General features: G+C 67.9%; 380 protein-coding genes, 8 tRNA genes, 3 rRNA genes, 1 other RNA gene, 6 pseudogenes and 3 CRISPR repeat arrays (2 of these 401 cut by a window edge). Of the genes and pseudogenes, 131 read left to right on the top strand and 267 right to left on the bottom strand.

Annotated elements, in window-relative coordinates; genetic code table 11:
• Positions 1–279, top strand: the final stretch of a protein-coding gene (locus TFU_RS08730; RefSeq protein ID WP_173668143.1) for a DUF3866 family protein. It extends 795 nt beyond the left edge of the window; 279 of the gene's 1,074 nt are visible here — the last part of the coding sequence; the start codon falls outside the window, past its left edge; the stop codon is at positions 277–279.
• Positions 280–363: 84 nt separating this feature from the next.
• Here the strand turns inward: TFU_RS08730 and TFU_RS08735 are convergent, their stop codons facing one another.
• The 11 genes from TFU_RS08735 to TFU_RS08785 all read right to left on the bottom strand — a co-directional run bounded on the left by TFU_RS08735 (position 364) and on the right by TFU_RS08785 (position 14,089).
• Positions 364–1,500 (bottom strand): FKBP-type peptidyl-prolyl cis-trans isomerase, encoded by a 1,137-nt coding sequence (locus TFU_RS08735; protein WP_011292199.1) that lies wholly within the window; start codon positions 1,498–1,500, stop codon positions 364–366.
• A 151-nt stretch (positions 1,501–1,651) separates the two neighbouring features.
• The gene (locus TFU_RS08740) at positions 1,652–1,975 is read right to left on the bottom strand and encodes a histone-like nucleoid-structuring protein Lsr2 (protein ID WP_011292200.1); all 324 of its coding nucleotides are present in this window, start codon (positions 1,973–1,975) and stop codon (positions 1,652–1,654) included.
• Positions 1,976–2,357: 382 nt separating this feature from the next.
• Entirely contained in the window at positions 2,358–3,443 is a 1,086-nt protein-coding gene (locus TFU_RS08745) for a Zn-dependent alcohol dehydrogenase (protein WP_011292201.1), read from the bottom strand.
• 35 nt (positions 3,444–3,478) lie between these two features.
• Entirely contained in the window at positions 3,479–4,897 is a 1,419-nt protein-coding gene (locus TFU_RS08750) for an aldehyde dehydrogenase family protein (RefSeq protein WP_011292202.1), read from the bottom strand.
• A gap of 21 nt (positions 4,898–4,918) precedes the next feature.
• Positions 4,919–6,070 carry an acyl-CoA dehydrogenase family protein gene (locus TFU_RS08755; RefSeq protein WP_011292203.1) on the bottom strand — a complete coding sequence of 384 codons (1,152 nt, stop codon included), beginning with the start codon at positions 6,068–6,070 and terminating at the stop codon, positions 4,919–4,921.
• Positions 6,071–6,281: 211 nt separating this feature from the next.
• Positions 6,282–9,035 (bottom strand): AAA family ATPase, encoded by a 2,754-nt coding sequence (locus TFU_RS08760; protein WP_011292204.1) that lies wholly within the window; start codon positions 9,033–9,035, stop codon positions 6,282–6,284.
• A gap of 190 nt (positions 9,036–9,225) precedes the next feature.
• On the bottom strand, positions 9,226–10,542 hold the full coding sequence (locus TFU_RS08765) for an ABC transporter substrate-binding protein (RefSeq protein WP_011292205.1): 1,317 nt from the start codon (positions 10,540–10,542) through the stop codon (positions 9,226–9,228).
• A gap of 84 nt (positions 10,543–10,626) precedes the next feature.
• A complete protein-coding gene (locus tag TFU_RS08770) occupies positions 10,627–11,700 on the bottom strand; it encodes a branched-chain amino acid ABC transporter permease (RefSeq protein ID WP_011292206.1) in 1,074 nt (357 codons plus the stop codon).
• 3 nt (positions 11,701–11,703) lie between these two features.
• Positions 11,704–12,567 carry a branched-chain amino acid ABC transporter permease gene (locus tag TFU_RS08775; RefSeq protein WP_011292207.1) on the bottom strand — a complete coding sequence of 288 codons (864 nt, stop codon included), beginning with the start codon at positions 12,565–12,567 and terminating at the stop codon, positions 11,704–11,706.
• A 9-nt stretch (positions 12,568–12,576) separates the two neighbouring features.
• On the bottom strand, positions 12,577–13,302 hold the full coding sequence (locus TFU_RS08780) for an ABC transporter ATP-binding protein (RefSeq protein ID WP_011292208.1): 726 nt from the start codon (positions 13,300–13,302) through the stop codon (positions 12,577–12,579).
• The gene (locus TFU_RS08785; RefSeq protein ID WP_011292209.1) at positions 13,295–14,089 is read right to left on the bottom strand and encodes an ABC transporter ATP-binding protein; all 795 of its coding nucleotides are present in this window, start codon (positions 14,087–14,089) and stop codon (positions 13,295–13,297) included. The genes TFU_RS08780 and TFU_RS08785 overlap by 8 nt, the downstream gene beginning before the upstream one ends.
• A gap of 292 nt (positions 14,090–14,381) precedes the next feature.
• On the opposite strand from TFU_RS08785, the gene TFU_RS08790 reads away from it, so the two are divergent.
• The 4 genes from TFU_RS08790 (at position 14,382) to TFU_RS08805 (ending at position 17,845) form a co-directional block, all read left to right on the top strand.
• Positions 14,382–15,152: an SDR family NAD(P)-dependent oxidoreductase gene (locus TFU_RS08790; RefSeq protein ID WP_011292210.1), complete on the top strand. Its 771-nt coding sequence runs from the start codon at positions 14,382–14,384 to the stop codon at positions 15,150–15,152.
• A 2-nt stretch (positions 15,153–15,154) separates the two neighbouring features.
• Complete coding sequence (locus TFU_RS08795) at positions 15,155–15,889, top strand: FadR/GntR family transcriptional regulator (protein ID WP_011292211.1); 735 nt, start codon at positions 15,155–15,157, stop codon at positions 15,887–15,889.
• Positions 15,886–17,031: a galactonate dehydratase gene (gene dgoD / locus TFU_RS08800; protein ID WP_011292212.1), complete on the top strand. Its 1,146-nt coding sequence runs from the start codon at positions 15,886–15,888 to the stop codon at positions 17,029–17,031. Before TFU_RS08795 ends, dgoD begins: the two co-directional genes overlap by 4 nt.
• A 94-nt stretch (positions 17,032–17,125) precedes the next feature.
• Positions 17,126–17,845: a FadR/GntR family transcriptional regulator gene (locus tag TFU_RS08805; protein WP_011292213.1), complete on the top strand. Its 720-nt coding sequence runs from the start codon at positions 17,126–17,128 to the stop codon at positions 17,843–17,845.
• Between the two features lie 98 nt (positions 17,846–17,943).
• Here the strand turns inward: TFU_RS08805 and pafA are convergent, their stop codons facing one another.
• The 4 genes from pafA to TFU_RS08825 form a co-directional block, all read right to left on the bottom strand.
• The gene (pafA, locus tag TFU_RS08810) at positions 17,944–19,302 is read right to left on the bottom strand and encodes a Pup--protein ligase (protein WP_011292214.1); all 1,359 of its coding nucleotides are present in this window, start codon (positions 19,300–19,302) and stop codon (positions 17,944–17,946) included.
• Positions 19,303–19,372: 70 nt separating this feature from the next.
• Positions 19,373–20,116: a proteasome subunit alpha gene (gene prcA, locus TFU_RS08815; protein WP_041428086.1), complete on the bottom strand. Its 744-nt coding sequence runs from the start codon at positions 20,114–20,116 to the stop codon at positions 19,373–19,375.
• Positions 20,117–20,165: 49 nt separating this feature from the next.
• Positions 20,166–21,014 carry a proteasome subunit beta gene (gene prcB, locus TFU_RS08820; protein ID WP_011292216.1) on the bottom strand — a complete coding sequence of 283 codons (849 nt, stop codon included), beginning with the start codon at positions 21,012–21,014 and terminating at the stop codon, positions 20,166–20,168.
• A gap of 174 nt (positions 21,015–21,188) precedes the next feature.
• On the bottom strand, positions 21,189–21,392 hold the full coding sequence (locus TFU_RS08825) for a ubiquitin-like protein Pup (protein WP_011292217.1): 204 nt from the start codon (positions 21,390–21,392) through the stop codon (positions 21,189–21,191).
• Between the two features lie 285 nt (positions 21,393–21,677).
• Between TFU_RS08825 and TFU_RS08830 the strand changes: the two genes are divergently transcribed.
• On the top strand, positions 21,678–21,896 hold the full coding sequence (locus TFU_RS08830; protein WP_016188830.1) for an EF-hand domain-containing protein: 219 nt from the start codon (positions 21,678–21,680) through the stop codon (positions 21,894–21,896).
• 67 nt (positions 21,897–21,963) lie between these two features.
• Here TFU_RS08830 and TFU_RS08835 read toward each other — a convergent pair whose 3' ends face one another.
• Positions 21,964–23,583, bottom strand: coding sequence for an amidohydrolase (locus tag TFU_RS08835; RefSeq protein WP_011292219.1), 1,620 nt, complete (start codon positions 23,581–23,583; stop codon positions 21,964–21,966).
• 72 nt (positions 23,584–23,655) lie between these two features.
• Entirely contained in the window at positions 23,656–24,957 is a 1,302-nt protein-coding gene (locus TFU_RS08840) for an MFS transporter (RefSeq protein ID WP_011292220.1), read from the bottom strand.
• A gap of 196 nt (positions 24,958–25,153) precedes the next feature.
• Here TFU_RS08840 and TFU_RS08845 point away from each other — a divergent pair, with 196 nt between their 5' ends.
• The gene (locus TFU_RS08845) at positions 25,154–26,674 is read left to right on the top strand and encodes a PucR family transcriptional regulator (RefSeq protein WP_041428090.1); all 1,521 of its coding nucleotides are present in this window, start codon (positions 25,154–25,156) and stop codon (positions 26,672–26,674) included.
• Positions 26,675–26,701: 27 nt separating this feature from the next.
• On the opposite strand, the gene dop is transcribed toward TFU_RS08845, so the two are convergent.
• From dop to TFU_RS08875, 7 genes are all read right to left on the bottom strand, one after another.
• Positions 26,702–28,219, bottom strand: a complete 1,518-nt coding sequence (gene dop / locus TFU_RS08850; protein ID WP_016188833.1) for a depupylase/deamidase Dop — start codon at positions 28,217–28,219, stop codon at positions 26,702–26,704.
• 1,477 nt (positions 28,220–29,696) lie between these two features.
• Positions 29,697–29,930, bottom strand: coding sequence for a tyrosine-type recombinase/integrase (locus TFU_RS15840; RefSeq protein WP_081430418.1), 234 nt, complete (start codon positions 29,928–29,930; stop codon positions 29,697–29,699).
• A gap of 184 nt (positions 29,931–30,114) precedes the next feature.
• Positions 30,115–30,735, bottom strand: coding sequence for a hypothetical protein (locus tag TFU_RS08855; RefSeq protein WP_011292223.1), 621 nt, complete (start codon positions 30,733–30,735; stop codon positions 30,115–30,117).
• A gap of 216 nt (positions 30,736–30,951) precedes the next feature.
• The gene (locus TFU_RS08860) at positions 30,952–31,164 is read right to left on the bottom strand and encodes a helix-turn-helix domain-containing protein (RefSeq protein ID WP_011292224.1); all 213 of its coding nucleotides are present in this window, start codon (positions 31,162–31,164) and stop codon (positions 30,952–30,954) included.
• A gap of 15 nt (positions 31,165–31,179) precedes the next feature.
• The gene (locus TFU_RS08865; RefSeq protein ID WP_011292225.1) at positions 31,180–31,695 is read right to left on the bottom strand and encodes a helix-turn-helix domain-containing protein; all 516 of its coding nucleotides are present in this window, start codon (positions 31,693–31,695) and stop codon (positions 31,180–31,182) included.
• A gap of 506 nt (positions 31,696–32,201) precedes the next feature.
• Positions 32,202–32,393, bottom strand: coding sequence for a DUF397 domain-containing protein (locus TFU_RS08870; RefSeq protein ID WP_011292226.1), 192 nt, complete (start codon positions 32,391–32,393; stop codon positions 32,202–32,204).
• An 11-nt stretch (positions 32,394–32,404) separates the two neighbouring features.
• Entirely contained in the window at positions 32,405–33,244 is an 840-nt protein-coding gene (locus tag TFU_RS08875) for a helix-turn-helix domain-containing protein (RefSeq protein ID WP_011292227.1), read from the bottom strand.
• 372 nt (positions 33,245–33,616) lie between these two features.
• Here TFU_RS08875 and TFU_RS08880 point away from each other — a divergent pair, with 372 nt between their 5' ends.
• From TFU_RS08880 to tgmC, 5 genes are all read left to right on the top strand, one after another.
• The gene (locus tag TFU_RS08880) at positions 33,617–33,793 is read left to right on the top strand and encodes a hypothetical protein (RefSeq protein WP_016188835.1); all 177 of its coding nucleotides are present in this window, start codon (positions 33,617–33,619) and stop codon (positions 33,791–33,793) included.
• Between the two features lie 63 nt (positions 33,794–33,856).
• Entirely contained in the window at positions 33,857–34,294 is a 438-nt protein-coding gene (locus TFU_RS08885) for an ATP-binding protein (protein WP_011292229.1), read from the top strand.
• The gene (gene tgmB, locus TFU_RS08890) at positions 34,291–35,241 is read left to right on the top strand and encodes an ATP-grasp ribosomal peptide maturase (protein ID WP_011292230.1); all 951 of its coding nucleotides are present in this window, start codon (positions 34,291–34,293) and stop codon (positions 35,239–35,241) included. The genes TFU_RS08885 and tgmB overlap by 4 nt, the downstream gene beginning before the upstream one ends.
• On the top strand, positions 35,241–35,510 hold the full coding sequence (tgmA, locus tag TFU_RS08895; protein WP_011292231.1) for a putative ATP-grasp-modified RiPP: 270 nt from the start codon (positions 35,241–35,243) through the stop codon (positions 35,508–35,510). The genes tgmB and tgmA overlap by 1 nt, the downstream gene beginning before the upstream one ends.
• Before the next feature lie 5 nt (positions 35,511–35,515).
• Positions 35,516–36,646, top strand: a complete 1,131-nt coding sequence (gene tgmC, locus TFU_RS08900) for an ATP-grasp peptide maturase system methyltransferase (RefSeq protein WP_011292232.1) — start codon at positions 35,516–35,518, stop codon at positions 36,644–36,646.
• Positions 36,647–36,820: 174 nt separating this feature from the next.
• A CRISPR array of direct repeats spans positions 36,821–37,091; the repeat unit is 28 nt; unit sequence GGACCATCCCCGCATGCGCGGGGAGCAC.
• Between the two features lie 383 nt (positions 37,092–37,474).
• On the opposite strand, the gene arc is transcribed toward tgmC, so the two are convergent.
• Both arc and TFU_RS08910 read right to left on the bottom strand, forming a co-directional pair.
• Positions 37,475–39,238: a proteasome ATPase gene (gene arc / locus TFU_RS08905; protein WP_016188838.1), complete on the bottom strand. Its 1,764-nt coding sequence runs from the start codon at positions 39,236–39,238 to the stop codon at positions 37,475–37,477.
• 182 nt (positions 39,239–39,420) lie between these two features.
• On the bottom strand, positions 39,421–40,317 hold the full coding sequence (locus tag TFU_RS08910) for a tRNA (adenine-N1)-methyltransferase (RefSeq protein ID WP_011292234.1): 897 nt from the start codon (positions 40,315–40,317) through the stop codon (positions 39,421–39,423).
• Between the two features lie 139 nt (positions 40,318–40,456).
• Between TFU_RS08910 and ppgK the strand changes: the two genes are divergently transcribed.
• On the top strand, positions 40,457–41,245 hold the full coding sequence (gene ppgK, locus TFU_RS08915; protein ID WP_011292235.1) for a polyphosphate--glucose phosphotransferase: 789 nt from the start codon (positions 40,457–40,459) through the stop codon (positions 41,243–41,245).
• An 82-nt stretch (positions 41,246–41,327) separates the two neighbouring features.
• Here ppgK and TFU_RS08920 read toward each other — a convergent pair whose 3' ends face one another.
• Positions 41,328–41,561 (bottom strand): hypothetical protein, encoded by a 234-nt coding sequence (locus tag TFU_RS08920; protein ID WP_016188839.1) that lies wholly within the window; start codon positions 41,559–41,561, stop codon positions 41,328–41,330.
• A gap of 299 nt (positions 41,562–41,860) precedes the next feature.
• Between TFU_RS08920 and TFU_RS08925 the strand changes: the two genes are divergently transcribed.
• Together TFU_RS08925 and TFU_RS08930 are read left to right on the top strand one after the other, a co-directional pair.
• Positions 41,861–43,195 carry a helix-turn-helix domain-containing protein gene (locus tag TFU_RS08925; protein ID WP_011292237.1) on the top strand — a complete coding sequence of 445 codons (1,335 nt, stop codon included), beginning with the start codon at positions 41,861–41,863 and terminating at the stop codon, positions 43,193–43,195.
• Positions 43,196–43,245: 50 nt separating this feature from the next.
• On the top strand, positions 43,246–43,671 hold the full coding sequence (locus tag TFU_RS08930) for a hypothetical protein (protein WP_011292238.1): 426 nt from the start codon (positions 43,246–43,248) through the stop codon (positions 43,669–43,671).
• Between the two features lie 159 nt (positions 43,672–43,830).
• Here TFU_RS08930 and TFU_RS08935 read toward each other — a convergent pair whose 3' ends face one another.
• Positions 43,831–44,982 carry a site-2 protease family protein gene (locus TFU_RS08935; protein WP_011292239.1) on the bottom strand — a complete coding sequence of 384 codons (1,152 nt, stop codon included), beginning with the start codon at positions 44,980–44,982 and terminating at the stop codon, positions 43,831–43,833.
• A 63-nt stretch (positions 44,983–45,045) separates the two neighbouring features.
• On the opposite strand from TFU_RS08935, the gene TFU_RS08940 reads away from it, so the two are divergent.
• From TFU_RS08940 to TFU_RS08950, 3 genes are all read left to right on the top strand, one after another.
• Positions 45,046–45,888 carry a RecB family exonuclease gene (locus TFU_RS08940; RefSeq protein ID WP_011292240.1) on the top strand — a complete coding sequence of 281 codons (843 nt, stop codon included), beginning with the start codon at positions 45,046–45,048 and terminating at the stop codon, positions 45,886–45,888.
• 8 nt (positions 45,889–45,896) lie between these two features.
• A complete protein-coding gene (locus tag TFU_RS08945; RefSeq protein WP_011292241.1) occupies positions 45,897–46,607 on the top strand; it encodes a LuxR C-terminal-related transcriptional regulator in 711 nt (236 codons plus the stop codon).
• A 197-nt stretch (positions 46,608–46,804) separates the two neighbouring features.
• Complete coding sequence (locus TFU_RS08950) at positions 46,805–48,232, top strand: threonine/serine ThrE exporter family protein (protein WP_011292242.1); 1,428 nt, start codon at positions 46,805–46,807, stop codon at positions 48,230–48,232.
• Positions 48,233–48,313: 81 nt separating this feature from the next.
• On the opposite strand, the gene TFU_RS08955 is transcribed toward TFU_RS08950, so the two are convergent.
• The 7 genes from TFU_RS08955 to metH all read right to left on the bottom strand — a co-directional run bounded on the left by TFU_RS08955 (position 48,314) and on the right by metH (position 59,279).
• Positions 48,314–50,095 (bottom strand): ABC transporter ATP-binding protein, encoded by a 1,782-nt coding sequence (locus TFU_RS08955; RefSeq protein WP_011292243.1) that lies wholly within the window; start codon positions 50,093–50,095, stop codon positions 48,314–48,316.
• Positions 50,096–50,159: 64 nt separating this feature from the next.
• Entirely contained in the window at positions 50,160–51,173 is a 1,014-nt protein-coding gene (locus tag TFU_RS08960) for an ABC transporter permease (protein WP_011292244.1), read from the bottom strand.
• Positions 51,174–51,262: 89 nt separating this feature from the next.
• Positions 51,263–53,026, bottom strand: a complete 1,764-nt coding sequence (locus TFU_RS08965) for an ABC transporter substrate-binding protein (RefSeq protein WP_011292245.1) — start codon at positions 53,024–53,026, stop codon at positions 51,263–51,265.
• Positions 53,027–53,100: 74 nt separating this feature from the next.
• Complete coding sequence (locus TFU_RS08970) at positions 53,101–54,126, bottom strand: ABC transporter permease (RefSeq protein WP_011292246.1); 1,026 nt, start codon at positions 54,124–54,126, stop codon at positions 53,101–53,103.
• Positions 54,127–54,563: 437 nt separating this feature from the next.
• Positions 54,564–55,025, bottom strand: coding sequence for a hypothetical protein (locus TFU_RS08975; protein WP_011292247.1), 462 nt, complete (start codon positions 55,023–55,025; stop codon positions 54,564–54,566).
• Positions 55,026–55,137: 112 nt separating this feature from the next.
• The gene (locus tag TFU_RS08980) at positions 55,138–55,806 is read right to left on the bottom strand and encodes an HAD family hydrolase (protein ID WP_011292248.1); all 669 of its coding nucleotides are present in this window, start codon (positions 55,804–55,806) and stop codon (positions 55,138–55,140) included.
• Positions 55,803–59,279 (bottom strand): methionine synthase, encoded by a 3,477-nt coding sequence (gene metH / locus TFU_RS08985; protein ID WP_011292249.1) that lies wholly within the window; start codon positions 59,277–59,279, stop codon positions 55,803–55,805. Before metH ends, TFU_RS08980 begins: the two co-directional genes overlap by 4 nt.
• Before the next feature lie 344 nt (positions 59,280–59,623).
• Between metH and TFU_RS08990 the strand changes: the two genes are divergently transcribed.
• Positions 59,624–60,469, top strand: a complete 846-nt coding sequence (locus TFU_RS08990; RefSeq protein WP_011292250.1) for a PAC2 family protein — start codon at positions 59,624–59,626, stop codon at positions 60,467–60,469.
• 67 nt (positions 60,470–60,536) lie between these two features.
• Here the strand turns inward: TFU_RS08990 and TFU_RS08995 are convergent, their stop codons facing one another.
• From TFU_RS08995 to TFU_RS09025, 8 genes are all read right to left on the bottom strand, one after another.
• Positions 60,537–60,956 carry an ABATE domain-containing protein gene (locus TFU_RS08995; protein ID WP_011292251.1) on the bottom strand — a complete coding sequence of 140 codons (420 nt, stop codon included), beginning with the start codon at positions 60,954–60,956 and terminating at the stop codon, positions 60,537–60,539.
• 90 nt (positions 60,957–61,046) lie between these two features.
• Positions 61,047–62,177 carry a hypothetical protein gene (locus TFU_RS09000; RefSeq protein ID WP_011292252.1) on the bottom strand — a complete coding sequence of 377 codons (1,131 nt, stop codon included), beginning with the start codon at positions 62,175–62,177 and terminating at the stop codon, positions 61,047–61,049.
• On the bottom strand, positions 62,177–62,662 hold the full coding sequence (locus tag TFU_RS16190) for a hypothetical protein (protein ID WP_011292253.1): 486 nt from the start codon (positions 62,660–62,662) through the stop codon (positions 62,177–62,179). The genes TFU_RS09000 and TFU_RS16190 overlap by 1 nt, the downstream gene beginning before the upstream one ends.
• On the bottom strand, positions 62,644–63,750 hold the full coding sequence (locus TFU_RS09005; protein WP_011292254.1) for a hypothetical protein: 1,107 nt from the start codon (positions 63,748–63,750) through the stop codon (positions 62,644–62,646). The genes TFU_RS16190 and TFU_RS09005 overlap by 19 nt, the downstream gene beginning before the upstream one ends.
• On the bottom strand, positions 63,747–65,516 hold the full coding sequence (locus tag TFU_RS09010; protein ID WP_370491938.1) for an HSP90 family protein: 1,770 nt from the start codon (positions 65,514–65,516) through the stop codon (positions 63,747–63,749). The genes TFU_RS09005 and TFU_RS09010 overlap by 4 nt, the downstream gene beginning before the upstream one ends.
• A 189-nt stretch (positions 65,517–65,705) precedes the next feature.
• Positions 65,706–66,944 carry a cysteine--1-D-myo-inosityl 2-amino-2-deoxy-alpha-D-glucopyranoside ligase gene (gene mshC / locus TFU_RS09015; protein WP_011292256.1) on the bottom strand — a complete coding sequence of 413 codons (1,239 nt, stop codon included), beginning with the start codon at positions 66,942–66,944 and terminating at the stop codon, positions 65,706–65,708.
• A gap of 62 nt (positions 66,945–67,006) precedes the next feature.
• A complete protein-coding gene (locus TFU_RS09020) occupies positions 67,007–67,201 on the bottom strand; it encodes a hypothetical protein (RefSeq protein ID WP_016188850.1) in 195 nt (64 codons plus the stop codon).
• 102 nt (positions 67,202–67,303) lie between these two features.
• Positions 67,304–68,125: an NRDE family protein gene (locus TFU_RS09025; RefSeq protein WP_011292257.1), complete on the bottom strand. Its 822-nt coding sequence runs from the start codon at positions 68,123–68,125 to the stop codon at positions 67,304–67,306.
• 135 nt (positions 68,126–68,260) lie between these two features.
• Between TFU_RS09025 and TFU_RS09030 the strand changes: the two genes are divergently transcribed.
• The gene (locus tag TFU_RS09030; RefSeq protein WP_011292258.1) at positions 68,261–70,684 is read left to right on the top strand and encodes an HAD-IC family P-type ATPase; all 2,424 of its coding nucleotides are present in this window, start codon (positions 68,261–68,263) and stop codon (positions 70,682–70,684) included.
• Positions 70,685–70,698: 14 nt separating this feature from the next.
• On the opposite strand, the gene TFU_RS09035 is transcribed toward TFU_RS09030, so the two are convergent.
• From TFU_RS09035 to TFU_RS09050, 4 genes are all read right to left on the bottom strand, one after another.
• A complete protein-coding gene (locus TFU_RS09035) occupies positions 70,699–71,448 on the bottom strand; it encodes an SCO1664 family protein (RefSeq protein WP_011292259.1) in 750 nt (249 codons plus the stop codon).
• 27 nt (positions 71,449–71,475) lie between these two features.
• Positions 71,476–72,042, bottom strand: coding sequence for a DUF3090 domain-containing protein (locus TFU_RS09040; RefSeq protein WP_011292260.1), 567 nt, complete (start codon positions 72,040–72,042; stop codon positions 71,476–71,478).
• 62 nt (positions 72,043–72,104) lie between these two features.
• On the bottom strand, positions 72,105–72,806 hold the full coding sequence (locus tag TFU_RS09045) for a histidine phosphatase family protein (RefSeq protein ID WP_011292261.1): 702 nt from the start codon (positions 72,804–72,806) through the stop codon (positions 72,105–72,107).
• A gap of 10 nt (positions 72,807–72,816) precedes the next feature.
• Entirely contained in the window at positions 72,817–73,695 is an 879-nt protein-coding gene (locus tag TFU_RS09050; protein WP_011292262.1) for an undecaprenyl-diphosphate phosphatase, read from the bottom strand.
• Between the two features lie 161 nt (positions 73,696–73,856).
• Between TFU_RS09050 and TFU_RS09055 the strand changes: the two genes are divergently transcribed.
• Both TFU_RS09055 and TFU_RS09060 read left to right on the top strand, forming a co-directional pair.
• On the top strand, positions 73,857–74,813 hold the full coding sequence (locus TFU_RS09055; RefSeq protein WP_011292263.1) for an aldo/keto reductase: 957 nt from the start codon (positions 73,857–73,859) through the stop codon (positions 74,811–74,813).
• 111 nt (positions 74,814–74,924) lie between these two features.
• On the top strand, positions 74,925–76,670 hold the full coding sequence (locus TFU_RS09060; protein ID WP_011292264.1) for an AAA family ATPase: 1,746 nt from the start codon (positions 74,925–74,927) through the stop codon (positions 76,668–76,670).
• 74 nt (positions 76,671–76,744) lie between these two features.
• On the opposite strand, the gene TFU_RS09065 is transcribed toward TFU_RS09060, so the two are convergent.
• From TFU_RS09065 to TFU_RS09090, 6 genes are all read right to left on the bottom strand, one after another.
• Positions 76,745–77,497, bottom strand: coding sequence for an SDR family NAD(P)-dependent oxidoreductase (locus TFU_RS09065; RefSeq protein ID WP_011292265.1), 753 nt, complete (start codon positions 77,495–77,497; stop codon positions 76,745–76,747).
• Positions 77,498–77,571: 74 nt separating this feature from the next.
• A complete protein-coding gene (fabI, locus tag TFU_RS09070; RefSeq protein ID WP_011292266.1) occupies positions 77,572–78,336 on the bottom strand; it encodes an enoyl-ACP reductase FabI in 765 nt (254 codons plus the stop codon).
• Positions 78,337–78,377: 41 nt separating this feature from the next.
• The gene (gene fabG, locus TFU_RS09075; protein WP_011292267.1) at positions 78,378–79,082 is read right to left on the bottom strand and encodes a 3-oxoacyl-[acyl-carrier-protein] reductase; all 705 of its coding nucleotides are present in this window, start codon (positions 79,080–79,082) and stop codon (positions 78,378–78,380) included.
• Between the two features lie 172 nt (positions 79,083–79,254).
• Positions 79,255–80,274 carry a phosphotransferase family protein gene (locus TFU_RS09080; RefSeq protein WP_011292268.1) on the bottom strand — a complete coding sequence of 340 codons (1,020 nt, stop codon included), beginning with the start codon at positions 80,272–80,274 and terminating at the stop codon, positions 79,255–79,257.
• Positions 80,275–80,883: 609 nt separating this feature from the next.
• Positions 80,884–81,531 carry a response regulator gene (locus TFU_RS09085; protein WP_011292269.1) on the bottom strand — a complete coding sequence of 216 codons (648 nt, stop codon included), beginning with the start codon at positions 81,529–81,531 and terminating at the stop codon, positions 80,884–80,886.
• A complete protein-coding gene (locus TFU_RS09090) occupies positions 81,528–82,778 on the bottom strand; it encodes a sensor histidine kinase (protein WP_011292270.1) in 1,251 nt (416 codons plus the stop codon). Before TFU_RS09090 ends, TFU_RS09085 begins: the two co-directional genes overlap by 4 nt.
• Positions 82,779–83,009: 231 nt before the next feature.
• Here TFU_RS09090 and TFU_RS09095 point away from each other — a divergent pair, with 231 nt between their 5' ends.
• From TFU_RS09095 to TFU_RS09105, 3 genes are all read left to right on the top strand, one after another.
• Positions 83,010–83,768, top strand: coding sequence for an ABC transporter ATP-binding protein (locus TFU_RS09095; protein ID WP_011292271.1), 759 nt, complete (start codon positions 83,010–83,012; stop codon positions 83,766–83,768).
• A gap of 3 nt (positions 83,769–83,771) precedes the next feature.
• Positions 83,772–86,297 carry an ABC transporter permease gene (locus tag TFU_RS09100; protein ID WP_011292272.1) on the top strand — a complete coding sequence of 842 codons (2,526 nt, stop codon included), beginning with the start codon at positions 83,772–83,774 and terminating at the stop codon, positions 86,295–86,297.
• Positions 86,298–86,445: 148 nt separating this feature from the next.
• Positions 86,446–86,847 carry a hypothetical protein gene (locus tag TFU_RS09105; protein ID WP_011292273.1) on the top strand — a complete coding sequence of 134 codons (402 nt, stop codon included), beginning with the start codon at positions 86,446–86,448 and terminating at the stop codon, positions 86,845–86,847.
• Between the two features lie 21 nt (positions 86,848–86,868).
• Here TFU_RS09105 and TFU_RS09110 read toward each other — a convergent pair whose 3' ends face one another.
• The 5 genes from TFU_RS09110 to TFU_RS09130 form a co-directional block, all read right to left on the bottom strand.
• The gene (locus tag TFU_RS09110; RefSeq protein WP_011292274.1) at positions 86,869–87,645 is read right to left on the bottom strand and encodes a polyprenol monophosphomannose synthase; all 777 of its coding nucleotides are present in this window, start codon (positions 87,643–87,645) and stop codon (positions 86,869–86,871) included.
• Positions 87,646–87,726: 81 nt separating this feature from the next.
• Positions 87,727–88,521 (bottom strand): DeoR/GlpR family DNA-binding transcription regulator, encoded by a 795-nt coding sequence (locus TFU_RS09115; protein WP_011292275.1) that lies wholly within the window; start codon positions 88,519–88,521, stop codon positions 87,727–87,729.
• 62 nt (positions 88,522–88,583) lie between these two features.
• Entirely contained in the window at positions 88,584–88,763 is a 180-nt protein-coding gene (locus TFU_RS09120; protein WP_011292276.1) for a hypothetical protein, read from the bottom strand.
• A gap of 125 nt (positions 88,764–88,888) precedes the next feature.
• Positions 88,889–90,142, bottom strand: a complete 1,254-nt coding sequence (locus tag TFU_RS09125; protein ID WP_011292277.1) for an MFS transporter — start codon at positions 90,140–90,142, stop codon at positions 88,889–88,891.
• A 136-nt stretch (positions 90,143–90,278) separates the two neighbouring features.
• Positions 90,279–91,037: a DeoR/GlpR family DNA-binding transcription regulator gene (locus TFU_RS09130; protein ID WP_011292278.1), complete on the bottom strand. Its 759-nt coding sequence runs from the start codon at positions 91,035–91,037 to the stop codon at positions 90,279–90,281.
• A gap of 131 nt (positions 91,038–91,168) precedes the next feature.
• Here TFU_RS09130 and TFU_RS09135 point away from each other — a divergent pair, with 131 nt between their 5' ends.
• The 4 genes from TFU_RS09135 (at position 91,169) to TFU_RS09150 (ending at position 96,532) form a co-directional block, all read left to right on the top strand.
• On the top strand, positions 91,169–91,945 hold the full coding sequence (locus tag TFU_RS09135; RefSeq protein ID WP_227480887.1) for a 4'-phosphopantetheinyl transferase family protein: 777 nt from the start codon (positions 91,169–91,171) through the stop codon (positions 91,943–91,945).
• A 143-nt stretch (positions 91,946–92,088) separates the two neighbouring features.
• Entirely contained in the window at positions 92,089–94,149 is a 2,061-nt protein-coding gene (locus TFU_RS09140; protein WP_011292280.1) for a prolyl oligopeptidase family serine peptidase, read from the top strand.
• A 197-nt stretch (positions 94,150–94,346) separates the two neighbouring features.
• Complete coding sequence (locus TFU_RS09145) at positions 94,347–95,534, top strand: JmjC domain-containing protein (RefSeq protein WP_011292281.1); 1,188 nt, start codon at positions 94,347–94,349, stop codon at positions 95,532–95,534.
• Between the two features lie 131 nt (positions 95,535–95,665).
• Complete coding sequence (locus tag TFU_RS09150) at positions 95,666–96,532, top strand: (2Fe-2S)-binding protein (protein ID WP_011292282.1); 867 nt, start codon at positions 95,666–95,668, stop codon at positions 96,530–96,532.
• 337 nt (positions 96,533–96,869) lie between these two features.
• Here TFU_RS09150 and TFU_RS09155 read toward each other — a convergent pair whose 3' ends face one another.
• The 18 genes from TFU_RS09155 to TFU_RS09240 form a co-directional block, all read right to left on the bottom strand.
• Entirely contained in the window at positions 96,870–97,163 is a 294-nt protein-coding gene (locus tag TFU_RS09155) for a hypothetical protein (protein WP_011292283.1), read from the bottom strand.
• 144 nt (positions 97,164–97,307) lie between these two features.
• Positions 97,308–98,129 (bottom strand): siderophore-interacting protein, encoded by an 822-nt coding sequence (locus tag TFU_RS09160; protein ID WP_011292284.1) that lies wholly within the window; start codon positions 98,127–98,129, stop codon positions 97,308–97,310.
• Between the two features lie 9 nt (positions 98,130–98,138).
• Complete coding sequence (entS, locus tag TFU_RS09165; protein ID WP_011292285.1) at positions 98,139–99,470, bottom strand: enterobactin transporter EntS; 1,332 nt, start codon at positions 99,468–99,470, stop codon at positions 98,139–98,141.
• Positions 99,471–99,561: 91 nt separating this feature from the next.
• Positions 99,562–99,975: an aspartate 1-decarboxylase gene (gene panD, locus TFU_RS09170; protein ID WP_011292286.1), complete on the bottom strand. Its 414-nt coding sequence runs from the start codon at positions 99,973–99,975 to the stop codon at positions 99,562–99,564.
• A 170-nt stretch (positions 99,976–100,145) separates the two neighbouring features.
• Positions 100,146–100,370 carry an MbtH family protein gene (locus TFU_RS09175; protein ID WP_011292287.1) on the bottom strand — a complete coding sequence of 75 codons (225 nt, stop codon included), beginning with the start codon at positions 100,368–100,370 and terminating at the stop codon, positions 100,146–100,148.
• A gap of 61 nt (positions 100,371–100,431) precedes the next feature.
• Complete coding sequence (locus TFU_RS09180; RefSeq protein WP_041428105.1) at positions 100,432–101,406, bottom strand: ABC transporter substrate-binding protein; 975 nt, start codon at positions 101,404–101,406, stop codon at positions 100,432–100,434.
• Positions 101,407–101,520: 114 nt separating this feature from the next.
• Positions 101,521–105,555: a non-ribosomal peptide synthetase gene (locus TFU_RS09185; RefSeq protein WP_011292289.1), complete on the bottom strand. Its 4,035-nt coding sequence runs from the start codon at positions 105,553–105,555 to the stop codon at positions 101,521–101,523.
• Positions 105,556–105,579: 24 nt separating this feature from the next.
• On the bottom strand, positions 105,580–108,804 hold the full coding sequence (locus TFU_RS09190; protein ID WP_011292290.1) for a non-ribosomal peptide synthetase: 3,225 nt from the start codon (positions 108,802–108,804) through the stop codon (positions 105,580–105,582).
• Positions 108,801–119,690 (bottom strand): non-ribosomal peptide synthetase, encoded by a 10,890-nt coding sequence (locus tag TFU_RS09195; protein ID WP_011292291.1) that lies wholly within the window; start codon positions 119,688–119,690, stop codon positions 108,801–108,803. The genes TFU_RS09190 and TFU_RS09195 overlap by 4 nt, the downstream gene beginning before the upstream one ends.
• A gap of 30 nt (positions 119,691–119,720) precedes the next feature.
• Positions 119,721–119,975, bottom strand: coding sequence for a phosphopantetheine-binding protein (locus TFU_RS09200; protein WP_011292292.1), 255 nt, complete (start codon positions 119,973–119,975; stop codon positions 119,721–119,723).
• Positions 119,976–120,005: 30 nt separating this feature from the next.
• The gene (locus tag TFU_RS09205; RefSeq protein ID WP_011292293.1) at positions 120,006–121,322 is read right to left on the bottom strand and encodes a lysine N(6)-hydroxylase/L-ornithine N(5)-oxygenase family protein; all 1,317 of its coding nucleotides are present in this window, start codon (positions 121,320–121,322) and stop codon (positions 120,006–120,008) included.
• Positions 121,323–121,325: 3 nt separating this feature from the next.
• Entirely contained in the window at positions 121,326–121,991 is a 666-nt protein-coding gene (locus tag TFU_RS09210; RefSeq protein ID WP_011292294.1) for an isochorismatase family protein, read from the bottom strand.
• On the bottom strand, positions 121,988–123,619 hold the full coding sequence (locus TFU_RS09215) for a (2,3-dihydroxybenzoyl)adenylate synthase (RefSeq protein WP_011292295.1): 1,632 nt from the start codon (positions 123,617–123,619) through the stop codon (positions 121,988–121,990). The genes TFU_RS09210 and TFU_RS09215 overlap by 4 nt, the downstream gene beginning before the upstream one ends.
• Positions 123,620–123,639: 20 nt before the next feature.
• Positions 123,640–124,821, bottom strand: coding sequence for an isochorismate synthase (locus tag TFU_RS09220; RefSeq protein WP_011292296.1), 1,182 nt, complete (start codon positions 124,819–124,821; stop codon positions 123,640–123,642).
• Between the two features lie 75 nt (positions 124,822–124,896).
• Positions 124,897–125,679: a 2,3-dihydro-2,3-dihydroxybenzoate dehydrogenase gene (locus TFU_RS09225; RefSeq protein WP_011292297.1), complete on the bottom strand. Its 783-nt coding sequence runs from the start codon at positions 125,677–125,679 to the stop codon at positions 124,897–124,899.
• Between the two features lie 449 nt (positions 125,680–126,128).
• Complete coding sequence (locus TFU_RS09230) at positions 126,129–126,863, bottom strand: TIGR03943 family putative permease subunit (RefSeq protein ID WP_011292298.1); 735 nt, start codon at positions 126,861–126,863, stop codon at positions 126,129–126,131.
• Positions 126,860–127,933 carry a permease gene (locus tag TFU_RS09235; protein ID WP_011292299.1) on the bottom strand — a complete coding sequence of 358 codons (1,074 nt, stop codon included), beginning with the start codon at positions 127,931–127,933 and terminating at the stop codon, positions 126,860–126,862. The genes TFU_RS09230 and TFU_RS09235 overlap by 4 nt, the downstream gene beginning before the upstream one ends.
• A 286-nt stretch (positions 127,934–128,219) precedes the next feature.
• Positions 128,220–129,233 carry an NADP-dependent oxidoreductase gene (locus tag TFU_RS09240; protein ID WP_011292300.1) on the bottom strand — a complete coding sequence of 338 codons (1,014 nt, stop codon included), beginning with the start codon at positions 129,231–129,233 and terminating at the stop codon, positions 128,220–128,222.
• A 155-nt stretch (positions 129,234–129,388) separates the two neighbouring features.
• On the opposite strand from TFU_RS09240, the gene TFU_RS09245 reads away from it, so the two are divergent.
• Positions 129,389–129,733: an HGxxPAAW family protein gene (locus TFU_RS09245; protein WP_011292301.1), complete on the top strand. Its 345-nt coding sequence runs from the start codon at positions 129,389–129,391 to the stop codon at positions 129,731–129,733.
• A gap of 158 nt (positions 129,734–129,891) precedes the next feature.
• Here TFU_RS09245 and TFU_RS09250 read toward each other — a convergent pair whose 3' ends face one another.
• The 5 genes from TFU_RS09250 to TFU_RS09270 all read right to left on the bottom strand — a co-directional run bounded on the left by TFU_RS09250 (position 129,892) and on the right by TFU_RS09270 (position 134,753).
• Positions 129,892–130,719 (bottom strand): enoyl-CoA hydratase/isomerase family protein, encoded by an 828-nt coding sequence (locus TFU_RS09250; RefSeq protein WP_011292302.1) that lies wholly within the window; start codon positions 130,717–130,719, stop codon positions 129,892–129,894.
• A gap of 88 nt (positions 130,720–130,807) precedes the next feature.
• Positions 130,808–131,020 (bottom strand): helix-turn-helix domain-containing protein, encoded by a 213-nt coding sequence (locus TFU_RS09255; RefSeq protein WP_011292303.1) that lies wholly within the window; start codon positions 131,018–131,020, stop codon positions 130,808–130,810.
• A gap of 153 nt (positions 131,021–131,173) precedes the next feature.
• Positions 131,174–132,772 carry an ABC-F family ATP-binding cassette domain-containing protein gene (locus tag TFU_RS09260; protein WP_011292304.1) on the bottom strand — a complete coding sequence of 533 codons (1,599 nt, stop codon included), beginning with the start codon at positions 132,770–132,772 and terminating at the stop codon, positions 131,174–131,176.
• Between the two features lie 165 nt (positions 132,773–132,937).
• Positions 132,938–134,188 (bottom strand): AI-2E family transporter, encoded by a 1,251-nt coding sequence (locus TFU_RS09265; RefSeq protein WP_370491954.1) that lies wholly within the window; start codon positions 134,186–134,188, stop codon positions 132,938–132,940.
• 157 nt (positions 134,189–134,345) lie between these two features.
• A complete protein-coding gene (locus TFU_RS09270; RefSeq protein ID WP_011292306.1) occupies positions 134,346–134,753 on the bottom strand; it encodes a YccF domain-containing protein in 408 nt (135 codons plus the stop codon).
• A 603-nt stretch (positions 134,754–135,356) separates the two neighbouring features.
• Between TFU_RS09270 and TFU_RS09275 the strand changes: the two genes are divergently transcribed.
• Positions 135,357–135,656, top strand: a complete 300-nt coding sequence (locus tag TFU_RS09275; RefSeq protein WP_011292307.1) for a WhiB family transcriptional regulator — start codon at positions 135,357–135,359, stop codon at positions 135,654–135,656.
• Positions 135,657–135,813: 157 nt separating this feature from the next.
• Here the strand turns inward: TFU_RS09275 and TFU_RS09280 are convergent, their stop codons facing one another.
• Positions 135,814–137,106, bottom strand: coding sequence for a phosphoribosyltransferase family protein (locus tag TFU_RS09280; RefSeq protein ID WP_011292308.1), 1,293 nt, complete (start codon positions 137,104–137,106; stop codon positions 135,814–135,816).
• 309 nt (positions 137,107–137,415) lie between these two features.
• On the opposite strand from TFU_RS09280, the gene TFU_RS09285 reads away from it, so the two are divergent.
• Positions 137,416–138,627, top strand: a complete 1,212-nt coding sequence (locus tag TFU_RS09285; protein ID WP_011292309.1) for an MFS transporter — start codon at positions 137,416–137,418, stop codon at positions 138,625–138,627.
• 82 nt (positions 138,628–138,709) lie between these two features.
• On the opposite strand, the gene TFU_RS09290 is transcribed toward TFU_RS09285, so the two are convergent.
• Together TFU_RS09290 and TFU_RS09295 are read right to left on the bottom strand one after the other, a co-directional pair.
• Complete coding sequence (locus tag TFU_RS09290; protein ID WP_011292310.1) at positions 138,710–139,429, bottom strand: HNH endonuclease family protein; 720 nt, start codon at positions 139,427–139,429, stop codon at positions 138,710–138,712.
• A gap of 53 nt (positions 139,430–139,482) precedes the next feature.
• Positions 139,483–140,616 (bottom strand): YihY/virulence factor BrkB family protein, encoded by a 1,134-nt coding sequence (locus TFU_RS09295; protein ID WP_255266147.1) that lies wholly within the window; start codon positions 140,614–140,616, stop codon positions 139,483–139,485.
• Between the two features lie 469 nt (positions 140,617–141,085).
• Here TFU_RS09295 and TFU_RS09300 point away from each other — a divergent pair, with 469 nt between their 5' ends.
• The 5 genes from TFU_RS09300 (at position 141,086) to glgX (ending at position 146,951) form a co-directional block, all read left to right on the top strand.
• Positions 141,086–142,780 carry a nitrite/sulfite reductase gene (locus tag TFU_RS09300; protein ID WP_011292312.1) on the top strand — a complete coding sequence of 565 codons (1,695 nt, stop codon included), beginning with the start codon at positions 141,086–141,088 and terminating at the stop codon, positions 142,778–142,780.
• 37 nt (positions 142,781–142,817) lie between these two features.
• Positions 142,818–143,021, top strand: a complete 204-nt coding sequence (locus tag TFU_RS09305) for a hypothetical protein (protein ID WP_016188877.1) — start codon at positions 142,818–142,820, stop codon at positions 143,019–143,021.
• The gene (locus tag TFU_RS09310; protein ID WP_016188878.1) at positions 143,018–143,710 is read left to right on the top strand and encodes a phosphoadenylyl-sulfate reductase; all 693 of its coding nucleotides are present in this window, start codon (positions 143,018–143,020) and stop codon (positions 143,708–143,710) included. Before TFU_RS09305 ends, TFU_RS09310 begins: the two co-directional genes overlap by 4 nt.
• On the top strand, positions 143,692–144,474 hold the full coding sequence (locus TFU_RS09315) for a sirohydrochlorin chelatase (protein WP_370491959.1): 783 nt from the start codon (positions 143,692–143,694) through the stop codon (positions 144,472–144,474). Before TFU_RS09310 ends, TFU_RS09315 begins: the two co-directional genes overlap by 19 nt.
• A gap of 359 nt (positions 144,475–144,833) precedes the next feature.
• On the top strand, positions 144,834–146,951 hold the full coding sequence (gene glgX, locus TFU_RS09320; protein ID WP_196794338.1) for a glycogen debranching protein GlgX: 2,118 nt from the start codon (positions 144,834–144,836) through the stop codon (positions 146,949–146,951).
• Between the two features lie 130 nt (positions 146,952–147,081).
• Here the strand turns inward: glgX and TFU_RS09325 are convergent, their stop codons facing one another.
• Entirely contained in the window at positions 147,082–147,477 is a 396-nt protein-coding gene (locus tag TFU_RS09325; protein WP_016188881.1) for a hypothetical protein, read from the bottom strand.
• 161 nt (positions 147,478–147,638) lie between these two features.
• Here TFU_RS09325 and msrB point away from each other — a divergent pair, with 161 nt between their 5' ends.
• From msrB to pssA, 3 genes are all read left to right on the top strand, one after another.
• Positions 147,639–148,061: a peptide-methionine (R)-S-oxide reductase MsrB gene (gene msrB / locus TFU_RS09330; RefSeq protein WP_011292317.1), complete on the top strand. Its 423-nt coding sequence runs from the start codon at positions 147,639–147,641 to the stop codon at positions 148,059–148,061.
• A 64-nt stretch (positions 148,062–148,125) separates the two neighbouring features.
• A complete protein-coding gene (locus TFU_RS09335; protein ID WP_011292318.1) occupies positions 148,126–148,779 on the top strand; it encodes a phosphatidylserine decarboxylase in 654 nt (217 codons plus the stop codon).
• A gap of 4 nt (positions 148,780–148,783) precedes the next feature.
• Complete coding sequence (gene pssA / locus TFU_RS09340) at positions 148,784–149,536, top strand: CDP-diacylglycerol--serine O-phosphatidyltransferase (RefSeq protein WP_081430420.1); 753 nt, start codon at positions 148,784–148,786, stop codon at positions 149,534–149,536.
• Between the two features lie 84 nt (positions 149,537–149,620).
• Here the strand turns inward: pssA and hemQ are convergent, their stop codons facing one another.
• Entirely contained in the window at positions 149,621–150,262 is a 642-nt protein-coding gene (hemQ, locus tag TFU_RS09345) for a hydrogen peroxide-dependent heme synthase (RefSeq protein WP_370492668.1), read from the bottom strand.
• A gap of 56 nt (positions 150,263–150,318) precedes the next feature.
• Positions 150,319–151,752 carry a protoporphyrinogen oxidase gene (hemG, locus tag TFU_RS09350; protein WP_011292321.1) on the bottom strand — a complete coding sequence of 478 codons (1,434 nt, stop codon included), beginning with the start codon at positions 151,750–151,752 and terminating at the stop codon, positions 150,319–150,321.
• A 126-nt stretch (positions 151,753–151,878) separates the two neighbouring features.
• Here hemG and TFU_RS09355 point away from each other — a divergent pair, with 126 nt between their 5' ends.
• A complete protein-coding gene (locus tag TFU_RS09355; RefSeq protein ID WP_041428116.1) occupies positions 151,879–152,859 on the top strand; it encodes a DUF4349 domain-containing protein in 981 nt (326 codons plus the stop codon).
• 54 nt (positions 152,860–152,913) lie between these two features.
• On the opposite strand, the gene hemE is transcribed toward TFU_RS09355, so the two are convergent.
• A complete protein-coding gene (gene hemE / locus TFU_RS09360; protein ID WP_016188885.1) occupies positions 152,914–153,873 on the bottom strand; it encodes a uroporphyrinogen decarboxylase in 960 nt (319 codons plus the stop codon).
• Positions 153,874–154,109: 236 nt separating this feature from the next.
• Between hemE and TFU_RS09365 the strand changes: the two genes are divergently transcribed.
• The 5 genes from TFU_RS09365 (at position 154,110) to TFU_RS09385 (ending at position 160,531) form a co-directional block, all read left to right on the top strand.
• A complete protein-coding gene (locus TFU_RS09365; protein ID WP_011292324.1) occupies positions 154,110–154,691 on the top strand; it encodes a DUF3000 domain-containing protein in 582 nt (193 codons plus the stop codon).
• 94 nt (positions 154,692–154,785) lie between these two features.
• On the top strand, positions 154,786–156,057 hold the full coding sequence (locus TFU_RS09370; protein ID WP_016188886.1) for an HRDC domain-containing protein: 1,272 nt from the start codon (positions 154,786–154,788) through the stop codon (positions 156,055–156,057).
• 270 nt (positions 156,058–156,327) lie between these two features.
• Positions 156,328–157,077: a tetratricopeptide repeat protein gene (locus tag TFU_RS09375; RefSeq protein WP_370491963.1), complete on the top strand. Its 750-nt coding sequence runs from the start codon at positions 156,328–156,330 to the stop codon at positions 157,075–157,077.
• Positions 157,078–157,238: 161 nt separating this feature from the next.
• Entirely contained in the window at positions 157,239–158,441 is a 1,203-nt protein-coding gene (locus tag TFU_RS09380) for a thiolase family protein (protein WP_011292327.1), read from the top strand.
• Entirely contained in the window at positions 158,438–160,531 is a 2,094-nt protein-coding gene (locus TFU_RS09385) for a 3-hydroxyacyl-CoA dehydrogenase NAD-binding domain-containing protein (RefSeq protein WP_011292328.1), read from the top strand. Before TFU_RS09380 ends, TFU_RS09385 begins: the two co-directional genes overlap by 4 nt.
• Before the next feature lie 82 nt (positions 160,532–160,613).
• Here the strand turns inward: TFU_RS09385 and TFU_RS09390 are convergent.
• The 4 genes and pseudogenes from TFU_RS09390 to TFU_RS16195 all read right to left on the bottom strand — a co-directional run.
• A pseudogene (locus TFU_RS09390) lies at positions 160,614–161,042 on the bottom strand (Scr1 family TA system antitoxin-like transcriptional regulator); the annotation flags it as partial.
• 99 nt (positions 161,043–161,141) lie between these two features.
• Entirely contained in the window at positions 161,142–161,480 is a 339-nt protein-coding gene (locus tag TFU_RS15845) for a helix-turn-helix domain-containing protein (protein ID WP_324969502.1), read from the bottom strand.
• Positions 161,477–162,004: pseudogene (locus TFU_RS09400) on the bottom strand (DUF6879 family protein). Before TFU_RS09400 ends, TFU_RS15845 begins: the two are co-directional and overlap by 4 nt.
• Before the next feature lie 6 nt (positions 162,005–162,010).
• A pseudogene (locus TFU_RS16195) lies at positions 162,011–162,208 on the bottom strand (hypothetical protein); the annotation flags it as partial.
• Positions 162,209–162,784: 576 nt separating this feature from the next.
• Here TFU_RS16195 and TFU_RS16330 point away from each other — a divergent pair.
• From TFU_RS16330 to TFU_RS09405, 3 genes are read left to right on the top strand one after another with little or no spacing between them, the layout of a single operon-like run.
• Entirely contained in the window at positions 162,785–162,931 is a 147-nt protein-coding gene (locus TFU_RS16330; protein ID WP_255266149.1) for a ThiF family adenylyltransferase, read from the top strand.
• On the top strand, positions 162,883–163,476 hold the full coding sequence (locus tag TFU_RS16335) for a ThiF family adenylyltransferase (protein ID WP_255266150.1): 594 nt from the start codon (positions 162,883–162,885) through the stop codon (positions 163,474–163,476). The genes TFU_RS16330 and TFU_RS16335 overlap by 49 nt, the downstream gene beginning before the upstream one ends.
• A 19-nt stretch (positions 163,477–163,495) precedes the next feature.
• On the top strand, positions 163,496–163,969 hold the full coding sequence (locus tag TFU_RS09405; RefSeq protein WP_011292335.1) for an HIT family protein: 474 nt from the start codon (positions 163,496–163,498) through the stop codon (positions 163,967–163,969).
• A 334-nt stretch (positions 163,970–164,303) separates the two neighbouring features.
• Here the strand turns inward: TFU_RS09405 and TFU_RS09410 are convergent, their stop codons facing one another.
• Positions 164,304–166,499, bottom strand: coding sequence for an MMPL family transporter (locus tag TFU_RS09410; RefSeq protein WP_011292336.1), 2,196 nt, complete (start codon positions 166,497–166,499; stop codon positions 164,304–164,306).
• A 188-nt stretch (positions 166,500–166,687) separates the two neighbouring features.
• Here TFU_RS09410 and TFU_RS09415 point away from each other — a divergent pair, with 188 nt between their 5' ends.
• Entirely contained in the window at positions 166,688–167,410 is a 723-nt protein-coding gene (locus TFU_RS09415) for a TetR/AcrR family transcriptional regulator (RefSeq protein WP_016188893.1), read from the top strand.
• A gap of 88 nt (positions 167,411–167,498) precedes the next feature.
• A complete protein-coding gene (locus TFU_RS09420; RefSeq protein WP_011292338.1) occupies positions 167,499–168,788 on the top strand; it encodes a neutral zinc metallopeptidase in 1,290 nt (429 codons plus the stop codon).
• Between the two features lie 185 nt (positions 168,789–168,973).
• Here TFU_RS09420 and TFU_RS09425 read toward each other — a convergent pair whose 3' ends face one another.
• From TFU_RS09425 to TFU_RS09465, 9 genes are all read right to left on the bottom strand, one after another.
• On the bottom strand, positions 168,974–170,335 hold the full coding sequence (locus TFU_RS09425; RefSeq protein ID WP_049754963.1) for an FAD-dependent oxidoreductase: 1,362 nt from the start codon (positions 170,333–170,335) through the stop codon (positions 168,974–168,976).
• A 109-nt stretch (positions 170,336–170,444) separates the two neighbouring features.
• Positions 170,445–170,717 (bottom strand): hypothetical protein, encoded by a 273-nt coding sequence (locus tag TFU_RS09430; RefSeq protein WP_104612814.1) that lies wholly within the window; start codon positions 170,715–170,717, stop codon positions 170,445–170,447.
• A 97-nt stretch (positions 170,718–170,814) separates the two neighbouring features.
• Positions 170,815–172,728, bottom strand: a complete 1,914-nt coding sequence (gene dxs, locus TFU_RS09435) for a 1-deoxy-D-xylulose-5-phosphate synthase (protein WP_011292341.1) — start codon at positions 172,726–172,728, stop codon at positions 170,815–170,817.
• A gap of 184 nt (positions 172,729–172,912) precedes the next feature.
• Positions 172,913–173,551 carry a G/U mismatch-specific DNA glycosylase gene (gene mug / locus TFU_RS09440; RefSeq protein WP_011292342.1) on the bottom strand — a complete coding sequence of 213 codons (639 nt, stop codon included), beginning with the start codon at positions 173,549–173,551 and terminating at the stop codon, positions 172,913–172,915.
• A 41-nt stretch (positions 173,552–173,592) separates the two neighbouring features.
• Positions 173,593–174,318, bottom strand: a complete 726-nt coding sequence (locus TFU_RS09445; RefSeq protein ID WP_016188897.1) for a sulfite exporter TauE/SafE family protein — start codon at positions 174,316–174,318, stop codon at positions 173,593–173,595.
• Between the two features lie 157 nt (positions 174,319–174,475).
• Complete coding sequence (locus TFU_RS09450; RefSeq protein ID WP_011292344.1) at positions 174,476–175,729, bottom strand: sugar ABC transporter permease; 1,254 nt, start codon at positions 175,727–175,729, stop codon at positions 174,476–174,478.
• A complete protein-coding gene (locus tag TFU_RS09455; RefSeq protein ID WP_011292345.1) occupies positions 175,729–176,514 on the bottom strand; it encodes an ATP-binding cassette domain-containing protein in 786 nt (261 codons plus the stop codon). Before TFU_RS09455 ends, TFU_RS09450 begins: the two co-directional genes overlap by 1 nt.
• Positions 176,515–176,699: 185 nt before the next feature.
• Positions 176,700–177,818, bottom strand: coding sequence for a sugar ABC transporter substrate-binding protein (locus tag TFU_RS09460; protein WP_011292346.1), 1,119 nt, complete (start codon positions 177,816–177,818; stop codon positions 176,700–176,702).
• 254 nt (positions 177,819–178,072) lie between these two features.
• Positions 178,073–179,242, bottom strand: coding sequence for an ROK family transcriptional regulator (locus TFU_RS09465; protein ID WP_011292347.1), 1,170 nt, complete (start codon positions 179,240–179,242; stop codon positions 178,073–178,075).
• 531 nt (positions 179,243–179,773) lie between these two features.
• On the opposite strand from TFU_RS09465, the gene TFU_RS09470 reads away from it, so the two are divergent.
• Entirely contained in the window at positions 179,774–180,349 is a 576-nt protein-coding gene (locus tag TFU_RS09470; protein ID WP_011292348.1) for a uridine kinase family protein, read from the top strand.
• A gap of 181 nt (positions 180,350–180,530) precedes the next feature.
• Here TFU_RS09470 and acnA read toward each other — a convergent pair whose 3' ends face one another.
• From acnA to TFU_RS09485, 3 genes are all read right to left on the bottom strand, one after another.
• Positions 180,531–183,281 carry an aconitate hydratase AcnA gene (gene acnA / locus TFU_RS09475; RefSeq protein WP_011292349.1) on the bottom strand — a complete coding sequence of 917 codons (2,751 nt, stop codon included), beginning with the start codon at positions 183,279–183,281 and terminating at the stop codon, positions 180,531–180,533.
• A gap of 395 nt (positions 183,282–183,676) precedes the next feature.
• Positions 183,677–184,609, bottom strand: coding sequence for an LLM class F420-dependent oxidoreductase (locus TFU_RS09480; protein ID WP_016188901.1), 933 nt, complete (start codon positions 184,607–184,609; stop codon positions 183,677–183,679).
• A gap of 71 nt (positions 184,610–184,680) precedes the next feature.
• A complete protein-coding gene (locus TFU_RS09485) occupies positions 184,681–185,940 on the bottom strand; it encodes a class I SAM-dependent RNA methyltransferase (protein ID WP_011292351.1) in 1,260 nt (419 codons plus the stop codon).
• A gap of 208 nt (positions 185,941–186,148) precedes the next feature.
• On the opposite strand from TFU_RS09485, the gene TFU_RS09490 reads away from it, so the two are divergent.
• The 4 genes from TFU_RS09490 (at position 186,149) to TFU_RS09505 (ending at position 189,331) form a co-directional block, all read left to right on the top strand.
• The gene (locus TFU_RS09490; protein WP_011292352.1) at positions 186,149–186,823 is read left to right on the top strand and encodes a potassium channel family protein; all 675 of its coding nucleotides are present in this window, start codon (positions 186,149–186,151) and stop codon (positions 186,821–186,823) included.
• Positions 186,823–187,512 (top strand): potassium channel family protein, encoded by a 690-nt coding sequence (locus TFU_RS09495; RefSeq protein WP_011292353.1) that lies wholly within the window; start codon positions 186,823–186,825, stop codon positions 187,510–187,512. The genes TFU_RS09490 and TFU_RS09495 overlap by 1 nt, the downstream gene beginning before the upstream one ends.
• A 95-nt stretch (positions 187,513–187,607) precedes the next feature.
• Positions 187,608–188,723 (top strand): LLM class flavin-dependent oxidoreductase, encoded by a 1,116-nt coding sequence (locus TFU_RS09500; protein ID WP_011292354.1) that lies wholly within the window; start codon positions 187,608–187,610, stop codon positions 188,721–188,723.
• Positions 188,720–189,331, top strand: coding sequence for an FMN reductase (locus TFU_RS09505; RefSeq protein ID WP_011292355.1), 612 nt, complete (start codon positions 188,720–188,722; stop codon positions 189,329–189,331). The genes TFU_RS09500 and TFU_RS09505 overlap by 4 nt, the downstream gene beginning before the upstream one ends.
• Before the next feature lie 43 nt (positions 189,332–189,374).
• On the opposite strand, the gene TFU_RS09510 is transcribed toward TFU_RS09505, so the two are convergent.
• A complete protein-coding gene (locus TFU_RS09510) occupies positions 189,375–190,118 on the bottom strand; it encodes a DUF3159 domain-containing protein (RefSeq protein ID WP_011292356.1) in 744 nt (247 codons plus the stop codon).
• A gap of 225 nt (positions 190,119–190,343) precedes the next feature.
• On the opposite strand from TFU_RS09510, the gene TFU_RS09515 reads away from it, so the two are divergent.
• Positions 190,344–191,444, top strand: coding sequence for a serpin family protein (locus TFU_RS09515; RefSeq protein WP_011292357.1), 1,101 nt, complete (start codon positions 190,344–190,346; stop codon positions 191,442–191,444).
• Between the two features lie 90 nt (positions 191,445–191,534).
• On the opposite strand, the gene TFU_RS09520 is transcribed toward TFU_RS09515, so the two are convergent.
• The 3 genes from TFU_RS09520 to valS form a co-directional block, all read right to left on the bottom strand.
• Entirely contained in the window at positions 191,535–192,257 is a 723-nt protein-coding gene (locus TFU_RS09520) for a DUF3710 domain-containing protein (RefSeq protein ID WP_011292358.1), read from the bottom strand.
• A gap of 45 nt (positions 192,258–192,302) precedes the next feature.
• Entirely contained in the window at positions 192,303–192,788 is a 486-nt protein-coding gene (gene dut, locus TFU_RS09525) for a dUTP diphosphatase (RefSeq protein WP_016188903.1), read from the bottom strand.
• A 69-nt stretch (positions 192,789–192,857) separates the two neighbouring features.
• Positions 192,858–195,431 carry a valine--tRNA ligase gene (gene valS, locus TFU_RS09530; protein WP_016188904.1) on the bottom strand — a complete coding sequence of 858 codons (2,574 nt, stop codon included), beginning with the start codon at positions 195,429–195,431 and terminating at the stop codon, positions 192,858–192,860.
• Positions 195,432–195,589: 158 nt separating this feature from the next.
• Here valS and TFU_RS09535 point away from each other — a divergent pair, with 158 nt between their 5' ends.
• Complete coding sequence (locus TFU_RS09535) at positions 195,590–195,874, top strand: DUF4235 domain-containing protein (RefSeq protein WP_011292361.1); 285 nt, start codon at positions 195,590–195,592, stop codon at positions 195,872–195,874.
• Positions 195,875–195,919: 45 nt separating this feature from the next.
• On the opposite strand, the gene TFU_RS09540 is transcribed toward TFU_RS09535, so the two are convergent.
• From TFU_RS09540 to TFU_RS09555, 4 genes are all read right to left on the bottom strand, one after another.
• On the bottom strand, positions 195,920–196,768 hold the full coding sequence (locus tag TFU_RS09540) for a hypothetical protein (RefSeq protein ID WP_011292362.1): 849 nt from the start codon (positions 196,766–196,768) through the stop codon (positions 195,920–195,922).
• A gap of 180 nt (positions 196,769–196,948) precedes the next feature.
• Positions 196,949–197,248, bottom strand: coding sequence for a DUF4193 domain-containing protein (locus TFU_RS09545; RefSeq protein WP_011292363.1), 300 nt, complete (start codon positions 197,246–197,248; stop codon positions 196,949–196,951).
• Positions 197,249–197,709: 461 nt separating this feature from the next.
• Positions 197,710–199,020, bottom strand: a complete 1,311-nt coding sequence (locus TFU_RS09550) for a sensor histidine kinase (RefSeq protein WP_011292364.1) — start codon at positions 199,018–199,020, stop codon at positions 197,710–197,712.
• On the bottom strand, positions 199,017–199,670 hold the full coding sequence (locus TFU_RS09555; protein ID WP_011292365.1) for a response regulator transcription factor: 654 nt from the start codon (positions 199,668–199,670) through the stop codon (positions 199,017–199,019). The genes TFU_RS09550 and TFU_RS09555 overlap by 4 nt, the downstream gene beginning before the upstream one ends.
• A gap of 613 nt (positions 199,671–200,283) precedes the next feature.
• On the opposite strand from TFU_RS09555, the gene TFU_RS16085 reads away from it, so the two are divergent.
• Complete coding sequence (locus tag TFU_RS16085; RefSeq protein WP_155983545.1) at positions 200,284–200,454, top strand: hypothetical protein; 171 nt, start codon at positions 200,284–200,286, stop codon at positions 200,452–200,454.
• Between the two features lie 253 nt (positions 200,455–200,707).
• On the opposite strand, the gene TFU_RS09560 is transcribed toward TFU_RS16085, so the two are convergent.
• Positions 200,708–201,508 carry an inositol monophosphatase family protein gene (locus tag TFU_RS09560; RefSeq protein WP_011292367.1) on the bottom strand — a complete coding sequence of 267 codons (801 nt, stop codon included), beginning with the start codon at positions 201,506–201,508 and terminating at the stop codon, positions 200,708–200,710.
• 409 nt (positions 201,509–201,917) lie between these two features.
• Here TFU_RS09560 and TFU_RS09565 point away from each other — a divergent pair, with 409 nt between their 5' ends.
• Complete coding sequence (locus TFU_RS09565) at positions 201,918–202,994, top strand: hypothetical protein (protein WP_155983546.1); 1,077 nt, start codon at positions 201,918–201,920, stop codon at positions 202,992–202,994.
• A gap of 58 nt (positions 202,995–203,052) precedes the next feature.
• Here the strand turns inward: TFU_RS09565 and TFU_RS09570 are convergent, their stop codons facing one another.
• On the bottom strand, positions 203,053–204,084 hold the full coding sequence (locus TFU_RS09570; RefSeq protein WP_011292369.1) for a ferrochelatase: 1,032 nt from the start codon (positions 204,082–204,084) through the stop codon (positions 203,053–203,055).
• Positions 204,085–204,249: 165 nt separating this feature from the next.
• Here TFU_RS09570 and TFU_RS09575 point away from each other — a divergent pair, with 165 nt between their 5' ends.
• Both TFU_RS09575 and sepH read left to right on the top strand, forming a co-directional pair.
• Entirely contained in the window at positions 204,250–205,551 is a 1,302-nt protein-coding gene (locus TFU_RS09575) for a D-arabinono-1,4-lactone oxidase (protein WP_011292370.1), read from the top strand.
• 339 nt (positions 205,552–205,890) lie between these two features.
• On the top strand, positions 205,891–206,883 hold the full coding sequence (gene sepH, locus TFU_RS09580) for a septation protein SepH (RefSeq protein WP_011292371.1): 993 nt from the start codon (positions 205,891–205,893) through the stop codon (positions 206,881–206,883).
• A gap of 44 nt (positions 206,884–206,927) precedes the next feature.
• Here the strand turns inward: sepH and TFU_RS09585 are convergent, their stop codons facing one another.
• Both TFU_RS09585 and TFU_RS09590 read right to left on the bottom strand, forming a co-directional pair.
• Complete coding sequence (locus TFU_RS09585; RefSeq protein ID WP_011292372.1) at positions 206,928–208,592, bottom strand: PH domain-containing protein; 1,665 nt, start codon at positions 208,590–208,592, stop codon at positions 206,928–206,930.
• Entirely contained in the window at positions 208,589–209,017 is a 429-nt protein-coding gene (locus tag TFU_RS09590; RefSeq protein WP_016188908.1) for a PH domain-containing protein, read from the bottom strand. The genes TFU_RS09585 and TFU_RS09590 overlap by 4 nt, the downstream gene beginning before the upstream one ends.
• A gap of 329 nt (positions 209,018–209,346) precedes the next feature.
• Between TFU_RS09590 and TFU_RS09595 the strand changes: the two genes are divergently transcribed.
• Both TFU_RS09595 and TFU_RS09600 read left to right on the top strand, forming a co-directional pair.
• Positions 209,347–209,904: a YbhB/YbcL family Raf kinase inhibitor-like protein gene (locus TFU_RS09595; RefSeq protein ID WP_011292374.1), complete on the top strand. Its 558-nt coding sequence runs from the start codon at positions 209,347–209,349 to the stop codon at positions 209,902–209,904.
• Positions 209,905–210,239: 335 nt separating this feature from the next.
• A complete protein-coding gene (locus TFU_RS09600) occupies positions 210,240–212,021 on the top strand; it encodes a hypothetical protein (protein WP_011292375.1) in 1,782 nt (593 codons plus the stop codon).
• A 309-nt stretch (positions 212,022–212,330) separates the two neighbouring features.
• On the opposite strand, the gene TFU_RS16200 is transcribed toward TFU_RS09600, so the two are convergent.
• The 5 genes from TFU_RS16200 to TFU_RS09620 all read right to left on the bottom strand — a co-directional run bounded on the left by TFU_RS16200 (position 212,331) and on the right by TFU_RS09620 (position 216,043).
• A complete protein-coding gene (locus TFU_RS16200; RefSeq protein ID WP_169803309.1) occupies positions 212,331–212,474 on the bottom strand; it encodes a hypothetical protein in 144 nt (47 codons plus the stop codon).
• A 347-nt stretch (positions 212,475–212,821) separates the two neighbouring features.
• An RNA gene (rnpB, locus tag TFU_RS15625) (RNase P RNA component class A) lies at positions 212,822–213,205 on the bottom strand.
• Between the two features lie 52 nt (positions 213,206–213,257).
• Entirely contained in the window at positions 213,258–214,394 is a 1,137-nt protein-coding gene (locus TFU_RS09610; protein WP_016188911.1) for a bifunctional RNase H/acid phosphatase, read from the bottom strand.
• Positions 214,395–214,416: 22 nt separating this feature from the next.
• Positions 214,417–215,160: a zinc ribbon domain-containing protein gene (locus tag TFU_RS09615; RefSeq protein WP_011292378.1), complete on the bottom strand. Its 744-nt coding sequence runs from the start codon at positions 215,158–215,160 to the stop codon at positions 214,417–214,419.
• 46 nt (positions 215,161–215,206) lie between these two features.
• Positions 215,207–216,043 (bottom strand): Nif3-like dinuclear metal center hexameric protein, encoded by an 837-nt coding sequence (locus TFU_RS09620; RefSeq protein WP_011292379.1) that lies wholly within the window; start codon positions 216,041–216,043, stop codon positions 215,207–215,209.
• Between the two features lie 170 nt (positions 216,044–216,213).
• Between TFU_RS09620 and TFU_RS09625 the strand changes: the two genes are divergently transcribed.
• A complete protein-coding gene (locus tag TFU_RS09625; RefSeq protein ID WP_011292380.1) occupies positions 216,214–217,095 on the top strand; it encodes a deoxyribonuclease IV in 882 nt (293 codons plus the stop codon).
• A gap of 94 nt (positions 217,096–217,189) precedes the next feature.
• On the top strand, positions 217,190–217,516 hold the full coding sequence (locus TFU_RS09630) for a hypothetical protein (RefSeq protein ID WP_011292381.1): 327 nt from the start codon (positions 217,190–217,192) through the stop codon (positions 217,514–217,516).
• Here TFU_RS09630 and TFU_RS09635 read toward each other — a convergent pair.
• Positions 217,486–218,244 carry an adenosylcobinamide amidohydrolase gene (locus TFU_RS09635; RefSeq protein ID WP_011292382.1) on the bottom strand — a complete coding sequence of 253 codons (759 nt, stop codon included), beginning with the start codon at positions 218,242–218,244 and terminating at the stop codon, positions 217,486–217,488. The two genes, TFU_RS09630 and TFU_RS09635, sit on opposite strands and share 31 nt — an antisense overlap.
• A gap of 532 nt (positions 218,245–218,776) precedes the next feature.
• Here TFU_RS09635 and TFU_RS09640 point away from each other — a divergent pair.
• Positions 218,777–221,731 carry a glycoside hydrolase family 48 protein gene (locus TFU_RS09640; RefSeq protein WP_011292383.1) on the top strand — a complete coding sequence of 985 codons (2,955 nt, stop codon included), beginning with the start codon at positions 218,777–218,779 and terminating at the stop codon, positions 221,729–221,731.
• Between the two features lie 156 nt (positions 221,732–221,887).
• Here TFU_RS09640 and TFU_RS09645 read toward each other — a convergent pair whose 3' ends face one another.
• Complete coding sequence (locus TFU_RS09645) at positions 221,888–222,178, bottom strand: GNAT family N-acetyltransferase (protein ID WP_011292384.1); 291 nt, start codon at positions 222,176–222,178, stop codon at positions 221,888–221,890.
• 174 nt (positions 222,179–222,352) lie between these two features.
• Between TFU_RS09645 and TFU_RS09650 the strand changes: the two genes are divergently transcribed.
• Positions 222,353–223,360, top strand: a complete 1,008-nt coding sequence (locus tag TFU_RS09650; protein ID WP_011292385.1) for an L-threonylcarbamoyladenylate synthase — start codon at positions 222,353–222,355, stop codon at positions 223,358–223,360.
• A gap of 101 nt (positions 223,361–223,461) precedes the next feature.
• A complete protein-coding gene (locus TFU_RS09655) occupies positions 223,462–223,971 on the top strand; it encodes a DUF1918 domain-containing protein (RefSeq protein WP_011292386.1) in 510 nt (169 codons plus the stop codon).
• A 211-nt stretch (positions 223,972–224,182) separates the two neighbouring features.
• Positions 224,183–224,902: direct repeats of the CRISPR family, unit length 28 nt; unit sequence GGTCCATCCCCACGTGCGTGGGGCTCAC.
• Between the two features lie 91 nt (positions 224,903–224,993).
• Positions 224,994–225,266: a CRISPR direct-repeat array (repeat unit 29 nt; unit sequence CGGTCCATCCCCACGTGCGTGGGGCTCAC).
• Positions 225,267–225,576: 310 nt separating this feature from the next.
• Here the strand turns inward: TFU_RS09655 and TFU_RS09660 are convergent.
• From TFU_RS09660 to TFU_RS09675, 4 genes are all read right to left on the bottom strand, one after another.
• Positions 225,577–225,650: transfer RNA gene (locus TFU_RS09660), tRNA-Val, on the bottom strand.
• Positions 225,651–225,899: 249 nt separating this feature from the next.
• Entirely contained in the window at positions 225,900–226,370 is a 471-nt protein-coding gene (locus tag TFU_RS09665) for a peroxiredoxin (protein ID WP_011292387.1), read from the bottom strand.
• A 103-nt stretch (positions 226,371–226,473) separates the two neighbouring features.
• Positions 226,474–226,899: a DUF3052 domain-containing protein gene (locus tag TFU_RS09670; protein ID WP_016188916.1), complete on the bottom strand. Its 426-nt coding sequence runs from the start codon at positions 226,897–226,899 to the stop codon at positions 226,474–226,476.
• A 149-nt stretch (positions 226,900–227,048) separates the two neighbouring features.
• Entirely contained in the window at positions 227,049–227,477 is a 429-nt protein-coding gene (locus TFU_RS09675) for a secondary thiamine-phosphate synthase enzyme YjbQ (RefSeq protein WP_011292389.1), read from the bottom strand.
• Positions 227,478–227,642: 165 nt separating this feature from the next.
• Between TFU_RS09675 and TFU_RS09680 the strand changes: the two genes are divergently transcribed.
• On the top strand, positions 227,643–229,343 hold the full coding sequence (locus TFU_RS09680; RefSeq protein WP_011292390.1) for an alkaline phosphatase D family protein: 1,701 nt from the start codon (positions 227,643–227,645) through the stop codon (positions 229,341–229,343).
• 21 nt (positions 229,344–229,364) lie between these two features.
• Here TFU_RS09680 and TFU_RS09685 read toward each other — a convergent pair whose 3' ends face one another.
• The 5 genes from TFU_RS09685 to TFU_RS09705 all read right to left on the bottom strand — a co-directional run bounded on the left by TFU_RS09685 (position 229,365) and on the right by TFU_RS09705 (position 234,060).
• The gene (locus TFU_RS09685) at positions 229,365–230,225 is read right to left on the bottom strand and encodes a biotin-dependent carboxyltransferase family protein (protein ID WP_011292391.1); all 861 of its coding nucleotides are present in this window, start codon (positions 230,223–230,225) and stop codon (positions 229,365–229,367) included.
• Positions 230,226–230,264: 39 nt separating this feature from the next.
• On the bottom strand, positions 230,265–230,870 hold the full coding sequence (locus tag TFU_RS09690; RefSeq protein WP_011292392.1) for a 5-oxoprolinase subunit B family protein: 606 nt from the start codon (positions 230,868–230,870) through the stop codon (positions 230,265–230,267).
• A gap of 12 nt (positions 230,871–230,882) precedes the next feature.
• Entirely contained in the window at positions 230,883–231,647 is a 765-nt protein-coding gene (locus TFU_RS09695) for a LamB/YcsF family protein (protein ID WP_011292393.1), read from the bottom strand.
• An 89-nt stretch (positions 231,648–231,736) separates the two neighbouring features.
• Positions 231,737–232,294, bottom strand: coding sequence for a hypothetical protein (locus tag TFU_RS16090; RefSeq protein WP_146088124.1), 558 nt, complete (start codon positions 232,292–232,294; stop codon positions 231,737–231,739).
• Positions 232,295–232,863: 569 nt separating this feature from the next.
• Positions 232,864–234,060 carry a PucR family transcriptional regulator gene (locus TFU_RS09705; RefSeq protein ID WP_041428127.1) on the bottom strand — a complete coding sequence of 399 codons (1,197 nt, stop codon included), beginning with the start codon at positions 234,058–234,060 and terminating at the stop codon, positions 232,864–232,866.
• 188 nt (positions 234,061–234,248) lie between these two features.
• Here TFU_RS09705 and TFU_RS09710 point away from each other — a divergent pair, with 188 nt between their 5' ends.
• The 5 genes from TFU_RS09710 to TFU_RS09730 all read left to right on the top strand — a co-directional run bounded on the left by TFU_RS09710 (position 234,249) and on the right by TFU_RS09730 (position 239,204).
• Positions 234,249–235,208, top strand: a complete 960-nt coding sequence (locus TFU_RS09710; RefSeq protein WP_011292396.1) for an ACP S-malonyltransferase — start codon at positions 234,249–234,251, stop codon at positions 235,206–235,208.
• Entirely contained in the window at positions 235,208–236,161 is a 954-nt protein-coding gene (locus TFU_RS09715; RefSeq protein ID WP_011292397.1) for a beta-ketoacyl-ACP synthase III, read from the top strand. The genes TFU_RS09710 and TFU_RS09715 overlap by 1 nt, the downstream gene beginning before the upstream one ends.
• A gap of 86 nt (positions 236,162–236,247) precedes the next feature.
• Positions 236,248–236,487, top strand: coding sequence for an acyl carrier protein (locus TFU_RS09720; protein ID WP_011292398.1), 240 nt, complete (start codon positions 236,248–236,250; stop codon positions 236,485–236,487).
• A 136-nt stretch (positions 236,488–236,623) separates the two neighbouring features.
• A complete protein-coding gene (locus TFU_RS09725; RefSeq protein WP_011292399.1) occupies positions 236,624–237,862 on the top strand; it encodes a beta-ketoacyl-[acyl-carrier-protein] synthase family protein in 1,239 nt (412 codons plus the stop codon).
• Between the two features lie 202 nt (positions 237,863–238,064).
• Entirely contained in the window at positions 238,065–239,204 is a 1,140-nt protein-coding gene (locus TFU_RS09730) for an EAL domain-containing protein (protein WP_038043902.1), read from the top strand.
• A 251-nt stretch (positions 239,205–239,455) separates the two neighbouring features.
• Here the strand turns inward: TFU_RS09730 and TFU_RS09735 are convergent, their stop codons facing one another.
• The gene (locus tag TFU_RS09735) at positions 239,456–240,241 is read right to left on the bottom strand and encodes an SGNH/GDSL hydrolase family protein (protein WP_238569754.1); all 786 of its coding nucleotides are present in this window, start codon (positions 240,239–240,241) and stop codon (positions 239,456–239,458) included.
• 1,088 nt (positions 240,242–241,329) lie between these two features.
• Between TFU_RS09735 and TFU_RS09740 the strand changes: the two genes are divergently transcribed.
• Positions 241,330–243,531, top strand: a complete 2,202-nt coding sequence (locus TFU_RS09740) for a hypothetical protein (protein WP_011292402.1) — start codon at positions 241,330–241,332, stop codon at positions 243,529–243,531.
• 72 nt (positions 243,532–243,603) lie between these two features.
• On the opposite strand, the gene TFU_RS09745 is transcribed toward TFU_RS09740, so the two are convergent.
• The 9 genes from TFU_RS09745 to TFU_RS09785 all read right to left on the bottom strand — a co-directional run bounded on the left by TFU_RS09745 (position 243,604) and on the right by TFU_RS09785 (position 250,866).
• A complete protein-coding gene (locus tag TFU_RS09745) occupies positions 243,604–244,122 on the bottom strand; it encodes a DUF1269 domain-containing protein (protein ID WP_011292403.1) in 519 nt (172 codons plus the stop codon).
• Between the two features lie 151 nt (positions 244,123–244,273).
• The gene (locus TFU_RS09750) at positions 244,274–244,636 is read right to left on the bottom strand and encodes a metal-sulfur cluster assembly factor (RefSeq protein ID WP_011292404.1); all 363 of its coding nucleotides are present in this window, start codon (positions 244,634–244,636) and stop codon (positions 244,274–244,276) included.
• Complete coding sequence (gene sufU, locus TFU_RS09755; protein WP_011292405.1) at positions 244,633–245,115, bottom strand: Fe-S cluster assembly sulfur transfer protein SufU; 483 nt, start codon at positions 245,113–245,115, stop codon at positions 244,633–244,635. Before sufU ends, TFU_RS09750 begins: the two co-directional genes overlap by 4 nt.
• A 12-nt stretch (positions 245,116–245,127) precedes the next feature.
• Positions 245,128–246,402, bottom strand: coding sequence for a cysteine desulfurase (locus tag TFU_RS09760; protein WP_011292406.1), 1,275 nt, complete (start codon positions 246,400–246,402; stop codon positions 245,128–245,130).
• Positions 246,403–246,404: 2 nt separating this feature from the next.
• Positions 246,405–247,166, bottom strand: coding sequence for a Fe-S cluster assembly ATPase SufC (gene sufC, locus TFU_RS09765; RefSeq protein ID WP_011292407.1), 762 nt, complete (start codon positions 247,164–247,166; stop codon positions 246,405–246,407).
• A gap of 11 nt (positions 247,167–247,177) precedes the next feature.
• The gene (locus TFU_RS09770) at positions 247,178–247,510 is read right to left on the bottom strand and encodes a non-heme iron oxygenase ferredoxin subunit (protein WP_011292408.1); all 333 of its coding nucleotides are present in this window, start codon (positions 247,508–247,510) and stop codon (positions 247,178–247,180) included.
• A complete protein-coding gene (gene sufD / locus TFU_RS09775; protein WP_011292409.1) occupies positions 247,503–248,657 on the bottom strand; it encodes a Fe-S cluster assembly protein SufD in 1,155 nt (384 codons plus the stop codon). Before sufD ends, TFU_RS09770 begins: the two co-directional genes overlap by 8 nt.
• Before the next feature lie 2 nt (positions 248,658–248,659).
• A complete protein-coding gene (gene sufB / locus TFU_RS09780) occupies positions 248,660–250,072 on the bottom strand; it encodes a Fe-S cluster assembly protein SufB (protein WP_011292410.1) in 1,413 nt (470 codons plus the stop codon).
• Positions 250,069–250,866, bottom strand: a complete 798-nt coding sequence (locus TFU_RS09785) for a helix-turn-helix transcriptional regulator (RefSeq protein WP_011292411.1) — start codon at positions 250,864–250,866, stop codon at positions 250,069–250,071. Before TFU_RS09785 ends, sufB begins: the two co-directional genes overlap by 4 nt.
• A gap of 263 nt (positions 250,867–251,129) precedes the next feature.
• Between TFU_RS09785 and TFU_RS09790 the strand changes: the two genes are divergently transcribed.
• The 3 genes from TFU_RS09790 to TFU_RS09800 all read left to right on the top strand — a co-directional run bounded on the left by TFU_RS09790 (position 251,130) and on the right by TFU_RS09800 (position 253,259).
• Complete coding sequence (locus TFU_RS09790) at positions 251,130–252,059, top strand: ABC transporter ATP-binding protein (protein ID WP_011292412.1); 930 nt, start codon at positions 251,130–251,132, stop codon at positions 252,057–252,059.
• Entirely contained in the window at positions 252,059–252,844 is a 786-nt protein-coding gene (locus TFU_RS09795) for an ABC transporter permease (RefSeq protein WP_011292413.1), read from the top strand. Before TFU_RS09790 ends, TFU_RS09795 begins: the two co-directional genes overlap by 1 nt.
• Positions 252,845–252,932: 88 nt before the next feature.
• Positions 252,933–253,259, top strand: a complete 327-nt coding sequence (locus tag TFU_RS09800) for a hypothetical protein (RefSeq protein ID WP_011292414.1) — start codon at positions 252,933–252,935, stop codon at positions 253,257–253,259.
• A gap of 99 nt (positions 253,260–253,358) precedes the next feature.
• Here the strand turns inward: TFU_RS09800 and argF are convergent, their stop codons facing one another.
• A complete protein-coding gene (gene argF, locus TFU_RS09805; protein ID WP_011292415.1) occupies positions 253,359–254,363 on the bottom strand; it encodes an ornithine carbamoyltransferase in 1,005 nt (334 codons plus the stop codon).
• A gap of 75 nt (positions 254,364–254,438) precedes the next feature.
• Complete coding sequence (locus TFU_RS09810) at positions 254,439–255,668, bottom strand: arginine deiminase (protein WP_011292416.1); 1,230 nt, start codon at positions 255,666–255,668, stop codon at positions 254,439–254,441.
• Between the two features lie 118 nt (positions 255,669–255,786).
• Here TFU_RS09810 and TFU_RS09815 point away from each other — a divergent pair, with 118 nt between their 5' ends.
• Both TFU_RS09815 and TFU_RS09820 read left to right on the top strand, forming a co-directional pair.
• Entirely contained in the window at positions 255,787–256,689 is a 903-nt protein-coding gene (locus tag TFU_RS09815) for an EamA family transporter (protein WP_011292417.1), read from the top strand.
• Positions 256,690–257,134: 445 nt separating this feature from the next.
• Positions 257,135–258,190: a COX15/CtaA family protein gene (locus TFU_RS09820; protein ID WP_011292418.1), complete on the top strand. Its 1,056-nt coding sequence runs from the start codon at positions 257,135–257,137 to the stop codon at positions 258,188–258,190.
• On the opposite strand, the gene TFU_RS09825 is transcribed toward TFU_RS09820, so the two are convergent.
• Both TFU_RS09825 and TFU_RS09830 read right to left on the bottom strand, forming a co-directional pair.
• Positions 258,147–259,469 carry a PrsW family intramembrane metalloprotease gene (locus TFU_RS09825; RefSeq protein WP_041428133.1) on the bottom strand — a complete coding sequence of 441 codons (1,323 nt, stop codon included), beginning with the start codon at positions 259,467–259,469 and terminating at the stop codon, positions 258,147–258,149. The genes TFU_RS09820 and TFU_RS09825 overlap by 44 nt on opposite strands.
• Positions 259,470–259,727: 258 nt before the next feature.
• A pseudogene (locus TFU_RS09830) lies at positions 259,728–260,339 on the bottom strand (TetR/AcrR family transcriptional regulator); the annotation flags it as partial.
• A 230-nt stretch (positions 260,340–260,569) separates the two neighbouring features.
• Here TFU_RS09830 and TFU_RS09835 point away from each other — a divergent pair.
• Both TFU_RS09835 and TFU_RS09840 read left to right on the top strand, forming a co-directional pair.
• On the top strand, positions 260,570–262,096 hold the full coding sequence (locus tag TFU_RS09835; protein ID WP_011292421.1) for a long-chain-fatty-acid--CoA ligase: 1,527 nt from the start codon (positions 260,570–260,572) through the stop codon (positions 262,094–262,096).
• 6 nt (positions 262,097–262,102) lie between these two features.
• Complete coding sequence (locus TFU_RS09840; protein WP_011292422.1) at positions 262,103–263,278, top strand: acyl-CoA dehydrogenase family protein; 1,176 nt, start codon at positions 262,103–262,105, stop codon at positions 263,276–263,278.
• 390 nt (positions 263,279–263,668) lie between these two features.
• Here the strand turns inward: TFU_RS09840 and TFU_RS09845 are convergent, their stop codons facing one another.
• Together TFU_RS09845 and TFU_RS09850 are read right to left on the bottom strand one after the other, a co-directional pair.
• Complete coding sequence (locus TFU_RS09845) at positions 263,669–264,292, bottom strand: class I SAM-dependent methyltransferase (RefSeq protein ID WP_011292423.1); 624 nt, start codon at positions 264,290–264,292, stop codon at positions 263,669–263,671.
• Between the two features lie 114 nt (positions 264,293–264,406).
• Positions 264,407–265,384: a heme o synthase gene (locus TFU_RS09850; RefSeq protein ID WP_011292424.1), complete on the bottom strand. Its 978-nt coding sequence runs from the start codon at positions 265,382–265,384 to the stop codon at positions 264,407–264,409.
• A 554-nt stretch (positions 265,385–265,938) separates the two neighbouring features.
• Between TFU_RS09850 and tkt the strand changes: the two genes are divergently transcribed.
• The 6 genes from tkt to pgl all read left to right on the top strand — a co-directional run bounded on the left by tkt (position 265,939) and on the right by pgl (position 274,519).
• Positions 265,939–268,062, top strand: coding sequence for a transketolase (gene tkt / locus TFU_RS09855; RefSeq protein ID WP_011292425.1), 2,124 nt, complete (start codon positions 265,939–265,941; stop codon positions 268,060–268,062).
• A gap of 60 nt (positions 268,063–268,122) precedes the next feature.
• Complete coding sequence (tal, locus tag TFU_RS09860) at positions 268,123–269,229, top strand: transaldolase (protein ID WP_011292426.1); 1,107 nt, start codon at positions 268,123–268,125, stop codon at positions 269,227–269,229.
• Positions 269,230–269,376: 147 nt separating this feature from the next.
• Positions 269,377–271,011, top strand: a complete 1,635-nt coding sequence (locus tag TFU_RS09865; protein WP_011292427.1) for a glucose-6-phosphate isomerase — start codon at positions 269,377–269,379, stop codon at positions 271,009–271,011.
• A 116-nt stretch (positions 271,012–271,127) separates the two neighbouring features.
• Positions 271,128–272,657, top strand: coding sequence for a glucose-6-phosphate dehydrogenase (gene zwf, locus TFU_RS09870; RefSeq protein ID WP_038043913.1), 1,530 nt, complete (start codon positions 271,128–271,130; stop codon positions 272,655–272,657).
• A 153-nt stretch (positions 272,658–272,810) separates the two neighbouring features.
• Positions 272,811–273,737 (top strand): glucose-6-phosphate dehydrogenase assembly protein OpcA, encoded by a 927-nt coding sequence (locus TFU_RS09875; protein WP_011292429.1) that lies wholly within the window; start codon positions 272,811–272,813, stop codon positions 273,735–273,737.
• Positions 273,734–274,519, top strand: a complete 786-nt coding sequence (gene pgl, locus TFU_RS09880; protein WP_011292430.1) for a 6-phosphogluconolactonase — start codon at positions 273,734–273,736, stop codon at positions 274,517–274,519. The genes TFU_RS09875 and pgl overlap by 4 nt, the downstream gene beginning before the upstream one ends.
• A gap of 625 nt (positions 274,520–275,144) precedes the next feature.
• Here pgl and TFU_RS09885 read toward each other — a convergent pair.
• Positions 275,145–275,867: a glycosyl hydrolase gene (locus TFU_RS09885; protein ID WP_011292431.1), complete on the bottom strand. Its 723-nt coding sequence runs from the start codon at positions 275,865–275,867 to the stop codon at positions 275,145–275,147.
• Positions 275,868–276,142: 275 nt separating this feature from the next.
• On the opposite strand from TFU_RS09885, the pseudogene TFU_RS16340 reads away from it, so the two are divergent.
• A pseudogene (locus tag TFU_RS16340) lies at positions 276,143–276,238 on the top strand (hypothetical protein); the annotation flags it as partial.
• A 1-nt stretch (position 276,239) separates the two neighbouring features.
• Here the strand turns inward: TFU_RS16340 and TFU_RS09890 are convergent.
• Entirely contained in the window at positions 276,240–278,249 is a 2,010-nt protein-coding gene (locus TFU_RS09890) for a cellulose binding domain-containing protein (protein ID WP_011292432.1), read from the bottom strand.
• Between the two features lie 275 nt (positions 278,250–278,524).
• Here TFU_RS09890 and TFU_RS09895 point away from each other — a divergent pair, with 275 nt between their 5' ends.
• Both TFU_RS09895 and TFU_RS09900 read left to right on the top strand, forming a co-directional pair.
• A complete protein-coding gene (locus tag TFU_RS09895; RefSeq protein ID WP_011292433.1) occupies positions 278,525–278,779 on the top strand; it encodes a hypothetical protein in 255 nt (84 codons plus the stop codon).
• A gap of 183 nt (positions 278,780–278,962) precedes the next feature.
• On the top strand, positions 278,963–280,465 hold the full coding sequence (locus TFU_RS09900) for an amino acid permease (RefSeq protein WP_011292434.1): 1,503 nt from the start codon (positions 278,963–278,965) through the stop codon (positions 280,463–280,465).
• A 155-nt stretch (positions 280,466–280,620) separates the two neighbouring features.
• On the opposite strand, the gene TFU_RS09905 is transcribed toward TFU_RS09900, so the two are convergent.
• The 10 genes from TFU_RS09905 to uvrC all read right to left on the bottom strand — a co-directional run bounded on the left by TFU_RS09905 (position 280,621) and on the right by uvrC (position 292,277).
• A complete protein-coding gene (locus TFU_RS09905) occupies positions 280,621–281,844 on the bottom strand; it encodes an allantoate amidohydrolase (protein WP_011292435.1) in 1,224 nt (407 codons plus the stop codon).
• A gap of 875 nt (positions 281,845–282,719) precedes the next feature.
• Positions 282,720–283,091 (bottom strand): RNA polymerase-binding protein RbpA, encoded by a 372-nt coding sequence (locus tag TFU_RS09910; RefSeq protein ID WP_011292436.1) that lies wholly within the window; start codon positions 283,089–283,091, stop codon positions 282,720–282,722.
• Between the two features lie 111 nt (positions 283,092–283,202).
• Positions 283,203–283,439: a preprotein translocase subunit SecG gene (gene secG, locus TFU_RS09915; protein WP_038043916.1), complete on the bottom strand. Its 237-nt coding sequence runs from the start codon at positions 283,437–283,439 to the stop codon at positions 283,203–283,205.
• 230 nt (positions 283,440–283,669) lie between these two features.
• Entirely contained in the window at positions 283,670–284,455 is a 786-nt protein-coding gene (gene tpiA / locus TFU_RS16345) for a triose-phosphate isomerase (RefSeq protein WP_011292438.1), read from the bottom strand.
• A 6-nt stretch (positions 284,456–284,461) separates the two neighbouring features.
• On the bottom strand, positions 284,462–285,649 hold the full coding sequence (locus TFU_RS16350; protein WP_011292439.1) for a phosphoglycerate kinase: 1,188 nt from the start codon (positions 285,647–285,649) through the stop codon (positions 284,462–284,464).
• A gap of 111 nt (positions 285,650–285,760) precedes the next feature.
• Positions 285,761–286,768 carry a type I glyceraldehyde-3-phosphate dehydrogenase gene (gene gap, locus TFU_RS09930; protein ID WP_011292440.1) on the bottom strand — a complete coding sequence of 336 codons (1,008 nt, stop codon included), beginning with the start codon at positions 286,766–286,768 and terminating at the stop codon, positions 285,761–285,763.
• Between the two features lie 409 nt (positions 286,769–287,177).
• Positions 287,178–288,158: a DNA-binding protein WhiA gene (gene whiA / locus TFU_RS09935; RefSeq protein ID WP_011292441.1), complete on the bottom strand. Its 981-nt coding sequence runs from the start codon at positions 288,156–288,158 to the stop codon at positions 287,178–287,180.
• 170 nt (positions 288,159–288,328) lie between these two features.
• A complete protein-coding gene (yvcK, locus tag TFU_RS09940) occupies positions 288,329–289,255 on the bottom strand; it encodes a gluconeogenesis factor YvcK family protein (RefSeq protein ID WP_038043924.1) in 927 nt (308 codons plus the stop codon).
• A 146-nt stretch (positions 289,256–289,401) separates the two neighbouring features.
• Positions 289,402–290,286 (bottom strand): RNase adapter RapZ, encoded by an 885-nt coding sequence (gene rapZ, locus TFU_RS09945; RefSeq protein WP_011292443.1) that lies wholly within the window; start codon positions 290,284–290,286, stop codon positions 289,402–289,404.
• 20 nt (positions 290,287–290,306) lie between these two features.
• Positions 290,307–292,277, bottom strand: a complete 1,971-nt coding sequence (uvrC, locus tag TFU_RS09950; RefSeq protein WP_011292444.1) for an excinuclease ABC subunit UvrC — start codon at positions 292,275–292,277, stop codon at positions 290,307–290,309.
• A gap of 408 nt (positions 292,278–292,685) precedes the next feature.
• Here uvrC and TFU_RS09955 point away from each other — a divergent pair, with 408 nt between their 5' ends.
• Positions 292,686–293,825 (top strand): mechanosensitive ion channel family protein, encoded by a 1,140-nt coding sequence (locus tag TFU_RS09955; protein ID WP_011292445.1) that lies wholly within the window; start codon positions 292,686–292,688, stop codon positions 293,823–293,825.
• 15 nt (positions 293,826–293,840) lie between these two features.
• On the opposite strand, the gene TFU_RS09960 is transcribed toward TFU_RS09955, so the two are convergent.
• The 13 genes and pseudogenes from TFU_RS09960 to TFU_RS10015 all read right to left on the bottom strand — a co-directional run bounded on the left by TFU_RS09960 (position 293,841) and on the right by TFU_RS10015 (position 309,821).
• Positions 293,841–294,257 carry a Rieske (2Fe-2S) protein gene (locus TFU_RS09960; RefSeq protein WP_011292446.1) on the bottom strand — a complete coding sequence of 139 codons (417 nt, stop codon included), beginning with the start codon at positions 294,255–294,257 and terminating at the stop codon, positions 293,841–293,843.
• A gap of 331 nt (positions 294,258–294,588) precedes the next feature.
• Positions 294,589–297,426, bottom strand: a complete 2,838-nt coding sequence (gene uvrA / locus TFU_RS09965) for an excinuclease ABC subunit UvrA (protein WP_011292447.1) — start codon at positions 297,424–297,426, stop codon at positions 294,589–294,591.
• A gap of 280 nt (positions 297,427–297,706) precedes the next feature.
• The gene (locus TFU_RS09970) at positions 297,707–298,720 is read right to left on the bottom strand and encodes a TerC family protein (protein ID WP_011292448.1); all 1,014 of its coding nucleotides are present in this window, start codon (positions 298,718–298,720) and stop codon (positions 297,707–297,709) included.
• 296 nt (positions 298,721–299,016) lie between these two features.
• Positions 299,017–300,114 (bottom strand): glycosyltransferase family 4 protein, encoded by a 1,098-nt coding sequence (locus TFU_RS09975; RefSeq protein WP_011292449.1) that lies wholly within the window; start codon positions 300,112–300,114, stop codon positions 299,017–299,019.
• Positions 300,111–301,730: a murein biosynthesis integral membrane protein MurJ gene (gene murJ, locus TFU_RS09980; protein ID WP_011292450.1), complete on the bottom strand. Its 1,620-nt coding sequence runs from the start codon at positions 301,728–301,730 to the stop codon at positions 300,111–300,113. The genes TFU_RS09975 and murJ overlap by 4 nt, the downstream gene beginning before the upstream one ends.
• 83 nt (positions 301,731–301,813) lie before the next feature.
• Positions 301,814–302,737 (bottom strand): hypothetical protein, encoded by a 924-nt coding sequence (locus TFU_RS09985; protein WP_011292451.1) that lies wholly within the window; start codon positions 302,735–302,737, stop codon positions 301,814–301,816.
• A 12-nt stretch (positions 302,738–302,749) separates the two neighbouring features.
• On the bottom strand, positions 302,750–303,766 hold the full coding sequence (locus tag TFU_RS09990) for a copper transporter (RefSeq protein WP_011292452.1): 1,017 nt from the start codon (positions 303,764–303,766) through the stop codon (positions 302,750–302,752).
• Positions 303,763–304,968 (bottom strand): annotated as a pseudogene (steA, locus tag TFU_RS09995) (putative cytokinetic ring protein SteA). The gene TFU_RS09990 and the pseudogene steA overlap by 4 nt, the downstream one beginning before the upstream one ends.
• Before the next feature lie 138 nt (positions 304,969–305,106).
• Positions 305,107–306,810 (bottom strand): DNA repair protein RecN, encoded by a 1,704-nt coding sequence (recN, locus tag TFU_RS10000; protein ID WP_011292455.1) that lies wholly within the window; start codon positions 306,808–306,810, stop codon positions 305,107–305,109.
• A 66-nt stretch (positions 306,811–306,876) separates the two neighbouring features.
• Complete coding sequence (locus tag TFU_RS10005; RefSeq protein ID WP_011292456.1) at positions 306,877–307,857, bottom strand: NAD kinase; 981 nt, start codon at positions 307,855–307,857, stop codon at positions 306,877–306,879.
• A 115-nt stretch (positions 307,858–307,972) separates the two neighbouring features.
• Positions 307,973–308,773, bottom strand: coding sequence for a TlyA family RNA methyltransferase (locus TFU_RS10010; protein ID WP_011292457.1), 801 nt, complete (start codon positions 308,771–308,773; stop codon positions 307,973–307,975).
• A gap of 103 nt (positions 308,774–308,876) precedes the next feature.
• Positions 308,877–309,050 carry a hypothetical protein gene (locus TFU_RS16210; RefSeq protein ID WP_011292458.1) on the bottom strand — a complete coding sequence of 58 codons (174 nt, stop codon included), beginning with the start codon at positions 309,048–309,050 and terminating at the stop codon, positions 308,877–308,879.
• Positions 309,051–309,053: 3 nt separating this feature from the next.
• On the bottom strand, positions 309,054–309,821 hold the full coding sequence (locus TFU_RS10015; protein ID WP_011292459.1) for a hypothetical protein: 768 nt from the start codon (positions 309,819–309,821) through the stop codon (positions 309,054–309,056).
• 353 nt (positions 309,822–310,174) lie between these two features.
• Here TFU_RS10015 and TFU_RS10020 point away from each other — a divergent pair, with 353 nt between their 5' ends.
• Positions 310,175–310,525: an SCP2 sterol-binding domain-containing protein gene (locus TFU_RS10020; protein WP_041428135.1), complete on the top strand. Its 351-nt coding sequence runs from the start codon at positions 310,175–310,177 to the stop codon at positions 310,523–310,525.
• A gap of 497 nt (positions 310,526–311,022) precedes the next feature.
• Positions 311,023–312,027 carry an HAD-IIA family hydrolase gene (locus TFU_RS10025; protein ID WP_011292461.1) on the top strand — a complete coding sequence of 335 codons (1,005 nt, stop codon included), beginning with the start codon at positions 311,023–311,025 and terminating at the stop codon, positions 312,025–312,027.
• On the opposite strand, the gene TFU_RS10030 is transcribed toward TFU_RS10025, so the two are convergent.
• The gene (locus TFU_RS10030) at positions 312,005–312,433 is read right to left on the bottom strand and encodes a single-stranded DNA-binding protein (RefSeq protein ID WP_011292462.1); all 429 of its coding nucleotides are present in this window, start codon (positions 312,431–312,433) and stop codon (positions 312,005–312,007) included. The two genes, TFU_RS10025 and TFU_RS10030, sit on opposite strands and share 23 nt — an antisense overlap.
• 219 nt (positions 312,434–312,652) lie before the next feature.
• On the opposite strand from TFU_RS10030, the gene TFU_RS10035 reads away from it, so the two are divergent.
• Positions 312,653–313,648: an MBL fold metallo-hydrolase gene (locus tag TFU_RS10035; RefSeq protein WP_011292463.1), complete on the top strand. Its 996-nt coding sequence runs from the start codon at positions 312,653–312,655 to the stop codon at positions 313,646–313,648.
• Between the two features lie 154 nt (positions 313,649–313,802).
• Here the strand turns inward: TFU_RS10035 and TFU_RS10040 are convergent, their stop codons facing one another.
• The 35 genes from TFU_RS10040 to TFU_RS10210 all read right to left on the bottom strand — a co-directional run bounded on the left by TFU_RS10040 (position 313,803) and on the right by TFU_RS10210 (position 357,618).
• Entirely contained in the window at positions 313,803–314,291 is a 489-nt protein-coding gene (locus TFU_RS10040; RefSeq protein ID WP_011292464.1) for an NUDIX domain-containing protein, read from the bottom strand.
• 102 nt (positions 314,292–314,393) lie between these two features.
• A complete protein-coding gene (locus tag TFU_RS10045; RefSeq protein WP_370491995.1) occupies positions 314,394–315,323 on the bottom strand; it encodes a tetratricopeptide repeat protein in 930 nt (309 codons plus the stop codon).
• Between the two features lie 288 nt (positions 315,324–315,611).
• Positions 315,612–315,727 (bottom strand): 5S ribosomal RNA (gene rrf, locus TFU_RS10050).
• Between the two features lie 98 nt (positions 315,728–315,825).
• Positions 315,826–318,930: ribosomal RNA gene (locus TFU_RS10055) — 23S ribosomal RNA — on the bottom strand.
• A gap of 386 nt (positions 318,931–319,316) precedes the next feature.
• A 16S ribosomal RNA gene (locus TFU_RS10060) occupies positions 319,317–320,854 on the bottom strand.
• Together the 16S, 23S and 5S rRNA genes form the textbook arrangement of a ribosomal RNA operon.
• An 825-nt stretch (positions 320,855–321,679) precedes the next feature.
• Positions 321,680–322,978: a tyrosine--tRNA ligase gene (gene tyrS / locus TFU_RS10065; RefSeq protein WP_016188948.1), complete on the bottom strand. Its 1,299-nt coding sequence runs from the start codon at positions 322,976–322,978 to the stop codon at positions 321,680–321,682.
• Between the two features lie 257 nt (positions 322,979–323,235).
• Positions 323,236–323,589 carry a DUF742 domain-containing protein gene (locus TFU_RS10070; RefSeq protein WP_011292467.1) on the bottom strand — a complete coding sequence of 118 codons (354 nt, stop codon included), beginning with the start codon at positions 323,587–323,589 and terminating at the stop codon, positions 323,236–323,238.
• The gene (locus tag TFU_RS10075; RefSeq protein WP_011292468.1) at positions 323,586–325,649 is read right to left on the bottom strand and encodes a sensor histidine kinase; all 2,064 of its coding nucleotides are present in this window, start codon (positions 325,647–325,649) and stop codon (positions 323,586–323,588) included. Before TFU_RS10075 ends, TFU_RS10070 begins: the two co-directional genes overlap by 4 nt.
• Positions 325,650–325,749: 100 nt before the next feature.
• Positions 325,750–326,676: a sirohydrochlorin chelatase gene (locus tag TFU_RS10080; protein ID WP_011292469.1), complete on the bottom strand. Its 927-nt coding sequence runs from the start codon at positions 326,674–326,676 to the stop codon at positions 325,750–325,752.
• A 94-nt stretch (positions 326,677–326,770) separates the two neighbouring features.
• Complete coding sequence (locus TFU_RS10085; protein ID WP_049754966.1) at positions 326,771–327,400, bottom strand: GTP-binding protein; 630 nt, start codon at positions 327,398–327,400, stop codon at positions 326,771–326,773.
• Entirely contained in the window at positions 327,381–327,767 is a 387-nt protein-coding gene (locus tag TFU_RS10090) for a DUF742 domain-containing protein (protein WP_011292471.1), read from the bottom strand. The genes TFU_RS10085 and TFU_RS10090 overlap by 20 nt, the downstream gene beginning before the upstream one ends.
• On the bottom strand, positions 327,764–328,186 hold the full coding sequence (locus TFU_RS10095) for a roadblock/LC7 domain-containing protein (RefSeq protein WP_011292472.1): 423 nt from the start codon (positions 328,184–328,186) through the stop codon (positions 327,764–327,766). Before TFU_RS10095 ends, TFU_RS10090 begins: the two co-directional genes overlap by 4 nt.
• Before the next feature lie 190 nt (positions 328,187–328,376).
• The gene (locus TFU_RS10100) at positions 328,377–330,644 is read right to left on the bottom strand and encodes a sensor histidine kinase (protein ID WP_016188953.1); all 2,268 of its coding nucleotides are present in this window, start codon (positions 330,642–330,644) and stop codon (positions 328,377–328,379) included.
• A gap of 186 nt (positions 330,645–330,830) precedes the next feature.
• Entirely contained in the window at positions 330,831–332,261 is a 1,431-nt protein-coding gene (gene argH, locus TFU_RS10105) for an argininosuccinate lyase (RefSeq protein ID WP_011292474.1), read from the bottom strand.
• Positions 332,262–332,358: 97 nt separating this feature from the next.
• Complete coding sequence (locus TFU_RS10110; RefSeq protein ID WP_011292475.1) at positions 332,359–333,558, bottom strand: argininosuccinate synthase; 1,200 nt, start codon at positions 333,556–333,558, stop codon at positions 332,359–332,361.
• Between the two features lie 70 nt (positions 333,559–333,628).
• A complete protein-coding gene (locus TFU_RS10115) occupies positions 333,629–334,162 on the bottom strand; it encodes an arginine repressor (protein WP_011292476.1) in 534 nt (177 codons plus the stop codon).
• Positions 334,159–335,370: an acetylornithine transaminase gene (locus TFU_RS10120; protein WP_011292477.1), complete on the bottom strand. Its 1,212-nt coding sequence runs from the start codon at positions 335,368–335,370 to the stop codon at positions 334,159–334,161. Before TFU_RS10120 ends, TFU_RS10115 begins: the two co-directional genes overlap by 4 nt.
• Positions 335,367–336,275 (bottom strand): acetylglutamate kinase, encoded by a 909-nt coding sequence (gene argB, locus TFU_RS10125; RefSeq protein WP_011292478.1) that lies wholly within the window; start codon positions 336,273–336,275, stop codon positions 335,367–335,369. Before argB ends, TFU_RS10120 begins: the two co-directional genes overlap by 4 nt.
• Positions 336,272–337,423, bottom strand: a complete 1,152-nt coding sequence (gene argJ / locus TFU_RS10130) for a bifunctional glutamate N-acetyltransferase/amino-acid acetyltransferase ArgJ (protein ID WP_011292479.1) — start codon at positions 337,421–337,423, stop codon at positions 336,272–336,274. Before argJ ends, argB begins: the two co-directional genes overlap by 4 nt.
• Complete coding sequence (gene argC / locus TFU_RS10135) at positions 337,420–338,448, bottom strand: N-acetyl-gamma-glutamyl-phosphate reductase (RefSeq protein WP_011292480.1); 1,029 nt, start codon at positions 338,446–338,448, stop codon at positions 337,420–337,422. Before argC ends, argJ begins: the two co-directional genes overlap by 4 nt.
• Positions 338,449–338,569: 121 nt before the next feature.
• Positions 338,570–340,012, bottom strand: coding sequence for an NAD(P)/FAD-dependent oxidoreductase (locus tag TFU_RS10140; protein ID WP_011292481.1), 1,443 nt, complete (start codon positions 340,010–340,012; stop codon positions 338,570–338,572).
• 172 nt (positions 340,013–340,184) lie between these two features.
• A complete protein-coding gene (locus TFU_RS10145) occupies positions 340,185–340,685 on the bottom strand; it encodes a MarR family winged helix-turn-helix transcriptional regulator (RefSeq protein WP_011292482.1) in 501 nt (166 codons plus the stop codon).
• 264 nt (positions 340,686–340,949) lie between these two features.
• Positions 340,950–343,445, bottom strand: coding sequence for a phenylalanine--tRNA ligase subunit beta (gene pheT / locus TFU_RS10150; protein ID WP_011292483.1), 2,496 nt, complete (start codon positions 343,443–343,445; stop codon positions 340,950–340,952).
• Positions 343,445–344,563, bottom strand: coding sequence for a phenylalanine--tRNA ligase subunit alpha (pheS, locus tag TFU_RS10155; protein WP_011292484.1), 1,119 nt, complete (start codon positions 344,561–344,563; stop codon positions 343,445–343,447). Before pheS ends, pheT begins: the two co-directional genes overlap by 1 nt.
• Before the next feature lie 121 nt (positions 344,564–344,684).
• Positions 344,685–345,761 carry a sensor histidine kinase gene (locus TFU_RS10160; protein ID WP_011292485.1) on the bottom strand — a complete coding sequence of 359 codons (1,077 nt, stop codon included), beginning with the start codon at positions 345,759–345,761 and terminating at the stop codon, positions 344,685–344,687.
• Between the two features lie 415 nt (positions 345,762–346,176).
• Positions 346,177–347,004 carry a TrmH family RNA methyltransferase gene (locus tag TFU_RS10165; RefSeq protein ID WP_011292486.1) on the bottom strand — a complete coding sequence of 276 codons (828 nt, stop codon included), beginning with the start codon at positions 347,002–347,004 and terminating at the stop codon, positions 346,177–346,179.
• 17 nt (positions 347,005–347,021) lie between these two features.
• Positions 347,022–347,399: a 50S ribosomal protein L20 gene (gene rplT, locus TFU_RS10170; protein WP_011292487.1), complete on the bottom strand. Its 378-nt coding sequence runs from the start codon at positions 347,397–347,399 to the stop codon at positions 347,022–347,024.
• A 164-nt stretch (positions 347,400–347,563) separates the two neighbouring features.
• Positions 347,564–347,755, bottom strand: coding sequence for a 50S ribosomal protein L35 (gene rpmI / locus TFU_RS10175; RefSeq protein ID WP_011292488.1), 192 nt, complete (start codon positions 347,753–347,755; stop codon positions 347,564–347,566).
• A 177-nt stretch (positions 347,756–347,932) separates the two neighbouring features.
• The gene (gene infC / locus TFU_RS10180; RefSeq protein ID WP_081430426.1) at positions 347,933–348,508 is read right to left on the bottom strand and encodes a translation initiation factor IF-3; all 576 of its coding nucleotides are present in this window, start codon (positions 348,506–348,508) and stop codon (positions 347,933–347,935) included.
• A gap of 340 nt (positions 348,509–348,848) precedes the next feature.
• The gene (locus TFU_RS10185) at positions 348,849–349,697 is read right to left on the bottom strand and encodes a shikimate dehydrogenase (RefSeq protein ID WP_011292490.1); all 849 of its coding nucleotides are present in this window, start codon (positions 349,695–349,697) and stop codon (positions 348,849–348,851) included.
• A 64-nt stretch (positions 349,698–349,761) separates the two neighbouring features.
• Entirely contained in the window at positions 349,762–351,819 is a 2,058-nt protein-coding gene (mltG, locus tag TFU_RS10190) for an endolytic transglycosylase MltG (RefSeq protein WP_011292491.1), read from the bottom strand.
• Positions 351,816–352,295 carry a Holliday junction resolvase RuvX gene (ruvX, locus tag TFU_RS10195; protein WP_011292492.1) on the bottom strand — a complete coding sequence of 160 codons (480 nt, stop codon included), beginning with the start codon at positions 352,293–352,295 and terminating at the stop codon, positions 351,816–351,818. The genes mltG and ruvX overlap by 4 nt, the downstream gene beginning before the upstream one ends.
• An 85-nt stretch (positions 352,296–352,380) precedes the next feature.
• Complete coding sequence (gene alaS, locus TFU_RS10200; protein WP_011292493.1) at positions 352,381–355,050, bottom strand: alanine--tRNA ligase; 2,670 nt, start codon at positions 355,048–355,050, stop codon at positions 352,381–352,383.
• A 1,918-nt stretch (positions 355,051–356,968) separates the two neighbouring features.
• On the bottom strand, positions 356,969–357,229 hold the full coding sequence (locus TFU_RS10205) for a DUF6167 family protein (protein ID WP_011292495.1): 261 nt from the start codon (positions 357,227–357,229) through the stop codon (positions 356,969–356,971).
• Entirely contained in the window at positions 357,226–357,618 is a 393-nt protein-coding gene (locus TFU_RS10210) for a DUF948 domain-containing protein (protein ID WP_011292496.1), read from the bottom strand. Before TFU_RS10210 ends, TFU_RS10205 begins: the two co-directional genes overlap by 4 nt.
• Before the next feature lie 429 nt (positions 357,619–358,047).
• On the opposite strand from TFU_RS10210, the gene TFU_RS10215 reads away from it, so the two are divergent.
• Positions 358,048–359,901, top strand: coding sequence for a serine/threonine-protein kinase (locus TFU_RS10215; protein WP_011292497.1), 1,854 nt, complete (start codon positions 358,048–358,050; stop codon positions 359,899–359,901).
• 105 nt (positions 359,902–360,006) lie between these two features.
• Positions 360,007–361,653 carry a serine/threonine-protein kinase gene (locus TFU_RS10220; RefSeq protein ID WP_011292498.1) on the top strand — a complete coding sequence of 549 codons (1,647 nt, stop codon included), beginning with the start codon at positions 360,007–360,009 and terminating at the stop codon, positions 361,651–361,653.
• 21 nt (positions 361,654–361,674) lie between these two features.
• Here the strand turns inward: TFU_RS10220 and TFU_RS10225 are convergent, their stop codons facing one another.
• The 12 genes from TFU_RS10225 to TFU_RS10280 form a co-directional block, all read right to left on the bottom strand.
• Positions 361,675–362,208 carry a hypothetical protein gene (locus TFU_RS10225; protein WP_011292499.1) on the bottom strand — a complete coding sequence of 178 codons (534 nt, stop codon included), beginning with the start codon at positions 362,206–362,208 and terminating at the stop codon, positions 361,675–361,677.
• Positions 362,199–363,413 carry a hypothetical protein gene (locus TFU_RS10230; protein WP_011292500.1) on the bottom strand — a complete coding sequence of 405 codons (1,215 nt, stop codon included), beginning with the start codon at positions 363,411–363,413 and terminating at the stop codon, positions 362,199–362,201. Before TFU_RS10230 ends, TFU_RS10225 begins: the two co-directional genes overlap by 10 nt.
• Positions 363,410–366,301 (bottom strand): hypothetical protein, encoded by a 2,892-nt coding sequence (locus tag TFU_RS10235; protein WP_155983547.1) that lies wholly within the window; start codon positions 366,299–366,301, stop codon positions 363,410–363,412. The genes TFU_RS10230 and TFU_RS10235 overlap by 4 nt, the downstream gene beginning before the upstream one ends.
• Positions 366,302–366,312: 11 nt before the next feature.
• A complete protein-coding gene (locus TFU_RS10240) occupies positions 366,313–367,752 on the bottom strand; it encodes a hypothetical protein (protein WP_011292502.1) in 1,440 nt (479 codons plus the stop codon).
• Positions 367,752–368,834, bottom strand: coding sequence for a hypothetical protein (locus tag TFU_RS10245; RefSeq protein WP_011292503.1), 1,083 nt, complete (start codon positions 368,832–368,834; stop codon positions 367,752–367,754). Before TFU_RS10245 ends, TFU_RS10240 begins: the two co-directional genes overlap by 1 nt.
• Before the next feature lie 545 nt (positions 368,835–369,379).
• On the bottom strand, positions 369,380–370,705 hold the full coding sequence (locus TFU_RS10250) for a replication-associated recombination protein A (protein WP_011292504.1): 1,326 nt from the start codon (positions 370,703–370,705) through the stop codon (positions 369,380–369,382).
• 68 nt (positions 370,706–370,773) lie between these two features.
• Positions 370,774–371,394, bottom strand: a complete 621-nt coding sequence (locus TFU_RS10255; RefSeq protein ID WP_011292505.1) for a phosphatase PAP2 family protein — start codon at positions 371,392–371,394, stop codon at positions 370,774–370,776.
• A 6-nt stretch (positions 371,395–371,400) separates the two neighbouring features.
• Positions 371,401–373,347, bottom strand: coding sequence for a SpoIIE family protein phosphatase (locus TFU_RS10260; RefSeq protein ID WP_155983548.1), 1,947 nt, complete (start codon positions 373,345–373,347; stop codon positions 371,401–371,403).
• A gap of 483 nt (positions 373,348–373,830) precedes the next feature.
• The gene (locus TFU_RS10265) at positions 373,831–374,400 is read right to left on the bottom strand and encodes a septum formation family protein (RefSeq protein WP_011292507.1); all 570 of its coding nucleotides are present in this window, start codon (positions 374,398–374,400) and stop codon (positions 373,831–373,833) included.
• A gap of 356 nt (positions 374,401–374,756) precedes the next feature.
• Complete coding sequence (locus TFU_RS10270) at positions 374,757–375,197, bottom strand: SSI family serine proteinase inhibitor (RefSeq protein ID WP_011292508.1); 441 nt, start codon at positions 375,195–375,197, stop codon at positions 374,757–374,759.
• Between the two features lie 552 nt (positions 375,198–375,749).
• On the bottom strand, positions 375,750–377,489 hold the full coding sequence (gene aspS / locus TFU_RS10275) for an aspartate--tRNA ligase (RefSeq protein WP_011292509.1): 1,740 nt from the start codon (positions 377,487–377,489) through the stop codon (positions 375,750–375,752).
• A gap of 188 nt (positions 377,490–377,677) precedes the next feature.
• Complete coding sequence (locus tag TFU_RS10280) at positions 377,678–378,352, bottom strand: MBL fold metallo-hydrolase (RefSeq protein WP_011292510.1); 675 nt, start codon at positions 378,350–378,352, stop codon at positions 377,678–377,680.
• A 476-nt stretch (positions 378,353–378,828) separates the two neighbouring features.
• On the opposite strand from TFU_RS10280, the gene TFU_RS10285 reads away from it, so the two are divergent.
• The gene (locus TFU_RS10285) at positions 378,829–380,061 is read left to right on the top strand and encodes a DUF349 domain-containing protein (protein ID WP_038043942.1); all 1,233 of its coding nucleotides are present in this window, start codon (positions 378,829–378,831) and stop codon (positions 380,059–380,061) included.
• A gap of 63 nt (positions 380,062–380,124) precedes the next feature.
• On the opposite strand, the gene TFU_RS10290 is transcribed toward TFU_RS10285, so the two are convergent.
• From TFU_RS10290 to thrS, 19 genes are all read right to left on the bottom strand, one after another.
• Positions 380,125–380,517 (bottom strand): cupin domain-containing protein, encoded by a 393-nt coding sequence (locus TFU_RS10290; RefSeq protein WP_011292512.1) that lies wholly within the window; start codon positions 380,515–380,517, stop codon positions 380,125–380,127.
• A 48-nt stretch (positions 380,518–380,565) separates the two neighbouring features.
• Positions 380,566–383,010, bottom strand: a complete 2,445-nt coding sequence (locus TFU_RS10295; protein WP_011292513.1) for a RelA/SpoT family protein — start codon at positions 383,008–383,010, stop codon at positions 380,566–380,568.
• Between the two features lie 245 nt (positions 383,011–383,255).
• Positions 383,256–383,786 carry an adenine phosphoribosyltransferase gene (locus tag TFU_RS10300; protein ID WP_011292514.1) on the bottom strand — a complete coding sequence of 177 codons (531 nt, stop codon included), beginning with the start codon at positions 383,784–383,786 and terminating at the stop codon, positions 383,256–383,258.
• Between the two features lie 152 nt (positions 383,787–383,938).
• Complete coding sequence (gene yajC / locus TFU_RS10305) at positions 383,939–384,247, bottom strand: preprotein translocase subunit YajC (RefSeq protein ID WP_011292515.1); 309 nt, start codon at positions 384,245–384,247, stop codon at positions 383,939–383,941.
• 133 nt (positions 384,248–384,380) lie between these two features.
• Positions 384,381–385,436: a Holliday junction branch migration DNA helicase RuvB gene (gene ruvB, locus TFU_RS10310; RefSeq protein WP_011292516.1), complete on the bottom strand. Its 1,056-nt coding sequence runs from the start codon at positions 385,434–385,436 to the stop codon at positions 384,381–384,383.
• Positions 385,437–385,448: 12 nt separating this feature from the next.
• Positions 385,449–386,057, bottom strand: a complete 609-nt coding sequence (gene ruvA / locus TFU_RS10315) for a Holliday junction branch migration protein RuvA (RefSeq protein WP_011292517.1) — start codon at positions 386,055–386,057, stop codon at positions 385,449–385,451.
• A gap of 28 nt (positions 386,058–386,085) precedes the next feature.
• Positions 386,086–386,634, bottom strand: coding sequence for a crossover junction endodeoxyribonuclease RuvC (ruvC, locus tag TFU_RS10320; protein WP_011292518.1), 549 nt, complete (start codon positions 386,632–386,634; stop codon positions 386,086–386,088).
• A 124-nt stretch (positions 386,635–386,758) separates the two neighbouring features.
• Complete coding sequence (locus TFU_RS10325; protein ID WP_011292519.1) at positions 386,759–387,508, bottom strand: YebC/PmpR family DNA-binding transcriptional regulator; 750 nt, start codon at positions 387,506–387,508, stop codon at positions 386,759–386,761.
• A gap of 2 nt (positions 387,509–387,510) precedes the next feature.
• Entirely contained in the window at positions 387,511–388,116 is a 606-nt protein-coding gene (gene pdxT / locus TFU_RS10330) for a pyridoxal 5'-phosphate synthase glutaminase subunit PdxT (RefSeq protein WP_011292520.1), read from the bottom strand.
• A 597-nt stretch (positions 388,117–388,713) separates the two neighbouring features.
• On the bottom strand, positions 388,714–389,625 hold the full coding sequence (pdxS, locus tag TFU_RS10335) for a pyridoxal 5'-phosphate synthase lyase subunit PdxS (protein WP_038043943.1): 912 nt from the start codon (positions 389,623–389,625) through the stop codon (positions 388,714–388,716).
• A 215-nt stretch (positions 389,626–389,840) separates the two neighbouring features.
• Positions 389,841–390,395 (bottom strand): hypothetical protein, encoded by a 555-nt coding sequence (locus TFU_RS10340; RefSeq protein ID WP_011292523.1) that lies wholly within the window; start codon positions 390,393–390,395, stop codon positions 389,841–389,843.
• Positions 390,392–391,531, bottom strand: a complete 1,140-nt coding sequence (locus TFU_RS10345; protein WP_011292524.1) for a glycosyltransferase family 4 protein — start codon at positions 391,529–391,531, stop codon at positions 390,392–390,394. Before TFU_RS10345 ends, TFU_RS10340 begins: the two co-directional genes overlap by 4 nt.
• Positions 391,528–392,451 carry a phosphatidylinositol mannoside acyltransferase gene (locus tag TFU_RS10350; RefSeq protein WP_011292525.1) on the bottom strand — a complete coding sequence of 308 codons (924 nt, stop codon included), beginning with the start codon at positions 392,449–392,451 and terminating at the stop codon, positions 391,528–391,530. The genes TFU_RS10345 and TFU_RS10350 overlap by 4 nt, the downstream gene beginning before the upstream one ends.
• Before the next feature lie 2 nt (positions 392,452–392,453).
• On the bottom strand, positions 392,454–393,095 hold the full coding sequence (pgsA, locus tag TFU_RS10355; protein WP_038043947.1) for a phosphatidylinositol phosphate synthase: 642 nt from the start codon (positions 393,093–393,095) through the stop codon (positions 392,454–392,456).
• 46 nt (positions 393,096–393,141) lie between these two features.
• Entirely contained in the window at positions 393,142–393,534 is a 393-nt protein-coding gene (locus tag TFU_RS10360) for a thiol-disulfide oxidoreductase DCC family protein (protein ID WP_011292527.1), read from the bottom strand.
• Positions 393,531–394,088, bottom strand: a complete 558-nt coding sequence (locus tag TFU_RS10365; RefSeq protein WP_011292528.1) for an HIT family protein — start codon at positions 394,086–394,088, stop codon at positions 393,531–393,533. The genes TFU_RS10360 and TFU_RS10365 overlap by 4 nt, the downstream gene beginning before the upstream one ends.
• A 96-nt stretch (positions 394,089–394,184) precedes the next feature.
• Entirely contained in the window at positions 394,185–394,964 is a 780-nt protein-coding gene (locus TFU_RS10370; RefSeq protein WP_011292529.1) for a TerC family protein, read from the bottom strand.
• Positions 394,965–395,067: 103 nt separating this feature from the next.
• The gene (locus TFU_RS10375; RefSeq protein WP_011292530.1) at positions 395,068–396,732 is read right to left on the bottom strand and encodes a DUF885 family protein; all 1,665 of its coding nucleotides are present in this window, start codon (positions 396,730–396,732) and stop codon (positions 395,068–395,070) included.
• Positions 396,733–396,879: 147 nt separating this feature from the next.
• Positions 396,880–398,859 carry a threonine--tRNA ligase gene (gene thrS, locus TFU_RS10380; protein ID WP_011292531.1) on the bottom strand — a complete coding sequence of 660 codons (1,980 nt, stop codon included), beginning with the start codon at positions 398,857–398,859 and terminating at the stop codon, positions 396,880–396,882.
• A 797-nt stretch (positions 398,860–399,656) separates the two neighbouring features.
• On the opposite strand from thrS, the gene TFU_RS10385 reads away from it, so the two are divergent.
• Entirely contained in the window at positions 399,657–399,914 is a 258-nt protein-coding gene (locus TFU_RS10385) for a PGPGW domain-containing protein (RefSeq protein ID WP_038043938.1), read from the top strand.
• 95 nt (positions 399,915–400,009) lie between these two features.
• On the opposite strand, the gene TFU_RS10390 is transcribed toward TFU_RS10385, so the two are convergent.
• Positions 400,010–400,083: transfer RNA gene (locus tag TFU_RS10390), tRNA-Val, on the bottom strand.
• A 476-nt stretch (positions 400,084–400,559) separates the two neighbouring features.
• Between TFU_RS10390 and TFU_RS10395 the strand changes: the two genes are divergently transcribed.
• Positions 400,560–400,976, top strand: coding sequence for an SsgA family sporulation/cell division regulator (locus tag TFU_RS10395; RefSeq protein ID WP_011292534.1), 417 nt, complete (start codon positions 400,560–400,562; stop codon positions 400,974–400,976).
• A 182-nt stretch (positions 400,977–401,158) separates the two neighbouring features.
• Here the strand turns inward: TFU_RS10395 and TFU_RS10400 are convergent, their stop codons facing one another.
• Entirely contained in the window at positions 401,159–402,001 is an 843-nt protein-coding gene (locus TFU_RS10400; protein ID WP_011292535.1) for an aminotransferase class IV, read from the bottom strand.
• Between the two features lie 319 nt (positions 402,002–402,320).
• Between TFU_RS10400 and TFU_RS10405 the strand changes: the two genes are divergently transcribed.
• The 5 genes from TFU_RS10405 (at position 402,321) to TFU_RS10425 (ending at position 403,954) form a co-directional block, all read left to right on the top strand.
• Positions 402,321–402,752, top strand: coding sequence for a roadblock/LC7 domain-containing protein (locus tag TFU_RS10405; protein WP_011292536.1), 432 nt, complete (start codon positions 402,321–402,323; stop codon positions 402,750–402,752).
• Positions 402,753–402,898: 146 nt separating this feature from the next.
• A tRNA-Gly gene (locus tag TFU_RS10410) sits at positions 402,899–402,971 on the top strand.
• 37 nt (positions 402,972–403,008) lie between these two features.
• Positions 403,009–403,081: transfer RNA gene (locus TFU_RS10415), tRNA-Gly, on the top strand.
• Positions 403,082–403,107: 26 nt separating this feature from the next.
• Positions 403,108–403,182, top strand: a tRNA-Val gene (locus TFU_RS10420).
• Between the two features lie 259 nt (positions 403,183–403,441).
• On the top strand, positions 403,442–403,954 hold the full coding sequence (locus TFU_RS10425) for a gluconokinase (RefSeq protein ID WP_011292537.1): 513 nt from the start codon (positions 403,442–403,444) through the stop codon (positions 403,952–403,954).
• 15 nt (positions 403,955–403,969) lie between these two features.
• On the opposite strand, the gene TFU_RS10430 is transcribed toward TFU_RS10425, so the two are convergent.
• Entirely contained in the window at positions 403,970–405,187 is a 1,218-nt protein-coding gene (locus TFU_RS10430) for a molybdopterin molybdotransferase MoeA (RefSeq protein WP_011292538.1), read from the bottom strand.
• A gap of 165 nt (positions 405,188–405,352) precedes the next feature.
• On the opposite strand from TFU_RS10430, the gene TFU_RS10435 reads away from it, so the two are divergent.
• The 7 genes from TFU_RS10435 to TFU_RS10465 all read left to right on the top strand — a co-directional run bounded on the left by TFU_RS10435 (position 405,353) and on the right by TFU_RS10465 (position 408,597).
• Positions 405,353–405,425: transfer RNA gene (locus TFU_RS10435), tRNA-Gly, on the top strand.
• A gap of 40 nt (positions 405,426–405,465) precedes the next feature.
• Positions 405,466–405,536, top strand: a tRNA-Cys gene (locus TFU_RS10440).
• Between the two features lie 17 nt (positions 405,537–405,553).
• Positions 405,554–405,628: transfer RNA gene (locus TFU_RS10445), tRNA-Val, on the top strand.
• Between the two features lie 461 nt (positions 405,629–406,089).
• A complete protein-coding gene (locus tag TFU_RS10450) occupies positions 406,090–406,626 on the top strand; it encodes a YbhB/YbcL family Raf kinase inhibitor-like protein (protein WP_011292539.1) in 537 nt (178 codons plus the stop codon).
• 106 nt (positions 406,627–406,732) lie between these two features.
• Positions 406,733–407,365 (top strand): HAD family hydrolase, encoded by a 633-nt coding sequence (locus TFU_RS10455; RefSeq protein WP_011292540.1) that lies wholly within the window; start codon positions 406,733–406,735, stop codon positions 407,363–407,365.
• A 164-nt stretch (positions 407,366–407,529) separates the two neighbouring features.
• Positions 407,530–407,973: a DUF1707 SHOCT-like domain-containing protein gene (locus TFU_RS10460; protein ID WP_011292541.1), complete on the top strand. Its 444-nt coding sequence runs from the start codon at positions 407,530–407,532 to the stop codon at positions 407,971–407,973.
• Positions 407,974–408,111: 138 nt separating this feature from the next.
• Positions 408,112–408,597, top strand: a complete 486-nt coding sequence (locus tag TFU_RS10465; RefSeq protein ID WP_011292542.1) for a DUF1707 SHOCT-like domain-containing protein — start codon at positions 408,112–408,114, stop codon at positions 408,595–408,597.
• 13 nt (positions 408,598–408,610) lie between these two features.
• On the opposite strand, the gene TFU_RS10470 is transcribed toward TFU_RS10465, so the two are convergent.
• Complete coding sequence (locus tag TFU_RS10470) at positions 408,611–409,105, bottom strand: DUF3145 domain-containing protein (protein WP_038043957.1); 495 nt, start codon at positions 409,103–409,105, stop codon at positions 408,611–408,613.
• 213 nt (positions 409,106–409,318) lie between these two features.
• Between TFU_RS10470 and TFU_RS10475 the strand changes: the two genes are divergently transcribed.
• The 4 genes from TFU_RS10475 to TFU_RS10490 all read left to right on the top strand — a co-directional run bounded on the left by TFU_RS10475 (position 409,319) and on the right by TFU_RS10490 (position 413,390).
• A complete protein-coding gene (locus TFU_RS10475; protein WP_011292544.1) occupies positions 409,319–409,807 on the top strand; it encodes an RNA polymerase sigma factor in 489 nt (162 codons plus the stop codon).
• 79 nt (positions 409,808–409,886) lie between these two features.
• Positions 409,887–410,312, top strand: a complete 426-nt coding sequence (locus TFU_RS10480) for a hypothetical protein (RefSeq protein WP_011292545.1) — start codon at positions 409,887–409,889, stop codon at positions 410,310–410,312.
• A 258-nt stretch (positions 410,313–410,570) separates the two neighbouring features.
• Positions 410,571–412,826 (top strand): CHAT domain-containing protein, encoded by a 2,256-nt coding sequence (locus TFU_RS10485; RefSeq protein WP_011292546.1) that lies wholly within the window; start codon positions 410,571–410,573, stop codon positions 412,824–412,826.
• 66 nt (positions 412,827–412,892) lie between these two features.
• Positions 412,893–413,390: a DUF5709 domain-containing protein gene (locus tag TFU_RS10490; RefSeq protein WP_011292547.1), complete on the top strand. Its 498-nt coding sequence runs from the start codon at positions 412,893–412,895 to the stop codon at positions 413,388–413,390.
• A 10-nt stretch (positions 413,391–413,400) separates the two neighbouring features.
• Here TFU_RS10490 and TFU_RS10495 read toward each other — a convergent pair whose 3' ends face one another.
• The 4 genes from TFU_RS10495 to TFU_RS10510 all read right to left on the bottom strand — a co-directional run bounded on the left by TFU_RS10495 (position 413,401) and on the right by TFU_RS10510 (position 418,904).
• A complete protein-coding gene (locus tag TFU_RS10495; protein ID WP_016188980.1) occupies positions 413,401–414,054 on the bottom strand; it encodes an MBL fold metallo-hydrolase in 654 nt (217 codons plus the stop codon).
• A 33-nt stretch (positions 414,055–414,087) separates the two neighbouring features.
• Positions 414,088–415,263, bottom strand: a complete 1,176-nt coding sequence (locus TFU_RS10500) for an alkaline phosphatase family protein (protein WP_011292549.1) — start codon at positions 415,261–415,263, stop codon at positions 414,088–414,090.
• Positions 415,260–415,835: a DUF5998 family protein gene (locus TFU_RS10505; protein ID WP_016188981.1), complete on the bottom strand. Its 576-nt coding sequence runs from the start codon at positions 415,833–415,835 to the stop codon at positions 415,260–415,262. Before TFU_RS10505 ends, TFU_RS10500 begins: the two co-directional genes overlap by 4 nt.
• Before the next feature lie 345 nt (positions 415,836–416,180).
• Positions 416,181–418,904 (bottom strand): GNAT family N-acetyltransferase, encoded by a 2,724-nt coding sequence (locus tag TFU_RS10510; protein WP_011292551.1) that lies wholly within the window; start codon positions 418,902–418,904, stop codon positions 416,181–416,183.
• A 194-nt stretch (positions 418,905–419,098) separates the two neighbouring features.
• Between TFU_RS10510 and TFU_RS10515 the strand changes: the two genes are divergently transcribed.
• The 5 genes from TFU_RS10515 (at position 419,099) to TFU_RS10535 (ending at position 426,660) form a co-directional block, all read left to right on the top strand.
• Positions 419,099–419,995: a sugar kinase gene (locus tag TFU_RS10515; protein WP_011292552.1), complete on the top strand. Its 897-nt coding sequence runs from the start codon at positions 419,099–419,101 to the stop codon at positions 419,993–419,995.
• 562 nt (positions 419,996–420,557) lie between these two features.
• Positions 420,558–422,834 carry a glycosyl hydrolase gene (locus TFU_RS10520; protein ID WP_011292553.1) on the top strand — a complete coding sequence of 759 codons (2,277 nt, stop codon included), beginning with the start codon at positions 420,558–420,560 and terminating at the stop codon, positions 422,832–422,834.
• Positions 422,835–423,138: 304 nt separating this feature from the next.
• Complete coding sequence (locus tag TFU_RS10525) at positions 423,139–425,625, top strand: DNA gyrase/topoisomerase IV subunit A (RefSeq protein ID WP_038043964.1); 2,487 nt, start codon at positions 423,139–423,141, stop codon at positions 425,623–425,625.
• A gap of 123 nt (positions 425,626–425,748) precedes the next feature.
• A complete protein-coding gene (locus TFU_RS10530; RefSeq protein WP_011292555.1) occupies positions 425,749–426,252 on the top strand; it encodes a beta-class carbonic anhydrase in 504 nt (167 codons plus the stop codon).
• Positions 426,253–426,333: 81 nt separating this feature from the next.
• A complete protein-coding gene (locus TFU_RS10535; RefSeq protein ID WP_011292556.1) occupies positions 426,334–426,660 on the top strand; it encodes a tetratricopeptide repeat protein in 327 nt (108 codons plus the stop codon).
• A 66-nt stretch (positions 426,661–426,726) separates the two neighbouring features.
• Here TFU_RS10535 and TFU_RS10540 read toward each other — a convergent pair whose 3' ends face one another.
• The gene (locus TFU_RS10540; protein WP_011292557.1) at positions 426,727–428,835 is read right to left on the bottom strand and encodes a DNA gyrase/topoisomerase IV subunit B; all 2,109 of its coding nucleotides are present in this window, start codon (positions 428,833–428,835) and stop codon (positions 426,727–426,729) included.
• A gap of 357 nt (positions 428,836–429,192) precedes the next feature.
• Between TFU_RS10540 and TFU_RS10545 the strand changes: the two genes are divergently transcribed.
• From TFU_RS10545 to TFU_RS10555, 3 genes are all read left to right on the top strand, one after another.
• Positions 429,193–429,417 (top strand): DUF7455 domain-containing protein, encoded by a 225-nt coding sequence (locus TFU_RS10545; protein ID WP_011292558.1) that lies wholly within the window; start codon positions 429,193–429,195, stop codon positions 429,415–429,417.
• Between the two features lie 402 nt (positions 429,418–429,819).
• Positions 429,820–430,617 (top strand): peroxide stress protein YaaA, encoded by a 798-nt coding sequence (gene yaaA, locus TFU_RS10550; protein WP_011292559.1) that lies wholly within the window; start codon positions 429,820–429,822, stop codon positions 430,615–430,617.
• 42 nt (positions 430,618–430,659) lie between these two features.
• Positions 430,660–431,013: a hypothetical protein gene (locus TFU_RS10555; protein WP_011292560.1), complete on the top strand. Its 354-nt coding sequence runs from the start codon at positions 430,660–430,662 to the stop codon at positions 431,011–431,013.
• A gap of 14 nt (positions 431,014–431,027) precedes the next feature.
• Here TFU_RS10555 and TFU_RS10560 read toward each other — a convergent pair whose 3' ends face one another.
• The 3 genes from TFU_RS10560 to TFU_RS10570 all read right to left on the bottom strand — a co-directional run bounded on the left by TFU_RS10560 (position 431,028) and on the right by TFU_RS10570 (position 436,429).
• Positions 431,028–431,948 (bottom strand): hypothetical protein, encoded by a 921-nt coding sequence (locus tag TFU_RS10560; protein WP_016188987.1) that lies wholly within the window; start codon positions 431,946–431,948, stop codon positions 431,028–431,030.
• A 393-nt stretch (positions 431,949–432,341) separates the two neighbouring features.
• Positions 432,342–434,033 (bottom strand): RNA polymerase sigma factor, encoded by a 1,692-nt coding sequence (locus tag TFU_RS10565; RefSeq protein WP_016188988.1) that lies wholly within the window; start codon positions 434,031–434,033, stop codon positions 432,342–432,344.
• Positions 434,034–434,362: 329 nt separating this feature from the next.
• A complete protein-coding gene (locus TFU_RS10570) occupies positions 434,363–436,429 on the bottom strand; it encodes a SpoIIE family protein phosphatase (protein WP_011292563.1) in 2,067 nt (688 codons plus the stop codon).
• A 702-nt stretch (positions 436,430–437,131) separates the two neighbouring features.
• On the opposite strand from TFU_RS10570, the gene TFU_RS10575 reads away from it, so the two are divergent.
• Positions 437,132–437,380: a hypothetical protein gene (locus tag TFU_RS10575; RefSeq protein WP_011292564.1), complete on the top strand. Its 249-nt coding sequence runs from the start codon at positions 437,132–437,134 to the stop codon at positions 437,378–437,380.
• A 92-nt stretch (positions 437,381–437,472) separates the two neighbouring features.
• On the top strand, positions 437,473–439,074 hold the full coding sequence (locus TFU_RS10580; RefSeq protein ID WP_011292565.1) for a hypothetical protein: 1,602 nt from the start codon (positions 437,473–437,475) through the stop codon (positions 439,072–439,074).
• Positions 439,075–439,149: 75 nt separating this feature from the next.
• Here the strand turns inward: TFU_RS10580 and TFU_RS10585 are convergent, their stop codons facing one another.
• The 3 genes from TFU_RS10585 to TFU_RS10595 form a co-directional block, all read right to left on the bottom strand.
• On the bottom strand, positions 439,150–439,872 hold the full coding sequence (locus TFU_RS10585; RefSeq protein WP_011292566.1) for a nucleotidyltransferase family protein: 723 nt from the start codon (positions 439,870–439,872) through the stop codon (positions 439,150–439,152).
• Positions 439,873–439,939: 67 nt separating this feature from the next.
• Positions 439,940–442,348 (bottom strand): AAA family ATPase, encoded by a 2,409-nt coding sequence (locus TFU_RS10590; protein WP_011292567.1) that lies wholly within the window; start codon positions 442,346–442,348, stop codon positions 439,940–439,942.
• Between the two features lie 149 nt (positions 442,349–442,497).
• Positions 442,498–443,193 (bottom strand): ribonuclease HII, encoded by a 696-nt coding sequence (locus TFU_RS10595; protein ID WP_011292568.1) that lies wholly within the window; start codon positions 443,191–443,193, stop codon positions 442,498–442,500.
• A gap of 191 nt (positions 443,194–443,384) precedes the next feature.
• On the opposite strand from TFU_RS10595, the gene TFU_RS10600 reads away from it, so the two are divergent.
• The gene (locus tag TFU_RS10600; RefSeq protein WP_038043960.1) at positions 443,385–444,074 is read left to right on the top strand and encodes a hypothetical protein; all 690 of its coding nucleotides are present in this window, start codon (positions 443,385–443,387) and stop codon (positions 444,072–444,074) included.
• 76 nt (positions 444,075–444,150) lie between these two features.
• Here TFU_RS10600 and TFU_RS10605 read toward each other — a convergent pair whose 3' ends face one another.
• The 5 genes from TFU_RS10605 to TFU_RS10625 all read right to left on the bottom strand — a co-directional run bounded on the left by TFU_RS10605 (position 444,151) and on the right by TFU_RS10625 (position 451,482).
• A complete protein-coding gene (locus TFU_RS10605) occupies positions 444,151–445,503 on the bottom strand; it encodes an SPFH domain-containing protein (RefSeq protein WP_011292570.1) in 1,353 nt (450 codons plus the stop codon).
• Positions 445,503–447,119 (bottom strand): SPFH domain-containing protein, encoded by a 1,617-nt coding sequence (locus TFU_RS10610; RefSeq protein WP_011292571.1) that lies wholly within the window; start codon positions 447,117–447,119, stop codon positions 445,503–445,505. The genes TFU_RS10605 and TFU_RS10610 overlap by 1 nt, the downstream gene beginning before the upstream one ends.
• A 206-nt stretch (positions 447,120–447,325) precedes the next feature.
• Positions 447,326–450,130: a vitamin B12-dependent ribonucleotide reductase gene (locus TFU_RS10615; RefSeq protein WP_011292572.1), complete on the bottom strand. Its 2,805-nt coding sequence runs from the start codon at positions 450,128–450,130 to the stop codon at positions 447,326–447,328.
• Positions 450,131–450,252: 122 nt separating this feature from the next.
• Positions 450,253–450,714, bottom strand: a complete 462-nt coding sequence (gene nrdR / locus TFU_RS10620) for a transcriptional regulator NrdR (RefSeq protein WP_011292573.1) — start codon at positions 450,712–450,714, stop codon at positions 450,253–450,255.
• 225 nt (positions 450,715–450,939) lie between these two features.
• Positions 450,940–451,482: a LysM peptidoglycan-binding domain-containing protein gene (locus TFU_RS10625; protein WP_011292574.1), complete on the bottom strand. Its 543-nt coding sequence runs from the start codon at positions 451,480–451,482 to the stop codon at positions 450,940–450,942.
• 255 nt (positions 451,483–451,737) lie between these two features.
• On the opposite strand from TFU_RS10625, the gene lexA reads away from it, so the two are divergent.
• Complete coding sequence (lexA, locus tag TFU_RS10630) at positions 451,738–452,496, top strand: transcriptional repressor LexA (protein ID WP_011292575.1); 759 nt, start codon at positions 451,738–451,740, stop codon at positions 452,494–452,496.
• Positions 452,497–452,696: 200 nt separating this feature from the next.
• On the opposite strand, the gene TFU_RS10635 is transcribed toward lexA, so the two are convergent.
• The 4 genes from TFU_RS10635 to leuS all read right to left on the bottom strand — a co-directional run bounded on the left by TFU_RS10635 (position 452,697) and on the right by leuS (position 457,604).
• On the bottom strand, positions 452,697–453,329 hold the full coding sequence (locus tag TFU_RS10635; RefSeq protein ID WP_016188994.1) for a hypothetical protein: 633 nt from the start codon (positions 453,327–453,329) through the stop codon (positions 452,697–452,699).
• 286 nt (positions 453,330–453,615) lie between these two features.
• Entirely contained in the window at positions 453,616–454,272 is a 657-nt protein-coding gene (locus TFU_RS10640; protein ID WP_011292577.1) for a hypothetical protein, read from the bottom strand.
• A 201-nt stretch (positions 454,273–454,473) separates the two neighbouring features.
• Positions 454,474–455,028, bottom strand: coding sequence for a hypothetical protein (locus tag TFU_RS10645; RefSeq protein WP_011292578.1), 555 nt, complete (start codon positions 455,026–455,028; stop codon positions 454,474–454,476).
• 83 nt (positions 455,029–455,111) lie between these two features.
• Positions 455,112–457,604: a leucine--tRNA ligase gene (gene leuS / locus TFU_RS10650; RefSeq protein WP_011292579.1), complete on the bottom strand. Its 2,493-nt coding sequence runs from the start codon at positions 457,602–457,604 to the stop codon at positions 455,112–455,114.
• A 789-nt stretch (positions 457,605–458,393) separates the two neighbouring features.
• Here leuS and TFU_RS10655 point away from each other — a divergent pair.
• Positions 458,394–458,813: a DUF6406 domain-containing protein gene (locus TFU_RS10655; protein ID WP_011292580.1), complete on the top strand. Its 420-nt coding sequence runs from the start codon at positions 458,394–458,396 to the stop codon at positions 458,811–458,813.
• A gap of 97 nt (positions 458,814–458,910) precedes the next feature.
• Complete coding sequence (locus TFU_RS10660) at positions 458,911–460,458, top strand: long-chain-fatty-acid--CoA ligase (protein ID WP_011292581.1); 1,548 nt, start codon at positions 458,911–458,913, stop codon at positions 460,456–460,458.
• A 208-nt stretch (positions 460,459–460,666) separates the two neighbouring features.
• Here the strand turns inward: TFU_RS10660 and TFU_RS10665 are convergent, their stop codons facing one another.
• Positions 460,667–461,113: a hypothetical protein gene (locus TFU_RS10665; RefSeq protein WP_011292582.1), complete on the bottom strand. Its 447-nt coding sequence runs from the start codon at positions 461,111–461,113 to the stop codon at positions 460,667–460,669.
• Between the two features lie 52 nt (positions 461,114–461,165).
• Positions 461,166–461,373, bottom strand: partial view of an SAM-dependent methyltransferase gene (locus tag TFU_RS10670; RefSeq protein ID WP_011292583.1) — the end only. It continues 1,064 nt past the right edge of the window; only the last 208 of its 1,272 coding nucleotides appear in the window; the start codon falls outside the window, past its right edge; its stop codon occupies positions 461,166–461,168.

The raw sequence follows: 461,373 nt of genomic DNA on the forward strand, positions 1-461,373 counted from the left end.
TCCCACCACAGTGTGACCGCCTACGGGCGGGTGGCGTTGGCCCGCGCCGACGTGGTCGTGCCGCTGCTTGACGGGGAGTTCGGCGCGCGGGTGCGTGCCGAGGCTGCCGTGCTGGGCGAGCGGCACACTCTCGTCGAGGTGGAGGTCGACGGCCTGTTCGCGGCGTTGGAGGCCGTCCCGGTGCGGTTGTCCACGATGGGGCGCGGGCTCGCTGAGGATCCGGCGGCGTTCCTGGCAGCGGCGGCTGCAGGCCGGTACGCGGCCCGGATGCTGGGTTGAGGGACCCGCTGCCCGGGTAGTGCGGCCGGACCACGACGCGGGGCGGGGATCGATCCCCGCCCCGTCTCCGGCTCCGGGAAGCCGCTACTCTTCGGAGTTCTCCTTGTCGTCCGTGGACTCGTCGTCCTTGGCCTCCTCGGGAGCGGCTTCGCTTTCTTCCACGACCTCCGGCTCCTCTTCCTCTTCAGGCTTGGAGTTGTAGGCGCCGAGCAGGTCGACGACAAAGACGAGGGTGCCTTCCGGCTGGCCGCGCTCCGCAGCCTTGTCGCCGTACGCCTTGTCCTTGGGGATGACGAGCAGGACACGGCTGCCGACCCGCTGGCCGACCAGGCCTTCGTCCCAGCCTTCGATGACCCCGCCGACCCCGATCTGGAAGTGGAGCGGGTCGCCGTCGGTGTCTTCGTTCTCCGCGGCGGCGCGGTCCTCCAGCCCGGTGTTCCAGGTGGAGTCGAAGACCTCCCCGTCGTCCCAGCGCACGCCGGTGTACTGGACGACGATGTTCTGCCCCTTGGTGATCTCGGGCCCGTCGCCTTCGATGAGGGGGATGGCCTTCACGTCCTTGGGCGGGTCGGTGTCCTCCGGGATCGTGATCTCGGGCATGGTGCGCCCCTTGTCGACGACGGTGGGCATGTCCTCGCCGACGTCGGTGATCTGCTCACCGGGGACCACGTCGCCCTTGCCGTGGCGCGCGACGATGTCGACCACGGACACGGACGCTCCCTCGGGGGGCTCCTGCCCCATCATCTCGTACTGGCTGCGCTCCTCTTCAGTCGGCGGCGGGAAGAGGAACACGATCCGGGAGCCAACCGACTGGTTGACGATGGATCCCGCGAGGTCGTCGGGCATCCGCGTCAACGACAGCAGCTCGGGGGCGTCGTGCTCATAGGTGGAGCTGACCTGCTCCCCCTTGCCCTTGTCGGTCCACTGGTACTCCACGATGTGGGCGACCACGAGGTCGGTGTCGCGGATGAGGGCGCTGTCGTCTGTCCCGTGGTGGGCGACACCCGCGATCCGCTCTGTGGGCGGCTCGATGTCAGGGAAGGAGATTTCGGGCTCTTCGCCGACGGCACCGCTGACGACCGGGAGGCGGCTGTCGTACTCCTGCTCCGTCCGCATCAGCGCGGGGGTCTGCCACTCTTCGGGGATGACCCCGCATCCGGACGCCCCCAGCATCAGGGCGCTCACCGGCACCGCAAGGGCCACAGCCGCACGTCGACGCATGTTGTCACTACCTCAAGAGTCTGGCCACGGTCTCCGACACACTATCGGAGAGGGAAGGATGCCGTATCCGAGTAAGAGGTCGTTAAGAACTTGGGGGCACGTAACGGAATCGCGGTAGTTCTGCGACGATTCCGTGCCGTGCCCCGCTCTGTCATGCGTCGCCGGTCCGCTTCTGGTAGGCGTCCAGGATGTGCTGGGGGATCCGGCCGCGCTCACTGACCTCGTACCCTTGGGCCTGCGCCCACTTGCGGACCGCTCTCGTGTCGACCTTTGGAGTGCGGCTCTTGCGCCGGGGCCGGTTGGCGACCTTGCGTCCGGCTTTCACGTACGCCTCGAAGATGGAGCGGAGATCCTCGGCGTGGTCGGCGGACAAGTCGATCTCGTAGGTGACCCCGTCGATGCCAAAGGTGACGGTTTCATCGGCTTTGGAGCCGTCGAGATCATCGATGAGTTCGATAACCGTCTTCCGTGCCACAGTCTCTCCCCCTTTATTCTCGCTTTGCCGGCGTAAACACTATCGAATTACTGGGAAATTCCCGCGCTGCTTCCGCCTTCCCTTCGAGTCTTTCCCTGATATTGCCCGAATGCGACTCTCCTCACACCGGGACTTTCCTTCACCGGCCTCTCTAAGGTCTATACCTCTGCGGACCGTTCTCCTACCTTGATTGAACACTATGGGGGATGCGTCCGCCAAAGTATAAAGAAGACCCCGCATTTCTGCGGGGTCTTCCGATAGGCTCCCGGCCCGGTTGGCCCGGTTTCCGCAAACCGGTCTCCGCGGGGTTTTCAGGAAATCTTTCCGATGCAATCCTTCAAAACGCGACCGTGTTTCGGAAACTCCTTTCCCAGGGTAGGGGTCAGAACTCGACGAGGCTGCGGGCACCGCGTCCGGCGTGCAGCTCGGCGAGGGCGTCCGGCACGTCGTCCAAACCGATGGTCCTGCTGACCAGGGAGGAGAGGTCCAGCTCCCCGTCGCGGTAGAGCTTCAGCAGTTCCGGGACGTCCGTAGCAGGGTCGCTGCTGCCGTACAAGCAGCCCTGCAGGGTGCGGGCGAAATGGGGGATCTCCAGGGCATTGAGGGTCAGCGTGTCCGTGGCCGCGCCGAAGCCCACCACGGTGGCGGTGCCGCCGCGGCGGGTGCAGGACCAGGCGGCTCGGATGGTAGCGGCCCGGCCCACGCATTCGATGGCGTGGTCGACTCCCCGCCCGTCCGCGAGGGCGCGGATGCGCCGGGACAGGTCATCGCTGGGGGTGAGGAAGTGCGTGGCCCCCAGGGAACGGGCCAGCTCCTCTTTTTCTTCGACCGGGTCGACCGCGATCACCATGGCGGCGCCTGCGAGACGCGCCCCCTGGACGGCTGCCAGGCCGACCCCGCCCAGGCCGATCACGGCCACGGACTGTCCGGGACGCACCTGGGCGGCGTTGCGCACCGCTCCGACCCCGGTGAGCACCGCGCAGCCGAGGAGCGCGGCCTCGGTCGGGGGGATGTCTGCGGGGATCGCCACGCACGCGCTTGCGGGGACCACGGTCTCCTGGGCGAATGCGGCCACCCCCAGGCACGGGTGGACGTCGGTGCCGTCGGCGAGGGTCCCCCACACGCGGCGGGAGGCGTCGGCGGCGTTGGCGCACAGGTAGGGCTCGCCGTGGGTGCAGTGCCAGCAGGAGCGGCACGGCGGATTCCAGTTGAGCAGCACCGTGTCTCCGACGGACAGGTCGGACACTCCTGCGCCGACGTCGACGACGTGTCCGACTCCCTCGTGGCCCAGCACGGCGGGCATGGGGTGGGCGAGCTTGCCGGAGGCCAGGGACAGGTCGGAGTGGCACACCCCGGCGGCGGCCATGCGGACCCGGACCAGTCCGGGGCCGAGCTCGGGCAGGGCGACCTCTTCGATGCGCACGGGTTCGCCGGGGGCGCGGACCACAGCTGCGAGTGTGGTGGGCATGGTTCTCCTCGGGGTGGGATTGGTCGTGGGTGAGGTCACGGGAGCTGGACTGCCTTGACTTCGCAGAACTCCTCCAAGCCGAAGCGGCCCAGTTCACGTCCGTTGCCGGACTTGCGGTAGCCGCCGAAGGGCGCGGAGGGGTTGAACCGGCCGCCGTTGATGGCGACTTGACCGGTCCGCATCCGGCGGGCCACGGCGAGGGCCCGGTCGGTGTCGGCCGACCAGACCGCGCCGGAGAGGCCGTAGTCGGTGGCGTTGGCCAGTTCCACTGCGTCGTCGACGTCGCGGTAGCCGAGCACGGTGAGCACGGGTCCGAAGATTTCTTCGCGCGCGGCTGCGGCGTCGCGGTCCAGTCCCGCCAGTACGGTGGGGGCCACGAAGTATCCCTGTTCGGGCACGTCGGCGTCGGGTCCACCGGTGGCGAAGACCGCGCCGTCCTTGCGGGCCTGCTCCAGGTGCCCCAGGACGCGGCGGTGGGCGTCGGCCGAGGCCAGCGGCCCGATACGGGTGGCAGGGTCAGCGGGGTCGCCCATGGGTTTGCTGCGGGCCGCGTCCACGGCGAGGGCGACCGCTTCCTCGTAGCGGTCGTGCGGCACGAGCAGGCGGGTCAGGGCGGTGCAGGTCTGGCCGGAGTTGAGCAGGCAGTCGGAGACGACGGCTTTCACCGCGGTAGGCAGGTCGGCGTCGTCGAGGACAACTCCGGCGGATTTGCCGCCGAGCTCCAGGGCGACCTTCTTGACGGTGGCGGAGGCCACTTCGGAGACGCGGCTTCCGGCACGGGTGGAGCCGGTGAAGGAGATCATGTCCACGTCCGGGTGGGCCGCCAGTGCTTCGCCGACTACGGGGCCGGTGCCGGTGACGAGGTTGAACACGCCGGGTGGGAAGCCGACGGAGTCGATGATCTCGGCGAGGAGGAGCGCCGAGAGCGGGGCGATCTCGCTGGGTTTGAGGACGACGGTGCAGCCCGCGGCGAGGGCGGGGGCGATCTTCGCGACGATCTGGTGCAGCGGATAGTTCCACGGGGTGATGGCGCCGACGACGCCGATGGGTTCGCGGAGGATGAGGGAGTTGCCGATCTTCTCGGTCCAGGCGAAGTCCCGGGCGGTGGCGACGGTGTCCCCGAGAACAGTGAGGGGGAGTCCTACCTGGATGCGGTCGGCGATCACCTTGGGCGCGCCCATCTCCGAGGTGATGAGGGCGGACATCTCGGTGGCGCGCACGGCGAGTTCGCGGCGCAGGGCGTCCAGGTGGGCGAGGCGCTCTTCCAGGTCGGTGGTGGACCAGGCGGGGAAGGCGCGGCGGGCAGCGTGGACGGCGTGGTCGACCTCCTCGGTCCCGCACAGCGGGATGGTGGCGATGTCCTGGCAGGTGTAGGGGTTTTCCACCGCCATGCGGTCGCTGGTCTGGGGGGCGATCCACTGGCCGTCGATGTAGATTCGGTCGGTGGTGATCACGGTGCCTCCAGGCGTGGTCGGTCAGGCGAAGGCGCTGATGCCGGTGAGGGCGCGGCCGATGATGAGTTTCTGGATCTGGCTGGTGCCCTCGTACAGGGTGGTGACGCGGGCGTCGCGGAGGTACTTGCCGGGCGGGTATTCGTCGATGTAGCCGTAGCCGCCGAAGACCTGCATGGCGTTGTTGGCGGCACGCACCGCGGTTTCGGTGGCGTACAGCTTGGCCATGGATGCGGCCGTGGAGAAGGGTTCTCCCCGGTCGATGAGGTCGGCGGCCCGCCACACGAGGAGGCGGGCGGCGTCGGTTTCCACCGCCATGTCGGCGAGCATTTCTTGGACGAGCTGGAATCCGGCGATGGGACGGCCGAATTGGACGCGTTCCTTGGCGTGGGCGAGGGCGCTTTCCAGGGCGCCGCGGGCGGCGCCTACGGCTCCGGCCGCCACGGAGACGCGTCCCTTGTCCAGGGCTGCCATGGCGATGCGGAAGCCTTGGTTCTCCTCACCGAGGATGGCGTCGGGGCCGACCCGCACCTCGTCGAGGAAGAGCTGGGCGGTGGGCTGCCCCCGCAGGCCGAGTTTGCCGTGGATGGTGGTGCGGGTCAGTCCCGGGGTGTCGGTGGGCACCAGGAAGGCGGTGATGCCTTTGGGGCCGGGTCCGCCGGTGCGGGCGAAGATGATGGCGACGTCGGCCCAGGTGCCGTTGGTGATGAACATTTTGGAGCCGGTGAGCACGTAGTCGTCCCCGTCGCGGACGGCCTTCAGGGACAGGGAGGCGGCGTCGGACCCGGTGTCGGGTTCGGTGAGGCCGAAGCAGCCGAGGAGCTCCCCGGAGCACAGGCCGGGCAGCCAGCGTTGCCGCTGCTCTTCGGTGCCGTAGGTGGCGATGGACTTGGCGACGAGGCCCAGGGAGACCGAGACCAGGCCGCGGACGGAGGAGTCGCCGCGGCCGAGTTCTTCCATGACCAGGGCATAGGAGACGTGGTCGCCGCCCACGCCGCCGTACTCTTCGGGGATGGTCATGCCGAGGAAGCCGAGTTCACCGAGGCGCGGTACCAGGTCCCGGGGGACGCTCTCGGCGCGGTCCCACTCTACGACGTGGGGGGTGATCTCGCGGTCGACGAATTCCGCTGCCATGGCGCGCAGCGCGGTCTGTTCCTCGGTGAGGGTGAAATCCATTCCGCACCCCAAAACCTATCGCTGTTAGTTTTCTTGCGTGCAGACTAGGACATCCGGCTCCGCTACAGAACCCCGGGGGTTTCCTTGACCGCGCGCTCTCTTGCTGCACTGAAGACGTCTGACATCTGATCCGTATCCAGGGTGCGGGACGGGCCCGTGGTGTCCCTCCGCTGCTGGACGGGACACCACGCCCTTGTCGCCCCTCTGTACGTCACTGTCCGCTGATCAGTCGGGCAAGCTCCACGCGAGAGCGGATCTGCAACTGGCGGAAGATGTTGCGCAGATGGTGCTCCACAGTGCGCGGACTGATGTAGAGGCGCTGCGCGATCTCCCGGTTGGTGGCGCCCTCCGCCACCAACCGTGCGATCTGCTCCTGCTGGGGGGTCAGCCCCGCGGTGGGTGCGGGAGTGTCGTCGAGCGCCTCCCCGGTGGCACGCAACTGCTCCTTGGCCTGCTGCAGCAGCAGCGGCGTCTCCAACCGGGTGAACGCCTCCACCGCGGCCCGCAGGTGGGGGCGGGCCGCGGACGGCAGCCGCGAGCGGCGCAGCAGCGTGCCGTACGCCATCCGGGTCCGCGCCTCCTCGATACCGCCGCCCCCGCCCCGGCGGTGCAGGTTGAGCGCCTCCTCGAAGTATTCGCGGGCGGTCTCGCCGTCGCTCAGCAAGGCCCGGCAGCGGGCGACGAGCGCCAAGTCGTTGGGGCTCTGCGTGGCGTTGGCCCACTGCTCGAAGCTGGCTAGCGCGGCCTCAGCCCGCTGGGTCTCCCCTATGTGCACGGCTGCCTCCACGTAGTGGGGCACGCTCAGCAGGCGGATCGTGGGGTGGCCCTGGCAGGGTTCGCTGCGCGCCAGCTCTTCGAGGCGGGTCGCGGCCTCGTGCATCCGGCCCCGGGTCAGGTCGAGGTAGGCCAGGGCCCACTCGGTGAGCGCCCGCGCCAAGCCCAACGGCCGGCTGTCGGTGTGCTCGGTGACGGCCGCCACCCGGGTGGCGCATTCTTCCGCGTCCCCGCGCAGTGCCGCCAGCATGGCCAGGACAGCCAGGTGGTGGGCGGCGCAGTTGCGCTGCCCCGTCTCCGTGGACAACCGCAGCCCCAGGGAAGCGTGTTCGGTCGCGGTGGCCAGCGAGCCGTGGAGGAACTCGCCGTAGACGGCGTAGGACAGTGCTTTGGGCACCATCGACACGGTGCCGCGTACCCCGGCGCGGGCGATCGCCCGGGCGGTCTGGCGGCGCGCCCCGATCGCGTCACCCAGGCGCAGGGACGCCACGATCGACCGGATCAAACCGAGCGGCTCATCGTCGTCCTCCACGAGCTCCACCGACCGGCGGAGCGGTTCCAGCGCCGCCGCATAGTTCCCCTGGAACGCCAGCATCGAGCCTTCCAGGTAGGCCAGCCCGGAGTCGCGCTGCGGGTCGGACACGTCGAGGGTGAGCGCCTGGCGTGCCGCGGCGATGAAACGGCTGATGTCCCCGGCGAGGGAAGCGGCGTCAGCGGCGCGCAGCAGCAGGGCCCGGGCCTGCTGGGGGTTGTGGTCGGCGAGCTCGCGGGCCGCCGACATCAACTGGTCGCAGCCTTGGACCGAGTCTTCTTCTCCGACCGCCCGGTAGCCGTTGACCATGTCCGGCAGTCCGCGGATGCGGGCGATCGGCACATAGGGAGCGGCCTGTTTGATGAGGATGGTGCTGCGGCTGTACTGGCCTGCCGCCCACGCCTGGTAGGAGGCTTCCGCGAGGCGGTTGGCCCGCCGGCTGGGTTTCGTGGTCAGCTCAGCGGCCCGCTCCAGCAGGATCGACGCCTCCTGGGCGGTCAGGCCGGGCTCGCCCGCCGAGACCGCCGAGGTGATCTCGTATCCCAGTTCCTCGTCGGGGCCCCGGGTGGCTGCGGCGCGATGCCACAGCACCCGGTAGCGGGGGCCGCGGCCGTCCAGCAGCCGCGCCATCTCCAAGTGCGCCCGGGTCAGCTCGGCGCTGGTCGCGCGGCGGCACACCACTTCGCCCATCATCGGGTCGGTGAACTCCACCCGGTCGGCTTCCACGTAGAGCAGCCCGGCCCGCTCTGCCCGGTCAAGTGCCGCCACCGGGTCGTAGTCGCCGTCGCCCTCCGCGGTCAGGACCGGGACCGCCACCCCGGGTTCCACGGCGGCCAACAGCAGCAGCCGGGACACGTCCGCGGGCAGGAAGTCCAGTGTCTCGGCGTAGGCGTCCATGATCTCCGCGGGCAGCGGCAGCATGACCGACAGCGGTTCGGTGCCGGCACGCTGGGCGGGGGACAGCGATGCGGCGTAGTGGCGCGCGACCATAGGGTTGCCGTGGGCGCGGCGTACGAGTTCGCTGCGCACCGCCGGGTCCAGGTCGGGCGCGGTCTCCTCCAACACCTGGTGGAGGGTCTCCTCCGTCAAGGGGGCCAAGCGCATCCGGGGCAGCCCGGACAGTTCCCGGGGCGCGGTGTCCCGGGTGGCGAACAGAATCGCCGCCCGGATCCGGTTGAGACGGTGGGCGGCAAAAGAGAGCAGGGACAGCGAATCGGGGTCGACCCATTGGGCGTCGTCGACCACGCACACGAGAGGGCGTTCGTGGGACAGGGCGGTGACGAACGCTAAGACTGCGACCGATAGCGCCAACCGGTCGTCCTCGGCGTAGCGGCCGCGGCGCAGGGCGTCGTCCAGCAGCCGCTCGTGCTCCGGGCTGAGCGTTCCCCGGAGGTGCAGTACCGGCAGCAGCAATCCGTGCAATCCGGCCAGGGGGAGTCCGGATTCTGGGCGGCGGCCGTTGACCCGGAGCACCCGGTGACTGTCAAGCCGGTCCAGGACGGCGTCCAGCAGCGCGCTCTTGCCGATCCCCGGACTGCCTTCGACAACCAGTGCCCCACCGCGCCCCTCACGCCCGCGGGAGGCCAGGGTGACCAGGTGTTCGACCTCCGCACCCCGGCCGTATGTGCGGGAGGCCGGGGCCATCAGTACGTCTGCCATGTGACCCACGTTACCGAGACGTAGGTCACAGTCAACGGTGGGGTTGCTCTCCCTGCCCCCGGCGAAACTCCGCCTGGTCCCACCATTCGGGCCCTGAGCTGCGGAAGAGGGATGCCGCGAGGCCCGGAGCTGGGCCGGGCCTCGCGAGAGGACGTGAAGGCTTTTCCGCCGCTGCGGCAGAAGGGCTCGGTCAGTCGTGGAAGTCGTACTCGTCGGGGCCGACCCGCTCGTAGTCGACGGGGGAGATCTCGCCGCCTTCCCGGTCGGTCACCATGGGCTCCTGGAGGCGCTTCATGGTGCCGCCGTCCTCACCGGCCTGGTACTGCTGCACGAGCACACCGGCGTGTCCGCCGTGGTCGTCCGCGGACGAGGCGAAGGGGACCAGCCCGGGGCCCTGCCACTCCATGTTCTCCACCGCTTCGATGAGGCTCTTGCGCGTCGGGTTCTCGCCCGCGGCTTTGAGCGCCTTGGCGAACATCACGGCCTGCACCATGCCGTAGATGCGGGTGTTGGTGAGCTCACCCTCGCCGTACTCCTCGTGGATCTTGGTGAAGAACTGCGTCCACGGGTCGTCGGTCATGTTCACCTGGGGCAGGTAGCCGCTGGTGATGATGCCGTCGAGGATCTGGTCGACCGGCAGCTCGTCGTCGTCGGCGTACTCCTTGAGCAGGCCGCGCAGGGTGGGGATGTCAGAGCCGATGCTGCTGATCACCCACTGCGGGTGGTAGCCCTGGCCGACCGCGTTGAGGATGCCCAGCGCAGCGAAGGCCGGGATGCAGGCGCAGACCACGATGTCCGCCTTGGCCTCCTTGAACGAGGCGATCTGCCCGCCGACCGCGTCGGGTGCGGTGGACTCGTATCCTTCGTCGGCCACGACCTTGTCGGCCAGGTACTGGTCGAGCCCGGCGATCGAGTCGCTTCCCACGTCGTCGTTCTGGTAGTAGTAGGCGACCTTGGCGTCAGGGAAGTTCTCTTCGATGTACTTGGCGATGACCTTGGCTTCCTTGGTGTAGTCGACCTGGTAGCCGTAGGTCAGCGGGTACTGCTCGGGGTCGTTCCACATCAACGCGCCCGAGGAGGGGAACAGGTCCGGGACGCCCTTGTCGTTGAGGTACTGGATGACCTTGGAGTGGGTGGGGGTGCCCAGACCGCCGAGCATGGCGAAGATCTGCTCGCCTTCCACGAGCTCCTGGGTCACCTCCACGGTCTTGGTCGGGTCGTAGACGTCGTCCTTGACCAGGTATTCGATCTTTCGGCCGTGGATGCCGCCCTGGTCGTTGATGTAGTCGAACATCGCCGAGGCGCCCTGGGAGATCGCCAGGTACCCGGCGGAGGCGGGGCCAGTGAGCGGCTGGTGGGTGCCGATGGTGACCGTGTCGTCGGTGACTCCGACAGACACGTCCAGGTCGGCCCCTTCAGAGTCCGCGACCTCGCCAGCGCCGCCGCAGGAGGTGGCCAGCAGCGACAGGGCCAGCATTCCCGCCGCCCACGTAATCGGTTTCCTCATCTCACGCTCCCACGTGTGGTGATGTAGGGGAATAGGGGGATATGCAGGGGAATCAGGTGATGGTTGTGGGAAGAACCGGTGGGCTCACCGTCGGCGCACCACGCCGCTGAGGCGGCTGAGCGCGCCGTGGATGCCCATCGGCCAGGCCATAACGATGACGATGAGCAGCGTTCCGAAGAACACCAGCGGCACGTTGTCGGCCACGCTGCTGCTCAACCCGAGCAGGTCTGCCAGCTCCTTTCCTGCCAGCTCCAGGTAGACCAGGGCCAGCGCACCCCAGAACGCGCCCCACAGGCTGCCCAGCCCGCCCAGGACGAGCGCGGCAAGCAGGCTCAGCGACAGTGCGAGCGAGAACGAGCTGGGGGTGGCGGTGCCCAGCAGATAGGCTTCGCAGGCTCCCGCCAGCGACCCGCATCCGGCGCTGATGACGAACGCGGTCACTTTGGTGCGTCCCACGGGGATGCCCGCCATGGCGGCGGCCGCCTCGTCGTCGCGGATAGCGCGTAGCCGCCGGCCCAGCCGTCCCCGGCTCAGCGTCGCCAGCACGACGAGGGCCACCAGCACGGTGAACCAGATGACCCAGGCCTTCCACTGGTTGTCGGTGACCAGCCCGGCGAGCTCGGGCGGGGCGCCGCGCATCTTGAACAGCAGGCCGTTGGACCCGCCGAGAACGTCGGAGAAGTACAGGGCCAGGGCAGGCAAACCCACCGCCAGGGCGAGGGTGGCCCCGGCCAGGTAGGGGCCGTGCAGCCGCGCTGTGGCCGCGCCGACCACGATCCCGGCGAGGCAGCCCACGACTACGGTGAGCACCATGATCGCTGCCAGCGGCACCATCGGCGCGTGCAGCACGGTCAGAGCCGTGGCGTAGGCGCCGATGAACATGAAAGCGCCGTGCCCCAGGGAGATCTGCCCGCTGGCGCCGACCAGCAGTTGCAGCCCGGCGATCGCGAGCATCAGGTAGCCCACTTTGGCGATGCGCAACTGCTCGATCGGGCCGACCAGGAAGGTCAGTGCGACGACCCCGAGGAGGGCGAGCAGGGCCGCAGCCAGGTGGGTGAGCAGCACGGGCCGGATCCGGGGCCGGGGGCGCGTGGACGGCGCGGCCTTGGGGGCGACCACGTCCGTCGGCGGGTCGTCTCGTCGCAGGGAGGAAGTCATCGGCTACACCTTTCGCACGGTCGCCCGGGAGAAGAGTCCGGCGGGGCGCAGGCTAAGCACGGCAATGAGGATCGCCAGGGCGGCGAGGGTGGTGAGTTCGGAGCCCACGTAGCCGGAGACATAGGACAGGCCCACGCCCAGCACCAGGCCGCCGGCCAGCGCGCCGAACGGGTTGTCCAAGCCGCCGAGTACGGCGGCCGCGATGCCGTAGACGAACACGGCGTCGAGCACGGTCGGGGACAGCAGCGGGGGCACCGCGAGCATTCCGGCAAGAGCGCCGATCGCCGAGGCGATGCCCCAGCCGAGGGTGAGCATCAGCCCGACCCGGACGCCGCTGAGCCGCGCGGACTCTGCGTGGAAGGCGGCGGCCCGCATCCGCAGCCCTAGCGGGGTGAAGCGGTAGAGGAGGAAGAGCACTGTGGCGACTACCCCGACCGCGGCGAGCGCGAAGATCTCCTCTGGGGAGATCGGGACTGCGGCCAAGTCGCGGAAGCTCATCGGCGGCGGGAAGGAGTGCTGCAGGTTGCCCCAGATCATGCCGGCCAGCCCTTGCAGCACCATCAGCAGGCCGAGCGTGAGGATGATGGCGTTGAGCGGGGACTTGTCCTGCACGGGGCGGACCAGCAGCCGTTCGGTGACCACACCGAGCAGGGTTCCGCTGGCCATGGCGGTGGCGAAACCGAGCCAGTAGCTGCCCGTCGCCTGGGTGACGGTGTAGGCGAGGTAGACCGCCATGAGCGCGAGGGCAGGCTGAGCGAAGTTCACTACCCGGGTCGCCTGGTAGATGATGACGAGGGACAGCCCCAAGGCCGCATAGATCGCGCCGTTGGCGATGCCCTCGAAGGTCAGACTGATGAACTGGTTCACGGGATCACCTCAGAAACCCAGGTAGGCGTGGCGCATCCGGTCGTCCGCGAGCAGTTCGGCGGAGCTGCCCCGCGCAACAACTGCTCCCTGGGAGAGCACGAAACCGTGGTCGGTGATGGACAGGGCGCTTGCGGCGTTCTGTTCCACCAGCACCACGGTCAGCCCAGTGCGGTCGCGCAGGTCGTGCAGCAGCCGCATGATCTGCTGGGTGATGAGCGGGGCGAGCCCGAGGGAGGGCTCGTCCAGCAGCAGCACGGCAGGTCGGGCCATCAGGGCCCGGCCGATGGCGACCATTTGGCGTTCCCCGCCGGAAAGGGAGGCTGCGGGCTGGTTGCGCCGCTCCACCAGGGGCGGGAACAGTTCGTAGACCTCGTCGAGGGCTTGGGCCCGGTCGCGCCGGTCGGCGCGCCACAGCCCGCCCAGCCGCAGGTTCTCCTCCACGGTCAAGTCGACGATGACCCCGCCGCCTTCCGGGACGTGGGCGAGACCGCGGCGGACCATGCTCTCGGCGGGGGCGCCGGTGATGTCTTCGCCGTTGACGAGGATCCGGCTGCCGGGGGCGGCGGGCTGGAGCCCGGAGATGGTGCGCAGCAGGGTGGTCTTCCCGGCTCCGTTGGCGCCCAGGACCGCGCAGATCTCTCCCGGCTGGACGGTCAGGGACACCGAGCGTAGGGCTTGGACCGCCCCGTAGTAGGTGGAGAGGTTCTCGATCTGCAGAATCGGGGTGTCACTCACCGGCAGCCTCCTGCACCGGAGTGCCCAGGTAGGCCTCCGCAACCGCGGGGTCTGCTTGGACGACGGACGGCGGACCGGAGCAGATGACCTGGCCGAAGTTGAGGACGACGATGTGGTCGCACACGTCCATGACCAGGTCCATGTGGTGTTCGACGAGGACGACGCCCATGGTTTGGCTGCACCGCCGGATCGTGGCGGCCAGGTCGGCCATGTCCGCGCCGGACAGGCCGCTGGCGGGTTCGTCCATGAGCAGCAGTTCAGGTTCGGCGACGAGGGCGCGGGCCAGGGCCACGCGTTTCTGCAGTCCGTAGGGGAGGGTCGAGGGGTAGGCGTGGGCGACGTCGGCGATCCCGAACTCTTCGAGCACGGCCATGGCCCGGTCGGTGAGCTCCCGTTCGTCGCGCTGGTAGCTGCCGAGTCCGGTGAGCATGCCGGGGAGTCGGGAGCGGCCCAGCGGGTCGGCGCCGACGATCACGTTGTCCAGGACCGTCATCCTCTCGAAGAGGTTGAGGCCTTGGAAGGTGCGGGCGATTCCCAGGCGTGCAAGCTGGTGGGGACGATGGTTGCGCAGGGGGCGCCCTTTGAAGGTGATCGTGCCGCGCTGGGGTCTCACCACGCCGGTTATCACGTTGAACAGCGTGGTTTTACCGGCTCCGTTCGGGCCGATGAGGCCAGTCACGCTCTGGGGGGCGATCGTCAGTCCGACATCGGAGAGCGCGGCGAGGCCTCCGAATCGGACGGTTACCCCCTCGACCTCCATCAGGGGGGAGGGTGCGGTAGGGGCCATGAAGCCTCTTTCTGTCAGTGCGGAGCCACCGCGTCTTGGACCGCGGGGATATACCTCGCCGCATACCAACTGGTTGGCATGCGGCGAGGTCACGAGTGCGGCGCGCCGGGGAGGGACTGAAGGGGGGACAACGCCGCGGACCATCAAGTTACCTATGACCTGGATCACCTGGAAGTGGTCTCGCGCGGAACCGGTGATTTCACCGATAGGCCCTTGCACCGCGATGACCTGCGGCGTAAAAATAATTCAGATTTATTTAGGCGACTGTGACCGTCCGACTCCGGAGCGCATCGTGCCCCTTCCTGTCCGTACCGCCCGCTTCACCGACCGCGTCGCCCTCGTCACCGGGGCCGCAGGCGGCATCGGGGCCGCAACCGCACAGCGGCTAGCCGCCGAAGGCGCCGCCGTGGTCCTCACCGACATCGACACGGAACGCGGAGAACGCGTCGCCGCCCGCCTCCGCGACCAAGGCCACCGGGCGGTCTTCCAGTACTGCGATGTCTCCGACGAAGACTCCTGGGCCCACGCCGTCCGCACCGCCAACGACACGTTCGGCCCCGTCGACGCCCTCGTGAGCAACGCCTACCGCGTCACCATCGCCCCCGCCCACGCCACCTCGCTTGCCGACTGGAACGACCAGATCGCGGTGACCCTCACCGCTACTTTCCTCGGGGTACGCGCCTGCCTCACTGACCTCCTGGCCCGCAACGGCAGTGTGGTCGCGGTGTCCTCTGTGCACGCCATGGTGGGCCTGCCCGGCCGCCCCGCCTATGCCGCGGCCAAAGCCGGGCTGACTGGACTGGCCCGGCAGCTCGCCGTGGAATACGGGCCGCAGATCCGGGTCAACAGCGTCCTCCCCGGCCCGATCCGCACCCGGGCTTGGGACAACGTCAGCGAAGACGACGTGCGCCGCAGCGTGGAGCAGACCGTGGCAGGCCGCCTCGGCGAACCCGACGAAGTCGCCGCCGCGATCGCCTTCCTCCTCTCCTCCGACGCCTCCTACATCACCGGCACCACACTGCTGGTCGACGGCGGCTGGACCTCCTACAAAACCTCCGCGTGACCATGAGCAGCTCCTACCCCGGGCGGGGCGTCCACGGCCGCGTCGTCGAACTCCTCGGCGAACGCGTCGCCTCCGGAATGATCCGCGAAGGCGACACCCTCGACCTGCGCTCCTTGAGCGCCGAACTCGGTGTGAGCATGAGCGTGGTGCGGGAAAGCGTGCGGGTACTCGCCGCCAAAGGCCTCGTGGACTCCCGCCAGAAACGCGGCACCTTCGTGCGTCCGCGCACCGAGTGGAACCTGCTCGACGCCGACGTCGTGCGCTGGCGTGCCCGAGGCGGTGACACCGCCCGGCTCATGGCCGACCTGGCTGAACTGCGTGCCCTCATCGAACCCGCTGCGGCCCGCTTCGCTGCCCAGCGACGCACGGAAAACCAGCTTGCCGACCTGGACCAGGCCCTCGACTGCATGGACCGCACCCGTGGGGATCCGCGCGCCCACGCCCTCGCCGACCTCGAATTCCACCGCTGCCTCCTCGCTGCCTCCGGCAACGAACTGCTATCCCGCATGGACCTGCTCGTCGCCCCCGGCCTCGTGGAACGCGACATCCTCGTGCACTCCGCCGACCCGAAAGCCGACCCGGTGCCGGCGCACCGCGCCGTCGTCGACGCCGTGCGCGCCCGCAACCCTGACGCCGCCGAGCAGGCGATGCGCGCCCTCCTCGCCGCCGCCGACGCCGACCTCCGCCGCCTTGCCGGCACCGCCTTGGACCCGCCCAACCGGAAGGACCGCCCGTGAAGATCGTCCGTGTCGAAACCTTCGCCGTCCCCCCGCGCTGGCTGCTGTGCCGGGTCGAAACCGACGACGGGGTCGTCGGCTGGGGCGAACCCGTGGTGGAAGGACGCGCCTCCACGGTCCGCACCGCCGTGCACGAACTCGCGGAACTCCTCCTCGGACGCGACCCCATGCGTATCGAGGACCACTGGCAGTTGATGACCAAAGCGTCCTTCTACCGGGGCGGGCCGGTACTGTCCAGCGCGGTCGCCGGACTCGACCAGGCTCTGTGGGATATCGCGGGCAAAGTCCTCGGCGTCCCCGTGCACGTGATGCTCGGCGGCCCGGTACGCGACCGGGTGCGGGCCTACAGTTGGGTAGGCGGGGACGAGCCCAGCCAAGTCGCAGACGCGGTAGCGGAACGGGTCGACGCCGGGTTCACCGCGGTGAAAATGAACGCTTCCGGCCGCACCGACCCGCTCTCCACCGCGCACGCTGTCGCCGAGATCGTGGCACGCGCCGAAGCCGTCCGCGACGTGCTCGGCCCCGACCGGGACTTCGCCGTGGACTTCCACGGCCGGTTCACTACGGCGAACGCCCGGCGCGTCATCGACCACCTGGCCCCGCTCCACCCCTTGTTCGTCGAAGAACCGGTGCTGCCCGAATACACCCACCGCATCGGGGACGTGGTCGCGGCCACCACTGTGCCCATCGCCACCGGGGAGCGGCTGTTCTCCCGCTCCGACTTCCTGCCCGCCTTCCAGGCAGGCATCGCCGTCGCCCAACCGGACCTCTCCCACGCGGGCGGCATCTCCGAAGTGCGCCGGATCGCCGCGCTCGCGGAAACCTTCGACGTGCTCCTGGCCCCGCACTGCCCGCTCGGCCCGATCGCCCTGGCGGCCAGCCTGCAGATCGCCTGCTGCGTGCCCAACTTCCTCATCCAGGAGCAGAGCATCGGCATCCACTACAACCAGGGGGCGGATGTCCTCGACTACCTCATCGACCCGGACGTGTTCACCTTCACCGACGGTTTCCTGGCGCGGCCCACCGCGCCCGGGCTGGGCATCACCGTGGACGAGCGCGCCGTCCGCGACGCCGACGGATCCGTCCCCGACTGGCGGGGCCCCGTGTGGCGGCACCCCGACGGCTCGTTTGCTGAATGGTGATCTTTCATCTCAATCACCCCTCCGTGTGACCTCTTGCACATTAAGTGAGGGAATGTTACTTTCGCGGAAACCGACCTGTTTGAGGTATCCGCGCATGGGGAGTGAGAGTCTGGCCGACCGCCTGGCCGACCGCCTGCTCGACCAGGTGGTGCGCGGTGAACTCGCCGTGGACGAGGCCCTGCCCTCGGAAGCCGAGATCGCCGCAGCAGCCGACGTCAGCCGTCTGACCGTCCGCGAGGCGGTCAAAGTGTTGCGGACCAAGAACATCGTCCGGGTCAAACGCGGTCGGGGAACCTACGTCAACGCACCCGAGCACTGGACTGACCTGGAACTCATCCTGCGCATGGCGCAACGCCGCAGCGGGGCAGGCGCCGCAGCACTCGGACTGCTGGAAGTACGGCGCATCCTGGAAGCCGGAGCCGCCGAACTCTGCGCCCAACGCCGCAGCGACGCCGACCTCGCCCTGTTGACCACACACGTCGCGGAGATGGACAAAGCCATCGCCGCGGACGACGCCTCCACGTTCGCCCGCGCTGAAACCGCCTTCCACGAAACCATCGTGCGGTCCTGCGGCAACGTGTTCATCCCAGCGATCTGCGCCCCCGTGGACCGGCTACTGCTGCACCTGCACGCCCGGACCGCAACCATCGCCCACATCCGGGTCCGCGCCCAAAGCCACCACCGCCGGATCCTGTCCGGAATCGCCGCCGGCTCCCCTGCCGCAGCCCGGGACGCGATGCGCGCCCACTTCGACCAGCTCGCTGAAGACCTGCTGCGCCACGTCGTCGACCGCTGCGGTGTCAGCGAACCGTAGCCGGCTGCCGCACCCGACGGCAGAAGCGCAGCGCACAACTGCCTGGGCTGCGGCGGGGAGAAACGCTCCCGCTCCCCGCCGCAGCCCGGCATCACCACTCACATGCCAGCGATGAGCTTCTCCACCCGTTCATCCACCGCCTTGAACGGGTCCTTGCACAACACGGTGCGCTGCGCCTGGTCGTTGAGCTTGAGATGCACCCAGTCCACGGTGAAGTCCCGCCGCTTCTCCTGGGCTTTCTTAATGAACTCGCCGCGCAGCCGGGCCCGCGTCGTCTGCGGCGGCACCGACTTCGCTTCGAAAATCCGCAGGTCGCTGACCACCCGCTCCATCTGCCCGCGCTGCTGGAGCAGGTAGAACAGGCCGCGGTCCCGGTGAATGTCGTGGTAGGTCAAGTCGAGCTGGGCCACCCGGGGGGACGAGAGGCTCAACCCGTGCTTGGCCCGGTAGCGTTCCAGCAGCTTGTACTTGGCGACCCAGTCGATCTCCCGCGCCACCAAGTCCAAGTTGCCGCTCTCCACCGCCTCCAGGGTGCGCTGCCACAACTCCAAAACGCGCTTACCGGTCGCGTCAGTGCCGGTGCGGTCCACAAAGCTCTGCACCCGCTCCAAGTATTCGCGCTGGATCTCCAACGCGCTGGCCTCCCGACCGTTGGCCAGGCGGACCTTGCGGCGGCCCGTCATATCGTGGCTGATCTCGCGGATCGCCCGGATCGGGTTCTCCAACGTGAAGTCGCGCATGGGCACATTCGCTTCGATCATGCGCAACACCAAGTCGGTGGAGGCGAGCTTGAGCAGCGTCGTGGTCTCGCTCATGTTGGAGTCGCCCACGATCACGTGCAGTCGCCGGAACCGCTCCGCGTCCGCGTGCGGCTCGTCACGCGTGTTGATAATCGGACGGGACCGGGTCGTCGCCGACGACACACCCTCCCAAATGTGTTCGGCGCGCTGACTGACGCAGTACAGCGCGCCGCGCGGAGTCTGCAGGACTTTACCCGCCCCGCAGATGATCTGGCGGGTCACCAGGAAGGGAATGAGGACATCGGCGAGCTTCCCGAACTCCCCGTGCCGCGCCACCAGGTAGTTCTCATGGCAGCCGTAGGAGTTGCCGGCCGAGTCCGTGTTGTTCTTGAACAGGTAGATGTCCCCGGCGATCCCCTCCTCGCGCAGCCGCTGCTCGGCGTCGATCTGCAGCCCTTCCAGGATGCGTTCCCCGGCCTTGTCGTGGGCTACCAGGTCGAGCAGGTTGTCACACTCGGGGGTGGCGTACTCCGGATGGGAGCCCACGTCCAGGTAGAGCCGCGCGCCGTTGCGGAGGAACACGTTGGAACTGCGCCCCCACGACACCACACGGCGGAACAGATAGCGGGCCACTTCGTCCGGTGACAGCCGGCGCTGCCCCCGGAACGTGCAGGTGACCCCGTACTCGTTCTCCAGACCGAAGATGCGGCGTTCCACGCGGCCTCACCCGTCCTTCTTCATCCGCGGCGCCGCGGACCCGCGGCCCGCGGCGCCTGCCGAATCACACTCAGTCAGTGGCGCCGCCGTCTTCAGAGGACTGCGCTTCAGCCGCCTCCTCGGCCTCGCGCGCCTCCTGGAGCATCCGGGCCAACCGTTCCCCCTGGATGCGACGGAACTTACGGTGCGGCCGCGAACGTTCCAGCATCGCCACCTCCAGGCTGCTGGCTTTCAGCTCGCGTCGTTCACCGTTTTCGTGCGCCAGACCGTGCACCGCGACCCGCAGCGCGTCGGTCAGGGACATGTTCTTGACGTACCGTTCCCGCAGCGCCGCAGTCACCCGCTCGGCGGAGCCGCCCATCGCCAGGAAGTCGCGTTCGTCGACCACGGAACCGTCGAAAGTAATCCGGTAGATCTGGTCGGAGTCGGGGGAGTCACCGACTTCCGCGACGACAATCTCGACTTCCCAGGGCTTGCTGCTCTCCGTGAAGACCGCGCCGAGGGTCTGGGCGTACGCGTTGGCCAGCATCTGGCCTGTGACGTCGCTGCGGTCGTAGGTGTAGCCGTGCATGTCGGCGAAGCGGACACCGGCAAGGCGCAGATTCTCGAACTCGTTGTAGCGGCCGACCGCGGCAAACGCCACCCGGTCGTAGAGTTCGCTGATCTTGTGCAGCGTCCGGGACACGTTGTCCGCCACGAACAGGATGCCGCCCTCGTATTGCAGTACGACGGCGCTGCGGCCCCGCGCGATCCCTTTTCGCGCGTAGTCCGCCTTGTCCTTCATGATCTGTTCGGGCGAGACGTAGAACGGCATCGACACCGGCGTAGTTTCCTTTACTGGTCGAAGAGCACGGATGACAGGGTCAGCTCACCGGGGCGGTGGGTCCGTCGGGGTGTTCAGCGCGGGCGGCTACCACCGTCTGCGCCAACGATTCGACTTCCTCGTGCGACATCCGACGGTGGCCGTCCTCGGTAATGACGTCGACCAGCGGGTAGATCTTGCGGTGCAGGTCAGGACCACCCGTGGCGGAGTCGTCGTCGGCCGCGTCGTAGAGTGCCTGCAGCGCAACCAGTGCAGCGTCGGTCTCGGCAAGGTCATCGCGGTACAGCTTCTTCAAAGCCCCTTTGGCGTAGACCGAACCGGACCCGATGGCGTGGTAGCGGTGCTCCTCGTAGCAGCCGCCCACCGGGTCGTAGCTGAAAATGCGGCCTTCTCCGCGGGACGTGTCGTAGCCCACGAGCAGCGGGACCACCACAAACCCCTGCATGGCCAGCCCCAGGTTGGAGCGGATCATGGTGGCCAGCCGGTTGGCTTTGCCTTCCAGCGACAGCGGGCGCCCTTCCCGCTTCTCGTAGTGCTCCAGTTCCACCTGGAAGAGCTTGGCCAGTTCAATACCGATTCCGGCCGATCCCGCAATACCGACCGCAGAGAACTCGTCGGTGCGGAACAGCTTGTCCATATCCCGGTTGGCGATCACATTGCCGGACGTGGCTCTACGGTCGCCCGCGAGCACGACACCGCCGGAAAAGACAACAGCCACGATCGTCGTGGCTTCGGGAGTCAAGTGGGCGGGGGAGCTGTCGGAGGGAAGGTTGGCGAAATTGGGCAGCCGGTCGGGACTCACCTGACGGAGGAAGTCGACGAACGACGTGGGCCCCGGACTCATGAACGCGGCGGGCAGCCGTCCACTACCCATGAACGCTTCAGACACGCGACTCCCTTCGGAGGTGCCCCGTCCACGTGGACGGGGCACCGCGGACTTGTTCGTTTGCCTTGCTGTGACCCTACTGACAGCTCAGAAGACGGAGGTACCCGCCGACGGTGACTTCTCTTTCAGCGAACTTCCGCCTGGGGACGGCATCGACGCCTGGGGTACGGTGCGGGACTACTCGCCGCCTTTCTGCACGAACTGCCGGACGAAGTCTTCTGCGTTGCTCTCCAGCACCTCGTCAATCTCGTCGAGGATGTCGTCCACGTCCTCGGCCAGCTTCTCGTTGCGCACCGAGGTCTCCGTGGTCACCTCGATCTCTTCAACCTCCTGGTTGCGTCGGGTTGCGTGCTTCTGACCCCCGGTTTCCTTCGTCGCCATGTGGAGGCTCCTCCCTGTGTTCGAGCTCTCGCCTCTATCTTGGCCACTTGACGCCCAACTCAACCCTTACGCAGAGCGTCGTTTCGCGCACGTTACCCACTGCGGCACACGTACACACGTTTGAACAGCCACAATGCACACCGTATCGCCTGGGAAAACAGAAAAATAGGGCCGGATTTCTCGCCTTGTCCTGCCGTGCTCGCCCGGGGCCAGGCCGCTGTAGGGTACCGGTCGTCCACGTATCGCGCTCACCCACACAGCGCAACGTCCGGAAAGGGGACGGCGGTGGCCGACACCAACGAGTACGCGGCAACGTTCAACCTGGTCGACAGCGACGGAGACCAGCGCATCTCCGCGCGGGAACTGGGGCGGCTCATGGAAGTGCTGGGCTCGCCGATCACCCTCGACCAGGCCGAAGAGGCCGTGCGCAGCATCGACTCCGACGGCGACGGGCTGATCTCGCTCGAAGAGTTCGCTGCCTACCTGGAGTCCGCCCGCAACTGAGGCGGGCCCTCCCCCCACGAAAAAAGGTGGGGGCCGACCCGCGGCCCCCACCAGTGCAGCACTGTGGTTACTGCTCTTCCGCCCGGTAGGCGATTCGACCGTCCAGCACGGTCAGCCACGCGTTCACGTCGCTGAGCTCCTCGGTGGGGATGGCTTCAATGTCGCGGTCCAACACCACCACGTCTGCGAGATAGCCCGGCTTCAACGCGCCCAGCCGGTCCTCCACGCCCAGCGCATACGCCGCGTCCCACGTGTGGGCGCGCAGCGCCTCGTGCACGCTGATCGCCTGGTCGGCGCCGATCTCCACACCCTCGCGGGTGGTGCGGCGGACCGCGTTGGCGACCGTGTCCATCGGACGCAGGCTGGACACGAACGAGTCACTCGACAGCACCGGACGCAGCCCCAAGTCCAGCTCCTCCCGCATAGGCTGCAGCCGGTGCGCCCGCTCCCCCAAGCGGCGCAGGAAGTCGCCGCCGCTGTCGTAGAGGAAGTTCGGCTGGTTCACCGGGATCACCCCGTAGTCGGTGAACCGCCGCGTCTGCTCAGGCGTCGGGTAGCCGCAGTGCTCGATCCGCGGCCGCGGGTCAGGCCCGGCCACTTTGACCGCCGCGTCGATCGCGGCCAGGGTCTGCTCCATCGCCCAGTCGCCCTGCGTGTGGATGGCGACCTGCCAGCCCTGCTCGGCCGCGCGCCGCACCAAGTCCACCAGCTCCTCGGGCTCGTGGTACATGCTGCCGGTGAACTCGCCGTGCTCCCCGTACGGCACGCTGAACCGAGCCGTGCCGCCCAGCAGAGTGCCGTCCGAGTAGAACTTCATCCCGGTCAGACGCAGCCAGTCGTCGCCGAACGGCGCCGCCAGCCCCACAGAGTGGAACGCGTCCAACTGGTGGGACAACGGCAGCCCGAAGGTCCGCACCGGCAGAGTCCCCGCCGCGTGCGCTGCCCGGTAGACCCGCAGCTCCCGCGCGGAAACCTGCGGGTCGCACACCGTGGTCACCCCGGCGGCGAGATACGTGTCCGCGGCATCCTGCAGCCAGCCCAGCAACTGCTCAGCGGGCAGGTCGGTGTGGAAGTTCGGCCCGTGGCAGCCGATGTCCACCGCCAGCGGCAGCAGCAGCTCCATCGCCGAATCCACCACCATCCCGGTCAGGCGGCCCGCCTCGTCCCGCAGGAACGCCCCACCAGGCGGGTCGGTGACGTCATCGGTGACCCCGCTCTGCGCGAGCGCGGCAGAGTTGACCACCGCCTGGTGCCCGGAAACGTGGTAGATGATCACCGGATGCTCGGTGGTGGCCTCGTCCAGCACGCGCCGGGTGGGACGGCCCTCCGGGTATTTGGCGTCGTCCATCCCGAACGCGCGGATCCACTGCCCCGGCGGGGTGCGCTCCGCCGCGGCCGCCACCGCCGCGACCAGGTCGGCGACACTCGTCACCGTCGGATAGCGGGCGTCGAGCGCCGCCAGCGACTCTGCGGTGGACAGCAGGTGGTTGTGCGGGTCGATAAACCCCGGCAGAACCGTGCGCCCGCCCGCATCAATCTCCACCGCGTCGGGACCCACCGCGGCCCGAGCCGCCTCCTCAGTTCCCGCGAGCAGGATCCGGCCGTCCCGGACGGCCAGCGCTGCAGCACGCGGGTTCGCCTCGTCCATGGTGATCACGGTGGCGTTGCGGATCAGCAGAGCGGACACAGCTCGACTCCTTCGTCATCGGTGTCACAGGGTGCGCCGCCAATGCGGCACAACCAGACAGGGTCCAACGGGTCAGGCTTCAGCAGCAGCGAGCACGTCGCTGTCGCGGTAGCGGGGCGCCTTGACCAGGCAGGCGATGCTCACCAGGGCCATGAGGATGAGCAGGCCCGCAACCGAGTAGATGGTTCCGGTCGCTGCGTACAGCGCGGTGCAGACCAGCGGGGACAGGCCACCGAAGATCGCCCCGGCCACCTGGTAGGCCAGCGAGACGCTGGTGTAGCGGGCCTCCGGCGGGTACATCTGGGCCAGCACCCGGGCGATCGGGCCGTAGGTCGCGGCCATCACCAGGCGCATCAGAGCCAGTGCCAGGAAGATCAGCGCCGTGCTGCCCGTCTCCAAGACGAGGAACTGCGGCACCGCCAGGATGATCACACCGATCAAGCCCAGCACCACCACGCGGACCGTGCCGAAGCGGTCACCCAGCCAGGACACGCCGAGGGTCGCGACCAGTTCCACGAAAGCCGCGACCGACAGGCCGTTGAGGATGACCTGCTCGCTCACGCCGACTTCCGTCACCCCGTAGCTCTGCAGGAAAGTGGTGACGACGTAGTAGCCGCCGACCGCCACCGGAAGCACACCGATGCCGAGCAGCAGCGGCTTCCACGAACCCTGCAGCGCGGCGCGCAGCGGCAGCTCCTTGGGGGCCTTCTCCTGAACCGCGGTGAAGACCGGGGACTCCTCCACCTTGAGGCGGATCATCAACCCCACCGCCACAAGCACGATGGAGGCGAGGAACGGCAGGCGCCACCCCCACGAGTAGAGGAAATCGTTGCCCACGGCAGCGATCAGGCTGAAGGACCCGGTGGCCAGCAGCGCACCCGCGGGGTTACCGAGCTGGGCAAAAGATCCGTAGAACGTCTTCTTGTTCTCGGGCGCGTGCTCCACGGAGATCAGCACCGCGCCGCCCCACTCGCCGCCCACGGCGATGCCCTGCACGAAGCGCAGCACCACCAGCAGCAGCGGAGCAACGAACCCGATCTGCTTGTACGTGGGCAGCAACCCGACCAAAAACGTCGCGGTACCCATCATGACCAGCGTGGTGACCAGCGCGGACTTGCGGCCCACCCGGTCACCGTAGTGGCCGAAAATGATGCCGCCCAGCGGACGGGCGAAGAAGCCCACCGCGAACGTGGCGAAAGAAGCCATGAGTCCCACGAGAGGATCCGTGTCCTCTGGGAAGAACGCGGTAGCAAAGATGAGGCTGGCAGCGGTGGCGTAGATGTAAAAGTCGAACCACTCGATGGTGGTACCGACGAACGACGCGATCGCGGCACGTAGCGGACTGCTGGTCGTTGGGGGACTCTGCTTACTCATGATGGCTCCGTGCGGGTCTCTTCAGACGCCTCCTCGTGGAGGTGCCGGTAAACTGCCTGAACTCCACGATGACCTGCGTAAATAGGAACAATGTGACGTTAGACTCCCCCATAGGGAACCGTGAAAGACGATTCGTATAGTCAAAACCGTGACTAATGTGCAGTACGCACAGTTTGCGGGCGGCAGACCGCTCACTATGCGCGCTTTGACCGCCCGACCTGACCTGGAAATCCGGATCCGCGCCGGCCACGGCGGACTGGACCGCACCGTGCGCTGGGCCCACGTCACCGAACTCCACGACCCGGTGCGGTGGCTCCGCGGTGGAGAACTCGTGCTGACCGTGGGGTTAAACGTCGGCGCCACGGAAGCAGAACAGCGCGCCTACGTCGCCCGGCTCGACACCGCGGGATGCGCCGGACTCGGCTTCGCCCTTGACACGTGGCTGACCGAAATCCCGCCGGCCATGGTGGACGAGGCAGAACAGCGCAACATGCCGCTGCTGTCCGTGGAAGGCAACACCCCGTTCATCGCGATCGTGGAAGCGGTCGCCGAACACTACGCCACCGAGCAGCTCCGCCTGCAAGGCAAAATGCTCACCGCCCAGGACGCCATGGTCCGCTCCGCCCTGCGCACGGGTCTGCCCGGTGTGGTCACGGAACTCGCCAAAGCAGTCGCCGGGGAAGCCCTTCTCCTCGACCAGAACGGGTTGACCACGCACTCTGTCCCCGGTGGCGAACACCCCTGGCACAGCACGGTGCGGTCCGCGGTCGTCCTCGACGGGGACCGGCCGCGCGGCATGTCGATCCTCGCCGACGGGGACGCCACCATCCTCCTACAAAACCTGCGCGCTGGCGGCAGCACCCTCGGCTGGCTGGCGCTGCGCTGCTCCTCCCCCGCCTCCGCCCCCACCCGGATGCTCACCAACCACGCTGCATCCCTGCTGACCATGCACCTGCTGCGGTCCCGGGACGCGCGGCGCCTGCACCACCATGCCCGCGCCCCGCTGCTGCGCCTCCTCGTCACCGACCGCACCGCCGGAGCGTCCGCGGCCCGGCTCCTGACGCTCCCGCCGCCCCCGTTCGAAGTAGTGCACCTGGCCACCGACCGCCCTGACACGTTGGTCGACCAGGTTGTTGACGCGCTCGCCGACGTCATGGGCAGCGGCCCAGCCCTCGACCGGGCCGCGCTGTGCGCGCTCGACGACGGGGTCCTCGTCGTGCTCCCCGAATCACGGACCCGCCCCCGCCTGGGTGAACTCCTCTTCACTGATTTGGCGGCACGTCCGGAAGGCCCGCGTGCTGCGGGAGCATGCCAGGCCCGCGGCTCGGCGTACCTCGCTGATGCGGCGAACCGCGCCCGCCGCATCGCCGCTTCCGGTCCCGGCTACCGGCACGCCGCAGACACCGAAGCATGGTCGCTGCTGCGCGACTCCCTTCCCGCGGAAGCATCCGAAGAATTCCAGCAAACCGTGCTGGGCGCGCTCCGCGAGCACGACGCGCGCAACGGCACCGAACTCGTGGCCACGCTCCGCTCCTACCTGGAGCACAACTGCGGGATCGAAGCCACCGCCCGCGCCTTGGGCGTGCACCGCAACACGCTGCGCGCCCGGCTGCGCACCGCGGAACGAGTCATGGGCCGTTCCTTGGACGTGCCCCGGCACCGCCTGGAACTGTGGGCGGCCCTCGCATTGGATGCGGGCAGTGCTCCCGGCCCGTAGGGGATCCAGGCCGGGAGCACCCAGGCCTCAGCGTTTGCCCGTCAACGCGGCCACCAAGTCCGCAGCGGTTTCACAACGGTCCAGCAGTTCACCCACGTGCTCCCGGGTGCCGCGCTGCGGCTCCATGGTGGGGACCCGCTGCAGCGAGTCGTAGCCGGGAATGTCGAAGATGACCGAGTCCCACGATGCTGCGGCCACCGAGTCGGAGTACTTGGCCAGGCAGCGGCCCCGGAAGTAGGCGCGCGTGTCAGCGGGAGGCTCGGTGACGGCCCGCTGCACTTCCGACTCGTCGAGGAGCCGCTGCATGCGGCCGCGCGCCACCAGCCGGTTGTACAAGCCTTTGTCCTCGCGCACGTCGGTGTACTGCAGGTCGATCATCTGCAGGCGGGGGTGGTCCCACGCCAGGCCGTCGCGGGCCCGGTAGTTTTCCAGAAGCTTGAGCTTGGCCACCCAGTCGAGCTGGTCGGCCAGTTTCATCGGGTCGTCGGCGAGGGTCGTCAGCACCGTTTCCCACCGGTCGAGCACGTCGGCAGTGTCCGGGTCGACGTCGGTGCCGTAGCGGTCCTCCACGTATTTGCGGGCCTGCTCCAAGTATTCGCCTTGGAGCTGCAGCGCAGTCATCTGCCGTCCGTCACGCAGCCGCACCTGGTGGGTGAGGCTGGGGTCGTGCGAAATGGCCCGCAGGTCGGCGACTGGCGTCTCCAACGACAGGTCGTTGGTGAGGAAGCCGTCTTCGATCATCGACAACACGATCGAGGTGGTCCCCAGCTTCAAATAAGTGGAGATCTCGCTCATGTTCGCGTCGCCGATGATGACGTGCAGCCTCCGGTACTTGTCAGGGTCGGCGTGCGGCTCGTCGCGCGTGTTGATGATGGGCCGTTTCAACGTGGTTTCCAGGCCCACTTCGACTTCGAAGAAGTCGGCGCGCTGGCTGATCTGGAACCCGGCGTCGCGTGCGTCGATACCGATCCCCACCCGGCCCGCCCCGCACACCACCTGACGGGAGACGAAGAACGGGATGAGGTGCTGCACGATCTCCGAGAACGGGGTGGACCGGCGCATCAGGTAGTTCTCGTGACAGCCGTACGAGGAGCCCTTGTTGTCAGTGTTGTTCTTGTACAACTGGATGGGCTCCGCGGAGGGGAGCATCGAAGCGCGCCGGGCCGCATCCGCCACGATCCGCTCCCCCGCCTTGTCCCACAGGACTGCGTCACGGGGATTGGTGGCCTCGGGGGCAGAGTACTCGGGGTGGGCGTGGTCGACGTAGAACCGCGCCCCGTTGGTGAGGATGACGTTGGCCAACCCCAAGTCTTCGTCGGTGAGTTGGCTCGGATCAGCCGCCTCGCGCGCCAGGTCGAAGCCGCGCGCGTCGCGCAACGGGTTCTCCTCCTCGAAATCCCAGCGAGCTCTGCGCGCCCGCGCGGCCGAAGCCGTCAGGTAGGCGTTGACCACCTGGGTCGAGGTCACCATCGCGTTGGCACCGGGGTTTCCTGGCACGGAGATCCCGTACTCAGTCTCGATGCCCATAATCCGCCGCACAGTCATGTTGTGAAGGGTATCCACCGAGACACGCTTTGATGCATGACCCGCCGAATTGTGCTCGAACAGCCGAGTTCGCCCCGTACGCCACGGTGACGGCCAGTCCTCACTTCCGAGCTCGATTCGCGAGGGCGGGACCCAGGGTTTTGGGTCGTCCGACCGATGGTTCCCGCCAGCATCGGCGCTTTCTTAGCGAGAAGCCCCAGGACTACCAGCGAGCAGAATCGTCTCAATATCGGCTTTCGACCCGAGAACGTGACATCCCTCCCTGCACGCCCTCTGGCCGCAAGCTACCGAAATCCACAAATCAATACGAAAGTGCAAAACCTAAAACGAAGATCTTCCACCACCCCTTCCCCTTGAATCAGAAAATAAAAATCGCAAAATACTTGTAATTTTATTCAATTTTAAATCATCTTCATCAAACCACCAAAAATCCAATCTACCCCCAACAGCACACTGGACCGCCAGAACATTTCTCGCTGATTAGAGCCTACAAAGAGCCTTCATGGACACGAAAAACCGGAAATTCATGGAAACCACACAGGGCATGGACATCTCAAAGCTACGCGCAGCTAGAGACTTGTGCGCGGTTCTTCAAAACCGCATACAGGAGGACTGTTCGCCATACAGCTGATACGGAAGATCAACCCACTACCACGGTAGTGCCCAGCGGGAAGCGCCCCCTCAACCATGGATGGTTGAAGGGATAATCTCTGACGGTGTCACCGACATCGAGAAAAAGACAGTTGATCCATCTCTGATCAGCTCAATTCTAACGAGCCAGCTGTACAGCAATCCTTATATATTCCCGCATGCGCGGGGAGCACCCGAGTGCGACGTTTCCGCAGCCGGGGCCTCGAGGACCATCCCCGCATGCGCGGGAAGCACTCCCCCGTTCAGGGGACCGGATGGGGCGCGGCGGACCATCCCCGCATGCGCGGGGAGCACCCTAAACGACCTGCAACTTTACCAGCGTGCAGCACCAATTTCATTCACTTCCGAAAAGAAGACCAAGCTCCCCAATAAGAAAATTTGGCCCAACAGGCATGGAGCATCAGGACAGAGTCGTCTCGCATAGCAATGAAACCACCGATGTGAGAAGCCTTCAGCACAAAGCCATTCCTCAGGCGTAGAAAACCCTCACCGCACATCCCACAGGTCCCCCTACGGACACGACGACAGTCCTGCACACCGACTAGAGCCCACGCGATCCCACCACTCCCCTTTACAGAGCTGGACAGAGCAGGTTCCGCGCCTGTTGGTAAGCCGACGGCCGCCAAGCAGAAAGAAGGGCCTGCCGGGGATGTCCGGCAGGCCCACCAAGTCGCTTGTTACAGGTACTGGCCAGTGTTGGCCACGGTGTCGATGGAACGACCAGCGTCGGCGCCCTTCTTGCCCGACACCAGAGTCCGGATGTAGACGATCCGCTCACTCAACCCATTTTCCGCAGGTCAACACTTCGAGCACCGACACCATGCCATCACATTGCTGACACGCTGACACCAGGCGTGTAACCGAGTTTCCGATACCCCTCATCCAACACCCGGCGGGCCGCCGACACCGACCCCCGCAACATGTGCCAGTAGACACGCTCCGTAGTCGCCGTGCTGGCATGCCCCAGAATCCGCGACACCTGTGGAAGCGGCATCCCCCCACTGATACACCGCGACGCGAAGTCGTGCCGCAACCAATGGAAAGTGAATTCGTCCGGCAATTCCGCGGCCCCACCCCGTCCCGGAAATCCTCATAGAACGACGGCCGATGAACATACGGAGCTGACCTCCCCGGGCACAGGAAACCATCCTCCGGGATCGACCACCGCTCCGCATGCTCCATAATCCGCTGGTACAGGAACTCCGGCACCGGCACCTCCCGGAACTGGTCAGCCCGCCTGTGCTTCAGCGGCGCCAACCGCTGCGCCCCAACACCTGTCGGGTGATCCGCAGCACCCACCCCTCCTCGCCCTCCACCAACTGGTCGAGACGGACCGCCAACGCCTCACCGATCCGCAACCCCGCAGCATGCCCCAAGTAGGGGGCGATCTGCCACGGCCCGTGCAGGCGGCTCGCCAACGTGTCCAACTGCTGCAACGTGACCGGCACGAACACGCGGGACTCCACGTGCTCAGGCAGCGGTACGTTTGCGCATGGGCTCCGTTCGATTACCCCCGACTTCCGCAGATCGGTGAACACCGCGGCGACCGCGATGAAAATGCTCGCCACCGTGTTCGGCGCGAACCGGTCGGTGAGGTGCCGCACCAACGATTTCACGTGCTCTCGGGACACCTCGACGTCCGCCAGGTCCCCGAACGCGACTCCCGCCGCAACTTCGAAACCGTACACGTGGTTGCGCAGACTGTACCCGTAGTGGGCGGTCGTACTCCGGTTCCCGACCCGGGTACGCAAGAACTCTTCCGCGGCCTCCCGGAAACTGCGCCGCTGCCCCCTCGGCGCGATGACGACCTCGTGGATCGCCTTCTTCGCCTCCACCTGCTTGGCCCAACGCTCCGCCGCCCCCACTGGTCACCGTTGTAGGCCTTCGCAGAAAAACTCACGGTCTGCATCCGCGACCCGCGGCCGCCGGGTCTCCACTGCACGGTCACCGAATGGGGGCAACGTTTCCAGATCCGGAGCCTCTTCTTCTCATCGTCGACACCAGCCGCACATTTGCAGCGCTTGTACAAGGACGCCAAGGCTTCCTCCGAGGGGTGGATCGGATACCAAGGTCCTACCGAGTCAAGCCGCGGCCCGCTGTCTCTCCAACCAGGCGAGCACGTCACGTTCCAGCCAGCGCAGGTGCCTGCCAATCTTGTACGGACGCAGCCCCCACTGCCGCCACCGGTCGTATACCGTCTTCACCGGCACGTGCAGCCAGTCAGCCAGCTCCTGAGGGGTGACCAGCCGATTGGACCCCCCCAACGTTCCCGTCTGCTTCACCTGTTCAGACATGCTTCTTCCTCCTCGTCACTCCGGTGGGACCTCGTTATCCCGCTCAAACGGCGTCTCACCGAAGCTCCGCATCCACTCCACGACACGGTCCACGTCGTGGTACGGCGGAATCCCCTCGGGGCGAGACATGAGGAAGAAGTCCATCAACCTCCTACGAAGCTGCTCAGGGTCACGGGGCGCGCCCAACGGCCACTGGCCGTCCAACCACCGCCAGGCATCATGCGCGGCCACGACCCCCACCCCGGTCACCTCCACCCGGCCCACAGCCGTGGGAGGAAGAAGCAACGCCGAAGGGGACACGTCCAGGACAGCGGCAAACGCGACCAAGTCGTCTACGTCCACCCGACGCCGACCGTGTTCCACGTTGGTGATCGCCACAGCGGTGATCGGTCTACCCCGCTCGGTGAGACGGCGGGCCATCTCGGTAGTGGACAGGCCGCGCAACTGTCGGATACGCCGAATGTTCGCGGCGACCTGTAGCCCGGTGGGGCCGAGCGTGTTGGGGCGGCGTGGAGTGCGTGACGTAGCCATGGGGTGAGTTTCCCATCCCACAGCTGCCACACAGGTTTCCACATTCACCTCCCCAATACTCCTCTAACATGATAGAGGAATATTCTTAGATCTTGTTATAACCCATCAGTCCTGGGAGTTGTGTGCAGAAACCCCCGGCGGCGTGGGCGCACCAGTCCACGCCGCCGCCAGAAGAACACAGCACAGCGCGAACAACAACCACCACGGAGAGGATTAAAGACCCCCAAGTTCTACTGCGGACCAGCGCCCTCACAGGCATGCACCCTTTCCTTGACCTTGACCATCTACAGAGGGTTACAGGTCCGGAAAGGCGAAAACGCCGGGGTACAGACCAAAAAAAATTTTCGGGGTTTACAGAGCCACAAAGAAATCCCTGCTCAAGGCGCCAGAGCAGGAGGGTCGAAAAACACCTGCCAAGAGACGACACAAATCGGTACACTCATCCGTGGTTGAATGCAAAGAGCCCCCGAGATGCTGATCTCGGGGGCTTTTCCACGCCTACAAGATCAGACCTGGCCTGCTTTCAGGGTGTGAAGAAACGCAGTCCACTCCTGCGCGCTGAATTTCAAGTACCCGAGGTGACGGTTCTGGGTGTCACGAACGAAGACGACAGCCTCGGGAGTCTCGGCCACCTCGACGCAGTTGTCGCCTGAACCGCTGTAGGAGGACTTGCGCCACTGTACGTTGGGTGAATGCATGTTCTCCCGCCTTACGCGATGAGGTTTTTCAGGTAGGCCACCGACCTTTGCGGGGTCTCCGCGGCACTACATGTGTGCCCGAAAATCCCCACATACCGTTGGACGACCTTTGGGTCTTCCAGATACAGATCGTCGGTGGCGGTTTCCAGGTACACCATCGGTGGATCTGCTGGGTCCTGGAAATCTAGGATCATGAAACTGCCATCGATCGCCGCGTGAGCGCCGAAGCTGTCTCGCACCACCTGAATGTCAACATTCGGCCGAGCTGCCATATCGATAAGGCGCTGGATCTGAGCGGTCATCACTTCCCGGCCGCCCACCTGCTTACGCAGCGCGGCTTCATCAATGAGCGCCCACAAGTACAGGGGATCGTCCCCTTCTAGCACTTGCTGGCGGCGCATCCGCCCGGCGACCTTCCGGGTAATGTCGTCGCCGTCCATGACGCGGCCGCTTCTCATGACGGCCGCCGCATAGTCTGGGGTTTGCAGCAGGCCCGGGATGAGCAGCGCCTCGTAGGTACGGATCATGCTCGCCCCAGCCTCGAAGTCCGCAAGGCCGCCACGGAGCACATCCCGGTATTCCACCCACCAGCCGCGCACACGGGACTCTCGGGCAAGGTTAATGACCGCTTCCCGCATTTCCGGGGACAGCTCATACACCTCGGCGAGGTCCTGCATGTCACGCGGGGACGGGTGTTTCCATTCGTTGCGCTCCATGCGTGACAGCTTCCCGGAGGGCCAGTCAAGTCTGCGGCTGACCTCGTCAATCGTCAGTCCGCGTTCTTCGCGCATTTTCCGCAGCAGCGCTGACAGCCGCCTGCGGCGCGCGCTGGGGCTGTACCTTCCGGCCATGCGGGTCACCTCCTCCTGCCTGGCGTGATCATAAGCCACGGCAAGGAAGCCGACATATCGGTCACATGATATTCGCATCTTGATTTTCTAAAGATGTGCATCGCATTATGACAGTAAGCATTCATCCGCATGGGCTTGGGCTGTGCAGCCCTCTAGCCCCGTAGGGGTAGGCAACCATGATCTTGAACGCTAAAGGGTCTCCTCCGCGCCGGAGGCCACTTTCACGTAACCGATCCCATCCTCGGCATGTTTGGCCTGACCAGCCAGAACAGTCCGCGGCCCATTTCGAAGCTCGAAACCCTGGCTCGTTTTGCGTATGGGTGCCCCATGAAGGGGTGTTCCGCGTCTGGGTGCATAGAGACCACCTCATTCATGGACCTGTGGTCGCCCCCCGACCTCAACTATCTCGAGGCCGCCCTACGCGGGCGTGTTCCCGACGTGCACCTGAACGTCGCCACCCCACCGGAACAGGCCGACACCCAGCTCACCGCCAAGCTCACCGTCTACATCCGCGCCTACCTGACCCAGCGCAGCAAGCACGCCGACTAGCCCCCTGCAATGCAAGACTGCCCGGCTTGAGACGGAGGCTGAGGCAGTCCCCGAGGGAGAACCATGCACGCAGAAAAACGTCTGCCCGCCTGTCTCCACAGTGTTGCCGCCGCACGGGCATGGGTGTCCCGCATTCTCGACGGGTATCCCGAAGACGTGACCGAGACCGTAACCCTGTGCGTATCGGAAGCGGTCACCAACGCCATCCGATACTCCCGCAGCAGCCTGCCACGAGAAGGCGGAAATCTCGGCGAGGTCATCCTTCGCCTACACAACCTGCCCGGCTGTCCTCTCTACGTGGAGGTGCAGGATGAGGGCCCGCTCACCCCCAGTAGCCGCCCTCACGTCGTGGACGGCAGTGGCCCTCTGGCTGAACATGGCCGTGGCATGTGGCTGATCAGCACGCTGGCCAAACAGTGGACAGTCATGTCAGAGGAAAGCGCCACCCTGCTGAGTATGGCCTTCAACACCATGCCCTCCACCGGGAGGGCTGAGCCATGACCGTTCTCATCCTCACCAACCCGTTTGACATCACCGCTGACGACGTAATCCTGCGGCTCACCGAGCGTGGCGTACCCGTCGTCCGCTTGGACCCAGCCGATTTCCCCCAACAGGTGGTGCTGCACTCCGAAATCGGTGGCAACGGATGGACAGGCACACTTACCACCCCGCACCGCATTCTCGACCTGTCCACGGTGACCGGCATCTGGTATCGCAGGCCCAGGAAATTCCGCCTACCCGCCCAGATGAGTCAAGCCGAGTACGAGTTCGCGGCCACTGAGGCCCGCCGCGGCTTCGGTGGAATCATCAACAGCCTGACCGGCTGGATCAACCACCCTTCAGCGATCGGCCGCGCCGAATACAAGCCCTACCAGCTCCACCACGCGGTGCAAGCAGGGTTGAACGTGCCCCGAACCCTGATCACCAACGACCCTAAACAAGCCAAGGGGTGGTGTGCGCGGGTCGGCGACGTCGTCTACAAACCGCTTAGCGCCCCCTCGTGGTTGGAAAACGGCGACACGTATGTCGTCTTCACCACCCCGATCACCCCAGACCAGTGGGGTGATCCTGCCATCGGCCGCACTGCTCATATGTTCCAGCAACGGCTGGATAAAGAGTTCGAGGTGCGTCTCACCATGGTGGATGGCAAGGCGTTTCCCGCGGCCATCCACGCCCACTCGGACGCGGCTCGTATCGACTGGCGATCCGACTACGATGCGCTAACCTACAGCATTCCCACCGTGCCACAGCGTGTTCTAACAGGGGCGCGTGACCTACTACGCCGTCTACATCTGCGCTACGCGGCCCTGGACTTTATCGTCTCCCCGGACGGCCGATGGCACTTTCTGGAGGTCAACCCCAATGGCCAGTACGGGTGGATCGAGGAGCACACCGGACAACCGATCAGCGACGCAATCGCTGACGCTCTCACAAGGAAGGAAAACTAATGTCGACAGCGGTCACCGACGCCTTCCCGCTTGGCAGGGACGAGAACAGAAACGACCAAGTCACCGAGTGGCGCCCGTTCGGAATGCGGTACGGCGTACAGCCCACGCCTATCCCTGTCCCCCTCAGCGACACCAAGTATGATCCCGACCAGCAGGTCCTCGTGGTGGCAGACGGCCAGCCGTGCGCGAAAATCGAAAGAGCCGGCACCATGAGAGTCACCTATCCCGACGGCCAGAAGCCGGGGCAGAGCGACGTGGAAAAAGACTAGGGCTGATGACCACACAGCACACCTCATCGCCGCGTGCGCTAGCCGACAAGCTGGCACACGACGGCAAGCTGCGGGACCCCGCCTGGATTAAGGCCTTCGCTTCGATCCCCCGGCACCTGTTCCTGCCCCACATCTACCAGCCACACCCCGACGGCGGGTTTACTCTCGCCTCCACCCCTGAAGAGCTGGCCTACCAAGACGAGGGGTGGACCACCCAAATCAACGGGACCTTCCCCACCCCCAAGGATGGGGAACCCATCCAAGGACAGCCCACCTCCTCCAGCTCAGCGCCTGGGCTCATGGCGGTCATGCTGGAAGCCCTCGATGTGACCGACGGTGTGCGGGTACTGGAAGTGGGCACAGGAACCGGATACAACGCCGCACTGCTCTGCCACCGGCTTGGCGACCAGCACGTGGTCACTGTCGAAGTAGACCCCGTACTGGCTGAACAGGCCCAACAGCGGCTCGCAGAAGTCGGCTACCGGCCCATCGTGCACGTGGGAGATGGTGCAGATGGGTATCCCCCAGGCGCCCCCTATGACCGAGTGATCGTCACCTGTGCACTGACCTCCCTGCCGTGGAAGCTGATAGAGCAAACTCGGCAAGGCGGGGTGTTGGTGGTCCCAGTGTGGCGTGGCCATCTTCCCGCTGGACTGATGCTACGACTCACCGCAACCGGCGGCAGTCTCGCGCGCGGCCAGGTGCTTGACGCCTACGGCGGGTTCATGCCGGCCCGGAACACGCCACCTGCGGACGCCGTGCAACTGCTCCACCGCCACCAAGCAGCCGCGGATGAAGGTGGCACGGCACGAACCACCAGCCTCACCACGGGCACAAGCGGGGAACCATGGGCGTGGTTTGCTGCCCTTGTCGTGCCTGACGCCGTCTCCTTGGGGACCATCCACGACGACGGGCCTCCGCGCCACTGGCTGCTCACCGAAGACTCCTGGTGCTATCTCACCCCTGATGGGCGTGTCGTCCAAGGCGGACGGCGCCACCTATGGGATGAGATAGAAGCCGCCCACAGCACATGGGAACAACTCGGCCAACCAGCACGGCACCAATGTCAGGTCATCATCGACCCTGACGGCGCCCGGCTCACCTATCAAGGTCGGGAATGGCCGATCCTGCTCTAACCCGAATCCGGGCTGAACCCCTGAATTTCCCGGGAGTTCAACTTTTTTACATGCTTGGCGAGGCACGAGGGCCGGTGAATACGCCATGGCAACGACCGGTTCAGGGTGTAGGGCCTGGGCGAGCAGATGGTGCTGCGGCCAGTGGAGAGTGACGGTCGAGTAGGGGGCAGGACGGGACCATCCCCGCATGCGCGGGGAGCACTGCCACGGGTCGGGGTTGGATCCGTAGTCGGGGGACCATCCCCGCATGCGCGGGGAGCACCAGGTTTTCACCCGCCACCGGTAGGAGGCCCCGGGACCATCCCCGCATGCGCGGGGAGCACTCCGGCATAGCGTGTGGCAGTGGCCCCCGGGAAGGACCATCCCCGCATGCGCGGGAAGCACTCCCCCCGTTCAGGGGACCGGATGGGGCGCGGCGGACCATCCCCGCATGCGCGGGGAGCACCCTAAACGACCTGCAACTTTACCAGCGTGCAGCACCAATTTCATTCACTTCCGAAAAGAAGACCAAGCTCCCCAATAAGAAAATTTGGCCCAACAGGCATGGAGCATCAGGACAGAGTCGTCTCGCATAGCAATGAAACCACCGATGTGAGAAGCCTTCAGCACAAAGCCATTCCTCAGGCGTAGAAAACCCTCACCGCACATCCCACAGGTCCCCCTACGGACACGACGACAGTCCTGCACACCGACTAGAGCCCACGCGATCCCACCACTCCCCTTTACAGAGCTGGACAGAGCAGGTTCCGCGCCTGTTGGTAAGCCGACGGCCGCCAAGCAGAAAGAAGGGCCTGCCGGGGATGTCCGGCAGGCCCACCAAGTCGCTTGTTACAGGTACTGGCCAGTGTTGGCCACGGTGTCGATGGAACGACCAGCGTCGGCGCCCTTCTTGCCCGACACCAGAGTCCGGATGTAGACGATCCGCTCGCCCTTCTTACCGGAGATACGCGCCCAGTCGTCAGGGTTGGTGGTGTTGGGCAGGTCCTCGTTCTCGCTGAACTCGTCCACGCACGCCTGGAGCAGGTGGGAGACCCGCAGGCCCTTGGAACCGTTCTCCAGGTAGTCCTTGATCGCCATCTTCTTGGCCCGGTCCACGATGTTCTGGATCATGGCACCGGAGTTGAAGTCCTTGAAGTAGAGGACTTCCTTGTCACCGTTGGCGTAGGTGACTTCCAGGAAGCGGTTCTCCTCGGTCTCCGCGTACATCCGCTCGACCACCCGCTGGATCATCGCGTTGACGGTCGCGGTGGGCGAACCGCCGTGCTCTGCAAGGTCGTCCGGGTGCAGCGGCAGGTCGGGGGTGATGTACTTGGAGAAGATGTCCCGGGCTGCTTCAGCGTCGGGCCGCTCGATCTTGATCTTGACGTCCAAACGTCCCGGGCGCAGGATCGCCGGGTCGATCATGTCTTCACGGTTGGACGCGCCGATCACGATGACGTTCTCGAGTCCTTCAACACCGTCGATCTCGCTGAGCAGCTGCGGGACGATGGTGTTCTCGACGTCGCTGGACACGCCCGAGCCGCGGGTACGGAAGATGGAGTCCATCTCGTCGAAGAACACGATCACCGGCGTGCCTTCGCTGGCCTTCTCTCGGGCGCGTTGGAAAACCAGCCGGATGTGCCGTTCGGTTTCTCCGACGTACTTGTTGAGCAGCTCGGGGCCTTTGATGTTGAGGAAGAAGCTCTTGCCGACATCGCGGCCGGTCTTCTCCGCGACCTGCTTGGCCAAAGAGTTGGCGACCGCCTTGGCGATGAGGGTCTTACCGCATCCGGGCGGCCCGTACAGGAGCACGCCCTTGGGCGGACGCAGCTTGTGTTCGCGGAACAGCTCCTTGTGCAGGTAGGGCAGTTCCACTGCGTCGCGGATCATTTCGATCTGCCCGTTGAGGCCGCCGATGTCGCTGTAGGAGATGTCGGGGACCTCCTCCAGGATCAGCTCCTCGACCTCGGCCTTGGGGATGCGTTCGTAGACGTATCCCGACCGGGGCTCCAACAGCAGGGAGTCGCCGGCGCGCAGCGGTTCGTCGCGCAGCGGTTCGGCGATCCGCACGATCCGCTCCTCGTCGTGGTTGGAGATGACGAGGACACGCTCGCCGTCCTCAAGGATCTCCTTGAGCATGACGACTTCGCCGACAGTCTCGTACGACGAGGCTTCGACAACGTTGAACGCCTCGTTCAACATCACTTCCTGGCCTGGGCGCAACTCGTCGACGTTGACTGACGGGCTCACGTTGACCCGCATCTTGCGGCCATTGGTGAAGATCTCGACCGTTCCGTCGTCGCGGGCTCTGAGGAAAACTCCGAACCCGGAGGGCGGCTGGGAGAGGCGGTCGACCTCCTCCTTGAGGGCCACGATCTGGTCACGGGCTTCCTTCAAAGCCGAGACCAGCCGCTCGTTCTTGGCGTTTGCTGCTGCCAGAGCGGTCTGGGCTTCCTGGAGCCGGTCTTCAAGCAGCCGCACGTGCCGAGGGGAGTCGGCGAGCTTGCGCCGCAGGACGCTGAGCTCCTTTTCCAGGTAGGAGACCTGAGCCACGAGTTCGTCACGGTCGCGCTCTGCATGACGCTCGTCATCGCGATCGGCCACGTCCGCCACCTCCCGTTAAGAGGAAAAATCTATTCGGGAGCCTACCTACCCAGGCCCCGTTCCTAACCTGCCGATCTTGGCGAGTGTGGGACAGGACACTCCCCTATCCGGCAAACAGCCAGGTCAGAGCGGGTGTTCAGGATGCGGCGTAATGAGAAAGTAACGTCGCCGGGTCAGTGGGCTGCTTTCTGCTACCCCTCCGGCTCGGCCTCGTAACCGCGGGCGGCGAGATAGTCCTCCCCGTAGGCGCCTTTAGCGGGGCGGCGGCGCCGTTCCGGTGCGGTCACGTTGTCGGCGAGCCTGCGGGCGAGGACCAGGAACCCGGTGTGTCCGATCATACGGTGGTCGGGGCGCACCGCCAGGCCTTCCACATGCCAGGTGCGCAGCATGGTTTCGAAGACGTACGGCTCATGGTAGGAGCCTTGTTCCCGCAGGCTTTCCACGATGCGGGACAACTGGGGTGTGGTTGCCACGTACACGCAGATCAGCCCGCCGGGGAGCAGCGCTTTGGTGACTTTTTCCAGGCACTCCCAGGGGGAGAGCATGTCGAGGACGACCCGGTCGAACTGGTCTTCGTCCAAAGCGTCTTGGAGGTCGCCCACGGTGAGCCGCCAGTGGCCGGGTTCGGCGCCGAAGAATCGGGTGACGTTCGTGCGGGCGATTTCCGCGAAGTCGGCGCGGCGTTCGTATGAGGAGACGTATCCGTGTTCTCCGACGGACCGCAGCAGCCAGCAGGTCAGCGCTCCGGAGCCGACCCCGGCTTCCAGCACCCGTGCGCCGGGGAAGATGTCGGCTTGCGCGATGATCTGGGCAGCGTCTTTGGGGTAGACGATGGTGGCGCCGCGTTTCATCGAAAGCGTGAAGTCAGCCAGCAGCGGACGCAGCGCGACATAGGCGATGCCCGAGCTTGACGTCACGACACTGCCTTCGGGGCGGCCGATCAGGTCGTCGTGGTCAAGCCGTCCCCGGTGGGTGTGGAATGCTGCCCCAGAGCGCAGGGTGATGGTGTGCATCCGTCCTTTGGGGTCGGTTAGTTGCACGATGTCGCCCTCGGCGAAAGGGCCGCGGCGGCCGTGAATGCCGGTCACTGGTGTCGTCTCTTTCGTGACTATGTGGGGTCTGCGGACCGTTGATCCAGCCTAGTCCCAGTGGCGGCGCCTAGCGTAATCGTCAGCAACGGTAGAGAGTAGCGTCGGAAGGCCGGTAGGCGCAGGGAGGCGGGAGCTGATGGCATCTCGGGGACGGGTCGGGCTGGGGATTGACATCGGGGGAAGCGGGATCAAAGGCGCCCCTGTGGACTTGGACCGGGGAACGTTCGTGGTGGACCGGGTCAAGATCGCTACTCCGCAGCCCGCAACCCCTGAGGCGGTGGCTGCGGTGGTGGCGGAGATAGTCACCGCGTTCGCCGACGATGTGCCGCAGGATGCACCGTTGGGGGTGACGTTTCCCGCGGTGATCCAGCACGGGGTGGCGCGCAGCGCCGCCAACGTGGACCGCTCGTGGATCGGCACCAACGTCGAGGAGCTGCTGTCTGCGGTGACGGGGCGGCGGGTGCTGGTGGTCAACGACGCTGACGCCGCAGCGATGGCGGAGCACCGCTACGGCGCTGCCTCAGGCGTCGACGGGGTGGTGCTGTTGACTACTTTGGGTACCGGTATTGGTACGGCGGTGCTAGTGGACGGGGTGCTGCTCCCCAACACGGAGTTCGGGCACTTGGAGATCGACGGCTACGACGCTGAGACCCGGGCCTCTGCTAGCGCTAAGGAGCGCGAGAACCTCTCCTACAAGGAGTGGGCTGAGGAGCGGCTGCAGCGCTACTACTCGGTGATCGAGGATTTGCTGTGGCCGGACTTGATCGTGGTGGGCGGCGGGGTCAGCCGCAAGGCGGACAAGTTTTTGCCGCATCTCCGCTTGCGCGCGCCGATCGTGCCGGCGAAGTTGCGCAATACCGCGGGGATCGTGGGTGCGGCCGTGCTGGCCGCGGAGCGGCTGGGGGGTGACCGGGTCTCTGCCTGACCGGTGGGGCGGGGGTGTCCCGCATGCCATGGGGTGGTGTGCGGGCCGGTCGCAGCCGGGAACGGGTGACCGGGGTGTGGGGTCACCGCTGTGGTGCGGTGAGGAGCCCGTGGATGCGTCGGGCTGCTACGGCTGGTTCGGCGGCGGGGGCCAGGGGTGTCATCGATGGGGCTTTGAGCTCATCGGAGGGCACCCTCAGCCACCACCAGAGCCGGCCGCGGTGCGGGCGCAGCACGGTGCGCTGCCTGCGGATCGGGCGTTGGCTGGCCGCGTCCCGTAGGATGGCGTCGACTGCTCCGATCTGGCCGTTCAGCATGGTCTCTACTCCGGAGCGGCGGAGTGAGGCTTCGAGTTCGCACAGTGCCAGACTCCAGCGTGTCTCCCCCCGGTGCCCGTCGAAACGGGACGTTGTCCAGGACTGTGCGGGTCTTCCGTGTGGCATCTCAACTGTCACTCGTTCCCCCTCCATGTCTGAGATGATCCCAAACACAGGACCTCTGGCCTCTTGACTGTGCCCGTTTCGTCACCCCGAAAGAAAGCTTTATGCGCGTCTCGCATGATCATATTTTTTTGCAGATAGCCGCAAAGTGCAGGCCAAGTCTTTAACCTAGGCTCATGTCCCAGCGTGAAGGTGTAGGAACCCTGCCTGGGGATTTCTGGACCCGCCCCGCGGTGGCTGCCGCACTAGCCACCTGCGACATGGCGGCTCTTGTGGAAGCCGTCCGGCTCGCTCGGGGGTGGTCCCAGACCGACCTGGCACGGACGGTCGGCTACAGCCAGAGCTGGGTATCCCGAGTCGTCAACGGTCAACAGTCGCTCACGTTGGACCAGGTGAGGGAGGTCTGTGAGCGGCTGGGGATTCCCATTCACCTGTTGCGGTTCGCTCCGGCACAACCTAGTTCCGTTCCGTTGACGGCCTCACGCCCTCCCGCCGCATTCGCGGCGGGCCGTATGAAGGGGGCGGGTCCAACGCGACGTCGAGACTTCACTAAGGCTGTCGCTCTAGCGACGCTCTCCTTGCCGAACCTCTCGGCGGTGGGGAACGTGCACGAGGAGACGGCAGCGACCCTGCGTGCCATTACCGGGAGCCAGCGCAGGCTGGACGCCTCGTCGCCCTCCCGGGATCTGGTCAACGCTGCCTTGGCTCACTGGGAGCTGTCGGCACGGACGCTGTCGCGTGCCAAGCGGACTCCGTTCGCCGCTGAGGTGGCTGCCGCGTCCAGTGAGGCGGCGGGGTTCGCTGCGTGGCTGCACGCTGATATGGGCGACTCCGGGTCGGCGCGGTCCTTCTACCACCGGGCGGTGAAGCATGCTCACCAGGCAGGGGATGTTCTGTTAACCGTGTACATGCTCGGCAGCCTGGCGCTCTTCGAGATCGACTCGGAGGAGCCCGAACTGGGGTTGCGCCTGGCTGAGGAGGCTGCTCACAAACTGCGCGGCGAGGTGCACCCCACTGCGCAGGCGTGGCTGTCCTGTGTGTGCGCGCTTGGTCATGCGGCGTTGGGGAATCGTGCCGCTACCCAGGAGCGGCTCGCCCACGCCGAGCACGCCGCGGAACGGCCTGAGAACACTGATCCGCCGTGGCCGTGGGTGTTCCGGTTCGATTCGGCGAAGGTGGCCGGGTACCGGGCGTTGGCCGCGGTGCGGCTGCGTCGACCGCACGAGGCGCGGGCCGCGTTCTTCGAGGCGTTCCCCAGGACTGTTTCGGCTCCCAAGCAGCAGTCGATACTGATGGTGGAACTGGCGACGGCGCACGCTGATGCTGGGGACGTGGATGAGGCGTTCCGGCTTGCCTCTCACGCCCTGCAGACGGGGGTTGCCTACCGCTCCGAGAAGGTTCTCAACCGGGTGCGACGGTTCCGTCGTGAATACCGGGGACCGCAGGCGCGGTGCGTCCACGCGTTCGATGAGCAATTGGCCAGCCTGACCACCGGGAGGTTGCCTCTGTGAGCAGATACCGTGTCGCGGTTACTGGGCACCGCGGACTGCCGGAGCAGACCATGCGGCTTGTCGCGGGGGAGCTTCGGGACTATTTGAGCAGGTTCGGCTCCGGCTTGGTGGGGTTGTCGTGCCTTGCCGACGGCGCTGACACGCTTTTCGCGGAGATCGTGCTGGAAGTGGGCGGCGCGTTGGAGGTGGTGGTGCCCGCTGAGCGCTACCGTGACTCGCTGCCTGCCGACCACCACGCCGCTTACGACGCGCTGCTGGCCCGCGCGCAGGCGGTGCAGCGTCTGCCGTTCGTCGAGTCCACGCCGGAGGCGCACCTGGCGGCGGGGAAACTGCTTGTGGACTCGTGTGACACGCTGGTGGCGGTGTGGGACGGGGCGCCCGCCCGGGGGCCTGGGGGGACGGCGGACATTGTCGCCTATGCCCGGGAGCACGACCGCCCGGTCCACGTGATCTGGCCTCCGGGGGCGTCCCGCTGAGGCTGGGACTGGCCGGGGAGGGCGGGTGGCCGGTTGGCTGCATCGGATCGTGGGGGTGCTGGGGCTGAAGCGGGGTGCGGGATGCTCCGCGGAGGCGTACGGGCGGTGTGCGGGCGTGGTGTCCCCGTCGGCTGTATGCCGAGCGGGCGCGGGGTGCGGTTAGAAGCCGTTGCCTTCCATGGCTCCGCGAACGTCGGCGGTACGCAGCGCCCCCACTGCGGTGCCGTCCGCGTCGACGAGTAGGTATTGGGACGCCGGTTGGGCGTTCATGGCTTTAATCAGGTCTTCCCCGGCAAGGTCGGCGGGCAGCACAGTGCCGGGGGTGAGGGTCTGGGCGGTGTGGCTGACGGGGAGCCAGGGCCGCCGTTCCACGGGTACGGCGTTGGCTGCAGCGTCGTCCACGATGGAGGTGGGGGTGCCCGCAGAGTCGACGACGAGGATCGCTTCCGCGTCGGCTGCGGCACGGCGGCGCAACGCTTCGGCGAGCGGAGTGTCGGTGGTTACGGTGATGGCGGTGCGGGCCAGGTCGCGGGCGACGAGCTGGGGCAGGCGGGCGCGGATCCGGGCGGTGTGCAGGGCGACGGAGGCGTTGCGCCAGATGAAGGCGCCGAGCAGGGTGGTCCACAGGACGGTGACGATGCTGGGGGCGGCCCGCCATAGCAGCCAGGAGTAGACGAAGGGGAGCGCGATCACCAGGATCGCGAGGATGCGTCCGCCCCAGGCGGCCGCGGTGGTGCCGGTCAGCGGCCGTCCGCTGGCTGCCCACACGGCGGCGCGGAGGATACGGCCGCCGTCCAGGGGCAGTCCAGGCAGCAGGTTGAAGACGCCTACCAGCAGGTTGGCGACCCAGAGCTGCCAGATGAGCACGCCCAGCACTGTGGCAGGGTCGACCAGCAGGTAGCAGAGGAAGCCGAGACCGGCGAGGACGAGGGAGAGCAGGGGGCCGCTGAAGGCGATCCAGAACTCCTGGCGGGGCTGTTCAGCTTCCCGGTCGATTTCGGACACTCCGCCCAGCAGGTAGAGGGTGATGCTGCGTACGGGGAGTCCGTAGTGGCGGGCTGCGACGCAGTGGGCGAGTTCGTGGATGAGCACGGACACGTACAGCAGCACGGCGAAGAGGAGCGCTACCAGGTAGGAGGCGGCGCCGAGGTGCAGGATGCTGTCGACGACCGGCTGGTAGAGGAAGGTGAGCAGCACCGCGATCACCACCCAGGACGGGGTGATGTAGACCGGGATGCCCCATGGGCGTCCGATGCGTAGCCCACCCTTCCTGTCCCGGGGCTGGGAAGCTGCGGAGTCTGGTTGGTTCACTCTTCCAGGCTACGGCTTCTGGTGTCGATGTGCCGGTGCTGCGGGCGGCTAAGGTGGGGAGTCATGAGTTCCGCACCGTCCCCCGTGCCGCTGCGGGCCCTCTCCCCGTCGCGGGCCACCGACTTCATGCAGTGTCCCCTGCTGTTCCGGTTCCGGGTGATTGACCGGATTCCTGAGCCGCCGAGTCCGGCGGCTCGGCGCGGCACGCTCGTCCACGCGGTGTTGGAGAAGCTGTTTGAGCTTCCTGCGGAGTCGCGGACGCCGGATGCGGCGCTTGCGTTGCTGGAGCCGCAGTGGGAGCGGATGCGGGAGCAGGAGCCTGATGTCGAGGCGATGTTCCCTGATGCGGAGGCGTTGGCGGCCTGGTTGGAGGAGGCGCGCGCGCTGGTGCGGCGCTATTTCGACTTGGAGAGCCCGCAACGGTTGGAGCCTCAGCAGCGTGAGGTCCGCTTGGAGGTTCCGTTGGAGTCGGGCCCGCTGCTGCTCGGCTATGTCGACCGAGTGGATGTGGCGCCCACGGGGCAGGTGCGCATCGTCGACTACAAGACGGGGAAGAGTCCGGCTCCGCGTTACGAGGACAAGGCCCGGTTCCAGATCTTCTTCTACGGGGTCATGGTGTGGCGGGAGACCGGTCGGGTACCCGACCGGCTGCAGCTCCTGTACTTGGGGGACGGGGCGGTGCGCTGGTACGACCCGACCGAGGAGGAGATGCGTAACGCGGAGGCGCATATCCGCGCGGTGTGGGACACGATTGTGGAGACTGCTCGCACGGGGCGGTGGCTGCCGCGCCGGTCGCCGCTGTGCAACTGGTGCGACCATCGGGCGCTGTGCCCGGCGTTCGGGGGGACTCCTCCCCCGCTTCCCCAGCAGGCCGCGCAGGATGTCGTGAAGCCGCTCGCGTCCTGAGTGGGCTGATGCCGGTTCGTGTGCTGCTTGCCGACGGTCGGCCGCTGGTCCGTGCCGGGCTGCGGCTCATCGTGGAGTCGGATGCGCAGACGAGCGTGGTAGGTGAGGCCGCGGAGGTTCGCACGGCCCTCGCAGCGGTCCGCCAGTTGCTGCCGGACGTGGTGGTGGCTGATGCGGAGCTGCCGGGCGGGGGCGGTGCCGTGCTCAGCCGCGAGGTGCGGCAGTGGGCAGCGGACTCGGGGCAGACGGTGCAGGTTGTCGTCGTGGCTTCGTCCGTGGCAGAGGGTACGGCTTTCGAGGTGTTGCAGGCGGGGGCGCGCGGTCTGCTGTTGCGGGATTCGTCCCCGGAGGAGCTGGTGCGGGCGGTCCGCGAAGTCGCCCGGGGGAACGCGGCGCTGTGTCCCCAGGTGACTGCTCGACTGTTGGACCGGCTGGCGGCGCTCCCCGCTGCCCCGCAGGCCAGCGGCCCGGCCGCGGAGGTGGCGCGGTTGACTCGTCGGGAGCGGGAAGTGCTGCGGCTGTTGGGGCGGGGGCTGACGAACGCGGAGATCGCGCGGCAGCTCGTGCTCGGCGAGACGACGGTGAAAACGCATGTGGGCCGGGTGCTCGCCAAGCTGGGGCTGCGGGACCGGGTGCAGGCCGTGGTGTACACCTACGAGCACGGGCTGGTGGTTCCCGGGGAGGGTGCGGGAGACGGCCGCTCGTCCCGGGGTGAGTGATCTCATACGGTCCGGTGGCGGATCGGTGCAGGGTGGGGGCAACTTCGGCGGCGTGGGGAACGTCTCCCCCAATGAGCTTTCCGTTTCTTCCCCTTGTATCCCACCCACTCCCTTATGTCCCAGGTTTGGATGCGTCATTCCCGGATGGAGCATGCGTCCCGTTGGGCAGGGGTCCCTCCCGAGGAGGTGAGCGCCGGATGAACCAGGCACCGCGGCGTTCCGACACATCGCACTCCCCCACCCTGCTGACCCGGTTGCGGGACTGGCGTGCCAGCCGCGGCGTGCTCGACCTGGAAGCAGAAGAGTTCGAAGACGAAGCGCCGCGTCCCGATCCGCGGGCCATGGACCTCGTCCTGCGGGTAGGGGAACTGCTGCTGGCCAGCGGGGAAGCCACCGAGACGGTCAGCGACGCGATGCTGAGTCTGGCGGTGGCGTTCGAATTGCCCCGCAGCGAAGTGTCGGTGACGTTCACCGGCATCACCCTGTCGTGCCACCCCGGCGGGGATGAGCCCCCGGTGACCGGGGAGCGCGTGGTGCGCCGCCGCTCCCTCGACTACCACAAGGTCAACGAGCTGCACGCGCTGGTGGAAGACGCTGCGTTGGGCCTGCTCGACGTGGAGCGCGCAACCGCGCGGCTCCACGCCATCAAACGCTCCCGGCCGCACTATCCCCGCTGGGTGATCGTGGCCGGGCTGGGGCTGATCGCCAGCAGCGCCAGTGTCATGGTGGGCGGTGGGATCATCGTGGCGGCCACGGCGTTCGCCGCCACCGTGCTCGGGGACCGGGCCGCGGGCTGGCTGGCTCGACGCGGGGTGGCCGAGTTCTACCAGATGGCGGTGGCCGCGCTGTTGGCGGCGAGCACCGGCATGGCGCTGCTGTGGGTGAGCGAGGAGCTGGAGTTGGGGCTTCGCGCGAACGCGGTGATCACCGGGAGCATTGTGGCGCTGCTACCGGGGCGTCCCCTGGTCTCCAGCCTGCAAGACGGGATCAGCGGCGCGTACGTGTCGGCGGCGGCCCGCCTCTTGGAGGTCTTCTTCATGTTGGGGGCGATCGTCGCGGGGGTTGGCGCGGTCGCCTATACCGCGGTGCGGCTAGGGCTTTATGTGGACCTCGACAATCTGCCGTCGGCGGGGACGTCACTGGAGCCGGTCGTGCTGGCAGCTGCGGCAGGTTTGGCGCTCGCGTTCGCGGTGTCCCTGGTCGCGCCGGTGCGGGCCCTGCTGCCGATCGGCGCGATGGGGGTGCTGATCTGGGTGTGCTATGCGGGGCTGCGGGAACTGCTCGCCGTGCCGCCTGTGGTGGGGACCGGGGCGGGCGCGGTCGTGGTCGGGGTGATCGGCCACTGGCTGGCCCGGCGGACCCGGCGTCCTCCGCTCACCTTCATCATTCCGTCGATCGCTCCGCTGCTGCCGGGAAGCATCCTGTACCGGGGACTGATCGAGATGAGCACGGGGGAGCCGCTGGCCGGGGTGGCGAGCCTCGGTGAGGCGGTCGCGGTCGGCCTGGCTCTGGGTGCGGGGGTGAACCTCGGTGGTGAGCTGGTGCGGGCCTTCTCGTGGGGCGGTCTCGTGGGTGCGGGGCGCCGGGGTCGGCAGGCGGCCCGCCGGACCCGGGGAGGCTACTAGTTTCCTGCTGGAGCCGGGACAGGGGCAGCCGCGGCAGAGTGCCGGGGAGTGCTCAACCGCCGGCTGCCCCTGGTCTGCGGTTCAGGCGACGTCGGTGTCCGGCTGCGCGGCGCGGAGCCGGCGGCGTTCAGCGCGGTGAGCGCGGGCCGCGTCCGGGTCGAGGACGGGGGCGGCAGCCAGCAGCTGCTTGGTGTAGGGGTGCTGCGGGTTCTCGTACACCTCGTCGCTGTCGCCGGTCTCCACGACTTTGCCTTTGCGCATGACGAGGACGCGGTCGCTGATCTGGCGGACCACGGCCAGGTCGTGTGCCACGAAGATCAACGTCAGGTTGAAGTCTTCTTGCAGTTCCGCGAGCAGCCGCAGCACCTGGTCTTGGGTGGAGACGTCCAGCGCGGAGACCGGTTCGTCGCAGATCACCAGTTGGGGGCGGAGGATCAGGGCCCGGGCGATGGCGATGCGCTGGCGCTGCCCACCGGAGAAGGCGTGCGGGAAGCGGTTGTAGTGGGACGGTTCGAGTCCGACCCGTTCCAGCAGTTCCTGGACGCGGGTGCGGATCAGTTTGTCGTCGCGTTCCCCTTGGATGCGCAGGGGTGCGCCGATGCTGTCGCCGATGGTCATCCGGGGGTTGAGGGACGAGTAGGGGTTTTGGAAGACCATCTGGATGTCGCGGCGCAGCGGGCGCATCTTGCGTTCCGGCAGGTGGGTGATGTCCCGGCCTTGGAAGAGGATGGTGCCTTCGGTGGGCTCCAACAGCCGCATGATCATGCGGGACAGGGTGCTTTTACCGGAACCGGACTCGCCGACAATGCCCAGGGTTTCGCCGCGGTACAGGTCGAAGGAGACGCCGTCGACCGCGTAGAAGTCGGTGGCGCCGCCGAAGAGGCCGCCGCGGATACGGAACCGCTGGCGCACGTTGCGCACGCTCAGCAGCGGCTCCTCATCGGTGCTGCGCTGGCTCGGCGCAGGCGTTTCCGCGGCGGCCGGGGTGGTTTTCCCTTCGCGTTCGGCACGCAGTTGGGCACGGCGCTGGGCCCGGGAGATCTCGATCCGGGGCACGGCGGCGAGCAGTTGCTGGGTGTAGGGGTGGCTCGGAGAGTTGAGCACCTGACGCACGTCGCCGCGTTCCACTGCCACGCCTTTGCGCATGACGAGGACGTTGTCGACTGATCCAGCGACCACGGCCAGGTCGTGGCTGACGAGGATGAGCGCCATGCGCAGGTCGCGGCGCAGCTCGTCGAGAAGGTCGAGGATCTGCGCTTGCACGGTGACGTCCAGGGCCGTGGTGGGCTCGTCGGCGAGCAGCACTTTCGGTTCGCACACCAGGCCCATGGCAATGAGGACGCGCTGCCGCATCCCGCCGGAGAATTCGTGCGGATAGGAGTTGATGCGTTTCGCCGGTTCGGGGATGCCGACCCGGTCAAGCACGTCGATGGCGCGCCGCCGTGCCTCAGCCCGGCTCGCTGTGGGGCGGTGGGTGAGGTAGGCCTCGATGATCTGGTTCCCGATGGTGTACTGCGGGTGCAGGGAGGACATCGGGTCTTGGAAGACCATGGCGATGTCGTTGCCGCGCATCGCGCGGATCTCCTGGTCGCTGGCGGTGACCACGTCGATTCCAGCGACGCGGATCTCCCCGGAGAGCTGTGCCCGGGTGTCGCGGTGCAAGCCCATCAGCGCCAGGGAGGTGACGCTCTTACCGGAACCGGACTCGCCCACGATGCCTAGCGCTTCACCTTCGGCGACTTCGAAGGACAGGTTCTGGACGGCGTGGACGTCGCCGTCGTCAGTGGAGAAGGTGATGGAAAGGTCGCGCACGGAGACAACGGGAAGCCCATTGCCTTGGCTTCCGGTTTCCGGAGTGCTCATTGCCTGTCTTCCTTGCTTGGGTGTCCCCCGCCGTGGCGGGTAGGGCGGTGGGTCATGGTCGAGGTCAGCGGGCCGTACGCACCCTGGGGTCGACCAGGGGGTAGAGCAGGTCCACGGCCAGGTTGCACAGGACGATGAAGAACGCGCCGAACAGGGTGACGCCGAGGATGACCGGCAGGTCGCTCTGCACGATCGCGGTGACCGCGAACCGTCCAATGCCGTTGAGCGAGTACACCTGTTCGGTGAGTACTGCGCCGCCGAGCACCAGTCCGATGTCCAGACCGAAGATGGTCAGGATCGGGGTGAGCGTGGGGCGCAGGCCGTGTTTGAGGATGACACGGCTTTCTTTGAGGCCTTTGGCTCGGGCGGTGCGGATGTAGTCCTCTCCCATGGTTTCCAGCATGCCGGCGCGGGTCTGGCGCGCATACTGTGCGGCGTGCAGGAACGCCAGGGTCAGCCACGGCAGCAGCAGTCCGGAGGCCCAGGCGATGGGGTCTTCGGTGAACGGCGTGTACCGGGCGTTGGGGAACAGGCCCCAGTCGTGCACGAGGAAGGCCAAGGCGAGCTGGCCGGTGAAGAAGATGGGGAGGGAGACTGCGCCCAGGGCCAGGCCCATGGAGATCCGGTCGAAGATGCTGCCTTTTTTGACGGCTGAGATGACGCCGACGGCGACCCCGCCGACCAGCCAGAGCACCGCGGCGCCCAGGCCGAGGGAGAACGTGATCGGCAGCCGCTCGAGGATGGCGGGGAAGACCTCCTGGTAGGTCTGGAAGGAGTAGCCGAAGCAGGGGGCCGCGCAGTGCACGACGTCGTTGCCGAAGGTGTAGTCGGCTCCGAGGACGATGCCTTTGATGAACTCCCAGAACTGGATGATCAGCGGCTGGTCCAGGTTCAGCCGTTTGATGGTGGCTTGGATGGCGGCTTCGGTGGGGGCGCGGCCCACGTACATGGTGGCGAGTTGTTCAGTGGTCCGCCCGGCGAGTCGTGGCACCACGTAGAAGATGACGAACGTCATCAGGGTCACGACGAGGAGCAGGATCACACTCGCGCCCAGGCGCCGGAGGATGTATCTCAGCATTGCGGTCGGCGCTGGCCTGGGCGAACCGTGGCTGTTCGGCCCAGGCCAGCGCCTTCACCTGCCTTCCCGATACTGGTCGAGCGTGGCGACTACTCGGTTTCGGTGGTGCCGAGCGTCATGTAGTCGTACATGTGCCAGCTCGGGTTGAAGAAGACGTTGGTCAGGTTGTCGGGCCGGTAGATCACGGACTTCTGGAAGACGCCGGTGAGGATGGCGGCGTTCTCCATGGTCAGCCGGTCGATCTCGGCGTAGATCGCGGCCTGCTCTTCCGGGTCCTCGACGCTGACGACCTCGTCGAACAGCTTGTTGATCTCCGGGTCGTCCAGTTCGGCGATGTTGGAGTTACCCGCCTGCTTGATGGCGTCGCCGTCCAGGATGGAGCTCATGAAGCCGTAGCCGGAGGGCCAGTCCGCCATCCAGCCGTAGTAGGTCAGGCCGAGCTTGTTCTCGGCGACGAAGTCAGGCGAGCCGGCCTGGGTGTTGGTGTAGGTGTCCGACGGGTAGCCCTTGACCTTGGCCTCGATGCCGACCTGGGCCAGGTCCTGCTGGATCGCCTCGACCGCGTCGACTTCAGCGGGACGGTCGGAGCGGACGCCGATGTTGACTGCGAAGCCGTCGGGGTGGCCGCACTCTTCCAGCTTCTCCTTGGCCTTCTCCACGTTGGGCTTGCCGGAAGCCGCGTCGTAGGGGTCGTAGGAGGGGTCGGCACCGGGGATGTCCGGGGGCAGCACCTGGGTGGCGATTTCACCGCCCAGTTCACCGCCGTAGGCGCGCTGGATGCCTTCGCGGCCGACCGCGTACTGGATGGCCTGGCGGCAGGCGAGGTTGTCCAGCGGCTCGACCTTGGTGTTGATGTTGACGTAGAAGTGGGCGCCGGTGGTCGGGTTGTCGATGTTGGCGCGCGCCTCCTCGTCGGCGACGAGCTTGCCCTTCATCGCCGGGCCCAGGCCGGTGCCGGCCAGGTCCACGTCGAGCTCTCCGTTGACGAGGCGCTGGTCGATCTCGTTCTGGTCGACGCCTTCCTCAACGGTGATCCGGTCGGGCAGTGCGGTGCGGATCGGGTCACTGTCCGGGTCCCACTCTTCGTTGCGGACCAGGACCAGGCCGTTGCCGGGGGTGTAGTCGTCTTCGAACTTGTAGGGGCCGGAGGAGACCACGCGGGTCTGGTACTGCTCGCCCTTGTCGGCCTCGGGCGGCACCGGAGCGGTCTGCGGCTGCGCGAGGACGTAGAGGAAATCCGAGAACGGTTCCTTGAGGTGGAAGACGAGGGTGTAGTCGTCCGGGGTTTCGATCGCGTCGAAGCCTTCCAGCGGGTCACCGCCGCCGTAGGGGCCGTCGTAGTCGTCCTCGTCGAGGAGCTGCTGGAAGTACTTGGGGCCGTTGGGCAGCGCCTGGTCGCCGAAGTTGCTGCGCGCGATCGCGTACTTGATGTGCTCGGCGACGATCTCGGTGCCGTCCTCGTACTTGAGGCCTTCCTTGAGCTTGACGGTCCACTCGGTGCCGTCGTCGCTGACCTCGGGCATGTCTGCGGCCAGGTCGGGGACCAGCTCGGTTCCCGCCTCGCCCGGGGCAGCCGCATAGGTGAGGAGTGTGCGGGCGTAGTAGCGGCTGAAGTTCCACACGTAGCCGTAGTAGGTGTTGCCCGGGTCGGTGCTCTCCATGTTGGCGGAGATCGCGAACCGCAGGGTACCGCCCTTGGCGTCGGAGGGGTTGACGATTTCGGTGCTGCCCTTGTCGAAGCCGGCACCGTTGCCGCTGCCGCCCCCGCTGCTGCCGCTGTCACCGCCGCAAGCGGCGAGCATGAGGGCGGCCGCCGCACTCAGTGCGGCGAATCCCATGACACGTTTGTTCACTGACTTCCCTTTCTCACTGCGGATAGGCGGGAGACCCCGCCGTGCGGGTGCGCGTAGTCGCCGGGGCGAACGCGTCAGTCTGTGGACCTGGGGTCGAAGGCATCACGGAGCCCGTCACCGAAGAGGTTGAACGCGAGGACCGTGATGAAGATCGCAAGTCCGGGGATGATCACGAAGTGGGGGGCGACCGCGTAGTAGTCGAGGGATTCGGAGAGCATGTGGCCCCAGGTGGGGGTGGGCGGGTTGACACCGACGCCGAGGAAGGACAGGGCCGCTTCGAAGAGGATGTTGGTGGGGATCAGCAGGGTCGCGTAGACGAGGATCGGCGCCACCAGGTTGGGCAGGATTTCGCGGAAGATGATGTGCCCGGTACCTGCGCCCATGGAGCGGGCTGCTTCCACGAATTCGCGTTCGCGCAGGCTGAGGGTCTGCCCTCGCACGATCCGGCCGATGTAGGGCCAGCTGAAGAAGCCGATGATGAACACGAGCACGGCGATGCGGAGGGCGTTGTCGCTGAGACCGAACGCTTCGTCGGGGATGACACCGGCCAGGGCGATCGCGAACAGCAGCAGCGGGAAGGCGAGGAAGATGTCCATGGCGCGGCTGATCACGGTGTCCACCCAGCCGCCGAGGTAGCCGGCGAGGATGCCGAGCACGGTGCCGATGGTGACGCACAGCAGGGTGGACAGGAAGGCGACGAGCAGGGAGATGCGCGCCCCGTAGACGATCCGGCTGAACAGGTCACGCCCGTTGACCGGTTCCACGCCGAGCAGGTGTTCTTTGCTCATGCCGCCGGTCGGGTCGATCCCGCTCCACGGGTCGTTGGGGTTTTTGAGGACGCCCTGGGTGGCCGGGTCGATGAGGTCTTGGTGGAACTGGTTGGGCGGATGTCCGAACCAGTGGGTGAGCAGCGGCGCGAAGATCGCGACCAGGATCAGCAGGAGAACGACGATGCCTCCGCCCAGAGCGACCCGGTCTTGGCGTAGCCTCCGCCAGGCGATCTGGGTGAGGGAGCGACTCGCGATGTCACGCCGCCCTTGGGCGATGGCCTCGGGTTCGGCGTGCTGCGCCGATTCAGGCGCGTCCAACGGCGCGGTCATGCACCTTCCCCCACTTCTCGCGCTTGTGGCCGTGGATCAGGCCGGGCTGTTGTCCCGGATGTCGCAGTGTCGTGTGCCTCTGGGCCCCTGTCCGGCGAGGCAGACGTCGACGTCACCAGAAGACCACTCATGGTGACCGTTCGACACAACAGTCCGAACAGTAGCGGGAATTCTGGTGCGTCTTACGACACACTTCGCCAAAAATACTCCCTGGTAATCAGCAAAACGTCCAAATCACCCCGGAGTACCAGAATCGTGATACGAGCACTACTCAACTGTCATTCATCTTTGATGTTACGTAAAGAATTGAAACAATAACGCAAAGTTGTATCGGCGGCGGTGCGGCACTCGTACTCCCCCGCACCGGTCCGCGGACACACAACAGGGACCCGCCCGTGCCGGGCGAGGCCCTCAACACTGTGAGCAGAAGGGGGAACCTACGTAATCCCCCGCTTGCGCAGCAGCTCCTCGATTTCAGCGAACTCGTCGTCCACCCCCGCACTGGACCGGGGGCCTTGCGAGCCCTTCCCCACCGCCGGGCTCGCCGGACGGCCTTGAGTGGACGCGGGCTGCTCTGCGGGTGCGGCCGGTCTGGAACGTCCCCGCAGCAGGCGGCCGATGGTCCACAACACCACCGCGACACCGGCCACCACCACGCCGGCCCACGCCAGCGGGTCGAACACGAGCCCACCGAAGAACCGCACCAACTGGCCGGCCAGCGACGCCAGCAGCCCCATCAACCCGATCAGCCCGAACGCCAGCGGCAGCAACGACCACGCCACAGCACGCAGCCCTGCTGAAGCACCCTTGCGGCGCCACACCACCCAGGAGATGATCAGCCCCACCACGGTGAGCGCGGCGCCTAGCAGCAGACCTTCAAACGGCATCTGTGTCGGCATGGTCCCTAGTCTCGCTCCGCGAACGCTGTCTCCACATCGGGTTTCTCCCCTAGTGGACGCCGCTTAAGCGGATTTTTCCCGACAACGCCAGGTTTTTGCTGACCGTTCAGCGTCACGAGTTGACCACTTGTCGTAGCCAGTCCACGCTGATCTCCGTCAGGGAAGAGACCACATACCGCCGCTCCGCCTCCTCGATCGGAGCCACATGCGGCACCGCGACCACGACACACCCTGCGGCTTGGGCCGCAGCCACGCCAGCGGGCGAATCCTCCACCGCCACACAGCGGCGCGGATCCACACCCAGCAGGCGTGCCGCCGTGAGATAAGGCTCCGGGTGCGGCTTGGCCTGGGACACTTCGTCCCCGGCCACCGTCGCCGCGAAATAGTGCTCCCCCAGACCGCGCAGTGCCGTGCCCAGCAGCGACCGGTACGTGGAAGTGACCAGCGCCATCGGCACCCCCAGGGCATCCAGTTCGCTGAGCAGCTCCTTAGCGCCCGGCTGCACGGGGGGACTGTCGGCCATCCGCCGCGCCACCGACGTGTACAGCATGGTGACGATCTCACTCTGCGGAACCGACGTCCCCGAGCGCTCAGCGATGTAGGAGGCCACCATCGCCGCGGAGCTCCCCAAGCAGCGCCGCTGGTCCTCGACCGTCCACGTGGTACAGCCGAGTTCGGCGGCGACCTCGGCCTCCGTGGCGATCCACAGCGGCTCGGTGTCGATCAGCGTGCCGTCCATATCGAACAGCACCGCCTGCGGAAGTTGCTGCTCAACGGTCATACGTTGAAGTATTTCGCCTCGGGGTGATGGACAACGATCGCGTCAGTGGACTGTTCGGGAACAAGCTGGAACTCCTCGGACAACGTCACCCCAACCCGTTCCGGACGCAGCAGGGCCACGATCTTGGCGCGGTCCTCCAAGTTGGGGCAGGCCCCGTACCCCAGGGAGAAACGGGCGCCTCGATAGCCGAGCTTAAAGTAGGCGTCCAAATCGGCCGGGTCGGGATCCTCCCCGGCGAAGCCCAGCTCGGCGCGGACCCGGGTGTGCCAGTACTCCGCGAGTGCCTCCGTCAACTGCACGGACAGCCCGTGGAGCTCCAAGTAGTCCCGGTACGCGTTCTTCTCGAACAGCTCCGCGGTCGCCTTGCTGATCGTCGAACCGACGGTGACGACCTGGAACGCCACCGTGTCCAGTTCCCCGGACTCCTTGGGGCGGAAGAAGTCAGCCAGGCACAGGTGCCGGTCGCGGCGCTGCCGCGGGAACGTGAACCGGGTCAGCTCGTTTTCGTCCTCACCGAGGACGACCAGGTCGTTGCCTTCGCTGTAGCAGCGGTAGTAGCCGTAGACGACCGCCGGCTCCAGCCACCCCTCGGTCTGGATCCGGTCCAGCCACATGCGCAGCCGCGGCCGCCCCTCCGTCTCCACCAGCTCCTCGTAGGTGGGGCCGTCGCCGCGGGAGCCGCGCAGCCCCCACTGGCCCATGAACGTGGCGCGCTCATCCAGGAAAGCCGCGTAGTCGGCGAGCGGAATCCCCTTGCAGATGCGGTCCCCCCAGAACGGCGGGGTCGGCACCGGGTTGTCGGTGGCCACGTCGCTGCGCGTCGGCATCTTCTCCGGCTCGGTGACGGTAAGCTGTGCGCCCCGCTTCACCCGGCGGGTGCGCAGCGGCGGCAGCTTAGCCCCCTTCACCCCGCGTTTGACCGCCATGATGGCGTCCATGAGCTTCAAGCCTTCAAAAGCGTCGCGGGCATAGCGCACCTCGCCTTTGAAAATCTCGGCGAGGTCCTGTTCCACATAGGAGCGGGTCAACGCGGCACCGCCCAGCAGGACCGGGTAGCGGTCAGCGACCCCGCGGGCGTTCATCTCCTCCAGGTTCTCCCGCATCACCACCGTGGACTTCACCAGCAGGCCGGACATGCCGATCACGTCGGCGCGGTGCCGCTCGGCCGCCTCCAGAATCGCGGAGATGGGCTGCTTGATCCCCAGGTTGATGACCTCGTAGCCGTTGTTGGACAGGATGATGTCCACAAGGTTCTTGCCGATGTCGTGGACGTCGCCCTTGACCGTGGCCAGCACGATCCGCCCCTTGCCGAGGTCGCCGTCCACCTTCTCCATGTGCGGCTCCAGATAGGCCACGGCGGCCTTCATCACCTCGGCCGACTTCAGCACGAACGGGAGCTGCATCTGCCCGGAGCCGAACAGGTCGCCGACGGTCTTCATCCCCGCCAGCAGCGTGGTGTTGATGATGTCCAGCGCGGACCGCTGGGTGAGCGCTTCGTCCAGGTCCGCTTCCATGCCGGCGGCTTCCCCGTCGACGATACGGCGCTCCAGGCGCTCCCACAGCGGCAGCGCGGCCAGCTCTTCCTCGCGCGAGGCGCGCATCGCCTGCGCGTCCACTCCTTCGAAAAGCTGCAGGAAGCGTTGCAGCGGGTCGTAGTCATCGGTGCGGCGGTCGTAGATCATGTCCAACGCCACCTGCCGCTGCTCCTCGGGGATGCGGTTGATCGGCAGGATCTTGGAGGCGTGCACGATCGCGGAGTCCAAGCCGGCCTGGACGCACTCGTGGAGGAACACCGAGTTGAGCACAATGCGGGCAGCCGGGTTGAGCCCGAAGGAGACGTTGGACACGCCCAGCGTGGTCTGCACGTCCGGGTGGCGCCGCTTCAGTTCACGGATCGCCTCGATGGTTTCCAGAGCGTCGCGCCGCGACTCCTCCTGTCCGGTTGCGATCGTGAAGGTCAGGCAGTCCACGATGATGTCGTGCTTGCGGATGCCGTACTCGGTGGTGAGCTGCCGGATGAGCCGCTCGGCGACCTCCACTTTCCGTTCCGCGGTCCGCGCCTGCCCCTGCTCGTCGATGGTCAGCGCCATGAGGGCCGCCCCGTGCTCCACCGCCAGCGCGGCGACCTTGGCGAACCGGGAGTCAGGGCCGTCGCCGTCCTCGTAGTTGACCGAGTTGAGCACGGCGCGCCCGCCCAGCATCTCCAGTCCAGCTTCCAGTACCGCTACTTCGGTGGAGTCCAGTACGAGCGGCAGCGTGGAGGCGGTGGCCAGCCGGGAAGCCAGCTCCCGCATATCGCGCACCCCGTCGCGTCCCACATAGTCGACGCACAGGTCGAGCATGTGCGCGCCGTCGCGGATCTGCTGGCGGGCGATCTCCACACAGTCGTCGTAGCGTTCCGCGAGCATGGCTTCGCGGAACGCCTTGGAGCCGTTGGCGTTGGTGCGTTCCCCGATCGCCAGGTAGCTGGTGTCCTGGCGGAACGGGACGCTCTGGTAGATAGAGGCGGCGGCGGGTTCGACGTGCGGTTTGCGGTCCGGCACGCCGCGTCCCTGCACCCGCTCCACCACTTGGGCGAGGTGCTCAGGGGTGGTGCCGCAGCAGCCGCCCACCAGGGCCAGGCCAAACTCGCGGATGAACGTGTCGTGTGCTTCGGTGAGCTCATGCGGCTGCAGCGGGTAGACGGCCCCGTCCGCCCCCAGCTCAGGCAGGCCCGCGTTCGGCATGCAGGAGAGGGGGATGCGGGAGTGGTGGGAGAGGTAGCGCAGGTGCTCGCTCATCTCTGCTGGACCGGTAGCGCAGTTGAGGCCGATCATGTCGACCCCTAGCGGTTCCAGCGAGGTCAGTGCCGCACCGATCTCGGAGCCCACCAGCATGGTCCCCGTGGTTTCAATCGTCACCTGGACGATGATCGGCGTGTCGGTACCCGCGGCCTTGCGGGCCCGCCGTGCCCCCACGATCGCGGCTTTCGCCTGCAGCAAGTCCTGGCAGGTTTCGATCACGATCGCGTCGACACCGCCGTCAATGAGCCCGCGTGCGCACTGTTCGTAGTGGTCGCGCAGCACAGCGTACGGGGCGTGGCCAAGGGTGGGCAGCTTCGTCCCGGGCCCCACAGAGCCGAGGACGTAGCGGACGTGATCGGCAGTGGTGTACGCGTCGGCGGCTTCGCGGGCCAGGCGGGCACCGGCTTCAGCCAGTTCGTAGGTGCGTTCCGCGATGCCGTATTCGCCGAGGTTTCCGAAGTTCGCGCCGAACGTGTTGGTTTCGACACAGTCGACGCCGGCCTGCAGGTAGGCCTCGTGGATCTCCCGGACCACGTCGGGCCGGGTGATGTTGAGGACCTCGTTACACCCCTCGTGTCCCTCGAAGTCGTCCATGCTCAGGTCGTATGTCTGAAGCATCGTTCCCATCGCCCCGTCGGCGACGAGGACGCGGGAACCGAGGACTTCACGGAAGGAGAGTCGAGCGCTCATAGACCGACCTTTGGCTTCGCTGTTGACGGACGTACGGCCCGCTGAGCGGGCCGCGAGGACGGTTGGGGCAGCCCCGTGGGACGCTACTGCCTACGCCACCCCCGGGTGCTTTGACGATAGCGCACCGTGGTTGTGCCTTTTCGTCGGACAATTACGGACCGCGGAACTCAGGGTGTGGCACGCTCCACAACGTCGACAAACCTGGAATCCTGGGCAGCGATTCGGCGTTTTGTTCGGTTTCGCCTCTACGGCGCAGTCCTGTTTGAACATATGGTGGACACAACAGCGGTGCGGATCGATAGTGATCCGGTACCCATGACCCCGATGATTGAAGGAGGCGGCCTGTGCCTGAGCTCGACAGCGTCTCGGAGCTGGTCGAGCCCGTGATGGTGGCCGCGTTCGAGGGCTGGAATGACGCCGGTGAGGCGGCCAGCGCCGTGATCGACCACCTGACCGATGTCTGGGGGGCTACCGAGCTGGTCTCCCTGGACTCTGAGGAGTACTACGACTTCCAGGTCACCCGGCCTCAGGTCACCGCAGTCAACGGTGCCCACCAGGGAATCCACTGGCCCGGGGTGAAAGTGCTGCTGACCCGTTCTCCCGAAGGGCGAGACGTGGTCCTGGTGCGAGGTGACGAGCCCAGCATGCGTTGGCGTGGGTTTGCCAGCGACCTGTTGTCGATCGCCCGGGAGTTGGGTGTGCGACGCGTGGTCCTCTTGGGCGCGCTGCTCGCCGACGTACCGCACACGCGACCCGTACCGGTCACGGGCATGTTCTCCCACCCCGAACTAGCCACCTCAGCGAGTCTGGAGCCGGCCACCTACGAGGGACCAACCGGAATTGTCGGCGTGCTGCACGACATTTTCAGCGCTGCCGGTCTGGAAACGATCTCCCTGTGGGCGGCGGTCCCCCACTATGTGTCCCAGCCGCCCAGCCCTAAGGCGACGCTGGCGTTGGTCCGCCGGGTGGAGGACACCTTGGATTTGACGGTCCGGCTGGGGGAACTGCCGGAGAACGCCCGGGCCTGGGAGCGCGGAGTGGACGAGCTCGCCGCCCAGGACACCGATATCGCGGACTATGTGCGCAGCCTCGAGGAGGCCAAAGACGCGGCGGAACTCCCCGAAGCCTCCGGGGAGGCTATTGCCCGTGAATTCGAACGTTACTTGCGGCGACGGCGCGGCGGATCCTAGCCGCTGCGGTACAGCTGCCGGTGGCCCGTCCCGGCCGGGGCGGGCCACCGGCGTGTCTGTGTGCGGTTCAGTCCACGCTGATCCGTCGCCATTCTCCGGTGGCGAGGACCGCGGCCCAGGCACCGGCGATCCGGGCCAGGCCCCGGCGGACCTCGTCGACCACGGCGGGGGCCAGCGGAGACAGCGCTGCCTCGCCGGGGTTGATCCGTACCGTGACCCGCAAGCCGTCCAATACCCGCTGGGCGCGGGCGATCGCTTCGGCGTCGGCGCTCTCCCCTGCCGCTGCCCGCAGTTGGGCGCGCAGCCCGTCGCGCAGGGCGAGCGCTTCGTCGAAGTCGGCAAGGGTGATCGGAATGGCGCTCTCCGGGATCAGCCGGTGGTCACGCAGGAACCGGGCGAGATCTGCCCGGCCGGCCAAAGAGTCACCGGTGGTGACGAAGTCGCGGATGAGCGTGGCCGCGGCGCTCAGAGTCTCGGGGGTTGCCATTGCTCCATCACATCACGGATTGACACCAAGCGTTGACGTTTCCGCTGACTTCACCCTTTTGTGGACGGACCGTTTTCCCGCCCCCGCACCCTACCGCGCGTCTTCTGCTTCGTCGGCGGCTTCCCGCATTCTCGCCAGGAATTTCAGGTATTCGGCTGCCCTCTGTTCGTCGACTTCGCGAAACAGGGCGTACGCCTTTTCGGCTTCGGCCACCGCTGCGGTGAGCAAGCCCTCAGCCGCCATGATGCGGGCCTTACTGTGGTGCAGTAAGCCACGCTGGTTTTTCAGGTGCTCGGCAGGGATGCGCAGTTCGGGGTGGGCCTCCGCCCGTTTCAGCCACTGCTCGGCCTGCTGGTGGGCGGTGTGCGCGTCCGCAACCCGGTGGGCGAGGAGCAGCGCGACCGCCCGGCAGTAGTGCTGCTCGTAGACCTGGTACGGCTCGTCGAGTTCCTCCCACAGCACGGCGGTGGCGGCGTGGCGTTCGGCTGCCTCCGTGTGGCGGCCCATCCGGCTCAGCACGCGGGCAGCTTCCACGTGGAGGACCGCGGTCTGCGCCGGGTCGTCCTCCATAGCGATGATCTCGTCCCAGCGGGCCAGGGCGTCCTCCAGTTCCCCGAGTTCACCAAGGGAGCGGGCGAGGATTTCCCGCACTGCTTTGCGGTCGACGGAAACGAGATGCTGTTCTGCTGCCAGGATCTCCTCAGCGGCTTCCGCAGCCTCGAAGTAGCGTTCGATGGCGTGGTAGGCGCGGGCCAGCAGCACCTTGGCGTGCGCGGCCATCGGAGCGATCCCGAGCGCGGTGGCCTGGGCGACTGCTTCCGCCAAGACAACCGCGGCCTGCTCGTACTCCTGGTCTTCGCACAGCCACTGGCCGCGGGTGAGCAGCACACTGGTCTCCGCTCCGGGAGGAAGGTCGGGGATCAGGTGGGCTTCGGCTTCCTCTAGCGCCTGCCAGGCAGCGTCCCACGCGTCCTGGCCGCTCGCGCGCAGCAACTGGGCGTGGCGGCATGCGGCCTCGACGACCAGGCGCGGGCTTCCGCTGTCCCGGGCTTCTCTCCTGGCCTGGGCGAGCAGGGCCTCCTGTTCGGGGAACGGGGCGTGTGTTGCGGCACTGATGGTGGCGAGGAGCAGCAGCACCTGGGCCCGCGCGGTCGCGTCAGCGTCGGGGTAGCCGCTCTCTTCCAGCAGCTTTCGGGCGTGGGCAAGCTCACCGCGGAACATCAGTGCGCGGCGAGCCGGATGCGGGCGCCCACCCGCTGGGTGGGGGTGCCGTGCTCGTCCAGGTAGGCGACCGCCTGCTGCAGGAGGGCCAGCCCTTCAGTCCTGTTCCCGTCCTCGGCCAGGGACTGGCCGAGCAGGCTGAGGACCCGGTGCCGGTCGGCGTCGAGCTGTGCGGCAGCGTAGTGGTCGGCAGCGGCCCGGTAGTGCTCGACGGCTGCTGCGTGGTCCCCGTCCATGTCGTGGAACCATCCTTCGGCTTCCGCGCGTCGGCCCCGGGCCCAGGACGGCAGTTCGACGCCGACGGTGAGCTCGTCGAAACGGCGCCAGGCAGCCCGGGCCTGTTCCTTGCGCCAGGTGCGGCGCCACTGCTCAGCCTGGTCGAGGAGGTCCTGCCAGGTGTCGGCGAGCGGTTCAGGCAGCGGCTCCGGTGAGGCTGCGGCGGGGCGGGGGCGTGGTGCGTACTCGGTCAGTGGGAGTTCCGCCACGACCGGTTCGGCGGCAAGGCGGTCGCGGATCCTCGTGCTCTGCGCGGTGGTGCCGTTGCGCGCGTCGAACCGGGCGGCGAGCGCCAAGGCGTGGTCCCGCATCTGGTCGCGCAGTTCGGTGACGCGGAGCTCCGCGGCGGGGCGGTCCTGGTGCGCGGGACGGCGCACGGTGAGGTCGCCGTGCCCGCATGCGGCGAGCCGGTCCAGCAGTAGCGCGGCAGAGGCCGCGAACTCCATGGCGTCCATCGGGCTGGGGGTGCGTCCAACGCGCCCAGGTGCCGTTCCAGGAGTTCCAGGCCCCGCGCGTGGTTCCCGGTTACGGCGCAGAAGAACAGGTGGGTGCCGAGGGAGAAGAGGTAGCGCGTCTCATAGCGTCGGTGCACCCGGTAGGTGCGGCGATGGGCGTCGACTGCCGCCTCGTAGCGGCCGGTGCGCAGGTAGGGCTCGATGAGGGCGCTCAGGATGCCTTGCGGCTGTTCGACACAGGTGAGTTCCCCGGAGAGTACCGGTTCGGCGATGGCGATCGCCTCCGCGTGGGCTCCCCGCCACGCCAGATGGAAGGCCATAGCCGTGGGGACGCAGCCCGCACAGTCGGAGCTTTCGTCCTGGGGGGCGGTGCGCCACCGTTCGAACTCGGCGTCCGCGGTCGCCACGTCGCCGATGTGGCGGGCCACCTGGCAGCGCAGGCCGTGGACGGGGTGCAGGCTGTAGCCGCTTTCCCGGTAGCGGCGCTCCATATCGTCGAGCAGCGCATAGGTGCGGTCGAGCGGGATCTCCGGAAAATCGGTCAGTGCGGCGATGATCCACTTGAACTGCCACAGCAGCCGGTGGTGCGCTTCGGGGCCGTAGCGGGCGGGGTCCGCGTCGAAGGCGGTGAGGCAGCGGGTGAAGGTTGTCATCGCCCGCGCCGGCTCGCCCCCGTACTTGTACGCCTCGGTGAGGGACATCCGCAGGTGGAACACGTCTTCTTCGGTGGCGCCGCCGCGGATGGCCAGATCCAGGGCTTTCTCCAGGCCGGTGGTGCGGGCCCTGCCGTAGGGCAGGGCTAGTGACTGCTGGGTGAGGGTGCGCCAGTTCAGCTCGGTCACTGCTCTCTACTCCTCGGATTCTGTGGGGCAGCCCAGTCCAGCAATCCGAGGAACGACCGGTTGAGGACTGCGCTGTCGGCCGGGCGCAGCGGGTGGCGGCCCTGCAACAGGGCTTGGCCGTAGAGGGCCTGGACTGCCACGGTGATCAGGTCGGGGTCGGTGAGGGTGGTGATCCGCCGGGTCAGGGGGTTGGCATGGTTGAGCACGAGACGGTTCTGGTCGGCGGCGAGGGCGGGTTCGAGGGCGCCGAGCACGTCGGCCCAGAGCGGGTCGGCCTCGGCCCGGGATTCGGCGAGTTCTCTGCGGTGTTCCGCGGCCCGGCTGGTCAGGTACAGCGCGGGCAGGGAAGCGGGGGCGTAGCTGCGGAGCAGTACCGTGCAGCCGAGGGAGTCGAGGGCGCGTTCCGCGACGTGGAGGAAGTCGCGGAGCCGCAATTCGGTTTCTGACGGCAGCCTGCCGAAGCGGGTGGTGAGCTCGCCGGGGTCCAGTGGGCGGAGCAGAGCGGCGCCCTGCCGGTCGCTGAGGCGGGAGATGATCTCGGTGTCGTAGACGTAGCCCGCGTTGACGAGACCCACGCCTTGGGCGGCGGCGACCGCGGACAGGCTGCGGAACTCGTCGATGTCGGACGTGTAACGGACTTCGGAGTGGCGTCGGGTGAACTCTGCCAGGGGCATCGTTCCGGAACTGGTTTCGAAGTCCAGCCAGCGGTACACCAGGTCCAGCATGGTGTCGTCGTGCGCGGCCAGCGCTTTCACACCGACGTGGTGGAGCTGCAGGAAGCGGCGGAGCTCTTCCGGTCTGCTGTGGGCGAGGGTGAGCAGCCAGTCGCGGATCTGCTCCCCTAGTGTGTCGCAGACCTGTCCGAGCAGGTCGTCGTCGTAGAGGGCTTCGCGGTTGGCGGTGGGACGCAGTTCTTCGGCGTCGACGACGCAGCGCACAAAAAACGCCCACTCGGGCAGCAGGTCGGTGACGTTGTCGGCGAGCAGCATGCGTTTGAGGTAGACCCGGTGGGCGGCGCGCACCGTGGGGTTGGCCGCGTGCGGGAGCACGAACGCTACTCCCCGCAACCCGGCCGCGGCCGCTTCCAGGTCGATCACGTCCAGCGGTGCAAAACCGAACACTGCCTGGCAGTAGTCGGCGAGCGCGGCGCGGCGGCGCACCGGGGTCGGGTAGGTCCGGCGCCACGGCGGTTCCCCTTCCGTGACAAGGGTGTCCCCGACTCGGAGTTCCACGGGGAGGAATGCGCCGTAGTGGCGGGCGAGGTTCGCGACAGTGGAGGCGGCGAACCATTCCTCAGCGTCGCGGCGGGGCCGCAGGATGACGGTGGTGCCGACTTCGTTGCGTTCTTCTTCGGCTTCCTCGACCAGGTAGCGTCCGTCGGAGTAGCCGACCCAGCGGATCGTGGGGCCGCCGTGCATGGAGCGGGTCAGCACTTCGATCTCGTCGGCGACGAGGAATCCGGAGAGCAGCCCGATTCCGAACTGGCCGAGGAATTCGTGGCGGGCGTAGCCGAGCTCGTCGCGTTTGCTGGACCGGCCGATAGTGGCGAGGAGTTCGTGGATCTGCGGTTCGGTCAGGCCCACCCCGGTGTCGTGGACCCGCAGGCTGCCTTCACCGGTGTGTTCGGGGGTCTCGATGTGGATCCGGGCGGGGGCGTCCGGCTCTTCGGCGCGCCGCGCGGTCACGGCGTCGACACCGTTCTGCAGCAGTTCGCGCAGGTAGACGCGGGGACTGGAGTATAGGTGTCGACTGAGGAGATCGACCACCCCCGCAGGTCTACTTGGAACGCGCGTTCGGTCACGGTCCGCCCTTTCCAGCCGCTGGGGCGTTGTTCTCTCGTACAAAGACGAGCGAACTATAACGGTGCGCAACGACGTTTCGCGCTGTGCTTTCGGTTTCCTGCGGCTGGTGCGGGCGCCAACGGTGGGCCGGGACACTGTCCCGGCCCACCGGACTCAGCGGTCGAGGGCCACTCCGAGCAGGGTGTCGACGGTGGTGCGCATGAGCGCGGGCGCGTCCGGATCGTCTCCGCTGCCGCTCAGGGCTGCGTCCGCCCACTCGTCGACCGCGGCCAGCGCGGTGGCCGTGTCCAAGTCGTCGGCGAGGGCGCTGCGCACCCGGGCCAGGAGCGGCCGGGCGTCGGGGGCGTTCTCCACTGCGGCGGCGGCCCGCCAGCGCTCCAGCCGCTGCTCAGCGGTGCGCAAGTCGGCGTCGGTCCACTCCCAGGCCGTGCGGTAGTGGTGGGCCAGCAGGGCCAGGCGGATCGCCATCGGGTCAGTGCCCGCCTTGCGGAGCTGGGAGACGAACACCAGGTTGCCCCGCGACTTGGACATCTTCTCGCCGTCCAGGCCGACCATGGCCACGTGGAGGTAGTGGCGGGCCTGGGGGCGGCTGCCCGTGGCACAGCAGGCTTCGGCGGCTCCCATCTCGTGGTGCGGGAAGATCAGGTCGTCGCCGCCGCCGTTGAGGTCGAAGCCCATGCCGAGTTCGTGCACGGAGATCGCGCTGCACTCCACGTGCCAGCCGGGACGTCCGCGGCCCAGCGGAGTGTCCCAGGCGGGTTCGCCGGGGCGTTCCGCCCGCCACAGCAGCCAGTCCAGCGGGTCTTTCTTGCCCGCGCGACCCGGGTCGCCGCCGCGTTCGGCGAAGAGCTCCAGCATGGCGGTGCGGTCCAGCTGGGAGAGGCTACCGAAGCCGGGGGCGTCGGCAGCGGAGAAGTAGATGTCGCCGTCGACTTCATAGGTGACCCCTTGCGCGCGGAGGCGGGCCACGAAGTCGGCGATGAGGTCCATCGACTCGACGACTCCGAGGAAGGCGCGGGGCGGCAGGATACGCAGCGCCGCCATGTCCTCACGGAAGACTTGGATCTCCCGCGCGGCGAGCTCTTGCCAATCCTGTCCAGTGGCTGCGGCCCGCTCCAGCAGCGGGTCGTCGATGTCGGTGATGTTCTGCACGTAGTCGACCGTGTGTCCGGCATCCCGCCACACCCGGTTGACCAGGTCGAAGGTGAGGTAGGTGAAGGCGTGGCCTAGATGGGCGGCGTCGTAGGGGGTGATCCCGCAGACGTACATCCGCGCGGTGGCCCCCGGGGTGATGGTGCGGCGGGAGCCGGTGACGGTGTCGTGGACACTGAGCGGCCCGCCGTGGTCCGGCAGGGCGACGACTGTGGGCGCAGGCCAGGAACGCATGACCATGAGGTTATCTGCCGCCCCTAGCGGCCCGGTAGGCGGGACGGCTGCTTTCCCCGTCTGCTTCCTCACGGCCTGGGCGGTCCGACAGCATCCTCCCGACGTGCGGACTGGGTGATGAACCGCATGCTCAGCGCGACCCCGATCAGGCACAGTCCTGCCAGTACCGGGTTGCCGTGTGCCCAGTGCCACAGCACCGCCCCTAGCGCCACCACGTACAGCAGCCAGTAGGCGGCGTTCTCCCATACCCACGGTTTGTCCACGGTGCACCTCACCTTCTCGGCCGCGGACGGCTCCGGCTGCCGTATTTCCGGTCAGGTCACTGTTACGGACGTATGCGACCGGAGTGAGGTTTACCGGTCGGCTTAGCGGATGAGCGACCAAGCTGCGGGATCGCCGGGGGTGTCGGTGAAGGCGTAGCGCAGCACGGTGAGGGTGAGGGCCAGCAGGGTGACCGAATTGGTGGCCCACACGCGGCCGTCCGGCAGTTCGAGCCGGGCGACCAGGGAGGTTCTGTCGTCCCCTCCCCCGCTTGCGGAGTGGGCGGTATCCGCAGCGGCTTCGTCCAGCAGGCGCACCCAGTCCCCCCAGATCTCGCGGATGTCCGACGAGGTGCGCAGCACGTCCTCGGACGGGGCAGGCCGGGTTGCAGCGAACCGTGGACCGTGCTGGGCGGCGCGCGGCGCGGTGGCGTCCAGCCCGGTGTTGACGACGACGGTCACGCCGGGCGCGAGTTTCTCCTCGGTCAGGTCGGAGCCGTCCCAGCTCACCAGGGCGGCTTGCTCGGGGTCGGCGATGACGAGGTGGAACGGGTCGAAGGCCCGCAGCTCGTCCCGGCCCAGGCCCAGGGTGCCCGTGGCGGCGGCCCGCAGCGGAAGCTCGCCCCGGCTGCGGCGGGTCACTCCCGGAGGCACGGTGGAGTCGAACACGGGCCGCCGTCCCGTAGCGGTGAGTTTCTCCACCCGCCCGTTGAGTATTGCGGCCACGCGCGGCGTTGCCGACTCAGGGGGTGCAACCGCCAGCCAGGTGCCGCCGGCCTGGGCGTCGCGACCACCGATGAGGTGCGGCCACTGCGGCCAGTGCTGTCCTGGCCGGTCAAACGGGCGGTCCACCATTTCGTCGCGGAGGGCGGCCAGCACAATCGGGACGGGAGCGGTGGGATCGAATCCCACAATGGCGGTACACATTGGGACTGCTCCTCAGTGTCACCGGGCAACGGGAGCGAACGCGCACCGTCAGCGTCTCCCGTAGGCTCTGGCTGCGCGCCGCGGCTCCGATTGTCGCAGCACGCTTTCTTCCAGTATGGGACGGGATGGTGGTCGATGGTCCAGCAGGACGGGCAGGCGGCGCTACCGGAGGCTTCTGACGTCGGATTGACCTCTGCGCAGGCCGCGCAGCGGCTGGCTGCCGGACTAGGCAACGATGTTCCGGTGCGGGCCAGCCGCACCGTCGGGCAGATCATCCGGGCCAACGTCTTCACGCGGATCAACGCGATGGTGGCGGTGCTGTTCGGAGTGATCGCGGTCATCGGGCCGGTCCAAGACGGGCTGTTTGCCCTCGTCATCGTGATCAACACCCTGGTCGGCATCGTCCAGGAGCTGCGCGCGAAAAAGACCCTGGACTCGTTGGCGATCATCAATGCGGCCCGGCCGCGGGTGGTCCGCGACGGGGTAGCGGTGGAGGTGCGCCCCCAGGAGGTGGTGCTCGACGATGTGATCGAGCTGGGGTCCGGGGACCAGGCCGTGGTGGACGGGGTTGTGGTGTCCGCCTCCGGTCTGGAAGTGGACGAGTCGCTGCTGACCGGGGAAGCGGACCCGGTCCTCAAACAGCCCGGCGACCCGATCCTGTCAGGCAGTTTCGTTGTGGCGGGCAGCGGCCGGTTCCGGGCCACTCGGGTGGGCCGTGACGCATACGCGGCCCGGATCACGGAGGAGGCGTCCCGGTTCTCCCTGGTCCGTTCGGAGCTCCGCTCCGGGGTGGACCGGATCCTGCGGTTCATCACCTGGCTGCTGTTCCCTATCGGCGGTCTGCTGCTGTACAGCCAGTTGTTCTTGGATGCGCACGTCACCGCGGAAGTCTCGGCGGGCGGCACTATTTCCGGGCCGTTCGCGGATGCGTTGCGCGGCACGGTGGCCGCGCTGGTGTCGATGGTCCCGGAAGGGCTGGTGCTGCTGATCAGCATCGCTTTCGCGGTGGGGGTGATCCGGCTGGGACGGCGGCGCTGCCTGGTGCAGGAGCTGCCCGCGATCGAAGGGCTGGCCCGGGTGGACGTCGTCTGCACCGACAAGACCGGCACGCTCACCGAGGCGGGGATGCGGCTGGCGGAAGTACGGCCGTTGGACGCTGCCGCGGACGCGGACGCGTTGACCGAGGTGCTCGCCGCGCTTGCCGCGGCCGACCCGCACCCCAATCCGAGCATGGCCGCGATCCGCGACTCCTGCGGCACGCCCCCGGACTGGCCGGTGGCCGCGGTACGGCCGTTCTCCTCGGCACGCCGGTGGAGCGGGGCGAGTTTCACGACGCCGCAAGGGAAGCAGCATTGGGTGCTGGGTGCGCCTGAAGTGCTGGCGGACGCCGACTCGCCAGCGGTGGCGGCCGCTGCCCGGACGGCGGCGCAGGGCCTGCGAGTGCTGCTGCTGGGACGGGCCGACGCAGCCGTAGACGGCCCTCACCAGGTGACCCCGATGGCCCTGGTCGTGCTCGAGCAGCGGGTGCGGCCCGACTCGGCGCCGACCCTCGACTACTTCGCCCGCCAGGATGTGGCGGTCAAAGTGGTCTCCGGGGACAACGCGGCCTCCGTGGCCGCGGTCGCCCACACTCTGGGGTTGCCCGGCGCAGACCAGCCGGTGGACGCCCGCGACCTCGCCCCGCAGGACGCAGATTTCGCGGAGAAGGTGGAGAAAGCGACCGTGTTCGGCCGGGTGTCCCCGGAGCAGAAGCGGTCCATGGTGGCGGCGCTCCAGCAGCATGGCCACACCGTGGCCATGACCGGGGACGGGGTCAACGACGTGCTCGCGCTCAAAGAAGCCGACATCGGGGTGGCCATGGGGTCGGGGAGTCCCGCGGCTCGGTCGGTCGCGCAGATCGTGCTGCTGGACGACCGGTTTGCGACCCTGCCGCACGTGGTCGCGGAAGGGCGGCGGGTGATCGGGAACATTGAACGGGTCGCCAACCTGTTCCTCACCAAAACCGTGTATTCGATGACGATGGCGACCGTGGTGAGCCTGCTGGCGGTCGCCTACCCGTTCTTCCCCCGCCACGCCACGCTCATCAACGCCGTCACGTTCGGAATCCCCTCGTTCTTCCTCGCGCTGGCGCCCACCACGGAGCGGGCCCGGCCGGGGTTTGTGGCGCGAACGCTGCGGCTGGCCGTGCCCGCAGGGCTCGTCAGTGGACTCGCCGCGATGACCACCTACTTCCTGGTGTTGGACGGGGCGGACACTCCCACGCTGGCCGACCGTACGGCGGTACTGATCACGCTGTGTGCCACCACGCTGTGGGTGCTGCTGCTCGTGGCCCGCCCTTATGTGTGGTGGAAGGCGGTGCTGGTCGCTGCCATGGTGGGGCTGCTGCTGGCAGCGCTGCTCACCCCCGTGGGGCAGGCGTTCTTCGCGTTGGATATGAGCGACCCCGCTGCGGTGGGCACCGCGTTGGCGGTGGCGGGGGTAGCGGCCGCGATCATCACCGTGATCCGCGTCGTGGACGCCCGGTGGCTCTCCCGGGAACGGGACACCCGGGATTCCTGAGCGTGCGGTCGGGATCAGATCGGCGGCCAGGGCAGCGCAGGCCAGTCCTCGGGAGGGTAGGGGTGGATGCGGTGCTCGCAGAGCACTTCGACGCGGCGCAGTGTCGCATACCGTTCCTGCGGGGTCAGGTGGCGAGCGAGGACACGGGCCACGTCGCTGCCCGGGTCCTGGAGCATCGCCCGAAGCGCGTCAAGCCGTACCACGGCCGGTTCGGGCAGCGGCTGACCCGCCCACTGCCACAGCACGGTGCGCAGCTTGTACTCCGCGGAGAACGACACTCCGTGATCACAGCCGTAGAGGTGGCCGTTCGGGGTGGGCAGCAGGTGGCCGATCTTCCGGTCAGAGTTGTTGATGACCGCGTCGAAGACCGCCATCAGCCGCAGTTGGGGGTTGGTGCTGTCCCGGGCGAGCGCGACCAGGTCCACGCTGGTGTCCGCAGCGATCCACAACTGCACCATGCCGGGGCCGTGCGGGGCGTCCTCCCGGTAGACGGTGGGCGGGACGAGGTTCCAGCCCAATGCTTGGGACACCGCGTGCGCGGAGACCTCGCGTCCAGCGAGTGTGCCGTCCGGGAAGTCCCACAGCGGCCGCTCCCCCGCCACCGGTTTGTACACGCACGCCGCTGTCCGGCTACCGTCGGTCACCTCGCAGTACAGGGTGGTGTTGGAGGCTCCGGTAAGCCTGCCCAGCACGGTGAGACGCCCGTAGCGCAGCAGAGTGAGGTCCTCGTCGTCGGTGGGGCGGCCGTGCGGTGCCGCGGTCATGGAACTCCGTTTCGAGGGGACAACCAGCTACATGATGTGCACGGGACGGTAGCCATTCTGGCGCGGGCAGATGTGCCCGCCGGGGTCGAGGGGGTTGCCGCACAAGGGGCAGTTGGGGCGGCCCGCTGCGACCACGCGCCGCGCACGCTCCGCAAAAGCCCGGGCTTCCGCGGGGGTGAGGTGGACGCGCAGAACATCGTAGGGCACGTCGTCGGCGAACGCTTGTACTCGGGGGGATTCCCCGCTTTCGTCGGGTCCACGGAGCTGCTGGGCTTCCACGATGACCCGGCGGGTCTGCGCGTCCCAGGCGAGGGCCAGGGTGCCGACCCGGAACTCTTCCTCGATGGGGCGTTGCAGCGGGTCGTTGTCGCTTTCCGCAACCTCGTGCAGGTCGGGTGCGTCCCCGAACCGCCGGCGCACCTCCTCCAGGAGTTCCCCAACGCGTTCCGCCAGCGCAGCCACCTGTGCTTTTTCCAAGACGACGCTGGTGATACGACCGCCTTCCACCGCTTGGAGAAAGAAGGTGCGTTCCCCGGGCGGACCGACGGTGCCGACGACGAACCGGTCCGGGGAGTCGTACTGGTATAGGGGCATCGACGGGGACTCCGTGGATGGGTCTGGGTTTGTGCTTGGTGGGCTTGACTCTTCCTTTTCTATCAGGCTTCTCCTGCCCCGCCACCGACGACGGCGTCCCCCGTGGCGTCCTCAGGGGGCCGCAGCCCTGCCGTGCCGCCTCCCACGTCGTTGATCCGGAGCACGAACGGGCGCAGCCTGGTGTAGCGGACCGCGCTCAGCGAGCACGGGTCGATCTGGATGCGCTGGAACTGGTCGAGGTGCAGGCCGAGCGCGTCAGCCAGAATCGCTTTGATCACATCCCCGTGGCTGCACACCAGGTAGACGGGCGTGTCGTGCTGGGCGAGCAGCCGCGTGTTGTAGTCGTGCACGGCCGAGACCGCGCGGTGCGCGGTCTCGGCGAGGCTTTCTCCTCCGGGGAAGCGCGCGGCACTGGGGTAGGCCTGGACGACCGGCCACAGGTCGTCCTTGGCAAGCTCGGTGAGGGGGCGTCCGGTCCACTCTCCGTAGCGACACTCTCCGAACCGCTCGTCCACGGTGACGGGCACGCCGACCGTGTCGGCGACCGCTTGTGCGGTTTCCACGCAGCGTTCCAGCGGGCTGCTGACAATGGCGTCCACGCGGAGGGACGCCAGCCGCTGCGCGAGCGCCGCTGCCTGGGCCCGGCCCCGCTCGTCCAAGTGGATGCCGGGCGTCCATCCTGCCAGTGTCTTCCCGGTGGCCGCGGTCAGACCGTGCCGCACCAGCAGGAGGGTCACGGCCGCGGTCCTGGATGAGTTCGCCATGCCCCGTACCCTAGTGAGTCGCTTCGGCTGCGGTCACCGAAGCCGCGCTGCCTTCGAACTCCGCTCCGGATTCGGGGGTCAGCACGCCGAAGCTGACCAGGGCGAGGATGAGGATGCCCAAGGCGATCCGGTAGTAGACGAACGGCATGAAGCTGTTGGTGGAGATGAACCGCATGAACCAGGCGATCACCGCGTAGCCGACAGCGAACGCCACCAGGGTGCCGACGATCGTGGCGCCCACGCCCGCGTACTCGTTGCCGCCGATGTCCTTGAGCTTGTAGAGCCCGGACGCGAACACGGCGGGCATGGCGAGCAGGAAGGCGTAGCGGGCGGCGGCTTCCCGTTTGAAACCCATGAGCATGCCACCGGTGACAGTGGCACCGGACCGGGAGACGCCGGGGATCAGCGCGAGCATCTGGAACAGCCCGTAGATGAGGCCGCGCTGGGCGTTGAGGTCGGTCAGTTCCCGGTGCTTGCGGGAGTAGCGGTCCACCATCCCCAGCAGGACGCCGAAGACGATCAGGGTGAGCGCGGTCAGCCGCAGGTCCCGGAAGGGCGCGCTGATCTGCTCTTCGAACAGCAGGCCCGCCACCCCGATGGGGATGCTGCCGATGATGACGTACCAGCCCATGCGCGCATCGATGTGTCGGCGCAGCTCCTTGTTGCCCAGGGAACGGAACCACGTCGCCAGGATGTTCCCCACGTCTTTGCGGAAGTAGATCAGCACGGCGAGCTCGGTGCCGATCTGGCTGACCGCGGTGAACGCCGCGCCGGGGTCTGGCCAGCCGGAGAAGGCCGCGACGATACGCAGGTGGCCGCTGGAGGAGATCGGCAGGAACTCGGTTAATCCTTGGACCAGCCCAAGGATGATGGCCTCGATGATGGACACGGCGGATTCGGCTCCTGGTCACAGAAGGGCGACATGATGGGGGGCGTGATGAGGACCGCACCGCGCAGTGCGGAAAGACCCGGGAAGCTTAGCGCGCACCGGGCGTCCACGTGTGGAAGAGCGGTATCGCTCGACTGTCGTGAGACGGTACTCTCCGCGCCATGGAACAGCGACATCTGGGCAGATCGGGCCTGTGGGTCTCCACCATCGCCCTAGGCACGATGACCTGGGGCGAGGATACCGAGGAGGGTGAGGCGGCCGACCTGCTCGCGACGTTTGTGGACGCGGGCGGCACACTCATCGACACCGCCGACATCTACCAAGGCGGGCAGGGAGAACGCATCCTCGGACGGTTGCTGCCCACCGTGGTTCGTCGGGACGACGTGATCATAGCGACCAAAGCGGGGCACTGTCTGGATCGTCGGCGTCCCAGCAACACTTCGCGGCGGCATCTGCTGGCCGCTTTGGAAGCGTCCCTGCGGCGGTTGCAGACCGATTACGTGGACTTATGGCAGCTCCATGTGTACGACCCCACCACGCCGCTGGAGGAAACTCTCGCAGCGGTGGACTCCGCGGTGGCGTCCGGGAAGGCGCGCTATGTGGGGGTGGGGCAGGTGACAGGCTGGCAGTTGGCGCGCTACGCCACCTGGCAGCAGGCGACGCTGGCGTCAGGCAGTTCCCCGATCGTGGCGGTGGGCACCGAGTATTCGCTGCTGAACCGGGAATGCGAGCGGGAGCTGCTGCCGGCCGCCAGAGCCTGCGGAGTGGGAATTCTCGCATGGTCGCCGCTGGGGCGCGGTGTGTTGACCGGCAAGTACCGTACCGGGGTGCCCCGCGATTCGCGGGGCGCGAGCGCGCACATGGCGTCGTTTGTGGAACCCTACTTGGATGAGCAGGGCCGCCGTATCGTGGAGTCGGTGTACACGGCCGCGCAAGGACTGGGCGTGCCCCCGTTGGGGGTGGCGTTGCGTTGGGTGCTCAGCCAGCCGGGGGTGGCTGCGGCGTGCGTGGGGCCGCGCACGGTCGCCCAGTTGTCGGAGATCCTGGCCGCGGAGAACGTGGTGCTGCCCCGGGAGATCAGCGAGGCGCTCGCTGACGCGTCGGCTGCCGCGGTGTGACCGCGGGCCGCGGCTTTGGTTGCGGCGCCGTGAAGCGGAGCGCGCGCCCCACTAAGCTCACGGGGGTGGCTTTCCGCCCGTGTCCGGTCTGAGCCTGTGAGGTTCCCTACCGTGGTCGATCCCTCCCCTGCTGTCCTGGACGATGCTGTTGCGCGGACGCGTGAGGCGCTCACCCGCATGGGGGCGCCTGACCGGCTGGCGGCCCCGCTGGTGGCCGTGCTCGGCCCGGACGCTGCCGCGCGGCTCACCGCTGACCCGTGGCAGTTGCTGGAACTCTCGTCGGTCACCCCTCGCCAAGCGGATTTCTGTGCGCGCACGCTGCTCGGCGCCGCGGCCCGTCCCGACGATCCGCGGCGGGTGCGTGCCCTCGTGGTCCGCCTGGTGCGGCGCGCTGCCCGGGAAGGGCATACCGCGGTCGAGTACGCCCGGGTCGCGCGGGCGCTGCGCAGCCTGGGGGTGACGGCGCCGGACGCGGCAGGGCAGGCGGCCGCTGAGGACGACCGGGTGCGACTCATCGAGGACATGCCGGAGGAGGGGGACGACAGCGAGTTCGACGGTGACCTGCCGGAGCCTCCCGCCCCCGACCGGTTCCTCGCGTTGGCGTCCCTGGGGGAAGCCGAACAGCGGCTGGCCCGGGAGCTGGTCCGGTTGACCGCGAGCGAGCCGATCATGGACTCGGCGACCGCGGCGGAGACCGTGCAAGCGGCGGCGGAGAAGGCAGGCCACGACCCCGCACCCGAGCTGGTGGCCGCCCTAGTCACGGTGGCGTTGCGCGGCGTCACTGTGGTGGTGGCCGGGCCTGCGGCGCAGGAGGCGCGGCTGGCGACGATCCGCTATGCCGCGGCGATCGCCGTGGAGAGCCAGACAGGGATGGCACTGCTTACCCCCCAGGCGAGCGGGGCGGCCGCTCTCAACCGGGTGTTGGCCGAGGAAGGGATACGGGCGCGCACGGTGGCCGCGGCCTTGGACGATCACGCTCTTGCCGAGTGCGGCCTGGTCGTGGTCGACCGGGCCACGGCACTGGACACGGAGACGTTCGCGGCTCTGGCTGCGGCCTGCCCCGGGCACGCGCACTTGGTGCTTCTGGCTGATCCCGCACAGCTGCCTTCGGCGGGGCCCGGGCAGGTGGTGGCCGATCTGATCGCTTCGCGGACTGTGGCGGTGGCTGCCCTGCCGGACGATGCCCGGCCGACGGCGCAGGCGGCGCTGGCCGCTGAGGTCGGCGCGGGTCGGCTGCCGGAGCGGGTGGATGCTCCCGGGCACGAGGTGGTGGTCGTGCCGACCGGGTCGGCGGAGGAGGCCGTGCACCGCACCCTGCAGCTGGTGACGGATTCCATTCCCCGCACGTTCGGTGTAGACCTCGCCCAGGTGCAGGTGGTCACGGCGGCTCCCGACGGTCCGGCCGGTGCTGCCGAGCTCAACGCGGTGTGCAAGGCCCGGTTCAACCCTGGTCCGGGTCTGGTGGGGGGCCTGGATGTGGGCGACCGGGTGCTGTTGGCGGGCCGCGGCCACGGATATGCGCCCGGGGACACGGGTGTGCTGCGCGGGCAGAGCGGGGCCAGCAGCATCGTCGAGCTGGCTGACGGCTCCACGGTCACGGTGACCCAGGCGGCCCATCTGCGCCCGGGGTGGGTGGTGCCGCTGGCGGCCGCACTGGGTGGCACGTGGCCTGCCGTGGTCGTGGTGTTCACCCCGGATGCGGCGCTGTCGCGTCCAGCGGTGCGCACCGCGCTGGCTTTGGGGGAACGGCACGTGTCGATCGTCAACGCGGCCGGGGACGCGCTTGCGAAGGCGGTGCGCGGTGTTCCTGACGTCTCCCGGGCAACCCGGCTGGTGCGGCTCCTCCGCGAGGGGTGAGGCTGTGGGGACTTCCGGGCGCTTGAGGACGCTTCGGGCGTCTGGAGTTGAACCGGTGCAGGCCGCTGGCCGGTTTAGAGGCGGTCCAGGAAACCGCCGTCGACCACCAGGTTGGCGCCGGTGATGAAGCTCGCGGCCGGGCTGGCGAGGAACGCGACCGCCCGGGCGACTTCCTCGGGGCGGCCGAGCCGACCGAACGGGATGCGGGCCCGCACACTCGCGTAGTAGTCGGGGTCGGTGTCCCGCCGCCGGGCCCAGCTGCCGCCTTCGAACTCGATGGGGCCGGGAGAGACGATGTTGACCCGCACGCCCCGGGGTGCCAGCGCCCGGGCCAAGGCGGTGGCGTGGTGGTTGAGGGCTGCTTTGACCGCGCCGTAGGGCTTGGGACCGGACGGTGCGGTGACGTGCAGCGCAGAAGTGCTGGAGATGAGGATGACTGCGCCGCCGCGTTGGGAGGAGGCGAGGTGTTCTTGTGCTTGGTCGGTGAGGACCGTGAACGGCAGGATGTCGGTGCGCAGGGCTCCTTCCCATCCCACGGCGCCGCCGCCGGAGACGTTGGAGACGACCACGTCGAGGCCGCCGAGTTCGGCTGCTGCCTCGTCGACGAACGCGCGCAGCGCCGGGGCGTCGGCGACGTCCACTTCCCGGGCCATGACGATCGCGCCGGTCTCGCGCAACTGTCGTGCCGCGACTTCCAGCGGTGCCCGGGTGCGGGCGCAGATCGCCAGGTTGGCGCCTTCTTCAGCGAAGACTTGGGCGATCGCCCGGCCGATCCCCCGGCTTGCTCCGGTGACCAGCACCGCGGCACCACGCAGTCCCAGCTCCATGCCCGTCTCCTCTCGTCCGTGCCCGTACGTCGGCTCCCGGGACGCGACTACCCGGGAGCCGACCGTTCACCGGATCATGCGCCGGTGGAGTGGAATCCTCCGTCGACGTGCACGATCTCCCCGGTTGTGGCGGGGAACCAGTCCGACAGCAGGGCCACGACCGCGCGGGCCGCGGGTTCCGGGTCGGTGATGTCCCAGCCCAGCGGGGCGCGCTTCGGCCATTCCGCGGCCAGCTCCTCGAAGCCGGGGATGCTGCGGGCTGCCATGGTGTTCAGCGGCCCGGCCGAGACCAGGTTGACCCGGATCTTCTGCTCACCGAGGTAGCGGGCAAGGTAGCGGGCGGTGGAGGCCAGTCCGGCCTTGGCCACGCCCATCCAGTCGTAGATGGGGTAGGAGACGCTGTTGTCGAAGTCCAGCGCCACCACCGAGCCGCCGTTCTTCATCAGCGGCAGCAGCGCGGTTGTGAGGGATTTGAGGGAGAACGTGGACGTGTGGAGCGCGGTAGCGACGTGCTCCCAGCGGGTGTTGAGGAAGTTGCCGCCGAGCGCCTCCTGCGGGGTGTAGCCGATGGAGTGGACGATGCCGTCGAGCCCGTCGACGTGCTCGGCGACCCGGTCGGCGAGGGTGTCGAGGTGCTCGTCGTTGGTGACGTCCAGTTCGAGAACCGGCGGGGGTTCGGGCAGCCGCTTAGCGATCCGCTCCACGAGAGTGAGCCGACCGTATCCCGTGAGGACCACGGTGGCCCCCTGCTCCTGGCACAGCCGTGCCACGTGGAAGGCGATGGAGGAGTCGGTCAGGACGCCTGTGACCAGGATGCGTTTGCCTTCGAGAATTCCCATGCGTTGTCTCGTTCCTTGACGGGTGGCTGGTGTGGACAGAGTCAGTGGCCCATGCCGAGGCCGCCGTCGACGGGGATGACCGCACCCGTGATGTAGCCGGCGTCCTCGCTGGCGAGGAACCGCACGGCTTTCGCCACGTCGGCGGTGGTGCCGTACCGGCCCAGCGGCACGTTCTTCTTGATCTCCTCCTGGCGTTTCTCGGGCAGCGCCGCGGTCATGTCGGTCTCGATGTAGCCGGGGGCGACCACGTTGACGGTGATGTTGCGGGACCCGAGTTCCCGGGCGAGCGAGCGGGCGAAGCCCACGAGCCCGGCCTTGGATGCGGCGTAGTTCGCCTGTCCCGGCGACCCGGCCAGGCCGACCACGGAGGAGATGAGGATGATGCGGCCACTGCGTTTACGCATCATGCCGCGCACTGCGCGCTTGGCCACCCGGAACGCGCCGGTCAGGTTGGTGTCGAGCACCGCGTTGAAGTCTTCTTCGCTCATGAGGGCCAGCAACTGGTCCTTGTTGATGCCCGCGTTGGCGACCAGGACCTCGACCGGGCCGTGGGCCTCCTCCACCTGCTTGAAAGCGGCGTCCACCTGGGCGCTGTCGGTGATGTCGCATTGGACCCCGAACAGTCCTTCCGGGGGCTGCCCGGTGCGGTAGGTCACCGCGACGTCGTCGCCCGCTTCCTTGAGCTCCCTGGCGATGGCCAGACCGATTCCGCGGCTGCCACCGGTGACCAGAACCGAGCGAGACATGACGGCACCTCCGAAACCCTGCCAGGCAGAAACAACAGACGTGTGTGGAACGCACAGCAGAGTATCCACCTACCGCCGGGTAGCCCCAACCCGGTGCGCGGCGGACCGGGTTGGGCGGGGTGCAGCCGAGGAGTCGTGCCGCGGCTGCCCGGGGCCTGCTGCGCGGCGGGCCTCAGGCGGAGAGACGGGCGAGGCCGCCTTCGACGAGGACTGGCACGACCTGGCCGATGTATTCGAAGTTGCTGCCGACGGTCTTGCCTTGGACGTAGCGGTAGTGGATGCCTTCCAGGATGACGGCGAGTTTGAAGAACGCTAGGCCGGTGTACCAGTCGAGCCGGGAGATGTCGCGGCCGGAGCGTTCCGCGTAGCGGGCGATGAGCTCGTCGGTGGTGGGGAAGCCGGGGGCCCGGTGCACGTCGCTGGGCCCGGGGGTGGCGAGGATCTCGTCGCTGAAGTAGACGAGCATGAGCCCGAGGTCGGTGAGCGGGTCGCCGAGGGTGGACATCTCCCAGTCCAGGACGGCGGTGATCCGGTCGTCGGTGTCGACGAGCACGTTGTCCAGCCGGTAGTCGCCGTGCACGATGGCGGCTGCCCCCGACTCCGGCACGGTGTCGGCGAGGCGGGCACGCAGCTCGTCGATGCCGGGCAGGTCGCGGCTGCGGGAGGCGTCGAGTTGTTTGCCCCAGCGGCGGACCTGGCGTTCGAGGAAACCGTGCGGGCGGCCGAAGTCGGCGAGTCCGACGGCCGCGGGGTCCACCGAGTGCAGGGCGGCGAGGGTGTCGATCAGCCGCAGCGCGATGTCGCGGGTGCGGTGCGGACCTCTGCTGGCGAGCTGGTCTGCCCGGCGGAGCGGGGTGCCCGGCACGAACTCCATGATGTAGAAGCGGGCGCCGATGACGGAGGTGTCTTCGCAGAGCGCGACTACAGCGGGGACGGGAACGTCGGTGTCGGCGAGCGCAGAGATGACCCGGTATTCGCGGGCCATGTCGTGCGCGGTGGGCAGGACGTGGCCGAGCGGGGGGCGGCGCACAACCCACCGTGTGGTGCCGTCGGTGACGGAGTAGGTGAGGTTGGAGCGTCCCCCTTCGATGAGTTCCCCGGTCAACGGACCGGTGACCAGACCGGGCCGCACCTCGTCGAGGTAGGCGTGCAGCCGCTGCAAGTCCAGCCCAGGCGGGTTCTCCACACTCATCGCCACTCCTCTACCAATTGACCGACTGGCCGGTATCTCACTGGGCAACAGGAATATACCCTGAGCGCTCTTACCGGAGAGACCACGGGACTCCAGGAACATACCGTCCAGTCAGTCTGGTATTTTCGGGGTGGTGCGCGGAGCTGTTCCCACCAGGCTTCCTCCTCGCCGCCATCCAGCCGAGTCCCCCTTGCTGCGCCGCCCTCTCCGCGCCCCTGGACGCATTGTTTCCGCGGCTCACCCACCCCGTGCGGCTAGCACGGAAAAGCCAACCGCCGCCCTCGGTCACCCCGAGCACGAATCCACGCGAAAATCCCGCAACAATCGCGCTGAAATACTCCGCCGCTATCGGAAAGAAAAAGATTTCCGGCACGCGACACCGGGCCGGGATCTCCCATTCCGCGTAGCGGGAACCTCCAGGGAGCAATCCGCGTCTTCCCCGGAAAAGACCGGGACCCTCTCTTTGGCGCAGCGGGCCTTGAAAGAATCCGCCCGGTTTTCTTACGAGACGGGCCTTCCCGTTTCTTCGCAGTGTTTTAGCCGCTGCAGTGGACAGGGCTCATAAAGGCGGGACTCACGTCCCGCACGCACCGCTACCGGCCGCTGCCCTCACACCAGCCCGGCGTCGTGGGCGAGAATCGCGATCTGCACCCGGTTGTTCTTCTCCAGCTTGGTCAGAATACGGCTGACATGGGCTTTGACCGTGGCCTCGCGCATGCCGAGCTCTGCCGCGATCTCCGCGTTGGACAACCCGCGGGCCACACCGACCAGCACTGCGCGCTCCCGTTCGCTCAACACTTCCAACCGCCGGGCCGCCTCCGCGGCACTGTTCCCGCTAGGAGCCGCGAACCGCTCCAGCATGCGCTTGGTGACACTGGGCGCGAGCATCGCGTTACCCTCGTACACGGTGCGCACCGCAGTGATCAGGTCCCGCGGCGGAGTGTCCTTGAGCAGGAACCCCACGGCTTTGGCCCGCAACCCGCGGTGCACGTACTCGTCCAAGTCGAACGTGGTGAGCAGCACCACTTTGGGCGCGTTGGGGAGTTCCGCGAGATGCGCGGCAGCGGTCAGCCCGTCCATGCCCGGCATGCGGATGTCCAGCAGCACCACATCGGGCTGCAACTTCCGCGCCAAGGCCACGGCCTCGGCACCGTCCGCGGCCTCCCCCACGACCTCCAGGTCAGGCGCGGACTCCAGGATCATCCGCAGTCCGGAACGTACCAGTTGCTCGTCGTCGACCACGAGAACCGAGATCACGAGATCTCCTCTGCAGGACGGGGAGTTTCGGTGGGAGCCGCGGGGATGATAGCGCGCACCCACCACCCGCCGTCTGCAAGTGGACCCGCCACAAAAGTTCCCCCGACGAGAGCCAGCCGCTCCCGCAGGCCGATCAGGCCGTACCCGCTGTCAGGCACGGGATTGGCGACCTTCACCGTGGCAGGGCCGTTGACAACGGTAACGGTCAGCGCGGTCCTGCCGTAGTCGATCCGGACGTCGATCTCCGCCCCCGGGGCGTGCTTGACCGCATTGGTGAGCGCTTCCTGCACCACCCGGTATGCGGTGCGTTCCACTTGGGCGTTCAACGGGCGCGGAGTTCCCGTCGTGGTGAGGTCGACGTTGGCCCCGGCAGCGCACGCGGCGTCGATCAGGCTGCCCACATCGTCCAAAACCGGCTGGGGGGCGGTAGGCGCCGCCTCCCCGTTCCGCAGCACGCCGAGGATCTCCCGGAGTTCGCTGAGCGCTTCCCGGCCGGTCGTGCGGATCAGTTCCGCGATCTCAGCGGTACGCTCATCCGGCGCGGAGACTTCCAGACCGCCCGCGTGCAGCACCATGAGGCTCACCCGGTGGGCGACGACGTCGTGCATCTCCCGGGCGATCCGGGTGCGTTCCGCAGCGATCGCGGTCTCCGCGCGCAGATGCTGCTCCCGTTCCAACCGTTCGGCGCGCTCCCGCAAGTTCTCCACGAGCTGCCGGCGCGTCCCCACCCACATACCGAAAAAGAGAGGGAGCAGGATGAACGTGACTCCCAGCGGGATGATGAGGAACGGCTCCCACATGGTGTAGACGAACGCCAGCGCCGCGCTGTGGGCGGCCGCCCACAGCGCGAGCGGGCGCCACCGGTTGGTGAACCACGCCGCATAGCTGTACAGCGCGACAGGCGCTGCCCAGACGTTCCCGAACAGCACGATCAGCAGCAGGCTCGACGCCAGCAGCAGTTCGGGGCGGCGGCGGCGGACCAGGATGGCTGCTGCGACCAGGCAGGGGATGACCAGGATGAGCTGGGCACCCACGAGCATCGCGGCGACCGGGGAGACCTCATAGAGCTGGCTCGGCAGGTAACCCAGACCCCACTCCCCGCGTTCGCTAGCGACGACGGAGATAGCCATCCCCCCGACGATCAGAGGGAAGAAAAATATCGCGTAGCCGACATCGGCCAGCGTGAAGCGGTGCTGCTTGCCCCACTGCCACGCCGCGTACACCCGTTCGCCCCACCGCCGTGTCATACCTGAGAGTCTAAAAGCCTGGTTAACAGGGCTTCTTCCCCCTGAAGACGGGATTCCCGGATCGACGAAAGTTGGTGGTGCCGTTCTTCGAAAGTCGGTTTCCCGCCGTTTCTCCCCTTTCTTTCGGGGACGCAGGAATCGCCTGCGCGGCGGAGATTCTCGGGGAGTGCGCGGATTTAGCGTCGAGGTATCTGACGTTGTTCTGTTCCATCTCGACGAGGGAGAACCACCGTGCCTACACCCCCCGCACCTTCGGGGACCGCGGAGCCCCACGCTGTTGTCGTCCAAGGACTGACCAAGGTCTATCCGACCGGGGGAGAACCGGTCCGTGCCTTGGACGGGGTGGACGTGTCCTTCGCACGAGGCGCGTTCACCGCGATCATGGGGCCCTCCGGTTCCGGGAAATCCACGCTCATGCACTGCATGGCCGGGCTGGACACGCCCACGTCCGGTTCGGTGCGCCTCGGGGCAACGGAACTGACCGCTTTGAGCGACAAGCAGCTGACGCTGCTGCGGCGCGACCGGATCGGTTTCGTCTTCCAGTCGTTCAACCTGCTGCCGATGCTCACTGCGCGGCAGAACATCCTGCTCCCCTCCCAGATCTCCAAGCGCAAAGTCGACCCGGAGCGGTTCCGCCACATCGTGGAGGTCACCGGCCTCGCCGACCGGTTGGAGCACCTGCCCGCCAAACTGTCGGGCGGCCAGCAGCAGCGGGTGGCGGTGGCCCGGGCCCTCGTGGGCTCCCCTGAAGTGCTCTACGCCGACGAGCCCACCGGCAACCTCGACTCCCGTTCCGGCGCGGAAGTGCTGTCCTTCCTCCGCGACTCGGTCCGCGAACTAGGGCAGACCATCGTGATGGTCACCCACGACCCGATCGCCGCCTCCTACGCCGACCGGGTGGTGTTCCTGCGGGACGGCCGGGTGGTCGACGACGTCACCCACCCCACCCCGCAGCTCATCCTCGACCGGCTCGCTGGACTGGAGGGCTGACCCGTGCTGCGCACTACACTGGCTGGGCTGCGTTTCGCGTGGCGGCGGCTGATAGCCACCTCTCTCGCCATCATCCTGGGTGTCGTCTTCGTCACCGGCACCCTCGTCTTCGGCGACTCCCTGCACCGCAGTTTCACGGTGCAGGCAATGGGCTCCATGGACCGGGTCGACGTCATCGCCCTCGCCACGGGAACTTCGGCCGACGAAGACGAGCCACCGCTGCTGGACGAGTCGGCGTTGCGCCGCGTCCGCGAGCTTCCCGAAGTCGCTGCAGCTACGGGAGCCGTCATCGGATCCGCGCCGCTGCTGGACGAGCAAGGGCGCGCCCTGGGCACGGTTCCCACGGTGGGCATCTCTGTGGGGGGCGACGTCCCGCGTTACGACGCGGTTGAAGGACGCCTCCCCAGCACCGCAAACGAAGTGGCGCTCGCCACAGCCACCGCGGCGAGCAGCGGTTTCGAGGTAGGCGACACGGTCACCGTGCTCGACCCGGAAGGCACCAAACACGACTTCACAGTGACCGGGGTGATCGACTTCGGACCGGAGACCTCGATCAGCTACCGGGGCGCGGTCGCCTTCACCCTCGACACCGCCCAGCGGATGACCGGAGTTACTGGATACCGGGAGATCTACGTGCGTGCCGCCGAAGGGGTGCCCGCGGATCAAGCGGAATCCGCGGTGGCCGACGCCCTAGGCGCGGACGCTGACGTGTACACCGGCCGCGAGTACGGGGAGAAACTGGCGAGCACAGCGGGAGTCCAGGCGAGAATCTTCACCACGGCACTGCTGCTGTTCGCGGCCGTTTCGGTGTTCGTTGCCGCGCTGGTGATCCACAACACGTTCACGATCCTGGTGGCCCAACGGCAGCGGGAACTGGCGCTGCTGCGCTGCGTGGGCGCCACCCGCGGCCAGGTCTTCCGCGCTGTCCTGGTGGAAGCGCTCGTGGTGGGGATGGCTGCCTCCGCGGTCGGGGTCGTCGCGGGGATCGGGCTCGGTTGGGGCGCATTCGCCCTCGGAGAGCGCTTCATCACCGATTCGACGACGTCGAGCCCGCTGGTCATCACCGCTGTCCCGATTGTGGTGGGCCTGCTCGTCGGGGTGCTGTCCAGTGTGGCATCCGCGCTGCACCCCGCGGTGCGCGCCACCCGCGTCCCCCCGCTGGCTGCCCTGCGGAGCAGTGCGCTGACCGAGGAGCAGAACCGGCGTGTCGGCTGGCTGCGGGCCGTTACCGGCTCGCTGTTCCTCCTCGGCTCGGCAGCGCTGCTGACGGTGGCGCTGCGCTTGGAGCCGAACCAGATCGCCATGATCCTGGTGGTGGCCTCAGGCCTGGTGTGCTTCGTCGGCGTGGCAGTGTGGGCGCCGTTGATCGTGCGTGGTGTTATCACCGTCCTGGGCTGGCTGGTACGGCGTTTCGGGGTGCCTGCGTCGCTAGCCGTAGACAATGCGCTGCGGGCGCCGCGGAGGGCAGCGGCCGCGATGATCGCGTTGACGGTCGGCACCACCCTGATCACCGGCTACTCGGTGGTCAACGCTTCGATGCTCGACACGCTGGAGACCCGCCTCGATGAGCAGTTCCCCGTCGACTACATGATGGTCACCCAGCTCGACCCGGACCAGGCAGGCCAGTACCAGGAGCTGCCCGCTGAAGTCGTGGCGGAGCTGCGGTCCTCTCCGGCGATCTCCACCGTGGTCACCCAGCGCACCGAACAGGACGACAACAACACGCCGGTGACGGCCTTCCCGCACGCGAAGCTCGGCACGGACATCGGGGAAGCACAGGAAGGGGACCTGGCTGACGTGGTCCCGGGAACGGCTGCGATCTCGGAGAACCTCGCCCAGAAGCACGAGGTCGGCATCGGGGACTCGCTGTCCTTGCACACCGAGCACGGCGACCTGTCCCCCACGGTGGTGGCCATCCTGCCTGCCGGCGGCGGAATTCTCGGTGTGCTCGTCTCCGTCGACGACTTCGAGCGGCTCTTCCCGGACGTGCCGGACTCCCAGGCCTACATCACGGCTGCCGCGGACGCCTCCCCCAAGGAAGTGACCGACGCGGTCAACGCGGCGATCGCTGACTACCCGCAAGTGCAGGTCGCCAACGTCTCCCAGATGAAGCTGGAGTTCGAAGAACTCCTCAACTCCGTGTTCCTCGTCATCCTCGCCTTGCTAGGGCTGGCGGTCATCATCGCGGTGTTCGGGGTCGCCAACACGCTGGCGCTGTCCGTGCTGGAGCGGAGCCGCGAGTCGGCGCTGCTGCGCGCGCTGGGGCTGACTCGGCCGCAGTTGCGTCGCATGCTCGCCGTGGAGGCAGTGCTGCTCTCCGTGACGGGCGGTGCGCTGGGGATCGCCCTGGGCCTGCTGTTCGGGTGGGCCGCGGGGAAAGTCACCCTCATGGGCTTGATCTTCACGGTCCCTGTCGCGGAGATCGCTGGCCTGGTGGCGGTGGCGGTCGTGGCTGGCCTGCTTGCCGCAGTGCTTCCCGCGCACCGCGCCTCCCGGGTCTCGGTCACCGAGCAGTTGGCTGCCCAGTAGCCGCTGTCGTGGGCGTGCCCCGGCGCCCTGCCAGGGTGCCGGGGCGCCGCGCTGCTGTCCTGCGGTGGCGGCTCGCTGCGCGCTTTTCCGGCCTCTCTGGGGCTCCCTGATCTAGATTTGCCTGGTGGGGAGGATGCGGGGAGGGTGGATGAGGAGGTTTCAAGTCCGGGCGCACCGCCGCGGTGCGGGCTGGGAACTCCACATTGAAGGGGTGGGGGCAGCGACGGCAGCGAAGGTGACCCAGGCTGAAGCGGTGGCGCGCGAGTCGATCGCCGCTGCGCTGGGGGTCCCGGACGACTCGTTTGCCGTGGACGTCGTGGTCTGCCTCGCCCCGGAGATCGAGGCGATGATCCGGCAGGCGCGGGAGGCTGCCCGCCAGGCAGCACAGGCGCAGCAGGAAGCAGCGCGGCAGGCCCGCGCGGTCGTCGCCCGGCTTCACAGGGAGGGGTTGAACGGCCGGGAGATCGCCTACTGTCTGGGGGTCACGCCGCAGCGGGTGTCGCAACTGCTGGGCGGTGTGGGGCGGCAGAAGGCCGCCAAGCCTTTCTGACCGTGCCCGGCGCGGCCTGGTTCAGGTGCGGTGCCGGGAGCGGGCCCGCTCGTGGCGGAGCAGGAGGAAAGGACGCAGCGCTGACTCGACCTGGACTGCCAGGTCCATTTTGCTGTGGCCTTCAGCGCGGTCCTCGAAGTGGATGGGGATCTCCACGATCTTCTGGCCGCGGCGGTAGGCGCGGAAGTGCATTTCCACTTGGAAGCTGTAGCCGCTGCTGTGGATGCTGGGCAGGTCGATGGCTTCGAGCGCGCTGCGCCGCCACACTTTGAACCCGGACGTGATGTCGCGGAGCGGCATCGCCAGGATCGCCTTGACGTAGGCGTTGGCCCAGGTGCTGAGCAGGCGGCGGCGCAGTCCCCACTCCTGCGACAGGCTGCCGCCCGCCACGTACCGGCTGCCGATGACCACTCCCGCATTGGTGGACAGCATGGTGCCCAGCAGTTGCGGAAGGTAGAACGGCGGGTGGGAGAGGTCGGCGTCCATCTGGGCGACGAACTCTGCGCCGTCGGCGAGGGCGCGGGTCATGCCCGCCACGTAGGCCCGGCCGAGCCCGTCCTTAGCGGTGCGGTGCACGACCGTGATCCGCCCCGGATGCGCGGCAGCAAGCTTGTCGGCGAGCTCACCGGTGCCGTCCGGTGAGTTGTCGTCCACAACGACGAGACGCAGCTCCGGCAAGGGGAGCGCCAAAACCTGTTCGACGAGGACCGGCAGGTTCTCCGCCTCGTTGTAGGTGGGGACGACGACACTCAGCCGAGAGCGGGACCACGGTTCGGGGAGTGTGACCGCAACAGGCATGGCAACGAGCCTCCAACTATCGGACTCGGCTCAGCGTAGCGGCTTTCTCTTGCCTGCGGGTAGCAGCGCTGGGACGTACCGCTACCGGCCCCGGTCGGGGTCGGGCACCGCCACATGCACGGTGGTTCCCATGTCTTCGAAGGTCAGCAGTACTTCCGGGTCGGCGTTGCTGTCGGTCACCAGGTGTTCAATGGACTCGGGGGCGACGGTCTGCACCATGGTGTCGGTCCCCAGCCGGGTGTGGTCGACCAGCACGATCACTTCTTCGGCGCAGGCAGCGAGTGCCTGGTCCACTCCGGCGATCGCCGCGTTCGAGGTGCTCACCCCCCGCTCCGCGGTGACCCCGTGTCCGGTGAGGAAAGCGCGGCGCACCCGCAGCCCTTCCAACGCCTGTTCGGCGGCCCCGCCGACGAGCGCCAGGTCAGCGCCGCGCAGGATTCCCCCGGTGACGACTACTTCTACTTCAGGAGCGTCTGCCAGGATCTGGGCGTTGCGCAGCGAGTTCGTCACCACGGTCAGGCCGCGGCGGCGGACCAGTTCGGCGGCCAGTGCCGCGGTCGCCTCGCCCGGGCCGAGGACGATCGCGTCTCCTTCCGCGACCAGGGTTGCGGCGGTGCGGGCGATCGCCACCAGTTCCGGGGTGGTGGTCTGCTCCTGGCTGCGCCGACCCTGGTAGCCGGGAAGAGAGGCGCCTCCCCTGCGGCGGTCCAATACTCCTTGGGCTTCCAGGACCCGGACGTCCCGGCGGACTGTCACCTCGGAGACCTGGAGTTCATGGGCCAGGTCGCGGAGGGCCATCGTGCCGTGGGCGCGCAACAGTTCCACGATGAGTTCCCGGCGCCGGGCGGCGAACGCGGGCCGGTCCTGCACCGTCATCTTTCCACCCCTCACTCCCCTCAGACCCGATGCGGGTTGAGGATGATCATAGGGGGCATTCATCAGCAAAAACGGACCCCGTGGGCGCGCAGGGTCTGTTCTATCGCCTCATCGTCCGCGTAGTCGGCGGGGTGCACTGCGCTCTCCGGGACCTCCCCCAGTGTCAGGGCGAGGATAAACAGGATGACGAAGACGACGAAACCAGCGAGAGCGCCGATGCCGAGCAGGATCAGCGGTGACATGCCGACCTTCCTCTCACGACCTCAGCGGACGCATTCCCCCTTTATCCGGTTCTTACACGCGTCGTGGGCGAGGTCAGCAGAAGATAGCGCGGGGGACAGGACGGACTGCCTGATCCCCCGCGAGGTCATGCCGTAGCGTCCACGGAAGCGTTGCGCGTGGCGACTGCTCCGCGCAGCGCGGGCGCCACGACGGCGATCCCCAGGCACAGCACGGCTGGGACCACCAGCGCCATAGCGATGTCGATGGTGTGCGCGACCGCGCCGATCGCGACCGGGCCGCTCAACAGGCCCACTTGGCCCATGCCGGAGACGAAGCTGAGGTTGCGGCCCGCGCGCCGCGGGTCGTACTCCACGGCCGCACCGAACACGTGCGGGATGATGCAGGACAGTCCGGCACCCATGAGAGCGAACCCGGCGATCCCGGTCCCTGCCCACGGGGTGGCCAGGATCAGGGTCAGTCCTGCGGTGGCCACCAGCGCGCCGCCGCGCACGATCGCCACTGCGCCCAGGGTGGCGGTGAGCCGGTCGCCGACCAGGCGGCCCGCCGCCATGAGGGCGGAGAATGCGGAGAAGCCGAGGGCGGCTACGGCCCCGGACGCGCCCCGTGCGTCGTGCAGGTAGACCGCGGCCCAGTCGGTGACGGAGCCTTCGGCGAGCATGCAGCAGAACGCTGCCACCCCGAACAGGACGATCCGCCACGGTATCCCCCGTTGCGGTCGCGGTGGGGCTGGGGTGGGGCGGGTAGCGGCCACGGTGTCCACGTCGCGGCCCCGCAGCAGCCACGGGCGCACCCCAAGGGCGAGCCCTGCCATGGCCAGCGCCACGGCAGCGAAGGTGAGCGGCGCGGCCACGTCGAAGTAGGCGGTGGCGCCGCCCACGGCTGCTCCGGTGAAGCCGCCGATGGAGAAAGCGGCGTGGAAGGAGGCCATGATGGGGCGTCCGTAGCGCCGCTCTACCCGGGCCGCGTGCACGTTCATCGGCACGCCCAGGAGTCCGCTGCCGAGCCCGACCGCGACCAGTGCGGTGAACAGGTAGGGCAGGGAGTTGGCGAATCCTGGGCCGATGAGGGTGAGGGAGGCAAGCAGCGCTGCGGGCGGCATCACTGCGCCGCTGCCGTAGCGGTCCACCATGCGCCCGGCCAGTTGCATGGCGGCCAGCGAGCCGACCGCCATACCGAGCAGGGCCAGGCTCAGCTCGCCGTCGTTGAGGCCGGCGCGCTGCTTGACCTCGGGGATACGGGATGCCCAGACCGCGATGATCATGCCCGCGATGAAGAAGTGGGCGACCACGGCGATGCGGGCGCGACGGAGCCGGGAGGTTCGCTCCCGGAGCAGCTTGACGGAAACGGGCAGACGGAATTCGTGCTGGTTCTCAGCCACGGCTCACCAATCCGATGGGGGGTAGCAGGGACAGCCTGGACCGCAGGGTCGCGGCGATCGCAGGCGGGACGGTGGACTGCGGCGGACGACCGCCGCGGGGACCGGCGGGACCCTGTAGGGACCGGTGTCCGGTCAGTCAGACGCGGTGGACCGCCACTCCGGCGGCCCGGATCTCGGTGACGCTGTCGTCGGACGCACCAGTGTCGGTGACCAGCACGTCAAAGTCGCTGACGGGGCCGACATGGCCCATGGTCACCTGGCCGATCTTGGTGGAGTCGGCGGCCAGGACGACCTGCCGCGCCGACCGCATCGCAGCCCGTTTGATGGCGACGTCGGCCAGGTCGTAGGCGGTGACCCCGTCGGCCAAGGAGAGCCCGCAACAGCTCAGTACAGCAGTGTCGAAGCGGACCGCGGCCAAAGAGGCCTCGGTCAGCGGACCGGTCATGGCCAGTTCTCCGGAACGCACTTCTCCCCCGGGCATGAGGAGCCGGACCGTGGTGCTCTCGCTGAGCACCGCTGCCGCTTGCAGCGACAGCGGCATCACGGTGACGTGCCGTTCTGCGAGAGCACGGGCGACCTCCACGACGGTGGTGCCCCGGTCCAAGAGGACCGCCTGCCCGTCGCTGATGAGTTCGCCCACGGCCTGGCCGATGCGCTTCTTCGCGTCGACGGCCATGCGCTCCCGGATGGCGTAGGGCGGTTCCTGGCCACGTGGTAGGAGGCTGACTGCACCCCCGTGCACGCGTCGCAGGACGCCCTTATCCGCCAGGTGGTCCAGGTCACGGCGGATGGTCATCTCCGAATGGCCGGTGAGTTCGGCAAGTTCGGCAACGCTCACCTCCCCTTCAGCCCGGAGGCGAGCCACGATGAGGTCCATCCGCTCTGCACTGTCCACGACTCAATTCAAACACAGAACTTGTTCGTTTTCGCCTTATTAGGCGATTTTTTGTGTGTGAACTATCAGCCTTTGTGAGTGATTGGTGGCACAGTGCGCTCTGGTCCGGTCTCGTAGGCCACAATGGGGAGGTGTCTGCCACGTCTCCCTCCCACCATTGCGACGTGTGGTGGGCCTCCCCTGCGCTCGCCTCCCCTGAGCTGCTCGGCCTGCTCGACGAAACCGAACGGGCCCGCCACTCCCGCTTCCGCCGTTCCGACGACCGGGACCGCTACGCGGTGGCGCACGCCCTCGCGCGCCTCCTCTGCGCCCACGCAGCCGGATGCGACCCCCGCGAGGTGGTCTTCCACCGCCGCTGCGGCCACTGCACCCGGCCTGAACCGCACGGCAAACCGCATCCGGGCGGTCCGGCGGCCGGCTGGGAGATCTCGATCACCCACTCGGGCGACCGGGTCGGTGTGGCCCTCACCCGTGGCCTCCCCGTCGGGCTGGATGTGGAGGGCATCACCGACCGCGATCTGGACGGGCTCGCCTCCTACGCACTGACCGCGCGGGAGCACGCCGCGTGGCGTGCCCTCGACGCCGCCGACCGTGCTGCGGGCTTCTTCACCTACTGGGCGCGCAAGGAGGCGCTCCTCAAAGCCACCGGCCAAGGCCTGGCCGGGGGGTTGACCTCGGTGGAGGTCAGTCCACCCGATGCGGCTGCAGCCCTGCTGGCCTGGCACGGGCCGGAAGCCCCCACTCAGGTGTGGCTGTGCGACCTGGACGCCGGGGCCGACTACCGCGCCGCGCTGGCCGTGGTCTCCGCCCGCCCGGTCACGGTGGCCGTCCACGACGCCTCTGTTTTGTTAAACCAATCACGGCAGATGTTCGATTCGGGGTCTGCGCTTCTGCCAAACCCCCGGTAAGACCGGTCCCAGCAGGACTCGGCCCCGCGGCTGCCCCGTGTCCCGGCGGGGTCAAACATGGCGGAAGGGTCACATTCCTGTGCTGGTCAGGTAAGCCGTTCCTGCCTTGACCCGCTTTCAGCGGTGTTGATGTATTTCAAAGCGTGCCCAGCAACCCGCCGCGTCTCTTGTCGCCTGCTGCTGTCCCTGACCCCTACCGCTGGCTGGAGGACGACGACTCGCCGCGCTGCCTCCGCTGGCTCGCCGCCCGAGACGCCGAGTTCCAGTCAGCTCTCCCGACTTGGCCCCTGCGCGACGCACTCGCCGCGGAGATCCGCCACCTGGTCGCCACCACCCAGTGGTCTCCGCCCCTGCGGCGCGGCGGTCTGCTGTTCGCCACCCGGCGCGACGGCGGCGACGAGCATCCTCGCCTCGTCGTCATCGAACCTTCGGGCCGCGAACGCGTCCTGTTCGACCCGACCGTCGGCGCCCCGGACGGCACCACCACCCTCGACGCCTGGGAGCCCAGCCCGGACGGCACCCTGGTCGCAGTCCAGACGTCGCACGGCGGGACCGAACGCGGGGAACTGCACGTCCTGTCCGTCGCCACCGGCAGGCCCGTCGAACCTCCGATTCCCGGGGTCCGCTACGCCCACGTGGCGTGGCTGCCCGCCTCCTACGGACCGGCGTTCTACTTCGTGCGCCGCGACAGCGCTAACGGGCGGCGCGGTGTGTGGCTGCACCGGGTAGGCCGCAAGGAGGACACGCTGGTCCACCCGTGCCAAGCGGCACGCACCGTGCCCGGCGTGCGACTCCACCGCGACCGGTGGCTCGTCGTCACCGAAAGCCACGGCACCGGGCACCGCAACGACCTGTGGCTGGCCGACTTGGCCGCGAGCCCGCCCGAAGCTCCCGTGCTGCGGCCGGTGCACGTGGGCCGCGACGTGGAATCGGAGGCCACGATAGGCCCAGACGGCCTGCTGTACCTGCGCACCACCTGGCATGCCCCGCTGCGCCGGATCTGTGTGGCCGACCCGGCCGCCCCCGCCCCGGAACACTGGCGGGAAGTGGTCCCCGAGGCCCCGGACGCCCTCCTCGACGGGTTCGCGGTGGCGGGCCGTGCCGACGCCGTCGACGTGGTGTACACCCGCACCCGGCTCGGCATCAGCGAACTGCGCGTCCACACCCCCGGCAGCGCCCGCGCCGACTGGGTGGTCCCCCTGCCCGGGGAAGGCATGGTCGCCCAGGTAACCGCGGACACCAGCGGGGAGGTGTACTTCTGCTACGCCGACGTGGCCACCCCGTTGACGGTGTTCACGCTCGGGGCGGACGGCGTCCCCGTCCCTTGGCCACCGCACGCGGCCTCCCTGCCCCCGCGCACCCCGATCGAACGGCGCAGCCTGTCGTACCTGTCCTTCGACGGGGTCCGGGTGCCCCTCACGATCTTTGCGCTTCCCGGCACCCCGCCGGGCCCCACCATCCTGCACGCCTACGGCGGATTCGGCCGCCCTCGACAGTTCGGGTTCTCCGCCACCGTGCTGGCCTGGCTGCGCCATGGCGGCCGCTACGCCGTGGCACACGTGCGCGGCGGCGGCGACTTCGGCCGCACCTGGCACCTCGCCGGTGCTGGACGGCACAAAGTACGCGCGGTCCGCGACCTGGTCGCCGCCGCGGACTTCCTTGTCGCCCGGGGAGAGTGCCGCCGCGACGAACTGTGCCTTTCCGGCGGCTCCGCCGGCGGTCTGCTCGTGCTGGCCGCGATCGCCCGCCGCCCGGACCTGTGCGCCGCAGTCATCGCGTTGGCCCCGCTCGCGGACATGATCCGCTTCCCGCAGCTCGGCTTGGGCGCGATGTGGAGCCGCGAATTCGGCAGCGTCACCGACCCCGAGGATTTCGCGGCACTACTCGACTACTCCCCCTACCACCGGGTGCTCCGCACTCCGCCCGCCGCGTATCCGGCGGTGCTCCTCACCGGTTTCCACGGCGACACCCGCACCGGCCCTGCCCATCCCCGGAAGATGTGCGCGGCCCTCCAAGAACGGACGCGCGGCCCGCGTCCCATCCTGCTGCGCTACGAGCACGGGGTGGGCCACGGGCCGCGCGCGGTCAGCCGCGCGGTCGAACTCGCGGCCGACGCCCATGCGTTCGCGGCCGCGCAGACAGGGCTGTCCCCGACCCGCCGGCCCTCGGCGGGCGCGGCCCTCAGCACGCAGCAAGGGAGGTGAAGAGATCCATGGACGACGCCCTCTTCGAAGTCGAGGTCGAGGACCTGCCGGAAGTCACGTCGCGTGATGTCACCGCTGGTCAGGACAGCGACGGTACGGACGGTAGCTCCGACTTCATCTGATCCGCGCGCCGCCGAGGCCCTGTGCCTCGGCGGCTTTCCCCTCTCCACGCCCTCTTCGACTTTGGAAAGGATCCGATGACTGACCGACTGTTCACTGAGACGCTGCTTGCCGCGGTGGGCGAAGACCTGCTGCGCACTCGGCTGTCGGAGGAGTTCATCCGCGTCGACCTGGGCGCAGAGACCGTGGCGCCGCTCCTCACTTTCGACGCGCTCAGCGAACTGCTCAGCACCCACCAGTTGGAGCCGCCCCGGCTGCGGCTGCATCGCGCCGGCGCACCGGTCCCCCTCGACAACTACACCGAGGTCGGTGAGGCTTCGGGGGTGCAGCGCCGTCTGGTGCGGCCGGAAGCGCTCTACGCACAGTTGCGGCAGGGCGCGAGCCTGGTGCTTGACGGTATCGACCGGATCCATCCGCCGATCCGCGCGGCCGCCGACGACCTGATGCGTCTCGTGCACGAACGGGTCCAGGTCAACCTGTACTTGATCTGGGGGGACTCCCACGGGTTCAACACCCACTGGGACGACCACGACACGTTCATCGTGCAGGTGGCGGGCACCAAGCACTGGCAGGTCCACGGCCAGGGCACCCGCCCGTATCCGATGAAAGAAGACATCGACCACTCCCACCAGCCTCCTGAGGGCACGGTGTGGGAGGGGACCGTCCGTGCCGGGGAGGTCCTGCACGTCCCGCGCGGCTGGTGGCACACGGTGACCGGAACCGGGGACGTCAGCATGCACTTGACGTTCGGGTTCACCCGGGCTACCGGGGTGGACTGGGCGCGGTGGCTGGTGGACCGGCTCTACGAGGTCGAGTTCGCACGCCGGGACCTGCCCCGGTTCGCCACCCCGGAGGAGCGGCGCAAGCACCAGCACGAACTGCTCCGTCACCTGATGGACCTGGCAGAACAGCACGGCCTCGACGAGTTCCTCACCGACCGCGACTCCCGTTTCCCGCGCCGCCAGTCCTTCTCCTTGCCGTGGGCGGTGGACGGTGCCACGCCGCAGCCGGACACTGTGGTGGAGTTCACTCCGATTCTGCCGTCGGCGCTCCGCGACGAGGGGCAGAAAGTCGCGCTGACGGTGGCGGGCCGCCGCTACACGTTCGCGAAAGCCGCGCAGCCGCTCCTGGAAGTCCTGGTCGATGCGCGTGTCCTGACTGTCGCGGAGCTCGCAGAGCGTGCCGGGGCGGAGGTGGAGACGGCGGCCGCGCTGGCGCGGGTACTCGTCCAGCACCACCTCGTACTTTTGCGGAGTACGTCCTGACCTGCGGAATGTGCCGGTAGCCAGAATTGCCTTCCCAAGTTAATTTAGGCTAGCCTTAGTTCCGCGTCAGCGCTGCGCGTTTTGTTGCGCTATCTCCATTAACGTGCCACGCGGAAAGGCTTCTCCGGCACATGACCCGTCAGTGTCACCCGCTTGCGACCGTAGTCGACGCTTGTGCGCCTCTCCGGTTCGCTCCGCTGCCGGACCTGCGCCTCCGGTCGTTCACCCGGTCCGGAGACCAGGGTGACGCCGGGCAGTGGTGCCGTGCCGACTTGTTGGCCGCGAAAAACGCCTTCGCACCGGTCTACGACGGGTTCGTCGCGGCCACTCGGCCCGGCCACCGGCTGCCCGCCGCCACCCACTTCCTGCGCGCAGTGTTCCGGGAACCGATCTTCCTTGTCGCGGCGGGACTGTACCTGACCGGCCGTGCCCCGCTCCTGGACGCCAGCCACCTGTGGTTTCCGGTCCGCGCCGACCGCACCCTCGGCACTCCGATGCTCACGGAGTTGAAAGTGGCTGTGACCGCCGACGACCGCTTCGCCGGCCACCCGGAAACGGTCACCTTCCCCGGCAGCGACGACGTGGTCCGCGCCGCAGCGCACGCGATGGTCGCCGCGTTCACCCCGGTGATTGACGCCCTGTCCGCGCACACCCGGGTGGGGAAGCGGACCCTGTGGGGCTGGGTGCTGGACACTGCGCACTTTTACATGCTCAACCCGGCGCGTTTCCTCGGCCGCGACGCACAGGCAGCATGGGCGCTGGCCAACCGGTTGGCCGATGCTCTCCTCGAGGCCGGGGCGGTGACACGGGCCCGTCCCCGCCTGTTCCCGTTCTGCGACAACCATCCGCGTGGCACCTGGGCGGTCCGGGGCACGTGCTGCTTCGACTACAAGGGCGACCCCGAGCACGGCTACTGCACGACCTGCCCGCACAAGTGCGACAACGAGCGCCGCAACGAGCTTCAGGAGTGGCTGCGCAACCCCGCGCTGGCCCCCTAGCGGCTTCCGGCGGCCCTGCCCTCGGGGTTTTCGGGAGTGCTCACCTTGTGCCCGGGCGCAGAGCCGCCGGCACGGCCCTGCGCCGGCAGCACGGGTCGCGGGGACACGAAGCCTTGGCTCCGCGGCCCGTTCCGCTCCACGGGGCACGCCGCCAGTTGCGCACCCCTGATCAGGAAAGCTTCTGACCTCTTTTCTCTGCACTGGCCGGTGTTGCGCCTGGTTCCGGGGCCCGGCGCAGGGCTCTGGCCGCGCACACCGGGCCGCCCCTGCGGGTGCGCCCTTCGCCCTCTCAGGCGTTGCCCCAGCGGCCTGGGACCAGACCGCGGTCCCGGCAGGCTTACGACCCGGTGCGGCGCTGCGGTTGACGGCGGCCGTACCGCCATTTCAGGTACTTGCCTTCACGTTCCACGCGGCGCATCTCGGTGTAGAGCTCGTCTGGATCCGACGCGGAGACCACCTGCCCGCCCTCAGGCAGAGGCCAGCACGCAAACGCCCAGTAGCGGCGAGTGTAAGGGCCCCAGATCACGACCCAGGCCCCCTGCTTCTGCCATTCGATGTGCGCGGCGACTTCCCGACGCTCAGGATCGTAGAACTCCCCTGGTGCACGACCCGTTCCAGCACGTTTGCCCAACCGGACGTTTCCCTTCGCACGCTTGACGGAGGCCGCTGCCTCCGTCAAGCGTCACACGGTTGCCGCCCAGAGGAAAGACCACTACCGGAAATCGTCGCGGAATCGGTTTATTTCCTCCATATAGCCGCGCACTTCAGTCCTTGACTACTCGTCGTCATCGTCCGCGGCGTGGTGGTCGAGATTGGACACGCCGCGCCGCCAGTAGCCGTCGACTTCGAAGTCGCGGCCGCGCACCAGGCCCCGTTCCTTGAGCAGCCGACGGATGGGTTTGAGGGCGTCAGCCTCCCCGCCAGCCCAGACGAACACGCGGCCCTTGGGGAATTCGGTCTGCTCCAGCGCACGCAGCAGCAGGTCGGTGGTGCCCGGGGCGGCGCCGTTGCGGTGCAGCCAGGTGATCTCGGCGCCCTCCGGTGCGTCCAGTTCCTGCTCCTCTGCGGCGTCAGCGACCTCGAAGAACGCGGTGACCGAGGCGTCACGCGGCAGTTCCTCGATGCGGCGTGCCGCGGCAGGCAGCGCGGTCTCATCGGCGAGCAGCACGTAGTGGTCGGCCTCGGGGTAGTAGACAGTGCCGCGCGGACCGAGCACGCCGAGACGGTCACCCGGCTGGGCGGTGGCCGCCCAGCGCCCGCCAGGACCGTTGTCGTGGACGACGAAGTCGATGGTGAGGAGTCCCGCTTTCGCGTCGAAACGGCGGACCGTGTAGTCGCGGTAGATGACGCCGGGAGCCCGGAAGTTGAGGCAGCGGTCGTCTTCGACGACAGGGAGCACATGCTCTCCCGTCTCAGGGTTGGGGAACCACAGTTTGACGTGGTCGGCGAAGTTGTCGCTGCGCAGTCCAGCGATGTCGCTGCCGCCGAGGTCGACGCGGACCATCCGGGGGGTGATTCTCCGGACGTTGACGACCTCGAGCAGTCGGGACTTCAGCGGGTACATCTCGACGGTGCGTTCCGTCACGGTTGCGGTCATGGCACTCCTCTACTCGGTTGGTGCGGGAGCAGCCCCCCGTGGCCGCTCCTGGCGGGGTTGGTGGCCGGCGACCGGTTCGTTCGCGGAATCGCCGGAGTCGTCGGAAACGACCAGTACTTGGGCAGTGCGCAAACGGGGGAAGACGAGGGCGAGCGCGGCGACTGACAGCACGGTGAGGACACCCCCCGCGGCGATGGTGGCGGCCACGCCGAGCAGCGGGGCCAGGGCGCCCAGGGCAAGCGCCCCCCCGGAGTCGCCGACCGTGGCCTGAGCAGTCCATAGGCTGTTGACCCGGCCGCGCAGGTCGGCAGGCGTATGGGACTGCACGAGGGCGTACCGGAGGATCTCTTCACTGACCTGGGCGTAGCCCAGGAGGACGAGGAAAGCGAACGCTATCGGGAGCGCCGGGCTGAGCCCGAGGCCGAGTACGGCGAGGCCGCAGAGCCCGACTGCGCCGATCAGCACCGTGCCGGTACGGCGGAGGTGGCCGGTCCAGCCGCTGGTGAGGGAGCCGAGCAGTGCGCCCAGCGCCGGAGCGGTGTAGAGCAGGCCGACCGTGGCGGGGCCGCCCCCCAGCACGGTGTCGGTGAACTCGTTGATGAGCACCTGGGGGGAGGCGAACAGGAGCTGCGCGAAGCCGAGGAGCAGCAGCGGGCCGACGACCCGGTGGTGGAGCGCGAAGCGGGTCCCGGTGCGGACCGACTGCAGCACCGATTCCCTTTGGCGGTCGCCGTCCGGTTCGAGGCGCGGCAGCCGCCAGACGAGGACCGTGGTCACCAGCGACAGTGCTGCGGTGAGTGCGTAGTTGCCGCCGATTCCGGCAGCGGCGATGAGGGCCCCGCCCAGAGCGGGGGCCAGGACCGCCCCGAGTTCCCCGTTGAGGGCGAGGAGCGCTCCGGCTGCGGGCAGCTTGTCGCGGGGGACGAACCCGGGGGCCGCCGCCTGCAGCGCGACCGCGCTGAAGGAGCCGAAGAACCCGATGAACAGGGCCGAGGCGTGGATGACCCACAGCAGGGGTTGGTCGAAGAGGAAGCTGTTGGCCGCGAGCACGGTGTAGCCCACCACCGCGGAGGCGCGACCGACGACGATGAGGCGGCGCCGGTCGCCCCGGTCCGCGAGGACCCCGCCGACGAGGGTTCCACCCAGCACGGAGACAGCGTTGGCGGTGTGGACCGTGGCGACGAGGAACGACGAACCGGTGAGCTGGTAGACCTGGGTGGGCAGGGCGACCGCGGCGAATCCCAGTCCGAAGATCGAGACGATCCTGGCGACGAAGACGATGCGGAATTCCCGGCTGATGCGCAGCGGGGTGACGTCGATCATCAGTCGGGTGAGTTTCACGGCGTCCTCACGGATCGGCGACAACAACCCCACGGGTTGTTACTTAGGCAAGGCATACCTTAACACCACCGAGCCGTGTCGCCGCGCACTTTTAGGGGAGAAGCGCCCCCGATTTCTGGTCGCTTCCGGGGACCGGCTCAGCCAGGTCGTCGCCCAGGGCGACGATGCGGTTGTTGGCGTCCACGTGCACCACGTGGGGCCGGTGGGTGGCACGCTCAGCCTCGGTGAGCTGCACATACGAAATGATGATCACCAGGTCTCCCGGCGCTACGAGGCGGGCGGCGGCCCCGTTGATTCCGATGACACCGCTGCCGCGCTCCCCGGTCAGCACGTAGGTGACCAACCGGTGCCCGTTCGTGATGTTGACCACGTGGACCTGTTCGCCGTCGACGAGGTTGGCCGCGTCCATCAGATCGGCGTCGATGGTGATGGAACCGACGTAGTGCAGGTCCGCGTGGGTGACCGTGGCCCGGTGGATCTTTCCGTTGAGCATGGTGCGCAGCACCGTAGACCTCCCTTTGCGGTCGTCGGGTCTGTCCCCGGGCGGGTTGTTCGCCCGAGTGATCCGTTGTCGACGCCCAGGGTAGGCGGATCGCCTCCCGAACCGTGACAGCGGGCTCTTGGTGGGGCGCGCGGCGCTTGGCCGCGCGCCGGGCTGCCGACCGCACGCGGGGCTCACCCCGCCGTGCTGTGCGCCTCCATCGCCTCACGGAGGCTGCGCGGACGCAGGTCGGTCCAGTGGGTGTTGATGTAGTCCAGGGCTGCGGCGCGGGACGTCGGCCCGAAGACGGTACGCCACCCTTGGGGAACCTCAGCGAACTCGGGCCACAGGGAGTACTGGTCTTCGTCGTTGACCAGGACCAGGAAGACTCCTTCATCGTCGTCGAACGGGTTGGTCATCGGTGGTGCTCCTTCCTCGGGGAGGCGGTGCCCGCCGAGGTCCGGCGGGCACCGGAGGGGGTCATAGGCCCTTGAGGACCTCTTCGATCTGGTCGAGGACGATGTTGGCTTGGGCGTAGGTGCGGGCCGCGCTGTAGCGCAGGGGGTGGACCTGGCCGGCTTCCACCGCGGGCAGGCTCTGCCACAGCTTCTGCTCGAGCAGCGCCTCGGTGAACGGGTCGGGGTTCTCCTGGGCGTCGGTCTCGTAGAAGATGACGTCAGCGTCGGAGAGTTCGTCGATCTCCTCGTAGGAGTAGAAGGCAGCGAAGTTCTCCCCCGCCGGCTGCTGCGCCTTGCTCTGCTTCGCACCGAGCGTGTGGAGGATCTCCCCGCCCCAGGCGTTGGTGTTGACCACGGCGAATTCGCCGTCCACGCCGAAGACCAGCGCGAAGGTGGTGTCGGCCAACTGGTCGGCGTAGGCGGTGGAGATCTCCTCGACCCGCTCTTCGAAGCGCTGCTGTTCGGCTTCGGCCCGCTCCCCGTCGCCGACGACCCGCGACAGTTCGAGCGTCATGTTGCGCAGCCCGGAGCCCGCACCGTCGAAGTCGAAGAAGACGGTGGGGGCGATCTTCTCGAGGTCTTCGCGGATGCCGACGTACTCGTCGTGGCTCTCCACGCGGACCCCGCCGATGATCAGGTCGGGCTGGGCCTCCGCGATGGCCTCCATGTTGATCTCCAGGCTCGCCGACTGCACGACCGGGTAGGTGGAGAGCTGCTCGAATTCTTCAGCGGTGTAGAGGGTGGCTACTGGTTCGATCACACCGACAGGCTCGATCCCGGCTTCCAGCACGACCTCGGTGCCGAATTCCAGGGCGACGATGCGTTGCGGGTCAGCGGGGATCTCGACGGTCCCGTAGTCCGTTTCGACGGTGACCGTGTCGCCCTGTGCGGGGGTGTCCGCTGCCTCCTGCGCATCACCGCAGGCGGTCAGGGTGAGGCTGAGGGCGAGGGCGCCTGCGCCGAGGACAAGTCCGCTTCGGAGGGCTTTCTGCTGCACTCTTGATCGCTTTCTTCGTGTCGGTGGCCAGTGTCCTACAACCACGATTAAGTTAGGCAAGCCTTGCCTAAGTGAACGGTAGAGGGTGGTGGAGGGCTTTCCCAACCCCATCGGCTAGCTGTGTCCGGATCGTGATGTTGGGGGAAGCGGGCGGTGACTGGCCGCGGCCTCGGCCCGCCGCACCCCCTCAGCGAGGAGCGGGCCGATCACCGCCAGCGCCGCCGGTCCGACCAGGTCGTTGTGTCCGCAGTCGACTTCGTGGTCGACCACCTCGCCGGTGACGTACCGGCGCCACAGGTGCGCACCGATCCCGCTGTGCGGGTCACGGTCCGCCGCGGCCGTGAAGAAATGCAGGTCGCCGTCGTAGACGCGGTAGCGCGCCCGGTACATGACTTCCATGGTGAACGCGCGGGCCCGCACCACCCGGTCGATGACCTCCGCGTCGAACCCCGCCCACACTCCCCCGCTGTCACGCAGGAACTCCACCACCTGCTCGCGCCGGTACGGCTTGGTCAGCCAGCTCGGCAGTTCCCGTTGAGAGCTCGACAGCAGGAACTCGAGCGCCTCCTGTTCCGCTTCCTCAGTAGTCGGGACTCCCCCGGCCGCCAGCACTTCGGGGGTATCCGTGGGATAGGTGTCAAGCAGTGCCAGGAACGGCACCTGCTCCCCTTCGGCTTGCAGACGGGTCGCCAAAGCGTGCGCGACCTGGCCCCCGAACGACCAGCCCACCAGGTAGTAGGGGCCGCGGGGCTGCACCCGGCGGACGTGCCGGGCATACAGGTCGACCAGTTCCTCCATGGAGCCGGGGACCTGCTCGCCGCGCAATCCGGGAAACTGGACGCCGATCAGAGGGTGCTCACGGTCCACGAACGGCGCCAGCGCAGCATAGGACCAGGCGAACCCGCTCGCCGGGTGGAAGCAGAACAGTGGAGGCTTCCGCCCGCCTTCGCGGAGGCGCAGCACAGTAGCCAACAGGTCGTCGCGGCGCCCGGTGTCCACGTATTCGCGGAGCTGGGCGACCGTGGGAGCCGCCAACAGGGTGCCCACCCCCACGCGCACCCCCACGTGCTTGCGGAGACGCGCGGCCAGGCGCATCGCCAACAGTGAATGCCCGCCCAGCTCGTAGAAGTCGTCGTCGATACTGACCTGGTCGACGTTGAGGACCGCGGCGACATGCTCGCACAGGGCGCGCTCCAACTCGTCGCGCGGGGCGCGTCCGCCGCGTTCCGGGAGCGCAGGCGCGGGCAGTGCGGCACGGTCGAGCTTGCCGTTGACCGTCAGCGGCAGCCGGTCGAGCTCCACCAGGTGGGCGGGGAGCATCGCCGCCGGCACCAGGTCCGCTAGGGTGCGGCGCAGCGCTGCCGGGTCGATGCGCGCCCCCGCGGCAGGCACCACATAGCCGACCAGTTGCGCCCGTCCAGGAGTGTCCTCCCGGACAACCACCGCGGCCTGCGCCACCTCCGGCTGCTCCTCCAGCACGGCGGTGATCTCCGCGGGTTCGACGCGCACCCCGCGGATTTTCACCTGGTCGTCGACCCGGCCCAGGTAGTCGAGGTGGCCGTCCGGCCGCCACCGCACCAGGTCCCCGGTGCGGTACATGCGGGACCCCGGCGGCCCGAACGGGTTGGCGACGAACCGCTCCGCGGTCAGATCAGCCCGGCCGATATAGCCGCGGGCCAGTCCGACGCCGGACACGTACAACTCGCCGGGGGTGCCGGGCGGGACCGGGCGCAGCGCAGAATCCAGGACGTACACCTGGGTGTTAGCGATCGGTCCGCCAACCGTGGGGGTCGCACTGTCTGCGGTGCCGCCGCCGAGCGTGTTGATGGTGTACTCGGTCGGCCCGTACAGGTTGTAGCCGAGGACCCCCTCCGCGCCGCGCAATGCCTGCCACACCGTGTCGCTGACCGCTTCCCCGCCAAGCAGCACCAGGGACGGCCGGTACTGGTCCGGGTCGAGCAGTCCGTCCTCGATGAGCTGCCCGCAGTAGGAGGGGGTGACGTTGATGACGTCGATCGAGTGGCGGCGGCAGTAGTCGACGAGCCGGTCCGAGTCGCGGCGCAGCTCCTCGTCGAGCAGGTGGACTTCGTGGCCGTCCACCAGCCACAGCAGCTCCTCCCACGACATGTCGAAGGAGAACGACACCGTGTGCGCGATGCGCAGCACCCGGCCGCCGAGGGAGTCCACCACCGGGCCGAAAATCGTCTCACGGTGGTTGACCAGCATGTTCACCAGGCCGCGGCCCGTGATCTGCACGCCTTTGGGCCGCCCGGTGGACCCGGAGGTGAAGATCGTGTAGGCGAGGTGGTCGCCGCGCAGCGGACGCGGCCGGTCCGCGTCGGTGGGGTCGGTGTCCGCCATCCGGGCCAGCTCGTCCCGGATGGCGGGATCGTCGAGGAGGAGCAGCGGCCCGCTGTCGGCGGGAAGGTGGCCCCGGGCAGCCGTGGTGGTAACGGTGAGCGCCGGAGCGGCGTCGGCAAGCATCACGCGGAGCCGCCCCGCCGGATACTCCAAATCCAGCGGCACATAAGCGCCGCCCGCTTTGAGCACCGCGAACAGGGTGACCACCCAGTCACTGGAGCGGGGCAGCGCGATCGCCACCGGGGTTTCCGGGCCCACGCCGCGGGCGAGCAGCAGCCGGGCAAGCCGATTGGCGCGCGCGTTGAGCTCCGCGAACGTCAGCGTCGCGTCGCGGGCGACCAGCGCGGTGCGGTGCGGCCAGGCCCGCGCCGACTGCTCAAACAGGTCCATCAGACTCTGCTCGGGAAGGTCGCGTGCGGTGTCGCCGTGCGCTGCCGCAAGCGCGGCGCGTTCCCGGTCAGACAGCACTTCCAGGGCGGCCACCGGCTGGCCGGGTACCGCGGTGACCTGCTCCAACAGCCGCAGGAACCGGTCGACCAGGGCGTGGGCGGTCCCCGAGTCGACGAGGTCGCCGCGGTAGGCGAGGCTGAGCCGGAACTCCTCCCCCGGCTGGGCGACGAACGTCAGCGGATAGTGGGTGGCGTCGAAGCCGGTAACCGACTCCAAGCCGGTGGCTTCTCGGATGCGCTGGTAGCCCTCGTCGTCGTAGGGCAGGTTGCGCAGCACGTAGAGGGTGTCGAAGAGGCGGCGGCCGCCGAGCGCGCGCTGGATGTCGGCCAGCCCCACGTAGTGGTACGGCAGCAGGTCGGCCTGTTCCGCTTGGACGCGGTGGAGCAGCGCCGCCACAGACTCGCCGGGGCGGATCCGCACCCGCACCGGAACCGTGTTGAAGAACACGCCGACGATCGACTCCACCCCGTCGATCTCGGGTGGGCGGCCAGAGACGGTACTGCCGAAGACGATGTCGTCCGCGCCGGTGTGGCTGCGCAGCACCAGGCTCCACACGGTCATCACCACGGTGTTGACCGTGACCCCGATCCGGCGTGCCAGCGCAGTGAGCCGGTCCAGGAGAGGCCGGGCGACCACCGTGTCCACGGTGTGCGGCATGACCGTCCCGGATGTGCCGTCCTCGGCGGGGGCGACCAGGGTGCCTTCGGTGAGGTCGCCGAGAGCGTGCCGCCACGCGTTGAGCGCGGCCGCCTGGTCCTGGCGGCGCAACCACACCAGGTAGTCCCGGTAGGGGCGGGACGGCGGCAGCACGGAAGCGTCACCGCCGTTGCGGTACACCTCCATCAGTTCGGCGTTGTACAGCTCACCGGACCAGCCGTCCATGACGATGTGGTGGAAGGTGAGCACAAGCACGTCCCGCTCCCCCGGCAGACGCACGAGGACGTGGCGGACCAGCGGGGGCCGGGTCAAGTCGAACCGGCGTTCCCGCTGCTCCACGCGGATCCGCTCCAGGCGGCGCTGGGCTTCGGCGGCATCCAGGTGGGACAGGTCGACTTCCCGCCAGGCGGCGCGGAGCTGCCGGGGAATGAACTGGACGGGGCGTTCCACGCCCTCGTACCAGATTCCGGCGCGCAGCGCCGGGTGGCGGCGCAGCAGGGCGTCCGCGGCGGCCCGCAGCGCGGCCGCGTCGACCCGGCGGGAGAACGTGAAAATGTTCTGGACGGTGTAGACGTCGAGCTGCCACTCGTCGACGGTGGCGTGGTAGAGCAGCCCTTCTTGGAGGGGGGTGAGCGGGAGGACCTCGTGGATCTCCCGGGAACCCGCGGCTGCGGTGGTCATGGTGGTACTCCTCAACGGTCGGGCCTAGTCCTGTTCGCGCCACGTCTGGGCGAGTTCAGCGAACTCGTCGGGGGTGATGAGGTCGGAGAAGTCGTCCTCCTCCGGCGTCTCCTCCGAGGCGGGAGGTTCAGCTTCGGACGGTGGGGTCGTGGGGACGGCGTCGGCGAGCCGCTCCGGGGTGCGGTAGGTGAACACGTCGCGCACGGTGAGGTGGATTCCTTCGCGGACGAGCCGGCCGACGAGCCGCAGTGAAGAGACGCTGTCCCCACCGAGTGCGAAGAAGTCCGCGTCCGCGCTGACCTCGGCCATCCCCAGCACCTCGGCGAACGCCGCGCACAGGGCGTGCTCGAGGGGGGTGCGGGGGGCGCGCCTGGAGACGGGGCCCGGGTCAGGGTCGGGCAGCGCGTCCCGGCGGAGTTTGCCGTTCACGGTGAGCGGCAGCGCGTCCACCACCACGAACGCGGCGGGCACCCATGCCGCGGGCAGGCGGTCGGCAAGCCCGCGGCGGACCTCGTCCACGTCAGGCGGGGAGCCGTCGGGGACGAGGTAGCCGACCAGGCGGAGCCCGCCGGCAGGGGCAGGGCGGGCGGCGACCGCGGCGTCCGCAACCCCGGGCTGAGCGCGGAGCACCGCCTCCACTTCACCGGGCTCCACGCGCACCCCGTTGATCTTCACTTGGTCGTCGACCCGGCCGAGGTATTCCACGGCCCCATCAGCGCGGCGGCGCACCAGGTCACCGGTGCGGTAGAGGCGGGAGCCGGGCGGGCCGAACGGGTTGGCGACGAACCGGGACGCGGTCATGCCGGGGCGGCCGACATAGCCGCGCGCGAGCTGCACCCCGCCCAGGTACAGTTCGCCGACGGCCCCGGTCGGCAAAGGCCGCAGGGACGAGTCGAGGACGTACAGTTCCGTGTTCCACACGGGACGGCCGATCGGCACCGGGTCGCGGACCGGCTCCGTGCCCGCCCCGCACACCGGGTGGGAGGTCACGTCGACGGCGGCTTCGGTGGGACCGTACAGGTTGTCCAGGCGCGCCTGGGGCAGGGTGCGCGCCCAAGCGCGGGCCAGGTCGGCGTCGAGCGCTTCCCCGCTCACGATGACCTGCCGCAGCGCGGTAGCGCGGCGGGCCGTGGGCTCGTTGAGGAAGACGCGCAGCAGGGACGGCACGAAATGGCAGACCGTCACCTTGTGCTCGGCGAACAAAGCGGCCAGGTAGGCGGGGTCGCGGTGGCCGCCTGGGCGGGCCACGACCAGGGTGGCTCCGGTGATCAGCGGCCAGAAGAACTCCCACACCGACACGTCGAAGCCGACAGGGGTTTTCTGGGCGACCCGGTCCTCGGGGGTGAGCCGGTAGGTGTGCTGCATCCACTGCAACCGGTTGGCGATCGCCCGGTGCGCGACCCCCACGCCCTTAGGCTCGCCGGTGGATCCGGACGTGAAGATGGTGTAGGCGAGCTGGTCGGGGTGGACGTCCCGGGTCGGCAGCGGCTCGAGTCCGGCCAGGCGGTCCCGGGTCGCAGCGTCGTCCACCACGACAGTGCCGGGCAGCCGGTCACCGAGGCGCGGCAGGGCCCCCTGGCAGGTGACGACGGTGCCGGCGCGGGCCCGCTCCACCATGGCAGCCAGCCGGGCCGGGGGATGGTCCACGTCCAGCGGCAGGTAGGCGGCCCCCGCACGCAGCACGCCCAGCAGCGCGATGACCAGGTCCGCGGAGCGGGGCAGCGCCACCGCCACCACGTCCCCTGGGGCTACGCCGCGTTCCGCGAGCAGCGCGGCGAGCCGTCCCGCCCGGTCGTGCACTTCACGGTAGGTGAGCCGGATGCCGTCGGCGATGAGCGCCACCCGGTCGGCGTGGGTGTGCGCGGCCGCGTCCACGAGCGCGGTGAGAGTGTGCTCGGCGAGCGGGTGCCTCGTGGCGTTGTGCGCGGCGAGCGCAGCCCGCTCCGCGTCGCCGAGCAGGTCGAATGCGCACAGCGGCCGCTCGCTGTCGTCCACCAGCTGGGTGAGGACGCGGACAACGAGGTCGAGGACGGCCTCGGCGTCCGCGGCGGAGAACTGGTCGGGGTCGTAGTCGACGCAGAGGGTGATGTCCTCTTCGGGAAGCACCACCAGCACCAGCGGGTAGTGGGTGGCGTCGCGCACTGTGACGCCGGTGACGCGCATGCCCGCGTGGTCGGCGGCGTGCCGGGAACGGTCGACCGGGAAGTTCTCCACCACAAGGAGGGTGTCGAAGAGGGTTGCCGTGCCGGCGGCACGCTGCACCGCGCTGAGCCCGAGGGCATGGTGGTCGACCAGGGCTGCCTGCTCGGTGTGGATCCGCCGTAGGAGGGCCGCGGCTGTTTCGGCTACCCCCAGCCGGACCCGTACCGGAAGCGTGTTGGTGAACAGTCCGATCATCGCCTCGGAGCCAGGCACGTCAGGGGTGCGTCCGGAGACAGGTTGACCGAAGACCACGTCGGTGCTCCCGGTGCGCGTGGCCAGGGCGATCGCCCACGCGGCTTGGAACACGGTGTTGGGGGTGACCCGGTGGGCTCGGGCCGCGTCCCGCAGCCTGGCGCCGAGCGCTGCGGGAAGCACCCGGGTCGTCCGGCGGGGCGGCCGAGCCGTCCCGGAACGTCCCGGAGCGACCAGGCACGGTCCCGGCAGGTCCGCGAGCGCGGTGCGCCACGCATCCGCCGCGGCATCCCGGTCCAAGCGGGCCAGCCAGGCCAGGTAGTCCCGGTAGGAGGGGGCGGGCGGCAGCGCGGCGGTGTCGCCGTCCGCCGCGTACAGCGTGCACAGTTCGGTGATGAGCAGTGGGAGCGACCAGCCGTCCAGCAGGATGTGGTGGGCGGTCACGACGAGGACGTGCTCGGTGTAGCCGCGGACGAGAAGGAATCGGAGGAGCGGCGGCGCGGCCAGGTCGAACCGGTGGGCGAGTTCGCGTTCCGCGAGCGGCTCCGCGGCGGCCGCGGGGTCCCCCTCGGCCCGGGTCTCCTCCCACGCCACGTCGACGTCGGCGGGCACGAACTGGACAGGCTGGTCCAGGCCTTCGTGGGCGAATCCGGCACGCAGGTTGGGGTAGCGCTGCAGGAGTGCGCGGGCGGCACGCCGCAGCCGGGCGGTATCGATCCGGCCGTGCAGGGCCACCCGGCACTGCAGGGCGTAGACGTCCCCGTCGGCTCCGGTCAGCGCGTGGTGGAAGAGCAGCCCTTCTTGGAGGGGGCCAAGGGGGAGCACCTCGCTGATTCCGCTGGGTCGCTGAGTCAACGCCGTTTCCTCCACAGTGATTCGAGCTGGGCGAGCTGGTTGGCGTCGAGGGAGACCAGCGGTTCCTCCGGTGCGGGGGCGGCAGGTCCCTCCTCGGTGACGGGCTGGGCGACCGCGGCGAGGTCAGCGACCACGGGGTGGCGGAAGACGTGGCGGGCGCTGATCTCCCATCCGGCACTGCGGGCCCTGTGGACGAGGCGCAGGGTGAGGACGCTGTCGCCGCCGAGCGCGAAGAAGTCGGCGTCGGCTCCCACCTTGTCCAAGCCGAGGACTTCGGCGTAGACGGCGCACAGCGCGGCCTCCGCCTCGGTTGCGGGTTCGCGGACCGGCGCGGCGTTGTCGGCCGTGGGCGTGGGGTCGGGGAGGGCTTTGCGGTCGATCTTGCCGTTGGCGGTCAGCGGGAACTCGTCCACCACCACGAACGCCGACGGCACCATGTAGGCGGGCAGGGTCTCAGCGAGTGCGGTCCGCAACTCCCTGGGGGTGACCAGGCGTTCGGCTACCACATAACCGACGAGCCGCTGGTGGTTTCCGCTGTCGTTACGGGCCACCACCACTGCTTGGGAGATCCCGTCGATACGGGCGAGCGCGGTTTCGATCTCCCCGAGTTCGACGCGAAAACCGCGAATCTTGACCTGAAAGTCGGCACGACCCAGGAAATCCAACCGCCCATCCGATCGCCACCGCACCACATCCCCCGTGCGATACATGCGAGACCCGGGCGGACCATACGGATCAGCAACAAACCGCTGCGCAGTCAAATCGAACCGGCCGTGGTAGCCCCACGCCACCCCCTCACCAGCGATATACAGCTCCCCCGCCACACCTGGCGGCACCAGACGCAACCCCGCATCCAGCACATACACCCGCGTATTCGCCATCGGCACGCCAATGGTGACGGGGGCGCCGCTGCGTACCCGGTCGGCGGTCGACCAGATCGTCGTCTCCGTCGGCCCATACACGTTGGTGACCTCCACCGCCCGTTCCGCCAGGGTCTCGGCGAGGGTGGCGGGGAGCGCTTCCCCACCGACGAGGACACGCAGCCCGTGCAGCGCGTGGGGTGCGGTGTCGGCGAGCATCTGCCACAGCGTGGGGGTGGCCTGCATGACGGTGGGACGCTCGGCCGCGATGAGGTCGGCTAGCGCGGCCGGGTCGCGGACAGTGTCGGGAGCGGCGAGCACCACGGTGGCTCCGGCGAGGAGCGGCAGGTACAGCTCCAACGCGGAAATGTCGAAACTCACCGTGGTCACCGCAAGCCAAGAATCCTCGGGCCCCATAGGCACCCGCTCAGCCATATCGGTGAGGAAGTTCGCCAGATTACGGTGCGACACCACCACACCCTTAGGCCGCCCCGTCGACCCAGACGTGTACAAGATGTACGCCGCCCCATCCACGGTGGCCGACGGCACTGCTGTGCCGGGTTCGGGACGCAGGTCCGGGTCGTCGACGCAGATCCGTGCGGTGTCCTGCGGCAGGGTCGGCTCCAGCGTTGCTGTGGTGACCACGGTGACGGCGCCCGAGTCGGTGAGCATGAAGGCGAGACGCTCCGCCGGGAAATCCGGATCCAACGGCACATAGACCGCACCAACACGCTGCACAGCCAACAGCGCAGCCACCAGCTCCGGAACCCGCGGCAGCAACACCGCCACCACCTGACCAGGCCGCACCCCACCCGCAACCAGCAGACCAGCCAGTCGCTCCACCTCAGCATCCAACCGGGCATACGACCACACGGCCCCACCACAGCGCACCGCCACCGCCCCCGGCACACGCCGCGCCCACTCAGCCACCGCCCGATCCGGACGCACCGCCGTCACCGGCCGCCCCGTCGCATTCCACTCAGACACCAACCGGCGACGTTCTGCCCCCGACACCACCTCCACCCCAGCAACCGGACGACACGGGTCCGCGCAGGCGTGCTCCAACACGGTGCGGAGGCGCGCCACCAGCTGTTCCGCGCTGTCATGGTCGAACAGGTCGGCCGCATAGTTGAGGGCGATGTGGGCTCCGCCGTGCCCGTCCTCGATAAACGCGAACTCCAAGTCGAATTTGGCGGTGTCCAGCGGGACTTCAACGAGCCGGGTGGCCGCGCCGAACAGGCGGTCCACATCCGAAGGGCGACGCTGGTAGGAGACCATCGTCTGGAACAGCGGGTGGCGGCTGACCGCCCGGGGCGGTTTCACCGTGTCGACTACCGCGTCGAACGGCGCGTCGGCGCGGGCGAACGCTTCCAGGTCGACGGCACGGACCCGGTCCAGCAGGTCGGCGAAAGTAGGGTTGCCGGACAGGTTCACGCGCAACACCAGCGTGTTGAGGAAGAAGCCGACAGTGTCGTGGACGGCTTCGTCGGCGCGGTCGGCGACCGGGCTGCCCAACGGGATGTCGTCGCCGGCGCCCAGACGGTGCAAGAGCACGGCGACAGCGGCCTGGACCACCATGAAGACGGTGACGCCGTGCTGGGCGGCGAGGCGGCGCACAGCTTCGACCAGTTCAGGGGGGAGTTCGGCACGCGCTAGGCCGCCGCGGTGGCTTGCTGTCGCCGGCCGGGGCCGGTCGGTGGGCAGGTCCAGTTCGTCGGGCAGGTCCTGCAGGGCGTGCTGCCAGTAGTCGAGTTGGCGGCGCAGCGGACTGGCGGGGTCGGTGGCCTCGCCCAACCAGTCGTGCAGCGTGGCCGCGTAGTCGCTGTACTGGGCGGGCAGCGGCTCCCAGTCGGGGGCGCGTCCCGCGGCCCGCGCCCGGTAGGCGGTGTCCAGGTCGCGCAGCAGCGGCGCGAAAGACCACTCGTCTGCGGCAATGTGGTGGCAGACGAGGAGCAGCACACAGCCGTCGACCTGTTCCCCGGTGATCATGCGGACTCGCAGGGGGATCTGGGTGGCGAGGTCGAAGGGCTGGGCGGTGAGTTCGGCGAGCAGGTCCGCCACCGGCCCTGCGGCCTGAACTTCCGCGACGTCGACCGCGGCGTCCTCGGGGGCGAGGAGAACCGGGTCGGGGCCGTCGTCGCTGCTGCGTACGAGGGTGCGCAGCACCTCGTGGCGGGCCACGAGGTCGCGGACTGCGGCGCGGAGAACATCGAGGTCGAGCCGGTCGGAGACGTGGACGGCGAGCGGCACGTTGTAGGCGCCGCGGGTCTGGTAGACCTGCTCGATGAGCCAGAGCCGCCGCTGGAAGTGGGAGAGGACAGGTGGGGCGTCTGGGCCGCGGCGGGTCACGGCGGGCCGCCGTCCGGTCTGTGTGGTGAGGCGGGCGGCAAGCGCGGCCGGGGTAGGTGCTTCGAACAGGTCGCGGACCCCGACGTCGACGCCGAGGAGGGCGCGGAGCCGGGCGACGACACGCAGTGAGAGCAGGGAGTGGCCGCCGAGCGCGAAGAAGTCAGCGTCCGCGGTGACGTCGGACCGGTCGAGGACAGCCGCGAAGACCTGGCAGACGATCTCCTCGTAGGCGGTGACCGGGTCCCGTCCGGCCGGGCCGTCCCCTGCTGCGGGCGCGGGGTCGGGGAGGGCTTTGCGGTCGATCTTGCCGTTGGCGGTCAGCGGGAACTCGTCCACCACCACGAACGCCGACGGCACCATATAGGCGGGCAGAACCGCGGCGAGCTTCTCCCGGATCTCGGCCGTGCCGGGCGCCGCTGCCCCGGCTGGGACGAGGTAGGCGACGAGCCGCTGGTGGTTTCCGCTGTCGTTACGGGCCACCACCACTGCTTGGGAGATCCCGTCGATACGGGCGAGCGCGGTTTCGATCTCCCCGAGTTCGACGCGAAAACCGCGGATCTTGACCTGAAAGTCGGCACGACCCAGGAAATCCAACCGCCCATCCGATCGCCACCGCACCACATCCCCCGTGCGATACATGCGAGACCCGGGCGGACCATACGGATCAGCAACAAACCGCTGCGCAGTCAAATCGAACCGGCCGTGGTAGCCCCACGCCACCCCCTCACCAGCGATATACAGCTCCCCCGCCACACCTGGCGGCACCAGACGCAACCCCGCATCCAGCACATACACCCGCGTATTCGCCATCGGCACGCCAATGGTGACGGGGGCGCCGCTGCGTACCCGGTCGGCGGTCGACCAGATCGTCGTCTCCGTCGGCCCATACACGTTGTGGACGACGGCTGCCCGGCTGGCGAGCACGTCCGCCAGCGGTACGGGCAGCGCCTCGCCTCCCACGAAGATCCGCAACCCGTTGAGCACGTCCGGATCCTCGTCGGCGAGCATCTGCCACAGCGTGGGGGTGGCCTGCATGATCGTGGGCTGGCTGGCGCGCATGACCGCGGCGAGTTCCCGCGGATCGCGCACCGTGGCGGCGTCCACGAGGGTGATCGTCGCTCCGGCGAGGAGCGGCAGGTACAGCTCCAACGCGGAAATGTCGAAACTCACCGTGGTCACCGCAAGCCAAGAATCCTGCGGCCCCATAGGCACCCGCTCAGCCATATCGGTGAGGAAGTTCGCCAGATTACGGTGCGACACCACCACACCCTTAGGCCGCCCCGTCGACCCAGACGTGTACAAGATGTACGCCGCCCCATCCGGGCCGTCCCAGGCCGGTGCCGGAGTGTCGGGGGCAGCGGGTGCTGTATCGTCAAGGAGGATTCGGCCCACTCCCGCGGGTACTGCCGCCTCGAGTCCGCGAGTGGTGACCACGGTGACGGCGCCCGAGTCGGTGAGCATGAAGGCGAGACGCTCCGCCGGGAAATCCGGATCCAACGGCACATAGACCGCACCAACACGCTGCACAGCCAACAGCGCAGCCACCAGCTCCGGAACCCGCGGCAGCAACACCGCCACCACCTGACCAGGCCGCACCCCACCCGCAACCAGCAGACCAGCCAGTCGCTCCACCTCAGCATCCAACCGGGCATACGACCACACGGCCCCACCACAGCGCACCGCCACCGCCCCCGGCACACGCCGCGCCCACTCAGCCACCGCCCGATCCGGACGCACCGCCGTCACCGGCCGCCCCGTCGCATTCCACTCCCCGAGCATGCGGGACTGTTCTGCCTCCGCGGCTACGCCCACGGTGCCGACGCGGGCCCCCGGATCCGTGGCGATGCGGGTGAGGAGGTCGCGGAAGCGGTCCAGGAGCGCGTGGGCCTGCGCGGAGTCGACCGCGTCGGGGCGGTGGCACAACCGCAGTTGCAGGCGCGGTCCGGGAAACACGTTGACGGAGACCGGATAGTGGGTGGTGTCGGTGACGTCGACGTCGCGCAGCCGCACGCCCGCGTATTCTTCGTCGGCCACCGCGTCCCGGTACGGGAAGTTCTCGAAGACGAGGAGGGTGTCGAAGAGCGGTGCGGTACCGGTGAGCTCCTGCAGCCGGGTGAGGCCGACATGGTGATGTTCGGCGAGCGCGGCCTGTCGACGCTGCAGGTCGATGAGGAGGTCGGCGATGCTCCGGGCCGGGTGGGCGCGGAGCCGTACCGCGATGGTGTTGATGAACAGGCCGAGGATGTCGTCGACCCCGTCGAGTTCGGCGGGCCGCCCGGAGACGGTGACCCCGAAGACGACGTCGTCGCGCCCGGTGAGCCCGGCCAGCAGCAGGCCCCATGCTGTTTGGACGAGGACTCCGACGGTCACGCCGAGGGAACGGGCGGTCTCGGTGAGTCGGGCGGTCTCCTCCTCACTGAGTTCAGCGAAGAGTTCCTGCTGGGCTCCGTCACCGCCGTAGGGGTCGGCGTCGGGGGCGAGCAGGGACGGTCCGGGCAGGTCGGCGAGTTCCGCCCGCCAGGCGCGGTCCGCGGCTGCCAGGTCCCGGTCGGCCAGCCACACCAGGTAGTCGCGGAAGGTGGCCGTGGGCGGCGGGCTGGTGGGGTTGGCGTACAGGGTGAACAGCTCCCGCAGGAAGAGCGGGGTGGACCAGCCGTCGAGCAGGGTGTGGTGGTCGGTGACCACGAGCCGGTGGTGGTCCGGGGCCAGGCGGATGAGGACGAAGCGGATCAGGGGCGGACGGGCGAGGTCGAAAGGGGTGTCCCGTTCTTCGGCGCGTAGTTGCGCGCAGCAGGCCTCCTGGGCTGCCGCGTCCTGTCCGGACAGGTCGACGATGCGCCAGCGGAGCGCCACCTCAGCGGGGACGAACTGGACAGTGTCGGTGCCGTCGCTCCAGAAGCCGACGCGCAGCGACGGGTGCCGGTCGAGGAGGGCAGCAGCGGCATCCCGCAGCCGGTCCGCGTCCAACAGCCCGGTAATGTCCGTGCACGACTGGGTGGTGTAGGCGTCGCGGCCGCCGCTGTAGAGGCTGTGGAAGACTAGCCCGGCTTGGAGCGGTGTGGGCGGCCACAGGTCGACGATCCGCGGGTTGGCGACGTCGGCGTGCTCCGCCCAGTCGCGGGCGATCCGGGTGATGCGCTCCTGGTCGACGGCGACGAGCGGCACGTCGGAGGGGGTGAGGGTGCACACGCCGGGGGTGGCGGCGTAGGTGGTGAGGCTGCGCAGCGCCGCGGTGAACTCTTCGGCGAGGAAAGCCACGTCGGCGGTGTCGTGGACGCCTTCGGCCCACCGCCAGGTGACCGCCAGCTGGGGGCCGCGGGCAGTGTCGCGGGCGGCGATACCGACTTCCAAACCGCAGGTGAGCGGCTGGTCGGGGTCTTCGTCGAGCAGCAGGTCCGCCACCTCTGGGGCGGTCTGCCAGGGCTCGTCGTGGGAGGCGCCGAACCGGCCCAGGTAGTTGAAGAGGATGTCGGAGCGGGCCGCATGCGCGAGAGCAGGCGCGGTCTCGGGGTTGAGGCGGCGCAGCAGGCCGTAGCCGAGGCCGTCGCCGGGTACGGCGCGCAGGGTCTCCTTGACGCGGGCGAGGGCCGCTCCGACGTCGGCGGCCTGGTCGCGGGTGAGCGCCAACCGGACCGGGTGGGCGCTGGTGAACCAGCCGACGGTGCGGGTGGTGTCGGCGGGTTCGGCCAGCTCGTAGCGTCCGTGTCCTTCGACGTCGACGAGCACGCCGCTGTCGGCGTGGCCGTGCCGTGCCCGCAGCCGGGCGGCAGCCACGGCCAGGGCGGTGAGCAGCAGTTCGTCAACGCCCATGCCCAGGGCGGGACCGGTGTCGGTGAGCACAGCGGCCGACAGGTCGGGGTCGACAGTCCACTCCATGCTGCGGCGCGTAGCTACCGTGTCGCCTGCGTTGAGGGGTCTCATGCCGAGCGGCTGGTGGGTGGCGGGGTCGACGGTCCGCTGCCAGTAGTCGAGTTCCGCGACGCGTGCGGCGCGGCGCGCTTCCGCGGCGAGCAGGCGGGTCCAACGGCGCAGCGAGGTTCCGGCCGGGGCGAGGGCCGGGGGGTGTCCTTGGGCTCGGGCTGTCACAGCGGCACGCAGGTCGGGGCCGAGGATCCGCCAGGAGACCCCGTCGACCACGAAATGGTGGATGCGCAGCAGCAGCCGCCCGGTGCGGTGCGCACCCCGGTCGAACCAGACCGCGGCCAGGGTGCGGCCTTGGGCCAGGTCGATTCGGTCAGCGGCGCGCGCGTTCTCCCGGGCCACTGCTGCGGCCAGGTCGGTGTCGGTCCACTCGGCGGCATCCACCCGGCGCAGCAGACCGGAGGGGACCGTGTCAGGCGGGGCGACCTGCAGGGCGGTGCCGGTGGCGTGCAGCCGCAGCGCGTCGTGGTGGCGGACGAGGTCGCCCAGGGCGGCGGCGAGGACCTCTTCGCTGAGGCCGGGCGGGGTGCACAGGACCTGCGACTGGGCGAACCGCGCGGGGGGCACGCCCTGGTCGAGCAGGTCAGCCATGAGAGGGGTGGGCTGCAGGTCGCCGACAGGATCGTCGTCCGGCTCAGCGGCAGAATGCCCGGTGAGGGGGGTGGCGGCCGCGGCGAGCCGGGCCACGGTGGGCCGGTCGAAGACGTCGCGCACCCGCAGCGCCAGTCCGGCGGCCCGGGCCCGGTTGACCAGTTGGATCGCGGTGATGCTGTCCCCGCCGAGCCGGAAGAAGTCGTCGTGGACTCCCACGGTCGGCACGCCGAGGACGTAGGCGAAGATGTCCGCCAAGGTCTGCTGCCGGGGGGTGGCGGGCGCATCGTGGCTGCCGGCGCTCTCCACTCCCGGGTCGGGCAGGGCGGCCCGGTCCAGTTTCCCGTTGGGGGTCACCGGAAGGTCGCTGGTGAACACGACCGCCGCGGGCACCATAGCGTCGGGCAGGTGTTCGGCGAGGTGGGCGCGGAGCTGGTCGGGGGTGAGGGTGACCCCCTGGTGGAGCACCACGTGGGCGCTGAGCCGCACCGATCCGGAGGCAGCGGTGTGGGCGGCGACCGCGCAGCGGGCCACCGCGGGATGGGTTTCCGCGACTGCTTCGATTTCCTCTACTTCGACGCGGAATCCGCGGACCTGGAGCTGGGTGTCGACGCGGCCGAGGTATTCGAGCTGGCCGTCAGCGCGCTGCCGCACCCGGTCCCCGGTGCGGTACATGCGGCTGCCGGGCGGACCGTACGGATCGGCAACGAACCGGTCCGCGGTCTGGTCGGGGCGGCCCAGGTAGCCTCGCGCGACCTGGACGCCGGCCAGGTAGAGTTCGCCGGCCACCCCGACCGGCACCGGCTGCAGCGCGTCGTCGAGGATGCGGACGGCCACGCCGGGGACGGGTCGGCCCACGGTAGGGGTGTCGCTGTCTGCCACGGACGCCACGAGCGCGTCCACCGTGTTCTCGGTGGGCCCGTAGCAGTTGACGGCGCGGGTGGCGGGGAGGGAGCGCAGGCGGCGCCACAGGTCCTCGGGGCAGGCTTCCCCACCGAAGCTGAGGAGGTGCGGCAGGTGCCACACCTGCCCGGAGTCGAGCAGGCCGCGCAGGTAGGTGGGGGTGAAGTCGAGGTAGTCGATGCGGTGGGCGGAGATGTAGGCGCCGAGGCGGGCGTAGTCGTAGATGTAGTCGTCGCCGAGCAGGTGGAGTTCGTGGCCGTAGAGCAGGCCGAGCAACTGGTCCCAGGACGCGTCGAAACCGAACGACCCGGTGTGGCCGACCCGCAGGCGCTGCGCGGCCGTACCGTCGAACAGGACGTGGCGGTGGGCGGCGACCAGGTTGGCGAGGGCCCGGTGAGGGACGACGACGCCCTTAGGCTTCCCCGTGGTTCCGGAGGTGTAGATGAGGTAGGCCGCGTTGTCGGGGTGCGGCAGGGGCAGCGGTTCGCTGGTCGTGGGGGTTTCCGCGAGGCGGGTGCGCACCTGGGGGTCGGCGAGGTCGATGCGGTGCGCGTCCCCGAAGTCCGGGAGGGGCGCGCCGAAGTCCGGTGCGGTCACCGCCACCACCGGACGGGTGTCGGCGACGATGGCGGCGAGCCGCTCCACGGGGTGGGCCGGGTCCAGGTACACGTAGGCGCCGCCGGCGCGCAGCACCGCGAACAAGGCGACGAGCACGTCCAGGGTGCGGGGCAGGGCGAGCGCCACGATCCGCTCCGGGCCGACCCCGTGTGCGCGCAGGAGCCGGGCCAGCCGGTCGACGCGGTCGAGGAACTCGGCCCGGGTCACACTGCGGCCGTCGGCAACCACGGCGACAGCGTCCGGGTCGTCTGCAGCGAGCTGGTCGAGCAGGCTGGGGATGAGCGGGGGGTGCTCGTCGACCGGTGGTGCAGCGGGCCCGGCCGCGGTGGCGCCGGTGTAGTCGAGGCGTGCCACAGGAGTGTGGGCCGGGGCCGCAGCGGCCGCGTCGAGCAGGCGGACGATCTCGGCGAGTCGAGCTTGGACGTCTGCGGGATCGTAGCGGCGGTCGTTGGCGTTGGCTTCCAGGGTGAGGCCGCCGTGCGGGGCGCGGTAGACCGAGAGAGCCAGATCGTCGACGGGCCCCTCGGACAGGGTCACCGTGGTAGCGGAAACCCCGTCGAAGGACAGGTCGTAGTCGAACAGTTTGATGTTGATCTCAGGGCCGAACAGCGGGCGGTCCGTGCCGACCAGGGCGAGGTCGCGGCGCAGCCATTCAGCGCGGTAGCGCTGGTGGGCGCGCAGGTCGCGGAGCGCGGCCGCGGTGGCGGCGACAACCTGTTCCACCGTGTCCCCGGGGCGGACGTGCACCCGCAGCGGCAGCACGTTGACCACCATGGCGGGGGTGCGCAGCGCGGCCCGGCCGAGCCGCCCCATGACCGGGATGCCGAGGACTACGTCGCGGTGCCCGGTCATCCGGGACAGGTAGGCGGCAGAGCTGGCGATCACGGTGTCCGCCCAGGTGGCCCCGGTGCGCTCCCCCAGTTCGGTGAGCCCGGTGAGAACGTCGGCGGCCACGTCGGCCCGTGCCCGCAGCACCCCGGCGTAGGGCGCCTGCGGGCGGGAGGACAGCAGGGCTGTGGGGTAGCCGTCGCCGAGCAGTCCGGTCCAGTAGGCGCGGTCGGCCGCGCACTGTTCGGAGGCGGCGTAGGCGGTTTCGTCGGCGACGATGTCGGCGAGGCTGCCGAACCGGGACGGCGGCGGTTCCTGGCCGCGTCCCAGGGCGGTGTAGACGTCGGCGACCCGCCGGGCGAGCAGGGTGACCGCGTAGGCGTCGACGAGGATGTGGTGGTAGCGCTGGTACCAGTACCAGCGGCGTTCCCCTACCCGCAGGAGGGCGTAGCGGACGAGCGGCTCGTCCGTGTCGAACCGGACCGGGTGCGCCATGTCGCGGCGCATCCACGCGGCGGCGGCGTGCCGCGGGTCGGCTTCCGCGGTGAGGTCGTGGACCTCCACCACTCCCGCACCGTCGGCACGGATCTCCTGCACGGCGGTGTCGCCCCGGGCCACCGGGCGGGACCGCAGCGTTTCGCTGTCCCGGACGACGCTCTCCACGGCACGGATGAACCGGTCGACGTCGAGGTCGGCGGGGATGTCGGTGTATTGGCCGACGTTGAACACGGGGCTGTCCGGCACGATCTGCTGGGCGTACCAGACTCCGGCCTGTGCGTCGGTGAGAGGCAGCCGAGTGGTGGAGGTGTCCGACATCAGTTACTGCTCCTTAGACACGGGGCGGGGTTAGGGCTGCTGGGTGAGGAGCACCAGCCAGGCCGCGATGGTGGGTTCTTCCGCGAGGTCGGCGAAGTCGGCGGAGATGCCGTCTTTCCGCCAGGTTTCGAGGAGGCTCATCAACCTGATGGAGTCCAGTCCCCGGTCCAGCAGGTTTTCGTGGGGGTCGATGGAGTCGGCGGGTTCGCCGAGCAGCCGGGCGATGTCGGCGCGCATCCGCTCTTCGGTGATCACAGAGTGACGTACCGTGTCGTCGTTGGTCATGGTTGTCTCCGTTGCGGGGGTTTGCAGTGGTTAGGACGTGGCGCGGCGCGCTTCGATGGAGTCGATGATCTCGGCGGCGCGGGTGGCGACGTTGGACAGCAGCACCGAGGAGATCCCGTGCGTGTGCTCGGTGCCGCCCTGCAGGTACAGGCCGCAGGTGACGGTGTCGTCGGTGACGATCCGGTAGTCGCGCTGCAGAGAAGGCCGACCGGCGGCGTCGAACACGCAGTGGTGGCCGAGGTCGCCGAGCAGCGGCCGGATGTCCACCGGCTGGTAGCCGGTCGCGTAGACCACGTGGTCGACGGTGAGCACGGTCTGTTTTCCGCTGACCTGGTCTTCCAGGGTGAGGTCGACCCGGTCGTCGGTCTCGGTAAGCGCGACGACTCGCGTCATGTTGTGGATCTGCAGCCGCGGTTTTCCGCGGACGCGTTCGGCGTAGAAGCGCCGGTACAGTTCAGCGATGAGGTCCGGGTCCACCGCGGAGTAGTTCGTGTTGCGGTGGTAGTGCATGAGTTCGTCTTTGAACTCTTGGGGTGCGTCGTAGTAGGCATCGACTGCCTCGGGGTCGAAGATGCGGTTGGCGAACGGGGTGTCGTCGGACGGGCTGTAGCCGTAGCGGGAGAACACCGCGTGGACGGGGAGGTCGGCGAACCGCTGGTGGAGGTGGCCGACGACTTCGGCAGCGCTCTGTCCTGCCCCCACCACCGCGAAACCGTGCACCGGGGCTGCGGGCAGGTCAGCGAGGCGGTGTAACAGGTGTTCGCTGTGCCAGACCCGGTCTGAGGGGTGCACCCCCTCGGGCATGCTGGGGCGCAGGCCGGGGGCGAGGACGACGTTGCGGGCGCGTTCCACGGTTTCCCGGCCGGCAGTGTCGCGGGCGACGACGTCGAGGTAGACGACTTTCCCGTGCCGGGTGACGGGGCGCAGCGCCACCACGTGCTGTCCGTAGCGCACCTGGTCGCTGACCCGCTGGGCGCACCACACCAGGTAGTCGTGGAATTCGGCGCGCAGCGGGAAGAGCGTCTTGTGGTTGATGAAGTCGTGCAGCCGTCCCATCCGGTGGAGGAAGGACAGGAAGCTAAAGTCGCTGGCCGGGTTGCGGGGGGTGACCAGGTCTTTGAGGAAGGAGATCTGCATGGTGGCGTCGTCCAGCAGCATCCCCTGGTGCCAGCTGAAGCGTTCTTGGCGTTCCAGGAACAGCCCGGTGGGGGCTTTTCCGCCTGCGGCGCGGCGCTCTCGCAGCGCAATGGCCAGGCCCAGGTTGGAGGGGCCGAAGCCGACGCCGACCAGGTCGTGGACGGGGCGTTCGGAGGTGTCGGACACCTCGTGGTCGAGGGACGGTGTCATGGGTCAGCCTCCGGTTTCCACGTCGACGCGGGCGGAACGCAGCGCGGCGAGCGCATCTGCTGTGCTGGTCACCATTGCGCAGCGGGTGGCCGCGTAGGTCAGGGCGAACCGGTGCTCCTCGGCGCTGAAGTCCGCGGTCGCGTCGGCGACGAGGAACGGTTGGATGTCGCGCATGAACGCGTCGGCAGCGGTGAGCAGGCACCCGATGTGGGCGTAGACGCCGGTGACGATGATCTGGTCCCGGTTGAGGTCGGCGAGGCGGGCTGCCAGGTCGGTGCCGACGAATGCGCTGTAGCGTGCTTTGACGACCACCAGGTCGGTGGGTCGGGGGGCGATCCGGGTGTCGATGGCCGTGTGTTCGTCGGTAGCGCTCATGCCGCGCCCCCAGAAGTGGAGTTCCAGGCCGCGTTGTGCCGGGTCCATACCACCGGGTTTTACGGTGTAGATCACAGGGATTCCGAGGGTCCGGCAGGTGTCGGCCAGGGTGGAGATGTTGGTGAGCACGCCCCGCAGCGGATCCGCGCTCTCTGCGTAGGGGCGCAGGAAGTAGCGCTGCATGTCGTGGACGAGGAGCACCGCACGGGCAGGGGTGATCTGCCACTCTGCCCGGTTGGCGGGCAACTGGTCCACGGTGGGCAGCGGATAGGGGGTGATGGCTGGCAGGCTCATCGGGTGGTGTCCAATCTACGTGCGAGTTCCCGGCGGAGTTCGCTGCGGGAGATCTTTCCGACGCCGGTGACGGGGAAGCGGTCCACGAATTCGACCCGGTCGGGGATCTTGTAGGAGGCCAGGCCCCGTTCGCGGAGGAAGCGCAGCAGTTCGCTCCGGCTGGGTGGTTCGGTGCGCGCGATGACGTAGGCGCAGACGCGTTCCCCCAGGTAGGGGTCGCTCATGCCGACCACGGCCGCGTCGTGGACGGCAGGGTGGGCCAGGATGTGGTTCTCCACTTCTTCCGCGGAGACCTTCTCGCCGCCCCGGTTGATCTGGTCTTTGGCGCGGCCTTCGACGACGAGGTGGCCGGTGGGGGTGCGGCGCACCAGGTCCCCGGTGCGGTAGAAGCCGTCGGGGGTGAACGCGGTGGCGTTGTGCTCCTCGGCCCGGTAGTAGCCGCGGATGGTGTAGGGGCCGCGGGTGAGCAGGTGGCCGACTTCGCCGTCGGGCACCGGCCGGTCGGCCTCGTCGACGATGCGGATCTCGTCGTCCGGGCTGATCGGCCGCCCCTGGGTGGTGGTGATGATGTCGTCGGGGTCGTCGAGCCGGGTGTAGTTGACCAGCCCTTCGGCCATGCCGAACACCTGCTGGAGGGTGCAGCCGAGGACGGGGCGGACCCGGCGGGCCGCTTCCGGGGCGAACTTGGCGCCGCCGACTTGCAGGACGCGCAGTGAAGAGAGGTCCCGGTGGCTCTGGGAGCCGTGCTCCACCGCGTCCAGCCACTGCAGCGCGATCGGGGGGACGACCGCGGTGATCGTGACCCGCTCGGTTTCGATGAGGGAGAACGCGGTGTCAGGGGAAGGGTTGGGGGCGAGCACGACGGTGCCTCCAGCGTGAAAGGTGCCGAGGAAGCCGGGGGAGCTCATCGGGAAGTTGTGCACGGCGGGCAGCGCCGCAAGGTAGACGGTGTCGGTGCCGAGGGCGCAGATCTCCGCGCTGGCCCGCACCGAGTACAGGTAGTCGTCGTGGGTCCGGGGGATGAGCTTGGGCAGCCCGGTGGTGCCGCCGGAGAGTTGGAGGAAGGCCGCGTCGCTCGCCTCGGGCCGAGTGAAGACGCCGGGGTCGGGCCGGTCGGCACGGAGCTCGGCCAGCGGGGTGAAGCCGCCCGGCTCCCCGACGACCACCACGTGTTCGGGGGCAGTGCCGGCGTGGCGCAGCTGCGCGGCCATGGTCCGGTAGTCGAAACCGGCGTGCCGGTCAGGGATGATGAGTGCTTTCGCCTGGGCCGTGGTGCACAGGTGGGTGATTTCGTGGGCCCGGTGGGCGGGGAGCGCGTACACCGGCAGCGCGCCGAGCCGGAACAGCGCGAAGACCACTTCGAACAGTTCTGGGATGTTGGGGAGTTGGACGACGACGCGGTCGCCCGCGGCAATGCCGAGCCGGGCCAGCCCGGTGGCGAGGACCGCGGAGCGCTCCCCCAGTTCGGCATAGGTCCAGCGCTGGCCCGCGCCGACCACGGCGAGGCGGTCGGCGAAACGGCGGGTGCGGTCGGTGACGAAGTCGCTGAAAGTCTCCCCGGTCCAGTACCCCGCCTCGCGGTAGCGGACGGCGAACTCCGCGGGCCAGGGGGTGCAGCCGTCGAGCATCAGGGTCCTTTCCATGGGGGTTACCGGAGCTGGTCGGCTCCGAGGGCGAGCAGCAGGGTGCGGAATTTGGCGGTGGTTTCCGCGAGTTCGGCCTCGGGGTCGGAGTCGGGCATGATGCCGCCGCCCGCAAACAGTTCGGCGGTGGCGCCGTGGATGTCGGCGCAGCGGATGGTCACCACCCATTCGCCGTCGCCGGCGGCGTCGGTGTAGCCGACAGCCCCGGTGTAGAAGCCGCGGTCGAACGGTTCGAGTTCGGCGATGGCCGCATAGGCCTGGTCGGTGGGATAGCCGCAGACCGCGGGGGTGGGGTGGAGGGCCTGGGCCAGCACGTGGACGGGGGTGCGCGGGTCGCGCAGTTCGCCGGTGACCTGGGTGGCCAGGTGCCACATGGTGGGAGTGGTGACCGGCTGGGGTTCGTCGGGGACATCCAGGGAGCGGCAGTAGGGGCGGAGCGCTTCGACGACGGCTTCCACGACGACGGCGTGTTCGGCGCGGTCTTTGGCGGAGGCGAGCAGGGCAGCGCCGCGTTCCCGGTCCCGGGTCGGGTCGGTGTCGCGGGGGCGGGAGCCCGCGAGCGGGCGGGACACCACGGCGCGGCCGTGTTTGGCGACGAGCAGTTCCGGGCTGGCCCCGACGAGGGTGCGCGGACGGCTGTCGGGGGCAGGCAGGTCGGCGGCGAAGGTGAACCCGCCGGGGTTGGCTTGCGCGAGGTTGGCGAGTACCGCGGCGACGTCCACGTCGTGGCTGCTGGTCAGGCGGAGGCAGCGGGCCAGGACAACTTTGCGCAGCCGGGTGCTGTCTGGGCTGGCCAGGAGGGCGACGGCGCGTTTGACCGCGGCGGTGTGTGCGGCGGGGTCGGGAACGGGGGTGGCGGTCCAGGTGCCGTTCCGGGGGCGCCGCGCGCGGGTGGCGCCGGTGCCGGGCATGATCGCGGGGCCGCGCTGCACGGTTGCGGGGATGACGAGGCGAGCGGGTGCGGTCCGGTTGAAGGGGAGCGCTCCGACCGCGACGGCGTGCCGTCCCGGCTCGGCGGCGGTGGCGTGCAGTGCATCGGACAGGTCGTCGACCCCGGTCACGGTGGTCAGGACGCCTTGCCCGAGCAGCGACCCGGAAGGGGAGGTGAAGAAGAAGTCCCGGGGACGGTAGGCGTCCAGGAGTTCAGTGACGGTCGCGGCCGGGGTGGCGACGCACTGTCGGGGCATCGTTGGCCTTTCTTTCGGGCACGCTGGGGGAACGGGCCGCGCGGGCCCGCGGTTCACTGTGGGGCAGGGCGACGGTCAGCGCAGGGAGGCGCCGCCGTCGACATACAGGTCGTGCAGGGTGATGTGCCGTGCTGCGGGGGAGGCGAGGAAGCACACGGCGTCGGCGATGTCCTCGGGGCGGGCGATGCGCCCCAGGGGGATGCCGATCCGGTACAGGTCGGGGTCTCCAGCGACGGCGTCGGCTTCGGTGTAGCCTTCCGGGCGCATCGCCCACAGCATGGGGGTGTCAGTGGTGCCGGGGGACACCACGTTGCAGCGGATGCCGTGCGGTGCGAGTTCTAGGCCGAGCGACTTGGTGAAGGCGACTGCGGCGGCTTTGGATGCGGCGTAGGCGGCCATGGCGGCGCGGGGGACGCCGGCCGCGTTGGATGCCACAGTGATGATGCAGCCGCGGCGGCGGGGCACCATCTGCCGTGCCGCGGCGCGGGAGACGGTGAACACCCCGGTGGCGTTGACCGCGATCAGGTCGTGCCAGTCGTGGTCGGGGCAGTCGACGACGGGTCCGGTGCGCAGGATGCCGGCGGCGTTGACCAGGATGTCGACGGGGCCCAGGTCGTGTTCGATCTCGTCGAAGAGGCGCTCCACTCCCGCGGTGTCGGTGACGTCGCGCGCGTAGCCTTTTCCGCGCTGCCCGGCCTGCGCCAGGCCGGTGACGGTCTGGGCAGTGCTTTCGGGGTTGACGTCGACTGCGGCGACCGCGGCGCCCTGCGCGGCGAGAGCCGTGGCGACAGCGCGTCCGATCCCGCCTCCTGCACCGGTGACGACGGCGACCGATCCTGCGATCCCCTTATGGGACACGTCTCCCCCACACAGCTCCGCAAGAAACCAACTAAGGCAAACCTTGCCTAACTACCGCCGACAGTCTCAATGCAGAGAGCCGCGGAAGTCAACCCGCACAATTCCGACATTTGTGCACAAAATGCGCAAATTTGCGAACAAGAAGTGTTCGAGTAATCACACCACTAAGGCATTGCATAATTCGCAGTCAGCACTTCCTGCCCCGACTCGGAGCGACATCCCTCCCGAGGCGAGCACCGCCCCCGCCCCGCGCATCTGCTGACCACAGCAGCAACCACCACTCAGGGAAACTCGGAACATACTCGCAGTGACGAGACGAGGAGCGGGCTGCCGCTGCCCCTTCATACCGGGACCGCCGCTCGCGCCTCGTTCCCGCTCCCGGCACGCCCTCTCCCGGAAAGCGGCGCAGCACACATGGGCGGCCCGGGGTCCCCGGCCGCGGCAGCACGCTACTCGTAGGGGTCGGGAGGATGGTCGACGGGGACCATCTCTGTCACCTCGAACCGGTGGTCGCGCACCCGGCGAATGTCACCCTCCGGTTCCACCCACCGGCCGGTTACGGTCCACCACGAATCCGCGGGCGGCTCCTCCTGGTTGACGATCAGCACCCGGTTCACGATGGCGTCGGCGGCGCAACAGGCGATCTGGAGCCGGGCCAGGTACCAGCCCTCCCCGTCCGGGTTGGGCACCGCGAACCCGGTAAGCCGGATCTCCCGTCCGGCCATGCTGCGCTCTTCGTCGGTCCAGGCCCGCACCACGAATTCGCGCAGCGACATCTCCACCGGCCCGTCCGCATCAGGGGTGTCTGCGGGGACGTCATCCGGCAGGGCGCGTTCCACCGCTGCTGCGGGGTCGGCTGCCGCCGCCGTGTAGGCCCCCAGCGCGGGCGGCGCCACCACGAAGATCACCACGACCGGCAGCAACAGCAGCCACGCCACCACCGGAGCCCGCCCGTGGTTGTGGCCGTGGGCGGGATCATGCCCCGGTTCCGCCTCATCCTCCGGCGATCGCAGTTCCGCGACCACCGCCACCAGGCCGAGCAGCACCAGCACTGCCCCGGCGGCGATCAGGAACGGCCGGAACTCGCCGCGCACGTAGTTGAGGTAGTCCTGGGAGGCCACAGTCACACTCAGCGCAGCCGCTCCCAGCAGCACCATCACCATGCCCTGCGCCAGGCGGTTCACAGCAGCAGTCCTCCCACCAGCACCGTGCCCAGCAGGGTCGCTGCCAGGGTGAGGGGGACGAAGCGGCGTACGAACGCCCAGCCGAACGCCCCGGCCTGCAAGGCGATGAGCTTCAGGTCCACCATCGGCCCAACCACGAGGAAAGCGAGTTTGGCGGTAGCAGAGAACTCGGTGAAGCTCACCACGACGAACGCGTCGGCTTCCGAGCAGATCGACAGCACCACGGCCAGCAGCGCCAGCGCCAGCACGGAAAGCACCGGAGTGTCGGCGACAGCCGCCAGCCACTCCCGCGGCACCAGCACGTTCACCCCCGAGGCAACCAGTCCCCCCAAGACGAGGAACCCTCCGGCGTGCATCAGGTCGTGCCGCATCGTGTCGGCAAACGCCCGCCACCCCGTGGTTCTCCCTCCCCCGGTGCGGGGCAGCCGCAGCCAGTCGGACCTGCCGAATGCGGCCCACAGCCAGCCCACCGCGACCGCGGCCCCCAAGGAAGCGAGAAAACGCGCCACAGCCATCTCCGGCTGCCCGGGGAAGGCGACCATGGTCGCCACGATCACGACCGGGTTGATGGCGGGCGCGGCGAGCAGGAAGGTGAGCGCAGCCGCCGGGGGCACCCCGCGCCGGATCAGCCCGCCAGCGACCGGCACCGACGCGCATTCGCACCCGGGGAGCACCGCACCGGAGAGCCCGGCCGCGGGGACCGCGAGCGCCGCCCGGCGCGGAACGATCCGCTGCCACACCTGTGGCGGGACCAGCGCGGTGATGGCGGCAGACAGCGCCACCCCGAACACGAGGAACGGCAGTGCCTGCAGGCTGATGGCGGTGAAGACCGTGGCCCACGCCAGGAATGCCTCGTGGGTCAACCGTCCGGCCAGCAGCGCCTGTCCCGCAAGCAGCACCGCGATGAACAGCACAAACCACCAGACCGTGGCGGTAGTGCGGGACCGTGGCGGGCGTCCCCACTCCGGTGGCGGGAGCTCCTGGCCGTCAGCAGGCTCGTCCCAGTCGCGGATCAGGGATGCGCCGAGGGAAGGAGTGGAGGCGGGGGTGCGGGAGGGTTGTTCCGACACGCGGAGTCCTCACTGAATGTAGGAAGATCACCACTGCGGGTCATGCTACCCCTGAGTGCGCCGGCTTCTCTGGGGTTTTGGAAAACTCGGCGGGAAACACCCCATGGAATTCGCCACGCCCGAAACCCCGCGGGCAGTGTTCTCTGCCTCCCCAGTCCGCAGCGGGACGGCCGCGCCCCTCGCCCGCACACCTCGGGGAGGCCTGGGACGTGTTCGCCCTATACCCGGCCTGCGGCGCGGCGACACGCCCCGCACGCAGGCCGGTTCGCGGTCTCCCAGCGCAGGGCTACTCCGCGACGCGGACCACCATCTTGCCGATGTTGCCGCCGCGCAGCATCGAGATGAACGCCTCCGGCGTGCGCTCCAGGCCTTCCACGACCGTCTCGCGGACTTTGATCCGTCCGTCGGCGACGGCGGGGGCGACCTCGCGCTGGAACTCCTCAGCGAGGTGGGGTTCGTCGCTCACGATGAAGCCGCGCAGGGTCAGCCGCTTGGTGACGATCTGGAACAGGTTGCGCGGCGCTCGCGGCGCGCTGGTCGCGTTGTAACCCGAGATCGCCCCGCAGATCGCAAACCGCGCGAAGTCGTTGGCGCAGGCGATTGCCGCCTCCAAGTGGTCGCCGCCCACATTGTCGAAGTACACGTCGATGCCGTCCGGAGCAGCGTCGGCCAGTTGTTCGCGCACCGGGGCGGCCCGGTAGTCGAAAGCCGCGTCGAAGCCCAGTTCGTCGCGCAGGTAGGCGACCTTCTCCGGGGAACCGGCGCTGCCGATCACCCGCCGAGCCCCGTACAGCGCGGCGAGCTGGCCGACCATGCTGCCCACGGCACCGGCCGCGCCGGAGACGAACACGGTGTCGCCTTCCCGTATCCCGGCTTTGTGCCGCAGGCCCACATAGGCGGTCAGACCGGGCATCCCCAGCGCTCCCAGGTAGACGCTGGGGTCCACCGGACTGTCGGCGGGGAGGGGACGGACTCGGGAGGCGGGCAGCAGGGCGTGCGACCGCCAGCCCGCGTTGTGCACCACCAGTGTCCCCGTCGGCACCGCCGGATCGGTGCTGGCTTCGACCACGCCCACGGCGCCGCCTTCCATGGGGGCGTTGAGCTCGTAAGGGTCGGTGTAGGTCCGTACCCCGGACATCTTCCCCCGCATGTAGGGGTCGACAGAGAGCACCAGGTTGCGGACCAGCAGCTCCCCGGGACCGGGATCAGGAAGGGTGCGGGTAACGAGCGCGAAGTCGGTCACCGCGGGCTCGCCCTGCGGCCGGGCGATCAGGTGGAACTCGCGTGCGGTTGTCGGCATAGCTCTCCTTGGCTGCTTGTGGGACTGTCCCTCCCCATGTCCCAGAACGACCTTCCCATACCCACCGGTATGGCGCGGTGCGGGGGTGGGGTGTCCCGTTACCCGGTGTTTGGGAACCGCCGCGCCGGGCAGCGTGCCTGCCAGGAGGTGCCCGCATGATGAGCCCTATGGACCGTCAACGGCACGCCGGCGATACCGCCGACATCAGCGCATCGGAGAAACGCTACTCGCACTGGGGACGGCCCAGTTCCTGGATTGCTGTGACCTTGATGATCCTCGGCTTCCTGGTCGGCGGGGTCGGCCTGACCCTGGGCCCGCCCCAATGGGCCGTGGTGATCGGCGGCGCGGTGATCTTCGCAATCGGCGGGATCATCGCCTACGCCATCGACATCTTCAAAGACACCGGGGTGGCTGAAGAACCCGAGAAGTACCTGGACGACAGCCTCGAGCACGGAGAACACCCGCTCGGCGCGGAGGAGGAGCACCACCGGGCCTCCTGACGCACGACCGGTTCCGTCCGCCGGCAGACAACTGCATAGGGCATGAGCACCGCAGCGTGGCGTCCGTGCGGCGGGGGCCGCCCACGGTGCGGCTCAGGGCAGCGCTGCCCAGCGGTCCGCTGCCTGGTCCAGCCCGCAGGGCGGGCGCGCCGGCGGGTTCAGGGACGGCGCGGCGCCGCGGATGCCTTGGCCAGCTCGGCAAGCCGCGCAAGCTGGGCGGTGCGTTCGACCCGGGCCTGCGTGGCCAGGTCGTTGCGTCCCGCTTGGAGCAGCAGTTCTTTGGTGGCCCGCGCCGCCGCGGCAGGTACGGCGAGGAGCTGCGCCACGAGTGCGTCGACTGCCGCGTCGAGCTCCGCGTCGGCGACCACGCGCTCTGCCAGCCGAAGCTGCGCCGCCTCTGCGGCATCGATCGTGCGGGCGGTCAGGCATAGTTCAATGGCGCGGTTGACCCCGACCAGCTCCACCAAGGGTTGGGTCCCGGTGAGGTCCGGCACGAGGCCCAGCGCCGGCTCTTTCATGCACAACTGGGCGGTGTCGGACAGGATGCGGATGTCGCAGGAGAGTGCAAGCTGGAATCCCGCGCCGATGGCGTGTCCGCGCACCGCGGCGATGGAGACAATGTCGGCGCGTCGCAGCCAGAGGAATCCCTCCTGGTAGGAGGCGATCACCTGGTCCAGGGCCGCGGTGCTGTTCGGATCACGGGCCAACAGGGTGAACGGGGTCGGCTCGCCGTCGACTTTCCCGGCTTGGAACATGTCCAGGTCGATCCCTGAGGAAAAGGTCGGACCCTCTCCCGTGATGACGACAATTCGGACAGCCTGGGGAAGGGTGTGGCCGATACGGGCCAGCTCTGTCCACATCCGGCCAGTCATGGCGTTGCGCCGGTGAGGCCTCGACAGCGTGATCCGTGCGACCTCTCCGTCGATCGTCAGTGTGAGTCCAGCCGCAGCGAGTTCTTCCGCTGTGGGGGCCTTCGTCTGCGCCATCGCACACGCCTTTCACCCAAGGGATCGCGAGCCCACCCGATTCCTACCAACGAGTAACATAGCAGTTCACGGGTTGCCCACCCTAGGGTCACCCCCGGTTGCGTCTGGTCGCGCCTCCCCTGCCCCGCAGTGTCGCTCCCGCTTCGAGCAGCAGCCGGTGCACAAAGCCATAGGAGCGGCCGGTTGCCGCAGCCAGCGCGCGGATGCTCTCCCCGTTGTCGTAGCGCCGTTTCAGGTCAGAGGCCAGATCTGACCGCTCCTCTCCGGTCACCCGGGTGCCCTTGCGCGACGTCTCGGACACAAGTACCTCCCGATGCTCTCGGTACGGCAACGAAGTCGCTTGCTGCCATGATCAGACATGGCGGCTTCAGTGGGCTACCCATTGAGACCGGAAAACCACATACTTCCTCCGGCGACCGTGTTTCGGTTATGGCGAAACTACGTCCAAAATGACTCAAGCCAGCGCCACGAGATCGGTGAACTCCGCGTCCCAGAAGTCCTCCACCCCGTCGGGCAGGAAGACCACCCGTTCCGGTTGGAGGGCCTCCACCGCGCCCTCGTCGTGAGTCACCAAGACGATCGCTCCCCGGTAGGTGCGGAGCGCGTTGAGGACCTCGTCCCGGCTCGCCGGATCCAAGTTGTTGGTCGGCTCGTCCAGCAGCAGCACGTTGGCGCTGGACACCACGAGCGTGGCCAGGGCCAGCCGCGTCTTCTCCCCGCCGGAGAGCACCCGCACGGGCTTGTACACGTCGTCCCCGCTGAACAGGAAGGACCCCAGCACACGGCGGACCTCCACCTCGGGCAGGTCCGGGGCCGCGCTCACCATGTTCTCCAGCACCGTGCGGTCGAGGTCGAGCTCTTCATGCTCCTGGGCGTAGTAGCCGAGCCGTAGACCGTGCCCGCGGATCACCCGGCCGGTGTCGGGCTGCTCGATCCCCGCCAGCAGGCGCAGCAGCGTCGTCTTGCCCGCACCGTTCAGCCCGAGGACCACCACTCGGCTGCCGCGGTCCACTGCCAGGTCCACCCCGGAGAACACTTCCAGTGAACCGTACGACTTCGACAGTCCTTCCGCGGCGAGCGGGGTGCGCCCGCATGGCGCGGGATCCGGAAGGCGGAGCTTAGCGACCCGGTCCGGCCCCCGTTCCTCCTCGACCGACTCGAGCAGCCGCTCCGCCCGGTGGAGCATCTGCTGGGCGGCGCGGGCCCGGCTGGCTTTCGCCCGGAACCGTTCGGCCTGCCGCTGCAGCGCCGCCGCCTGCTTCTCCGCGTTGGCGCGCTCCCGCTTGCGGCGCCGCTCGTCGGCCTCCCGCTGTTCCAGGTAGGCCCGCCAGCCCATGTTGTAGATGTCGAGAGTGCTGCGGCTGGCATCCAGGTAGAACACCTTGTTGACGACGTGCTCGATCAGGTCCACGTCGTGGCTGATGACCACGAGCCCGCCCTGGTAGGACTTGAGGAAGTCGCGCAGCCAGGCGATGGAGTCGCCGTCGAGGTGGTTGGTGGGCTCGTCCAGCAGCAGCGTATCCGCCCCGCTGAACAGGATGCGGGCCAGTTCCACGCGGCGCCGCTGCCCGCCGGAGAGGGTGCGCAGCGGCTGGGTGAGGATCCGCTGTTCCAAGCCCAGGCTGGAAGCGATCGACGCCGCTTCGGCTTCCGCCGCGTACCCGCCGAGCACGTGCAGGCGCTCCTCGAGCCGCGCGTAGGCGCGCACCCCCTGGTCCCGAATCTTGGGGACCTCGCTGGCCATTTTCTGTTCCGCGACGCGCAACTGACGCAGCACCTCGTCGATTCCGCGGGCCGAGAGAATACGGTCGCGCGCCACTACGTCCAGGTCACCGGTCCGCGGATCCTGCGGCAAATAGCCGACCGTGCCGGTTCGGGTGACCTTTCCCGCGGCCGGAATCGCCTCCCCCGCCAGCACTTTGGTCAAGGTGGTCTTGCCCGCGCCGTTGCGGCCGACGAGACCAATGCGATCACCCGGCCCCACCTGGAAAGACGCAGGCGCCAGCAGCAGGCGTGCGCCCACCCGGAGCTCAAGGTCAGAGGCGATGATCATGGGTCGTGAAAAGCTTTCTTCACATCCGGCGTCGACAGCAGTGGGTCGGATAGCAGGCGGCCCTTGGGAAAAGGAGCCGTTCACGCAGGAAAAACCGTCCGGCAGCCGCCGTCACTACAGCGCGGAATCGCTGGTCGTCTCATTTCGACAGCGGCACCGGGCCGATTATTCCCCCTTCTCTGCGGTGCGGTGGGCTTTGTCTGCGTGCTCTCCGCTCCGCTCTGCAGCGCTGTCCCGGGCCGAGGGCCGCGCGCCAGCAGCGGACCGCTCCTCCCCTGCTCCGGGGCGCTGCGGTGTCTCCGCTGTTTCCTGTTCCTGGGCAGAGGCCTCCACCGTGAATGGCCGGTTGCGCAGCAGCACGGCCAGGACGGCGACCACCGGTGTGGCGAGGAACGCCCCGGTGATCCCGCCAATGATCGACCCTACGGAAATCGAGAGCAGGACCACGGCCGACGGCAGTTCCAGGGAGCGCCCGTAGATCCGAGGCGCGATGATGTGGCTCTCCAGTTGCTGCACGGCAATGGTTCCGGCCAGCACCACCACCGCCATCCACAGTCCTTCGACGACCAAGGCCACGAGCACGGAGACCAGCCCAGCCAGGAACGCGCCGATCACCGGGAGGAACGCGCCGATGAAGGTGAGGATGACCAGCGGCATCACGAGGGAGAGGTCATCCCAGAACACGAAGAGCAGGACCGCGCCGATACCGATCGCGTCGATGAGGCCGACGAGAGCGACCCCGCGCACGTAGCGTCCGATGACGTCGTAGGTCAGTTCCCCGGCGTCCCGCAGGGCGCGGCGGGTGGCGGACGGGAAGAGCGAACGCACCCACCGCATCAACTCGTCCCCGGAGTGGACGAAGTAGATGGTGAGCACAATGACGAGGATGATCCCGACCAGCACTTCGCCTACCGCGACCGCACCCGCCCAGGCGCCGCTGATCAACTGGCTGCTGTTGCGCTGGATCCACTGCTGGGCGCTGGCGATCCACTCGTTGATGAGCTGGTCGTCCATCCCGAACGAGGCGGCGATCTGCTGCAGGGTGACCACCGACTCGTTGATGCTGGCCACGATGGCGTCGAACCCGGAGATCGCGGGAAGCACGATGAGGGTGACGACGCCTCCGAAGATGATGACCGCGCCCAGCACGCTGATGGTCGTGGACAGCCCTCGTCCCAGTCCGCGGTCCCGGAGCCACTGGGTGGGTGGCATGAGCAGCGCGGTGACAAAGACCGCGAGAATGACGGGGATGGTCACCACCCGGATGTAGATGGCGCCCCAGAGGATGAGCGCGATCACGACGCCGATGATGAGCAGCCGCCAGGCCACGTCGCTGGCCTTGCGCAGCAGGTCGTCTTCGACTTCGGGAACGGGAGGCGCCTCTTCCACCACCACGCGGACCTCCCGCTCGGGCAATCGCACGCTCCTGGCGGCCTTCCGCAGCGTCCATGTGGTGGGCCAGTTCCAGCGCACTCTGCGTCTCCCTCTTCCCGATGGTCGTGCTTCCGGGTCCTCCGTCCCCGTCAATAGTGGCACTCTGCGGCCCGGACTGTCCGCTTGTTAAAGCAAGGTGTCAGATGCCCCAGGTGCTGCGCTGTGTTCCTACGGGCACGATCTCGTTGCCGAACGGCGCCAGCGCCACCGGGATCAGTTTGAGAGAAGCCCAGGCCATGGGGATACCGATGATCGTGACAGCCAGCCCGATCGCTGTGGCGATGTGCTCCAGGGCCAGCCACCACCCGGCCACAATGATCCAGATGATATTGCCGATCGTGCTCCCGGTGCCCGCTCCCGGTTTGCGGACCAGGGTCCGGCCGAACGGCCAGAGCGCGTAGCTGGCCATCCGGAAGGACGCCACCCCGAAGGGGATGGTCACGATGAGCAGGCAGCAGAGCACACCGGCGAGGGCGTAGCCCACGGCCAGCCAGAAGCCCGCAACGAACAACCAGATGACGTTGAGGATGAACCGCAGCAGAGTCACTGGCCCCACTTTCTCCTGTCCGTTTCGCCGCTCTCGTCTCGCGGCCGTGCCTGCCCGGTATGACGACGAGAGGCCCGTCCTGGTTCCGGACTGCGGTGACCTGCATGTTCCCGAGCCTCCTCGGTTCCGGGCACTACCCTCAGCGCTGGAAGCCAGTCCGAAATTGTGACCTGGTTATCAGAACCGTTCCCTGGAACGGGAACGACTGTCCCCATACGATGGTTTTGTCTGGGCTCCGGCCCGGACCGTGACGTCTTCCCGGCGATGTCGGATCTGCTTCCGGTGCGTCAGAGCGCCGCATCCGGAAAGATCCGATTTCGATAACGGTTGAGCGAGTAATTTCCCTACCCCCGTGCGGAATCGGGAGCGGGGATGGCATGATTACGTACCGGTTCGCGGGGAGAGCGTTCCCACCGCCTCCGCAGCCTCGTGCGTGAGCACCCGCCGGTTCGGCAAATCTGCGCCTACGTGCTCTCAACCTCACGGGAACACCAGAGCAGAGCTCAGCGTTATTGCTGTGCCGGGTCGCTTACGCGGCTTTATCCAATTTGTTCATCAGCTTGCACACAGCTTACTGCGATTTTATGTAGAGGTGGTTCAACCATGTCTCAGGTACGTCGGCAGGCCACGCTGCGCCCCCGCCCGAGCTGGGGGTGGCAGGATGCCGCCGCGTGCCGGGGCGAGGACCTTGTGCTCTTCTTCGGTCCCGACGGCGAGCGTCAGCCGGAACGGGAGATTCGTGAGCGCAAGGCCAAGGAGATCTGCGCTCACTGCCCTGTCCGTACGGAATGTCTCGACTACGCGATCTCGCGTCCCGAGAAGTACGGAACCTGGGGTGGACTCAACGAGGACGAGCGCGCGTCCGAGCGTCGGCGCCGGATGCGTCGCGCTAACGCAGCCTGATTCTGCCGCCCCGGCCGGGAGTAATTTCTCACCGATTCTCCCACACTGATTGATCGCCCGACCATCAGGGTCATTCACCGTGGCGCCCCGACAAGCACGTCGAGGGCGCCACGGTGTGTTTCTTACCCATCTTTATTCCCATTTTTCGCGATTTTCATCACAGAATCCGATCGAACCACTCGGCAGCGCGCACCCCAACCCTGCGCCACTCTTCCGGCTGGTGCAGCAGCTGTTCGGCTCCCGCCACGATCTCGACCGCGGTCGGCCCGGTCATCCGGCCCAGCGTCCACTCGGCGAGCTCCCGAACAAAAGAGTCGGATCCCTGCACGAGGACCAGGGTGGGCGCGCGCACCTGGGTGAGGGCTTCGCCGGCCAGGTCGACGCGGCCCCCGTGGGTGACGACCGCCCCCACCTCTCCGGGGAGCCGGGCAGCCGCATCCAACGCTCCCGGCGCGGCCTGCCCGGCGCCGAGCAGCGCGATCGGCGCACTGGCCACCACAGGGGTGCGGCGGATCCAGCGCACCCCGGCCGCCAGGCGCTCCCCCAGCACTGCCGGGGCCAACTCGTCGGCTTCCGGGCTCGCTTCCGTGGGAGTGAGCAGGTCGAGCAGCAGAGTCGCATACCCCGCGGCGCGCAGCACCGTCCCGATCGCCTGGTTGTGCGGGGCGAGCCGGCCGTGCCCCGAGGCCATGACCACGGTGCCGCGCACCACCGAGGGGACGATGAGCTCTCCTTCGAGTTCGACCCCGCCCGCCGAAAAGCGCGCCGGATACCGGGAATCCCCGCTCTCTCCCAGGTCGCGGTGCTCGGCGAGCAGGGCAGCGACCTGTCCCTCGTCGACTTCGGAGAAATCCCGGTACCACCGGTCCAGCGAGTGGAAGGTCTCGGGGACGGCGAGCGCGACGACGCGGTCGGCCTCCTCCTGGAGGCGTTCCACCGCCTCGGTCGAGGCGACGGGCAGGGCGAGCACCAGCCGCGCGGGACGGTGTCGGCGCACCATACGCAGCGCTGCGCGGGCGGTGCTGCCGGTGGTGGCGCCGTCGTCGACGACGATGACGTCCCGGTCGGTCAGCCGCGGCAGTGTCCGGGCCCCCCGGTACATTTCGCGGCTGTGGGTGATCTTGTCCCGGGCTTCCGCGACGACGTCGGAGAGCCGGTTGCGGGGGATCCGCAGCCGGGCCAGGGCAGTGTCGTCGTAGCAGACGTGTCCGTCTTCGTCGACCGCGCCTAGGTCCACGTCGGGCCGGTCCGGCAGGCTGATCCGGTTGACCACGGCCACATCGAGCGGGGCGTGCAGGACGCGGGCGACCTCGGCGCCCACCGTCACCCCGCCTCTCGGCAGGGCGATGACGACGGGGGTGGCTCCGATGACGTCGCGTACGCGCTCCGCCAGCCAGTGTCCGGCGACGGTCCGATCGGGGAAAGGCAGGGATACGGGTAGTGGACTCACGGTGACCACCGCAGACTTCTCAGGTAAGCAGGGTGATACTGCCCTACCCGTTCCATGCCGTCGACCAACCCTGCTACTCCTGTTGTTTTGCCTGGTCAAAAGGTAAAGAACCGTTGACTTGCTGCGCGGCTGCACGTCGCGCTGTCTGCCGGGGTGCGGGCGCGGTGCTCCGGCTTCCCCCTGCCGACAGGGACCTGCTCGCCGCGGGGAGTTACGCCACTGCCCTGATTGGCCCTAGGATCACCCCGGATCGCCACCGTGATCCTGTTTTGCGGATGATTCTCCGCAACCGCCGCGCTCTGAGGAGGTTTGTTGTCCGGTCATCGGCTGAATTCCGCGGCGCCTGACCCGGCAGCGCGGCGGGCCCGCTGGGGGGTTGCCGGGCTGTTCGCGAGCAACGGGCTCGGCTATCCCTCTGTAGTGCCGTGGCTCCCCGAGATCAAAAACCAGCTTGAGCTGTCCAATACGGCTCTGGGCACCGCGATCGCTGCCATGCCGCTGGGTGCGCTGCTGACCGGTATGCTCGCCGGACCGTTCATCTCCCGGTGGGGCAGCGGCCGTACCGCGGTGGTCTGCGCGCTGGTGTCCACGTGGCTGCTGCCGGTGATCGCGCTGGCACCCCAATGGGGGGTGCTGGTGGCCATCCTGTTCGTCATCGGCTGCGTGGACACGTGGTGCGATGCGGCGATGAACGCTCACGGGCTGCGGGTACAGCGCCGCTACGGGCGCAGCATTATCAACACCTTCCACGCGGTGTGGAGTGTGGCGGCGGTCGCGGGCGGCCTGCTGGGCGCAGCCGCGGTCGGACTGCGGCTGCCTTTCCTGGTCTTCCTCATCGGGCTCGCATGCATGCTCACCGGACTCGTGGTGGCCTCGTCGCGGCTGCTCTTGGACGGCCCGGAGCACGCCGAACGCAGCGCGGCCTCTCTCGGGGACGGCGCCCGATGGTTTCCGGCTGCGCGAGCAGTGGGGCTGATGGTGGCGCTCGGTGTCCTCCTCATGCTCGCAGCCGCGGTGGAGGACGCGGCAGCGTCCTGGGGTGCGGTTTACATGCGGGACAGCATCGGGGCGACAGCGTTCCTCGCGGGGCTGCCGTTCGTCGCCTGCCAGGCGGCGATGACCGCGGGGCGACTGGCCGGGGACCGGCTGACCGATGCGTTCGGGGCGGTGGCGGTGGCACGGACCGGTCTGCTGCTGTCCGCGGTGGGGTTGAGCGGGGCACTGCTGTTCCCCACCCCGGTGACCACCGTGGTGGGCTTCGGGTTGTGCGGGTTGGGTGTGGCCACCCTGTTCCCGTTGACGCTGGCCGCTGCGGGCGAGATCCCCGGGGTGCACAGCGGGACCGGTGTGTCTATGGTGGCCTGGCTGGCCCGGCTCGGTTTCCTGGCGTTCCCGCCGCTGGTCGGCCTGGTCGCGGACGCGACTTCGCTGCGGGTCGGCCTGGCCCTCTTCCCTGTCGCCGCGCTCATCGGCGCTGCCTTGGCCACCAGTCTCCGGCCCCGCACCTCAGAAGACGGGTGACCCCGCAGGTACGCAGGCACACCGCGTCTGCGGGGTCAGCAGAAACGGGATCCGATCCCCGGACTACCCGGGCCGCACCTGCTTACGCGCAGGTGTCGAGCATGGCGGAGAGCCCTTGGTAGTCCTCTGGGGAGACGGGGAGGTCGTACCGGTAGAGCACGTCGATGTAGCGGATGGCGTAGGTGCACTGGAATGCCTCGTGGGGCTGCCATTCGCCGGGGCCGGCGTCGCCTTTCTGCTGGTTGGCCGGGCCGTCAGAGGCTAGGAGGTTGCCGGGGTCGTTGGCGAACTCGATGCGGGTCTCGCGGTCCCATTCACTGGCGCCCATCCGCCAGGCCAGGGAGAGCGGCACGATGTGGTCGATCTGCACGGCCCGCGGGTCGTCCGCGGTGAACTCGATGGTCTTCCCGGTGTACGGGTCGTGCAGCGTACCGGAGAGGACTTTGCAGCCGTCGGAGGCGAGCTGCACATTGTCGAGGTCGCGGGCAAGGATGTCGTTGCGCGTGGAACACCCGTTGCTGTCGGTGTCGATCCAGCCGTGGCCGAACTCTTCCCTCCGGTAGTCGCCGCGCGGAGCAGGTTCCGCGAGCTGCAGTGACTCGAGCTGCTCCCAGGCCGCGGCCGCATCCGGGTCTTCGCTTTGCGGGGCATAGGGCTCACTTGGCGACGGTGTGGCGAGCCCGTCTTCCAGTTCGGCGAGTACGTCGTCGAGGAACTGGCAGCCGGCCGTGGTGAAGAGCACTGCGGCGGCCGCCGCTGCGATCCCGATCCGCGTTCTGCCGAGGCGCTGCGTGGGGGGCATGGAAGCTCAGTCTCCTGTCATCACTACGAGGGGGTACCGCGATCTACTCTGCCTCAGCGGCGGCGCCGGCGCGGGCGGGCAGGCCGCCGGCGGGCTGCGGCAGCGCGATCGGGCCGGGGGGAGGACTGCACTTCGGAGTTTTTCCCCGCCCGGCTTTCAGCAACCCTCGTGTCCTGCTCGCGCGCCTGGGCGATCCGCTGCAGGGCCTGCTCGTGGCGTTCTGCGAGGCGGACCGCGCTGGCCTGGCGGCGGGCGGCGAGCTCGGCCCGGGCCCGCGCGGTTTCCGCGACCGGCCACATGGCGTCGATCTCGGCGTTGAGGGAGGATCCGGCCAGCACGGCGAGCGCGGTCAGGTACAGCCAGATCACGATGATGATGGGCGCGGTGAGCGGACCGTAGAGGTTCACCTGTCCGAAGGAGGCTTCCAGGTAGAGCCGCAACCCTACGGTGCCGCAGAGCAGGATGAGGACGGCAGCGATCGCTCCCGGCAGTTGGCGGACCAGGGAGGTGCGCACCGGGACGCTCAAGGTGTAGAGGGCCACGATGCTGCCGAGGCTGAGCAGTCCCACCAGCGGCCAGTAGCCCAGGTGGAGGTAGGTGTCGGCTGCGGGGAGCAGGGCGCGGAGTGCGTCCGGGCCCGCGACCACAGCCGGGAGCACGACCAGCGCGAACAGCAGCGCCCCGAGGTAAGCAACGAACGCGAGCAGGCGGCGGCGCAGGTAGCCGCGCATGCCTTCCAGCCCGTAGGCGATGGTGATGGCCTCGATGAACACGCTCATGGCGCGGGAGCCGGACCAGAGTGAGACGAGGAAGGTGAGCGAGAGCACCCCGCCGTGGGCGCCACCGAGAAAGTCGTCGACAAGGGGTTCGACGGTGGTCTGCACGGCTTCAGCGGTCAGGACGGTGGCGGCCAGGTCCAGCATCCAGGCGCGGATCTCCACTACTGTCTGGTGGCCGAGCACCGAGCTGAGGTGGCCCAGGGTGCCGACGAGGCCGAGGAGGAGGGACGGCAGGGACAGGAGGGAGAAGAACGCGGACTCGGCGGCCAACCCGATGATGCGGACTCGCAGCGCGGACCGCACCGTGCGGGCGACCAGCATGGCTGCGGCGCCGGAGCGGGGGTGGCGGTCAGGCCAGGTTCTGACCGCTTCCTGGAGCCGCTCGAGGTTCGCCCATTGAGGTCGCACACCTTCGAACATAGCCCTGAAATGTCCGTTTTGCCGTATGCCCTGCGGGGATCGTCGTGGTTTCCTCGCTGTTCCGTTGACGAACCGTAATTCGGAGCCGCCTTCGACGCTGTGATACGACTCACGAAACTTTTCCCACTTAGTGGGTAGACAAATCATTGACGGCATGACATGGTCGTTGCCATGATCGCTGCCCTCGACCCCATGCTCTGCGTGCGCCGTCACGTGGACTACCTTCGGGTCCGCAGCGCTCTCTGTCGCAACGTCGCCTCAACGCCTAGCTGCTGAGCACCAGTTCCGCCCTGGGTGTGCTCGCACCGACGTTGCCCCTCCTCTCCGCTGTTATGTGCCGCATTACAGTCCGGTCGGACGGGTGTCGGGCCGCGACGCGCCCAGAACGCGATTGACCGGACTCGCAGAGTCACGGTCCGCGCCCCGGTGGACGACATAGACTCGGAGGACTTCACCCATGCCGTCCGCACCCACACCGACCGGCCGTCCCGCCAGGAAGACGACGCGCCCGCGCCGCGGCGAGGGGCAGTGGGCTCTCGGCTACCGCGAGCCGCTCAACAAGAACGAAGAGATCAAAAAGAACGATGATGGGCTCAACGTCCGCAAGCGCATCATCGACATCTACTCCAAACAGGGCTTCGATTCCATCGACCCTGCCGACCTGCGCGGACGATTCCGCTGGTACGGACTCTACACCCAGCGCGCCCCGGGGATCGACGGCGGTAAGACAGCGGTGCTGGAGCCCGAGGAGCTCGACGACCGCTACTTCATGATGCGGGTCCGCACCGACGGCGGACAGCTCAACGTGGCGCAGCTCCGCGTGCTCGCGGAAGTATCCACCGCCTACGGCCGGGACACCGCCGACATCACCGACCGGCAGAACATCCAGATGCACTGGGTGCGTATCGAGGACGTCCCCACCATCTGGGAGCGGCTGGAAAGCGTGGGGCTCACCACCACCGAAGCCTGCGGCGACACCCCTCGCGGCCTGCTCGGCTGCCCGCTGGCCGGGATCGCCGAAGACGAGATCATCGACGCCACCCCGCAGCTCCGCCAAATCGTCGCCGACCACATCGGCAGCCCGCTCTTCTCCAACCTGCCGCGCAAGTTCAAGACCGCGATCGACGGGTGTGCCGTGCACTGCACCAACTACGAGGTCAACGACGTGGCTTTCGTCGGCGTCATCGGACCCGACGGTACGCCCGGTTACGACCTGTTCGTCGGCGGCGGCCTGTCCACGAACCCGATGTTCGCCCAGCGGCTCGGCGCGTTCGTCCGCCCCGAACAGGTCAGCGAAGTGTGGGCGGGCGTCTGCTCCGTGTTCCGCGACTACGGCTACCGCCGGCTCCGGCACCGCGCCCGCATCAAGTTCCTCATCAAAGACTGGGGTCCGCAGAAGTTCCGCGAAGTACTGGAGAAGGAATACCTCGGCTACTCGCTGCCGGACGGCCCCGAACCGGTCCTCGACCCGGGCACCCGCCGCGACCACGTGGGCATCCACCGGCAGAAGGACGGCCGCTTCTTCGTGGGCTTCGCCCCTCGGGTGGGCCGGGTCAGCGGCACCATCCTGGGACGGATCGCCGACATCGCTGAAGCGCACGGCTCGAACCGGGTGCGTACCACCGCCGACCAGAAGCTGGCGATCCTGGACATCACCGAAGACCGGCTGGACTCGGTCGTGGCCGCGCTCGAAGCCGAAGATCTCCAGGTGAACCCCAGCGTCTTCCGCCGGCAGACCATGGCCTGCACCGGCATCGAATACTGCAAGCTCGCCATCGTCGAAACCAAGAACCGCGCGATGGCCCTCATCGACGAGTTGGAGCGCCGCCTCCCCGACTTCACCGAACCGCTCACCATCAACGTCAACGGCTGCCCGAACGCCTGCGCCCGCACCCAGATCGCGGACATCGGGTTGAAAGGCCAGCTCGTCACCGACGCCCACGGCAACCAGGTGGAAGGCTTCCAAATCCACTTGGGCGGAGGACTGGGCCTGCAAGCCGGGTTCGGCCGCAAGGTGCGCGGGCTGAAGACGACCGCCGCGGAACTCCCCGACTACATCGAACGGGTAGTGCGCCGGTTCGCGGAGCAGCGGCAGGCCGAAGAGACCTTCGCGGAATGGGTGGCACGCGCAGACGAGGCGGACTTGAAATGAGCGCTCAGCGAAGCCACGCCACGGAAAGGGAACGCCGGTGAGTGAGCGCGCTGTCCCCTTCTACTGCCCCTACTGCGGGGACGAAGACCTCCGGCCGCACGAGGGCGACGGCACCCGGGGCCAAGGCTATCCGTGGGTCTGCGGCTCGTGCGCCCGAGTCTTCCGCCTCTCCTTCGTCGGGCTCCACGCCGCGGCGTTCCCCCCTTCCACTACGACGCCGACCGGGGAGGAGCAGCGTTGAACATCACGGCCGACGGCGCGGCGTTCGCCGCTGAGGCTGCCGCCCGCCTGGAAGAAGCCAGCGCCACCGAGATCATCCAGTGGGCCGCCGACACGTTCGGCGACCGGCTGTGCCTGACCGCGTCGATGGCGGACGCCGTCATGGTGGACCTGGTCTCGAAAGTAGTCCCGGGCATCGACGTGATCTTCCTGGACACCGGCTACCACTTCCCGGAGACGCTGGGGACCCGCGACGCGGTCGCGCAGACCTACCCGATCAACCTGATCACGGTCACCCCCAGCCGGACCGTAGCGGAACAGGATCGCGACCTCGGTCCCCGGCTGTACGCCCGCAACCCCGACCTCTGCTGCTACCTGCGCAAAGTAGAGCCGCTGCAGCGGGCGTTGCAGTCCTACGACGCCTGGCTGACCGGGCTGCGCCGCGACGAGGCGGTGACCCGCCGCACCGTGGGGGTCGTGCAGTGGGACGCCCGCAAGAAGAAGATCAAAGTCAATCCGATCGCCCGCTGGACCCAAGAGCAGGTGGACTCCTACATCGCTGAGCACGGGGTGCTCGTCAACCCGCTGCAGGACGACGGCTACCCCTCGATCGGGTGTGCGCCGTGCACTCAGCGGGTGCCGGAAGGCGCCGACCCCCGCAGCGGTCGCTGGGCGGGAACAGGGAAAGTCGAATGCGGTCTCCACAGTTGAACAGCGCCCCGGCCGGGATCCCGCTTGTCGCGGTCGCCCACGGCAGCGCTGACCCGCGGGCGGCAGCCACCGTGGAAGCGCTCTTCGCCCGGGTGCGGCACCAGCGTCCGGACCTGGACGTGCGGGTGAGCTATCTCGACCACGTTGCTCCCCCGCCAGACGAGGTTTTGGCTGCGCTCGCCGCGGAAGGAGCGAGGGAAGTCGTGGTGCTGCCGACCCTGTTGACGGCCGCCTACCACAGCAAAGTGGACTTGCCCCGCGTCCTGGAGCGGGTGCGTGCCGACTCTCCGTGGCTCCGGATCCGCTACGCCACCACCCTCGGCCCGCACCCTCTCCTGTTGGATGCGCTCGAACGGCGTCTCGCGGAGGCGGGGGCCACAGCCAACCCAGACACGGCGGTGGTGCTGGCCGCTGCCGGGTCGAGCGACCCGCACGCCAACGCCGTGGTCGCCGCGGCAGCTCGCGACCTGGCTGCCCGCGGTCCGTGGCGTGAGGTGCGGACCGCGTTCGCGTCCGCGGCCCGCCCGTCCCTCGCCGAAGCGGTGGAGGAGCTGCGCACGGCGGGCGCCCAGCGCGTAGCAGTCGCCAGCTACCTGCTGGCGGAAGGCTTCTTCGCGGACCGGGTACGGACCCACTGCACGGCTGCGGGGGCACAGATCGTCTCCGCTCCTCTCGGGGACTGCCCGGAGCTCGCTGCGGTGGTGCTGCACCGTTACGACGAAGCGCTCCGCGCCGCACCCGTGTCCGAATCAGCCGCCCCGTAGCAGCATCTCCTCTCGGGGCATCCGGGTGTGCAGCACCGGGTGCCCCGCTTCTGTTTCCGGCTCATAGCGGGGCTGCTGCTCGCGTTCCCGGACGTGGTGCGGCTTCGGACAGCTTCTGCTGCCTCACGGGACGGTGTCCAGCCTCAACGGCGCAGCCCAGCGCCACCGGACTGCGCTGCCAGAGCTCGCTCCTGTTCGCGGATATTTCCGATGATGTGGCACGCCTGAGGGTACTAGGACCCACACGAGTCCCCACAGGACGAAAGGGGGTGCCGACGCCCAGTCAAGGCATAGACCTCCGCGAGAGCGGAACAACGCTTCTGTCCGAGTCCACACAGCGCAGAAGGGCGCCGATGCCCATGGTGGAAGTCTGGCCTGGTCACGCGTATCCGCTCGGGGCGACCTACGACGGGTCCGGAACCAACTTCTCGCTTTTCTCCGAAGTCGCGACCGGGGTAGAACTCTGCCTGTTCGACGACGACGGGGCGGAGACTCGGGTTCCGCTCACCGAACAGGACGGCCACGTCTGGCACGGCTACCTGCCGACGGTGGGTCCCGGACAGCGGTACGGATACCGCGTCCACGGACCTTACGATCCGGAACGTGGCCTCCGCTGCAACCCCAACAAGCTCCTCGTCGACCCCTACGCCAAGGCCATCGACGGGCAGATTCACTGGCACGAGTCCCTCTTCGACTACCACTTTGCCGACCCTGGCCGGGTCAACAACCACGACAGCGCCCCCTACGTCCCCACCTGCGTCGTCGTCAGCCCGTTCTTCGACTGGGGGGCCGAACAGCACCCCAACATCCCCTACCACGAGACGGTCATCTACGAGGCCCACGTCCGCGGGATGACCATCCGCCACCCCGACGTGCCGCCGCCGCTCCGCGGCACCTACGCCGGAATGGCGCACCCCGCCATCATCGAGCACCTTCTCTCCCTGGGCGTCACCGCGGTGGAGCTCATGCCGATCCACCACTTCCTGCCGGAGCACGCCCTGGTCGCCCGAGGGCTCACCAACTATTGGGGCTACAACACCCTGGCGTTCTTCGCGCCGCACAGCGGATACGCCGCCACCGGGACCCGGGGCCATCAAGTCCAGGAGTTCAAAACCATGGTCAAGGCCCTCCACCAGGCGGGGATCGAAGTCATCCTCGACGTGGTGTACAACCACACCGCGGAAGGCGACCACATGGGCCCCGCCCTGTCCCTGCGCGGCATCGACAACCTCGCCTACTACCGGGTGCGGGAAGACAATCCGCGCTACTACCTGGACTACACCGGCTGCGGCAACAGCCTCAACGTGCGCCACCCGCACTCGCTGCAGCTCATCATGGACTCGCTGCGCTACTGGGTGCTCGACATGCACGTCGACGGTTTCCGCTTTGACCTCGCCGCCGCCCTCGCCCGGGAGTTCCACGACGTGGACCGGCTCAGCACATTCTTCGACATTGTCCAGCAGGACCCGGTCATCTCCCAGGTCAAGCTCATTGCCGAACCGTGGGACGTGGGCCCCGGCGGCTACCAGGTCGGTAACTTCCCGCCCCTGTGGACCGAGTGGAACGGGAAATACCGCGACACTGTCCGCGACTTCTGGCGGGGCTACCCCGTACTGCCGGAGCTCGCCTCCCGCATCTCCGGCTCCTCCGACCTCTACCAGGCCGACGGGCGCCGCCCCGTGGCTTCCATCAACTTCGTCACCTGCCACGACGGCTTCACCTTGGCCGACCTCGTCTCCTACGACCGCAAACACAACGAAGCCAACGGGGAGGACAACCGGGACGGCACCGACGACAACCGCTCGTGGAACCACGGCACGGAAGGCCCCACCACCGACTCTGCCATCGCCACGCTGCGCCGCCGCCAGATGCGCAACATGCTGACCACGCTCATGCTCAGCCAAGGCGTGCCCATGCTCTCCCACGGCGACGAGATCGGCCGTACCCAACACGGCAACAACAACGCCTACTGCCAGGACAACCCCATCTCCTGGGTGGACTGGGAGCTCGCCCGCCGCAACGCCGACCTGCTCGACTTTGTGCGCACCCTGTCCCGGCTGCGCCGGGAGCACCCGGTGTTCCGGCGTCGCCGCTTCTTCCAGGGGGCCCTCCCCGGGCGGGGCAAGCAGCGCGACATCGCCTGGCTGCGCCCGGACGGCACGCTCATGGAGGATGCCGACTGGGGGCGGGGGTGGCGCGCCCTCGGCGTGTTCCTCAACGGCGACGCGATCACCGAGCCGGACCGGATGGGCCGCCGGATCCGCGACGACTCGTTCCTCCTCCTGCTCAACGCGGGGATCAACGACGTGCAGTTCACCCTGCCCGGTCCCAGCTACAGCGCGGCGTGGGAGACGGTGGTCGACACGGCCGACCCTGAGGTGGCCGGCCGCCCCTACTTGCCCGCCGGCAGCGACGTCACCGTGATCGACCGGTCGTTCCTGGTGCTCAAGGGGGTGACGAAAGCCCTGCCCTCCTGAACCTGCGCGGCGGCTGGAAGGCAGCGGAAAACCCGGGATCCGTCCTGCCCGCCGCAGCGTCTGACCGGATAGCGCGCGGACCGCGACAGGGCGGGCTGGAGAGGACGGCTCCGGCCCGTCCCGTCCGTTCTCACTCTGCGGTGCTGCGTCTTCCGCGGCGCCGACGCAGCTCTCCTCGCACGGGAACCAGTGCCACGGCGAAGAGCGCGCTGACGAGGACTGCGCTCAGCAGCGCGGGGATCAGATCCCCGGAGGTGCTGGCCCACGCAGCGAGGGCTTCAGCGGTCAGCAGTGCCGCAGCCACAGCCACGACGCTGAACGCCATCAGGATGAGCATCAGGCGGCCATCGGACATCGGGTACCGGTGTGTCCAGTCCAGCGACGTCAGCCACGCCTTGATGCTCCGCTTCCGGGGCGCGGCCCCGCGGTTCTTGGCCCGCCTGGGATGTGCGGCGCGCTGCCGGATACGTGCTCCCTTGGCAGGCGAGCGGCGGCGGCCCACCGCTTGCCGGTGTGCGACGGACATGCCCACCTCCGTACTCTCGTTCGGCGGGCCGCTACCCGACCACCCCCGACCAAGAACCTCCCACATATGAAGAAAAGGGACATGAAGCTCTAGAAATCCCTTTACGTTCCTCAGAGGTGGAAACCGGTAAAGAATCCTGGGAAGGGGTAGCGTCATTACCCATGAGCGAACAGAATCCACCGGTCCAGCGATCCGAAGAAGAATGGCGGGCGATCCTCGACCCTGAAGCGTTTGCCGTACTCCGCCTCGGTGCCACAGAACCACCGTGGAGCGGCGAATACGTGTCGACGACAGCCCAGGGCGTCTACCGCTGCCGGGCCTGCGGGGCGGAACTCTTCCGTTCCGAACACAAATTCGACGCCCAGTGCGGGTGGCCGAGCTTCTATGATCCTGTAGACAGTTCCGCGGTGACCCTGCACGAGGATCTCTCCCACGGCATGGTGCGCACCGAGGTCCGCTGTGCCCGATGCGGCTCCCACCTGGGACATGTCTTCTACGGGGAGGGTTATCCCACCCCTACCGATGCCCGTTACTGCATCAACTCCATCGCTTTGACGTTGGAAGCAGAGGACACAGTGGAATAGCATCCTTCTTCATGTCACCCCTCCCCTTACCCCTGTGGAACATCTCTGACGAAGGTTCTCCCCTATGACCCCCAAGCGTCATCCAGCCGGACCACGACGGCTGGTTCCGCGGATGGCTCGCGGCTCCGCCCCCTGGCTGCTTCCCGCCTTCACTGCCGCGGGTCTGGCCGTACTTACGAGCCGGGGTTCGCGAACGCGCAAGGCGCTCGCAGTCCCCGTAGTAGCCCTGGCGGCGGGGATGGCCTGGTTTTTCCGTGACCCCGACCGTGGCCCCGCGAGTGGTCGCTTTCTCTCCGCCGCCGACGGTGTCGTCCAGAGCGTCGATCCACTGCCCGATGGCAGGACCCGGATCGCGGTGTTCATGAACCCCCTGAACGTTCACGTGAACCGGGCTCCGATCGCCGGTGTGGTCACCGGGGTCGAACACCGTCCCGGCGGCTTCCTCCCGGCCTTCGACAAGGACAGCGAACGTAATGAACGCGTCATCTGGACCTTCGACACCGAAGTGGGCGAAGTCACGGTCATCCAGATCGCTGGGGCGATGGTCCGCCGCATCGTCCCGTATCACCCGGTCGGTGCGAAGGTCGAGCAGGGTGAGAGAATCGGTCTCATCCGCTTCGGTTCTCGAGTCGACGTCTACCTCCCCCCGGGCATTGCGCCTGCGGTGGAGGTCGGACAGAAGGTCCGCGCCGGCGAAACCCGCCTCGACCGCGACTAATCCGGTGACCGCACCACCGGATACGGCGGTTCGGACGGAACCGCGCCTCTCCGTAGCCGACTGTCTCACACTCGGCAATGCGCTGTGCGGGTTCATGGCGGTCTGCCAGCTCGTCACCGCACAGCTCGCGCACACCGCGTCCGGTGCCCTGGGACCGCTGCCCCGCGAAGCGGTCACGATGCCCATCATCCTGCTGCTGGGTGCGGCAGCCTTCGACCTGTTCGACGGGAGGGTGGCGCGCCGGCTCGGCGGCAGCGCAATGGGCGCCGAGCTCGACAACCTGGCCGACGTGATCAGCTTCGGGTTCGCCCCGGCGTTCTTCGTGGTCACCTGGGGTGCTTTCACCCACTCCGCTGGTTCGGTGCTGGTGCTTGTGGTCGCGGCGGCAGTCCTGCTGGCGGTCGTGGTCCGGTTGGCCCGGTTCTCCTGCCAGTCTCCCGGGGACCGCCACTTCACCGGCCTGCCCAGCCCGTTCGGTGCGATGACGGTGATCGTCATCGTGCTGCTGCACCCGCCGGTGTACGTGGGGAGCCTCGCGATCCTCGTGGTGGCCTGGCTGATGGTCAGTTCGATCCGCTACCCCAAGCCCCGCGGCCGGTCGGCCTACACCGTTGTGGCGTCTCTCGTGGGAGGCGCGGGATGCCTGGTGGCGTGGGCGATGGACGCTCCTGGCGGGCTCCTGCTGCTCTACTCCAGCGCGCTGTTGATGCTGCTCGTGCTGGTCTTGGCACCGATGTCGCTGCGGCGGCGCCCCTGACCGGACGGTTTCTGGGGTGCGGCGTCTCCGCCTCGAAGGCGGAGGCGCCGCACAGCCAGGAACGGGGCGGGACGGCCGCCTCGACTAGGGCAGGGCCTCCACCAGTTCCGCGACGCTCTTGCGCTTGCCCGTGAAGAACGGGATCTCCAGGCGGGTGTGCCGGCGGGCTTGGGCGGCACGCAGCGCCCGCACCAGGTCAACGATGCGGTGCAGTTCGTTGGCTTCGAAGCCGAGCAGCCACTCGTAGTCGCTCAGCCCGAAAGTGGACACGGTGTTCGCGCGCACGTCCGGGAAGGGTGCGGCCATCCGGCCGTGCTCGGCGAGCATCTGACGGCGCTCCTCTTCCGGCAGCAGGTACCACTCGTAGGACCGCACGAAGGGATAGACGCACAGGTATTCGCGCGGTTCCTCCCCGGCCAGGAAGGCGGGGACGTGGCCCCGGTTGAACTCCGCCGGACGGTGGATGCCGATCGCCGACCACACCGGGGTGCTGGCCCGGCCCAAGGCGGTGCGGCGGAAGTCGGCGTAGATCGTCTGGAGCTGTTCCGGGGTGTCCGCGATCCACCAGAACATGACGTCGGCGTCGGCGCGGAAGCCCTGCACGTCGTAGACGCCCCGGGTGGCAGTGCCTTTCTCCGCGGCCGCGTCCAGCAAGCCGGTCAGTTCGTCTCCGGCAGCGGCGCGGTCCAGCGCGGTGATGTCGCCGATCCGGAACACCGACCACATGGTGTAGCGGATCAGCTTGTTGAGTTCCTCAACGTCGGGAGTGGTGGTTTCCGTACTCACCTGTGACTCCTTTGTCCTCCGGTTGTGTGAGTGATACGGCGCGCGGCCTCTTCAGCACTGCTGAGGCACGCGGGGATACCCACGCCGTTGTAGACGGCGCCGCACACGGCGAGCCCGTCGATACCGTCCAGGGCCGACCGGATCCGGGCGACCCGATCGCGGTGGCCCACCGTGTACTGGGGGAGTCCGGCGTTCCAGCGGGTGACGTGGCTGTCCACTGGCGGTCCGGACACCCCGCACAGGTCTGCAAGGTCGCTGGTGGCCCGGGCCACCAGCGTGTCGTCGTCGTAGTCCACGACTGCGTCGTCGCCGAACCGGCCGAGCGAGCAGCGCAGCAGCACAATCTCTTCCCCCGGGTTGGCGTCGCGCAGCTCCGCGGCGAGCCACGGCCACTTCACACTGCTGAAGGTCACCGCTTTGATGGTGCGGCCTTCCACGCTGGGCACCAGGAATCCGCTGGCGGTAGGCGGGGCGGGGAACGCGGAGAGCGGGTAGGCGAGGGTGACCACGGCCATGCTCGCGTAGCGGACACCGCCCAGTTCCACTGCGGCGCTCGGGGCGATCGTGCGCAGCAGGCGTGCCGCCTCCGGCGCGGGGCAGGCCAGCACGACCGCGTCGGCATCGACCGTTTCGGCAGGCGGGTCGCCCACGGCCAGTTGCCACCCCTGCTCGGTGCGGCGCAGGTCCCGGGCCGGGGTGGCGGTCCGGACGGTGACGCCTGGCTGTGCGGCAAGGGCGTCGATCAGGGTGGCCAGGCCGCCGCGCAAGGTGGCGAAGAGCGGAGGCGGTGGCTCTGCGGTCGGGCGGGCGGTCCGGGAGTGTGTGTCGCGTGCGATCGCTGCCAGGGACCGCTGGGTGCGGGCGGCCGAGGCGAGCTGCGGCAGGGTGGCGTCCAGGGACAGTTGGTCGGCGCGGCCCGCGTAGACACCGCCCAAGAGCGGTTCCACGAGACGGTCGACGGTTTCGCGGCCCATCCGGATCCCGATGTAGGTGGCGACCGGGACGTCCGCCTTGACGGGGGTGGCGGGCCAGACGAGGTCGCGGGCGGCGCGCAGCACGCCGAGCGGGGAGAGCACCCCGCTGCGGGCTAGGGCCGCGAAGTCGCTGGGCACTCCCATGACATGGCCTTCCGGGAAGTCCCGGAGCTTGCCGCGACTGTAGATCTGCGAGGTCACGGTTCCTGGGTGGGTGACCCGCTCGGTGAGACCGAGTTCGTCAATGAGGGAGAGCGCCTCGGGACGGCGGGCCAGGACTGCTTCCGCGCCGACGTCGGCGGAGACCCCTGCGACTTTCTCCACCGCGAGTTTGCCGCCGGGCCGTGCCGCGGCTTCCAGCACGGTGACGCGGTGTCCGCTGCGGGCGAGCCGGTGTGCGACGGCCAGACCGGACACGCCGCCACCGACCACCACGGTGTGTGGTGTGGTGTCCATGCCGCCAGCTTCCCAGATACTTTTAGAAGCCTTGCACCACCCCCCGTTTCCAAGCGGCTACCCCGTGACCGTTATGTGACCAGATGACCAGGAACCTCCGGGGCTGTGGGGGTCGTCACACCAGCCATGAGCACCAACGTGTCCCCCCGGCCGCGGCAGCGCCGCAGGGGTGCCGCATCGATCGTCACGCTGTTTGCCGCCCTGCTCCTGGCAGGGTGTGCCTCCTCCAACCTGGCCGGGGACTCGGCCGGTGAAGTCCCCGCTGTCGCAGAGCCCGCCGACGCCGCTCCGGAAGCGCTTCCGGCGGACACGGACGGCCTGCTCGTGCTCCCCCCCGACCAGCGGATGGTGGTCCACTCCGCGTCCATGAGCCTCCTCGTCGAGGATGTCGACGAGGCTGCCGCGGAAGTCAAAGAGTGGGTCCGGCAGGCCGGCGGGTACGTCGCCTCCGAGACGGCGAATGCGGCGTCCGGACGCAACCCGCAAGTACGGCTGAGCCTGCGGGTGCCGGTCGACTCCTATGAGGAGGCGCTCAACGCGTTCGCCGCGCTGGGGACCCGGCAGAGTCTGGAGCGGAGCGTCACGGACGTCACCGAAGAGGTCGCTGACGTCGACAGTCGGGTGGCTTCCGCGGAAAAGTCCGTGGCGCGGTTGCAGGAGCTGCTGGACGAGGCGGACACGATCAGCGACATTCTGGAGATCGAGGAGCAGATCAGCTCCCGCCAAGCCGAGTTGGAGGCCATGCAGGCGCGGCAGCGGGTCCTGGCCGATCAGACCTCGTATGCCACGGTGGACGTGGAGTTGAGGCTGCCCTCTTCAGCGGTCCCCGTGGACGACGGCGACTCCCCCGGCTTCGTCGGGGGTCTTGCTGCGGGCTGGCGCGCTCTGCTGACCGTGGTGGACGTGGTCGTCGTGGTCATCGGCTGGCTGCTGCTGTTCACCGTGGTGGCTGCGGCGGCCGCCGTGCCCGTGGTGTGGCTGCGCCGTCGGCGCTCCCGACGCAAGGAAGACACCGCAGCAGGTACGGGCACGGACACACCGGTTACCCATGAGCCTTCCGCAGCCCAGGAACAGGATCCAGCCGCCCCTGGCCAAGACCGGGACTAGCCCCGTGCCCGTCCGGCCGTTTCGGACGGGCACGCACTGGGCTTCTTCGTGGTCTCAGTTCGCGGTCTGCGTGTGGACGTACTCCACCAGCCGCTCTAGGACTGCCGGGTCGGTGGTGGGAAGCACTCCGTGGCCGAGGTTGAACACGTGGCCTTCGGCGGCCTTGGCGCGGGCCAAGACGTCGTCGGTGCGTTCCGCGACCACGCTCCACGGGGCGAACAGCACCGCCGGGTCGAGGTTCCCCTGGAGTGCGGTGTGGGGACGGACCCGTCGCGCTGCCTGGTCGAGCGGCACCCGCCAGTCCACGCCCACCACGTCGGCACCGGCCTCGCTAAGCAATCCCAGCAGCTCGCCGGTGCCGACCCCGAAGTGGATGCGGGGCACGTCGAACTCGGCGAGCTGGGCGAAGATCCACGAGGAGTAGGGCAGGACGTTGGCCCGGTAGTCCTCCGCGCTGAGCGCTCCCACCCAGGAGTCGAACAGCTGCACGGCGCTGGCCCCCGCGGCGATCTGCACCCGCAGGAATTCCAAGGTGATGGCGGACAGCCGCCGCATCAGTTCAGTCCATACCTCGGGCGCGCCGTACATCAAGGCCTTGGTGTGCTCGTGGTGCCGGGAGGGCCCGCCTTCAATCAGGTAGGAGGCGAGCGTGAACGGCCCTCCGGCAAACCCGATGAGTGGACGGCTGCCGAGTTCCCGCACCAGTTCGCGGATCGCCTCGGTTACGTACGGCACGTCGTCGGGTTCGAGGCCACGCAGCCGCCGAGTGGCGGCAAGGTCGCGGATCGGCTCGGCGACGACCGGGCCGACGCCGGGTTTGATGTCGAGGTCGACGCCGATGGCCTTGAGCGGGACCATGATGTCGCTGAAGAAGATCGCGGCGTCGACGTTGTACCGGCGCACCGGCTGCAAGGTGATCTCGACGATCATGTCCGGCCGGGCGCAGGCTTCCAGCATGGGCACGCCTTCGCGGAGCTTCCGGTACTCCGGCAGGGAGCGTCCGGCCTGGCGCATGAACCATACCGGGGTGTGCGGGACGGGCTGCCTGCGGCAGGCCCGGAGAAAAGCAGAGTCTTGTAGCGTCACACTTCTGATCGTGCCATGCTCTCTGAGTGACCGCGCGGCATGTCCCAAGATCATCACGAAACTCCGACACGCCGGCAAAAACTTCCAGGAGCTGCCAGGAGTCGTGACACTGTCGTCAGTGTGCTCTTTCCGGTGACCCGAAAAGATTAAGGCTGAACTTCCACATGCCCCCTCACAGTAGGTCTGATGAGGCTCCGCCCGCGTTCCTGCGGGCAGTGCAGAGTCTGCACACCCGAACGGTGCGGCCTGAGATCGTGGTGGAGGACATTCCTGCGCCGCGGCGCCTTGCCCCGTATACGGTCGCAATGGCGGCGACGGTGCACACCGACGAGGGGGACGCGGCGTTCGGACGGTTGATCGTGCTGTACGACCCGGAGGAGTCCCGAGGCTGGCCGGGGCCGTTCCGGATGGTGGCCTATGTGAGCGCCGAACTGGAACCGGACTTGTCAGGGGACCCGCTGCTCGGCCAGGTGGCCTGGAGTTGGCTGACCGAGGCCCTGGAGGCGCAGGGCGCGGACCATCGCGCACTGAGCGGGACGGTCACCCGCGCCACCACGGAGGGCTTCGGCCTCAAAGCGGGGGAGCCCACGACGACGGAGGTGGAGGTCCGGGCTTCGTGGACGCCGACGGAGGCCGAAGACCTGTCCGCGCACCGGGCCGCCTGGCTGGATCTGCTGTCCGTTGCCGCCGGACTCCCCCCGGTGGATGTGACGGATATCTCTCGCAGGGCGCGTTCTGATGCTTGACGGTTAGGGTGGGGCTTGTACGGCCCCGCCTCGGCCGGGGCTTGTCGGTTGGGGCGGCCCCCAGGCGGCAGCGGGGAGCACATACCGTAGGGGTGTGGCGAACGTGCTGAACTCCAAGACCGAAGAAAGCCCCGATCCTGAGTCCACTGCCTCAGAACAGACGCCTGAAGCTCCCCTGCTGAGCGAGCCCAGAGACGGGATTCCCCCGGTCGTCGCCGACGATGAGGAACTGGCACGCGTGGCCGCCAAGTTCGCCGCGGGCAGCGGGCCGGTCGCGGTGGACGCCGAACGCGCCTCGGGATACCGCTACGGACAGCGCGCCTACCTGGTCCAACTACGCCGGGCCGGGGCCGGCACGGCGCTGATCGACCCGGTGGCCTGTCCTGATCTGTCGGTGTTGCGGGACGCGGTCGGCGACGCCGAGATGGTGCTGCACGCGGCCCACCAGGACCTGCCCTGTCTCACCGAAGTGCACCTGCGCCCGCGGCGCTTGTTCGACACCGAGTTGGCCGGGCGGCTGCTCGGCTACCAGCGGGTCGGCTTGGGTGCCATGGTGGAGCGGGTCCTGGGCGTCCGGCTCGCTAAAGAGCATGCTGCGGTGGACTGGTCGACCCGGCCGCTGCCGGAGGACTGGCTGCGCTATGCCGCGCTGGATGTCGAGGTCCTCATCGAGCTGCGGGACGCGTTGGAAGCTGAACTGGCTGAGACGGGCAAGCTGGAGTGGGCACGCCAGGAGTTCGCGGCGGTACTGGCCGCTCCGCCGAAAGAGCCGCGTCCTGATCCGTGGCGGCGCACTTCGGGGATCCACCGGGTCCGCAGCCAGCGCGGCTTGGGTGTGGTTCGGGAACTGTGGCTGGAACGCGACCGGATTGCCCGGGAGCGCGACCTGTCTCCGGGCCGGGTGCTGCAAGACTCGGCGATCGTGGAGGCCGCCCTGGCCATGCCCAGGACCCCGCAGGAGTTGACCGCGATCAAAACGTTCACGGTCCGCCTGGCCCGCCGCTATGTCCCGGTGTGGCTCAAAGCCATCAACCGGGTGCGGGACATGAAACCGGCGGAGCTGCCCCAGCCGAGTCCGCCAGGCTACGGGCCCCCGCCCACGAACCGGTGGGCCGACCGGGATCCAGCCGCGGCGCGGCGGCTCGAGGCGGCGCGTTCCGTGGTCGCGGAGATCGCGGAGCGGGTGGGCATGCCGACGGAGAACCTGCTGCAGCCGGATGCGGTCCGCCGTCTCGCCTGGTCGCCGCCGAGCCAGGTCAGTGTCGACTCGGTGGCCGAGCACCTGCGCACGCACCAGGCCCGTGACTGGCAGATCGAGTTGACTGCGGCTGCGCTGGCCGAGGCGCTGCGTGCCGCGGACCGTTGAGGCGCAGCACTTGAGGTGACCAACCCCATAGCCGGTGGCGGACTGTTTCGGGTACCGTGCACCCCAGACACATGATGTTATTGAACCGTGTCTGTTCTGGAGCTGAAGAGAAATATTCGCACGGTTCTCAGCAGACTGGCGTCCCTGGTTTTCTCGTGGTTCTCAGCCGTTCGGCGGGCAGTGTCGTGCGGTTCCCCTACCGCTCCTCCTGGCCTTCCCGCCGGAGGGGAGGACATTGACGCAGCGGAACAGACCGCGGCTTTGGAGCGCGTGCTGACCGAATGTGCTCAGCGGCACGGCGAGGAGCATCCGGACACCATTGCTGCGCGCAACAACCTTGCCGGCCGGTATGCCGCTACTGGGCGGCGCGATATCGCCGTCACCGAGTTCGAACGGGCGTTAAGCGACGCGGTCCGGACGCTTGGCGAGCACCACGTGCTGGCCGAGGTCGTCCGGGAGAACCTCGCCGTGTGCCACGAGGATGCCGACCGTTTCGGCGACGCCGCGCACCATTGGCAACAGCTCGTAGCGCAGCGGGCTGCGCGGCTGGGTCGGCATCACCCGGACACGCTGCTGGCCCGGGCCCGGCTCGCGGTGGCGTGCCGGCGTGCCGGACGGCTACGCGAGGCAGCCGACCACTACCGTGACGTCCTGCAGCATTCGGCGGCGTTCTCCGCGGAGGATGTGGAGGCGTGGCGGTTGGGCTTGGCCCGGACGTTGCGGCGGATGGGTCAGGACGACGAGTGCCGGGCACAGCTCCGGCTGGTGGTGGCCCAGCGCCGCCTCCGCCTCGGTGTGCGGCATCCGCGCACGCTGGCCGTCCACTACCAGTTGGGGTTGTCGTATGCACGGTCCGGCCGTCCCGAGGAGGCGGTGCGGGTCCTGCGCGAGGTCTACCGCCACTGCCTCGCTGCAGTGGGAGATCCGGAGGTGCGCCGGCTGGCGCTGCAGGTGCGCCGTGAGCTGGCAGCGGCGTACCGTGCCGCGGGACGTCCTCAGGCGGTAGCGGCACTGCGCTGACTCCGCTGCGGTGTCCCGGTCTGCGGCTGCGGTGGGCAACGCCGCGGGTTACTGCGGAGTATTCCCCGGAAGGCGGCTTTCTCCTATACTCGCAGCATTAGTTACTGATGAGTAGCATAGGGGCGACAACCCGCCATCCGCCTGATAAAGGAGGGGCAATCGTGCCGCGAACTGCCCGCGACGTCGTATTCGTCGACGGGGTGCGCACTCCGTTTGGTAAGGCCAATAAAGGCCTTTACACCGAGACCCGCGCGGACGACCTCGTCGTCCGGGTCATCCGCGAACTGCTGCGCCGCAACCCCGCACTGCCCCCGGAACGCATCGACGAAGTCGCTATCGCCGCCACCACCCAGATCGGCGACCAGGGAATGACCATCGGCCGCAGCGCCGCCATCCTCGCCGGACTGCCCCGCAGCGTGCCCGGCTACGCCATCGACCGCATGTGCGCGGGCGCCATGACCGCGGTGACCACCACCGCGGCCGGCATCGCTTTCGGCGCCTACGACGTCGTTATCGCCGGCGGTGTCGAACACATGGGCCGTCACCCCATGGGCGAAGGCGTGGACCCCAACCCGCGCTACCTCTCCGAGAAACTGGTGGACCCCTCCGCCCTGATCATGGGCAACACCGCCGAGAACCTGCACGACCGCTACCCCACCATCACCAAGGAGCGCGCCGACGCCTACGCGGTGCGCAGCCAGGAGAAGACCGCCAAAGCCTACGCCGAAGGCAAGATCCAGCCTGACCTGGTCGAAGTAGCGGTCCGCAGCAGCGAGAACGGCTACGGCCTGGCCACCGTCGACGAACCGCCGCGACCCGGCACCACCATGGAGGCGCTGGCCACCCTGAAGACCCCGTTCCGCCCGCACGGCCGCGTGACCGCGGGCAACGCCGCGGGCCTCAACGACGGTGCCACCGGGGCGATCCTCGCCGCCGAAGACGTCGCCGCGGAACTCGGCCTGACCGTCAAGATGCGCCTGGTCGACTTCGCGTTCGCCGGAGTGGACCCCGAGGTCATGGGTGTCGGCCCCATCCCGGCCACCGAGAAGCTGCTCGCCCGCAACGGCCTGACCATGGACGACATCGGCCTCATCGAGATCAACGAGGCCTTCGCCGTCCAAGTGCTGGCCTTCCTGGAGCACTTCGGCATCCCCGACGACGACCCGCGGGTCAACCCGTGGGGCGGCGCCATCGCGATGGGCCACCCGCTGGCCTCCTCGGGCGTGCGGCTGATGATGCAGCTGTCCCGCCTCTTCGCGGAACGCCCCGATGTCCGCTACGGCCTGACCACCATGTGCGTGGGCATGGGCATGGGCGGAACGGTCCTGTGGGAGAACACCAACTGGGAGGGGAACGCCAAGTGATCAGCGCGATCGAGGCCGCGCGGGAACAGTTTGCCGACGAAGTCGTCACCCGGGCACTCTCCCGCGACGTCGAACTGCCCTACGGGGCGGGCAAGGCCGTTCTCATCACCCTCGACAACGGCCACGACCACACCAAACCCAACACCTTCGGCCCTGCCGGCCTGCTGAGCCTCAACGAAGCGATCGACGCCGCTGCCGCACGCACCGACATCGTCGCCGTAGCGATCACCGGCAAACCGTTCATCTTCGCTGTAGGCGCCGACCTCAACGGGGTGCCCAAGATCCAGAACCGGGAGCAGGCGCACGCCATCGGCAAGCTCGGCCACGACGTGTTCCGCAAGCTCGGCGAACTCCACGTGCCGACCTTCGCGTTCATCAACGGCGCGGCCATGGGCGGCGGTGTGGAAGTGGCGCTGCACTGCACCTACCGCACCGTCTCCTCCGGGGTGCCTGCGTTCGCGCTGCCCGAGGTGTTCCTGGGCCTCGTGCCCGGCTGGGGCGGCACCTACCTGCTGCCCAACCTCATCGGCGCGGAAAAGGCGCTGAAGCTCATCATCGACAACCCGCTGGCCCAGAACAAGACGATCAAGGGCCCGCAGGTCTACGAGATGGGCATCGCCGACGCGATCTTCGAACCCGCCGACTTCCTCGAAGAGTCGCTGCGCTGGGCCGCCAAAGTGGTCACCGGGGAGATCACCGTCGAGCGCCCCGAAGTCGACAAGGGCGAGGCATGGGACCAGGCCGTGGCGACCGCGCGGTGGACCGTGGACGCCAAGCTGCACGGGGCCTCCCCCGCCGCGGTGCGGGCGATCGACCTGGTTGCCGAAGCGAAGAACCGCACCCGGGATGAAGGCTTCGCCGCCGAAGACGAAGCGCTCGCCGACCTGATCCTCAGCGACCAGCTCCGCGCCGGACTGTACGCCTTCGACCTGGTGCAGAAGCGGGCCCGCCGCCCCAAGGGCGCCCCCGACAAGTCGCTGGCCCGCCCCGTTACCAAGGTCGGCATCATCGGCGCGGGACTCATGGCAAGCCAGCTGGCGCTGCTGTTCGCCCGCCGGCTGGAAGTCCCCGTCGTCATGACCGACCTGGACCAGGAGCGCGTGGACCGCGGCGTGCGCTACGTGCACGACGAGGTCGACAAGCTGCTCGCCAAGGGCCGGGTCAACTCCGACAAGGCCAACCGGATTAAAGCCCTGGTCACTGGGTCGCTGTCGTACGAGGCGTTCGCCGACGCCGACTTCGTCATCGAAGCCGTCTTCGAGGAGATGTCGGTCAAGAAGACGGTGTTCGCCAAGGCGGAAGAGCACATCTCCCCCGAGGCGGTGCTCGCCACCAACACCTCCTCGCTGTCGATCAGCGAGATGGCCGCGGACCTGAAGCACCCTGAGCGCGTGGTCGGCTTCCACTTCTTCAACCCGGTGGCGGTGCTGCCGCTGTTGGAGATCATCCGCGGCGAACGCACCGACGACGCCACGCTGGCGACTGCTTTTGCTGTCGCCAAGCAGTTGAAGAAGACCGCGGTGCTGGTCAAGGACGCGCCCGCGTTCGTCGTCAACCGGCTGCTCACCCTGTTCATGGGTGAAGTGCTGTCCTCGGTGGAGGAAGGCACCGAACCGGAGGTCGCCGACCGCGCGGTCGCGCCGCTCGGCCTGCCCATGTCGCCGCTGATGCTGCTGCAACTGGTCGGCCCGGCCGTGGCCCTGCACGTGGCCGAAACCCTGCACGCCGCGTTCCCCGACCGGTTCCGCGTCTCAGAGCAGCTCAAGGCAATGGTGGAGGCGGGCAAGACCACGATCTACGCCCCCGACTTCACCATCGACCCTGAAGTGCGGGCGTTCTTCACCGGCGGCGACTCCCCCAAGAGTGAGGAGGAGATCCTCAACCGTGCCCTGGAGGCGCTGGCCCGGGAGATCAAGATCATGCTCGATGAGGGCGTGGTCGCCGAGCCCGCCGACATCGACCTGTGCATGATCACCGGTGCGGGCTGGCCGTTCCACCTGGGCGGTATCACCCCGTACCTGGACCGCACGGGAATCTCGGAGAAGGTCAACGGGGTCCGGTTCCACCCCGACGGTTTGAAGGCGCTGTAGCCCGCACCACGGCTCCCGCGCTGCGGCCCCGCTGCTCCCTTGCCGGGCAGCGGGGCCGTGCCATGTCCCGGCCCCGGTCTGATCATGTCCGGCTGGTGGGGGCGTTCCCGTCTTCCATCCCCGTCCGATCCGGGACAAGCTGGTACCGAGCTCGGGCCACCAGACGGAGCGCTGCTTGCCTGCGCAGCGCTGCCCGGGACAGTTCCGCGAACACGCGACGGTAGGGCTCGATGGCGTTGTGATCGGTGAGAGAGAGCTCCGCACCAATGGTTTCTACGTTCACCCGGTCATCGTCGAAAATCCAGAAACCGTGTTCGGGAATCGCGGGGAGTCGGACGTGCAGCGGCACAATTCCGATCACCGTGCCTTTGCGTGCGATGAGCTCCACGATACGGTCCAACCGACCGACCATGACCCTGCTTGGACAGATCCGCGCATACAGGACTGGCTCCCCAAGAACGATGTCCAATGTCTTTTCCGGATCGTCGAGAACACGGGCACGCTCCATCCGGGCTCGACATCGTCAGGCGCACCATGCAGGGGCCACCACACTGCGCAGGACCCACCGGGCATAGTCGGGGTCTGCAACAGTCCCGGAACCACCGAGGTCTCAACAGCCCGGAGCTGGCGTGTACGCCTCTCCAGATCGCCGAAAACCGCTTGTTTGGCTCGGGTTCCCAGCGAGTTGACGACGCCAGTTCGCATAGTGGGTTTCCAGTGTCCTGCGCATAGCGAGCAGTTCGGCAATGGAACCTGGAGCGCCACAGGCTCCCGCCCATGCCTTCAGGTCCTCCACCGAAGCGGTCTGCCTGCCCAATTCCAGCTTGGACACTTTCGACGGATGCCAGCCCAACGCCTGAGCCAGTGCCCGGCCAGACAGCCCGGCCGCTACCCGGATCTCCCGCAAGCGCGCCCCAAGAGAGGTACAGGCCATCTGATAGTCGGTCATTGCACTCTGGTCGCCAAGTAGTCGGTATAGGTCAGCGCATGATGCCACGCCGCGTCTCGCGTGGTCACCGCAGCGACGACAGTTTCTGGAGTATCGTCGAGCCAGATGCCAGCGACGTCATCGCCGTCGAACTCAAACCGCGCGCCTATGCGACTGTCAAAGATCCAGAAATCCTCGTCGGGGAGTTCCGCGACCACCGGATGTTCCCGGGGTAGGTAGCGGATATCCTCGCCTGCTGCGAGATTTCAAGGTGTCGCCCGCAACTCCCAACGCAGGTAGTCTGAGGGCGGATCGTCAACAATCCGCACCCTCTCCATCCGCTTCCCTTTGGCGAGCTCTTCCCGCACCATGGTCAACCACGGTTTGAGCCACTCGATTCCGGGGTCTTTTCCGGCCAGCCATTCTTGAAACGGCTTGTCCTCCCCCACGTTTCCGTACCAGCTTCGGGTTTCCAGACGCCACACGGTGTACCGATAGGCCCGGAAAAGATCAGTGAATTCATCATCGCTCACATATTCCCGCACGCCGTTATCCTTGGGGGCAAAGCGGACCATCAGCTCTCGAGGGACGACGACAGCCGCCTCGTTAGGCAACACATTTTCCAACTGAGCCAGTGCCTCAGCGTCAACAAGCCGATAACCCTGCACAACGATGTCTCCCGTGTCGGTTTCGTACAGGGTCGGGAACTTCCCACTCACTGACGTCGTACCAAGCTTGCGAAGTTTCATGTCCTCTCCTTCGCAGGGATAGTCCCCGTTTGTCTATTGTGAAGAAGGATTGCTAGAGATTTCCCTCCCCTGCGCGAGCAATCTCGAGCAATCTCTCCCCCGTTCTTCTCCGAGGCCTCTACCGTTCATGGTGGGAAACATAGAATCCACCGAACGTTTCAGAAAGGCGTCCACTGTGGACCGGTGTGCAGTTGAGGAATCTGAGAGTGCTTACCCCCTACGTTCGAGTCGGTGTCCAGGACGGTCGACTCTTTCTCGGATCCGGATCCATTCAACGAGTCTTCAGCACCACATCCGTCTGGGAGCCGCTGATCCGCCTCGTCGGCTACTACTCGATTCCCCGAACCTTAGCGGAGGCAAGAACCTCTGGAAGGAGAATGCGGATTTTCTTCTCAACTTTCCCAGGAGCTCGTATCGATCCTCTACAACGGCCCTTACCTCATTCCCGCCGACTCCTATCACCCGGTAGACAGGTATAGTCGACATTCTTTATTCCACTGGCTCTCAGGAGCCGACCCGCAAGAAGTTCAAGAACGCCTGGCAAGAAGTCACGTTGTCTTCCTGGGATGCGGTGGTATCGGGAATCTGATGTCCGTCAATCTGGCCACTGCTGGAGTCGGCCAGGTGACCCTTGTCGACAGCGATCTCATCGAGAAAAGCAATTTGACGAGACAATACCTGTTCATCGGGGCCGAGTCGGTAGACCCAAATGCGAGGTTTTAGCACGGGAATTGCGCTCCCGTAACTCCGCCGTCGAGGTTTCCCTCATGCAACGGCGTATCATCAACCGCGCGGATCTTGATACCCTTACCAAAGCCGACCTGATCGTGCTTTCAGCCGACTCTCCAGGGATCACCGAACTCGTCAACGCTCACTGCGTCACCACCGGACAGGTCTGGCTTAACGTGTGTTATGTCAATGACATTGCGGTATGGGGCCCCTTAGTCATCCCTGGTGTGACCGGGTGCTGGGCTTGTCAACGACTCACTGCTCGGGACTCCCCAGGGAATACAGAGCTCGATATCCTGATATCCCGCATCAACAGTCGCTATCAGTCTCCCTCTCATGGCTCGACCAATATGCCTGCTGCTGCGCTCGCCAGCCTTGACGTCTTGAAGTACCTGGGCGGCTTCGGTTCTGTGCAGTCATTGAATCGGAAAGTGGGATTGTGGACCCACGAACTACGGCTAGACGAACAGTCCAGTCCGCGCAACCCTGAATGCCCGGCATCCGGATCGATGCGGGCTTCGTCCAAGAGCTCTGTCTAACCTCGGGGGTTCATTTCCTTTGTCTTCTTCCTGTATCTTCTGTGCGATCGCTGCCGGACAGGCACCCTGTCATCCGTTCTGGGAGGATGACCACCATTTGGCATTTCTGTCGATCTACCCCAATACCGAAGGGTTTTCGGTGGTCATCCCCAAAATCCATCAACCTAGCTACGTGGTCCAGATGGACACCGATGCCTATCTCGCCCTTCACCTTGCCGCTCGTGAGGCGGCTCGATGCCTCGACAATGCGTTCGAGGATGTGGCACGCACCGGAATCATGTACGAGGGCTATGGCGTCGACCATGCCCACGCGAAACTCTTCCCCATGCACGGCACAGCAGGAAACGAAGGCGCCTCCTGGAGAGCCGTGCACTCCTCAGTAGACATTTATTTCCACCGGTACGAGGGCTACCTGTCCTCTCACGACCACGCCCGTGCTGATGACACAGAACTGGCTGCGTTAGCCGAGCGCATCAGGAGCGCACGCCAGTAAATCGAATAATCCCCTTTAGAGACCAGAGAGAATCTGGTCTCTAAAGGGGATTTTATAGACAACGAAGGGGTGGAAGTTATTCCCATCCACCCCCTCACGGTCTTTATTTTCGCTGCTAGTTGCTTCCGTCTCCGTTCATCGAAAACCTCCCCTTCCACTCTGCAAAGAACGATAGGACGATTTTCGAGGCCCTCTTACGTCGTCCTGGAATGAAAATAACACCGACTTCCTGGAAGAAAAGAGAGGTTTCTTGAGATTGCTCTGCCGCGTGCCCTGGACGCCGGTTCGCGGGCCGCCCGGGCGTCCAGGGCGCCTTATCGGTCGGGTTGCGCGGCTAGGAGCCGACTTTCGCCGCCGCGGCCGTGTCCTGCGTGGACTGCGGGGCCTCGTCGCTCTCGGTAATCCCGATACGGTCGTGCAGCCAGCGCAGCGGGCCAGGCAGCCACCAGTTGGCCTTGCCGAGCAGCCGCATCGTGGCGGGCACCAGCAGGGCGCGCACCAGGGTGGCGTCCACGACCACCGCCACGGCCAGGCCGATACCGACGATCTTGAGGAGCAGCAGGCCGGAGACCCCCATGGCGAGCAGCACCACGATGAGCAGCAGTGCGGCACTGGTGATGATCCGCCCGGTGCGCTGCAGCCCCACCGCGACCGAGTGGGTGTTGTCGCCGGTCGCCAAGTACTCTTCGCGGACCCGGCTGAGCAGGAACAGCTCGTAGTCCATGGCGAGGCCGAACGCGACGATGATGATGAGCACCAGGTAGGTGGGGTCGATTGTGCCGACCGGGGTGAAGGCCAGCACGTCGGCCAAGTGCCCTTCCTGGAAACCCCAGATGACCGCACCGAGGGATGCGCCCAGCGACAGGAAGCCCATGATGACCGCCTTGACCGGCAGGACTACCGAGCCGAAGGCGAGGAACAGCAGGACGAGGGTGGTCAGGGTGACGAACGCCAGGGTGGTGGGCAGGGTCCGCACGATTGCGTCCGTGTTGTCGAGCTGCTGCGCGGCTGGGCCGCCCACCAGCACCTCGTCCGCGCCTGTGGGAGGCTCCGCGGCGCGGACGTCCCGCACCAGCCTGGACGTGGAGTCGTCGTCGATCTCGCCCTCGTAGGTCACGGCCAGGTGGGCGGTCTCGTCGCCGGTGCGGAGAATCTGGGCGCCGTGCGCGCCGTCCAGGTCGGCGAGCTCCGCGCGGAAGGCTTCCAGGTCGTCGTCGGTGACACTTCCGGTGACGACCACGTCGATCTGGCTGATCCCGCCTGCGGGGAAGTCCTCGCGGAGCATCTGCGTGGCCTGGCGGCTGTCAGCGTTGTCGGGCAGGTAGCGCTGGTCGGTGGAGCCGACGTTGAGAGAGGCCAGCGCCGACGCGAACGTGACGAGCACGGCAGCGACCGTGACCAGGTAGAGGATGGGACGGCGCATCACGCTGTGGGCCAGCCGCGACCAGCCGCCTACCCGGTCGTCGACGTCCGTGCCGGAGCTGCGCCGCACGCGGATGGGCAGCCGCAGCGCGTCGATGCGCGGGCCGACCACGGCGAGCAGAGCGGGGAGGACGACGAGCGCGGCCACGAGGTCGAACAGGACGACAGCGATCCCGCCCAAGCCGATCGATCCCAGGATGGGTTGCGGGAAGAACAGCAGCCCGGCAAAAGCGATGAGGACGGTAATCCCGGAGAAGGCGACGGTCCGCCCCGCCGTGGCCAGGGTGGCGGGCAGGGCGCTGGTGACCTGCCCGGTGCGGCGCATCTCTTCGCGGAACCGGTTGACGAGGAACAGACCGTAGTCGATGGCTAGGCCCAGGCCGAGGATGCTGGCGACGTTGACGGCGAACGCGGACACCTCGGTGATGTAGGTGAGGGCGCGCAGCAGAACCAGGGCGCCGAGGATCGCCAGACCGCCCACGGCCAGCGGCATCAATGCGGCGACCACACCGCCGAAAATAGCGACGAGCAGGACGAGCACCAGCGGCAGGGAGATGAGCTCGGCGCGGACCACATCGGTCCGGGCCTGCTCGGACAGTTCGTTCTGGATCGCTATCGGACCGCCCACGTAGGTGTCCAGCGGTCCGGCGTCCAGGTCGCGGGCGATCTGCCGGAAGGACTCCATCCGCTCCACCGCGTCGTCCCCGGCGAGAGTGATGGGCACGTACACCGCGTGGCGGTCTTCGGAGATGAGCACGCCCCGTTCGAGGTCGCTGAGCCCGTCGTCCAGGTAGGTGGTGGCCGAGACCACGTACTCGTCAGGGAGTTCGCTGACGGCTCGCTGCACCGCCTTGGCGAATGTGGGGTTGTCGAAGGTCAGCTCGTCGCTGCGGTAGACGGCTACCACGTCCACCCCGTCGTGGCCGAGCCTCTCCTCGATCACCTCGGCGGCTCGGGTGGACTCTGCCTCAGGGTCTTCGAAGCCCCCGTCGCTGACTGCGTCGAACAGCCCGGTGCCCCAGCCGAGCGCGAACACGACGAACGCCGCCGTGCCTAGGAGCACCCAAGCCCGACACCGGTAGGCGAACCGGCCGAGCGCAGAGAACATGAATGTCTCCCTCGGGTGTTCATTTGTGATAAATGGCGGTAACGTTAGCAAACACCGTTAACCATAAAGTACGGCGCTTACTGTACAGGGACCTTTCCACCAGCCACAAATCCCACCGCGAAGGACTTTCCGTGCCTAAAGACACGACCTTCCCCGCGAGGTGCGAGACCGGGGCCGCGTCCGTTCCCATGTCTCGGCGGATGCGGATCCGCGCAGCCACTCTGGCGGAGATCAAAACAATCGCCCGCAACCTGCTCAGCGCGCACGGCCCCGGCGGGGTCTCGCTGCGCGCGATCGCCCGGGAGATGGGCATGACCGCTCCCGCCCTCTACCGGTACTTCTCCAGCCTCGACGACCTGCTGCTCGCTCTCCGTGCCGAGTTCTTCGCCGAACTCAGCGCGCAGATCACCGACGCCAGCGGACGCCTCCCCGCCGACGACGTCGACGGCCGCCTGCTCGCCGCACTGCGGGCCTTCCGTTCCTGGGCACTCGCCAACCGGGCCGAGTTCATCCTGCTTTTCGGGCCCCGCGACGAACCGTTTACGACCACCGAACCGCACTGCGCCGCGCTGCAACACGAAAAGCAGCGGTTCGCCGCGATCTTCCTCTCCCTTTTCAACCGGCTGCTCGAAGAGGGGCGGGTACCGCTCCCCGACACCGCGTCTTTCTCCCCCGAGCTCCGCGCGCAACTGCACCTCTTCGCACGTGACGCCGGGTTTGCCGGGGCGAACGCCACCGAGGGGGCGCTGCGCGTCCTCACCGCATGCTGGGTCCGGCTCTACGGACTGGTCTGCATGGAAGTCTTCCGCAGCATGCCGTTCACCGTCGGCGACCTGGAACCGCTGTTCGAAGCGGAGCTCTGCGATGTGCTGACGTCGATCGGGGTCCGCTACCGGGCGCCGCACTCCTGACCGGAACCGGCTGGCACCCCGCAACGTCTCACAGAAGTGCCCGCCCGGAACACCCTGCTCGCTCGCCGTTGAGCAGGATGTCCGAATAGTGTGGGCTTCTCCGCTGTCCACCCCCGACGACGAAGGACCCCCCGTGGAGACGCCTCGCGGCGGCGCTGCCGCCCCGGATCCGACCCCTCAGGCTTCTTCTCAGGACGACACTCCAATCCCGCCTTCGGTGACGCAGCACAGCAGCCCCGTACCCCCGCTTCCGGGGACGGGAGCCGCGGAACCGCGCGCGGATGCGAGCCCTCTCCCGGCTTCCTGGACGCCCGCCGGGCCCCCGCCCCCAAGTTTCCGCCCGCTGCCCCCCAACCCGCCAGAGGCCCCGCCGCCCTCCCCCCAGTACCGGCAGGAGCTGACCGCGGCCCACGTCACTCCCCAGTTCTCTGCCCCCGCCGCGTTCGACGGCGCCTTCGGCGCCTGGGAGCAGCACCCTCCTCTCGCCCCGCCCCCGCGGCAGGGTGATGTGCGGCTCTGGCTGGCTGCGATGGGAACCGCGTTCGTTGCCGCGCTCTGCCTCGTGCTGTGTGCCGTGATGACAGCGGCGACGCTGCGCGGCGGCACAGTCCACGCGTCCGGTAAGCCGCACCGGGATGTCCGCTACGCAGACTCCTGGTTCCACACCGCCGGAGCCATCCCGGTCGACGTCGCCGACCACCCCTTCTATGCCCTGCCCGCCCCCGGCGCCGTGGCATGCGAGATCCCCGAGTTCAACGCCGCCACGGTGGCGGGGTGGGAGGAGTTCACCGAGGTGATCGGCCCCTGCCTCAACGCGATGTGGCTCTCCCCGCTAGAAGAGCTCGGGCTGCGCCCGCAGGAGCCGCACTACGTGATCCTCGACGAGATCCCCGCGGAGCTGCGCGACGAGTCCGAGGAAGAAGGAGTCACCCTCGCCTACTACTTGGAGCACGAGCTGAGCATCACCATCCTCGTGCCCAACGTGCGGAAACTCCTGCGGTACCCGGGCATGGACGACAAGCGCATCTGGTTTGCCCTGGTCGCCCACGAATACGGGCACCACCTCCAAGGGGAGACCGGTCTTCTTGACGCGGCCTACACCCTGCAGCTTGATGCCAAGTCCACGCGCCAAGAACTCCAGTTGGGACGGCAGATCGAACTGCAAGCCGAATGCCTGGCAGGGACCGGGGTTGCCGCTATCGCCGGCCACGACCACGCCGACGTGGCGTTCGTCAACCGCAACTTCAACGAAGGCACGGGGGACAGCGACACCCACGGCAGTGCCGACAACCGCGTCCACTGGTTCAACGCCGGAGCCACCGCGGAGACCATGGCGGCGTGCAACACTTTCGCGGCCGAAGACCGCTTGGTCCGCTAGCCTGCCCGCTCCCCTGCCCGAAAGCATGCCCCAGTGCCAGGCCGCCCCGGGGTGCGGTGCTCTACCCCGTCCAGTTGCGGCCAGCGCAGCACGCCCCGGGGAGACCGCCCGCTCTCCGGTGCGCTGCGGCCTCCCCGGGCACCCCGGTCGTCCGGAGACCACCGGGCACTACTGGCTCGGCAGGGTCAGTTGCGTTCCGCCAGCACGCGGCGCAGCTCCGCCCAGCCGCTCAGCTTGACCCGCTCCCCGCGGGACAGCTCCGCTGCCAGGGCCGCTTCGGCCGCGTCGATAGCCAGCCAGTCAGCGTAGCTGCTGGCCGTCACCCCTTTCTCCTTGAGCAGGTCGTCGATGGTGGTCGCCGGGACCCGGGAGGTGCGGAGCTTCGGGGCGTCGTCGAGCAGGGAGCGGACAGTGGCGGCAGCATCCGACTTGTTGGTGCCGATCACGCCGGTCGCGCCGCGCTTGAGCCAGCCCGCCACGTATTCGCCGAGCAGCGGGGTGCGCTGCTCGTCCACCACCCGGCCGTCCTCATGCGGCAGGGTGCGGGTGGTCTCGTCGAAAGGCAGGTCGGGGAGGGGGGAGCTGGCATAGCCCACCGACCGCACCACCATGCCCACCGGCAGGACTTCTCGCTGTCCGGTGCCGACCAGCCGCCCATCAGCGTCGAGCGCGGTGTGCTCCACCTCCAGTCCTTCGACTCGGGTGTCGCCCACCACGGCGACGGGTTTACGCCAGAAGTGCAGTTCGACCCGGCGTCCCGTGCCACCGCCGGGGCGTTGCGCCCACTCCGCAAGAGTGCGCAGGTTGGTGCGGGCCGCGCGGGCCGCGGTCGCCACTTCTTCGCTGTTGGGGTCGAGGTCGACGACAGCGGGGTCCACTGTGACGTCGACGTCCGTGAGCTTGCCCAGCTCCCGCAGTTCGTTCGCGGAGAACTTGGCCTGGAGAGGGCCGCGCCGGGCGACTATGTGTACGCAGCGCACCTTGCTGGCGGCCAGCACCTGCAGCACGGGTTCAGGGATGTCGGTCTGGCGGAGTTCGTCGACGCTGCGGACCAGGATGCGTGCCACGTCGAGGGCAACGTTGCCCGCGCCGACCACGGCGACCTCTTCCGCGTCGAGGACGAACCGGGTCACTTCGAGGTCGGGGTGGCCGCTGTACCAGTTCACGAAGTCGGTGGCGGCGACACTGCCGGACAGGTCCTCGCCGGGAATCCCCATTCGGCGGTCCACGCTCGCCCCCGTGGCGTAGACGACCGCGTGGTAGGCACGCGCGAGGTCAGCCCGGGTGAGGTCGGTACCGTACTCCACACCGCCCAGGAAGCGGACGTCGGGATGTTCCAGGACACGAGCCAGAGTGTGCGCCACCCGCTTGATTGACGTGTGGTCGGGGGCGACACCGTAACGGACCAGGCCGTAGGGGGTCGGTAGGCGGTCCAGCACGTCCACGGCCACCGGCTCGCGGGACTGCCGGGTCAGCGCCTCGGCGGTGTAGATTCCTGCGGGGCCGGAGCCGATCACGGCTACCCGCAACGGGTCGGGAGTGCTCATGCGCCCATTGTGACGCATGCGATATTGCGGTTTCGAGCGCAGGGAGCGCCCTGCGGTTCCCGTCAGGCACGCACCGTAACTCTCGGATTCTTTTCGGCAGCCCGGCTCTTCAGCGCGGTATCCGCTGGTCGACCCGGTCGAGGAAACCCTGCCAGAAGTCGTCTTCCGGGTCGACGATGGACGGGTGGTCGGGGTGGCCGCTGGCCGCAAAGCAGTCGAGGATGCCGGGAATCCGCAGCTCTTGCGTGTTGCGCGTGGCAAGGGCCTTGCGCAACTGCTCGACTTCGTCGGGATCCTGGTGGGCGTCGTCCGCCAGGTAGATCTCGGCGTAGTTCACTCCCCGCTGGTAGGGGGAGTCCGGTCCTACGGGACGGTGAGCCATCGTCATCCTCCAATCTTTCACCTTCCCAGGACCGCTACCCGCTGGGGAGCGCCACCAACGATGGTGCTCCCCAGCGGGCAAAGCCCGTATTCTCCGGTCAGGACGCCGGCTCGTCCTCCAGGGACTGCTCCGCGCGCTGGGCCACGATCTCGGTGAGTTTGCGCGCTAGTCCCTGCGCGTCCAACCCCATCTGGGCGAGGATACGGTCGCGTTTGGCGTGCTCCAGGAAGCGCTGCTCGATCCCGAACGTGCGCACCGGAATGTCGAGGTCGGCGTCGCGCAGGGCGCGGGCCACCGCGTCACCGACCGCGCCCACCCGGCCGTTGTCCTCGACTACGGCGACCACGCTGTGCCGGGCGGCTTCCGACACCAACGCCGGGTCCAACGGTTTGACCCAGCGCGGGTCCACGACGGTCACCCCGATCCCCTGGTCGGCCAGCCGGTCGGCGACCTCGCAGCACGTCTGCGCCATGGGCCCGACCGCGACCAGCAGCAAGTCCGGGGCCTCGGTGCCGCTCGCAGGACGCCGCAGCACGTCCATCCCGCCGATCTGGTCGACCGCGGGGATGGCGGGGGGCACCACGCCCTTGGGGTAACGCACCACGGTGGGCCCGTCGTCGATGGAGATCGCCTCGCGCAGCAGTTCCCGCAGCCGCACCGCGTCGCGCGGCACCGCGATGCTCAGGTTGGGGACGACTTGCAGGATGGACAGGTCCCACATCCCGTTGTGGCTCGCACCGTCGTCTCCCGTGATGCCCGCCCGGTCGAGCGCGAACGTGACCGGCTGGCGGTGCAGCGCCACATCCATGAGGACCTGGTCAAAACAGCGGTTGAGGAACGTGGCGTAGACCGCGACGACCGGGTGGAGGCCACCCATGGCCAGCCCGGCTGCGCACGTCGCAGCGTGCTGTTCCGCGATGCCCACGTCGAAGACCCGGTCGGGGTAGGCCTCGGCGAAGGCGGCGAGGCCGGTGGGGTGCAGCATGGCCGCGGTGATCGCGACCACGTCTTCGCGTTCCGCGCCGATCCGCACCATCTCGTCGCTGAACACCGACGTCCACTTCAGGCCCGGCGTGGACTGCGGGCGTCCCGTGGCCACGTCGAACGCGCCGAGGGCGTGGAACTGGTCTTCGTCGTGGTTCTCCGCGGGCGCGTACCCCTTGCCCTTCTGGGTGAGGACGTGCACGATGACCGGCGCCCCGAAATCGCGGGCCCGGCGCAGCGCCCGCTCCACCGCTGCCACGTCGTGCCCGTCGATCGGCCCGACGTACTTCAGCCCCAGGTCTTCGAACATCATCTGCGGCTGAATAGCGTCCTTGAGGCCTTTCTTGAACGCGTGCAGCGCGTCGTACAGCGGCGGGCCGACCACCGGCGCCCGGTTGATCGCGTTCTTCGCGGTCGCCAGCATCTGCTCGTAGCCGCGCGTCATACGCAGGTTGGCGAAATGCTCGGCGAGCCCGCCGATCGTCGGCGAGTAGGAGCGGCCGTTGTCGTTGACGACGATGACGATCCGGCGGTTTTTCCCTTCGGCGATATTGTTGAGCGCTTCCCACGCCATTCCGCCGGTGAGCGCGCCGTCGCCGACCAGGGCGACCACGGTGCGGTCGGTGATCCCCTGCAGTTCGTAGGCGCGGGCGAGCCCATCAGCGTAGGACAGTGCGGTGGAGGCGTGCGAATTCTCAATAAAGTCGTGCTCGGACTCGGCGCGGGACGGATATCCGGAGAGGCCGCCCTCTTTCCGCAGTTTGGAGAAGTCTTTCCGGCCGGTCAGGATCTTATGGACGTACGCCTGGTGGCCGGTGTCGAACAGGATGGGATCGCGCGGCGAGTCAAACACGCGGTGCAAGGCGATGGTGAGTTCGACGACACCCAGGTTGGGGCCGAGGTGACCACCGGTTCGGGCGACCTGGGAAATGAGGAACTCCCGGATTTCCGCCGCCAATTGGGGAAGCTGGGAGTCGGGGAGTTTTTTCAGGTCGTCTGGATTGTGCACCGAGTCGAGCAGCGTCACTCTCGTCATTCCCCTCGTATGCAAGACATCAGGTCGGCCGCCGGACCACGGACGTTTCCCGAGCAGACGGAAAACGGACCGAAGGTGGAAGTGGACACGGCCGACACGGTGTCCGATTCCCCGACGGCTCGGTAGTGGGAACCGGACGAACCACGATCAACCGGCACCACCATAGGCACACAGCTTATGCTGATCCACCACGCGGCGGGATTGAGGCAGCGGTCTGTTGCGCGGTCCGGTGGGAGGCGGGGGCACCGGCCTCGATTCCGTGGGCCGCACACATGCGACGCAGTTCTTCGGCGATGCCCTGGGTCGTCCAGTGGGCGTTGAGCCCGCTGGGGTTGGGCAGGACCCACACGGGGACTCCTTCGATCGCGTCCTCGGGGGGTTGCGGACCGATACGGGCCCGGGGCCGCGCGAACGCTTTCCGGTAGGCGGTGACGCCGAGCACGGCGAGCAGCCGGGGCCGGTAGGCCCGGAGTTTCGCGGCCAGGGCCTGCCCGCCCGCCTGCAGTTCCGCTGCGGTCAGCTCATCGGCCCGCGCGGTAGCCCGGTCCACGAGGTTGGTCACCCCTAAGCCTAGGTCAAGGAGCAGGTGCTGTTCGGCGGGCCGCAGGAGGCGGGGGGTGAGCGAGGCGGCGTGCAAGGCGGGCCAGAACCGGTTGCCGGGCCGGGCGAAATGGTGCCCGCTCCAGGCCGAATACAGCCCCGGGTTGATCCCGCAGAACAGGATGGTGAGGCCGGGGCCGATAACGTCGGGGACGGTTGTGGCACGGGCCGCCGCGAGTTCCGCTGCGTCGGGGCCGCGCCGCGGCTTCCGCATGGGTGTGCTTCCTCCTCGGCTCCGCTCCGGTCGGGGTTTTCTCAGACTAGGGCCCGCAGGACGAGGGTGCTTCCCGAGACCGCGACCACGGCCAGGAGCGCGATCCGCAGCCGCTGTCCGCCGAGCATGCTTCGCAGCGGCCGGGACAGCAGGAACCCGGCTACGAGGAAGGGGATGAGGGCGGCTCCCGTCGCCACTTCGCGCAGCCCGAGCTGGCCGCCTACCGCCAACGCGGCTAGGGAGAGCAGGACGCCGACAAAGAAGTAGGTGCCCAGGGTGGCACGGATCCGCGGGCCTTCCTCGTGCTGGTACACGAGGGCGACGGGCGGGCCGCCGATCGAGGTCGCGGTGCCCATGACCCCGGAGATCACTCCGGCCACGCTGAGCGTGGCGGGGGTGGGGCGCAGCCGGAGTGTGGTGAGGCTCGCGGCCACCGCGAGGAGGACGCCGACCCCCACCCACAGGCCGAGGGTGTCGGGTGTGGCGAGGGCGACGACCCACACGCCGCCGACCGTCCCTACCAGCCGTCCAGCGAGAGCCCAGGAGATGCCGCGCAGGTCGGCGTGGCGCCACTCGGCACCGACGGTGAACAGGGGCAGCACCGCGGTGAGGACCAGCAGGGTGCCGGGCATCAGTGTGGGGTCCAGCATCGCGACGACAGGTGCCGCGGTCAGCCCCAGGCCCAGCCCGACACTGCTCTGCACAACGGTGCCGATCAGCACTGCGGTTCCGGCCGCGGCGAGGAATACCAGCTCAGACTCGGTCACGTGAGGTGAGGGTAGCAGTCGGCCCTGTGCGGGCCGCAGGGAGGAGCGGTGTTCCCGGAAGGGAGGAGGTTCCGGGAACACCGCGGGTGGGTGGCCGCGCGCCGCTGGGAGGGAGTGGCGCGGGCAGCAGCGCGCGGCCGGGCACGCCCGGGTCCCCCTACTCCCGGGCGTGGGCTTTGCGGGTCCGGCGGGACACCGCGTCGAGGATGACCGCTACCAGGAGGACCACCGCGGTGATCATGAACCGCACCGAGGAGTCCATCTGCAGCAGGTACAGCCCCGAGGAGATCGCGCCGAGCACGAGGCCGCCGAGCAGGGCCGAGTAGGCGCTGCCGCGTCCGCCGAAGAGGCTGGTGCCGCCGATGACCGCGGCCGCGATCGCCATCATCAGGTCGTCGCCGCCCCCGGTGAGCTGGTTGACGGCGTAGCTGCGCGACACGAGGAGGATGCCGCCCACCCCGGCCAGGGTGGAGGCGAGAGCGAACACGGAGATGCGGATCAGGTCGACGTTGATGCCGGCGCGGCGTGCCGCTTCTGCGCTGCCGCCCACGGCGAACACCATCCGCCCGTAGCGGGTCTTCCGCAGGATCAGGTCGAAGAGCACCACGACCCCGACGAAGAGCAGGAAAGCGACGGGCACTCCGCGGAAGGAGTTGAGCACCCACACCCCGCCGAGGACGGGGAGGGCGAGGAGCGCGGTGCGCACCCCGATCTCCGTGACCGACTTGGCGGGCAGCCCGGCCGCGGCGCGGCGGCGCGCCCCGCGGACGCTGATCAGCCCGTAGAGGGCGACCGCGGTGATTCCGATCCCCCAGCCGACCGCCGGGACGAGATAGGTGTGGGTGATGGCACCGATCAGGCCGTTGTAGGGGACGTTGATCGTGCCTTCAGGGCCGAGCAGGTAGAGCTGGGCGCCCTGCCAGCCGATCAATCCGGCCAAGGTGACCACGAAGGCGGGTACCCCGATCTTGGCGAAGATCGTGCCGTGCAGGGTGCCGATGAGGGTGCCGGCGAGGATGGCGACCACGATCGCGGCGATCTCGTTCCACTGGTAGTTGACTGCCAGGAGCGTCACGATCACGCCGCACACGCCTGCGACCGATCCGACGGAGAGGTCGATCTCCCCGAGCAGCAGCACCATGATCACGCCGCAGGCCATGAAGCCGACGGCGACGATCTGCAGGGTGAGGTTGGACAGATTCTGGGCGGTGAGGAACTTGGGGTTGAGGCTCCAGAAGACGCCGGCGATCACGATGAGTCCGACGAGGACCGGCAGCGGGCCGAGTTCTCCGCTGCGGAGCCGGCGCAGCGCGCCGCGCACCAGCCCGCCTAGACCGGAGCCGTCCATGATGAGCCGGGGGTCCCGGGCGACCGTGGCGCCCTGGGGAGCCGGGGTGGTTTGCTGAGCCATCACGCCCCCTCCGTTCCCGGAACCGCAGTGCGACCGGCACGTCGGGACACCGGGTTGTCGGCGGCGCCCGTGATGGCCGCCACGATCTCTTCGTAGCTGGTGTCTTCGATCCGGAAGTCGCCGGCGTTGCGTCCCAGGCGCAGCACGACAGCGCGGTCGGCAACAGCTCGCACGTCGGCCATGTTGTGGCTGATGAGGATGACTCCGAGGCCTTGGTCTCGGAGGCGTTCGATGAGGTCGAGTACTTGCGCGGTCTGCGCCACGCCCAGGGCTGCAGTGGGCTCGTCCAGCATGACGACCTTGGGGTCGCCGAGCAGGGAGCGGGCGATGGCGATGATCTGGCGCTGCCCGCCGGAGAGGGCAGCAACGGGAATGCGCAGGTTGGGAATCCGCACGGAAAGCGAGTCCAGGAGTTCGTGGGCGCGCCGCTCCATTTCCAACTCGTCCAGGACTCCGAGCGCGGTGCGCTCGGTGCCGAGGAACAGGTTGGCCACGATGTCGAGGTTGTCGCAGAGCGCCAGGTCCTGGTAAATGGTGGCGATGCCGAGCTGTTGGGCATCGCTGGGACGGTTGATCTGGACCGGCTTGCCTTCCCACAGGATGGTGCCGCTGTCCGCCGGGTTGACCCCGGCGATGACCTTGACGAGGGTGGATTTTCCGGCCCCGTTGTCGCCCAGCAGCGCGACGACTTCGCCCGCGTGGACGGTCAGGTCGACGTCGCTGAGCGCCTGGACCGCGCCGAATCTCTTGGAAATCCCGGACAGCTCCAGGATCGGTTGTGCCATAACGTGTCCTCGTGGTGATCCGCTGTTCGGGGGCCGGACTGTCCGGCCCCCGATCCGGTCTCCTGGGAGCCTCTCGGGGTGTGACTGGAGCGGCAGCCCCGGTTCCGGGGCGGGTGCCGCTCCAGTCGTCGCGGGGCCCGCCGGTTTCCGGTGGGAGGCCTGCGGAACCCGCGCGACGTACTCCGTTAGGAGCCTGCCCCCTTGCACAGCTCGGTGTCGGCGTACTGGTCGGTGCAGATCTCCTCGATGGTGTAGAAGCCGTCGGAGATCACGGTGTCTTCAATGTTGTCCGCGGTGACCGCGATGGGTTCCAGCAGCACGGCCGGAATCGTGTTGCCCGCCTCATCGGTGACCTCGGTGAGCGGGTGCTCCTGGCTTCCCTCGTACTTCTCGCCGGTGGCGGCGGCGACTGCCATGGCGGCGGCCACTTCAGCCTCAGGGCGGATGGCCTTGTAGACCGTCATGTACTGGTCGCCGGAGATGATCCGCTGGATGCCGGCGAGTTCGGCGTCCTGGCCGGTGATGGGCGGCATCTCGTCCACGCCTGCGGCTTTGAGGGCAGCGATGATGCCGGCGGCCATGCCGTCGTTGGCGCTGTAGACACCGCTGATGTTGTCGGCGCCGACCGCGGTGATGGCCTGCTCCATCTGCTGCTGAGCCTTGTCGGGCGACCAGTCAGGGGTGTCGTATTCGGCGCCGATCTCGACCTGGCCGTCGAGGATCTCGTGGGCTCCGGCTTTGAAGTCTGCGGCGTTGGGGTCAGTCGGCGATCCGTTGATCATGATGACTTGGCCCTCGCCGGCGGTGCCTGCCTTCTCCATGCCTTCAATGAGCGCCGTACCTTGGACGCGGCCGACGGTCTTGTTGTCGAAGGAGACGTAGTAGTCGACCCCGCCTTCGGCGAGCCGGTCGTAGGCGATCACCGGAACGCCTTGCGCCTTGGCCTGCTGGACGATGCTGCCCGCGGCTTTCGCGTCCACGGCGTCGAGCACCAGGACGCTGGCCCCCTCGGTGAGCATAGCTTCCGCCTGGGCCTGCTGCTTGGAGACGTCCTGGTCAGCGTTCTGGTAGGAGACCTCGCACTTGGGGCAGAGTTCCGCGACGGCCTCTTCGAAGTAGGGGCGGTCGAATTTCTCGTAGCGCGCGGTCTTGGACTCGGGAAGCAGCAACCCGATGGTGAAGCCTTCGTCGATTGAGGCTGCGGCCTGCTGTTCTCCTTCGGTTCCGGTGGTGCAGCCGACCGTGGCCAGCAGGACCGCGGCTGCGCCCACCGCGACGCGGCGGACGATGTTTCGGTTGCTCATCGCTTGACCTCCTTGGAAGCCCACCGGGCGTCGGGGGATCGCGAACCCATCCGCGTCAACGTGGACTGGGTCACGTGGTGGACTGATGCCGTGAAGTCAAACTCGTCACCACCTTGTCGTCAAGACTTGAACGCATAACCGAAGTGTCACAAAACCTTGACTTCACTCCTTAAATACAAAGAAATCGCAGGTCATGCGGGCTTTGTCTTGATGTGAAGATCAGAGAATCCCCTAAAAATTTTTCTCTGATCGTTTCAGAAGGTGGAGTCAAGCACGACCTGCAGCGCTCCCCGCAGCGCCGCGCGCTCCCCCAGCTCCCCGGTGACCAGGCGCAGTCCGGTGAGCGCGTTCCCCAGGGCTCCCAGTTCCATGGCCCGGCGCATGGGGTCGAGCAGCAGCTCTCCCGCTTCGGCGATCTCGCCCCCCACAATGACCATCTGCGGGTTGACCATGTTGACCACGACTGCTACGCCGCGGCCCAGTGCAGCGCCGGCCTCCGCGATGATCCGGCGGCACCCGGGGTCGCCCTCCTGGGCCGCCTCGAGCAGGTCGACCAGGCTGGCCCCGTGCTTGACCCGGCCCTGCTGCGGCAGCATGTCCAGCAGGTAGGGCGTGCCGACCAGGGTTTCCAGGCAGCCTCGGTTGCCGCACCGGCACACCTGCCCGCGCTCGTCGAGCCCGATGTGCCCGATCTCCCCCGCATTGCCGTTCATCCCGCGGAACAGGCGCCCGCCGAGGATCACGCCCGCGCCCACCCCGTGGGCGACTTTGACGTAGACGACGTGCTCCAGGCCGCGGGCAGCGCCTTCGGTCAGTTCGGCGAGGGCGCAGAGGTTCGCGTCGTTGTCCACGGAGACCGGCAGTCCCAGGCGCTCTTGGAGTTCCGCCCCGGGGTTGAAGCCGGCCCAGTGCGGCATGCTGGTGATATCCCCGATGAGGCCGGTGGCCGGGTCGACGGGTCCGGGGATCGCCGCCGCGACTCCGAGCACCATGGAGCGGTCCACCCGCGCCTGGGTCAGCAGGGTCTCGGTCAGCCAGACCGCCCGCCGCACCCCCCGCACCGGGTCTTCGGAGACGTCGTAGGCGATGCTCTCCTCCTGCAGCACGCGCCCGTCGGTGTTGCCCAGGGCCACGGTGAGGCGGGAGTGCGTGAAGTCGATCGCGACGAGTACCCCCGGTGGGCGCTGCAGGGTGACGGCCCGGGCCCGGCGTCCGTTCGAGGAGGTCTCCCGGACGGACACCACGCCCATGGCACGCAGGTCGCGCACGATATTCGACACGCTCGCCGCGGACAGGCCGGTGGCACGGGCGATCTCGGCTTGGGTGAGCGTTCCGCCCCTGCGCAGCGCAGCGATCACCCGTTCCCGGTTAGCCTGCCGCAGGGCAGCCTGAGATCCCGGGGTGACCTGGGCATCTGTCGTCACTGGCGCTCCTTGTTCGGGCCGCGGAAGAGGCGGAGAAAAGCTGTCCGCATGGGAGCTTACAAGGCTTGAAGGCAAGGTTTTTGCCCAACTTACGCAGAAAAGTCGGTTTTGTGAGCCATACTGGCGCAATCTGCGCAAATACTGTCCCCTCCGCGCCGCAGCGCGATCCAGCGAGCAGCCGCGGGTGTCGGCAGCAGGCTGCGGGGTACTGGACGGGCACCGGGCTTCCCAGAAGAACCGGCGGGAGCGAGGGCGGGGTGTTGGGTGACGCGGAACGCAGGGTAATAACAGGCGCAGTCGGCCAGGAGGACAGGCCGGACCACCGGCCGCCCCGGCACGGGCCAGGCACTGCCGCTGCAACGACAGCAGCCCGGGGCTCCCCAGCGCGCTGGTGGTGCGCCCAGCAACAGCGGCGCGCCGTCCCACGCTACCGTGGATGCCCTCCGCCAGGCGAGCCCTGGGGAGGGAGAGGGCGCTAAGGGTAGTCCCTCGGAAGAAGCGGTGGTCCACGAGAAGACGGGTGGTGACCGATTGGATTCCGAAACGGTGAAGTCCCTCGCGGAGGCGTCCCGTACCCGTCCGCCCCTCGCCGGGAACGCGCGGCTGGTGGCGATTGAGGGCCGGTCCGGAGCCGGGAAAACGACCCTGGCCGAGGCACTCGCCGCAGAAACCGGGTGGCCCGTGTTCCACATGGACGACGTCTACCCCGGATGGACCGGTCTGGCTGCTTCGGTGGACCTCCTCGCCTGCTGGGTGGTCATGCCGCTGCTCAACGGCGCCAACCCGCGGTGGCGACGGTACGACTGGGTCCAAGGCCGGCTCGCCGAGTGGCGCACCGCATCCGTCACCGACGGCCTGATCATTGAAGGGTCCGGCTGCGGGGCCGCAGAGATCCGCCCGTACCTGTCCATCCTGGTGTGGATCGACGCCCCCGACGAGGTCCGCTACCGGCGGTTGGACCTCCGTGACGACGCTGAAGCCTACGCCCCCTACCGGGGGATCTGGGCACACCAGGAGAACGTCTTCTACGCCGCGCACACCCCTTGGGAGTATGCGGACGTCGTCATCGACGGGACAGCGCCCCACCAGCCCGCCCAGCAGGGCTAGGGCAGCTCCTTCCCACCCGCGGGTCCACCATTCGGCCCGCCCGCTGCCGCGCCGCGTTTCTACGCCCCCGGGCACGGGTACGGCTCTGGCAGGGCAGAGGCCCGCCACCGTCTCCTGGACAGTGGCGGGCCCTGTGGGTCGCCCCGGGCCTGGTGGGCCCGGGGGAGTTCTTCTAGGCTGACTACTTCTTGTTGATCAACTGGCGCAGCACGTACTGCAGGATGCCGCCGTGGCGGTAGTAGTCGGCCTCACCCGGGGTGTCGATCCGCACCACAGCGTCGAACTCGACCCCGGTGTCCGTGGTGACTTTGACCGTCTCGGGGATGCGGCCCTCGTTCAGCTCGGTCACGCCGGTGATCGAGAAGGTCTCCTCACCGGTCAGGCCGAGAGAGTCCGCGGACTGGCCTTCGGGGAACTGCAGCGGCAGCACGCCCATGCCGATCAGGTTCGAGCGGTGGATGCGCTCGAAAGACTCGGCGATGACGGCGCGCACGCCCAGCAGGCGGGTCCCCTTGGCCGCCCAGTCGCGCGAAGAACCGGAGCCGTACTCCTTGCCGCCCAGCACCACCAGCGGGATGTTCTGGGCAGCGTAGTTCTGCGCGGCGTCGTAGATGAAGGTGACGGGACCACCTTCCTGGGTGAAGTCGCGCGTGTAGCCGCCTTCGGTGCCCGGTGCGATCTGGTTGCGCAGCCGGATGTTGGCGAAGGTGCCGCGGATCATCACCTCGTGGTTGCCGCGACGCGACCCGTAGGAGTTGAAGTCCTTGCGCTCCACCCCGTTGGCCATGAGGTATTCAGCGGCCGGGGTGCCCGGCTTGATGGCGCCGGCGGGCGAAATGTGGTCGGTGGTGACGGAGTCGCCGAGCTTGGCCAGCACGCGGGCGCCGACAATGTCGCTGACCGGTTCGGGCTCCAGCGGCATGCCGTCGAAGTAGGGCGGCTTGCGCACGTAGGTGGAGTTCGGGTCCCAGGAGAACGTGTCCCCGGTGGGAGTGGGCAGCGAGCGCCACCGCTCGTCGCCGGCGAACACGTCAGAGTAGGCCCGCTGGTACATCTCCGCGGCGATCGCGGAGTCGATGACCTCCTGGATCTCCTCCGGCGAAGGCCAGATGTCGCGCAGGTAGACCGGGTTGCCGTCGGTGTCGGTGCCCAGCGGCTCGGTGTCGAAGTCGATGTCCATCGTCCCGGCCAGCGCGTAGGCCACCACCAGCGGCGGGGAGGCCAGGTAGTTCATCTTGACATCGGGGTTGATGCGGCCTTCGAAGTTGCGGTTACCGGACAGCACCGCGGCGACCGCGAGGTCGTTGTCGTTGATCGCCTTGGAGATCTCCTCCGGCAGCGGACCGGAGTTGCCAATGCAGGTGGTGCAGCCGTAGCCGACGAGGTTGAAGCCCAGCTTGTCCAGGTACGGGGTCAGGCCGGAACGCTCGTAGTAGTCGGTGACGACCTTGGACCCGGGGGCCAGCGAGGTCTTCACCCACGGCTTGCGGGACAGCCCCTTCTCCACCGCCTTCTTGGCCAGCAGGGCCGCGCCCAGCATGACCGACGGGTTGGAGGTGTTGGTGCAGGAGGTGATGGCCGCGATGACCACGGACCCGTGGTCGATGGTGAATTCGGTGCCGTCCCCCAGGGTGACCTTGACCGGCTTGCGCGGACGCTCGGTCACCACGCCGTTGCTGGAGATCGCCGGCGCGTCAGAGGCCGGGAAGGACTCGGCGGACGCCTCGTCCGCGCGGGTGACGATGCCGTCGTTGTTGACGTGGTCGCGCACGTCCCGGCGCCAGGCCGTCTTGGCGTCGGACAGGGCGATGCGGTCGTGCGGGCGCTTGGGTCCGGCGATCGACGGCACCACCTCGGAGAGGTCGAGCTCCAGGTACTCGGAGTACTCGGGCTCCACCGACGGGTCGTGCCACAGCCCCTGTTCCTTGGTGTAGGCCTCGACGAGGGCGGTCTGCTCGTCGCTGCGGCCGGTCAGCTTCAGGTAGCGGATCGTCTCGTCGTCGATGGGGAACATCGCGGCAGTCGAGCCGAACTCCGGGCTCATGTTGCCGATGGTGGCGCGGTTGGCCAGCGGCACCGAGGCCACGCCCTCGCCGTAGAACTCGACGAACTTGCCGACGACGCCGTGCTCCCGCAGCATCTCGGTGATGGTGAGCACGAGGTCGGTGGCGGTGGTGCCGGGGGGCAGCTCACCGGTGAGCTTGAAGCCGACGACCCGCGGGATGAGCATGGAGATCGGCTGGCCGAGCATGGCTGCCTCGGCCTCGATACCGCCCACGCCCCAGCCCAGGATGCCCAGGCCGTTCTGCATGGTGGTGTGGGAGTCGGTGCCCACACAGGTGTCGGGGTAGGCCTGGCCGTTGCGGACCATGGTGACCCGGGCCAGGTGCTCGATGTTGGCCTGGTGCACGATGCCGGTGCCCGGCGGGACGACCTTGAACCCTTCAAAGGCGTTCTGGCCCCAGCGCAGGAACTGGTAGCGCTCGCGGTTGCGCTCGTACTCCATTTCGACGTTGCGTTCGAAGGCGTCGGGGCGCCCGAACACGTCGACGATCACCGAGTGGTCGATGACCAGCTCGGCAGGGGCCAGCGGGTTGATCTTGGTGGGGTCGCCGCCCAGGTCCCGGACTGCCTCACGCATGGTGGCCAGGTCGACCACGCAGGGCACGCCGGTGAAGTCCTGCATGATCACGCGGGCAGGACTGAACTGGATCTCCTGGCTGGGCTGCGCCTTGGAGTCCCAGTTGGCCAGCGCGCGAATATGGTCGGCGGTGACGTTCACGCCGTCCTCGGTGCGCAGCAGGTTCTCCAGCAGCACCTTCAGGCTGTAGGGAAGCCGCTGGACGCCGTCGATGGCATCCAAGCGGAAGATTTCGTACGACTCGTCACCGACACGGAGCGTGTCGCGGCTGCCGAAGCTGTTCGCCGACACGGTTGTCGCCTCCTGGTCTCGCCACTTTTTCCAAGCATCCTGCCCTAGCGGCACAGCCGGGGCGTCACTGAGGCTTCCCTTACAAGATCACTCCCGAGCCGGGACGGCTCTCCCCGTGATGCGCGGGACAACGGGGACCACCTGCGTCGACGATCCGGATTCCGCACGTGGGGCTGCGGAGCCGGCTGTGCCGCGCTGGATGGTGGACCGCCGAGAGCGGTGAACCTCACATGCTCAGTGATTCGCTCGCGCTGTTATCTCGATATCAAGGTATCGGACGTATATCTCGATATCAAGTTACTGGACAGTAATGTCTGATTGTCGTTTCTCCACTACCCCTCCGGGCCGGGAGACACACGGACGAACATCCCATGTTCTCCCGGCCCGGAATGCCCTCAGGCCACCTGCGGGGCGACCCGGTCAGCGATCAGCTCCAGATGGTCCAGATCGGAAAGGTCCAGCACCTGCAGGTAGATGCGCTCCGCGCCGATCTCGGCGAACCGGCCGATCTTCTCCACCACCTCGTCCGGTGTGCCCGCCAGGCCGTTGACCTTCAGCTCGTCCACCTCCCGGCCGATCGCAGCGGCGCGCCGGGCTACCTCGGCATCGTTCCGACCCACGCACACCACCTGGGCCGCCGAGTAGATCATGGGGATTTCACGCCCCGCCTTCTCGACCTCGGCACGCACCCGGTCGAAGGCCGCCTGCGTCTCCTCCACCACGCAGAAGGGGATGTTGTACTCGTCGGCGTACTTCGCGGCCAACTGGGGGGTACGCCGCCGTCCCCTGCCGCCGATCAGGACGGGCGGCCGCGGCGACTGCGCGGGCTTGGGCAGCGCCGGGCTCTCCGTCAAGGTGTAGTGCTTCCCGTGGAAGGTGAACGTCTCCCCCTCGGGGGTAGCCCACAGCCCGGTGATGATCGCCAACTGCTCTTCGAACCGGTCGAAGCGCTCCTTGGCGTCGGCGGGGAACGGGATGCCGTAGGCCGTGTGCTCGGCTTCGAACCATCCCGCGCCGAGGCCGAACTCCACGCGTCCCCCGCTCATCTGGTCGACCTGGGCGACGCTGATCGCCAGCGGCCCCGGCAGGCGGAACGTGGCCGCCGTCATGAGCGTGCCCAACCGGATCCGGGACGTCTCCCGGGCCAGGCCGGCCAGGGTGACCCACGCGTCAGTGGGGCCAGGAAGCCCGCTGACGTCCCCCATCTTCAGGTAGTGGTCGGAGCGGAAAAAGCCGTCGAAGCCCAGGTCTTCACTGGCTTTTGCGACGGTGAGCAGCGTCTCGTAGCTGGCGCCCTGCTGGGGTTCGGTGAAGATTCTCAGTCGCATACCCCTCATTCTTCCGCTGGACGCGGCCGGTCGCGTCCAGCGACGCGGTGCGGCACGCCGAGGGGCAGCGTCTAGGCGGGGAGCAGGACGCCCACGCACTCCACGTGGTGCGTCATGGGGAAGGCGTCGAAGGCGCGCAACCCGTCCATCCGGTAGCCGTGCTCCGCGAAGACAGCCAGGTCGCGGGCGAACGTCGCGGGATCGCAGGAGACGTAGGCGATCCGCTGCGGACGCAGCGCCGCCAGGCGGCGCACCACGTCGGCGCCCATACCGGAGCGCGGCGGGTCCGCCACGACCAGGTCGATGCGGGGAGGCGTCCACCGGCGCAGGTGGGTTGCGACGTCTGCCCGAGTGATCTGGACCTGCGGCAGGTCGCGGAGGTTGTGGCGGGCGTCGCGGACCGCTTCGGCGCCGCTTTCCACCCCGAACACCCGGCCTTGCGGGCCTACCGCTGCGCCGAGCGCACCCGCGAAAAGCCCGACCCCGCAGTACAGGTCCAGCGCGGTCTGCCCGGGCTGGGGGTCCAGGGCGTCGAGCACTGCCCCGGTGAGGGTCTCGGCGGCAGCCGGGTGGATCTGCCAGAACGCTCCCGCGCTCACCCACCAGCGGCGCCCAGCCGCGTTTTCGGTCACCCCGTGCCGGCCGCGGGGCGGCTGGACCCGCCCGTTCCGGGAGCGGCGCAGCACCGTGACCGGACTGTCCAGCGCCGGCAGTTCAGGGGTCCCGGTGCGCGCCGGGGTGACCGTCACGAGGGTGTCTCCGGTTCCCGCCGCGGCGGCCACTTCGATCTCGGCTGCGTTCCGCCACGTCTTGCGGGGCACGTTGAGCCGGTCGATCCCGGGGTGCGCGAGAGGGCAGTAGTCGACCGGTTCGATGCTGTGGGAACGGTGCCGGCGCAGCCCGACCGTCCCGTCGGGGGTCACGGCGAACCGGACCCGCGTCCGCCAGCCCAGCCCGTCCGGGGTGCCAGGCAGCTCCTCGACTGCCACCTCACGGTCGATTCCGGCGATGCGACGCAACTGCTCGGCGACCACCTGTGCTTTGAGCCGCCGCTGGGCGTCGAGCGAGGCGTGCTGCCAGTCGCAGCCGCCGCACCGGCCAGGGCCCGCGAAGGGGCACGGCGGGGCCACCCGGTCCGGGGAGGCCTCCAGTACTTCTACCGCCTCGGCACGGAGGAACCTCCTGGTCTCCTCGGTGATCCGGGCACGGACCCGCTCCCCCGGCAAGGCATGGCGGACGAAGACGACCTGGCCTTCGTGGCGTCCGACGCACCATCCTCCGTGGGCTACCCCGTCAAGACGCACGTCGACGTGGGTAGTGAGCCGACTCATGGGAGCACACGACCTTTCGGGTGACAGGGCGGTCCGGCGGCGCGGCAGAACCCGGACCGCCGCCTCGCGACCACTCTAGTCGGACCGCGGCAGCGTAGTGACCGCGGCCGATGCGCCACACCTGGCGACTGTGGTTGGGTATATCCCAGCCCAGGCCCGCCAGGGGCGGCGGGCCGCCACCACGAGGAGTACCGGGAGCGAGCACGAGGTGCACGTCGTCATCTTGGGGTGTGGCCGAGTAGGGTCCACCCTCGCGCACACGCTGGAGGATGCAGGCCACACGGTCGCGGTCATCGACCGCGCCCCTGAAGCGTTCCGCAGGCTGCGTTCGGCGACCGCCCGGCATGCGGTCACCGGACTGGGCTACGACCGAGAAGTCCTCATCCGGGCAGGTATCGAGCGTGCCGGTGCGTTTGCCGCGGTCAGCAGCGGCGACAACTCCAACATCATCGCCGCGCGCGTGGCCCGGGAGACGTTCGGCGTGCGCAATGTGGTGGCGCGCATCTACGATCCGCGGCGCGCCGAGGTGTACCAGCGGCTCGGGATTCCCACCGTGGCCACGGTGCGCTGGACCGCCGACATGATCCTGCGCCACCTGGTTCCCGGGGACGAGCTCCTCGGCACCGGGCCGCTGTGGCGGGACCCCTCCGGAACCCTGGTCATGGTGGATGCGGTGGTGGGGACGGCGTGGTCGCGTCAGCGGGTCGAACGGGTCGAGGCCGAGCTCGGGGTGCGGGTGGTCTACCTGAGCCGGGGCGGGGAGATTCACTTGGCCCGTGCCGATCTGCAGTTGTGGCCGGGGGATGTGCTGCACGTCGTTTCCCCTTCGCAGGCGGTCGAGCGGACTGTGGAGCGGATCAGCGCTGACGGGGGTGACCGGTGATGCGGGTGGCGATCGCGGGGGCCGGGGCGGTCGGCCGGTCCATCGCTGCCGAACTGCTCAGCAGCGGGCACGAGGTGCTGTTGATCGACCGCGACTCGCGCGCCATCGACGTGCACGCGTTGACTGAAGCGGAATGGCTGCTAGCTGACGCCTGCGAGGTCAGCTCCCTGGAGAACGCCCGGTTGGAGGAGTTCGACGCGGTGGTGGCCGCGACCTCCGACGACAAGGTCAACCTGGTGGTGTCGCTGCTGGCCAAGCGGGAGTTCGGGGTGCGCCGCGTGGTGGCCCGGGTCAACGACCCCAACAACGAGTGGCTGTTCACCAGCGCGTGGGGGGTGGACGTGGCCGTGTCTCCGCCGCGGCTTCTTGCCGCACTGGTGGACAGTGACGAAGAACCCGAGCTAGGCCATTCTGGCGAGGTGGTTTCGCTGGCCTCGCTGGGGGGAGCGGACCTGTTGGAGTCGGTGCTGACTGAGGAGTCGCCTTTCACGGGACGCAGTGCGGCGGAGTTGAGCGCCGCGCTGCCGGAAGGCGTGGTCCTGGTCGCCCTCGTGCGGGCGGGGCAGGCGCGGGCCCCGCTGCCGGAGACGGTGCTCGCCGCGGGCGATGTCGTGGTCCTGCTCAGCAGCGCGCGCAGCGACGACGCACTGCTTGCGGTGCTCAGCGGCTCTGACCGGGCTGCGGACTAGCGCACATCGCGCGGGGGAATAGGGGGCGGGGCCGTGGAGTTCCCCATAATAGTTGAAACTTTAATTTCTCCTTGAGAAGGCTTTTGGGAGCGGGCATGCAGTTCGGGATCTTCAGCGTCGGCGACGTCACCCCTGATCCGACCACCGGCCGGACCCCTACCGAGCACGAGCGGATCAAGGCCATGGTCACGATCGCGTTGAAAGCCGAGGAGGTGGGCCTCGACGTCTTCGCCACCGGGGAGCACCACAACCCGCCGTTCGTCCCCTCCTCCCCCACCACCATGCTCGGCTACATCGCCGCCCGCACCGAGCGCCTCATCCTGTCCACCGCCACCACGCTGATCACCACCAACGACCCGGTGAAGATCGCGGAAGACTACGCGATGCTGCAGCACCTGGCCGACGGGCGGGTGGACCTCATGCTCGGCCGCGGCAACACCGCCCCCGTCTACCCCTGGTTCGGTAAAGACATCCGCCAAGGCATCCCGCTGGCCATCGAGAACTACCACCTGCTGCACCGGCTGTGGCGGGAAGACGTCGTGGACTGGGAAGGCAAGTTCCGCACCCCGCTGCGGTCCTTCACCTCCACCCCGCGCCCGTTGGACGGCATCCCCCCGTTCGTGTGGCACGGCTCCATCCGCAGCCCCGAAATCGCCGAACAGGCCGCCTACTACGGTGACGGGTTCTTCGCCAACAACATCTTCTGGCCGAAAGAGCACTTCCAGCGACTCATCGACCTGTACCGCCGCCGCTACGAGTACTACGGCCACGGCTCAGCCGACCAGGCGATCGTCGGCCTCGGCGGCCAGGTCTTCATGCGGAAGAGGTCCCAGGACGCGATCCGAGAGTTCCGCCCCTACTTCGACAACGCGCCCGTCTACGGGCACGGCCCCTCCCTGGAAGAGTTCATGGCGGAAACCCCGCTGACCGTGGGCAGCCCGCAGCAGGTCATCGAACGGACCCTGAAGTTCCGCGAGTACTTCGGCGACTACCAGCGCCAACTGTTCCTCATGGACCACGCAGGACTGCCCCTCAAAACCGTGCTGGAGCAGCTTGACATCCTGGGTGAGGAAGTGGTCCCGGTGCTGCGCCGGGAATTCGCTGCCCTCAAACCCGCCCATGTTCCTGACGCCCCCACCCACGCCAGCCTCCGCGCGGCCGCCCAAGCCGCGCAGCGCGCCGGCAAGCAGGAAGAAGAGGTGTCCCGTTGACGACGCGTACGCTCACCGTGCTCTCCGCCGGGCTGGGCAACCCCTCCTCCACCCGGCTGCTCGCCGACCGGCTCACCGAAGCCGCGGAACGCGCCCTCCACGCCCGGGGCATCACCGCGGACACCGCCGTAGTCGAACTGCGCGACCACGCCCACGACCTGACCAACGCGCTGCTGACCCGGGTGCCCGTCGGCAGCCTGCGCGAGGTGCTGGACCGTACCGCAGCCAGCGACGGCCTCATCGCGGTGACCCCGGTGTTCACCGCCTCCTACAGCGGTCTGTTCAAGACCTTTTTCGACGTCGTTGAGCCCGGCGCTCTCGCCGGCATCCCCGTCCTGATGGGAGCCACCGGCGGCACCCCGCGCCACTCCCTGGTCCTCGACCACGCCTTGCGGCCGCTCTTCGCCTACCTGGGCACGGTGCCCGCGCCGACCGGGGTCTACGCCGCTTCCCAAGACTGGGGGAGCGACGAAGCCGGGGCGCTCACCGAACGGATCGACCGCGCAGCAGAAGAATTCGCCACCCTGGTCGCCGGGGGCGCTCCGCAGCGCCGCCCCGACCCCTACGAGAACCCCACACCCTTCGAAAAACTGCTCTCCGACCTGTGAGTCGGGCTCCCCTCCCGGCCGGGGCAGGTCTCGGCCGGGAGCGCTAGGGGTGCGCCTGCACCGTCTCGTCCGTCCCGCTCTGCGTGCCCTGGCCGTCCGCAGCTTCCGGCTCGGATTCCATCGGGGTGCGTCCCACCGCCAGCAGCCACACCATGGCGGCGAACGCAGCGACCTGCAACGGCCAGCCCATGAGGATCTTGGTGGCACCCAGCCAGCCCACCATGCCCGCCGCCCACAGCGGGTACTGCACTACGACCCGCACCACGCACGGCAGCACCAGCAGCCACGTCAACCGGGAACTGAGCCGCACCACCGCCGGATTCCGCCGCCACCCGACCGGGTCACCGGTGACCGCGCCGATCAGCAGCCCTATAGCGGGCCAGCGCACCACGATCGACAAGGTCAGGACCAAGGCGTAGACGCTGTTGTAGATGATGCCGGGCAGGAACGCGTCTTCTGCCTGCCCGCTGCGGAGCGCGAACACCGCGGCAATGGCAATCCCGAACAGGCTGTTGACCACATACTGCACCGAGGAGCGCTGCACCAGCCGGACCACAGCCAGGACCACGGCGGCCGTGCCGCCCAGCAGCAGCCCCAGCCGCAGCGGGTCTAGTCCGGCGACCTGCCACCCGTAGTTCGTGCCCAGCAGGTAGGTGCACGTGAAGAAGAGCGTGGGCACCGCTGCCTCGACCATGCCGCGCTTCCCGCCCAGGGCTTGGGCGAGCTGCCCGCGCACCACCTCCTCAACGGTGCGTTCGGAGACCTCAGTCTGACTCTGGTTCGTCATCTCACTCCCGGACACTGCGACTGCGGACACGGTCTTCCGGCCTCGTGGCCCTCTCCCAGGGTAGTGCTCCACCCACGCGCAAGAGAGTACGCTACGTGTCCGTTTCACAACCGAAAGCGCTCTGCGGCGGTGAGCGTGGGACGCGTGGCAGCCGCGCCCCGCGGGAATCCTGCTGGGGCAGGAACCCGTGCCCGCAGCCCGCAAGCGCCGTCGAGGGGAGTGTCCATGTCCGGCGGTTTCCTCCGTGATGACCACCTGGAGTTCGCGCTGCACCTGCACCGCAGGCTGGCCGAGGCTGTTCCTGACGGGGAGGTGATATGGTCGCCCTACTCCGTGGCCTGCGCCCTCGGCGTCCTCGCCGCGGGGGCGCGCGCCACCACCCGCACCGAATTGACCACGCTGCTCGGCACCGACCCTGCCCCGCTCCTCGCCGCGCTCGACCGCGCCGTCGCGGACAGCCCCGACCTGGCGTCCCGCACCGTCCTGTGGGTGAGCGCAGACGTTCCCGTGCGCTCGTCCTTCCGCGCCACGGTGCACGACCGCCCCGATTCAGACGTGCGGACCGCGGACTTCCGCACCAACCCTGAAGGGGTCCGCGCCACCGTCAACGCGGACATCGCCGACGCTACCCGCGGGATGATCCGCGAACTGCTCCCGCAGGGAGCGGTCACCCCTGACCTGCGGGCGATTCTGACCAACGCCCTGTGGGCCAGGGCACGGTGGACCACCCCGTTCGAGGCGCACCTGACCCGGGAGGGGACGTTCCGCACCCCGCGCGGGCCGAAACGCGTCCCGTTCATGCACCGCACCGGGACGATGCCCTACGCCACGGCGCGCGGCTGGGGAATGGTGACCCTGCACGCCCACGACGAACTCGCGGTCGACGTCCTGCTGCCGCCGGGCACGAACGCCGCCGCTGTGCCGACCGCGCCGCTGCTCACCGCCTTGCACCGGCGTTCCGCATCCACCAGTGTCGAGCTGGCTCTCCCCCGCTTCGAACTGACCCAGCCGCACCAACTCGTCGAAGTCCTGGCTGAGGCGGGGGTACGCACGCTCTTCACCGCCTCCGCTGACCTGTCCGGGATCTCCACGGTGCCGCTCTACGTGGACACGGTCATCCACCAGGCCAGGCTCCGGGTGGATGAACGGGGCGCGGAAGGAGCGGCAGCGACCGCAGCCATGATGCTCCTGGCCGGTGCCATGCCGCCGCGGCGGACGATCCGGTTCAGCGTCGACCGGCCGTTCCACATCGTGGTACGCCGCCGCGGCGCCATCCTGTTCCTCGGGTCGATCGCCGACCCGCACGACCCCGGTCCGGCCCAGTGAGCCTGGAGCGCACTGTCCTCCGGCTTCTCAGCCGGACAGCAAGCCCTGCAGGCCAGCAGCCCTGTTGTGGGAGGACAGCCGCGCCCACGGTCACTGCGGCGGGTTCTGAGTCCCGGGTTTGGGCACGGCGACCTGTCCCGGAGCCGGCCGACTCTGGTTCGGCAGCCGCAGTTCGAGAAGGTCCCGCGGCGGGACCGGGTGGTGTCCGCGGACGACCACGATCCCCGCGAAAATCTCCTCGATCCGGGCTGCTGCCTCGGGGCGGACCGCGCCCTCGCCGCGGATCACCCCGCGGAGGAACCAGCGGGGCCCGTCTACACCGATGAACCGCATCGGCTGGGCGAGGCGCTGGCCTTTCTCGTTGGTCTTGCCCGGAACCGGGACGATCGCGCGGATCTCCGGGCCGAACGTCCCCTCAAACTCTTCGCTCTTCCCGCCGGACTTGGCGATCTCCGCGACAATCTCCTGCCGGATCTCCGTCCACAGCCCGGTGGACTTGGGGGCGGCGAACGGCTGGACCTGCAGCGCGGTCCTGCCGTTGATGATCGTCACCCCGATGACCCGATTCTGGTTCTGCTGCCGCGCGACGTTGACCTGCACTTCGATGTCAGGGCCAACGGGGACGCGCAGCGACCCCAGGTCGACCCGCCGTGCTTCGGGTACCTCCTCAGAGACGTCCCACGGCCCCTGGGCTCGGTACTTGTCGTCCTCCTTGACGGGCTCAGCCATCGGAGTCGGCCGGGGCGCGACGGCGGGGGGGATGATGTCGTCAACGCGGCTCTTGGCCTTCTTCTTGCGTCGGCGTCCGAACACGCCGCAACACCTCTTCCTTAGAGTCCCGAAGTCACCCGGAGACAGTCAGCTCTGCTCCGCCCCTGCGGCGTGCCCTCCGGTCGAACCGAACCCTCCGGCGCCCCGCGCCGAGTCGCTGAGTTCGTCCACTTCGACGAAGGCTGCCCGCTCGACGCGTTGGATCACCAGTTGGGCGATGCGGTCTCCCCGGGTCAACTTCACCGGCGTGGCGGGGTCCGTGTTCAACAGAGGCACTTTGATCTCGCCTCGATAGCCGGCGTCCACCGTGCCGGGGGCGTTGACCACGGTCAGACCGTGGCGCGCGGCCAGTCCGGAACGCGGATGGATGAACGCCGCATACCCGTCGGGCAGGGCAATCGCAATCCCGGTGCGCACGGTGGCGCGTTCCCCGGGAGCCAGAACGACGTCCTCGGCGGTGACCAGGTCCGCTCCCGCGTCCCCCGGGTGGGCGTAGCGGGGCAGCGGGAGGTCTGGGTCGAGTCGTCGGATCTCCACCCGCACCGTACCGAAGACAGGGGAAAGGTCACTCACAACGGCCGAGCCTATCGCGTTAGGTGGGCGCCCCACATCACGCAGGGCGCCCACAACGGTTACTGAAGGCTACTTCTCTGCGGGGGCGAGTTCGACGTCCACCCGGAGTTCGGCGTCGTCGGTGGTTTCGAAGACCAGCGTGGTGACCCGGCCCGCGGCAGCGAGGTCGTCACGGCAGAGGCGGGCCTGCTCGGCCTGCTTGCCGTGGACGGTCACCCGCTCCACTTCGGCGCGCATGGACAGCTTCGCCTCCGACTTGGCCTTGCGGACCGTGTGCAGCACTTCGGAGGTGGCGGCGAGCACCGCGGGATCGCCTGCCTCCGCGGCAGCGCGGAACTCCTCCACCGACGGCCACTTCGCCACGTGCACCGACCCGTCCTGCCACCACGACCAGACTTCTTCGGTGACGAAGGGCAGGAAGGGGGCGAACAGGCGGTGCAGCACCGACAGCGCAATGAGCAGTGCGGCGCGAGCCGATGCGCCCTCCCGCGACTCGGGGTCGTAGGCGCGGGCCTTGACCAGCTCCAGGTAGTCGTCGCACAGGTTCCAGAAGAACCGCTCGGTGCGCTCCAGCGCCCGCGTGTGGTCGTACTCGTGGAACGCGGCGGTGGCGTCCTGGACGACCTCGGCCAAGACCGCCAGCATGGAGCGGTCCAGCGGCTCAGTGACCGCTGCCGGGTCGGCGACTGTATCCTCGCCCGCCACGGACAGCGCGAACTTGCTGGCGTTGAGGATCTTGATCGCCAGGCGCCGCCCGATCTTCATCTGCTTTTCGTCCAGGGCGGTGTCCGTGCCCAGCCGTCCGCTGGCCGCCCAGTAGCGGACCGCGTCCGAGCTGTACTTCTCCAGCATGGACAGCGGGGTGACCACGTTGCCCTTGGACTTGGACATCTTCTTGCGGTCCGGGTCGAGGATCCACCCGGAGATCGCCGCCTTCTTCCACGGCAGGCAGTCGTGCTCGAAGTGGGAGCGGACCACGGTGGAGAACAGCCAGGTGCGGATGATGTCCTGGCCCTGCGGGCGCAAGTCCATGGGGAAGACCCGCTCAAACAGGTCCGGGTCGCTCTCCCAGCCGCCGGCGATCTGCGGCGTCAGCGAGGACGTCGCCCACGTGTCCATCACGTCGGGGTCGCCGATGAAACCGCCGGGCTTGCCGCGCTGGTCCTCGGTGTATCCTTCGGGCGCCTGCGAGCTGGGGTCCACCGGAAGCTGCGACTCGTCCGGCAGGATCGGGGAGTCGTAGATCGGGTTGCCCTTGTCGTCCAGCGGGTACCAGACGGGGAACGGCACCCCGAAGAACCGCTGGCGGCTGATCAGCCAGTCGCCGTTGAGCCCGCCCACCCAGTGCTCGAAGCGGGTGCGCATGTGCTCGGGGTACCAGTCCAGCTCCTGGCCTCGCTTGAGCAGTGCTTCGCGCAGCTCAGGGTCGCGCCCGCCGTTGCGGATGTACCACTGGCGGGTGGTGACGATCTCCAAGGGCTTGTCGCCCTTTTCGAAGAACTTGACCGGGTGGGTGATCTTCTCCGGCTCCCCGATCAGGTCCCCGGACTCCCGGAGCATTTCGACGATGCGCTGGCGGGCAGTGTGCACGGTCGCCCCGGCGAGCTTGGCGTAGGCCGCGCGCCCCTCCTCCGAGTCCAGTCCTTCGGGCGGGTCGGCGACGATCCGGCCGTCCCAGCCGATGATGGCCCGGGTGGGCAGCTTCAGCTCCCGCCACCAGGTGACGTCGGTGACGTCACCGAAGGTGCAGATCATGGCGATACCGGTGCCTTTTTCCGGGTCGGCCAGGCGGTGCGCCACGACGGGGACTTCCACCCCGAACAGCGGGCTGCGCACGGTTGTCCCGAACAGGCTCTGGTAGCGCTCGTCGTCAGGGTGGGCGACCAGGGCCACGCAGGCAGGCAGCAGCTCGGGGCGGGTCGTGGCGATGATGATCGGGTCGCCGCCGTCGCGGTGGAACGCCACCTTGTGGTACGCGCCGGGGCGTTCCCGGTCCTCCAACTCGGCCTGGGCCACCGCGGTGCGGAAGGTGACGTCCCACAGCGTGGGCGCCTCCGCCATGTACGCTTCGCCCCGCGCCAGGTTGCGCAGGAAGGCGCGCTGGGCCACCGCGCGGGACTTGTCGTCGATGGTGGCGTAGGTGTACCGCCAGTCCACGCTCAGCCCGAGCCTGCGCCAGATGGATTCGAAGACCTTCTCGTCCTCAACGGTGAGACGTTCGCACAGCTCGATGAAGTTCCGTCGCGAGATCGGGACCTGGTTCTTGGGGTCAGGCTTCTCGGGCGGGGTGAAGTCCGGGTCGTAGGGGATCGACGGGTCGCAGCGCACCCCGTAGTAGTTCTGCACGCGTCGCTCGGTGGGCAGGCCGTTGTCGTCCCAGCCCATCGGGTAGAAGACAGACTTGCCGTTCATCCGCTGGAACCGGGCGACGGTGTCCGTGTGGGTGTAGGAGAAGACGTGTCCGATATGCAGCGAACCGGACACGGTAGGTGGCGGCGTGTCGATCGCAAAGATCTCTTCGCGGCTCTTAGAGCGGTCGAAGTGATAGACGCCGGACTCGTCCCAGACGTCTACCCATTTCGCCTCGATACCATCGAGCGAAGGCTTGTCAGGCACGTTGAAGGAACGAGAGCGGTTGGTCATAGGCCAATGGTATTGGCACCGCGACCCTGCTCGTTCCGCCTGTCCCCTCGGGCCCCGTGGGCGACACCCCACGCGCACCACCCGGCGTAGACCAGGGGAACATGGCAGTATTTCGGGCAGCGCTTGTCCAGGAATGACACCGGAACGGAAGTATTCCCATGGCCGACAAGGATGGCGACCTCGCTGCTCGGATCATCGGGGGTGTGGCAGCCTTGGCCGCAGCCTACGTCACCCGTAAAGCTCTCACCCTGCTGTGGACCAAAGCAGTAGGCAAGGAGCCTCCGGCCGACCCCGAGTCGCCCGACATCAGTCTGGGGGAGGCACTGGGCTGGGCCGTGCTCACGGGGGTAGGCATGGAGGTCACCCGCGTGCTCGCGGTACGCACCGTGCACAAGCGCCTGGCGGCCCGGGCTCCCCGCGCCCCGGAGCGTCCCCAGCGCTGAGCCGCTGTTGCGCGGTATCGGGCTGGCTGTCCCGGTACCGCGCGGTCAGGCCGGGTACGGCGGGACGATCGTGCCGCCTGCGGGGGCGGCGCCCGCGGCTGCTGCTGCCCGCAGTTCACGGCGCACGGTCCGGGCCAGGGCCCGGGTGCCGCGCCGGTTGAGGGTGCCGCCGGCCACCGCGCCGGTCAAGTACGGGCCCAGTGTGGTCATCTGGCGGCCGAGCAGTCTCATAAGCCGGTTGCGGAGTGCGGTACGGGCAGCCGTACCCATGGTGGCGGTCAGCGACGGGACCCCGCGGCCCGGGCGGAGCGCCCTCCGCTGCGTCCACGACGCGAGGTAGCTGGAGGTGCGCCGCAGCGGAGTCCCGGATGCCGGGACCCCGTAAGCTTCGTGGAGCTCCCCGATCAGTTTGACCTCTACCGCGGCGACGACCAGGGTCTCCGCGAGAAGCTGGACGGGAGCGGTGAGCAGTGTCGGCGGTGCCGTGAACTGGACGGCCGCCAGCGCGCCTCCCACTGTTCCCACGGCGGTGGTGACGTTCACCGCGACGCGTTCCAGCGCATCAGCGAGGTCGTCGCCGGACAGTCCCCGGTGGTGCTGTATCAGCGTCTCCTGGTCGCGGATCGGGATGCGGGGAGCGATCTCCTCGGCGAATACCGCGGCCAGCCAGCGGCCGCTCGCCACGCTCCGGGCTTTAGCGGTCTGCAGGCTGTGGGCTAGGGCCGCGGTGATCCGCGTGAGCAGCCGTGCCCGGCTCTGCGCGTCAGTGTCCTCCGCTACGAGGAGGGCAACGAGCTCACCGACCCGGTCGCGGTCGACGACCACCAGTTCTTTTCCGGGACGCTGTTCTCCGTTACCCCGCGCAGCACGGTCGTTGGTGGTCTCGTCATCCACGGTTCTCTGCCTCTCCTCGACTGAGCAGCGTTCCCGCTTCTTGTGAAGACAACCTGCGCGGTCCCCGCATTCCCGCTGGTGCCGCCGTCGGAGAGAGAACGGACGAGACCCCGGTGCGGCCCGGGGTCTCGTCCGTGTCTGTGACGCAAGAAGGCGGTGGAGTGAAGAGGTCTCCACAGATCAGTAGGCGCATTCCTTGCAGATGAGCTGTCCGTCACGTTCCTCCGCCAGTTGACTGCGGTGGTGCACGAGGAAGCAGCTCGAGCACGTGAACTCGTCAGCCTGGCGAGGCAGGACGCGCACCGCGAGTTCTTCACCCGACAGGTCCGCCCCGGGCAGCTCCATGCCTTCGGCGACCTCGTCGGGGTCGACGTCGATGGTGCTGATGCTCTTGTCTACCCGGCGCGCCTGCAGTTCCTGCAGGCTGTCCTCTCCCAGGTCGTCGTCTGTCTTGCGTGGGCTGTCGTAGTCGGTGGCCATGGCTCTACTCCATCCCCCTCGTCTCATCTTTCGTCATCTTCGTGGTCTCGTCGCGCGAATGTAACGCTTCGGAGACATCTGTTGTGCCCGTTCTGCCCGAAAAGTTAGAGATGGCGTCGTGGCCCGGGTTCTCCGTCTCGCCTCGACAGTGATCTCCGGTGACCGAACGTGGTCGTCTTCAGCAGCCGCGGCTTTCCGGCTGCTACCCCTGAGCGAACAGTTCTCGGCCCCGTTGTCTTCCCGGACGCCTCGGTCTCCGCCCTGGCGATCTGGGCCGCATCGGCACTGCAGGAAGCGTGAACACCCCGGTTAAGACGCCTTTCGCCTTTTCGGTGCCCGGGTGAGCATACCCACTCCGGGAACTACTCCGTACCAGGGTGCCCACCTCACCGGACACGTATGCATATCACGGCCTGGGTGGGGACATGCCGGAACCTGGGCGACACGCCGATAGCGGGTGGTCAGGCGGAAGACTCGCCTTCGCTGCGGCGGTTGCTCACCGGAAAGTGGACGGTCACCACGAGCCCGCCCCCGGCCCGGGGCCACACGGTCACGGTCCCGTGGTGGGCGCGGACCACCGAGCGCACAATAGACAGGCCCAGGCCAGCGCTCTTCGTGGAGCTCACCCGGTGTCCGGCCCCGCGCCGGAACGGTTCGAACAGCCCTTCGATCTCGTAGGCGGGGACCACCGGCCCGGAGTTCTCCACTTGGATGGCTGGGGCGCCCTCGTTGATCCCGGAGCGGACCGTGATCTCCCCGTTGGGGACGTTGTAGCGGAGCGCGTTCTCCACCAGGTTGCTGACGAGGCGTTCCAGCAGTACGGGGTCCCCGGTGACCCGGGCTTCCCGCAGGTCGGTGCGGAGCCGCAGCCCGGACTTCTCGATCTCGTCGGAGAGCTGGCTGAGCACGGTCTCCGTCACTTCGCCGAGGTCGACGACCGTGCGCACGTCCAGTTCGCGGTCGCTCTTAGCGAGGAAGAGCAGACCGTCGATGAGGCGTTCGTGCCGGGCATTGGTCTCCAGCAGGGTGCGGGCAATGGTTTTGAGGTCGGGGGACGCCTCCGGGTCGGAGACCGCGACCTCCAGCAGGGTGCGGTTGATCGCCAGCGGGGTGCGGAGTTCGTGGGAAGCGTTGGCCACGAAGCGGCGCTGCCCGTCGAACGCCCGGTCCAAGCGTTCCAGCATCGCGTCGAACGTGTCGGCGAGCTCCCGGATCTCGTCGTCGGGCCCGCTCATCGCGATGCGTTCGTGCAGGGAGCGTTCGGAGAGGCGGCGCGCGGTACGGGTGATCTTGTGCAGCGGGGACAGGGCCCGCCCGGCGACGGCATATCCGAGGCCGACCGCGAGCACACCCACCACGATGAGAGCGAGCACCGAGTAGCGGGTCACCTGGGTGGCGATCCCGTCGATGAGGGCCGCCTTGATCTCGTCGGCGATCTCGGATTCCAGTTGGTATCCGTCGATGTGGACGGTGAAGTCGGGCTTGTCGAGGACGCTGACCAGGATCACGTAGTTGAGCAGGAGCAGCAGTGATCCGGCAGCGAAGAACAGCATCCCGTAGATGAGGGTCAGCCGCATGCGCAGGCTGATGTTGTCGGTGATCCGGAAGCTGCGGCTGTGCTTCGTCTCGGCCCGCCCGTTGGCCGTGCCGGGGTTGGCGGGCTGGTTGAGCGGCCGGGACAGCCTGCGCCATGTGCCGGTGTCCCCCGGGGGTGTGGGGGGTACTTCTGCTGAGGCAGCCGCAACGACGTCGTGTTCTTCTTCGGTGTTCAAATCCGGTACCCCGCGCCTTGCACCGTGTGGATCACCGGGGGGTCGCCGAGTTTCTTCCGCAGCGTCATCACGGTGACCCGCACCACGTTGGTGAACGGATCGGCGTTCTCGTCCCAGGCTTTCTCCAGCAGCTTCTCCGCGCTCACCACGGCCCCGTTGGCGCGCATGAGGACTTCGAGGACCGCGAACTCTTTAGGGGTGAGCGAGACGGGCCGCCCGTCTCGCTCCACCGTGTGGTTGGCAGGGTCCAGGGTGATGCCCTGGCGGCGGAGCACCGGCGGCAGCGGGGGCACGGAGCGCCGGGCGAGGGCGCGCACCCGGGCGACGAGTTCGGCGAAAGCGAAGGGCTTGGCCATGTAGTCGTCGGCGCCCAGGCTGAGCCCGGCCACCTTGTCGTCGAGCTCCCCGGCCGCGGTGAGCATGAGGATCCGTCCCGGGTAACGGGCCGTGGCCAAAGATTTGCAGACTTCGTCACCGTGGGTTCCCGGCAGGTCCCGGTCCAGGATGATGACGTCGTAGTCGTTGACATTGGCACGTTCGAGGGCGCTGTCGCCGTCGTAGGCGACGTCCACCGCCATCGATTCGCGACGCAGTCCTACCGCGATCGCGTCGGCCAGAACCTGCTCGTCTTCGACCACGAGTACGCGCACTGTGTCCTTCGTTCGTTTTCGTGGTGATAAGGAAAAGGCCGCTGCCGGCGCATCCCCCAACACACCGGCAGCGGCGTTTATCTCCGGCTGCGCCTTCAGTTGTCCACTCCTCGACAAGGTGGAAGCCCTCGCCAAGGGCGTCTCACGCAGCCGGAAGCACGACTTCCGGCTGGAGGCCGGTTACCCCTTTGATGATACTTCGAACCCGACGCCTCCGACACACGAGGCGTACTGTTCTGTGCACTCAGCGGCCCGAAAAGAAGGAGTCGCGGTCGGCGCATCCCCCAACCGCCGACCGCGACGTTCACCCCGCACATCTCAAATTTGACACAGCACGGATAAGAAAGAGATAAGCGTTGCCTTTCCGTGATCATCCTGGGGTATTGGCCCTGCTCCGCACATTGCGCGTTATTCTCCGGATCCCCCTGTGCCCCGCGTAGGGGCCGGGGTTATCGTGGTGCCCTGTCGCACCGATCGATCAAGCACAGCGTCGTGCTCCTCGGGAGAGAAATCTCTCAGTCCCGTCACGGAATTCTGTCGAACCGTGATGTTTGGTGCGCGGACTGTCATGGGTATGGTCGGCAACCGCCAACCATGGTGAGAGAGGGGTGTGATGATGGGCGAGTTTCTGGCAGAGATTCGCGTACGAATCCGCGAAACCTCTACGTCGCTCCAAGCGGCCCAGGCTGCCGGAGACGAATTCCTTGCCGACGCGCACGCGTCGGAGCTGGAGGACTTGCACCGCATCGCTGCCCTCCACGGAATCGATCCGTACAGCGCGTAACTGGCGGCATGCCGCGGCAAGGCCGGGGCACCTGCAGGGCGGCCCGGCCTTCGGCATCGGCGCCGCCCGCCCCGTCCGCAGGCGGAATGGCGGATGGCATGCGCCGGTGCACTGCGCTGTTTCCCCGACGACTCGCCTCGCTGCTCCCGACCGGAAGCAGCCCGGAATAGTCCCGAGCAGACTCGGCACACCGGTACGACGCTGAGTCAGGGACGGCACGTGCGCACCCCACCGCCACGGACCGGAACACCGGTCAGGCGTCCCGGTCCGCTTCCAGCGACACCAAGAGGTCGTGGAGCGGTTCGAACAGGCCTGGGGGTGCGGCCACCAGCATGGCGTTATTCGGCGGGGTGCCGCGCAGCCCCGCCACGCGAGCCCCCGCTTCTTCCGCGATCAAGGCCCCTGCGCCCCAGTCCCACGGGTGGACGCCTTGCTCGTAGTAGGCGTTGACGCTCCCCTCCGCCACTGTGCACAGGTCGATCGCGGCTGAGCCGCCCCGGCGGATGTCCCGGATCTTCGGCAGGAGTGCGCCGAGTACCTGAGCCTGCTTACGGCGGCGCTCTGCCGCATAGCCGAACCCGGTAGCGACCAGGGCCATGCTGAGGTCCACGGGGTCGGCCACGGAGATCGGTTCCCCGTTGCGGTAGGCGCCTTCCCCGCGCACTGCGGTGTAGGTCCGCCCGAGCACGGGGACCTCCACTACCCCGGCCACCACTTCCCCGTCGACTTCCGCGGCGACGCTGACGGCCCATTCGGCCCGCCCGTAGAGGTAGTTGACCGTGCCGTCGATGGGGTCGACCACCCAGCGCACCTGGCTTCTGCCCTGGGCTGCGCCGCCCTCCTCCCCCAGGATCGCGTCGTCGGGCCGAGCGCTGAGGAGGACGTCGCGGATCATCTCCTCGGTGGCCCGGTCCATCTCGGTGACCACATCAGTGGGCGAGGACTTGACGTCGAGTACTGAGATTCCGTGTTGGCCGCGCGCTGCCAGCGCACCTCCTTTACGGGCCGCTTCCAGCGCAAGGTCCAGCAACTCCCGCGGATCGGGAACGGTCACGGTGGTCTCCTCACAACGGATTTGTGGGGTGCCTTGCCCGGGCGGGACTGCGGAGCCCTCTTACTCCCTCGTGGAGCGCATTGCCGGCGTTTTTCTTTTTGTCCGCAGACACCGCCGCTTGTCAGTTTGTGCCGCATTCGAGCCTATCTGTGGCCGCTGATCCACGAAGGGACACAACGCACAACACTCGACACTTTATGTAACCAATCAGCTACTCAAAGTGATAAATTTCTCGCGGTCACCGCCCTTTCACGTTCTCACGCCGAAAAGCCGAAGGAACCAGGATCTCGTGGGAAAAATTTCGCGTCGCACTTTTCTGTCCGCCACCGCACTCACCGCCTTGGGTACCGTCGGTTGCTCGACGACACAGGCCGGGACCGGTCCTGAGGCCGCGCCGCGACGAGTCCGAGTGATCGGTGACGGCTCTACGTCAGACACCGGACCGCAGCCCAACCAGCCGACCGTCGACCAGCTCGACCGCCGGTCAGGGCCACCGCAGTTCGTCGTCGTCTCCTGGGACGGTGCCGGAGAACTCAGCGACAGGCTGTTCAGCCGCTTCCGCGAGGTGGCCCGCCGCAACAACGCCCATATGACCTTCTTCCTCAGCGGCATCTACCTGCTGCCCGAGCACCGTAAACACCTCTACCATCCGCCGAAGCACCCGGTGGGCGCCTCCGATATCGGCTATCTCAGTGAGGAGTCCATCCACCGCACCATCCGGCAGCTCGACTTGGCCTGGCGGGAAGGCCATGAGATCGGCACCCACTTCAACGGGCACTTCTGCGGACCCAACGGGGTGTCCACCTGGTCGCCCGCCGACTGGGAGTCGGAGATCCAGCAGGCCATCAAGTTCGTGATGACCTGGAAAACCAACACCGGATTCACCGACCTTCCGCCCTTGCCGTTCGACTACCGCAAGGAACTCGTGGGCGGCCGCACCCCCTGCCTGCAAGGCAGAGACCAACTCCTGCCCACCGCGGCCAAACTCGGCTGGCGCTACGACGCGAGCTCTCCCGGATGGCTGCAGGTCTGGCCTGTGCGCCGGCACGGACTGTGGGACTTCCCCCTGCAGTCGCTGCCCATGGCCGGCGAAGACTTCGAAGTCCTGTCCATGGACTACAACATCATGGTCAACCAGTCGAAGACGCCCCAGGGCGACCGCAGCAAATACGGCCGGTGGCGCGCCCAAGCCCGCGACACCTACCTGAAAGGGTTCGAACGCGCCTACTTCAGCAACCGGGCCCCGCTGTTCATCGGAAACCACTTCCAACGGTGGAACGGCGGCATCTACATGGACGCGGTTGAACAGTTCATGGACGAAATCGGCGGGGAACCCGACGTCCGAATGGTCTCCTTCCGGCAGCTCGCCGACTGGCTCGACGCCCAAGACCCCGGTGTCCTCACGAAACTCGCCCGGCTCAACGTCGGCCAGGCCCCGCCGGGAGGCTGGGAGGAATACCTGAACTCCGATGCTCCGCTGCCTTGACTGCCTGCCCGGCTGACGGGGGTGACCCGGTCACCGCCGGATCACCCCCGTCGCACCGTCAGCTCCGCTGGCAGCAGTCAGCTGGATCGTCGTGGCACGACCGTTCGATAGCGCCCAGGCCGCGCGGCGGACGCCCCTCCGCCCGCTCCGCCACCAGGTCGCGGACCATCGCGACGAACGCCGGGTGCGTTCCCGGAGCGGCCGCCCGCTCCAGGCGGATGCCGAGCTTCTCCGCGGTCTCGCGGGCCTCCACGTCCAGGTCGTACTTGACCTCCATGTGGTCGGAGACGAACCCGTGCGGAACCACGACCACCGACCGCACGCCTTCCTTCGCCAACTGCTCCAGCCGATCGTTGATGTCAGGCTCCAGCCACGGCTGGGAGGGCGGGCCGCTGCGGCTCTGGTAGACGATCTCGTAGGGGTAGTCGCGGTCGAGGCGTTCCGTGATCAGCCGGGCTGTCTCCAGCAGCTGCGCCTCATAGGCGGTCAGCGACCCGTAGTCGCGGCGGGGATCGCCTGACTTCTTCGCCATCGCGATCGGCAGGGAGTGCGCCGAGTACAGCAGCCGCGTCTCCGGCCGCAGCTCCTCAGGAATCCGCTCCAACGCCTGGCGGGTGTGGTCAACGAAAGCGTCGATGAACCCGGGGTGGTCGTAGAAGGGGCGGATCAGGTCAATCTCGGGAGCCTCCGGCACCGCGGCGCGAGCCCGCTCGATGTCCTCCAAGTACTGCCGGTGGCTCGAGTAGTTGCTGTACGCCGACGTCGCCAGCGCCACCGCGCGGCGCACCCCGTTGCGCGCCATCTCGGCCACGGTGTCCTCGAGGTAGGGGTCCCAGTTGCGGTTACCCCAGTAGATGGGCAGTTCGACCCCGTTGGCGGCGAAGTCGTCACGCAACGCTGCGATCAGGTCCCGGCACTGCTGGTTGATGGGGCTGACCCCATCGAAGAGGTAGTAGTGCTCCCCGACTTCAGCCAACCGTTCCCGAGGGATGCCCCGACCGCGGGTGACATTCTCCAGGAACGGGATAACGTCTTCCCTCTTCTCCGGACCACCGAAGGAGATCAGCAGAAACGCGTCATAGGACCTCATGGCCCCATCAAACCAGCACTCCGCGTGACCCGTGCACCACCCCCTCCTTCACGGCGGCGTGACCCTCTTGACAGTCCGCCGCCGAGCCCGCACACTGCGAATCCCCTCCTCGAAGCCAGACCCGCCCCACCCGGTCCCCGGGCCAACCCCCCTGCTGAGGACGCCGTGACCCGCACTCTTTGGCACAACTGGGCTGACACCTGCCGCATCACCCCCACCCGGATCGCCACCCCTACCAGCACCGCCGAGGTCGTCGCCGAAGTACGCGCAGCCGCGGCGGCGGGCAGCCGGATCCGCATGGTGGGATCAGGGCACTCCTTCACCGACATCGCGGCCACCGACGGCACCCTGCTCTCCCCCGCCGCCCTGGCCTCGGTGCGCTCCGTGGACCTCGCCGCCGGACGCGCCACCGTCGAAGCGGGAATGCGGCTCTGCGACCTCAACGAAACGCTCGCCGCGCACGGCGCAGCCCTGACCAACATGGGAGACATCGCCGTGCAGACGCTGGCGGGTGCCACCCAGACCGGCACTCACGGGACCGGCCGCGCCTCGGCGAGCCTCGCCGCACAGATCCAGCAACTGGAACTGGTCCTGGCCGACGGGTCCGTGGTCACCTGTTCCCGAGACGAGGACCCGGACCTGTTCGACGCCGCCCGCGCGGGCCTGGGAGCGTTCGGCGTGGTGACCGCAATCACCATGGCGGTCGAGCCCGCGTTCCTGCTGCACGCCCGGGAAACCCCCATGCCGCTGGGGGAAGTCCTCGAACGCTTGGAGGAGCTGCGCACCACCAACGACCACTTCGAGTTCTTCTGGTTCCCGCACACCGAACGCACCATCACCAAGCGCAACAACCGCGTCCCCGGCCCAGCCCGCCCGCTTTCAGCCTTCCGCGCTTGGCTGGACGACGAGTTCCTCTCCAACTCGGTGTTCGAAGTCGTCAACCGGATGGCGCGGCGCCTGCCCCGCCTCATCCCCGCGATCAACCAGATCTCGGCGCGGGCGTTGACCGCGCGCGAATACGTCGACGTCTCCTACCGGGTGTTCACCAGTCCGCGCCGGGTCAAGTTCGTGGAAATGGAGTACGCGATCCCCGTCGAGCACCTGCCCGACGTCCTCCACGACATGCGCGCCGTGTTCGCGAGCAGCCGCCACCGGATCAGCTTCCCCGTGGAAGTGCGGTTCGCCCCCGCCGACGACGTGTGGCTGTCCCCCGGCTACGGCAGGGAGAGCGCGTACGTGGCCGTGCACGTCTACCAGGGCTGCCCGTGGCAGGAGTATTTCGCGGACCTGGAGGCGATCTTCACCGCTGCGGCGGGACGGCCCCACTGGGGCAAGATGCACACCCGCACCTTGTCCTACTTGGACAAGGTTTATCCTCGGCTGCGCGACGCTCTCGAAGTGCGCGAGCGGGTCGATCCGCACCGGCGCTTCACCAACGCCTATCTCGACCGCGTGTGGGGAGAATAGTCTCGGCGCAACGATCCGTCTGCGGTCTCTCCTCTGCCTTTGCTCGGCGTGTCAGCTCGACAGGCGCTCCGCAATACGGTCCGCTTTCTCACAGCCGTGGCCGGGACTTGCCACCCCACACAAACGGGAGAAAACGGGCCAGTGTCCACAACCACGGCCTGGCCGTGCCCCTCTCGGCGTGTCGGGATGGCACGATAGGGGAGTGCACCGCGCTCCGCTTCAGGCGTGTCTTCGAACATGCCGGGTGCGGTACTGGCTCGAAGGACCTGGGCCGACAAGACTGTGAACTGGGGGATACCGGGTTTCCCACCCCCTCGACGGGACGCGAAAGGGAGGGCGATGCAAGAGCTTCGCCTGGTCGCCGTCAGTGAGGACGGAACCTACCTGGTGCTGGCCAGTGCCGGACGCGGAACCCGTTTCATGCTGCCCGTCGACGACCGGCTCCGCGCTGCCGTGCGCGGGCAATTCTCTCGGCTCGGCCAGTACGAGATCGAAGTGGAGAATCCGTTGCGCCCCAAGGAGATCCAGGCCCGGATACGCGCGGGAGAAACTGCCGAATCTATTGCCCAGGCCGCAGGAATCCCTGTCGAGCGCGTGCGCTGGTTTGAAAGCCCAGTGCTGCAGGAGCGCGAGTACATGGCCCGGCAAGCGCAGCTTGCCCTGGTCCGCCGTCCCGGGGAGACCGCCCCGGGCCCCACCCTCGGCGACTTAGTAGCCGAACGGATTGGCGTGGCCCAACTGGAATCGGGGGAGGCGACCTGGGACTCGTGGAAGCGGGAGGACAACACCTGGCAGGTCAAACTGTCCTTCCGTGTCATGGGGGAAGAGCACGTCGCCCATTGGATCTACGAGCCGCGGCGCCGCTCGGTCACTCCCTATGACGAGGAGGCGGTGCGTCTCCTCTCCGCTGACGACCGTGAAGTATCGGTGCCGCCCGCACCTCCCGAGGCAACCGTCACTCCTTTCACTCCACGCCGCTCCCCGGCACGGGAGGCTGCCCCGCCGCCCCAGGCGCCTGCCGCGACACCTCAGGAGACGGACGCCTCGACAACGCCCCGCTCCCCCATCACCACAGAGCTGGTGCGCCCCACCACCGAAGACACGGTGTTCACTGCCACCGTGCCGGAACGCCACCACCGGCCCGGTCCCGCCCCCACGCCCGGTCCCGGCTCCCCGACACAGCGGGGTGCCAGCCCGCAGCGGGCGAGCCGCCCCGAAGCGTCCGTGCCCGCGGCCACCGGAGCTTCCCAGCAGCCCCGCCGTAAACGCGGCCGCCGCACCTCAGTGCCGTCCTGGGACGAGATCATGTTCGGGTCGAAGCGGTCTGACTGAGACCGCACCTGCCGACCAGCAGCCGGCCAGGGTCCGCGGCCAGGCTAGGCGCCCGCACCGCCAGAACGGTCACCCTCCTGGCCGGAAGTGTCCGCCGCCTGGTCAGCAGCCCCGGCAGCAGACGCTGCCAGGAACGGGGCGAGCAGTTCCGGGGTGACGGCATGGGCGAACGCCACCGAGTCCGCGAAATCGACGTCGATCGCGTCGTATCCTCCGCTGCCCGCACCAACGGTGGCTTTCATGGTGGCCAGCCCGGCCCGACGCTGGAACACGCTCTGCCGCCACCGCCAGCCGATGATGGCGGAGCGGGCCACCGTGGCCTGCACCCGGGCGAGCGACCCGGAGCGGACACTGACCTGTTCCCCGTCGTAGCCGTGCCCCAGGGAGCGGTAGCGGTCCATACCCAGCGGCACTCCCAGCACCGCCACCGCGAGCAGCCCACCGGCCACCCAGAACCAGCCGAGTGCTGCCGCACACCCGGCGAGCAGCAGCGGCGGCACCACCGCGCGGAACAGTCGGCGGGAGCGCGCAGCCGCGGGATGGGCGACCAGCTTGCCGTGGAACGGACGCAACGCTTGCGCCACAATCCGCTCCACCTCGGCCCGCGGCCCCAGCGGCAGCAGCGCCGAACGGGACGTGGACCCGCCGAGCCCGGTGACGATCGCGGACAGCCGGCCTAGAGCCCACGGCCGCTGCACGAGGGTGTCGTGCAGTTCGTAACCGTGGATACGGCGGTACTCCAACGTGACGCTGTGCCGGGTGAACAGTCCACGCTCGGTGACCAGGGCCTCCCCGCGGCGGTGCAGGGTGAACTGCCACTGGTTGATCATGTAGGAGACCACGGCGAACAGCGGCATGGCCACGAGTATCGCCGCCACCACTCCGACAAGGGTGAGGAGCAGCAGCCCGCTCCGGGAGGTGACGATCCCCCAGATCGTGTCCGCCTGGCCGATGACGTAGGCGCCGATCACCTCAGCGTCGATGAACTGGTTGAAGAAACCGAACAGGGCCGCCAGCACAGCAAACGGGGTGAGCAGGTAGGCGGGGCTCAGCACCGCGTAGAGGTACCAGCGCCACGGCATCCGGAAGTACGTGACCTCCGCGCTTTCCGCGGGGGCCGCCTCGGTTTCCGCTGCTGGTTCCTCTGCCTCAGCCGCCTCGTGCTCCACCAGGAGGGAGTGGCGGCGCAGCAGTTCCACGCGGAGCTGTTCCGCCTCGGCGGTGGCGATCGCGTCGAGCTTCGCCTCCTCCTGTTGGAGGGCGCCGCCTGCGGCCGCGTCGATCCGGACCACAGCCAGCCCGAAAATGCGATGCAGCAGGGTGGAGGTGACGTTGACGCCTCGGATACGTTCCAGCGGGATCGCGCGCCGGCTCCGGGAGATCAGACCGGAGCGGATCTCCAGTCGCTCGCCGATGATCTGGTAGCGCACGGTCCAGTAGCGGACGATGCCGGCGACGACCAGCAGGACACCGACCAGGACTGTGCCGCCAAGCACCCACGGGTTGAAGTCGCCCGCGAACAGCGCCACCAGCACGGGCAGGCCCGCCGAACGGCCGTGCTGGATTGCGGTGGTTACCACGGTGAGCGGGCTGAGCCGCCGCTCCGCCTCAGCGGCCAGGCGGGGCGCGGCCGACTCAGGGCGCGAGCCGTCCGGTTCGGGAAGGTCCGCACCGGCCTGGTCGGGTTGCGGCTCATGCTCGGCGTTCACGTGGCGTCACTCCGCAGTTGTCCCGCGCGTGCAGCTAGTTCTTCGGAGAGCTGCCGGGCCTGCGCTTCCGGCAGCCCTTTGATCGTTGAGGAGCCGGCGTGTGAAGCGGTCTGGATTTCCACGGTGGCCAAGTCGAAGAGCCGCTCCAGCCAGCCCTGCGTGTGGTCCACGGTCTGCAGGCGGGTGATCGGCACAAGCTGCCAGGTACGGCTGATCCAGCCCTTGCGGGTGTAGACGACGTCGGCGGTGACCTCCCACCGGTACACCCGATAGCGCCACCGCGGTGCGACCACCAGTTTGACCACGCTGTAGCAGGCGACGGCCACGGGCACCCACCAGATCCGGTCCACCAACCAGTCTGGCAGCCAGCCCCACCGGGCTGTGTCCACAGCCCACGCAGTCAGTGTGATCCCTCCGACTGTCACCGCCCCTTCGATCGCGTCCGTGACGGTCCATAGCCAGACCGCTCGAGGAGAAACCCGGTTTTTGGGAGGTCGAAGCTGGACTGTGGTCACCTGCCCAAGTTTACGCGTAGTGCCCGAAAGAAGCGTGTTTCATGTCACCTGTGCCGCTGCAGAGCGTCAACGACGTCCGCACTTCTTCGGGATCATTCCTGGCAGGAGGGACGAAAGGACCATGACGGCAGTATGGTTCCTGCGGAACCGCTGACGCGTCCCACGGCTTTGTGTTCGGATTCTGCCGGGCGCATTCTCGCGGTTTCCCCTACGTTCGTTCCGTGCCTCACAGGAGTCCCATGTTCTCCCTTGCACGACATCGCCGTAGCACCGCCGGTACGGCCGCAGCCGTACTGCTCGCGTTGACCGCCACCGGATGCGGAGTGCTGATCGGACCCAGCAACGGCGAAGTGAGCGACGACATCACCGTCACCAGTCCGATGCTGCGGGAAGGCGAAAAGATCCCGGACCGTTATACCTGTGCAGGCGAAGGGATGTCCCCGCCCTTGCGCTGGTCCGGACTGCCTGCCGAAACGGAGTCGTTGGCGTTGGTCGTCGACACCGTCTACGAGTCAGGCGGCGCGGCCGTGCACTGGGTGGTCTACGGGCTCGACCCGGACAACCCGGAGCTTCCCGAGGGGACCGTCCCCATCCCCGCACAGCAAGGGATGAACAGTTTCGACACGGCCAGCTACCAGCCGCTGTGCCCGGAGAAAGGCAACGAGCACGAGTTCCGGTTCACGGTCTACGCCCTCTCTGAACGCGTGGAGCTCGGAGAGGCCGCGCCCTTGGACGTGGCACTCGGCGCGATCGCCACGCGCACTCTGGCACGAGGACGGCTGACAAGCGTGCCGTGACACCCCTGAAAGACCGCGATTTACCCAGCTTTCCCGAAAGGCTATCTTGATTCCCCCCTGCACGGATGGCACATCTATGCATAAAGTGGGGCCGTGCACCCCGCTGATTTGTTAATGACCGAATCCACTTCACGTCCACCGGTGCGCTGGCGTGTCCGGGGGCCACGGCGTCCGGACACCACTTCCGGGGTGTCGCATGCCCGGCATCGCTCACCATCCTCCCGGTGCGGTGTGCGCCAGGGCGGGGTAGGCCCGACGCCGGAAGCTCCCTCCACCACCGCCGGTGCCGTCTCTGTCCTCTACCAGGCCGCGGGGCCCAAGGTGGTGTATTCACCATGATCATCGCGCTCATCGCCGTTATCGTCATCATCGTCCTCCTACTCATCGTCCTGGGGCTGCGCTCCTTGGGGGCGAGCAGTGGAGCCGATGACTACGACGAGTACGACGACTACGACGAGACTGTGGAGGACGAGGTGGCGGAGCGGCCGCGGCGTTCCGCGCGCCACACGCCCCGCGGCCGAGTCGACGACGTAGCCGAGCTCGACGAAGACCCCGTGGCGGATGAGGAGGAGGAACCGCGTTCCCGCCGGCGTTCTCGGGGCTCCTCCGAGTCGCGTGCCTCCCGCAAGTCGCGGTCCCGCAAGAAACGCGACGACTGGGACGATGAGGACGCGGACTACTTCTCCAGCCTGTACGCCGACAGTGACGACGAGTCCGACGACGACCCGTTCCGCACGGCGCGCCGCGACACCCGGCACGAGTCGACGCAGGCGATGGACGTGGTCTTCGACGATGACGACGACCTTGACGAGGAGCGGCCTTCCGCACGAGACCACCGCTCCCCGGAGCCGGAGGACGTCCCAGCCGCCCCGGCGCAGGGCAACGACTCTCTCGCGGTGTTGGCGAGCCTCGGCCAGGAGTCTGCTCCCTCCGCGCTGGCCCCGAACGGCGAGCCGGACGCTGCGCAGCGTCCCGCCGACCCTCCGGCTGCCGCGAGCCGCGTGGACGACGACCCGTTGAGCGCCCCTCGGCCCTCCGCGTACGACACCGGAAGCCACCACCGCACTTCCTACGAGGTGGCGGGTGCTCCGACCGCGTCGGCACGGCCGGACGACGACCCGTTGAGCGCTCCCCGGTCTTCCGCGTACGACACCGGCAGCCACCGTCGCGACAGCTCGTACGACGATCCGCTGTCGTCGCCTTCGTTCAGCACCGGCTCCCACAGCCGGAGTGGTCTGGGTGGTGCGCCGTCCCCGTTCGACAGCGGTTCACACGAGCGGAGCCGCTACGACACGCCGCTGCCGGGGGCTCCGTCGGAGCGGTCCGCAGCGCCGGATCCGCTCACCGATCCGTCGTTCACGCCCACGAGCGCGTCCTCCGACACTGGTTCTCCGATCTGGTCGAGCCTGGACACGGGTTCCTACCAGCGGACGTCTCCGGTGCCGCCCAGTCCGCCGCCTTCCGGTGGGCAGCCGCCGCTGGGCGACCCGGCGGGAGCACCCCCTGCTTTCCCCGCCTCATCGACCCCTGCCAGCGGCACCCCCGGCGGCTACGGGTCCACCCCCTACCCGCCCACCCCCGGTTCCTTCAGCTCCTACGACACCGGAACCCAGCCCCGCACCGACTACAACACACCACCCCCCGCATCCACCGGGGACACCGGGTACGGGGCTCCGCTGTTCCCTGCCTCGGGCGGACCGGCTGCTGAGCCGCCGTCTCCTGCCGCTGACCCGTGGGAGCGTCCCCTGTGGGGCCAGAGCCCGACCGGTGGGCAGCCGCCGCTGGGCGACCCGGCGGGAGCACCCCCTGCTTTCCCCGCCTCATCGACCCCTGCCAGCGGCACCCCCGGCGGCTACGGGTCCACCCCCTACCCGCCCACCCCCGGTTCCTTCAGCTCCTACGACACCGGAACCCAGCCCCGCACCGACTACAACACACCACCCTCCGCGCCTTCGGGAACGCCTTATCAGAGCTACGACGTGCTGGGGGACTATCCGCAATCGCCTCCCTCACCAGCGGGGTACGGCGAACCGGGGTATGACCGGCCGCAGGAGTGGCCGCCTGCACGGCCCGACGGTCGCTTCGACGACCGTCCCGACGGCTACCCCTACCGGTAGGACCACGTTCACGCGGGGCGGGGAACCGCGGTTCCCCGCCCCGCGTGCTTTTCTCCGTCTGCTCCTACCGCCGCTTGCTCAGCGCGCCTTCCCGCTGGATGAGCGGGCACGAGTCGTGACGAGGAGGTCGGCGATGCTCTGCTTTGCGGTCGCCGCTGGTGGGATCGCGGACCGGAAACCACCCGGGTTCGGGGACGTGCGGGCTCTGGAATGCCTCGGGTGTGCCGGTAGCGGACAGGCGTCTGCCCCGGCGGCGCGCCAGCTGGAGAGGAAGACGAAGGGTGGGCGGCCCGCTAGCGGGCCGCGTGTCTACTCTTCGGACTGGTCCTGCTGCGGCCCCGGTTCACGTTCGTCGTTCTCCACCGGCGACGCCTGGTAGATGGCGAGACCGATGATGACGACGATCGCGACGACGGGAAGACCGAACATCAGCAGATACACCGTGGGGCTCATGCTCACCATCTCGGGTTGGTCAGGCGCTGCAACCTCTCCAATGTAACGGTGGGCACGGACTTTACGGGGCACGCACCGCATCTTCGGCGGGCCCTTCCCCCAGTATTTTCTTCCCGTCCGGTGTGACCAGCGGTGCTGTGGGGCATCCCGTGCCACGACGGGCTTTTTCGCGGGTGCCGCAACCCGCTTTCCAACGGTTGCCGAAACCAGCGGATGCCCTGCGTGCCCTGGACGGGGACGACACGGCTGTGTTCCTCGACTCCCGGAAAGACCTCAGACTTCTCGGGGCGCTAAAGAGCGAACAGTCCTGCTCTCGCGCATAAAAGACCAGGCCAGAAGGGCGGAAAACAGGGAGTCGGCCGGTAAGCCGGATTCTGTCAACCCTGAACGGGTTGTGACGGCCATCCATCTAGGACCGCTGTTGCCAGCGGCCTCATGCGGTCTACCCACGGACATCGGACGGGCCGCCCTCAAGCGTCCGTGCAGGAGACCGAAGTCTCCCTCTTGACCTTGCTCCGGGTGGGGTTTACCTAGCCGACCGGATCACTCCGGCCGCTGGTGGTCTCTTACACCACCGTTTCACCCTTACCGTCCCACGGGGACGGCGGTCTGTTTTCTGTGGCACTATCCCGCGGGTCACCCCGGGTCGGTGTTACCGACCACCCTGCCCTGTGGAGTCCGGACTTTCCTCGACACCGCGTGCGCGGTGCCGCGGCCGTCTGGCCGACTCCCTGTAGTAAAGAATTGTACGCCCCGGTGTTTTCTTCCGCGGCCAGTCGCGGCCTAGCAGGCCAGGTGGCCGGTGTCGTTCAGGGAACGCACCACCATCGGGCCATCGCTGAAGCAGTGGACCTCGCAGAGGCACGCCACATCCAGATGCATCCGGTACAGCGCCGGCAGCGGGGCGAGCATGGCCTGCTGGACCAGCAGTTTGATCGGGGTGACGTGGGTGACCACCACCACGGTGCGGCCGCGGTGCCGGGCGAGCACCCGGTCCCGGGCCCGGGTGACCCGGCGGGAGACTTCGGCAAAACTCTCCCCTCCCGGAGGGGGGACGTGCGGATCGGAGAGCCAGCGGTGGAACTCCTGCGGGGAGTGCTTGCGCGCTTCAGCGAACGTCATCCCCTCCCAGGCGCCGAAGTCGGCTTCCCGGAAGTCCTCCTCCACTTCCACGTCCAGTCCGCATTCCTTGGCCACGTACTGGGCGGTGTCCAGGGTGCGGCGCAGCGGGGAGGAGACGACCACGTCGACGGGGCGTTGCGCGAGCCGCCGTGCCGCGGCTTTAGCCTGCTCGTGGCCGACTTCGGTGAGGGGGATGTCGCCGATCCCGGCGAAACGCCGCTCCACGGACATGGGTGTCTGGCCGTGGCGCAGCAGCAGGAGCCGGGTGGGGTTGGTGTCCGCTGGTCCCCAGCCCAGCGCGGTGCCGTCGGTCTTCCCCTGGTCCACCGGCGGTTCGACCGGTTCGGCTGCCTGCACCGGTTCTGTTCGCTGGGTGCTCCAGTTGCGCACAGCGCCGTCGAGCGCTTCGTTGGCGAGCCGGTCGGCCTGCGCGTTCTGCTCCCGCGGCACCCACCGGTACGTCACCGACGCCAGTGACGCTGCGACCTGCCGGGCCTGGCGGGCCAGCGGCTGCAGCGCCGGATGTTTGATCTTCCAGCGGCCCGACATCTGTTCCACCACGAGCTTGGAGTCCATGCGGACCTCCACTGCGGCGGTCGGGTCAATCGCGGCCGCTGCTTCCAGGCCCGCGATCAGGCCCCGGTATTCGGCCACATTGTTGGTGGCCTCCCCGATCGGGGAGGCGACTTCCGCGAGGAGTTCCCCCGTGTCGGCGTCGCGCACCCGGGCCCCGTACCCGGCTGGGCCGGGGTTGCCCCGGGACGCGCCGTCCGCTTCGATGACGATCCTGCGTCCCATCCCTGCTCTCATTTCGCCGCGGTCACAGCCCGGAGTCTGCGACACGCACCAGGATGCGGCGGCAGTTCTCGCACCGGGTCACCTCTTCGGGCGGGGCCAGGCGCATCTCCCGCAGTTCGGCGGCGCTCAACTGCAGTTTGCAGCCCTCGCACCGGCCGTAGCGCAGGGCTGCTGCTCCGATCCCCGCGTACTGTTCCCGCAGCCGTTCGTAGAGGTTGAGCAGGTCTTCAGGGAGCTCTTTGACGATCCGGCTGCGCCGCTGGGTGGCGCTGTCCAGCTCGTCCTTGATCCGCAGCACCGCTTCGGAGCGGCGGTTTTCTGCGTCATCCCGTTCCTCAACGGCTTCGGTCACTTTCCGGTCGAGGTCCGCGCGGCGCTTGTCGGCTTCCTCCCGGCGCTCCATCAGCTCAAGAGCGATGTCTTCCAACTCGCTCTGCCGGCGCGCCAGCAACTCGATCTCTGCTTGGAGACTCTCCAATTCCCGGGGAGAGGAGATCTGACCGGATTCCATGCGCTGAGTGTTGCGTTCGGCGCGTGCCCGCACTTGGTCGATGTCACGCTCGACTTTGCGCTGCTCCCGGTCGAGGTCGCGGAGCTCTGTCTCGGTGACCGCCAACTGGTCGCGGAGCTCGGTGAGTCGCGCTTCACACTGTCGGAGCTGCTCTTCTTCCGGCAGGGCACGCAGCAGACGGTTGAGCCGGTCACGTTCGGTGTCGGTCTCTTGGAGATCAAGCAGTCGAAGCTGGTGAGCGGGTTCTGCTTTCAACGGTCCTCTGTTCTGTTCTCGACGACGGTGATGGCGCCGCAGTGCATCAAGGCGCAATAGCGGCGCCGAACGACTGCTGCCAAGCGTCAGTAGCGGTTGCGGATACGCGAATTTCCACGTTAGCCCGCTCTCCGCCCAAAGCGTCGCGGAGCCGGGCTGCTCCCTCCGCCAGCCACGGCCATTCGGTGGCCCAGTGTGCGGCGTCGATCAGGGCGATATCGCCGTGTTCGGCGAACTCGGAGGCCGGGTGGTGGCGCAGGTCGGCGGTGAGGAACAGGTCCACTCCGGCACGGCGTGCCGTGTCCAGGAGGGAGTCGCCTGCACCCCCGGACACCGCGATCGTCCGCACCGTGCGGTCCAGGTCCCCGGCCACCCGCAGGCCGCTGGTGGTGGGCGGCAGACCGCGGGCTGCTTGCGCGGCGAACTCGCGGACCGTCATCGGCTCGTTGAGTTCCCCGATGCGTCCGATACCGCGCTGGCCTTCAGGGTCGGTGGGGTCGGGGTCGAGCGGACGCAGCGGCCCGTCGAGTCCGACAGCGGCCGCGAGCGCGTCGGACACACCCGGCGCAGCGGTGTCAGCGTTGGTGTGCGCCGTGTACAGGGCGATACCGGCGCGGATCAGCCGGTGAACCAGTCGCCCTTTGGGGGTGGTGGCGGCCACGCTCGTCACCCCGCGCAGCAGGAGGGGGTGGTGGGTGATGATCAGGTCGGCGCCCCACTGTTCGGCCTCGTTCACGACCACGCCCACCGGGTCCACCGCGAACAGGATCCGTCGGACCGGCTGGTCGGGGTCTCCGCACACCAGTCCGACCGCATCCCAGGACGCGGCCCAGGCCGGATCGTAGATCGCTTCAAAGGCGGCAGTCACTTCGTGCAGTGTCAACGGTGAAGGGCTCACGCAGGCAGCGTAACGCTTCACCGCCGTGGTGTGCCCTAGGGTCCGACGCGGTGTCCCGCGGCCCCGGCCCTGGGCAGCGGGGCGGGAACAGCCGGGCCGGGACGGACGGCAGGTGCTGCAGTCCAAGGCTTGGGGCGGCACTACGCTGGTCGTCCATGGCCCTCGCACCTTTCTCCCGTATCGGAGCGCACGTTCCGGTCTCCGGTGGCCTGGCCAAGCGTGGGTTGTCCTACGCTGACGCGATCGGCGCCGAAGTCATCCAAGTCTTCGTCACCAATCCGCGAAGCTGGGCACATACTCCGGGGAACGCGGAGCAGGATGCGCTGCTGCGCGCCCGCACTGACCTCCCGGTTTTCGTCCACGCCTGCTATCTGATCAACTTGGGTTCGCCCGACGAGGAGATCGCTGCCCGGTCGGTGGCGTCGTTGAAGTACACGCTGCAGCGGGCCGCGCAGATCGGGGCCCGCGGCGTGGTGGTGCACACCGGGTCCGCGGTGCGCGGGGGCCGTGCCGCCGGTCTGGCACGGGTGCGGGCCCGGCTGCTGCCGATTCTGGAGGCGCTGGACGAGGCTGCGCCGCCGGTCCTGCTGGAGCCGATGGCGGGGCAGGGGCAGGTGCTCTGCGCCACGGTGGACGATCTCGCCGACTACTTGGACGCGGTGGACCGCCACCCTAAGGCGGGGGTGTGTCTGGATACCGCGCACGTGTTCGGAGCGGGCCACGACGTCTCCACCCGAGCGGGAATGCGGACAATGTTGGACCGGTTCGGCGAGGTGGTCGGAGCGGACCGGTTGCGGCTGGTGCATGCCAATGATTCGGCTGCGCCGTGCGGGAGCCGCCGGGACCGGCACGCCGGTATCGGACTGGGCTATATCGGCGCTGACCCGTTCGCCGAAGTGTTCACGCACCCGGTTTCCGCGGGGGTTCCCGTGGTGGTGGAGACCCCGGGCCCGGAGGGGCCGCATGCCCGGGATGTGGCCACGCTCAAAGAGTTGCGGGCGCAGGCTGCGACGCCGGAGCAGGAGGCTGCGCGGTGATGCACGCAAGGAGAAAGCGGCGTGCAGGGAAGGCCGGATGCGGGTCGGTTTAGGCCACAATTAGGGGAGGACCGCGAGGGAAGGACACACCGCCATGGATCCCGTGAGTCTGGTGGTCGGCGCGATGATCGCCCTGGGAGGGGTGCTGGTGGGACGCCTGCTGCCCAACCGCCGCTCCTCCGTGCCTCCGGCGCAGGCTTCTCTCACTCAGGGTCCGCGCACCCCTCAGCCGATCTGCGGTTGCGGACACCACCTGGTTTTCCACGACCAAAAGGACAAGACGTGCCAGGCGCAGGTGGTGATTCCGGGACGGTGGACTGGGGAGCGCACCCACACCTACCGGAAGTGCATGTGCCAGGGGTATCGGGGGCCGATGCCGGTGGACGAGTACTACGTGCCCGACATCATCGACGGGGAGTAGGCCGCAGCCCGGTGCGGGGAGCGCTGCTGGGAGCGGGCGGCTTCCCGGCGGGCTCCTTCAGCTACCGCGGCGTAGACGGCGCGGGCGACTCGGCCGCCCCAGCGGGAGCGGACTCCGCCGAACAGTTCCCGCTGGGCGGGCGGGGTGTCGCCGACGAGTGCCGCAACGCAAACCGCGTCTGAGGCGGTGCCGGTGCAGGCGTACCCGCTGTCGAAGAGTGCCTGGACTTTGGCTTCGGTGGCAGTGGCGACCAGGTTGACGAGTGCGGTGTCCGACATGGGGGCGGGCACGGCGACGACGATGTTGATCGTCCCGGGGCGGGTCTCTTCGCCGGGGAGGCGTGCTTCGTCGAGCGCGGGGTCGGCGGCCGCCCAGGTGGGGCGGCCGAGTCCGACGGTGGCGAGGACTTCGACCCCGTGGTCGTCAGCGAAGCATGCTTCGCTGACGTTGGCGGCGGTGAGCAGGCCTACCCCGGTGCCGGTCATCCCGAAGTGGGTGGCGAGTTCTTCGAGGTGGTTGTCCGGGTCGGTCCGCCGGTAGTCGCCGTCGACTTGGGCGTTGATGACGTAGTCCCGTGGTCCGAGGCCGCCGCCGAGCACGCTGGAGGCGGCCATGCGCCAGCCGGGGCCGCACTGCCAGAGCACTGCGGCAAGGGCGCGGCCGTTGTCGCGCCGCCAGCGCAGGTGCGCGGTGAGGAGGGTGCCGTCGCCGATCGTCTCCGTGTCCACTCCGCTCTCCAGGGTCGGTTCCGCGGGGCCACTTTAACGAGTCCGCATCGGGCGGCAGCGGGGTCATGCTTCCATCTGGGCGAATGCCACGCGGAGTACTGCGAGTCTCACGCTTCGTCCCATTGTCTTTTTACGGAGGGTTTACACGGCACATCCGGAACGTTACCCTCCTACTGGGAGCGCTCCCGTGACTCAGGCCACAGGCCCCCTTCCCGGGGCGAGCCCCCACCACCCCGGGAAGGCCACTGCGACCCCTGAGCTCAATTCATGGGAGCGCTCCCATGCCAGTGCTCCCGGCAGAAAGGAGAGAACCGGAACCCGGTACCGCTGGTTTCACTGATCCCCCTGTTTTCACCCGGCATCGCCCCGACACCAGCGATGCCACCCCCGCGGCGGCTGCAGTCCACACCCGGCACGCCGCACACCCCTCTCCTGTGTGACACGCGGTTCCGAACGGCCTTGCCGGTTCTCGGTATGCCGACGAACGGCACGGCTGCTCCGGAACCGGAAGATCCGGAGGTTATTTCCAAGCATGAGATCGTTACTGTCTCCCCGGCGCTGGCGCACGCTGGCCTCGGGGGCGCTCGCAGCGGCCCTGGCCGCCGCTGTACTCTCCCCCGGCGTCGCGCACGCCGCCGTCGCCTGCTCGGTGGACTACGACGACTCCAACGACTGGGGTAGCGGGTTCGTCGCCGAAGTCAAGGTGACCAACGAAGGCAGCGACCCCATCCAGAACTGGCAAGTAGGCTGGACCTTCCCCGGTAACCAGCAGATCACCAACGGCTGGAACGGCGTGTTCAGCCAGAGCGGCGCCAACGTCACCGTCCGCTACCCGGACTGGAACCCCAATATCGCCCCCGGAGCCACCATCTCCTTCGGCTTCCAGGGCACCTACAGCGGCTCCAACGACGCCCCGACCAGCTTCACCGTCAACGGCGTCACCTGCAGCGGATCCCAGCCCGCCAACCTGCCGCCCGATGTCACCCTGACATCCCCGGCCAACAACTCGACCTTCCTGGTCAACGACCCGATCGAGCTGACCGCGGTCGCCTCCGACCCCGACGGCTCGATCGACCGGGTGGAATTCGCCGCCGACAACACCGTCATCGGCATCGACACCACCTCCCCCTACAGCTTCACCTGGACGGACGCTGCCGCCGGCTCCTACTCGGTGACCGCGATCGCCTACGACGACCAGGGAGCCAGGACCGTCTCCGCTCCCATCGCCATCCGAGTGCTGGACCGGGCCGCCGTCATCGCCTCACCGCCCACCGTCCGCGTGCCGCAGGGCGGCACCGCCGACTTCGAGGTGCGGCTGTCCAACCAGCCCTCCGGCAACGTCACGGTCACCGTGGCGCGCACGTCGGGCAGCTCCGACCTGACCGTCTCCAGCGGCTCCCAACTCCAGTTCACCTCCAGCAACTGGAACCAGCCGCAGAAGGTGACCATCGCCTCCGCTGACAACGGCGGAAACCTGGCCGAGGCGGTCTTCACCGTCAGCGCCCCCGGCCACGACTCGGCCGAGGTGACGGTCCGGGAGATCGACCCGAACACCAGCTCCTACGACCAGGCCTTCCTGGAGCAGTACGAGAAGATCAAGGACCCCGCCAGCGGCTACTTCCGCGAATTCAACGGGCTCCTGGTCCCCTACCACTCGGTGGAGACCATGATCGTCGAGGCTCCGGACCACGGCCACCAGACCACGTCCGAGGCGTTCAGCTACTACCTGTGGCTGGAGGCGTACTACGGCCGGGTCACCGGTGACTGGAAGCCGCTCCACGACGCCTGGGAGTCGATGGAGACCTTCATCATCCCCGGCACCAAGGACCAGCCGACCAACTCCGCCTACAACCCGAACTCCCCGGCGACCTACATCCCCGAGCAGCCCAACGCTGACGGCTACCCGTCGCCTCTCATGAACAACGTCCCGGTGGGTCAAGACCCGCTCGCCCAGGAGCTGAGCTCCACCTACGGGACCAACGAGATCTACGGCATGCACTGGCTGCTCGACGTGGACAACGTCTACGGCTTCGGGTTCTGCGGCGACGGCACCGACGACGCCCCCGCCTACATCAACACCTACCAGCGTGGTGCGCGCGAGTCGGTGTGGGAGACCATTCCGCACCCGTCCTGCGACGACTTCACGCACGGCGGCCCCAACGGCTACCTGGACCTGTTCACCGACGACCAGAACTACGCCAAGCAGTGGCGCTACACCAACGCCCCCGACGCTGACGCGCGGGCCGTCCAGGTGATGTTCTGGGCGCACGAATGGGCCAAGGAGCAGGGCAAGGAGAACGAGATCGCGGGCCTGATGGACAAGGCGTCCAAGATGGGCGACTACCTCCGGTACGCGATGTTCGACAAGTACTTCAAGAAGATCGGCAACTGCGTCGGCGCCACCTCCTGCCCGGGTGGCCAAGGCAAGGACAGCGCGCACTACCTGCTGTCCTGGTACTACTCCTGGGGCGGCTCGCTCGACACCTCCTCTGCGTGGGCGTGGCGTATCGGCTCCAGCTCCTCGCACCAGGGCTACCAGAACGTGCTCGCTGCCTACGCGCTCTCGCAGGTGCCCGAACTGCAGCCTGACTCCCCGACCGGTGTCCAGGACTGGGCCACCAGCTTCGACCGCCAGTTGGAGTTCCTCCAGTGGCTGCAGTCCGCTGAAGGTGGTATCGCCGGTGGCGCCACCAACAGCTGGAAGGGAAGCTACGACACCCCGCCGACCGGCCTGTCGCAGTTCTACGGCATGTACTACGACTGGCAGCCGGTCTGGAACGACCCGCCGTCCAACAACTGGTTCGGCTTCCAGGTCTGGAACATGGAGCGCGTCGCCCAGCTCTACTACGTGACCGGCGACGCCCGGGCCGAGGCCATCCTCGACAAGTGGGTGCCGTGGGCCATCCAGCACACCGACGTGGACGCCGACAACGGCGGCCAGAACTTCCAGGTCCCCTCCGACCTGGAGTGGTCGGGCCAGCCTGACACCTGGACCGGCACCTACACCGGCAACCCGAACCTGCACGTCCAGGTCGTCTCCTACAGCCAGGACGTCGGTGTGACCGCCGCTCTGGCCAAGACCCTGATGTACTACGCGAAGCGTTCGGGCGACACCACCGCCCTCGCCACCGCGGAGGGTCTGCTGGACGCCCTGCTGGCCCACCGGGACAGCATCGGTATCGCCACCCCCGAGCAGCCGAGCTGGGACCGTCTGGACGACCCGTGGGACGGCTCCGAGGGCCTGTACGTGCCGCCGGGCTGGTCGGGCACCATGCCCAACGGTGACCGCATCGAGCCGGGCGCGACCTTCCTGTCCATCCGCTCGTTCTACAAGAACGACCCGCTGTGGCCGCAGGTCGAGGCACACCTGAACGACCCGCAGAACGTCCCGGCGCCGATCGTGGAGCGCCACCGCTTCTGGGCTCAGGTGGAAATCGCGACCGCGTTCGCAGCCCACGACGAACTGTTCGGGGCCGGAGCTCCCTGATCCTGAACAGTCCGTCTCCTGACCGGCGGTCCGTGGCGGCGTAGTGCTCCCCCGCCGCGGACCGCCCTCCACCACCCCCCTGGGGCCGTCCGGCGCACCAACACCGGACGGCCCCAGACTCCTTTCACGGCCTGCTACTCGGCCCGACGCCCCGCCCTATCCAGCCCGATCAACCAGGTCAGCGTAGTCCGGGTGCCGCTCGAGCCACGCCTTGACATAGGGGCAGACCGCACGCACCCGCAGCCCGCGGGCCCGCACATCATCCAACGCCTCCCGCACCAGCCGGCTGCCCATCCCCTTCCCCTGGAAAGAGCCGTCCACCCGAGTGTGGAAGAAGACCACCCGATCACCGGCAACAGGCTGGTATTCCGTGAAACCGGCGATTTTCTCCCCGGCACGGATCTCGTACCGGTGCTGTGCCGGATTGTCGATCACCGTGACATCCATGGCGTTCCCCTCCCGTTCCCCAGGCGGCGGCGCATCTCTCATCCGGCGGCCTGCCCAGGACTGTCCTCTTCCCCAGGACAGCCTGAGCACGCGCCCGCACGGCGAACCCCAGCCACAGCCCTAGCATGGTGAACGGCCACGGTCGCAGGGCGACCACGACACCGAGGAGGAGTGATGGGCGACGGCGGCACAGTACGCCACCCTTCCGTACGTGCCGTATCACCGGCAGCGTTGGACGAGGCGGTACGCGTCCTGCGGGCAGGCGGCCTCGTAGCTTTCCCCACCGAAACCGTCTACGGCCTAGGCGCGGACGCCGCGAACCCGGCCGCGGTAGCGCGCATTTTCGCCGCCAAAGGCCGTCCCGCTGACCACCCCCTGATCGTGCACGTCGCTTCCGCGGAGAGCGCGCGCGACTGGGCTGCTACCTTTCCTCCTCTCGCCCGCACGCTGGCGGACGCGTTCTGGCCCGGCCCGCTGACCCTCATCCTCCCCCGCTCCGCCCAAGTGCCGGACGCAGTGACCGGTGGACGCGCCACGGTAGGGCTGCGGGTCCCCGACCAGCCGGTCGCGCTCGCACTCCTGGAACGCTTCGGCGGCGGAATCGCCGCACCTTCCGCGAACCGGTTCGGCCGAGTGAGCCCGACCACGGCCGCGCACGTTGCCGCTGACCTCGGGGACCGGGTCGACCTGGTGTTGGACGGCGGACCGTGCACGGTCGGCGTGGAATCGACGATCGTCGAAGTGGCCGACGGCCGGCTCACCGTGCTCCGCACCGGAGGCATCACCCCCGACGACCTTGCCGCGGTCACCGGAGCCCCCGTCGACACCACCCCCACCGGACCGGCCCGGGCACCCGGCATGCTCGCCGCCCACTACGCACCCGCCGCACGGGTCGTGCTAGCCGAAGCAGCAGAAGCCGCGGACACGGTCGCCCAGTGGGTGGAGAAAGGACACCGGGTGGCTGTGCTGGCGGAGACCGCTACCGTGCCCGAAAACCTGCCGGAAGGCGTGGTGGTGCTACCGTCCCCTGCTTCGGCTCGGGACTATGCCCGCGTGCTGTACCAGCGGCTGCGGGACGTGGACGCGGCGGGAGCCGACGTGGTCGTCGCGATCCCCCCCGAACCCGCGGGGATCGGCTTGGCGGTACGGGACCGGCTGCTGCGCGCATCCCGGGCGCACTGACCTCTCCCCCTGGGGCAAGGGATTTTTCCGCATAGACGAGCCCGTTTCCGGGATCTCTTTCTGTGGAGACAGAAAGAGAGCACCGACACCAGGGAGGGCCGATGAAAGCTCAAGCCGGAGACCGGATCGTTGTGGAACGCCCCCGCGATGACCTGCCCGCGCGCAAAGGCGTCGTGCTCAAAGTGCAGGGGGACAACGGGGGCCCGCCCTACTGGGTGCGGTGGGAGGACGAAGGCCGGGAAACCCTCGTCTACCCGGGACCGGACGCCCGTATCGAGCCCCGCCACCCCGTCCCCCAAGCCCGCCAGGAGCATACGGAGGCCCGTCAACCGCAGCCGGGACAGTCCCTGAAACGGATACAGATCGACGTCGCAGTGTCGGAGGTGCACGAGAACGGCTCCGTGCGCACCCTCGCCGAAGCGCAACTGCCGTCCACCAAGTGGAACCTGCGCGGCCACGGAGAAGCACGCAAGCATCCCACCGACGCCGATATCCCGGAGATTGGGGAGGAACTAGCCGTGGCGCGGGCGCTGTCCGATCTCGCCCACAAGCTGCGCCGAGTAGCCGCAGAAGACATCGAACAGGCCAGCCAAGCGTGGCAGCCCACGTGACCCGCAGCACCAGCAGCCCTGACAGCAGCGGGCACTCAGCGGTGCCGTTGCTGTCAGAGTTTCTCGTTCGATGCACAGCCCAAGGGCCCACGCGTGTTGGCCTGAGGCAGCGCTAAGTAACCGATAGCGCTCCTCAATGCCCGAGCAGTCCAGGCACTGCTGCATTCCCACAACTTTCGAGAAGGCGCCCGGGACATCAGTGGTTGTGTCCGATCTATCCCCACGTGCGTGGGGCTCACGCCCGGCCGGTAGTCGCCTCGGTATATGGCATAAGTTCACGTCTTATGGCACCGGTCCATCCCCACGTGCGTGGGGCTCACGTGACTGGCTCCGGTGGCACGGGTGACTGAGGCGGTCCATCCCCACGTGCGTGGGGCTCACAGCGCCCTCCTGTTGCTCCTGGTGCTGCTCCTTGGTCCATCCCCACGTGCGTGGGGCTCACGATCTATGCATTTCCGCCATCGTCAAGGCCGTCGGTCCATCCCCACGTGCGTGGGGCTCACCGCCCGACTAGCCAGCGCCCAGTGCCACAGGACGGTCCATCCCCACGTGCGTGGGGCTCACCAGCCATCGTCGGCACCGCCGCCCACGCGTGGCGGTCCATCCCCACGTGCGTGGGGCTCACTGAGCGCTAGATATCGAGACATCGCCAACGAACGGTCCATCCCCACGTGCGTGGGGCTCACTGGGTCTGCTGGAGAGGAAGCGGCTCGAAGTGCGGTCCATCCCCACGTGCGTGGGGCTCACGGGACTGGGAGGACATCACCACCAGAAGCGCTGAGGTCCATCCCCACGTGCGTGGGGCTCACGCCCTGCCCCCTCTGTTGGGGGCAGCTCCCGCTGGTCCATCCCCACGTGCGTGGGGCTCACGACCCGATCACCCGGGCGGCGTTCGGCCAGGCCGGTCCATCCCCACGTGCGTGGGGCTCACAGAAGCTGACCTGCAACTTTGCGAGGCGTTATCTCCTCGTTACCAAAGGCGTGGACAACTTCCTGGGCATCTCCGCCATCCTCAAGGCCATCGGTCCATCCCCACGTGCGTGGGGCTCATCGGGTACCTCGTCGATCTCGGTGTAGTCAAGGCGGTCCATCCCCACGTGCGTGGGGCTCACCGCCGGGGGGAGCTCCCCCACCTCGGTGACGGCGGTCCATCCCCACGTGCGTGGGGCTCACCACGCAGCGCAGGTGCGACCGGAACCAGAGGCGGGTCCATCCCCACGTGCGTGGGGCTCACACAACCTGCGCCAGCGGCAGCAGGTTCGTCGACGGTCCATCCCCACGTGCGTGGGGCTCACAGAAGCTGACCTGCAACTTTGCGAGGCGTTATCTCCTCGTTACCAAAGGCGTGGACAACTTCGTCGCACAAGACACTCTAGACCGTTTTCCAGAAATCTGAGTCAGAACTAGAACCCAATTATCACCGTCGCCATACGCGGAATGCCTGGCGGTCCCTGCGTGGCCATGACGAGCTTTCTTCTTGCGCGACGGATGACGGTTGATGGCACCACGCCCACGGGGCTCAGGGGAAGTGCTGTAGCTGGCCTCAATACAGCAAGACGCCCGGGGCCGTACCGGCTCCCGGGCGTCTCCGAGTGCGTATCGACGTGGGCGCGAGAGGACTCGAACCTCCGACCGCCCGCTTGTAAGGCGGGTGCTCTGACCAACTGAGCTACACGCCCGCACCATGGGCCCGACACTGTCAGGCCCGTCCCGCACAGAGATAGTACCGGTTCCGAAGAGTCGGCGTTGCACTCTTTACGGGCAGACCGTCCGCCATCCTCGGCACCACCCGGCCCACCCGCTGGTCACAGCCCTTCTGCCTCGGGCGGATCCGGTGAGAAACCGCAGGCCCTATTAGGTGCTCCTGCCTGCTTCCGCTCCCGGAAACCGGCTAAAGAGCCGTGGAAAGCCGCAGGGCAGCGCCATCCTCAAGGATTCCAGCCGAGGTCCGCGAACGCCTGGCGGTAGTCGTCCATGTCGCGGCCTTGGAATGTCGGGTTGACGACCTTCCAGCGCACCACGCCCTCAGTGTCGATCAGAAAGCTGCCGCGCAGCGCTACCCCTTTGGTTTCGTCGAACACGCCGTAGCGTTGCGCGACCGCGCCATGCGGCCAGAAGTCGGACAGCAGCGGAAAGTCCACGCCCTCCCGGTCCGCCCAGACCCGGTGGGCGAACATGGAGTCCACGGAGATTGCCAGCGGCTGCACGGAGCGCGCGGTGAACTCGCTCATGCACTCGTGGAGCTGCCGCAGCTCCTTGTCGCAGATACCGGAGAAGGCCAGCGGGTAGAACACCACCGCTACCCTGCTGCGCCCGCGGAAATCGGAGAGGCGCACGGTCTGGCCATGCTGGTCAGCGAGTTCGAAATCGGGGGCGTTCTGGCCAACCTCGATCGGCATGGGTCCTCGGTTTCTGTGCGGGTCGCGTCCGCCCCGGTGAGGAACGGCCCGCGACCCGGGTTAGTCGTCGACGTCCGCGGTGTCGGAGAAGAGCACGGAATCGTCAGCGCTTGGGAAGGACGAGACGGGTCCCCGACCAGTCGGGGCCTGCGCTCACCGCACTGGTCTGGGACAGTCCCGCGGTCGTGGCCGCCTCCGAGACGTCGTTAGGCGAGACGTGTCCCTCTCTGCCCGCCTTGGGCGTCAGCACCAGGATGCTGCCGCCTCCTTCGATCGTGGCGGACACATCTACGAGCACGTCGGTGAGGTCGTCCTCCTCGTCGGCGCGCCACCACAGCAGTGCCGCGTCCACGACGTCGGGATAGTCCTCATCCACCAGCTCGTTGCCGGTCACTGCAGCGATCGACCGGCGGAGCTGCTCGTCCACGTCGTCGTCGTATCCGAACTCCTGCACCACCTGACCCGGTTTGAATCCGAGTCGTTCGGCCAGGCTGCGCTCGCTCTGTGCCTGGCCCGCGGTCGCGCTCACGAAAAGTCCTCCTCCGTTATGGGTGGTGCCCGCTGTCACGGGCACGGCCGCGACTGGTCCCGTTTCCGGGGTGATCCCGCCGTTGCTGGCTAAGTTCACACGTTGGGTGCCTGGTTCGTCAACGCGTGTTTGTCAACTGTGCTCTGCTTCTACCATCCTGCCCCGTCAGAGGGACTCGTCAAGAACGACAGCCTCACCTGACGATCGGGATTGTCGACGTTCAGGTCAACGATGGCGATAGATTGCCACGTCCCCAAGGCGAGTTTCCCGGAAACCACGGGGATCGTGGCGTAGGGGGCGATCAGGGCTGGCATCACGTGGGAGCGGCCGTGGCCGAGCGTCCCGTGCTTGTGTCGCCAGCGGTCGTCGGGGGGCAGCAGGTCCCGCAGGCTGGCGAGGAGGTCTTCGTCGGAACGGGACCCTAGTTCCATCACCGCCACCCCGGCAGTGGAGTGGGGAACGAACACGTTGAGCAGCCCGTCTCCACCGGTTTCCGCGACGAACGTGGCGCATTGCGGGGTGATGTCGGTAACGCTCTCTGTCGTCCCGGTGTGTAACTCGAGCACAGTGGTCCGCATGCGGCAACGGTTACCCACATTCGGACCGGTTCCAAACTCGTTGCACCAGTTTCTCCAATTTTTCAATGTCAACAGCATGGGTGGGCTGGCTTGTTCCGAGGAAAGCGACAATACTCACGCCAGCGGCCCTGACTGTCCGCGGCGGGACTACAGCGGAGAGCGAGAGTGGGAAACGGATTACGGCTCGGCCCGATACTGCGTCACGTGACCGAGACGAGCGCCACGATCTGGGTGGAAACCGAGGCCGCTGGCACGGTCACGGTGACTGCTGGCGACCGGTCAGTGAGCTCCGACACTTTCCAGGTGCACGGGCACCATTACGCGCTCTGCGACCTCACCGGTCTTGCCTCGGGGCGGGCGGTGCCCTACCGCGTGGCAGTGGACGGTGTGCCTGTCTGGCCGCCTGCTGGCTCGTCGCATCCGCCGAGCCTGGTGCGTACTTTGGATCCCGCGGCTCCGCAGCGGCTGCTTTTCGGCTCCTGCCGGACCCCTACCGATCACGGTCCGGCCGCGGTCGCCCGCTATGGGGCGGATGTGCTCCGTGCCTATGCGCTGCGGTTGGCGGAAGCCCGCCGTGCTGCTTCCGGGGTTGCCGCGGAGGAGCCGACCGCGTTGCTGCTCATCGGTGATCAGGTGTATGCCGATGAGATCCAGCAGCCGATGCGGGACTATGTGGCGGACCGGCGCTCCCGCCATGGCGGGGACTTGCCGCATCCGCCCGACGACGAGGTCGTGTTCTTTGACGAGTATGCGGAACTGTACCGGCAGTCGTGGAGCGACCCGGATGTGCGGTGGCTGCTGTCCACTGTGCCCACTTTGATGCTCTTCGACGACCATGACATCCGCGACGACTGGAACACCTCTGGCCGCTGGCGGCAGGAGATCGCCGAGAACCCGTGGTGGCGGCACCGCATCACTTCCGGGTTGGGCGCCTACTGGATCTACCAGCATGCGGGCAACCTTTCTCCGGACGAGCGCGCCGCTGACCCGGTGTGGCAGGCGTTGTGCAGCGGCGGCGGGGGCGCGGCGTTGGACGAGTTTGCGTGGCAGGCGCACCTCGCCCCTGGCGCCTACCGGTGGAGTCATGCGCACACGTTCGGGCGCAGCCGTGTGCTCATGGTGGATACGCGGTGCGGCCGGGATGTCGCTGACGACCGGGCACGGTCCATGCTCGGCCCGGTCGGGGAGCCGTGGTTGGACGAGTCGCTGACCGGGGACGTGGACCACTTGATCGTGGCTAGCACACTGCCGTTTCTCCTGCCTAAGGGGGTGCACTATCTGGAGGCGTGGAATGAGGCGGTGTGTGCGGGCGCGTGGGGGGAATGGTTTCGCGGGCCGGGGGAGCGGCTGCGCCAGGCATTGGATTTGGAGCATTGGGCCGCGTTCCAGCGTTCTTTCGCTTCGGTTATTGCGGCGGTGGCGGAGGTTGCGACTGGGCGGCGGGGGAGGCCTCCGGCGAGTGTGCTGTTCCTCGGCGGGGATGTGCACTTTTCCTATCTGGCTCGGGCCCGGCTTCGCGGCTATGCCACGGACACGGTGATTGCGCAACTAGTCTGTTCTCCGCTGTGTAACTGGCTGCCGCCTGCGCTGCGGCGGATGACGTGGCTGTCGGCTCGGGCGGTCACCGGGCTTAGCTGCCGTCTTCTGGCCGCTTCAGCCGGTGTGCGCGCGCCCGCGGTGACGTGGCGTCTCGACGGCGGGCCCTGGTATGACAACGCTTTGGCCACCCTTGTGCTGGACGGCCGGTCTGCCACGGTGCGTTGGGAGCACTCTCCTGTGCCCCGTACGCTTGCGCGGGCTGTCACCCAGCCTGAGCGTCGTCCTCCGGTTGCGGAGCTGGCCGCTTACCGTCTCACGCCGCGTTGAGCGGACGAGGAAAGACCGGGGTCATCCCACGGCGCGGAACCGGAGCCGGGTGCCGGGGCGGGCCTGGGCGGCCCAGCGCAGGTCTGCGGAGACGACTACGGCGATCACCGGGTAGCCGCCGGTGACGGGGTGGTCGGCGAGGAAGAGCACGGGGTCGCCGTGGTGCGGGATCTGCAGTGCTCCGGGGACGATCCCTTCGCTGGGCAGTTCTCCCAGGCGGGAGCGGGGCAGCGGCGGCCCTAGCAGGCGTGCCCCTACCCGGTCGGTTCGGCTGCTGACCACGTAGTCGCTGGTGAGCAGGGTGCGGATTGCGTCTTCGGTGAACCAGTCGTCGCGCGGTCCCAGCATGACGCGCAGTTCGACCTCGTCGCGGGGGAAGACGGTGTCTGGGGCGGCGTCCACTACGGGAAGGTCCTGGGGTGGCGGCCCCACTGGCAGCACGGTGCCCGGGGTCACCTGTTGGGGGCCGAGGCCGGCCAGTGTGTCCGTGCTGCGGGATCCCAGCACGGGGGGTGTGTCGAGCCCGCCGCGGACCGCCACATAGCTGCGCAGTCCGCGTTCCGGGGTGCCTATCCGCAGTTCGGATCCGTCGCGGAGGTGTATCACCGTGTTCATGGCGGCGGCGCGGCCGTCCACGCTTACCGGTCCTGGTGCCCCGGTGACTGCTACGGTCATGGCTCCGTGGGCGCGGCATCGCAGCCCGCCGAAGGTGACTTCGAGGGCGGCAGCGCGGGGCGGGTTGGCGACAAGCCGGTTCGCCAGCGCGTAGGAGACGGGGTCGGCGGCCCCGGAGCGTCCCACTCCGAGGAGGGCGTGGCCGACCCGGCCTGCGTCCTGCACGGTGGTGAGCACCCCGGTTTCGAGCACTTCCAGCGCTGGCATCGGCTCCTCCTCTCCCCTGCCTGTCGGGTTGGGCGCTGGTTACACGGGGACGAATTTCACTCGTGTTCCGGGGCGGAGCAGTCCCGGCGGGTCCCGGTCGAGGTTCCAGACCGCGACGTCGGTGCGGCCCAGCAACTGCCATCCTCCTGGGGAGCTGCGTGGGTAGATGCCGGTGAAACCGTCGGCGAGGGCGACTGATCCCGCGGGTACGCGGGTGCGGGACTCGGCGCGGCGGGGGACCCGCAGCCGGGGGTCGTCGCCGACGAGGTAGCCGAAACCGGGGGCGAAACCGCAGAACGCCACGATCCAGGTGGCGGCGGTGTGGGCGGCGACCACTTCGGTCTCGCTCAACCCGGTGGTTGCCGCGATGTCGGCCAGGTCTGCGCCGTTGTAGCAGACGGGAATTTCCACTTCTCCGACCGGGTGGGCTGCGGCGGGTCGCAGCGGCAAGTCGCGTACGGCTTGCCTGATTCGGGTCCGGTCGGTTCCGGGGGTGAGCCGCAGCAGGATGGTGCGGGCGGCGGGGACGACGTCCTCGACGCCGGGCAGGGGGTGTTCGGCGAGCGCGGCGTGCAACGCCATGACCGTGTCCAGGTCGTCGACTTCGATGAGGAGTCCGGCGTCACCGTATTCGAGGATGCGCATCACCGTGGGTCCTCACCTGTGGTGGGCGAACGCTTTGAGGTTGATGCCTGCGTTGCTGAGCCGCTGCGCGACCTGTTCGGCGACTCGGACCGCGTCGGGGGTGTCGCCGTGGACGCAGAGGGAGTCGGCGGTGATCCGGATCGGGGTGCCGTCGATGGCGGGGATGGGGTCGCCGTTGGCGATCCGCAGGCAGCGTTCCGCGATTTCTTCCGGGGAGTGCAGGACCGCTCCGGGGTGGCGGCGCGGCACCAGGGTGCCTTCGGGGGTGTAGGCGCGGTCCGCGAACGCTTCGCGGACTACGCGTAGCCCGGCTTTTTCCGCCAAGGTCAGCCACAGGGATCCGGGGAGTCCCAGGACTGCCAGGTCGGGGTCGTAGAGGCGTACTGCTTCGACGACGGCGCGGGCTTGGTCTTCGTGGTGGACGATCGCGTTGTAGAGCGCGCCGTGGGGTTTGACGTAGCGGACCCGTTCCCCGGCGACCCGGGCGAGCGCGTCGAGCGCACCGATCTGGTAGATGACGTCGTTGACCAGCTCGTCGGGGCTTACTTCGATGAACCGGCGGCCGAATCCGACGAGGTCGCGGTAGCCCACTTGGGCTCCGATGACGACGCCCCGGCGGGCCGCTTGTTCGCAGACCCGGCGGAGGACGAGAGGGTCTCCGGCGTGGAAGCCGCAGGCGACGTTGGCGCTCGTCACCACGGAGAGCAGTGCTTCGTCGTCGCCGAGTTCCCAACGGCCGAAGCTCTCACCGAGGTCGGAGTTGAGATCGATGTGCATCGGTGTTCCTGTCCGTCGGCCCCGGCAGGTGTGCCGGGGCCGACGCTGCGGGAGTCATCCTCCCGAAAGAGGGGGTTGTCTGTTCCAGGTTAGTTTTTAGCTTTCTGCCGCTGCTCGTCGCGACGGCTCCGGGTCTTGGGACGGGTGTTGGACCGCAGCCGCAGCAACTGGAGTTGCAGCGGCTGGGTGGAGTTCGGACCGCTCTTCGCGGTGATACTCCTGGACCCGCTGGTGAATCCGGGGACCACCGCTTCCACCGGTGTGTGCGGGCGCGGCGGAGCCAGCCGCGGAGGCACACCGGGGATGGCCGGGTCTTCCTCCACTGTTTCCTTGTCGTCCTTCTCCGTACGTCCGGTCCGGTCGGTGTCCCCCGTGGACGTCGCTGCCTCCTTGCCTGCCAAGCGGGCTCGCCGCCAGTCAAGCCACCAGGTGATCAGCGGCCATTCGACTCGGGCAGGCTGGGCGAGTGCTGCCCACAAGTACGCTTTCGCGCCCCAGGCTTCCATCGCCCGCCGTGCGCGGGAGACGGTGAAGTAGCCGGGAAGCGCGAGGAGCAGTTGCGGCCAGGACAGCAGTAGGGCGGCCACATACGGGAAAAGACCATCGCCGGTAATCGATGCGGCCGCACCCATCACAATGGGTGTCATCGCCAGTCCGATGCGTACAGTGGAGATCTGGCGAAAGCGGTACAAGGAACGGCGCACCGACGTTTCTGGGGAAACGCCGGCGGGAAGAGGTGTGGGCTGGGCAAAATATGCCAGCAGTAGCGCGCCGACGGCAACCGATACGGAAAGGAGAATCGTCCAGCCGGGCGCTGACCACCGGCCATCCACCATTAAGGCGAGCGGCCCTAGCAGGAGGATCGGGAGCGGAACGTGGAACAGGACCCGCCGTCTAATCTGGCCTGCGGCTGTAGGTTCCTGGACGTACTCTATGACGCGAGTGCGCAACCGTCTCAACATGGACGTCGTCACCACTCCCCTCTTCACGCGCTTACCGTCCCACCAACCGGTTGACACGTCCCTGAAGTAGGGCCGAGAACCGTGGCCGCGGTACGGAGAGAAGCGGACCCCTAATTTTTTAGGGACCCCATCGTTCACGTTATCTGGTTTTCTTGGACTGTGGGGCGCTGTCACCTCACAAGAAGTGCCGCTCCCGGGACTTTCTGTTCTTCTTCCGCGGCTTAAGGCGCCCTCTTTTGGCACGGGTGGCCGGTTTACGGGGTGTCGGCGAGCCGGCCGAGGGTCAGCGCTACCCGCAGCACGAACGATCCGCGGCCGTCGGTGGGGACGTAGCCGGTGAGCTCCGCCACTCTGCTGAGCCGGTAGCGCACCGTGTTGGGGTGGACGAACAGCATCCGCGCGGTGGACTCCAGGGACGAGGCGTGCTCCAGGTAGACCGACAGGGTGTCCAGCAGGGGGGTGCCCGCGTCCCGCAGCGGCTGGTACACCTCTTCGATGAGGGTGCGCCGCGCGGCCGGGTCCCCGTTCAGTGCCCGTTCGGGCAGCAGGTCCTCGGCAGCGACCGGCCGGGGCGCGTCCGGCCAGCCGGGGGCGGCGCGCAGCCCGTCCACGGCGGCGCGGGCCGACTGGTTGGCGGCGCTCAAGTCGTAGACGGGGGGTCCCACCACGACCGGTCCCGGGCCGAACAGTCCCGCTAGTGGTGTGGCCGCGCCCATGGGGTCGGAAGCGTTCTTCTCGTTGACGCCTACAACGACGACGACACGGTCGCCTTGGACGCCTGCGAGCACGTCATGTCCTGCCCGACGGGCATGGGAGCGCAGGTCTTCCAGGGTTTCTTCGGCGTCTTGGTCGCCGAGGAGGCCCGCGATCGCGATGACGGGGATGCGCGACCAGCCGAGGGAGGCACCCCACGTCTGGAGGCCTTCTTCGCGGTTGCCGTGCAGCAGGGCGTCGACGATCAGCGCTTCCAGCCGGGCATCCCAGGCTCCTCTGGCTTCTGCGGCTCGGGCGTAGATGCGGGCCGTGCTGAACGCCACTTCCCGGCTGTAGCGGAGCATGGCTTCGCGCAACTGCTGTTCGCCGCCGGGGGCAGCGAGTTCGGAGACCCGGCTCTCCACCACGTCGATGACGACCCGCACCATTTCCACGGTCTGCTGCAGCGACACTGAGCGGATGAGTTCCCGCGGCGCCGTGCCGAACACTTCCACGGCGATCGCGGGGCGGCCCCGGTGCGGGTTTTTGAACCAGTCGACGAAAGCCGCGACCCCTGACTGGGCGACGAGGCCCACCCAGGAGCGGTCTTCCGCGGACATGGAGCGGAACCATGACAGCCGCTGTTCCATCTGGGCTACTGCGGCCGTGCCCAGGGCGCCCATGGCGCGTTCCAGTCGGCGCACGGTCTCTGCGCGTACGGCGTCGTCGTGCGGGGACGCATCAGGGGAATCGGTCACCCTTCTAGGGTGACACTTCACGGCAGGACAGCCGTACAGTGGGGTTCCGTGCTCCCCAGGGGGCGCTGCGGAGACGGCGGGGGAATACTTCTCTGCGGGGATATGTGCAGTCTCCACAAAGGGCTCACCGTGAAGTTCGTGCCTGTCCCCATCAAGCTGGTGTTGTTCTTCAGGGCAAGGTTGATGCTGTGCTTGCAATCGTCGCTCCGGGCCAAGGCGCCCAGGTACCCGGTTTCCTCTCCGCGTGGCTTGAACTCCCCGGAATGGCGGAGCGGTTCGCTGAATGGTCGGATGTGGTCGGGCTCGACCTCGTCCGCTACGGCACCACCGCTGACGCTGAAGAGATCCGGGACACCGCGGTAGCCCAGCCGCTGCTGGTGAGCGCGGGCATTGCGGCAGCGATCGCGTTGTTCGGCGACCTTGAGTCCGCCGCCGCATCAGCCGATGTGGTGGCCGGGCACAGTGTCGGCGAATTCACTGCGGCCGCGGTTGCCGGTGCTCTGACGCCCCGGGATGCGCTGCTGCTCGTTGCGGAGCGGGGCCGGGGGATGGCTGAAGCGTCCGCGGTCACCCCGACGGGAATGACTGCGGTGCTGGGCGGCGATCGGGACGAAGTCCTCGCCGCGATCAAAGCAGCGGGTCTGACTCCCGCTAACGACAACGGTTCGGGGCAGATCGTGGCCGCCGGGACTCTTGAACAGTTGGAGGCGTTGGCGGCTGCTCCCCCTGCCCGGGCACGGCTGCGTCCTCTCGCGGTTGCCGGTGCTTTCCACACCCACCACATGGCTCCCGCAGTGAAGCGCGTGGAGGCCCTGGCAGCCACCCTCACGCCCGCTGATCCTCGTACTCGGCTGTTGTCCAACCGTGACGGCGCAGTGGTCACCTCCGGCTCGGAGTACCTGTCCCGTCTCGTGTCGCAGATCAGCTCCCCGGTTCGGTGGGACGCCTGTACCGCTACCCTCGCTGATCTCGGTGTCACCGCACTGATGGAGCTGCCGCCCGCAGGCACGCTGACTAATCTCGCCAAGCGAGCGCTGCGCGGTGTGGAACTGCTCGCCATCAAGTCTCCCGAGGACCTGGACCGGGCACGCACACTCGTCGCGGACCACGCGGGTGCGACCTCCACCGACCTGGAAGGGCAAGCGTGATGAAAACCTCCCAGTCCGTCCCCGGAGCATGTGTCGTCGCTTTCGGCGAGTACCAGCCCGCCAACGTCGTCACCAACGACGACTTGGCGAAGCGCGTCGACACTTCTGATGAGTGGATCCGCAGCCGGGTGGGTATCGCCGAACGCCGGATCGCTTCCCCGGAGGAGAGCGTCACCGACATGGCGGTCGCTGCCGGCGGCAAGGCGCTGGCTGCCAGCGGTTTGGCGCCGGACGACATCGACCTGGTGATCGTGGCGACCTGCACGCAGCGCGACCAGATCCCTAACACGTCTGCGAGCGTGGCCGCGCGGCTCGGCATCCCCGCGCCGGGGGCGTTCGACGTCAACGCGGCTTGTGCCGGGTTCTGCTACGCGCTGTCGGTCGCCAACGATGCGGTGCGCGGGGGTTCGGCGCGCAACGCGCTGGTGATCGGCGCGGAGAAGCTTTCCGACTGGGTTGACTGGGATGACCGGTCCACCTGTGTGATTTTCGCGGACGGTGCGGGCGCGGCCGTGGTGTCGGCGTCGGACGAGCCGGGGATCGGCCCCGTGGTGTGGGGGAGCGCCGGGGACCGGGCCGACAAGATCTACCTGCGGGACCACAAGTACATCTACCAGGAGGGTCAGACGGTCTTCCGGTGGACGACCACCGAGCTGTACCCGGTGGCGTTGGAGGCCTTGGAACGGGCCGGGGTGGCCCCCGAAGAGTTGACTGCCTTCGTCCCGCACCAGGCGAACCTGCGCATTGTGGAGGCCATTGCCCGTAAGCTGGGCGCGCCTCAAGCGATCATCGCGCGCGATATCGTCACCGCGGGGAACACCTCGTCGGCTTCCATCCCGCTCGCCTTGTCGCGCATGATCGGACGCGGCGAGCTCCCCTCGGGCAGCACCGTGCTCACTTTGGGTTTCGGAGCTGGTCTCACCTATGCGGCACAGGTCCTGCGCCTTCCGTGACGCGGTGCCCGGCTCCGTTTGCAGCACACCGAAGTCGTCGTGCGGCTCCGCCTCACGGCAGGAGAGAACGTAAGGAGAAACCTGACATGGCCTACTCGGAAAAGGAGATCCTGGACGGTCTCGCCGAAATCATCGACGAGATCGCCGGTGTCCCCGCGGCCGAGGTCACCCCGGAGAAGAGCTTCGTGGACGACCTCGACATCGACTCGCTGTCGATGGTCGAGATCGCCGTCGCCGCACAGGACAAGTTCGGCGTGGAGATCCCCGACGACCAGCTCAAGGACCTGAAGACGGTTCAGGACGTCATCAACTACATCCAGAAGTAACGGAGCTGAGCCGTCGGCCCGCCGACGCCGCAGCCGTCGGCGGGCACGCTGAGTGTCGTCCGGGACTATGCCCGGGCCGCCCGCACACCGCGGGACCACAGCGCACCGACCATTTCGACGAGAAGGGCGATCGACCATGAGTAACCGCGAAGTCGTCGTCACCGGCCTTGGAGCGAGCAGTCCTCTGGGAGGTGACGTCGCCACGACCTGGTCGGCGCTGCTCGAAGGTCGATCCGGCATCACTTCCCTGCCCGAGGAGTGGCATGAGAAGCTCCCGGTGCACTTCGCGGGCCTCCTCGCTGAGGAGCCGTCCGAGAAGCTGGAACGCCACCGACTGCGCCGCCTGGACCGGACCCAGCAGTTGGCGTTGATCACCGCGCGGGAAGCGTGGGACGACGCGGGCTCCCCTGAAGTAGACCCGTTGCGTCTGGGTGTCGTGATGTCCAGCGGTATCGGTGGCATCTTGACCACCCTCCACCAGTACGACATCTTCCGGGAGAAGGGCTGGAAGCGGGTCTCCCCGTTCACCGTGCCGATGCTCATGCCCAACAGCCCGGCCGCCGCTGTGGCGCTGGAGTTCACTGCCCGGGCGGGGGCTCACGCCGCGGTCAGCGCCTGCGCGTCCAGTGCGGAGGCCATCGCTGACGGCATCAACATGATCCGCTCCGGCCGCGCCGACGTGGTGATCGCGGGAGGGTGCGAGGCGGCGATCCACCCGCTGAACATTGCCGCGTTCGCTGCGATGCGTGCCTTGTCCACCCGCAACGACGACCCGCAGGGCGCGTCGCGTCCGTTCGACGTCAACCGGGACGGTTTCGTCATGGGTGAGGGGGCAGCCACTCTCATCCTGGAGTCGGCTGAGCACGCTGCGGCCCGCGGGGCCCGCGTGTACGCGGTGGCCGCGGGAGCCGGATACACCTGCGACGCCTACGACATTGTGCAGCCTGACCCGGTCGGTGCTGGGGCTTCCCGTGCGATCTCTGCCGCGATCGCGGACGCTGGGCTGAGCCCGTCCGATATCGCGCACATCAACGCGCACGCCACTTCCACGCCGGCGGGTGACGTGCCGGAGACCGTGGCGATCCGCAGTGCCCTGGGCGACTCGGCTGCTGACGCTGTCGCGGTGACCTCCACCAAGTCCATGACCGGCCACCTGCTGGGTGGTGCTGGTGCGTTGGAGTCGGTGGCCACCGTCTTGGCGCTGTACCACGGGGTGGTGCCTGCAACCATCAACGTTGAGGAGATCGACCCCGGCGTGGTGGTTGACGTGGTGGTGGACAAGCCTCGGGAGCTGCCGTCTTCCGCGGTGGCTGCGCTGAACAACTCTTTCGGTTTCGGCGGACACAACATCGCCTTGGCGTTCCGCCGTCCTTGACCGGTGCTGGGCGCGCCCGCCACGCGGTGGGCGCGCTCTGCTGTTTTCTGGGATTGTCCGCGGCACCCCGCGGGTCCGGCGTCTGGCGGGGTGGGAGGCGGCCCGGCTTCTCGTCTCCTGTCACGTCGCGTGAGCCGAAGAATTCAACTGGTTTTCATCTCGCTGTCTCCTCGTGCAGGGTCGGAGTGGCGACCATGGTGCCGTGTCTCCACAGACGAGCTTCTCCGACGACACACGAGTGGGTGTTCTCCCCACCGCTTCCCTTTCGGTGGTCTTGCGCCCGATCATCGACCTGGACTCTGGTGCGGTCTTAGCGGTTGAGGCCGTCGTCCCCGTTGACCGGCGGTCCGGTGCGGACGTCGCCGTGCTCACCGAACTCCTGGGACGGGTCGCCCGGGAGACTGCGGCGCGGGAAAGTTTTCTTCCCCTGGTGCTGCCTTTCCCAGCCCGGTTGTTGACGGCGGGCCAGGAACCGCTCGGGTTCCTGCGGGACACTCTGCAGCGGAGCGGACGGCAGCCGCGTGACGTCACGCTCATGGTGGACGCGGATTTGTGCTTCCTGCCTCGTGACCACCTGGTTGCTGCGTTGGCCCGAGTGCGGGAGATGGGGTTCCGGTACGCGTTCGACACTGCGCGGGTCTCCCCGGACCTTCTCGTGGAGACCGCGCCGTTCCTGTTCCGGATCGAAGGGTCGTTGACGTCCGGGCTGCCGGACCAGGAGCAGTGTGCCGCGATCGTGGACGGCATGACACGGATCGCGCGTGGGGCAGGAACGTTCCCTCTCGCGTCCGGGGTGACGTCGATAGCCCAGTTGACGGCGCTGCGCACTGTGGGGGTGCGGATGGCGCAAGGGCCCCTGTTCGCGGGGGACGACTGGGCGCCGGGAGACCGGGTCACCCAGATTCCCGCCTTGTCTTTAGAGCCGCTCGCCCCGGATTCCGGGGCTGGGCTGCGCGTGTCGGAGTTCATGGTTCCGGCGGTGACGATGACGGTCGAAGCCACTTCGGAAGAGGTGCTGGAAGCGTTCAGCGCCGATTCCGCGCTCAACAGTGTGATCCTGCTCGACCATCGCGAGCGTCCCGTGGCGGCTTTGGACCGGGCCCGGTTCCTGCTGTCGATCACCGGCCCGTACGGGCACGCCTTGTACGCGAAGCGTCCAGCCCAGAAGCTCGCTGATCCGCCGCGGACTGTTCCGCTTACGGCCCCCGCACTGGCTGCGCTGCGGATCGCCGGCACCGACCAGGATCGGGTCTACGACGATCTCATCGCGGTCAACGAGTTCGGCCAGTGCCGGGGCGTGGTCCACATCAGCGACATCATCCGCGGCCTGTCTGCCCGCTGACGCGGCGTCGGCGCCTCCTCGCGAGCGGGAAGCGCTCCGTTCCGTAGGGGCACGTAGAAGGGCGGAGAAGCGTCCCGGCTGTTAGGCCGTGGTCTTCCGGTGCTGTGCCGGACCGGGGCACAGCCGTCGGCGGGGACGGTTTCCCGGTGTTGTGCTCCTACCCTCCCCTGGTTCTTTGGCGGGTCTGGCGGGGCCACCACACCCCGCCCTGGTGGCGGTCCCCACCACCAGGGGCAAGCGGGGCGGTGCCGCTAATCCAGTTGGTGTTCCTCAGCGTCGCGGACGACGGGCGCGAGTTCCGTCATCCGCGGCCGTTTCGGCAGGCGCCCGTCCCCCGTGGACCGGCCCATGAGTCTGCGCCCCAGCCAGGGGACGAGGAACCGCACCGCCCACCGGCGGGTCTCCCGGCGGCGCAGTGGCCGGGGAAGGGGAACGTAGGGGGTGGGCCAGGGGTTGGCCCACAGCTCGCGGGGGCCGATGGGGTGGCCGAGCAGGTCAGCGATCCGGGCCGCGACGATCTGGTGCCCCATCGAGTTGAAGTGCAGGCGGTCCACGCTCCAGGCCCGCGGATCGTTGAGCGAATCCAGCGCCCACAAGTCCACAATCTCCACGCCGTTGCGTTCGGCGATTGCCCGCAAATGCATGCTGAACACGGCGATACGGCCGCGGTACATCCGCAGTACCGGAACCCAGCCGGTGTCGTGTCCGGACAGCATGACCACCCGGATTCCCGCGTCACGCAGTCGGCGGATTCCCCGCTCGTACTGCCGGGCGAGCTGGTCGAGGTTGGTGTTGGGCCGCAGCACATCGTTGCCCCCGGCGTGCACGGTCACCAGGTCGGGGGCGAATTCCAGGGTCTGCTCCAGCTGCTCCCCGAAAATGTGGCGGATGCGACGTCCGCGCACCGCGAGGTTGGCGTAGCGGAATCCCGGTGTTTTCGTGCTGAGGTGCTCGGCGAGTCGGTCGGCGAACCCCCGGTAGGTGCCGTCGGGGTTCGGGTCGTCCAGCCCTTCGGTGAGGCTGTCCCCGATAGCCACATACGACCGGATCACACTGGGCTGGGCTGCCGGTGTGCGGTGGAGCGGCCCTTGTTCGAAGCCGTGGGTGTCCTGTGTCGACCGCAGGGGGGAGATTCCCTTATGCGAGCTGGTCAAGTGACCCTCTCCTTTTCAGCTTCGGCGCTTCGCGGGTCTTTGTGCGGTTGTCGCGCCCTGACGCGGATCCAGGAGGCTGCCCGGTCCTTTCGGTGCCGGATTGTGACGCGACCGCTCAAGCAGAAAGCCCATGGCATCCAGCACCGCACACCAATGCATCCGGGACACCATCGGCTTTACCGGTGCGCTTTGGGCTCCGCCTGACCGGAACACGGGGCCGCCCTGTGGGGCATGCTGTTCCGGACGACGCGTCCGCCTCCGGGCTGTACCCCGCCGCTCTGCCCGCTGTCGGCATCCGGCCAGAACGCGTGCCGGTTACTACGTCTGGCACGCCAACGACTTCCGTGTCACGAGTCGATGATCGGGGTGAGGTGCGGGGGTACTAAGAGTAGATAAGCATACCGTCGCCGAGTTGAGGCGGGTGGCGGAGGATGCCGCGGCGTCGAGCAGCGGACGGCCCAGGCTGTGCGGGGCGTTCCGGGAAAGAGGTGTGGGCAGGCGCGGTCCGGCGGGGCGCGGTTCTGCTCGCTGGGTGCCGGGTGGGCAGCGCCGCGGCCGTGCTCGTTTCTCGCGGTGCGAGGGGACTCCTGGGCGGGCTCCCGATTTTCAGCCATGAGGGTTGAGGGAGGGGCGGGCGTGGTCCGCCGGTGCGGCAGGCCCGCAGCGGAAACCCCCACTCTCCCCTAACCAGACTTATGGGTAGATTGCCCGACAGACGCATTCTTAGGGTACTCTCAGGATTTCCCGTTGAGCACTACACAGAACGCGCTAATCCCCCATACGATCTGCAGGGATCGGCACCGTCACGCCGCGCCAGCGCCTGCCTCGCCGGTGCGCTGCGCCGGCCGACAGGGCCTGCCCAGCCCTTTTATCCACAGCCGAGGAGCGTCATGTGTAGCGCTTGATCGGACATTTGTATCGTTCTCGCATATTCAGCGAGTCGTGTCCCAGGAGGTCGAGGTCCCCCGTCGATGAACGCCGTTTCGCCGATCAGCCTCACCGACCTCGTTCCTGCTTTGCGGTGGAGTAAGTCGCCGGATGCCGCGACCGTGCTGCGGCATCCCCGGTTGGTGGATAGCTGGTGGCGGTCGCTTCCCCTGCCTCGTGTGCTCGACATCGCCGGTCCAACCTGGCTGGCGCACTGTCTGGCCCGGCTCTCCGTAGAGCAGTGGGACCACCTGGAAATCTGCGAGTTCGTCCCGACCTTGCGCGGGCTCACGGTGGATTTAGACGACATCGCTGAGCCTATCCGCGGTGCGGTGCGCAGCACCGCGGGAAGCTGGGAGCGGCTGATCCACACCTCTCCGCAGACCATGCGGTCGTGGGAGTTCCCCAACAACTGCGACCTGCTCGAGGTGGTTGGCGCGGTGATGTGGCAGTCGATTCTTCCCTTCACCAGCGGCCCCCTCAACGGGCCCGCCCCGTCTCCCGCCTTGATCATTGAAGCGGTGCGCACCATCGCGAACTGGATGCCCGCCTCCGCGCCGGACCACGTGCGCAACGCGATGGCCTACTTGACCGAGGCCACGGGCTCTGACTCTGCGGGGCCCACCACTGACACGGTGAAAAGCGCCCAGTCTTCCCCTGCGTCTCGCGCGATCCGGACCCTGCGGGCTCTGCGCGCCCAGCGCGACCACGATCTTGCCGCGGCCCAGAACACCGCCACCGCTTCCTCCCCGTCCCGTTCCGCAGACTCTAAAGAGTCGACGCCCCTCCTGGCTCGTCGCGGCGGCAGCCCGCTGCTGGGCCCCGGCGGTACCCTACGCCGTCCAGCGTTCGGGCCGCCGAAGGCGCTGCGCCAGCAGGCGGCGAAACCGGCCGCTGCCGCAGAGGACGCTCCCACCGCGTCCACCCCTGAGCCGGGCGCGCACCCCCTGGTCGACCTGTTCGACCAGTTGTGCCGTGACTGGAGCGAGTTGGAACAGCTCATCGCCACAGAGCGGCTGTTCACCTCGGAGCCGACCAGTATCCGGCTTCTCGCCGACCAGCTTCAGATGGACATCCGGGAGCTGCGGAGCGCCCAGCGCACCGTTGAGGAGCGGCTGCTGCAGTGGCTCAACTCCCCGGTGGGTGCGCCGATGGCGCAGCATCTGCGGGAAGTGTCCGACCAGTTGGGGGTGGCCAGCACCCTCGACACTCTCATCAACGCGCACCCCGACCACCAGGTCACTGTGCCGTCGCTGGGGATTCCGCTGTGGCAGATCGTCATGACTCTGTTCACGGACCGGCGGCTGGAAGGCAGTTGGCTGCTGGCCACCGACCCGGGGCATCTGCGCCAGCAGACCCGGCGTCTCCTCACCGACCAGCCCACGCTCAGCGAGGCGGAGTCCCGGCTGGCGGGCATCGGCATCCGCCCGCAAGCGTTGCGGCCGTGGCTTTTGAACACCCCGGGGGTCACCATCCAAGACGGGCGGGTACTGGTCGACGAGAGCGTGCCGTTGAGCACCGCCGAACCGGCGGGGGGATACGCCGGGTCGTCCGCGTTCCCCTCGGCTGCGCCGGGCGCGACCACCAGCAGCGGTCTGCCTATTCGCCGGCGGCCGGCCGAACCGCAGAGCTCCGCCGAACCCACGCTGAGCGTGGCGACGTCCGCGCGGTGCTTCCGGGCCCCCGACGGACGGTGGTGGCACCGGGTCGACGTCACTTCCGACCAGCTCAACGGTGCCCCGGTCGCTGTCCCGCCGGGGTATGCGGCGCACCTGGGGTTGCGGCCCGGGCGGCTGCTGTGCCTCACCGGCCCAGGGGCGGACCTGCTGGTCCTGGTCTGGCGGGACCAGGCGGCGTTCGACTCGCTGCGGCCGCTGCTGCGCCGGCTCGGCGCCCAAGCCGGCGACCGGTTGTTCATCACTGTCAACGGCGACCGGTTGGATGCCCGGTTGTTGCAGGCTTCGTCGATTCCCACGGACAACGGTCCGCTCGGCTTGGCGTTGAGCCTGACCGGCTACACTGCCCCGGCCACGGCTGAAGAGGCGCTCGACATCATCTTCCGTCGGATCAGTGAAACCGACGAGGGGTTCACGGGGGCCCCGGCCGAGCTGCTCAACCTGTTGGCCAAGCGCGGGGACGACGACATCGCGGAACAGTTGCGTCTGGCCTTGCCTGCCGCATCGGTTCCCCACTCCGGTCCCCCGCCGCAGCCTCCGGCAGGGACTGTTCCGGGGGCGCTCGGCTAGCCGCCGCTGTGCGGGGCACGTCCCGCGGGTGAGGCCTGCCCAGCCCTGGCGCAGTCCAGTGCCGGGCCCTGCTCACACGTGCCCTGGGGCTGTGGGAGGCTCGGGTTCGTCGGCGTGGAGGGCGCGGATCAGTTCCCGTTCGTCGTCCCGGGTCAGGCTGGTTTCCAGCACGGTGGGTTCCAAGGGCCGGAGGGCTTCCACGACCCGGTCCCGTGTCTCGGAGTGGACGAGCAGGAACACGGCGGCCCGCCCGTCGTCGAGCTGGTGTCCGATCTGGCGGATCAGATCGTCGTCGATACCGATATCGGTGAGTCGGCCCGCCACAGCGCCGATCGCGGTCCCCACTGCGAGCCCCAGCACCGGGGAGAGGAACAGCGCCCCGATCAGAGTGCCCCACAGGGCGCCGCCCGCGGCCCCCACCCCGGTCACGTTCAGCGTCTGCTGGATGCGGGGCCTGCCCCGGGCGTCTTTGTAGACGTAGGCGGCATCCTTGAGCCGCAGCAGCTCCCGCCGGGCCAAGTCGTCGGCGATGTCAAGCGCCTGTTCGGCCCGGTCCCGGTCGGCTACCCCGAGCACTACCAGGTGCGCCATGGCTGTTTCCGCCTCCTCCTGACCGGCCGCGCCCCTCCCCTGCCCGCTGGGCGCTGTCGGTCACGCACTACCCCGCCACGGCACAGCAAACGCCCGCGGTGCATAACACCGCGGGCGCGGGTACGGCGTGGTGGCAGGATGCGTTGCGGGATCAGACGTTGAAACCGAGCATCCGCAACTGGTCTCGGCCGTCCTCAGTGATCTTGTCCGGCCCCCACGGCGGCATCCAGACCCAGTTGATCTTGACGTCGCGGTCGAACTCGTCCAGCGTGCTGGCGACCTGCTCCTCCAACACGTCGGTGAGCGGACAGGCCGCGCTGGTCAGCGTCATGTCGATGACGATGCTGCGCTCGTCTACGTTGACCCCGTAGACCAGTCCGAGGTCGACCACGTTGACGCCGAGCTCAGGGTCGATGACGTCCTTGAGCGCGTCAGTGATCTCCTCCACCAGCGCTTCGTCCACCTCGGCGGTCTGCGTCTGCGTCGAGGTGGTCTCCTCGTTTCCGGTGCTCATACGGCCTCCTCCTGCCGCTGGGTTGCCAGAGACTTGGCGGTCGCGTCCTTCCACGCCATCCAGGCGAGCAGGGCGCACTTGACCCGGGCGGGATACTTCGACACCCCAGCGAAAGCCACCGCGTCCTGCAGCACGTCCTCGTCGGGTTCGCCTTGCCCTTTGGACTGCATGAGCGCGGTGAACTCGTCGAGGATCGCCATCGCCTCGTCGACCGTCTTGCCGATGAGCAGGTCGGCCATGACCGAGGCGCTCGCCTGGCTGATGGAGCAGCCCATGCTGTCGTAGGAGATGTCGGCGATCGCGGCGCTGCCGTCGCTCTCCTTGTCCGCGGGCTTGAGCAGCACACGGAGGGTGATCTCGTCGCCGCAGGTGGGGTTGACGTGGTGGCTCTCGGCGTCGAAGGGTTCCCGCAGCCCTTTGTGGTGCGGGTTGCGGTAGTGGTCCAGGATGATCTCCTGGTACATCGCGTCGAGTCTCATGGCACGCTCTTCCTAGCTTCGGGCCACGCCGAAGAATCGCTGCGCCTCCCGGATCCCTTCGGCCAGGGCGTCCACGTCGGCGAAGGAGTTGTACAGGTAGAACGAGGCGCGCGTGGTGGCTACCGCCTCAAACCTGCGGTGCAGCGGCCATGCACAGTGGTGCCCCACCCGCACGGCCACCCCCAGGTCGTCCAGTACCTGGCCCACATCGTGGGGGTGGATCCCGTCAACGGTGAACGAGACGGCGCCCCCACGTGCCTCGGCGTCGGCCGGTCCGACGATTCGTACACCCTCGATGGAACCAATGTGTTTGAGCGCATATTCCACGAGAGCGTGCTCGTGCGCGGCGATGGCGTCCATCCCGATGGAGTTGAGGTAGTCGCATGCCGCGGCCAGGCCGACTGCCTGGGGCGCCATCGGGACGCCGGCTTCGAACCGCTGCGGCGGGTCGGCCCACGTGCTGTGCTCCATGTGCACCGTGCCGATCATGGAGCCGCCGGTGATGAACGGCGGCATGGCGCACAGCAGCTCCCGGCGCCCCCACAGCACGCCGATGCCGTTGGGGCCGCACATCTTGTGCCCGGAGAACACGAGGAAGTCCACGCCCAGCTCGGTGACGTTGACCGGCATGTGCGGGACCGACTGGGCGCCGTCCACGAGGACCAGCGCGCCGACCGCGTGCGCCCGCTCCGCGATCAACTGGACCGGGTTGACGGTGCCCAGCACGTTGGACTGGTGGATGAGCGCCACGAGCTTGGTGCGCTCGTTGATGAGGTCGTCCAAGTTGGACAGGTCGAGGCGGCCCTCGTCGGTAACCCCGAACCAGCGCAGTGTCGCTCCGGTGCGGCGGCACAACTCCTGCCAGGGCACCAGGTTGGCGTGGTGCTCCATTTCAGTGACCACAATCTCGTCGCCGGGTTTCACGGCGAAGCGGGAGAATTCCTCGCCCGCGGTGACCGCGTTGCTCATGGCGTAGGCGACGAGGTTGATCGCTTCTGTGGCGTTCTTGGTGAACACCACTTCGTCAGCAGGGGCACCGACGAAGGCCGCGATGGTGGCCCGGGCCGCCTCATAGGCGTCAGTGGCCTCCTCCGCGAGCTGGTGCGCGCCCCTGTGCACCGCCGCGTTATAGCGTTCGTAGAACTCCCGCTCGGCGTCGAGGACTTGCCGGGGTTTCTGGGATGTGGCCCCGGAGTCGAGGTACACCAGCGGACGCTCATTGCGGACGGTCCGGGACAGGATCGGGAAGTCTGCCCGGATCGTCTCGACATCCAGCTCGCGTGTCACGGTTAGGCGCCTACCTTCACGAAACGCTCGTAACCCTCAGTCTCCAGTGTCTCAGCAAGGTCCATGCCGCCGGACTCGACGATCTTGCCGTCCGCGAAGACGTGGACGAAGTCGGGCTTCACGTAGTTGAGGATGCGGCTGTAGTGCGTGATGAGCATGACGCCCATGTCGTTGGCCTCCTTGGCCCGGTTGATGCCTTCGGAGACGATCTTGAGGGCGTCGACGTCGAGGCCGGAGTCGGTCTCGTCGAGGATGGCCACCTTGGGCTTGAGCAGCTCCAGCTGGAGGATCTCGTGCCGCTTCTTCTCACCGCCGGAGAAGCCCTCGTTGACGCCGCGGGCGGCGAAGGACGGGTCGATGGACAGCCCCTTCATGGCCTCCTGCAGTTCCTTGGAGAACGCCCGCAGCTTGGGGGCCTCGCCGCGCACCGCGGTGACAGCGCTGCGCAGGAAGTTGGACATGGACACGCCGGGAACCTCGACCGGGTACTGCATGGCGAGGAACACGCCGGCGCGGGCCCGCTCGTCGACGCTCATCTCCAGCACGTTCTCGCCGTCGAGCAGCACCTCGCCGTCGGTGATCTCGTAGCGGGGGTGCCCGGCGATGGCGTAGGCCAGGGTGGACTTGCCGGACCCGTTGGGGCCCATGATGGCATGGGTCTCCCCGGAGCGGATGGTCAGGTTGACGCCCTTGAGGATCTCGCGACGCTCCTCTTCGCTGATGAGGACGTCAGCGCGCAGACCGCGGATCTCGAATGTGGTCATAGTGTCTCTTCTTACGCCTTCTCGGTGTCCAGCGAGACGAGTACGTCGTCGCCGTCGATCTTCACTCGGTAGGTGGGGACCGCCTGGGTGGCCGGCGGGTTGAGCGGTTTGCCGGTGCGCAGGTCGAAGCAGGAGCCGTGCAGCCAGCACTCGATGGTGCCGTCTTCCACTTCTCCCTCGGAGAGGTTGACCTCGGCGTGCGAGCAGAGGTCGCTGATCGCGTAGATCTCGCCCTCGCTGCGCACTACCGCCACGGGAGTGCCGTTGACCTCCACGCCTAGTGCGCCTTCTTCGGGGAGGTCGCTGAGTGCACAGACCCTGGTGTAGGTTTCCTCGCTACTCATGCAGCGCCAGCTTCTCCTCAACCTCGGCCATGATGCGGTCGCGCAGTTCGGGGACTTCGATGCGGTCGATGATCTCCGCGAAGAAGCCCCGGATCACCAGGCGGCGGGCCTCGTCGGCGGGGATGCCCCGCGACTGCAGGTAGAACAGGTGGATGTCGTCCAGACGCCCGCTGGTGCTGGCGTGGCCGGCGCCTTCGACCTCGCCGGTGAAGATCTCCAGGTTGGGCACGGAGTCTACTCGGGTGCCGTCCGTGAGCACGAGGTTGCGGTTGTGCTCGTAGGAGTCGGTGCCCTGAGTGCCCTCACCGATGATCACGTCGCCGATCCACACGGCGTGGGCGTCTTCGCCGCTGAGCGCACCCTTGTAGTCGACCCGGCTGCGCGTGTGGGACACGTTGTGGTCGACCAGCGAGCGGTGCTCGTGGTGCTGTCCTGCGCCTGTGAAGTACAGGCCGAACAGTTCGGCGTCGCCTCCGGGGCCGGAGTAGGAGACCTTGGGCGACAGGCGCACGAGGTCACCGCCGAGCGTCACCACGATGCTCCGGAAGCTGGCGTCCCGACCGACCGTGGTGTACTGGTGCGACACGTGGACGGCGTCGCGGTCCCAGTCCTGGAGGCTGACGACGTTGAGCCGTCCGCCGTCTTCGACAACGAATTCGACGTTGTCGGCGTACACCGAGCTGCCCCGGTACTCCAGCACGACGGTGGCGGACGCGGCGGATTCCACCCGAACGAGCACGTGGCCGTGGGCCTGGTCCTGCTGGGCTCCGGTGACGGTGAGGAACACTGGTTCACTGACCTCGGTGTTCTTCGGCACCGTCACGACGACAGCTTCGCGGAACGCCTGGTAGGCCAGCGCGCTGACCCGGTCGTTGGGCAGGAACGAGGTGCCCAGCCGGGCGTCGTCGCGGCCCACCGTCTCAACGGTGACTTCGTCCGGGGCGATCACCTTGACGTCGACGGCGCCGTCGGCGCTGCCCCCTTCGTGGAGGCCGCGGAGCCGGCGCAGCGGGGTGAACCGCCACTCTTCCTCGCGGCCGGTGGGCTTGGGGAAGTCGTTGGGGTCGAAGGACCCGTGGACGAGTTTGGAGACGGGAAGATCGCCGCCGTGGCTGTGTTCCCGGATTCCGAGATTGGGGGTGGCCATGGTTAGCCGACCGCTCCTTCCATCTGCAGCTCGATGAGCCGGTTCAGTTCCAGGGCGTACTCCATGGGCAGCTCGCGGGCGATGGGCTCCACGAACCCGCGGACGATCATCGCCATGGCCTCGTCCTCGTCCAGGCCCCGGCTCATCAGGTAGAAGAGCTGGTCCTCGCTCACCTTGGAGACGGTGGCCTCGTGGCCCATCTCGACGTCGTCTTCTCGGACGTCGACGTAGGGGTAGGTGTCGGAGCGGCTGATGGTGTCGATCAGCAGCGCATCGCACTTGACCGTGGACTTGGAGCGCTCTGCCCCCTCCTGTACTTGGACGAGGCCGCGGTAGGAGGCACGGCCGCCGCTGCGCGCCACCGACTTGGAGACGATGGTGGAGGAGGTGTTGGGGGCGCAGTGCACCATCTTGGAACCGGTGTCCTGGTGCTGGCCCTCACCCGCGAACGCGAGGGACAGGGTCTCGCCCTTGGCGTGCTCGCCCATGAGGTAGACCGCCGGGTACTTCATGGTGACCTGGGAGCCGATGTTGCCGTCGATCCACTCCATGGTGGCGCCCTCGTAGGCGACGGCACGCTTGGTGACCAGGTTGTAGACGTTGTTCGACCAGTTCTGGATGGTCGTGTAGCGGCAGCGGGCGTTCTTCTTGACGATGATCTCGACGACCGCCGAGTGCAGCGACTCCGACTTGTAGATCGGCGCGGTGCAGCCCTCGACGTAGTGGACGTAGGCGCCCTCGTCGACGATGATGAGCGTCCGCTCGAACTGGCCCATGTTCTCGGTGTTGATCCGGAAGTAGGCCTGGAGCGGAATCTCCACGTGCACGTTCTTGGGCACGTAGATGAAGGAGCCGCCGCTCCACACCGCGGTGTTCAGTGCCGCGAACTTGTTGTCGCCGGGCGGGATGACCGTGCCGAAGTACTCCTTGAACAGGTCCGGGTGCTCCTTCAGCGCGGTGTCGGTGTCCAGGAAGATGACGCCCTGGGCTTCCAGGTCCTCGCGGATCTGGTGGTAGACCACCTCGGACTCGTACTGGGCTGCCACCCCGGCGACGAGGCGCTGCTTCTCCGCCTCAGGAATCCCCAGCCGGTCGTAGGTGCGGCGGATGTCTTCGGGAAGCTCTTCCCACGAGCGGGCCTGCTTCTCCGTGGACCGCACGAAGTACTTGATGTTGTCGAAGTTGATCCTCGACAGGTCAGCACCCCACGTCGGCAACGGCTTCTTGGTGAACAGCCGCAGCGCCTTCAGGCGCAGGTCCAGCATCCACTCCGGCTCGTTCTTCTTCGCCGAAATGTCGCGGACGACCTCTTCGTCGAGACCACGGCGCGCCGAGGCGCCGGCCACGTCGGGGTCGGCCCAGCCGTATTCGTAAGTGCCGAGCCCTTCGAGCTCGGGGTGCGCGGTAGACGTCATTTACGCGGATCCTCCTGGACGGGACGTCCTGTTTGGCGTGGTGTGCCCGTGCCTCGCTGGCTACGGGCCTCGGCGCTCAGGGAGCCGATGTCACGAGGGCTGACGTGGGTGGTGCAGACGCTATCGCCGTGCGCGATGGTGGCAAGGCGACGCACCGGAGTGCCAAGAAGTCGGGCAAAAGCCTCGACTTCTGCGTCGCACAGTTCAGGGAATTCAGCCGCCACGTGGGCGACTGGGCAGTGGTGCTGGCACAACTGCTCCCCTCCGGCCGGGGCTGCCCCCGCCGAGGCGGCGTAGCCGTCGTTCGACAGTGCCTCAGCGAGCAGCCGGACCCGCTGGTGCGGGGGTGCGTCGGCCAGCAGCGGACGGTAGCGACGTTCGAGTTCGGCCACCTGGCGTTGCGCGAACTCGGCGACGGCCTGCGGTCCTGCCTTCTCCGCGAGGAAGCGCAGTGCACTGGCGGCGAGGTCGTCGTAGCCGTGCACGAACGCGTCGCGTCCGGCCCCGGTGATCACAAAGACACGGGCGGGTCTTCCCCTCCGGCGACGCCTCACGGGGTGGGCGTCGCGGGCCTCGACCATGCCTTCACTCACGAGGTTGTCGAGGTGGCGGCGGATTGCCGCCGGGGTCAGCCCGAGCCGCTCGCCCAGAGCGGAGGCGGTGATCGGGCCGTGCTCGAGGATGAGTCGGGCGACCCGTGCCCGGGTTCCGGTCTCGGATCCCAGTTCGTGGCCGACAGGCGTCAAGGCAGCACCGGTTCTGGCACTGCCCTCCGTACGCTCTGCCCCACCCATGTTTTTCACAACATCAGTGTGGCCTAATTCCCTCCCGATGAGCAAACCGCGCCGAGTGCTGTAGGACACACAAGTTAGCCTTGCCTTACTGGCCTTTTTCTCATTTGCTCGGTTTCGATGATCAGCATCATCCGCGCCTCCACCCCGCAAAACAACCACATCATGAGAATGTCATCTCACAACATGAAACACTCTTGAGCGGTTTCCGCGCGGATGTCGCAGTCGGGTACGCCCCCTGCACCCCCCGCCGTAGACTCTTCGCCATGGACACCCCTGCCGTCGAGGTCACCGACCTGGTCAAGCGCTACGGTACGGTCACTGCCGTAGCGGGCCTGTCGTTCACCGCTGCCCGCGGCGCGGTCACCGCGCTCCTCGGCCCCAACGGTGCGGGCAAGACCTCGACGATCGAAATCTGTGAAGGGTTCCGGCACGCAGACGCGGGCCGGGTCCGTGTCCTCGGCCTCGACCCGATCCGCGACGCGGCCGCGCTTCGGCCACGGGTCGGGGTCATGCCGCAGAGCGGCGGCGTGCCCACCGGGGTGCGCGCTGGGGAGTGGCTGCGTCTTCTCGCTGCCTTCTACGCCCATCCCCTCCCCCCTGAAGCGCTCCTGGACCGGCTGGGCCTCTCCGCGGTAGCCCGCACCCCGTTCCGCCGGCTGTCCGGAGGACAGCAGCAGCGCCTGTCCTTGGCCGCTGCCATCATCGGCCGTCCCGAACTGGTGTTCCTGGACGAGCCCACCACCGGCCTCGACCCGCAGGCCCGCATGGCCACCTGGGAGCTGATCGGCGAGCTGCGCACCGCAGGGGTGGGCGTCGTGCTGACCACCCACTACATGGAAGAAGCGGAACGGCTTGCCGACCACGTGGTCATCATCGACCACGGCCGGGTCGTCGCCGACGGCCCCACAGCCGCCCTCACCCGCGGCGATCGGGAGCTGCGGTTCCGGGCTGCTCCCGGACTGGACGTGTCTGACCTCGCCGCTGCCCTTCCACCGGGCTGCAGCGTCACCGAGCGCGACGCTGGACAGTACACGGTCACCTGCGCTGACCCCGACGAAATAGGGCCGGGCCTGGTAGCGACCGTGAGCACCTGGTGTGCGTCCCGCGGACTCCTCCCCGAGGACCTGCGAGTGCACCGCCGCACCCTCGAAGACGTCTTCCTTGAACTCACCGGCCGGGATCTTCGCGACTGATGTCCTCCACCACACCGCTTGACTTCACTCCCCGCCCCAAGGCTGCTCCCGTAGTCCGCCGGGTGCTGGCCCAGGCAGGGCTGGAACTGCGCCTTCTGCTCCGCAACGGCGAGCAGCTCCTCTTGACCCTCGTCATCCCCGTGCTGCTCCTGGTCGGATTCAGCATCGTCCCGATCCTCGACGCGGGCACGGCGTCGCGCGTGGATTTCCTGGCCCCGGGAGTGCTCGCGTTGGCGACGATGTCCACCGCCTTCACCGGCCAGGCCATCAGCACCGGCTTTGAACGGCGCTACGGGGTGCTCAAACGCCTGGGCGCCACCCCGTTGACCCGGCTGGGGCTTCTGGCCGCGAAAACCCTGGCGGTACTGGTCATCCAACTGCTGCAAGCCGTGCTCATCAGCACGGTGGCCTTCCTGCTGGGATGGTCACCGCAGGGCGGGGCCGTCGGCGTGCTCAGCGTGGTGCTGCTGATGGTGCTGGCCACCGCTGCCTTCAGCGCGCTGGCGCTGCTGATGGCTGGGACACTGCGGGCCGAGGCGACTCTGGCAGCCGCCAACCTGGTCTACGTCATCCTGCTCGGGCTGGGCGGGGTCGTGTTCCCCGTCGACCTGTTCCCCCCAGCGCTCCTCCCCTTCGTGGAAGCCCTGCCTATCACCGCGCTCTCCACGGGCCTGCGCACGGTCCTGGCGGAAGGGGCCGCAATGCCGCTCGGCCCCGTGCTCGTCCTGCTGGCCTGGAGCGTGGTCGGCGCGGCTCTGGCAGGCCGGTTCTTCCGCTGGGAGTGAGTCTTCCCGTCCAGGCGCCGCTTCCCGGGGCTGTGACGCGGTACCGCCCGCGCCGCCGACCGGACTGCTGGCGCACTAGACTCCCCGCGTGGCGTCCTTAGGCATCCCCTGGTTCGTGTTGGTGCGCTACGTGGGGCCGCCGCTCGTGCTCTTAGCCGTGGGCGGACTCCTGGTGTGGTGGCGCAGGCCTGTTCGCGCTGGCCTGGTTGTGGCGGCGCTGTGCGTGAACGTGGGTGCCGCTGCCCTGCCTTTCGGCTGGATCGTCCTGCAGGTGGCCACCGGCTGGGCGACGAGCAGCACTGCCGGGCTCATAATGACGCTGGGGCAGCCGCTCGTCTCGTTCACCGCCTGGATGCTGCTTCTGGTGGCGGCGGTGGCCCGGCCGCCAGCATGCGAGCGGCCTGCGGAGCGGTGACCGGCTGCCCGGACGGTTCCTGCGCTACCTCCGCGCCCGGCGCAGCCGTGCCGGTGCGGAACAGCCGCGTCCGCGCGGGCTCGGACGCGGCCGCCGCGGTCACCTGCCCAGGGTGGCGACCATGAGCGCCTTGATCGTGTGCATCCGGTTCTCGGCCTGGTCGAAGACGATGGAGGCCGGCGACTCGAACACCTCGTCGGTGACTTCGAGCGCGGTCAGGCCGGTGCGGGCGTGGATCTCCCGTGCCACCTCGGTACCGAGGTCGTGGAAAGCCGGCAGGCAGTGGAGGAACTTGACGTCAGGGTTGCCGGTGGCTTTGAGGGCCTCAGCGTTGACCTGGTAGGGCAGCAGCTGGCGGATGCGCTCGTCCCACACTTCGCTGGGTTCTCCCATCGACACCCACACGTCGGTGTAGATGAAGTCCGCCCCGGCCAGTCCTTCCGCGATGTCGTCGGTGAACGTGACCCGCGCCCCCGTGGTCTCGGCGATTGCGCGGGCGGGGGCGGCGACCCGCTCCTCGTCAGGCCACAGTTCGCGGGGGGCAACCATGCGCACGTCGATACCGAGCATGGCTCCGGTGACGGTGAGGGAGTTGCCGAGGTTGTTGCGGGCATCCCCCATGTACGCCAGGGTGACCTCGCGCAGCGGCTTGTCGGTGTGCTCCATGATGGTGAGGAAGTCGGCGAGCATCTGGGTGGGGTGCCATTCGTCGGTGAGGCCGTTCCACACCGGCACGCCCGCATACTCGGCCAGTTCTTCCACCGTGGCCTGGCTGGCGCCGCGGTACTCAATCGCGTCGAACATGCGGCCCAGGACACGGGCCGTGTCCTTGATGGACTCCTTGTGCCCGATCTGGGAGCCGCTCGGGTCCAGGTAGGTGACGTGAGCACCCTGGTCGTGGGCGGCAACCTCGAAGGCGCAGCGGGTGCGGGTGGAGGTCTTCTCAAAGATCAGGGCAATGTTCTTGCCGCTGAGCTGCGGCTGCTCGGTCCCCGCATACTTGGCGGCCTTCAGGTCGGCCGCCAATGTGATCAGGAACATCAGCTCCTGGGGGGTGAAGTCGAGTTCCTTGACAAAACTGCGATTACGCAGGTTGAACGCCATCGCGGCCGGCTCTCCTGTCCGTTACCTCAACTCTTCTGGAAAGGTATACAGATTATCGAATATTCATTCGATCTGCTAGAGGGTCACCGGATCCCGCTCCAGCGGACACGTCAGGCAGTGCGGCCCGCCTCGGCCGCGGCCGAGCTCATTGCCCGGGATAGTGATGACCTCAATCCCGTTGGCCTGCAGATACGCATTGGACGAGACATTCCGTTCATAGGCCACAACCACGCCCGGCGCTAGTGCGAGGAGATTGCACCCGTCGTCCCACTGCTCGCGTTCAGCCGAGAAGACATCCTGGGTGGGAGTGAGGACCGTGATGTCGTCGACCCCCACCGCGGCGGCGATGGCCCGGTGCATGTCCTCTGGAGCGTGGTCCGTGATCTTCAGCTCCTTGTCGCTGTCCCCCGGCTCGATGGTGTAGGAGGGCAGCATGCCCAGACCCGCGTACTTCGTGAAAACCCCGTGATCCACGTTGGTCATCACGGTGTCCAGGTGCATGATGGCGCGGGCCTCGGGCATCTGGATCCCCAGAATGCGCTGGGCGCCACCGCGGGCGAACAGCTCCCGCGCCAGCAGCTCCACCGCCTGCGGGCGGGTGCGCTCACTCATCCCCACCAGCACAGAGCCGTTGCCGACCGGCATGACATCGCCGCCCTCGATCGTGGCGGGCGCCCAGGACACCCCCGGATTCCACACGGGGAAATCGGTTGCGGCGAAGAGCGGGTGCCACCGGTAGACCGCTTCGTACAGCGTGGTCTCCCGCATCCGGGCACGGTTGCGCATCACGTTGATGGACACCCCGTTGCCGATCCAGCTCGAGGTGTCGCGCGTGAAGATGAGGTTCGGGAGCGGCGGCAGCACGAACGCGTCCAGGTCCAGGGCGTGGAACCACACCGACTTCGGCTCGGAGATCCGCTGGAGGATCTCCCGCTTGGTGATGCCGCCGGTGAGGAAACGGCGCAGCTCACCGGGGTCCATCGCGTCAAGACAGGCACGGATGGCGTCGAGAGCCATCGGACCGTAGAAGCGCTCCTCCAGCACCTCGTCGAGGATGAACCTCTTCGCCTCGGGGATGTGCAGAGTCTCCGCGAGCAGGCTGCCGAATTCATGCACGGTCACCCCCCGGTCCCGCAGGAGCTGGACGAACAGGTCGTGCTCCTCGCGGGCGCGCTCCACCCACAGCACTTCGTCGAAGAGCAGGGTGCCCTTGTTGCTGGGTGTCAGGCGCTGGATTTCCAAGTCGGGCCGGTGGACGAGGACCTGGCGCAGACGGCCGATCTCAGAGTCGACACGGAAAGCCACAACACTCTCCTCACCGTTGGGTTCGCCGCCGGCGGCTCCAGTCGCCGCCCGGCACCGGCGTTCTCCCCGTTCCTTCCCGCCCCAACCCGCCCGCGATCTCGCTTCATAGGATGATCGGGTGAATAGCGACTCTCCTGGGCAGTCTGCACCGGGTCCGTTCTCCCGGGCTGCGGCGCTCGTCCGCGCCGCGGGCACTGCCATCCCGGCGACCTGGCTGGTCGGGGTGAGCATCCTGTCGGTCCAGTTCGGCGCAGGGGTGGCGAAGAACCTGTTCGCGGTCCTCCCCCCAAGCACCGTGGTGTGGCTGCGCCTGCTGGCTTCGGCCCTGGTGCTGCTGTGCTTCGCCCCTCCCCCACTGCGCGGGCACTCTCGCACGGACTGGCTGGTCGCGGTCGGTTTCGGCACGTCGCTGGCGGTCATGAACTACGCCATCTACGAATCGTTTGCGCGCATCCCGCTGGGCGTGGCCGTGACCATCGAATTCCTGGGCCCGCTGGCCGTGGCCGTGGCGGGATCGCGCCGCTGGCGGGACCTGGTGTGGGTGGTGCTCGCCGGCACGGGGGTTGCGCTGCTGGGATGGGACGACGGCGGGGTCACCCTGGCAGGGGTGGCGTTCGCCGCCCTCGCGGGCGCTGCGTGGGCGTGCTACATCCTGCTCAGCGCAGCCACCGGCCGACGCTTCCCCGGGACTTCCGGACTGACGGTGGCCAGTGTGATCGGCGCAGTGCTCGTCGCGCCGATGGGCCTCGCCCACAGCAGCCCGGCCCTGCTCGACCCGAGCGTGCTGCTGACCGGTCTTGCCGTGGGGCTGCTCTCCTCGGTCATCCCCTACTCCCTGGAAATGCAGGCGTTGCGCCGCATTCCGCCCGGGGTGTTCGGCATCCTGATGAGCCTAGAACCGGCGGCGGCCGCACTCGTGGGCCTGGTCCTGCTCGGGGAATTCCTCACCGTCGCCCAGTGGGCCGCGGTGGCCTGCGTGGTGGTCGCCAGTGTGGGTGCGACCCGCTCCGCCCGGCTGTGAGCCTGCCGCGGTGCCCCCGCTGCGCTGGGAGGCCAACCCCCATAGACCGCTCCGCTGCTGGCGGAAGACAGAGCTTTGACAGGGGCCGCCCTGCCCTCGCCGCGACTCTCCGTCGGCCCCGGTTCTTGGGCGGGGCCGGGTATGCGCCTTCTCCGGTTGTGCCGGACACCCGCAGCGGCCGCTGTTGCGGTCGAGGAGAGCCGAACAGCTCCGGGGACTGCCGCCCCACTGCCGTGCAGCCGACCGCACGGGCCGGAAAGGAGCCGGTCCGGCCCTGGACTTCACCTCGGCTCCCCCGCGATCCGGTCTGGGTGATTCGGGAAAACGGCCCCCGCCAGGCTCTTCACGCTGGTGCGGACCTGCGCGAACGTCCGGCATCGTTGCAGCTCACCGCTGGTGGGGACCCCAGCGGAAGCCTCGTCACCCTTCTACTACGATCTGTCGTATGACAGCCTCTCCCTGGTCTGTCGCGCTCGCGGCGGACGACTTCACGATCCTCAACCTGCCGCTGTGGGCCTGGCAGGTGGCGTTCTGCGCCGTCGGCATAGTGGTACTGGCGCTGTTGGCTCGCACGATCTGGCATCCCACGACCGCTTCCCTGCGCTGGTGGGCGTTGGGCAACGTCATCGTCAATTCCGGAATCGCGGTCACTGGAGCGACTGTGCGGGTCACCGAGTCGGGGCTGGGCTGCTCGGAATGGCCCAAGTGCACCCCGGAGAGCTTCGTCCCCGTCGGCACCCACCACTCCGCATTCCACGCGGCTATCGAGTTCGGCAACCGGACTCTCACCTTCCTGCTGCTCGCTGTCGGGGTGATCGTCCTCCTGGCGACACTGCGTATGCGTCCCCGCAGACGCGACCTGCTGGTCCTGGCCGCCCTGGTGCCGGCGGGCGTGCTCGGCCAGGCGGTCGTCGGCGGGATCACCGTCTGGAGTGACCTGCACCCTGCGTCGGTGGGCGCGCACTTCGTCCTCTCGGTCCTCGTGGTGATCCTCACCATGGCCTACTACGTGCGCTGCCGGGAGCCCGAAGGAGAACTGCGGCTCACCGTCACCCCGCGGCTCCGCCTCGCCGCCACTGTGCTCGTCCCGGTCGGGCTGGTCCTCATCGTCGCCGGAGTCGTCGTCACCGGGACCGGTCCGCACGGCGGTGACGCTACCGCGCCGCGCTGGGACTTCCCGCTCGACGCGGTCACCCGCATCCACTCCCTCCTGGCGTGGCTCACCACCGCGCTGACCGTCGCCGTCCTCGTCATGGCGGCGCGGAGCCGCGCACCGCGCCTCGTGCAGGTCCAGGCGTGGCTGCTGCTCGCCGCACTACTCGCCCAGGGAGCGCTCGGCTACGCGCAGTACCTGCTGGGACTGCCTTCCTGGATGGTCGTGCTGCACGTCTTGGGCTCCCTGCTGGTGTGGACCGCGATCCTGCGGCTGTACTTCGCCACCGCGGAACGCGTGGCTGTCACCAGCCCGACGGTTGCGACGGAGCTTGCTGCCCACCGGTAGCGGGCGGCTGCGGCGGTAGGCTGCCGCGCTGGGCGTGCGCCTGCGCGATGACGTGCTGGAAGTCTGCGCGCCGCAGGAATCCGGAATCGGTGGGCTGCTGCACCCAGGCGGGGGCGACCGGGCGGGCGGCGCGGCCCAGAAACGCCTCGCGGGCCATGTGCATGAGGGCCAGGATGGCGTCGCGCCGCTCCCACCAGGCGGGCATGGCCACACCGCGGTCCAACCTCCGGTGGAGGAGGGCGAGTTCTGTGGCGGCCAACTGGTAGTCCTCCATGGCCCGGCGGCCCCGCACCCCTGCGGTACGCCGTGCCCAGGCCCGCGCCTGTTTGCGTCCGCTCATCGTGCTGAGCATCCGGATATCGGCGGGCGTCACCAGACCTGTGGAGATGTAGGGCGGCAGGTAGGTAGCGATCGCCGCGACCTGGCGGCGGCGGTCATGCACGGTCACCCCGATGAGCGCGACGAGGACGCAGAACAGCAGCGCGTACACCACTCCCAGCCCGGTCCAGCCGAACGCGGTCGAGCCGTTCCACAGCGCGTGCAGCACGACCGCGCCCAGCCAGCCGAGGACCGGCATGGCGATCCGCGCCACCAGGCCCGGGTGGGTCGCAGCGTAGGCGACGCCCAAGCCGATCATCGCGGTGTAGATCGGGTGCCCGAGCGGGGCGATGATGCCGCGCAGCACGAAGGTCACCGCGAACCCGGAAGCGCCTTCGGAGAACAGGGCGCTGAGGAAGTAGGAGACGTTCTCCACAAACGCGAACCCGGTAGCGACCATCGCCGCGTAGATGATGCCGTCGGTGGCGGTGTCGATCTCGTGGCGGCGCCGCCACAGCAGCAGGAGCAGGGCGATCCCCTTGGCGCTCTCCTCAACCAGGGGTGCTCCCACCGTGGCACTCACGTAGGCGCCGAAGTCTTCCCCGAACCTCGGGACGGTGTACAGCTCCATGCCGAGGGTGTTGAGAATGAACGAGGCCAGCACCGCTACGCCGGCACCCCAGAGGAATGCGAACAGCAGGACCGAGTTCGGCTCCGGTTCGAGGCGGTCCAGCAGCAGGACGAGGGGGATGATGATGCTGACCGGGATGACGGCTGCTACCAGGCTGATGAAGAAGGCGACGACTCCCTCGCTCCCAGCACCGGAGAAACCGCTGAACAGGAGGTAGCCGAGCATCACCAGCATGCACAGGACGCTCACCGCGATGCCGCTGACCAAGCCGAGAGAGTGGCGGCCCGGGGTGCGTCCTTCCAGGATCGCTTTGGTGTCCAGGGGGCGCATAAGCACTGAGCGTAGCTGCCCCGGTGGTGGGGCAGCGACCGCGCCCTGCGGGTGCGGCCCCGTGCGGCGGGCACGGGACTGGCAGAAGCCGCAGCGTACCGGTCCCGTGCCCACCGGTCAGCGTTCCGGAGTGTGGTCCTCCAGCGGTGCTCTGGAAGGGTCGGCGGCTCCCGCGGAGGCGCGGGACCCCGCCTTGGCGTGCTGCCCCGCGGATGCTGCGGCGGCCTCCGGGCGGCGCGCGGCGCCGGCCTTGTCGGGGTAGAGCACTTCCAGGCCCGCGATGAAGGCGCGCAGGGCGAGTTCGAAACTGTCGTTGTCGATCTCAGCGGCGAGTTCCGGCAGACGGTGCGCCTGGGACAGGTTGGGGTAGCGGTCCTGGTAGACGCGGGCGTCTGCATCGAAGCCGCGGGCAAAGGAGTTGATCGCGGCGCCCACCACGAGGTAGCGGGTGGAGGCGCCGATCATCGTGGCGAGCCGGGCCGGCCAGCCCGCGGAGACGAGGCCGCCGTGGATCGCGTCGGCCCGCCGCAGGGCCTCTTCGCGGCGTCCCGGCCCGGACGCTATGAAGGCGACCATGTTGGGATGGGCCGCGAGAGCGTCGCGGTAGGAGCGCGCCCATACGATGAGTCCGCGTTTCCAGTCCCCGTCTTTGAAGCCAGAAACGTCGATGTTGGCGGTAATGCGGTCGACGACGTCGTTCAGCAGCTCTTCTTTGGTGCGGTAGTAGCTGTACAGAGACGGGGCCTGGACGTTGAGCTCCTGGGCGAGCTTGCGCATGGACAGTCCTTGCAGCCCGTCGCGGTCGACCAGGGCTAGGGCGGCTTCCTGGATACGCGTTCGGCTGAGCAGCGGTGTCCTAGGGCGTGCCACTGTGATCCCCGTCCTTCCCCTTCTCCCCGGCCTCCCCAGCGCGTTCTCTGTGGTGAACGCGCTTGGCGTGGATCGCCTCAAGTATGGGTCAGGCGCAGAACCAAGGTGGCATACCGGTCGGTCTTCCCAAACCGAACACTGTTAGATTAAATGTGACGCGCGACTCCCTCACGCATGGGACAGCGGCTTTTCTGCTGTGCCCAAGGACCAGCCGCACCGAAGGAGCCACCATGCAACTGTCACTCGCCACGATCCTGGCCGAGGCTGCGCGTCGCCACCCGGAACGCACCGCACTCATCGCTGACGGTGAGCGGATCTCCTACGCCACCCTGTGGCACGAGTCCCTGCGCCACGCGGCCGCCCTCCGCTCTCTCGGCGTCTCCCCCGGGGACCGGGTCGCCCTGCTCGCAGGCAACGTCGCCGACTTCGTCCGCTGCTACTACGGCATCCTCGCCGTGGGCGGGACCGTCGTCACCATCCCCCCGATGCTCCGCCCCCAAGAGGTCGCCTTCCTCCTCTCCGACACCGGGGCGCGCCTCGTCCTCGCCCAAAGCCTGTTCGCTGACCTCGCCCACGCCGCGGTCGACGGCAACGACGTCACCGTGCGCACTGTCGGGGACCCGCAGCGGCCCGACGCGCTGGCCCCGCTCGTGGCGGACAGCGAACCGCTGCCCTCCTACGTGTCCCGCGCCCCCGACGACATTGCGGTGATCTTCTACACCAGCGGCACCACGGGCGTCCCCAAAGGCGCCATGCTCACCCACCTCAACCTGGTGATGAACGCCACCGTCAACGCGTTCGACGTCCACCCCATGAGCGGCGAAGACGTCGTCATGGGCTCCCTGCCCCTGTTCCACACCTTCGGCCAGTCAGTGGCGCTCAACACCACCTTCCGGGTGGGCGCCACCCTCATCCTGCAGGAGCGGTTCGACCCCGACGAAGCCATCCGGATGATGTGCGAGTACGGCGCCACCATCTTCGACGGCGTCCCCACCATGTTCGTCCGGCTGGCAGAAGCCGCAGCCCACCACACCAAACTTCCCTCCCTGCGCTTCTGTGTCTCCGGTGGCGCTTCCCTCCCCGAAGTGGTACTCCGCCGGTTCGAAGAAGCGTTCTCCACCACCATCTACGAGGGCTACGGCCTGTCGGAGACCTCGCCCACGGCCAGCACCAACCAGACGCTCTACGGCGCCCGCGTCGGCTCGGTCGGCCACCCCATCTGGGGTGTGGAAGTGGAGATCGCCCGCGCCGACATCGACGACCGGATCGAACTCCTGCCGCGCGGCGAGCACGGCGAAATCGTCATCCGCGGCCACAACGTCTTCGTCGGATACCTCAACCGCCCGGAGGCCACCGCCGAGGCGATCGTTGACGGCTGGTTCCGCACCGGAGACATCGGCTTCATCGACGACGACGGCTTCATCCACATCGTGGACCGCAAGAAGGACCTGATCATCCGCGGCGGCTTCAACGTCTACCCGCGCGAAGTGGAAGAGGTCCTGCTGAAATTCCCCGGGATTTCCCAGGTAGCGGTGATCGGCGTGCCCGACGCCGAACTGGGTGAGGAGGTCTGCGCGGTGGTGGTGCCCGACAAGGAGGGCGCCGTCGACCCCGCTGAACTCCAGGCCTGGGCGCAGGAGCGCCTGGGCAAACACAAGTACCCGCGCAGAGTGGAGATCGTGACCGAGCTTCCACTGGGTCCGAGCCTCAAAGTACTCAAGCGCGAACTGCGTGCGCGCTTCGGGGGAAAGAGCTAAGGAAACATGGTCGATTTCTCACTGACCGAAGAACAGCGGGAAATCCGCAACTGGGTGCGCACCTTCGTCGAGCGCGAACTTATGCCGCTCGAACCGGAGGTGCTGCGCCGGGAACGGAACGGCGAGGGGCACGGTCTGACCCCCCAGGAGTTGCACGACCTGAGACAGCTCGCCAAGAAGTCCGACTTCTGGGGGATCCAGACCCCCGTCGAGTACGGCGGCATGGGACTGGATGCGGTCACCACCGCACTGGTGGAGATCGAACTGGGCCGTACCTTCATCCCGTTCAGCTTCGGCGGCGGCGCCGACAACATCCTCTTCTACGCCAACGAAGAGCAGAAGAAGCGCTACCTGCTGCCCACCATCGCGGGCGAACGCAAGTCCTGCTTCGCCATCACCGAGCCCGGCGCCGGCTCCGACGCCAAAGCGATCCGCACCCGGGCCTACAAGGACGGCGACCACTGGGTGATCAACGGGGAGAAGACGTTCATCACCGGTGGGAACGAAGCCGACTTCGCCATGGTGTTCGCGGTCACCGACCCGGAGAAGGGCGCCAACGGCGGAGTGACCTGCTTCCTGGTGGACCGGGAGGCGGGATGGCGCTCCGAGCCCATCCCCACCATGGGCGAGTGGGGTCCGGCCTCCCTGGTCTTCGACAACGTCCGGGTGCCGGAATCCAACGTGCTCGGTGAGGTCGGCAAGGGCTTCGAGCTGGCGATGAAGTGGATCGGCCGGGGCCGCTACCTGCTCCCCGCGCGTGCGCTCGGCGCCTGCGAACGGCTGCTGAGCATGGCCATCGACTACGCCAACACGCGTGAGACCTTCGGTAAGCCGCTTGCGGAACGGCAGGCCATCCAGTGGATGATCGCCGACTCCCAGGTGGAGATCGAAGCGCTGCGGCTGCTCGTGCTCCACGCCGCCTGGCAGGTGGACAACGGCCGGGACTCCCGGCACGCCCAGTCCATCGCCAAACTGTACGGCGGTGTGAAAGCCAACGAGATCGTCGACCGGGTGCTGCAGATCCACGGCGGTATGGGCTACACCCGGGAGCTCCCCATCGAGCGCTGGTACCGCGAGCTGCGGCTGCTGCGCATCTATGAGGGAACCGACGAGATCCAGCGCCGCACCATCGCCCGCGACCTGCTCAAAGGGTACGTCAAAGTCGGCGCCTCCTTGGGGTGAGCGGCCGTGGGGCCACCATCCGCAGCCTCGGCCCCACGGCCTCCAAAGAGACGTATCCCGAAAAGATAGGCGATCCGCCTGGAGTGCGCCAGCGGCACGCCCCTGGCGCACTCCGCAGCAGGCCGGAACACGTCCGCCCTCCCGCCGGCACGTCGCCTGCGACGGAGGGCACCCCGCGGGGGTCGTCAGCGGCGGCCCGCTTGCCACCGCAGGGCACCCATCCGCAGCCGGGTCCCACGGTGCGAGCGGGCCGACCCCCGTCCATGTGCGGGACGGGTCCTCCCGCAAACGGCGCGGCGCTGCCCGTGCTTCCCCGCTCGTGGGGGCACGACCAGGCACGTATCCGCGGTCCTGGCGGTCAAGGAGGCACAGGGCAGCGCCTAGCGTCGTTCACCCGGTGGGCGGCGTCTCGGCTGCGCGTCCCAGCACCGCCACCAGAAAGTCGGACTCCGGGGTGAACGGGCGCAGATCCCAGGTGGCTAAGCACAGCTCGGTGACGAGACCGGCTTCGGCCACGTCGGCGAAGAACCGCTCAAACGGATAGCCGCGGCCCGCGCCGAAGCCCACGACGATCCGGCCTCCGTCCCGGATGTGGGCGCCCATCCTGCGCAGCACTTCCACTTCGGTGCCGGGGGCGAGGAACGTCATCACGTTTCCCGCGCAGACCACGAGGTCGAAAGGCTCTTCCCCGCGCTCCACAAGGTCAAGCTCGGCCAGGTCGCCCACCCGCCAGTCGCCCTGCGGATAGTCTTCGCGGGCCGCGTTGACCAGATAGGGGTCGATGTCCACCCCCACCACGTGGTGGCCGCGTGCAGCGAGTTCCCCGCCGACCCGTCCCGGCCCGCAGCCCGCGTCCAGAATCCGGGAACCGCGCCCCACCATCGCGTCGATCATGCGAGCCTCGCCCGCAAGGTCGTTCCCCTGCGCGGCCATGGTGCGGAAACGCTCCACATACCACCGGGAATGGCCGGGATTCTGCTGCACCATGGCTTCCCAGCGGGTGATCTTCCTCATGGCTCCACTCTCCCACCCGTGTCGTGCCGCAGGTCGCCTCGGCCGCCTCCCGAAGCGGCAACGATAACGGGAGGCTGCGCGCAGCCTCCCGTTATCGTCGTCACCTCTCGTCGATCAGCGCAGTGCGTTAGCCAGGAGCGGGTCGATCGTCACCGCCACGAACAGCAGGGCCAGGTAGGCGTTCGACAGGTGGAAGAAGCCCATGGTCTTGAGCTTGCTGCCGCTCACTCCGGCACGGACCTGGTTGTAGAGGCGGTGCGCCTGGGCGAGCAGGATCACCCCCAGCACGGCGGCCGCCACCGGGTACAGCAGCGTGGTATCGGCGATAGGCCACAGCAGCAGCGACACCACCACGGTGGCCCACGAGTACAGCACGCACTCCAGCATCACCCGGCGGTCGCTAGCCACCACCGGGAGCATGGGGACGTTCGCGGCGGCGTAGTCCTCGCGGTACCGCATGGCCAATGCCCACGTGTGCGGCGGTGTCCAGAAGAACACCACCAGGAACAGGATGAACGGGGCCCAGTCGAGGCGCTCGGTGATCGCCGCCCAGCCGATGAGCACGGGCATGCAGCCGGCGATCCCGCCCCACACCACGTTCTGCGCGGTGCGCCGCTTGAGCAGCAGTGTGTAGACGAAGATGTAGAACGCGATCGCGAACACCGACAACGCCGCGGCCAGCCAGTTCACGAACACCACGAAGCCGACCGTGGACAGGACCGCCAGCGTAATCCCGTAGATCATCGTGCCGCGCGGCGTCACCTGCTCCATGGCGGTGGGTCTGCGGCGGGTACGCCGCATAGCACGGTCGATGTCCCGGTCGATGTAGCAGTTGATGGCGTTGGCACTGGCCGCGGACATGGTGCCGAACACCAGGGTGGCCACGGCGATCCCCAGCGGCGGCACGCCCTGGGCTGCCACGAACATCACCGGGATAGTGGTGATCAGCAGCAGTTCAATGACCCGCGGCTTCGACAGGGCGATATAGGCGCGGATGTAGGTCCCCAGCGAAGCGGAGCGCGACACACCCCCAGTGGGAGAATCAGCGGCCGCGCAGGTATCGGTGGCAGCGGGACGACCGAGGAGTGTCATGGCCGCCGCCGTACCTGGGTCACGCGCCGGGCCGTTGTTCTCGGCTGCTGGGGTTGCTGGCCGTGCGGCGCGGAACGCACGGCCGTCACCCGTTCTACGGACACAGACACGCTCAAACCTCAAAGAAACTGGGCGTCAGGGCATCAAATGGGCATCAATTGTTCCTGGCTGCTCACCACGAATGCGCGGCGCGGTGCGGCACCTGTGACCCCTCGCGCGCCTGGCACGACGCACGACACCGTCAACGACAGAGTGTAGTGCTAGGTTCGGGCGCGTTCTCATCGGGGCCGTCCGTCGGTGCGGCGTCAACCATGCCAGTCCGGTGATTAGATGTCGGGGTTTCGGCGATAGGGTCAGGGATAGTCACCAGCCCTCAGGGGTTCCGTCACCGCGACACGCACGGCGCCACATTACGACGCCCCGCATCTCCTCACGCTGCGCGGCTGTCACTACGGTTGGTTAGCTGCGGGTCACGGTGGACCCACCCCAATCCTTCTTTTCCGGCCACCACGCCTACACACTGGCCTGGATTCGCGAAAGGAGCTTTAGCCCGCGTGAACACCGGCACCCCAAAGACCCTGGACTGGTCTGATCTCGATAGACGTACCGTAGACGTGGTTCGTGCCCTGGCGATGGACGCGGTCGAAGAAGCGGGATCCGGGCACCCTGGAACCGCGATGAGTCTGGCGCCTGTGGCCTACCTGCTCTTCCAGAAGGTGATGCGGCACGATCCGACAGATCCGAAGTGGATCGGCCGCGACCGCTTCGTCCTGTCCTGCGGGCACTCCAGCCTCACGCTCTACATCCAGCTCTACCTGGCTGGCTACGGGCTGAGCCTGAACGACATCAAGCGGCTGCGCCAGTGGGGCAGCCTCACCCCGGGCCACCCCGAATACGGGCACACCGCCGGGGTGGAAACCACCACCGGCCCCTTGGGGCAGGGCATCGGCAACGCGGTCGGCATGGCCATGGCCGCCCGCCGGGAGCGGGGCCTGTTCGACCCGGACACCCCGATCGGGGAAAGCCCGTTCGACCACTACATCTACGTCCTGTGCTCTGACGGCGACGTCCAGGAGGGCATCAGCCACGAAGTAAGTGCCCTCGCCGGCACGCAGAAGCTCGGCAACCTCATCGTCATCTGGGACGACAACCGCATCTCCATCGAAGACGACACCCAGATCGCATTCACCGAAGACGTCGTCGCCCGCTACGCCGCCTACGGCTGGCACGTCCAAGAGGTCGAGTGGGTCGGCGAGGACGGCTCCTACCACGAAGACGTGGCGGCGCTGTACGACGCGATCCGGGCCGCCCAGGCGGAGACGGAACGTCCCTCTTTCATCCGGCTGCGCACCATCATCGGCTGGCCGTCCCCGAACAAGCAGAACACGGGGGCGATCCACGGCGCCGCGCTGGGGGCTGAAGAGGTCGCCGCCACCAAGCGGGTGCTGGGCCTCAACCCTGAGGCGCAGTTCGACGTGCCCAACGAGCTGCTGGAGCACGCCCGGGGCGTGGTGGCGCGGGGCCGCGCCGCCCGCCAGGAATGGGAGGCCTTGTTCGCCAAGTGGCGGGCCAACGCGGGCGAGCGTGCCGAACTGTTCGACCGGCTGATGGCAGGCTCGCTCCCGGACGGTTGGGAGAAGGCGATCCCGACCTTCGAGCCCAGCGCTAAGGGCATGGCCACCCGGAAAGCGTCCGGTGAGGTGCTGAGCGCGATCGCCCCGGTGCTGCCGGAGCTGTGGGGCGGCTCGGCGGACTTGGCCGGATCCAACAACACCACGCCTAAGGGCGAGCCGTCGTTCATCCCCGAGGAGCGGTCCACGAAGGCGTTCTCCGGCCACCGCTACGGCCGGGTGCTGCACTTCGGGATCCGTGAACACGGCATGGGGGCGATCCTCAACGGGATCGCGCTGCACGGCCCCACCCGCCCCTACGGTGGCACCTTCCTCGTGTTCAGCGACTACATGCGGCCGTCGGTGCGGCTGGCTGCCCTGATGAAGCTGCCGGTCACGTACGTGTGGACCCACGACTCGATCGGTCTGGGCGAAGACGGACCCACCCACCAGCCGGTGGAGCACCTGTGGTCGCTGCGCGCCATCCCCGGCCTGGCGGTGGTGCGTCCCGCCGACGCCAACGAGACGGCAGTGGCCTGGCGCACCATCCTGGAACGCAATGACGGCCCGGTGGCGCTCGCGCTGACCCGGCAGTCGGTTCCGGTTCTGGACCGCTCCGAGCTCGCCTCTGCGGAGCTGGTCTCCCGCGGCGGGTACATCCTGGCCGAAGCCAGCAACGGCCGTCCGGAGGCGATCATCATCGCCACCGGAAGTGAGGTGCAGATCGCGTTGGAGGCGCGTTCCCGCCTGGAGGAGTCGGGTACTCCTACCCGTGTGGTGTCGATGCCGTGCCTGGAGTGGTTCAACGAGCAGGACGACGCCTACCGCCAGCAGGTGCTTCCACCGTCGGTCCGGGTCCGGGTCTCCGTGGAAGCCGGGGTCGCCTTGGGCTGGCGCGAGCTGGTGGGCGAGTATGGCGAGTCGGTGAGTCTGGAACACTTCGGCGCTTCGGCTCCGTACGCGACTCTCTACGAGCAGTTCGGGCTCACCGCCGACCGGGTAGTGGCAGCCGTACACTCCAGCGCTGCCAAGCTCGGCGGTGACCGTGGATCAACGACCGGCAACTGACCGTTGTGGGGAGGGTCGCCGTCGGCGGCCCTCCTCCTTCTCCAAGGAGTGGATCACACCATGGGCAGCCCACTTCAGCAGCTCTCTGACGCGGGCGTAGCCGTCTGGCTGGACGACATCAGCAGGCAGCGGCTGCGCAGCGGCAACCTGGCCGAGTTGATCGCCCAACGCAACGTCGTGGGAGTCACCTCCAATCCCACGATCTTCGCCAAGGCGCTGGCGGAGGGCGACGCCTACGACGGCCAGTTGCGCGACCTGGCCGTGCGCGGCGTGTCAGTGGAAGAAGCGGTACGCCTCATCACCGCGTACGACATCCGTTGGGCTGCGGATGTGCTGCGCCCGGTCTACGAGGCCACCGACGGCGTGGACGGGCGGGTGTCGCTGGAGGTCGACCCGCGGCTGGCCCGCGACACGGAGCGGACTGTCGCCGAAGCCCGCGCCTTGTGGTGGCTGGTGGACCGGCCCAACCTGATGATCAAGATCCCCGCGACCGTCGAGGGACTGCCGGCGATCACCGCGGCGCTCGCCGAAGGCATCAGCGTCAACGTGACCCTGATCTTCTCGCTGGAGCGCTACCGGGCGGTCATGGACGCGTTCCTCGCCGGTCTGGAGCAGGCCCAGCAGGCCGGCCGTGACCTGTCGACGATCCACTCGGTGGCGTCGTTCTTCGTCAGCCGGGTGGACACCGAGGTGGACAAACGGCTGTCGAAGATCGCCACGGAGGAGGCGGTGGCGCTCCGCGGCAAGACCGCGCTGGCCAACGCCCGCCTGGCCTACGCCGCCTACGAAGAGGTGTTCTCGTCTGCCCGGTGGACCGCCCTCGCCCAGGCCGGGGCGCGCCCGCAGCGTCCGCTGTGGGCGTCGACCGGGGTGAAGGACCCGGAGCTGCCGGACACGCTGTATGTGACCGAACTGGTCGCCCCGGGCACGGTGAACACGATGCCGCAGGCCACGCTGGACGCGGTCGCCGACCACGGCACGATCACCGGGGACACGGTGCGCGGACACTACGACGCGGCTCGGGCCCACCTGGATGCGGTGGAGTCGGTCGGCGTGTCCATGTCCGACGTGGTGGAGACCTTGGAGGACGAGGGCGTCGACAAGTTCGTGAAGTCCTGGGAAGAACTGCTGGACCGCGTCGCCCAGCAGCTTGCCGCCCACACGTGAGCACTCTCTCTTCCCACCCGTAGCAAGCTCTCCACCTGGCAGAACGGTGCAGGGCCCGCCCGGCCCCGCCTTGTCGAATCCGATTCGGTACTGCGGGACGCGACAATTGCAGTGACCGTGTGTGAAGACAAGGAAGGACCAATCGCCTTGAGTAGCGATCAGGTACAGGCCGGGGGCCTCACCGTCACCCTGCGCGGCCCGGTCCGGGACGCAGCGGAGAACGCGTTGCAGCAGCTACGGGCCAGCAGGGTGGCGTCCCGCCTCGCCGCTAAGGACGCCACCCTGTGGGGGCCTGCGGCCGAGCCCGAGGCGTCGATCCGGCTGGGCTGGGTGGACCTGCCGCAGGAGTCGCGGGCCCTGCTGCCGCAGATCAGCGAAATCGCGCAGGCCAAGCGGGAAGCCGGCCTCGACCGCGTGGTGCTGGCCGGGATGGGCGGCTCCTCCCTGGCCCCCGAAGTGATCGCCGCGAGCCGCGACGCCCGCCTGATCACCTTGGACACCACCGACCCGCACCAGGTGCGCCGTGTCGTCACCACCGACCTCGACCGCACGGTCGTCGTGGTCGCTTCCAAGAGCGGGAGCACGGTGGAGACCGACAGCCACCGCCGTGCCTTCGAGCAGGCGTTCGCGGACGCGGGCATTGACCCGGCGGAGCGGATCGTCGTCGTCACCGACCCGGGCTCTCCCCTGGCCGAACTGGCCGGGGAACGCGGCTATCCGACCGTGCTGGCCAACCCGCACGTCGGCGGCCGCTACAGCGCGCTCAGCGCGTTCGGCCTGGTGCCGAGCGCACTCGTCGGCGTGGACATCGAAGCGCTGCTGGATGAGGCAGCGGCCCTTGCCGCCACGCTGGCGGACGACACCAACCCGGCGCTGCTGCTCGGTGCGGCCCTCGGCGGGTTCTCCGGCCGCGACAAAGTGGTGCTGGCCGGAGCCACCCCGGTGGGCTTGGGCGACTGGATCGAACAGCTCGTGGCCGAATCCACCGGCAAGGACGGCACCGGGCTGCTGCCGGTGGTGGTGGAGAGCGCTTCCGCCCCCGGTTTCACCCCCGGGCCCGACACTCATCTCGTGGTCTACGGCGAAACCGAGCCGGAGGTCCCCGAGACCGCCGACACCGTGGTGACCGGCCCGCTCGGCGCCCAGTTCCTCGCCTGGGAGTACGCCACCGCGGTGGCCGGCCACCTGCTCGGTATCAACCCGTTCGACCAGCCGAACGTGCAAGAGTCCAAGGACAACACCAAGGCGCTGCTGGAGCTGTCGAACAACGGCACCTTGCCCACCGGCACCCCGCTTCTCACGGACGGCGCGGTCGAGGTGTACGCCTCCGACGGCACCGGGGTGGGGGACGCCAAGAACCTCGCTTCGGTGCTTCGGGCCCTCATCGAGCAGATCCCGGACGACGGCTACCTCGCGGTGATGGCCTACCTTGACCGGGACGCGGAAGGCGACGGACAGGCTGCCGCTCTCCGTTCGGAGCTGGCCGCGCTCACCGCGCGCCCGGTCACCTTCGGCTGGGGGCCGCGCTTCCTGCACTCCACGGGGCAGTACCACAAGGGCGGCCCGGCCAACGGAGTATTCCTGCAGATCACCGGGGACATTACCGAGGACCTCCCCATCGCCGGGAAGCCGTACACCTTCTCCCGGCTGCAGCTCGCCCAGGCGCTGGGCGACTTCAACGCCCTGGCGGAGCGGTCCCGGCCCACGGTGCGGCTGCACTGGCGGGACCGGTCCGCGGGTCTGGCAGAACTGATCCGGGCCTTGGGTGAGATTCGTCCCTAATTCTGGGAAGAAGGTCGGTGGTGCCGGGTCCGGGTTCTCCCGTGCCCGGCACGCTCAGCCGGACCAGCCACGACCGCGATTCACCCAGGGAGGACGCCGACGTGAAAGAACCGGTGATGCCGGGAGCGGTCCCCAACCCGCTGCGCAGTGTGCTGGACCGGCGGTTACCGCGGATTGCCGGCCCGTGTGTGCTCGTCCTCTTCGGGGTCACGGGCGACCTGTCCCGCAAGAAGCTGCTTCCCGCTATTTACGACCTGGCGAACCGAGGGCTGCTACCGCCCGGTTTCGGACTCGTGGGATTCGCCCGCCGGGACTGGGCCGACCAGGACTTCACCCAGGTCGCCTATGACGCGGTCCGTACGCATGCGCGCACCCCGTTCCGGGAAGACGTGTGGCGCCAGTTGAGCGAGGGGGTGCGGTTCGTCCCCGGCGAGGCGCATGACGACGCCGCGTTTGATGCGCTGGTGCGCACCGTGCGGGAACTGGACGAGAGCCGGGGCACCGGCGGCAATTACGCGTTCTACCTTTCGCTTCCCCCGAAACTGTTCCCCACGGTGCTCACCCAGTTGAAGCGGAGCGGCCTGGCGGAGAGCTCGGGGGACTCGTGGCGGCGGGTGGTGATCGAGAAGCCGTTCGGCCACGACCTGGCCAGCGCCCAGGAGCTCAACGCCCTCGTCGACGACGTGTTCCCACCGCACTCCGTGTTCCGTATCGACCACTACTTGGGGAAGGAAACCGTCCAGAACCTGCTGGCGCTGCGTTTCTCCAACACCCTGTTCGAGCCGATCTGGAACCGCTCGTATATCGACCACGTCCAGATCACCATGGCCGAGGACATCGGGGTGGGGGGACGCGCCGGGTACTACGACGGTATCGGGGCGGCGCGCGACGTCATCCAGAACCACCTGCTGCAGCTCCTCGCCCTGGTCGCGATGGAGGAACCGCTGTCCTTCACCGCGGACGCGATCCGCGCGGAGAAGGTCAAAGCGTTGTCCGCGGTCCAACTCCCCGACGATCTTGCGACCGGGACCGCGCGCGGCCAGTACACCGCGGGCTGGCAGGGCGGCGCCTGGGTTCCCGGCTACTTGGAGGAAGAAGGCATCCCCCCGAACTCCACCACGGAGACGTACGCGGCCATGCGGCTGGGGGTGAACACGCGGCGCTGGGCGGGCGTCCCGTTCTACCTGCGCACGGGGAAACGCCTGGGGCGGCGGGTCACCGAGGTCGCACTGGTGTTCCACCGCACCGCCAACCAGGTGTTCGACCATGTTGCCACCGCCAACCAGGGCGCCAACTCCTTGGTGATCCGGATCCAGCCGGATGAGGGGGTGACGTTGCGGTTCGGCTCCAAAGTCCCCGGGACCGCCATGGAGGTGCGCGATGTCAGCATGGACTTCAGCTACGGCGCGTCCTTCACCGAAACCAGTCCGGAAGCCTACGAGCGGCTGATCCTCGACGTGCTCATCGGCGATCCTCCGCTCTTCCCCCACCAGGAAGAAGTAGAGCTGTCGTGGCGGATCCTCGACCCGGTCGAGGAGTTCTGGGCCAAGAACGGCCGCCCCGAACCCTACCCGGCGGGTAGCTGGGGCCCGCCCAGCGGCCACGAGCTGCTGGCCCGCGACAACCGTACGTGGCGCAGACCATGACCGGCTCCGGCCCCCTCTGCCCGCCTCGGCCCGCCGGGAGCCGGAGGCCTGCGCTTTCCCGCACCCGTGCACCAGCCGTTTTCGGGGCCTGCGCTACGGCCCGGCCCCGCGCCTGTGCCGCGCATAGGGCGATCAGTTCTGGGGAGGACCGTTGTGACCCTGTATCTTCCGCGAACAACCACCGCGCAGATCACCGAAGCGTTGGCTACTGAACGGCGCAGTGTCGGCGGCGGTGCGATGAACCTTGTCCTCACCCTGGTCATCGTCACCGATGAAGCCGGCCACTACGACGCGGTGCAGGCGGCCACCGAAGCCGGCCGGGAGCATCCCAGCCGCGTGATCGCGTTGATCCTGCGCGACCCTGGCCTGGAACCGGCGCTCGACGCAGAGATCCGCCGTCCCGGCACTTTCGGTCCGGGGGAGACCGTGCTGCTGCGGCTGTACGGTCCGCTCGCCGACCATGCCGACTCGGTGGTCACCCCGCTGCTGGTTCCGGATACCCCCGTGGTGGCGTGGTGGCCGGAGGGCGGTCCGGTCCATCCAGCAGCCGACCCGGTGGGACAGCTGGCTGCCCGACGCATCACCGACTCCCATCGTGCCGCCGATCCTCTCGCGGACCTGGTGACGCGGATCAGCCATTACCATCCAGGGGACACTGACCTGGCGTGGACGCGGACCACGCCGTGGCGGGCCTTGCTCGCGTCCACGATGGACCAGTCGTGCGGGTGGGTCACCCGGGCAGAGGTCGTCGCAGAAGACCACCTGCCCAGCGCCGACCTGCTGGCCGCGTGGTTGTCGCAGCGTTTGGAGGTTCCGGTGGAGCGCCGGGTGTCCAGCGGCCCCGGGATCACCGAGACGGTGCTGGTCACCGAGGACGGGCCGATCACCATCAGCCGCAAAGACGGGCGGGTGGCGACCCTGCAGCGGCCGAACCGTCCTCTGCAGACCGTGGCCCTGTCACGGCGTCACCTTTCCGAATATCTCGCCGAAGAGCTGCGTCACTTGGACGCCGACGAGATGTATGCGGCCACGGCGAAGTTCCTGGCGGAACGGTTAGCAAGAGCGGAGGTATCGGCGTGAGCCGAATCGTCAATCCCCCTACCGTGGTGGTGCAGTCCGATGCCGAGCTGCTGGCCAAGGCGACAGCGGCGCGGCTGGTGACCCGCCTGGTGGATGCCCAAGCAATGCGCGGCACCGCCTCCTTGGTGCTGACCGGCGGCGGGATCGGTATCGCGGTGCTCGAACAGTTGGCGCTGGCCCCGGCCCGCGACGCCATCGACTGGTCCCGCGTGGACATCTGGTGGGGGGACGAGCGGTTCCTTCCGTCCGGCGACCCGGACCGCAACGAGACCCAGGCACGCCGTGCCTTGCTGGACCATGTTCCTGTTCCGGCGGAGCGGGTGCATCCGATGGGCGCCTCCGACAGGGTCGACGACTCCCCGGAAGCGGCGGCACGCCGCTACGCTGACGAGCTGCGGGAGGCGGCCGAGTACGGCGACGCGGTGCCCGCGTTCGATGTCTGCCTGCTGGGTGTGGGTGAGGACGCCCATGTGGCCTCGCTGTTTCCCGGGCGGCCTGCCATGTATGAGACGGAGCGGACCGTAGTGTCGGTCCACGGTTCTCCTAAACCGCCGCCGGTGCGGATCTCGTTGACGCTGCCGGCGATCCGCGCAGCCCGGGAAGTGTGGCTGATCGCTTCCGGGGAGGCCAAGGCCAACGCGATCCGGCTGGCGTTGGATAAAGCCGGGCCGATCCAGGTGCCTGCGGCGGGCGCGCGGGGGCGTTCCCGCACGCTGTTCCTTCTCGACCGCGCCGCAGCCAGTGCCCTGCCACCCGGCTTCTACGTCCCCGGCGTGGTGTAGGGCGCAGGGTGCCGTTTGAGCGGAAAGGGGCGGGCAGCAGGACGCTGTCCGCCCCTTGTCTCCTCCCATCCCGGCGGTAGTCGAAGACGCCATCGGTTGTTCCGGGCGCCCACGTCTGCGGGGATTCCTCACATCAGCAAGGGTGGTCCGTACCGGGGAGAGGTCGCCGCGCCGCAGGTCTGTGAGGGCTGTAGGTGCGACGGTTCCGCAACACCGCTGGCAAAGAGAAACACACACCGTAACTGAATCGGGGGTTTCCTCCACCGAACGAAACAGAGAGTAACATGCCGGACACAGGTCTGGAAAGAGATCTGTCGTTATTTTCTGATTTATCGCGGGCACTGGCGCCGCGGTCCTCGTCCTTTTCCCGCTGTGGAGCTTGTGGTGTCCGCTCCGCCCCTGCGGAGGCAGGGGCGCGGGGGCGGCCTCTCCTCGCCTTTCCGGTGCCGCTAGCGGGGATCACTGCACGTCACGAGAGGTTGTGCCTGTGCGGTGCCACGGTCCGTGCCCCCGCTGCGCCGCGGGGCGGAACCGCCGCCTGGGCGGTGCTGCGGGAACGCAGCGCGGTGGGGCGCCACCACGGCAGCGTCCCACCGGTCGTGCAGAGGTCAGGAATCTCTCGGGATCAGGGGTAGTAGATGTCCGGCCACGGCGGCGGCGCCATGCCGTCTCCGATGGGGAAGGACGGGTGCGGCGGCTGGTTGTATGCGGTGTTCTGCCAGGCGATCGCTACCCGGTACTGGGTGTCATGCATCAGGGTGGGGATCCGCAGTTCCGTGGGGTGCGGGCTGGCGTAGATCCGCAGCGCCGAGTTGTCGCTGGTCCGCCAGATCACCTCTTCGCGCCAGTCGCCGAGGATGTCGCCGGACAGGGACGGGGTGGCTTTGGTGCCGTTGTTGGAGGCCACACCGCTGCCCGTGAGCAGGCGCGTGTCGCCGTTCGGACCGTACTTGTCGATCCGGGTCTGGTCCAGCAGTTCCCGGCTGGGGTCTCCGTCCCACCAGACGAGGAAGTTGATCGAGCTGGGTTTGCGGCCGATGGCGGTTCCGGAGGTGTTGAGTAGGCCGTCCACCCGTGAGGACCAGAATTCGGCGCCGGGGCTGCCTGCCCAGATATCTCCGGCGACGCCGCGCCCGTTGTCGTCGCCGGAGGCGGTGCGCCACAGGGTGCTTCCTGTGCGCGCGTCGGCGAGCCAAGCGTTGGGCTGCGAGGAGCTTTCGGAAACCCCGTACACCTCGAGTCCGGGCCGGGCGGGGACGAAGTCGCCGACGTGCAGGGCGTCGCCGTGGCCGTATCCGGTGGTCCACATGCCGCGCCCGTCATCGTCGACGGCCATGGCGCCGAACATGATCTCGTCACGGCCGTCGCCGTCGGCGTCCGCGATGGACAGGGAGTGGAACCCTTGGCCTTCGTAGCCGCGTCCGGTGTTGGTGGAGCTGTTGGTGTCGAAGGTCCACCGGCGGGTGAGTCGTCCGTCGCGGAAGTCCCACGCTGTGATGACGGTTCGGGTGTAGTAGCCGCGGGAGAACCGTGGTCGGGCACGGGCCCGCCCTCCTGCCGATCCCCGGGGACGTTCCCGATTCCCACCTCCGGCGCCTGGTTGAGACGCTGCGCCCCACCAGTATGCGCACCCCGCAGGGGGTGGTCGCGCTTGCCGACGGGGTCCCGGTGGCCGACGACGTGGCAGTGGTCGTCAGCACGTCGGGGTCGACCGGCCAGCCTAAAGGAGTGGAGTTGAGCGCGGACGCGCTCCTCGCGTGTCGCCGTTCGGACCGTACTTGTCGATCCGGGTCTGGTCCAGCAGTTCCCGGCTGGGGTCTCCGTCCCACCAGACGAGGAAGTTGATCGAGCTGGGTTTGCGGCCGATGGCGGTTCCGGAGGTGTTGAGTAGGCCGTCCACCCGTGAGGACCAGAATTCGGCGCCGGGGCTGCCTGCCCAGATATCTCCGGCGACGCCGCGCCCGTTGTCGTCGCCGGAGGCGGTGCGCCACAGGGTGCTTCCTGTGCGCGCGTCGGCGAGCCAAGCGTTGGGCTGCGAGGAGCTTTCGGAAACCCCGTACACCTCGAGTCCGGGCCGGGCGGGGACGAAGTCGCCGACGTGCAGGGCGTCGCCGTGGCCGTATCCGGTGGTCCACATGCCGCGCCCGTCATCGTCGACGGCCATGGCGCCGAACATGATCTCGTCACGGCCGTCGCCGTCGGCGTCCGCGATGGACAGGGAGTGGAACCCTTGGCCTTCGTAGCCGCGTCCGGTGTTGGTGGAGCTGTTGGTGTCGAAGGTCCACCGGCGGGTGAGTCGTCCGTCGCGGAAGTCCCACGCTGTGATGACGGTTCGGGTGTAGTAGCCGCGGGAGAAGATCATGCTGGGCCGTTTCCCGTCCAGGTAGGCGGTGCCGGCGAGGAAGCGGTCCACCCGGTTGCCGTAGGAGTCGCCCCACGAGGACACGTTGCCGCGGGGCGGCACGTAGTCCACTGTGTCCAGGGCCCGGCCGGTGCGCCCGTCGAAGACGGTGAGGTATTCCGGTCCGGACAGGACGTATCCGGAGGAGTTGCGGTAGTCGGCGTTGGCGGAGCCGATCACCGCCCCGGTGCCGTCGCGGGTCCCGTCAGCGGTTTTCATGGCGACTTCGGCGCGCCCGTCGCCGTCGTAGTCATAGACCTGGAACTGGGTGTAGTGGGCCCCGGCGCGGATGTTGATGCCCAGGTTGATCCGCCACAGGAGGGTGCCGTCGAGTTCGTAGGCGTCGATGAGGACCGGCCCGGTGTAGCCGGACTGGGAGTTGTCCTTGGCGTTGGTGGGCTCCCACTTCAGGACGATCTCGTAGCGGCCGTCGCCGTCGAGGTCGCCGACGCTGGCGTCGTTGGCCTCATAGGTGTAGGAGGAGCCGTGGACGGTGCCGCCCGCGGGACGCTGCAACGGCACGTCCAGGTAGCCGTTGGTGAAGTTGAGGGAGGCTGCGGAGGGGCCCAGTTCCACGCCGTCGACGACCGGCCGCACTGTGTAGGAGGCGTCGGCTGGGGCGCCGGCGTCAAGGTAGGAGGTGGCGGAGGTGAGGGGGGTGGAGTTGACGCGGGTGGATCCGCGGTAGACGTTGAACGCGATGTCGCGGGGGTCCGAGCCGAGCAGCCGCCAGCTCACCAGGTTCCCGTTGCCGCTGCGCACGCTGATCAGTCCGCGGTCGAGCCGTTCCGCTTGGCGGGCTCCGGTGGGTTCGGGGAGGGCGGGTTCTTCGGGTTCGCCTGGTTCTTCAGGCCCGCCGGGCTCCTCGGGGCCGCCGGGTTCTTCTGGCCCGCCCGGCGTGGGCTGGTCAGTGCATACGGTGCCGTTGAAGGTGAAGGACTCGGGGATGCCGACCGTGCCGTTGTGGGTGGCGTTGAAGCCAAAACTGACGGTGCCGCCCGTGGGGACGCTGGCGTTCCAGGGAGTGTTGGCGGCGGTGACCTCGGCGCCGTTGGTCTGGAACTCAGCGTTCCACCCGTGGGTGATCCGCTCCCCGGAAGGGAAGCGCCAACTGAGGGTCCAGCCGTTGACGGGGTCGCCCAGGTTGGTGACGGTGACGGTTCCAGTGAAACCGTCGTTCCACTGGTTGACGCTGTAGTCGACGCTGCATCCGGCGGCGGCGTGGGCTGGGCTGGGGAGAGCCGCAGCACCGGTGGCACCGAGCACGAATGCGGCAAGGGCCGCGCCGAAGCGCACCGGTCGGCGCCGCGTGGGGGGATACTCTCGCACGAGTGCTCCAGTCGGTTCAGGGACAGGAAAAACCCGTATTTGGGATCACTCCCAAAGAAATATGCACAGAGAGTAACACTTCCAACACTCTCAGGAAAAGGCTTTCCCGGCACCCCACCCGACATTCCGCTAAAAACGACACATCTAGCGCCACACTCCGCTAGGCTCTTGGGGGCCGCATACCGCGGGCCTGCGCGAAGGCCCAGCCCTCCATTCGAACGCGTGTATGATCACGGTGCCAGTACCCGTACCGCCTACCGAAGGGGAGCCGCATCGTGGTCACCGAGGTCTTCACTCGCAAGTACTGCGACCCGCATGCCGTGAACGGCGAGAAGGTCGAGGCCACTGAAGCGATCCAGTTCGCCTGGGACGGTGTCATCCGCGAAGTCGACGCCTGCGTGGAGTGCAAGCAGGAATACGACGCCCGGTTCGAACCGCTGCTCGACTACTCCCGTCCGGTGAAGCGGCGCCGTACGAAGAAGACCACGGCCGAGAACACCCCCGCAGAGAGCACTCCCGCCGAGAACTAGGCGGCTGCGCAGCGCTCTGTTTCTCCAGCGCGCCCCTCGGCCCCATGTCCCGGCCGGCGCCGCTCTGCGGCGCCGGCCGCTCGTGTCTTCCCACCCTCCCCTCCTATTACTGAGAGTATTTTTCTCGTTACTCTTCGAACGGTGATGTGTGCTGCACGGCACGCGGGCGGGACTGGAGATCAGGTGAGTATCTGGCGCACGAAGAGCATCGAACAGTCCATCCGGGACACCGACGAACCCGGGTATCGGCTCCGCCGGGACCTCAACGGCTTCGACCTGATCGTCTTCGGCATCGGAGTCATCATCGGAACCGGCATCTTCGTCGTCACGGGACGGCAGGCCGCCGAGAACGCCGGCCCCGCCATCGTCCTGTCCTTCCTCGCTGCCGGAGCTGTATGCGCACTGGCTGCCATGTGCTACGCCGAATTCGCCTCCACCGTGCCGGTCGCCGGGAGCGCGTACACGTTCGGCTACGCCACGCTAGGGGAATTCGTCGCCTGGATCATCGGCTGGGACCTCATCTTGGAGTTCACCCTGGCGGCCTCTGTGGTCTCCGTGGGCTGGTCGGAATATGCCGGAGACCTCCTCGCCCTGCCGACCACGGTCACCCTCGCCGGTCTCCCGGTGAACCTCGGCGCCGTGGCCATCGCCGTCCTCCTGGGCCTTGTCGGCATGCTGGGAGCCAAACTGTCGGGCCGGGTCACCGCGGTCGTGGTGGCGATCAAAGTCGGCATCGTGCTCTTCATCATCGCCGTGGGCGCAGCCTACGTCGACCCCGCCAACTGGACGCCGTTCATCCCACCCGCGCAGCCCGCGGCCGCGGACACCACCGGGGTGAGCGATGCCACGCTCACCCACGTCCTCTTCGGCTTGGAACCCACCTCCTTCGGCCCGTGGGGAGTGGTCGCCGCCGCATCAGTGGTGTTCTTCTCCTTCATCGGCTTCGACATCGTCGCCACCACCGCTGAAGAAACCCGCAACCCGCGGCGGGACATCCCTGTCGGCATCTTCGGCTCCCTGCTCATCGTCACCCTGCTGTACATGGCGGTGGCCGCAGTCGTCACAGGGATGCGCCCGTACACGGAACTCAACGTGACCGCACCCCTCTCCGACGCCTTCCGCTCTGTCGGCGCCGACTGGGCGGCGACCCTGATCTCGCTGGGCGGGGTCATCGGCATCACCACCGTCATCCTGGTGCTGATGATGGGTCAGGCCCGGGTCGCGTTCGCCATGTCCCGCGACGGGCTGCTGCCCCGAGCGCTCTCCCGTATCCACCCGCGGTTCGGCACCCCGTATGTGACCACCCTGCTGACCACCGCGGCCGTGGCACTGCTCGGCGGCCTCGTTCCCATCAGCACGCTTGAAGAGATGGTCAATATCGGCACGCTGTTCGCGTTCGTCGTAGTGTCTGTGGGCGTGGTCGTCCTGCGTTCTCTCCGCCCCGACCTGCCGCGGGCATTCCGCGTGCCCTGGTCTCCGGTACTGCCGCTGCTGGCCGCGCTCTCCTGCCTCTGGCTGATGCTCAACCTGACCGCGCTCACCTGGATCCGGTTCGCGGTATGGCTCGTGATCGGGGTCGCCATCTACTTCCTCTACGGAATCCACCACAGCAGGCTCGCCGCGCCTCCCGCACAGCCCAGCGGTGAAGAAGGAGAAGGGGTGGGCGAGGGGTTTCTCGGCGCATAACGGGCTGTGCCGCACTACTCGAACCGCCCGGACTGCCTCCGGCGCCTGGCGGCTGCCCCGGAACACCGTCCAGGAGCGCCCTTCATCCCGCCGCGTGCTCGCCAACGGCAGCAGCCCGGCTGTCCCCGCGGGCTTTCCGATACAGTGCTGTGCGCTCAGTCGCGTTTCGCCTCGGTGAGATCGGCGAGCACCTCGGTGAGGGCGGCGACTCCCGCATGGCAGTCCGCGGGATCAACGCGCTCCTCGGGAGCATGCGAAATACCCGTGGGGTTGCGGACGAAGAGCATGCTCGCGGGCACCGCTGACGCAAGGATCGCCGCATCGTGTCCCGCACCGGTGGACAGCAGCGGAGCAGGTGTCTCCCCGCCGACCAGGGCAGCCAACCGGTGGCACAGTTCCCGGGGAAAATCCACCCGGGGGAAGAACGACTCCTGAAAACTGCTGAGGCTGACCCCGTGCTCGGCCGCGGCCACCCGGGCCGCCATATCGATGTCGTGCACCATGGCACGCAGCGTGGCTTCCTGGGGGGCGCGCGCATCCAACCAGGCGCGTACCCGGGACGGAATGGAATTGCTGGTGTTGGGGGTGAGCCACACTCGTCCCACCGTAGCCACCGCATCGTGTTCGAGTGCGGCCCGGCGGACTGCGCTCACCGTCTCCGCGAACGGCAGCATGGGGTCGTTGCGATCGGCGATCCGCGTGGTTCCGGCATGGTCGGCCTGCCCGGAGAAGTCCAGTCGCCACCGGCCGTGCGGCCAGACCGTGGCGCCCACCCCGACCGGAACCCCGTGGTGGGCGAGGAAACGGCCCTGCTCAATGTGGAGTTCCACGAAGACGCCGATGCGCGCCAACCGCTCGGGGTCGGCGCCCATCCGCTCCGGATCCAAACCGGCCTCGGTCATCGCCCGGGCCCAGGTGACCCCGTCGGCGTCGGTGAGACCACGGACCCGTTCCGCGGTGATGGCCCCGGTGAGCAGCCGGGATCCGAGCCGCGGCACGCCGAACCGGGCGCCCTCTTCCTCCACGAACACCACGACTGCCAGCGGACGCTGCGGACGCAGACCGCGCTGTTTGAGTTCATCAACGGCAGCCAGCGCGCTGACGACTCCGAGCGGACCGTCGTACCCGCCGCCGTTGGGAACCGAGTCCAGGTGCGACCCGGTGACGACAGCGTCGGGACCGGCCTCTGGCCACCAGGCCCACAGGTTGCCGTTGCCGTCGGCCTCCACTGTCATCCCGCGGGCTTGAGCCTCACTGGTGAACCAGGCCCGCAGCTCGGCGTCGACGGGTGTCCACGAGAGGCGCCGGTAGCCTCCGGTAGTGCGGTCGCGTCCCAGTGGGGCGAGACCAGCCCACAACCGGTCGAAAGTGTCGCTCACGGGTCGCTCCTCATCGTCGCTGGGTCCTGACTGTCGGGGCGCAGTAGCGCATGCCTTTGATGCCAGTGTCCCGAACCGTTCCGTCCGTTACGGCGGGTGCCCCCGTGTCGACTGTGCCAAGACAGCGTCGTGGCCCTTCGTGCGGACACTCCACTCCCGGGAACCACCCCTTGTGGGGGTGCTGCCCGGTTGCCCGCTCTTCTTCGCGGCAAAGCCGGCGAAGAACGTGACGGGCGCCCTCCAGGACGGATCGGGGGGCGCCCGTCGTTCCGTGCGTGGGACGGACACGCACGGGTGTGGGGAAGGTCTTCGTCACGGTCGTGGTGGACCACTGCCAGGGTCCATTCAACACGTCCGCTAACGCCCGTATCTACCCGACTGCTCATGCGTTTGCACGATCATGAGCATTGTCGCAGTTGTCTGTCTTGTGCGCGACTTTGCGAGGTGAGACCGGGAATGAGGCAGTGCCCGGCGCATCACCCGCCGGGCATACCAGCCGATGCTGCGCGGCAGACGCGGGTCGCTCGCAGACGGTACGAAGCGCACGCCGCAGACCGCGGCACTCCCCCTCCACAGGAGTCCCGGCGGGCAGCCGTCCTCACCCAGCAAGAAAAAAGAGCCGCCCCGGCGCATCGCACGCGGGACGGCACCGCTCCGCTGTCCGGCCTATCGCGGGCAGCGGAGCGCACAGCGCCGGGATTCCCGCCACGGCAGCCGCAGACAGCGCAAGACCCGATCCGGGCCCAGACACGCCAGTGCCCCCGCCGGACATCCGACGGGGGCATCTGAGACCTGGTCGCACGTCCCAGAAGAATCGGCGAGCGCAAGGACAGACCCGGATACTGACCGCGTGGTCCGTCCGCCCACGCTCAGTCTCAGTCAGTGAACGACTTCAAAGCAGACGACATCGCAGCGCGCTCCGCACGGAGCTTAGCGATCGCCTCTTGCAGGATGGCCTCGCCGTCGGCTTCGCTACGCCGCTCTTTCACGTAGGCCAGATGCGTCTTGTAGGGTTCGGTCTTCGGAGGGGCCGGAGGGTTCTCGGGGTCCTTACCGGCGGGGAAACCACAACGGGGGCAGTCCCACTCATCAGGGATCTGAGCATCGTGCGCGAAGCTCGGAACCACTTGGTGCTTGTTGGCGCAGTAGAACGCGACACGAATCCGCGGGGCCGCCTCACCACGCTCGGCCTCACCCATCGGGCCGGCACCAACGCGGCTGCCACGGATGGCACTGCCACTACCCACGAAAAACTCCTTCAGCGTGATGTGCCCGGCAAGCCCGCCGCACGCGCCGCAGAACGCACACAGCACCGAGCGCGTGCCAGGCCCTGCGGGCGTAGGATCGCGATGCTGTGACTAGCCCTGTCGGAGAATGAGCAGGCCGAGCGCGACGATACCGACGATCCAGACAAGCCCGGTGGCGATCGTCAACCGGTCAAGGTTGCGCTGCACCACCGATGAGCCCCCCAAGGAAGAGGTGACGCCGCCACCGAACAGGTCGGAGAGGCCGCCGCCTTTACCCTTGTGGAGCAGCACCAGCATGATCATCAGTACGCTGACGACCATCAAGGCAATAGAGAGACCGACGATAATCACACGCTCACCCGCAACTCGACCCCAACGAGGGGGAATCCGAACGACCAGAACCTCCGTCCGGTCCCGCAGTGTGTGAGGGAAAGCGGAACCCCGGACAGGGTATCGGGAACATTACCTGATTTTACCCCTGACACTGTAGGCCCCAGTGCCATTCAGTGTGAACAACTCCGCTGACGGCGCCGTCGGCGAGCCGCACCGCGCGCGGACGACCCGCCGACGGCACAGGCTCAGCCCTGGACCGCGGCGCGGATCAGCTTGACGAACTCGTCAGCGTCCAGGCTCGCACCGCCGACCAGCGCGCCGTCAACGTCTGCTTGCGCCATGATCGCTGCGACGTTGCCGCTCTTCACCGACCCGCCGTAGAGGATGCGGGTCTGCTGTGCGGCCTCAGGGGAGTACAGTTCACCAATCCGCTTGCGCAGCGCCGCGCACACCTCCTGGGCGTCCTCGGGCGTGGCGACTTCGCCGGTACCGATCGCCCACACCGGCTCGTAGGCCACGACCAGGGTGCGGACTTGCTCCTCGGTCACGCCCTTGAGCGCGCCTTCCAACTGGGCGAGGGTGTGCTCGACGTGGCGTCCCGCCTTGCGGACCTCCAACCCTTCACCCAGGCACAGGATGGGCGTGATGCCGCTGGCGAAGGCCGCTTTGACTTTCGCGTTGACGACCGCGTCGTCCTCGTGGTGGTATTCGCGCCGCTCCGAGTGCCCGGCCAGCGCGTACGTGCAGTTGAGTTTGGCCAGCATCGGGCCGGACACTTCACCGGTGTAGGCGCCCTTCTCGTGCTGGGAGATGTCCTGGGCACCGTAGGTGATCCGCAGTTTGTCCCCTTCCACCAGGGTCTGCACGCTGCGGATCGCGGTGAACGGCGGCAGAACCGCGATGTCTGCGGCGTCGTAGTCGGCGTCGTTGAGGGCGAAGGCCATCTTCTGCACCAGCGCGATGGCCTCGAGGTGGTTGTTGTTCAGCTTCCAGTTACCCGCAATCAGCGGCTTGCGCTTGGCGGTTGCCATGTCGTCCTATTCCTCCAATGCCGCGATGCCGGGCAGGGTCTTTCCTTCGAGGTACTCCAGGCTGGCACCGCCACCGGTGGAGATGTGGCTGAACGCCTTCTCGTCGAAGCCGAGTGCCCGGACGGCTGCGGCCGAGTCGCCCCCGCCGACCACGGTGAACGCCGAGGAGTCGGCTAGGGCCTGCGCCACGGAGCGGGTGCCCTTCGCGTACGGCTCCATTTCGAACACGCCCATCGGGCCGTTCCAGAACACGGTCGCGGCGTCCGCCAGTTTCGACGCGAAGAGCTCAGCCGAGGCCGGTCCGATGTCCAGCCCCATCCGGTCCGCGGGGATCTCCCGGACGTCGACCACGTCGTGGGCGGCGTCCGCAGCGAACTTCTCTGCGGCCACCACGTCCACCGGGAGCACGAGTTCCACACCGCGCTCCTCAGCCCGGCGCAGGTACCCCTTGACGGTGTCGATCTGGTCCCGCTCCAGCAGGCTGGCGCCCACCTCGTAGCCCTGCGCGGCGAGGAAGGTGTAGGCCATGCCGCCGCCGATGAGGATGCGGTCGGCGGTGTTGAGCAGGTTGTCGATGACGCCGAGTTTGTCGGAGACCTTGGAGCCGCCCAGTACGACCACGTAGGGGCGCTGCGGGGACTCGGTCAGCTTGCGCAGCACGTTGACTTCGGCCAGCACCAGTCCGCCGGCGGCGTGCGGCAGACGCTTCGGCAGGTCGTAGACGCTGGCGTGCTTGCGGTGCACGGCGCCGAAACCGTCGCCGACGTACAGCTCAGCCAGTGCGGCGAGCCGATCGGCGAACTCACCGCGTTCGGCGTCGTCCTTGCTGGTCTCGCCCGGCTCAAAACGCAGGTTCTCCACGAGGGCGACCTCGCCGTCGGCCAGCTCGCGGCTGATGGCCTGGGCGGATTCGCCTGCGGTGTCGGAGGCGAAGCGCACCTCGGTGCCCAGCAGCTCACCCAGGCGGGCGGCGACCGGCTTCAGCGAGTAGGCAGGGTCGACCTTGCCTTTGGGGCGGCCCAAGTGGGCGCCGATGATCACGCGCGCGTTCCGCTCGCGCAGTGCAGTGATGGTGGGCAGGCTGGCCCGGATACGACCGTCGTCGGTGATGCGGTCACCGTCGAGCGGCACGTTGAGATCGGCTCGGACGAAGACGCGCTTGCCCGCGACGTCGAGATCCTCGATCGTCCGCATATCGTGACTTCTCTTTCTGGCAGAAGGTGGGCTCCATGGGGCGGCGACGCCCCCGTCCGGCCGTGCGTGGGCCGGTGGCGAGGGCGTCGCCGATGCCGTACGCGGCGCGGGTCAGAGGTTGGAGCCGACCAGCTTGACCAGGTCGACCAGGCGGTTGGAGTAGCCCCACTCGTTGTCGTACCAGCCGACGACCTTGACCTGGGTGCCGAAGGCCATGGTGAGGCTGGCGTCGAAGGTGCAGGACGCCGGGGTGCCGACGATGTCGGAGGAGACGATCGGGTCCTCGGTGTAGACCAGGATGTCCTTGAGCGCGCCCTCGGCCGCAGCCTTGAAGGCGGCGTTGACCTCTTCCTTGGTGACTTCGCGCTCCAGCGTGACCACCAGGTCGGTCACCGAGCCGTCCGGCACCGGCACCCGCATCGCCAGGCCGTCGAGCTTGCCCTTCAGCTCGGGCAGCACCAGAGCGGTGGCCTTGGCGGCACCGGTGGTGGTCGGGATGATGTTCTGCGCGGCGGCCCGGGCACGGCGCAGGTCCTTGTGCGGGTAGTCCAGGATGACCTGGTCGTTGGTGTAGGCGTGCACCGTGGTCATCAGACCCTTGACGATGCCGAAGTTCTCCATCAGGGTCTTCGCCATCGGCGCCACGCAGTTGGTGGTGCAGGAGGCGTTGGACAGGATGTGGTGGTTGGCCGGGTCGTACTTGTCGTCGTTGACGCCCATGACGACCGTCAGGTCCTCGCCCTTGGCGGGGGCGGAGATGATGACCTTCTTGGCGCCGGCGTCGAGGTGCTTCTTCGCGTCCTCAGCCTTGGTGAAGAAGCCAGTGGACTCCACGACGATGTCCACCCCGAGGTCGCCCCACGGGAGCTGAGCCGGGTCGCGCTGGGCGAGCGCCTTCATGGTGGTGCCGCCGACCGTGATGCTGTCCTCGCCGACCTCGACCTCGCCCGGCAGGGTGCCCAGCACCGTGTCGTACTTGAGCAGGTGCGCCAGGGTGGCCTTGTCGGTGAGGTCGTTGACCGCCACGATTTCGACATCGCTGCCGCCGGCGGCCTGAACCGCCCGCCAGAAGTTACGGCCGATTCGTCCGAATCCGTTTACACCTACACGGATGGTCACGGAACCATTCTCCTCACGTGTCGTCTGCGTCGTCGACGCTTGTTTCCGACGCGTACGCGTCGGACCGTGGAAAACAGTGTGCGTTTCGTCGGGGCGAGCCTATCGTCCGCGTTCCGAGCCGCCGGAGCCGGATCTGCTACGGCGCGGGCTGTCCCGTCGGGGCCAATACTGGCACCCTCACACCTCAAAGGTATAGACCATTAGACCGTATTCTTCCCCACCCACCACCATTGTTTCCGCAGCTCGTGAAAGTGTGGGCATTTCCAGAAAAAGGTTCACACTTTATTACGGGCGCATTAACGAGGGATGTTGACCGGCCATTGGGCTACTTTCCCCTTCTACCACCCCACGCCCTATCCGAGAGTGACCAAATGACTACTCTCGGATATATATTGTGATCATCCTCACACTATGGAACGAGCATGTCGGGTGTCAGGCTCGCCTCGGTGTTGGGGATCCCCAAATCAGCCGCACGCTTGTCCGCCATCGCCAGCAACCGCCGGATCCGGCCCGCAATAGCGTCCTTGGTCAACGGCGGGTCAGCAAGCTGGCCCAGCTCCTCCAGCGACGCCTGCTTGTGCTTCAAGCGCAGCTTGCCCGCGGCCACCAAGTGGGGAGGGGCATCGTCAGCGAGAATCTCCAACGCGCGCTGTACCCGGGCCCCCGCCGCCACCGCGGCCCGCGCGCTCCGCCGCAGGTTCGCATCGTCAAAGTTCGCCAGCCGGTTAGCGGTCGCCCGCACCTCGCGGCGCATCCGCCGCTCCTCCCACGCCAGCACGCTCTGATGGGCGCCGAGCCGCGTCAGCATCGCACTGATCGAATCCCCGTCGCGCACCACCACCCGGTCCACGCCGCGCACCTCACGGGCCTTGGCGTGCACCTTCAGCCGGCGCGCCGCCCCCACCAGAGCCAGCGCCGCCTCCGGCCCCGGGCAGGTGACCTCCAACGACATAGACCGTCCCGGCTCAGTCAACGACCCGTGAGCGATGAACGCGCCACGCCACGCCGACTCTGCATCGCACACCCCACCCGCCACCACATGGCGAGGCAGGCCGCGCACCGGGCGGCCATTGCTGTCGATCAGCCCTGTCTGCCGGGCGAGGCTCTCCCCCTCCTTGATGACCCGCACCACATAGCGGTTCCCCTTGCGCAGCCCGCTCGGAGACAGCACCAGCACCTCGGACTCGTGTCCGAACACCTCAGCGATGTCCTTGCGCAGCCGACGCGCAGCCACCCCGGTATCAAGTTCGGATTCGATCACAATACGTCCGCCGACCAGATGCAGTCCGCCGGTGAAACGCAGAATCGTCGAGACTTCCGCTTTGCGGCAGCATGGCTTGAGAACGGTCAGTCGGCTCAACTCGTCCTTCACCACGCCGGTCATCGCCATAGATGCGGCCCCTTCCCCCTGTAGAACGCACATGCGCGCGCCGCGGCCAAGCAGCGCCCTTTCGGGCAGACTACTTGGCCACGCCGCCAACTCCATGTCCTCCGTGCGTGTGTCTGGCCCCTTGACCGTTCCGACACTCCGCACTTTCCCGAGTTTGCGATCAAACCCGCTTAGCTGGCGAAGATCTGATCGAACGCCGCTGCGAACCGATCCGGATCATGCCGCGGTGAGCCGTCGTCGACCGCCAGGTCGGCCACCACCAGCCGGGCGCCCAGTTCCGCGGAGACCTGCTCCAGCCGCACCGTGTCCTCCACCCCTTTGCGGTCCGCCAGCACCACGTCCACCCGCAAGTCAGGGGCGTGGTCGGCAAGCACCTCCAGGTAGGTGTGCGCGGCAAACCCGTCCGTCTCTCCCCGTTGCGGAGACAAGTTGAGCGCCACAAGGCGCCGGGCCTTCGTCGTCACCAGCGCCCGCGCCAAATCCGGCACGAGCAGGTGCGGAAGCACGCTGGTGAACCACGACCCCGGACCGAACACCACCCAGTCGGCCTCGTGCACAGCCCGGATCACCTGGCTCGGCACCGGCGGCCGCTCCGGAATCAGCGAAATCGACCGCACTCGTCCCCGAGTACTGGCACAGGCCACCTGCCCGCGCACCGTCACCACCTCGTCCGGGCGCTCCGGGTCGGCGCCCTCCACTTCGGCGACGATGTCCAACGGCACCGACGACATGGGCAGCACCCGGCCGTGCGCGCCCAGCAACTGGCCCACCCAGTCCAAGGCGGCCACCGAGTCACCCAACAGTTCCCACAGCGCGACGATGAGCAGGTTGCCTACCGCGTGGCCGTGCAGTTCACCCTCGGATCGGAACCGGTGCTGCACGACTTCACTCCAGGTGCTGCCCCACTCGTCGTCACCGCACAGCGCAGCCAGCGCCATCCGCAGGTCCCCGGGAGGCAGCACCCCCAGCTCGCGGCGCAGCCGCCCACTGGACCCCCCGTCGTCAGCAACCGTGACGATCGCGGTGACGTCAGTGGTGACCCGGCGTAACGCGGATAACGACGCGTACAGTCCGTGCCCTCCGCCGAGCGCAACCACGCGCGGCGGTTCGGCAGCGTCGTGCTCACTGTGCGGCTTCTCCCAAGCGTCCTCGTAACCCGCCATCGGTCTACGCGCCCCTCATTCCCTCCCGGCTCCTCCCAGCCCCGGGCACTGTGGAGCGGCCCTCGCCGCCGCGCCGCCGCCTACTCGCGTCCCAGGTCCCGGTGGATGATGTTCACCTCGACTCCTTCGTCACGCAAGCGTGCGGCAAGCTGTTCCGACATGGCGACGCTCCGGTGCTTGCCTCCAGTGCATCCCACCGCAAGCGTCATGTAGTGCTTACCCTCCCGCTGGTATCCGGAGACCAACAGCCGCAGCACTTCGGTATAGGAGTCGAGCATCTCCTTGGCGCCGCGCTGGGCCAGCACATAGTCGCGCACCGGCTCGTCCTGCCCGGTCAGCGGGCGCAGCTCCGGCACCCAGTGCGGGTTGGGCAAGAAGCGGCAGTCCAACACCAGGTCGGCGTCGACCGGAAGTCCGTGCTTGTATCCGAAAGACACCACATTGGCGCGCAGTCGGGTCTCCCGGGCCTTCCCGAAAAACCCCACCATCTTCGCCTTGAGCTGGTGCACGTTGAGCTGGGACGTGTCGACCACCAGGTCAGCCTCGCCGCGGATCGACCGCAGCAGTTCCCGCTCCCGGCTGATCCCGTCGGTCAACCGCCCGTCCCCCTGCAGCGGGTGGGGACGGCGCACACTCTCGAAGCGGCGCACCAGCGTCTCGTCTGACGCCTCCAAAAACACGACGCGGGCCCCGATCCCGCGGCTCCGCAAATCCTCCACGGTGGACAGCAGGTCCTCGGTGAACGCCATGCTGCGCACGTCCACGACCGCGGCGATCTGGGGCACGGCGCCTCGGGTGCGCGCCGCCAGATCAATCATGGTCGGCAGCAGGGCCGGCGGCAGGTTGTCGACGACGAACCAGTCGAGGTCCTCCAGTGCCCGCGCCGCGGTGCTCCGCCCGGCCCCCGACATGCCCGTCACGACGACAATCTCTGGCAGGAGATCGTCTCCTCGACTGGTCGCCACGTGTTCTTCCCCTCGTAGTCTCACTCGTCTGCCTTGCTGTTCTCCGGTTGTGTCCGCTGTCCGCCCTCCACGCTCGTGAGCCGCTCGTAGATAGTCTGCGCGGTCCGCTCCCCGATCCCCGGCACCTCAGCGATCTCCGCGGCCGTGGCCTGCGCCAGCCGCCGCACCGACCCGAAATGCTTCAGCAGAGCGGCGCGGCGGACCGGCCCCAGCCCGGGGATGTCATCCAGCACGCTGGCTGTCAGCGCCTTCGCTCTCTTGCGTCGATGGTAGGAGATCGCAAACCGGTGCGCCTCGTCTCGCACACGCTGCAGCAGGTAGAGCCCCTCACTCGTCCGCGGCAGGATGATCGGGTCCTCTTCCCCGGGCAACCACACTTCCTCCAAGCGTTTCGCCAGCCCGCAGACCGCCACATCCTCGATCCCCAGATCGTCCAAGGCCCGCTGGGCAGCCGCGACCTGCGGACGGCCGCCGTCCACGACGACGAGGTTAGGGGGATAGGCGAAACGGGGGGCCTTCCGCTCCGCCCCCTGCGGCGCACCGCTCTCCCCCAGCGTGTCCAGTTCGCCGACACGCTGGCTCTCCTCCAGGTAACGGGTGAACCGCCGGCTGATGACCTCGTACATCGCGGCCACGTCACTGTCCGCGCCTTCCGCCCCGCGGATACTGAACCGCCGGTACTCGGACTTGCGGGCCAGACCGTCTTCGAACACCACCATGGACGCCACAGTGTGCTCCCCCTGCAGGGTGGAGATGTCGAAGCATTCGATGCGCAGCGGCGCCTCCGCCAGACCGAGCGCCTCCGCGATCTCCGCCAGGGCTTTGGACCGGGTCGTCAAGTCGGAAGCGCGCTGGCTCTTGTGGCGGGCCAGGGTCTGCTCCGCGTTTTTGAGCACGGTCTCCATGAGGGCCCGTTTGTCGCCGCGCTGGGGGACCCGCACATCCACGGCCGCGCCGCGCCGCTTCGACAGCCAGGCGACGACCGCGTCCCGGTCGGCGGGCTCGGCCGACACCAGCACTTCGCGGGGAATCGCCGTGGTGGACTCCTCATCGTCGGCACCCCCGTACGTCTGGGCCAGGAACTGCTCGACGAGTTTCCCCGTGGAGACGTCCTCGACTTTGTCCACCACCCAGCCGCGCTCCCCGCGGATCCGGCCGCCGCGCACGTAGAACACTTGGACCGCGGCTTCCAACTGGTCCTCGGCGATCGCGATCACGTCGCAGTCGGTGCTGTCCCCGAGCACCACCGCCTGCTTCTCCATGACCGTGCGCAGCGCCTGGATATCGTCACGGATCCGGGCGGCACGCTCGTACTCCTGCGCGGCCGCCGCCTGTTTCATCTCGGCTTCCAACTGCCGCAGGAACCGGCCGGTCTCCCCTGCCATGAAAGCGCAGAAATCCTCGGCGAGCGCCCGGTACTCCTCCACGCCGATCCGCCCCACGCACGGGGCAGAGCACTTGTCGATATAGCCCAGCAGGCAAGGGCGGCCACTGGACCGAGCGCGTTTGAACACCCCAGCCGAGCAGGTGCGCACCGGGAACACGCGGAGCAGCAGGTCGACGGTGTCGCGGATCGCCCACGCATAGGAGTAGGGCCCGAAGTAGCGCACCCCGCGGCGGCGGGCCCCGCGCATCACCTGCACCCGGGGGAACTCTTCGTTGAGGGTCACCGCCAAGTAGGGGTAGCTTTTGTCGTCGCGGTAGCGGACATTGAACCGCGGAGAGTACTCCTTGATCCAGGAATACTCCAGTTGCAGGGCCTCCACCTCGGTGTTCACCACCGTCCAGTCGACGTCGGCGGCGGTGGAGATCATGGTCTGGGTGCGGGGGTGCAGCGCGCTGAAATCCTGGAAGTACGAGGACAGGCGGGCCCGCAGGTTCTTCGCCTTGCCGACGTAGATCACACGGCCGTGCTCGTCCCGGAAACGGTAGACCCCCGGATCGGTGGGGATCGATCCGGGCTTCGGACGCAAAGTCGGGCGGACGGTCATCGGGTTTCCCTCATCAGTGCTCCCCGCCCCAGGCGGGGGTGGACTCCGGGAAGCGGAACAGGCCCCGCGGACGCAGCGTCCTGGAGCCTCCCCTCCCATTCTTTAGTGCGTACTCCCAGACATACCGTTGGCCGCACCCCAGCGGTCAGCGGTATCGCCGGAAGCCCCAGGGGACAGGGCGCGACGCCCCGGGCTCCGCGTGGAGACAACGTCAAGGCTCCCGGGCAGGGTTCCCCGCGGCAGACCCTACGCGCTGGAATGCCGATCCTCTGGGAGGACACTCCGCGGTGTCACGGCTCACCCTAGGGACGGTCACAGATCGGCATAGGGATGTTCTAGGTTGTCCCTGTCTGCGTTGTATCCCTTTTCTTTTTCTTCTCAACGTCGCACAAGGGGGCCCCTCCAGTGATGTCACTCGGCAACTGGGTTGCAGTAGGCATCGCCGTCGCCATCTCCGTGTTCCTGGTCACGGTGCTGCACTGGTTACTGACCCACCAGCTCTCCAGAGTGTGGGCCATGGCCGAGCACCTGGTGCGACGCTGCCGATACTCCGCGTACGCGGCGGCTATCGTCATCGGGATCAACCTGGCGATCCCCGACGCGCGAGGGTTTGAGAACCCCAAGTTCTGGTATCCGATCTTCCAGCACGGCATGCGCATCGCGATGATCGCGTCGCTGACGTGGCTGGGGCTGACCATGGCCTACGCGGTCACCGACATGATCCTGGCGCGCCTGTCGGCGCGCAACGGCGACGCTGACCGCCGCTCCCGCCGCCTGCAGACCCAGGTGCGGCTCCTGCGGCGGGTGGTGGCCACCGTGCTGGGCCTGCTCGCCGTCGCAGCGATCCTGTTCACCTTCCCCGCGGTCGCCGCACTCGGTGCCGGTATTCTGGCGTCCGCCGGTCTGATCGGCATCATCGCCGGTGTGGCCGCTCAGGCCACGCTGGGCAACATGTTCGCCGGACTGCAACTGGCCTTCAGCGACTCGCTGCGCATCAACGACGTGGTCGTTGTAGAAGGCGAATGGGGCCGGGTCGAAGAACTGACGCTCACCAACGTGACCGTGCGCATCTGGGACGAGCGCCGACTGATCTTCCCCGTGTCCTACTTCACCACGCAACCCTTCGAAAACTGGACCAAGCACGGCAGCAACATCACGGGCGTGGTGATGTTCCGAGTCGACTGGGAGGTCCCAGTGGACCGGCTCCGCGCCGAAGTGGAGTCGTTTGTGACCAACCACCCCCAGTGGGACGGTCGCAGTTGGTCGCTCGACGTCACCGACATCCTCGACTCGGGTCTGGTGGAGCTCCGCGCCACAGTGACCGCCGCCGACTCCAGCGCCCGGTGGACCCTCATGGTGCAGTTGCGTGAGCACATGCTCACCTACATCCGGGAGAACTTCCCTGAAGCCCTTCCGCGCAACCGCACCCAATTCACGGGCATGGACGGCGAAGACCAGCGTTACCCCGCGGTGGTGCCCACTGGAGCGCCCCGCCAGCCTTCCGCCGCCCCCGCCTCGGACGACACTGCACGCACCAAGACCGACTAAGCCTGGCTGTTCCGCTCAGACCAGGATGATGTCGGTCCCCTCCACCTTCACTTCGAACTGCTCCAAGGGGTCGACGGCCGGCCCCTGGAGCACCTCACCGTCGAGCCCGAACTTGCTGTGGTGGCACAGGCAGAGGATCTCCGTGGTGACTTCCTGGACCGTACAGCCCCCGTGGGTGCACGAAGCACTGAACGCGAGGAACGTGCCTGGTTCAGGCTGGGTGATCACCAGCTTGGCGTCCATCAGCAGCAGCCCGCCGCCTTCGGGGACGTCCGTGGTCTGCGCCACTACAGTGCCGCGCAGCGCATCCTGCGGCTTCGGCGTGGTCCCGCAGCCGGTCGCGGTGAGCGCCACCGCTCCCGCAGCGCCCGTCCCCGCCAGCATTGCGCGACGGCTGATCCGGCAAACACGCGGTGACGGCTCCGTTGTCATCTCCAAGCTCCCTGAAATGGTCGAACAGATCTACTACGCAATGTAGTACGGATCTGAGAGTAGACCGGCACGGGGTCCCGCAGCTCCCCACCGCCTCCCCCGGCACCGGCCCCGGCCGCGCCGGAGGGCTCTGCCGCACGCCCAGCTGAGCAGCCGCGCCACGACGGGGACCAACCCCACCATAGTGGTCCGACCCCACCCTCGAGGCATCGCCCCACGCCACGAACGGAGACGCCCACCCCACGGGCCCCGCCGCGCCCCGCGCGCCCTGTCGCGCGTGCCCGCATTCCCGAGGCAGGGCGCCACACCGCCCCGGCCCGCCGGCTGCCGGTCAGCGGAGAATCGCGCGGAGGAAGTGGCCGGTGTGGCTCTCCGGATGCTGGGCAACCTCTTCCGGGGTTCCTGTCACCACCACCGTGCCGCCGCGCGACCCGCCTTCCGGCCCCATGTCAATGAGGTAGTCGGCGGTCTTGATGACGTCGAGGTTGTGCTCGATCACGATGACGGTGTTGCCCGCATCCACGAGCCGTCCCAGCACGTTCAACAGTTTCTCGATGTCAGCGAAGTGCAGTCCCGTGGTCGGTTCGTCCAGGATGTACACGGTGCGCCCGGTAGAGCGGCGCTGCAGCTCGGTGGCGAGCTTCACCCGCTGGGCCTCCCCGCCCGACAGGGTGGTGGCAGGCTGTCCGAGCCGCACATAGCCCAACCCCACGTCGTGCAAGGTCTGCAAGTGGCGGCGGATCGCGCTGATCGACTCGAAGAACTCCAGCGCCTCAGTGATCGGCATATCCAGCACGTCCGCGATGTTCTTGCCCTTGTAGTGCACGTCGAGCGTCTCGCGGTTGTACCGGGCGCCGTGGCAGACCTCGCACGGCACGTAGACGTCCGGGAGGAACTGCATTTCGATCTTGATCGTGCCGTCGCCCGCGCACGCTTCGCAGCGGCCCCCCTTGACGTTGAAGGAGAACCGGCCCGGCTGGTAGCCGCGGACCTTCGCTTCTGTCGTCTGCGCGAACAGTTTGCGGATGTGGTCGAACACCCCGGTGTAGGTTGCCGGGTTCGACCGCGGGGTCCGGCCGATCGGGCTCTGATCGACGTGGACGACCTTGTCCACCAGGTGCACCCCGTTGATCCGCGTGTGCCGCCCGGGCACGTCGCGCGCCCCGTGCAGCTCCTTGGCCAGCGCCTTGTACAGGATCTCGTTGACCAGGGTGGACTTGCCCGACCCGGACACCCCGGTGACGGCAGTGAACACCCCCAGCGGGAACGCGACGTCGATATCGCGCAGATTGTTCTCGCGGGCGCCTTTGACGACGAGCTGCCGCTTGGGATCGCGGGGCCGCCGCTTCTCAGGCACCGGGATCGTCCGCCGCCCCGACAGGTACTGTCCCGTGATCGACTCGGGGTGCTCCAGCAGTTCCTTCACGGTCCCGGACACGACGACCTGGCCGCCGTGCTCCCCGGCGCCCGGGCCGATGTCGACCACCCAGTCCGCGACGCGGATCGTGTCCTCGTCGTGCTCGACGACGATGAGCGTGTTGCCGAGGTCCCGCAGCCGCTGCAACGTCTCCAACAGCCGGAAGTTGTCCCGCTGGTGCAGTCCGATCGACGGCTCGTCGAGGACGTAGAGCACCCCGACCAGCCCGGAGCCGATCTGGGTGGCCAGCCGGATCCGCTGGGCCTCCCCACCAGACAGGGTGGCTGCGGCCCGGCTGAGGGTGAGATAGTCCAGGCCCACGTCGAGAAGGAAGCCGAGCCGGGCGTTGATCTCCTTGAGGACTTGGGCGGCGATCGTCCGGTCGCGGTCGGACAGTTCCAGCGACGCGAAGAAGTCCGCGCACTCCCCCAGCGGCATCGCGCTGACCTCGGCGATGGACTTGCCGCCGACGGTCACCGCGAGGGCTTCCGGTTTGAGCCTGCTGCCCTGGCATGCGGGGCACGGCACGACCCGCATGTAGCCTTCAAGCCGCTCCCGCACGAGCTCGCTGTCGCTCTCCGCGTGGCGGCGGCGGATCCAGTTGACGACTCCCTCGAAATCGGTGTAGTAGGCGCGCCGCCGCCCGTACCGGTTGCGGTAGCTGACGTGGACCTGGGTGTCGTAACCGGTGAGCAGGGCCTGGCGTGCTTTGCGCGGCAGCTTCTCCCACGGGGTGTCCAAGTCGAACCCCATGGCCTCACCCAACGCCTGCATGAGGCGGAGGAAGTAGTCGCTGGGGCTGCCGCTGCTCCACGGAGCGATCGCGCCTTCAGCAAGGGTCTTCGTGGGGTCGGGGACGACCAGTTCCGCGTCGACCTCCAGTCGGGTGCCCAGCCCGGTGCATTCCGGGCAGGCCCCGTACGGCGAGTTGAAGGAGAAGGACCGCGGCTCAAGCTCTTCGAACGACAGGTCGTCGTAGGGGCAGTACAGGTGCTCAGAGTAGATCCGCTCCCGCCCGGGATCGTCCTCGGGCAGGTCCACGAACTCCACGATGATGGTGCCGCCCGCCAACTGCAGCGCGGTCTCCACCGAGTCGGCCAGCCGTTGACTCGCCGTGGGTTTGACGCTGAGCCGGTCCACCACGACAGCGATGTCGTGAGTCTCGTACCGTTTGAGCTCCGGCGCCTCGTCCAACCGCACGAGCACACCGTCGACCCGCGCCCGGGTGAACCCTTTGGCCTGCAGGCTCTGGAACAGTTCCGTGTACTCGCCTTTCCGCCCCCGCACCACGGGCGCCAGCACTTGGAAACGGGTGCCCTCCGGCAGTTCCAACACCCGGTCCACGATCTGCTGCGGGGTCTGCGGGGCGATCTGGCGGCCGCAGCGGGGACAGTGCGGCTTTCCGATCCGCGCCCACAGCAGCCGCAGGTAGTCGTACACCTCCGTGATGGTGCCGACCGTAGAGCGCGGGTTGCGGCTCGTGGACTTCTGGTCGATGGAAACCGCGGGAGACAGGCCCTCGATGAAGTCGACGGCGGGCTTGTCCATCTGGCCGAGGAACTGGCGGGCGTACGCGGAGAGCGACTCCACGTACCTGCGCTGCCCCTCAGCGAAGATCGTGTCGAAGGCCAGCGACGACTTCCCTGAACCGGACAGCCCGGTAAACACGATCATCGAGTCGCGGGGCAGTTCCAGGGAGACGTTCTTCAAGTTGTGTTCGCGGGCCCCGCGGATCACCAGACGATCGGCCATAGTTCTTCGCGCGTGGCCCCGGGACCGTCCCGGACGCCGGTGCGCTTCATCCTTCCTCGTCGAGGGTGTGCGGTCGGACCACGGCGGTGCGTATCGCGAGACTTCCTGTACTGCCGCGCCCACCGGTACGACAGGGCGCGCTGCCCCGTGCGAGCATGCGGCAGCGCCACCGCCGGAGCTTCGCCCACAGCAACCACGTGGGGTCCGGCCTCATTCCGGCTGGGACCCCATTCTATGGGTACGCCTGTTCGATTTTCGGGTGTCGCGGGAAGCTGCGCGGTCACTCGCGGGGCGTGATATCGCCGGCACGAGCCTGCAACTTCCGCATATCGCTGCGGGACTTGACCACACTCGCGATGACCGTGATGGTCATCACGCCGAGGATGACGCCCAGCGACAGGCTGGTACCGACCTCGGGGACGTCGACCCCGTTCTCGTGGAGGGCATGCAAGAGCATCTTGATGCCGATGAACACCATGATCGCGGCGAGGCCCCAGCTGATGTAGGCCAGCCGGTCCATCAGCCCGGCCAGCAGGAAGTACAGGACCCGCAGCCCGAGCAGCGCGAAAGCGTTCGCGGTGAACACCAGGTAGGCGTCCTGGGTGAGCCCGAAGATCGCTGGGATCGAGTCGACCGCGAAGATCAGGTCGGTGACACCGACCGCGACGATCACCATGAACATCGGGGTGATGTGACGGCGTCCGTCGAGTTTCACGGTCAGCCGGGGGCCGTGGTAGCTGTCGGTTACCGGCCACACCTTGCGGAGCATGCGCACCGCGAAACTGTCGGTGTAGTTGGTCTCCTCTTCCTCCGAGCCTGCGACGTTGTCCCGGACGATCTTGATCGCCGTGTAGATGAGGAACGCGCCGAACAGGTAGAAGACTTCGCTCCACGCGTTGACCGCTTGCGCCCCGACCGCGATGAACACGCCGCGCATGACCAGCGCCAGCATGATGCCGACCAGCAGCACCTCATGCTGGTACTTCTTGGGCACCGCGAAAGAGGTGAGGATCAGGTAGAAGACGAAGAGGTTGTCGACGCTCAGGCTCTTCTCGGTGACATAGCCGGCGAAGTACTCACCGGCCTTCTCCCACCCGGCGAAATACCAGATGCCGATCCCGAAGACGATGGCGAGCGCGATGTAGAAGGCCGACCACCACGAGGCCTCTTTGAGCGAGAACTCCTTCGGCTCGCGCTTCTTACTCCATGGGCGATCGACGATAGCGAGGTCGACGACCAGGATCACGGCGATGCCGACGATAGTTGCCAGCCAGACCCACCAGGGTGCGTCCATGTCAGGGATCCTCTTCTCCGGTTACGGTGGCCGCCTCGAAAAGCGAGCACGACAAGAACCGGAGGTCTCTCCCATCCACGAACACCATGGTGTGGACCGACGGACCGGGAACGCCCCGTTGCGTTCCGTGGTGACGGCACCGTCGCGAAGGGATACTCCCCTACCGAACTGCAGAAAGCACGAAGCCGAAAAAATTTCAGCTCGTGTTCAGCATCGGGGTCTATCATGCCATCGCTGCGGAGTGCGGAGAACCACCGTCCCCGATATTTTTCTCCTCCTCGACAGTGAGCCAGGCCTCACCGTGTGCGTGCCCGGTCCACGAGTTCCGCATAGTAGCTGATGACCTGCGCACAGTCAGAACCAGGCGGGGGAAGCACGGCTGCTGCGGCCCGGGAACGCAGCCGCATGCGTGCCGCCCGCGCCTCATCGTCCAACACCTGGACTACCCCGTCAGCCAACGCATCCGCATCCCCCACGGGAACCAGCACCGCAGCGTCTCCCACCAAGTCCGCGACCCCTCCCGCGTCCGTGGCCACCACAGGCACCCCGGCACGCAGCGCCTCCTGCACCACCAGCGGCTGCCCCTCCCACATGCTGGACAGGACGAACACGTCGGCCGCGGCAAGCAGGTCAGCGACGTCGTCGCGGTTGCCGAGCAGCCGCACGGGGAGGTTCTCGGCGGTGATCCGCGCCGTAAGCGACTCCCGCAGCGGCCCCTCGCCAGCGACGACCACCAGCGGGGACGGGGTGCGCCGCGCCCACGCGCGCGCCGCATCCAGCAGCACCGGCAGTCCTTTCTGCTCGGCCAGCCGGGCCACGGTCACCAGCAAAGGCTGCCCGGGCTCAACCCCGAGCTCGGCCCGGATCTGCTCCGGGTCCCGTCCCGAAGGGGCAGCGGGCGGGGCAGGGACGAGGGCGCGCGCCACACGCCGCGCCCCCCGCGTCCGAGCCCGCTCCACCAAGTCGCTGGACACGCCCAGCACCAGGTCGGCGCGGCACACCAGGATCTGTTCGAGGAGGCCGAACAGCCACGCCCCGCCCCCGGCTGGGGGAGCGTTGTGCATGGTGACCACGAGCGGCGCAGCCGCACCGCTCAACGCCACCAGCGCCCCGGCCCGCGCCCCGTGCGCGTGGACCACGTCGGCCCCGGCGAGCAGAGCGTTCAACCGCAGCAGCGCGGCAAGGTCACGGAACGGCCGCGGCCGGTCAGCGACCTCCAACGGCGCGAACCGCGCCCCTGTCCCCGTGAAGTCGAACCGCTGCTCGGTCGCTTCCGGCCCCACCACCGCGACCCGGTGGCCCTGGGCCACAAGTCCGCGGCTCAGCGACCGCACATGGCTGCCCACTCCCCCGCTGCTCGTCGCTAACACCAAGGCAATCCGCAACCCGTTCACCCCGTTGTCCTTTCCGTGGTGTCTGTCGCGCCCATACGGCGGGTCAGCACCGCGTGCAGCGCGGCGGCGTCGACCGCTGCCACCGCCGCCCCGTAGCCCAACACCGCGGCGAACGCCGCCAGCAGAGCCGCAACCATGGCGGCCCCCGGGGACCCGGCAGGCAGCAGCGCGGAGACCCCCGCCCCGCACCCGTAGCCCACAACCGTGCCGAGCAGGCACGCTGCAGCGGTACGCCCCAGGGAAGCGAACGCTGTCCGCCCTCTGACCCGCCACACCGCTCCGCCGAGCAGCACCACCCCCACCCCCAATCCCAGGGACGTGCCCGCCCCCAGTGCGGCCACAGTCTGCTCTGGCGGGCACACCGCCACCGCGGTCGCGGACGCGCCCGCCGCCACCGTCCAGCCCACCACCTGGGCTGCGGCGGCGAGCCGTCCACGGTGCACGGCATACAAGGCCCGGCTGAGCAGTGCCATGCCCCCGAAAGCAACCACCCCGGGCGCATACGCGAGCAGCGCCTGCTGCAGTGCTTCCGCCTGGTCGTCTGCGAACAGCCGGGCCAGGGGGGCGGCGGCCGCCGCCAAAGCCACGGCTGAGCCGCTCACCGCGATCAGGCAGGCGCGCATCCCTACCGCAAGCACCCGGTCGTATCCGGCGTGGTCCTGCTGGCCGTGGTATTCCGCTAAAGCAGTGAACGCGCTCGTGGCGATAGGCACCGCGATCACGCCGTAGGGCAGGGTGAACAGGGCCCACGCGTAGCTGTACAGCACCCCGGTCCCCCCACCGCCGCCGTGGTTGGCGAGCCACATCGACACCAGCAAGGTCACCTGCATGGCCACCAGCGGCACCAGGGCCGACACCGCGAGCGCGCGGGCCCGCGCCCCCACCCCCGGGGGAAAAGACAGGGTCGGCCGCAGCCCTAACCGCATCCGCAGCACCGGTATGAGCGTGGTCAGGCACAGCGCAGCCACCCCGGCAGTCGTGCCCACGGACAGCACGAGCTCCGCTGCGGCAGGCACGGCTCGGACGTCGGTGCTTCCCGCACTCAACGGCACGTAGGCCAGGTACGCGCCGGCCACGACGAGGCTGGAGATCAGCGGCGCCAGCGCGGGGGCGAGGAAGCGCCGGTGCGCCTGCAAAACCCCGTACAGCACGGCGGCAAGCCCGTAGAACAGCACCTGCGGCGCGAACACCGCGAGGAATCGGGAGGCAAGGGCCAGCAGGTCAGCGGTGGAGCAGCCGCGGGTGCCGGCGAGGAGCACCGCCATCACCGACTCTGCGGCTGCGGCGAGGAGCAGGCTCAGCGGCACGGCCACGACCACCACCCAGGTGATGAGCGCCGAGGCGGTGCGTTGGACATAACCGGTATCGCCGCGGCGGGCCGCGTCGGCCAGCACCGGCACGACCATTCCCGACAGGGCACCGCCGATGACGATCTCGTAGAGCACCGTGGGGACCTGGTTGGCGGTCACGTAGGCGGTGCCCAGGCAGTTCTCCCCGACCGTGTGGGCGAAGACCACGGTGCGGCCGAATCCGGCGGCGCGCGCGACCACGGTGACGACACTGATGAGGATCGCGGCTCCCGCCACGGAAATTCCCGCTCGCCGTTCCCGGACCACCGCCGGTCCGCTCCCCTCCGTTAATTCCTCGCGCCGCTGCCGGACCGTCCGCTTCCCGCGGGCCAGGCCCTGTTCCGTCCCGATCAACCGGGTTGCGTAACCGGCGCGGGAAGCGGGGCGGGACGGCGCCCCCACTCGTCGAGCAGCCGCAGCGGCGGGGTGACCGCGATGACGTGCGTGAAGCTCACGTATTCACTGGCCGCGGTCAGTGCGACCACTCCGGCGAGCAGGCCGAGCCGCGCCCACCGCGGGCAGGAGGCGGCGGCCGCCAAGCCGAGGAGCGCTCCGAGGGCGTTTGCCCCCGCGTCACCGAGCATGGCGCGCTCGCGGAGGTCTTCAGGGAGCAGCGCGCAGGTCGCGCCGAGCAGCGCGGCGGCCACGGGCGCAGCCCCGGGGTGGGCGAGCGCGGAGGACCCTGTCAGGAGCGCCACTTTGGCGGCCCGCCCCGGACGCAGGTCGAACAGGTTGAGCAGGTTGGCGCTTCCCGCAATCAACGCCCCATCGACCAGCGTGTCCACCGCGGTGCGGTTCAAGGTTGCAGCGGCTGCCAGGCCGCTCGCGCCGATCCCCGCGATTTTGACGGCTCCTGTGGTGAGGCGGCCGCGTGCCAGCGCGCCCACGTGCCCGCGGAAACCCCGTGAAGAGCCGGACCCGTACAGGTCGTCGTAGGCGCCGAACACCGCTGCCCCGCCCCCGGCGAGGACGGCTGCCACGCGCAGCGCAGGCCGGATCCCCGGGGTGAGTGCGATCCCCGCGCAGGCGCCGGCTGCCACCGCGGGCCCTTCCAGCAGGGTGACCCGCTCCCCCCGGTAGTTGACACGGTTCCACTTTCCCCGGGGATGAGCGGTGCCCCACCGGTCGGTCAGCACCCGGTACAGGCCGCGGGCCGCAACCGCGCCCACCCCTGCGGCGAGGACCGCCGCGCCGGTGGTGCGCCACGCCGGGGTAAGGGCGTCCCGGAGTCGAGGACGGTTACGAGCCTGGGTGGTGAAGAAACGGAGCAGCATGGTTCGGACTCACTAAGGTTCGTCGTCGACAGCAGAAAGGGCACCGGACGGGGTGGGAGTCGGTTCCGGCCGCGGGGTGGGGAGGACTTCCGGCAGGAAACCGTCGGCCTGCGCGCCAATGCCGTAGTGGCCGGGGCGGCCTTCCACCGCTGTCGCCAACGCCAGCACGGTGACGACGTCGCCCGGCGCGGTGCCGGCGATGTCCACGGTGGTGAACCGGGCTTTTTCGGTGCGCGCCTGCCCGATGACACCGTGCGGGTCGGCTGCGTCCGGCGGCCCCGCCAGCACCGTGGCGATCCCGACCTGGTCAAGAGCGCGGGCGAACGCCAGCATGATCGCGTTGGCGGGCGGGGTGGCCGCCGGATCCTCGGCGTCACGCTCGTCAGCGAACGCGAACGGTTCCGCGGGGGCGAGCAGGAGTGCCGCATCCGCCCGGCCCGCGGGTTTGCCGTGCACGGCGAGCAGCCCCGACGTGACGTATCCGGCGAGGACACTGTCCGGGTCGAAGCCGGTGTCGGCACGCTGGTCGTCCTCGAAGGCGAGCAGCGCCTGGGCGAGTTCGGCGCCGGCCTGCTCGTAGGGGTTGTCGTAGGAGACGTTGAGGCCTTCAGCCCACCGGTCGGCGACTTTGGCGACGTGGGTGGCTTCAGCGGGGTCGAGGTAGCGTTCCGTGAGAGTGATACGGCCCACGACCGTGCCCCCGGCGTGCCGCAACTGCTCCACGACTGCGTCGCGCAGCGTAGGGTCCACTCCGTCCGGCTCCACCACGACGATCCGCACGTCGGTGAGCCTGCGGTCGAGCATCACCGTCTCGTAGGCGGCGATGAGCTGCGCGGCACCGGCGTTGAACTGGTCCGCCACATCCTTGTCGGCGCGCAGCCGCTCGCTCTGCAGCCGCAACTGCTCTGTCTCCTCTTTGAGGGTGTGCAGCAGCGGGTCTTGCAGCATCGTGCTGCCCAGCACGATGCCGACAGTGAGTGCCAGGAAGATCGCGACTGTGGAGACCAGGTGGTAGCGGAAGTCGATCACGCGAAAAGCCCCGTGAGCCAGTAGTAGAACGCGTCCCACCGCGCAGCGAGGAAGGTCATGTAGACCTGTCCGGCTGGAGAGCAGTAGGCCGCGACGACGATGGTGAGCAGGCTGGCTGCTACGAGCAGGAGCAGCGTCCACGGCGAGATCCGGCTGCGGTAGAGACGGCTGACGCCTTTAGCGTCGACGAGTTTGCCGCCGACCCGCAGGCGGGTAAGGAACGTGCTGGCCATTCCCGCGCGTCCTTTGTCGAGGAACTCTTCGAGGGTGGCGTGGGTGCCGACCGCAACGATGAGCGCGGCTCCCGCTTCGTCGGCGAGCATCATCGCCACGTCCTCGCTGGTCCCGGTGGCGGGAAACACCACGGCCTCGTAGCCGAGCTCGGTGAGGCGCCGCAATCCGGGCGCCCGCCCGTCCCGGTAGGCGTGGACGACGAGTTCCGCGCCGCAGGCCAAGGCTCGGTCAGAGACCGAGTCGAAGTCACCGACGATGATGTCAGGCCGGTATCCGGCTTCCAGAAGCGCGTCCGCGCCGCCGTCCACTCCGATGATGACCGGGCGGTATTCGCGGATGTAGGGGCGGAGCGCTGCCAGATCCTCCCGGTAGTGGTAGCCGCGCACCACGATCAGCACATGCCGGCCTTCGATCGGCGTGGTGATCTCGGGAACGCCGACGCCTTCCAACAGGAGCGCCCGCTCGCGTTTGAGGTACTCCATCGTGTTGGCGGCGAACGCTTCAAGCTAGACGGCCAGGCCGGCGCGGGCTTCGGCCATGGCGGCTTTGATCGATTCGGCGTCCTGCTCCACCCCCTTGGCCACGACCGTGTCACCGCGCAGCAGGGTGTTGCCCTCCAACCGGAGACGCTCCCCCTCTTCGATCTGCGTGAAGATCTCCGGCCCTACCTCGTCGACGAGGGGGATCCCTGCTTCGACGAGGAGCTGCGGCCCCAGGTTGGGGTAGCGGCCGCTGATACTTTTGGCGGCGTTCACTACCGCGGAGACCCCGCACTCGACGAGAGCCTCAGCACTGACCCGGTCGAGGTCAACGTGGTCAATGATCGCAATATCGCCGGGTTTGAGGCGTTTAGTGAGGTTTTTGGTGCGGCGGTCAGCGCGGACCGGCGCGGTCACGCCGGTCACCCCGTAGGGCTTGGCGCGACGGAGTCTGATCAATCGCGCACTCAGCGCGGTCGGAACCTTCATCGCCCGCATACTGCCACGGAAAGTGAAAACTCAGTGACATAGAGTGCCGCATCGGCGTGTCGACACTTCCGTGGCCCGCCCCGCAGGCGGCAACCTCACCGCGCGCAGCCGGAAGCCCTCTTGCGGGCGCCGCCCAGCTCAGCCCCGATTCCGTTCCGCCTCCGCAAGCGTGAGAAGCTCCTCCGCGTGCGCTTGGCCGAGCTCGGAATCCTCCATCCCCGCCAACATGCGGGAAAGCTCCCGGACCCGCCCCCCGCGGTCCAACCGGATCACCCCACTGGACGTGACCATGCCGTCACTGGACTTCTCCACCACCAGGTGCACGTCAGCGAAAGCCGCCACCTGCGGCAGATGAGTGACCACAATGACTTGGGCGCTCCGCGCCAACCGGGCGAGCCGCCGACCGATCTCCACTGCCGCCTTACCACCGACCCCGGCATCCACCTCGTCGAACACAAAAGTCGGCACCGGGTCAGCACCCGCGAAAACCACCTCGATCGCCAGCATGACACGGGACAGCTCCCCACCGGACGCCCCCTTGTGCAACGGCAACGGCGGGGCGCTGGGATGCGGCGCGAGCAACAGCTCCACCTCGTCCCGCCCGTACGGGCCGAACTCTTCACCGGTACGGATCCGCACCGACACCCGGGCGTGCGGCATCGCCAGCGCGGTGAGCTCCTCGGTGACCGCCGCCCCGAACCGCTCCGCGGCCTGGGTACGGATCGCGGTGAGCTTGTCCGCAAGCTCAGTCATCCGCTCCCGCAACTCGGCTTCTTCCGCGGTGAGCTGCTCGATCCGCTCGTCGTCGCCCTCCAGCTCGGTCAACCGCTTACTGGCGTCCTCCGCCCAGGCGAGGATCTCCTCGGCCGTGTCCCCGTACTTGCGGGACAACTGGGCCAGCAGCGCCCGACGCTCCTGGACTGCGGCCAGCCGCGCAGGATCAGCATCCACCGACTCGGCGTACGACGCCAGCTCGGTAGCGGCGTCACTGATCATGTAACTGACCTCATCAAGCCGGTCAGCGAGCGCGGCCAGCGTCGTGTCGTGCTGGCGGACCGCAGCCAACGCCTGCCGCGCCCCCGCCAGCAGCGTGGTGACGTCCACTTCCACGCCGGAAGCAGGATCACCGACCAAAGCCTCGTGCGCGGTGGTCGCAGCCATCCGCAGCGCATCAGCGTGCGCCAGGCGCGTCTCCTCCGCCAACAGCTCCGCCTCTTCCCCAGGACGGAGCTCCGCCGCAGCGATCTCCTCAATCCCGAACCGCAGCAAGTCTGCTTCCTGGGCACGCTCCCGGGCCCGCGTGACCAGCTCCGTCAACTCCGCCGACACCTCCTGGTGCCTGCGGTAGGCAGCCGTGTACGCGCCCAACGTCTTCTGCAGTTCCTCGCCCGCATACCGGTCCAGCGCGGCGCGCTGCCGGTCGGTGCGGAGCAGCCGCTGCTGGTCCGACTGGCCGTGCACCGCCACCAGGTCATCAGCCAAGTACGCCAGCAGGCTCACCGGGGCAGACCGGCCCCCCACCGACGCCCTGGACCGGCCCTCCGCTGACACACTGCGGGAGATGATCAGCACCCCGTCGTCGAGCTCCCCGCCGGCCTCCTCCACCCGCCGGGCGACCTTGCTGCCGGGGTCGACCGTCAACCGTCCTTCCACCACCGCCCGGCTCGCCCCAGGACGCACCCGCTGCGGGTCGGCCCGGCCGCCGAACAGCAGCCCCAGACCCGTGACCACCATCGTCTTGCCCGCACCGGTCTCGCCGGTGACCACGGTGAACCCTGGGGACAGCTCCACCACGGCGTCGTCAATCACGCCGAGACCTTGGATTCGGACTTCTTCGAGCACCGAACTCTCTCCCGTAATCACCACTGCTGCGGCACTGTGCGGTTCACCCGCGTCCGCCCGGACCGCCTATCCGCTGTCGCGTTCCGCCGCCCGTCCCCGCCAACCTGCCACTGGGAGAGCGAACTTCGCGACGAGCCGATTGGTGAACGGTGCCTGCTGCAACCGAGCCAAACGCACCGGTGTCTTCGACCGTGAGATCTCCACCCGCGCTCCAGCGGGCAATTCGACCCTACGACGTCCATCACACCAGAGCACCCCGTCAGTCGTCTCCGGCAGGACCTCCAGTGCGATCACCGCATCCGGGGCGACCACCAGCGGCCTCGCGAACAAAGCGTGCGCGCTCAACGGCACAACCAGCAGCGCCTCCACAGAAGGCCACACAATCGGACCGCCTCCCGAGAACGCGTGCGCGGTCGAACCGGTGGGTGTCGCACACACCACCCCGTCGCACCCCCACCGGGAGAGCGGGCGCCCATCGATCTCCAGCACCACTTCCAGCATGCGGCCCGACTCGACCTTCTCCGCAGTGGCCTCGTTCAACGCCCAGGTGCGCACCGCAGGTGCCGCACTGGTGCGCCCGCCGTTGTAGACCGCCACATCGATGGTCATCCGCTCCTCAACCGAGTAGTCGCGCTCGACCACGCAGCGGACCGTATCCGACAAGTCGTCGCGCTCCGCCTCAGCGAGGAAACCCACGTGCCCGAGGTTGACCCCCAGCAGCGGCGCCCCGGCAGGCCGGGCGAGCTCCGCGGCACGCAACAGGGTGCCGTCCCCGCCCAGCACCATGATGAGCTCGGTTCCCGCGGCAGCGTCCGCCCCCGGTTCCACGACCTCCACCGGCTGCATCCGCGCACCGGTCTTTCTGATCGCCTCGATTTCGGAGGCGAGCATCCGCACCGTCACCCCGGCGCGGGTCAGGCTTTCGTGGACGAGGCGCGCACTGCGCAGGGCGGCGGGACGTCCCGTGTGGGCCAGGAGAAGCACGGTGCGGTTGGTCGTCTCTCCAGCCACGCCGCCGAACCGATCCGTACTTTCGCTGGTCTTCACAGAGGGCCCTCCTCGTCGCCGGGGCTGGCACCGCATCACCGCGACGCCAGTTGATCGCCAAGTGGCCGAGTTACGTTATCCAACCCTGAGTAGCGGGCGGACACGCGGCCTACGGCTATTGCGGTCCCTCCGCGACCGCCCGCTCCAGCTGGCGCTCGTCGAGCGGGGCGGCGCCAGAGCGCAGCCACAGGAAATACTCGACATTACCGGATGGCCCCGGTAGCGGACTGGCAGTGACCCCGCATACCCCTAACCCGAGAGTCCAGGCGTGGGCGGCGACATCCCGCACCGCGGAGGCACGCGCTTCCGGATCGCGGACCACCCCTTTAGCACCGACCCGTTCCCGGCCCACCTCGAACTGCGGTTTGACCAGGAGCACGAAATCGGCGTCGGAGGCGGCGCACGCGAGGAGCGGAGCGAGCACGAGCCGCAGCGAGATGAACGACAGATCAGCGACCACCAGGTCGGGGCGGGGCTCGCCGACCTGGTCGGGGGTGAGCTCGCGGACATTCTGCCGTTCCAGCACCGTCACCCGGGGATCGGACCGCAGCGACCACGCCAACTGTCCGTAGCCCACGTCGACCGCGACCACGTGGGCGGCGCCGCGCCGGAGCAGAACATCGGTGAATCCCCCAGTGGACGCACCCGCATCCAGGCAGCGCCGCCCAGTCACGTCAACCGCGAAAGCGTCGAGCGCCCCGATGAGCTTGTAGGCGCCCCGGGAGACGTACACCGGCTCGTCGTCAGCCTGCTCCACCACGATCGCCTGGTCGACACCCACCTGGGTCGCGGCCTTGGTGGCGAGGGTGCCTGCCACACGGACCCGGCCTGCCGCGATGAGTTCAGCCGCATGGGCCCGGGAACGCGCGTGGCCGCGCCGGACCAGTTCGGCGTCGAGTCGGCTACGTCTAGCCATAGCGGGGTGTACGTCTCCTTCTCACTGTCAGAGCTGTCGTCCCTCCAACCGTACGCTCCCCAACCGGGTGCCCCGCACGGTCTTCCGTACCACGCCCAGCGGGTCAGCGGACCGCGCCCTGGCCGGGCGCATCCAGGACGGACAGCACCGCGGCCAGCTCCTGGTGCACGGTCTCGAACACGGTGACGTGCTCGTGCACGGGAAGGCTGTCCAAGGAGTCCAGCCGGGCCTGCACTTGGTCGATGACGCGTTCCGCGAGCGCTTCTTCGTCAGTCATGGCCTACTTTCCGCTCCGGGCTGCACTACGGCGGGCTGCAGCGCGTTTGCTCTGGGACTTCGTGGCGCGGGCGCGGCCGCTCTTCGTCTTCCCGCCGCGGGCCGTCGACTCTGCAGCCGCGGTCTCGTCTTTCCCGGTCTCCTCAGCTTTCCCGGTCTCCTCAGCGGCGGATTCCTGAGCGGTCGAGGCTGCACCAGGATCCGGGGTGTTGGATTCCGGTACGGCAGTCTTCGCGATCTCCTCCGCTACGCCAGCAGCCTCAGTGCTGGGGGTTTCCGCGCTCCTCGTTTCAGCGGAGGGCGAGGCCTGGTCTGTCGCCACGGTAACCGCCGCAGCTTCGACAGCAGACTCCGGTTCCTCGGCCGCGACCCGGCGCCGCTGGGTCGCGGTGACCGCGGCCAACCGCCGTTCCAGCTCGCTGACCCGGCGCGCTAACCGCTCATAGTCCTCTCGCGGCACAACGTCGAGGCGGTCCAGGACTCGCGCGACCTCAGCCTCCACGAGTCGGCTGAGTGCGGCACGGTTGCTCTGGTTGGTTTCAATCAGCTCGGTGGCCAACGCCTGAATACTGGGGCCGACCCGCGCGCTGAGCAGCGCAGCCTCCCCACCTTCCGGCTCGTTCTTGGGAAGCTCAGAGCTCCGCGTTGGTGCCCCTGGGCGTTCTTCACTCTCCCGGATCAGGATTTTGGCTACCGCAACCGCGTGTTTCCTCGTGAGTTCGGTGAGGCCGCTGGCGGCTTCCAGATAGGCGCGTACCACTTCGACGACCATGAAACATGCTCCTCGCAGAAATCCGGGTGAACCAGTTGCGGTGCCTGATACGGGAAGACTTGAGAGAAAAACTACCGTTCTTCGAGCGCAGGCAAAGGCGATCTCAACTCTCGGACAGGAACCGGTCTCCGCTCCACCGCAGCCCTGGCGAGGGAGTGCCGTGCCGAGCAGCAGGGAACGGCGGGCGCACACCCGCCCTGTGGTTTCCTCGCTCACTGGGGCGCGCTGGCCTGGCGCCGCGCCGCACCGGGCTTCCTGGTGCACAGGGAAACCTTCCGGGCCTGCCCGGCACGGGCGCCTGCATGCCGCGTTCTCCCCGGTTCACGGCCGACTGATCGTGCAGTATGAAAGGTATGGCCACCCTCAACGAATGCCGTTCCGCTCTCGACCTGGTCTCTGCGCGCATCACTCAGTTCGACGAAGCACAGCGGCGCGCCCACATCGTGGAACGGACGATCAGCTTGACCATCAGCGACCTGGACAGCGTCTTCGACATGCGGTTGACCCCGCACGGCCTGGTCGACATCACCCCCCGCCCCTCTACCGCCGCAGGCAACCGCGCCCAAGTGCGTATCACGATCAGCAGCGACGACCTTGTCGCGTTGGCCGAAGACCGCTTGGACTACGCCAAAGCCCTGTTCACTGGTCGCGTCAAAGTGAAAGCGAGCCTCAGCGACATGGCGCGGCTGCGCAAACTGCTGTAGCTCTCCACCCGAGTCTGCAGCAGCACCGCAACGCCGCAGCCCTGTGCTTCCCGAACCGGCACCCGGCCCACCTCCGCGCTCTGCCGTTCCTGCCGCCTCAACCAGCACCCCTGCTGTTCCCGGGATCTGCGCCGGAGCGTCCTCAGCGAGCCCTCCGTTGGCTTCGCCAGGGCCCGGGTACCCTTCTTCATTCGGGTGGATGTCGCCGCCTGTCCTCTCACCGTTCCGATGGAGGTTTCTCCGTTCCTCTTGTCTGCTGTACCGGCTGTGCCCTGCAGCCGTCCGCCACGATGCTCCACGGTAGCGGGCTCTTCTCTTTGTCCCAGCGTCCGAGGATCAAGGGCGGTCGGCGTGGGTGCTCTGTGGCCTGCCCCTGTTTCTTCCGCACCCGTTCCCGACCGGTGCGGCCCCGTCCCTGACTCTCCCGGTGCAGGGACCACCTCCAGCCTCGCGCCGGGCTTCCCGTCTGGCTCCACCGACCACAGCAACGGACGACGATGACTCTGCTGACCGCATCCCAACCGCTGCACTCGCTGTACGACGCGGCCCTCATCGACTTGGATGGGGTCGTCTACCTTGGCCCACGTGTAGTCCCCGCTGCCCCGGAAGCGGTAGCGAAGGCGCGCGCCCAAGGCATGCGGGTGGCTTTCGTGACCAACAATGCGTCGCGTACCCCGGCTGCTGTTGCCGAGCACCTCACCGCCCTGGGGGTAACCGCGGCAGCCGACGAAGTGGTCACCTCCGCCCAGGCCGCGGCCCGCCTGATCGCGGAACGGTTTCCCCCCGGATCACCGGTACTGGTCGTCGGGGACACCGGGCTGCGCCAGGCAGTGCGGGCCCACGGCCTGCGCCCGGTGACGACCATCCACGACCGCCCAGTCGCTGTAGTCCAGGGATATTCCCCCCGGCTCGGTTTCGATCTGGCTGTTGAAGGAGCGTTGGCCGTGGCCGCGGGCGCGCTGTTCGTGGTCAGCAACAACGACGCTACGGCCCCCATGGGTCGCGGTATCCAGCCGGGCAACGGGTCCTTTGCCCGAGTGATCGCCCACGCCACCCACCAGGAACCGCTTGTGGCAGGCAAACCGGAACCCCCCTTGCATGAGGAGGGGGTGCGCCGCACCGGTGCCGTCAACCCCCTGGTGATCGGTGACCGCTTGGACACCGATATCGAAGGTGCACACCGGCGCGGTGCAGCGAGCATGCTGGTCCTCACCGGGGTGACCACCCCGGTGGATCTCCTCCTCGCCCCGCCGCAGCGTCGGCCCTCCTACCTCGCCTACGACATTGGCGGACTCAACGAACCCCATCCCGAAGTGCTGTGGGACGGTCGCGAAGCGCGCTGCGGAGGATGGACTGCGACAGTCCACTCAGACCGGCTGCTCTTGCAGGGGTCCGGGGAACGGCTGGACGGCCTGCGCGCCCTCTGTGTCGCGGCATGGCAGAGCGGCCGCGTGTTCGCCCCCGACTCTCTCCACGAAGTCACTGGCATCCTCGGCTGGTAACCGCGGAAGAGTCAGCCGCTTTGACGCGCCGCGCTGTCTTGGCTTCCACCTCGAACACGCTGGCCGCGCCGTGCACAGAGCGCCAGAACCGCCGCCGCAGCGCCCCGGTGACCTGAACTGTGTCGCCGATCCGCCAATCCCGGGTGAGTTCCACCATGTCCCGGTGGAAGCTGACACAGGTGATGGGATCCGCTTCCTGCCGGGGACGCCGCTTTGACGAAGGCCGGTTCACTGCGATACGCCAGGTCACCAACTGGCCGCCGTTGTGCAGCTCCCGAACCGACGGTTCGGCGATCACACGCCCGGCGAGCAGAATCTCGTTACGGTGCTCAACTTCTTCGCACGTCTGCCATCCAGCGGGCGTACCGCGCCGGGAGGAGCTCGGGAGCGCCGACGGGTTGTCCATGGTGGTCCTCTCCAACCGGAAACCGATCGTGCCGCGCCCTACCGCGACACCCTGTCTCACTCCAGAGTCGCCCAACCACTCCGAGTTACGGAAGCCGACATCGCTTCCCTGTGGATAACCAGGGTGTGCCGCGGCCAGCGGATCCCTGGACGGGTTCCCGGAAACCACGTGAACTAGATTCGGTTCTGGTGGCGAAGAGTCGAGGAAAGGAAACAGCACATGGCGGAGCAGACGGCCGGGGCCGCCGCGGAGGACATCGTCGCCCTCGGTGACGACGTCTTCGCGATCGACACCCGGATGGCGGGCTACCCGGGGATCACCTCGAGCTACCTGATCCGTTCCGAACGTCCCTGCGTGGTGGAAGTCGGCACCGCCGGATCCGCGCCGGTGCTCCGCGACGCCCTGCATTCCCTGGGAGTGGAAGCGCAGGACTTGGCCACCGTGGTGGTCACCCACATCCACTTGGACCACGCGGGCGGCACCGGGGAGATCGCCCGCATGTTCCCCAATGCCGAAATCATCGTCCACGAACGCGGTGCCCGCCACCTCGCCGACCCGACCCGGTTGATGAACAGCGCCCGCATGGTGTGGGGAGACCGGCTGGAGGTGCTGTTCGGCGAGATGGCGCCCACGGAAGCGACCCGCATCCGGGCAGTGGACACTGGCGCAACCATCGACTTGGGCGCAGGCCGCACCCTCACCGCCTACTACTCGCCTGGCCACGCCAAACACCACATCGGCCTCGTAGATTCGGCGACCGGCGACCTGTACGTGGGCGATGCAGCGGGAATGTACAACCCCTACACCGGTGATGTGCGTCCCGCCACGCCTCCCCCCGACTTCAACCTGGCAGCGGCCCTGGACTCGCTGCGGCTGTTCAGTGACATCAAACCGCAGCGGCTCATGTTCTCCCACTTCGGGGCGGTCAGCGACGTAGAACCGGTCTTGGAGCGCTCCGTGGAGGAGCTGCGGCTGTGGGTGGAGACCGTACGGGAGTCGCACAGCACCGCCGGCGACCTCGACCATGCAGTCGCCTTGGTGCGTGAGCGGGTGCGGGAACGCTACCGTCCTCTCCCGGACGAGGTTCCGCAAGGAACCCAGGAGGTCTTGGAGATCCTCTGCGGGGAGGAAGGCAACGTCTCCGGCATCATGCACTGGTTGGACCGGCTCGCAGCGGAGCAGGCCGCTGCAGCACAGGACTCCCCGCGACAATAGCACGGCTGCGCGTCGCGGATCAGCGGTTTCCCGGGCGGCAGGTCTCCTCTCGTCCCCTGTCGCAGCCTGCCGCCCAGGCGCCCCAACAACAGCCCGTTCTATGTGTCGGCGCGCCGCACGGCTGCTGGCAGAGCGCAACCGAACTCCTCAGAGCTCACAGGGTTGTCGTTCCAGCCGCAGGGGGCGCCTCTCCTGGGTCGGAGCGTGGAGTATCGGGTCCGTTCAAGAGGCCGAGCTCGGTGAGCAGGTAGGCGTAGAGGCCGTCGGTGAACGACAGGTCGGAAGGCAGCGTGTCGAAAGCCCGCACTTCCATGGTCTCGTGCTCCCCGGTCAACGGGTGCAACGCCGCGGCCTGGGCACAGGTCACCACAGTGGTGTGCCCGTTCGGCAGCACGTAGTAGCCGACAGCCCGCAAGCCTGCCAGCTCTGCCCCGGCTTCCTCCCACGCTTCACGACGCGCGGTCGCTTCAATATCCTCCCCAGGTTCGGCATGGCCGCCCGGGAACTCCCAGGCTCGGTCCCGGTGGCGGACCATGACCAGGTGCCGCCCCGACACCAGCAGCACGACCACCGAGTCGTGGCTGGCAGGGAGGCTCCCCAGGTGGACGATGGCCCCGTTCAACGGGGGTGGGTTCACAGCCATGGAAACAGGAATACGTGAAGGGAAAAGGTGCGTTCCGGTACAGCCACTCCTGGCCGTACCGGAACGCAATAGATGAGTGAATCGGGTCTAGCGGGTGTCGTGCTACTGGTCGGATGAGTCCGCTGCGGGAGCCTTCGACTCTTCCGGCTCCACAGCACTCAATGCGAAGTCCTCCGCATCGCTCCACACCACGTCGTCGCCGACGTCGACAATCTCGAGTCCTTCCAACGCGGCCAGACGCTCGTCGGCGTCGGTCACCCCTTCCCGGTCTACAGCAGACGCTCGGGAGAAGTATTCGCGGGCTTCCCCTTTGCGGCCCAGCTCTTCCAGCACGTCGGCATAGGCGTAGAACAGCCGTGCCACCCAGGGGCGTGCCCGGTGTTCCTTCAACTGCGGGCATTGCAGTTCCACCAGGGCCCCTTGCAGGTCCCCCATGTCACGTCGCGCCCCCGAAGCAACAATGCGCAGCTCGACTTGGTGCGCGACGTCAAGCTCGTCGATCGGGGCCTCGCGGATGATCTCCAACGCACGTTCGGGGCGCCCCAGTCCCCGCTCGCAGTCAGCGATCATGGGGAGATAGATGTCCTGCCCCGTGATACGACGGGCAGCCCGCAGGTCGGACAGGGCTTCCTGCCACCGTCCGGTCAGATAGGCAGCGATACCAGCGGCTTCACGCACCGCGCCGACCCGGGACGCCTTACGGCGGGCATAAAGAGCATGCTGGTAGGCACGCTCCGGGTCTTCATTGAGGAAGTCTCCTGCAGCGACCAAGTGCCTGGCCACCAGCTCCGCCAGGAATTTAGGGAGAGTGCGCAGCTCTTTGCGGATCTCCAGGTCCAAGCGGTGCGGATGGGCGTTCTTAGGCAGCTGGGGAGCAGCGTCTTTCCCCGTGCCTGCTGTTTCTCCCCCCGACGTGAGGTTCTCTGGCTGCTTCTCCCGGCTGGGAGACGGCGTTGTAGGTTCTGGGCGGTCGCCGTAGCCGGCCTCCTTCTTCCGCGAGGAGCGGCGGCCCTGACCAGACTTCCCCCGCACTCTGCCATAACCGAACCGGGAGCTTTCCCGTCGCCGTTGACCATGTCTGCCGGATCGGAAACCTTTCCGGTTTCGGGTCCCAGAACCGTCGCGCCTCTCCGATCGGCTGTCGTCAGTCATGTTCCGTCCGTAAACAGTCAAAAACGCTGCCACTTGTCCGTAGCAGCGCGAAATGATTCAAAGATGCACGTCAACTCTACGGTACCGGTGAATCGTATATTGACCGTGCAAAGAAGTAGAAAAACAAAGTGGGGGTGGAACGGTTGTTCCACCCCCACTCACACATGTGTACGGCGGTGTCCTACTCTCCCACCCCACCACAGGGCAGTACCATCGGCGCTGGGCGGCTTAACGACCGGGTTCGGAATGGGACCGGGTGGACCCCGCCCGCTATGACCGCCGTAACCCTCACACCCCCACCAACCACAACCCACAGGCTCTAGGTCATGGGGGAAACCTTCACGCGTGTGTGTTCGTGTGTGCGAGCTGTCCTGTATCTGTGGTGGACAAGCCCTCGGCCGATTAGTACCGGTCAGCTCCACCCCTCACAGGGCTTCCACATCCGGCCTATCAACCCCATCATCTCTAGGGGGCCTTACCCACTCAACGGTGGCAGGAGACCTCATCTTGAAGCAGGCTTCCCGCTTAGATGCTTTCAGCGGTTATCCCTTCCGAACGTAGCCAACCAGCCATGCTCCTGGCGGAACAACTGGCACACCAGAGGTTCGTCCGTCCCGGTCCTCTCGTACTAGGGACAGCCCTTCTCAAGTCTCCAACGCGCGCAGCGGATAGGGACCGAACTGTCTCACGACGTTCTAAACCCAGCTCGCGTGCCGCTTTAATGGGCGAACAGCCCAACCCTTGGGACCGACTCCAGCCCCAGGATGCGACGAGCCGACATCGAGGTGCCAAACCATCCCGTCGATACGGACTCTTGGGGAAGATCAGCCTGTTATCCCCGGGGTACCTTTTAGCCGTTGAGCGACGCCGCTTCCACACGCCGACGCCGGATCACTAGTCCCTGCTTTCGCACCTGCTCGACACGTCCGTCTCACAGTCAAGCTCCCTTATGCACTTACACTCACCACCTGATTGCCAACCAGGCTGAGGGAACCTTTGGGCGCCTCCGTTACCCTTTAGGAGGCAACCGCCCCAGTTAAACTACCCACCAGACACTGTCCCTGAACCGGATCACGGTCCCAGGTTAGATGCCCGAAACAGCCAGAGTGGTATTTCACCAACGCCTCCACCCGAACTAGCGTCCAGGCTTCACAGGCTCCCACCTATCCTACACAAGCCATCCCAAACACCAATGTCAAGCTGTAGTAAAGGTCCCGGGGTCTTTCCGTCCTGCTGCGCGAAACGAGCATCTTTACTCGTAGTGCAATTTCGCCGGGCCCGTGGTTGAGACAGCGGGGAAGTCGTTACGCCATTCGTGCAGGTCGGAACTTACCCGACAAGGAATTTCGCTACCTTAGGATGGTTATAGTTACCACCGCCGTTTACCGGCGCTTAGATTCCCAGCGTCGACACCCAAAAGGCATCTAACCGGTCCTCTTAACGTTCCGGCACCGGGCAGGCGTCAGTCCGTATACCGCGTCTTACGACTTCGCACGGACCTGTGTTTTTAGTAAACAGTCGCTTCCCCCTGGCCTCTGCGACCCCACACAGCTCCAGACGCACGGTCCTTCACCGCACAGGGCTCCCCTTCTCCCAAAGTTACGGGGACAATTTGCCGAGTTCCTTAACCACGGTTCATCCGAACGCCTCGGTATTCTCTACCTGACCACCTGCGTCGGTTTAGGGTACGGGCCGTCCACACACTCGCTAGAGGCTTTTCTCGGCAGTACGGGATCACTCACTTCGGCTCAACGCCTCGACATCACGCCTCACCCACAACAGAGCACGGATTTGCCTATGCTCCGGGCTACACGCTTGACCCGGGACAACCACCGCCCGGTAGAGCTACCCCCCTGCGTCACCCCATCACTTACCTACTACTCCCTTGGACCCCACACCAACACCACCCCCACCCACAAAGGACAGGAGCAGCGCCAGTCTGGTTAGCATCAGAAGCCTCGGTATTGGGCGCGTGCGGACGGGTACGGGAATATCAACCCGTTATCCATCGACTACGCCTCACGGCCTCGCCTTAGGTCCCGACTTACCCTGGGCGGATTAACCTGCCCCAGGAACCCTTAGTCAATCGGCGCACACGTTTCTCACGTGTGTCACGCTACTCATGCCTGCATTCTCACTCCCACGCAGTCCACCACACGATCACTCGGCGGCTTCACCCCACGCAGGACGCTCCCCTACCACACCAACCACACCCACAAAAGGCATGATCAGCATCCACGGTTTCGGCGGTGTGCTTCAGCCCCGCTACATTGTCGGCGCACAATCACTCGACCAGTGAGCTATTACGCACTCTTTCAAGGATGGCTGCTTCTAAGCCAACCTCCTGGCTGTCACAGCAACTGCACAACCTTTCCCACTAAGCACACACTTAGGGGCCTTAACCGATGATCTGGGCTGTTTCCCTCTCGACCACGAAGCTTATCCCCCGCAGTCTCACTGCCGCGCTAGCTTCACCGGCATTCGGAGTTTAGCTGACCTCAGTAACCTTGTCGGGCCCATCAGCCAACCAGTCGCTCTACCTCCGGCAAGCACCACGCGACGCTGCACCTAAATGCATTTCGGGGAGAACCAGCTATCACGGAGTTTGATTGGCCTTTCACCCCTACCCACACCTCATCCCCCAGGTTTTCAACCCTGGTGGGTTCGGGCCTCCACGGAGTCTTACCCCCGCTTCACCCTGGACATGGGTAGATCACCCCGCTTCGGGTCCACAGCATGCGACTCAAACGCCCTCTTCAGACTCGCTTTCGCTACGGCTCCCCCACAACGGGTTAACCTCGCCACACACCATGACTCGCAGGCTCATTCTGCAAAAGGCACGCCATCACCCCACCACAAGCAAGGCTCTGACGGCTTGACAGCACACGGTTTCAGGCACTCTTTCACAACCCCTCACCGGGGCACTTTTCACCTTTCCCTCACGGTACTCGTCCACTATCGGTCACCAGGACGTATTTAGGCTTAGCAGGTGGTCCTGCCAGATTCACACGGGATTCCCCGAGCCCCGTGCTACTCGGGAACGCACCCAACACCCCGCCCACGGATTTCACCTACAGGACTCTCACCTTCTACGGTGCCGTTTCCCACCGGCTTCGGCTATCCGCAACGGCAGTGCTCCAGGCCGGCAGACCCAGACAGGCACGCCCCACAACCCCACACGCGCAACCCCTGCCGAGTATCACACGCGCATGGTTTAGCCTCATCCCCTTTCGCTCACCACTACTCAGGGAATCACTCTTGTTTTCTCCTCCTGCGGGTACTGAGATGTTTCACTTCCCCGCGTTCCCACCAACTGCCCTATACATTCAGGCAGCGGCGACGTGCCATCACGCACGCCAGGTTCCCCCATTCGGACACCCACGGATCAACGCTCGGTTGGCAGCTCCCCGTGGCCTATCGCGGCCTCCCACGTCCTTCATCGGCGCCTGGTGCCAAGGCATCCACCGTGTGCCACACTCGCTTGGCCACCACAGAAACAAGACGCTCGCACACACTATCCACAAATCAAAACCCACGCCACACACCCAACCAACACACACCACACGGCATGCGCCAGCCAGGATGGCCAGAACAACCCCCACACACCCACACCCAAGCCAAAACACTTCAGCCAGAGTGCAACAGGGCCTGCGGGATACGGTTGTTCCCTCAGACACCCAACAGCGCGCCCCCACCCACCACCAACGACAGGCAGGGAAAAGATTGCCTCTCAACCCACCGGGCCACCCCCCAACACACGCGCCACACACCATGCAGCACACAACGGGAGGCGTCCACTTTCGAGCCAGCCGACCACCAACACACGCCAGACACACCCTGCATCCAGCACACAGTCGGCTTCAAGCTCCTTAGAAAGGAGGTGATCCAGCCGCACCTTCCGGTACGGCTACCTTGTTACGACTTCGTCCCAATCGCCAGCCCCACCTTCACACGCTCCCCCCCACAAAGGGTTAGGCCACGTGTTTCGGGTGTTGCCGACTTTCGTGACGTGACGGGCGGTGTGTACAAGGCCCGGGAACGTATTCACCGCGGCGTTGCTGATCCGCGATTACTAGCGACTCCACCTTCATGGGGTCGAGTTGCAGACCCCAATCCGAACTGAGACCGGCTTTAAGAGATTCGCTCCGCCTCACGACATCGCACGCCCTCTGTACCGGCCATTGTAGCATGTTTGCAGCCCAAGGCATAAGGGGCATGATGACTTGACGTCATCCCCACCTTCCTCCGAGTTGACCCCGGCAGTCTCCCATGAGTCCCCACCACCACGTGCTGGCAACATGGGACAGGGGTTGCGCTCGTTGCGGGACTTAACCCAACATCTCACGACACGAGCTGACGACAGCCATGCACCACCTGTCACCGATCCCCGAAGGACCCCCCATCTCTGGAGGATTACCGGTGATGTCAAGCCTTGGTAAGGTTCTTCGCGTTGCGTCGAATTAAGCAACATGCTCCGCCGCTTGTGCGGGCCCCCGTCAATTCCTTTGAGTTTTAGCCTTGCGGCCGTACTCCCCAGGCGGGGCGCTTAATGCGTTAGCTACGGCACGGAAACCGTGGAAAGTCCCCACACCTAGCGCCCAACGTTTACGGCGTGGACTACCAGGGTATCTAATCCTGTTCGCTCCCCACGCTTTCGCTCCTCAGCGTCAGGTAAGGCCCAGAGACCCGCCTTCGCCACCGGTGTTCCTCCTGATATCTGCGCATTTCACCGCTACACCAGGAATTCCAGTCTCCCCTACCTACCTCAAGCCTGCCCGTATCCACTGCACACCCGGAGTTAAGCCCCGGACTTTCACAGCAGACGCGACAGGCCGCCTACGAGCTCTTTACGCCCAATAATTCCGGACAACGCTCGGACCCTACGTATTACCGCGGCTGCTGGCACGTAGTTAGCCGGTCCTTATTCACCACCTACCGTCAACCCCCAGAAAACCAGGGGCCTTCGTGAGTGGTAAAAGAGGTTTACAACCCGAAGGCCTTCATCCCCCACGCGGCGTCGCTGCGTCAGGCTTCCGCCCATTGCGCAATATTCCCCACTGCTGCCTCCCGCAGGAGTCTGGGCCGTGTCTCAGTCCCAGTGTGGCCGGTCGCCCTCTCAGGCCGGCTACCCGTCATCGCCTTGGTAGGCCGTTACCCCACCAACAAGCTGATAGGCCGCGAGCCCATCCCTGACCGGAAAAACACCTTTCCACCCCACACCATGCGGCACGAGGTCATATCCGGTATTAGACCCAGTTTCCCAGGCTTATCCCAGAGTCAGGGGCAGGTTACTCACGTGTTACTCACCCGTTCGCCGCTCGTGTACCCCCGAAGGGGCCTTACCGCTCGACTTGCATGTGTTAAGCACGCCGCCAGCGTTCGTCCTGAGCCAGGATCAAACTCTCCATCACAGGCCTAAACACCAACCCCCACCACACACCCAACAAACAGTGTGCACAACAGGGGGCGGCAAACCTTACAAGAGCTCAACCCCAACCCGGCACCCCACACACACAACGCGCGCAAGGCACCAGATCAAAGGAACCCCCACCCCCACAAACCCAGGGGGCAGGAAGGAGCCAAAAACCACACAAACCCGGCTGTCAAGAAACAACCACGCGCTGTTGAGTTCTCAAGAAACAACCGCCAACCGTCTACAAACCCACACGGGCTCTTCCCCGGATGCGGCACATCATCCTCATCCCAGTCAACAATTCCAACCAGTAATTCACCGGTCGAAAATTGCTGATCGGGAGCTGAGCGTCGAATTCAGACCTTTCATTTGGTCTTTCTTCGAGCTCCTTTTCCAGAGTACCAGCTTCTTCGAGTGCTTCAGACCATCCCTGGTCTGACTGCGCCGGTACCCGTGCCCCTCTGAAGTGAGGGACCTGGAGAGAGGCTACCAGTCGTCGCGGATGCTCTGACCGGAGTCTCTCCCAGCAGCCGTGGTCTTGCAGGCACCTCGAAAGGGAGATGTCTCCCACGGCGGTTTCAGGAGTTTAGTTCGCTGTCCTAGGCATGTCAAACATGCCTGGGCGCCCGGGGGCGCTACCCCGGGATACCGAAGTAGCCTCTGTGAGGCCTCTGCGGCACGTCAGGGAACGTCTGCTGTCCCGCTCGTGCGCTCTATTCAACATCGTAGCGAAAGGTGTTCTTCCCCCACTGGCGAGCCGTAAACATCCGCACAGCAGATTGACGGCCCATCCAGTGGGGGCTACGGCTACTCCACCGAAGCGCTAGCGCAGGATGACTCCCCCGACGTTGCGCTTGCCGCGGCGGAGCACGAGGTAGCGCCCGTGCAGGAGGTCTGCCTCACTCACCCGGGCCTCGATGTCGGTGACCTTGGCGTTGTTCAAGTAAGCGCCGCCCTCCTGGATGGTGCGGCGGGCCGCTGACTTGCTGGGCACCAGACCGGTGGACGCAAAGAGGTCCACCAGCGGGGGAAGCTCCCGGACGGTTCCCGAGAGTTCCACGTGCGGCACCTCCTTCAGCGCAGCCCCCAGAGTGTCGGGGTTCAGGTCGGCGAGAGTGCCGTGGCCGAACAGCGCCTTGCTGGCCTCGATGACGTTGCGGCACTCCTGCTCGCCGTGGACCAAGGTGGTCAGCTCTTCAGCGAGAGCCCGCTGCGCTGCCCGTTCGGCAGGGCGTTCAATGGTCTTCTGCTCCAGCTCCTCGATCTCCTCGCGGGACCGGAAGCTGAAGATCCGCAGGTAGCGGGGGATGTCCCGGTCGTCGGAGTTGAACCAGAACTGGTAGAAGGCGTACGGGCTGGTGAGTTCGGGGTCCAGCCACACTGCTCCGCTCTCGGTCTTGCCGAACTTGGTGCCGTCGGCCTTGGTGAGCAGAGTAGTGGTCAGTGCGTGCGCCGGACCGTGCGGCTCGTTTCCTTCCATGCGGCGGATGAGGTCCAGGCCGGCGGTGATGTTGCCCCACTGGTCGCTGCCGCCGATCTGGAGCGTGCACCCGTGCCTGCGGTACAGCTCCACATAGTCGTAGGACTGCAGGAGGACGTAGCTGAACTCGGTGTAGCTCATGCCCGCGCCCTCAAGCCGGGTCTTGACGGTCTCCCGGGCCAGCATCTGGTTGATGCTGAAGTGCTTGCCGATGTCCCGCAGCAGCCCGATCGCCGTCAGCTTTCCAAGCCACTCCGCGTTGTCCAGCAGCAGGGCGTCCGTGGGTTTCGGCTCCGCGCCCTCAGGGGTGAACTCGAGGAACGATGACAGCTGCCGCTTCAGGTTCCCCACCCACTGCCGAATAGTCTCCGGCGAGTTGAGGGTGCGCTCCGCGTTGGGCTTGGGGTCGCCGATCATCCCGGTAGCCCCACCGACCAGAGCGATAGGGCGGTGTCCCGCTCGTTGGAAGCGAGCCAGGGTCAGTGCCTGGGTCAGGTGCCCGACGTGCAGGCTTCCCGCTGTGGGATCGAAGCCGCAATAGAGGGTGACCGGGCCATCAGCGAGTGCCTTGCGCAGGTCGTCAAGGTCGGTGGTCTGCGCGATGAGTCCGCGCCACTGCAGGTCGTCGATGATGTCGGTCATGGGGTCTTTCCGTAACGGCTCTTCAGACTTCGATGGCCGGGCCACCTGGGGTTCACCGACCGCTTCCCTACGGTATCGGTTTGTCGCGCGAACCGATGCGACGGCGGTGCTGCCTCCCCGCCGGGGGCAGGTCCGCGCTCTTGACTTCATACGCTAGAGCACTCGGCTACGAAGCCTGTCCGCAGAGGCGTGACCCTCTCCGCCTGCGCGCCATGGCGCTGGTCCCGGCTGGGCGCCGTGCCGGGACCGCAGTCTTTTCAGAGGGCTTGCAGCCCTTCCAGCACCGCCTGGAGCAGCGAGTCGGTCGGGCGCGGATCGGGTGTGGCGCCCACCCGCAGGGCCCCTTCCGCAACCATGTCGCTGACCAGCAGGCGAGCGAGGCTGGGCGGGATATCCAGCGCGGCGGCGATCTCCGCGACGGAGTGCGGGACCGCGCAGAGACGGAGGATTTTTTCCTGTTCCGGAGCGGTCTCGTACCCCTCCTCAGGGGGATGGACCGCGACGACCATGCTGGCCAGGTCCAGGACCAGGGCCGTGTCATCACTGTCCTTCAAGGCCAAGGCGAACGGCCGCAGCAGCCGGCCCGGATCAGAGGTGGAGAGCCCGGTCATGGCGTCGCTCCCGGCTGGACCGGTGAGTCCTCGGCGGTGGAAGAGCCCTCGCTGTCTTCCTCCGCCACGGGAATCCCGGACAGCTCCTTCGGTGGGGAGCAGGCAGCAGCGGATTCGCGAGGCTGGTCGAGGAGGCTGTTCGGGAGCGTGACCCGCGCGAGCACACCCCCGTAGGGAGACGGCTCCAGGGTGACGGTGATCCCGTGGCGGGCCGCCAAGCGGGCCACCACGAACAGGCCGAGGCGGGGTTCGGCGGACAACGCCATCACGTCGAACTCCGGCGGCTGGGCCAGGGTGGCGTTGAGCCGGGCGTACTGGTCGGGGTCCATCCCGATGCCGCGGTCCACCACCTCCACGGCCACCCCGTCGGGGGTGCTCTTGGTGTCGATATCCACCTGGGCTGGTTCCGGGGAGAAGTTGACGGCGTTCTCCACGAGCTCGGCAAGCAAGTGGGTGACATCGGCCGCCGCATGTCCGTGCACTCTGGTCTGCACCACGGAGCACAGTCGCACGCGGGTGTACTCCTCGATTTCGGAGCTTGCGGCGCGCAGCACGTCGATCAGCGGCATCGGGTCTTTCCACTGCCGGGCAGTTCCTGCCCCGGCGAGGATGAGCAGGTTGTCGGCGTAGCGGCGCCCCTGGGTGACCAAGTGGTCCAGGCGCAGGAGGCGGCGCAGGGCAACCGGGTCGTCTTCAGCGGATTCGATCTCGTCGAGCAGGCACAACTGCCGGTGGATGAGCCTCTGGTTGCGTTGCGCGATGCCGAGGAAAACCCGGTTGGCTCCTTCCCGGATCTCTGCCTGCCGTACGGCCGCGGCTGCCGCGGTGCGCTGCGCGGTGTTGAACGCGTCAGCGACCCTGCCGATCTCGTCCGTGCCGTAGCGCAGTGTGGGCAGCTCAGCGGTGACGTCCACTCGGGCCCCGGTGGACGCACGGGCGACGATCTCGGGGAGACGGCTGTCGGCGACCGCCAACGTCTCCGAGTGGAGGCGGTGCAGCCGTCCGATCAGTCTGCGGGCGAGGCGTAGAGCGTAGACGATGGCGACGCTTCCTGCCAGGAGCACGATGAGGCAGCCCACGACGGTCACGACTACCGCCTGCAGCGCCGCTGCTTTGGCGTTGTCCAGCACGGTTTCGGTCTGGGCGGTCACCAGCCGTTGGAACAGGGGTTCGGTGACGTCCATGACGCGCTGCCATTCGGTGGCGGCTACGGGGATCTCGGTGTTGAACTCGGCGGTTTCGGACGAGTTGACCACCGGGGGTCGGGACAGCACTTGCAGGCTGAGTTCCTGCAAGGTGATCCAGGAGGGGGACTGGTGGAGCGCTTGGTGGGCGGTGCGGGCCGGTGAGCTGAGTTCCGGGCCGATCCGGTCGAGCGTGTCCCGGTAGGAGGCGGTGAGGAAGGTGAAATGCGCGGTCTCGGAGTACCCCATGCCGCCTGCGGCGGACGCTCCGGCCAGCAGGGCGTCGGCTTGGGCGTAGCGGTCTTGGGCGCGCATGAGTTCCAGCGCAATAGCCCCGTCGGTGTGCGGGCCGTCACCGTGCAGCCGGGCGACGATGGCGTCGTTGACGAGAAGGATCGCGGAGAGGACCGAGGTGTACTCCTGGAGGGCGGTCTCCCGGTCGATCTTCCGCTGGTCGACTTTTTCGCGGAGCGCGGGCAGGCCTTTCCACGCCGCAAAAAAGTCGCGGAGGCGGTCGTCGAGTTCGGTGTCGGCGGAACCGAGTAGACGCGAAGCCTGTCGGCGCTGCCGGGCAAAGATCGTGTCTGTGTGCTCTCGGGCTTCCTGAAGTGCGCCGTGGGTCGCCGCGGAACCGTCGCCGAGAAATTCCTGGGTCGATTTTCGTTCGGCGCGCAGTTCCGCGGCGATCAGGCTCAACGCTCGTATTCCGGCCTCGCCTCGCTGGACTGTGCCTGCCAGGCGGAGCGCACCCGTGGTGCTCGTGGCGGTCAGCAGGGCCCATAACAGCAGGAAGCTGACGCTGGGAATGAGCACCATCCGGATGAGCTGACCGCGAATAGCGCCTTTACCGGCTGGGTTGTGTTCGCACGTGGTCATGGTCTTCCCCCTCAGGGGACGACCGTACCGAAACCCATCGCGTTAAGTGGCCACTTTGTGACAATCAGTTATTACTTTGTGGGGCCCCAAAGGCGACGGATCAGTTCTCCTTGCGGTGTCGGGCCCCCACTGGCGCTGGCAGGTCCTCCAGGGTGGGCTGCTTTTCCACTCCCAGGGTGTTGAGCAGTTCGGCGTAGCGCAGCGCCACGATCTTGGCGGTGATGGTGTTCGCCCCCAGGGGAGCGCTGACGCGGGCCCCGTGCTTGGCCGCCAGAGCGTTGATCTCGGCAGGGGAGATCTCCTGCCCCATGATGCTGGGCGCGATCACCGGACGACGGCACCCGGCGGCAGCGAGTTGCGCAAACGCTTGCTCAAGATTCGCGGGGTCGTCCAGTGCTGCGGGAAGCACGGTGATACCCAAGCGTGCGGCGAGGAGCACCGCGGTGACCCCGGCAGCGTTCAACGCGTCCGGACCGCCGACCGAGCCGACCAGCACTCCGTCGGCCATCGTGTCACTGGGTGCCATCACACTGATCAGCCGCATCCGGTCGGCACGCACGTAGGATGCCTCAGCCAGCCGCAGGTGGAGAGCTTCGGCGAGCATGGGGTGCGGTCCCAGCGGGTCGGTGACCCGCACCTGCAGACCGGTGGCCTGGATCGCCTGGGTGATGGCGTTCAACGTGGGCTGGTGCGGTCCTGCCACCAAAGGAACGATGACGGCGTCACACGGGTCAGAGTCCCGCTGCTCCTCGTCGCGCTGCACCGCGATGTCCTTGAGGAGCGCGACAATGCGGTCCGCTTCTCCCTGGGTGTAGGCGAAGTGCAGGGTTGGCTCGGGCCGGTAGGGACGGACGAAATCCACCATCTCGGTAGCGAAACCGCTCCTGTCGCCCTCGGGTGTGCCAAAGGCGACGAGGACCAGGGGTGGCGTGCCCACCCACTTGTCGAAGGACAACGGGTCGCGATGCCGCCCCGAACGCCGCCGTCTTGAGGTGATACGGGGAGGAAGCCGGTCAGAATTGTGCATACCGTCTGAACTCACGCGAGTGATAGTAACGATTGGAGGTACTGGGCCTATCACGGTCGATTCTCAGCCGTGAAGATCGCACCGTGATAACGGATCATCCCATGGTTGCGGTACTTTGCGTGGCAGTCTCGCGGACCTGGGCTGACTCGCGGCGTCGCATGATGTGCTGCACCAGGGTGATGAGCATGTGGGCGCAGGACGTGCGATCACGGGCATCCCCCAGGACGACGGGCACGTCCTCAGCGAGATCGACTGCTTTCCGGATCTCTGTGCCGGTGTAGTTCGGAGCCCCGTCGAAGCAGTTCACCGCGACCACAAACGGGATACCGCGCCGTTCGAAGAAGTCCACCGAGGGAAAACACGTCTCCAACCGCCGGGTGTCGGCAAGCACCACCGCACCCAGCGCCCCGGCAGCCAGCTCGTTCCACATAAACCAGAACCGCTCCTGACCCGGGGTACCGAACAGGTACAACACCAGCTCAGGGCTGATGGTGATCCGACCGAAGTCCAGCGCCACCGTGGTGGTCGTCTTGTTCTCCACGCCGGACAGGTCGTCCACCCCCAGACTGGCCTCGGTCATCACCTCCTCGGTGCTCAGCGGGGTGATCTCACTAATCGAGCCGACCATCGTGGTCTTCCCCGCGCCGAACCCGCCCGCGATGAGAACCTTGAGCGCCGCGGGGAGCACGGGAGCGTCTGCGGAGCTAGAGTCTGCGAATGCCATCGAGCACCGCCTGCAGCAGAGTCATTTCAGAGGTAGCAGCCCGAGGAGGCATGGGTGCTCGAGCCAGCACGAAGCCTTGGGTGACGAGATCACCGAGCAGCACTTTGACCACGGTGATCGGCAGGTCTACCCGGGCAGCGATCTCAGCTACCGACACGGGGGAACGGCACAGCCGCAGAATCGCGCGGTGTTCCGGCAGCAGATGGGTGATGCCCGTCTCCCTCCGGGAGGCGACAACCGTACTGATCATGTCCAGTTGGCTCTCCGCGGGACGGGTGCGGCCCCCGGTGACCGCATAGGGGCGGACGAGAGGCCCTGCGTCTTCCTCCCAGTGCGGGCCTCTACCAGTGCCGTGGTGGTCTGTCATGACCCGGTTGATACCCGGCCGGCGGCTTCGGGATGGCGCGGGGCACTGGTGAGGAACTGTCCGACTCGCTTGATGCGGCTGTTCATTTCGTAGGCGATCATCCCCACGTCGGCGTCCTCAGCCGCGAGCACTGCCATGCACGCGCCCTCGCCCGCGGCAGTGACGAACAGGTAGGCGTGCTCCATCTCCACGACTGTCTGCAGCACTCGGCCGCCCTTGAACTGCCGACTGGTGCCGCGTGCCAGGCTCTGGAATGCTGAGGCAACCGCGGAGAGATGCTCCCCTTCTTCGTCGGTGAGGCCACGGGACCTGCCGATGAGCAGACCGTCAGCGGACAGCACGATGGCGTGGTCCGCGCCGACGACCCGGTCGACCAGGTCGTCGAGGAGCCAGTTGAGATTTTCCGAGGCGTTGCTCATCTGCTTCCCATTCCTTCGTGTGTTCCTGCGGTTTCGTTCGGTCGTCCACTCTCCGGGCAGCCCATCCCAGCCCACTGTGCGCGGACGATTGGCCACAGTACCGAGCAGGCCCCGCGTGGTTCCGGAGTGGACCGCGAGGCCGAACGCGGGCCGACGAAGGCTTCGCACACGTGCCGCCGCATAGGAGCACCTACTCAGTCACGGACTCAGGGGACCGTGTCGCTCTACTCTCCCGCCCTTTGCGGGTGCCGCGGTGGAAGGCTTCCATCATGCGGCGCGCCTCCTCTGACGACCGGCGGGGGGTTGCCGCGGGCTGGGTAGCGGAAGGGTCCGGTGCTCCAGCGTCCCGCAAGGGGGCGGCGAGATGAGTCTGCCGTTGACGCTTCGGCAGCGGGGGCCGAGGGTCGTTCGGGTCACGGGACACGGTTCCCGCCGGGGAGGCCGGTTCGGGCACTGGGGGAGCGGCAGGCACGGCAGGAGGAGCGGGCGGCGCGGTCCGGGAGGCAGACGACCGGTTGTCGCGCTCCGCCTCGTACGGTCCCAGATCGAGGTCGTCGGGGGGTGTCTCCACGACCAAGGTGTCCGGAATCAGCACAATCGCCTGGGTCCCGCCGTCGGGGCCGGAGCGGAGCCGCACCTGGATGTTGTGCCGGGCGGCGAGCCGGGCCACCACGAACAAGCCGAGCCGGACGTTCTCGCCCAGGGCCACCACGTCGAATTCAGGCGGGTGAGCCAAGAGGTTGTTGGCCTCGGCCAGGCTCTCCTCGCTCATGCCCAGGCCCTGGTCTCTGACTTCGACGGCGACCCCTTTCGATACCCGCTCGCTGTACACCTCAACGCGGGTGTGCGGCGGCGAGTAGCGGGCAGCGTTCTCCACAAGTTCCGCGAAGAGGTGGATCACGTCGGCGACTCCTTGGCCGAGGAGCGCCACGTCCGGGGTGGGCAGCACCGTGATCCGGGCATAGTCCTCGGTCTCGGAGACCGCGCTGCGCAGCACGTCGATGAGGGGAATGGGGGAACGCCACCGTCGGCCTGGCTGGCCCCCGGCCAGGATGATGAGGTTCTCTGCGTTGCGCCGTCCGCGAGTCGCCAGGTGGTCCAGCTGGAAGAGGCGGTCCATGAGGTCCGGGTCCTCTTCTTGGCGTTCAATCTGGTCGATCAAGCGGAGCTGGCGCTGGAGCAGCGACTGGTCGCGGTAGGCGAGGGCCAAGAACACCCGGTTGGCGCCGGAGCGGATCTCGACTTGGCGCGCGGCAGCGGCCACTGCCGTGCGCTGGGCGGTGTTGAATGCGTCGGCGACCTGGCCGATCTCGTCGTTGCCGTAGTCGAGGCGGCGCGGCTGGGTCTGCAGGTCCACCTCTTCGCCTTGTTCGAGGCGGCGGACGATGTCCGGCAGTTCGTTTCGGGCCAGGTCCAGGGTGTCCTGGCGGAGCTGGGACAGCCGTCCAGTGAGCCGGGTCGCAGTCTTGGAGGCGATGCCGTAGGCGAGTGCGCCGGCGAACAGCGCCAGAATGGAGCCGCCGATCGCCGTGGAGAACACTTGGGCGCTGGCGTCCTGGGTGGTTTCGATGGTGACCTGGGCTTGGGCTTCGGTCATCGCCACGAGGGTCTCGTTGACCCTGACCGCGTCGGTGTCCCATACGGCCACGGCCGTGGGCAGGGTTTCGGACCATCCGCCGAAGACGGGGTCCTCGGTCGGCCGCCAGTTGGCGATCTGCCCCGCGCTGGCGACCATGCTCTCCCATTCCGTGGACTCGGCGAGAGCGGCGTAGTAGCGGGCCGCGGGTTCGGAGAGCGCCCAGCGGAGTTCGTTGAGCCGCCGCTCCAGCTCGTTGATCAGCCCGGAGAACATGATGCGCTCGGCTTCGGTGAGTTCTCCGGCGACCTGTGCCCCGGCGATCAGCGCATCGGCCTGCGCGAAAGTCTCCTGGGTGCGCATGGTCTGCACGAAGGCGCCGCCCGTGGCCACGGCTTCGCCGTCGCCGAACTTCCGGCTGTGGATCGCGTAGTGGTCGATGCCCGCGGCGATGATGGCGCTGTAGCCGCGGTGGGCTTCGCTCCGGTTGATCCGCCGGGCGGCGATGTCCTTGCGCAGGGTCTCCCGCTGGTTGAGCGCGGAGCGGAAATCGGCTTCGGCAAGGTCGTCCTCGGTGAGGCGGATCTCGGCCAGTGCCTCGTCGGTCCCTGCCTGCTGGGTGCGGAGCAGTCCCAGGACTTCGGGGGACGGATCGGCCAGGTATTGGAGGGCGAGTTCCCGCTCTGCCTGCAGCTCGACGAGCGCGGCATAGAGGCGGGAGCCTTCCTCGCTTTTTGCGGCTGCCGCACGCAGGACCAGGGCCTGGGTGACCGTGGCCACACTGAGTACGACGAAAAGGACAAGGAAAGTGATCGCGGGGATCAGCACAATCTTGTTGAGTTGTGTCTTGATCCCGCGTCTGGTGCCGTCCGGCCCGCTCATGGTGTCCTCCCCGCACCGCGACACGCCAACTACCCATCGTCATGGTGTTCGTACCAGCGGTGCCGTGAAGGGACGCTACCGGAAACGAGGGGCGTGTGTGAGGGTTTTGACCAAACCGGTCCTGCGTCGCGTGCTTCCTCTTTCGACAGTGCAGGGCGGACAGGGGTCCCCGTCCGCCCTGCGCTCTCACGCGTGCGACTGGGTGAAGGCGCGGTGGTCGTCGATCGCCTTCCGCAGTTCGGCGAGCTGTTCCCGGACCCGCGCCGGGGCAGTCCCGCCTCGGGCGGCCCGCGACTCCAGCGACCCTTGGACGGTGAGGACCTCGCGCACCTGCGGGGTCAAGTGCGGGGAGATGGCGGCCAGGTCCGCGTCGCTGAGGTCGGGCAGGTCGATGCCGCGTTCCTCGCAGACCCGCACGCATGCCCCGGCGATCTCGTGCGCCTCGCGGAACGGCACCCGCTGCCGCACCAGCCATTCGGCGATGTCGGTGGCGAGCGAGAACCCCTGCGGGGCTAGTTCCGCCATCCGCTCCCGGTTGACGGTGAGGGTGGCGACCATGCCGGTGAACGCGGGAAGCAGGACTTTGAGGGTGTCGACGGCGTCGAAGACCGGCTCCTTGTCCTCCTGCAGGTCGCGGTTGTAGGCGAGCGGCAGCCCTTTGAGGGTGCTGAGCAGGCCCGCCAGGTCGCCGATAAGCCGCCCTGCCTTGCCCCGGGCGAGTTCGGCGATGTCCGGGTTCTTCTTCTGCGGCATGATCGACGACCCGGTGGAGAACGCGTCGTCCAGGGTGATGAACGAAAACTCCTTGGTGGCCCAGAGGATGATCTCCTCGGAGATCCGGGACAGGTCCACCCCGATCATCGCCGCCACGAAAGCGAACTCGGCCACCACGTCGCGGGCTGCAGTGCCGTCGATGGAGTTGGGCACCGACCGGGAGAAACCCAGTTCCGCGGCGACCGCTTCAGGGTCCAGTCCCAGGGAGGATCCGGCGAGCGCCCCGGAGCCGTACGCCGACATGTCGGCTCTCCGGTCCCAGTCGCGCAGCCGTTCGATATCGCGGATCAGCGGCCAGGCGTGCGCCATCAGGTGGTGGGCCAGCAGCACCGGCTGGGCGTGCTGCAGGTGGGTGCGGCCCGGCATCGGCACGTCGAGGTTGGCTTCAGCCTGGTCTGCCAGTGCTGCGACCAGGTCGAGGAGGAGCGCGGTGATCGCGCGGGCCTCTTCGCGCAGGTACATGCGCACCAGCGTGGCGATCTGGTCGTTGCGGGACCGCCCGGCGCGCAGCCGTCCGCCCAGTTCCGGGCCGACCCGTTCGATGAAGCCCCGTTCGAGCGCGGTGTGCACGTCCTCGTCGTCAGGGCTGGGTGTGAAAGCGCCGGAGGCGACGTCAGCCTCCAACTGGTCCAGCCCGCGCAGCATCTGCGCGAGTTCCGCGTCGTCGAGCAGGCCCGCTGCGTGCAGGACACGGGCGTGGGCGCGGGATCCCGCAATGTCGTAGCGGGCGAGCCGCCAGTCGAAGTGGGTGCTTTGGGAGAGGCGGGCCAGTGCTTCGGACGGGCCGCCGCTGAAACGGCCGCCCCACAGGCGTACGGTCTGGCTGTCGGGCTCGTGGGCCACGATGGGTCCTTTAACAGTCGATGGTTTGGTGGAACACGGGACAGGCGTCCCGCACACCCCGGGGTGTGCGGGACGCCACCTCAGTGCGGGCTCCGGGTCAGGAGAGCCGGCGGTCGCGCATGTTGGCGATCTTGGCGGGCATGCTCCAGATGTCGATGAATCCGCGGGCCAGGCTCTGGTCGTAGGTGTCGCCGCTGTCGTAGGTGGCCAGGTGGTAGTCGTAGAGGGAGGCCTCGCTGCGCCGACCGGTGACCACGGCCCGGCCGCCGTGCAGCACCATCCGGATGTCGCCGGTGACGTGCTTGTTGGCTTCGAGGATGAACTTGTCCAGCGCGTTCTTCAGCGGGGAGAACCACAGGCCGTCGTAGACCAGCTCGCCCCACCGCTGGTCCACCCAGCGCTTGAAGCGGGCCAGCTCGCGTTCGACGGTGACGTTCTCCAGCTCCTGGTGCGCGGTGATGAGGGTGATCGCGCCGGGCGCCTCGTAGACTTCGCGGCTCTTGATGCCCACCAGGCGGTCTTCGACCATGTCGATACGGCCCACGCCCTGGGCGCCGGCGCGCCGGTTCAGCTCCTGGATGATCTCCAGCGGGCTGAGCTCCTTGCCGTCGAGGGCGGTGGGCACCCCGGCGGTGAAGGTGATGACGACCTCGTCGGGCTCCCGCGGCTCGGCCGGGTTCTGGGTGTAGTCGTAGATGTCCTCGATGGGGCCGTTCCAGATGTCCTCCAGGAAGCCGGTCTCCACGGCGCGGCCGAACAGGTTCTGGTCGATGGAGTACGGCGACTTCTTGGTGACGTCGATCGGCAGACCCTTCTCTTCAGCGAACGCGATCGCCTTGTCGCGGGTCATGCCCGAGTCCCGGACCGGGGCGAGGACCTTCAGCTCGGGGAAGAGCGCTGCCAGGCCCGCTTCGAAACGCACCTGGTCGTTGCCTTTACCGGTGCAGCCGTGCGCGACCATGGTGGCCCCGTGGTAGCGCGCAGCCTCGGCCAGGTGCTTGACGATCAGCGGCCGCGACAGCGCGGAGACCAGCGGGTAGCGGTCCATGTAGAGCGCGTTGGCTTGGATGGCCGGCACACAGTAGTCGTTGGCGAACTCCTCCTTGGCGTCGGCGATGACCGCCTCCACCGCGCCGCAAGCCAGGGCCCGCTGGCGGATGACTTCCATGTCCTCTCCGCCTTGGCCGCAGTCGATGGCGACCGCGATGACTTCAGCCCCGGTCTCTTCGGCGATCCAGCCGATAGCCACGGAGGTGTCGAGTCCTCCTGAGTATGCGAGTACGACCCGCTCGGTCATGGATGTCTCTCCTAGTGCAACAGAACGGATGCGGCGGCATCCGGGTCGATGGTCGTGTGACAGGCCTCGGCTAGACGCGCCGGTTGGCGAACCGCAGCAGCGTGGCTGCGAGTTCTTCCCCGCCTTGGGGGTCGCGGGCGACGACCAGGATGGTGTCGTCTCCCGCGATGGTGCCCAGGATGGCGGGGATGTCGCTGTGGTCGATTGCCGAGGCCAGGTACTGGGCTGCCCCCGGCGGTGTGCGGACGACGACGATATTGGCCGAGGCCTCGGCCGAGACCAGCAGGTCTTCGGCTAGTCGGCTCAACCGTGGGTTGGAGACCTGCTCCAACTCAAGTTCGTCGGCGTGGGCCCGGGGAAGGCGTTCCCCGCCCTCCCCGGGGAGTACGTAGACGAGGTTGCCGTCGACGGTGCGGAGTTTGACCGCGCCCAATTCGTCCAGGTCCCGGGAGAGTGTGGCTTGGGTGACCTGGACCCCCTCCTCAGCGAGCAGCCGGGCCAGTTCGTTCTGCGAACGAACAGCGTACTTGGTGAGCAGTTCGGTGATCTTGGCGTGGCGGGCTGCTTTGGTGGGGGGTGCGGACTTCGCGCCGTCGACGGTCATCGTCGCTGGTCCTCCTCAGCGTCGCGGGCGGCGGCGTTCAGGATGTCCGGGAGTGCCCGGGTGAACTCGAGGATTTCGGCCCTGGTGATGATGAGCGGCGGGGCCAGGCGGACCACCTCGGGTGTGACAGCGTTGACGAGGAACCCGGCTTCGGCCGCGCGGGTTTGGACGTGGGCGGCTGCCGGTGCGGTGAGCTGGATTCCGCGCCACAGGCCGACGCCGCGCACTGCCGCCACCAGGGGGTGGCCGATGCCGGTGATTTCGGCGGCGAGCAGCTCCCCCAGTTCGGTGACCGATTCCAGGAGCCGGTCCTGTTCGATGGTGGTGAGGACGGCGAGGGCTGCCGCGGCTGCCACGGGGTTGCCGCCGAACGTGGACCCGTGGTCGCCTTTGGCGAAGGCGGTGCCGTACCGGCCGAAGCCCACGCAGGCCCCGATCGGCAGTCCACCGCCGAGTCCTTTGGCGAGAGTGAGGACGTCGGGGCGGACCCCTTCGGCCTGGTGTGCGAACCAGTGCCCGGTGCGGCCGATCCCGCTTTGGATCTCGTCGAGGACGAAGGCGGCTCCGGTGGCGTCGCAGATCTCGCGGACCGCGGCCAGGTAGCCTGGCCGGGCCGGGACGACTCCGGCCTCCCCTTGCACGGGCTCGACGAAGACCGCGATGCACTGGTCGGTGACGGCTTCGCGCAGCGCTGCCACGTCGCCGTGGGGGACGAACCGCACGTCCAGGTTGAAGGGGCCGAACGGGTCCCGAATCGCGGGTTTGCCGGTGAGGGCGAGCGAGCCGGAGGTGCGGCCGTGGAAGCCGGCCACGGTGGAGACGTAGTAGGTGCGTTCCGGTCCCGCGGCACGTCGGACGAGTTTCAGCGCTGCCTCGTTGGCTTCCGTGCCGGAGTTGGCGAAGAAGACCCGCGCGGACCCGCCGAGCAGGCTGACGAGTTTCTCCGCGAGTTCGACTTCCCGTTCGTGCAGGAACAGGTTGCTGGTGTGGATGAGGGTGGCGGCCTGCTCGGTGACTGCTGCGACCAGGGCGGGGTGCCCGTATCCCAGGGACGACACCGCGATCCCGGCGATGAGGTCGAGGTAGGTCTTCCCGTCGGCGTCGGTGACCCGGCATCCTTCGCCGCGGACCAGGGCCACGGGCGGGATGCCGTAGTTGGGCATGAGGACCGCTTCGAAGCGTTTCTGCAACTGTTCGGTGGCGCTCATGCGTCACCCCCGGCGGGATCCTTGTCCGGCAGGACCATGGTGCCGACTCCTTCGTCGGTGAAGATCTCGAGCAGCATCGCGTTGGGGATGCGCCCGTCGAGGACGTGCGCTTGGGGGACGCCGCCGCGGACTGCGCGCAGGCAGGCTTCCATCTTGGGCACCATGCCGGACGACAGGGTCGGCAGCATTTCCTCCAGCTCGCTGGCGGTCATGTGGCTGATGAGCTCCGAGTTGACCGGGTAGTCGGCGTAGAGGCCTTCCACGTCGGTGAGCACGATGAGTTTGGCGGCGCCCAAAGCCACGGCCAGTGCCGCGGCCGCGGTGTCGGCGTTGACGTTGTACACGCCGCCTTCGGCGGAGCGGGCGATGCTGGAGATGATGGGGATGCGTCCGTCGTCCAGCAGGCTGCGCACGGCCCCGGGTTGGACGTCCACGACTTCGCCGACGAGTCCGATGTCGACGGGTTCGCCGTCGACCATGGCGTATTTGCGTTCGGCGGTGAACAGGTGGGCGTCTTCACCGGACATGCCGACGGCGAAGGGGCCGTGCTCGTTGATGAGCCCGACGATCTCGCGGTTGACCTGGCCGACGAGGACCATGCGGACGATCTCCATCGTCTCGGGCGTGGTGACCCGCAGCCCGGCGGTGAAGGTGCTTTCCACGCCGAGCCGTTCCAGGTGCGCGTTGATCTGCGGGCCGCCTCCGTGGACGACGACGGGGCGCAGGCCGGCGTACCGCAGGAACACGATGTTCTCAGCGAAGCGCGCCCGCAGGTCCGGGTCGGTCATGGCGTTGCCGCCGTATTTGACGACCACGGTCTTGCCGTGGAGGGCGCTCAGCCAGGGGAGCGCTTCGATGAGGGTCTTCGCCTTGTCCAGGGCTTCCTGGCGGGTTCTGGAGATCATGTGGAGTAGGCCGAGTTCTCGTGTACGTAGTCGACGGTCAGGTCGGTGGTCCACACTGTGGCGGAGGCGGAGCCCGCGGAGAGGTCGACGGTGACGGTGACGTCCCGGGGTTTGAGGTTGACTTTGGCGCGGTCGTCGCCGACCGATCCGCCCCGGCACACCCATACGCCGTTGATGGCGACGTTGATGTTGTCCGGTTCGAAGACGGCGTCGGTAGTGCCTACTGCGGCGAGGACGCGTCCCCAGTTGGGGTCCTCTCCGTAGATCGCGCATTTGAAGAGGGCGTTGCGGGCGATAGCGCGTCCGACGGTGACCGCGTCGTCGGTGCTGGCCGCGCCCACGACTTCAATGGCGATGGCTTTGGTCGCGCCTTCCGCGTCGGCCAGGAGTTGGCGGCACAGGTCCTGGCAGACTTCGGTGAGCAGGCGGGAGAACTCTGCCTCGTCCGGGGTGGTGCCGGAAGCGCCGCTGGCCATGAGCACCACGGTGTCGTTGGTGGAGGTGCAGCCGTCGGTGTCGAGCCGGTCGAAGGTCACTTCGGTGGCGGCGCGCAGTAGGGCGGTGCACTGCTCGGGGGTGAGCACGGCGTCGGTGGTGAGGACCGACAGCATGGTGGCCAGCGACGGGGCGAGCATGCCCGCTCCTTTAGCCATGCCGCCGATGGTGTAGCCGCTGCCGCGGCGGAAGGCGATTTTGGAGACGGTGTCTGTGGTGCGGATAGCGTCGGCCGCGTTGAGGCCGCCGTCGCGCGCCGCCTCCGCCACTGCGGCGTCCACTCCGGCAAGGAGTTTCGGCATGGGCAGGCGTTCCCCGATGAGACCGGTGGAGCAGACCACGATCCGGTCCGCGGAGTCGTTGAGCGCTGCGGCCAGGTGTTCCGCGGTGGTGCGCGCGTCCTGGAAGCCCGCGGCCCCGGTGCAGGCGTTGGCGCCCCCAGAGTTGAGGACGACGGCGCGCACTTGGCCGTCGGCGACGGCCTGCTGGGACCACTGCACCGGTGCAGCCTTGACCCGGTTCTTCGTGAAGACTGCCGCGGCGGAGTGGTGCGGGCCGTCGTTGATGACGACGGCGACGTCGCGCTGGCCGCCGTCTTTGATGCCGGCGGCTACTCCTGCCGCCCGAAAGCCTAAAGGCGCGGTAACACTCACGGTGCCACTCCAGTCATAGGGAGTCCGGTGGTTTCGGGGAGGCCGAGGGCAAGGTTGGCGCTTTGGATCGCACCACCCGCGGTTCCCTTGGTGAGGTTGTCGATGGCTGCGACCGCGACGAGGCGGCCCGCTGCTTCGTCCACGGTGACTTGGACAGCGGCGGTGTTGGCGCCGAGGGTCATCGCGGTGGTGGGCCACTGTCCCTCGGGCAGCAGGTGGACGAAGGGTTCCGCGTCGTAGTGGCGCTGGTAGGCGGCGCGGACTTCGTCGAGGCCGATGGCGGGCTTGAGCGGTGCCGAGCAGGTGGCGAGGATGCCGCGCGGCATCGGCACGAGGACCGGGGTGAAGGACACGCGCACCGGGGTCTCTGCCACCGCGGACAGGTTCTGGACGAATTCGGGGTTGTGCCGGTGTGCTCCCCCGACACCGTAGACGCTCACCGACCCCATGACTTCGCTGGCGATGAGGTGGGGTTTGGCGGCTTTGCCAGCGCCGGAGGTTCCGGAGGCGGCGACCACCACGACCTCCGGTTCGACGAGCTGCTCCGCGAAAGCAGGCATCAGGGCGAGGGTTCCGCAGGTGGGGTAGCAGCCAGGGACCGCGATCCGCCGGGTCTGGGCCAGTGCGGCACGGGCCCCGGGGAGTTCAGGCAAACCGTAGGGCCAGGTGCCGGCGTGTTCAGAGCCGTAGAACTTCTGCCAGGCCGCGGCATCGGCCAGCCGGAAGTCGGCGCCGCAGTCGACGATGAGGGTGTCGGCGTCGAGCTGGGCTGCTAGCGCAGCGGAGTGGCCGTGGGGCAGGGCGAGGAAGACGATGTCGTGGCCGGCAAGGGTCTCGGGGGTGGTTTCGGTGAGGATCCGGTCAGCGAGCGGGGTCAGGTGAGGGTGGTGCTCGCCGAGCCGGGTCCCGGCGTTGCCGCCCGCGGTGAGTGCCCCGATCTCAATGTCGGGGTGGGCGAGCAGGAGGCGCAGCAGTTCCCCTCCTACGTACCCGCTGGCGCCGGCGACCGCCGCCGTATAGCCCATACCTCTCTCCCTCTGAGCAGGGTGCGACGTGCACCATCATGCACTCGACTGAAAAATTATGCAACCTAGTGTATAGGCTTGGCTCGGTGGTTGGGCGGGTGCCCCGCCCAACCACCGGAGGTCAGCGTCCGGCGAGCTTGGTGGCCAGCTCGGCCAGCGTGGACGTCTCAAGCGTGCGGGATGCCTCACGGCGGTCAGCGCCGCGGTAGAGGCCGTAGACGAGGTGGGTGCCGATCCAGCGCAGCGGCTCCGGCTCCCAGTCGCGTGCCCGGTGGCCCACCCACGGCAGCCGCGTCAGGTCCGTGTTCCGCTCCAGGACGAGATCGCGCAGCGTGCGCCCCGCCAGGTTGGAGGTGGCAACCCCGCTGCCGACGTATCCCCCGGCCCAGCCCAGTCCGCTGGTGCGGTCCAGGTACACGCTGGGGCACCAGTCCCGCGGCACGCCCAAGACCCCGGACCAAGCGTGGACCACCGGGGCCTCGCTCGCCGCCGGGAACAGCCGAGCCAGCGCCCGCCACAGTTCCGCGATCGCCTGCGGCTGGGTCGCGCCGTTGGTGTCGTGGCCGGACCCGAACCGGTAGGGGACCCCGCGCCCCCCGATCGCGATACGGCCGTCCGCGGTGCGCTGCGCGTAGATGTAGGCGTGGGCGGCGTCCCCGAGCACTTCGTGCCCCTCCCAGCCGATGCGCTTCCACACCTCCGGGCTGAGCGGCTCGGTCACGATCATCGAGGAGTTCATGGGCAGCCACTGGCGCCGGTAGCCGGCAATCTCCGCGGTGAACCCCTCCGTGGCGCGGATGACATAGTCGGCCCGTACCGTGCCCTGTTCGGCGACCGCGGCTGGCCGCTGCGCGTCCTTGCGCGGCCGCAGTTCCGTGACGGCGGTGCCTTCGAAGATGTCCACGCCGAGGTTCTCCACCACGGCGGCCAGGCCGCGGACCAGCTTGGCGGGGTGGATGCGCGCGGCGTGCGGGCTGAACGCTTCCGCCACTGCCCCGTCGACCCGCAGCATCGGCTCGTAGTCGGGCTCCAAGAGGTAGTAGTCCTCCGGCCAGTAGCCCCACTCCTGCAGGTAGGCGATCTCCTGGAGCAGGCGGGCCTTCTGTGCGTGGTTGGTGGCGACGATGCGCATGCCGCCCTTGACGATGTCGGCGTCGATGCCTTCGTCCTTGGCGACCGTGATGACTTCGTCGACCGTAGCCATCATGGCGCGCTGCAGGGCGATCACCGCCCCTTTGCCGTGCTCTTTGGCGTAGCGCTCCCGGGAGCCAGCGAACTCCGCGGACAGCCAGCCGCCGTTCCGCCCGGAGGCGCCGAAGCCCGCGAATTCCCGCTCGAGGATCGCGATGCGCAGGTCGGGCTGCTCTTTCTTGAGGTAGTAGGCGGTCCACAGCCCGGTGTATCCGGCACCGACGATGCAGACGTCGTAGTCGGCGTCACCGGGCAGGGCGGCACGCCGTTTCGGAAGCCCCAGTTCGCGGTACCAGAAGGACACCGCACCGTTGCGGAACTCCTTCGAACGGGGGATGGCACGCATCTCGGCTGCGCTGGCGATCAGTCTCATGGGTATGTCTGCCTTCCCGAACGCTCCCGCATGACGCCTGCCCCGTCCCCGGCGTCGGTTGTCGTGTCACCTCCGCCCCGGGTCCCAGGGGGGCGGTTGTCCCGAAGAAGGGGAATTGTAGCCAAAGGTCAGCTCTTGCCCCCGGGCCGCTCCCGGGCAGCCCACAGCAGTCTCAGCCCTTCCCCAGCTCCTCGCGGGCGTGACGCGAGTTGTCCCGCAGTTTGCGCGCCTGTTCGGCTAGGGCGCGCACGCCGCGCTCCCCGAGGGGGGCCAGCACATACTCGCGAAGGAGGGCAACGTGCTTGGTCCTGGCCTGTTCCGCGAGGTCCAGCCCTTTTTTGGTGAGCGTGGCATAGGTGACGCGGCGGTCCAGAGCGCAGGCCTGGCGGACCAGGTACCCGTTGCGTTCAAGCCGGTCGGCAAGTTTGGTGAACCCGCCGCTGCTCAGGGAGACTTCCCGGGCGAGCTGGCTCATGGGAAGGCGGTGGTGCGGGGAGCGCTGCAACCGGAGCAGCACTTCGAACCAGGGGCCGGACATGTCTTTCCCGCACGGGGCGATTCCTTGGAGGAGCAGCGGGGTGGTCTCCGAGAGCGCTTCGTGGAACAGCCCCCAACAGGTGATCAGGTCTTCGTCGGTGATCTGCTCGGTGTCGGTGCCAGCTTTCGTCCCCATGCGCATCCCCTCACGGCCGTCCCGGGCGGCTCATTTCATCCTACGCCACAAATATCTTCTTAGATAACTAATGGTGATAGGTGATCTTTTCCCCATTGTCCTGGGATGACGGCGGCCGCGGCGGCACTCGCGGGCAGGCCGCCGCCCCGGGTTTCCCAGACGGCGAGCCACGCCCTGCGGCTGACGCACGATGCTCCGCACGAGTGGGGGTCGCCCGGTCGGGCGATCCCCCACACTCCTCGCCACCTCACGGCTTGGAACCGGTCAGCCGCGCAGCACTGCCCCGGTACGTTCCGCGGCCGCTGCCACGGCAGCATCCTTGATCCGGTTGGTCTCCTCCACGGTCAAAGTGCGGTCGTGGGCCCGCAACCGCAACGCATACGCGAGCGACTTGCGGCCCTCACCGACCTGATCCCCGGTGTAGACGTCGAACAGCCGGACGCTTTCCAGCAGTTCACCTGCGCCTTCCCGCAGTGCCGCCTCCACCTCGGCCGCGGGCACGGACGCGTCCACCACAAGGGCGACGTCCTGGGTTGCCACCGGGTAGGTGGAGATCTGCGGCGCGGTGGCGGCTGCCGCCGCTGCCTCGATCCGGTCCCAGTCGATCTCCAGCGCCGAGGTCCGCGAAGGCAGGCCGTAGGCCTTGATCACCCGCGGGTGCAGCTCTCCGGCGTGCCCCACGAGCACCTCGCGGTCGCCGTCGGCCACGTACAGCGCAGCGCAGCGTCCCGGATGCCAGGGGGCGTACTGGGCGGCGCGGACGATGAGCTCCACCCCGGCCACGCTTGCCGCTTCCTTCGCGGTGTGGATGGCATCGGCCCACGTGGCAGGCTCACCACCGCCCCACCAGCCGGAGCGCAGCCGCTGTCCCGCCAGCACCGCACCGATGTGGCGCGGCTGCTCCGGCAGCGCGGCCTCCAGGGTGGCGCGCTCCTCAGCGGTGGGCGCCCGGTCAACCGGCAGGATCGGAGCCTTGGCGGGCGCGTCCGGCTTGGGGTGGTAGACCAGCCCCATTTCGAACAGCGCAATGTCGGTGAAGCCGCGCCCCACGTTGCGCACCAGGGCCTTGAAAAGGCCGGGCAGCAGGGTGGTGCGCAGCAGCGGCTCGTCGTCGTTGAGCGGATTGGCGAGTCGCACCGCGGTCCGCCGCGCGTCATCCTCGTCCAGACGCAGCCGGTCGAAGTCGCGCACCCCCACGAAGGGATAGTTCAGAACCTCGAAGAATCCCCGGTCGGCGAGCGTCCGTCCCACGGCACGCCGCAGCCGCTGCCCGCGGGTCAGTCCGCGCCCCGGAGGAGCCTGCGGCAGGAGGGCCGGGATGTTCTCGTAGCCCTCGTTGCGGATGACCTCTTCGGCCAGGTCGTTCGGGTCGGTGAGGTCGGGACGCCAGCTCGGCGGCGTGACCTTGAGCGTGTCGCCTTCCTGGACAACCTCGCAGCCGACCTGGCGGAGCCGGGCGATCTCGGTCTCCACGGGGTAGTCCACGCCCGCGACCCGGCCTGCGTGCCCCGCCCGGACCACGATGGGTTCCCGGGGAACCGTGTGGTCGATGTGGGTGATCCCGTCCTCGATCGTCGCCCCGCCGAGTTCCGCGAGCAGCTCCACTGCGCGGGTCGCCGCGGCGAGCTGGATGTCGGTGTCCACCCCACGCTCGAAACGGCGGGACGACTCCGACGACAACTGGTGGCGGCGGGAGGTGCGGGCGATATGCGCGGCGTCGAAGTGCGCCGCCTCAATGAGGATGTCCGTGGACGTCTCCCGGATCTCGGTGCTGAGACCGCCCATGACACCCGCGATGTTGATCGGCCCCGACTCGTCAGTGATGAGGATGTCGTCGGGGTCCAGGGCGCGCACCACGTGGTCGAGGGTCTCCAGCTTCTCGCCGGGCCGGGCGAGGCGGACCTCGATCGGACCGCGCAGGGTGGAGCGGTCCCAGGCGTGCAACGGCTGCCCCAACTCCAGCATCACATAGTTGGTGATGTCCACGGCCAGCGAGATGGAACGCACCCCGCACAGGTGGAGTCGGCGGCGCATCCACAGCGGTGTGGGCGCGGCCGGGTCGAATCCGGTGACACCGCGCAGCACGTAGCGGGAGCAGATCGCCGGGTCGGCGACACTCGCGGGATAGCCGCCCTCGGCAGCGGACGGCAGCGGGCGGACCGCCGGGTCAGTGAACTCCACACCGTAGGCAGCGGCCACTTCCCGGGCGATACCGCGCAAGGACAGCGCATAGCCCCGGTCCGGGGTGACCGCGATGTCCAGCACCGACTCACGCAACCCCAGCAGGTCGTCGGCCTTCGTGCCGGGCTCGGCGAACCCTTCAGGCAGCACGATGATGCCCTCGTGGTCCTCCCACAGGCCCAGTTCGCTCGCCGAGCAGATCATGCCCTCCGACATGCGGCCGTAGGTTTTCCGGGCCGAGATCGCGAAACCGCCGGGCAGGACCGCGCCGGGCAGCGACACCACGACCAGGTCGCCTTCGGCGAAGTTGCGGGCACCGCAGATGATGCCCTGCGGTTCCCCCGTACCGTTGGCGTCGCCCACGTCCACGGTGCAGAACCGGATGGGCTTTTTGAACCCGGTGAGCTCTTCGATGGTCAGCACCCGGCCCACCACGATGGGGCCGCTGATGTCAGCGCCGACCTCCTCGACAGTCTCGACTTCCAGGCCCAGGCTGATCAGTTTGTCGGCCAGCTCGCGCGCGGTGGCCTCGGCAGGCAGTGCGACGTATTCGCGCAGCCAGGAAACGGGAACCCGCATCACATCTCCATCCCGAAGGCCGCGGTGAACCGGACGTCACCTTCGACCATGTCGTGCATGTCCTTAACCCCGTGGGCGAACATCAGCGTCCGCTCAATGCCCAGGCCGAAAGCCCAGCCGCTGTACCGCTCGGTGTCCACTCCAGCGGCGACCAGCACCCGCGGGTTGACCACGCCGCAGCCGCCGATTTCGATCCACCCTTCCGAGGAGCAGGTCCGGCAGGGGGCCTCGGGGTTGCCCACGGAGGCACCCCGGCACACGAAGCACTCCATGTCCACTTCGGCGGAAGGCTCGGTGAACGGGAAGTACGACGGGCGCATGCGGGTGCGCAGCCCTTCGCCGAACATCCGCTCCACGAACAACTGGATGGCGCCGCGCAGGTGCGCCAGCGTGATCCCCTCGTCCACCACGAGTCCTTCCAACTGGTGGAAGACCGGGCTGTGGGTGGCGTCGAGTTCGTCGGTGCGGAAAGTGCGGCCGGGGACGACCACGTAGACGGGCAGCTCGCGGTCCAGCAGTGCGCGCACCTGCACGGGCGACGTGTGCGTACGCAGCACCATGCCGGACTCTTCACCGTCCGGGCCGGCGATGAAGAAAGTGTCCTGCATCGTCCGGGCCGGATGGTCGGGCAGGAAGTTGAGGGCGTCGAAGTTGTACCACTCGGCTTCGACCTCCGGCCCCTCAGCGATCTCGAAGCCCATGCCGACGAAGATGTCCGCCATCCGCTCGGCGATCGTGGTCAGCGGGTGCCGGGCCCCGCGGGGAATCCGGTCGTAGGGCAGGGTGACGTCAACCGTCTCCTCGACGAGGACACGCGCCTCGTGCTCCTCTTCCAACTGCGCCTGGCGCGCTTTGAGCGCCTCGTTGACCTCGCGCCGGGCACCGCCCACCCGCCGGCCCGCATCAGCCCGCGCCGCGGGCGGCAGGGCGCCGATCTCCCGGTTCGCTAAGGCCAGCGGGGAGCGGTCCCCGGCGTGGGCGATCCGGACTTTTTTGAGTTCTTCCAGTGTGGAAGCCTTGGCGATAGCCTCGAGCGCTTCATCGCGCATGCGTGCGACCTCGTCCGGGTGAAGCGGCGTCACCTCGACCGGGTCGTAGGAGTGATTGGGTGCAGACATAGGGTGGTTGCCTCGCAATCCCGCGACGTGGGCGGGACGGAATATCGCGGCCCACCGCCGTGCGGCGGGTGGACACAAACCAACGGGGAAGTGCTCGCGAAGCCCGCCGCCGTCGAGTCCGTTACACGAACTCGGGAGTGCCGGCGGGCACGGTAAATCGGAACTCGGCGCCGCCACTGGGCGCACGGCCGACCGTGATCGTGCCGCCGTGGGCCTCGACCAGGCCCTTGACGATGAACAGCCCCAGGCCGGTGCCTCCGCGGCGTTTGCCGCGCCAGAACTGGCGGAAGACGCGCGGGACAGCTTCGGGCTGGATGCCCTCGCCTTCGTCGCGCACCGACACGGCTGCTCCTCCCTTGTACGGCTCGATCACTATCGTGACAGTACCAGCGCCGTGCCGCAGCCCGTTTTCCACCAAGTTAGTGATGATCTGATCGATCTTGTCGACGTCCAGCCACATTTCGGGCAGTGGACCGCGGACATCCAGCCGGAAACGGTCCTCCGGCTCGCCTGCCGCGACACGCCCGGCGATGATGCGGCGGACCCGTTCACCGAGGTCGACCAGTTGCCGGCGCACTTCCATCCGGCCGGACTGGATCCGGGAGACGTCGAGCAGTTCAGTGATGAGCCGTGTGACCCGGTCCGCGTCGGCGTTCACCGTCTCTAACATGAAGATCTTCTGCGTGTCGGTGAGCCGGTGCCACTTGGCCAGCATCGTGGCGATGAAACCTTTGACGCTGGTCAGCGGGGAGCGCAGCTCGTGGGCGACCATGGACACCAGGTTGGCGCTGGACCGCTCCGAAGTGGCCCGGGACGAAGCGTCGCGCAGGGTCACCACGAGCCGGACCACCTCCCCGCAGGGTGTGTCCCGGACGTAGCGGGCGGCCACCATGAGTTCGCGGCCGTCAGGCATCAGGAGTCGCCGCTCCGGCTGGCGGACGCGGATCCGCAGCCCCCCGTAGGGGTCGGTGCACTTCCACCAGTCGCGGCCTTCAGGGTCGTGGAGCGGGAGTACATCGCGGAAGTCTTTGCCGAGGGCGTGGTCTGCTGGCACCCCGGTGAGACGGGCTGCCATGCGGTTGAAGGTGATCACCCGGCCTTGGTCGTCTGCGACCACCAGCCCGTCGGGAAGGTCCTCGGCCGACAGCAGAGCCGCACACCCACCATGGTCACTGACTGTCGCCTGGCCGCTACTCACGACCGCCTCCCAAGCCCTCTGCACACGTTCCTGCCGCTTGCTCTAGCGGCACAGTCCTGGTTATGCACCGCCAGTGTCCGACGCTCCCCGGGACACCGCTCCCGGAAAGGTCGTTACCCGCTGGTCGCGGCGGCTACGCGCGCGGCACGCCTCCTGACGTACCGCAGGCACGGGGGCGGGGGTGTCGCCGGACCGCGGGGCTCCGAGACGAGGAGCGTAGCGGTACCCCTAGGGAACCGGGCAAGCCTCCGCTTCCCGCGCCAACGGTCCAGATCAGGTCATCCACCGGGGTACGGCCGCTCCGGAACAGCTCAGCGCATAGATGGCAGGCCGCGCAGGTGTGCTACCCGTATCTGGGATTGCCACGCGTGAGACGCATAACGGGGCCGGCCAGGCGGCGATCCCCGGTAGTGCGTCAAGACGAGGGGGAAAGGCGGGTGCGGCGCTGTTCCCGGGCAGTGGCGTAGAGGCAGACCGCCGCGGCAGTAGCGAGGTTGAGGCTCTCAGCGCGGCCGTAGATGGGGACACTGACCGTCTCGTCGGCGAGCGCAAGGGTTTCCTGCGGCAGTCCCCATGCCTCATTGCCGAAGATCCACGCCACCGGACCGGTGAGCATGCCTGCATCAGCGGCCTCATCGAGAGTGCGTTTCCCTTGACCGTCCGCGGCAAGCAGGGTGAGCCCGGCGTCCCGGAGGAAACCGGTGACCTCTTCGATCCGCACGCCCACCACGACCGGGAGGTGAAAGAGACTGCCGGCTGAAGCCCGCACACACTTCCCGTTGTACGGGTCCACGGAGGCGTCAGTGAAAATGACGGCGTCCGCCCCCGCGGCGTCCGCACTGCGGAGCACAGTGCCCGCGTTCCCCGGGTCGCGGACGTGCGACAGAACCACGACCAGTCGCGGCCGGTCCACCGCGGACAGGGGAACGTCGACAAAAGAACAGACCGCCAGCAGCCCTTGCGGGGTCACTGTCTGCGCCAGCTCCCCCATCACGTCCAAAGTGACCCGGTGGACGGGGATACCTGCCTGTTCGGCGGTGCGGATGAGAGCGGTGTGGCGCTGCATCGCCTCGGCGGTCGCATACAGTTCGTGCACCACGTCAGGCAGGTCGAGCGCTTCCCGGACAGCCTGGGGGCCTTCGGCGAGGAAACGCCGTTCGCGCTGTCGGAAAGCACGTTTGGCGAGCCGACGAGCTCCCTTGATTCTGGGAGACCGAATGCTTGTGAACTCGTGGCTCGCCATTGTCGATTACACCGTCGCTAGGCCGCGGACTCGCTCGGCGCGGGGATAGCCTTCTTGGCGGTCTCGACCAGCGCGGCAAAAGCGGCGGCGTCGTTGACCGCGAGCTCAGCGAGCATACGGCGGTCCACCTCGATGCCGGCTGCTTTGAGCCCCTGCATGAAACGGTTGTAGGTCAGACCGTGCGCGCGAGAGGCCGCGTTGATGCGCTGGATCCACAGACGACGGAACTGGCCTTTGCGGTCCTTGCGGTCCCGGTAGGCGTACGTCATCGAGTGGAGCATCTGCTCCTTGGCCTTGCGGTAGAGGCGGGACCGCTGGCCACGGTACCCCTTGGCCTGCGAGAGAACGACCCGGCGCTTCTTCTTTGCGTTGAGAGACCGCTTGACGCGTGCCACTTGTGACTCCTCGATTGAGACAGACGTTCCGGACGCACCGTCCGGCGATAGTCACCAGGAAGTTCGGCGGAGATTCCTGGCCCGGTGCGGTCTCCGCCGCACACGGCTGCGCGGCGGGGCGCGGAACCGCCGACGACCGCGTCCCTAGAACTGCGGGGTTCGGGTCAGCCGAGCAGCTTCCTGATCTTCCTGGCGTCGGCCGGAGACACCCGCACGTCCACGCTCAGGCGCCGGGTGCGTTTGCTCGGCTTGTGCTCCAGCAGGTGGTTCTTGTTGGTACGGCGACGCATGATCTTGCCGGTGCCGGTAACCCGGAAACGCCTACTAGCCCCACTGTGGGATTTGTTTTTCGGCATGCCGCCGTCGCTCCTTTTCGCTTCCGATTGGTGTGCCGCCCATCCAGGGCGGCGTAACTCCCACCCGGCGCATGAAGAAAGCGGGGTGCGCGACCCGGACAGGGCCGCGCGACCGCGCTTGTCCTTCATACGTCGGGCGGATGTCCTCAGCCGCCTCGACCGAAATTCTTCTCGGCGTTAACCGCGCTTACCGCGCCCTTTTCCGCCTTGCGCAGCGCGCGCCTCGGCCTTCTGGTCGCCGCGCCGCTTGTGCGGACCGAGGACCATGACCATGTTGCGGCCGTCCTGTTTGGCCTGGGATTCGACCTGACCCAGTTCCTGGACGTCTTCAGCCAGTCGCCGCAGGAGACGGTACCCCAGCTCCGGTCGGGACTGTTCACGACCGCGGAACATGATGGTCACCTTGACCTTGTCCCCGCTCCGGAGGAACCGCTCGACGTGACCCTTCTTGGTCTCATAGTCGTGCTGGTCGATCTTCGGACGGAGTTTGATCTCCTTGATGACCGTGCTCGACTGGTTCTTGCGCGCTTCCCGGGCCTTGACCGCGGACTCGTACTTGAACTTGCCGTAGTCCATCAGCTTGGCGACCGGCGGGCGCGCGGTCGGCGCGACCTCCACAAGATCGAGATCGGCCTCCTGCGCCAGACGCAGGGCGTCAGCCACGGGAACGATACCGACCTGTTCCCCATTGGGGCCGACGAGACGGACCTCGGGCACCCGGATACGGTCGTTAATGCGGGGCTCTGCGCTGATGGGACCCCTCCCTCATGTTTCGTCGGGTTTTCGCTTACCTTGCGGGGGTCTCCAGAGCGGCATATGCCGGAACAACGAAAACCCCGCCAGCTAATGCAAGCGGGGTCGAACCACCACAGGGACGGAACGCCGCACGGCTTTCCGCTCGCCCTGTGGCTACTACCAGAACCCGTGGCACCCGCAGGCACTACAGGTGGGAGGTTCTTCCTCCGCTTGCGGTCCGGCGCGCGTACCTGCACCGGATCAGGTCGTTGCCTACTCTACCAAGAAACCGGACCGTTAAGGACGTTCCTTGGCACCGGATGTCACCGCTCTCGGGACTCCCCACGAGTGACAACACTCACGTGTCCAGATTATTCCGCGCTGCCCGGCGCGCCAACTCTGCTTCGCCGGCAGCACGCATCGCTTCAACCGGGGCCTCGTACCCCGTCATCAGGGTCAACTGGGCCACCGCCTGGTGCAGCAGCATGGGGAACCCCCCAACCACCACCGCTCCCGCTGCGGCGGCTGCGCTCCCCAGCACGGTAGGCCACGGGGCGTAGACGACGTCGAACACCGGGGTCTTCGCCGCGGCCACCGGCTCCGCCCACTGGTCGGCTGCCCCCGCGGGAAGCGTCGACACCACCAGATCCGCATGCACGTGCTGGTCGATCTCGGTGAGCAGCGCGAACTTCACCTGGGCGCCCATCCGCTCCGCCGCAGCCGCGAGGTCCCGGGTCCGGGAAAGGTCACGGGCCAGCACGGTGACCGCGCCGGGTTCGGTAGCGCCGAGCCGGCGCACAGCAGCGAGTGCGGACGCGGCGGTCGCCCCCGCCCCCAGGATGGTGACCGTGTCAAGCCGGTGGATGCCCGCCTCACGCAGCGCCTCGGTAATCCCCGTGACGTCGGTGTTGTAGGCGTGCCGCCGCCCCTTGTCGAAGATGATGGTGTTCGCGCCCCCGACCGCTGCGGCCGTGTCCTCCACCTCATCTGCGAGGGTCAGCGCGACCTTTTTGAGCGGCATGGTCAACGAGAGGCCCGCCCAGGACTCGTCGCACTGGTCAAGGAACGCGGCGAGACCGTGCTCGTCGCATTCGTAACGGCCGTAATGCCACTGGTCCGCGATACCGAGCGCGGTATAGCCCGCCGTGTGCAGCACCGGCGAGAGGGAATGGGAGATCGGCGAACCGAGGACGGCCGCTCGCTTCACGAATGTCCTCCTCCGGGGGAAACCGTCGGCTTGCTCTGCTCCAGCCTGGCATGGGAGACGCAGCTCAGCCGCTCTGGCTCTGGTTGAACTCGTTGACCAGTTCCCAGAACTCGGCTTCGCTGTCCGTGAATTTCGTGACCCCGTTCTCCGGGTCGGTGGTCACGAAGAACAGCCAGGGCCCCTCCTCCGGGGCGAGCGCAGCTTCGATGGCATCTTTACCAGGGCTGACAATAGGGCCGACCGGGAGTCCTTCGTGGAAGTAGGTGTCGTATCCGGTCTCGTCGTTGCGGCACCGGTCCTGCTGGTCCCGGTTGATCGCGATGCCGTACTCGCCGAGGGCGTAGAAGCAGGTGCTGTCCATCTTGAGGTACATGCCGTCGTCCAGGCGGTTGTAGATGACCCGGGCGACCTTCCCCATGTCCTCGATCTTTCCGGACTCGGCCTGCACGATCGCGGCGATCGCCATGATCTCGTTCGGGTCGAATCCTGCCTCTGCTGCCCGGTTCTCCAGGTCGATCTCGGCAGCGACCTTCCGGTACTGCGCCACCATCTGCTGGAGGATCTCAGTCGCAGAGGCGCTGCGGTCGAACTCGTAGGTCTCGGGGAAGAGGTACCCTTCCGGCCCTTGAGTGGCGTATTCGGGCAAGTCCAGCGACTCGTGGTCCTCGTAGGCCTCCTGGAACTCTTCCCGGGGGATTCCGGTCTGCTCAGCCAGCCGGTCCAGGATCTGCTCGGCGCGCAGTCCTTCCGGAATAGTCACGTTCAGCGCGATACGGCTCTCCGGGTCGAGCAGCAGGGCGACCGCCGCCTCCGCGCTCATCCCCAGCCGCATCCGGTAAGTGCCGGGCACGAAGTTGATGTCGGAGAAGCGGATTTCGTTGGTGAACGCGCGCACGCTCGCGATCACCCCGGCCTGGTGCAGCTTCTCCGCGATCACGGTTCCGGAGTCGCCTTCCTCGATGACGATGTCGACTTCGCCGTTGCCTTCCCCGGAATAGTCCGGAGGAATGATGTAGGTACGCAGGAGCAGGTAGCCGCCTGTCCCGGCGGACACCAGGAACAGGCTCAGCACGATCAGGGCGCTGGCGAGTGCGACTTTGCTCTTCTTCCGCTGCCGTCTGCTCTTGGCTCGGCGACCGGCAGCCCGTCGGCCGCTGTGGCGGCCCCTGCGGGAGCGCCGGGGCGGGGCCTCGTCGTCTTCGTCCTCGGTGAACGGGAACGGGAGTGCGTCAGAGTCTTCGTCGTCGAGATCGGTCTCGCGTGTCTTTAGGCTCGCCGTGGCGGTCGGTGTCTCCCCGGTCTGCGGGGAGACGGTACGGGAGCGGCGTCCCCGCGGCGGGGCGCTGTCCGCTTCGTCAAAAGCGGGAGGACGGGCTCGGCGGCCTCGTCTGGGGATGTCCCGGTCCTCGTCGGCGCTCGGCTGCCGCCGTCGGGTGCGGCCGTCCAGGATGTCGTCGTTTTCTCTGCGGCTGCCGGGGTCGGCAGGGGACCACAGCGGATCATCCGACCACGCTGTACCGGGCCGCTGCTCGTCGCGGAGCGGGGTGGTGCCCCGCCCTTGCGGGTATTCCGCGGGGTGGGCGGACCTGGCGCGGCGCCCCGCATACGCCGAAGCCGTCAAAGGGTCGGGCGGCTGGTCGTAGCGTTCTGCCGACCGCGGCCCTGCGGGCTGTGCCCCCCTGCCGTCGAATAGCGGGTCCGACTCGGGGGCCCAGCGGGCGGATTCGTCGCTCTCGGGTCTACGGCGCCGTCCGCGCGGCTGCTCACGCAAGGCTTCGGCTTCCGACACCGGGAACGGGAAGGAGCCGGTGTCCGCGGGCCCCGGCCGTCTCCGCCGTCCGCGGGGGCGTTCCGTCCCGTCCAGCGGTTCCGCTCCCCCGGTGGGAGCGGTGGTCTGCGTGGCGGAGGAGGGCTGCCATGCGAAGCCGTCCTGTCGGGGGACCTCCGTGCCGCGCCGGTGCCCTACCCCGTACTCGTCCCGGTATCCGCGTCCCTCATAGTCGGCGGCCCTCGCCCCGGTAGGGGCCGCGTCGGTATCCCGTGGCGGCGGCCAGGGGTCCGTCAACGGGTCGGGCCGGCGTGCGCGGCGCGGGCGGTCGTCATAGTGGTCGTTGCCGTTCATGGCGTCCCCTCGACGAGTTCACCGGGAGGCAGCTTGGTACGCCGCTCGGTGTCGAGGGCGTTCTGGAGAAGGACAGTGGCTGCCGCCTGGTCAATGACCGATCGGCGGGCTCTGCCGCCACGGGCCCCGCGTTTGCGGTATGAAGCGCCCGTGCGCAGGTGGAGCTCCGCGGTCACCGTGGTCAGCCGTTCGTCGACTAGTCGCACCGGAACCGGGGCGAGCCTGCGCGCAAGCGCTTTGGCGAACGCGCGCGCCGCGCGGGCGGCACGCCCCTCGGCTCCGGACAGTGACGCCGGATAGCCAACGATGACTTCCCGAGCTTCGTACTCAAGCACAAGGGCGGCAATTCTGTCGAGATCTCCCGGTCCGCGGCGGATTGTCTCCACGGGGATAGCGAGAATCCCGTCGGGATCGCTGCGGGCCACCCCGATCCGGGCGGCTCCGGGGTCGACAGCGAGCCGCACTCCTGTTCTCACCAGAGAACTCCCCGTACGGCACCGGCGCTCACGTCCCCTGGCCTTCCCGTGGCCAGTGGCCAGGGCGACAGCCACCGCCCTCTGTTCACGACCCCGCCACTCTCTGTTCCACGAGGCGCAGCGCCGTGTCGATGGCGGTCACGTCGCTGCCGCCACCCTGGGCGATGTCCGGACGGCCGCCGCCGCCACCGCCGAGTGCACGGGCCGCCACGCCGACCAGCTCGCCCGCCTTCAAGCCCGCCTGTTGGGCTTCCTTGTTGATCGCCACCACCACGACGGGGCGGTCGCTGGGCACGCCGGCGATCGCCACCACCGCGGGCCGGTCCTCACCGAGCCGGCCGCGCACGTCCAACGCGAGCTTGCGCATGTCGTCGGCGGTGGTGCCGTCTTCAACCCGGTGGGTCACCACGCGGCTGTTGCCGTGGTCGCGGGCGCTTTCCGCCAGCTTTCCGGCGGCTTGGAGGACTTGGGCGGCGCGCAGCCGCTCGATCTCCTTCTCCGCGGCGCGCAGCCGAGAGACCAGGCTGTCGATGCGCTGCGGCAGTTCCTCGCGCGGCGCCTTGAGCTGCTCGGAAAGCTGTCCCACCAGCGCCGACTCGGTGGAGACGCGGCGCAGCGCGTCCAAGCCGACCAGCGCTTCCACGCGGCGCACCCCGGAGCCGACCGAGGATTCCCCGAGCACCTTGACCAGGCCGAGCTGCCCGGTCGCCGCCACGTGGGTGCCGCCGCACAGCTCGCGGGAGTACTCGGTCATGTCGACCACGCGCACCCGGTTGCCGTACTTCTCCCCGAACATGGCCAGCGCGCCCATCCGGAGCGCCTCGTCAAGGGTGGTCTCCAGGTACTGGACCTCGATGTTGCGGGCGAGTACCTCGTTGACTTCCTCCTCGACCTGGGCGATTTCCGTAGCGTCGAGCGGTTTGTCCGAGGTGAAGTCGAAGCGCAGCCGTCCCGGCTGGTTCTCCGACCCTGCCTGGCCTGCGGACGGGCCGAGGGTGTTCCGCAGCGCAGAGTGGATGAGGTGGGTCGCCGAGTGCGAGCGGGACACGGAGGCGCGCCGACCCGTGTCAATCGCGGCGTGCACGGTGTCGTCGACGACGACTTCGCCCTCGCGGACCGTGCCGCGGTGCACAAACAGGCCTTGGATGGGCTTCTGCACGTCCTCGACGTCGACGACGCCGCGGCCGTCCACGGTGATCGTGCCCTTGTCAGCGAGCTGGCCACCGCTTTCCGCGTAGAAGGGGGTGCGGTCGAGCACCAGTTCCACCTGGTCGCCCTTGCGGGCCGCCCCGGTGGACTCGCCGTTGACGATGATGCCGAGCACCCGGGCTTCGCTTTCCGAGTCGGTGTAGCCGAGGAACTCGGTGGGGCCGCCGGTCTCCAACAGGTTGCCGTAGACGCTGATATCGGCGTTGCCGAGCTTCTTGGCCTGCGCGTCGCGCTTGGCGGTCTCCCGCTGGCGCTGCATGAGCTGGTGGAAGGTTTCTTCATCGACCTTCAGGCCGTGCTCGGCGGCCATCTCCAGCGTCAGGTCAATGGGGAAACCGTAGGTGTCGTGCAGCTGGAACGCGTCGGCGCCGGAGAACACGGTGCCGCCGGTCTCCTTCGTGCGCCGGACCGCCCGGTTGAACAGTGTGGTGCCGGCCCGCAGCGTGTCCGCGAAGTTCTTCTCTTCCGCGTCGATGATGCTGTGGATCTTGTCCGCGTCGGCACGCAGCTCGGGGTACTGGTCGCCCATCGCGTCGATCGCGACCGCGGTGAGGTCGTGCATGTGGAACGACTCGTCCCCGGAGAGCAGGCGCAGGTTGCGGATCGACCGACGCAGGATACGGCGCAGCACGTAGCCGCGCTTCTCGTTTCCAGGCCGCACCCCGTCGGCGACCAGCATGGTGGCGGTGCGCACGTGGTCGGCGATGACCCGCAGGCTCACGTCGGCGCGCTCGTTCTCCCCGTAGGTGGTGCCGGTGAGCTCCGCAGCGCGGCGCAGGATCCGGCCGAGGGTGTCGGTCTCGTAGATGTTGTCGACACCCTGGAGGATGGCGGCCATGCGCTCCAGGCCCATGCCGGTGTCGATGTTCTTGCTGGGCAGCTCCCCGAGGATCGGGTAGTCCTCCTTGCCGCTGCCCTCGCCCCGCTCGAACTGCATGAACACGAGGTTCCACACTTCGAGGTAGCGGTCCTCGTCGGCTACGGGGCCGCCTTCAGCGCCGTATTCGGGGCCGCGGTCGAAGTAGATCTCCGAGCAGGGTCCGCACGGTCCGGGCACACCCATCGACCAGAAGTTGTCGGCTTTGCCGCGCCGCTGGATGCGCTCCTCGGGCAGTCCTACCTTCTCCCGCCAGATGGTCGCGGCTTCGTCGTCGTCCAGGTAGACGGTGACCCACAGGCGTTCCGGGTCGAAGCCGAAGCCACCGTCGGCCACCGAGGTGGTGAGCAGCTCCCAGGCGAGCGGGATGGCCTTCTCCTTGAAGTAGTCGCCGAAGGAGAAGTTGCCCAGCATCTGGAAGAAGGAGGCGTGACGGGTGGTCTTGCCGACTTCGTCGATGTCAATGGTGCGTACACACTTTTGCACGCTGGTGGCGCGCGGGTAGGGCGGAGTCCGCTGGCCGAGGAAGTACGGCTTGAACGGCACCATGCCCGCGTTGACCAGCAGCAGTGTGGGGTCCTCAGCGATAAGACTTGCCGAGGGCACCACGGTGTGTCCGTTTTTCTCGAAGAATGCGAGGAAGCGGCGAGCGATCTCTGCCGACTTCATGTGATGCCCTCCTGGTGAATAGGACTCCAGTCGACCGGTCGAGTGGAGTGAGGCGCCCGGTCGAGGTTTGGCAGGTAAGCGGATATCAGGCGCCTATGGTAGAGCGAACGATACGTGGACGTTTCCCATTCCACGCCGGCTCAGCGGCCCCGAAAACCGGAGACACCCTACTGACGCGGTCGGTACAGTACCCCGGCGGCTCTCCCCACCAGGGAGACCATGGTCACGCACCGTCCACCGCCCCAGGCTACTCGCTGGGTGATGTGATGCACAGCAGAATAGGACACGCCCGAAACCGGGGAATTACGGCGGTTCAGGATCTTAGCGGTATCTGTCGCGCAGTGACTCCCTTGTGATCTCGGGTGCGGATGAGACCGGTATTTCCCGGGTTCGGCACGCGGAGGATCACTGCTGGACAACCGGGTTTTCCCCGGGCCAGTGCACCGCAAAAACAACGTCAGGGTTGGGTCAGCCGCTGGTGGACCCGGCGTTGACCAGCGCCTGGTAGGCGGTGTGGACGTTCTCGGGCACGTGCGGTGCAACGGCAAACCTGCGGGCGTGGCAGTCGATGACCAGCCGGGCGTTGCCGATACCGGCCAGGTAGTCGGGAAGGCCACCGGTTCGGACGCGCAGCCCGCCTCCGCCTCGGGCCAGAGCCTGCGGATAGCGGCGCAGGCACGACGTCCCCTATAAGGCATGGTCACCAGCAGCACCAGGGTGGGGCGGAGGCCCGCTTCGGCGAGGAGTTTCCAAGAAAGTATCCGGCGGGGTAGAGCTGTGCTGCGTAGGTGGCTACGCCCAGTTCTGGCAGCCGAACACCACCGCCGTGTCCGCCGGGTGCAGCCCGCGGCCCATGCGGTGGTAGCGCCAGATCCGCTCCCATGACCGTTTCTGCTTCCTATGACAGACCGTTGCCCTCGCACGCAGCACACCTGTTCTTCGGTAGCGATGAAGAAGCGGCGGCCGAGACCATGCTGGACGGGATCGCAGACCGTACTCGGGAGGGATGCGCTGCTCGTGGACCAGCCGCTCCGCTGGGAGTGTTCCGTTCCCTGACCCTCCCCTTCACTGTGGGCGGCCATTCGAGCGGATTGCCGGGTGTGAAACTTTTTATTCGTTTGTCGCCCCGACGCGGTTGCCGGCCGATACTCCGGATGCCCGTCCCCGCCCTTCGAATCCCGAAACAGCAGCACACCACTCGCGCTCCAGGGCTTTCCGCGCCGGATCACGAAGATGATCTTTCGTTTCCCGCGACGCGCTGCTCGTGCCCTACCGCGGTGTCCCATGGACTTCTTCACGGTTCCGGCGCTGCTGCTTCTCCAAGGGTGTCGGGGCTGCGCTCGCAGCAGACGGCACTCCGCCGGCCGCCTCACCCCCGCCCGCGAGGACGACCCGGTCGTGGGCCGCTCCCTATCGCAGGAATCGCCGCTCCGGCAGGCATCCCCTCAATGCTTTCCGCGACAAAGGAAACCATCTTCTTTCCGCTGCACGGGAGAAGATTGCATAAAACGTCGTCTTTCTTTCCGAACGTTGTCGCCGGAAACAAATTCTTCATACGGTCGTCGTGGGTCAAGGCTCTTCACGAAGAGCTTTTTGACAAAAAGACTTCTTTGTGTGCCCCCTGTGACCCCTTGCCGGGGTTTCGACCGTAGAGCCGGGCACTCTCGTCCGTGGATTTCCCTCCCGTGGCCTGCGGCCCTGTCCGGGCAGGTGTTCCCCACTATTGCCGGACAATCCGCCCTAGGAAGCCGCCTACCGGTCGCAAGCGGAACAGGAGACGTGGCCGCGGGAGCGGGCAGCCTCCCCGCGACGGGACTGAGAGGTGCTGTCCAGACGAAAGGAGACGACGGCGGTCCCGCAGCCAGGTCCGGCGGTGTGGGGCCCGCAGAATTCTGCGGGCCCCACCCACCAGCGCTGGTCAGTAACGGGACGCCTCGGGGAGTTCCTGACGCTGGAAGTCGGGAGCGTAGCGGCGGAGCAGCTCCTCCTCGTAGTCGCGCACCGCCTCGGCCACGTCCTCGTTGAATTCCCGCAGTGCCTCCCGGTAGGAACCGATCCGCTTCTCCACCCGGTCGGCGATACCACCCGGACTCCAGAGTCGGGCACTGCGGCCGAAACGGTACATCACATAGCCGCCGACCACGATTCCGGCCACAAAATACACGGTTCTGCGGATCACACGCGTTCCTTTCTGCGGCGGGTACGGATCAACGCCAGGGTTTTGCGGCGCCCCAGCACGCGGCGCATGCCGTAAGAGAGCGACGCGACCTTGATGAGCGGCCCGGTGACCGCGGAACGGGTGAGCGCGGTGACCGTGGAGACGTCCTCGCTGCTGCTGGCGAGATTCGCGGTGATCTCCTCGACCCGGTCGAGTGATCCGTGAGCGCGTTCGACCGTGGCGGCAAGGTCGTCGAGCAGCGGTGCGGTGCGTTCCCGGAATTCCGACACCGCCCTGGTTGCCTCGGTCAGCAACCGGGTGAGCTTGACCAGGGCCACGCACAGGAACACAGCCACCACGGCCCAGACGATGGACGCGACCAGGGCCGCGAGTTCTCCTCCGGTGAGCATGCGGACTCCGCTAACGATTGGGATTATTGAGGCAATTGACCAGACCGACTCCGGGTCGGCACAGACGGCTTTCCACCGGCGGCCTGACAGCCCCAAGGGTGCGGCCGCCACCGCACAATAGAGCCGGATCGGTCTGACACTATCGCGATTTCCTTGCCCGCTACGGAACCTGAGGCGAGCCTTTCTCGGTCCTCTCTTGCTACGGTGCTCTCACTTCCTGCTGCGCGTATCGGACCCGCAAGGCAAACACTTTAAGTAGATAAGCCGATACACGGAGTGGCGAATTCACCAAGGCGGCCCCAGCAGGGAAGATAGAGATGTCTCAGCCTGACAAGACGACCGAGTTCTCCGGATAATTACGGAAACCACCGACTGGCTACTAACGTGCATTTCAGCACTTCACCTCGGATTTTTTGAGACAGGACCACGATGAGTCGACGTTCTGAACGGACGATTTCCGTTCTGGTCCCCCCTGACCTGGCTCCCACCGCCCCGGAGGATCCCCGCACCATCGGGCCGTACGTGCTCGTGGGGCGGCTTGGCGCCACGGAAACAGGCAGCGTCTACGCTGCTGTTCACCCGGACGTGGAGCCGGAGGCACTGCTTGCCGTCAAGGTCATCCCGTCGTCCCGTGTCGCAGACGAGGCTGCACGCACCCGACTCGAACAGCGGCTCCGCACGCTGGGCGCTGTAGACGGGCGCTGTTACGTGCCGCCTGTGGCATTCGACGTCCACGGCACGCCTCCGTGGCTGGCCACGCGCTATTCGCCGGGCACGCCGCTGAAGCAGTACATCGACCAGCGCGGGCCCCTGCGGCTGGGGCGGCTGACTGCGCTGGCCGCCGGACTGGGCGAAGCCCTGTCCGCATTGCACTCTCTGGACGTGGTGCACGGCGACCTCAAACCCAGCAGTGTGCTGCTCAGCTCGGCGGGACCGCGGCTGCTGGACTGCGCGCTGTCAGGTGAGGCGCCAGCTCCGGCGGGGTCAACACCCTGGCTGAGCCCGGAGCGGCTGCGCGGCGAGGCGCCCACCCCGGCCTCTGACGTGTTCTCCTGGGGCGCCGTCCTTGCGTTCGCCGCCACAGGGAAGCCTCCCTTCGGGACGGGAACCCCCGAGGAGGTCGCGGAACGCATCGCATCCGGTTCTCCTGACCTTTCCGATGCGGCAGAAGAGATCCGTTCCCTGCTGGAGTCGGCGTTGGCGGCTGACCCGGCGGAGCGGCCCAACATCCGCGAACTGGTGCGCTCCTCGATCTCGCTGTGGGAGTCCAGCCTGGGCACAGTGGGCAGTGAAGCCGGGCCGGGCAGCGGAGTCACCCGGGTCTTGACCCGGGAATGGCAGGGGATTGTCGAACCCGCGCTCCTTCCCCGCGTGGTCCACTTGGACGACCGGGCCCGGGGCAAGAAGAGCGGCCTCAGGTCTCTCACTATGCCGGTTCCCCTGCTGTCCCGCTCCACGGCGCAGCCGGCCTCCTCGGCTGCCGCTGCTGATGCTCCAGACAGCACCGGGCCCACCAGTTCCGGTGCTGCTGCGACCGCGGTCACAGCGCAAGAGGACACGGAAGCCAACACCGACACCCCAGCGAAGGCTGCGTCGGCCCCGTCGTCCAGCAGCTCTGCTCCGGCCGCGCCACCGGCTTCCTCCCCGTCCACCGGACCATCGGGTTCGAAGGGACCGAACAAGCGATTCCTTGCCCTGGTGGGCGGCGGCGCTGCCGCGGCCCTGCTCCTGCTGGGCGGTGGAGTATGGGCCGTGTCCGCGTTGCGCGGCGACGATCCGGAACCGCAGGACGTCACCGCGCAACCCGACTCCGCTCCCGAGGAGGCGCCCCAGGAGGAGCCTCCTCCCGCGTGGGACACCGGCACCCTGGTGGTGCGCCTGGACAGTTCCAGCGACGTCCACCTGCTGGCCGGTCCGTGGCCCTACACCCCGGTGAAGCCCGCCTCCGGCGACGACGCGTTCGCCGGGCTCAACGGTCGGGAGGTCACCCCGGAGGAGTGGAGCGAAGCGTGGGCCCCGGTGCCGGGGGTTGAGGAGCCGTTGGAGGCGCTGATCGCCTCCGACGCCGAGGTGATGTGCGCGCACTTCTGCCTGAACCCCGACCAGGTGTATGTCGACGAAGAGGGCCGGGGAACCTACAAAGTCACCGGGCGCGACCTGGGGAACTATCTGAGCTGGGGCGATGCTGTCATCGCCGAGGTGACCTTCGGGGAGCCGGACCCGGAGACGGGTCTGCCGGTGATCACGAAGGTCACGGAACTCTACCCGCTGCCCACGGCGTGAGTGGGGGCGCGCCCGTCGCGCCTCCACCCGGTTTCCGGGAATCCGCACCGCGGAGATCTCTGACGGTCGATAATCGACGGAGAACCCCCGGAACCAGGAACGCCAATGCCCCACGGTTTTCCGTCTGACCTTCCTCCCCTTCACCCCAGCGACCATGCCATCCGCATCCCCGGCTACGACTTGGTCGGCCGCCTGGGTTCAGGAGGCATGGGTGTCGTCTACGCCGCACTGGACCCTCAAGGGCGGCGCGTAGCGGTGAAGCTCATGCGCACGGAGATGGTCCCGGATATCAGCCAGCAGCGTCGACGGTTCCAGGAGGAGGTCCGCGCGCTGCAGCGGCTGCGGGACAAGCATGTAGTCCCGCTGCTGGACTCGGGGATTGCCGCGGGCCGCCCCTGGCTGGCCACCGCCTACGTCCCGGGACGCAACCTGCAGCAGTGCGGGAAGCTGTCCGGCCAGCGCCTGTTCTTGCTGGCCCGGGGGGTCGCTGCCGCGCTGTGCGCCATCCACCGCGCGGGCATTGTCCACCGCGACCTCAAACCCTCCAACATCATGGTCTACTCCGACGGCACACCGGTCGTACTGGATTTCGGTATCGCACGGTCGCTGGGCGCCGCAGGGCTCACCGGGACCGGGGCCCCGCCCGTCGGTACAGCGGGCACGATCAGCCCGGAACGGTACCGGGGTGTGTCCGCCCCGCCCGCGGACGTCTTCGCTTGGGGCTGTGTCGTGGTGTTCGCCGCGACCGGGCAGCTGCCGTTCACCGCCCCTTCGCCCGAAGAAGTTATGCACCGGGTGTTGCACTCCCCGCCTGAACTGCATGGTTTCCGGGGGCCGCTGGCGGATCTCGCGGTGCGGGCGATGGCGAAGAACCCGGCGGAGCGCCCCACCGCGGAGCAGTTGCTGAAAGAGCTCGACGCCCTTGGCTCCCCCCGGCCGTTCGCCATGCCCCGCGTCTCCCGGAAAACAGGCGACGCGGCAACCCTGCTGGTCCTGGAGATGCAGCAGCACTACGCCAATCCGGTTCCCTGGCTGCGCCGTAACCAGGAGCGTATCCTCGGCGAAGCACGGCGCATGGGAGCCGACCGCGGCCTGCGCGACCTTGTGCACCGGGCCGCCGAGGCGCGCCTGAGGGCTGCCGAACTGGACGAGGCTCTTGCGGAGATCGCTAGCCTCCTAGCCCCGCACGAGCGGCCCAGGTATCGGGGCTACCCCGTCGACGAGGACGGACTCGTCGCGTTGGCCTCCGGTGGGGCGCGGGAACAGGCTCTGCTGCGCCGTCTCTTGGGGGAGCGCAGCGTGATCGTGGAAAAGTACGCGGCGCAGCATATCTGCCGGCACGTCCTGTGCGTGAGCAAGCATTTCGGGCGGGGCTGCCGGGTGCTGCGGCGGCTCCGCTCCCAAGTCGTCGCCGTCGTGGACCGCACGTGGGAGCCGCTGCGCGAGCTGCGGCACCAGATCTGGGCGGAGCACGACGCGCTGGGGCATCCGCGGATCCTGCTGCCCCCGGACCAGGAACTGGTCGACCGAGTGTATGCGACAGCGCTGCTTGTCCGGCGGCGCACCGACGAACTCGACCGGCACCGCAAGGCTGTGCTGGCGCTGCAATGCCCCACCTGCTGGTGGGCCAGCCAGCAAGAAGCCGTGGTGCAGGCCGACCCCAACACCGACAAAGGGCTGGCCCATGTGGTCATCGCCTCGGTCGCCGCGGACACGGCGCGGCGGTTCGCCGAGGCCGTCCGGCAGGGCTGACGGTCCCCGGGACGGATCCCCTCACTCCAGGAAGAACAGGGAGAGTTCGACGGACCCCGGGCTGCCTCCGGTCCACAGTTCCCGGTATTTCGCGTTCGCGAACTGGGGGATCTCTTCGATCGCGATCTCCGTGACGTCGGCGGCGAACTCTTTGGCTGCCCCGATCTGTTCCCTGCTGCCGCTGCCGAAGGCGATGACGAAACCGATCTCCCGCCGCTCGGCCAGGTGTTCCCGGCACTTGTCGCTGGGCTCGCCGTAGCCGTCGCCGGTGGTGAAGTCGCTGTCGTCCGGATCGGAGAGGATACGTTCGAGTTCGGACACGACCCTGTCTCGGTCCACGGTGAATCCGCTGCCCAGCCGGACCGTGAATTCGCAGGAATCAGGGCTCAGCAGTTTCTGTGGGGGCGGCGGAGGGGGTTCCGGGGCTTCGGGGGCGTGCTGTGCGCTGAGCGAGACGAGGAACAGCACCAGCAGCAAGTCAGCAAAGAGCCAGCCCGCCAAGTGGATCGCTGGAATCCGACTGCTGGTGCGTGCGCGGCGTCTGGTCAGGACCATGAGTCCTCCTCGCGGCCGCCCACCAGTTCCTCATTCCGACGCCGGGTCACGTCGTGCTGCACAGTCTTAATGAAGAAGGCGAGTTCGTCGGAGAGAGCAGTGAACTCGTCGACGGCACGCCGCAAGGTGTTGCTGGACTGTTCGGTGAAGGCGCCCAGCTTGTCCTGGGCCGTGGCCAGCTCCTCGGAGACCCGTTCCAGTTTCTCCAAGGCTGCGGTGACCCGGTCCATTGTGTCCGTAGCGAACTGCGCAGACTCGGTGATACTCCGCTCTACGAGGGTGGTCTGCTGCTGCAGCAGTTCCAGGATGCGGCGGGTCTGCTCGCCGAACCGCTCCTGGCCTTCGACGGCGCTGTGGGTGAGCGTGGTGAGGCTTTCGAGGAGTTCGGCGGGGGTGCGGGCTTCGCGGACCGCGTCGGCGAGCTGCCCCATCCGGGTCTGCCATTCGTCGAGCGCCTGGATGAGCTGTTCCCGGGGGTCCCCGGCGAGCGCTTCGGCGATGCCGTCGGCTGCTTGGCGCATGTCGGCTGCGGCCCCGTGCATGCTGTCCGTCGCGGCGCTCAGCGCGTTCTCCATGCCGGCCATCGCCCGGCGGATCCCCTGCAGGGTCTCGCTGGCGCCGCGGATCTCCGTGCGCATCGAGTCGGGGCGGTCCGGAATCAGGTAGGTGGCCAAAGCCAGCAACTGGGTGATCTCCTCGCGCTCGCGGCTGCGGTCGCTGAGCGCGTCAGTGATCCCCTCCAGGAGGTGGACGAGGAGGGTCGCGCCGATCACGCCGAGCAGGAAGATGCAGACCCAGAGCGCAGTGGTGCTGAGCGGTTCGAACTGGCCGGTACCGGTGAAACCGCCCTGCTGCCAGCCGTACAGGAAGTTGGCTCCCTCAGGGGCGTCGCTGAAAGCGGACAGCACCTGCATGAGCTGGTACCACGTCCAGAACACTGGCAGGAAGATGAGGACGTCGCGGATCCCGCGCAGCAGCCACAGCAGCAGGCTCATCCAGCGCGGCGGCGGGAGGTCAGGCATGAGGGAGTCGGGTGGATAGGCGGCGACCAGGTCGGTAGCTGCCAGGTCTGCGCCGCCGTCAGCCAGGCTGCGTGCGAGAGAGCGCAGTAGTTGCGCGCTCGCCGGTGGCGCGGTGCTGGCGTGACGGTCGAGTTGTTCAGCGATGGCGGCCAGGTCGTGGGCACGGCTGTTCGAGGTGCTCACCTGAAGGTCTCCTCAGATGACAGCGATGGAGAGGTAGGGCTCGGTGCCGGAGGGGCAGAAACGGACTGGCTTGATTGGGGAATACCGTTCACCGGGCTGTTGAGCAGGCGGAAGCTGAAGTAAAGAATCAGGGCGATGACGGCGAGGATGATGAGGACAGCGGCGACCACAGCCAACGCAGTTCGCGCCCAAGGCCCCAGTCCCGGGTACGTGAAGGACTGCTTCTCTGGTTTCCGGGTCCGCGTTGTCCGCCCTGCCCAAGGGCGGAATCGCCGAAGCCGGTGCCAGCCCTCCACCACAGGGGACAGCCAGGTCCGTTTTCGAGCGGCAGCGGGAGGCGCAAACACCAGGGGGGCTTCGTCGCTGCGGTGCTGCCTCGGCCCTGTGCCGTAGGGTTCAGCGTCCCACTCTTCGTCGGCGACCACGGTGGTGTTGTCGTCGGCACCGTGCGCGGCTCCACCCGGCTCCGGCAGCCGGTAGGTTGTCGCAGCCCTCCCGGCATCCCGGTGCGGGGTCTCCGAAAGATCCTGGCTCTTGATCTCGGAGTCGCGGTCCTCCACGGCAGGGTGGGAGGGGTCCAGGGGGAGCGAAGGCGCTTCGCTCGTGTTCCTGGTGCTCTCCTCCCCTGCCCTAGGCCACAGCTTTCTTCGCGCCCCCCAACGACGGCCGGTCTCGGCTACGGGAGGGGCTCCGACCAGCTGAACCAGGCCTGGATAGCGCCGGAAGTGCTCCGACAGGTGGAGCGGGAAACTGTTCCACAGGCGTTCCGAGGTTGCGGTGTGGCCCCAGTGGGTGGCGGAGACACGGATGAGCGCCAGCCGGAAATAGGGGGGATCGGGGAACCGTTCCTCCCGCTCCAGTTCCCGCACTTTCTTTTCGGAAAGGGCGCGTTCGCGGTCCTCTGGGGGCATTTCTCCGCTGGCCAGCCACATCAGCTCTGCCAAGGCGAAGATGATGTCCAGCCCTGCCTCGCCGTAGGGGTCCTTTGTGTCGCGGAAGGCGTACAGTTTTTCTTGGAAGTATTCGTGCTCCTGGCACACCTGCTGGAATTCGTGCACCTGCAACGCGCCGGTGCATCGCAAGTCGAAGAGCAGGCGCAGAGTCTGGAGGAATTCCTCCACTGTCTGAGCACGGAGGAGCCTGCCCGCCAGGTAGGTGCTCGCACCGTCGAGCGGCAAAGCGTTTCCCACGTGGGGAAACTCGCGCCAGATCCGGAGCCGCGATGCGATGGTGAGGTGTCGGGCCGCGATCGGCAGCAGGGAGTGGAACAGGGGGTGCCCACCGACGCGGGTGAGCTCCTGCTCCAACTGGCGGGACAACTGGGGGTCGGTCTGGCCGGCTTGGGGTGGCCCGTAGCCGAGCACGAGCAGACTGCCGAAGAGCTCCCGTCGCCGCTCCGCTGTCTCGTCGGCTAGTGCCTCCAGCAAGAAGCCGTTCTCCTGCAGTTCCGCACGGACCGCTTCCTGATGGTCCTGCGTCGCGGTGGCGCACTGCTGCAGGGCGCCGAGCAGTCCGCGGCGGAACTCCCGGGTCCCAGGGTCCCCCGTGTAGTGGGCAGCGAGGACGATCAAGTGTGCTGCGGGGACTTCCAGTTTCTCCACCAGGGCCTGGACTTCTGTGGCGGACAGGTCGGCGAGTTGCCGCGCGTGCCACAGCAGTACGCCGCGGTCGATGGTGGAGCGCCCCTGCCCCTCCTGCCATAGGCGGGCTATCCGGTCGAATACTGGTCGGATCTGTTCGCTGCGTTTGTGGGCTGAGCTGGGAGAAGTAAACAGCCACTGGCCTGCGGCGCGCAGGCTGTCGAGTTCGGGGGTGTCCTCCCAGTCCAGTGCGAGGGAAGCCACCCTGCTCCGCAGGAACGCGGTGAGCTGTTCGGGCATGCTGGGCCAGTCCCGCCAGAACCGGCACAGTTCGGTCGTCTCGCTGAGGCTCAGCGTGGTGAATTCTCCCTGCGCCCAGCGCAGGCCGTCGTCTTGGGCCAGGTAGCGGCGGGCTTTGGCTACTTCTTCCCCTTGGGTGTCGATCCGGAGCGCCTGCCGCAGCAGCCGGTACAAGCCCTGGCGCTGGTAGCGCAGGTGGGACAGGCTCTGCAGGAGTTCCTGTGGGCGACGCGGGGTGGCCTGTGACGGGGCGGCGAGCACCTGTTCCACCAGGTAGCCGATGTCCTCTGCCCAGTCCTCCAGCGGCGCCCGGCTGGCAGGGGACTTGCGGTACCAGTGCGCGGGCGGGATGCGCAAGTGGGTCTTCTCTACGGTGACCGCGATTCGTGGTTGGACGGCGGCCGCTTGCACGTCCCCTTCCACGATCAGGGAGACGTCCAGCAGGCTCGCCAGTGCGTGTCCCAGAGCGTAGGGGTCGCTGGCCGCCCCGGCGAAGTGGAAGTGGTAGTCGGGGTGGCGGAGTACGTGCCGCAGCAGCGCCGCAACCTCTTGCGGATCAGCTCGGCCAGGAAGTGTGCTCGCGGCTTCCAGGTCCGCGGGGTCGAGCGCCGGCAGTTGCGGGTCGGCTAGCGAACCGTCCGCAGGGGGCAGCCATCCGTCCCAGTCTCGCAGGCCGAGGGCGAGCCGCGCAGTCAGCACGTCAGCCGTTCCCACGAGAGCGTGGAGCTGGTGGGAGCCCCGGGACGAGGTCGGTACCGCGTCGGCGCGGACGATCACTGCCATGCCGGGACGGGACTGCGGCCGCAGCAGTCCCAGTGCGGGCCGGTCGGGGTGCAGCAGTCCGACCAGGTCCCCGTTGTCCAACAGGCCGCTCCACCAGGCCAGGTCCCGCTGGCCCAGGGACGTCCCCACCGGGCCTATGCCGCGCCCGCCCAGCAGGTGCTGGTCGGTCCACCGGAACACCACCTGGTGGATGCGCTGGTCCCGCTCTCCGCGGGTTGTGCTCACCCCATCCCCCTTCACAGCGGTTCGCGCACACCTTTCACATAGGCGTGGTTGATCGTCTTCGGGTCGATGAGTCCTGTCATGGCGAACAGGGACAGCAGGGGGCGGAGGACACGCATGTGGCGGAACTTCCGCTTGTTGTAGTGCCCGTCCTGCTCCTCGCATCCGGTCGCCGAGGCGAAGTGGAGGGTGACGTCCTCGAAAGCGTTGACCGGGTACAGCCATTCCCGAGCCCCGTTGGTCGCGCAGTAGACGTAGACGTCCTCGCTCTCCTCGTCGACGGTTTTCAGCACGAAGTCGTCGTCAAGCTCCAGCCACCTGCTGACCCAGTACTCCTTTTGGGCGAGCAGGAGGTCGGCTTTGGCGAGGACCACAACTGCGGGTTGCGGCAGCGGGTTCTGCGGTGTCTTCCCCTTGGCGCGCGCCACCAGCCGTTCGTTCTGGCGGAGCTTGTTGATCACGTTGCTGAACCCGGAGGGGTGGCGCAGGCCGCGGCGTTTCCCTCCCCAGCCGTACAGTGCTTGCCCGTCGGCGACGAAGATGTACGCGTCCAGGCCGTAGATGAACTGGAGGCGGCTGCGTGCTTTGGAGTCCAGGAAGAGCTCGCCGGCCACGTCGAAGAAGCTCACCACGTAGTCGGTCTCTTCGCCGGTCCAGGTGCTAGTGACCGTGTAGGCCATGCGGAACTCGACGGGGTCGTTCCGGCTGGTGCGGCGCAGGACGGTACGCCGGTCCGGGGCGAAGAATCCGGCGATGTCCTCCCGTTGCACGTAGTACTCCCACATCTCGGCGAAGGGTTCCACCTTCAAACCGAGCTCCGCGAGCCGTTCCTCCTCTTCCTGCATCCGGTAGAGCATCGCCGCCAGCAGGTGCGACTTGCCTGAACTGCTGGTTCCGATGAGTCCGATGTTGAGGGTGCGCCGGACCTGGCAGTACTCGTAGGGGATGTAGTGCGGTTCGGGCAGTTCGTTCTCGTCTGCCGGCGGCGGGAGGGGAGGGCTGGGCTGGGCCCCGGTGGTGCTCTCCCACCCGTCCCCGTCCTCGTCGGCGTCGTCGGCCAGCGAGAAAGGCGAGGGACCGGCGGACTCGTCTTCCTCCGGGTCGTCGAAGCCGATGCCGTCGGTGAAGGCGGCCGTGGGGCTGTCCTCCCCGGGACGGTTCATGACGACGGTTGTCATGTCGTCCAAGGGATCGGCTGTGCCGGGATAGTCGTATTCCCCCTGCACCAGGTCGAGACGCACTTCGCGACGGCATTCCAGGTAGATGTTGCCGCGGTCGTAGGAGGCGACTCCGAGCAGTCCGCGCCGCCGGACCGCGTCGGTGACGTCGTCCACGACCTCCTGGGTGGCGATGTTGCGGATCACGCTCCTGGCGCGCGAGGTGTCGATGTGGGAAAGGCAGTAGGGACAGTTCACCGTCGGCGGTAGGTCCGCCGGTCGGCTCGGATAGCTCATCACAGGATCCTTCCCAGCAGTACGACAAGGACGATCACCAGGAGCAGCACCGCCGCCTTTCCGCTCACGAGCCGGGAGGCCGCTGCCGCCGGCTTCCCGATGCGGCCGAGCAGGCGGCGAGCGAAGGCCCCGATTCCTTCATCCAGCAGCACCCGCCCTAGGGACCGCGACGGCAATTCCTCTGAGACTGGAGGGGTCCAGCGCGGTTCGGCGGACGGGGGCGCGGGGGGATAGCGTCTGCGGCGGATGTCCTCGTGCCTAGTCCGGATAGCCCGGAACCTGTGCCGCGCTTCGGCTTCCTCCGGGCTGTCCTCCCGACGCTCCGCAGGGGTTGCGGCGGCTGTGCTGTTTTCTACTGGCACGAGGCGGGAGGCCCGTGCCCAGGCTTCGGAGGCGCTGATGCGCCGCTCCTGCTGGTCGAGCGCAGCGGCGATGAGGTCACCCAGGCCGAACAGTCGACTGTTGAGTTCCCGCTGGTCGCCGGGGGGAAGTGTGTCGCCGTTCAGGGGTCGTCCGATGGCGACGTGGTAGAGCAGGCGGGCTGCGTCGGCCACGTCGATGGCGCCCTGCAGTCCGTCGGGGTCGCTGGCCATGCGGCGGTAGCGGGCCAGCACTGCCTCGCGCCGGTTCCACACCAGGCTTTCGGTGTTCACGGCACCGTGGACGTAGCCGACGCTGTGCAGGACGGTGAGCGCCTCGTAGATGTCGATGGCGATTTTGCGAACCACTTTGGGAGAGACCGGAAGAATGCCGGGTGTCTGCTGGATTTTCGGTTCCAGGAAGAAGGGCTGTCCTCTTCCTTTGGGCATCCGCAGCACGAGCGTGCTCTGGGTGCCATTGGTGCCTGTTCTCGTCCCGACATACTCGGCGAGGCTGTGCGGGAATCTTCCTCCGGTCTCGTTCATGACCGCCTCGGTAGCCTGTTCCGCCAAAGCTGCCTCGGCGGCTAACTGTTCGGCGGTCTGCGGGTCAACCGCTTCGATGAGTACCTCGACCCGTTGCGTGTCACCGCTGCTGTCGTCCCGAAAAAAGTAGCGGTAGCGGCCGTCCCCCTGCGGCGTTCCGGTGGCGTACTCGGTCATCCAGTGGTTCCCGCCCTATTCGACGTCCGTTCACAGGCGTCGCTGTCAGCCATTCAACAAGTTTGATAAAAGACCCTAATAACCCACTCTAGGACTAGATCACCCCTATTTTTGGGGATATGCCGCAACATCACCGGGGAGATTCTCCTTTCCCCAGGTGAGCCGCCGAAGAGTACACCATTTGCAACCGGGAGTGCTGTTCGAGGGAGACCTCTCCCGGCGAACCACATCACTGCCGCCCCAGAATTCCCAAAAACGACATTCTGCTCTTTTGTTGCAGATAAGCGACACTTCTTCGGGCGGATTTCTTCCAACGATCATCACATTTTTGGGATTCCGGGATCGTCTGGACGGCCGCGGCAGAAAACCCTCTTCCCACCCGCGCCTGGTGACCGGTCGCCGCTCACAGCACCGGCGCCGCGCAGACACGGCCTTGCACCGCCGCGCCCAGGGCACTGCACTCCCAGGCATCCATCACGGCGCCCACACCAGGCACCCGTAGCTGCGCGGCCCTAGACCGCCGCAAAGACCCGGCCCGTCCACGGTCAGTGGGAGCCGCCCCGCAGCACACCCTTAATCCGTCGCAGCACCTCACCGAACCGGCGCTCCGCACCGTGGGTGGTGGGCCGGTAGTACTCTGCCCCGTCCAGCCCTTCAGGCAGGTACCGTTGGGCCACGACCCCGCCGGGATAGTCGTGGGGGTAGCGATAGCCCGCCCCGTGGCCGAGATCGGCAGCGCCCCGGTAGTGGCTGTCACGCAGATGGGCGGGAACCGGGCCGAGCTTGCCGGCGCGCACGTCGCTGATCGCGCGGTCGATAGCGGTGATCACCGCGTTGGATTTGGGGGCCAGGGCGATGTGGATGACCGCCTGGGCGAGGTTGATGCGGGCTTCCGGCAGTCCGACCAATTCGACGGCCTGGGCCGCGGCCACCGCTGCTTGCAGCGCCGTGGGATCAGCCATCCCCACGTCTTCGCTGGCGTGCACCACGAGGCGGCGGGCAATGAACCGCGGGTCCTCCCCCGCCTCGATCATGCGGGCCAGGTAGTGCAGAGCTGCGTCCACGTCGCTGCCGCGCATGCTCTTGATGAACGCGCTCACCACGTCGTAGTGCTGGTCACCGGAGCGGTCGTAGCGGACGGCGGTGCGGTCAGCCGCGCGTTCCACGTCGGCCACGGTGATCTCCGTGCGGTCGCCCGCGACCAGAGCGGCGGCTTCGAGATAGGTGAGGGAGCGCCGCGCGTCTCCCCCGGCCAGCCGTACGAGATGGTGGAGCGCTTCCTCGGTGAGGGTGTAGCGGCCTGCGAGCCCGCGCTCATCGGTGAGCGCCCGGCGCACCACGGTGCGAATGTCGTCATCGCTGTGCGCGTGCAGGGTGAGCAGCAGCGAGCGGGAGAGCAGCGGACTGATGACCGAGAAGAACGGGTTCTCGGTCGTTGCGCCGATGAAGCTGACCCACCGGTTTTCTACGGCGGGCAGCAGGGCGTCCTGCTGTGTCTTGCTGAAGCGGTGGACTTCGTCGACGAAGAGCAGGGTGTGGACCCCGCGCATGCCGAGCTCGCGTCGGGCCTCGTCGACAACGTCACGGATGTCCTTGACCCCCGAGGTGACCGCGGACAGTTCCACGAAGCGTCGCCGGGTAGCGCGGCTGACCACCGTGGCCAGTGTGGTCTTCCCCGTGCCGGGCGGACCCCACAGGAGGAGCGCCATGGGCGCGTCGTCCTCCACGAGCCGCCGCAGCGGACTCCCCTCGCCCAGCAGGTGCCGCTGCCCCACCACCTCGTCCAGGGTTCGCGGGCGCATCCGCACCGCGAGCGGTTCATGGGACCGGTGGGCTTCGGCTCCAGCGTCGTCGAACAGTGTTTCGGACACGGTTTCAGCCTAGTCCGCCGCCTGGTGCAGCTGCCCTGGCGCGGTAGCGGCGGGCCGGCATCTCCGATTCACTCGGGCCTGACGCGGAAACGCTGGCGCAGCAGGTATCCCAGCCCGCAGCACAGCAGCCCGATCCCGCTGCCAAGCAGTGCTCCGCCCACGGTGTCCGTCAACCAGTGCGCGCCCAGGTAGATCCGGCTCCACGCCATGGCAGCGACGACGACGGTGCCGCAGAGGGCCGTGGGGAGACGGGCCCGGGGCGGGCAGACCGCGCTGGCGGCGACGGCGAGCACCGCAGCGAACGCAGTATGCCCAGACGGGTAGGAGGCTGTGTCTTCCCACACGAGTGGATCGACCGGCCGGGAGCGGTCGAGCAGCCACTTGACCGCTGGGACCGCGACCAGCGAGGTGGCTGCCCATGCGGACACCACTAGAAACGCTGCCGACCATTGCCGTCGCAGCAAGGGGAGGAGAAGCACCCCGGTGAGCGGGAGGGCGCCCCACGGCCATGCTCCGACACGGTGGAGCAGGACCGCCACCTTCGTCGCGGCTGGGGTCCGCGCTGCGGTGACCGTCTCGGTGAGGGCCGTGTCCCAGCCGAAAGGCCCGTGCTGGCTGCATGCCAGCACGAGGGTGAGGAGCGTGAACGCGGAGAGGAGGCCGCAGGCTCCCGCGCCGAGGCGTGCCACCGGGGCTCAGCGGACCCGGGCGACGAGGATAGCGATGTCGTCGCCGCGTCCCGCGGGGGCGAGCTCTGCGAGCGCGGTCGCCGCACCGTGGACGTCGGTGACTTTGGCGCTGAGTTCGCTGCCTACCGCGGCCAGGCCGTCGTCCATGTTCACTTCGGCGCTCTCCACCAGCCCGTCCGAGCACATCAGCAAGGTGCTTCCCGGAGGGAGCGGGCGGGAGCTCACCGGGTATTTCGCTTCCGCGTCCACCCCGACGGGCGGTCCGGTCTCGGGCTCCCACACTTCGAAGCCTGACTCGGTGGCGAGCACGACGGGAGGCTGCCCGGCCCAGGCGGCCTGCAGCTGTCCCAGGTCAATGTCGATTACCAGGTAGCCGCAGGTCGCAAAGACGATCTCCCCGGTTTCGGTGAGGAGCCGATTGGTTTCGGTGAGCACGGTTCCCGGATCGCTCTGGTTGGTGGCGTAGGCGCGGAACGCCATGCGGATCTGTCCCATAGCGGCAGCAGCCTCCACCCCGTGGCCTTGGACGTCTCCGACCACCAGGCCGATCCGCCGCCCGGGAAGCCGGATGGCGTCGTAGAAGTCGCCGCAGACCCGCCAGCCAGCTCGGGCGGGAAGGTAGCGCACGGCCACGTCCAGTTCGGAGAAGGCGGGGGGCTGCGGGGGCAGCATCCTCCGTTGGACGGCGTCGGCCAGCTCCAGTTCCGCGCTTTGGCGGTTGACGCGTTGCAGGGCCTGCCCGGCGAGTCCGGCCAAGGTCAGCAGGAGGGCGCGTTCGTCCGGAGTAGCGTGGTGGGGCTGGGTCCAGGCCACGACCCACACGCCGATGGCGGTTTTGCCGTCCCCGAACATCGGGACGAAAGCCCACGAGTGGTCGTCAGTCTGGCAGAGCGCCTCTCCTAGGGCGGGGAACCGCTCCAAGAGTTCGGAGCGGCTTTCGAAGAAGCGCGGCTGGCTGTCGTGGAGGACTGCCCCGACAGGGTGGGCGGAATCCCGGTGGTTGTCGGGGTAGAGCCACTGCCCGGTGCTTGCCGTGCTCTCCGGGTAGAGGCGGAGCTCGGTGTCGTCGAGCAGCACGACGTGGGCGCCGTCACCGCCGAAAATAGGCGTGAACTCCCTGCTGAGCAGGTTGGTGACCTCCTGCACCGTGGTGGCGGAGACCAATTTGGCGGCGAGTTCGTTGACTTGACGGCCCTGGGCTGCTTCGATGCGGCGGCGGTCCGCCAAGCGGCGTACGAGCTGCACGTGCTCGGTCATATCGTCGACGATGCCGACCAGTCGGGGCCGGTCTCCCCCGAGGTAGGTGGCGCGCGCGTACAGCCATCGCTCGTCTCCTACCTGGTCGAACATGCGGAACCGCTGCTCGTAGTTGCCGCCCTGGTAGGCGGTTTCCAGTGCGGCGCGTAGCCGGGAGACGTCGTCCCGGTGCACTCGGGCGAGGCATTCTTCCAGGGTGCAGGCGTCCCCGGCGAGCATGCGGGCCAGCGGGGAGGGACCGAACAGTTCGCTCAGCGTGCCGCTGGTGAGGTCAAGGGACCACAGGGCGGTGTTCGCTTCCCTGAGCCGCAGCTCGGTCACGATGCGCAGGGTCTCTTCGTCGTGGCTGAGCAGCGAGAGCTGAATGACGACGCCCGCGGTTTCGCCGCCCGGTGCGGCGGGGAAAGACCGGGCTTGGACGATGGTGCGCCGGGACAGCCCGTCGGCGGTGCGGATCGTCAGGTCGGGCCACTGTCGGGGGGCGGCGCCCCGCAGTGCCTTGTTGTGCTGCTCCCAGGCTCGGCCGTGGTCGTCAGGGGTGAACAGTTCGGGCCAAGGACGTCCCGCGATCTCTGTGGACGGGCGCCCGAGGAGAGCAGTGAAAGTGTCGTTGACCGCGAGGACCGCTCCGGCCGGGTCAGCCACAAGCATCGCGGTCGGCGCGTACTGGAAGGCCGTGCCCGCCGGATCACTCATCCCTGCTACGAGGGCGTCAGTCTTTCCTCCAGAACCGGCGAAGCCGTCCGTTGTGCCGGTCGATCCGTTCACGTAATAGATCTTCCCTGTATCGTCGCGAATGTCCTGTCCGCACGCAGCGGACCCCTCCCGAACATCCGTTTTGTCCTGCCTTTGTTGGATACCCCCCTTGCGGCATTGCGGAGTCGAGGGGAAGCTTCCGCTCTGTCCGGTGATGTGCGGATCAACCGAATCAGAGTCGGAGAATGGTTCGCCCACCGGAATTCACTACAGATTTACCGCTCCGCCGGGCTGTTTTGCCAATCCCTTGAACTTTCTTGTGTCAGATGTCAGCGGGATTCTCGGCACACCGTCCACAATTCTAGCGGTTCAGAGCCCCAGCGCACCCGTTGCGACGTCGGACGTTTTCCGTATATGCGTCGGGCCTCGCCGCAATGCCCGTGGCGCGGCGAGGCCCGTCAACTGTGAGGTGAACTGTGTGCGCTAGCGTGCGGCGCCTTGCAGGCTCCCGGTGACGTCGCCTGCCGGGTCGTAGACGACGCACAGGATCTCCCGGTCTCCTGCCGCCCAGGACTCCGGGGTCGGGAAGTAGTAGCTGTAGCTGAGCGTGGACTGCTCCAGCGGGATCCCCACGAAGCTGTCGAACTCCGTCGAGCAGAAATCTTCGGCGAAGTTCTGGACTTCGGTATCCCCCGGGTAGGAGCCATCCGGCATATTCCCGGACGCATAGGCTTCGCCGCTGTGCGGTTCACTGCAGGGGACGGTGAGGACGGTCGAAATCTCTCCTTCGACCCCGGTCTCCTCTGCAGGAAGACAGTCGCCGACCTTGATGTCGAAGACGTCCTCCTCCGTCGTCGCGCTCGGGCTTGCCGGTTCTTCGAGGTCTTGTTCCATCTCGTTGAGGTCCTGTTCGAGGTCCCGCAGCGCCTCGTCCACTGTGGCGTCTCTCTGGGCCAGGAGCAGCCCGCAGCCAGATAGCGCGAGGGTAGCGGCAACGGTCGCCGTAACAGTAACGAACCGGCCGATCCCCCACCGGGGAGAACCCAGGGTCATCGAATCTCCACTTGTGTTGAGAACGGGGGTTTGATGCGGCGACTCGTGCGCGACTGACGGACGGCTCTGGCCGCACCAAGGAGCCACCCGGCCGGGCCACGTGCGGGGTCATGGCAGGCCCGACCAGCTTAGGGCCGAAGGTGGCGCCTGGTCTGGGGGCGCGACCTGAGTATTCGCCCGCAAGCCGAGGGATGGTGCGGAGAAATCCGCCCACTCGCTCACAAGTCACAACCGATTCGTGAGATGCCGCAGCAACCCCCGACAGTTCTCGTGACTCAAGTCACACAAGCAGAGGGTGTCGTCACAGCCAGGGCCCGGCCTTGCCGGCCGGGCCCTGCGGGGGTGGGTTGGTGGGGTTAGAGGAAGAAGACGCCGCTTGTCGCCACTCCGGCTTCGCAGGCGTTGCCGTACGTCTTCTCGAAGGAGACCCGGCGGTCTCCCCAGTAGCCGCGTGCGGTGGCCTTCACCGGGTCCCATACTGCGGGGCAGTAGGCGCCGGGCAGCGGACGCAGCCGCTCAAAGTAGCCGTCGACTTCCCGCAGGGCATCGCAAGCCTTCTCCGGAGAGGAGTGCGTACCTCCGTCGGGGGAACAGGTCAGTGTCACCCTCGCGTACTGGCTGACGGACGAAACCGTAGAGGTCGGGGAAAGGGTGAGGACGAAACCAGCCTTGGCCTGGGGGGCAGGGGTGATCACGGGGTCGGTGGGATTGGCAGAGGCGCTGGTTCCAGCACTAAGCACGGCAAAAGCCGTGGCCGCCACGAGGGCAAGGGAGCGGCGGAGGAACGTGGTGGTCATAGGTCACCTTTCGCCGATTCTTGCAAGGCACACGACGCGGGTGCTCCCCACGGACCGACAGCCCCACTAACGTCACTGTCGGCAACCAGTCCGCGACGTAACATCACTGTAATGAGCGAAAAATTGCCGCAAAAGCGCACACACGACCATAAAACTGGTTTCTGCCGGCCGCTTACCGGCCACCAGGAGCTTTAGCAGAGGACTTTTCTTCGCACAAAAAGAGAATCATGAATAATTTTCATTTTTCCCGGGCTTATCACCACCCTGGGGCGAGCACCCTGAACCCGTACGTTTATCTCGATAACGGACAAGATTCCCGCTGGGAACAGCGATTACCGAACGGCACCCGCATATCCGCCCGTATTTCTTGATCAAAGATTTCTCTCTGGGGAGAGCACCGCGCTTCGAACCGTCTCATACTGGCCGCGGCCGAGGGCGCTCCGTCCCCGGCCAGCGAGGCCCGAGGCCTCCCAGGCCCGCCCCACGCGAAAGCCCGCCGGGTGAGGCGAGCGCTGCCTGCCCGGCGGGCTTCCCTGACGCGTACGTAGTGCGCTACGACGTGGCCTGTTCGGGGACGGCGTCGACTCCCGCTTCACGCCGCTGCTCCGCCGTAATCGGCGTAGGCGCGCCCGTCAACGGGTCGGCCCCCGAAGCGGTCTTGGGGAACGCAATGACGTCGCGGATCGTGCTCTGCCCGGCCAGCAGCATGACCAGGCGGTCCCAGCCCACCGCCAGGCCGCCGTGCGGCGGAGGGCCGAACTGGAATGCCTCCAGCAGGAAACCGAACTTCGTCTCGGCCTCGTCCTTGCTCAGACCGATCGTGTCGAAGACCCGCTGCTGCATTTCCGCCCGGTGGATACGGATCGACCCCGACGCCAGCTCGTAGCCGTTCATCACCAGGTCGAAAGCCCTGGCCGTCGCCGAACCCGGGTCGTTGTGGAACGTGTCGGCGACCTCCTGAGCCGGAGCGGTAAACGGGTGGTGGACCGACGTCCATCCTCCCTCGTCGTCCTTCTCGAACATCGGCATGTCCGTGATCCACAGCACTTCCCACGCCGACTCGTCGATCAGGCCGCACCGCTTGCCGATCTCCAGCCGCGCCGCACCCAGCAGCTCCTGGGAGGCGGTCCGCTCCCCCGCCGAGAAGAAGATCGCGTCTCCCGGCTTGGCCCCCACCCGCTCGGCCAGTCCGGCACGCTCCTCCTCCGACAGGTTCTTGGCGACCGGGCCGCCCAACGTGCCGTCCTCGTGCACCAGCACGTAGGCGAGGCCCTTAGCGCCCCGCGACCGGGCCCACTCCTGCCAGGCGTCCAGCTCCCGCCGGGTCTGGGAGGCGCCGCCGGGCATTACCACAGCACCCACGTAGGGGGCCTGGAAGACCCGGAACGGGGTGTTGGCGAAGAAGTCCGTGAGCTCTACCAGCTCCTGCCCGAAACGCAGGTCGGGCTTGTCGGTGCCGAAGCGGTCCATCGCCTCAGCGAACTTCATGCGCCGGAACGGCCGCGGCAGTTCGACGCCCCGGACCTCCCGCAGCAGCCGGGTGAACAGTTTCTCGCCGATGTCGAAGAGGTCCTCTTCGTCGACGAAGCTCATCTCGATGTCGATCTGGGTGAACTCCGGCTGCCGGTCGGCACGGAAGTCCTCGTCCCTGAAGCAGCGCGTCAACTGGTAGTACCGCTCCATGCCGCCCACCATGAGCAGTTGCTTGAACAACTGCGGGGACTGCGGGAGGGCATACCAGTGCCCCGGCTGGAGCCGCACCGGCACCAGGAAGTCTCGGGCGCCCTCCGGGGTCGAACGGGTCAAGTACGGCGTTTCGACGTAGACGAAGCCGTTGTCGTTCATGACCTCGTGCGCGATGTAGGTCGCCCGGGAGCGGACACGCAGCGCCTCAGCCGTCTCGGGGCGGCGCATGTCCAGGTAGCGGTAGCGGAGCCGGGCTTCCTCAGAGATCTCCTGGTTCCCGTCCAGCGGGAACGGCAGCGGCGCCGATTCGCTCAAGACCTCGATATGGGAGGCCACGACCTCGATCTCACCGGTGGCGATGTCGGGATTCTCGTTGCCTTCCGGCCGAATCCGGACTGTACCGGTCACCTTAATGCAGTACTCCGAACGGAGGTCGTGGGCCAGCTCGTCCTCGCGGACCACGACCTGGACGATGCCGGAGGCATCCCTCAAGTCCAGGAAGACAACACCGCCGTGGTCGCGGCGGCGGGCCACCCAGCCCGCCAAGACGACATTCTGCTCAGCGTGGTCGGCGCGTAGTGTGCCCGCCTCGTGCGTGCGGATCAACGGGTCTCTCCTTCAGCGGTTATCGCAGTGGTTGCCTGACGCGTGCGGTTGACCGGCTTCGCGGCCGCGAAGCCGGTGCCGGTATCTCGTCTCCGCGGCGGCTGTACTCCCGATACCGCATGCGAGGCGACGCTACTGGTCATCGTCGTGTTTCCGTTCCTTGCGCTGCGCGGCTAGCGGCGGCCCGACTACAGGCCGCGCAGGAAGGGGTTAGTGGCCCGTTCCCGGCCGATCGTGGTGCGCGGACCGTGGCCCGGGAGCACGACAGTGTCGTCCCCCCGGCTCAAACAGACACGGGACAAGCTCCGCATGATCGCCGCGTGGTCGCCGCCGGGAAAGTCGGTGCGGCCGATCGAGCCCGCAAACAGCAGGTCGCCGGTGAACAGCACCTCCGGGGTGTCCTCGGTCGGCGGAAGCGCGTAGACCACCGATCCCGGGGTGTGGCCGGGGGCGTGCGCCACGGTGATCTCCAGCCCCGCTAGCTGCAACACCTGACCGTCGGTGACCTCGACCACCTGCTTCGGTTCGCGCAACTGCTCGTTGCCGAACAGCGCCGCCAACTGCGCTGCCAGCCCGGGATCCACGCCTCGTGCCGGATCGCTCAGCAGCGGGCGGTCCGCCGCGTGCGCATACGCCGCGATATCGTGAGTCTGGCACACCTCTTCGGCCGACCATACGTGGTCGAAGTGACCGTGGGTGAGCAAGACGGCCACCGGGGTCAGACGGTACTCGTCCAGCAGGCGGGCCACTCCTTCTGTGGCCTGCTGCCCCGGGTCGACGATGACGCACTCCGCTCCCGCTTCCGGGGCGACGACGTAACAGTTCGCCGCGAGCGGTCCAGCGGGGAAGTCTGCGATGAGCACGGTCGGCAGTGACCTCGTTTCCAAGGCGGGGACGCTGTTGGTTACTCCATGAGCGTACCGACGCCGCGGCGATTGTGGCGACTCGGTGCCTCCCAGTGGGTCGGGAGATGACGATGCTGCGCGACCAGCCTCACTTGGTACTGTCGGGCTTGTACCCAAAGCACCGGAAATACCAAGGAGTGGTCACTCCCCCATCCCATTTCATCACCATTCGGTCACCACGCTGCCCATGGCTCTTTGCCAAACGCCGTGACGGTGTCATATTGGTCCCTGCCCGGGACCGCACGTAACTGTGATTCCGGTCCGGGTAGCGACATCACAGGTCGATCCGGCGGATACGGGTAGATTCGTTCCCATACACGTGCCAAAGCGCCGTCGCTCCGGCGGGAGATCACGTCTCGGCCGCAGTGCTGGTGGCACGCTGCCACGACCATACGGACCTGACGAGCATCAGGCTCATCACACAGGAGGACACGGTGACCACGGACCCCTGGGGCCGCGTAGACGACGACGGCACGGTCTATGTGCGCACGAGCGAGGGCGAGCGTGTCGTCGGGTCATGGCAAGCGGGGGCACCAGAAGAAGCCCTCGCCTTCTTCAAGCGCAAGTACGATGCGCTGGTGACAGAGGTGGAACTACTGGAAACGCGCCTAGCAACCACCGACCTGTCTGCAGCGCAGGCGCTGGCGAGCGTGCAGAAGCTGCGTGACGCCGTGACCGAGGCGAAGGCCGTCGGTGATCTCGACGCGCTGGCTCGACGCTTGGACGCGCTCACCGAACGGATCGAGCAGCGCAAGCTCGAACAGAAGAGGGCCCAGGAAGAGGCCCGTGCCCAGGCCCGCGAAATCAAGGAACGCATTGTCGCGGAGGCGGAGCGCGTCGCCGCGGAGACCACCCACTGGAAGACCGGCGGTGAGCGCATGCGCCAGCTCATCGACGAGTGGAAGGCTGCACCGCGCGCGGACCGTGCCACCGAGCAGGCCCTGTGGAAGCGCATGTCGGCTGCGCGCAACGCCTTCTCCAAGCGACGCAAGGCGTACTTTGCCGGCCTGGACCAGCAGCGCGAACAGGCGCGCGAGCTCAAAGAGCAGATCGTCGCCGAAGCGGAGGAGCTCGCCGACTCCACCGACTGGGGCCCGACCGCGGCCCGTTATCGCGAACTGATGCAGCAGTGGAAGGCTGCGGGACGCGCCGACCGCGCCACCGAGGACGCGCTGTGGAGCCGGTTCAAAGGCGCCCAGGACCGCTTCTTCACGGCCCGCAACGCTGCTCTCGCAGAACGGGACGCGGAGCTGCGCGGCAATGCCGAGATCAAGGAGAAGCTGCTGGAGGAGGCGCGGCAGGCGCTGCTGCCGGTGACGAACCCGCGGGAGGCACGCGTCAGACTGCGTGACTTCCAGGAGCGCTGGGACGAGGTCGGACCTGTCCCGCGCGACGTTCGCGACCGGCTGGAAGGGGGCTTCCGCAAGATCGAGGAGGCGGTACGCAAGGCCGAAGAGCAGGAATGGCAGCGCACCAACCCCGAGGCGCGCGCCCGTGCTGAGGCGACTCGCGCCCAGTTGCTGGAGTCCATCGCCACCTTGGAGAAGCAGCTTGCCGAGGCCCGTGAGGCCGGGGACGAGCGGAAGGCCACGGAGGCCCAGGAGTCCTTGGCTGCCCGGCAGGCGTGGCTGGCCGAGGTTGAGCGGACGCTCGCGGAGATGAGCTGAGGCTGTCTGCCCTGGACTGTTGTGGTGGCCGCACCCCGGGATCCGGGCGCGGCCACCACGCTGTTACGAGGATGCTGTCGCCTGCTGTTCCTGCTCGCGACGGAGGCTGGTCTCCTCAGGAGGATCGTCGTTCATCACGACGGTCAGCAGGATCGCGGAGTCGGCCAGTGCGGTGAGCGAGTGCCGGGCCTCCGGGATGATGATCATGTCTCCGGTTCGGGCGTCCCAGGAGTGTTCTCCGGAGAAGAGCCGCACTCTGCCGCGCAGGACTTGCAGGGTGCTCTGCCCTGGGTTGGGATGCTCGGACATCTCCGTCCCCTCGCGCATGGCGATGACGGTCTGCCGCAGCGAGCGTTCGTGCCCCCCGTAGACGGTGGAAGCGCTGCGTCCCGCTGAGGAGTCGCGCGCCAGCCGGAGATGGTGGTCAGCGAGCGCGTCCAGTGAGATTTTCTGCATACCGCCAGTCTGTGGGATGGACTGGACTGGCAGAATGTGACACTCCGGTTAGTTCCGGACCCGATACACGTCGTAGACGCCGTCCACGCTCCGCACCGCTTTGAGGACGTGCCCCAGGTGGGCGGGGTCCGCCATCTCGAAAGTGAACCGGCTCAGCGCGACCCGGTCGCGGGTGGTCTGCACGGTCGCCGACAGGATGTTGACGTGCTGGTCGGAGAGCACCCGGGTGATGTCGGACAGCAGGCGGGTGCGGTCCAGCGCTTCGATCTGCAGCGCGACAAGGAACATCGAGTTCCCCGTGGGCTGCCATTCCACCTGGACGAGACGGTCGGGGTCGAGGTGTTTGACGTTGCCGCAGTCGTCGCGGTGGACTGAGACCCCGGCCCCGCGGGTAACGAATCCGATGATGGCGTCCCCGGGCACGGGGGTACAGCACTTGGACAGGCGCACCCACACGTCCGGATCGCCTTGGACGACCACTCCAGGGTTGCCTGTGGGCCGTTTCCGCGGCACCCGGATCGGGGTGGTGGCTTCCGCGATGTCCTCTTCGTTGTTGTCGAGCGAGCCCACGGATTCGATGAGCTTCTCGACGACTTTGTGGGCGCTGATCTGGTTTTCGCCGACGGCCGCATACAGCGCGTCCAGGTCGCGGTAGCGCAGGTCGTGGGCGAGTGCGATCAGCGACTCGCTGGTGAACAGCCGCTGAACCGGCAGCTCCTGCTTGCGCATGACCTTGGCGATCGCCTCTTTGCCCTGCTCGATCGCTGCTTCGCGGCGCTCCTTGGTGAACCACTGCCGGATCTTGTTGCGGGCTCGAGCGCTTTTCACGAAGTCCAGCCAGTCGCGGCTCGGGCCGGCGTCGTCGGTCTTGGCCGTGATGATCTCCACGGTCTCCCCGTTGTGCAGCTCGCTGTCGAGGGGAACCAGACGGCCGTTGACGCGGGCCCCCACCGTGCGGTGGCCGACCTCGGTGTGCACCGCGTAGGCGAAGTCGACGGGGGTGGCGCCCTGCGGCAGGGCGATGACGTCCCCGCGGGGGGTGAAGACGAAGACTTCCTGCACCGACAGGTCGAAGCGGAGCGACTCCAGGAACTCGCCGGGGTCCTTCGTCTCCTGCTGCCAGTCGATGAGCTGCCGCAGCCAGGCCATGTCGGTGGAAGCGCCCTTGGCTTTGCCGCCGTTGTTGCGCTCCTCCTTGTACTTCCAGTGCGCGGCGATGCCGTATTCTGCGCGCCGGTGCATGGCGCGGGTGCGGATCTGCAGTTCCACCGGGCTGCCTTCCGGGCCGATCACGGTGGTGTGCAAGGACTGGTACATGTTGAACTTCGGCATCGCGATGTAGTCTTTGAACCGCCCCGGCACCGGATTCCAGCGGGCGTGAATGATGCCGAGCGCCGCGTAGCAGTCGCGGACGCTGTCCACAATGACGCGGATACCGACCAGGTCGTAGATCTCGTCGAACCCGACATTGCGGGCGATCATCTTCTGGTAGATCGAGTAGTAGTGCTTGGGCCGACCGCGCACGGTGGCTTTGATTTTGGCTTCCCGCAGGTCGGCGGAGACGATCTCAATGACCTCCTGCAGGTAGACGTCGCGCCGGGGGGCGCGTTCCGCGACCAGGCGGGCGATCTCGTCGAAGCGTTTGGGGTACAGGGTGGCGAACGCGAGGTCCTCCAGCTCCCACTTGATGGTGTTCATGCCCAGGCGGTGGGCCAGAGGCGCGTAGATTTCCAGGGTCTCCCGTGCTTTCTTCTCCCGCTTGGCCTGCGGCAGGTAGCGCAGGGTGCGCATGTTGTGCAGGCGGTCGCAGAGTTTGATGACCAGGACGCGGATGTCGCGGGCCATCGCTACGACCATCTTGCGGACGGTCTCGGCTTGGGTGGCCTCGCCGTACTTCACCTTGTCGAGCTTGGTGACCCCGTCGACAAGTTCGGCGATCTCATCCCCGAAGTCGCTGCGCAACTGGTCGAGGGTGTACTCGGTGTCCTCGACCGTGTCGTGCAGCAGCCCCGCGGCGATGGTGGCCTCCTGCATGCCGAGTTCCGCGAGGATGGTGGCCACGGCGAGGGGGTGGGTGATGTAGGGGTCGCCGCTCTTGCGTTTCTGGCTGCGGTGGTAGTGGGCAGCGACGTCGTAGGCGCGCTCAATCAGCCGGATGTCCGCTTTGGGGTGGGTGGCGCGGACGGTTTTGACGAGTGGTTCGAGGACCGGGTTCATAGTCGTCCCCCGTTGGGCGCCGAGTCGGGCGAGCCTACGTCGAACCCACACTGTGGACGACGTTCCGGGATGGGTGGGGGGTGCTGGGCGGGCGGCGCTGCGGCTGTCAGCTTCGGGGGCGGGCGGTGGGGACTGGTCGCGGGGCGGGGCACTCGGACGGGTGTCGTGGTCGCGCTCCTGGCCTGGTGGAAACGCCCCCGCAGGCACCTCAGCGGCGGGGGCGGGAGGCTCGGGGCGTACCGGTTTGGTGTGGGTCGATACCGTTTCGCTACGCATTGGGCACCCTCCCGCGGCTGAGTCGGCGAGGCCGCCACCACGCCGGATGATTGGTCTAGGCCGAGACGATGGGACGTGGCTGTCACCGTTCCAGGCACCGTTTCTGAAGTGGCGGGTGTGGTGAGCACCCGTGTGGTTAATGCAACGCGATGCCGCGGTACCGTCATTCCCTGTCCCGGGCCTCTCGGCGGTGGGCGGCGCCCGCCTTACTCCTGCCACGGAGGACCCGTGGTGCCCAGGCCGGATCAGACAGTAGCCAGTGCCCGCAGTTCGACGTCGGCCAGTTTCTCGCGTCCCTTGAGGAACCCGAGTTCCAGAAGAACTGAGAGTCCAACGACGGTACCACCCGCTCGCCGGATAAGGTCCACCGCGGCCCGTCCTGTGCCCCCGGTCGCGAGCACATCGTCGACGATCAGCACTCGGCTCCCCGGGGGTACCGCGTCGGCGTGCATCTCGACGGTGGCAGTACCGTACTCCAGATCATAGGACTCGGCGAGAGTCTCCGCGGGCAGTTTCCCGGCTTTGCGCAGCGGGACGAACCCCGCCCCTAGGCGCACCGCGACAGGGGCAGCGAAGATGAAACCGCGTGCTTCCAAGCCGGCGACCAGGTCGATCTCGCTGCCGAGCAGGGGTTCAGCGAGCGCGTCGATGGCGGTGCGCAGCGCGGTGGGGTGGGACAGCAGCGGGGTGATGTCCTTGAAGACCACCCCGGGCTGCGGATAGTCGGGGATGTCACGGACGTAGCGGTCGATCAGCGTGCTGACGTCGGTGCTCATGGGTGGGACGGCTTTCTCGGTTGGGTGGGGATCGGGGTACCGGTCTTCACGTGCACGCCCGGTACCGGGGACTGCAGGGTGCGGAGGCGCCGCGACGCCCCCGTCGTTCCGTCGCGTGGCCGGGACGGTTGCTGGGCGGGGTGGTCGGAGAACTACGAGGAGACGATCCTCGCCACGGCCGCTTTCACCATGCGGACGCGGGTTCCCGGCGAGATCTCCAGTTCAACGTCGTCGTCGTGGACTTCGACGATGGTGCCGTAGATCCCTGCCCCGGTCAGCACTTCCATTCCCGGCTGCAGCGACTTCTGCATCTCCAGCTCCTGCTGGCGGCGCTTCTGCTGCGGCCGAATGAACAGCAGGTAGAAAACCACGATGATGAGGGCGAACATCAGCAGTTGGCTGATGAGTCCCGCACCCTGGTTCTGCGGCTGCTGTTCTGCGAGAGTGATCAGACCCTGCACGGGGTGTCCTTTCTGGGTCTTGGCGACTGCGCCCGCCGACGGGCGCGACTGCGGTGAGGCACGCCTGCCTCAACGAACGGCGGGCCCCACGGGTTCCCTACCGTGGCCACATGCGGCCATTCGTGGTGACAGCCTACGGCTCTTCGTCGGGATCGAAGAGCGCGGCTGCCCCGAAAGCAGCATCCGGCGGCGGGGTAAGCCCCATGTGGGCCCACGCCTGGGGGGTGGCGACCCGGCCACGGGGGGTGCGGGCGATGAACCCGGCGCGCACTAGGAAAGGCTCCGCGACGATCTCCACGGTCTCAGGCTCCTCCCCCACCGACACGGCGAGGGTGGACAGTCCTACTGGGCCGCCGCGGAAACGGCGCAACAAGGCGTCCAGGACGGCACGGTCGAGGCGGTCCAGTCCCTCGTCGTCCACCTCGTAGAGGCTGAGCGCGGCGCGGGCGCACTCCAAGGTGAGCCGCCCGTCCCCGCGGACTTGGGCGTAGTCGCGGACGCGGCGCAGCAGACGGTTGGCGATTCGGGGGGTGCCGCGGGAGCGGCGGGCGATCTCCGCGGCGGCGTCGTCGAGCAGTTCGATGCCGAGCAGTCGAGCCGAGCGGTGCAGGATGAGTTCGAGCTCTTCAGGGCTGTAGAAGTCCATGTGCGCCACAAAGCCGAACCGGTCACGCAGCGGGGCGGGCAGCATTCCGGCACGGGTCGTGGCACCGACGAGCGTGAACGGGGCGATCTCCAAGGGGATCGCGGTGGCGCCGGGGCCTTTGCCGACCATGACGTCCACCCGGAAATCCTCCATAGCGACGTAGAGCATCTCCTCGGCGGGGCGGGCCATGCGGTGGATCTCGTCGAGGAAGAGCACTTCGCCTTCGCGGAGAGTGGACAGGACCGCGGCAAGATCCCCGGACCGTTCGATGGCGGGCCCGGAGGTGATCCGCAGGGGAGCGCCGAGCTCAGCGGCGATGATCATGGCCAGTGTGGTCTTGCCGAGGCCCGGGCCGCCGGACATGAGGATGTGGTCCGGGGCGGTGCCGCGCTGCTGGGCGCTGCGCAACACCAGGGAGAGCTGTTCACGGACACGGTCTTGGCCGACGAATTCGTCGAGGGTGCGCGGGCGCAGCGCGCTTTCGACAGCGTGGTCGTCCAAGGCTGCCTCGGGCGACACTAGTTCCCGGTCGTGTTCGCTCATCAGCGGTCTCCTCTAGGCCCGGCTGAGTCTACGCAAGGCGCTGCGCAGCAAGGCAGCGACGTCGGGCTGTTCCCCGGCTTCTGCGGCAACAGCGTCGGCGGCGGCTTCGGCCTCCCGCGTGGACCAGCCCAGGTTGACCAGGCCGGACACTACTTGGGCACGCCAGTTGCGGGGCGCGGCCGCGGCGGACTGCTCGGGTGTGGCGGCTGTATCGCCGCCGGGTTCGCCGAGCTTGCCTTTCAGTTCCAACACGATGCGCTGGGCGCCTTTCTTGCCGATCCCCGGCACTCGGGTGAGGGCCGCGGTGTCTTCGGTGGCAATGGCGCGGCGCAGCGCATCCGGGGTGTGGACGGAGAGCATGGCCAAAGCGAGCCGCGGTCCGACCCCGCTGGCGGTTTGGAGGCGTTCAAAGGTGTCGCGTTCGTCGTCGTCCGCGAACCCGAACAGGGTCAGGGAGTCTTCCCTGACCACCAGCGCGGTGGCCACGGTGGCTTCCTCTCCCACCCGCAGGCGGGCCAGCGCGGCCGGGGTGCAATGCACGGTCATGCCGACCCCGCCCACGTCGATGACCGCGGTCTCGGCTCCGCGGGACACCACCCGGCCGCTGAGGAACGCGATCACAGCACTGTTCTCCCTAGTGTGTGGTGGCTCACAGTCCGTGCCGTTGCCGGGCGAGCTCGATGGTGCGGGCGAACTTCTGGCGGGCGCGTGCAATCCGCTCCTGGGCACTGCCGCGCCACAGGTAGCAGATGGCCAGGGCCACCGCGTCCGCGGCGTCGGCGGGCCGGGGCGGGCTGTCGAGCCGCAGGATACGCGCCACCATGGTGCCGACCTGGGCTTTGTCTGCGCGTCCGCTGCCGGTGATGGCGGCTTTGACCTCGCTGGGGGTGTGCAGGGAGACAGGCAGGCCCCGGCGGGCGGCGCAGACCACGGCGATTGCGCTGGCCTGGGCGGTTCCCATGACCGTGCGGACGTTGTGCTGGGCGAAGACCCGTTCCACGGCCACGGCGTCGGGCTGGTAGTCATCGAGCCACTGCTCGATCCCTTTTTCGATCCCCAGGAGGCGGGCAGGGAGTTCCTCGTCGGCCAGAGTGCGAACTGCCCCCGCAGCGACCATGGTGAGGGGGGCGCCGACAGCCCCGTCGACCACGCCTATGCCGCAGCGGGTCAGCCCCGGATCGATTCCCAGTACGCGCACCGCTCCCCCGTTTCTCGAACGTTCGTTCGCAGAGCCTACCCTCCGCGGCGTCCTGGGGGGTACCCGGAAACACGCGCGCCCCGGACAGGCCGGGGCGTGCGTGAGCGGCAGTCGACCAACCGGGCTAGCTGATCTTCGCCATGATCTCGTCGGGGATGTCCGCGTTGGTGTAGACGTTCTGCACGTCGTCGGAGTCCTCGAGAGCGTCGACGAGGCGCATCACCTTCCGGGCGCCTTCCTCGTCGAGAGGGACTTCCACGCTGGGAATGAAGCTCAGCTCAGCGGACTCGTATTCGATCCCCGCTTCCTGCAGGGCGGTACGCACCGCCACCAGGTCGCTGGGCTCGCAGATGACCTCGAACGCTTCGCCCACGTCGTTGACGTCCTCAGCGCCCGCGTCGAGGACAGCGAGGGTGACGTCGTCCTCGGTCGTGCCTTCCTTGGGGACGACGACCAGGCCCTTGCGGTTGAACAGGTAGGACACCGAGCCCGCGTCAGCCATGGAGCCGCCGTTGCGGGTGACCGCGACGCGCACTTCGGAGGCGGCGCGGTTGCGGTTGTCGGTGAGGCACTCGACGAGCAGGGCGACGCCGCCGGGAGCGTAGCCCTCGTACATGATGGTCTCCCAGTCGGCACCGCCTGCCTCTTCACCGGCGCCGCGCTTGCGGGCACGTTCGATGTTGTCCAGCGGAACCGAGTTCTTCTTCGCCTTCTGGATAGCGTCGTAGAGGGTCGGGTTGCCGTCGGGGTCGCCGCCACCAGTACGTGCCGCCACCTCGATGTTCTTGATGAGCTTCGCGAAAAGCTTGCCTCGTCTGGCGTCGATGACGGCCTTCTTGTGCTTGGTGGTGGCCCATTTGGAGTGGCCGGCCATGCCTATCCTTTCACCATGTCGACGAAGAGCCGGTGGACACGCGTGTCACCGGTGAGTTCGGGGTGGAACGAGGTCGCCAGCAGCCTCCCCTGCCGCACCGCGACGATCCTACCTGCCGTGTCTCCTCGGGAAATGCGTCCGAGGACTTGGACGCCCGGGCCGGTGGATTCGACCCACGGTGCGCGGATGAAGACCGCCTCCACCGGGCCGCCGTCCACTCCGGTCATCTCCACGGTTCCTTCGAAAGAGGCGACCTGGCGGCCAAAGGCGTTGCGGCGCACCGTCATGTCGATGCCGCCGATGGTCTGCTGGCCGGGGGCTCCGTCGGCGAGACGGTCCGCCAGCATGATCATGCCTGCGCAGGTGCCGTAAGCGGGCAGTCCTGCGGCGATGCGCTCACGCAGCGGGGTGAGCAGGCCGAAGACGGCGGCTAGCCGTCCCATGGTGGTGGACTCCCCGCCGGGGAGGATCAGCCCGTCGATTGAGTCGAGTTCGTCGGGGCGGCGGATGCGGCGTGCCCGGGCACCTGCCTGTTCCAGGGCGTGGATGTGTTCGCGGACATCGCCCTGGAGTGCAAGCACTCCGATCGTGGGTGGAACGGACGACAAGGGGCGACCTCGCTGACTGCTGATGTGCTCGGCCCGTCGGGGTCTGCTCCGTGCTGCGGGCCGTGCGCCGAGATCTTGTCTCGTACTTCCAGGGTAGGTGGTGTGACGGTGCGCGGGGGACTGCGCAAGCGTCCTCGGCTGCGGGTCGTGCCTGCGGGCTGCGGCGCGGCCCTGTTCAGGGCGCCGTGCCCGGCCCGGCACTGTTCCCGGGTGCGGTGGTCAAGAGCAGTTCAGCGAAGGGGTGGTGGGAGCGTGTCGAGGAGCGGGGCAGGGACGTGGGATGTGCCGGGGCGTCGATGCTCTCGGTGCCACACCGTCCGTCCTCCTCACGGATCCGTCCGCCAGCGGCGGTCGAGTTCGGGGCAGGGGCGGTCCGCCGGTGCTCCGCGCGCTCGGCCTGCCCGAGGAGACCCCGTAACCGCGGGCACAGAGCGGCGGTGCTCCCCTGCTGAGTCTGGGGCGCAGCGGCTGGCCGGTCGCGGGGTGGCCCACCTGGGGGTGCGCCTCGCCGTTGGCCGCGGGGCTCGTGCTGCGGAAGGGTCGTGCCGGGCGGGCGCCCGCCGACCACCGTGGGCGCCCGCGTGCGGCTACGAAAGACTACCAGCCGCGGCCCGCGTAGCGCTGGGAAGCGTCCAGTTCGTCGAGGTTGATCCCGACCATGGCTTCCCCGAGGCCGCGGGAGACCCGAGCGATGGTGTGCGGGTCGTCGTAGGCGGTGGTGGCTTCCACGATGGCCTTGGCTCGCTTGGCCGGGTCCCCGGACTTGAAGATGCCCGAGCCGACGAAGACGCTCTCCGCGCCGAGCTGGCGCATGAGGGCGGCGTCTGCGGGGGTAGCGACGCCTCCGGCGGAGAACAGGGGCACGGGCAGCTTGCCTTCCCGGGCGACCTCCCGGACGAGTTCGTAGGGGGCCCGCAGTTCCTTGGCGGCAGCGAAGAGCTCGGCGTCGTCCAGTTGGGTGAGCCGCCGGATCTCGGAGGTGATCTGCCGCATGTGGCGGACGGCTTCGACCACGTTGCCGGTACCGGCCTCTCCCTTGGAGCGGATCAGGGCCGCGCCTTCGGCGATGCGGCGCAGGGCCTCACCCAGGTTGGTGGCACCGCACACGAACGGCACGGTGAAGTCCCACTTGTTGATGTGGTTGGTCTCATCAGCGGGGGTGAGGACCTCGGACTCGTCGATGAAGTCCACTTCCAGGGCCTGGAGGACTTGGGCTTCGACGAAGTGGCCGATGCGGACCTTCGCCATGACCGGGATGGACACGGCGTTGATGATGCCCTCGATCATCTCCGGGTCGGACATGCGGGCCACACCGCCGTCCTTGCGGATGTCGGCGGGGACACGCTCCAGCGCCATGACGGCGACTGCGCCGGCGTCTTCAGCGATCTTGGCCTGCTCCGGCGTGACCACATCCATGATCACACCGCCCTTGAGCTGTTCGGCCATGCCGCGTTTGACGCGGACGGTACCGACCGTGCTTTCGGTTGTGTTCTCGGCGGTGTTGGTCACGGCTGTGGACTCCAGGTTCTCGATGGACACGACTTCACGCTTGAATGCGAAGTGGATCTTATTGGGTGGGGTGTGCGATGTTGACGGCGCCCTCCCGCACACGCCCCATCTATGGTAGATCCGGTTTTGTCCGCTTTTACGGACATTGCGGAGTCTGCGGGTGCGGGTTTGCGCCATTGTGGCGACCGTCGATCACAACGCCGAATCCCCGCCAGTCATTCCCCGGAGGCAGTGGAGTCTGGCCAGCGCTGGTCGAGCGGTTCGGGGGGCTCGTCGTCCATTTCGAAGTAGGTGGGCAAGCGCGCATGTCCGGCCAAGTGGAGGGCGCCGACCAGCCGCGAGGAGCGGGCGGTGTGGATAGCGGTGACCGTGTCGTTGTAGAAACGGCGCGCGATGTGCACGTGCCGGGCGGCCGCGTACGTCTCGGCGAGCAGGTCGCCGTGGTCGGGGACCGCGTCGCACTCGGCGAGAACCGCGCGCAGTACCCGGGACAGGTTGCTTTCCGCGACCTCGCGCTCGGCACGGTCCTCAGCCCGGCGCGCTCGAGCCGCGGCGTCGGAGAGGAGGACGCTGGCCGCCGGCCCCAGCACACCGGAAGCGGCCAGCTCCCCCACCACTGCACCGCGGCGCGCCAAGGCGGCGTCGAGCGCGGCCTGGGCGGTCTCCAGCCGACTGTGCAAACGGTCCAAGCGGCTCGCCCGCCACGACAGGTAGAAGGACACGGACAGCAGCACCAGCAGGGTGCACACAGCGATGAGGACTTCGGTCACCGCTCCGTCCTCGCCCCGACAAGCCCTCCGACTCCGGCAGGCACCACGGCCTCGTAGACGCGTACCACGTCGGCGGCGACCGCAGGCCAGTCGTAGGCGCGGACCGCCCGCCGGGCCGCGCGGGACAGTTCCGCCCGGCGTCCCGGATCGTCCAGCAGCTTCTCGGCCTGCTGCGCGAGAGCGTGCGCATCCCCGACCGGGAAGAGCGTCCCGGCAGTACCGTCGCGCAGCACCTGCCGGAACGCAGGGATATCGCTGGCCAGTACGGTCGCGCCCGCGGCCATGGCTTCGGTCAGGATGATCCCGAAGCTCTCCCCGCCCAGGTTGGGGGCGCAGAAGAGGTCGACCGAATGGTAGAGGCGGACCTTGTCGGCGTCGCTGACCCGACCCAGGATTGTCACGCGGTCGCGGAGGTCGGCGTCGATCCGGGCGCGCACCTGAGCGGCGTCCCCGGGGCCGGCGATGAGCAGGCGCAGGCCGGGGCGGCGGCGCCCCAGTTCGTTGAAGGCGTCGACCAGCACCCCCAGGCCTTTGCGCGGTTCGTCCATGCGGCCCAGGAAACCGAGCGCGCCGCCCGGTCCCGGCCAGCCGGGCAGCGGGTCGGCGTGGGCGTAGCGCCGCACCCATACCCCGTTGGGGATGAGCACGGCGTCCCCGCCGAGGTGTTCGACCATGGTCTTGCGTGCGGCTTCGGAGACGGCGATGCTGCCGTTGACTTTCTCCAGCGCGGTCTGCAGCATGCCGGCGGAGGCGGCCATCGCCCGGGAGCGCGGATTGCAGGTGTGGAAGGTCGCCACGATCGGACCGTCCGCCACCCAGCAGGCCAGCAGGGACAGGCTGGGCGCGGCGGGTTCGTGCACGTGCAGGACGTCGAAGCCGCCGTCGCGGATCCACCGGCGTACCCGGTTGGCGGCCCGCAGCCCGAAGGCGAGACGGGCCACCGAGCCGTTGTAGGGCACCGGCACGGCGCGCCCCGCGGGCACGATGTGCCCGGGGAGGTCGGTCGCAGAGTCGCAGGGGGTCAGGACAGACACCTCGTGGCCGAGTTCCATGAGCGCCTCGGCGAGGTCGCTGACGTGCTGTTGGACCCCTCCGGGAACATCCCAGGTGTAAGGGCAGACCAGGCCGACCCTCATCGGCCCACCTCCCCGCGTGGGCGAGCGAGGTCGGCGGTGAAGACAGGCTGCATCATGTGCCAGTCCTCGGGGTGTGCGGCGATCTCCTGTTCGAAGACATAGGCCAGCTCCTGGGTCATCGCGCGGATACGGGTGGTGCGGTCCCCGGCGGAGGGCGGTCGGATCTCCTCGTGTACCCGGATTCCCCAATGCGGGCCGTCGAACCATAGCGAAACCGGCAGCAGCGCCGCCCCGGTGGCCAGGGCGAGGGCGGCGGGCCCGGCGGGCATCCGGGCAGGCTCCCCGAAAAAGTCCACGTCGATACCTTGCCCAGTGAGGTCGCGATCGGCGAGCAGACACACCAGTCCGCCCGCGCGAAGCCGCCGTGCCAGGGTGCCGACCGTGGTGCCCCCGCCCCGGGTCAACGGCAGGACCTCCATGCCCAGGCGTTCCCGGACCGCAGTGAAACGCTGGAACAGGCTTTCGGGACGCAGCCGTTCCGCAACCGTGGTCAGCGGGATGCCGCGCAGGGTGATCCACGCGCCCGCCTGGTCCCAGTTGCCCATGTGCGGAAGAGCGGCGACGACGCCACGGCCCGCACGGAGGTGCGCTTCGAGAATGTCCACGCCGGTGGAGCGGGTGCGGGCCACCAGTTCACGACGGTCCATGGCAGGCAGCCGGAACAGCTCGTACCAGTAGCGGAAGTAGGAGCGCATACTGGCCCGGGAGAGGGCACGCAGTTCCGCCTGGGTGGCGTCAGGGCCGACGAGGCGGCGCAGGTTCGCTTCCAGTTGGTCGACCCCGCCGAGGCGGTGCCGCCACGCATAGTCCGCGATCGTGGTGAACGCCCACCGCCCGGTCTGTTCCGGCAGATGCTTCACGAGCGTCCAGCCCAGCGTGTAGGCCGCGGTGACTGCCCGGTCCGGAACCCTGGCACGCATGGTCACGAGGTTTCTGTCTCGGCTTTGTCGAGGATCTGCTCGTCCGGCTCGGTAAGGCGGATCCGGGTCTCCACCAAGCGTTGCACGATGGTGATGGCGCTGAGGAAAGCGAGCAGCCACAGCCCGGTAGCCAGCGCGTAAGGGACGCCGAGCCCGTGCAGTCCGGTGGCGACCAGGATGATGATGAGGCGTTCGGTGCGTTCCGCGATGCCCACATCGCAGTTGGCCCCCAGGCCTTCAGCGCGCGCTTTGATGTAGGACACGCCGAAGCCGCTGATCATGCAGAACAGGGCGAGCCAGGCGAGGACCTCGTCGCGTCCGCCGCCGATGAGCCACACCAGCAGTCCCGCGAAAATGGCGGCATCGGAGAGCCGGTCCAGTGTGGAGTCGAGGAACGCTCCCCAGGCACTGGTCTCTCCGGAGGCGCGGGCGACCGCGCCGTCAAGCATGTCGAAGAGCGCGAAGAACGCGACGACGAGGGTGCCGATGTACAGCTCGCCCAGAGGATAGAACACCAGCGAGCTGATGACGACGCCGCCGGTTCCCACGAGGGTGACCGTATTCGGGGTGACGCCGATACGAACGAGGCCGCGGCCGATGGGTGCGAGCAGTCGGGCGGTAGCGGGGCGCAGGATTCTCAGCATGGTCTCTTCATCGTCGTGGAATTCGGCTCCGGTCATCGGAACTGCATTACCTGAGCACGGGAACTCGCTTTCTGGGCGTCTTGCCCTGCGGGGCTTTCGGGAGTCGGCCGCGGTTGCGCGCGACCCAGCGGTAGAGTGCCGCAGCCGCATCGCGGAAGAGCGGGCGGCGCAGCAGTGAGCCGAGCGGCCACCAGTACACGTGCGGGCTGTTGAGGAGAAGGGCCGCGGCAGCGTCTGCCCCGCCCCAGACCCGGCGCCGGTCGGGGTGGAGGAGCAGCATCTCCGTGCGGGCGCGGGCGCGCAGCGGCTCATCGAAGTTGAGCTCCTGCCAGGCTGCGCTTTGGATTCCGCTGCCACGGATGATGCGGCGTTCCACGACCCGAACCCAGGAGACGCAGAAACCGCACGCTCCGTCGTAGACGAATACCGGGGCGGTCATGATTTCGGCCAGTGGGCGACGAGCTGTTCGCGGGTCTGGCCGAGGAGTTGGGGGAGCACCTTGGTCTGCCCCACGATCGGCATGAAATTGGTGTCGCCTCCCCACCGGGGGACGACGTGCTGGTGCAGGTGGGCGGCGATTCCTGCGCCCGCGGCTTCGCCGAGGTTCATGCCGACGTTGAAGCCTTGGGCTCCGTAGGCGGAGCGCAGCGCGGTGATGCCGGCCTGGGTGAGGGCAGCGATCTCCGCGGTCTCGTCCTCGTTGAGCTCGGTGTAGTCGGCGACATGCCGGTACGGGCAGACCATGAGATGCCCGCTGTTGTACGGGTAGAGGTTGAGCAGCGCGAAAGCGGTCTTGCCCCGGGCGAGCACGAGTCCTTCCGGATCCGAGAGCTGCGGGGCACGGCAGAACGGGCAGCCGTCGTCCGGTCCGCTCCCGTGGGGTTTGTTCTCTCCTTTGATGTAGGCCATGCGATGCGGGGTCCACAACCGTTGGAGGCCGTCGGGACCGCGCACCTGCCGGCCCTCGCCGTCATCCCGGGTTTCCCGCTGCATACTCACCGACCCGCCTTTCTCGTCCTTGCAACGCAAGCATAGAACCGGGCTGCCGCAGAAGTGGTCGGGGCGGCCCGGTTCGTTTCAGGTCGGAGGTTAGGCGATCCCGCCGTCTTCGGCGTAGCGGCTGTGCAGTTTGACCGGGGAGGGGGTGCTCTTCTGCTTCTGCTGCCGGCGCCGGGCGGCCAGCAGGTTCAGGACTTCCACGAAGACCGAGAAGCCCATGGCGGCGTAGATGAAGCCCTTCTCGATGTGGAAGTGGAAGCCTTCAGCGACCAGGCTCATACCGATGAGCAGCAGGAACGCCAGAGCAAGCATTTTGACGGTGGGATGCTTGTTGACGAACTCCGCCAGCGGGTTGGCGAGGAAGAGCATGACGACGACGGCGACGATGACGGCGGCCACCATCACCCAGATTCCCCACCCGGCGGGGTTGATCATGCCCACCGCGGTGATGACGGAGTCGAGTGAGAAGACGATGTCGAGGACGACGATCTGCGCGACGACCGCGCCGAACACGGCCGCGCCCTTCTTCACGGGCTTGTGTCCGGAATCCCCTTCCAGGCTTTCGTGGATCTCGTAGGTGCCCTTGCCGAGCAGGAAGAACCCTCCGGCGATGAGGATGAGCGACTGGCCGGAGAACTCCAGGGAGCCGATCGAGAAGAGCGGAGTGGTGAGCTGGACGATCCAACTGATGGAGGCCAGCAGCATGAGCCGGGTGATCAGGGCAAGGGCGATACCCGTCTTCCGGGCCCGGCCTCGCTGGTGTTCGGGGAGCTTGTTCGACAGGATCGAGATGAACACCAGGTTGTCGATCCCGAGTACAACCTCCAGCAGCGTCAGCGTCAAAAATCCGACAATGAGATCAGCGCTCATGGATTCGCTACGGCTCCGAGGCTAGGGCGGTTACGGGGCGGTCGGAAACGGAAGGACTCTAGGGAAGCCGGAATAAGCTTCGCATAAATCTATCGCTGTTTCGTTATCCGGCTCCGAGCAGGACACGGAGCTGGCGAGGGGCTGGAGCGCCGTGCGCGAGCACAGCGTCGTGCCGGTCGCGCCGCCTCTCGTGCGGACGGTCCGCGGCCAGCTCGCGAACGATGTCGCTGAGCTCCCGGTAGCCGACGTACGGGGCAGTGAGGCGGGTGCTGGTGAGCTGGGCGCACCGCCACGTGCGAGCCGCTTCTCCCTCCTCGTAGTGGCCGCGCTGCGTGAGCAAAGCCATAGCGGCGGGCTCGTCGAGATCCCCGGTGTGGAACCGGACGTCCACGATCGCGTTGAGGATGGTGCGTAGCCGCACAGTCAACTGGGCGAGGCGTGCCGCTTGGTCGGTCTCTCCCCCGTCGCCGTGCCATCCCGCGCAGGCGAGCTGTTCGGTGATGTATCCGGCCCATCCTTCGATGAACGGACTGCTGCGCAGTACGGAACGCACCCGGGTGGGGCCCTGGTAGCGGGCCGCGTGCGCGGCCTGCACTCCGCGTCCGGGGACAGCTTCGTAGGCCATCAGGATGCGCAGCGCGTCCCGGTGGTGGGCAAGGCGCCCCCACGGTCCGTCTGCAGCAGGCGGGGCCACCGCGATTCGGCCGGCTCCGTCCAGGGGTCGCGCAGCTGGTCCCCGCGGGTCCGGTGCGGTGAGGCGCACCTCGCTGGCGGGGACGGTGACGAGGTCGAGCTCTGCGGTGCGCGCCACGAGGTGGTCGAGCGCCTGCGCGCACAGGGAGCGGACCTCGTCGGGCGGGCACGCGGACTCGGCGGCGAGCTGGTCGAGGACCTCGCGGACCTGGCCTATGCGGCGCGGCTGCCCGGTGTAGGCGGCGGCGACTTCGGCGAGCTCCTCTTCGGTAGCGATCAGGTCGCTTTCAGCGCGGGTGAGCAGGGTGTGCGGGTCCAGCTCGGAGTCGAGCGTGTACCACAGTTGCGCGGCGTAGGCGGGCTCACCCAACCGGGGGTCGGCGGCGGCGTCCTCCACGCGGGACTCCAGCCAGGCCGCGTAGTCGAGGAACGCCTGGTGCGCGTCGGCGCGGTGGCCAGAGAGTTCTGCGCGGCCATCGGGGACTGCGGCGAGCAGCAGTTCGACGTCGCCCTCCAGCATCGCGGCGGCCCTGCGGGCCCGGCGGCTCGCAGCGGTGACGTGGGGGCGGGGCATGCCGGGGCCGTCATCCAAGAGGAGGCGCGCCTGGTGGAGCGCATCCGGCAGGGCCGCACAGTAGGCGGTCAGCGCAGCGAGACGCTCTTCGGCGCGGAGCGGGCCGTGGTGCAGGATCGCGGTGAGGGCCTTGTCCGGGAGGGTATGCAGCGGATCCCAGGTGTGCGGGCGCAGTTCCGTAGTCCGCCACAGGTCAGCGCTGAGGTGGGTGCGCAGCATCTCCAGGTCGACCCGGTCCGCGACGGGCAGCAGCGTGTCGTCGATGTCGTCGAGCGCACGCAGCCCGTCAGCGAGGACTTCGGCGTGCTGCTCCCACGCTTCAGGCGACTGGTCCGCCAACTGTCCGGCGTAGCGGACGTCCCCGTGCTGCAGCCCCCATTCGGGACGGTCGGCGCACAGTTGGTCCAGGATCCGCTCGACGGTCGCGCGGAACCGGTCGGTCATAGCGTTGACCCCGGGATCGGGGTGCGAGGATTCGGCTGGCGAAGACATCCCTTCCATACTGCCAACACCGGGCCCCTAGTGCCGCGGTTGCCGCCCGTCTGCTTCCGGCGCTGCCGTCCCCGGCCGGGTGCAGCGGAGCGTGCGCCGCAAAGCAACGGGGCCAGAGGCGAATCCCTCTAGCCCCGCAGGCAGCGTGGTTCCGGGTCACACTTGGCGGCGTTCCCGGATCACGGTGAGGATCTCCTCGATCGCCTTGTCGATCGGGACGCCGTTGTTCTGCGAACCGTCGCGGTAGCGGAAGGACACCGCGCCCTTGCTGACGTCGTTGTCGCCCGCCAGCAGCATGAAGGGGATTTTCTGCTTCTGGGCGTTGCGGATCTTCTTCTGCATGCGGTCGTCGCTGGCGTCCACTTCGACGCGCACCCCGTGCTCCCGCAGCCGACGCGCCACGTCCTCCAAGTAGGGCACGTGCTCGCTCGCGATTGGAATGCCCACGACCTGGACCGGGGCCAGCCAGGCGGGGAAGGCGCCCGCGTAGTGCTCCAGCAGCACCGCGAAGAAGCGTTCGATGGAACCGAACAGGGCGCGGTGGATCATCACCGGCCGCTGCCGGCTGCCGTCGGCAGCCTGGTATTCGAGCTCGAAGCGCTTGGGCTGCTGGAAGTCCACTTGGATGGTGGACATCTGCCAGGTCCGGCCGATGGCGTCCTTGGCCTGCACCGAGATCTTCGGACCGTAGTAGGCCGCGCCGCCGGCGTCCATGACCAGTTCCAGGTTCTGCTTCTGCGCGGCCTGCCGCAGGATCTCGGTGGCTTCCTCCCACTCTTGCGGCTCTCCGATGAACTTCGGCGAGTCGTCGCGGGTGGACAGCTCGAGGTAGAAGTCGCTCAGGCCGTAGTCGCGCAGCAGGTCTAGCACGAAGGTGAGCAGCCGGTCCAGCTCGTCCGGCATCTGCTCCTTGGTGCAGTAGATGTGCGCGTCGTCCTGGGTGAACCCGCGTGCCCGGGTCAGCCCGTGCACCACGCCGGACTTCTCGTACCGGTAGACCGTGCCGAACTCGAACAGCCGCAGCGGAAGCTCCCGGTAGGAACGGCCCCGTGACCGGTAGATCAGGTTGTGCATGGGGCAGTTCATGGCCTTGAGGTAGTAGTCGGCCCCCTCGAACTGGATGGGCGGGAACATGGCGTCCGCGTAGTTCGGCAGGTGCCCGGACGTCTCAAACAGCCCGGCCTTGGAGATGTGCGGCGTGTTGACGAACTGGTAGCCGGCCTCTTCGTGGCGGCGGCGCGAGTACTCCTCCATCACCTTGCGGACCACGCCGCCCTTGGGGTGGAACACGGCCAGGCCGGAGCCGAGCTCGTCGGGGAAGGAGAACAGGTCGAGTTCCACGCCGAGCTTGCGGTGGTCGCGCTTGGCGGCCTCCTCCAGCATGGTGAGGTAGGACTTGAGCGCGTCCTTCGTCTCCCAGGCGGTGCCGTAGATCCGCTGGAGCTGAGGGTTCTTCTCGCTGCCGCGCCAGTAGGCGGCGGCGGTGCGCATCAGCTTGAACGCGGGGATGGCCCGAGTGTCGGGCAGGTGCGGACCGCGGCACAGGTCCTTCCAGCACACCTCGCCGGTGCGGGGGTGCAGGTTGTCGTAGATGGTGAGCTGCCCCGCACCAACTTCGACACCGGCTCCTTCGGCGGCCTCGGCCGCGCCGCCCTTGAGCTCGATGAGCTCCAGCTTGTACGGCTCGTCAGCGAGTTCTGCTCGAGCGTCCTCGTCGGTGACGGCACGCCGGGAGAAGCGCTGGCCCTGCTTGATGATCTCCTGCATCCGCTTTTCGATGCGTTTGAGATCGTCCGGAGTGAACGGCTCAGCGACGTCGAAGTCGTAGTAGAAGCCGTTCTCGATCGGCGGGCCGATACCCAGCTTGGCTTCGGGGAACAGTTCTTGGACGGCTTGGGCGAGCACGTGGGCGCACGAGTGGCGCAGGATCGCGCGTCCCTCTTCAGAGTCGATGCGGATTTCCTCCACCACATCGCCGTCGGCGAGCTCGTGGGTGAGGTCTCGCGGCTCCCCGTTGACCAGCGCGGCGATCACGGTTCGCCCGTCCGCTTCTAGCGCCTGTCCCGCCGTAGTGCCTGCCGCCACCACACGCTCGGTTCCGGCGAGGGTGATACGCAGTTCAGGCACGGCGGACACGATGTCTCCTTGAAAGGTTCTCGTCGAAAACGGTTGTCGGCACAGTCGCCCGGGTGCAACGGGCCCGGGGACGGGGTTGTTCCGTCATTCCGATGCTAGCGGCCCCCGCTACCGGTGCGGCACTGTCGCATCCCGGTGTTCCGTTCTGCGGGCTTCCCGGCCCGGCGGGGGAGACAGGGACGCCTACCGTCGGTGATCTTCGTCGCTTAGCGGGCAGTGCCTCGACTGGCGGTGTGTTTCCCCGTAGACTCGCCGCCGCGGAAGTCGAGGCGCGCCCCCGTTCGAGCGCTCCCCCTTCCCGCGATTCCCGCCACGCTCTGCCCACGGTGGTCGCCGTACGGTTGGGGCGGCTCGGGAGCTGTTCTCTCTTCTTTCTCGTGATCTCCGGTGTGTGACGGCACCCAGTCTCACTGCTGCCTGGTGGGCGCCCTTCGGAATCGCTCAGGCCCGTACGGTGCGCTTGGGAGCCGCGTCTCGAGGAGACGTGGGGTTCCTCCCGGGATATCGGACTCGGCTGGCCGCAGCGGCGTTGGGCGTTGCGGACAGGAGTCGGCGCCCTCGGTTACGGCGGGGATGCCGTGCACATGGCCTCTCCCGCGCACCGGAGTACCGGCTTGTCCGGCGTGTGTGTTTTTTCTGACCGTTACCCCTGGGGGAGAGTTATGGTGGAGACCATGTCCGCGCACCCAGCGACCGGCTCGGACGGCGCTCCTTCCGCGGTTCCGGCACCCCGGAGCCGCAGCAGAGTTCGCCGCTGGCGGCGGGTCCGTGTCCACGCACGCCTGTGGCGTAGGCGCATGCGCTCTCATCCCGCGCTCCACTTGGCCTGGCGGGTCACGGTCGGCCTCGTCGGCTCAGTGGTCCTCTTAGGAGGCGTCGTGATGTGCGTCACTCCCGGGCCGGGGATCGGTGGGGTGATCGTAGGCCTGGCCATTCTCGCCACAGAGTTCTCGTGGGCGCGCCGTCTGCTGTGGCGGGCCCGCGACTACGCCTCCCAGGCGCGTTCCCGGGCTGCCGAGAAACTCCGGGAGCGCCGAGCACGTACTTCCCGCTAGCTCTGCGGGAGCGCAGCGGAGTGTGGCTGACCCCTCTAGACATGACAAAGCCCCAGGTGATCTACTGGTTAGACCAGTGAGTAACCTGGAGCTTGTGGGCGATACTGGACTCGAACCAGTGACCTCGTCGGTGTGAACGACGCGCTCTAACCATCTGAGCTAATCGCCCATGGCTGCGTCCTGTTCTCTCCCCGGGGGAGCCGGACAAGGAAAACTCTAGCGCATCTTTGGGAGTGGATGATCCACTCTGGTGCGCACCCCTCAACCGTGGACGTGATAGGTATCACATTGAGCTCACGTAAGGGAAGGTCAACACGGACACAATGTGAAAATGTGAAAATTCCTCATCTCTGTCGGCGTTGTGGGACATACCCCGATCTGAGGACGCCACACACCGCCCTTAGGGTGATGCGGCCCACAAGTCCACCGGAAATTCTTTCTTTCCCCAGTTCATTAGAAGGTTGGCGAAGAGTGTGGGAAGTCCGGCGTGACGCCGCTTCACCTCGACCGAAAAGTTCCCCGGTAACGCGTCACTGATCGTCCGGACCGTCGGAACGGACGAGATGGCAGGTCCCGATGCGCGGGGAAACCCCAGCCATCTGAGTCATCCGAACACTGTTGACCGGACGAGAGAAGGTTTGGCTTATGAGCAGCAGCGGCACCTCTATCACCTGCGAAGTCGGTTTGCAGCTGATCGTTCCTGATCGTGCCCCCGTGCCCCTGGTGGCCCGTCTCGACTACTCCGTGGACGACCCTTACGCCATCCGGGCGGCCTTCCATGTGGGCGACGACGAACCCGTGGAGTGGATCTTCGCTCGTGAGCTGCTGACCGTGGGCATCATCCGCGAAACAGGCGAAGGCGACGTGCGCATCTGGCCCTCGCAGGACGGGAAGGAGCGCATGGTCAACATTGCCCTCTCCTCACCTTTCGGCCAGGCGCGGTTCCACGCGCAGGTGGCACCCCTCTCGGAGTTCCTGCACCGCACCTACGAGCTGGTTCCTGCCGGGCAGGAGAGCGACTACATCGACATCGACGCTGAAATCGCTGAGCACCTCAGCTAGACCCGCAGGTGGCGTGCCCCGGTCTGGGCGCCTCGACCCCTCGCGCGCCCAATGACCGGGGATATCCGAAAAGTTCCCGACAGGGGATTACCCCTGCCACCCACTCACTAAACCACACCGCCACTATGCGGTAGGGCACAGAGAGTACCGGGACTCCCGGATTCTCTGTGCCCGTTTCCTTCTCAGGGGTCGATCTCGGCTGCGCTCCGCTCCGCGAACACCTTCATGGCTTCCGCGGTCACCGGCCCCGGGGCCGCCGGGAGCACCCGGTCGTCGATCGCGCGGATCGGCTGCACGTCGCGCCCGGTGGAGGTCAGAAACGCCTCGCTGACCCGGGAGAGCGCCGCCATGGGGATGTCTTCTTCCGCACCGCCCACCCATTCGAGGACCAGTTCCCGGGTGATCCCCGCCAAGGGCCCCGCCGACAGCGGAGGAGTGACCAGCCGCCCGTCGAGGACGACGAAGATGTTGCTTCCCGTGCCTTCGCACAGGTTGCCCACAGTGTTGGCGAAGATCGCCTCCCCGGCCCCGCGCTGGCGCGCATAGGCGAGTGCGCGCACGTTCTCGGCATACGACGTCGTCTTCAGGCCGCTCAGCGCGCCGTTCTCGTTGCGAGTCCACGGCACGACCACCACGTCGGTCGTGGGTGCGGGCTGCGCGAACGGCCCCACCGCCACCATGGCGGTCAGTTCCCCTCCGGTCCGCTCCGAGCCCAGCGGTCCCAGTCCCGCCGTCACAGTGATGCGGACCCGTCCGGGATCGGTGTCCGGGTTGGCGGCCAAGGCCTGGTGCACCCCGTCGCGGAGGTGATCGAGGTCGAGTTCCCCCAGTCCCAGGCCGCGCGCGGACCGGGCGAGGCGCTGCAGGTGCCGGGTGAGCGCGAATGCTTGGCCGCCCACGGCCTTAACCGTCTCAAAGACCCCGTCGCCGACCGTGATGCCATGGTCGAGGGCTGGCAGCCGTGCTTCACGTGCGTCCACTACGCGGCCGGAGCCGTACCCGGCTCCGGAGATCCAGATTTTCATGCCCGTTCTCCCATCCCTCGTGTCTCATGGCTCGCTCGGCCCGGACCGCATCCCGCGCTCTCGTCAAGAGGCGTGACCGACTCCGGCCGACGTGGCCCGGGAGCGCGTGTACGGGAGTACCGTAGCGAGGCAATGCGGGTGTTTCGGCCCTCCTTTCCCCTTTTGGACCGTGCTGGTCGCAGGGAATCCCCAAACACATCACAAATGGCTATCATCTGGGCAACGCTCGTAAGACCATTGGCCGCTTGCAGCCAGTGACCGCCGGACTCCTCCGGCTGCGATCCGTTCCATTCCCACGACAACACAGATCAAGAGAGCCATGACCTCACGGAGCACCGCCTCTGGCGAACTGAGCTGGTTGCTCGACGACCTCCTCACCCGCGCGGAGGGCACGCACCACGCAATTGTGCTGTCCACCGACGGTCTGCTGATGGCCTCGTCGAGCCAACTCGACCGCGCTGACGCCGAGCAGCTAGCCGCCATCGCCTCTGGGTTGCACAGCCTGGCCGGAGGAGCGAGCCGCCGTTTCCACTCCGGGAACGTGCGGCAGAGCATCATCGAGATGGACAAGGCGTTCCTCTTCGTCGCCGCAGCAGGCGAGGGGGCGTGCATGGCTGTTCTCGCCGATGCTGAATGCGACGTCGGCATGGTCGCTTACGAAATGAACATGGTGATCCAGCGGGTCGGCCAGTACCTCTCCGCTCCGCCTCGACCGGACATCCCGCTGACGCCTGCACCAACCGAACGCTGAACCGCCCGTTCGGTCGGCGGCCTCCCGGCACCGGCCGAACGGCTACTCCCCGCTGATTTCCTCGGTTCGAGTTTGTAGGACCGCTGGAATCCGCTAAAGTTCTTAACGCAGCAAGAGACACCCCCTCAGGGAACCGTCTCTGCCGCGCGGACGTGGCTCAGTTGGTAGAGCATCACCTTGCCAAGGTGAGGGTCGCGGGTTCGAATCCCGTCGTCCGCTCGAAGCATCACATCACCTGTGGCGCTTTATGCACCACGCGGACGTGGCTCAGTTGGTAGAGCATCACCTTGCCAAGGTGAGGGTCGCGGGTTCGAATCCCGTCGTCCGCTCGCGGTAGAGATCGCATCCTGATCTCGGGCGATTAGCTCAGTGGGAGAGCGCTACCTTGACACGGTAGAGGTCACTGGTTCAATCCCAGTATCGCCCACCAGCACAGCTCAGAAAGCTCCCTTACTCTCCGCAAGGGAGCTTTTTTCGTGCCCGCCCTACTGGAGGCGCGGGGCCTGGACCGTAACGGCCCAGGCATGGACCGGCACACCGCGGCAGCACACCGGCCCCTCACCCGCTTGCGCCTCTCGCCCCCTTGCTCCCGAACTGCGCGTCTTGCACACCAGCGGCCCCTATGCAAACCTGCGGAACCGCGCCGGTGCGGGTGGGTGTCCGCGCCGCCGTCGAGCAAGGGAGCAGGCATGCACTATGTCTTCATGGGCGTCTCGGGGAGCGGCAAGACCACGGTGGCCCGAGGGGTCGCCCAGGAGTTGGGACTCCCGTTCGCCGACGCCGACGACTTCCATCCCGAAGCCAACATCGCCAAGATGGCGCGCGGCATTCCGCTGACCGACGAGGACCGGCTCCCCTGGCTCCAGGCGCTGGCAGCGTGGATCAGCGAACGGGAGCGGGAAGGGACTTCCTCGGTCGTGACGTGTTCGGCGCTCCGCCGCTCCTACCGGGACCTTCTGCGGCGCAGCGCTCCCGGCGTGTTCTTCCTCCACTTGCACGGCTCGGCTGAACTGATCGGGAAGCGGATCCGGGAGCGGCGTGGCCACTTCATGCCGCCCCAACTCCTGGACTCCCAGTTCGCCACATTGGAGCCGCTTGCCCCCGATGAGGCAGGTGCCGTCCTCGACGTGTCCGCTTCCCCTGAGGACCTCATCGCCGAAGCGGTGCGGATCGTCACCGGGCTCCGCAACGCCCAGGCGTAGCAGTCCAGGAGACGTTCAGACCGGCAGCCAGAGCAGTTCGACGTCGTCCCCGGCCCAGCGGGGCGGGACCACTGCCACAGCGTCAGCCGCAGCGGCACCGCGCAGCGATGCTGGCCGGTCGTGCCCTACCGGGCGGGCACGGTCCGCGAGGACCTCTACCGCGACCAGGCGCGTGTCGTGCTCATGGACGGTGACCTCGCCGTCGAGGCGGCACCGGGTGATCCGCCCCGGCGCTGTCTCCGCGCGGCCCGTCATGGCGCAAAGCAGGGGGAGCAGCAAGGTCAGGGAGGCGGCGAGGGCCGCCCCCGGATTGCCGGGCAGTCCCACCACCACCCGGCGCGAGTGACGTCCTCCAGCGAGCTGGGCGAGCAACTGCGGATGCCCGGGGCGGCAGTGCACGCCGTCCACGAGGACCTCGGCGCCCAGCTCCACGAGCGCGCCCCGCAAATAGTCCGCGGGCCCCACCGAGGAAGCGCCGCACACGACGAGGACCGACTCGTCTCCCTCCGCGGCCAACTGGGCCGTCAGCGCGTCGAGTCCGTCGGGGATGCGGTGGAGCGTGGTGAGCACACCTCCGCCCGCGGCCACGAGTCCGGGCAACATCGGTCCGATAGCGTCGCGCACCGCCCCAGGGCTGGGCACCCCCTCGTCTACGAGCTCGTCGCCGCTGACCACGGCACGCACGCGAGGCCGGTAGACAGGGAGCCGGTCGTGGGCCAGGCTCGCCGCCAAGCCGAGCACGGCAGGGGTGATGACGGTGCCAGCGGGAAGCACAACCGCCCCTTCGGGGGTTTCCTCACCGCGGCGCCGCACGTGGCGTCCAGGCGCGATATCGCCGGCGAGCACATCCGCGTTGCGCCGGGCGTGCTCGTAGGGAAGTACCGCGGTGGTTCCCTCCGGCACGCGGGCCCCGGTCGCGACCTCCACCGCCTGCCCGGGGGAGAGCACCAAGTCGTGCTCCTGGCCAGCCAGTACCCGGCCGTGCAGGGTCCACGGTCCAGGGCCGCAGACCGCGTAGCCGTCCATCGCGGCCGCGTCGTAGGGGGGAGCAGCGATCCGAGCCTGGAGTTCGTCCGCGAGTACTCCGCCCAACGCCTCCGTCAGCGTCTCCCAGCGGAGTTGGCCGGGACCGCAGCGCCGGCCCAGACGTCGAGCGGCTTCCCGGGCGTCTGGCCAGGGCAGGCCGGACCGCGGGGTCTTCCGGGCTGTCGGGAGGTCACCGTGACGTTGCACGTCTCCCTTATATCCCTTCCCCGCTGATGGCCGCTGGGTCCGGTAACCGAAGGGCCTGGCGGAGACATCCGAGACGTATTCGATTTGCTGTCCCGCGAGATTCCGCTACAGTTCTTAGTGCACGTGGATGTCAGGGCTGAGCAGAGGCCCGGCATCAAACGGCATGCGGACGTGGCTCAGTTGGTAGAGCATCACCTTGCCAAGGTGAGGGTCGCGGGTTCGAATCCCGTCGTCCGCTCGGATTTGACGGTGCGGGTTTCCCCACCGTCTTTTCATCCGGTGGAGTGGCCGAGAGGCGAGGCAGCGGCCTGCAAAGCCGTCCACACGGGTTCAAATCCCGTCTCCACCTCTGATTCCCGGGTACCGGGGCGATTAGCTCAGTGGAAGAGCGCTACCTTGACACGGTAGAGGTCACTGGTTCGATCCCAGTATCGCCCACCAGTGACTCTGGATGATCGGCCTGCTTTTGACGGAAAGCGGGCCGATTATGTTTTCCCGGCTTTCTCCTGGGTTGTCCGGGGCGACCAGCCCTTTTCCGGTTCTTCTGAGCACTCCCCGGCAACCCCGTCCGTCCTCCGGGCAGCCCTGGTCCCGGTCTCGGCAAGGGCCCCGGTTCCCACGCACACGGCTGCCCCGGTAGCTGGCCTCCTTTGACCGAAACCACACCCCTAAAAGTGATCTATTTCACTTCCCCTGCGAGGCGGGAGCGTTGTCCCTGGTCACGGCAGTGCCTGCTGCTGTGATCAACGCTCCTCGGGGGACGGCAGCGCTCTCCCAGCCCCGGTTTTCCGCGGACTGCACGGCAAGACGCGCGGGAAACCCGGACGACCGCGTGCGGTCCGACCATACTGACCTGGGTAGAGGGGCAGACGCCCGCAGAACGACTGTTCGGGAGGTTCTTCATGGCTCGACCGCCGTCTCCGTACGACTTCCTGCCGCAGGTTCCCACCTTCACCGTCACCAGCAAGGACATCTCCGACGGCCAGCCTCTGCCTCAACCTCAGGTCAGCGGGGTGATGGGGGCCGGCGGCGAGGACGTCTCCCCCCACTTGGCGTGGAGCGGGTTCCCGGAGGGGACGCGGAGCTTCGCGGTAACGTGCTTCGACCCCGACGCGCCCACGGCCAGCGGATTCTGGCACTGGGCCGTATGCGACATCCCCGCCGGGGTCACCGAGCTTGCCGCCGGGGCGGGCGCTGAAGGCGGCAAGGGCCTGCCCCCGGGCGCGGTCATGCTCCGCAACGACGCCGGAACCAAGGGATACGTGGGCGCGGCCCCGCCCTCGGGGCACGGCCCCCACCGCTACTTCTTCGTCGTGCACGCCGTGGACGTAGAAAGCCTCGGTCTCGACGATTCCACCACTCCAGCGGTGCTCGGCTTCAACCTGTTCTTCCACACCTTGGCGCGAGGCATGATCGTGCCCACCTACGAGGTGCCCTAACCGGGAAAGGGCTCGGGCCGCTCCTCGGAGCGGCCCGCTTCCGATGTCCGGGAACGGATAGGGTCGAAGGGTCTGCCGTCCCCCAGCGAATCGTGGAGGAGACGCGGTGACCTCTCGCCCACTCCAGGACTCCCCCTCCCCCATCACCACGGTGGTCTTCGACTACGGCGAAGTCCTCTCGGTGCCGCCGCCTGAGTCCCGTTCCCGGTTGGTAGCGCTGAGCGGCGTGCCCGCCGAACAGTTCTGGGACGCCTACTGGCATGAGCGGCGCGCCTACGATGCCGGACTCGACTCTCGGGAGTACTGGGACCGGGTTGGCGCCCGGCTCAACATCTCGTGGGATCCCGCGGTCCGGCAGGAGCTGTGGGCCACCGACATGGGCGGCTGGCTGGTGCCCGAACCTGAGGCCGCTGCACTGGCCGCTCGGCTCACCGCCAGTCCGCTCCGGGTGGCGTTACTGTCCAACGCCCCGCACGACCTCGCCGCTCCGCTGCGTTTCTCCCCGCTGCTGTGCGGCTTTGACGCGCTGTTTTTCAGTTGTGAGATCGGATTATGCAAACCCGATTCCCGGGTGTATGAACATGTGCTGCGCGAGCTTGGCGCCGACCCGCACGAGACCCTCTTCATTGACGACCGGGAGGCGAATATCCGTGCCGCCGCGGCATTGGGGATCCGTGTGCACCACTACACCGGGGCTGCCGGGCTTGCCGCACTCCTCCAGCAGCTCTCACTGGGGTGATCCCACCATTCATGGGCGCGCCTTCCCGCGTTATTTCTTCGGGTCTCCTCCCCTCCACGGTCCCTCCCTTCCCTGCGGCAACGCGGGTGTCGGCTGCTGTTCTCTGGGGCCATCCCGACGTATCGTGATGGAAACCCCGTCGGTCACGCGAAGGGGAAAAGGGGATGCAGGACGAAGACCGTGTTCCTCCCAAGCGGATGCGCGCCTCGGACGCCGACCGGGACGCCGTCGCGGAACGTCTCGCGATCGCGTTGACTGAGGGCCGTCTCGATCTGGACGAATACCACCACCGACTCACCCGGGCGATGAACGCTGTCGTCATCGGGGACTTGCTGCCGCTCGTTGCGGACCTTCCGGAGCCGAAGCGCACCGAGGCGGTTCCCGCCCGGTCCCGGGAACGCATCCCCTCCTCGGCGTGGAAAGAGTGGATCGACGAGTGGCGGTGGTGGCTGGGCGGCGCGATCATCATGAGCAGTATCTGGGGGGTCACGAGTCTCCTTGCCGGCAGTCTGCTGCCGTTCTGGCCGCTGATTCCGCTCGGCATCTGGGCGGCTATCCTGCTTGCCGCGGCAATTTGGCCCCATAACGACGGATCCCGCCGCCGCTGACCACCGTCTGATGTAGGGGAGGCTCGGCTGCGCTTGGGGAGTCCGCCCCGCAGGACTCGGTCGTCGCGACCCCTGCTCGGGCGCCCAGGAGCCGCGCTTCGCAACTCCCCGGTTCTTTCCACAGAAATGAGGGCGGATATGGCTGGCGAACACCTTCCAGAAGAGCGGATCCGCGCATCGGATGCGGACCGGGACGCCACCGCGGAGCAACTGGCTCAGGCACTGGTGGAAGGCCGATTGGACCTGGCTGAATACGACAAGCGGCTCGCCGCTGCCATGAGCGCGACGACCCTGGGGGAGCTCGCCCCGTTGACCGCGGACCTTCCTCCCGCTCCCGGTTCTGCACGCGCCCCCGTCGACCTGGCTGCGGTGGGCCGCGCGCACGCCCCTGCCCGCAGGTGGCGCGACTTTCTCGAACCGTGGCGCGGGTTTGCCAGCCTCGCCGTCATCTTGGGCGGAATCTGGCTGGTGACCAGCATCATGGCCGGGGAACTGCTGTATTTCTGGCCAGGGTGGCCACTGGGGATCGTGTTCGTCATCACCGCGGCCAACGCCCTGAGCGGATCCGCACGATCGGATAAGGACACCCCTGGGGACCATTCCGGCCCGCACACAAAGGCCTGATCCTGCGCGCCGATCATCCGGTAGCGTGCAGCCACCGGACCGGGGCTCCTTCGCCCGCGTAGCGGAACGGTTCGAGCTCCTCGTCCCACGCACGGCCAAGGAGTTTGTCGATTTCCTCAGCGAGATCAAGTCCTTGGGCGGCGGCCCGCTCCATAGCGTCGCGCAGGCGCGCCTCTGACACCAGTACCTCACCGGAGGCACTGGTCACCGCGCTGAAGAAACCGAGCGTGGGCGTGTAGCTGTAACGCACCCCGTCACAGCCGGGAGTGGCATCTTCGGTGATCTCGTAGCGCAGCCGCTGCCAGCCGCGCAGCGCCGAGGCGATCGCTGCGGACAGCCCCGGTGCTCCCTGCCAGTTCAGTTCTGCTCGATACGTGTTGGGAGCCGCTGGCTGCGGTTCCCAATCCAGTTTCACGGGCACGCCGACTACACCCGCGACCGCCCACTCGACGTGGGGACACAGCGCCGCGGGCGCAGAGTGGACATATAGGACGCCACGTGCGGACACCGAACCTCCTGATACGGACGAGTGCGCTTCCCCGACGCCCTCGTACTTCCAGAGGAGATGTCCGTTTCTAGGTCCTCTCCTCTCTTCATTGTGTCCCATGCACCTCAGCAGCACCAGGTTGAGAAGACCAAAAATGCCAAAAGGTCCCCGTACCGCGGGCCTGATGGTTACCGTGTTACTCCAGGCGTAGCCGGGTGTGTGATTTTACTGGGGGTGCCCTTGAGTGGCCAGACCTATAAGGCCGCCTGTGTCAAGGAACTGGTCCGGCGTGCCGCAGACAACGACGAAGCTGCGTGGAACGCCCTCCTCGACCGGTACTCAGGATTGGTCTGGAAGATCACGCGTTCCTATCCTCTTCTCTTCCACGACGCGCAAGACATCACGCAAACCGTGCTGTGCAATCTGGCCGAGTACCTCACCCGGCTGCGCACACCAGAACGGATTGGGGCGTGGCTGGCGACGGTAACCCACAATGAATGCCGCCGCCACCTGCGCATTCACGGCAAAGTGCAGATTTTTCCCGCTGAAGATCTCGACAGTCCCGATCACCGGACACCCGAGTCGCTCAGCCTGGTGGCTGAGGACGTGGCCCGGGTGCGTTCCGCCCTGAACCAACTGGACTCCCCAGAACGCGAGGTGGCTCACGTGGACGTCTACCGTCCTGGCCTGCCCCGACCGAGGCAGCCCGACTGGCAGGGGTGACCGTACCGGAGTTGCACCGGGCCCGACGCCGGGCGCGGCGCCGGCTGTTCCGGTTGCTCAGACAAGGAGAGGAGGACTGTTGACCGGCACTCCCGATGAGGAGCGGCCGCCCGACCATGTGCTTGCCGCGGCCCGGGCGGCCTACCGGTTGCGCCGTCCCGAAGCGCGCTTCACCACGTTAGTGGCGGACTCCGCAACAGACCCGGCACCGGGGTTGCGGTGCGTGCCGGAGTCCGGGCCGCGGCTCCTCACGTTCTCCGCTGAAGGGATCGAGCTGCACCTGCAGGTCACGGCGTACGGCGCGGTCTGTGACCTGGCAGGTCAATTCATCCCCGCCCTTTCCTTCGTCGTCGAGCTCCGGCACGCCGGGGAAGTCTCGTCCCACGCCACTGACCCGAGCGGCGCCTTCATCGTGCGTTCCCTTCCCCGCGGCCCCGTCAGCCTCGTTTATTCCCCCGCCGACTCTGCCGGGCCATACCTCATGACGCCGTGGACGATCCTGTAATCCACCAATTCCCCCACATCCCACAAATCACCCGCACCACCCCACCAATCGCTAATCCTCCATTTACTGAAAATAATCCCCAATCTCACAAAAAGGGATGTTGCGCCATTCCACTCGTCTTTTTTGCCGCGGGATGCTATGACTTAATGTGTCGTTTTTCGACGCGGTAAGCACACTTCGAATCATCTTTCTTTCAATGCCGTCATTCGTCTTTTTTGCTGTTCTTCCGACCGAGTCCCCCACGGAAGGCGATCTGGTATGGCGGACCCGCACCGGCTCATGAGCCGGCTTCCCGTCTCCCTTGTAGCCCGCGACCCCGCTGCAGCACTGCGCCGCGCGCAACGGCTGCTCGGCAGTTCCACCGACCCTCGGATCCGGTCCCTGGCCTTACGGATCAGCGGCCTTGCCGTCTACGAACTGGGCTCCTTCACCGAGGCACGGAAACGGCTGACCGAAGCGGTCCGCGTCGCCGTCCAGGCCAACCTGGCTGAGGAGGCCTTGCTGGCGCGCGCCTCCTGGACCGGAGCGCTGTCTCGCTACCCTGGCCCCAGCCCACGCATCCCCGTTGCCACTGCCTCCACCAGCTCGGCCCTCTGGTTGCTCGCCCAAGGGGTGGCTGCCTACCACAGCGGCCGCTTCGATGACGCCCTCGCCGCCTTCACGGCGGCCGAGCCTGCGCTCCGCACTGCCTCCGACCCGCGCCTCCTCCCCGGCCTGCTGTGCAGCCGCGGTCTGGCCCTCATCCGTGCTGGACGGCTGACGGAAGCAGAAGAGACTCTGCTCCACGGGCTTGCGCTAGCCGAGCAGTACTCCCTGCCCCGGTTGAGCGCCATGATCACCCAGAACCTGGGCTGTCTGGCGGCCCGCCAGGGCGACACCGGCCTGGCCATGGCACGCTTCGCGCAGGCTGCCCCCCTGCTGCAGACCCCCACCCGGTACCCCGCGCTCGTGTTGGAGCGCGCGCACGCCCTCGCCGACGCCGGCATGGTCCGGGAGGCGTGGCAGCTCAACCTCTCCCTCGGAAAAATCCGCGGCTGCGGAGCCGACCGGGCGCTCGCCGAGCTGCTGTCCCTGAAAATCGCCGTGGCATCCCGCGCGCACGTGAAGGTCGCGGCCACCGTCGACCTCCTGGAACGGCTCTTCGGTGCCGAGTCGGCATGGCTCCGGGCCGCCGAGCAGATCACCGAGACGTGGGGCGGCAGTCTGCCCGCGCCGCGCGCCGTGCCCCCTCCCCCGGCCACCCCGCACTTGGAGGTGGCCGCTCACGCCACTCCCCTCCGGACGGCACAGGCCCTGCACCACGCCACGGCTGCACTGCAGTCCGGGGCGGCCAAGGCGGCGCTCCGCCGGCTGGAGCAGGCCAGGACGATCGACCTCGGTCCGCACACGTGCCGCAACCAGCGCTGGGCAGCCCTCCTCGACCGATACCGCGCTACGTTCGCCGAGGCGTGGCGGGGAGTCTCCACGGCCCGCTACAAGCTGCACGAGCTTGAAGTAGAGATGGCGGTGGACCAGTGGCATCCCTGCTGCCGTCCCCGGGACGCGTCTTCGGGGCAGGGCTGGGAAGACCCGTGGGAAGCCCTGTCCACCGGGCTCGGTTCCCGGGCCCTCGTGCACTACTCCGACCTGGACCAGGCTCCGGCTGCACTCACCGTGGTCGACGGCACGGTTCGGCTGCATGAACTGGCGGCCGGGTCCACCATCAAAGACGCCGTCACCCATTTCGAGCATCTGGCGGCCCAGCACGTATTCTCTCCCGGTCCAACCACGGCCCGGCTCCTGGCCAGACGAGCCGAGGAAGTGCAGCGTCTCCTCTTCGAGCCGATCGCTGCGGCCATCGGAGACCGCGAAATGGTGATCGCGCCAGGTGCCTACACCCAGGTTCTGCCTTGGGGACTCCTGCCCGCGCTTCGCGGACGTCCCATCAGCGTGGTGCCGTCGGGCCAGGTCTGGCTGCGCTGCCGGCAGCGGGCACTGCACTCCCGGCAGCCTCCTCGGGCCCTGCTGGTGGCAGGGCCCGGGCCAGAAGACGCGGAAGCCGAGGTGCGTGCGATAGCCCGGTTGTACCCTCGGTCACGGATACTCGTGGGGGCCAAAGCCCGGTCTCGAACTGTGCTGCGCGGTCTGGCCCGCGCCGACTTGGCCCATTTCAGCGCCCACGGGTTCGCCCGGAACGGGGCTCCGATGTGCGCAGGCCTCGTGCTTGCGGACGGCCCGCTGCTCGCCTACGACGTGGAACGGGTGCAGCACCTTCCCGCCCTGGTCGTGCTCTCGTCCTGTACCACGGGCCGTCCCATGCCCGCTGTCCCCTCAGGATTTCCTCTGGGAATCGCCGCCTCTCTGCTGGCCCGCGGCAGCGCCACGGTGGTAGCGAGCGTGCTCAGAGTGCCCGACGTGCAGGCCGCTGCCGCGATGGTGCGGGCGCACCAGGCGCTCCGCTCCGGTGTCCCGCCCGCGACCGTCGTCGCCGAACACCTGGCCCACCTGGGTTTCGTGTGCTTCGGCGCAGGGTGAGCTTCCCACGGTCTGGGAACTGCTCCCAGCCAGGAATGATCGACGGGTCGGGGGTAGAGGTCGAATATGGCTGAGATACGTAATCGTCGCAGTACAGACCCGGTGCTACTGGACGACCTCGATGAGGACGCGGTGGTGGAGGAAACGATCACACCGTCGACGGAGGAGACCCGCCACGGTCGGCCGGAAGACCCCATCCACGCGTTGGACTCCGACTACGAGGACGCCGGCCAGCCTGCGCTGGCGGACACCACCGAAGACACGATCCTGCCCAGTGAGCGTCCCATCGCCATGGACGAATTCGGTACCACCGGCACCGACAAGGAAGCCGGGGAGCCGTTGGATACGGCGCTCTCCCGGGAGGAACCCGAGGTCTGGGAGCGAGAGGAGATGCTGGAAACCGAAGGAATGGCCGAGGCGTCCCCCTCGGCGGGACGGCTCGTCGCCGAAGACGAGGGGGTACGCCCCGACCTGGAGGCTGAAGCTACCGCTGAGGACGTCGGTCTGGACCGGGGCGGGCTCGCTCCTGAGGAGCGCGCCGTCCGGGAACGCGAAGAGCCGTGAGGTGCGGTCGCTACCAGCCGCGGCGGTGCCACTCGGGCAGACTGGGGCGTTCCGCACCCAACGTGGTGTCGCGGCCATGCCCCGGGTAGACCCACGTGTCGTCGTCCATCTGGTCGAAGATGCGGGTCTCCACGTCAGTGATCAGGCTGCGGAAATCCGCGTCGCTCCAGGTTTTTCCGACCCCGCCGGGAAAGAGGCTGTCCCCGGTGAACAGGTGGGTGTGCCCAGCGGGGTCGTCGTAACGCAGCGCGATAGAGCCGGGAGTGTGTCCCCGCAGGTGGATCACGGAGAGGGTGCAGGATCCCACGGGGATCGTGTCACCGTGTTCCACGAGTTCGTCGGTGGATACGGGAAGTTCCGGCGCGTCCGCGGGGTGGGCGACAGTCCGCGCACCGGTGGCCCCGACCACGTCGGCGAGAGCGCCCCAGTGGTCCCGGTGGCGGTGGGTGGTGATCACCCTGGCCAGGCCGTTGTCGCCGATAAGTTCGAGCAGGCGGTCGGCTTCGGCAGCGGCGTCGATGAGGACCGCTTCCCCGGTCCGCACGCAGCGCAGGAGGTAAGCGTTGTTGTCCATCGGGCCGACCGCGATCTTGCTGATGGTGAGTTCAGGGAGCTGCCGCACGTCGGCAGGGCCCCCGACATGCGTGTTTCCGGTATACGACACACTCTCATTGTGCCGCGGCCGTGCCCGGAGCGCTCAGCGGAAGGCCCCTAACCTCCGCAGGGGGCCGCTGCGCAACAGCGGCACTTCCATTTCGTGCGGGGTCAAAGACCCGTGGTGACCGACGAGCCGCGACTCGGTGTGCTCCCGGTGGGGTGCGATCAGCGCGGTAGTGCCGTGGGCGGCGGCCACCACGTCGCCGACCCGATCCAGGATGCCGGGATTGACTTCGTCCGGAGGCCCGAACCAGCCCGCGTCGACGGCTTCTGCGCGGCTGACCACGGTGGCGACTCCGGCGAGCCGTTCCCGCCATGCAGCGAGGACGTCGGCGGCTGCGCCCGACCGGGTGTACACCTGGCGGGCCCGGGGTTCCCCGGCGACCACCCGGACTCCTTCGGTGAGGTCCGGGTCGCTCGCCACGTCGATACGGCTCTGCTCGTCCGTGTCGACCATGCCGTGGTCGGCGGTGATGTAGAGGAACGCGTCCTCGGGAAGGACCGTGGCGAGCTGTTCCGCGAGCCGGTCCACCTCGGCGAGGTGGTGCCGCCAGTAGGGGGAGCCGACACCGTGCATGTGGCCGAGCATGTCGAGCTCGGAGTGGTAGACGAACAGGTAGGCGCGGTCGGCGGCGGTGAGGGCGGCTGCGGCGTGGACGACGAGTTCGGTGGTGGTGTTGGCGGGGACGTAGCGGCTGCCCCGGGCGGACGCCCGAGTGAAGTTGCCGCCCTGGTAGGCCGAGTCGGCAATGTAGGCGGTGGTCACCCCGGCCGCTTCTGCCCTCTCGTAGACGGTGCGGCGCGGCTGCCAGACCAGGGGGTTGACGTTCGCTGTCCACCGCAGGTGGTTGAAGACCGTGTCGGTTCCCGGCAGCGCCACCTGGTAGCCGATGACCCCGTGGCTGCCGGGGACAGTCCCGGTGCCCACCGTGGTGAGGGAGGTTGCGGTCGTGCTGGGGAATCCGGCGGTGATGGGTGCGCACCCCTCGGCGAGCGACGCCAGGAAGGGGGCGCGGTCGCGGTGGGCGAGCAGGGCCCGCCAGCCCAGGCCGTCGACCATGAGGACGCAGGCGCGGCGGGCCTCAGGCAGGCCGAGCACGTTGGGTTCCCCCGCCACGCCCAAGGAGGCGAGGAGGGAAGGGCCGAGGTCGGCCAGGGAAGCCGTACCGTACCTGGGCACGGTCAGCGGTGTCTCGGCCGCGGGACGGGCGGTCATCGAGCAACAGCCTCCGAGAGCGCCTGGCTGAACGCCAGCAGGTTGGCGACCGCCTCTGGGCCGTCGGCGGCCTGGCTGACCCGCAGGGTCAGCGGTTCCGCGGTGATCCCCCCGGTGTATCCGTGGTCAAGCTCGCAGGATTCGTCGGCGCACGCGGCCGGTTCCAGGTCGATGCGCGCGATCGACCCCCAGTTCACGGCAAGGTTGATGCTGAGCACGGCCTCGCTGGGCAGGGTGCCGGGCACGTATGCCGCGGGGTCGGGGACGACACGGGTGAGCGCCACGGACTGGATACTGTCCAGCCGCACCGATTCGGTCGTGGTGGAGGCGTGCGGTCGGCCGTTGGCATCGACCGGGGGATGCTCATCGGTGTGGCAGACGACGAGCCGCGTGGGGGTGAGCAGCAGCACGCTGATGTGCCGCCGCACCTCCATCCCCGGGTCGAAGGTGGCCTCGTGGTGGACCACGAAAGCTTCAGCAGTCTCACTGCCGAGGGCGCTGGCCACAGCGTCGATCACGAGCGCGGGGTAGTAGCCGCTGCGCTCGATCTCCAGGCGCCAGTCAGTGGACACTGCACGCGTTTTCCTCATGTGTCCATCCTGCCCTCTCGAACTGACCACATGCACCTCGGCCTCTGTCGTGGCTGATGTCGCAGGTGTGTACCAGGGAGCGCGCGGGGCAGTGGCCCGGTATGGACGGTGTGGTTCTTGCTGTGCCTGACCGGCCGCGCCCGACGCCTCGACGCCCAGTACCGGTGCCGCCGGAGCCGGAGCCTCCTCCGCCTGCCCCGGTCCCTCCGGAGCCGCCCATGCCGGTCCCGGAACCGCCAGCGCCAGGGCCGATTCCTCCGGAGCGTCCCCCGCCGACGCCTGAGCCTGATCGGCGGCCCCAGCCACTGGAGCGGGACGCGTCCCGGGTTAAAACGGCACGCGCAGGCGCCGCGGTCCAGAGTCGGGCCGCACCTCGGGGGCTTCCCGCAGCCACACTCGCGCCCCCATGACGTGGGCTCCGGTGGAGTTGACGATGACCGGGTCGAGTTCGACGTAGGCGACGTCGGGGAGCGCATCAACCATGCGGGAGACGCGGACCAGCACCTCTTCCAAGGCTTCCACGTCGGGCTGGTCGGCGAGTGACGAGGTGCCCGCGGGCAGGCCGAACAGCAGCGGGGAGGAGCGGACCGCGCGGACCAGGTCGGCGGCCTCGGCGTCGGTGAGCGGCGCGAGCCGGTAGGCGCGGTCGTCGAGGAGTTCGGCGGTGACATCGGCGAGCCCGAAAGCGATCACCGGGCCGAAGGAGGGGTTTTCTCCCGCGCGGATGAGCGTGGGCACGCCGGGGGTGACCATCCGCTGCACGACGAGCATCGCCTCGTCGCCGAGCCGTTCGTGGAGCGACGTGAAGGAAGTGCGCACGTCCTCGGCGGAGAGCAGCTCCAGGCGGATACCGCGTCCGCCGGCGCGGAGCCGCAGGTCCGGGGAGTTGGCTTTGACTACGACCGGATAGCCGAGCTGTTCCGCTGCGGCAGCTGCCTCGTCTGCGGAGTGCACCGGAATGTACGGCTCGACAGGGATGCCGTAGCAGCCGAGCAGTTCCCGGGCGGTCTCCGGGGGGAGCGCTCCTTCGTCGCTGAGCACGGGTTCGCTCGTGAACCAGACCGAGTGGTCGGCGGTGCCGGCTTTTTTCGCTTCGGCGAGGGAACGGGTGATCACGGCACGGGCCCGGGCCGTGTCGATGTCGGCGAGCTCGGGGTGGCGTCCGTGGGAGCGCTGCCGCCACAGGGCGTAGCGGGTGGCGTGTGCCAGGGCGCGGACCGCGTCTTCCGGGGCCGGGTAGGAGGGCACAGAGCCGCGGAGGGTCTCCCCGCCTTCCCCGACCAGGCGGAGCTCTTCCGGAACACCCTGATGGCCCAGGTAGGCGGTGACGATGGGTTTCGTGGCCCGCGCCGAGCGCTCTCGCATGACTTCGGCCACGCCGCTGGAGATGGGGGCCAGGGCCGGGATGAAGACCACGACCAGGGAGTGCACTCCGTCGTCGGCGAGGGCCGCGTCCAGCGCTTCCGCGAAGTCGCGCTCGGTGGCGTTGGGGCCGAGGTCTACGGGTTCGAGGGGGTGCAGTCCGGCACGGACACAGGCGTCCTTGACCAGCAGCTCCAAGGCCGCGGAGTTGCCGATGATGCCGACCCGGGGGCCTTTCGGCAGCGGCTGGTAGGCGAACAGTTGCGCGACGTCGAACATCTGGGTGATGTCCTCGACCCGGACCACGCCGGACTGTTCGAATAGGGAGGTCACCGCGTAGTCGGGCAGGGAGAGGGTGCCTGCGGCGTGTCCTCGCGGCACGCCGCGGACGGAGCCGCCGCTGCGGACGACGACTACGGGCTTCCGGCGGGCCAGGCGGCGCGCCAGGCGGGTGAACTTGCGGGGGTTACCCAAGGACTCCAGGTACTGCAGGACGACTTCGGTGGCCGGGTCTTCTTCCCAGTACTGCAGCAGGTCGTTGCCGGAGACGTCCGCGCGGTTGCCCGCGGACACGAAGGTGGACAAGCCCAGGCCCCGCTGGGCGACCCGTTCCAGGATGGCCCGGCCCAGGGCACCGGACTGGGAGAAGAAGCCGATCCGGCCCCGTGGGGGCAGGTTGGGGGAGAGCGTAGCGTTGAGGGAGACCTTCGGGTCGGTATTGGCTACCCCCAGGCAGTTGGGGCCCACGACACGCATACCGGCGGCGCGGGCGGCCCGGACCAGTTCGTCCTGCCGTTTCTTGCCTTCGGGCCCGGTCTCGCCGAACCCGGAGCTGACCACGACAAGTCCGTGGACGCCTTTGCGGGCGCACTGGTCGACCACGTCCGCGACCATGTCGGCGCGGACCGCGACAATGGCGAGGTCGACCGGGTCGGGGATGTCGAGGACACTGGGGTATGCCTTGACCCCCGCAACCGCTGTGGCTTCGGGGTGCACGGGGAAGACCGGTCCCCGGAAGTCCCCGTTGAGGAGGTTGCGCAGCGCGGTCTGGCCGATGGTGTACGCGGTGCGGCTGGCACCGATCACCGCGACGGACTTGGGGAACAGCAGGCGGGCGATGGAACGCGACTCGGCGCGCTGTTCGCGGGCGCGCATGACTTCCAAGGAGACCTCGGTGGGTTCGAGGTCGAGGGTGAGGCGGATGACGCCTTCGTCGAAGGTCTGCTGCGCGGTGTAGCCGGCTTCCCGGAACACGTTGATCATCCGCCGGTTCTCCGGCAGGACGTCGGCGATGAAGCGGCGGATGCCGCGTTCCCGGGCGGCGGCAGCAATGTGCTCCAGCATGACGGAGGCGAGCCCGCGGCCCTGGTGGGCGTCTTCGACGACGAAGGCGACCTCGGCCTCGTCCTGGCCCACCTTGTCGTAGCGGACCACCGCGACCATGGCGTCGCTGATCGTGGCAATCAGGGCTACCCGGTCCTCGTAGTCGACCTTGGTGAACCTCTCGACGTCGCGGGAGGAGAGCTTCGGGTAGGGAGCGAAGAACCGGTAGTAGATCGTCTCAGGGGAGAGCCGAGAGTGGAACTCCTGGAGGAGGGTGGCATCGTCAGGAGTGATCGGCCTGATGTGCGCGGTGCCGCCGTCGGTCAGCACCACATCCGCTTCCCAGTGCTTGGGGTATGACTGCACGATTGTGAGAGTAGACGACTTCCTCCCCAGTTTGGGGGATTATCGCCGGGAAGGCGGGTTTTCTGGGCGCGGATCAGCGGCTGCTTCGGGGGAAGTCCTGCGGATTCGTTACCCGGGCCGTGTCCTGAACCTGTTAACGTCTCAAAGCGCGTAGGAAAAGCACGTGCGCCACCCGGTCGGTAAGGATAAGACTCATGACGCGAGTAGTCGTAGTCGGCGACCTCATGACCGATTCCATCGCTCGGGCCTTCTACCCGCTTGCCCGCGGCAGTGACACCCCCGCGTCAGTGGCCACCTTCGGGGGCGGCTCCGGGGCGAACGTGGCCGCGTGGCTGGCGGTCGAGGGCACCGACACTGCGCTGATCGGCCGCCGCGGCTCCGACATCACGGGGCGGACCCGTGAGATGGAGCTCATGGGGTATGGCATCGACGCGCGCATGGTCATGGACCCGGAGCGGCCTACCGGTACCTGCGTGGTGATGATCACGCACCGGGGCGACCGCACGATGCTCAGCGATCCGGGCGCCAACGCCGCATTGCAGCCAGAAGACCTGCCCCGGGACCTGTTCGGCCCGGACGGGCACTTGCACCTGTCGGGGTACACGCTACTCAACGAGGGGTCGCGCCGCGCGGGCCGGGTGGCGTTGCGGCTGGCGCAGGAGAGCGGGATGTCCATCTCCGTGGACTGCGGTTCGCACGCCCCGTTGGAACGGGTCGGGGCCGAAGCGTTCCTGGAGTGGACGAACGGGGTCCGGCTGCTGTTCGCCAACCAGGAGCAGGCGGCGGTGCTGACCGGGCGGGACGATCCCGACGCGGCGGCGAAAGTGCTGACCGCCTGGTACCCCAACATCGTGATCAAACTGGGGGCTGACGGCGCACTGTGGGCGTCGAAGGCTCGGGAAGGCACGCTGCACGTGCCCGCCGAGCCGGTGGAGCCTGTGCCGGGAGCGATCGGTGCTGGCGATGCGTTCATTGCCGGTTTCCTGCCGGCGTGGCTGGCGGGCAAGCACCCCAAGGAGGCGTTGATCAGCGCGCAGCGGTTGGCGGCTCGTGCCCTGCTCCAGCCGGGGGCCCGTCCGGAGCTCGACTGAGCGTGCAGGGCCGCCCGGTAGCGCGGGCGGGGTTGGAGCGCGGCCGCGGTGGGGCGCGGTCCGCATACGGTGTGCCGCGGGGTGTTCGCGAGCGCTGTGGGTGCTGCCCGGGATGAGCGCTTCGCTGCCGCACGGGCGGCGGGAGGGTGCCGGTCGTCGTCTTTTTCGTGGTGGCAGGCTGTGCCGCGGAAGAGGAGTGTGCCGCTCCTGCACGGTGGGTGCGTGCAAGTCGCGTGAGGTGGGGCGGACGCGCTGCCGGGCGTGCTGAGTGCGGGTTGTCGCGGAGCTGCCCGTAGAGTCCCTGGATCCTGGCCGACGGTTTTTCGGTGTCGGCTGCGACGGCAGGGCAAAGCTAGGGGCGTGCGAGCCGGGAGCGGGGCTGGCAGTCGGCTGTGGGCAGCACGGTGGTCCGACACGATCCCGGATAACAGACACATAACACACGCGTCATCAAATGTTGACAGAGAGTGACATTCGCTTGTCTTATACACAAGAACACTCTCTGTGATGTTTTGCTCACAGTTGCGTGTGTTGTTCTCCCCCTGATCAGAAAGGCTGCGTCATGTCCCATGCCTCACGCAGGCGATGGCGGCGGGCGACCACCTCGGCGGCAACAGCCGCCCTGCTCTGCGGCGCACTCCTCACCTTCCCCTCGGCACCGGCCGCGGCACAGGTCCGACTAGGCTCCGGCAGCTACACCACCGTGCTCCCTCCCGGGGCCTCCGGGCCCAGCGACCATACGGGCGCCCCGGTGGCCCCGAAAGTCACCGCAGACTTCACCCAGCCGGTCGTCACCAACGACTGGTGGTCCTCGCTGATCTTCCAGCGCTACCCCGGCAACCCGTACGGCGAGAACCTCTACGCCCACCCGCTGTCTTTCAAAGCCCAGGCCCACGGCCTGGAAGTCGGCTACCCCGACACCCCGGAGCTCGTCGCGGACGGACTGAAATACCAGTACACCCACTCCCCCGACTTCGTTCTCGGCATCCACGGCCTCAACGCCCCCGCGGCCAAGGTCGCCGGCTACAGCGACTGGACTGTCACCGCTGACCTGTCCGACGGAACGCGGCAACTACGCACCACCATCGGCCAGGGCCTCCCCTTCGTCTACGCGGACGTTTCCGGCGGGCCGATCCGCGTGGAGTTCACTGCGCCGCCCACCGTGTGGCGGCGGTCTGGGAACGCGGTCGGCGTCACCGTCAACGGGCACCACTACGCCCTGTTCGCCCCCAGCGGGACGACCTGGTCGGAGTCGGACACAGTCTTCACCGCCGACGTCGGTGGCTCCGGATACGCCTCGGTCGCGCTCCTGCCCAGCCCGGACGACTTCGACAGGTACGCCCCCTACGCCTACTCCTTCGTCACCTCGACCACGCTGACCTACGACTACGACCCCGCATCCGCCACACTGACGAGCACCTACCGCGTCACCACCGAGGCGCGGGAAGGCACCGCCCAAGGCACCCTCCTCGCGCTGTACCCGCACCAGTGGAAGGAGACCACCACCGCGCTGACCGACCTCAGCTACGCCTCCCCGCGCGGGCCGATGCGGGTCGTGGAAGGGGACCGTTTCACGACCGAGCTGACCACGCACGGCATCCTGCCCAGCCTGCCCACAGTGGACTCTGCGGACCACCAGCGGCTCCGCGCCCTCATCGACGCGGAACTCCACGCCTCCGACCCGTGGAAGGGCGCCAGCGACACCTACTGGACCGGCAAGGCCCTGGGACGGCTCGCCCAGCTCGTCCCGATCGCCGACTCCATCGGCTACACCGCGGGACGCGACGCCCTGCTCGACCTCCTGAAAAACAAGATGGAGGACTGGCTGACCGCGGACGGCCCGGGGGACAACGCCCAGTTCTACTACGACGACCAGTGGGACACGCTGATCGGCTTCCCCGCGAGCTTCGGCAGCAACACCGAGCTCAACGACCACGACTTCCACTACGGCTACTTCATCACCGCCGCAGCCACCATCGCCCGCTACGACCGGTCCTGGATCAGCGAGGAACGGTGGGGGCCGATGGTGACAACGGTGCTGCGGGACGCCAACAACCCCGACCGCGACGACGAACGCTTCCCCTGGCTGCGGTCCTTCTCCCCCTATGCGGGGCACGGCTGGGCTTCCGGGCACGCCGGGTTCGCCTCCGGCAACAACCAGGAGTCCTCGTCCGAAGCCATGCACTTTGCGGCCAGCGCTGCCCTGCTAGGCTCCCTCATCGGCGACGAGGAGCTGCGCGACCTGGGCGTGTACCTGCACACCACGCAGGCCTCGGCGATGCGCCGGTACTGGCAGAATGCAGACGGGGACGCTTTCCCCGCCGGCTACTCCCACGACGTCGTCGGCATGGTGTGGAGCGACGGCGGTGACCACCGCATCTGGTGGGACGGCACCCCCGAAGAGCTCTACGGGATCAACTACCTGCCGATCACCGCGGGCTCGCTCTACCTGGGCCACGACCCTGAGCACGCGGCAGCCATGCACCAGTCCCTGGTCACACGGCTCGGCCGTCAGCCGCAAGTGTGGCGCGACATCCACTGGGCCCACCAGGCGCTGTCCGATCCGGATGCGGCGCTGGCCGCGTTCGAAGCGCAGTGGCAGTCCTACGAACCGGAATCGGGTTCCTCCAAGGCCCACACGTACCAGTGGCTCTCCACGCTCGCCGAGTTCGGCACGGTCGACACGTCAGTGACCGCTGACACGCCCCACTACGCCGTATTCCGCGACGGAGACAGGCGGACCTACGTGGCGTTCAACCCCACCGGCCAGCCGCTCACCGTGACCTTCTCCGACGGCACGACGCTCACCGTCCCGCCGGGGCAGTTGGCGACCGGGTGACGCAGCAGCCGGCTCCTCCCGAGTACTCCCGGTAGTGGTCGGGTTCGCCACCGCCGACGGTGAGCCCGGCCACTCCCCCACCGCGGGTCTTCCCGCGCAACCCTCTCCGGGACGCAGGCGCCCGCCAGGCAGACCGGCGCGCTTCCCGGCTGTTGCCTGCCCGCACTCCCCTGCTGACGGCCTGCCCTCCAGGGTACTCCTGCGCCAGGGGAGGGTGCCAGGCTGCCGGCCCCAGGCCGTACCAGGGGCAAAAGAACTGCTCTCCCGTTCGAAGCGGTCGTATACACCGGTCACAATGGCCAACATGGCCCGTACAACGTCCCCGCCTCCCGAAGAACTCACCGAGAAGATCATCGACGTCGACGTCTCCGAGGAAATGCGCGGCAGTTTCCTCGAGTACGCCTACTCGGTCATCTACCAGCGCGCACTTCCCGACGCCCGCGACGGCCTCAAACCGGTCCAGCGGCGCATCCTCTACCAGATGAGCGAAATGGGACTGCGCCCCGACCGCGGACACGTCAAATGCGCGCGTGTCGTCGGCGAAGTCATGGGTAAGCTGCACCCCCACGGCGACAGCGCCATCTACGACGCGCTGGTGCGGCTCAGCCAGCCCTTCGCTATGCGGGTCCCGCTGGTCGACGGACACGGGAACTTCGGTTCCCTCGGCGGCGACGACGCACCCGCGGCGATGCGGTACACCGAAGCCCGCCTGACCCGCGCCGCCATGCTGATGGTGGAGTCCATCGACGAGAACGTGGTGGACTTCCGCCCCAACTACGACGGTCAGGAGACCGAACCGGAAGTCCTCCCCGCAGCGTTCCCGAACCTGCTGGTCAACGGCGCTTCCGGGATCGCGGTGGGCATGGCGACCAACATGGCCCCGCACAACCTCGGCGAAGTGATCGCGGCGGCCCGGCACCTCCTCGCCCACCCTGACGCCACCCTCGAAGAACTCATGGAGTTCATCCCCGGCCCTGACCTGCCCACCGGGGGGACCATCACCGGGTTGGACGGGATCCGGGACGCCTACACGAAAGGCCGCGGCACCTTCCGGATCCGCGCCACCGTCTCCATCGAGAAGCTGACCCCGCGCCGCACCGGCCTGGTTGTCACCGAGCTGCCCTACAACGTCGGCCCGGAGAAGGTCATCAGCCGCATTAAGGAGCTGGTGCAGGCCAAGAAACTGCAGGGCATCTCGGACCTGAAAGACCTCACCGACCGCAACCAGGGCCTGCGTCTCGTCATCGAGCTGAAGAACGGCTTCAACCCGGAGGCTGTCCTCGAAGAGCTCTACCGGCTCACGCCGATGGAGGAAACCTTCGGCATCAACAATGTGGCCCTGGTGGACGGCGAGCCACGGACGCTCGGACTGCGTGACCTGCTGCAGGTCTACGTCGACCACCGGCTCGAGGTGGTGCGCCGCCGGTGCGAGCACCGGCGCGCCAAACGCGAAGAGCGCCTCCACCTGGTGACCGGCCTGCTGGTGGCTCTGGCCGACATCGACCAGGTCATCGCGGTCATCCGCGACTCCGACGACTCCACCCAGGCCCGGCAGCGCCTCATGGACACCTTCGACCTGTCCGACACGCAGGCCCGCTACATTCTCGACACGCCGCTGCGGCGGCTCACCCGGTACGACAAGCAGGAACTGGAGCAGGAGCGCGACACGCTCACTGCTGAGATCGCGGAGCTGACCGCGATCCTGGAGTCCGACAAGAAGCTCCGCCGGCTCGTCTCCAAGGAGCTGGCGGCAGTGGCCAAGGAGTTCGCTACACCGCGCCGCACCGTGCTGCGGGAAAGCACGGGAGAAGTCCGCACCTCGGCGATGCCGCTGGAGGTCGGCGACGACCCGTGCCACGTGCTGCTGAGCACCAGCGGCCTGATCGGACGCACGTCGGGGCAGCAGTTGCCGCCGATGTTCGAGGGGCCGCGGACCCGCAACGACGCCATGGCGTCCAATGTGCGGGCCACGGTGCGCGGCGAAGTCGGGCTCGTCACCGACCTGGGCCGGGTGATCCGCGTTCCCGTGCTGGAGCTCCCCGAACTCCCAGACAAGGCCGACGAGAATCCAGCGATCTCGTCCGGGGTTCCTGTCACCGAGTTCGTGGAACTCGACGCCGACGAGCGGGTGATCGCCTTGACCTCCCTCGACAGTGACGGACCCGGCCTGGTCGTCGGTACCCGAAGCGGCATCGTCAAACGGGTCGGCGGCGACTATCCGCAGCAGAAGGACGACTTCGAGATCATCGCGCTGCGTCCCGGCGACCGGCTGGTGGGGGCCACCCCCCTGGTCACGGGGGAAGAAGACCTGGTGTTCATCACCTCCAACGCCCAACTGCTCCGCTTCTCGGCCACAACCGTCCGCCCGCAAGGGCGGGGCGCGGGCGGGGTGACCGGCATCCGGCTCGCGGAAGGAGCGCACGCGGTGTGGTTCGGCGCGGTGCTGTCGCCCGAGGACGCGGTGGTCGTCACCGTCGCGGGGAGCAGCACCGGCCCGGACTCCCAGCCGGGAACCGCGAAAGTGACCCCCTTCACCGCGTTTCCCGCTAAAGGGCGCGCCACTGGGGGGGTGCGGTGCCAACGCTTCCTCAAGGGGGAAGACATACTGCTGTTCGGCTGGGTGGGGCGTTCCCCGGCCCGGGCGTTCCGTGAAGACGGCGGTCCCGTGCGGCTCCCCGACCCGGTGGAGCGGCGGGACGGTTCCGGGGAGGCACTGCCCCGCCCCATCGCCGCAGTGGGCACCGGCCAGGTTGACACCGGGACCGTGGTGGCTTCACTCTTCCAAGGCTGATGGTTCCCGGTGCGCCGGGACTCCACTGCCCAGTGCTCGGATAAGGCCGTGCGCGTGGATCGCACGGCCTTATCCGAGCCAGGCATGGCATGAGGAACAATTGCTATCGCCGGGGAGGCGACTGTGAACGGTGTCTTCGACGATGTCCTCGCTGCGAACGAGGACTATGTCCGTACTTTCACACTGGCGGGCCTGCAGCCGGTGGCCGCCCGCGGGCTGGCCTTAGTGACCTGCATGGACTCGCGGATCGAACCTTTGGAGATGCTGGGGCTCAAGCCTGGGGACGCCAAGATCCTGCGGAACGCGGGGGCCCGGGTCACCGACGACACCCTGCGGACCCTCGTCCTCGCGGTGTACCTGCTGGGGGTGAACCGGGTCATCGTGCTCCCGCACACCGGGTGCAAGATGGCGTCGGTCTCCGGTGACGAGGAAGTCCACGACACGATTGCCGCGCGCTACGGCGTCGACACCCGCAGTCTTGAATTCCACACCGACAGCGACCAGATCGGTGCCCTCCACCGTGATGTGGAGCGGATCCGGCACCACCCGCTGCTCCCCCCTGACCTGCCGGTCATGGGTGCCATCTACGACGTCGACACCGGCCGGGTGACCCCGGTGGATATGTGATGTGAGGAGAGTGTCGCGTCGGTAGCCGCAGGGAATTCCTCTGTGAGGAGCACCGTTGTGCCTCCCGAGGAAAGGAGTGCTATGGCAGAAAGCAATTACGAAACCTACCGACGCGGCAGACAACACTTCGACCTCGGCGATCCGATCGGTGCGGCCCGTGTCCTGGCCCCGCTTGCGGAGGAAGAACCCCGCAACCGGACGGTCCTGGAACTCTTGGGACGCTCCTACTTCCACTCGGCTCAGCTCGCCAAGGCCGAAGAGGTCTTCCGCAAGATCATCGAACTGGACCCGTGCGACGCGTGGGCGCACATTGCCCTGGCCCGCACCTTGGAACGGCAGAACCGAGCTGACGAAGCGGCCCCCCACCGCAGAATGCACGCGATCATGTCCGGCGGCTCCCTCGACTAACCCCCTGTTCCGGACAGCCTGGGGCGGGCCGGGCCCCGGCTGGCACGGCCTTCAACCGCGCGGCGCTCACGTGTCGATACGCGTGGGGTCGAGTTCGCGGGCCCCCTGGGCGATGAACGCGCGGCGTGGTGCCACTTCGTTGCCCATGAGAAGTTCGAACATCGCCTCCGCTTCCGCGGCGTCTTTAAGGCGGATGCGCCGCAGGGTGCGGTAGCGCGGGTCCATCGTGGTCTCCGCCAACTGGTCGGCGTCCATCTCCCCGAGGCCCTTGTACCGCTGGACGGGCTCCTTCCAGGTGATGCCTTTCGCTGCCAGCTCCGCCAGTTTCTGGTGCAGTTCAGCGTCAGAGTAGGTGTAGATGTAACGGTCCTCGGGGCGGGCCCCGCGCTTCCGGCGCACATTGGTCAGCTCAATGCGGTGCAGCGGCGGCACCGCGGCAAACACCCGGCCTGCTTCCAGCATGGGACGCATGTAGCGGTAGAACAGCGTCAGCAGGAGGCAGCGGATGTGCGCCCCGTCCACGTCGGCGTCGGCCATGAGGATGACCCGGCCGTACCGGGCGGCGTCCAAGTCGAAGGTGCGCCCGGAGCCAGCGCCGATGACCTGGATGATCGCGGCGCATTCCGCGTTCTTGAGCATGTCCGCCACGGACGCTTTCTGCACGTTGAGGATCTTGCCTCGGATGGGCAGCAGCGCCTGGAACTCGGAGTCCCGGGCGAGTTTGGCGGTGCCCAGCGCCGAGTCGCCCTCCACGATGAAGAGTTCGCTGCGTTCCAGCCCTTCGCTGCGGCAGTCCACCAGCTTGGCGGGCAGCGCCGAATTCTCCAGGGCGTTCTTGCGCCGCTGGGTCTCCCGCTGCTGGCGGGCAGCCAGGCGCGCCTTGGCGGCGTTAACGATCTTCTCCAGCACAGTGCGGGCCTGCTGCTTCTCCGCCCGCTTGGTGGAGGTCAGGAAGGCACGCATGTGCTGGCTGACGATCTGGGAAACGATGCGGCTGGCCGCGGAGGTGCCGAGGACCTCCTTGGTCTGCCCTTCGAACTGCGGCTCCGGCAGGCGCACCGTCACCACGGCGGTGAGCCCTTCGAGGACGTCCTCCTTGGTGACCGGCTCGTCGTTGGCTTTGAGGAGTTTGGTGGCACGCAACTGGTCGTTGATGACACGGACGAGAGCGCGTTCGAAACCGGAGACGTGCGTGCCGCCTTTAGGCGTGGCGATGACGTTCACGAAGGAACGCACGACCGTGTCGTAGCCGGTGCCCCAGCGCAGCGCGATGTCCACGTCGAGGCGCCGCTCCACATCGGTGGGGACCATGTGCCCCTGGTCGTCGAGGACCGGCACGGTCTCGGTGAAGGTGCCGCTGCCTTCGATCCGCAGCAGCGGGCTCACCGCCGTGTCGGGGGCCAGGTAATCGCAGAACTCCCCGATACCGCCGTCGAAGCGGAACTCCTCCTCGTAGGGCTCCTCGCCTTCGGTGCGCTCGTCGCGGATCGCGATGCTCAAGCCTGGGACGAGGAAAGCGGTCTGCCGGGCCCGTTCCACGAGGGCTTCCCGGGATATTTCGGCATCTTTGAGGAAGATCTGCCGGTCGGCCCAGAACCGCACGCGGGTCCCGGTGACTTTCGCGGGAATCTTCCGGATCTTCTCCAGGCCGGAACGGGGAGTGAACCCGGCATCGGGGCCGTCCATGTCGAACACCCCGGGGATGCCACGCCGGAAGCTCATCGCGTAGGTGTGGCCCCCGCGGTCCACTTCGACATCCAGCCGCGCGGAGAGCGCGTTCACCACGGAGGCGCCCACACCGTGCAGGCCACCGGAGGCGGTGTAGGAACCGGAACCGAACTTGCCTCCGGCGTGCAGTTTGGTCATCACCAGTTCCACGCCGCTCAGTCCGCTGCTGGGTTCGATGTCGACCGGAATACCGCGCCCGTTGTCCCGTACTTCGACTGAGCCGTCCGCGTGCAGCACGACCTCGATGCGGGTGCAGTAGCCCGCGAGAGCTTCGTCAACGGAGTTGTCGATGATCTCCCACATGCAGTGGGTGAGGCCCCGGCTGTCCGTGGAACCGATGTACATGCCCGGCCGTTTACGGACCGCCTCGAGGCCTTCCAAGACCGACAGGTGTCGAGCCGAGTATTCCTCGGGGTCGTGGAAGTCAGTAGTGAGGGCGGCGGTCACGGGGACTCTCCTGCAGTGTCTGGGATGTGCGAATGGACCGTACCCGGTGGTACGGGCGGGGTGTTGCTGGGGCGGGCATGCGGCCGCCCGTGCGCTGTCTCGCTCTGCGGTACAGCAGCACCGAGTTCGGTTTGAGGGTAGCCGCAGCAGCCGTAGTCCGCATTCCGAGCTACTGGGATAACCCCACGTGTCGCAGGGTAAGACTCCGTTCAGACAATCCGAGACGCACCAGGATGAGAGGTAGGCCACGAACCGGGCCGATTCCGCTGTCGGCGTACAGAAGGGCTGGTCGGGAAGCTCTTCGTCCGGTTAGATGTTGTCCCGAGTGACTAGCGCCGAGAGATTGAGGAAGGCGAAGTGACTGGAACTCTTGCCCCCACCAGGCCGCTGACAGCTTCTGACCGCTGTGACCGCTGCGGCGCCCAGGCGTATGTCCGAGTGGTGCTCAACTCCGGCGGGGAGCTGCTGTTCTGCGCCCACCACATGCGCCAGCACGGCGAGTCTATTCGTAAGGTCGCCATGGAAATCCACGACGAAACCGACCGTCTGCTCTCTCCGAAGAACCGTGCTGGAGAGCGCTAGCCCCTCACCTGAAGACGCCCGGCGGCGATCCTCTGCGAGGGTCGCCGCCGATGTGTATTCGGGCAGGGGCAGGGCGCGTGCCGCGGCCGCACCCGCGTCGGAGTGAGCACGGTTCCCGCGCCCACGGGTGCCACGGCAGAGAGACCGGGGCACCGCTGCTGGACGGGGAGGGAAGCCTGTGGCCTGGCGGAAGCGCCGCCCTTCCCGGTCCTCTGCATACCGTGGCCAGGCGCGCCGTGCGCTGCTGCGCCCCAGCGCCGGGTGCCCAGGGTTCCCGCGGGTGCGCAGGACCGGCGCGACCATCTGCCCTTCAGTGTTCACTGTGCGTACTCTCGGGACCCTCTTCGGTATCGCTTGGTACGATTTGCCGGGTTGCTGTGCTTCCAAGCTTTCGAAGGCCTCATGCTCATCCTGCTTCCCCCCTCTGAAGGCAAAGCATTTCCGGGAGATGGTCCCCCGCTCTCCCTGGACTCCCTGAGCCTGCCCGAGCTCACGCCTGCCCGGGAGTCGGTGCTGACCGCCCTGGAAGAAGTCTCCGCGCGTCCTCTTGCCGAGGCACGTACCGTGCTCGGCTTGTCTTCGCGGCAGGCCGAGGCCCTCCCCCGCAACCGGGAACTCCGCACGGCAGCGACCTTGCGCGCCGCCGACCTGTACACCGGGGTCCTCTATGACCGGCTGCGGCTTGGGGAGCTGCTCGCGGGACCGGCGGCCGCCCGCGTCGACACGTCAGTGCTGATCTTCTCCGCGCTGTGGGGAGTACTGCGGCCATCCGACACGGTTCCGCCGTACCGACTGTCCATGGGAGTCTCACTGCCTCCGCTCGGACCGCTGGGAGCGTTCTGGCGGGCCCACCTCACCGAGACGCTGACGGCCGTGGCCCGCGGCCGTCTGGTGGTGGACTGCCGGTCGACCGCCTACGCGGCCGCTTTCCGGCCCGGCCCGGAAATCGCGGAACACACTGTCGCCGTTCGCGTGCTGCGGCAGACTGTCATGGACGGTGTTCCCCGCCGCTCGGTAGTCAGTCATCAAGCCAAAGCAGTCCGGGGTGCGGTGGCGCATTCCCTGCTGACCGCGCAGGAGACCCCGCAGACCCCCGGGGAGCTGGCGATCCTGCTCGCTGACCTCGGCTACCAGGTGGAGCTGACGTCTCCCGCGCGGGGCGGTGGACCGCAGACGCTGAACGTCATCGTGTCCGGCTGAATCGCTTCCCGGTTCCCTCCGTGCTGTCAGGTGGTGCTTCCTGTGTCGTCGGTCACTCCCTACAACCCGAACATCCCGCCCCCGCCCAACCCGTACACCCGGCAGGATCCATCTGGTGCGGCGCCCCGTCCCCCGCGACGCGCCTCCCGTGCCACCGCGGTGCTGTCCGTGCTGCTCGGGCTGGGGGTCATGGTGTTCGCTGTCCCGGCGGCCGTGCTCCGCACCAGTGATGTCATGGACCATCCGCTGCGGTGGCTGGCCCTGGTCGTCCTGCTGGTCTTAGGACCGCTGCTGGCCTTCGGCAAGCGGCCGCGGAGCGCTCAGGCGCTGGGCCGCGGGCTGCTCTTGGGGACGCTGACCGGGTGCGTCGTTGCAGCCCTGCTCTCCTGGGGGTGAACGCGGGCCACCGGTCAGGCGAGGCCGAGTTTCCGCAAGACCCGGACGAACTCTTCGGGGGTGCGCCACATGGCCCGGTGTAGGCGGTTGCCCACCTGGTAGAGGTGCCAGCGCGCGTGGTCGCGGGCCGAGGTCTGGTAGAAGGACCAGCCGAAGAGGTGGTGGGCTTCCAGGTCGCGCGGGTGCGGAACAGGCCGGGTGCACCATTTAGCGGCCGCAGCCTGGAGTTCCGCGGTCACGTCCTCGTCGTAGTAGGTGAGGAACACGCGCAGCGCGGAGAGGAACCGCTTGCGGTGGGCCAGGTCTCTGATGCACTGGCTGAACCGTTCCTCGTGGGCCAGCGCGATCATCGCGGTCAGCGGGTTGCCTTCGGGGGCAAGATCCACGGACCCGCGGGCAAACTCCATCATCTCTTCGATGTTGCCGCCCCACTTGGGAGCCAGGACTTGGATGCGCGCCCAGTGCGCGGGGAAGAGTGTGGGGCAGCGTTCGATGACCCGCTGCCAGATGTAGTCCTTTTCCTCCCGGTCCAGTTGCATGCCCAGGGCGAACCACTGGAGGCAGGACCAGGGCACGGGGTCATCCGGGTTGATCTCGGCTGCGGCCAGCAGCGGGTCGCGGGCCTGGGCAAGGGTGGCGAAGAACAGTTTGAACCGCTCCCGGCTGACTGTGCTCGCCACACCGTCGCCGCGGATCCGCCAGGCTTCGTCGATGAGGGTGCGGCCCAGCCAGAGCAGGATGTCCGCGGCGTCGTGCTCCTCGGTGTCCGGGGAGAGCAGGGCGTGGATCTGCGCGCTGCGGCCCACCGCGGCGCTGCTGAGGGCGTCCACGTACAGGGCACGCAGTTCAGGGTTGTTGCGCGACTCTCGGAGCAGGGCTGTCCCGGCTGCGAGATGCCCTTCCTCCACGGCTTCGACCCCGGCATCCAGGACCATGTTGTCCCAGCAGCGGCCGACCACCACGTTCGCGGGGGATGATGCGCCGCCCGCTACAGACTGCGCATCCTGTCCGAAAGCTCCCATAGGAGTCGAGAATAGTGCCGCACGGTCCCGCCCTCGGGGAAAAGGGGGCCGTGACTGGCTACTGCTCGGTGTTCGTGAAGGTCAGCGCCCCGCCAGCAGCAGAGATCACGAAGAGGTCTCAGATTTTTATCTTCCCCATACTCGGGCAGCGGCATGATCGGAGCTGTCCGGTGCAGGGGATCATGAGGCAGCCTCCGACGGCTCCGTTCTCCGGATTCGCCACACCATTGAACGGGCCGCCGGAGTCCGTCTATGCGAGTGGGCCGGCCACCTCTGTCGAGGGACCGGCCCAGGCCCCACGTGGAGTTAGTCCAAGTAGTCGCGCAGCACCTGGGAACGGGACGGGTGGCGCAGCTTGGACATGGTCTTGGACTCGATCTGGCGGATCCGCTCCCGGGTCACGCCGTAGACCTTGCCGATCTCGTCCAAAGTCTTGGGCTGGCCGTCGGTGAGCCCGAAGCGCATCGACACCACGCCTGCTTCCCGCTCGGACAGGGTGTCGAGCACCGAGTGCAGCTGCTCCTGCAGCAGGGTGAAGCTGACCGCCTCGCCCGGCTGGATCGCCTCGGAGTCCTCGATCAGGTCGCCGAACTCGCTGTCGCCGTCCTCGCCGAGCGGGGTGTGCAAGGAAATCGGCTCGCGCCCGTACTTCTGGACTTCGACAACTTTCTCCGGGGTCATGTCGAGCTCCTTGGCGAGCTCCTCCGGAGTCGGTTCGCGTCCCAGGTCCTGCAGCATCTGGCGCTGGACCCGGGCAAGCTTGTTGATGACCTCCACCATGTGCACCGGGATACGGATCGTCCGGGCCTGGTCGGCCATCGCGCGGGTAATGGCCTGCCGGATCCACCAGGTTGCGTAGGTGGAGAACTTGTAGCCCTTGGTGTAGTCGAACTTCTCGACCGCCCGGATGAGGCCGAGGTTGCCTTCCTGGATCAGGTCGAGGAAGAGCATGCCGCGGCCGGTGTAGCGCTTGGCCAAGGACACCACCAGGCGCAGGTTCGCCTCCAGCAGGTGCTTCTTGGCGCGCTTGCCGTCTTCAGCGATCCACTCCAGCTCCTCCCGTTCCTCCGGGGTGAGCTCGTGGCCCTTCTTGGAGAGCTTCTCCTCAGCGAACAGACCGGCCTCGATCCGCTTGGCGAGCTCCACCTCCTGCTCCGCGTTGAGGAGGGGAACCTTGCCGATCTGCTTGAGGTAGTCCTTCACCGGGTCAGCGGTTGCTCCCGCCGCGACGACCTGCGCTGCCGGCGCGTCATCGTCGTCGTCGTAGAGGACGAAGGAGTCATCGTCGTCGGCGTCCGCTTTCTCGGGGAGGTCCCGGCTCCGCTTCGCCGGAGTGGTCTCCTCAAGCTCGACGACCTCGTCGTCGGTGTCGTCCACCAGTTCCAGGTCGGCGCCGGTCTCCTCGAAGTTGTCCTCGAGGAGGTCGGTCGCCTCCAAGCCGAGCTCCTCTTCGACCGCGGGGGTGGCCGCTGTCGCAGCCGTCTTCTTCTTGGTCGCGGTCTTGGCGGTCTTCTTCGTGGTCGACTTGGTCGTGGTCTTCTTGGCCGTGCTGCGCTTGGCGGTCGTCTTGGATTTCGTGCTGGCGGCCTTGGTCGTGCGTTTCTTGGACGCTGTGGTGGTCTCCTCCGCGTCTTCCGTGCTCTTCTTCACGGCAGTCGCGGCCTCGGGCTTCTCTTGGGCTGCCGCCGTGCGTTTGGCCCGAGTGGTGCTGGTTTGAGCCGCCGCCCGAGAGGCGGAGGTTGTCTTACGCCGGGTGGACTTGCGTCGAGGCGGTGCGGACTCAGCCGCGTTCACGATGAGGGTGACGCCTTCTTTGGTCAGGGTGCGGAGCACAGCCTGAGCCTGCGACATCGGGATCTCGGCCTCTTCAAAGGCACGGCGCACGTCCTCGGGCTCAAGGTACCCCTGGGACCGCCCACGCTCGATCAGCTGCTGGATGACTGGCTCTTGCAGCGCCTCCGGCTGCTGCTTAGAGCGGGTCGAACTGGCAGGTGACACAAACACCTCTCGAACGGACGTGTGGCGAGACTGTTGGACTCGACGATCCGGTGAGTCGGGGGGACGGTGTCCAGCTCCCGGCTCGGTCCCGATTCCCCCACTCGCGGGAGGCCCACCGTAGTACTGGGCCGCTGTGCCTTCTCTAGCGTTTCGACACATCAGCCAAGTAAGATTCTTTCCACCGCGGACCTGGCTGGTACGCGGTTGAAAGGTCCGGTGGTCGGGTTCGGATCAACCCCGCTTGACGCGGGGACTACTTGTGGATCTTTTGCTCCCACCTTAGGCGGGCGGACGGGTAGTTCGCCGCTGGCTGCTCGCGCGACCCGATCTCACGTTGCGGGGACGTGGACGGCAAGCAAGGTTACGTCATCATCCTGGTCATGCCCCGCAAGCATCCTTTCCACAAGGTACTTCAGGATTTTCTGTGGATCGCCCACCACCTCCGCCGGTGCTCGGGAAGCTGCGGTGACGAGTTCTTCGAGACCCGCTCCTGCAGCACGCTTGCGGTTCTCTACTAGTCCATCGGAGTAGAGGACCATGGTGTTACCGGGTGGGACAAAAAATTTGTGCTGTTCTCTCGGCAAAGGAATACCGAGCGGGGTCGACGGCTCGGTTTCCAGGAGCCGAGGCTCCCCTTCTTCTGGGATCAGTAGCGGGGGCAGGTGCCCGGCGTTGGCGAGGGTACCGTGGCCGCTTTCCGGGTCCAGCACGAAGTAGATCAGAGTTGTAATCTGATCGTTGCTCTCAGTCGCGGCGAACAGGTTGTCGAGACCGGTGAGGACGTCCGCGGGCTCGGGCATGCTGAACGCCAAGGCGCGCAGCGCATTACGCACCCGGCTCATCCCTGTCGCCGCTTTGATCCCTTTGCCCATGACGTCGCCGAGCACGCCGGCCACCCGGCCGTCGGTCAGCCGGAACGCGTCGTACCAGTCCCCACCCACCTGCACGTATTTGGTTCCGGGGTTGTAGAGCTTCCCCAACCGGATTCCGCGTACTTCGGGGAGTTCTTCGGGGAGCAGGCTCTTCTGCAGGGCCTCGGCCGTGTTGTGCTCCCGCTCATACAGGGCGGCGCGTTCCAAGGCCAGCGCGCACTGCCCCGCAAGCGCTTCCAGGAACGTCCGTTCCTCTTCGGAGATCTCCCGGGGCTCCCGGAAAGAGAAGCGCAGCGCGCCGATCGGGCGGCCCGCGCTCATCATGGGCAGGGCGATCCAGGCCCGCTCGTCGGTGTGCTCCAGGTAGGTGAGCGTGTTCTCGTGGTCTTTCATGACCTCCCGCAGCGCCTCCGGCGACCCCGCGATGATGGTGCGGCTTTCGCGGACCGCCAGGGTCATCATGCTGAGGTCTTCGAGCCGCATCTCGCGGGGCGGCGCTCCGGGCACGTCCGGGATGCCGTCGTCGTTGAGAAGCTGCAGTTTGAGCCGTTCCGGGGTGAGCTGGGCCACCGCGGTGCGGTACACCCCGACCGCGGAACTGCCGATCTCGGTCATCACGTTGACCACTTGATCGACGGTGAGCGCCTCGGCGAGGTCGGCTGTGGCCTTCTGCAACCGGGCCGTCCGCATCGCCGCCTTCTGCAGCTGCTGGGTGAGGAGCTGCCGCACCTCATCGGTGGCGGTGACGTCGACGTGCGTGCCGACCCACTCCACGACCTGGTTGTCGCGGGTCAGGGGGACTGCGCGAGTGCGGTAGTGCCGGTACTCGCCGCTGTGGTGGCGGACCCGGAAGTTCTCTTCGAAGACCGTCCCGTCTTCAACGGCGTCTTCCCATGCGAGCTGGACGCGCTCGCGGTCGTCGGGGTGTACCGCGGCCAGCCAGCCTTCGGCGAGGTACTCCTCTACCGACTGGCCGGTGAGGGCGCGCCATTCCGGACAGTCTTCGTCGACTCGGCCGTCGCGGGCGGCGGCCCAGACAATCTGGTTGCTCGCCTGCATCAGGGCGCGGTAGCGCTCTTCGCTGCGCCGTAGCGCCAACTCCGCCTTATGGCGTTCGCTGATGTCGACCGCGATCAGCGCCACCCCGGTGATCTTCCCCTCGTCGTAGGCGGGGAACCAGGACAGCGCCCAGTGGCGTTCCTCGTCGGGGTTTCTGGGGGTGCCACCGATGAGATGGTGGTCGCTGTAGACCACTGATTCACCAGCCAGCACCGCGGAAAGGGCCCGCTTGTGCTCTGCAGCGTCCGGCGGAGGAAGGACGTCGTCCGGCGTGCGGCCGTAGCATTCGTCGGCCGACCGCCCGTAAATAGTGGCCAGGGTACGGTTGACGCGCTGGAAGCAAAAGTCCGGGGTGAAGAAGGCGAAACCGATGGGCGCCTCTTTGAGAAGCGTGTCCAGGAGTGCGGAGTCAACGGGGTGCATAGGGGAAACTCGGAGAAACGGGACGGACGTCTCGGTGCTCATCGGTGACACCTCCGGGACCCTTTCCCCGTGATCAGAATAGATCTGAGGGCTGCGGGAAGCGGCTGGTACGGTGCTCGGCCATCCCTATTGAGAATAGGGGGTATGTCCCGTCGGGCGGGACCGCGAACGGTGCCCACAGCGACCACTCCCTCCCCGCACGGTCCGCCGGAAAAACAGGAAACCCCAGTTCTGGAAACCGTACCTCACCGCAATTTCGCCTGTCACCGCACCGCCTCAGCATAGGACACGACGGTTTGATCCCCCGGTCTAGCCAAAGGGCGCAGCCCGCGACAATAGCGGAGAGTAAACAATATACTTTACCCTAATGATATCCGGAGGATCTCGCCGTTTCGGTCGTCCTTTTTAGGGAAACCCCGCTGTTCTCCGTGGTAGACCTTTGGCTTTCGCCGCAGCTTTGCGAAGCAGCGCTGACCGAAATAAGGTTTAGGGTTCTTCTCCCCCACGCTTCCCGGGTCCCCCTCGAGTCCCCGCTTTTCCCTCCGCCCCCACGGAACGTCACAGCTCAGGTGAGCTGAGTGTCGGATTTCCAGCGGTCAATCCCCGCATAACAGATATAGCGCAACAAACTTCCCAAATCACCCCAAACTTGGGCAAGGTCCAGGCAGGAGGGCTTGACAGGCTGCTCCGACGTTGTGGAATGGAATCGGCCACCGTTTCCGCCGACGTCACGAGGGGGCGTGAATGCTCAGGATCGACCAGCACACGGACATGCAGCACGTCACAGCCCGACTACGTAACGAATTCCACACCCTGCCGCACCGCTCGGTGGAACGCTGTGTCACCGACACCTGGCACTGCGCCCGGCACCTCGGGTTCGAGGCCACGCCCAGCCTGGTCGAACGCGTCGCTCGAGAGCACCTGCGTGCCCTCGTCGAATCCGCACCTCCGTCCGCGTCCCCATCCGCTGCCGATACCGGCCTGCTAGATTGATCCTGATCGGACCTCCCGCGCTCTGCTGATACCACGCGACTAGGCCGAAACCATTCCCAGCCCTTTCCCTGTCCTTGTCATACCCTCGTTGAGTGTCGAATCCGCCCTCTTCCTCCCGCTCTGCTGCCGTTCCACCGCCCGACGAGGTGTTCGCGGAACTCCTCCGCGGCGCCCGGGCGCTGCTGACGGTACGTCATCCCCTTGATGCAGAGATCACTGTCAGTGAGCTACTGAGCACCTGGCAGGAAATGCGGACCCGGGACATCGACCCGGACCTCATCATCGGCGAGGGCCTGCTCGACTACGCTCGCCGTGCCGCCACCCCGGCTGCCCTGGCCCTGCTCACCGGGGTCTCCACCATCGGGGTGTCCGCTCGGCACCGGCTGATCGCCCGGCGCGGCGCCCGAGAGCTCGCTGCCCGCGGCATCGCCAGCCCGCACTGGGTCACCTCACCCGCTACGGTCCGACCTATCAAGGCCTACGTGTCCCGCTCCCTCTTCGGCGACGCGGACGAACTCATCTGCGTCTACCGCCACGAAACCGAGGAAGGCGCACCGTCCGGGGAGCACGCGCTGGTCACCACCATCGACCACAACCTGGGAGGCGTGCTGCGCGATGCGTGGGTGAGCACCAAGGTCGACCAGTTGCTCCGCCACGGCGCCGACCAGGCAGCCCGAGACCCCATGATGTCCTTCACCTCGGTCTCCCTGGGGCGCGCCCACACCCTGCTCACGTCGGCGATCGACCGGACTGCCCGCCTCGTGGCCGCGACCGCCGCCGACTCCCCCGCTTTCCGGCCCAGCCGCTCGGTCACCCAGCTTCTCGGGTTCATTCGGGCGCGCGCCCGCATCCTGCCGCCCGAACCGCCCAGCCGCGCCGTGTCGTGGCGGCGCGACCGACGCGCCACCCTCGCCGCGCGCTTCCTCGCTTCCGATGCTGCGGCCGACCTGTCCGACAGTTACGCTGCGGGACGCTGCGCGGAGCACATCATCGACTACGGCTGCGACGCCGACTTCGGCCGCCCCATGCGGGTCAGCCCGCAGAAAGTCGAGGCTTTTCTGCTGGAATGGCTGCCGCGCCGCGTGCTGCTGCTGCCGGAGGAACAGGAAGCCATGCCGCATGTCCTAGCAGCGTGGGTCCGCTGGGCCGGCCCCTTCCAAGGACTCCCGGAAGTGGCGGTCCACGCCACGGTCGACGCGGTATGGGAGGCGACAGCCGCGTTCTCCCGGTCGTACTGGGACCCTTCGTCCACGTTCGGACTGCGCCGCGAAGTGCTCAACCGGCTCCTGCCCGACGGGGACCTCTCCGCCCTACCCCGCCGCATGTTCGCCTTCCCGCTGGTGACCGAGTTGGCCCACGACGAGTTCGACCCAACGACCCGGTCCGGACGGCGGGCACTGCTGCGGCTCGACCACTTCGGCTCCTACGACCCGCCCCAGAAGCCGCGCGGACGGCACAGCGGGGCCCCCAAGGAGCCGTACCGGCCTCTCGACCGGTTGGACGAGGAAGCACTTGACGCGCATGAAGAGCTCGCCGACCGGCTGTGGCGCGGGGACCCGCCCAACCTGTGGTCCGCGGCGCAGCGGCTGCTCGACCGCGGGCTTTCGCGGTCCGAAGTCCTGGACACGCTGCTCGTCGCGCTGAGCGGGGCCGATGATGAAGCCGCGCTCGTCAAAATCCTCGACGAACTCTAGCCCGGCGGTCCACGGCCTCTTCCGGGGGCACGGACCGCCCTTCGGGGAGCGGGCAGTCCGCCCGCTCCCCGGCAGTTACTGCGCGGCTCCGCCGAAGAGGCGTGGAATCTGCTCGCTGGCTTCCTTGACGTCTTTGACGGTGTCCACTCCTCGCCAAAAACCGTCGATCCGGTAGCCGTAGAGCCGCCCCTGCTTGGCTAGCTCCGGGAACGTGCTGGACTCGTGGTCACCCTTGACCGGCAGCAGCTCAGTGGCCTCCGGCTCGAAAATGTAGACGCCGGCATTGATCCAGAACGGCAGCAGCGGGCTTTGGGTGAACCCTTCGATCAGGCCGCTGTCGGTGACGTCCACAATCCCCCAGCTCGTGCGGTACTGCGCCAGGGCGAGCGTGATGAGCCCGCCTTTCTCCCGGTGGTAGGCGGTGAACTCGTCCAGGGGGAACCACGTCAGGATGTCGCCGTTGAGCGCGAAGTAGGGGGACTCGGTGTCGCGGAGCCCGGAGCTCGCGAAACGCAGCGCGCCACCGCGCCCCAACGGCTCGTCTTCCACCAGGATGCTGACTTCAGGATCGGTCCGCCCTGAGAGGTGCTCCCGCAACACCTCCGCCTTGTAGCCGCAGGAGACCACGACATGCTCGACACCGTGCCGGGCTAGCCATTCCAGTTGGTAGTCGATGATCGGCCGACCGGCGACCTCGACCATGGCCTTGGGACGGGTGTCGGTGTAGGGCCGCAACCGGGTCGCCTGCCCCCCGGCGAGAATGACGGCCTGTCGGATAGGTTCGCTGGAACGACTCATGAGCGGACCATAGCAGGGGCCGCCCGATCTTCCGGAAGTGTGCAGTCCGTTGCGGCGGCCCCACTGTTCACCGCTGGGTCAGCTCTGTGTAGGCGGCGCGCAGGTCGGCGCTGGTGATCGTGGTCAGATCGGCGGCACTGGCCCGCTCACCGAGGTTCTCCGCGACCCGCAGGTCGCGGTAGGAGCACGCCTTTTCAAACAGTGACCGGGCGAAGCGGCCGTTGCCGAGCTCGTCGATCCAGCCCGACTCGCACACGTAGCTGAAGACCCGTTCCATGTCCGCGCGGGCCCCTTCGTCGAAGGAATCCCCGGTCTGCGCGGCGGTGCGCTCCGCGATTTCGATGAGTTCCTGAGGCGTATAGCTGGGGAAGGCCACGCGCACCGTGAACCGCGAAGCCAGCCCGGCGTTGCTGTGGAGGAAGCGGTCCATGTCCTCCGGGTAGCCAGCGAGGACGATGACCAGCCGGTCCCGGTCGTCTTCGGCGCGTTTGAGCAGGGTCTGCACTGCTTCAGAGCCGAACGCGTCGCCGCCGCTGTAGCCGGGGTTGACCAGCGAATACGCTTCGTCGATGAACAGTACCCCGCCCAGGGCCCGGTCCACCAGCTGGTTGGTCTTGATCGCGGTCGCACCCAGATGCTCGCCCACCAGGTCGGCGCGGCTCGCCTCCACCACGTCGGCGCGGGTGAGCAGCCCCAGCGCCGCGAACACTCGGCCCAGGATGCGGGCCACCGTGGTCTTCCCGGTGCCTGGGGGGCCGACGAAGACGAAGTGCCGCATCGGAGCTGGGACCCGCAGGCCTTGTCCCTCGCGCAGCCGGGCCATCCGCAGTTGGGCGGCGATGGCGCGGACCTGGCGTTTGACCGGTTCCAGGCCGACCATCGCGTCGAGCTCCGCGAGCGCCTCGGTGATGTCGGGGGGCGGAGTGAAACCGGGGAGCCTCGCAGTGAGGGCCTCGTAAGCGGCGACAATGTCGGCGGCCCGCACCGTCACCAGTTCTTCCGGGTCGGGACGCTTCCCGGAAGACTCCCGGGTGACGACCCGCACATCGCGGGCCTCGGCAGCCTTCTCCACCAGGGAGCGGGCGAACCGGCCGTTGCCCAGTTCGTCGACCACTCCGCGTTGGACGACCTGCTCCATCCGTTCCGCTAGTTCCGCGGCGGCGGCCTCGTCGAGCCGGTCGCCGCGGCGGGCGAAGAAGGACTCAGCGATGCGGCGCAGTTCGTCCGCGGTGTAGCTGGGGAAACTGATGCGGGTGGCGAACCGGGAGGCGAGTCCCGGGTTGGAGGCGAGGAAGCGGTCCATCTCCGCCTCGTAGCCGGCGAGGATGATGACGAGGCGGTCGCGGTCGTCCTCGGCCCGCTTCAGCAGGGTCTGCACTGCTTCGTTGCCGAACCGGTCGGGCTGGCCGTCCCCCTCGTTGACGAGCGAGTACGCCTCGTCGATGAACAGCACCCCGCCCAGGGCCCGGTCCACGAGTTCGTTGGTTTTGATCGCGGTCGCGCCGAGGTACTCCCCAACCAGGTCGGCGCGGCTCGCTTCAACCACGCGTGCCGTGGGGAGCAGCCCGAAGGAGTGGAAGATCGTGGCGAGGGTGCGCGCAACACTCGTCTTGCCTGTTCCGGGCGGCCCGGAGAACACAAAGTGGCGCAGCGGCCGGTCGACGCTGTATCCCGCGTCGGCCCGCAGCCGGGCCGCTTCGATCGCGGCAGCGATCGCGCGGACCTGCTGTTTGACCGGTTCCAAACCGATCATGCTCTCGAGCTGGGCCAGCGCCTCCGTGACCGGGATCGGTTCTTCTGCGGCGACCTCTCCTTTGCCCGCGCTGCCTTTCCCGCCGCGGGCGCGAGCGCGCTGGGCCGCGGGGACGGCGGGCCCCGCAGCGGCGGCAGCCCTTCCCTCCTGCCGGTAGCGGTCCAGCTCCTTGGTGAGCTGGCGGGCCGCCACCCACCGCCAGAGCAGGGTCACCGCGGCACCCAGCACCATCCCGGCGACCCCCAGGCTTGCGGGAACCGCCGGAATGGTCATATGGGCCAAGGCCAGCCCGAAGCCGACGATCAGTCCGCCGAGCAGGGTCACCAGCGTGGTGTGCCACACCGGGAACGCGGAGATGCGCGCGGCCACGAGCGCCACGGGCAGCGGCAGCAGCGGGATGAGCAGCAGTGCCGGCTGGCCGTGCAGCGGAATCGACATCAGGGTGTGGGCCACCACCGTCCAGCCCACGCAGACCACGGCGGTGGCGAGTGCCCCGGCGGAGTGCATGAACGCGGTGAACAGTGCAAGCAGCAGAACCGTTCCGGTGACTGTCGCCCACACGGAGAGCTGGGTGAGCACCGCGACCACCGCGGCGGCGAGGACAATCCCCAGCCCGGCGAGCAGCCGGGTACGTAACGGGGTCCGGTGGTAGGTGGAACGGAGGCGTTCCAGAGAGGCCGCCCTGGGCCGCTGCGCGGCTCGGGGTTCGATCTGGCGCCCCATGCTGCCCCTTTCGCGATATGCCCTGTGCGCCCTGTTTCAGGGACACTCGTACCGGCTCGCGTTCCATACTGCCGCTTACCGCGCGTGTCGCGTAAGGAGCGCTGCGCGTGTCGCGGACCGGAGCGGGCCGGGCCCTCCTGCGGACGGGCTCAGTCCAGAAGGCTCAACTGGCCGTCCACGGCGCTGTCCCGGACCACGCGCAGATGGCGCCAGCGCGGCAGCCGGTCCAGGTAGGACCAGGACAGCCGGTGGTGGGGGGTGGGCCCGTGTTCGGCCAGCGCTGCGCGGTGGACCGGCGAAGGGTAGCCCGCTCCCGTAGCGAAACCGTAGCCGGGGTACTCGGCGTCCAGCTCGGCCATGAGCGCATCGCGGTGCACTTTGGCGAGGACCGAGGCTGCCGCGACACTGACGCAGGTCAGGTCGGCTTTGACGTGGGTACGCACGGTCCACGGGGCACCGACGTAGTCGTGCTTGCCGTCCACGATGACCGCATCGGGGCGCACCGGCAGGGCGTCGAGCGCCCGGTGGGCAGCCAACCGAAGCGCCTCGGTCATGCCGAGCCGGTCGATTTCCGCGGGCGAGGCCTGGCCGAAGGCGTAGCCGCGGACCCAGGAACGCACCTGTTCGGCCATGGCGGTACGCCGCCGCGGGGTGAGCCGTTTGGAGTCGGTGAGCCCTTCCGGGGGAGGCGAGCCGTCGGTGATCGCCGCGCAGACCAGGACAGGGCCGGCCCAGGCGCCGCGCCCTACCTCGTCAAGCCCGGCGACGACCCGGGCGCCCGCTGCGATGAGCTCCTGTTCCACGTCGTAGGTCGGCGGGGGAATCGTCGCTGATGCCTTCACCATTCGGCCAGAGTAGCGAGATTCCGCACTACTCCGCGGTAGCGCACGTCGGTCTCTCCGCTTCCCCTATTCTGGGAGAGATACGGGCTGCCCCACACGGCCGTCCCTGCGGCCGCTCCCTCGTGGGGTTACCGTGCCCGTTCGCTTGTTTTCCGTTCCACGTGTTCCTTTGTTCTGTTGGGGGCTGCCTCCTCATGTCCGCCGCCACTCCCGAGCCCACTGGACCCGCACCACAGGGTGGACAGCCAGGGACCGGGGAGGAATCGGTCGCCAAACTCATCTCTATTGCGCCTCGGCCGACCCTTGCCCAGCGGATCATCTCCTGGGCGTCGCGTCCCCCGGGGGTGCTGTACCTGCCTAGCTGCGTCATCGTGGCCTTGGTGCTGCTGTACGAGGACAGCGTGCCCGGTGGCCACCTGCCCAGCTTCATCCTGGGCCTCGGCGGGGGTGCGCTGCTCGCCACCATGGGTGCGCTGCGGCTGGGCATCGCGATGACGGTGGCCCGGCCAATGATCCGCTACTACTGGCTGCGCTGGCTCACTCCACCGCTGATCGCCCTCGCCGCTGTGGTGCTCTCCCTCGCGGATGTCCCCTTGCAGGCGCGGGTGGACGCGTCAGCCGACGACCTGCTGCGGCTGCGAGCCACCTCCAACTCTTCCACGGTGCTCCTCCCGGAGGAGCAGTGGACGGGTTTCTACCCGGTGAGTGAGGTCACCGAGCTCGAAGGTGTGACGTTGTTCACTGTGGAGGGTGCCGGGCTGCTGAAGAAGTCGGGGCTGGCCTACAGCCCCAAAGTGCTGCCGACCGACGTGTTCGTGCCCGGTCACGGCAACCGGGTCTACGAGCACATCGGAGGCGAATGGTACTCCTGGACCGAGCACTGACCTCGGCCGCAACCACGTGCGGGGGTGGGCTTCCAGCCCACCCCCGCACTGTCTGTCGTGGCTGTTTTCCGATGGACTACCGATCCTGCTGGCGGTAGTGGGCGATGGCCTCCTGCGCCTGCTGGACCGCGTCCCCTTCCTCGATGCGCGCACCGATGACGGAGCCGAGCCCGCCCGTCCGGCGTTCCGTGATCCCCGGCAGAAGCTGGGCGAGCAGAAGCGTGGACAGCGCGGACGTGTCCCCTGCCCCTGAGCCGGTGCGCACCACTACCGGAGTGGGGGCCTGTTCGGCGAGCTTGGCGCCCACTTCCAGTCGACGCCGGGCCAGCTCGTAGCGGAGCATCGCCTGGTTGTCGCGGTAGGCGGTGGCGAGCCGCCGCTGCGCAGTGGCTTCGTTGATGGCGGCGACCAAGTTGGTCCGGCCCCGCGTCTCGATCTCGTAGCGCACCCGCTGCGCCTCGGTCTCCTGCTCCTCCAGCATCTGCGCCACGTCCTGGCGAGCCCGGTTCAACGCCGCGTTGACCTCGACGATCTTGGCATCCCGGGTCTTCTTGGACCGTTCGATGTCCATCAGGAGCGTGTCGATGCGGCGCTTGCGGATCAGCTCCCACTCCTGCTCGTAGGCGACCATCTCCTTGGCGACCCGCTCCCGGGTGGACAGGTGCTGCTGGTACTGGTCGGGGAGCTGCACGTCGGGGATGTTGCAGCCCATGATCTGCACCCCGTACCGGCTGAGCTGCCGGTTCAGCAGCTCCTGCATGTCCGCGACATCCGAGCCCCGCAGGTCGTGGGCGTTCTCCGTCTGCACCAGGCGGCTGCGTTGGCGGATCGCATCCTGCACTGCGCTGGACAGCACCAGGTCGAAGTTGCTGGCGCCGATGGTGCGGACGAAGGCGGTCGCGTTCGTGATCCGGAACTTCAGGAAGAACTCGATCGACTTGAGCGGAACGTTCTCTTTGGTGGGGCAGGCGAGCACGGGGGCGTTGTAGGGGATTTCGGTGGAGGTGTCCACCACGAAGTCGACGCGGGTCCACGGGTGCCACAGGTAGTGGCGTCCCGGTCCGAGCTCCGCGACGATAGCCCCGAACTTGGTGAGCACCCCCGTGGTGCCCTGTTCGATCTCCACGATGGAGGAGCGCCACCACCACAGCAGGGCGAGGGCGAGCGAGATGATCCCGAAGAACAGGGCGGGGACCGCGATGACCGTCCCGACGATCTCCCCTGCGGCCAGGGCGGCGACCAGCGCGGTCAGGACCAGGTAGATCCCCACCCACACGAAGGTCATCCATTTGAGCCCGCGGCTGTCCCGGGGAATCACGACGGGGACCAGCGCCCCCTGGTCGCCGCCGCGCAGCAGGCGGGCAATGTCACCCCAGGAAGCGAGCGCCTCTTTGATGGTGGAGTTCCCGCGGCTGACCGGCTGACTCATCACTGGCCTCCCCACTGGTCGGAGTCGTAGTGCGCCGTGTGCGGCTCACCGGGGGACGGGCTGCCCCCTGCTTCCCCCTCCGATGCCGGGCTCTGCTCCGCGAGGGTTGCCTCAGTGGCCTGGGGCGTTTCCTGCTCGCCGAGCAGTGCGGCGATCTCGGGTTCGCGGGCAGCGATACGCTCCTGGATTTCGGCGAGCCGGGTACGGAGCGCGGCGATCTCTTCGTCGGAGAAGAGCACCGGGTCCGTGCCGCCGATGAGCTGCTGCGCCACGCGGAGGAAGTCGATGGCTGCGTCGCCGTCGCCGACCTGTACGAGCTGCGGCAGACTGTCCGCCACCGCTTCCAGCTTGTCCAGCAGGTCCTGTTGGAAGCGGTAGTTGAGGATCTCGGGGGCCTCAGCCGCGCTGACCGCGCGGATGTCCAGGGCTTGCGCTTCCAGCAGCGCGGCATTGGCCTGCGCGGTGCTCTCCGCCTCGACGAACCGCTGCCGGGCCAGGGCACGGGCGCGGTTGGTCTCCCGCTCCAAGGCGGTGTCCATCTGCGCCTGGTACTGGGCGATCTCTGCCTGGATCCCGGAGAGGGTCTCGTTGAGGGAGGCGAGCTCCTTGTTGAGGTCTCCCTCGTTCTGCTCTTTGCGGAGCTGGAGCTGGTACTCGTAGGTGTAGGCCTCTTTCGCCACCCGCACCATCTCGGGGGCGGCCAGGTTCATGCGGTACTCCTGGCTGGACGGCTCCGCGTGGGTGATGTTGACACTGGTCAAGCGCACCGCGGGCAGGAACTGCTGGTTGAGCTGCTCCAGCAGGCGGGTGGTGTTCTCCCCGACCAGGTCGTAGATCTTCGCGGCCTCCTGTTCGTAGATGAGGCTGCGGGTCGTCTCACTGATGGCGTTGTTGAGCTTGTCCTGGAAGCCTTGGACCGCGCCCAGGGTGAAGACGAACTCGATGGGGTCTTCAATGCGGAACTGGAGGAACAGGTCGACCGAGGCTTTGACGCCGCTCCTGGTGGGCGCCTCCCGGATCGGGGCGTTGAAGGGGTATTCCCGGGTCGTGTTGATGATGTAGGACACCCGCTTCCACGGGTTGAGCAGGGTGACCCGGCCAGGACCGACGACCTGCTCCAGCTTCCCGAACTTGCTGATCAGCGCGACGCAGCCGTCGGGCACCATGACCATGCCCTGCCGCCACCAGCTGAAGGCGCCGATCGCGGCGGTCAGCACCCAGTAGTGGGGACCGAAGAAGATCATGGTGGCGTGCGGCAGCGGCAGGGTGACGAGGCTGCCCACCAGTCCTAGCATCACGAGCAGGATCACTGGGAGCAGGGCTCGCGCGGTGCGGCCGCGCGGGATCACCATGGGGCAGATGACGTGGACGGGTCCCTCGGGGCCGCGCTCGTAGCGGCTGCGGTTGAGTGCCTCGCCCGCGTTGGCTAGAGACGTGGTCTGCTGTTCGATCCGGGTGCCCACGGAAGCGTTCTGGTCGCGTGCGGCCAGGAAGTCCGCGGGGTCGAGTCCATACTGCTCAGCTGCCTGGTCGACAGCGTCGCTGAGCACCTGGCGCGGATCGCCTCCTTGGGCGATCGCGCTTGCTGCCCCGCGCACGGCTTGCGCAAAGGACATAGGCGAGGACTCCTCTCCATTGATGTTGAGGACATACTGTCCAGACGCGGTGGACACTCGTCTGGTTCCGATTCCTCCGCGGTCCCGGCATCCTTTCACAGGGATACGGACTTCCGAGTAACAAGAGAGCAACCGTCCCAAAATGCGCGAGGGCGGCCGGGTGGCCGCCCTCGCGGGACGTGGCTGCGGGGATGCCCTGCAGTCGGTTAGCTGCAGCCGCTGGTCGAGCCGCAGCCTTCGCAGACGTAGCAGCTTCCGGACGGCCGCATCTTGGTGCCGCAGCTCACGCAGAGCGGCGCGTCAGCGCTGAACTCTTTGCGGGACTCCGTGGACTCCACCGTACTCCGCGGCTTCGGCTCCGGTTCCGGAGGCGCGGTCAGCGTCTCGGTGACCGGCGCGGACTGGGCGTAGGTGACCACTTGGGCAGCGACCTGGGCCGGGTCCTCGCCGGCGGCCTGGGCAGCCCGCTCTTCCGCGGTGAAGACGCCGAGTGCGGCGCGCTCCTCGTACGGCAGGTAGTCCAGGGCGAGGCGGCGGAAGATGTAGTCCACGACCGACTGCGCCATCCGGATGTCGGGGTCGTCGGTCATCCCCGCCGGTTCGAAGCGCATGTTGGTGAACTTCTCCACGTAGGTCTGCAGCGGCACCCCGTACTGCAGCGCGATGGAGATCGCGATGGAGAAGGCGTCCATGATCCCGGCGAGCGTAGAGCCCTGCTTGCCGAGTTTGAGGAACACTTCGCCCAACCCGTCGTCGGGGTAGGAGCCGGCGGTGATGTAGCCTTCAGCACCCCCGACCGTAAAGGAGATGGTCTGGCTGGGACGCCGCTTCGGCAGCCGGCGCCGCACCGGGCTCCGGAGCTCGACGGGGCGGGACTCCTCCTTCTTCTCCTCTTCCTTCTTCGTGGTGGACAACGGCTGGCCGACCTTGCAGTTGTCGCGGTAGACCGCGAGCGCCTTGAGGCCCTTCTTCCAGCCTTCGAAGTAGAGGCGTTCGAAGTCCTCGACCGTGGCTTCCTCGGGCAGGTTGACGGTCTTTGAGATCGCGCCGGAGAGGAACGGCTGGACTGCCGCCATCATCTCCACGTGGCCCATGGGTCGGATGTAGCGCTTGCCGGTGGCGCAGTCGAAAACCTCGTAGTGTTCCGGGCGCAGTTCAGGGGCGTCGACGACGTGGCCGTGCTCAGCGACGTAGTCGACGATGGCCTGGATCTGGTCTTCGTTGTAGCCGAGGGTGCGCAGCGCCCGCGGAATGCCCTGGTTGACGATCTTCATGGACCCGCCGCCCACGAGCTTCTTGATCTTGACCAGGGAGAAGTCGGGCTCGATGCCGGTGGTGTCGCAGTCGAGCATGAAGGAGATGGTGCCGGTGGGGGCGAGCAGGCTGGCCTGGGCGTTGCGCCATCCGTGGCGTTCCCCGAGTTCCAGGCACTCCTTCCACGCGCGGGTGGCGGCGTCGTGGATCGGCTTCTCCAACTGTCCGACCGGGCGGAGTGCGTCGTTGGCTGCCGCGTGCTTGCGCATGACGCGCTTGTGGGCCTCCGCGTTCTTGGCGTAGCCCTCGTAGGCGCCGACGACCCCGGCCAGTTCCGCGCTGCGCCGGTAGGCCGCGGCGGTCATCAGCGAGGTGATCGCGGCAGCCACCGAGCGGCCCCCGTCGGAGTCGTAGGCGTGCCCGGTCGCCATGAGCAGGGCGCCCAGGTTGGTGTAGCCGATACCGAGCTGGCGGTACGCGCGGGTGGTCTCGGCGATCTTCTCGGTGGGGAAGTCGGCGAAGCAGATGGAGATGTCCATCGCCGTGATGACCAGCTCGGTGAGCCGTTCGAACTCCTCGACGCGGAACGAGCCATCCTCGTCGAGGAACTTCATCAGGTTGATCGAAGCCAGGTTGCAGGACGAGTTGTCCAGGTGGACGTACTCGGAGCAGGGGTTGCTGGCAGTGATCCGACCGCTTTCCGGTGTGGTGTGCCAGTCGTTGATGGTGTCGTCGTACTGGATGCCCGGGTCCGCGCACTCCCAGGCGGCCTGAGCCATCTTGCGGAACAGGTCCCGGGCCCGGACCTTGCTGATGACTTCCCCGGTGGTGCGGGCGATGAGGTCGAAATCCTCATCGTTCTCCACGGCACGCATGAACTTGTCGGAGACCCGCACGGAGTTGTTGGCGTTCTGGTACTGGACGCTGATGATGTCAGCGCCGCCCAGGTCCACGTCGAAGCCGGCGTCGCGCAGCACCCGGATCTTGCGTTCTTCGCGTGCCTTGCATTCGATGAACTCTTCGATGTCTGGGTGGTCGACGTCGAGGACCACCATTTTGGCGGCCCGCCGGGTGGCGCCCCCGGATTTGATGGTTCCGGCAGAGGCGTCGGCGCCGCGCATGAAGGACACCGGGCCGGACGCGGTTCCACCAGAGGAGAGCAGCTCCTTGCTGGAGCGGATGCGAGAGAGGTTCACCCCCGCGCCGGAGCCGCCCTTGAAGATCAGCCCCTCCTCCTTGTACCAGTCGAGGATCGACTCCATGGTGTCGTCCACCGACAGGATGAAGCAGGCGGAGACCTGCGCCTTCGACGAGGTTCCGACGTTGAACCAGACCGGGGAGTTGAAGCTGAACATCTGGTGGACGAGGGCGTACTTGAGCTCGTGATCGAAGATCTCAGCGTCCTCGTCGGAGGCGAAATAGCCGTGCTCCCGACCGGCTGCGGTGTAGGTGTCGACGACCCGGTCGATGAGCTGTTTGAGGCTCCACTCGCGTTGCGGGGTGCCCAAGGCGCCGCGGAAGTACTTGCTGGCCACGATCTGGGTGGCGTTCATCGACCAGCTCTTGGGGAATTCGACCCCATCCTGCCGGAAGTTGACCGAGCCATCGCGCCAGTTGGTCATGACGACGTCGCGGCGTTCCCACTCCACAGTGTCGTAGGGGTGGACTCCAGGAGTGGTGAAGACGCGTTGGATCTTCACCCCCCTGCGAGGTTTTCTGCCTTTACGCGTGGCAGAGCCGCTCACCGTCTCGGTCATCGTGCTTCGCTCCCCTTGGTGGAAAGGTGTATCCGAGGGTGGTCGCCGTTCGTCTGCCGTAGCCGGCGGCACCCTGAGTGTCCTCTATGGCTTGTTGAACGCTGTGGTGCCCGGTGGTGGGTTCAGCCCTGGGTTGCTGTGCGCTCTGCCCTCAGCTCCGCGATCTCGCGTTCGAAGTCTTCGAGGGATTCGAAGCTGCGGTAGACGCTCGCGAAGCGCAGGTAGGCGACTTCATCGAGGTCGCGCAGCGGTCCGAGGATGGTCAGTCCGATCTCGTGCGAGCTGACTTCCGCAACCCCGCGGCTGCGGATCTCCTCCTCGACCCGCTGTCCGAGGAGCGCGAGCGCGTCCTCGGTGACCGGGCGGCCCTGGCAGGCCCGTCGGACTCCGGCAATGATCTTGCTGCGGGAGAAGGGCTCCGTGGCTCCTGATCGCTTGGTGACCATGAGCAGCACCGTCTCCTGGGTGGTGAACCTTCTCTCACAGGCCGGGCAGGAGCGACGGCGTCGGATCGCTGTACCTTCTTCTGCGGCCCGGCTGTCGATCACCCGGGTGTCCTGGTTGTGGCAGAAGGGACAGCGCACTGTTTGTCATCCTTCCCAGGTCAACACCGGACAACCACAATTTGTGGATGGTTTCATCCACGAAGGCACTAGATCTAGTGGCCGTTAACCTACGGCTAGAGAGTCTTAGACGCAACCTGAGACAAGTCCGTCCGGCGTGTCGCCACGCACGGCTTCGGACTGCGAACGGTGTGTGTGGCTGGAGATGTTCGCAACTGTGCGGTGTGCGGGAGCGAAGCGTCTGTCTCAGGGGGATGGTAGAACGAGTTCCTGTCCTGGGGTGAGCACCGGTTCGGTGAGGCCGTTGATCTCGACGATCTCGTCCACAGTCTTGCGCGGGTCTTCTGCGGGACGGAGTCGTTCAGCGATCTCCCAGAGCGTGTCTCCCTCGTTGACCACGACCGTGCGTGACCGTTCGGGGAGGTGGAGGAGCGTGTCGGTGGAAGCGTCCGCGTTGGAGGCGCTGAGGGCCAGAAACGCTACGGCGAACAGGGCGCAGCCGGCGGCGGCTGCCGTGCCGAGCAGGCAGAACAGGACGATCCGTCCTCTCCTGGTCAGCCGCGGGGGCCCTGCGGGGACGGGGCGTACGGCCCGTTTACGGGCGGGACTGGCCGGACTTCGCCGGACCTCGGGTGGAGGGACGTCATTGATCCACTCCGGTACCTCCTTGGACCAGTCGTAAAGATCGGTTTCCAGACCGCCGCGGGCAGCGTCCGTGTCGCTCGTAGACCGACAGGAAGCGCGGGCAGCGGATGGCGTGGGGGCATGCGGCAACGCGGCCTGGGACATCGTCCTTCCCTTCGAACCTCCGCCCACCAGAACCGGCGTTCGATTACTACCGCATTCTGGGAAATTTTTCAGCATCATCTCGAACGTTTGTTTGATATTGCCTTGTCCAAGGACTAACGTGGAATGTGTTTCGCTCCGGTAGAGCATCGGCGTCGGTCCTATCACGCCGACGCCCTCGACCTTCGGAACGAGCATTGATGTCGTAGCAAGCCGACAGTCCCCAACGGAGGACACTAACCGCCGAGGAGGCCGGACGTGCCGGAGGAGAACCGCGGAGGGCACCAGCCTTACACGGAGGAGAGTTCCGTCTCCGCACTCCACCCGGTCCGCACGGATGACTCCGTGGGGTCCTCTGCCGAGCAGACAGGTGACGCTCCGACACTCACGGAACGTCAGCGGAGTGTCCTCAACGTCATCCACCGCTACGTGCGTGAGCGGGGATATCCGCCGTCCATCCGGGAGATCGGGGAGGCGGTGGGGCTGTCTAGCCCCTCAAGTGTCGCGCACCAGTTGAAGGTGTTGCAACGCAAGGGGTACCTTCACCGCGATCAGAACCGCCCCCGAGCGGTGGAAATTCGTATTCCACATAAAACTTCCGGACGCACGCGAAGGGAACTCGGCGGGCTCTCCGGCTCCGAGGAAATCGTGGACATTCCCCTGCTCGGCCGGATCGCGGCGGGCGGCCCGATTCTGGCGGAGGAGCATGTCGAGGATGTGCTCTCCCTGCCGCGGCAGCTTGTCGGAGAGGGCACGCTCTTCATGCTCACCGTCGTGGGCGATTCCATGATCGATGCCGCTATCGCCGACGGTGACCTGGTCGTTGTCCGTCAGCAGCCTGACGCTAACAACGGGGATATCGTGGCCGCGCTTCTAGGCGACGAGGCCACGGTCAAGGTCTTCAAGCGTGACAGAGAACACGTCTGGCTGCTGCCGCGAAACAGCGCCTACGATCCCATCAACGGCGATTCTGCGACCATTCTGGGCAAAGTCGTCACCGTTCTTCGCAAGGTATAACGACTTCGCTTCAGTTTGATACGACCCCGTAATTAATCTCTGAATTGTCCTTTTTGGGCCATTTGTCGGTAATTGTTACCGCTGTTTTCTCGTAGGATTTTCCGCCCCGTTGTCTCCACTGGCCTGGCCGCCCCAGGCGCGCCGCAAGGGGCACGCACTGGGGACGGCCAGGACTGGTCACTCTCGTCTGGAACGGTCCGTTACTGGTAGTCGCCGCGGCGGATCTCTTCGAGGGTGGCGCGGGCCAAGGTCTCCGCTTCCTGGATCGCCTCCTCCTCGGGAAGCGACACCCCGAAGTTCACCTTGTCGTAGCAGGACGCGAACGACAGGTTCGCCACGTACGTGGCAACACAGCCGACCTGGTTCTCACTGTCGTACCAGGACACGGCTCCTTCACCGAGGCCGGAGACCTCCGTCGTGGTGTAGTCCTGGGAATACCACTCCAGGTCGTCGCTGGTGTGGTAGCGCTCCCCAGGGTCGTTGAGCATGATCGTGAGGAAGGCGTAGCTGCCGTTGCCCAGGCTGTTGACGTTGTCCCAGGAGCAGTGCTGCCCTTCCCACCATTCCTGGCCGCCGGTGTCGACGTCTTCAACCTCCCCGCGGTAGTCGGGGACGAGCCGTTCCAGCTCGCTGTGCTCCCCCACCGAGCAGCCGGGCAGCATCGTGAAGTCCCCTTCCACCTCGGACGAGGTCGTCCCCTGGGAGTCCGAGGTCTCCCCGGTGGCGGACGTCTCCTGGTCTGAGGTGCTGTCGCTGCTGCTCAGAGCGGCGAATACGAGGATCCCGGCGATACCGAGGACCGCTGCCGCGCCCACGACGATCCCGGCGATCAAGCAGCCGTTTCTCCCTGTCTTCTGCGGAGCAGGCGGATATCCTCCCGCTCCGTACGGCGGGGGAGAGAACTGCGCCCCGTGGGGCGGCTGCCCGGGGGGAGGAGGCGGGGGGCCGTAGGGCTGGGATCCGTACGGGGGTTGCGGCCCGTGCGGCGACGAGGGAGAAGAAGGTTGGGTCATGGGATGATCCTTATCCAACAACAGTGGAAGGTCGTTCGTGTGCGGGGTTTCACGGCATCCCTGGCGGAGGCCGCCCCGGCAGGGCTCTCGACTGCTGGAAGCGGATTCACTCCTGCTCCAGGGTCGCGACGATCTCCTGGGCCACGCTCACGGCACCGTCCATTGCCTCTTCCGCAGAGACCTCCCGGGTGGCGGAGAAGTCCGTGCTGGCCTCGTAGCAAGCGGAGATCATGAGATTGGACTTCCGCACCGCCACGCACCCGTGCAGGGTTGTGGCGTCGTACCACCGCACGGCCTCGTCTCCGAGTCCCGTCACGGCGGTCGTCGCGTTGTCCTCCGATTCCCGTTTCAGATCGGCTCGGGCGGAGGCCTCTCCCCCGTGGCCGAAACGGTTTCCGCTGCGGATGAAGGCCACACTCACGCTCGACGGCATCCCGGGAGAATCCTCCGTGGTCGTCCACCGGCATTGGGTGCCGTCCCACCACGTAGCGCCCTGGGTGTCTACGGGAGCGTCGAGGTCGGTCACGTACCCCTTGACCAGTTGGTCAAGGACTCCGCTCTCTTCGACGAGGGCGCACGGTGGGGCCTCCGCATAGTCCCCGCCGGGACCGCGCAGCCAGACGAGGAGGCCGACTCCTCCGCACCCCAGCAGCACGAGGACGAGTACTGCGCTGACCAGCACAGCCACCGCGCAGCCGCGTCCGCTGCCGCGCGGCTCCTCATGGAGGGTGGCGGACCCGCCGGGGGGAGGCGGCTGGACCATGGACTTCCCTTCACCTGTCCGGAGATCGACGCTCTTCCTCTGCCACCGAGCCAACGTTACTCGCTGGTTCGGACGGGAGGTCTGGCAGAGGAGCCCGATCCCTGAGCATCACTTCACCGGGTAAGAAGCCGCTTACCGCGATAAAGTTCGCGGTAATCTCCCCAAGCCGGGCGGAGCGGACGGTCCGGCTTCCCGGCTCCGTTACAGGGCCGCCGCCACCTCTGCGGCGATCGCCGCTACTTTCTCCCCGGCGTCGGCCCCGCCGTACCAGACCCGGATCGTCAGGTTGCGGTCCCTGGTCGCGGCCTCGGCTCCCTCACCGACCCCGGCGGGCCGCACCAGCGTGTCCCCGCGCGACAGCTCCCCCTCCGCCAAAGCGTCCAGTTCTGCTGCTGCGCGCTCCTCCCCGCTCGATTGGCTGTCGCTGAAGTGGGCGCGGAAGGAGACGATGAGCATCCGCGGGTCCTCACCGGAAGCGTCCAGTGAGGACCACACGCACGACCGGCCGGCGGAGAGCGGGAGCGGCCCAACGGTCTCCGCTTCGAGCACTGCTGCGGGGACCGCGCCTTCCACGGTCGCACTCGGCACTGACGTGCAGGCGGGCGGCTGCGGGTACGCGTCCGTGGGAGCGGCCTCCACTGCGGGACCGTGCTTCGCCCACAGCAGGCCGCCGGTGATGGCCGCGGCGCTCACCACGGCAGCGCCGCCCACCACCGCGGCCCCGCGCACCACTGTGCGCCGCCTCGCCTCGTCCATCGTCGTGTTCTCCTCTTCCGCGCCCGCCCACGGTCCGGCTGCGGGCGGCGGCCCGGTTGCGGTACCTCAGCAGTGGTCGGCGTTTAGGCGACCACGATGTTGACCAGTTTGGGCTCACGGACCACGATCCTGCGGATCTCACGTCCGGCGATGTGATTCTGGACCTTCTCCGAGGCGAGGGCCAGCCGCTCCAGCTCTTCCGCGGAAATGTCCGGGGAGACCTGCAGCTTGTCGCGGACCTTGCTGGCCACCTGGACCACGCACGTCACGCTCTCCTGGACCAGGAGCGCAGGGTCGGGCTCCCGCCAGGTGCCCACCGACACCGATCCGGTGTGGCCGAGCATCTCCCAGCCTTCCTCGGCGACGTAGGGAGCGAACAGACCCAAGGTGATCGCAATCACCTCAGCGGCTTCACGCACCGCGGGGTCGGCGGCGCCAGGGCCCGAGTCGATCGCCCGGCGAGCAGCGGTGACGAGTTCCATGATCCGCGCGATGGCGACGTTGAACCGCTGGGCTTCCACGGCCTCGGTAACCTTCGCCAGGGTCTGGTGGGTCATCCGCCGCAGCGCCAGGTCGCCGGTGGCCGGGTCCACCCCCGGTGCAGAGGCGGCTGCGGCCTCCGCCATCACCCGGTAGGCACGGTTGAGGAACTTCACCGATGCCCCCGGGGACACGTCTGCCCAGTCGATGTCTTCCTCCGGCGGCCCGGCAAACACCATGGTCAGCCGGACGGCGTCAACCCCGTAGCGGTCGATCTCCTGCCCCAGGTCCACACCGTTGCCCAGCGACTTGGACATGGCCTTGCCCTGGTTGATGACCTGGCCCTGGTTGAGCAGCCGGACGAAGGGCTCGGTGAACGGCACCATGCCCATGTCGTAGAGGACCTTGGTGAAGAACCTGCTGTAGAGCAGGTGCAGGATCGCGTGCTCGACACCGCCGACGTACTGGTCGATCGGTCCCCACTTGGCGACTTTCTCCTGGTCGAACGGCGCGGTGTCCAGGTTGGGCGAGCAGTAGCGCAAGAAGTACCAGGAGGAGTCGACGAAGGTGTCCATCGTGTCCGTGTCCCGTTTGGCGGGCCCGCCGCAGCGGGGGCAGGACACGTTGACCCAGTCGGTGGCGGCGGCCAGCGGGGAGACCCCCTTGGGGGCTAGGGCAGCCCCGCGCAGGTCGGGCAGGCGCACCGGCAGTTCTTCGTCGGGGACCGGAACTTCGCCGCACTCCGGGCAGTGGATGATCGGAATGGGAGTGCCCCAGAACCGCTGGCGGGACACCAGCCAGTCGCGCAGCCGGTAGTTGACGGCGGCCTTGCCGGTGCCGCGTTCGGTGAGGATCTCGATGATGCGGGGGATCGCTTCGCTCTTGCTGAGGCCGTTCAGCGGACCGGAGTTGATGAGCGTGCCCTCCCCGGGGGTGGCGATCCCCGTCTCAGCGGGGTCGGGCTCGCCCGTGTCCACGACAACACGGACCGGCAGGTTGAACTTGCGGGCGAAGTCCAGGTCGCGCTGGTCGTGTGCGGGCACCGCCATGATCGCGCCGTGGCCGTAGTCGGCCAGTACGTAGTCGGCCGCCCAGACCGGGATGCGCTCCCCGTTGACCGGGTTGATCGCGTAGCGGCCCAGGAAGACGCCGGTCTTCTCCCGCTCGGTCGACTGGCGTTCGATGTCACTCAGCTTGCTGACCTGGGTGCGGTAGGCCTCGAACGCTTCCCGCTGTTCAGGCGCGCACAGTTCGTCGGCCAGCGGCGAGTCGGGGGCGACCACGAAGAACGTCGCCCCGTACAGGGTGTCGGGTCGCGTAGTGAAGACGGTGACCGGTTCCTCGCGGCCTTCGATAGTGAACTGGACGTCAGCGCCTTCCGAACGGCCGATCCAGTTGCGCTGCATGGTCAGCACGCGCTCGGGCCACTTGCCCTCGAGCTGCTCCATGTCGTCCAGCAGCCGCTGGGCGTAGTCCGTGATCTTGAAGTACCACTGGTTGAGCGCCCGCCGCTCGACCTCGGTGCCGCAGCGCTCGCACTTGCCCTGGATGACCTGCTCATTGGCGAGCACGGTCTGATCCTTGGGGCACCAGTTGACCAGGCCGTCCTTGCGGTAGGCCAGACCGCGTTCGAAGAACCGGAGGAAGAACCACTGGTTCCAGCGGTAGTACTCGGGGTCGCTGGTGTGCAGACGACGGGACCAGTCCAAAGAGATGGCGTAGCGCCGGAACGACTCGGCCTGGGTCTCAATGTTGGTGTAGGTCCACTCGGCCGGGTGGAAGTTGTGTTTGATGGCGGCGTTCTCCGCGGGCAGGCCGAAAGAGTCCCAGCCGATCGGGTGCAGCACGTTCTCCCCGCGCGCGAAGTGGTAGCGCGCGATGACGTCGCCGATCGCGAACGCCTCAGCGTGCCCCATGTGGAGGTCACCTGAGGGGTAGGGGAACATGTCGAGCACATAGCGTCGCGGACGGGGGTCGGCCGGGTCTTCGCTAGCCGTGAAGGGGTTCTCCTTTGCCCACCGGGCCTGCCACTTCTCCTGGAGTGCCCGGACGTCGTAGGAGCCACTCGTCGTCTGATCGCCGCTAACCGCTGTCATGGTTGGATGGTTCCTCTACCGGTGTTGCCCTAGGGGGCGGGTTCCGATCTGGCGCACTGCTGTTGCCGGACCAGCGTCTTCCGACTCACCGAGTGACCTGAGGATGCCGGTCCGAATCACCTGTGTTTCAAGGTTAGCGCGCAACGGCACGGCCGAAGCGCAGCCGTGATTCCCCTGCGGCATCCCGCGGTCTTCCCGGGCTGAGCCAGCGTGGGACAGCTCTCTGCCGCTGCAGCCGCAAAGGGCGGGAAAACCGGCTACCGTTGGCGGTAAAGCATCCTGGCTCTATGGCCGTGTCGGCTGGGCGGAGCCCGTACCCGCCGCGCCACGTTGGTCTTGGGAATCGATGGGGAGGACAGCAGTTCACCGGTCGGCCCCCGCTGGTGGAACACGGTCGCGGCACAGAACCGCGCCCACCCTTGCTGCAGGGAAACGGCGGCGTGCCGGTTTCGTCTTCCCCTCGCGGTAGGGCAGCGACCGGCGGCCCCAGACCCGGTGGTCTGCCGCAGCCCTGCCTGTGCCGGGCAGCACCGCCCGGATACGGGAGCAGCGGCCTTCCCTGGCACCGCGGGACACTCCGGTGCGCTGCACCCGCCCTTTCGGTCTCCCTCCCCCGTAGCGTCTCGGCTCCCGCCCAGGGCGGTGTGCCACGGCTGTCCTTCACCCCCGGTACCCCACCGTTCCGGGAGGGCCGGGGCGCCGCCACCCCAGCAGAGTGGATCCACCGTCCGCTTTCCCGCTGTTCCACGCCCCGCGTATCCGCGGGGAATCCGCCAGAGGAGAACTGACATGCCGCTGTTCGATCCGCGTACCGTCGTCCGGGCGTCCCTGTCCGCTGTGGCAGCCGCCCTGGTGGGCCTGAGTCTGGCCGCCTGCTCGGCCTCTTCGGACACCTCCCCCGCTGAGACGGTGGCGGAGCAGGATCCAGCTCCCGTGCTGGGCGAGTACGACGACCGCATCCAACTGGTGGAGGGGACCCCGTACACCCTCACCGCTGAGGATGGCGACTCTTTCGTCTTGGAAATCACCGAATACGACGAGGCGGAGCCGCAGGTGACGGTCAAGGTCACTCCGGAGGGCGGAACGGGTGAGGAGACCACGGTGACGCTGGGGGACCTGATCGAGGTGGACGGAGTCCCGTGGCGGGTGTCCGAGTTGGGGTTCGGTGACTCGCTGCCTGTCTCGGTGACGCTCACCAAGGCTGAGTAATCCCCGCAGTGGGGGGAAGGCTCCCTGGTCCCGCACCTCACCCATAAGTTACTGTTCAGTAGAACAGTGACATGCGGCACTTCCCGGAGGAGCCAGGATGCTCAATCTCTCCGTTCTGCTGGAAGACGGCGCACGCAACCGGCCGGAGCGCGATGCGATCGTCTTTGGCGACATGCGGCTGAACTACGCCCTGGTCAACATGATCGCCAACCAGGTAGCCAACCTCCTGGTATCCCGCGGTATCCGCCCCGGGGACAAGGTTGCGCTCGCCTGTCCGAACGTCCCGTACTTTCCCTTCGTCTACTTCGGTGCGCTCAAGGCGGGAGCGGTCGTCGTCCCCCTGAACGTCCTGCTTACGCCGCGCGAAATCGAATACCATCTCCGCGACTCCGGCGCTAAAGCGCTCTTCGCGTTCACCGGCACCCCGGAACTCCCCCTCGGGGAGCGCGCCTGGCAAGCATTCCAGGAAGTCGCCGAATGCGAGCTCTACATCGACCTGCCGGCCGCCGCGGGGGCGACCACGTCCGCAATCCCGGGCGCAGAAACCTTCTGGGCCGCGCTCAACGGGCAGCCCGGCGAGTTCGAGTCGGTGCGCACCGAAGGCGACGACGTCGCAGTGATCATCTACACCAGCGGCACCACCGGCCAGCCCAAAGGCGCCCAGCTCACCCACACCAACCTGCTCTTCAACGCGGTCGCCTCCAGCGCCCTCTTCGACCAGGCTCCCGACAGCCACGACGTGTTCCTCACCGTGCTGCCGCTCTTCCACATCTTCGGGCAGACCACGATGATGAACGCGGCTCTCTACCGGCACGGGACCATGGTGCTGATGCCCCGCTTCGACGGGGATGAGGCCCTCTCCCTCATGGAAAAGGAGAAGGTCACCATCTTCGCCGGGGTGCCCACCATGTACTGGGGGCTCCTCAACGCCCAAGGGGACCACGACATCAAGCAGATCTCCCAGACCCTGCACACCGCGGTCTCCGGGGGCGCCTCCCTTCCCGCCGAAGTCGCCCGGAAAGTCAAGGAGAAGTTCGGCATCGAAATCCTGGAAGGCTACGGCCTCTCCGAAACCTCTCCCGTGGTGTCCTTCAACAACCCCAAGCGCAAAGCCAAGCCGGGATCGATCGGGCTGCCCATCTGGGGCGTGGAGATGAAGCTCGTCGACGAGAACTTCAACACCATTGAAGGCGAAGGGCCGGGAGAGATCGCCGTGCGCGGCCACTGCGTGATGAAGGGCTACCACAACCGTCCCGAGGCCAACGCGCAGGTGATGCGGGACGGCTGGTTCCGCACCGGGGACATCGCCCGCCGCGACGAGGAAGGCTTCTACTTCATCATCGACCGCTCCAAAGACATGATCATCCGCGGCGGATACAACGTGTACCCGCGGGAGATCGAAGAGGTGCTGATGACGCACCCCCAGGTGAGCCTGGCCGCCGTGGTGGGTGTCCCGCACGACACGCACGGCGAGGAGATCAAAGCGTTCGTGATCCCCGCCGAGGGGGCCACCCTCACCGAAGACGAACTGATCGCCTGGGCCAAGGAGCGTCTGGCGGCCTACAAGTACCCGCGGATCGTGGAGTTCCGCACGGAACTGCCCATGACGGCGACCGGCAAGATCCTCAAGCGGGAACTTCGCTGACCAGCTGCGGGCGGTGCGGCGCTGCCGTGGAGCAGCCGCACTCGTTTCCCAGCGCCGCCTAGTGCTGCCGGGGCCGCGGGGAACCGCTGCGGACCGCCACCCTGTGCCGGATTCCGCGGTGTCTTCCGGCCCCGGCCGGTCCGCGGCTCCGGTTGCGGGCTACCGCGACGCGCGGCTAGGCGCACGGCCCGCCTCCCGCGCGGGGTGCTTATCGTGCTGTCACCCTGCGCAGCGTGGGCAGCAGCTCCTCACGGCCGTAGACCGCTGTGCCGATAGCAGCGGAGAACGCGGCCAGCATGTGGACGAAGACCAGCGGATCGCCGTGCGCCCGGACCCAGGCGGCCTCGTGCTCCCCGATCGCGTACGCCTCCCAGGCGGAGACGACCGCGAATTCCACCTCGGGTTCCAGCAGGTCGGCGACGGTGCGGGCGACCGCTTCCCGGGAGTCCGCGGCGCGCCACGGCACCCCGGTCTCCTGGACCCGGCGGGCAAGGAAGGCCGCGCACACTTTCAGGGTGGAGACGATCCGCTCCCCCGCCTCCGCGCTGATCCCCGCGGAACGTTCACCGATCATTCTGCGGTCGGCGCGCACATACGCGTCGATGAGGTCGAGGGCGACGGTGGTGTGGTGCCGGTCGTCATCGGTCGCAGCCATGGGCTCATCATGCCCGGTTCCGCGACTGATATCCCCCGGCTGTGCACCGCGGTTAAGGCAGCGGCGGTTCGAAGTCGGGGCGCAGCGGCATCCGCGCCTCGGTCCCGTCGAGCTTCACCCCGAGGATCTGGTGCAGTTGCACCACGTTGCGTTCGAAGCCGAGCACGCACCCGGCCATGTAGAGCCGCCACACTCGGGCCGTGCCCTCCCCCACTTCCCGCACCGCGGCATCCCAGTTGCGGTCCAGGTTGGCCAGCCAG

Source organism: Thermobifida fusca YX (genome assembly GCF_000012405.1).
Lineage (GTDB): Bacteria > Actinomycetota > Actinomycetes > Streptosporangiales > Streptosporangiaceae > Thermobifida > Thermobifida fusca.

Bases quoted from the DNA above. Each gene is read 5' to 3' on its own strand.
- TFU_RS09065 (WP_011292265.1), bottom strand. From the start codon at position 77,497: ATGGAGCTGGGACTGCGTGGTGCCGCGGTGCTGGTCACCGGAGCAAGC.
- TFU_RS10385 (WP_038043938.1), top strand. From the start codon at position 399,657: ATGCGCTCTCATCCCGCGCTCCACTTGGCCTGGCGGGTCACGGTCGGC.
- TFU_RS10265 (WP_011292507.1), bottom strand. From the start codon at position 374,400: ATGACCCTGGGTTCTCCCCGGTGGGGGATCGGCCGGTTCGTTACTGTT.
- TFU_RS10120 (WP_011292477.1), bottom strand. From the start codon at position 335,370: ATGAGCGCCACCGAACAGTTGCAGAAACGCTTCGAAGCGGTCCTCATG.
- TFU_RS10100 (WP_016188953.1), bottom strand. From the start codon at position 330,644: ATGAGCGGGCCGGACGGCACCAGACGCGGGATCAAGACACAACTCAAC.
- TFU_RS09970 (WP_011292448.1), bottom strand. From the start codon at position 298,720: ATGGACGCACCCTGGTGGGTCTGGCTGGCAACTATCGTCGGCATCGCC.
- rpmI (WP_011292488.1), bottom strand. From the start codon at position 347,755: ATGCCGAAAAACAAATCCCACAGTGGGGCTAGTAGGCGTTTCCGGGTT.
- TFU_RS09215 (WP_011292295.1), bottom strand. From the start codon at position 123,619: ATGCTCGACGGCTGCACCCCCTGGCCCGCGGAGTTCGCCGTCCGCTAC.
- TFU_RS09110 (WP_011292274.1), bottom strand. From the start codon at position 87,645: ATGCCTGTTGCGGTCACACTCCCCGAACCGTGGTCCCGCTCTCGGCTG.
- TFU_RS09325 (WP_016188881.1), bottom strand. From the start codon at position 147,477: ATGTCCGTCGCACACCGGCAAGCGGTGGGCCGCCGCCGCTCGCCTGCC.
- tgmC (WP_011292232.1), top strand. From the start codon at position 35,516: ATGACCACACAGCACACCTCATCGCCGCGTGCGCTAGCCGACAAGCTG.
- TFU_RS09645 (WP_011292384.1), bottom strand. From the start codon at position 222,178: ATGGATGTCACGGTGATCGACAATCCGGCACAGCACCGGTACGAGATC.
- TFU_RS10485 (WP_011292546.1), top strand. From the start codon at position 410,571: ATGGCGGACCCGCACCGGCTCATGAGCCGGCTTCCCGTCTCCCTTGTA.
- uvrC (WP_011292444.1), bottom strand. From the start codon at position 292,277: ATGACCGTCCGCCCGACTTTGCGTCCGAAGCCCGGATCGATCCCCACC.
- prcA (WP_041428086.1), bottom strand. From the start codon at position 20,116: ATGCCGTTCTACGTCTCGCCCGAACAGATCATGAAGGACAAGGCGGAC.
- TFU_RS10225 (WP_011292499.1), bottom strand. From the start codon at position 362,208: ATGGTCCTGACCAGACGCCGCGCACGCACCAGCAGTCGGATTCCAGCG.
- TFU_RS08875 (WP_011292227.1), bottom strand. From the start codon at position 33,244: ATGGCCGGAAGGTACAGCCCCAGCGCGCGCCGCAGGCGGCTGTCAGCG.
- TFU_RS10115 (WP_011292476.1), bottom strand. From the start codon at position 334,162: ATGACCGTCGACGGCGCGAAGTCCGCACCCCCCACCAAAGCAGCCCGC.
- TFU_RS09195 (WP_011292291.1), bottom strand. From the start codon at position 119,690: ATGTCGGACACCTCCACCACTCGGCTGCCTCTCACCGACGCACAGGCC.
- TFU_RS09210 (WP_011292294.1), bottom strand. From the start codon at position 121,991: ATGAGCCTGCCAGCCATCACCCCCTATCCGCTGCCCACCGTGGACCAG.
- TFU_RS08735 (WP_011292199.1), bottom strand. From the start codon at position 1,500: ATGCGTCGACGTGCGGCTGTGGCCCTTGCGGTGCCGGTGAGCGCCCTG.
- TFU_RS09045 (WP_011292261.1), bottom strand. From the start codon at position 72,806: ATGGCGAACTCATCCAGGACCGCGGCCGTGACCCTCCTGCTGGTGCGG.
- hemG (WP_011292321.1), bottom strand. From the start codon at position 151,752: ATGGACACCACACCACACACCGTGGTGGTCGGTGGCGGCGTGTCCGGT.
- TFU_RS16210 (WP_011292458.1), bottom strand. From the start codon at position 309,050: ATGACTGACGAAGAAGCGCTCGCGGAACGCGTCATCGACCAAGTGCAG.
- TFU_RS09365 (WP_011292324.1), top strand. From the start codon at position 154,110: ATGCCCCCTCACAGTAGGTCTGATGAGGCTCCGCCCGCGTTCCTGCGG.
- TFU_RS08840 (WP_011292220.1), bottom strand. From the start codon at position 24,957: ATGAGTAAGCAGAGTCCCCCAACGACCAGCAGTCCGCTACGTGCCGCG.
- TFU_RS09275 (WP_011292307.1), top strand. From the start codon at position 135,357: ATGTCTCAGGTACGTCGGCAGGCCACGCTGCGCCCCCGCCCGAGCTGG.
- TFU_RS09160 (WP_011292284.1), bottom strand. From the start codon at position 98,129: ATGACCGCAACCGTGACGGAACGCACCGTCGAGATGTACCCGCTGAAG.
- TFU_RS09480 (WP_016188901.1), bottom strand. From the start codon at position 184,609: ATGCGACTGAGAATCTTCACCGAACCCCAGCAGGGCGCCAGCTACGAG.
- TFU_RS09290 (WP_011292310.1), bottom strand. From the start codon at position 139,429: ATGCCCCCCACGCAGCGCCTCGGCAGAACGCGGATCGGGATCGCAGCG.
- ruvB (WP_011292516.1), bottom strand. From the start codon at position 385,436: ATGAGCGAACACGACCGGGAACTAGTGTCGCCCGAGGCAGCCTTGGAC.
- mltG (WP_011292491.1), bottom strand. From the start codon at position 351,819: ATGAACGGCAACGACCACTATGACGACCGCCCGCGCCGCGCACGCCGG.
- argB (WP_011292478.1), bottom strand. From the start codon at position 336,275: ATGATCTCCAGAACCCGCCAGGAAGCCCTGGACAAGGCGAAGACCCTC.
- TFU_RS09105 (WP_011292273.1), top strand. From the start codon at position 86,446: ATGAGGAGGTTTCAAGTCCGGGCGCACCGCCGCGGTGCGGGCTGGGAA.
- TFU_RS08950 (WP_011292242.1), top strand. From the start codon at position 46,805: ATGAACCAGGCACCGCGGCGTTCCGACACATCGCACTCCCCCACCCTG.
- TFU_RS09025 (WP_011292257.1), bottom strand. From the start codon at position 68,125: ATGTGTACCGCCATTGTGGGATTCGATCCCACCGCTCCCGTCCCGATT.
- alaS (WP_011292493.1), bottom strand. From the start codon at position 355,050: ATGAAGTCGGCAGAGATCGCTCGCCGCTTCCTCGCATTCTTCGAGAAA.
- argF (WP_011292415.1), bottom strand. From the start codon at position 254,363: ATGGCGTTCAACCTGCGTAATCGCAGTTTTGTCAAGGAACTCGACTTC.
- TFU_RS09355 (WP_041428116.1), top strand. From the start codon at position 151,879: ATGAGCACCAACGTGTCCCCCCGGCCGCGGCAGCGCCGCAGGGGTGCC.
- TFU_RS09035 (WP_011292259.1), bottom strand. From the start codon at position 71,448: ATGACCGCGGCACCGCACGGCCGCCCCACCGACGACGAGGACCTCACT.
- TFU_RS10660 (WP_011292581.1), top strand. From the start codon at position 458,911: ATGCTCAATCTCTCCGTTCTGCTGGAAGACGGCGCACGCAACCGGCCG.
- TFU_RS10270 (WP_011292508.1), bottom strand. From the start codon at position 375,197: ATGACCACCACGTTCCTCCGCCGCTCCCTTGCCCTCGTGGCGGCCACG.
- mshC (WP_011292256.1), bottom strand. From the start codon at position 66,944: ATGGTCATGCGTTCCTGGCCTGCGCCCACAGTCGTCGCCCTGCCGGAC.
- fabI (WP_011292266.1), bottom strand. From the start codon at position 78,336: ATGGGAATTCTCGAAGGCAAACGCATCCTGGTCACAGGCGTCCTGACC.
- TFU_RS09545 (WP_011292363.1), bottom strand. From the start codon at position 197,248: ATGGCCACCGACTACGACAGCCCACGCAAGACAGACGACGACCTGGGA.
- TFU_RS10030 (WP_011292462.1), bottom strand. From the start codon at position 312,433: ATGGACAACCCGTCGGCGCTCCCGAGCTCCTCCCGGCGCGGTACGCCC.
- TFU_RS10590 (WP_011292567.1), bottom strand. From the start codon at position 442,348: ATGGGGCGCCAGATCGAACCCCGAGCCGCGCAGCGGCCCAGGGCGGCC.
- TFU_RS08755 (WP_011292203.1), bottom strand. From the start codon at position 6,070: ATGGATTTCACCCTCACCGAGGAACAGACCGCGCTGCGCGCCATGGCA.
- argC (WP_011292480.1), bottom strand. From the start codon at position 338,448: ATGGGCTATACGGCGGCGGTCGCCGGCGCCAGCGGGTACGTAGGAGGG.
- TFU_RS09500 (WP_011292354.1), top strand. From the start codon at position 187,608: ATGCAGTTCGGGATCTTCAGCGTCGGCGACGTCACCCCTGATCCGACC.
- TFU_RS09200 (WP_011292292.1), bottom strand. From the start codon at position 119,975: ATGACCAACGACGACACGGTACGTCACTCTGTGATCACCGAAGAGCGG.
- TFU_RS09850 (WP_011292424.1), bottom strand. From the start codon at position 265,384: ATGACACTCCTCGGTCGTCCCGCTGCCACCGATACCTGCGCGGCCGCT.
- TFU_RS10595 (WP_011292568.1), bottom strand. From the start codon at position 443,193: ATGGTGAAGGCATCAGCGACGATTCCCCCGCCGACCTACGACGTGGAA.
- TFU_RS09145 (WP_011292281.1), top strand. From the start codon at position 94,347: ATGACTGACCGACTGTTCACTGAGACGCTGCTTGCCGCGGTGGGCGAA.
- TFU_RS10460 (WP_011292541.1), top strand. From the start codon at position 407,530: ATGCAGGACGAAGACCGTGTTCCTCCCAAGCGGATGCGCGCCTCGGAC.
- TFU_RS09515 (WP_011292357.1), top strand. From the start codon at position 190,344: ATGTCCGGCGGTTTCCTCCGTGATGACCACCTGGAGTTCGCGCTGCAC.
- TFU_RS10260 (WP_155983548.1), bottom strand. From the start codon at position 373,347: ATGAGTGATCCGGCGGGCACGGCCTTCCAGTACGCGCCGACCGCGATG.
- zwf (WP_038043913.1), top strand. From the start codon at position 271,128: ATGCCGGGAGCGGTCCCCAACCCGCTGCGCAGTGTGCTGGACCGGCGG.
- TFU_RS09150 (WP_011292282.1), top strand. From the start codon at position 95,666: ATGACCCGTCAGTGTCACCCGCTTGCGACCGTAGTCGACGCTTGTGCG.
- mug (WP_011292342.1), bottom strand. From the start codon at position 173,551: ATGCGGAAGCCGCGGCGCGGCCCCGACGCAGCGGAACTCGCGGCGGCC.
- TFU_RS10600 (WP_038043960.1), top strand. From the start codon at position 443,385: ATGTCCGCCGCCACTCCCGAGCCCACTGGACCCGCACCACAGGGTGGA.
- TFU_RS08765 (WP_011292205.1), bottom strand. From the start codon at position 10,542: ATGAGGAAACCGATTACGTGGGCGGCGGGAATGCTGGCCCTGTCGCTG.
- TFU_RS08970 (WP_011292246.1), bottom strand. From the start codon at position 54,126: ATGACCGCGCCGTTGGACGCGCCTGAATCGGCGCAGCACGCCGAACCC.
- TFU_RS10615 (WP_011292572.1), bottom strand. From the start codon at position 450,130: ATGACCGAGACGGTGAGCGGCTCTGCCACGCGTAAAGGCAGAAAACCT.
- TFU_RS16090 (WP_146088124.1), bottom strand. From the start codon at position 232,294: ATGACACCCATTGTGATGGGTGCGGCCGCATCGATTACCGGCGATGGT.
- metH (WP_011292249.1), bottom strand. From the start codon at position 59,279: ATGAGCGCTCGACTCTCCTTCCGTGAAGTCCTCGGTTCCCGCGTCCTC.
- TFU_RS08930 (WP_011292238.1), top strand. From the start codon at position 43,246: ATGCGGCTTGTCGCGGGGGAGCTTCGGGACTATTTGAGCAGGTTCGGC.
- TFU_RS10605 (WP_011292570.1), bottom strand. From the start codon at position 445,503: ATGAGTCAGCCGGTCAGCCGCGGGAACTCCACCATCAAAGAGGCGCTC.
- TFU_RS09600 (WP_011292375.1), top strand. From the start codon at position 210,240: ATGATCATCGCGCTCATCGCCGTTATCGTCATCATCGTCCTCCTACTC.
- TFU_RS09430 (WP_104612814.1), bottom strand. From the start codon at position 170,717: ATGGCTCACCGTCCCGTAGGACCGGACTCCCCCTACCAGCGGGGAGTG.
- TFU_RS09260 (WP_011292304.1), bottom strand. From the start codon at position 132,772: ATGATCATCGCCTCTGACCTTGAGCTCCGGGTGGGCGCACGCCTGCTG.
- TFU_RS10210 (WP_011292496.1), bottom strand. From the start codon at position 357,618: ATGCTCACCGGAGGAGAACTCGCGGCCCTGGTCGCGTCCATCGTCTGG.
- TFU_RS10535 (WP_011292556.1), top strand. From the start codon at position 426,334: ATGGCAGAAAGCAATTACGAAACCTACCGACGCGGCAGACAACACTTC.
- TFU_RS09495 (WP_011292353.1), top strand. From the start codon at position 186,823: ATGCGGGTGGCGATCGCGGGGGCCGGGGCGGTCGGCCGGTCCATCGCT.
- TFU_RS10365 (WP_011292528.1), bottom strand. From the start codon at position 394,088: ATGCAGCGGGAAACCCGGGATGACGGCGAGGGCCGGCAGGTGCGCGGT.
- TFU_RS10025 (WP_011292461.1), top strand. From the start codon at position 311,023: ATGACTCTGCTGACCGCATCCCAACCGCTGCACTCGCTGTACGACGCG.
- TFU_RS09690 (WP_011292392.1), bottom strand. From the start codon at position 230,870: ATGCGCATCCTCGAATACGGTGACGCCGGACTCCTCATCGAAGTCGAC.
- TFU_RS09675 (WP_011292389.1), bottom strand. From the start codon at position 227,477: ATGCGGACCACTGTGCTCGAGTTACACACCGGGACGACAGAGAGCGTT.
- TFU_RS09040 (WP_011292260.1), bottom strand. From the start codon at position 72,042: ATGCCCCTATACCAGTACGACTCCCCGGACCGGTTCGTCGTCGGCACC.
- TFU_RS09960 (WP_011292446.1), bottom strand. From the start codon at position 294,257: ATGACAACGGAGCCGTCACCGCGTGTTTGCCGGATCAGCCGTCGCGCA.
- TFU_RS08865 (WP_011292225.1), bottom strand. From the start codon at position 31,695: ATGGCTACGTCACGCACTCCACGCCGCCCCAACACGCTCGGCCCCACC.
- TFU_RS10035 (WP_011292463.1), top strand. From the start codon at position 312,653: ATGGCGGAGCAGACGGCCGGGGCCGCCGCGGAGGACATCGTCGCCCTC.
- sufD (WP_011292409.1), bottom strand. From the start codon at position 248,657: ATGGCCACCCCCAATCTCGGAATCCGGGAACACAGCCACGGCGGCGAT.
- tyrS (WP_016188948.1), bottom strand. From the start codon at position 322,978: ATGACCGACATCATCGACGACCTGCAGTGGCGCGGACTCATCGCGCAG.
- TFU_RS08785 (WP_011292209.1), bottom strand. From the start codon at position 14,089: ATGGCCCCTACCGCACCCTCCCCCCTGATGGAGGTCGAGGGGGTAACC.
- TFU_RS10300 (WP_011292514.1), bottom strand. From the start codon at position 383,786: ATGAGCACCGACGTCAGCACGCTGATCGACCGCTACGTCCGTGACATC.
- TFU_RS09570 (WP_011292369.1), bottom strand. From the start codon at position 204,084: ATGAGGTCCTATGACGCGTTTCTGCTGATCTCCTTCGGTGGTCCGGAG.
- TFU_RS09510 (WP_011292356.1), bottom strand. From the start codon at position 190,118: ATGACGAACCAGAGTCAGACTGAGGTCTCCGAACGCACCGTTGAGGAG.
- TFU_RS10325 (WP_011292519.1), bottom strand. From the start codon at position 387,508: ATGGCCGGCCACTCCAAATGGGCCACCACCAAGCACAAGAAGGCCGTC.
- TFU_RS09485 (WP_011292351.1), bottom strand. From the start codon at position 185,940: ATGAGTCGGCTCACTACCCACGTCGACGTGCGTCTTGACGGGGTAGCC.
- TFU_RS08795 (WP_011292211.1), top strand. From the start codon at position 15,155: ATGAGCAGCTCCTACCCCGGGCGGGGCGTCCACGGCCGCGTCGTCGAA.
- TFU_RS09820 (WP_011292418.1), top strand. From the start codon at position 257,135: ATGACAGCCTCTCCCTGGTCTGTCGCGCTCGCGGCGGACGACTTCACG.
- TFU_RS08760 (WP_011292204.1), bottom strand. From the start codon at position 9,035: ATGGCAGACGTACTGATGGCCCCGGCCTCCCGCACATACGGCCGGGGT.
- TFU_RS10560 (WP_016188987.1), bottom strand. From the start codon at position 431,948: ATGGTCCTGGATGCCGGGGTCGAAGCCGTGGAGGAAGGGCATCTCGCA.
- TFU_RS09715 (WP_011292397.1), top strand. From the start codon at position 235,208: ATGAAAACCTCCCAGTCCGTCCCCGGAGCATGTGTCGTCGCTTTCGGC.
- TFU_RS09090 (WP_011292270.1), bottom strand. From the start codon at position 82,778: ATGACACGGCGGTGGGGCGAACGGGTGTACGCGGCGTGGCAGTGGGGC.
- TFU_RS10520 (WP_011292553.1), top strand. From the start codon at position 420,558: ATGTCCCATGCCTCACGCAGGCGATGGCGGCGGGCGACCACCTCGGCG.
- TFU_RS08880 (WP_016188835.1), top strand. From the start codon at position 33,617: ATGGACCTGTGGTCGCCCCCCGACCTCAACTATCTCGAGGCCGCCCTA.
- TFU_RS10395 (WP_011292534.1), top strand. From the start codon at position 400,560: ATGAGCAGCAGCGGCACCTCTATCACCTGCGAAGTCGGTTTGCAGCTG.
- sufB (WP_011292410.1), bottom strand. From the start codon at position 250,072: ATGACGTCTACCGCGCACCCCGAGCTCGAAGGGCTCGGCACTTACGAA.
- sufU (WP_011292405.1), bottom strand. From the start codon at position 245,115: ATGAGACTCGACGCGATGTACCAGGAGATCATCCTGGACCACTACCGC.
- TFU_RS09685 (WP_011292391.1), bottom strand. From the start codon at position 230,225: ATGCCAGCGCTGGAAGTGCTCGAAACCGGGGTGCTCACCACCGTGCAG.
- TFU_RS08960 (WP_011292244.1), bottom strand. From the start codon at position 51,173: ATGCTGAGATACATCCTCCGGCGCCTGGGCGCGAGTGTGATCCTGCTC.
- TFU_RS08945 (WP_011292241.1), top strand. From the start codon at position 45,897: ATGCCGGTTCGTGTGCTGCTTGCCGACGGTCGGCCGCTGGTCCGTGCC.
- TFU_RS08955 (WP_011292243.1), bottom strand. From the start codon at position 50,095: ATGAGCACTCCGGAAACCGGAAGCCAAGGCAATGGGCTTCCCGTTGTC.
- TFU_RS08805 (WP_011292213.1), top strand. From the start codon at position 17,126: ATGGGGAGTGAGAGTCTGGCCGACCGCCTGGCCGACCGCCTGCTCGAC.
- tpiA (WP_011292438.1), bottom strand. From the start codon at position 284,455: ATGGCAACCGCCAAGCGCAAGCCGCTGATTGCGGGTAACTGGAAGCTG.
- TFU_RS10290 (WP_011292512.1), bottom strand. From the start codon at position 380,517: ATGCAGAAAATCTCACTGGACGCGCTCGCTGACCACCATCTCCGGCTG.
- TFU_RS09240 (WP_011292300.1), bottom strand. From the start codon at position 129,233: ATGCCGACAACCGCACGCGAGTTCCACCTGATCGCCCGGCCGCAGGGC.
- TFU_RS09955 (WP_011292445.1), top strand. From the start codon at position 292,686: ATGTCACTCGGCAACTGGGTTGCAGTAGGCATCGCCGTCGCCATCTCC.
- tal (WP_011292426.1), top strand. From the start codon at position 268,123: ATGGGCAGCCCACTTCAGCAGCTCTCTGACGCGGGCGTAGCCGTCTGG.
- TFU_RS09000 (WP_011292252.1), bottom strand. From the start codon at position 62,177: ATGTTCCGCGGTGAGCTTGCCCACGCCCGAAAGCTGCTGGAAGAGAGC.
- TFU_RS09745 (WP_011292403.1), bottom strand. From the start codon at position 244,122: ATGGCGCACCTGGTAGTGCTCGGGGTAGCCGACCGGGACCGGGCCGAA.
- TFU_RS10375 (WP_011292530.1), bottom strand. From the start codon at position 396,732: ATGGAAGGGATGTCTTCGCCAGCCGAATCCTCGCACCCCGATCCCGGG.
- TFU_RS08940 (WP_011292240.1), top strand. From the start codon at position 45,046: ATGAGTTCCGCACCGTCCCCCGTGCCGCTGCGGGCCCTCTCCCCGTCG.
- TFU_RS10640 (WP_011292577.1), bottom strand. From the start codon at position 454,272: ATGGTCCAGCCGCCTCCCCCCGGCGGGTCCGCCACCCTCCATGAGGAG.
- TFU_RS10645 (WP_011292578.1), bottom strand. From the start codon at position 455,028: ATGGACGAGGCGAGGCGGCGCACAGTGGTGCGCGGGGCCGCGGTGGTG.
- TFU_RS09425 (WP_049754963.1), bottom strand. From the start codon at position 170,335: ATGAGCACTCCCGACCCGTTGCGGGTAGCCGTGATCGGCTCCGGCCCC.
- tgmA (WP_011292231.1), top strand. From the start codon at position 35,241: ATGTCGACAGCGGTCACCGACGCCTTCCCGCTTGGCAGGGACGAGAAC.
- TFU_RS08860 (WP_011292224.1), bottom strand. From the start codon at position 31,164: ATGTCTGAACAGGTGAAGCAGACGGGAACGTTGGGGGGGTCCAATCGG.
- TFU_RS08825 (WP_011292217.1), bottom strand. From the start codon at position 21,392: ATGGCGACGAAGGAAACCGGGGGTCAGAAGCACGCAACCCGACGCAAC.
- TFU_RS09625 (WP_011292380.1), top strand. From the start codon at position 216,214: ATGGCCCTCGCACCTTTCTCCCGTATCGGAGCGCACGTTCCGGTCTCC.
- TFU_RS08925 (WP_011292237.1), top strand. From the start codon at position 41,861: ATGTCCCAGCGTGAAGGTGTAGGAACCCTGCCTGGGGATTTCTGGACC.
- valS (WP_016188904.1), bottom strand. From the start codon at position 195,431: ATGACCAACCGCTCTCGTTCCTTCAACGTGCCTGACAAGCCTTCGCTC.
- TFU_RS10040 (WP_011292464.1), bottom strand. From the start codon at position 314,291: ATGGCTGTGAACCCACCCCCGTTGAACGGGGCCATCGTCCACCTGGGG.
- TFU_RS09770 (WP_011292408.1), bottom strand. From the start codon at position 247,510: ATGAGTAGCGAGGAAACCTACACCAGGGTCTGTGCACTCAGCGACCTC.
- TFU_RS10490 (WP_011292547.1), top strand. From the start codon at position 412,893: ATGGCTGAGATACGTAATCGTCGCAGTACAGACCCGGTGCTACTGGAC.
- TFU_RS09720 (WP_011292398.1), top strand. From the start codon at position 236,248: ATGGCCTACTCGGAAAAGGAGATCCTGGACGGTCTCGCCGAAATCATC.
- pheS (WP_011292484.1), bottom strand. From the start codon at position 344,563: ATGTCTGCACCCAATCACTCCTACGACCCGGTCGAGGTGACGCCGCTT.
- TFU_RS10585 (WP_011292566.1), bottom strand. From the start codon at position 439,872: ATGAGTCGTTCCAGCGAACCTATCCGACAGGCCGTCATTCTCGCCGGG.
- TFU_RS10370 (WP_011292529.1), bottom strand. From the start codon at position 394,964: ATGAGCGCTGATCTCATTGTCGGATTTTTGACGCTGACGCTGCTGGAG.
- TFU_RS09595 (WP_011292374.1), top strand. From the start codon at position 209,347: ATGTTCTCCCTTGCACGACATCGCCGTAGCACCGCCGGTACGGCCGCA.
- TFU_RS09845 (WP_011292423.1), bottom strand. From the start codon at position 264,292: ATGAGGAAGATCACCCGCTGGGAAGCCATGGTGCAGCAGAATCCCGGC.
- TFU_RS09115 (WP_011292275.1), bottom strand. From the start codon at position 88,521: ATGACGGTGCAGGACCGGCCCGCGTTCGCCGCCCGGCGCCGGGAACTC.
- TFU_RS09725 (WP_011292399.1), top strand. From the start codon at position 236,624: ATGAGTAACCGCGAAGTCGTCGTCACCGGCCTTGGAGCGAGCAGTCCT.
- TFU_RS09185 (WP_011292289.1), bottom strand. From the start codon at position 105,555: ATGACCACCGCAGCCGCGGGTTCCCGGGAGATCCACGAGGTCCTCCCG.
- fabG (WP_011292267.1), bottom strand. From the start codon at position 79,082: ATGTCTCGCTCGGTTCTGGTCACCGGTGGCAGCCGCGGAATCGGTCTG.
- TFU_RS09695 (WP_011292393.1), bottom strand. From the start codon at position 231,647: ATGCACATCGATCTCAACTCCGACCTCGGTGAGAGCTTCGGCCGTTGG.
- TFU_RS09825 (WP_041428133.1), bottom strand. From the start codon at position 259,469: ATGCGCCCCCTGGACACCAAAGCGATCCTGGAAGGACGCACCCCGGGC.
- TFU_RS09220 (WP_011292296.1), bottom strand. From the start codon at position 124,821: ATGCCCCGACAGTGCGTCGCCACCCCGGCCGCGACCGTCACTGAACTC.
- yaaA (WP_011292559.1), top strand. From the start codon at position 429,820: ATGCTCATCCTGCTTCCCCCCTCTGAAGGCAAAGCATTTCCGGGAGAT.
- TFU_RS09460 (WP_011292346.1), bottom strand. From the start codon at position 177,818: ATGAGCAACCGAAACATCGTCCGCCGCGTCGCGGTGGGCGCAGCCGCG.
- TFU_RS09795 (WP_011292413.1), top strand. From the start codon at position 252,059: ATGTCCTCCACCACACCGCTTGACTTCACTCCCCGCCCCAAGGCTGCT.
- TFU_RS09885 (WP_011292431.1), bottom strand. From the start codon at position 275,867: ATGTTCGGCGCCATGGCCGTCGACGATGACGGGCGCGGCATGTGGACC.
- TFU_RS10655 (WP_011292580.1), top strand. From the start codon at position 458,394: ATGCCGCTGTTCGATCCGCGTACCGTCGTCCGGGCGTCCCTGTCCGCT.
- TFU_RS10400 (WP_011292535.1), bottom strand. From the start codon at position 402,001: ATGAAAATCTGGATCTCCGGAGCCGGGTACGGCTCCGGCCGCGTAGTG.
- TFU_RS09835 (WP_011292421.1), top strand. From the start codon at position 260,570: ATGCAACTGTCACTCGCCACGATCCTGGCCGAGGCTGCGCGTCGCCAC.
- TFU_RS09790 (WP_011292412.1), top strand. From the start codon at position 251,130: ATGGACACCCCTGCCGTCGAGGTCACCGACCTGGTCAAGCGCTACGGT.
- TFU_RS09665 (WP_011292387.1), bottom strand. From the start codon at position 226,370: ATGCCGATCGAGGTTGGCCAGAACGCCCCCGATTTCGAACTCGCTGAC.
- TFU_RS10070 (WP_011292467.1), bottom strand. From the start codon at position 323,589: ATGACCGGGCTCTCCACCTCTGATCCGGGCCGGCTGCTGCGGCCGTTC.
- msrB (WP_011292317.1), top strand. From the start codon at position 147,639: ATGAGCGAACAGAATCCACCGGTCCAGCGATCCGAAGAAGAATGGCGG.
- TFU_RS09335 (WP_011292318.1), top strand. From the start codon at position 148,126: ATGACCCCCAAGCGTCATCCAGCCGGACCACGACGGCTGGTTCCGCGG.
- ppgK (WP_011292235.1), top strand. From the start codon at position 40,457: ATGGCATCTCGGGGACGGGTCGGGCTGGGGATTGACATCGGGGGAAGC.
- TFU_RS10095 (WP_011292472.1), bottom strand. From the start codon at position 328,186: ATGAGCAACGCCTCGGAAAATCTCAACTGGCTCCTCGACGACCTGGTC.
- TFU_RS10090 (WP_011292471.1), bottom strand. From the start codon at position 327,767: ATGACAGACCACCACGGCACTGGTAGAGGCCCGCACTGGGAGGAAGAC.
- TFU_RS09250 (WP_011292302.1), bottom strand. From the start codon at position 130,719: ATGGCGCAGACGAAGGCCCCCACAGCGGAAGAACTCGCTGCGGCTGGA.
- TFU_RS08980 (WP_011292248.1), bottom strand. From the start codon at position 55,806: ATGACCGTTGAGCAGCAACTTCCGCAGGCGGTGCTGTTCGATATGGAC.
- TFU_RS10360 (WP_011292527.1), bottom strand. From the start codon at position 393,534: ATGACCGCCCCGGTATTCGTCTACGACGGAGCGTGCGGTTTCTGCGTC.
- TFU_RS10405 (WP_011292536.1), top strand. From the start codon at position 402,321: ATGACCTCACGGAGCACCGCCTCTGGCGAACTGAGCTGGTTGCTCGAC.
- TFU_RS08995 (WP_011292251.1), bottom strand. From the start codon at position 60,956: ATGGCAACCCCCGAGACTCTGAGCGCCGCGGCCACGCTCATCCGCGAC.
- TFU_RS10240 (WP_011292502.1), bottom strand. From the start codon at position 367,752: ATGAGCTATCCGAGCCGACCGGCGGACCTACCGCCGACGGTGAACTGT.
- uvrA (WP_011292447.1), bottom strand. From the start codon at position 297,426: ATGGCCGATCGTCTGGTGATCCGCGGGGCCCGCGAACACAACTTGAAG.
- TFU_RS15845 (WP_324969502.1), bottom strand. From the start codon at position 161,480: ATGACCGACTATCAGATGGCCTGTACCTCTCTTGGGGCGCGCTTGCGG.
- sufC (WP_011292407.1), bottom strand. From the start codon at position 247,166: ATGACCACATTCGAGATCCGCGGTCTGCGCGCTGACGTCCTCATCAGC.
- TFU_RS10610 (WP_011292571.1), bottom strand. From the start codon at position 447,119: ATGTCCTTTGCGCAAGCCGTGCGCGGGGCAGCAAGCGCGATCGCCCAA.
- TFU_RS10080 (WP_011292469.1), bottom strand. From the start codon at position 326,676: ATGCACAATTCTGACCGGCTTCCTCCCCGTATCACCTCAAGACGGCGG.
- glgX (WP_196794338.1), top strand. From the start codon at position 144,834: ATGGTGGAAGTCTGGCCTGGTCACGCGTATCCGCTCGGGGCGACCTAC.
- TFU_RS10075 (WP_011292468.1), bottom strand. From the start codon at position 325,649: ATGACCACGTGCGAACACAACCCAGCCGGTAAAGGCGCTATTCGCGGT.
- TFU_RS10140 (WP_011292481.1), bottom strand. From the start codon at position 340,012: ATGAGACTGATCGCCAGCGCAGCCGAGATGCGTGCCATCCCCCGTTCG.
- TFU_RS08845 (WP_041428090.1), top strand. From the start codon at position 25,154: ATGCGCGCTTTGACCGCCCGACCTGACCTGGAAATCCGGATCCGCGCC.
- TFU_RS09640 (WP_011292383.1), top strand. From the start codon at position 218,777: ATGAGATCGTTACTGTCTCCCCGGCGCTGGCGCACGCTGGCCTCGGGG.
- TFU_RS09610 (WP_016188911.1), bottom strand. From the start codon at position 214,394: ATGGGACGCAGGATCGTCATCGAAGCGGACGGCGCGTCCCGGGGCAAC.
- TFU_RS08975 (WP_011292247.1), bottom strand. From the start codon at position 55,025: ATGCCGACACAGATGCCGTTTGAAGGTCTGCTGCTAGGCGCCGCGCTC.
- whiA (WP_011292441.1), bottom strand. From the start codon at position 288,158: ATGGCGATGACCGGCGTGGTGAAGGACGAGTTGAGCCGACTGACCGTT.
- TFU_RS09655 (WP_011292386.1), top strand. From the start codon at position 223,462: ATGAAAGCTCAAGCCGGAGACCGGATCGTTGTGGAACGCCCCCGCGAT.
- TFU_RS08770 (WP_011292206.1), bottom strand. From the start codon at position 11,700: ATGACTTCCTCCCTGCGACGAGACGACCCGCCGACGGACGTGGTCGCC.
- TFU_RS10165 (WP_011292486.1), bottom strand. From the start codon at position 347,004: ATGGCGAGCCACGAGTTCACAAGCATTCGGTCTCCCAGAATCAAGGGA.
- TFU_RS10525 (WP_038043964.1), top strand. From the start codon at position 423,139: ATGGCCCGTACAACGTCCCCGCCTCCCGAAGAACTCACCGAGAAGATC.
- TFU_RS10295 (WP_011292513.1), bottom strand. From the start codon at position 383,010: ATGCGTAGCGAAACGGTATCGACCCACACCAAACCGGTACGCCCCGAG.
- TFU_RS09450 (WP_011292344.1), bottom strand. From the start codon at position 175,729: ATGGCTCAGCAAACCACCCCGGCTCCCCAGGGCGCCACGGTCGCCCGG.
- TFU_RS10465 (WP_011292542.1), top strand. From the start codon at position 408,112: ATGGCTGGCGAACACCTTCCAGAAGAGCGGATCCGCGCATCGGATGCG.
- TFU_RS10625 (WP_011292574.1), bottom strand. From the start codon at position 451,482: ATGTCCCAGGCCGCGTTGCCGCATGCCCCCACGCCATCCGCTGCCCGC.
- TFU_RS10665 (WP_011292582.1), bottom strand. From the start codon at position 461,113: ATGGCTGCGACCGATGACGACCGGCACCACACCACCGTCGCCCTCGAC.
- TFU_RS08920 (WP_016188839.1), bottom strand. From the start codon at position 41,561: ATGCTGAACGGCCAGATCGGAGCAGTCGACGCCATCCTACGGGACGCG.
- TFU_RS09630 (WP_011292381.1), top strand. From the start codon at position 217,190: ATGGATCCCGTGAGTCTGGTGGTCGGCGCGATGATCGCCCTGGGAGGG.
- TFU_RS09410 (WP_011292336.1), bottom strand. From the start codon at position 166,499: ATGTTCTCTGCGCTCGGCCGGTTCGCCTACCGGTGTCGGGCTTGGGTG.
- TFU_RS10245 (WP_011292503.1), bottom strand. From the start codon at position 368,834: ATGACCGAGTACGCCACCGGAACGCCGCAGGGGGACGGCCGCTACCGC.
- TFU_RS16200 (WP_169803309.1), bottom strand. From the start codon at position 212,474: ATGAGCCCCACGGTGTATCTGCTGATGTTCGGTCTTCCCGTCGTCGCG.
- pheT (WP_011292483.1), bottom strand. From the start codon at position 343,445: ATGCGGGTTCCCGTTTCCTGGCTGCGCGAATACGTCGCACTGCCTGCC.
- TFU_RS10085 (WP_049754966.1), bottom strand. From the start codon at position 327,400: ATGGCATTCGCAGACTCTAGCTCCGCAGACGCTCCCGTGCTCCCCGCG.
- tgmB (WP_011292230.1), top strand. From the start codon at position 34,291: ATGACCGTTCTCATCCTCACCAACCCGTTTGACATCACCGCTGACGAC.
- TFU_RS10570 (WP_011292563.1), bottom strand. From the start codon at position 436,429: ATGAGCACCGAGACGTCCGTCCCGTTTCTCCGAGTTTCCCCTATGCAC.
- pgsA (WP_038043947.1), bottom strand. From the start codon at position 393,095: ATGCTGAGAATCCTGCGCCCCGCTACCGCCCGACTGCTCGCACCCATC.
- TFU_RS09455 (WP_011292345.1), bottom strand. From the start codon at position 176,514: ATGGCACAACCGATCCTGGAGCTGTCCGGGATTTCCAAGAGATTCGGC.
- TFU_RS08745 (WP_011292201.1), bottom strand. From the start codon at position 3,443: ATGCCCACCACACTCGCAGCTGTGGTCCGCGCCCCCGGCGAACCCGTG.
- TFU_RS10010 (WP_011292457.1), bottom strand. From the start codon at position 308,773: ATGGCTAGACGTAGCCGACTCGACGCCGAACTGGTCCGGCGCGGCCAC.
- TFU_RS16085 (WP_155983545.1), top strand. From the start codon at position 200,284: ATGATGGGCGAGTTTCTGGCAGAGATTCGCGTACGAATCCGCGAAACC.
- TFU_RS09650 (WP_011292385.1), top strand. From the start codon at position 222,353: ATGGGCGACGGCGGCACAGTACGCCACCCTTCCGTACGTGCCGTATCA.
- TFU_RS10110 (WP_011292475.1), bottom strand. From the start codon at position 333,558: ATGACCGAGCGGGTCGTACTCGCATACTCAGGAGGACTCGACACCTCC.
- TFU_RS10015 (WP_011292459.1), bottom strand. From the start codon at position 309,821: ATGGTCGTCGAAGTGGTACGCGCCTATCTGGAAGCCGCCAGCGGCCTC.
- TFU_RS09055 (WP_011292263.1), top strand. From the start codon at position 73,857: ATGGAACAGCGACATCTGGGCAGATCGGGCCTGTGGGTCTCCACCATC.
- TFU_RS09750 (WP_011292404.1), bottom strand. From the start codon at position 244,636: ATGAGCACCGGAAACGAGGAGACCACCTCGACGCAGACGCAGACCGCC.
- TFU_RS09245 (WP_011292301.1), top strand. From the start codon at position 129,389: ATGATGAGCCCTATGGACCGTCAACGGCACGCCGGCGATACCGCCGAC.
- TFU_RS10145 (WP_011292482.1), bottom strand. From the start codon at position 340,685: ATGGGGACGAAAGCTGGCACCGACACCGAGCAGATCACCGACGAAGAC.
- TFU_RS10020 (WP_041428135.1), top strand. From the start codon at position 310,175: ATGGCCACCCTCAACGAATGCCGTTCCGCTCTCGACCTGGTCTCTGCG.
- TFU_RS08885 (WP_011292229.1), top strand. From the start codon at position 33,857: ATGCACGCAGAAAAACGTCTGCCCGCCTGTCTCCACAGTGTTGCCGCC.
- TFU_RS09840 (WP_011292422.1), top strand. From the start codon at position 262,103: ATGGTCGATTTCTCACTGACCGAAGAACAGCGGGAAATCCGCAACTGG.
- TFU_RS10425 (WP_011292537.1), top strand. From the start codon at position 403,442: ATGCACTATGTCTTCATGGGCGTCTCGGGGAGCGGCAAGACCACGGTG.
- TFU_RS09985 (WP_011292451.1), bottom strand. From the start codon at position 302,737: ATGCTGCTCCGTTTCTTCACCACCCAGGCTCGTAACCGTCCTCGACTC.
- TFU_RS09205 (WP_011292293.1), bottom strand. From the start codon at position 121,322: ATGACACCGTCCCTCGACCACGAGGTGTCCGACACCTCCGAACGCCCC.
- hemQ (WP_370492668.1), bottom strand. From the start codon at position 150,262: ATGTGGTCGGTGTTCCGGATCGGCGACATCACCGCGCTGGACCGCGCC.
- TFU_RS10450 (WP_011292539.1), top strand. From the start codon at position 406,090: ATGGCTCGACCGCCGTCTCCGTACGACTTCCTGCCGCAGGTTCCCACC.
- dop (WP_016188833.1), bottom strand. From the start codon at position 28,219: ATGACTGTGCGGCGGATTATGGGCATCGAGACTGAGTACGGGATCTCC.
- TFU_RS09785 (WP_011292411.1), bottom strand. From the start codon at position 250,866: ATGGGTGGGGCAGAGCGTACGGAGGGCAGTGCCAGAACCGGTGCTGCC.
- TFU_RS10575 (WP_011292564.1), top strand. From the start codon at position 437,132: ATGCTCAGGATCGACCAGCACACGGACATGCAGCACGTCACAGCCCGA.
- TFU_RS08870 (WP_011292226.1), bottom strand. From the start codon at position 32,393: ATGCATTCACCCAACGTACAGTGGCGCAAGTCCTCCTACAGCGGTTCA.
- TFU_RS09080 (WP_011292268.1), bottom strand. From the start codon at position 80,274: ATGAGTGTGGAGAACCCGCCTGGGCTGGACTTGCAGCGGCTGCACGCC.
- TFU_RS09120 (WP_011292276.1), bottom strand. From the start codon at position 88,763: ATGTCACCGCTGATCCTGCTCGGCATCGGCGCTCTCGCTGGTTTCGTC.
- TFU_RS09740 (WP_011292402.1), top strand. From the start codon at position 241,330: ATGAACGCCGTTTCGCCGATCAGCCTCACCGACCTCGTTCCTGCTTTG.
- TFU_RS10515 (WP_011292552.1), top strand. From the start codon at position 419,099: ATGACGCGAGTAGTCGTAGTCGGCGACCTCATGACCGATTCCATCGCT.
- TFU_RS16350 (WP_011292439.1), bottom strand. From the start codon at position 285,649: ATGCGGACGATCGAGGATCTCGACGTCGCGGGCAAGCGCGTCTTCGTC.
- TFU_RS10345 (WP_011292524.1), bottom strand. From the start codon at position 391,531: ATGAGGGTCGGCCTGGTCTGCCCTTACACCTGGGATGTTCCCGGAGGG.
- sepH (WP_011292371.1), top strand. From the start codon at position 205,891: ATGCAAGAGCTTCGCCTGGTCGCCGTCAGTGAGGACGGAACCTACCTG.
- TFU_RS09415 (WP_016188893.1), top strand. From the start codon at position 166,688: ATGTCTCGGCGGATGCGGATCCGCGCAGCCACTCTGGCGGAGATCAAA.
- TFU_RS10500 (WP_011292549.1), bottom strand. From the start codon at position 415,263: ATGACCGCCCGTCCCGCGGCCGAGACACCGCTGACCGTGCCCAGGTAC.
- hemE (WP_016188885.1), bottom strand. From the start codon at position 153,873: ATGCGCCAGGCCGGACGCTCCCTGCCGGAGTACCGGAAGCTCCGCGAA.
- TFU_RS09315 (WP_370491959.1), top strand. From the start codon at position 143,692: ATGCGGTCTCCACAGTTGAACAGCGCCCCGGCCGGGATCCCGCTTGTC.
- TFU_RS09535 (WP_011292361.1), top strand. From the start codon at position 195,590: ATGGCCGACAAGGATGGCGACCTCGCTGCTCGGATCATCGGGGGTGTG.
- TFU_RS09030 (WP_011292258.1), top strand. From the start codon at position 68,261: ATGGTCCAGCAGGACGGGCAGGCGGCGCTACCGGAGGCTTCTGACGTC.
- TFU_RS09300 (WP_011292312.1), top strand. From the start codon at position 141,086: ATGCCGTCCGCACCCACACCGACCGGCCGTCCCGCCAGGAAGACGACG.
- leuS (WP_011292579.1), bottom strand. From the start codon at position 457,604: ATGACAGCGGTTAGCGGCGATCAGACGACGAGTGGCTCCTACGACGTC.
- TFU_RS10350 (WP_011292525.1), bottom strand. From the start codon at position 392,451: ATGCGTGCCAGGGTTCCGGACCGGGCAGTCACCGCGGCCTACACGCTG.
- TFU_RS09175 (WP_011292287.1), bottom strand. From the start codon at position 100,370: ATGACCAACCCGTTCGACGACGATGAAGGAGTCTTCCTGGTCCTGGTC.
- TFU_RS10215 (WP_011292497.1), top strand. From the start codon at position 358,048: ATGAGTCGACGTTCTGAACGGACGATTTCCGTTCTGGTCCCCCCTGAC.
- TFU_RS10220 (WP_011292498.1), top strand. From the start codon at position 360,007: ATGCCCCACGGTTTTCCGTCTGACCTTCCTCCCCTTCACCCCAGCGAC.